The sequence below is a fragment of the Microbacterium esteraromaticum genome (assembly GCF_017303215.1).
Lineage (GTDB): Bacteria > Actinomycetota > Actinomycetes > Actinomycetales > Microbacteriaceae > Microbacterium > Microbacterium esteraromaticum_C.
On sequence record NZ_JAEMWU010000001.1, the window covers coordinates 1,662,343 to 2,121,834 of the forward strand.

General features: G+C 67.9%; 435 protein-coding genes, 13 tRNA genes, 2 other RNA genes and 1 pseudogene (2 of these 451 cut by a window edge). 245 read left to right on the plus strand and 206 right to left on the minus strand.

Translation table 11 applies throughout. The annotated features are described in order from the left end of the window. The 4 genes from JF543_RS07540 to JF543_RS07555 all read left to right on the plus strand — a co-directional run. Positions 1-756, plus strand: partial view of a DUF5684 domain-containing protein gene (locus JF543_RS07540; RefSeq protein WP_179411160.1) — the 3' portion only. Its footprint begins 48 nt before the window's first position; only the last 756 of its 804 coding nucleotides appear in the window; its start codon lies beyond the left edge, outside the window; the stop codon is at positions 754-756. A gap of 71 nt (positions 757-827) precedes the next feature. Further along, a complete protein-coding gene (locus JF543_RS07545) occupies positions 828-1,811 on the plus strand; it encodes an aldo/keto reductase (RefSeq protein WP_206823559.1) in 984 nt (327 codons plus the stop codon). Between the two features lie 70 nt (positions 1,812-1,881). Continuing rightward, positions 1,882-2,691: a PP2C family protein-serine/threonine phosphatase gene (locus tag JF543_RS07550; protein WP_347401120.1), complete on the plus strand. Its 810-nt coding sequence runs from the start codon at positions 1,882-1,884 to the stop codon at positions 2,689-2,691. Positions 2,692-2,749: 58 nt separating this feature from the next. Beyond that, positions 2,750-5,467, plus strand: a complete 2,718-nt coding sequence (locus JF543_RS07555) for an FtsK/SpoIIIE domain-containing protein (RefSeq protein ID WP_206823561.1) — start codon at positions 2,750-2,752, stop codon at positions 5,465-5,467. A 9-nt stretch (positions 5,468-5,476) separates the two neighbouring features. Here the strand turns inward: JF543_RS07555 and JF543_RS07560 are convergent, their stop codons facing one another. Next, positions 5,477-6,472: an asparaginase gene (locus JF543_RS07560; RefSeq protein ID WP_206823562.1), complete on the minus strand. Its 996-nt coding sequence runs from the start codon at positions 6,470-6,472 to the stop codon at positions 5,477-5,479. Positions 6,473-6,529: 57 nt separating this feature from the next. On the opposite strand from JF543_RS07560, the gene JF543_RS07565 reads away from it, so the two are divergent. Next, the gene (locus JF543_RS07565) at positions 6,530-7,000 is read left to right on the plus strand and encodes an OsmC family protein (RefSeq protein WP_179411155.1); all 471 of its coding nucleotides are present in this window, start codon (positions 6,530-6,532) and stop codon (positions 6,998-7,000) included. 6 nt (positions 7,001-7,006) lie between these two features. On the opposite strand, the gene JF543_RS07570 is transcribed toward JF543_RS07565, so the two are convergent. Further along, the gene (locus JF543_RS07570) at positions 7,007-7,801 is read right to left on the minus strand and encodes a lysophospholipid acyltransferase family protein (RefSeq protein ID WP_179411154.1); all 795 of its coding nucleotides are present in this window, start codon (positions 7,799-7,801) and stop codon (positions 7,007-7,009) included. Between the two features lie 138 nt (positions 7,802-7,939). Here JF543_RS07570 and JF543_RS07575 point away from each other — a divergent pair, with 138 nt between their 5' ends. Then, on the plus strand, positions 7,940-8,887 hold the full coding sequence (locus JF543_RS07575) for an FKBP-type peptidyl-prolyl cis-trans isomerase (protein WP_179411153.1): 948 nt from the start codon (positions 7,940-7,942) through the stop codon (positions 8,885-8,887). A gap of 52 nt (positions 8,888-8,939) precedes the next feature. Continuing rightward, positions 8,940-10,025 (plus strand): 1-deoxy-D-xylulose-5-phosphate reductoisomerase, encoded by a 1,086-nt coding sequence (gene dxr, locus JF543_RS07580; protein WP_206820686.1) that lies wholly within the window; start codon positions 8,940-8,942, stop codon positions 10,023-10,025. Positions 10,026-10,149: 124 nt separating this feature from the next. On the opposite strand, the gene JF543_RS07585 is transcribed toward dxr, so the two are convergent. Then, the gene (locus JF543_RS07585) at positions 10,150-11,763 is read right to left on the minus strand and encodes a Mur ligase family protein (protein ID WP_206823563.1); all 1,614 of its coding nucleotides are present in this window, start codon (positions 11,761-11,763) and stop codon (positions 10,150-10,152) included. A 62-nt stretch (positions 11,764-11,825) separates the two neighbouring features. On the opposite strand from JF543_RS07585, the gene JF543_RS07590 reads away from it, so the two are divergent. The 3 genes from JF543_RS07590 (at position 11,826) to JF543_RS07600 (ending at position 14,842) form a co-directional block, all read left to right on the plus strand. Continuing rightward, complete coding sequence (locus tag JF543_RS07590) at positions 11,826-13,139, plus strand: site-2 protease family protein (RefSeq protein ID WP_206823565.1); 1,314 nt, start codon at positions 11,826-11,828, stop codon at positions 13,137-13,139. Between the two features lie 138 nt (positions 13,140-13,277). Beyond that, the gene (locus JF543_RS07595) at positions 13,278-13,646 is read left to right on the plus strand and encodes a YciI family protein (RefSeq protein WP_179411149.1); all 369 of its coding nucleotides are present in this window, start codon (positions 13,278-13,280) and stop codon (positions 13,644-13,646) included. Next, positions 13,643-14,842, plus strand: coding sequence for a DUF6596 domain-containing protein (locus JF543_RS07600; RefSeq protein ID WP_206823567.1), 1,200 nt, complete (start codon positions 13,643-13,645; stop codon positions 14,840-14,842). Before JF543_RS07595 ends, JF543_RS07600 begins: the two co-directional genes overlap by 4 nt. A 1-nt stretch (position 14,843) precedes the next feature. Here the strand turns inward: JF543_RS07600 and JF543_RS07605 are convergent, their stop codons facing one another. Then, positions 14,844-16,724: a chorismate-binding protein gene (locus JF543_RS07605; protein WP_206823569.1), complete on the minus strand. Its 1,881-nt coding sequence runs from the start codon at positions 16,722-16,724 to the stop codon at positions 14,844-14,846. A gap of 169 nt (positions 16,725-16,893) precedes the next feature. Then, on the minus strand, positions 16,894-17,532 hold the full coding sequence (locus tag JF543_RS07610; RefSeq protein ID WP_179411146.1) for a pyroglutamyl-peptidase I: 639 nt from the start codon (positions 17,530-17,532) through the stop codon (positions 16,894-16,896). A gap of 56 nt (positions 17,533-17,588) precedes the next feature. Here JF543_RS07610 and ispG point away from each other — a divergent pair, with 56 nt between their 5' ends. The 3 genes from ispG to JF543_RS07625 all read left to right on the plus strand — a co-directional run bounded on the left by ispG (position 17,589) and on the right by JF543_RS07625 (position 20,608). Further along, on the plus strand, positions 17,589-18,740 hold the full coding sequence (gene ispG / locus JF543_RS07615) for a flavodoxin-dependent (E)-4-hydroxy-3-methylbut-2-enyl-diphosphate synthase (RefSeq protein WP_179411145.1): 1,152 nt from the start codon (positions 17,589-17,591) through the stop codon (positions 18,738-18,740). A gap of 24 nt (positions 18,741-18,764) precedes the next feature. Next, entirely contained in the window at positions 18,765-19,625 is an 861-nt protein-coding gene (locus tag JF543_RS07620) for a hypothetical protein (protein ID WP_206823571.1), read from the plus strand. Between the two features lie 263 nt (positions 19,626-19,888). After that, on the plus strand, positions 19,889-20,608 hold the full coding sequence (locus JF543_RS07625; RefSeq protein WP_206823575.1) for an alpha/beta fold hydrolase: 720 nt from the start codon (positions 19,889-19,891) through the stop codon (positions 20,606-20,608). A 129-nt stretch (positions 20,609-20,737) separates the two neighbouring features. Here the strand turns inward: JF543_RS07625 and JF543_RS07630 are convergent, their stop codons facing one another. From JF543_RS07630 to JF543_RS07645, 4 genes are all read right to left on the minus strand, one after another. Beyond that, entirely contained in the window at positions 20,738-21,097 is a 360-nt protein-coding gene (locus JF543_RS07630) for a GntR family transcriptional regulator (RefSeq protein ID WP_179411142.1), read from the minus strand. Then, positions 21,094-21,996, minus strand: a complete 903-nt coding sequence (locus JF543_RS07635) for a hypothetical protein (protein ID WP_206823577.1) — start codon at positions 21,994-21,996, stop codon at positions 21,094-21,096. The genes JF543_RS07630 and JF543_RS07635 overlap by 4 nt, the downstream gene beginning before the upstream one ends. A 184-nt stretch (positions 21,997-22,180) precedes the next feature. Further along, positions 22,181-23,044 carry an aminoglycoside phosphotransferase family protein gene (locus JF543_RS07640; protein WP_206823580.1) on the minus strand — a complete coding sequence of 288 codons (864 nt, stop codon included), beginning with the start codon at positions 23,042-23,044 and terminating at the stop codon, positions 22,181-22,183. After that, positions 23,041-24,459, minus strand: a complete 1,419-nt coding sequence (locus JF543_RS07645) for an RNB domain-containing ribonuclease (RefSeq protein WP_206823582.1) — start codon at positions 24,457-24,459, stop codon at positions 23,041-23,043. The genes JF543_RS07640 and JF543_RS07645 overlap by 4 nt, the downstream gene beginning before the upstream one ends. 103 nt (positions 24,460-24,562) lie before the next feature. Here JF543_RS07645 and JF543_RS07650 point away from each other — a divergent pair, with 103 nt between their 5' ends. Further along, positions 24,563-26,317, plus strand: a complete 1,755-nt coding sequence (locus JF543_RS07650) for a proline--tRNA ligase (RefSeq protein WP_206823583.1) — start codon at positions 24,563-24,565, stop codon at positions 26,315-26,317. A gap of 69 nt (positions 26,318-26,386) precedes the next feature. Here JF543_RS07650 and JF543_RS07655 read toward each other — a convergent pair whose 3' ends face one another. Beyond that, complete coding sequence (locus JF543_RS07655; protein WP_206823584.1) at positions 26,387-27,364, minus strand: ion transporter; 978 nt, start codon at positions 27,362-27,364, stop codon at positions 26,387-26,389. 65 nt (positions 27,365-27,429) lie between these two features. On the opposite strand from JF543_RS07655, the gene JF543_RS07660 reads away from it, so the two are divergent. Then, the gene (locus JF543_RS07660; protein WP_206823586.1) at positions 27,430-28,464 is read left to right on the plus strand and encodes a TIGR00730 family Rossman fold protein; all 1,035 of its coding nucleotides are present in this window, start codon (positions 27,430-27,432) and stop codon (positions 28,462-28,464) included. Between the two features lie 19 nt (positions 28,465-28,483). Here JF543_RS07660 and JF543_RS07665 read toward each other — a convergent pair whose 3' ends face one another. Next, on the minus strand, positions 28,484-29,833 hold the full coding sequence (locus tag JF543_RS07665) for a flavin monoamine oxidase family protein (protein ID WP_206823589.1): 1,350 nt from the start codon (positions 29,831-29,833) through the stop codon (positions 28,484-28,486). Between the two features lie 124 nt (positions 29,834-29,957). On the opposite strand from JF543_RS07665, the gene nusA reads away from it, so the two are divergent. The 4 genes from nusA to rbfA all read left to right on the plus strand — a co-directional run bounded on the left by nusA (position 29,958) and on the right by rbfA (position 34,710). After that, positions 29,958-30,947, plus strand: a complete 990-nt coding sequence (nusA, locus tag JF543_RS07670; protein ID WP_179411135.1) for a transcription termination factor NusA — start codon at positions 29,958-29,960, stop codon at positions 30,945-30,947. A gap of 50 nt (positions 30,948-30,997) precedes the next feature. Then, on the plus strand, positions 30,998-31,270 hold the full coding sequence (locus tag JF543_RS07675; RefSeq protein ID WP_206823592.1) for a YlxR family protein: 273 nt from the start codon (positions 30,998-31,000) through the stop codon (positions 31,268-31,270). Between the two features lie 94 nt (positions 31,271-31,364). Then, positions 31,365-34,145 (plus strand): translation initiation factor IF-2, encoded by a 2,781-nt coding sequence (infB, locus tag JF543_RS07680; protein WP_347401121.1) that lies wholly within the window; start codon positions 31,365-31,367, stop codon positions 34,143-34,145. 136 nt (positions 34,146-34,281) lie between these two features. Next, positions 34,282-34,710: a 30S ribosome-binding factor RbfA gene (gene rbfA / locus JF543_RS07685; RefSeq protein WP_179411133.1), complete on the plus strand. Its 429-nt coding sequence runs from the start codon at positions 34,282-34,284 to the stop codon at positions 34,708-34,710. A gap of 6 nt (positions 34,711-34,716) precedes the next feature. Here the strand turns inward: rbfA and JF543_RS07690 are convergent, their stop codons facing one another. Beyond that, complete coding sequence (locus tag JF543_RS07690; RefSeq protein WP_206823595.1) at positions 34,717-35,613, minus strand: A/G-specific adenine glycosylase; 897 nt, start codon at positions 35,611-35,613, stop codon at positions 34,717-34,719. Between the two features lie 73 nt (positions 35,614-35,686). Between JF543_RS07690 and truB the strand changes: the two genes are divergently transcribed. The 6 genes from truB to JF543_RS07720 all read left to right on the plus strand — a co-directional run bounded on the left by truB (position 35,687) and on the right by JF543_RS07720 (position 41,948). Further along, the gene (gene truB, locus JF543_RS07695; RefSeq protein WP_206823598.1) at positions 35,687-36,580 is read left to right on the plus strand and encodes a tRNA pseudouridine(55) synthase TruB; all 894 of its coding nucleotides are present in this window, start codon (positions 35,687-35,689) and stop codon (positions 36,578-36,580) included. Beyond that, entirely contained in the window at positions 36,577-36,945 is a 369-nt protein-coding gene (locus JF543_RS07700) for a hypothetical protein (protein ID WP_206823600.1), read from the plus strand. The genes truB and JF543_RS07700 overlap by 4 nt, the downstream gene beginning before the upstream one ends. Before the next feature lie 40 nt (positions 36,946-36,985). Then, complete coding sequence (locus tag JF543_RS07705; RefSeq protein ID WP_179411890.1) at positions 36,986-37,393, plus strand: hypothetical protein; 408 nt, start codon at positions 36,986-36,988, stop codon at positions 37,391-37,393. Beyond that, positions 37,390-38,334, plus strand: a complete 945-nt coding sequence (locus JF543_RS07710) for a bifunctional riboflavin kinase/FAD synthetase (RefSeq protein WP_179411129.1) — start codon at positions 37,390-37,392, stop codon at positions 38,332-38,334. The genes JF543_RS07705 and JF543_RS07710 overlap by 4 nt, the downstream gene beginning before the upstream one ends. 215 nt (positions 38,335-38,549) lie before the next feature. After that, a complete protein-coding gene (locus JF543_RS07715) occupies positions 38,550-40,694 on the plus strand; it encodes a DEAD/DEAH box helicase (RefSeq protein ID WP_179411128.1) in 2,145 nt (714 codons plus the stop codon). Positions 40,695-40,919: 225 nt separating this feature from the next. Beyond that, a complete protein-coding gene (locus JF543_RS07720) occupies positions 40,920-41,948 on the plus strand; it encodes a 6-phosphofructokinase (protein ID WP_179411127.1) in 1,029 nt (342 codons plus the stop codon). A 40-nt stretch (positions 41,949-41,988) separates the two neighbouring features. On the opposite strand, the gene JF543_RS07725 is transcribed toward JF543_RS07720, so the two are convergent. Next, complete coding sequence (locus tag JF543_RS07725) at positions 41,989-44,124, minus strand: S9 family peptidase (protein ID WP_347401122.1); 2,136 nt, start codon at positions 44,122-44,124, stop codon at positions 41,989-41,991. 146 nt (positions 44,125-44,270) lie between these two features. Here JF543_RS07725 and JF543_RS07730 point away from each other — a divergent pair, with 146 nt between their 5' ends. From JF543_RS07730 to JF543_RS07745, 4 genes are read left to right on the plus strand one after another with little or no spacing between them, the layout of a single operon-like run. Then, entirely contained in the window at positions 44,271-45,734 is a 1,464-nt protein-coding gene (locus JF543_RS07730) for an inorganic phosphate transporter (RefSeq protein WP_179411126.1), read from the plus strand. Beyond that, a complete protein-coding gene (locus tag JF543_RS07735) occupies positions 45,731-46,066 on the plus strand; it encodes a peptidase (RefSeq protein WP_179411125.1) in 336 nt (111 codons plus the stop codon). The genes JF543_RS07730 and JF543_RS07735 overlap by 4 nt, the downstream gene beginning before the upstream one ends. Before the next feature lie 55 nt (positions 46,067-46,121). Then, positions 46,122-47,039: a phosphodiesterase gene (locus JF543_RS07740; RefSeq protein WP_206823602.1), complete on the plus strand. Its 918-nt coding sequence runs from the start codon at positions 46,122-46,124 to the stop codon at positions 47,037-47,039. 51 nt (positions 47,040-47,090) lie between these two features. After that, positions 47,091-48,551 carry an aspartate ammonia-lyase gene (locus JF543_RS07745; protein ID WP_179411123.1) on the plus strand — a complete coding sequence of 487 codons (1,461 nt, stop codon included), beginning with the start codon at positions 47,091-47,093 and terminating at the stop codon, positions 48,549-48,551. A gap of 58 nt (positions 48,552-48,609) precedes the next feature. Here JF543_RS07745 and JF543_RS07750 read toward each other — a convergent pair whose 3' ends face one another. Then, positions 48,610-49,479: a fumarylacetoacetate hydrolase family protein gene (locus JF543_RS07750; protein ID WP_206823603.1), complete on the minus strand. Its 870-nt coding sequence runs from the start codon at positions 49,477-49,479 to the stop codon at positions 48,610-48,612. 59 nt (positions 49,480-49,538) lie between these two features. On the opposite strand from JF543_RS07750, the gene JF543_RS07755 reads away from it, so the two are divergent. Continuing rightward, the gene (locus JF543_RS07755) at positions 49,539-50,726 is read left to right on the plus strand and encodes a PrsW family intramembrane metalloprotease (RefSeq protein WP_242519415.1); all 1,188 of its coding nucleotides are present in this window, start codon (positions 49,539-49,541) and stop codon (positions 50,724-50,726) included. Between the two features lie 143 nt (positions 50,727-50,869). Here the strand turns inward: JF543_RS07755 and JF543_RS07760 are convergent, their stop codons facing one another. Next, positions 50,870-51,577: a cache domain-containing protein gene (locus JF543_RS07760; RefSeq protein WP_179411121.1), complete on the minus strand. Its 708-nt coding sequence runs from the start codon at positions 51,575-51,577 to the stop codon at positions 50,870-50,872. A 32-nt stretch (positions 51,578-51,609) separates the two neighbouring features. Next, positions 51,610-52,422, minus strand: coding sequence for a FadR/GntR family transcriptional regulator (locus tag JF543_RS07765; RefSeq protein ID WP_206820665.1), 813 nt, complete (start codon positions 52,420-52,422; stop codon positions 51,610-51,612). Positions 52,423-52,533: 111 nt separating this feature from the next. On the opposite strand from JF543_RS07765, the gene JF543_RS07770 reads away from it, so the two are divergent. The 9 genes from JF543_RS07770 to JF543_RS07810 all read left to right on the plus strand — a co-directional run bounded on the left by JF543_RS07770 (position 52,534) and on the right by JF543_RS07810 (position 59,347). Beyond that, positions 52,534-53,601: an ABC transporter ATP-binding protein gene (locus tag JF543_RS07770; protein WP_206823604.1), complete on the plus strand. Its 1,068-nt coding sequence runs from the start codon at positions 52,534-52,536 to the stop codon at positions 53,599-53,601. Between the two features lie 65 nt (positions 53,602-53,666). Beyond that, positions 53,667-54,839, plus strand: a complete 1,173-nt coding sequence (locus JF543_RS07775; protein ID WP_206820663.1) for an extracellular solute-binding protein — start codon at positions 53,667-53,669, stop codon at positions 54,837-54,839. Positions 54,840-54,903: 64 nt separating this feature from the next. Then, positions 54,904-55,731 (plus strand): ABC transporter permease, encoded by an 828-nt coding sequence (locus JF543_RS07780; protein ID WP_206550046.1) that lies wholly within the window; start codon positions 54,904-54,906, stop codon positions 55,729-55,731. 6 nt (positions 55,732-55,737) lie between these two features. Further along, positions 55,738-56,550 (plus strand): ABC transporter permease, encoded by an 813-nt coding sequence (locus JF543_RS07785; RefSeq protein WP_179411116.1) that lies wholly within the window; start codon positions 55,738-55,740, stop codon positions 56,548-56,550. 49 nt (positions 56,551-56,599) lie between these two features. Next, the gene (locus JF543_RS07790) at positions 56,600-56,968 is read left to right on the plus strand and encodes an FKBP-type peptidyl-prolyl cis-trans isomerase (RefSeq protein ID WP_179411115.1); all 369 of its coding nucleotides are present in this window, start codon (positions 56,600-56,602) and stop codon (positions 56,966-56,968) included. Between the two features lie 134 nt (positions 56,969-57,102). Next, positions 57,103-57,651: a YceI family protein gene (locus tag JF543_RS07795; RefSeq protein WP_206550044.1), complete on the plus strand. Its 549-nt coding sequence runs from the start codon at positions 57,103-57,105 to the stop codon at positions 57,649-57,651. Between the two features lie 105 nt (positions 57,652-57,756). Further along, positions 57,757-58,026 carry a 30S ribosomal protein S15 gene (gene rpsO / locus JF543_RS07800; protein ID WP_040163368.1) on the plus strand — a complete coding sequence of 90 codons (270 nt, stop codon included), beginning with the start codon at positions 57,757-57,759 and terminating at the stop codon, positions 58,024-58,026. Positions 58,027-58,170: 144 nt separating this feature from the next. Continuing rightward, the gene (locus tag JF543_RS07805) at positions 58,171-59,025 is read left to right on the plus strand and encodes a hypothetical protein (protein WP_206823605.1); all 855 of its coding nucleotides are present in this window, start codon (positions 58,171-58,173) and stop codon (positions 59,023-59,025) included. Next, a complete protein-coding gene (locus tag JF543_RS07810; protein ID WP_224817656.1) occupies positions 59,018-59,347 on the plus strand; it encodes a transcriptional regulator in 330 nt (109 codons plus the stop codon). The genes JF543_RS07805 and JF543_RS07810 overlap by 8 nt, the downstream gene beginning before the upstream one ends. Positions 59,348-59,353: 6 nt before the next feature. Here the strand turns inward: JF543_RS07810 and JF543_RS07815 are convergent, their stop codons facing one another. Continuing rightward, a complete protein-coding gene (locus JF543_RS07815; RefSeq protein WP_206823607.1) occupies positions 59,354-60,352 on the minus strand; it encodes an isopenicillin N synthase family dioxygenase in 999 nt (332 codons plus the stop codon). Between the two features lie 56 nt (positions 60,353-60,408). After that, positions 60,409-61,539 carry an acyltransferase family protein gene (locus tag JF543_RS07820; protein ID WP_206823609.1) on the minus strand — a complete coding sequence of 377 codons (1,131 nt, stop codon included), beginning with the start codon at positions 61,537-61,539 and terminating at the stop codon, positions 60,409-60,411. 109 nt (positions 61,540-61,648) lie between these two features. Here JF543_RS07820 and JF543_RS07825 point away from each other — a divergent pair, with 109 nt between their 5' ends. Next, the gene (locus tag JF543_RS07825; protein WP_206820658.1) at positions 61,649-62,872 is read left to right on the plus strand and encodes an LLM class flavin-dependent oxidoreductase; all 1,224 of its coding nucleotides are present in this window, start codon (positions 61,649-61,651) and stop codon (positions 62,870-62,872) included. 1 nt (position 62,873) lies between these two features. Next, complete coding sequence (locus JF543_RS07830) at positions 62,874-63,518, plus strand: FMN reductase (protein WP_179411109.1); 645 nt, start codon at positions 62,874-62,876, stop codon at positions 63,516-63,518. 57 nt (positions 63,519-63,575) lie between these two features. Here the strand turns inward: JF543_RS07830 and JF543_RS07835 are convergent, their stop codons facing one another. Then, positions 63,576-63,737 (minus strand): hypothetical protein, encoded by a 162-nt coding sequence (locus JF543_RS07835; RefSeq protein ID WP_179411108.1) that lies wholly within the window; start codon positions 63,735-63,737, stop codon positions 63,576-63,578. 23 nt (positions 63,738-63,760) lie between these two features. Beyond that, the gene (locus JF543_RS07840; RefSeq protein ID WP_179411107.1) at positions 63,761-63,937 is read right to left on the minus strand and encodes a DUF5302 domain-containing protein; all 177 of its coding nucleotides are present in this window, start codon (positions 63,935-63,937) and stop codon (positions 63,761-63,763) included. 193 nt (positions 63,938-64,130) lie between these two features. Here JF543_RS07840 and JF543_RS07845 point away from each other — a divergent pair, with 193 nt between their 5' ends. Continuing rightward, positions 64,131-66,056, plus strand: a complete 1,926-nt coding sequence (locus JF543_RS07845) for a GDSL-type esterase/lipase family protein (protein ID WP_347401123.1) — start codon at positions 64,131-64,133, stop codon at positions 66,054-66,056. 3 nt (positions 66,057-66,059) lie between these two features. Here JF543_RS07845 and JF543_RS07850 read toward each other — a convergent pair whose 3' ends face one another. Continuing rightward, complete coding sequence (locus tag JF543_RS07850; RefSeq protein ID WP_206823612.1) at positions 66,060-67,370, minus strand: UDP-glucose dehydrogenase family protein; 1,311 nt, start codon at positions 67,368-67,370, stop codon at positions 66,060-66,062. Positions 67,371-67,742: 372 nt separating this feature from the next. Between JF543_RS07850 and JF543_RS07855 the strand changes: the two genes are divergently transcribed. The 5 genes from JF543_RS07855 to JF543_RS07875 all read left to right on the plus strand — a co-directional run bounded on the left by JF543_RS07855 (position 67,743) and on the right by JF543_RS07875 (position 73,146). Beyond that, entirely contained in the window at positions 67,743-70,016 is a 2,274-nt protein-coding gene (locus tag JF543_RS07855; protein WP_206823613.1) for a polyribonucleotide nucleotidyltransferase, read from the plus strand. 225 nt (positions 70,017-70,241) lie between these two features. Further along, positions 70,242-71,267, plus strand: a complete 1,026-nt coding sequence (locus tag JF543_RS07860; protein ID WP_179411104.1) for an aldo/keto reductase — start codon at positions 70,242-70,244, stop codon at positions 71,265-71,267. Positions 71,268-71,313: 46 nt separating this feature from the next. Next, on the plus strand, positions 71,314-71,916 hold the full coding sequence (locus JF543_RS07865) for a histidine phosphatase family protein (protein WP_179411103.1): 603 nt from the start codon (positions 71,314-71,316) through the stop codon (positions 71,914-71,916). A 43-nt stretch (positions 71,917-71,959) separates the two neighbouring features. Then, positions 71,960-72,706: a 4-hydroxy-tetrahydrodipicolinate reductase gene (gene dapB / locus JF543_RS07870; protein WP_179411102.1), complete on the plus strand. Its 747-nt coding sequence runs from the start codon at positions 71,960-71,962 to the stop codon at positions 72,704-72,706. Next, on the plus strand, positions 72,703-73,146 hold the full coding sequence (locus tag JF543_RS07875; RefSeq protein WP_179411101.1) for a hypothetical protein: 444 nt from the start codon (positions 72,703-72,705) through the stop codon (positions 73,144-73,146). The genes dapB and JF543_RS07875 overlap by 4 nt, the downstream gene beginning before the upstream one ends. Positions 73,147-73,166: 20 nt before the next feature. Here the strand turns inward: JF543_RS07875 and JF543_RS07880 are convergent, their stop codons facing one another. From JF543_RS07880 to JF543_RS07890, 3 genes are all read right to left on the minus strand, one after another. Then, on the minus strand, positions 73,167-73,592 hold the full coding sequence (locus tag JF543_RS07880; RefSeq protein WP_179411100.1) for an OsmC family protein: 426 nt from the start codon (positions 73,590-73,592) through the stop codon (positions 73,167-73,169). Between the two features lie 85 nt (positions 73,593-73,677). Further along, the gene (locus JF543_RS07885; RefSeq protein ID WP_206823614.1) at positions 73,678-74,130 is read right to left on the minus strand and encodes a DUF4395 domain-containing protein; all 453 of its coding nucleotides are present in this window, start codon (positions 74,128-74,130) and stop codon (positions 73,678-73,680) included. Beyond that, positions 74,130-74,555, minus strand: a complete 426-nt coding sequence (locus JF543_RS07890; RefSeq protein ID WP_179411099.1) for a thioredoxin domain-containing protein — start codon at positions 74,553-74,555, stop codon at positions 74,130-74,132. The genes JF543_RS07885 and JF543_RS07890 overlap by 1 nt, the downstream gene beginning before the upstream one ends. Before the next feature lie 92 nt (positions 74,556-74,647). Here JF543_RS07890 and JF543_RS07895 point away from each other — a divergent pair, with 92 nt between their 5' ends. The 16 genes from JF543_RS07895 (at position 74,648) to dapF (ending at position 90,105) form a co-directional block, all read left to right on the plus strand. Further along, positions 74,648-75,454 carry a thymidylate synthase gene (locus JF543_RS07895; RefSeq protein ID WP_179411098.1) on the plus strand — a complete coding sequence of 269 codons (807 nt, stop codon included), beginning with the start codon at positions 74,648-74,650 and terminating at the stop codon, positions 75,452-75,454. Continuing rightward, entirely contained in the window at positions 75,451-75,945 is a 495-nt protein-coding gene (locus JF543_RS07900) for a dihydrofolate reductase (protein WP_206823615.1), read from the plus strand. The genes JF543_RS07895 and JF543_RS07900 overlap by 4 nt, the downstream gene beginning before the upstream one ends. Next, complete coding sequence (locus JF543_RS07905) at positions 75,945-76,706, plus strand: SDR family NAD(P)-dependent oxidoreductase (RefSeq protein ID WP_206823618.1); 762 nt, start codon at positions 75,945-75,947, stop codon at positions 76,704-76,706. Before JF543_RS07900 ends, JF543_RS07905 begins: the two co-directional genes overlap by 1 nt. 51 nt (positions 76,707-76,757) lie before the next feature. Further along, positions 76,758-77,735, plus strand: coding sequence for a 4-hydroxy-tetrahydrodipicolinate synthase (gene dapA, locus JF543_RS07910; RefSeq protein WP_179411095.1), 978 nt, complete (start codon positions 76,758-76,760; stop codon positions 77,733-77,735). Between the two features lie 60 nt (positions 77,736-77,795). Further along, positions 77,796-79,472 carry a ribonuclease J gene (locus JF543_RS07915; RefSeq protein ID WP_179411094.1) on the plus strand — a complete coding sequence of 559 codons (1,677 nt, stop codon included), beginning with the start codon at positions 77,796-77,798 and terminating at the stop codon, positions 79,470-79,472. A 72-nt stretch (positions 79,473-79,544) separates the two neighbouring features. Then, entirely contained in the window at positions 79,545-82,271 is a 2,727-nt protein-coding gene (locus JF543_RS07920) for an FtsK/SpoIIIE family DNA translocase (RefSeq protein ID WP_206823628.1), read from the plus strand. Next, the gene (gene pgsA / locus JF543_RS07925; protein ID WP_206823631.1) at positions 82,271-82,843 is read left to right on the plus strand and encodes a CDP-diacylglycerol--glycerol-3-phosphate 3-phosphatidyltransferase; all 573 of its coding nucleotides are present in this window, start codon (positions 82,271-82,273) and stop codon (positions 82,841-82,843) included. The genes JF543_RS07920 and pgsA overlap by 1 nt, the downstream gene beginning before the upstream one ends. Continuing rightward, on the plus strand, positions 82,840-83,322 hold the full coding sequence (locus JF543_RS07930; protein ID WP_206823640.1) for a CinA family protein: 483 nt from the start codon (positions 82,840-82,842) through the stop codon (positions 83,320-83,322). The genes pgsA and JF543_RS07930 overlap by 4 nt, the downstream gene beginning before the upstream one ends. A 174-nt stretch (positions 83,323-83,496) precedes the next feature. Beyond that, positions 83,497-83,805, plus strand: coding sequence for a helix-turn-helix domain-containing protein (locus JF543_RS07935; protein ID WP_179411090.1), 309 nt, complete (start codon positions 83,497-83,499; stop codon positions 83,803-83,805). Positions 83,806-83,820: 15 nt separating this feature from the next. After that, positions 83,821-84,042 carry a DUF3046 domain-containing protein gene (locus JF543_RS07940; RefSeq protein ID WP_179411089.1) on the plus strand — a complete coding sequence of 74 codons (222 nt, stop codon included), beginning with the start codon at positions 83,821-83,823 and terminating at the stop codon, positions 84,040-84,042. Between the two features lie 244 nt (positions 84,043-84,286). After that, complete coding sequence (gene recA, locus JF543_RS07945; RefSeq protein ID WP_179411088.1) at positions 84,287-85,330, plus strand: recombinase RecA; 1,044 nt, start codon at positions 84,287-84,289, stop codon at positions 85,328-85,330. 5 nt (positions 85,331-85,335) lie between these two features. Next, complete coding sequence (locus JF543_RS07950) at positions 85,336-86,124, plus strand: regulatory protein RecX (protein WP_206823643.1); 789 nt, start codon at positions 85,336-85,338, stop codon at positions 86,122-86,124. 66 nt (positions 86,125-86,190) lie between these two features. Continuing rightward, complete coding sequence (miaB, locus tag JF543_RS07955; protein WP_179411086.1) at positions 86,191-87,741, plus strand: tRNA (N6-isopentenyl adenosine(37)-C2)-methylthiotransferase MiaB; 1,551 nt, start codon at positions 86,191-86,193, stop codon at positions 87,739-87,741. A gap of 5 nt (positions 87,742-87,746) precedes the next feature. Then, the gene (miaA, locus tag JF543_RS07960) at positions 87,747-88,655 is read left to right on the plus strand and encodes a tRNA (adenosine(37)-N6)-dimethylallyltransferase MiaA (protein WP_347401148.1); all 909 of its coding nucleotides are present in this window, start codon (positions 87,747-87,749) and stop codon (positions 88,653-88,655) included. A 37-nt stretch (positions 88,656-88,692) separates the two neighbouring features. Then, positions 88,693-89,223 carry a dihydrofolate reductase family protein gene (locus tag JF543_RS07965; RefSeq protein WP_206823647.1) on the plus strand — a complete coding sequence of 177 codons (531 nt, stop codon included), beginning with the start codon at positions 88,693-88,695 and terminating at the stop codon, positions 89,221-89,223. Positions 89,224-89,232: 9 nt separating this feature from the next. Continuing rightward, complete coding sequence (dapF, locus tag JF543_RS07970) at positions 89,233-90,105, plus strand: diaminopimelate epimerase (protein WP_206823653.1); 873 nt, start codon at positions 89,233-89,235, stop codon at positions 90,103-90,105. Positions 90,106-90,134: 29 nt separating this feature from the next. On the opposite strand, the gene JF543_RS07975 is transcribed toward dapF, so the two are convergent. Then, on the minus strand, positions 90,135-90,779 hold the full coding sequence (locus JF543_RS07975) for a class I SAM-dependent methyltransferase (protein WP_179411082.1): 645 nt from the start codon (positions 90,777-90,779) through the stop codon (positions 90,135-90,137). A gap of 71 nt (positions 90,780-90,850) precedes the next feature. On the opposite strand from JF543_RS07975, the gene hflX reads away from it, so the two are divergent. Beyond that, complete coding sequence (gene hflX / locus JF543_RS07980) at positions 90,851-92,359, plus strand: GTPase HflX (RefSeq protein WP_179411081.1); 1,509 nt, start codon at positions 90,851-90,853, stop codon at positions 92,357-92,359. A 16-nt stretch (positions 92,360-92,375) separates the two neighbouring features. On the opposite strand, the gene JF543_RS07985 is transcribed toward hflX, so the two are convergent. Beyond that, positions 92,376-93,035, minus strand: a complete 660-nt coding sequence (locus JF543_RS07985; protein ID WP_206823655.1) for an SIMPL domain-containing protein — start codon at positions 93,033-93,035, stop codon at positions 92,376-92,378. A gap of 156 nt (positions 93,036-93,191) precedes the next feature. Between JF543_RS07985 and ssrA the strand changes: the two genes are divergently transcribed. Beyond that, positions 93,192-93,561: a transfer-messenger RNA gene (gene ssrA, locus JF543_RS07990) on the plus strand. Between the two features lie 65 nt (positions 93,562-93,626). On the opposite strand, the gene JF543_RS07995 is transcribed toward ssrA, so the two are convergent. Together JF543_RS07995 and JF543_RS08000 are read right to left on the minus strand one after the other, a co-directional pair. Beyond that, a complete protein-coding gene (locus JF543_RS07995; RefSeq protein WP_347401124.1) occupies positions 93,627-93,917 on the minus strand; it encodes a tyrosine-type recombinase/integrase in 291 nt (96 codons plus the stop codon). Between the two features lie 348 nt (positions 93,918-94,265). Next, entirely contained in the window at positions 94,266-94,769 is a 504-nt protein-coding gene (locus JF543_RS08000) for a hypothetical protein (protein ID WP_179411079.1), read from the minus strand. 168 nt (positions 94,770-94,937) lie between these two features. Here JF543_RS08000 and JF543_RS08005 point away from each other — a divergent pair, with 168 nt between their 5' ends. Both JF543_RS08005 and JF543_RS08010 read left to right on the plus strand, forming a co-directional pair. Continuing rightward, complete coding sequence (locus tag JF543_RS08005; protein WP_206823658.1) at positions 94,938-95,156, plus strand: DUF3263 domain-containing protein; 219 nt, start codon at positions 94,938-94,940, stop codon at positions 95,154-95,156. Next, positions 95,153-95,314, plus strand: coding sequence for a hypothetical protein (locus tag JF543_RS08010; protein WP_179411077.1), 162 nt, complete (start codon positions 95,153-95,155; stop codon positions 95,312-95,314). The genes JF543_RS08005 and JF543_RS08010 overlap by 4 nt, the downstream gene beginning before the upstream one ends. Positions 95,315-95,580: 266 nt before the next feature. Here the strand turns inward: JF543_RS08010 and JF543_RS08015 are convergent, their stop codons facing one another. After that, positions 95,581-96,186 carry a TetR/AcrR family transcriptional regulator gene (locus JF543_RS08015; RefSeq protein WP_179411076.1) on the minus strand — a complete coding sequence of 202 codons (606 nt, stop codon included), beginning with the start codon at positions 96,184-96,186 and terminating at the stop codon, positions 95,581-95,583. Between the two features lie 117 nt (positions 96,187-96,303). Between JF543_RS08015 and JF543_RS08020 the strand changes: the two genes are divergently transcribed. Beyond that, entirely contained in the window at positions 96,304-96,501 is a 198-nt protein-coding gene (locus JF543_RS08020) for a hypothetical protein (RefSeq protein WP_179411075.1), read from the plus strand. Positions 96,502-96,543: 42 nt separating this feature from the next. Here the strand turns inward: JF543_RS08020 and JF543_RS08025 are convergent, their stop codons facing one another. Both JF543_RS08025 and JF543_RS08030 read right to left on the minus strand, forming a co-directional pair. Beyond that, the gene (locus JF543_RS08025) at positions 96,544-97,125 is read right to left on the minus strand and encodes a hypothetical protein (RefSeq protein ID WP_206823660.1); all 582 of its coding nucleotides are present in this window, start codon (positions 97,123-97,125) and stop codon (positions 96,544-96,546) included. A gap of 33 nt (positions 97,126-97,158) precedes the next feature. Beyond that, positions 97,159-97,968 (minus strand): inositol monophosphatase family protein, encoded by an 810-nt coding sequence (locus JF543_RS08030; protein ID WP_206823661.1) that lies wholly within the window; start codon positions 97,966-97,968, stop codon positions 97,159-97,161. Between the two features lie 122 nt (positions 97,969-98,090). Between JF543_RS08030 and JF543_RS08035 the strand changes: the two genes are divergently transcribed. Then, a tRNA-Lys gene (locus JF543_RS08035) sits at positions 98,091-98,166 on the plus strand. A 118-nt stretch (positions 98,167-98,284) separates the two neighbouring features. Then, positions 98,285-98,767, plus strand: coding sequence for a hypothetical protein (locus JF543_RS08040; RefSeq protein ID WP_179411072.1), 483 nt, complete (start codon positions 98,285-98,287; stop codon positions 98,765-98,767). Between the two features lie 2 nt (positions 98,768-98,769). On the opposite strand, the gene JF543_RS08045 is transcribed toward JF543_RS08040, so the two are convergent. Continuing rightward, entirely contained in the window at positions 98,770-99,252 is a 483-nt protein-coding gene (locus tag JF543_RS08045; RefSeq protein ID WP_347401125.1) for a YbaK/EbsC family protein, read from the minus strand. Positions 99,253-99,432: 180 nt separating this feature from the next. Here JF543_RS08045 and JF543_RS08050 point away from each other — a divergent pair, with 180 nt between their 5' ends. From JF543_RS08050 to JF543_RS08090, 9 genes are read left to right on the plus strand one after another with little or no spacing between them, the layout of a single operon-like run. Next, complete coding sequence (locus JF543_RS08050) at positions 99,433-100,620, plus strand: substrate-binding domain-containing protein (RefSeq protein WP_179411071.1); 1,188 nt, start codon at positions 99,433-99,435, stop codon at positions 100,618-100,620. 31 nt (positions 100,621-100,651) lie between these two features. After that, complete coding sequence (locus JF543_RS08055) at positions 100,652-101,428, plus strand: ABC transporter ATP-binding protein (RefSeq protein WP_274368829.1); 777 nt, start codon at positions 100,652-100,654, stop codon at positions 101,426-101,428. Continuing rightward, positions 101,425-102,135: an ABC transporter ATP-binding protein gene (locus JF543_RS08060; protein WP_206823663.1), complete on the plus strand. Its 711-nt coding sequence runs from the start codon at positions 101,425-101,427 to the stop codon at positions 102,133-102,135. The genes JF543_RS08055 and JF543_RS08060 overlap by 4 nt, the downstream gene beginning before the upstream one ends. Next, entirely contained in the window at positions 102,132-103,007 is an 876-nt protein-coding gene (locus JF543_RS08065; RefSeq protein ID WP_206550014.1) for a branched-chain amino acid ABC transporter permease, read from the plus strand. The genes JF543_RS08060 and JF543_RS08065 overlap by 4 nt, the downstream gene beginning before the upstream one ends. 1 nt (position 103,008) lies before the next feature. Then, positions 103,009-104,115, plus strand: a complete 1,107-nt coding sequence (locus tag JF543_RS08070) for a branched-chain amino acid ABC transporter permease (protein WP_179411068.1) — start codon at positions 103,009-103,011, stop codon at positions 104,113-104,115. After that, entirely contained in the window at positions 104,112-105,650 is a 1,539-nt protein-coding gene (locus tag JF543_RS08075) for a class I adenylate-forming enzyme family protein (protein WP_206823669.1), read from the plus strand. Before JF543_RS08070 ends, JF543_RS08075 begins: the two co-directional genes overlap by 4 nt. Continuing rightward, on the plus strand, positions 105,637-106,368 hold the full coding sequence (locus JF543_RS08080) for a TetR/AcrR family transcriptional regulator (protein ID WP_206823671.1): 732 nt from the start codon (positions 105,637-105,639) through the stop codon (positions 106,366-106,368). Before JF543_RS08075 ends, JF543_RS08080 begins: the two co-directional genes overlap by 14 nt. Then, positions 106,361-107,113: a 3-hydroxybutyrate dehydrogenase gene (locus tag JF543_RS08085; protein WP_179411065.1), complete on the plus strand. Its 753-nt coding sequence runs from the start codon at positions 106,361-106,363 to the stop codon at positions 107,111-107,113. The genes JF543_RS08080 and JF543_RS08085 overlap by 8 nt, the downstream gene beginning before the upstream one ends. Beyond that, a complete protein-coding gene (locus JF543_RS08090; RefSeq protein WP_206823673.1) occupies positions 107,110-108,000 on the plus strand; it encodes an alpha/beta hydrolase in 891 nt (296 codons plus the stop codon). The genes JF543_RS08085 and JF543_RS08090 overlap by 4 nt, the downstream gene beginning before the upstream one ends. A gap of 21 nt (positions 108,001-108,021) precedes the next feature. Here the strand turns inward: JF543_RS08090 and JF543_RS08095 are convergent, their stop codons facing one another. After that, the gene (locus JF543_RS08095; protein ID WP_179411063.1) at positions 108,022-108,816 is read right to left on the minus strand and encodes an IclR family transcriptional regulator; all 795 of its coding nucleotides are present in this window, start codon (positions 108,814-108,816) and stop codon (positions 108,022-108,024) included. Between the two features lie 102 nt (positions 108,817-108,918). Here JF543_RS08095 and JF543_RS08100 point away from each other — a divergent pair, with 102 nt between their 5' ends. The 3 genes from JF543_RS08100 to JF543_RS08110 are packed head-to-tail and all read left to right on the plus strand — an operon-like array spanning position 108,919 to position 111,523. Next, entirely contained in the window at positions 108,919-109,692 is a 774-nt protein-coding gene (locus JF543_RS08100; RefSeq protein ID WP_179411062.1) for a CoA transferase subunit A, read from the plus strand. Positions 109,693-109,694: 2 nt separating this feature from the next. Further along, positions 109,695-110,348 carry a CoA transferase subunit B gene (locus JF543_RS08105; protein ID WP_206823675.1) on the plus strand — a complete coding sequence of 218 codons (654 nt, stop codon included), beginning with the start codon at positions 109,695-109,697 and terminating at the stop codon, positions 110,346-110,348. Then, entirely contained in the window at positions 110,345-111,523 is a 1,179-nt protein-coding gene (locus JF543_RS08110) for an acetyl-CoA C-acetyltransferase (protein WP_206550009.1), read from the plus strand. Before JF543_RS08105 ends, JF543_RS08110 begins: the two co-directional genes overlap by 4 nt. A gap of 170 nt (positions 111,524-111,693) precedes the next feature. Here the strand turns inward: JF543_RS08110 and JF543_RS08115 are convergent, their stop codons facing one another. Next, positions 111,694-111,972, minus strand: a complete 279-nt coding sequence (locus JF543_RS08115; protein WP_179411059.1) for a hypothetical protein — start codon at positions 111,970-111,972, stop codon at positions 111,694-111,696. Positions 111,973-112,091: 119 nt separating this feature from the next. Here JF543_RS08115 and JF543_RS08120 point away from each other — a divergent pair, with 119 nt between their 5' ends. From JF543_RS08120 to JF543_RS08130, 3 genes are all read left to right on the plus strand, one after another. After that, positions 112,092-113,108 (plus strand): iron ABC transporter substrate-binding protein, encoded by a 1,017-nt coding sequence (locus tag JF543_RS08120; RefSeq protein WP_206823678.1) that lies wholly within the window; start codon positions 112,092-112,094, stop codon positions 113,106-113,108. Between the two features lie 62 nt (positions 113,109-113,170). After that, complete coding sequence (locus JF543_RS08125; protein WP_206823680.1) at positions 113,171-114,655, plus strand: ABC transporter permease; 1,485 nt, start codon at positions 113,171-113,173, stop codon at positions 114,653-114,655. Then, on the plus strand, positions 114,652-115,716 hold the full coding sequence (locus JF543_RS08130; RefSeq protein ID WP_206823682.1) for an ABC transporter ATP-binding protein: 1,065 nt from the start codon (positions 114,652-114,654) through the stop codon (positions 115,714-115,716). The genes JF543_RS08125 and JF543_RS08130 overlap by 4 nt, the downstream gene beginning before the upstream one ends. Here the strand turns inward: JF543_RS08130 and JF543_RS08135 are convergent. Further along, the gene (locus tag JF543_RS08135; RefSeq protein WP_206823689.1) at positions 115,670-118,294 is read right to left on the minus strand and encodes an AMP-binding protein; all 2,625 of its coding nucleotides are present in this window, start codon (positions 118,292-118,294) and stop codon (positions 115,670-115,672) included. The genes JF543_RS08130 and JF543_RS08135 overlap by 47 nt on opposite strands. Before the next feature lie 231 nt (positions 118,295-118,525). Between JF543_RS08135 and JF543_RS08140 the strand changes: the two genes are divergently transcribed. The 8 genes from JF543_RS08140 (at position 118,526) to JF543_RS08175 (ending at position 128,543) form a co-directional block, all read left to right on the plus strand. Further along, complete coding sequence (locus JF543_RS08140) at positions 118,526-119,710, plus strand: MFS transporter (protein ID WP_242519417.1); 1,185 nt, start codon at positions 118,526-118,528, stop codon at positions 119,708-119,710. 47 nt (positions 119,711-119,757) lie between these two features. Further along, complete coding sequence (locus JF543_RS08145; RefSeq protein WP_179411054.1) at positions 119,758-121,179, plus strand: trehalose-6-phosphate synthase; 1,422 nt, start codon at positions 119,758-119,760, stop codon at positions 121,177-121,179. Further along, the gene (gene otsB / locus JF543_RS08150) at positions 121,176-121,973 is read left to right on the plus strand and encodes a trehalose-phosphatase (RefSeq protein WP_206823695.1); all 798 of its coding nucleotides are present in this window, start codon (positions 121,176-121,178) and stop codon (positions 121,971-121,973) included. The genes JF543_RS08145 and otsB overlap by 4 nt, the downstream gene beginning before the upstream one ends. Before the next feature lie 9 nt (positions 121,974-121,982). Next, positions 121,983-123,716 carry a dihydroxy-acid dehydratase gene (ilvD, locus tag JF543_RS08155; RefSeq protein ID WP_179411052.1) on the plus strand — a complete coding sequence of 578 codons (1,734 nt, stop codon included), beginning with the start codon at positions 121,983-121,985 and terminating at the stop codon, positions 123,714-123,716. A gap of 59 nt (positions 123,717-123,775) precedes the next feature. Further along, complete coding sequence (locus JF543_RS08160) at positions 123,776-125,578, plus strand: acetolactate synthase large subunit (protein ID WP_179411051.1); 1,803 nt, start codon at positions 123,776-123,778, stop codon at positions 125,576-125,578. A 3-nt stretch (positions 125,579-125,581) separates the two neighbouring features. After that, positions 125,582-126,091 (plus strand): acetolactate synthase small subunit, encoded by a 510-nt coding sequence (gene ilvN, locus JF543_RS08165; protein WP_179411050.1) that lies wholly within the window; start codon positions 125,582-125,584, stop codon positions 126,089-126,091. 26 nt (positions 126,092-126,117) lie between these two features. Then, positions 126,118-127,188, plus strand: a complete 1,071-nt coding sequence (gene ilvC, locus JF543_RS08170; protein WP_347401126.1) for a ketol-acid reductoisomerase — start codon at positions 126,118-126,120, stop codon at positions 127,186-127,188. 89 nt (positions 127,189-127,277) lie between these two features. Beyond that, positions 127,278-128,543, plus strand: a complete 1,266-nt coding sequence (locus tag JF543_RS08175; RefSeq protein WP_179411048.1) for an alpha-L-fucosidase — start codon at positions 127,278-127,280, stop codon at positions 128,541-128,543. Positions 128,544-128,550: 7 nt separating this feature from the next. Here the strand turns inward: JF543_RS08175 and JF543_RS08180 are convergent, their stop codons facing one another. Further along, positions 128,551-129,705 carry an ROK family transcriptional regulator gene (locus JF543_RS08180; RefSeq protein WP_206823697.1) on the minus strand — a complete coding sequence of 385 codons (1,155 nt, stop codon included), beginning with the start codon at positions 129,703-129,705 and terminating at the stop codon, positions 128,551-128,553. Between the two features lie 183 nt (positions 129,706-129,888). Between JF543_RS08180 and JF543_RS08185 the strand changes: the two genes are divergently transcribed. Genes JF543_RS08185 through JF543_RS08215 form a run of 7 tightly spaced genes read left to right on the plus strand, consistent with a single transcriptional unit; the run spans position 129,889 to position 137,653 of the window. Further along, complete coding sequence (locus JF543_RS08185; RefSeq protein WP_224817717.1) at positions 129,889-131,142, plus strand: ABC transporter substrate-binding protein; 1,254 nt, start codon at positions 129,889-129,891, stop codon at positions 131,140-131,142. A 25-nt stretch (positions 131,143-131,167) separates the two neighbouring features. Beyond that, positions 131,168-132,079 (plus strand): carbohydrate ABC transporter permease, encoded by a 912-nt coding sequence (locus JF543_RS08190; protein WP_179411046.1) that lies wholly within the window; start codon positions 131,168-131,170, stop codon positions 132,077-132,079. Further along, on the plus strand, positions 132,069-132,998 hold the full coding sequence (locus JF543_RS08195; protein ID WP_224817718.1) for a carbohydrate ABC transporter permease: 930 nt from the start codon (positions 132,069-132,071) through the stop codon (positions 132,996-132,998). Before JF543_RS08190 ends, JF543_RS08195 begins: the two co-directional genes overlap by 11 nt. A 31-nt stretch (positions 132,999-133,029) precedes the next feature. Continuing rightward, on the plus strand, positions 133,030-133,947 hold the full coding sequence (locus JF543_RS08200) for an ROK family protein (protein WP_179411045.1): 918 nt from the start codon (positions 133,030-133,032) through the stop codon (positions 133,945-133,947). A 30-nt stretch (positions 133,948-133,977) separates the two neighbouring features. Continuing rightward, positions 133,978-135,552 carry a M81 family metallopeptidase gene (locus JF543_RS08205; RefSeq protein WP_179411044.1) on the plus strand — a complete coding sequence of 525 codons (1,575 nt, stop codon included), beginning with the start codon at positions 133,978-133,980 and terminating at the stop codon, positions 135,550-135,552. 2 nt (positions 135,553-135,554) lie between these two features. Next, positions 135,555-136,898 carry an alpha-L-fucosidase gene (locus JF543_RS08210; protein ID WP_179411043.1) on the plus strand — a complete coding sequence of 448 codons (1,344 nt, stop codon included), beginning with the start codon at positions 135,555-135,557 and terminating at the stop codon, positions 136,896-136,898. Then, on the plus strand, positions 136,895-137,653 hold the full coding sequence (locus JF543_RS08215) for a copper homeostasis protein CutC (RefSeq protein WP_179411042.1): 759 nt from the start codon (positions 136,895-136,897) through the stop codon (positions 137,651-137,653). Before JF543_RS08210 ends, JF543_RS08215 begins: the two co-directional genes overlap by 4 nt. Positions 137,654-137,657: 4 nt before the next feature. Here the strand turns inward: JF543_RS08215 and JF543_RS08220 are convergent, their stop codons facing one another. Then, on the minus strand, positions 137,658-138,581 hold the full coding sequence (locus tag JF543_RS08220; RefSeq protein ID WP_179411041.1) for a hypothetical protein: 924 nt from the start codon (positions 138,579-138,581) through the stop codon (positions 137,658-137,660). Between the two features lie 68 nt (positions 138,582-138,649). Between JF543_RS08220 and JF543_RS08225 the strand changes: the two genes are divergently transcribed. From JF543_RS08225 to serA, 3 genes are all read left to right on the plus strand, one after another. Beyond that, positions 138,650-139,132 carry a hypothetical protein gene (locus tag JF543_RS08225; protein WP_206823700.1) on the plus strand — a complete coding sequence of 161 codons (483 nt, stop codon included), beginning with the start codon at positions 138,650-138,652 and terminating at the stop codon, positions 139,130-139,132. Then, entirely contained in the window at positions 139,129-139,476 is a 348-nt protein-coding gene (locus JF543_RS08230) for a hypothetical protein (RefSeq protein ID WP_179411039.1), read from the plus strand. The genes JF543_RS08225 and JF543_RS08230 overlap by 4 nt, the downstream gene beginning before the upstream one ends. 175 nt (positions 139,477-139,651) lie before the next feature. Continuing rightward, a complete protein-coding gene (gene serA, locus JF543_RS08235; RefSeq protein ID WP_179411879.1) occupies positions 139,652-141,256 on the plus strand; it encodes a phosphoglycerate dehydrogenase in 1,605 nt (534 codons plus the stop codon). 6 nt (positions 141,257-141,262) lie between these two features. On the opposite strand, the gene JF543_RS08240 is transcribed toward serA, so the two are convergent. Continuing rightward, entirely contained in the window at positions 141,263-141,856 is a 594-nt protein-coding gene (locus JF543_RS08240) for a TetR/AcrR family transcriptional regulator (RefSeq protein WP_179411038.1), read from the minus strand. A gap of 80 nt (positions 141,857-141,936) precedes the next feature. On the opposite strand from JF543_RS08240, the gene JF543_RS08245 reads away from it, so the two are divergent. From JF543_RS08245 to JF543_RS08295, 11 genes are all read left to right on the plus strand, one after another. Beyond that, positions 141,937-143,478, plus strand: coding sequence for an MFS transporter (locus JF543_RS08245; protein ID WP_179411037.1), 1,542 nt, complete (start codon positions 141,937-141,939; stop codon positions 143,476-143,478). A gap of 116 nt (positions 143,479-143,594) precedes the next feature. Continuing rightward, on the plus strand, positions 143,595-144,644 hold the full coding sequence (locus JF543_RS08250) for a 3-isopropylmalate dehydrogenase (RefSeq protein ID WP_179411036.1): 1,050 nt from the start codon (positions 143,595-143,597) through the stop codon (positions 144,642-144,644). A 63-nt stretch (positions 144,645-144,707) separates the two neighbouring features. Beyond that, a complete protein-coding gene (locus JF543_RS08255) occupies positions 144,708-145,805 on the plus strand; it encodes a branched-chain amino acid aminotransferase (protein WP_179411035.1) in 1,098 nt (365 codons plus the stop codon). A 754-nt stretch (positions 145,806-146,559) separates the two neighbouring features. After that, positions 146,560-147,021 carry a hypothetical protein gene (locus JF543_RS08260; protein ID WP_179411034.1) on the plus strand — a complete coding sequence of 154 codons (462 nt, stop codon included), beginning with the start codon at positions 146,560-146,562 and terminating at the stop codon, positions 147,019-147,021. A 232-nt stretch (positions 147,022-147,253) separates the two neighbouring features. Next, positions 147,254-148,030, plus strand: coding sequence for a fumarylacetoacetate hydrolase family protein (locus tag JF543_RS08265; RefSeq protein ID WP_179411033.1), 777 nt, complete (start codon positions 147,254-147,256; stop codon positions 148,028-148,030). Positions 148,031-148,035: 5 nt separating this feature from the next. After that, positions 148,036-149,283, plus strand: coding sequence for an MFS transporter (locus JF543_RS08270; protein ID WP_206824271.1), 1,248 nt, complete (start codon positions 148,036-148,038; stop codon positions 149,281-149,283). Between the two features lie 124 nt (positions 149,284-149,407). Continuing rightward, positions 149,408-150,178: a class I SAM-dependent methyltransferase gene (locus JF543_RS08275; protein ID WP_347401127.1), complete on the plus strand. Its 771-nt coding sequence runs from the start codon at positions 149,408-149,410 to the stop codon at positions 150,176-150,178. Positions 150,179-150,210: 32 nt separating this feature from the next. Further along, positions 150,211-151,719 (plus strand): glutamate--tRNA ligase, encoded by a 1,509-nt coding sequence (gene gltX / locus JF543_RS08280; protein ID WP_206823702.1) that lies wholly within the window; start codon positions 150,211-150,213, stop codon positions 151,717-151,719. Continuing rightward, positions 151,716-153,029 carry a threonine/serine exporter family protein gene (locus tag JF543_RS08285; protein ID WP_206823705.1) on the plus strand — a complete coding sequence of 438 codons (1,314 nt, stop codon included), beginning with the start codon at positions 151,716-151,718 and terminating at the stop codon, positions 153,027-153,029. The genes gltX and JF543_RS08285 overlap by 4 nt, the downstream gene beginning before the upstream one ends. A gap of 112 nt (positions 153,030-153,141) precedes the next feature. Next, positions 153,142-153,216: transfer RNA gene (locus tag JF543_RS08290), tRNA-Gln, on the plus strand. 126 nt (positions 153,217-153,342) lie between these two features. After that, on the plus strand, positions 153,343-153,828 hold the full coding sequence (locus JF543_RS08295) for a hypothetical protein (RefSeq protein ID WP_206823706.1): 486 nt from the start codon (positions 153,343-153,345) through the stop codon (positions 153,826-153,828). Positions 153,829-153,888: 60 nt separating this feature from the next. On the opposite strand, the gene JF543_RS08300 is transcribed toward JF543_RS08295, so the two are convergent. Genes JF543_RS08300 through JF543_RS08310 form a run of 3 tightly spaced genes read right to left on the minus strand, consistent with a single transcriptional unit; the run spans position 153,889 to position 156,858 of the window. Further along, a complete protein-coding gene (locus tag JF543_RS08300) occupies positions 153,889-154,932 on the minus strand; it encodes an ABC transporter substrate-binding protein (RefSeq protein ID WP_206823707.1) in 1,044 nt (347 codons plus the stop codon). Between the two features lie 34 nt (positions 154,933-154,966). Then, positions 154,967-155,776, minus strand: a complete 810-nt coding sequence (locus tag JF543_RS08305; RefSeq protein WP_206820624.1) for an ABC transporter ATP-binding protein — start codon at positions 155,774-155,776, stop codon at positions 154,967-154,969. Further along, complete coding sequence (locus JF543_RS08310) at positions 155,773-156,858, minus strand: FecCD family ABC transporter permease (RefSeq protein WP_206823708.1); 1,086 nt, start codon at positions 156,856-156,858, stop codon at positions 155,773-155,775. Before JF543_RS08310 ends, JF543_RS08305 begins: the two co-directional genes overlap by 4 nt. Before the next feature lie 126 nt (positions 156,859-156,984). Here JF543_RS08310 and JF543_RS08315 point away from each other — a divergent pair, with 126 nt between their 5' ends. The 5 genes from JF543_RS08315 (at position 156,985) to JF543_RS08335 (ending at position 163,053) form a co-directional block, all read left to right on the plus strand. Continuing rightward, the gene (locus JF543_RS08315; protein ID WP_242519418.1) at positions 156,985-158,667 is read left to right on the plus strand and encodes an ABC transporter ATP-binding protein/permease; all 1,683 of its coding nucleotides are present in this window, start codon (positions 156,985-156,987) and stop codon (positions 158,665-158,667) included. Next, positions 158,664-160,337, plus strand: a complete 1,674-nt coding sequence (locus JF543_RS08320) for an ATP-binding cassette domain-containing protein (RefSeq protein WP_206823709.1) — start codon at positions 158,664-158,666, stop codon at positions 160,335-160,337. The genes JF543_RS08315 and JF543_RS08320 overlap by 4 nt, the downstream gene beginning before the upstream one ends. 43 nt (positions 160,338-160,380) lie before the next feature. Then, positions 160,381-161,121, plus strand: coding sequence for a thioredoxin domain-containing protein (locus JF543_RS08325; RefSeq protein ID WP_179411025.1), 741 nt, complete (start codon positions 160,381-160,383; stop codon positions 161,119-161,121). Next, positions 161,118-161,990 (plus strand): cytochrome c biogenesis CcdA family protein, encoded by an 873-nt coding sequence (locus JF543_RS08330; protein WP_274368865.1) that lies wholly within the window; start codon positions 161,118-161,120, stop codon positions 161,988-161,990. Before JF543_RS08325 ends, JF543_RS08330 begins: the two co-directional genes overlap by 4 nt. A gap of 67 nt (positions 161,991-162,057) precedes the next feature. Next, complete coding sequence (locus JF543_RS08335; RefSeq protein ID WP_179411024.1) at positions 162,058-163,053, plus strand: pirin family protein; 996 nt, start codon at positions 162,058-162,060, stop codon at positions 163,051-163,053. A 12-nt stretch (positions 163,054-163,065) separates the two neighbouring features. On the opposite strand, the gene JF543_RS08340 is transcribed toward JF543_RS08335, so the two are convergent. Both JF543_RS08340 and JF543_RS08345 read right to left on the minus strand, forming a co-directional pair. After that, positions 163,066-163,545 carry a carboxymuconolactone decarboxylase family protein gene (locus JF543_RS08340; protein WP_179411023.1) on the minus strand — a complete coding sequence of 160 codons (480 nt, stop codon included), beginning with the start codon at positions 163,543-163,545 and terminating at the stop codon, positions 163,066-163,068. 39 nt (positions 163,546-163,584) lie between these two features. Next, positions 163,585-164,076, minus strand: a complete 492-nt coding sequence (locus JF543_RS08345; RefSeq protein ID WP_206820618.1) for an Lrp/AsnC family transcriptional regulator — start codon at positions 164,074-164,076, stop codon at positions 163,585-163,587. A 113-nt stretch (positions 164,077-164,189) separates the two neighbouring features. Between JF543_RS08345 and JF543_RS08350 the strand changes: the two genes are divergently transcribed. Further along, entirely contained in the window at positions 164,190-165,380 is a 1,191-nt protein-coding gene (locus tag JF543_RS08350; RefSeq protein WP_206820617.1) for a trans-sulfuration enzyme family protein, read from the plus strand. Positions 165,381-165,421: 41 nt separating this feature from the next. After that, the gene (gene pepN / locus JF543_RS08355; protein ID WP_206823713.1) at positions 165,422-167,899 is read left to right on the plus strand and encodes an aminopeptidase N; all 2,478 of its coding nucleotides are present in this window, start codon (positions 165,422-165,424) and stop codon (positions 167,897-167,899) included. A gap of 5 nt (positions 167,900-167,904) precedes the next feature. Here pepN and JF543_RS08360 read toward each other — a convergent pair whose 3' ends face one another. Beyond that, positions 167,905-168,540: an MBL fold metallo-hydrolase gene (locus JF543_RS08360; protein ID WP_206823715.1), complete on the minus strand. Its 636-nt coding sequence runs from the start codon at positions 168,538-168,540 to the stop codon at positions 167,905-167,907. Positions 168,541-168,694: 154 nt separating this feature from the next. Here JF543_RS08360 and JF543_RS08365 point away from each other — a divergent pair. Next, positions 168,695-168,767, plus strand: a tRNA-Glu gene (locus JF543_RS08365). 51 nt (positions 168,768-168,818) lie between these two features. On the opposite strand, the gene JF543_RS08370 is transcribed toward JF543_RS08365, so the two are convergent. The 3 genes from JF543_RS08370 to JF543_RS08380 all read right to left on the minus strand — a co-directional run bounded on the left by JF543_RS08370 (position 168,819) and on the right by JF543_RS08380 (position 171,352). Then, positions 168,819-169,625, minus strand: a complete 807-nt coding sequence (locus JF543_RS08370; RefSeq protein ID WP_206823717.1) for an SDR family oxidoreductase — start codon at positions 169,623-169,625, stop codon at positions 168,819-168,821. A gap of 78 nt (positions 169,626-169,703) precedes the next feature. After that, on the minus strand, positions 169,704-170,801 hold the full coding sequence (locus tag JF543_RS08375; RefSeq protein ID WP_206823719.1) for a DUF4349 domain-containing protein: 1,098 nt from the start codon (positions 170,799-170,801) through the stop codon (positions 169,704-169,706). Beyond that, the gene (locus tag JF543_RS08380) at positions 170,798-171,352 is read right to left on the minus strand and encodes an RNA polymerase sigma factor (protein ID WP_179411016.1); all 555 of its coding nucleotides are present in this window, start codon (positions 171,350-171,352) and stop codon (positions 170,798-170,800) included. The genes JF543_RS08375 and JF543_RS08380 overlap by 4 nt, the downstream gene beginning before the upstream one ends. Positions 171,353-171,577: 225 nt before the next feature. Between JF543_RS08380 and JF543_RS08385 the strand changes: the two genes are divergently transcribed. The 7 genes from JF543_RS08385 (at position 171,578) to JF543_RS08415 (ending at position 179,105) form a co-directional block, all read left to right on the plus strand. Continuing rightward, a complete protein-coding gene (locus JF543_RS08385) occupies positions 171,578-172,567 on the plus strand; it encodes a TerC family protein (protein ID WP_179411015.1) in 990 nt (329 codons plus the stop codon). A gap of 177 nt (positions 172,568-172,744) precedes the next feature. After that, positions 172,745-174,172 (plus strand): 3-isopropylmalate dehydratase large subunit, encoded by a 1,428-nt coding sequence (gene leuC / locus JF543_RS08390; RefSeq protein WP_206823721.1) that lies wholly within the window; start codon positions 172,745-172,747, stop codon positions 174,170-174,172. Next, positions 174,172-174,768, plus strand: a complete 597-nt coding sequence (leuD, locus tag JF543_RS08395) for a 3-isopropylmalate dehydratase small subunit (RefSeq protein WP_179411013.1) — start codon at positions 174,172-174,174, stop codon at positions 174,766-174,768. Before leuC ends, leuD begins: the two co-directional genes overlap by 1 nt. Before the next feature lie 104 nt (positions 174,769-174,872). Then, a complete protein-coding gene (gene murA, locus JF543_RS08400) occupies positions 174,873-176,237 on the plus strand; it encodes a UDP-N-acetylglucosamine 1-carboxyvinyltransferase (protein WP_179411012.1) in 1,365 nt (454 codons plus the stop codon). Between the two features lie 4 nt (positions 176,238-176,241). Next, the gene (locus JF543_RS08405) at positions 176,242-176,991 is read left to right on the plus strand and encodes a lysophospholipid acyltransferase family protein (protein WP_206823722.1); all 750 of its coding nucleotides are present in this window, start codon (positions 176,242-176,244) and stop codon (positions 176,989-176,991) included. Continuing rightward, positions 176,981-178,111, plus strand: a complete 1,131-nt coding sequence (locus JF543_RS08410; RefSeq protein ID WP_218847956.1) for an NAD(P)H-dependent glycerol-3-phosphate dehydrogenase — start codon at positions 176,981-176,983, stop codon at positions 178,109-178,111. The genes JF543_RS08405 and JF543_RS08410 overlap by 11 nt, the downstream gene beginning before the upstream one ends. After that, on the plus strand, positions 178,017-179,105 hold the full coding sequence (locus JF543_RS08415) for a D-alanine--D-alanine ligase family protein (protein WP_206823723.1): 1,089 nt from the start codon (positions 178,017-178,019) through the stop codon (positions 179,103-179,105). The genes JF543_RS08410 and JF543_RS08415 overlap by 95 nt, the downstream gene beginning before the upstream one ends. A 19-nt stretch (positions 179,106-179,124) precedes the next feature. Here JF543_RS08415 and JF543_RS08420 read toward each other — a convergent pair whose 3' ends face one another. Beyond that, the gene (locus JF543_RS08420; RefSeq protein ID WP_206823724.1) at positions 179,125-179,598 is read right to left on the minus strand and encodes a DUF3515 family protein; all 474 of its coding nucleotides are present in this window, start codon (positions 179,596-179,598) and stop codon (positions 179,125-179,127) included. A 23-nt stretch (positions 179,599-179,621) separates the two neighbouring features. Here JF543_RS08420 and thiL point away from each other — a divergent pair, with 23 nt between their 5' ends. Further along, a complete protein-coding gene (gene thiL, locus JF543_RS08425; RefSeq protein ID WP_179411008.1) occupies positions 179,622-180,626 on the plus strand; it encodes a thiamine-phosphate kinase in 1,005 nt (334 codons plus the stop codon). Position 180,627: 1 nt separating this feature from the next. Here the strand turns inward: thiL and JF543_RS08430 are convergent, their stop codons facing one another. Then, positions 180,628-181,128 (minus strand): HPP family protein, encoded by a 501-nt coding sequence (locus JF543_RS08430; protein ID WP_179411007.1) that lies wholly within the window; start codon positions 181,126-181,128, stop codon positions 180,628-180,630. A 94-nt stretch (positions 181,129-181,222) separates the two neighbouring features. On the opposite strand from JF543_RS08430, the gene JF543_RS08435 reads away from it, so the two are divergent. Beyond that, entirely contained in the window at positions 181,223-181,771 is a 549-nt protein-coding gene (locus JF543_RS08435) for a TetR/AcrR family transcriptional regulator (protein ID WP_206823728.1), read from the plus strand. A gap of 22 nt (positions 181,772-181,793) precedes the next feature. On the opposite strand, the gene rsmD is transcribed toward JF543_RS08435, so the two are convergent. Next, positions 181,794-182,360 (minus strand): 16S rRNA (guanine(966)-N(2))-methyltransferase RsmD, encoded by a 567-nt coding sequence (gene rsmD, locus JF543_RS08440; protein ID WP_179411005.1) that lies wholly within the window; start codon positions 182,358-182,360, stop codon positions 181,794-181,796. 75 nt (positions 182,361-182,435) lie between these two features. Here rsmD and JF543_RS08445 point away from each other — a divergent pair, with 75 nt between their 5' ends. The 6 genes from JF543_RS08445 (at position 182,436) to mutM (ending at position 187,651) form a co-directional block, all read left to right on the plus strand. Then, the gene (locus tag JF543_RS08445) at positions 182,436-184,607 is read left to right on the plus strand and encodes an ATP-dependent DNA helicase RecG (RefSeq protein ID WP_206823730.1); all 2,172 of its coding nucleotides are present in this window, start codon (positions 182,436-182,438) and stop codon (positions 184,605-184,607) included. Between the two features lie 114 nt (positions 184,608-184,721). Further along, positions 184,722-185,219 (plus strand): pantetheine-phosphate adenylyltransferase, encoded by a 498-nt coding sequence (gene coaD / locus JF543_RS08450; protein ID WP_179411003.1) that lies wholly within the window; start codon positions 184,722-184,724, stop codon positions 185,217-185,219. Between the two features lie 58 nt (positions 185,220-185,277). After that, on the plus strand, positions 185,278-185,826 hold the full coding sequence (locus tag JF543_RS08455; protein ID WP_179411873.1) for a YceD family protein: 549 nt from the start codon (positions 185,278-185,280) through the stop codon (positions 185,824-185,826). Between the two features lie 2 nt (positions 185,827-185,828). Next, positions 185,829-186,038, plus strand: coding sequence for a 50S ribosomal protein L32 (gene rpmF, locus JF543_RS08460; protein ID WP_179411002.1), 210 nt, complete (start codon positions 185,829-185,831; stop codon positions 186,036-186,038). Between the two features lie 11 nt (positions 186,039-186,049). Beyond that, complete coding sequence (gene rnc, locus JF543_RS08465; RefSeq protein ID WP_179411001.1) at positions 186,050-186,742, plus strand: ribonuclease III; 693 nt, start codon at positions 186,050-186,052, stop codon at positions 186,740-186,742. Between the two features lie 6 nt (positions 186,743-186,748). Further along, positions 186,749-187,651 (plus strand): bifunctional DNA-formamidopyrimidine glycosylase/DNA-(apurinic or apyrimidinic site) lyase, encoded by a 903-nt coding sequence (gene mutM, locus JF543_RS08470; protein ID WP_206823732.1) that lies wholly within the window; start codon positions 186,749-186,751, stop codon positions 187,649-187,651. Between the two features lies 1 nt (position 187,652). Here the strand turns inward: mutM and JF543_RS08475 are convergent, their stop codons facing one another. The 4 genes from JF543_RS08475 to JF543_RS08490 are packed head-to-tail and all read right to left on the minus strand — an operon-like array spanning position 187,653 to position 190,700. After that, a complete protein-coding gene (locus tag JF543_RS08475; protein WP_347401311.1) occupies positions 187,653-188,225 on the minus strand; it encodes a GNAT family N-acetyltransferase in 573 nt (190 codons plus the stop codon). Beyond that, positions 188,222-189,310: a GNAT family N-acetyltransferase gene (locus JF543_RS08480; protein ID WP_206820603.1), complete on the minus strand. Its 1,089-nt coding sequence runs from the start codon at positions 189,308-189,310 to the stop codon at positions 188,222-188,224. The genes JF543_RS08475 and JF543_RS08480 overlap by 4 nt, the downstream gene beginning before the upstream one ends. Beyond that, on the minus strand, positions 189,307-190,398 hold the full coding sequence (locus JF543_RS08485; RefSeq protein WP_206823734.1) for a GNAT family N-acetyltransferase: 1,092 nt from the start codon (positions 190,396-190,398) through the stop codon (positions 189,307-189,309). Before JF543_RS08485 ends, JF543_RS08480 begins: the two co-directional genes overlap by 4 nt. 11 nt (positions 190,399-190,409) lie before the next feature. Continuing rightward, positions 190,410-190,700, minus strand: a complete 291-nt coding sequence (locus tag JF543_RS08490; protein ID WP_206549957.1) for a hypothetical protein — start codon at positions 190,698-190,700, stop codon at positions 190,410-190,412. A 482-nt stretch (positions 190,701-191,182) separates the two neighbouring features. Here JF543_RS08490 and smc point away from each other — a divergent pair, with 482 nt between their 5' ends. From smc to JF543_RS08505, 3 genes are all read left to right on the plus strand, one after another. After that, the gene (gene smc / locus JF543_RS08495) at positions 191,183-194,701 is read left to right on the plus strand and encodes a chromosome segregation protein SMC (RefSeq protein WP_206823740.1); all 3,519 of its coding nucleotides are present in this window, start codon (positions 191,183-191,185) and stop codon (positions 194,699-194,701) included. Between the two features lie 242 nt (positions 194,702-194,943). After that, positions 194,944-195,819, plus strand: a complete 876-nt coding sequence (gene ftsY, locus JF543_RS08500; RefSeq protein ID WP_206820600.1) for a signal recognition particle-docking protein FtsY — start codon at positions 194,944-194,946, stop codon at positions 195,817-195,819. Positions 195,820-195,857: 38 nt separating this feature from the next. After that, entirely contained in the window at positions 195,858-196,358 is a 501-nt protein-coding gene (locus JF543_RS08505) for a DUF2004 domain-containing protein (RefSeq protein WP_206823741.1), read from the plus strand. Here JF543_RS08505 and lipA read toward each other — a convergent pair. Continuing rightward, entirely contained in the window at positions 196,355-197,347 is a 993-nt protein-coding gene (gene lipA, locus JF543_RS08510) for a lipoyl synthase (protein ID WP_206823748.1), read from the minus strand. The genes JF543_RS08505 and lipA overlap by 4 nt on opposite strands. Further along, positions 197,344-197,997, minus strand: a complete 654-nt coding sequence (lipB, locus tag JF543_RS08515; protein WP_206820599.1) for a lipoyl(octanoyl) transferase LipB — start codon at positions 197,995-197,997, stop codon at positions 197,344-197,346. The genes lipA and lipB overlap by 4 nt, the downstream gene beginning before the upstream one ends. 128 nt (positions 197,998-198,125) lie before the next feature. On the opposite strand from lipB, the gene JF543_RS08520 reads away from it, so the two are divergent. Together JF543_RS08520 and ffh are read left to right on the plus strand one after the other, a co-directional pair. After that, positions 198,126-198,710, plus strand: a complete 585-nt coding sequence (locus tag JF543_RS08520; protein ID WP_179410991.1) for a TetR/AcrR family transcriptional regulator — start codon at positions 198,126-198,128, stop codon at positions 198,708-198,710. Between the two features lie 51 nt (positions 198,711-198,761). Beyond that, a complete protein-coding gene (gene ffh, locus JF543_RS08525) occupies positions 198,762-200,312 on the plus strand; it encodes a signal recognition particle protein (RefSeq protein WP_206820598.1) in 1,551 nt (516 codons plus the stop codon). Between the two features lie 7 nt (positions 200,313-200,319). Here ffh and JF543_RS08530 read toward each other — a convergent pair whose 3' ends face one another. After that, positions 200,320-201,222 carry an EamA family transporter gene (locus JF543_RS08530; protein WP_242519419.1) on the minus strand — a complete coding sequence of 301 codons (903 nt, stop codon included), beginning with the start codon at positions 201,220-201,222 and terminating at the stop codon, positions 200,320-200,322. A 78-nt stretch (positions 201,223-201,300) separates the two neighbouring features. Between JF543_RS08530 and JF543_RS08535 the strand changes: the two genes are divergently transcribed. Beyond that, positions 201,301-202,182, plus strand: coding sequence for a LysR family transcriptional regulator (locus JF543_RS08535; RefSeq protein WP_206823751.1), 882 nt, complete (start codon positions 201,301-201,303; stop codon positions 202,180-202,182). 266 nt (positions 202,183-202,448) lie between these two features. Here the strand turns inward: JF543_RS08535 and JF543_RS08540 are convergent, their stop codons facing one another. Continuing rightward, on the minus strand, positions 202,449-204,149 hold the full coding sequence (locus JF543_RS08540; RefSeq protein WP_206824280.1) for a glycerol-3-phosphate dehydrogenase/oxidase: 1,701 nt from the start codon (positions 204,147-204,149) through the stop codon (positions 202,449-202,451). A gap of 107 nt (positions 204,150-204,256) precedes the next feature. Here JF543_RS08540 and JF543_RS08545 point away from each other — a divergent pair, with 107 nt between their 5' ends. Then, entirely contained in the window at positions 204,257-205,231 is a 975-nt protein-coding gene (locus tag JF543_RS08545; RefSeq protein ID WP_179410987.1) for a sugar-binding transcriptional regulator, read from the plus strand. Positions 205,232-205,278: 47 nt separating this feature from the next. Here JF543_RS08545 and JF543_RS08550 read toward each other — a convergent pair whose 3' ends face one another. Continuing rightward, positions 205,279-206,427, minus strand: coding sequence for a glutamate--cysteine ligase (locus tag JF543_RS08550; RefSeq protein WP_206823753.1), 1,149 nt, complete (start codon positions 206,425-206,427; stop codon positions 205,279-205,281). 204 nt (positions 206,428-206,631) lie between these two features. On the opposite strand from JF543_RS08550, the gene rpsP reads away from it, so the two are divergent. From rpsP to JF543_RS08575, 5 genes are read left to right on the plus strand one after another with little or no spacing between them, the layout of a single operon-like run. After that, complete coding sequence (rpsP, locus tag JF543_RS08555) at positions 206,632-207,060, plus strand: 30S ribosomal protein S16 (protein WP_179410985.1); 429 nt, start codon at positions 206,632-206,634, stop codon at positions 207,058-207,060. A gap of 6 nt (positions 207,061-207,066) precedes the next feature. Continuing rightward, positions 207,067-207,297, plus strand: a complete 231-nt coding sequence (locus JF543_RS08560) for an RNA-binding protein (RefSeq protein ID WP_071644715.1) — start codon at positions 207,067-207,069, stop codon at positions 207,295-207,297. 1 nt (position 207,298) lies between these two features. Beyond that, positions 207,299-207,895, plus strand: a complete 597-nt coding sequence (gene rimM, locus JF543_RS08565) for a ribosome maturation factor RimM (protein WP_206823755.1) — start codon at positions 207,299-207,301, stop codon at positions 207,893-207,895. 20 nt (positions 207,896-207,915) lie between these two features. Beyond that, positions 207,916-208,605, plus strand: coding sequence for a tRNA (guanosine(37)-N1)-methyltransferase TrmD (gene trmD, locus JF543_RS08570; protein WP_206549946.1), 690 nt, complete (start codon positions 207,916-207,918; stop codon positions 208,603-208,605). Positions 208,606-208,633: 28 nt separating this feature from the next. Then, a complete protein-coding gene (locus JF543_RS08575) occupies positions 208,634-209,374 on the plus strand; it encodes a class I SAM-dependent methyltransferase (protein ID WP_206823757.1) in 741 nt (246 codons plus the stop codon). 97 nt (positions 209,375-209,471) lie between these two features. Here the strand turns inward: JF543_RS08575 and map are convergent, their stop codons facing one another. After that, on the minus strand, positions 209,472-210,254 hold the full coding sequence (gene map / locus JF543_RS08580) for a type I methionyl aminopeptidase (RefSeq protein WP_179410981.1): 783 nt from the start codon (positions 210,252-210,254) through the stop codon (positions 209,472-209,474). A 105-nt stretch (positions 210,255-210,359) separates the two neighbouring features. Between map and JF543_RS08585 the strand changes: the two genes are divergently transcribed. The 9 genes from JF543_RS08585 (at position 210,360) to JF543_RS08625 (ending at position 217,336) form a co-directional block, all read left to right on the plus strand. Then, complete coding sequence (locus JF543_RS08585; RefSeq protein ID WP_179410980.1) at positions 210,360-210,845, plus strand: MFS transporter permease; 486 nt, start codon at positions 210,360-210,362, stop codon at positions 210,843-210,845. A gap of 174 nt (positions 210,846-211,019) precedes the next feature. Next, positions 211,020-211,367 carry a 50S ribosomal protein L19 gene (rplS, locus tag JF543_RS08590; protein WP_179411870.1) on the plus strand — a complete coding sequence of 116 codons (348 nt, stop codon included), beginning with the start codon at positions 211,020-211,022 and terminating at the stop codon, positions 211,365-211,367. A gap of 118 nt (positions 211,368-211,485) precedes the next feature. Continuing rightward, positions 211,486-212,211: a signal peptidase I gene (gene lepB / locus JF543_RS08595; protein WP_242519421.1), complete on the plus strand. Its 726-nt coding sequence runs from the start codon at positions 211,486-211,488 to the stop codon at positions 212,209-212,211. Then, positions 212,211-212,870, plus strand: a complete 660-nt coding sequence (locus JF543_RS08600) for a ribonuclease HII (RefSeq protein WP_206823760.1) — start codon at positions 212,211-212,213, stop codon at positions 212,868-212,870. Before lepB ends, JF543_RS08600 begins: the two co-directional genes overlap by 1 nt. Positions 212,871-212,898: 28 nt before the next feature. After that, complete coding sequence (locus JF543_RS08605) at positions 212,899-213,225, plus strand: DUF2469 family protein (protein WP_179410977.1); 327 nt, start codon at positions 212,899-212,901, stop codon at positions 213,223-213,225. Between the two features lie 97 nt (positions 213,226-213,322). Further along, a complete protein-coding gene (locus JF543_RS08610) occupies positions 213,323-213,685 on the plus strand; it encodes a YraN family protein (RefSeq protein ID WP_179410976.1) in 363 nt (120 codons plus the stop codon). Next, on the plus strand, positions 213,682-215,214 hold the full coding sequence (locus tag JF543_RS08615) for a YifB family Mg chelatase-like AAA ATPase (protein WP_206823761.1): 1,533 nt from the start codon (positions 213,682-213,684) through the stop codon (positions 215,212-215,214). Before JF543_RS08610 ends, JF543_RS08615 begins: the two co-directional genes overlap by 4 nt. Beyond that, entirely contained in the window at positions 215,211-216,386 is a 1,176-nt protein-coding gene (gene dprA / locus JF543_RS08620) for a DNA-processing protein DprA (protein WP_206823765.1), read from the plus strand. The genes JF543_RS08615 and dprA overlap by 4 nt, the downstream gene beginning before the upstream one ends. Before the next feature lie 47 nt (positions 216,387-216,433). Beyond that, complete coding sequence (locus JF543_RS08625) at positions 216,434-217,336, plus strand: tyrosine recombinase XerC (RefSeq protein WP_179410973.1); 903 nt, start codon at positions 216,434-216,436, stop codon at positions 217,334-217,336. Between the two features lie 36 nt (positions 217,337-217,372). On the opposite strand, the gene JF543_RS08630 is transcribed toward JF543_RS08625, so the two are convergent. The 3 genes from JF543_RS08630 to JF543_RS14625 form a co-directional block, all read right to left on the minus strand. Beyond that, entirely contained in the window at positions 217,373-217,960 is a 588-nt protein-coding gene (locus JF543_RS08630; RefSeq protein WP_242519422.1) for a murein hydrolase activator EnvC family protein, read from the minus strand. A 193-nt stretch (positions 217,961-218,153) separates the two neighbouring features. Then, positions 218,154-218,810 (minus strand): response regulator transcription factor, encoded by a 657-nt coding sequence (locus JF543_RS08635; protein ID WP_179410972.1) that lies wholly within the window; start codon positions 218,808-218,810, stop codon positions 218,154-218,156. Between the two features lie 2 nt (positions 218,811-218,812). Next, entirely contained in the window at positions 218,813-220,348 is a 1,536-nt protein-coding gene (locus JF543_RS14625) for an ATP-binding protein (RefSeq protein ID WP_179410971.1), read from the minus strand. A gap of 89 nt (positions 220,349-220,437) precedes the next feature. Here JF543_RS14625 and JF543_RS08645 point away from each other — a divergent pair, with 89 nt between their 5' ends. The 10 genes from JF543_RS08645 (at position 220,438) to JF543_RS14400 (ending at position 228,317) form a co-directional block, all read left to right on the plus strand. Then, positions 220,438-221,616, plus strand: coding sequence for a phosphotransferase (locus JF543_RS08645; protein ID WP_206823772.1), 1,179 nt, complete (start codon positions 220,438-220,440; stop codon positions 221,614-221,616). Between the two features lie 107 nt (positions 221,617-221,723). Beyond that, complete coding sequence (locus JF543_RS08650) at positions 221,724-222,104, plus strand: hypothetical protein (RefSeq protein WP_206823773.1); 381 nt, start codon at positions 221,724-221,726, stop codon at positions 222,102-222,104. Between the two features lie 261 nt (positions 222,105-222,365). After that, on the plus strand, positions 222,366-223,205 hold the full coding sequence (rpsB, locus tag JF543_RS08655) for a 30S ribosomal protein S2 (protein ID WP_179410968.1): 840 nt from the start codon (positions 222,366-222,368) through the stop codon (positions 223,203-223,205). 41 nt (positions 223,206-223,246) lie between these two features. Continuing rightward, the gene (gene tsf / locus JF543_RS08660) at positions 223,247-224,074 is read left to right on the plus strand and encodes a translation elongation factor Ts (protein ID WP_179410967.1); all 828 of its coding nucleotides are present in this window, start codon (positions 223,247-223,249) and stop codon (positions 224,072-224,074) included. Between the two features lie 93 nt (positions 224,075-224,167). Further along, entirely contained in the window at positions 224,168-224,884 is a 717-nt protein-coding gene (pyrH, locus tag JF543_RS08665; RefSeq protein WP_179410966.1) for a UMP kinase, read from the plus strand. A gap of 72 nt (positions 224,885-224,956) precedes the next feature. Next, positions 224,957-225,511: a ribosome recycling factor gene (gene frr, locus JF543_RS08670; protein ID WP_179410965.1), complete on the plus strand. Its 555-nt coding sequence runs from the start codon at positions 224,957-224,959 to the stop codon at positions 225,509-225,511. Positions 225,512-225,568: 57 nt separating this feature from the next. Continuing rightward, positions 225,569-226,732 (plus strand): phosphatidate cytidylyltransferase, encoded by a 1,164-nt coding sequence (locus JF543_RS08675; protein WP_242519423.1) that lies wholly within the window; start codon positions 225,569-225,571, stop codon positions 226,730-226,732. Beyond that, positions 226,729-227,313: a DivIVA domain-containing protein gene (locus JF543_RS08680; RefSeq protein ID WP_242519424.1), complete on the plus strand. Its 585-nt coding sequence runs from the start codon at positions 226,729-226,731 to the stop codon at positions 227,311-227,313. The genes JF543_RS08675 and JF543_RS08680 overlap by 4 nt, the downstream gene beginning before the upstream one ends. A 173-nt stretch (positions 227,314-227,486) precedes the next feature. Next, on the plus strand, positions 227,487-228,020 hold the full coding sequence (locus tag JF543_RS08685; protein WP_242522212.1) for a transglycosylase SLT domain-containing protein: 534 nt from the start codon (positions 227,487-227,489) through the stop codon (positions 228,018-228,020). A 9-nt stretch (positions 228,021-228,029) separates the two neighbouring features. Continuing rightward, positions 228,030-228,317 carry a hypothetical protein gene (locus JF543_RS14400; protein WP_224817786.1) on the plus strand — a complete coding sequence of 96 codons (288 nt, stop codon included), beginning with the start codon at positions 228,030-228,032 and terminating at the stop codon, positions 228,315-228,317. 15 nt (positions 228,318-228,332) lie between these two features. Here the strand turns inward: JF543_RS14400 and JF543_RS08690 are convergent, their stop codons facing one another. Beyond that, entirely contained in the window at positions 228,333-229,412 is a 1,080-nt protein-coding gene (locus JF543_RS08690) for an AI-2E family transporter (RefSeq protein WP_179410964.1), read from the minus strand. Positions 229,413-229,587: 175 nt separating this feature from the next. On the opposite strand from JF543_RS08690, the gene JF543_RS08695 reads away from it, so the two are divergent. Beyond that, positions 229,588-231,441, plus strand: coding sequence for a glycosyl transferase (locus JF543_RS08695; protein WP_179410963.1), 1,854 nt, complete (start codon positions 229,588-229,590; stop codon positions 231,439-231,441). Next, on the plus strand, positions 231,438-232,376 hold the full coding sequence (locus JF543_RS08700; RefSeq protein ID WP_179410962.1) for a tetratricopeptide repeat protein: 939 nt from the start codon (positions 231,438-231,440) through the stop codon (positions 232,374-232,376). The genes JF543_RS08695 and JF543_RS08700 overlap by 4 nt, the downstream gene beginning before the upstream one ends. Positions 232,377-232,386: 10 nt before the next feature. Here JF543_RS08700 and glgB read toward each other — a convergent pair whose 3' ends face one another. The 3 genes from glgB to glgX form a co-directional block, all read right to left on the minus strand. Continuing rightward, positions 232,387-234,594 carry a 1,4-alpha-glucan branching protein GlgB gene (glgB, locus tag JF543_RS08705; protein WP_179410961.1) on the minus strand — a complete coding sequence of 736 codons (2,208 nt, stop codon included), beginning with the start codon at positions 234,592-234,594 and terminating at the stop codon, positions 232,387-232,389. After that, entirely contained in the window at positions 234,591-236,660 is a 2,070-nt protein-coding gene (locus tag JF543_RS08710; RefSeq protein ID WP_179410960.1) for a maltotransferase domain-containing protein, read from the minus strand. Before JF543_RS08710 ends, glgB begins: the two co-directional genes overlap by 4 nt. A gap of 75 nt (positions 236,661-236,735) precedes the next feature. Continuing rightward, positions 236,736-238,805 carry a glycogen debranching protein GlgX gene (glgX, locus tag JF543_RS08715; RefSeq protein WP_206823775.1) on the minus strand — a complete coding sequence of 690 codons (2,070 nt, stop codon included), beginning with the start codon at positions 238,803-238,805 and terminating at the stop codon, positions 236,736-236,738. Between the two features lie 96 nt (positions 238,806-238,901). Here glgX and JF543_RS08720 point away from each other — a divergent pair, with 96 nt between their 5' ends. From JF543_RS08720 to JF543_RS08740, 5 genes are all read left to right on the plus strand, one after another. Continuing rightward, a complete protein-coding gene (locus JF543_RS08720; protein WP_206823776.1) occupies positions 238,902-240,080 on the plus strand; it encodes an aminotransferase class V-fold PLP-dependent enzyme in 1,179 nt (392 codons plus the stop codon). Positions 240,081-240,090: 10 nt separating this feature from the next. Beyond that, positions 240,091-241,188, plus strand: coding sequence for a tRNA 2-thiouridine(34) synthase MnmA (gene mnmA, locus JF543_RS08725; protein ID WP_179410957.1), 1,098 nt, complete (start codon positions 240,091-240,093; stop codon positions 241,186-241,188). 68 nt (positions 241,189-241,256) lie between these two features. Then, positions 241,257-243,626 (plus strand): NAD-dependent DNA ligase LigA, encoded by a 2,370-nt coding sequence (ligA, locus tag JF543_RS08730; RefSeq protein ID WP_206823777.1) that lies wholly within the window; start codon positions 241,257-241,259, stop codon positions 243,624-243,626. Positions 243,627-243,680: 54 nt separating this feature from the next. After that, the gene (locus tag JF543_RS08735; RefSeq protein ID WP_242519425.1) at positions 243,681-244,127 is read left to right on the plus strand and encodes a GNAT family N-acetyltransferase; all 447 of its coding nucleotides are present in this window, start codon (positions 243,681-243,683) and stop codon (positions 244,125-244,127) included. A gap of 87 nt (positions 244,128-244,214) precedes the next feature. Then, positions 244,215-245,762, plus strand: a complete 1,548-nt coding sequence (locus JF543_RS08740; RefSeq protein WP_206823778.1) for an HNH endonuclease signature motif containing protein — start codon at positions 244,215-244,217, stop codon at positions 245,760-245,762. Positions 245,763-245,975: 213 nt separating this feature from the next. On the opposite strand, the gene JF543_RS08745 is transcribed toward JF543_RS08740, so the two are convergent. Together JF543_RS08745 and JF543_RS08750 are read right to left on the minus strand one after the other, a co-directional pair. After that, positions 245,976-247,853, minus strand: a complete 1,878-nt coding sequence (locus JF543_RS08745; RefSeq protein ID WP_206821665.1) for a DEAD/DEAH box helicase — start codon at positions 247,851-247,853, stop codon at positions 245,976-245,978. Between the two features lie 100 nt (positions 247,854-247,953). Further along, positions 247,954-249,660, minus strand: a complete 1,707-nt coding sequence (locus tag JF543_RS08750; protein ID WP_179410954.1) for a long-chain-fatty-acid--CoA ligase — start codon at positions 249,658-249,660, stop codon at positions 247,954-247,956. Positions 249,661-249,707: 47 nt separating this feature from the next. Between JF543_RS08750 and gatC the strand changes: the two genes are divergently transcribed. Genes gatC through JF543_RS08780 form a run of 6 tightly spaced genes read left to right on the plus strand, consistent with a single transcriptional unit; the run spans position 249,708 to position 255,209 of the window. After that, complete coding sequence (gene gatC / locus JF543_RS08755) at positions 249,708-250,007, plus strand: Asp-tRNA(Asn)/Glu-tRNA(Gln) amidotransferase subunit GatC (RefSeq protein WP_179410953.1); 300 nt, start codon at positions 249,708-249,710, stop codon at positions 250,005-250,007. After that, entirely contained in the window at positions 250,004-251,518 is a 1,515-nt protein-coding gene (gatA, locus tag JF543_RS08760; protein ID WP_179410952.1) for an Asp-tRNA(Asn)/Glu-tRNA(Gln) amidotransferase subunit GatA, read from the plus strand. Before gatC ends, gatA begins: the two co-directional genes overlap by 4 nt. After that, positions 251,518-253,035, plus strand: a complete 1,518-nt coding sequence (gatB, locus tag JF543_RS08765) for an Asp-tRNA(Asn)/Glu-tRNA(Gln) amidotransferase subunit GatB (RefSeq protein WP_179410951.1) — start codon at positions 251,518-251,520, stop codon at positions 253,033-253,035. Before gatA ends, gatB begins: the two co-directional genes overlap by 1 nt. Before the next feature lie 34 nt (positions 253,036-253,069). Beyond that, entirely contained in the window at positions 253,070-254,314 is a 1,245-nt protein-coding gene (gene dinB / locus JF543_RS08770; RefSeq protein ID WP_206820560.1) for a DNA polymerase IV, read from the plus strand. Positions 254,315-254,323: 9 nt separating this feature from the next. After that, entirely contained in the window at positions 254,324-254,644 is a 321-nt protein-coding gene (locus tag JF543_RS08775) for a hypothetical protein (protein WP_179410949.1), read from the plus strand. Then, positions 254,628-255,209 carry a hypothetical protein gene (locus tag JF543_RS08780; protein WP_206820559.1) on the plus strand — a complete coding sequence of 194 codons (582 nt, stop codon included), beginning with the start codon at positions 254,628-254,630 and terminating at the stop codon, positions 255,207-255,209. Before JF543_RS08775 ends, JF543_RS08780 begins: the two co-directional genes overlap by 17 nt. Positions 255,210-255,215: 6 nt before the next feature. Here JF543_RS08780 and JF543_RS08785 read toward each other — a convergent pair whose 3' ends face one another. The 4 genes and pseudogenes from JF543_RS08785 to JF543_RS14410 all read right to left on the minus strand — a co-directional run. After that, a complete protein-coding gene (locus JF543_RS08785; protein WP_206820558.1) occupies positions 255,216-255,710 on the minus strand; it encodes a DUF2017 family protein in 495 nt (164 codons plus the stop codon). After that, positions 255,707-255,997, minus strand: coding sequence for an ATP-dependent Clp protease adapter ClpS (gene clpS / locus JF543_RS08790; protein ID WP_206820557.1), 291 nt, complete (start codon positions 255,995-255,997; stop codon positions 255,707-255,709). The genes JF543_RS08785 and clpS overlap by 4 nt, the downstream gene beginning before the upstream one ends. Further along, on the minus strand, positions 255,994-256,338 hold the full coding sequence (locus tag JF543_RS14405; RefSeq protein WP_242519665.1) for a metallopeptidase family protein: 345 nt from the start codon (positions 256,336-256,338) through the stop codon (positions 255,994-255,996). Before JF543_RS14405 ends, clpS begins: the two co-directional genes overlap by 4 nt. Before the next feature lie 120 nt (positions 256,339-256,458). Next, positions 256,459-256,851 (minus strand): annotated as a pseudogene (locus JF543_RS14410) (GNAT family N-acetyltransferase); the annotation flags it as partial. A gap of 137 nt (positions 256,852-256,988) precedes the next feature. Here JF543_RS14410 and JF543_RS08800 point away from each other — a divergent pair. Then, positions 256,989-257,852: a CPBP family glutamic-type intramembrane protease gene (locus JF543_RS08800; protein ID WP_242519426.1), complete on the plus strand. Its 864-nt coding sequence runs from the start codon at positions 256,989-256,991 to the stop codon at positions 257,850-257,852. Positions 257,853-257,909: 57 nt separating this feature from the next. Here the strand turns inward: JF543_RS08800 and JF543_RS08805 are convergent. Both JF543_RS08805 and orn read right to left on the minus strand, forming a co-directional pair. Continuing rightward, positions 257,910-257,985, minus strand: a tRNA-His gene (locus JF543_RS08805). Between the two features lie 36 nt (positions 257,986-258,021). Further along, complete coding sequence (gene orn / locus JF543_RS08810) at positions 258,022-258,648, minus strand: oligoribonuclease (protein ID WP_179410944.1); 627 nt, start codon at positions 258,646-258,648, stop codon at positions 258,022-258,024. Positions 258,649-258,695: 47 nt separating this feature from the next. Here orn and JF543_RS08815 point away from each other — a divergent pair. Then, positions 258,696-258,771: transfer RNA gene (locus tag JF543_RS08815), tRNA-Arg, on the plus strand. A 20-nt stretch (positions 258,772-258,791) separates the two neighbouring features. Here the strand turns inward: JF543_RS08815 and JF543_RS08820 are convergent. Genes JF543_RS08820 through idi form a run of 8 tightly spaced genes read right to left on the minus strand, consistent with a single transcriptional unit; the run spans position 258,792 to position 267,646 of the window. Further along, complete coding sequence (locus JF543_RS08820; RefSeq protein WP_206823779.1) at positions 258,792-259,691, minus strand: TIGR01777 family oxidoreductase; 900 nt, start codon at positions 259,689-259,691, stop codon at positions 258,792-258,794. Further along, positions 259,688-261,904, minus strand: coding sequence for an MMPL family transporter (locus JF543_RS08825; RefSeq protein WP_206820554.1), 2,217 nt, complete (start codon positions 261,902-261,904; stop codon positions 259,688-259,690). Before JF543_RS08825 ends, JF543_RS08820 begins: the two co-directional genes overlap by 4 nt. Beyond that, positions 261,901-263,091 (minus strand): prenyltransferase, encoded by a 1,191-nt coding sequence (locus tag JF543_RS08830; protein ID WP_179410885.1) that lies wholly within the window; start codon positions 263,089-263,091, stop codon positions 261,901-261,903. Before JF543_RS08830 ends, JF543_RS08825 begins: the two co-directional genes overlap by 4 nt. Next, positions 263,088-263,435: a lycopene cyclase domain-containing protein gene (locus tag JF543_RS08835; protein ID WP_179411862.1), complete on the minus strand. Its 348-nt coding sequence runs from the start codon at positions 263,433-263,435 to the stop codon at positions 263,088-263,090. Before JF543_RS08835 ends, JF543_RS08830 begins: the two co-directional genes overlap by 4 nt. Further along, positions 263,435-265,069 carry a phytoene desaturase family protein gene (gene crtI, locus JF543_RS08840; protein WP_206820553.1) on the minus strand — a complete coding sequence of 545 codons (1,635 nt, stop codon included), beginning with the start codon at positions 265,067-265,069 and terminating at the stop codon, positions 263,435-263,437. The genes JF543_RS08835 and crtI overlap by 1 nt, the downstream gene beginning before the upstream one ends. Next, entirely contained in the window at positions 265,066-265,920 is an 855-nt protein-coding gene (locus JF543_RS08845; RefSeq protein ID WP_242519427.1) for a phytoene/squalene synthase family protein, read from the minus strand. The genes crtI and JF543_RS08845 overlap by 4 nt, the downstream gene beginning before the upstream one ends. 53 nt (positions 265,921-265,973) lie before the next feature. Next, positions 265,974-267,071 carry a polyprenyl synthetase family protein gene (locus JF543_RS08850; RefSeq protein ID WP_179410882.1) on the minus strand — a complete coding sequence of 366 codons (1,098 nt, stop codon included), beginning with the start codon at positions 267,069-267,071 and terminating at the stop codon, positions 265,974-265,976. Further along, on the minus strand, positions 267,068-267,646 hold the full coding sequence (gene idi, locus JF543_RS08855; protein WP_179410881.1) for an isopentenyl-diphosphate Delta-isomerase: 579 nt from the start codon (positions 267,644-267,646) through the stop codon (positions 267,068-267,070). Before idi ends, JF543_RS08850 begins: the two co-directional genes overlap by 4 nt. A 90-nt stretch (positions 267,647-267,736) precedes the next feature. Between idi and JF543_RS08860 the strand changes: the two genes are divergently transcribed. Next, positions 267,737-268,342 (plus strand): MarR family winged helix-turn-helix transcriptional regulator, encoded by a 606-nt coding sequence (locus tag JF543_RS08860; protein WP_206820551.1) that lies wholly within the window; start codon positions 267,737-267,739, stop codon positions 268,340-268,342. A 25-nt stretch (positions 268,343-268,367) separates the two neighbouring features. Here JF543_RS08860 and JF543_RS08865 read toward each other — a convergent pair whose 3' ends face one another. After that, complete coding sequence (locus JF543_RS08865) at positions 268,368-268,643, minus strand: hypothetical protein (RefSeq protein WP_179410879.1); 276 nt, start codon at positions 268,641-268,643, stop codon at positions 268,368-268,370. Positions 268,644-268,710: 67 nt separating this feature from the next. On the opposite strand from JF543_RS08865, the gene JF543_RS08870 reads away from it, so the two are divergent. Then, positions 268,711-269,619 carry an alpha/beta fold hydrolase gene (locus JF543_RS08870; RefSeq protein WP_179410878.1) on the plus strand — a complete coding sequence of 303 codons (909 nt, stop codon included), beginning with the start codon at positions 268,711-268,713 and terminating at the stop codon, positions 269,617-269,619. On the opposite strand, the gene JF543_RS08875 is transcribed toward JF543_RS08870, so the two are convergent. Further along, complete coding sequence (locus JF543_RS08875) at positions 269,591-270,064, minus strand: Lrp/AsnC family transcriptional regulator (protein ID WP_179410877.1); 474 nt, start codon at positions 270,062-270,064, stop codon at positions 269,591-269,593. The genes JF543_RS08870 and JF543_RS08875 overlap by 29 nt on opposite strands. Positions 270,065-270,232: 168 nt before the next feature. Here JF543_RS08875 and pdhA point away from each other — a divergent pair, with 168 nt between their 5' ends. From pdhA to JF543_RS08890, 3 genes are read left to right on the plus strand one after another with little or no spacing between them, the layout of a single operon-like run. Beyond that, on the plus strand, positions 270,233-271,339 hold the full coding sequence (pdhA, locus tag JF543_RS08880) for a pyruvate dehydrogenase (acetyl-transferring) E1 component subunit alpha (RefSeq protein ID WP_206549909.1): 1,107 nt from the start codon (positions 270,233-270,235) through the stop codon (positions 271,337-271,339). A 2-nt stretch (positions 271,340-271,341) separates the two neighbouring features. Next, positions 271,342-272,370 carry an alpha-ketoacid dehydrogenase subunit beta gene (locus JF543_RS08885; protein WP_179411861.1) on the plus strand — a complete coding sequence of 343 codons (1,029 nt, stop codon included), beginning with the start codon at positions 271,342-271,344 and terminating at the stop codon, positions 272,368-272,370. Next, entirely contained in the window at positions 272,367-273,746 is a 1,380-nt protein-coding gene (locus JF543_RS08890; RefSeq protein ID WP_179410875.1) for a dihydrolipoamide acetyltransferase family protein, read from the plus strand. Before JF543_RS08885 ends, JF543_RS08890 begins: the two co-directional genes overlap by 4 nt. Positions 273,747-273,750: 4 nt before the next feature. Here the strand turns inward: JF543_RS08890 and JF543_RS08895 are convergent, their stop codons facing one another. Beyond that, complete coding sequence (locus JF543_RS08895; RefSeq protein ID WP_277987082.1) at positions 273,751-274,347, minus strand: TetR/AcrR family transcriptional regulator; 597 nt, start codon at positions 274,345-274,347, stop codon at positions 273,751-273,753. 111 nt (positions 274,348-274,458) lie between these two features. On the opposite strand from JF543_RS08895, the gene JF543_RS08900 reads away from it, so the two are divergent. The 5 genes from JF543_RS08900 to JF543_RS08920 are packed head-to-tail and all read left to right on the plus strand — an operon-like array spanning position 274,459 to position 280,408. After that, entirely contained in the window at positions 274,459-276,012 is a 1,554-nt protein-coding gene (locus tag JF543_RS08900) for a carboxyl transferase domain-containing protein (RefSeq protein ID WP_179410874.1), read from the plus strand. Positions 276,013-276,017: 5 nt separating this feature from the next. After that, positions 276,018-277,940 (plus strand): acetyl/propionyl/methylcrotonyl-CoA carboxylase subunit alpha, encoded by a 1,923-nt coding sequence (locus JF543_RS08905; protein WP_206823781.1) that lies wholly within the window; start codon positions 276,018-276,020, stop codon positions 277,938-277,940. Further along, positions 277,937-279,103, plus strand: a complete 1,167-nt coding sequence (locus JF543_RS08910) for an acyl-CoA dehydrogenase family protein (protein ID WP_410340059.1) — start codon at positions 277,937-277,939, stop codon at positions 279,101-279,103. Before JF543_RS08905 ends, JF543_RS08910 begins: the two co-directional genes overlap by 4 nt. A gap of 9 nt (positions 279,104-279,112) precedes the next feature. Further along, positions 279,113-279,589 carry a MaoC family dehydratase gene (locus JF543_RS08915; protein WP_206823783.1) on the plus strand — a complete coding sequence of 159 codons (477 nt, stop codon included), beginning with the start codon at positions 279,113-279,115 and terminating at the stop codon, positions 279,587-279,589. Further along, the gene (locus JF543_RS08920) at positions 279,590-280,408 is read left to right on the plus strand and encodes an HpcH/HpaI aldolase/citrate lyase family protein (RefSeq protein WP_206823784.1); all 819 of its coding nucleotides are present in this window, start codon (positions 279,590-279,592) and stop codon (positions 280,406-280,408) included. 36 nt (positions 280,409-280,444) lie between these two features. Here JF543_RS08920 and JF543_RS08925 read toward each other — a convergent pair whose 3' ends face one another. Further along, positions 280,445-281,029, minus strand: coding sequence for a histidine phosphatase family protein (locus JF543_RS08925; protein ID WP_206823786.1), 585 nt, complete (start codon positions 281,027-281,029; stop codon positions 280,445-280,447). A gap of 23 nt (positions 281,030-281,052) precedes the next feature. Then, entirely contained in the window at positions 281,053-281,901 is an 849-nt protein-coding gene (locus tag JF543_RS08930; RefSeq protein ID WP_206823788.1) for a Sir2 family NAD-dependent protein deacetylase, read from the minus strand. A gap of 63 nt (positions 281,902-281,964) precedes the next feature. Between JF543_RS08930 and JF543_RS08935 the strand changes: the two genes are divergently transcribed. After that, a complete protein-coding gene (locus JF543_RS08935; protein ID WP_206823789.1) occupies positions 281,965-282,765 on the plus strand; it encodes a TrmH family RNA methyltransferase in 801 nt (266 codons plus the stop codon). An 18-nt stretch (positions 282,766-282,783) separates the two neighbouring features. On the opposite strand, the gene JF543_RS08940 is transcribed toward JF543_RS08935, so the two are convergent. After that, positions 282,784-283,626 (minus strand): SGNH/GDSL hydrolase family protein, encoded by an 843-nt coding sequence (locus JF543_RS08940; RefSeq protein WP_179410867.1) that lies wholly within the window; start codon positions 283,624-283,626, stop codon positions 282,784-282,786. 94 nt (positions 283,627-283,720) lie between these two features. Between JF543_RS08940 and JF543_RS08945 the strand changes: the two genes are divergently transcribed. The 3 genes from JF543_RS08945 (at position 283,721) to JF543_RS08955 (ending at position 287,509) form a co-directional block, all read left to right on the plus strand. Next, entirely contained in the window at positions 283,721-285,463 is a 1,743-nt protein-coding gene (locus tag JF543_RS08945; protein WP_179410866.1) for a DEAD/DEAH box helicase, read from the plus strand. A gap of 122 nt (positions 285,464-285,585) precedes the next feature. After that, positions 285,586-286,683 carry a VIT1/CCC1 transporter family protein gene (locus JF543_RS08950; RefSeq protein ID WP_206820545.1) on the plus strand — a complete coding sequence of 366 codons (1,098 nt, stop codon included), beginning with the start codon at positions 285,586-285,588 and terminating at the stop codon, positions 286,681-286,683. A 178-nt stretch (positions 286,684-286,861) separates the two neighbouring features. Then, positions 286,862-287,509, plus strand: a complete 648-nt coding sequence (locus tag JF543_RS08955; protein ID WP_206823790.1) for a Pr6Pr family membrane protein — start codon at positions 286,862-286,864, stop codon at positions 287,507-287,509. Positions 287,510-287,716: 207 nt separating this feature from the next. On the opposite strand, the gene JF543_RS08960 is transcribed toward JF543_RS08955, so the two are convergent. After that, positions 287,717-287,801: transfer RNA gene (locus JF543_RS08960), tRNA-Leu, on the minus strand. Between the two features lie 113 nt (positions 287,802-287,914). Between JF543_RS08960 and JF543_RS08965 the strand changes: the two genes are divergently transcribed. Both JF543_RS08965 and JF543_RS08970 read left to right on the plus strand, forming a co-directional pair. Then, positions 287,915-289,210 carry a M20/M25/M40 family metallo-hydrolase gene (locus JF543_RS08965; protein ID WP_206823791.1) on the plus strand — a complete coding sequence of 432 codons (1,296 nt, stop codon included), beginning with the start codon at positions 287,915-287,917 and terminating at the stop codon, positions 289,208-289,210. 41 nt (positions 289,211-289,251) lie between these two features. Further along, complete coding sequence (locus tag JF543_RS08970) at positions 289,252-290,082, plus strand: undecaprenyl-diphosphate phosphatase (protein ID WP_179410862.1); 831 nt, start codon at positions 289,252-289,254, stop codon at positions 290,080-290,082. A gap of 3 nt (positions 290,083-290,085) precedes the next feature. Here JF543_RS08970 and JF543_RS08975 read toward each other — a convergent pair whose 3' ends face one another. After that, on the minus strand, positions 290,086-290,928 hold the full coding sequence (locus JF543_RS08975; RefSeq protein ID WP_179410861.1) for a PAC2 family protein: 843 nt from the start codon (positions 290,926-290,928) through the stop codon (positions 290,086-290,088). 86 nt (positions 290,929-291,014) lie between these two features. Between JF543_RS08975 and JF543_RS08980 the strand changes: the two genes are divergently transcribed. Genes JF543_RS08980 through lnt form a run of 9 tightly spaced genes read left to right on the plus strand, consistent with a single transcriptional unit; the run spans position 291,015 to position 300,712 of the window. Then, positions 291,015-291,692: an HAD family hydrolase gene (locus tag JF543_RS08980; protein ID WP_347401128.1), complete on the plus strand. Its 678-nt coding sequence runs from the start codon at positions 291,015-291,017 to the stop codon at positions 291,690-291,692. Then, on the plus strand, positions 291,689-292,699 hold the full coding sequence (locus tag JF543_RS08985) for a tRNA (adenine-N1)-methyltransferase (protein ID WP_179410860.1): 1,011 nt from the start codon (positions 291,689-291,691) through the stop codon (positions 292,697-292,699). The genes JF543_RS08980 and JF543_RS08985 overlap by 4 nt, the downstream gene beginning before the upstream one ends. Before the next feature lie 10 nt (positions 292,700-292,709). Continuing rightward, complete coding sequence (locus JF543_RS08990; protein ID WP_206823792.1) at positions 292,710-293,618, plus strand: hypothetical protein; 909 nt, start codon at positions 292,710-292,712, stop codon at positions 293,616-293,618. Next, entirely contained in the window at positions 293,615-294,601 is a 987-nt protein-coding gene (locus tag JF543_RS08995; RefSeq protein ID WP_206823797.1) for a helix-turn-helix transcriptional regulator, read from the plus strand. The genes JF543_RS08990 and JF543_RS08995 overlap by 4 nt, the downstream gene beginning before the upstream one ends. Positions 294,602-294,603: 2 nt before the next feature. Next, positions 294,604-295,581, plus strand: a complete 978-nt coding sequence (locus tag JF543_RS09000; RefSeq protein ID WP_206823802.1) for a helix-turn-helix transcriptional regulator — start codon at positions 294,604-294,606, stop codon at positions 295,579-295,581. 42 nt (positions 295,582-295,623) lie between these two features. Beyond that, positions 295,624-295,890 carry a twin-arginine translocase TatA/TatE family subunit gene (locus JF543_RS09005; protein WP_206549889.1) on the plus strand — a complete coding sequence of 89 codons (267 nt, stop codon included), beginning with the start codon at positions 295,624-295,626 and terminating at the stop codon, positions 295,888-295,890. 57 nt (positions 295,891-295,947) lie between these two features. Beyond that, positions 295,948-296,712, plus strand: coding sequence for a twin-arginine translocase subunit TatC (gene tatC, locus JF543_RS09010; RefSeq protein WP_206551199.1), 765 nt, complete (start codon positions 295,948-295,950; stop codon positions 296,710-296,712). Continuing rightward, positions 296,709-299,183, plus strand: a complete 2,475-nt coding sequence (locus JF543_RS09015; RefSeq protein WP_206549888.1) for a DEAD/DEAH box helicase — start codon at positions 296,709-296,711, stop codon at positions 299,181-299,183. Before tatC ends, JF543_RS09015 begins: the two co-directional genes overlap by 4 nt. A gap of 5 nt (positions 299,184-299,188) precedes the next feature. After that, positions 299,189-300,712, plus strand: a complete 1,524-nt coding sequence (gene lnt / locus JF543_RS09020) for an apolipoprotein N-acyltransferase (protein ID WP_206824289.1) — start codon at positions 299,189-299,191, stop codon at positions 300,710-300,712. A 15-nt stretch (positions 300,713-300,727) separates the two neighbouring features. Here the strand turns inward: lnt and JF543_RS09025 are convergent, their stop codons facing one another. The 4 genes from JF543_RS09025 to JF543_RS09040 form a co-directional block, all read right to left on the minus strand. Beyond that, positions 300,728-301,111 carry an RNA polymerase-binding protein RbpA gene (locus JF543_RS09025; RefSeq protein ID WP_179410854.1) on the minus strand — a complete coding sequence of 128 codons (384 nt, stop codon included), beginning with the start codon at positions 301,109-301,111 and terminating at the stop codon, positions 300,728-300,730. Between the two features lie 120 nt (positions 301,112-301,231). After that, entirely contained in the window at positions 301,232-302,008 is a 777-nt protein-coding gene (locus JF543_RS09030; protein ID WP_206823804.1) for a glycerophosphodiester phosphodiesterase family protein, read from the minus strand. After that, on the minus strand, positions 302,005-302,922 hold the full coding sequence (locus JF543_RS09035; protein ID WP_179410852.1) for an SPFH domain-containing protein: 918 nt from the start codon (positions 302,920-302,922) through the stop codon (positions 302,005-302,007). The genes JF543_RS09030 and JF543_RS09035 overlap by 4 nt, the downstream gene beginning before the upstream one ends. Further along, positions 302,922-303,404 carry an NfeD family protein gene (locus JF543_RS09040; protein WP_179410851.1) on the minus strand — a complete coding sequence of 161 codons (483 nt, stop codon included), beginning with the start codon at positions 303,402-303,404 and terminating at the stop codon, positions 302,922-302,924. Before JF543_RS09040 ends, JF543_RS09035 begins: the two co-directional genes overlap by 1 nt. 111 nt (positions 303,405-303,515) lie before the next feature. Here JF543_RS09040 and JF543_RS09045 point away from each other — a divergent pair, with 111 nt between their 5' ends. Beyond that, on the plus strand, positions 303,516-304,280 hold the full coding sequence (locus tag JF543_RS09045; RefSeq protein ID WP_206823806.1) for an SDR family oxidoreductase: 765 nt from the start codon (positions 303,516-303,518) through the stop codon (positions 304,278-304,280). A gap of 90 nt (positions 304,281-304,370) precedes the next feature. On the opposite strand, the gene JF543_RS09050 is transcribed toward JF543_RS09045, so the two are convergent. Next, positions 304,371-304,943: an HdeD family acid-resistance protein gene (locus JF543_RS09050; protein WP_206549886.1), complete on the minus strand. Its 573-nt coding sequence runs from the start codon at positions 304,941-304,943 to the stop codon at positions 304,371-304,373. A 162-nt stretch (positions 304,944-305,105) separates the two neighbouring features. On the opposite strand from JF543_RS09050, the gene JF543_RS09055 reads away from it, so the two are divergent. Both JF543_RS09055 and JF543_RS09060 read left to right on the plus strand, forming a co-directional pair. Next, positions 305,106-307,460 carry an ATP-binding cassette domain-containing protein gene (locus JF543_RS09055; RefSeq protein ID WP_206823807.1) on the plus strand — a complete coding sequence of 785 codons (2,355 nt, stop codon included), beginning with the start codon at positions 305,106-305,108 and terminating at the stop codon, positions 307,458-307,460. Between the two features lie 10 nt (positions 307,461-307,470). Next, positions 307,471-308,271: a class I SAM-dependent methyltransferase gene (locus JF543_RS09060; protein ID WP_206823808.1), complete on the plus strand. Its 801-nt coding sequence runs from the start codon at positions 307,471-307,473 to the stop codon at positions 308,269-308,271. Between the two features lie 8 nt (positions 308,272-308,279). Here the strand turns inward: JF543_RS09060 and JF543_RS09065 are convergent, their stop codons facing one another. After that, a complete protein-coding gene (locus JF543_RS09065; RefSeq protein ID WP_206823809.1) occupies positions 308,280-308,789 on the minus strand; it encodes a hypothetical protein in 510 nt (169 codons plus the stop codon). A 59-nt stretch (positions 308,790-308,848) separates the two neighbouring features. Between JF543_RS09065 and JF543_RS09070 the strand changes: the two genes are divergently transcribed. Together JF543_RS09070 and JF543_RS09075 are read left to right on the plus strand one after the other, a co-directional pair. Next, entirely contained in the window at positions 308,849-309,298 is a 450-nt protein-coding gene (locus tag JF543_RS09070; protein ID WP_277987083.1) for an NUDIX domain-containing protein, read from the plus strand. 149 nt (positions 309,299-309,447) lie between these two features. Further along, on the plus strand, positions 309,448-310,170 hold the full coding sequence (locus tag JF543_RS09075) for a DUF2071 domain-containing protein (protein WP_206823811.1): 723 nt from the start codon (positions 309,448-309,450) through the stop codon (positions 310,168-310,170). Here the strand turns inward: JF543_RS09075 and JF543_RS09080 are convergent. Beyond that, positions 310,155-312,503 carry an arylsulfatase gene (locus JF543_RS09080; RefSeq protein WP_206823812.1) on the minus strand — a complete coding sequence of 783 codons (2,349 nt, stop codon included), beginning with the start codon at positions 312,501-312,503 and terminating at the stop codon, positions 310,155-310,157. The genes JF543_RS09075 and JF543_RS09080 overlap by 16 nt on opposite strands. A 106-nt stretch (positions 312,504-312,609) precedes the next feature. Here JF543_RS09080 and catA point away from each other — a divergent pair, with 106 nt between their 5' ends. Continuing rightward, positions 312,610-313,266 carry a type A chloramphenicol O-acetyltransferase gene (gene catA, locus JF543_RS09085; protein WP_206820532.1) on the plus strand — a complete coding sequence of 219 codons (657 nt, stop codon included), beginning with the start codon at positions 312,610-312,612 and terminating at the stop codon, positions 313,264-313,266. 6 nt (positions 313,267-313,272) lie between these two features. Here catA and JF543_RS09090 read toward each other — a convergent pair whose 3' ends face one another. The 3 genes from JF543_RS09090 to JF543_RS09100 are packed head-to-tail and all read right to left on the minus strand — an operon-like array spanning position 313,273 to position 316,558. Further along, positions 313,273-314,937 carry an ABC transporter permease gene (locus JF543_RS09090; protein ID WP_206823815.1) on the minus strand — a complete coding sequence of 555 codons (1,665 nt, stop codon included), beginning with the start codon at positions 314,935-314,937 and terminating at the stop codon, positions 313,273-313,275. After that, entirely contained in the window at positions 314,934-315,857 is a 924-nt protein-coding gene (locus tag JF543_RS09095; protein ID WP_179410840.1) for an ABC transporter ATP-binding protein, read from the minus strand. The genes JF543_RS09090 and JF543_RS09095 overlap by 4 nt, the downstream gene beginning before the upstream one ends. 32 nt (positions 315,858-315,889) lie before the next feature. Further along, positions 315,890-316,558: a TetR/AcrR family transcriptional regulator gene (locus JF543_RS09100; RefSeq protein ID WP_179410839.1), complete on the minus strand. Its 669-nt coding sequence runs from the start codon at positions 316,556-316,558 to the stop codon at positions 315,890-315,892. A gap of 138 nt (positions 316,559-316,696) precedes the next feature. Here JF543_RS09100 and JF543_RS09105 point away from each other — a divergent pair, with 138 nt between their 5' ends. Beyond that, positions 316,697-317,038: a YciI family protein gene (locus JF543_RS09105; protein ID WP_206820529.1), complete on the plus strand. Its 342-nt coding sequence runs from the start codon at positions 316,697-316,699 to the stop codon at positions 317,036-317,038. 40 nt (positions 317,039-317,078) lie between these two features. Then, positions 317,079-318,407, plus strand: coding sequence for an MFS transporter (locus tag JF543_RS09110; RefSeq protein WP_206820528.1), 1,329 nt, complete (start codon positions 317,079-317,081; stop codon positions 318,405-318,407). 12 nt (positions 318,408-318,419) lie between these two features. Here the strand turns inward: JF543_RS09110 and JF543_RS09115 are convergent, their stop codons facing one another. The 5 genes from JF543_RS09115 to polA form a co-directional block, all read right to left on the minus strand. Beyond that, positions 318,420-319,166: a formylglycine-generating enzyme family protein gene (locus JF543_RS09115; RefSeq protein ID WP_206820527.1), complete on the minus strand. Its 747-nt coding sequence runs from the start codon at positions 319,164-319,166 to the stop codon at positions 318,420-318,422. Between the two features lie 3 nt (positions 319,167-319,169). Beyond that, positions 319,170-319,832: a YczE/YyaS/YitT family protein gene (locus JF543_RS09120; protein WP_206820526.1), complete on the minus strand. Its 663-nt coding sequence runs from the start codon at positions 319,830-319,832 to the stop codon at positions 319,170-319,172. Then, on the minus strand, positions 319,829-320,584 hold the full coding sequence (locus tag JF543_RS09125) for an SGNH/GDSL hydrolase family protein (protein ID WP_206820525.1): 756 nt from the start codon (positions 320,582-320,584) through the stop codon (positions 319,829-319,831). Before JF543_RS09125 ends, JF543_RS09120 begins: the two co-directional genes overlap by 4 nt. Before the next feature lie 47 nt (positions 320,585-320,631). After that, entirely contained in the window at positions 320,632-322,305 is a 1,674-nt protein-coding gene (locus tag JF543_RS09130) for a DUF885 domain-containing protein (protein WP_206823816.1), read from the minus strand. Between the two features lie 87 nt (positions 322,306-322,392). Continuing rightward, complete coding sequence (polA, locus tag JF543_RS09135) at positions 322,393-325,026, minus strand: DNA polymerase I (RefSeq protein ID WP_206823818.1); 2,634 nt, start codon at positions 325,024-325,026, stop codon at positions 322,393-322,395. A 63-nt stretch (positions 325,027-325,089) separates the two neighbouring features. On the opposite strand from polA, the gene JF543_RS09140 reads away from it, so the two are divergent. Then, positions 325,090-325,491 (plus strand): hotdog fold thioesterase, encoded by a 402-nt coding sequence (locus JF543_RS09140; RefSeq protein WP_179411854.1) that lies wholly within the window; start codon positions 325,090-325,092, stop codon positions 325,489-325,491. 36 nt (positions 325,492-325,527) lie between these two features. On the opposite strand, the gene JF543_RS09145 is transcribed toward JF543_RS09140, so the two are convergent. From JF543_RS09145 to JF543_RS09365, 45 genes are all read right to left on the minus strand, one after another. Further along, positions 325,528-326,154: a GNAT family N-acetyltransferase gene (locus tag JF543_RS09145; RefSeq protein ID WP_347401129.1), complete on the minus strand. Its 627-nt coding sequence runs from the start codon at positions 326,152-326,154 to the stop codon at positions 325,528-325,530. Continuing rightward, positions 326,064-326,684 carry an ANTAR domain-containing response regulator gene (locus JF543_RS09150; RefSeq protein ID WP_179410824.1) on the minus strand — a complete coding sequence of 207 codons (621 nt, stop codon included), beginning with the start codon at positions 326,682-326,684 and terminating at the stop codon, positions 326,064-326,066. Before JF543_RS09150 ends, JF543_RS09145 begins: the two co-directional genes overlap by 91 nt. 39 nt (positions 326,685-326,723) lie before the next feature. Then, positions 326,724-326,804: transfer RNA gene (locus JF543_RS09155), tRNA-Leu, on the minus strand. A 62-nt stretch (positions 326,805-326,866) separates the two neighbouring features. Next, positions 326,867-328,315 (minus strand): pyruvate kinase, encoded by a 1,449-nt coding sequence (gene pyk / locus JF543_RS09160; protein ID WP_179410823.1) that lies wholly within the window; start codon positions 328,313-328,315, stop codon positions 326,867-326,869. Between the two features lie 57 nt (positions 328,316-328,372). After that, positions 328,373-329,839 carry a glutamate synthase small subunit gene (locus JF543_RS09165; RefSeq protein WP_206823820.1) on the minus strand — a complete coding sequence of 489 codons (1,467 nt, stop codon included), beginning with the start codon at positions 329,837-329,839 and terminating at the stop codon, positions 328,373-328,375. Further along, positions 329,832-334,394, minus strand: a complete 4,563-nt coding sequence (gltB, locus tag JF543_RS09170) for a glutamate synthase large subunit (RefSeq protein ID WP_206823824.1) — start codon at positions 334,392-334,394, stop codon at positions 329,832-329,834. The genes JF543_RS09165 and gltB overlap by 8 nt, the downstream gene beginning before the upstream one ends. A 129-nt stretch (positions 334,395-334,523) precedes the next feature. After that, positions 334,524-335,495, minus strand: coding sequence for a prolipoprotein diacylglyceryl transferase (gene lgt / locus JF543_RS09175; RefSeq protein WP_206549867.1), 972 nt, complete (start codon positions 335,493-335,495; stop codon positions 334,524-334,526). Between the two features lie 10 nt (positions 335,496-335,505). Next, positions 335,506-336,300, minus strand: a complete 795-nt coding sequence (gene trpA, locus JF543_RS09180; protein ID WP_206824294.1) for a tryptophan synthase subunit alpha — start codon at positions 336,298-336,300, stop codon at positions 335,506-335,508. Further along, the gene (trpB, locus tag JF543_RS09185; RefSeq protein ID WP_179410819.1) at positions 336,294-337,505 is read right to left on the minus strand and encodes a tryptophan synthase subunit beta; all 1,212 of its coding nucleotides are present in this window, start codon (positions 337,503-337,505) and stop codon (positions 336,294-336,296) included. Before trpB ends, trpA begins: the two co-directional genes overlap by 7 nt. Then, positions 337,502-338,305 (minus strand): indole-3-glycerol phosphate synthase TrpC, encoded by an 804-nt coding sequence (trpC, locus tag JF543_RS09190; protein ID WP_179411852.1) that lies wholly within the window; start codon positions 338,303-338,305, stop codon positions 337,502-337,504. The genes trpB and trpC overlap by 4 nt, the downstream gene beginning before the upstream one ends. 2 nt (positions 338,306-338,307) lie before the next feature. Beyond that, positions 338,308-338,538, minus strand: coding sequence for an HGxxPAAW family protein (locus JF543_RS09195; RefSeq protein ID WP_179410818.1), 231 nt, complete (start codon positions 338,536-338,538; stop codon positions 338,308-338,310). A 36-nt stretch (positions 338,539-338,574) separates the two neighbouring features. After that, positions 338,575-339,150 (minus strand): Trp biosynthesis-associated membrane protein, encoded by a 576-nt coding sequence (locus tag JF543_RS09200; RefSeq protein ID WP_224817833.1) that lies wholly within the window; start codon positions 339,148-339,150, stop codon positions 338,575-338,577. 14 nt (positions 339,151-339,164) lie between these two features. Then, positions 339,165-339,521 (minus strand): phosphoribosyl-AMP cyclohydrolase, encoded by a 357-nt coding sequence (gene hisI, locus JF543_RS09205; RefSeq protein ID WP_206823828.1) that lies wholly within the window; start codon positions 339,519-339,521, stop codon positions 339,165-339,167. After that, positions 339,518-340,312 (minus strand): imidazole glycerol phosphate synthase subunit HisF, encoded by a 795-nt coding sequence (gene hisF / locus JF543_RS09210; RefSeq protein ID WP_206549864.1) that lies wholly within the window; start codon positions 340,310-340,312, stop codon positions 339,518-339,520. Before hisF ends, hisI begins: the two co-directional genes overlap by 4 nt. After that, complete coding sequence (hisG, locus tag JF543_RS09215) at positions 340,312-341,154, minus strand: ATP phosphoribosyltransferase (RefSeq protein WP_206549863.1); 843 nt, start codon at positions 341,152-341,154, stop codon at positions 340,312-340,314. The genes hisF and hisG overlap by 1 nt, the downstream gene beginning before the upstream one ends. Positions 341,155-341,193: 39 nt before the next feature. Beyond that, positions 341,194-341,457, minus strand: coding sequence for a phosphoribosyl-ATP diphosphatase (locus JF543_RS09220; RefSeq protein WP_179410813.1), 264 nt, complete (start codon positions 341,455-341,457; stop codon positions 341,194-341,196). Next, entirely contained in the window at positions 341,454-342,134 is a 681-nt protein-coding gene (gene rpe, locus JF543_RS09225) for a ribulose-phosphate 3-epimerase (RefSeq protein ID WP_206823830.1), read from the minus strand. The genes JF543_RS09220 and rpe overlap by 4 nt, the downstream gene beginning before the upstream one ends. Position 342,135: 1 nt before the next feature. Continuing rightward, positions 342,136-343,554, minus strand: a complete 1,419-nt coding sequence (locus tag JF543_RS09230) for an RsmB/NOP family class I SAM-dependent RNA methyltransferase (RefSeq protein ID WP_206823831.1) — start codon at positions 343,552-343,554, stop codon at positions 342,136-342,138. Further along, complete coding sequence (gene fmt, locus JF543_RS09235) at positions 343,551-344,474, minus strand: methionyl-tRNA formyltransferase (protein WP_206820514.1); 924 nt, start codon at positions 344,472-344,474, stop codon at positions 343,551-343,553. Before fmt ends, JF543_RS09230 begins: the two co-directional genes overlap by 4 nt. Positions 344,475-344,499: 25 nt before the next feature. Further along, the gene (locus JF543_RS09240) at positions 344,500-346,443 is read right to left on the minus strand and encodes a primosomal protein N' (protein WP_347401149.1); all 1,944 of its coding nucleotides are present in this window, start codon (positions 346,441-346,443) and stop codon (positions 344,500-344,502) included. A 73-nt stretch (positions 346,444-346,516) separates the two neighbouring features. Further along, the gene (gene metK / locus JF543_RS09245) at positions 346,517-347,713 is read right to left on the minus strand and encodes a methionine adenosyltransferase (RefSeq protein ID WP_179410808.1); all 1,197 of its coding nucleotides are present in this window, start codon (positions 347,711-347,713) and stop codon (positions 346,517-346,519) included. Positions 347,714-347,818: 105 nt separating this feature from the next. Then, positions 347,819-348,073, minus strand: coding sequence for a DNA-directed RNA polymerase subunit omega (gene rpoZ / locus JF543_RS09250; protein WP_179410807.1), 255 nt, complete (start codon positions 348,071-348,073; stop codon positions 347,819-347,821). Between the two features lie 91 nt (positions 348,074-348,164). Continuing rightward, positions 348,165-349,073, minus strand: a complete 909-nt coding sequence (gene gmk, locus JF543_RS09255) for a guanylate kinase (RefSeq protein ID WP_274366930.1) — start codon at positions 349,071-349,073, stop codon at positions 348,165-348,167. Next, positions 349,066-349,929: an orotidine-5'-phosphate decarboxylase gene (pyrF, locus tag JF543_RS09260; protein ID WP_179410806.1), complete on the minus strand. Its 864-nt coding sequence runs from the start codon at positions 349,927-349,929 to the stop codon at positions 349,066-349,068. Before pyrF ends, gmk begins: the two co-directional genes overlap by 8 nt. After that, on the minus strand, positions 349,926-353,213 hold the full coding sequence (carB, locus tag JF543_RS09265) for a carbamoyl-phosphate synthase large subunit (RefSeq protein ID WP_206823839.1): 3,288 nt from the start codon (positions 353,211-353,213) through the stop codon (positions 349,926-349,928). Before carB ends, pyrF begins: the two co-directional genes overlap by 4 nt. Next, positions 353,213-354,361 carry a glutamine-hydrolyzing carbamoyl-phosphate synthase small subunit gene (carA, locus tag JF543_RS09270; RefSeq protein ID WP_179410804.1) on the minus strand — a complete coding sequence of 383 codons (1,149 nt, stop codon included), beginning with the start codon at positions 354,359-354,361 and terminating at the stop codon, positions 353,213-353,215. The genes carB and carA overlap by 1 nt, the downstream gene beginning before the upstream one ends. Then, the gene (locus tag JF543_RS09275; protein WP_179410803.1) at positions 354,358-354,864 is read right to left on the minus strand and encodes a hypothetical protein; all 507 of its coding nucleotides are present in this window, start codon (positions 354,862-354,864) and stop codon (positions 354,358-354,360) included. Before JF543_RS09275 ends, carA begins: the two co-directional genes overlap by 4 nt. Beyond that, positions 354,861-356,189 carry a dihydroorotase gene (locus JF543_RS09280; RefSeq protein ID WP_206823841.1) on the minus strand — a complete coding sequence of 443 codons (1,329 nt, stop codon included), beginning with the start codon at positions 356,187-356,189 and terminating at the stop codon, positions 354,861-354,863. Before JF543_RS09280 ends, JF543_RS09275 begins: the two co-directional genes overlap by 4 nt. Further along, the gene (locus JF543_RS09285) at positions 356,186-357,151 is read right to left on the minus strand and encodes an aspartate carbamoyltransferase catalytic subunit (protein ID WP_179410801.1); all 966 of its coding nucleotides are present in this window, start codon (positions 357,149-357,151) and stop codon (positions 356,186-356,188) included. Before JF543_RS09285 ends, JF543_RS09280 begins: the two co-directional genes overlap by 4 nt. Beyond that, entirely contained in the window at positions 357,148-357,678 is a 531-nt protein-coding gene (gene pyrR, locus JF543_RS09290) for a bifunctional pyr operon transcriptional regulator/uracil phosphoribosyltransferase PyrR (protein ID WP_179410800.1), read from the minus strand. The genes JF543_RS09285 and pyrR overlap by 4 nt, the downstream gene beginning before the upstream one ends. A gap of 247 nt (positions 357,679-357,925) precedes the next feature. Then, positions 357,926-359,503 carry a Rieske 2Fe-2S domain-containing protein gene (locus JF543_RS09295; RefSeq protein ID WP_179410799.1) on the minus strand — a complete coding sequence of 526 codons (1,578 nt, stop codon included), beginning with the start codon at positions 359,501-359,503 and terminating at the stop codon, positions 357,926-357,928. A gap of 92 nt (positions 359,504-359,595) precedes the next feature. Further along, positions 359,596-362,907 carry a DEAD/DEAH box helicase gene (locus tag JF543_RS09300; RefSeq protein ID WP_206823843.1) on the minus strand — a complete coding sequence of 1,104 codons (3,312 nt, stop codon included), beginning with the start codon at positions 362,905-362,907 and terminating at the stop codon, positions 359,596-359,598. A 44-nt stretch (positions 362,908-362,951) separates the two neighbouring features. Continuing rightward, positions 362,952-363,362 (minus strand): transcription antitermination factor NusB, encoded by a 411-nt coding sequence (nusB, locus tag JF543_RS09305; RefSeq protein WP_179410797.1) that lies wholly within the window; start codon positions 363,360-363,362, stop codon positions 362,952-362,954. Between the two features lies 1 nt (position 363,363). Next, a complete protein-coding gene (gene efp, locus JF543_RS09310; RefSeq protein WP_179410796.1) occupies positions 363,364-363,927 on the minus strand; it encodes an elongation factor P in 564 nt (187 codons plus the stop codon). 114 nt (positions 363,928-364,041) lie between these two features. Beyond that, positions 364,042-364,485 carry a type II 3-dehydroquinate dehydratase gene (locus JF543_RS09315; RefSeq protein WP_179410795.1) on the minus strand — a complete coding sequence of 148 codons (444 nt, stop codon included), beginning with the start codon at positions 364,483-364,485 and terminating at the stop codon, positions 364,042-364,044. Next, positions 364,482-365,570, minus strand: a complete 1,089-nt coding sequence (gene aroB, locus JF543_RS09320; protein WP_179410794.1) for a 3-dehydroquinate synthase — start codon at positions 365,568-365,570, stop codon at positions 364,482-364,484. The genes JF543_RS09315 and aroB overlap by 4 nt, the downstream gene beginning before the upstream one ends. Beyond that, a complete protein-coding gene (locus JF543_RS09325) occupies positions 365,567-366,091 on the minus strand; it encodes a shikimate kinase (protein WP_347401130.1) in 525 nt (174 codons plus the stop codon). The genes aroB and JF543_RS09325 overlap by 4 nt, the downstream gene beginning before the upstream one ends. Further along, positions 366,075-367,304 (minus strand): chorismate synthase, encoded by a 1,230-nt coding sequence (gene aroC, locus JF543_RS09330; RefSeq protein WP_179410793.1) that lies wholly within the window; start codon positions 367,302-367,304, stop codon positions 366,075-366,077. The genes JF543_RS09325 and aroC overlap by 17 nt, the downstream gene beginning before the upstream one ends. A gap of 4 nt (positions 367,305-367,308) precedes the next feature. Further along, on the minus strand, positions 367,309-368,160 hold the full coding sequence (locus tag JF543_RS09335) for a shikimate dehydrogenase family protein (protein WP_179410792.1): 852 nt from the start codon (positions 368,158-368,160) through the stop codon (positions 367,309-367,311). Beyond that, the gene (mltG, locus tag JF543_RS09340) at positions 368,160-369,785 is read right to left on the minus strand and encodes an endolytic transglycosylase MltG (RefSeq protein ID WP_179410791.1); all 1,626 of its coding nucleotides are present in this window, start codon (positions 369,783-369,785) and stop codon (positions 368,160-368,162) included. The genes JF543_RS09335 and mltG overlap by 1 nt, the downstream gene beginning before the upstream one ends. Further along, positions 369,778-370,260 carry a Holliday junction resolvase RuvX gene (gene ruvX / locus JF543_RS09345; protein ID WP_179410790.1) on the minus strand — a complete coding sequence of 161 codons (483 nt, stop codon included), beginning with the start codon at positions 370,258-370,260 and terminating at the stop codon, positions 369,778-369,780. Before ruvX ends, mltG begins: the two co-directional genes overlap by 8 nt. Next, a complete protein-coding gene (gene alaS / locus JF543_RS09350) occupies positions 370,257-372,917 on the minus strand; it encodes an alanine--tRNA ligase (protein ID WP_179410789.1) in 2,661 nt (886 codons plus the stop codon). Before alaS ends, ruvX begins: the two co-directional genes overlap by 4 nt. Positions 372,918-372,988: 71 nt before the next feature. Beyond that, positions 372,989-373,177, minus strand: coding sequence for a hypothetical protein (locus JF543_RS09355; RefSeq protein WP_179410788.1), 189 nt, complete (start codon positions 373,175-373,177; stop codon positions 372,989-372,991). Positions 373,178-373,259: 82 nt separating this feature from the next. Continuing rightward, positions 373,260-373,889: a 30S ribosomal protein S4 gene (gene rpsD, locus JF543_RS09360; protein ID WP_179410787.1), complete on the minus strand. Its 630-nt coding sequence runs from the start codon at positions 373,887-373,889 to the stop codon at positions 373,260-373,262. A gap of 175 nt (positions 373,890-374,064) precedes the next feature. Further along, positions 374,065-375,396, minus strand: a complete 1,332-nt coding sequence (locus JF543_RS09365) for a replication-associated recombination protein A (RefSeq protein WP_179410786.1) — start codon at positions 375,394-375,396, stop codon at positions 374,065-374,067. 107 nt (positions 375,397-375,503) lie between these two features. Between JF543_RS09365 and JF543_RS09370 the strand changes: the two genes are divergently transcribed. The 3 genes from JF543_RS09370 to JF543_RS09380 all read left to right on the plus strand — a co-directional run bounded on the left by JF543_RS09370 (position 375,504) and on the right by JF543_RS09380 (position 377,873). Then, the gene (locus JF543_RS09370) at positions 375,504-375,803 is read left to right on the plus strand and encodes a hypothetical protein (RefSeq protein WP_179410785.1); all 300 of its coding nucleotides are present in this window, start codon (positions 375,504-375,506) and stop codon (positions 375,801-375,803) included. A gap of 150 nt (positions 375,804-375,953) precedes the next feature. Beyond that, on the plus strand, positions 375,954-377,240 hold the full coding sequence (locus JF543_RS09375) for a DUF349 domain-containing protein (protein WP_179411849.1): 1,287 nt from the start codon (positions 375,954-375,956) through the stop codon (positions 377,238-377,240). 69 nt (positions 377,241-377,309) lie between these two features. Next, complete coding sequence (locus JF543_RS09380) at positions 377,310-377,873, plus strand: SAM-dependent methyltransferase (RefSeq protein WP_179410784.1); 564 nt, start codon at positions 377,310-377,312, stop codon at positions 377,871-377,873. On the opposite strand, the gene JF543_RS09385 is transcribed toward JF543_RS09380, so the two are convergent. The 9 genes from JF543_RS09385 to JF543_RS09425 form a co-directional block, all read right to left on the minus strand. Beyond that, positions 377,852-380,104, minus strand: a complete 2,253-nt coding sequence (locus JF543_RS09385) for a RelA/SpoT family protein (RefSeq protein WP_206549842.1) — start codon at positions 380,102-380,104, stop codon at positions 377,852-377,854. The genes JF543_RS09380 and JF543_RS09385 overlap by 22 nt on opposite strands. Before the next feature lie 65 nt (positions 380,105-380,169). After that, on the minus strand, positions 380,170-381,162 hold the full coding sequence (gene secF, locus JF543_RS09390) for a protein translocase subunit SecF (RefSeq protein WP_206823845.1): 993 nt from the start codon (positions 381,160-381,162) through the stop codon (positions 380,170-380,172). Continuing rightward, complete coding sequence (gene secD, locus JF543_RS09395) at positions 381,162-382,889, minus strand: protein translocase subunit SecD (protein ID WP_179410781.1); 1,728 nt, start codon at positions 382,887-382,889, stop codon at positions 381,162-381,164. Before secD ends, secF begins: the two co-directional genes overlap by 1 nt. Before the next feature lie 35 nt (positions 382,890-382,924). Continuing rightward, entirely contained in the window at positions 382,925-383,353 is a 429-nt protein-coding gene (locus JF543_RS09400) for a preprotein translocase subunit YajC (RefSeq protein WP_206823847.1), read from the minus strand. Between the two features lie 75 nt (positions 383,354-383,428). Then, positions 383,429-384,460, minus strand: a complete 1,032-nt coding sequence (ruvB, locus tag JF543_RS09405; RefSeq protein WP_206823851.1) for a Holliday junction branch migration DNA helicase RuvB — start codon at positions 384,458-384,460, stop codon at positions 383,429-383,431. Then, complete coding sequence (gene ruvA, locus JF543_RS09410; RefSeq protein WP_206823852.1) at positions 384,453-385,061, minus strand: Holliday junction branch migration protein RuvA; 609 nt, start codon at positions 385,059-385,061, stop codon at positions 384,453-384,455. The genes ruvB and ruvA overlap by 8 nt, the downstream gene beginning before the upstream one ends. A gap of 10 nt (positions 385,062-385,071) precedes the next feature. After that, complete coding sequence (gene ruvC, locus JF543_RS09415) at positions 385,072-385,650, minus strand: crossover junction endodeoxyribonuclease RuvC (protein ID WP_179410777.1); 579 nt, start codon at positions 385,648-385,650, stop codon at positions 385,072-385,074. A 50-nt stretch (positions 385,651-385,700) separates the two neighbouring features. Next, positions 385,701-386,468, minus strand: coding sequence for a YebC/PmpR family DNA-binding transcriptional regulator (locus JF543_RS09420; protein ID WP_179410776.1), 768 nt, complete (start codon positions 386,466-386,468; stop codon positions 385,701-385,703). A 110-nt stretch (positions 386,469-386,578) separates the two neighbouring features. Next, positions 386,579-387,457 (minus strand): DUF402 domain-containing protein, encoded by an 879-nt coding sequence (locus JF543_RS09425; RefSeq protein ID WP_206823853.1) that lies wholly within the window; start codon positions 387,455-387,457, stop codon positions 386,579-386,581. 40 nt (positions 387,458-387,497) lie between these two features. On the opposite strand from JF543_RS09425, the gene JF543_RS09430 reads away from it, so the two are divergent. Beyond that, the gene (locus JF543_RS09430) at positions 387,498-388,412 is read left to right on the plus strand and encodes an aminoglycoside phosphotransferase family protein (RefSeq protein ID WP_206823855.1); all 915 of its coding nucleotides are present in this window, start codon (positions 387,498-387,500) and stop codon (positions 388,410-388,412) included. Positions 388,413-388,415: 3 nt separating this feature from the next. Here JF543_RS09430 and pdxT read toward each other — a convergent pair whose 3' ends face one another. Both pdxT and pdxS read right to left on the minus strand, forming a co-directional pair. Next, a complete protein-coding gene (gene pdxT, locus JF543_RS09435) occupies positions 388,416-389,027 on the minus strand; it encodes a pyridoxal 5'-phosphate synthase glutaminase subunit PdxT (protein WP_206823857.1) in 612 nt (203 codons plus the stop codon). Further along, the gene (gene pdxS, locus JF543_RS09440) at positions 389,017-389,916 is read right to left on the minus strand and encodes a pyridoxal 5'-phosphate synthase lyase subunit PdxS (protein ID WP_179410772.1); all 900 of its coding nucleotides are present in this window, start codon (positions 389,914-389,916) and stop codon (positions 389,017-389,019) included. The genes pdxT and pdxS overlap by 11 nt, the downstream gene beginning before the upstream one ends. A gap of 66 nt (positions 389,917-389,982) precedes the next feature. Between pdxS and JF543_RS09445 the strand changes: the two genes are divergently transcribed. Further along, positions 389,983-391,287 (plus strand): aminotransferase class I/II-fold pyridoxal phosphate-dependent enzyme, encoded by a 1,305-nt coding sequence (locus JF543_RS09445; protein WP_206823859.1) that lies wholly within the window; start codon positions 389,983-389,985, stop codon positions 391,285-391,287. A gap of 55 nt (positions 391,288-391,342) precedes the next feature. Next, the gene (gene pdxY, locus JF543_RS09450) at positions 391,343-392,194 is read left to right on the plus strand and encodes a pyridoxal kinase PdxY (protein ID WP_206823860.1); all 852 of its coding nucleotides are present in this window, start codon (positions 391,343-391,345) and stop codon (positions 392,192-392,194) included. An 8-nt stretch (positions 392,195-392,202) separates the two neighbouring features. On the opposite strand, the gene JF543_RS09455 is transcribed toward pdxY, so the two are convergent. From JF543_RS09455 to JF543_RS09520, 14 genes are all read right to left on the minus strand, one after another. Then, positions 392,203-392,772, minus strand: coding sequence for a hypothetical protein (locus JF543_RS09455; RefSeq protein WP_206823862.1), 570 nt, complete (start codon positions 392,770-392,772; stop codon positions 392,203-392,205). A 54-nt stretch (positions 392,773-392,826) separates the two neighbouring features. Next, positions 392,827-393,387: an HIT family protein gene (locus tag JF543_RS09460; protein WP_179410768.1), complete on the minus strand. Its 561-nt coding sequence runs from the start codon at positions 393,385-393,387 to the stop codon at positions 392,827-392,829. Next, positions 393,384-395,321: a threonine--tRNA ligase gene (thrS, locus tag JF543_RS09465; RefSeq protein ID WP_218848405.1), complete on the minus strand. Its 1,938-nt coding sequence runs from the start codon at positions 395,319-395,321 to the stop codon at positions 393,384-393,386. Before thrS ends, JF543_RS09460 begins: the two co-directional genes overlap by 4 nt. A gap of 258 nt (positions 395,322-395,579) precedes the next feature. Then, complete coding sequence (locus JF543_RS09470; RefSeq protein WP_179410766.1) at positions 395,580-395,954, minus strand: rhodanese-like domain-containing protein; 375 nt, start codon at positions 395,952-395,954, stop codon at positions 395,580-395,582. Between the two features lie 40 nt (positions 395,955-395,994). Then, positions 395,995-396,546, minus strand: a complete 552-nt coding sequence (locus JF543_RS09475) for a DUF4395 domain-containing protein (protein ID WP_274366955.1) — start codon at positions 396,544-396,546, stop codon at positions 395,995-395,997. A gap of 29 nt (positions 396,547-396,575) precedes the next feature. Beyond that, positions 396,576-397,364 (minus strand): TSUP family transporter, encoded by a 789-nt coding sequence (locus JF543_RS09480; protein ID WP_206823864.1) that lies wholly within the window; start codon positions 397,362-397,364, stop codon positions 396,576-396,578. Between the two features lie 24 nt (positions 397,365-397,388). Further along, entirely contained in the window at positions 397,389-398,807 is a 1,419-nt protein-coding gene (locus JF543_RS09485; protein WP_206820494.1) for an MBL fold metallo-hydrolase, read from the minus strand. Positions 398,808-398,857: 50 nt separating this feature from the next. Then, the gene (locus JF543_RS09490) at positions 398,858-399,043 is read right to left on the minus strand and encodes a hypothetical protein (RefSeq protein ID WP_179410763.1); all 186 of its coding nucleotides are present in this window, start codon (positions 399,041-399,043) and stop codon (positions 398,858-398,860) included. A 107-nt stretch (positions 399,044-399,150) separates the two neighbouring features. Continuing rightward, on the minus strand, positions 399,151-399,651 hold the full coding sequence (locus JF543_RS09495) for a hypothetical protein (protein ID WP_206823865.1): 501 nt from the start codon (positions 399,649-399,651) through the stop codon (positions 399,151-399,153). Between the two features lie 218 nt (positions 399,652-399,869). Beyond that, positions 399,870-399,941: transfer RNA gene (locus tag JF543_RS09500), tRNA-Val, on the minus strand. Positions 399,942-399,996: 55 nt separating this feature from the next. Then, positions 399,997-400,069 (minus strand) — tRNA-Gly (locus JF543_RS09505). A gap of 174 nt (positions 400,070-400,243) precedes the next feature. Then, positions 400,244-400,315 (minus strand) — tRNA-Val (locus JF543_RS09510). A 25-nt stretch (positions 400,316-400,340) separates the two neighbouring features. Continuing rightward, a tRNA-Cys gene (locus JF543_RS09515) sits at positions 400,341-400,411 on the minus strand. A 57-nt stretch (positions 400,412-400,468) separates the two neighbouring features. Then, positions 400,469-400,541 (minus strand) — tRNA-Gly (locus JF543_RS09520). Positions 400,542-400,738: 197 nt separating this feature from the next. Between JF543_RS09520 and JF543_RS09525 the strand changes: the two genes are divergently transcribed. From JF543_RS09525 to JF543_RS09535, 3 genes are all read left to right on the plus strand, one after another. Further along, a tRNA-Val gene (locus tag JF543_RS09525) sits at positions 400,739-400,814 on the plus strand. 329 nt (positions 400,815-401,143) lie between these two features. Continuing rightward, the gene (locus tag JF543_RS09530) at positions 401,144-401,452 is read left to right on the plus strand and encodes a hypothetical protein (RefSeq protein ID WP_206823867.1); all 309 of its coding nucleotides are present in this window, start codon (positions 401,144-401,146) and stop codon (positions 401,450-401,452) included. Then, positions 401,449-402,030, plus strand: coding sequence for a YceI family protein (locus JF543_RS09535; RefSeq protein ID WP_179410760.1), 582 nt, complete (start codon positions 401,449-401,451; stop codon positions 402,028-402,030). Before JF543_RS09530 ends, JF543_RS09535 begins: the two co-directional genes overlap by 4 nt. Before the next feature lie 3 nt (positions 402,031-402,033). Here the strand turns inward: JF543_RS09535 and JF543_RS09540 are convergent, their stop codons facing one another. The 3 genes from JF543_RS09540 to zapE all read right to left on the minus strand — a co-directional run bounded on the left by JF543_RS09540 (position 402,034) and on the right by zapE (position 405,052). Next, the gene (locus JF543_RS09540) at positions 402,034-402,450 is read right to left on the minus strand and encodes a type II toxin-antitoxin system PemK/MazF family toxin (protein ID WP_242519685.1); all 417 of its coding nucleotides are present in this window, start codon (positions 402,448-402,450) and stop codon (positions 402,034-402,036) included. Positions 402,451-402,656: 206 nt separating this feature from the next. Then, positions 402,657-403,892, minus strand: coding sequence for an ammonium transporter (locus JF543_RS09545; protein WP_206823868.1), 1,236 nt, complete (start codon positions 403,890-403,892; stop codon positions 402,657-402,659). A gap of 113 nt (positions 403,893-404,005) precedes the next feature. Then, positions 404,006-405,052, minus strand: a complete 1,047-nt coding sequence (gene zapE / locus JF543_RS09550; protein ID WP_206823877.1) for a cell division protein ZapE — start codon at positions 405,050-405,052, stop codon at positions 404,006-404,008. A gap of 129 nt (positions 405,053-405,181) precedes the next feature. On the opposite strand from zapE, the gene JF543_RS09555 reads away from it, so the two are divergent. Both JF543_RS09555 and JF543_RS09560 read left to right on the plus strand, forming a co-directional pair. Next, the gene (locus JF543_RS09555; RefSeq protein WP_206823879.1) at positions 405,182-406,078 is read left to right on the plus strand and encodes a rhodanese-like domain-containing protein; all 897 of its coding nucleotides are present in this window, start codon (positions 405,182-405,184) and stop codon (positions 406,076-406,078) included. A gap of 19 nt (positions 406,079-406,097) precedes the next feature. Then, complete coding sequence (locus JF543_RS09560) at positions 406,098-406,529, plus strand: SufE family protein (protein ID WP_206549823.1); 432 nt, start codon at positions 406,098-406,100, stop codon at positions 406,527-406,529. A gap of 4 nt (positions 406,530-406,533) precedes the next feature. Here the strand turns inward: JF543_RS09560 and JF543_RS09565 are convergent, their stop codons facing one another. Then, on the minus strand, positions 406,534-407,697 hold the full coding sequence (locus JF543_RS09565) for an alpha/beta hydrolase family protein (protein ID WP_206823880.1): 1,164 nt from the start codon (positions 407,695-407,697) through the stop codon (positions 406,534-406,536). 25 nt (positions 407,698-407,722) lie between these two features. Here JF543_RS09565 and JF543_RS09570 point away from each other — a divergent pair, with 25 nt between their 5' ends. From JF543_RS09570 to JF543_RS09585, 4 genes are all read left to right on the plus strand, one after another. After that, complete coding sequence (locus tag JF543_RS09570; protein WP_179410754.1) at positions 407,723-408,304, plus strand: DUF3000 family protein; 582 nt, start codon at positions 407,723-407,725, stop codon at positions 408,302-408,304. Then, complete coding sequence (locus tag JF543_RS09575) at positions 408,297-409,490, plus strand: HRDC domain-containing protein (protein WP_179410753.1); 1,194 nt, start codon at positions 408,297-408,299, stop codon at positions 409,488-409,490. Before JF543_RS09570 ends, JF543_RS09575 begins: the two co-directional genes overlap by 8 nt. Before the next feature lie 73 nt (positions 409,491-409,563). Further along, positions 409,564-410,769 (plus strand): thiolase family protein, encoded by a 1,206-nt coding sequence (locus JF543_RS09580; RefSeq protein ID WP_179410752.1) that lies wholly within the window; start codon positions 409,564-409,566, stop codon positions 410,767-410,769. 29 nt (positions 410,770-410,798) lie between these two features. Then, positions 410,799-412,904 (plus strand): 3-hydroxyacyl-CoA dehydrogenase NAD-binding domain-containing protein, encoded by a 2,106-nt coding sequence (locus JF543_RS09585; RefSeq protein ID WP_206824296.1) that lies wholly within the window; start codon positions 410,799-410,801, stop codon positions 412,902-412,904. A gap of 75 nt (positions 412,905-412,979) precedes the next feature. On the opposite strand, the gene JF543_RS09590 is transcribed toward JF543_RS09585, so the two are convergent. The 3 genes from JF543_RS09590 to JF543_RS09600 are packed head-to-tail and all read right to left on the minus strand — an operon-like array spanning position 412,980 to position 417,149. Next, positions 412,980-414,599: a GMC oxidoreductase gene (locus tag JF543_RS09590; RefSeq protein ID WP_206823883.1), complete on the minus strand. Its 1,620-nt coding sequence runs from the start codon at positions 414,597-414,599 to the stop codon at positions 412,980-412,982. Then, positions 414,592-415,512: a diacylglycerol/lipid kinase family protein gene (locus JF543_RS09595; RefSeq protein ID WP_347401132.1), complete on the minus strand. Its 921-nt coding sequence runs from the start codon at positions 415,510-415,512 to the stop codon at positions 414,592-414,594. The genes JF543_RS09590 and JF543_RS09595 overlap by 8 nt, the downstream gene beginning before the upstream one ends. Next, positions 415,509-417,149: an FAD-binding oxidoreductase gene (locus tag JF543_RS09600; RefSeq protein WP_242519428.1), complete on the minus strand. Its 1,641-nt coding sequence runs from the start codon at positions 417,147-417,149 to the stop codon at positions 415,509-415,511. The genes JF543_RS09595 and JF543_RS09600 overlap by 4 nt, the downstream gene beginning before the upstream one ends. 20 nt (positions 417,150-417,169) lie before the next feature. On the opposite strand from JF543_RS09600, the gene JF543_RS09605 reads away from it, so the two are divergent. After that, entirely contained in the window at positions 417,170-417,778 is a 609-nt protein-coding gene (locus tag JF543_RS09605) for a TetR/AcrR family transcriptional regulator (RefSeq protein ID WP_206823885.1), read from the plus strand. Further along, on the plus strand, positions 417,775-419,241 hold the full coding sequence (locus JF543_RS09610; protein ID WP_206823886.1) for a glycerol-3-phosphate dehydrogenase/oxidase: 1,467 nt from the start codon (positions 417,775-417,777) through the stop codon (positions 419,239-419,241). Before JF543_RS09605 ends, JF543_RS09610 begins: the two co-directional genes overlap by 4 nt. A 13-nt stretch (positions 419,242-419,254) precedes the next feature. Here JF543_RS09610 and dxs read toward each other — a convergent pair whose 3' ends face one another. From dxs to dut, 5 genes are all read right to left on the minus strand, one after another. Beyond that, positions 419,255-421,198 (minus strand): 1-deoxy-D-xylulose-5-phosphate synthase, encoded by a 1,944-nt coding sequence (gene dxs / locus JF543_RS09615; protein ID WP_206823887.1) that lies wholly within the window; start codon positions 421,196-421,198, stop codon positions 419,255-419,257. Between the two features lie 122 nt (positions 421,199-421,320). Next, the gene (gene acnA / locus JF543_RS09620; protein WP_206820481.1) at positions 421,321-424,155 is read right to left on the minus strand and encodes an aconitate hydratase AcnA; all 2,835 of its coding nucleotides are present in this window, start codon (positions 424,153-424,155) and stop codon (positions 421,321-421,323) included. 177 nt (positions 424,156-424,332) lie between these two features. After that, positions 424,333-425,094, minus strand: coding sequence for a DUF3159 domain-containing protein (locus JF543_RS09625; protein ID WP_374222177.1), 762 nt, complete (start codon positions 425,092-425,094; stop codon positions 424,333-424,335). Then, positions 425,091-425,678, minus strand: a complete 588-nt coding sequence (locus JF543_RS09630; RefSeq protein ID WP_179410746.1) for a DUF3710 domain-containing protein — start codon at positions 425,676-425,678, stop codon at positions 425,091-425,093. Before JF543_RS09630 ends, JF543_RS09625 begins: the two co-directional genes overlap by 4 nt. Continuing rightward, positions 425,675-426,124 (minus strand): dUTP diphosphatase, encoded by a 450-nt coding sequence (gene dut, locus JF543_RS09635; RefSeq protein WP_179410745.1) that lies wholly within the window; start codon positions 426,122-426,124, stop codon positions 425,675-425,677. The genes JF543_RS09630 and dut overlap by 4 nt, the downstream gene beginning before the upstream one ends. Positions 426,125-426,127: 3 nt before the next feature. Between dut and JF543_RS09640 the strand changes: the two genes are divergently transcribed. After that, positions 426,128-426,607 carry a DUF3093 family protein gene (locus tag JF543_RS09640; RefSeq protein WP_242519429.1) on the plus strand — a complete coding sequence of 160 codons (480 nt, stop codon included), beginning with the start codon at positions 426,128-426,130 and terminating at the stop codon, positions 426,605-426,607. A 100-nt stretch (positions 426,608-426,707) separates the two neighbouring features. Here the strand turns inward: JF543_RS09640 and JF543_RS09645 are convergent, their stop codons facing one another. Further along, a complete protein-coding gene (locus JF543_RS09645; RefSeq protein WP_179410744.1) occupies positions 426,708-427,001 on the minus strand; it encodes a DUF4193 domain-containing protein in 294 nt (97 codons plus the stop codon). Between the two features lie 208 nt (positions 427,002-427,209). Here JF543_RS09645 and sepH point away from each other — a divergent pair, with 208 nt between their 5' ends. Continuing rightward, on the plus strand, positions 427,210-428,271 hold the full coding sequence (gene sepH / locus JF543_RS09650) for a septation protein SepH (RefSeq protein ID WP_206823888.1): 1,062 nt from the start codon (positions 427,210-427,212) through the stop codon (positions 428,269-428,271). 25 nt (positions 428,272-428,296) lie between these two features. Here sepH and JF543_RS09655 read toward each other — a convergent pair whose 3' ends face one another. Beyond that, entirely contained in the window at positions 428,297-429,424 is a 1,128-nt protein-coding gene (locus JF543_RS09655; protein WP_242519430.1) for an alkaline phosphatase family protein, read from the minus strand. An 82-nt stretch (positions 429,425-429,506) separates the two neighbouring features. On the opposite strand from JF543_RS09655, the gene JF543_RS09660 reads away from it, so the two are divergent. After that, positions 429,507-431,945, plus strand: coding sequence for a DNA gyrase/topoisomerase IV subunit A (locus JF543_RS09660; RefSeq protein WP_206823889.1), 2,439 nt, complete (start codon positions 429,507-429,509; stop codon positions 431,943-431,945). A gap of 54 nt (positions 431,946-431,999) precedes the next feature. Here the strand turns inward: JF543_RS09660 and JF543_RS09665 are convergent, their stop codons facing one another. Then, positions 432,000-434,132, minus strand: coding sequence for a DNA gyrase subunit B (locus JF543_RS09665; protein ID WP_206820476.1), 2,133 nt, complete (start codon positions 434,130-434,132; stop codon positions 432,000-432,002). Positions 434,133-434,307: 175 nt separating this feature from the next. Between JF543_RS09665 and JF543_RS09670 the strand changes: the two genes are divergently transcribed. Then, on the plus strand, positions 434,308-434,517 hold the full coding sequence (locus JF543_RS09670; RefSeq protein WP_179410740.1) for a DUF7455 domain-containing protein: 210 nt from the start codon (positions 434,308-434,310) through the stop codon (positions 434,515-434,517). A gap of 56 nt (positions 434,518-434,573) precedes the next feature. Here JF543_RS09670 and JF543_RS09675 read toward each other — a convergent pair whose 3' ends face one another. The 6 genes from JF543_RS09675 to JF543_RS09700 form a co-directional block, all read right to left on the minus strand. Beyond that, positions 434,574-435,608 (minus strand): alanine racemase, encoded by a 1,035-nt coding sequence (locus JF543_RS09675; protein ID WP_206823891.1) that lies wholly within the window; start codon positions 435,606-435,608, stop codon positions 434,574-434,576. Then, complete coding sequence (locus JF543_RS09680; protein ID WP_242519432.1) at positions 435,605-436,291, minus strand: alanine racemase C-terminal domain-containing protein; 687 nt, start codon at positions 436,289-436,291, stop codon at positions 435,605-435,607. The genes JF543_RS09675 and JF543_RS09680 overlap by 4 nt, the downstream gene beginning before the upstream one ends. Before the next feature lie 19 nt (positions 436,292-436,310). Further along, positions 436,311-437,063, minus strand: a complete 753-nt coding sequence (locus JF543_RS09685) for a type 1 glutamine amidotransferase (RefSeq protein ID WP_206823892.1) — start codon at positions 437,061-437,063, stop codon at positions 436,311-436,313. Then, entirely contained in the window at positions 437,060-438,379 is a 1,320-nt protein-coding gene (locus JF543_RS09690; RefSeq protein WP_179410737.1) for a MurT ligase domain-containing protein, read from the minus strand. Before JF543_RS09690 ends, JF543_RS09685 begins: the two co-directional genes overlap by 4 nt. After that, positions 438,376-439,638 carry an RNA polymerase sigma factor gene (locus JF543_RS09695; protein ID WP_179410736.1) on the minus strand — a complete coding sequence of 421 codons (1,263 nt, stop codon included), beginning with the start codon at positions 439,636-439,638 and terminating at the stop codon, positions 438,376-438,378. The genes JF543_RS09690 and JF543_RS09695 overlap by 4 nt, the downstream gene beginning before the upstream one ends. A 157-nt stretch (positions 439,639-439,795) precedes the next feature. Beyond that, complete coding sequence (locus JF543_RS09700; RefSeq protein WP_179410735.1) at positions 439,796-440,716, minus strand: proteasome assembly chaperone family protein; 921 nt, start codon at positions 440,714-440,716, stop codon at positions 439,796-439,798. A gap of 109 nt (positions 440,717-440,825) precedes the next feature. Between JF543_RS09700 and JF543_RS09705 the strand changes: the two genes are divergently transcribed. From JF543_RS09705 to sucB, 3 genes are all read left to right on the plus strand, one after another. After that, positions 440,826-442,301 carry a leucyl aminopeptidase gene (locus JF543_RS09705; protein WP_206823893.1) on the plus strand — a complete coding sequence of 492 codons (1,476 nt, stop codon included), beginning with the start codon at positions 440,826-440,828 and terminating at the stop codon, positions 442,299-442,301. Further along, entirely contained in the window at positions 442,301-443,674 is a 1,374-nt protein-coding gene (gene lpdA, locus JF543_RS09710) for a dihydrolipoyl dehydrogenase (protein ID WP_206823894.1), read from the plus strand. Before JF543_RS09705 ends, lpdA begins: the two co-directional genes overlap by 1 nt. Positions 443,675-443,743: 69 nt before the next feature. Beyond that, the gene (gene sucB / locus JF543_RS09715; RefSeq protein ID WP_206823895.1) at positions 443,744-445,447 is read left to right on the plus strand and encodes a 2-oxoglutarate dehydrogenase, E2 component, dihydrolipoamide succinyltransferase; all 1,704 of its coding nucleotides are present in this window, start codon (positions 443,744-443,746) and stop codon (positions 445,445-445,447) included. An 8-nt stretch (positions 445,448-445,455) separates the two neighbouring features. Here the strand turns inward: sucB and JF543_RS09720 are convergent, their stop codons facing one another. Further along, positions 445,456-446,886, minus strand: coding sequence for a hypothetical protein (locus JF543_RS09720; RefSeq protein ID WP_206823897.1), 1,431 nt, complete (start codon positions 446,884-446,886; stop codon positions 445,456-445,458). A 125-nt stretch (positions 446,887-447,011) separates the two neighbouring features. Between JF543_RS09720 and JF543_RS09725 the strand changes: the two genes are divergently transcribed. Next, positions 447,012-447,728 (plus strand): DUF4191 family protein, encoded by a 717-nt coding sequence (locus JF543_RS09725; protein WP_179410730.1) that lies wholly within the window; start codon positions 447,012-447,014, stop codon positions 447,726-447,728. Positions 447,729-447,788: 60 nt separating this feature from the next. On the opposite strand, the gene JF543_RS09730 is transcribed toward JF543_RS09725, so the two are convergent. After that, entirely contained in the window at positions 447,789-448,976 is a 1,188-nt protein-coding gene (locus JF543_RS09730) for a RimK family alpha-L-glutamate ligase (RefSeq protein WP_179410729.1), read from the minus strand. A 26-nt stretch (positions 448,977-449,002) separates the two neighbouring features. Between JF543_RS09730 and JF543_RS09735 the strand changes: the two genes are divergently transcribed. Further along, positions 449,003-449,482, plus strand: a complete 480-nt coding sequence (locus tag JF543_RS09735) for an ATP-dependent zinc protease family protein (protein ID WP_224817890.1) — start codon at positions 449,003-449,005, stop codon at positions 449,480-449,482. A 4-nt stretch (positions 449,483-449,486) separates the two neighbouring features. Here JF543_RS09735 and JF543_RS09740 read toward each other — a convergent pair whose 3' ends face one another. Then, on the minus strand, positions 449,487-449,903 hold the full coding sequence (locus JF543_RS09740; RefSeq protein ID WP_179410727.1) for an RDD family protein: 417 nt from the start codon (positions 449,901-449,903) through the stop codon (positions 449,487-449,489). 117 nt (positions 449,904-450,020) lie between these two features. Here JF543_RS09740 and glnA point away from each other — a divergent pair, with 117 nt between their 5' ends. After that, the gene (glnA, locus tag JF543_RS09745) at positions 450,021-451,445 is read left to right on the plus strand and encodes a type I glutamate--ammonia ligase (RefSeq protein ID WP_179410726.1); all 1,425 of its coding nucleotides are present in this window, start codon (positions 450,021-450,023) and stop codon (positions 451,443-451,445) included. 108 nt (positions 451,446-451,553) lie between these two features. On the opposite strand, the gene JF543_RS09750 is transcribed toward glnA, so the two are convergent. From JF543_RS09750 to JF543_RS09765, 4 genes are read right to left on the minus strand one after another with little or no spacing between them, the layout of a single operon-like run. Next, positions 451,554-452,489 carry a diacylglycerol/lipid kinase family protein gene (locus tag JF543_RS09750; RefSeq protein ID WP_206823898.1) on the minus strand — a complete coding sequence of 312 codons (936 nt, stop codon included), beginning with the start codon at positions 452,487-452,489 and terminating at the stop codon, positions 451,554-451,556. 23 nt (positions 452,490-452,512) lie between these two features. After that, entirely contained in the window at positions 452,513-455,491 is a 2,979-nt protein-coding gene (locus JF543_RS09755) for a bifunctional [glutamine synthetase] adenylyltransferase/[glutamine synthetase]-adenylyl-L-tyrosine phosphorylase (protein WP_206823899.1), read from the minus strand. Positions 455,492-455,499: 8 nt separating this feature from the next. After that, on the minus strand, positions 455,500-456,843 hold the full coding sequence (locus JF543_RS09760) for a glutamine synthetase family protein (protein ID WP_179410723.1): 1,344 nt from the start codon (positions 456,841-456,843) through the stop codon (positions 455,500-455,502). Continuing rightward, complete coding sequence (locus tag JF543_RS09765) at positions 456,840-457,055, minus strand: SPOR domain-containing protein (protein ID WP_179410722.1); 216 nt, start codon at positions 457,053-457,055, stop codon at positions 456,840-456,842. The genes JF543_RS09760 and JF543_RS09765 overlap by 4 nt, the downstream gene beginning before the upstream one ends. Before the next feature lie 68 nt (positions 457,056-457,123). On the opposite strand from JF543_RS09765, the gene ppgK reads away from it, so the two are divergent. After that, on the plus strand, positions 457,124-457,867 hold the full coding sequence (gene ppgK, locus JF543_RS09770; protein WP_206823903.1) for a polyphosphate--glucose phosphotransferase: 744 nt from the start codon (positions 457,124-457,126) through the stop codon (positions 457,865-457,867). A 59-nt stretch (positions 457,868-457,926) separates the two neighbouring features. Here ppgK and rnpB read toward each other — a convergent pair. Together rnpB and JF543_RS09780 are read right to left on the minus strand one after the other, a co-directional pair. Continuing rightward, positions 457,927-458,296: RNase P RNA component class A (gene rnpB / locus JF543_RS09775), an RNA gene on the minus strand. Positions 458,297-458,323: 27 nt separating this feature from the next. After that, positions 458,324-459,492: the 3' portion of a bifunctional 3'-5' exonuclease/DNA polymerase gene (locus tag JF543_RS09780; RefSeq protein WP_206824307.1), read on the minus strand. Its footprint extends 565 nt past the window's final position; the window shows 1,169 of its 1,734 coding nt (coding positions 566-1,734); the start codon falls outside the window, past its right edge — the gene reads right to left on this strand; the stop codon is at positions 458,324-458,326.

The following is a 459,492-nucleotide window of genomic DNA, read 5'->3' on the forward strand; positions in this document are numbered from 1 at the left end:
TTGGTCAGCCTGCTGCTGCTGATCCTGGGCCCGATCATGTACGTGGTCGTCTCGCTCTTCCTGATGAAGGTCTTCGAAAAGGCCGGCGTCGAGGGCAAGTGGCGCGCCTGGGTGCCCGTCTACAACACGATGATCCTGTTCAAGCTCGGTGACCTGAGCCCGTGGCTGGTGCTCTACGCCATTGGCGCGAGCTTGTTCCTGAGCTGGATCCCCGTGATTGGTCAGCTCGTGGGCCTCGCGGCGTTCGCGCTGTCAGCGCTGGCCGCCTGGCGCGTGGGACTGAAGCTGCAGAAGGAAGCCGTCTGGGTTCTCCTCTACGTGTTCCTCAGCCCCGTCTGGCTCGGCATTCTCGCCTTCGACAAGTCGCGATGGAACGCCATGATCGCACCCGCCCCGTGGGCCGGCAACGCGTTCTTCGCCGACAAGACCACCTGGGAGGGCGTGCCCGCTCAGCCTGGGCAGAACATCGCTCCGCCGGCTCCCGGCTACGGTGCTGCGCCCCAGGGGTACGCGCCCCCGCAGGGCTACCAGCCGCCCGCTCAGCCCGGCTACTCGGCTCCGCCGCAGCCCGGTCAGGCAGCTCCTGCGCAGCCCGGGTACGGCGCTCCGGTGCCGCCCGCGCCCGGTGCACCCGTGCCGCCGCCCGCCGCGCCGCCGGCACCTCCGACGGCACCGCCCGCACCCCCGGCCGCGCCGCCTGCTCCTCCCGCAGCCGCTCCCGAAGAGCCCCGCGACCCGAATCAGCCCCCGGCCTGATCAGCAAGACGCCCCCGATTCGTTCGGGGGCGTTTTGTCTTTGCGGGCACGCGATTCGATACGGTGGAGCCATGGCAACTTCGCAGCGCCACGTCGGCGCATCCGGTCTGGTCGTGTCGGCAGCAGGACTCGGATGCAACAACTTCGGTCGTGCCGGCACGGTGACTGAGACGCTGGATGGCACCCGGGCCGTGATCGATGCCGCTCTGGCCAATGGTGTGTTCTTCTTCGACACCGCCGACATGTACGGCGCCGAGGCCGGCCGCAGCGAAGACCTGATGGGGCAGGTGCTCGAAGGGCGCCGCGACCGGGCCGTGCTCGCGACCAAGTTCGGGCATGAGCGCGACATGGGCTACGGCTTCCCCGGTGGACGAGGTTCGCGACGCTATGTGCGGCATGCCGTCGAGCAGTCACTGCGACGGCTGCGCACCGACTGGATCGATCTGTACCAGCTGCATCTGCCGGATCCGCAGACGCCGATCGCCGAGACGATCGATGCCCTTGACGAGCTTGTCGCGGAGGGCAAGATCCGGTACTACGGGCACTCCAACTTCGACGGCTGGCAGATCGCCGAGGCCGATTTCACCGCCGCGACCCGCTCGACCGGTCGGTTCATCTCGGCGCAGAACCATTACTCACTGCTCGCGAGAGCCGCCGAACGTGAGGTGCTTCCGGCTGCCGAGCGCTTCGGGCTGGGCTTCTTTCCGTACTTTCCGCTGAAGAACGGGCTTCTCACGGGCAAATTCACCCGCGAGGGCGGGCCTGCGGGGACCCGCATCATGGAGACCCGCCGGCACATTTGGGCTGATGCGCCCTGGGATGCGCTGGAGGCGTATCAGCGGTTCTGCGACGAGCGCGGCATCACGATGCTCCAGGCGACGTTTGGATGGCTGCTGGCGCGCCCTGCCGTCGCGAGCGTCATCGCGGGCGCGACGACTCCGGCGCAGGTCGAGGCCAATGCCGCGGCTGCGGACGCATGGACGCCGGATGCAGCCGATCTCGCGGCGATCGACGCACTCTTCCCGTTGCCGGAGGATCCTGCGGCGCGGATGTGACCGGCAGCACCGATACGATGGATGAATGCCCCGCGGCCAGGTGCCGCCCGCCGGCCTGACGGAGACACTCGTGCCTGAGACGACAACGCAGACGTATCGCGTCAGCGACGACCTGCAGCTCTCGTGGGCGGGAACCACCGACCGTGGCCGCCGGCGGGACAACAATCAAGATGCGTTCCTGGTCAAGTACCCTCTCTTCGTGGTGGCGGATGGCATGGGTGGCCATGCCGGGGGAGAGATCGCGAGCCAGAGCACGGTCGCGCGACTGGGCGAGATGGTTGACGCCGGAGATGTATCGCCGGAGGCCATCGAGCAGTCGCTGCACAGCGCGGTCGACGACATCCGCTCCCATCCGGAGACCACCGATGAGGGCACGGGAACGACCCTGACCGGCGCCTACCTCACGCACGATGAGGACGACCGGTGGCAGTGGGTCGTGTTGAACATCGGCGATTCCCGTGTGTATCTGGAGCGCGAGAACCGTTTGCTGCAGGTCACGACGGATCACTCGGTGGTGCAGGAGCTGATCGCGTCGGGCAAGATCAGCCCGGAAGAAGCGGATGGGCATCCCTACAGCAACGTCATCACCCGCGCGGTCGGGGCGAGCGAGCTTGTTCCGCCGGACTACGTGACGGTTCCCCTTCAGGACCAGGACCGTCTGGTGATCTGCTCGGACGGGCTCACCAAGGAGCTCACCGATTACGGCATCCTGCACTTCTTGCGCGAGAACACCGACCCGGCTGCCGCTGTTGATGCGATGGTCGATGCCGCGCTCGAGAACGGCGGTCGCGATAACGTCACCATGATCATCGTGCGTGTTGAGATGACCTCGGCGGATGCTGCCGACTCGTCGTCCACAGAGGACGACATCCAGCCGTAGCGCCATCGGCTTGTGGACAGGCCGTTTCTCGGGCATCCGATGCGCTCGAATGGGGAGCATGGATGCCACCACCATCGTTCTGCCCTCGGATCCCGTCCCGCCGCGCAAGCCGTCGCTGCCGTTGCTGGCGGCCATCGTCCCCGTGATCGCCGGCGTCGTGCTGTGGCTCGTGACGGGGTCGTTGTTCGCGCTGTGCTTCGCCGCGCTGGGGCCGCTGATGCTGGTGGCGTCGTTCTTCGATGGGTTGCGGTCGCGGGGCCGGGAGCGCAAGCGGGCGCAGCTCGAGGCGGATGCCGCCTGGGAGCGCGCCGAGGCGGAACTGGAGCGTCTGCACCTCGAGGAGCACACCTCGGTGTGGCGCAGCGACCCGGATGTCGCGAGTGCTGTGGACGAACCGCCCTTGCGTGGGCACACGGATCTTGACTGCGACACGGCGGTCGTGATCGGTCGGGGACAGGCCCGCAGTCGCGTGCGCGCCACGGGCGGCGACGATGATCGCTCGCGGTCGTTTCGGGAACGCGCGGCGCGGCTCGACGACGCCCCCATCTGCGTACCGCTCGGCGGTGGGATCTGCGTGCGGGCGGCGGAGCCCGTGGCAGCCGCGGTGGTGCGCGCGCTGGTGATGCAGTTGTGCCTGCGATTCGGGCCGGCTCAGCTCGGCCTCACCGGAGACGGTGTCAGCCGTTGGGGGCTCGCGGAGCTCCCGCATGCCGGGCGTCGCCGAGCGCGGTTCCGGCTGCGTCTGGGGGAGGACGGCGACCGGGCGGACGCGATGATCTGCGTTCGCGCTCCGGGGGAGGAGCCACCGGACGGCGTGACCACCGTGATCGACTGCGGGGTGCCGGCGCGAGCACGTGCCCGCACGCCGCAGGGCAGCATCGAGTTGGTGACGGAAGCGCTGTCGGCGCAGCAGGCGCTCGTGTTGGGGACTGGCATCGCCGCCCGTGCGGATACCGAGGCACAGGTACCCGACCGTGTCGCGCTCGATGAGCTCGACACGGCACACCAGCGCGGGCTCGCCGCGATCTTCGGCCGTGGTGAGCGCGGTGACCTCGTGATCGATCTGATCGATGACGGCCCGCACGCGATCGTCACCGGTATGACGGGAACGGGCAAGAGCGAGCTGTTGATCAGCTGGGTGGCGGCGATCGCGGCCGCGCATCCGCCCGAGCAGGTCGCGTTCGTCCTGATCGACTTCAAGGGCGGTACGGCATTCGATCCACTGCGTGTGCTCCCGCATGTCGTCGCGGTCGTCACCGATCTTGATGCGGACGGGGCCCGGCGCGGTGTCGGCAGTCTCTCTGCGGAGCTGCGCCGGCGCGAGGCGGCCCTCGCCGACAGCGGCGCGCGGGATGTCAGCGATTGTCCGGATCTCGCACGGCTCGTGATCGTCGTCGACGAGTTCGCGGCGCTGCTTCAGGAGCATCCCGACCTCGGCGCGGTGTTCACCGATGTCGCGGCGCGCGGCCGCGCGCTGGGCATGCATCTCGTGCTGGGTACGCAGCGCGCCAGCGGCGTGATCCGTGATGCGCTGGCTGCGAACTGTCCGCTTCGGATGAGCCTGCGGGTGGCCGAGTCCGCCGACAGCAGATTCGTGATCGGGTCCGACGATGCCGCCCAGCTGCCCGGTGGCACCGCGTCACGGGGGCTCGCGTTCGTGCGGCGCCCCAGCGACGGCGAGGCGCACGCTGCGCGCATCGCGCTGACCGCGCCCGATGACCTGCGTGAGACGACTGAGCACTGGGCCGGGCACGTCGCGCCCGTGAGTCCGTGGCTGCCGCCGCTTCCATCGACGCTCGCGCTGCCTGCGTCGCCGCCGGCGGATGCCATCGTGCTGGGCCTGGCCGATGAACCCGAACGGCAGCGTCAGCCGTGGGTGACTCTCCGGCCGGGCGATGGGCTGGCGGTGATCGGAGGACCCGGTGCGGGCAAGAGCAGCGCGGTCGCCATGCTGAGCGCGCAGTCGAGCCGAGCCACGGTGATCCCGTCCGATCCCGAGCAGGCATGGGACCACGTCGAGCGGCTCGCCGACGGGACGGCAGGGGCGGCGGGACTTGTGCTGTGTGACGACCTCGACGTGCTCGTGTCGTCGTATCCGCCGGACTATGCGCAGCTGTTCCTCAGCAGGTGGGAGCGTATTGTCCGGTCGCCGCACGGCGCGGTGATCACACTGTCGCGGGTGTCGGGCCCGGTGGGTCGGCTCGTCGACGCGCTGCCGAAGCGCGCGTTACTGCGCATGACGAGCAAGGTCGAGCACATCGCGTCCGGGGGAGAACCGGATGCCTTCGACCGCGCCCGACCGGCGGGACGCGCGTGGTTGCAGGGACGAGAGGTACACCTGTGCGTCCCTCCGCAGAGCGGGGAAGGGCGCAACGAGCACGGCGGGCACACGGGAGAGCCGCCGACCTGGCGATCCTCGGGAAACCTCGCCGGGGTCGTCACCGGGGCAGTCGATGCGACCAGACGGATGCTCACCGCAGCGCACCCCGACCACCGCGTGCTCGGTCTGGCCGACGCCGACGCACTCGGGCATCCGATGCCCGGCGACCCGGCGTCGCCGACGATCCTCATCGGCGATCCGGAGGAATGGCGGGCGAAGTGGGCGCTACTGCAGAACGTGCGCACCGGCGGCGAACTCGTTGTGGCGGCCGAGCACGCCGCCGAACTGCGACAGCTGGCGGGAGCACGTGAGCTGCCGCCGTTCGCGCGGATGCACGCCGATCGCGCCTGGACGGTCAGCGCCGGACAACGACCGCGGCGTGTCCTGCTCGGGTAGGAGTCCGGGTCAGAGGCCGGGAGCCACCCGGAGCATGCCGACCGGCTGGCCGCCACCGAGCACGGAAAGCGGAAGAGCGGATGCCAGTGTCTGCACATCCGACTCGGTGAGTGCGCCGGCGCGGGAAAGCAGGTGAGCCGCGACGAGGGTCGCCGCGCGTCCGTTGCCATCGAGCATCTTCAACGCCACGGTCGTGCCGTTCGGGGCGACCATGACCATGATTCCCTCCGCGCCGCCCTTGGCGAACACACCGAGCGTCTCGATGGCGATCGTGTCGGGCTCGCCCGGACCGGCGATGGTCCACGGGCTCTCGCGCACGGCGCGCACCAGTGTGCCGGCCACCCGGTGCAGGGCGAACGGTGAGCGTTCCGAGGCTGAACCGATGCGATGGATGGCGCGAGCCAGCCCCGTGAGCGTGATCGCGTGCACCGGTGCGCCGCAGCCGTCCACCGAGGTGTGTGCGACCTTCTCGCCGGCGAGTCGTTCGACGACCTCGCGGATGTGCACCTGCAGCGGATGCTCGGCGTCCAGGTACCCCTGGGTCGGCCAGCCGGTCGCGACGCACGCACGCAGCATCAGGGCGTGCTTACCCGAGCAGTTCATCCGGATGCGAGACGCCTCGCCGTGGTCGCGCACCATGTCGCGGCGCGTGGCGGCATCCGACGGCCAGGCGGGCGGGCATCCGAGGTCATCCTCGGTGAGTCCGCCGGCAGCGAGCATCTCACGCACCACCTCGACGTGGCGGTCGGTGCCGCTGTGGCTCGCCGTACCCAGCGCGAGCTCATCACCGCTCAGCGCGGCGCCCGCCGTGACGGCGGCGATCGCCTGCAGGGGCTTCAGGCTCGAACGGGGGAGGATGAGGGCATCCGCGGCGCCGTGGACGGCGACGACGTCGCCATCGGGGGAGAGCACGACCGCGGCGCCCGCATGGCGGGATTCCACGAAGCCGCTGCGCTCCACGACGGCGAGTTCGACAGCATCACGAACAGTCAGAGTCTCCAGCACCACACCAGCCTAACGCGGGCTCGCGCTGCGACTCTCGGTCGGTGGCAGACTGACTGCATGCCCCTCGGAGATCACCGCTACGCACTGACCGCCACCTGGACCGGCAACCGCGGCACAGGTACGTCCGGCTACCGCGACTACGCGCGCGACGTCACGATCAGCATCGACGGAAAGCCCGAACTGCTGGCATCCGCCGATCGGCCGTTTCGCGGCGACCGCAGCCGCTGGAACCCCGAGGACCTTCTCCTGGCGGCACTGTCGGAATGCCACCTGCTCTCATACCTGCACGCCTGTGTGTCCGCCGGAGTCGTCGTGACCGAGTACCGCGATGAGGCGACCGGACTCATGCGCGAGGACGGCCGGGGCGGCGGCGCGTTCGTCGAAGTGACGCTGCGCCCGCACGTGCGCGTGGCCGACCCATCGATGATCGAAGCCGCGCAGCAGGCCCACCATCAGGCCAATGAATGGTGTTTCATCGCGAACTCGGTCAACTTCCCCGTGCTCCACGAAGCCGTCGTGACAGCGTGAGTGCGCTCAGCGCCGCTCGTGGGGGAGCGCCTGCTTGATCTTCTCGATCGGGGTGGCCGCGGGCGGCTCGTTGTACACGCCCGCCAGTTCCTGACCACTCAGCGCGTGGATCGCCGCCATGATCTCGTCGGTCGCATGGCGCCGGGCTTTGCCACTGGTGGCTGGGCCGTGCTTGGACAGGTCCAGCGGTTCACCGAACTTGACCGTGACGCGCTCCTTCACGGACGGCATCGTGGCGCCGACGGGCATCACCCGGTCGGTGCCGATCAAGCCCACGGGTACGACAGGAGCGCCGGTCTGCAGAGCAAGGAAAGCGACGCCGGTGCGGCCCTTGTACAGGCGCCCGTCGGTCGAGCGGGTGCCCTCGGGGTACAGGGCGACGGCCAGCCCCTCGTCCAGCAGCTGGCGCTGCTGATCCAGTGCGTCCAGCGCCGCCTGTCCGGCTCCGCGGCGTACCGGGATCGCACCGACCGAAGTGAAGAACTCCCGGGACAGGGCTCCCTTGAACCCGGTGCCCTCGAAGTAGCTGGACTTCGCGAGGAAGTGCACCGGGCGAGGGGCCGCGACGGGAATGGCCATCGAATCGATGAACGAGAGGTGGTTGCTCGCGAGGATCACCGCGCCGTCACGGGGCACGTTCTCACGTCCCTCGATGCGGGGGCGGTAGATCAGTCGCGCCAGTGGCGCGGCGATGGAACGCCCGACGGCGTACTTGAATCCCGCGTGCCTCGGGGAGCTGTTCTCCGCCTCTTCTGAGGACTCCGATTCTTCGGGGGACGATGCCGTCTGCTCAGAACTCACTCGAATGATCCTACCCAGCGCGTATGCCGAACCGGGAATGACGCCTGCCGTGCGCGCTCGATAGCGGCGCGTTCAGCGGCGACAAAGCCGGGTGGGCCAGGATGGAGGTCTCCCGTCCACGAACTTCGAGGTTCTATCGTGCGCCTGCGCCCCCTTGCCGTTGTATCCACCATCGCCGTGTCGGCGCTGATGCTCGCTGGTTGCGCCGGCGACCCCGAGGCATCGCCCTCGGAGGACGCGAGTGCGAATCCGGACCTGTGCGCGCAGGTCGCCGCACCCGGCGCCGTTTCGGACAGCGTCACGATCGAGGGCGAGTTCGGCACGCCGTCAGAGGCGACCTTCGAACTCGCCCAGGAACTGACAGAGCTGCAGCGCACCGTCGTCAGCGAGGGCGACGGCGACGCGATCTCAGAGGGCGACCTCGTCAGCTACGCGCTCAGCGTGTTCGACGCGACGTCGGGCGAGCGGGTTGTCGACATCGGATACGCCGAGGGTGAGGCGCTGCCGCAGGACGTGCTGGCCAACCCCACCCTGACGCAGGTGATCGGTTGCGCCAACGTGGGCTCGCGCCTGTCCGTGGCCTTCCCCGCAGAGAACGGTGCACCGGGTCAGGTGTACATCCTCGACATCCTGCAGACCGTTCCCACCTCGGCGTGGGGCGAGACCAAGGCCGCCGTCGAGGGGATGCCCGAGGTGACGCTCGCCGCAGACGGTGAGCCCGACATCGCCATTCCGGACGGCGACGCTCCCACTGAGCTGCAGGTCGCCGTGCTCAAGGAGGGGGATGGCGCCGCCGTCGCCGACGGCGACACGACCCTGCTGCACTACTACGGTGTGGACTGGGAGAGCGGCGAGAGCTTCGACTCCTCCTGGTCGCGCGGCGCGCCGATCTCGATCCCCGGCAACACCTACGTCCCCGGTTTCGTCGAGGCGCTGGCCGGGCAGAAGGTCGGTTCCCAGGTGCTCGTCGTCATTCCGCCGGCACTCGGCTACGGCGAAGACCCCGAGGCGCACGACCTCGGCGGCAAGACCCTCGTCTTCGTCATCGACATCCTCGCGACACAGCACGCTCCGGCCGCGCAGTGACCGGCCGCCGGATGTGAGCGAACGACGCATGCCCTCGGCATAGGCTGAGGGCATGCGTCGCGTCATCGTCCTCGGCTCCACTGGCTCTATCGGCACTCAGGCGCTGGATGTGATCCGCGCCAATCCTCGACGGTTCGATCTGGTCGGGATCGCGGCGGGCAGCAATGCCGAACTCGTCGCCGAGCAGGCTGCGGAGTTCCACGTCGAGCACACCGCGCTCGGTGCGACCGAAGCCGAACAACTCGTGCGCGACGTCGAGGCCGACGTCGTCCTCAACGCCATCACCGGTTCGATCGGATTGGGCGCCACCCTGGCCACCCTTAAGGCAGGGCGCACTCTGGCGCTCGCCAACAAGGAATCTCTGATCGTCGGCGGTGAGCTCGTGCGCTCCGCCGCCGCGAAGGACCAGATCGTCCCGGTCGACTCCGAGCACTCGGCGATCGCGCAGGCATTGCGCGCAGGAGCGGCCGGTGAAGTCCGCAGGCTCATCGTGACAGCATCCGGTGGTCCGTTCCGCGGGCGCGGTCGTGACGAGCTGGCTGACGTGACGCCCGCACAGGCGCTGGCGCACCCGACGTGGGACATGGGGCGCATGGTCACGACGAACTCTGCGACGCTCGTGAACAAGGGCCTTGAGGTGATTGAGGCGCACCTGCTGTTCGACGTGACCTATGACGACATCGAGGTGGTCGTTCATCCGCAGTCGATCGTGCACTCGATGGTCGAGTTCGTCGACGGGTCGACGATCGCGCAGGCTTCTCCGCCGGACATGCGGCTGCCGATCTCACTCGGTCTGGATTGGCCGAACCGGGTCGGCGGCGTCGGGCGCCCGCTGGATTGGCGACAGGCCAGCAGTTGGGAGTTCTCGCCGCTCGATGATGAGGTGTTCCCGGCTGTGGCCCTGGCGAAGGCCGTCGGACGTGCCGGGGCGACGTTCCCCGCGGTGTACAACGCGGCGAATGAGCAGGCCGTGCACGCGTTCCACGACGGGCGCCTGCCGTTCCTGGGCATCGTCGACACGGTCGCTCGCGTGGTCGACGCGCATGACGCTCCCGGTGAGCTGACTCCCGAGACGCTCGCCGAGGCCGAGCGCTGGGCGCGCGAGAAGGCGGACGCCCTGATCGCAGCATCCGCCTGACGCTCCCACGCCCGCCTCGCCTCTCGCGACGCTCCCGTCTATTCGTCACAAACCGGGGCTTCCGGTCCGGAATAGCACCGTTTTGTGACAAATAGACGGATGCGGGATGCGGGATGCGCGGGGGTCAGTCGGTGTAGGGGTTGAGCCAGTGGCGCTCGGCGGGCACCGGCCAGCCGGCCGCCTGCAGAGCGCGGCGCGCGAGCTCGCGCGCCGAGTACGGGGTGCGCTGACCGCGGATATCGCGGTAGTCCTGGTGTCCGGGACCCGCCCACAGAATGGCGTCGCCGTCGCCGACCATGCCGACTGCCGCGACGATCGCGTCCTCGGGCGGCGAGAACTCGTGGATCTCGACATCCGGTCGGGCACGGCGCGCACCCTCCAGCAGCGTCTGCCGGATCGAGGTGGGATCCTCAAAACGCGGGTGGTGGTCGGTGACGACCACGATGTCGCTGCCCCGGGCTGCGGCACCGCCCATATCGAGCCGCTTGGTCGCGTCGCGGTCTCCGTCGGCGCCGAACAGCATGAGCACCTTGCCGGGCGTCACGCGGCGCACCGCGGCGAGGGTCTTCTCGAACGCATCGGGCGTGTGCCCGAAATCGACATACACGGCAGGGCCCGAGTCGCCCGAGACGAACTGCGTGCGACCCGGCAGATGCGCCATGATCTGTCCGTCGCGGGCGAGCGCCGACACGATGCGATCCCAGTCGTAGCCACCTTCGAGCAGCATCACGATCGCCAGCCCGGCGTTGGCCGCCATGTGCGGGCCGATCACCGGCACGAGCGTCGTCAGCGTGCGACCCTCGGGCCCGGTGAGGGTGAACACCGTGCCGTTCTGGCGCTCGTCGTCGATCGTGACGACCCAGTCGGCGCGCTCGGCGGCATCCGCATCGGGAGCGATCGCCGGCGTACCCACGGTGACGACCGGGATCGACGCGTGCTCGACCACACGGGCGCCGAACGGCGAGTCCAGGCTGATCACGCCACGACGCGCGCGCTCGGGCGTGAACAGCGGCAGCTTCGCCTCGAAGTACTCGGTCATGTCGGCGTAGTCATCGAGATGATCGTGCGAGAGGTTCGTGAATCCGGCGACGTCGAAGACGATGCCGTCGACGCGGTGACGCGACAGCGCCTGAGCGCTGACCTCGACCGCGACCGCCTCGACATCGCGCTCGCGCATCAGCGCGAGCAGCGCGTGCATCTCGGATGCCTCGGGCGTGGTCAGCCGCGAGACGATCACCTGACCGGCGATGTGGCGTTCGGCGGTGGAGGACAACCCCGACACGACGCCGATCTGCTCGAGGATGCCCTGCAGCAGGTGCGACACGCTGGTCTTGCCGTTGGTTCCCGTGGTGCCCAGCAGCACCGGAAGGCGGTCGGCGGCACCGGTGCCGTAAACCCAGGCGCTGAGGTCACCGAGCACGGCGCGCGGGTCGTCGACGACGATGATCGGCAGGCCGGCGGATACGGCGATATCGGCACCGGCGGCATCGGTGATGATCGCGACCGCACCCTGCTCGGCGGCGGTCGGGGCGAACTCGGCGCCGTGCCGGTTCACGCCCTGAATGGCGACGAAGGCCTCGCCGGCGCGCAGATCGGCCGTGGCGAGGGTGATGCCGCTGAGATGGACGCCTTCGAGGTCACCGCGGACGTCACGGGCGAAGCGATCTGCCAGCTCGGTCAGCGCACGACGGGGTGGGTCGGCCGGACGGAGCACAGGGGGAAGCGATGAGGTGGTCATATCGCCTCCATGATCTCACGCCGGTACAGCCGATTCCTCAGCGGTGCCAGTAGCGTGGTCGGGTGGAGATCCTGCTGTATCTGGGCGGCATCCTGTTCATGCTCGTCGGTCTCGGCGTGTCGATCGGGTTGCATGAGGTGGGCCATCTGGTGCCCGCGAAGCTGTTCGGCGTGCGCGTAGGCCAGTACATGATCGGCTTCGGGCCGCGTGTGTGGTCCAAGCGCTTCGGCGAGACCGAGTACGGGTTCAAGGCGTTGCCGCTCGGCGGTTTCATCTCGATGTCGGGCATGTACCCGCCCTCGTCGAAGACCGGACCCGCCAAGGGCGTGTTCGCCTCGCTCGTTCAGGATGCCCGATCCGCCAACGACGAGACCATCGCCGATGGCGACGAGAAACGCGTGTTCTACCGCCTCCCGGTCTGGAAGCGGATCATCGTGATGCTCGGCGGGCCCGTGATGAACCTGCTGCTGGCGATCTTCATCTTCACCCTGATGGCTTCGGATATCGGCGTGCAGCAGGCCAGTACGACGGTCAGCTCCGTCAGCGAGTGCATGCTGCCGGCGGGATCGACCCAGCAGGAGTGCACGCCGGCCGATCCCGCCTCGCCGGCGGCCGCGGCCGGTTTCGAGCCCGGCGACGTACTGGTGAGTCTGGATGGGCAGTCTGTCCAGACGTTCGCCGATGCCTCGGCGATCATTCAGGCGTCCCCGAATGAGGCGATCGACGTCGTCGTCCAGAGGGACGACACCGAGGTGCTGCTGAGCCTCACGCCCGAGCCCGCCGAACGCGCGCAGCTCGACGCGAACGGGCAGGTGGTGACGGATGCCGATGGTGAGCCGGTCACCCACACCGTCGGATACGCGGGCATCACCGCGCAGCTCGAGTATGTGCAGCAGCCGATCGGTACGGGTACCGACCTGGCGATGCAGCAGGCGGGAGCCGTGACCTCGCTGATCGTGCACCTTCCCGAAAAGCTCTGGGATGTCGGCACCGCGCTGTTCACCGACCAGGAGCGCGACCCGAACGGGCCGCTGAGCGTGGTCGGCGTCGGCCGGATCGCGGGGGAGGTCGCGGCGGCGGATGCCTCGGTGCTGAACCGCCTGGTCGTGTTGATGAACCTGCTGGCGGCCCTGAACATCGCCCTGTTCGTATTCAACCTCGTGCCGTTGCTGCCGCTGGATGGCGGGCACATCGTCGTGGCGCTGTGGGATGGCATCCGACGCTTCTGGGCGAAGCTCACGCGCCGGCCGGAGCCGCGACCGGTGGACGCGACACGGCTGGTGCCGTTGACGATCGTCGTCGCGGTGTTGCTGATCGGCATGGGGGCGCTGCTGCTGATGGCGGACATCTTCAAACCGATGCGGCTGTTCGGCTGAGCCGAGGCTCGCGCCGGGGCGAACGAATCGCCGATCGATTTTTCGCATGGATGTCGAAGAACGTCTTGTCTGATCGCTGTCATCATGCGACGGTTCACACGAACTCGCCGCATCGATCCATCTGAGAGGAAGACCGCAATGAAGTACGTCCTGATGTTCACGTCCAACCCCGAACTCGACGCCGCCGTGCCGGAGGAGCGCTCGCAGGCCGATATGGAGCGCATGTACGAGTGGTTCACGACCAACGACGCGCACATCGTCGACGGCGGCGCCGCTCTGCACGGTGCGGACACGGCGACGACGGTTCGCGCCGATCGAGGAGCGCCGGTCGTGATCGACGGCCCGTTCTCGGAGGCGAAAGAGGTCATCGGCGGGTTCTCGATCATCGACGTGCCCGATCTTGACGCCGCCATCGCGCTGGCGCGCACCTGGCCGTCGCTGGACCTCCCCGGCAACGCCGTGGAGATCCGCGCGATGTACGACGACGAGGAGCTGTTCGGCCAGTGACCGCATCCGATGCGGTGCTCGGCGCCGTGGTGCGTGAGGAGACCGGGCGGATCGTCGCCGCGCTCACCCGGGCGTTCGGCCGTTTCGACATCGCAGAGGAGGCGGTGGCCGCAGCGATCGAAGAGGCGCTGCGCGACTGGCGGCGCGGGGGAGTACCCCCGCGTCCCGGTGCCTGGTTGATGACGGCGGCACGGCACAACGCTCTCGACGCGGTGCGTCGCGATGCGCGGCTCCGGGACAGGCTGGCGCTCCTTGAGCGCGAGCCCGTCCCGGCCGTCGCCGGTCCCGACGAGCGACTTGCACTGATCTTCGGATGCTGTCACCCGGCGCTGTCGCCCGAGGCGCAGCTGGCGCTCATGCTGCGGGCCGTGGTCGGGATGACCACGGCCCAGATCGCCCGGGCCATGAGGGAGCCGACGGCGACGGTGGGGCAGCGCATCTCGCGCGCGAAACGCAAGATCGCCACGTCCGGCATCCCGCTGCGGGTGCCGGTCGGTGCCGACCGCGCCGCTCGACTCGACCTGGTGCTCACAGCGATCTCGGTGATGTACGACGCGGCGCACTTGCGGGACGGCGCGGACGCTGCCACCGACCGCGACGTCGCGGAGGACGCGCTCTGGCTCGCCGCCGTCGTCGCGTATGAGTCCGCAGCGGCCGAGGCATACGGGTTGCACGCGCTGCTGCTGTTCCATCGTGCCCGTGATGCCGCGCGGACCGCCGGGGGTGAACTGGTGCCTTTGCCGGCGCAGGAGCGCCGGCTGTGGGACGACCCGCTCATTCGACGGGCGCGCGACGTGCTGGAGCAGGCGGCGAGGCTGCGGGATCCCGGTCGATGGCAACTGCACGCCGCGATCGCGGCCTGCCACGCGGATGCCACCGAAGCGGCGGCGACGGACTGGCCGCAGATCCTGGTGCTGTACGACATGCTGCTGACGTTCGACCGATCGCCGATCGTGCGGCTGAACCGTGTGGTCGCGCTCGCCGAGGTGGCCGGCGCGCAGGCCGCACTGCGTGAAACCGAGGCGTTGGCCGATGAACTTCGGGAGGACCGCCTCTGGCACGCCGTGCGCGCCGTGCTGCTGCGACGCACCGGAGACGTCGCCGCAGCGGACGCGTCCGATCGCGCGGCCCTCGCCCTCGCCGACAACGAGGCCGAGCGGCGATTGCTGCGCAGCCGGTTGGCTGGGCCTGCGTGACTCAGGCCAGCGTGTGGGCGACCAGGCGCTCGAGCGTCGCGATGCCGTCGCGAGACAGGATCGACTCCAGGTGCCCCTGGATCGATGCGAAGCGCTCGCCGCGGAGCGCATGCACATCGCCGGTGTCGGTCTCGGCAGAGATCTCTGCATCGCCGACGCGCGTCGTTCCCGGAGCCACGCGTGCGGTGAAGGTGTTGTAGAAGCCGATCGACGCGTCGTGCTCGAACACCGGCACCGTCTTCTGCACGCCCTGGTGCGGGGCATCCAGCGGAGCCAGGCCGATACCGAGGCTGTCGGCGAGGATCTGATGGCTCAGGCAGACGGCCAGCAGGGGCGCTCCGGCCGCGCGGCGTCGCGCGACGACCTGACGCATCCGGGCGATGCGCGGCGATGCGGTGTCGCGCGGGTCACCGGGTCCAGGGCCGGCGACGACGAGATCCGCAGCATCCACGGCGTCATCGGTCACGGCATCCCACGCGGCGATCTCGACGTCGAGGCCGAGGTGGCGCAACTGGTGCGCCAGCATCGTGGTGAACCGGTCCTCGGCATCCACGACGAGTGCGCGCCGCCCGTCGAAGTGGTGCGACACGTGGGAGTCCTGCGGCTGGATCCAGAAATCGGCGAGGCGCGTGTTGCGCGAAGCCAGCAGCGCCGCGATCTCGGGATCGTCGGCGAGCGAGGCGCCACCGGGGGCGTCATCGTCGCGCGTCTCGGCGGCGACGTCTCGGTCGATCGCCCCGATCGCGCCGAGCACGCCGGCGGCCTTGCCGTGGGTCTCGCCGACCTCGCCGAGAGGGTCGGAGTGCCGCACGAGCGTGGCGCCCACGGGCACGCGCACGTGACCCTGGTCGATGTACAGGGTGCGGATCAGGATCGGGGCGTCCAGGTCGTGCCCGCCGTCGGCATTGGGTGAGAACAGGGCGGCGACGCCGGAGTAGTATCCGCGGGGCGTCCGCTCGTGGCGTCCGATCACGGCGCAGGCGTTCTGCATGGGTGAGCCGGTGACGGTCGGGGCGAACATCGTCTCGCGCAGGATGTCGCGCGGGTCGAGGCGGCTGCGGCCGCGCAGCATGTACTCGGTGTGGGTGAGGCGCGACATCTCTTTCAGATGTGGGCCGGTGATGCGTCCGCCGTCCGAACACACCTGGCTCATCATCTTGAGCTCCTCGTCGACCACCATGAACAGTTCTTCGGTCTCCTTCGTGGAGGACAGGAACTCGATCAGTGAGGCCCGGGTCGCGCCACCGGCCGGGTGACGGAACGTCCCCGAGATCGGGTTCATGGTGACGATGCCGTCCTGCGCGACGACATGGGCCTCGGGACTGGCGCCGACCGCGATGTGCCCCGGCGTGACGACGGTGAAGGTCCAGTACGCCCCGCGTTCGTGCTGCAGCAGGGCGCGGAACCAGGTGAGCGCGGCGGTGCGGTCGTCGACATCGAAGCCTGCGCGATAGTCACGGCGGATGACGAAGTTGGCCCCCTCGCCGCGGCCGATCTCTTCGGCGATCACGCGTTCCACGATCTGCCCGTACTCGTCGTCGGAGATGTCGAACCCGCCATCGCGCAGTGCGATGGCATCCGTCGGCAGTGATGCCATCAGCTCGGCGACGTCCAGACGCTCGTGCGCGTCGACGAGCAGGCAGCGCAGCGGCGTGCCGTCGTCCTGCGCATCGAAACCGCGCTCGCGCACTTGGCGGTACGGCACCATGGCGAACACCTCGCGCGGACCCTCCGGCCCGTCGAGCGGGATGTCGGCGAGGGCATCGACGTCGATGACGTCACCGGTGAGCAGCTCGGCGCCGCCGTCACGGGCGATCAGCACGAACGAAGCGTGCGGATCAGCGGCGAGGTCCCGGATGCGGTCGGGCGCGGCAGAGGTCATCGATGTCTCCTGATTTCGAGCATCCGGCACGGAAAGACGAAGACCGCCCCGGAAGGCGGTCTGGTTCTGGGTTCGCGAACACACCGCCTAACAGGCGGGCCACCAGGTGCGGTTCACGGACATGCGCCGAAATTACCACATCTGCGCTCGGCGGCTCGGCGCGATGACGTCACCAGACGGTGCCGCCGACGGCGCGCTGCTCCGTTTCGAAGACCTGATCGAGGACGATGCGGATGCCACGGGCGATGTCGCTCTCAGACAGATGTGGCGCCCCCTCGGGTGCCGTCGGCGTCGACCAGGGCACGTGCACGAAGCCGACCGGGACGGTTCCGGCCGCGGCGCGTTCTGCGGCGGCGAGAGCCGTGTACAGCACGTGGTTGCAGACGAACGAGCCCGCGGTCAGTGAGGCGTGGGCCGGGATGCCCGCGTCGCTCAGCGCCTGCACGATGCGCTTGACAGGAAGGGTTGCGAAGCGCGCGGCCGGTCCGCCGGGCTCGCAGGCCTCATCGGTGGGCTGGTGCCCGTCGTTGTCGGCGATTCGGGCATCCATCAGATTCACCCCGATGCGCTCCACGGCGATGCGGGCGCTGCCGCCGGCGAGCCCGGTCGCGACGACGGCGTCGGGGCGGTGCGCGTCGATGAGCCGGCCGAGTTCGGCTGCAGAGCCGGCGAAAGAGACGGGAAGCGTCGCGGTGACGAGCTCGTGCGGTCCGTCGTACGTGGCGGCAACGCGGTTCACGGCTTCTGCCGAGGGATTGCGCGAGTCACCCCCGAAGGGCTCGAAGCCGGTGAGCAGGATCGTGGACACCCGCACATCCTACGGACTTCCAGCCGGGGCCGATCCGACCGGGGTAGCCTGGAGTCGTGCCCGCAGTGAATCTTGGGATGCCGCGCGTCCCCGAAGTCCTCGCCCCTCGTCGCAAGTCCCGTCAGATCCGGGTCGGCAAGGTGCTCGTCGGCGGCGATGCACCGGTCAGCGTGCAATCGATGACCACGACGAAGACCACCGACATCAACGGCACTCTGCAGCAGATCGCCGAGTTGACGGCATCCGGCTGCGAGATCGTGCGCGTCGCCGTCCCCAGCCAGGACGACGCCGATGTGCTGCACATCATCGCGAAGAAGAGTCAGATCCCCGTGATCGCCGACATCCACTTCCAGCCGAAGTACGTCTTCCAGGCCATTGACGCCGGCTGCGGCGCGGTGCGCGTCAACCCGGGCAACATCCGCAAGTTCGACGATCAGGTCGGAGCGATCGCCGCTGCGGCGAAGGCCGCGGGTGTCTCACTGCGCATCGGCGTGAACGCGGGCTCGCTCGACCCCCGTCTGCTGCAGAAGTACGGCAAGGCGACCGCCGAGGCACTCGTCGAGAGCGCTGTCTGGGAGGCCTCGCTGTTCGAGGAGCACGACTTCCACGACTTCAAGATCTCGGTCAAGCACAACGACCCGATCGTCATGGTCAAGGCCTACCGTCAGCTCGCTGAGCGTGGTGACTGGCCGCTGCACTTGGGTGTCACCGAGGCAGGCCCCGCCTTCCAGGGCACGATCAAGAGCGCCACGGCATTCGGCATCCTGCTCAGCGAGGGCATCGGCGACACCATCCGCGTGTCGCTGTCGGCTCCGCCGGCCGAAGAGGTCAAGGTCGGTCACCAGATCCTGCAGTCGCTGAACCTGCGCGAGCGCACGCTCGAGATCGTGTCGTGCCCGTCGTGCGGCCGCGCTCAGGTCGACGTGTACTCGCTCGCCGACAGTGTGACCGAGGGACTCAAGGACATGACCGTGCCGCTGCGCGTCGCCGTCATGGGCTGTGTCGTCAACGGCCCGGGCGAGGCCCGCGAGGCCGACCTCGGTGTCGCCTCCGGCAACGGCAAGGGACAGATCTTCGTCAAGGGCGAGGTCATCAAGACGGTCCCCGAGGAAGACATCGTGCAGACGCTAATCGAGGAGGCGAACCGCATCGCCGCCGAGATGGGCGTCGACGCGCCGATCGGTACCGCTCAGGTGATCACCGGCTGAGCCCGGTTCGCGTAGCGTGGGCGTATGCAGCCCACGCGCGTATCGTTCTCTGACGGTTCCACGACGGGCGAGGGCGAGGTGCTCCTGATCGATCGGGAGGCCTCGATCGTCGTCGTCGATGCCACTCCGTTCCACCCGGTCGATCACACCTGGCCCGACCAGCCCGGCGACAGCGGGACCATCCGCGCCGGCGACGTCACGCTCGCCGTCGGCGAAGCGGTCATGGCTGCCGTCAGCGATGACGGAGCGTTGGCCGTGGGTTCGGACATCCCCGTCAAGCGCGGTGGCGAGGGCTGGACGTGGCTGGTGGGGCACCGCATCGACGGCGAGATCCCCGCGGAGGTCGGCGTCGGCGCTGCCGCCGTGCTGGAGGCGGATGCTGACCGCCGGGCCGCTCTGAGCCGTGGCCACTCGGCGTGCCACCTCGCCTCGCTCGCACTGGACGCCGCACTGGCAGACCTGTGGCGCAAGGAGATCGGCACCGACCCGCTGGGCAATCCCGACTTCGAGGGGCGGGCGAACCAGTCCAGTCGCATCGTCGAGGACGGCAGCGTCGACGAGTACCGGCTGGGCAAGAGCCTGCGCAAGGCGGGGTTCGACTCGGAGGGCTTCGCGGCGACACTGGCCGAACGCGAGGCGCGCATCAATGAGCAGCTGGCGACGTGGGTGGCATCCGATGCCGAGAGCCGGATCGACACCGAAGGTGAGACGATCATCGATCGTCGGGCATGGCGATGCGCGCTGCCCGAGGGCGAGGTCGGCTTCCCCTGCGGTGGTACGCACGTTCACGCGCTGTCGGAGCTCGGCGCGGTCAGCGTGACCCTCGACCTGTCGGACCCGCAGCTGCTGGTGATGACCACGCGCGTCACACCGCCGCGCGACTGATCGCGCACCTTCGGAGGTGCACAGCGTCGGAGATCTGCACAATCTCGGAGACCCGGACAGAACTCGTCCGATCCTGCGCAGATCTCCGAGGAACTGCAGTGCGCCCCAGTAGCGGTGGACAAGACGTTCACAAATCCGGAAAAACTCGCAGTACGCGGGCGGTTAGGTCCCTTTTCCCGCCGCTTCCCGCCAGATCTCCGGAGTTACGTGCGCTGACGCGCCGGCATCAGGAGCGTCCTGACCGGGTCTGCTTGACTGTCGGAATGCTCTTGAACACCATCGAGGCCGGTGCCGGCGATCGGGTCGTCCTGCTCCTGCACGGCATGATGGGGTCGGCCGAGAGCTGGTGGCGGGTCATGTCGCCGTTGGCCGCGAACGGGAACCGGGTCATCGCGGTCGATCTGCCGGGCCACGGGCTGTCGCCCCGTGATGAGCGCTGCACGGTGGCATCCGTCGCCGACGTCGTCGTCGAGACGCTTGTCTCGTGTGCGCCGGGCGCGTCGGTTCGGGGGATTGGCCACTCGTACGGCGGTACCGTTCTCGCCGCCGTCGCCGAGCGGATGCCGGTGACAGTCGCCGCGTATGTTGACACGGCCTGTGCCTTCACCGGTGGTGCTGATCAGCGCGCGCTGGCCGCCGAGTACGAGGTCGATCGTCGCAGACGGACGGACCCGGCCTGGTTGCGTCGTACCCGCCCGTTCTACAGCGCGACGGATGCGGTCGTCGAGTCGCGCGCGGCCGAACGTTTCGATCCGATGACGGCGGCGTCGATCTCTGCAGGCGGCGACGTCGCGCATGAGCTCGAACCAGGATCGATACTCGTACGCGCGAGGCCGAGCGGCTTCGTCTCCGACAAGGACGCGGCGCAGGCCGCGTCGCGCGGCGTCCTCGTGCGCGACATCGCTGACGCGGCACACTCCGTCTGGTACAGCCACTTCGACGAGTTCTGCGCGGCGTTGCCCGAGTTCCTCGGCGGGAACTGAGCGCATCCGCCGCAAACCGGTTGCGCACCTTCGGAGATCTGCTCAGTCTCGGAGACCCGGACAGAACCCGTCCGATCCTGCGCAGATCTCCGAGGAACTGCAGCGGGCGACGGGATGCAGACGGCCCGATCAGCGATCCGACATCCACATCGCGCGTAGTGCGCGCTGGGTGTCCTCGTATGTGAGCCCGTCGTGTTTCGCCGCGACGATCAAGGAACGCGCAGCCCGGGCGACGCTCCGGGAGACAGCCGATGCCTGCGGGCTGACGCGAGTGCCCGCCCCCGTACGCGAGACGACGAACTCGTCTTCTTCGAGTCGCCTGTACGCCTTTGCGATGGTCCCGGGGGCCACGCCGAGATCGGCTGCCAAACGGCGCACAGAGGGCAACCGATCGTCGGCGGCAAGTCCGCCGGTGGTGATCAGCCCCCTCAGCTGGTCGTATACCTGTTCGGCCGGAGTGCCGCCTGAGGGCGAGATGGTGATTCTCATGGCCTGAGCGTCCGATGGTGGGTGCTGGCACGCCGTTCGGCCGTGGGCGTGCCGGTGAGCGCTATGACCACCCACATCGCGAGTTCCGCGACGCGCACGATCTCACCGGACCACCACAGCAACGCACCGATCGCCGCGAATGATGCACCGACACGGACCGTGCCGAGATCATCGGACGAGAACACTCCTCCCAGCTCTGACGTCGCAGCGAGTGATGACAAGACGACGCCGAGATGTACGAGCAGCGCGCCGCACGCTGCGCGCCCGATGTTGGATGCCTGCAGACGTCGGAACGCGGTGTCCCGATCGACGTCACCGTCCCAGGCTCGACGAGGGATCCACCACCACGCGAAGATCGTGAGTGCGACCAGTGCCGCGAGCAGTAATGGCGAGGGTAACGAGTAGTACCAGCCGTAGATTGTCGTGCCGACCGATCCCGCGGTGCCCACGGTGACCTCGTACATCGTTCGATAGCCCTCGTGGTCAGAGACCGAAGCGGCGCCTGCTGCCCACGTGAGAGCGACGATCGCCAGCACCAAACCCGCGAGGGTGATGATCCAAGCCAGCGAGGTGAACGTGCGCATCGTGCGCGGCGCGAGGCTGGCGGTCGCGGCTGGGCGAGGCGTACTGGGCCGGATCAGCAGAAGGACAATTGCTCCGATGCCGAGGGTGATAGGCAGCGCCGCGCGCATTCCGAGATCGAATCCGAACGGACCCCACGGCATGAGGTGCGCTACGCGCAGGGAACCGATCACGAGAATGGGCACACCCCCGGCGATCGCACAGAAGACGCCGACCACGCCCAGCTGGCGGGGAATGAGCCGCCGGGCGCTCAGATGGAGCGCGAGGCCGACCATCGCGGCCAAGACGAGCGGCCCCCAGAGCAACACCCACATCATGACCATCGCGTCGTCTCTCCTGTCGGGCTGTCGTGGCCCACAATGTACCGATCAGTTGATACAAAGGCAAGACGTTCACAAATCCGGAAAAACTCGCAGTACGCGGGCGGTTAGGCCCCTTCTCCCGCCGCTTCCCGCCAGATCTCCGGAGTTACGTGCGCTGATGCGCCGGTTCCGGTTGAGTTCAGAACGCCCGTAGGGCCTCTGCCAGCATCCGATGCCCCTGCGCCTCGAATCGCTCCTCGCCTACGTGATGTGCCCAGCACGCGGTGCCAACGGCTTCGCGCAGCGCACTGATGCGTGAGCGATCCGGCTCTCGCGGATCTGGCCCGTACGCTTCGAAGAACGCGGACTCCAGATCAGGGCGCCCGCGCCACTGCTGCGCGGCAAGACGCAGGAGGTCCGTCGATGGCGGACGGAACGCGAAGCGTCCGAAGTCGATCACCCGAACGACACCGTCGTGGATCAGCCAGTTGCGTGGCTGCCAATCGCCGTGGGTCGGCACGACCTCGACCGGCGGCGCCGGATCATCGGCGAGGATGCCGCGCGCCCGCGTGGCGATGGCCGGAGTCACCCGGTGCTCTCCGTCGAGCCACTGGATCGCCCGGGCGTTCGCGCGTGCCTCGTGCTCTGCATCCATGCGGCGGTCTTGACTATGCAGACGCAGCAACAGCGCCCCGGCCTGCGTATATGTGCCGGTTTCCCACTCCGCATTGGTCGCCTCCACGAGTGCACCGGGCAGGAGTTCGAACAGCATCACGCGTTCGTCGGAGTCGGCATCGATCAGGCGTGCGCTGTGCTGTGTGGACACGAGGTCGTGCGTCCATCGTGTGTGCGCGGCGATCTCCCGGGCGATGTGATGATTCGTCACATCGCCCGCTTTCACGACCGCATCAATCGTCTCGCCGCCCAGCGAGCCGCGAACATGCAGCACAATCGACGCGACCAGGTGCCACGACATGTCTCGCACGATCACGGCGTCCGGCATCCGCTGTTGTACCCAAGCGGCCTGCGGGGCCGACAACCGGTCGCGCAGCAGCGTGTTCACGCGGCGAACTCGACGGTGCCGGCGGCGATGTCGGTACCGGTGAGCCGCAGGCGCACCGTCTCGCCGGGCCGCGTGCCGGGCGGAACGGGTGCGGTCGCGGTCACGGCCGGGTCGGCGATCTGAACGGCGGCGCGGTTCTCGCCGCGCAGTTCGATCACGGTCGCCTCCACGGGCTGCCCGATCAACGGATGCAACAGAGCCGCTTCGACGCGGTTCACCGTGTCGGCGTTCAGCCGCGAAGCGCGTTGCCCGGACTGCTGCATGAGGCCAGGGAGCTCCGACAGCGAGTCCCGGGCCCAGCTCGGTGCGGGAGCCCCGTTCGAGACGGCCAAACAGATCGCGAGCGCCCACCGATCGACCAATCGGCGCAGGGGAGCGGTCGCGTGCGCGTAGGGCGCAGCGATCGCGGCCTGCTCGATATCGGTCGGCACCTGCCCGTCGAAGACGACGTAGCCCGCACCACGGAACAACGACGCCGCGGCCTCCAGCACAGGGAGGGTCAGCGGATCCGAGCGGTCGAGCTCCCGCAGGTAGTCGCCGTAGCGTCCCTGTCGCCACGGACGCGCCAGGGCTTCGGTCTGCAAGCGGAATCGCTCGAACGCCTGCTCATCGGGCGCGGGCATGGTGCGCAGCACACCCACTTTCGCATCGAGCATCCGCTCGGCCGCCGCCATGCCCGTCATGAGTGACAGCTGCGCGTTCCACTCCTCGACGGGCAGCGGCTCGCGCCGTTCGATGTCGTAGCGCCCATCCGGGCGTTGCACGACTTCGTCGTCGGGCAGGTTCAGGCTCGCCCCGCCGCGGTCCTGTTCTTGAGCGAGTCGCGCGGCGCCGATCTGAGGGAGCAGCGCGAGCGGGCCGGGGTCGCCGGCATCCAGCATCCGTTGCGCCGATGTGTAGTCCAACTGCTCCCGCGAACGGATCAGCGCGCGTTCCACCCGATGCGATGACACGATTCCCGCGTCGTCCAGCGCGAACGTCCACACCAGAGCGGGGCGTTCCTGCCCGGCGAGCAGTGAGGCGCGGTCCTCGGACAGCACCCGCGGATGCAAGGGGATGGCGCCGTCGGCGAGATACAGGGTCTGTCCGCGGCGGCGTGCCTCGGCATCCATCGCGCCACCCGGCTCGACGAACGCCGGCACGTCGGCGATCGCGTACCGCACCTGGTATCCGCTGCCACGCGCTTCCAGGTGGAAGGCCTGATCGAGGTCGCGGGATCCCACCGGGTCGAGGGTGACGAAGGGCACGTCGCGCAGGTCGAGGTCGGGTGCCGGCGCGCTCGCCGTCTCGGCTTCGGCCAGCACTTCCGGTGAGAACTCCGTCGGCGCGTCGATGTCGGTGCGGAGTTCGGCCAGGGCGGCGGCCAACTCGCTCTGCGCGGCGGATGGGGCGACGTGGGATCGGCGCTGCGGCATGCCACCCACCCTACGCATCCGCGTACATGTCGCCGTCAGTGCGGTGGTGTTGCGCGCGAAACGCGGGCGCTCACCGCGGCGGGCGCTCAACTAGGATCGACCCGTGGTCACTCGTCTTTCGAACTTCTTCCTCCGTACGCTCCGTGAAGACCCCGCCGGCGCCGAGGTCATCAGTCACAAGCTGCTGATCCGCGCCGGGTACATCCGGCCGCAGGCTGCCGGCATCTTCGCCTGGCTGCCACTGGGCCTCCGGGTGAAGGAGCGGATCGAGCGCATCGTGCGCGAGGAGATGTCGGCCGCGGGTGCCCAGGAGGTGCACTTCCCGGCGCTCATGCCGCGCGAGCCCTACGAGCAGAGCGGCCGGTGGGGCGAGTACGGCGATCTGCTGTTCCGTCTGCAGGACCGCAAGGGCGGCGACTACTTGCTCGCGCCCACGCACGAAGAGGCGTTCACGCTGCTGGTCAAGGACCTCTACTCGTCCTACAAGGACCTGCCCCTGACGATCTACCAGATCCAGGACAAGTACCGCGACGAGGCGCGCCCCCGCGCCGGCCTGCTGCGCGGCCGCGAGTTCACGATGAAGGACGCCTACTCGTTCGACGCGTCGGACGAGGGGCTCGACACGAGCTACGCGGCCCAGCGCGACGCCTACGAGCGGATCTTCCAGCGCCTCGGACTCGAGTACGTCATCGTGCAGGCGGATGCCGGCGCCATGGGCGGTTCGCGGAGCGAGGAGTTCCTGCACCCGACGCCCGTCGGTGAAGACACCTTCGTGCGCAGCGAGGGCGGCTACGCCGCCAACGTCGAGGCCTACACGACCACGGCCCCCGCGGCCGTCTCGTGGGATGACGCGCCCGCGGCCACGGTGTTCGACTCGCCGAACACGCCCACGATCGACACGCTCGTGGCGCACTCGAACGCCGTCCTGGACGGCGAGTACACCGCCGCTGACACGTTGAAGAACGTCGTTCTCGCGCTGACCCATCTCGACGGCACCCGCGAGGTGGTCGTCGTCGGCATGCCCGGTGACCGCGACGTCGACATGAAGCGCGCCGAGGTGGCCTTCGCGCCGGCCGAGGTCGAGCCGGCCACGGATGCCGACTTCGAGCGCCACCCGCTGCTGGTGCGCGGGTACATCGGTCCCTGGTCGCCGACCGGCGCGGTGCTCGGTGAGGAGTCGGCCACCGGCATCCGCTACGTCGTCGACCCGCGCGTCGCCGACGGAACCCGGTGGATCACCGGCGCCAACATCGATCAGAAGCACGCGCACTCGGTGGTCGCCGGGCGCGACTTCGTCGCCGACGGCACCGCCGAGGTCGCGAACGTGCGCGACGGCGACCCGGCCCCCGACGGCTCGGGCCCCGTCACCATCGCACGCGGCATGGAGATCGGACACGTGTTCCAGCTCGGGCGCAAGTACGCCGAGGCGCTGGGTCTCAAGGTGCTCGATCAGAACGGCAAGCTCGTCACCGTCACGATGGGCTCGTACGGCATCGGCGTCACGCGCATCCTCGCGATCATCGCCGAGCTCAACAACGACGACCGCGGTCTGATCTGGCCGGCGTCGGTGGCGCCGTTCGACGTGCAGGTCGTGGCCGCGGGGCGCGACCAGGTCGCCTTCGACGTGGCCGAGGACATCGCGAACCAGTTGGAGGGAGCCCGCCTCGATGTGCTGTACGACGACCGCGTGAAGGTGTCGCCGGGCGTGAAGTTCGGTGACGCCGAACTCGTCGGCGTGCCGAAGATCGTCATCGTCGGGCGAGGCGCCGCCGACGGCCAGGTTGAGCTCTGGGACCGCGCGAGTGGCGACCGCGAGGCGATGTCCGCGGCGGATGCCATCGCGCGCCTGACCCGCTGAATCAAGCCCACCTGCGAACCCTCGCAACGCATTGAGCCGCCCCGGTCCCCGGGGCGGCTCAACGCGATCTCAGCGTCGTTCCTCGAGCAGTTGGCGCAGCTCGGCGCTCAGGCGCTCGGACTGCGCGAGCAGGCGTTCCAGACGCTCCCGATCGTCCTCGCTGTCCGAAGAACTGCCCCCGTCGTCTGCAGCCGCGCCGCCGGATGCTGCATGCGCGGCACCCTTCCTCACCGCGCCCGACGCCGCACCCGCGGCGACGCCGGCAGCGGCGCTCTTGCCGATATCGGAGGAGTCCTTCGCGCTGGCTGTGCCCGCGGCATCCGCCGACGTATCAGGTGCCGTCTCATCCGGTGCTTCGGAGTTCTTCTTCGACGGGCCGAGGAAGAGATTGGCGAGGTAGCCGGTGAACGTTCCGAAGATGCCGACGCCCACGATGATGATGACCACGCCGATCAGGCGGCCGGCGTTGGTCACCGGGTACTGATCGCCGTATCCGACCGTCGAGATGGTCACGAGCGTGTACCAGATGGCGTCGGAAGCCGTGTCGATGTTGGCGCCCTCCGCGCCGTCTTCGACGGCGAGGATTGCCAGGCTGCCCAACTGCAGCACCAGGATGCCCATCATCAGCAAGCTCATCAGCGTGCTGTTCGCGCGGTCGTGGATGAGGGTGCGCACGATCTCGCGCCAGCCGAGTGCACGCAACAGCTGGTAGACGCGATGCAAGCGGAACACCCGCAGGATGTTGAACTGCGGCAGGGGAACGCTCGCGAGCAGATCAGCCCATCCGAACCGTCGGAAGAAGTAGCGACCCCGGGCCTCTGACGTGGTGAATCGATAGATGAAGTCGATCAGGAAGATGATGTTGAACAGACCGTTCATCAGCGCGAGGACCAGCTGAAGGGCTTCGTAGCCGGTGAACACGAGCACGAGTACCAGGTTCACGATCGACATCACCGACAGGATGCCGATGAAGATCTCGTACGCGGTGCCCTTCAGCTCGCTGCTGTGCGTGCGCGGCGGGCGTTGCGTGCGCGGCTTCGGAACCATCGTGCCTCCTCGGGTGTGCGCGCGGCGCGCGCATCCCATGGTCGCAGACATGACAGGCTGTCAGCATGACCGACGCATCGCTCGACCCCGACCTTCGCGACCGGATCTCCGCCCTCCTCGACGACGCGGGAATCGTCGCCGAGCGCGGCCTCATCACGCGGATGCTGCAGACTTCGCTTCTGCTGGGCATCGAGGACATGGATCGGCTGGACCTGAAGATCGCGTCGGCGGCGCTGCGCGAGATGCACCAGGCCTTCCGGCTGTTCCGTCCGTTCGAGACGGTGCCCAAGGTCACGGTGTTCGGATCGGCCCGCACTCAGCACGACGATCCGTTGTACCTGCACGCTCGGGACGTCGCCGCGGCGCTGTCGGCCGAGGGATGGATGGTCGTCACCGGCGCCGGGCCCGGCATCATGCAGGCCGCAGCCGAAGGCGCAGGGTCGAAGATGTCGCTCGGTGTATCGATCCGTCTGCCGTTCGAGGAACGCGCGAACGCGATCGTTTCGGAGGACGCGCAGGTCGTCGCGATGAAGTACTTCTTCACGCGCAAGCTGATGCTCGTCAAGGAGTCACGGGGGTTCATCTGCCTGCCCGGGGGGTTCGGCACGATGGACGAGATGTTCGAACTGCTCACCCTGCAGCAGACGGGCAAGGCCGAGCCCACGCCGATTGTTCTGCTCGACTCGCCGGGCGGGTCGTTCTGGCAGGGGCTGAAGACCTACGTCGATGACCATCTCGTGCCGGCCGGCGTGATCTCACCCGGCGACATGGACCGGGTGCTGATCACCGACTCGGTCAGCGACGCCGTCGCGAACATCACCGGGTTCTGGCACAACTACGACTCGCTGCGGTGGGTCGGCGACCGGCTTGTGCTGCGGCTCGTGCACCCGCCGACCGATGCCGAGGTCGCCGACCTCAACGACCGTTTCGGGGACCTCTGCGAGCACGGTCGGATAGAACGCATCGAGGCGCTGGACGTGGAGCGCGCCGATGATGACGTCATCGAGCTCCCGCGTCTGGCCCTGCACCTCGAGCAGCGTCGGGTGGGCTCGCTGTTCCGGCTGATCCGCGCGATCAACGATCTGCCGTCGGCGGGCTGAGCCGCCGGCATCCGCTTCGTCAGCGGGCGCGCTCGCGTGCGATGACAGCGGCTGCTGCCGCCGTGAGGTCGACGGGGCGTCCGAGCACGCGCTCCGCGGCGCGGTGCCCGGAATAGTAGGCGGCACCCACGGTGGCGGGCTCCGCGCCCCACGTGGCCTCGCCGGCGAAGTGCAGGATGCCATCGACGGGGCCCGCGAGGGCGTCGTGGTCGTCGTGACTGGAGCCCAACGCGAGGTGCGAGTACGAACCGCGTGCGTGGGGATCGAGCCCCCACCGCGTCACCCAGTGGGCGATCGGCTGCCGCACGGCATCACCGTAGAGGGCGCGCAGTGCGAGCAGAACATCGGCGACGACCTCGTCGTCGGTCAACGTCTGCATGTGCCGTCCCAGGGGGCCGGCCGCGAAGGTCAGCAGTGTGGGGAGCCCACTGATCGCCGAGACGTCGTACCACGAGTGCCAGCGTTCACCGGCTTCGCCGAGGGCACGGATCAGATAGCTGTCATCGGGCCAGAACCGCTCGGGGAACTGCAGGAAGATCTTGTTGAACACCCCCATGCCCAGTCGTTCGATTGGGCCGGAGACGTCGGTCGGCAACGGGGGAGTGAACGCGATGTCCCCGGCTTTGAGTACGCCGAGCGGCACCGTGACAACAGCGGATGCCCCGGTGAAGACGCCGTGCGCGGTCGTGACCGTCACACCGTCGGCGTCACGATCCACCCGCGAGACCTCGTGCGCGAACCGGACGTCGAGTCCGGCGGCGAGGCGTGCGGGGATCTCGTCGTAGCCGCGAGGGAAGATCACCTCATCGCCGTCGATGGCATCCTCGTCGAGCCCGTGCGCGTCAAGGTCCCCGATCCACGCACCGCACTGCTCCTCAACGCGATGACGGAAGAACTCGCGGACCTCGTCGATGCGCTCCGCGTCGAGACCGGATGCGTCGAGGGCGCGTTCGGTGACATCCAGGTAGGTATCGCCGGGGGAGGAGCGCGCGATCTCGGCGTGCAGTGCGTGATCGACGGACGCAACGTCGTCGATCCAGCGGGCGCTTGCCGCGGCCGATATCGGCCGTCCCTCGCCGTCGAAGTGCATCATCGGGCGTCCGCCGGCCTGAAAACTCCCGACCGTGTACTCCAGCGTGGGGATGCGCAACGTCTGCACCAGTTCCCACAACGGTGAGTCGTCGATGCCGTGGATCCATGACGCACCGAGGTCGACCGGGAAGCCCGGCGACCGTTCGGTGAGCATCCGCCCACCCACGCGGTCGCGCGCCTCGAGCACGACGACACGCTGTCCGGCGTCGGTCAGCAGCCGTGCGCAGGTGACCCCGGCCATGCCGGCGCCAATGATGACGGTATCCACTTGCTGCATGTGGTCAGTATGCGGGCAACCGCGACATTGCGTCCAGCATCCGCATCCGCCTGGGTTTCCGCTATTCTATTCTGATGCCCGCGGAGCGTTCTCACGCGGGGAGAGCTGAATAGGGAGGCCGCTGATGAAGATCGAACTCGCACTGCTGCGCGGAATCGAGAAGGAGAAGGCGATCCCCTTCGATGAACTCGTTTCGATCATCGAACAGGCGATCCTGACCGCCTACGGCAAGCACGTCTCTGAGGATGGCGCCGTACCCGAGGGCGTCCGCGTCGAGCTCGACCGCGTCAGCGGTGGTGTGTCGGTGCTGCAGCCGGTGCGCGACGAAGAGGGCGCGATCATCGGTGAGGAAGAGACCACCCCCGAAGACTTCGGCCGCATCGCCGCGTACGCCGCCAAGCAGGTTATCGGCCAGCGCCTGCGTGACATCGCCGACGACGCGGTGCTGGGCGAGTTCCGCGGCAAGGAGGGCGACATCGTCGCCGGTGTCATCCAGCAGGGCCCCAACCCGCGCATGATCCACGTCGACCTCGGCGCTGTCGAGGCCATCCTGCCGCCCGAGGAGCAGGTGCCCGGCGAGGAGTACACGCACGGCAAGCGCATGCGTGTGTACGTCACGAGTGTGGCGAAGGGCATGAAAGGCCCCCAGATCACCGTCTCGCGCACGCACCCGGGGCTCGTGCGCAAGCTGTTCGCACTCGAAGTTCCCGAGATCGCCGGCGGCCTCGTCGAGATCGTCTCGCTGGCCCGTGAGGCCGGCCATCGCACGAAGATCGCGGTCAAGGCGAACGACCCGTCGGTCAACGCCAAGGGCTCGTGCATCGGTGAGATGGGTCGACGCGTGCGCGCGGTGACCGAGGAACTGGCCGGTGAGAAAATCGACATCGTCGACCACCACCCCGACCTTGCCACGTTCGTGGCCCACGCGCTCTCGCCCGCCAAGGTCACCTCGGCGTTCGTGCTGGATGCCAGCACCAAGGCCGTGCGTGCACTGGTTCCCGATTACCAGCTGTCGCTGGCGATCGGCAAGGAGGGGCAGAACGCCCGCCTCGCTGCCAAGCTGACCGGGGCGAAGATCGACATTCAGCCCGACAGCGTGATGGGTGATTCCTGAGCACGCGACACCCGGCGCGCTGATTCGGCTGTTCAGGGGCGAGGTGTAAGATGGAACCCGTACGAACGTGTGTCGGTTGTCGCGCTCGTGCCTCTCGATCCGCCCTCATCAGGGTGGCAGCGCAGAACGGTGAACTCGTCTTCGACGAGCGAGCGGTTCTGCCGGGGCGAGGGGCGTGGTTGCATCCGACAGTCGAATGCCTGCAAGCCGCTCTGCGGCGGCGGGCCTTCGCACGTGCACTTCGCGTACCGGCCACCTACGGATTCCCGCAGGCGTCGGACGTGAGGAACGTCGAACGACACAGTCCGAGAAACAAAGGCTGAACGGCTATGGAAACAAAGTGAACGGCTCGAAATGAGACCCGTCCGCGACTAGTGGTCTGCCCTGCCTGGGTGGACCGACCCAGACAGGAGAATTGTGGCTGCCAAACCACGTGTGCATGAGATCGCTGCCGAACTCGGTGTCGACAGCAAGTTCGCGCTCGCCAAGCTCAAGGAGCTCGGCGAGTTCGTGAAGAGTCCGTCCTCGACGGTCGAGCCCCCGGTGGCGCGCAAGCTGCGCGCTGCGATCGAGGCCGACCCCACCGCAAAGGGCGGCGACAAGGCCGAGGCCAAGCCGGCCGCGAAGGCCGCACCCAAGCCCGGCCCCGCAGCGCCGAAGGCACCGACACCCGGTCCCAAGCCGGGGCCCGCCAAGACCCCCGAGGCACCCGCGCCCGCGGCGAAGCCCGAGACCACTGCGCCCGCGGCGAGCACGCCGAAGCCCGGTGCAGAGGCTCCCAAGCCCGGTGGCAATGCCCCCAAGCCCGGTGGCAACGCTCCGAAGCCCGGTGGCAATGCCCCCAAGCCCGGAGGCAACGCCCCCAAGCCCGGCGCGCCGCGCCCCGGCAACAGCCCGTTCTCGAACCAGCAGGGCATGGGACAGCGCCCCGCCGGCCCCCGCCCGGGCAACAACCCCTTCGCTTCGCAGCAGGGCATGGGCCAGCGTCCCACGCCCGGCAACATCCCACGCCCGCAGGCGCCGCGTCCCGGTTCGCCGCGCGTCGGCGCACCCCGTCCGGGTCGTCCCGGTGGTGGCGCTCGCGGTGGCCAGGGCGGTCGTCCCGGCGCACCGTTCCAGCAGCGCACGGGTGGTCCCGGTCGTCCCGGCGGTGCCGGTGCCCCCGGTGCCGGTCCCGGTGCACGTCCCGGTGGCGGCTTCGCAGGTCGTCCCGGTGGCGGCGGTGGCCGTGGTCGCGGACCCGGCGGTGGTACCGCGGGTGCGTTCGGTAAGGGCGGCGGCAAGAGCAAGCAGCGCAAGTCGCGGCGGGCGAAGCGTCAAGAGTTCGAGATGCGGTCGGCGCCGATCGTCGGCGGCGTCAACGTCCAGAAGGGCAACGGCGAGACGATCCGTCTGCGCCGTGGCGCCTCGATCGCAGACTTCGCCGACAAGCTCGAAGCGCTGAACGGTTACACGGTTCAGCCCGGAACGCTCGTCACCATCCTTTTCAACCTCGGCGAGATGGCCACGGCCACCGAGTCGCTGGACGAGGCCACCTTCGAGGTCCTCGGTGCCGAGCTCGGCTACAAGATTCAGATGGTCTCGCCCGAGGATGAGGACAAGGAGCTCCTCGAGGGCTTCGGTCTCAACCTCGAGCAGGAGCTCGCTGAAGAAGACGACGAAGACCTCGAGATCCGCCCGCCGGTGGTCACCGTCATGGGTCACGTCGACCACGGTAAGACCCGACTGCTCGACGCGATCCGTCAGACGAACGTCATCGAGGGCGAAGCCGGCGGTATCACCCAGCACATCGGTGCGTACCAGATCTGGACCGAGCACGACGGCGTCGAGCGCGCGGTGACCTTCATCGACACCCCCGGTCACGAGGCGTTCACCGCCATGCGTGCCCGTGGTGCGCAGGTCACCGACATCGCGATCCTCGTCGTCGCGGCCGACGACGGCATCATGCCGCAGACGGTCGAGGCGCTGAACCACGCACAGGCGGCCGACGTGCCGATCGTGGTCGCGGTCAACAAGGTCGACAAGCCCGAGGCCAACCCGGCCAAGGTGCGTCAGCAGCTCACCGAGTACGGTCTCGTCGCCGAGGAGTATGGCGGAGACGTCATGTTCGTCGACGTCTCGGCTCGCGGCGGCACCGGAATCCAGGAGCTCATCGACGCCGTGCTGCTCACCGCGGACGCCGGTCTCGACCTCACGGCCAACCCGAACAAGGCTGCCCGTGGTGTCGCGATCGAAGCCAAGCTCGACAAGGGCCGCGGTTCGGTCGCTACGGTGCTCATCCAGTCCGGAACGCTGCGCGTCGGTGACGCGATCGTCGCCGGCACCGCCTACGGCCGTGTGCGTGCGATGCTCGACGAGAACGGCGAGTCTGTCTCGGCTGCTGCGCCGTCGCGCCCCGTGCAGGTGCAGGGTCTGAACTCGGTGCCCCGCGCCGGTGACGTCTTCATCGTCACTGAAGAGGACCGCATGGCCCGTCAGATCGCCGAGAAGCGTGAGGCCGTGGAGCGCAACGCTCAGCTCGCCAAGGCACGCAAGCGCATCTCGCTCGAGGACTTCACCCGTGCGCTCGAAGAGGGCAAGGTCGAGACGCTCAACCTCATCATCAAGGGTGACGTCTCGGGTGCCGTCGAGGCACTGGAGGAGTCGCTGCTCAAGATCGAGGTCGACGACTCGGTGCAGCTGCGCATCATCCACCGCGGTGTGGGTGCGATCACCGAGTCGGATGTGAACCTGGCGACGATTGACAACGCGATCATCGTGGGCTTCAACGTCCGTCCCGACACCAAGGCCCGCGAGGCTGCGTCCCGCGAGGGCGTCGACGTGCGGTTCTACTCGGTCATCTACTCGGCGATCGACGAGATCGAGAACTCCCTCAAGGGCATGCTCAAGCCCGAGTTCGAAGAGGTCCAGTCGGGCGTCGCCGAGATCCGCGAGGTGTTCCGTTCCTCGAAGTTCGGCAACATCGCCGGTGTCATCGTCCGTTCCGGCACGATCACGCGCAACGCCAAGGCGCGCGTCATCCGCGACGGTGTCGTCATCGCCGATGGCCTGGCCATCGAGTCGCTGCGTCGCTTCAAGGATGACGTCACCGAGGTCCGTACCGACTTCGAAGCCGGTATCGGCCTGGGCAAGTACAACGACATCCAGGTGGGCGACGAGATCGAGACCACCGAGATGGTTGAGAAGCCGCGCGGCTGAGTCCTGGTTGCTGCTTCGGCGGCTGCCTGTTCTTCACTCGCAGAGCGGGGTGCTTACCCCAATGCTCGCGAAGAACAGGCAGCCGCCTTCGCGGCTATAGACTCCCCGCGAAGGATGGGTAGGAAGAGGTAGGAAAATGGCTGGAGAACGACAGGCACGGTTGGCGGATCGCATCCGTGTCATCCTCGCCGAGCGTCTTGAAAAGGGGCTGCGTGACCCGCGCCTCGGGTTCGTCACGATCACCGACGTGCGCGTCTCCGGTGACCTGCAGCACGCATCGGTGTTCTACACCGTGCTCGGCACCGACGAGGAGCGTGCGTCCAGCGGCGCGGCGCTGACCTCGGCCACGGGCCTGCTGCGCAAGGAGGTCGGCCGCCAGCTGAACATCCGCCTCGTGCCGACGTTGGAGTTCATCCCGGACGCATTGCCCGAGAACGCCGGTCACATCGCCGACCTGCTGCGCGAAGCCCGCGAGCGCGACGCCGAGGTGGCGAAGCTCGCGTCGTCCGCAACCCACGCGGGCGAGACCGACCCGTATCGCCGGGACGAGGACGACGAGTCCTGACGCGTCTCACGCCGGGAGGCGCAACTCGCCGTCGGATGCCTCGATGAGTCCATCTGCGACGAGCGAGTCGATCGCCCGGTCACGCTGACCGCCATCGGGCCAATGCTCGGCGGCGACACCCGCGGGTACACGGTGCTCGGGCGCCTCGCGCAACATGCGCAGCAGTGCGCCGCGCGCCTGGCGATCCGAGCCTTCGTAGCGCGCCTGTCGGCGCCGACGATCGCCCGTTTGCGGCTGACCCGCTTTGAGCCAGGCGCAGTCGGATGCCAGTGGGCAGACCTCGCACTTCGGGGAGCGTGCCGTGCAGACGACTGCGCCGAGCTCCATCATGGCGGCGTTGAACACCGAGGATGCGGCGCGCGCTTCGGGCAGCAGCGTGCTCATCCGCGTCAGGTCGCGCGCGGACGGAGGTTCCGGAGCAGACAGCCCCTCGACGAGACGAGCGATCACCCGGCGGGTGTTGGTGTCGACGACGGGGTGGCGGTCGCCGTAGTGAAAGACGGCCACGGCGCGCGCGGTGTAGTCACCGATCCCGGACAGCTCCAGCAGCTTCGACACCTCTCGGGGCACGACCCCGTCGTGATGCTCCACGACCTGCACGGCTGCGCGGTGCAGCCACAGCGCCCTGCGCGGGTAGCCGAGGTTCGCCCACTGGTGCACGACCTGCGCCGGGGTGGCCGTCGCCATCGCCGCCGGCGTGGGCCAGCGCTCCAACCAGGCCTCCAGATGCGGGATCACGCGCGCGACAGGCGTCTGCTGCAGCATGAACTCGCTCACCAGCGTTCCCCACGCGCCGTACTGCTCGGAGAAGTCCGCGCGGCGCCAGGGCAGGTCCCGTGCGGTACGCCCGTACCAGTCGGAGAGAGCATCGCTCCAGGCAGGCGGCGAGGTCGGTGCGGGCATCCTCTCAGCCTATTGCGGTCACGGGGTCGTTGCTGCGGCGGGAAGCGTCAGCGACGCGGCCTAAACTGGAGGGATGCTCACCCCCGGCATCCTGCTCGTCGACAAGCCCGGTGGCCTCACCAGCCACGACGTCGTCGCCCGCACGCGACGCGCATTCGGCACGAGAAAGGTGGGGCACGCCGGAACGCTGGATCCGATGGCGACCGGGCTGCTCGTGATCGGTATCGAGGGCGCGACGCGTCTGCTGACCTACATCGTCGGGGCTGACAAGACATACTCGGCGACCATCCGTCTGGGCGCGGCAACCACCACCGACGACGCCGAGGGCGAGATGCTCGAACGTGCAGCTCACGACGCCGTCGCGGCTATCACCGCGGAACGCATCGCGGCGGGCATCGCGGATCTGACGGGCCCGATCGCACAGGTGCCGAGCGCCGTCTCGGCGATCAAGGTCGACGGCAAGCGCGCCTATGACCGTGTACGCGCGGGCGAGGAGGTCGAACTGGCAGCACGTCAGGTGACTGTGTCGCGCTTCGACGTGCTTGCGCGCCGTGACACCGACGGCTTCATCGATCTCGACGTCATCGTCGATTGCTCGTCGGGCACGTACATCCGCGCGCTCGCGCGGGACCTCGGTGCGGCTCTCGGCATCGGCGGGCACCTCACAGCACTTCGGCGCACGCGCGTCGGCGAGTTCGACGTGGCGGATGCCGTGGGCATCGACGCGTTGGAAGGAGCCTCAACCCTGACCGCAGCCGCAGCGGCGGCCCGCGTGATGCCCGTGCTGCACGTCACTGAACAGGAGGCGCGGGACCTCAGACACGGGAAGCGCCTGCACGGGCAGTCGTCCCGGCTGACGGCATCCGAAGTCGCCGCAATCGACCCGCACGGTGCGTTGATCGGCGTCGTCGAGACGCGCGGTGCCGATATCAAGAGTGCGATGAACATGCCGGAGGTGCAGGGATGATCCTGTGGTTCACCGTGGTCCAGATCGTCGTGGCGCTCGCGGCGGGGCTGTTCTGCCTGATCGCCGGGTTCGCCGGTCGTCGTCCGAGTGACTACACGGTCGGCAGCCTGCTGCTGGTCGAGTTGCTGCTGATCGCGCAAGTGGTGATCGCGATCATCGCCCCGTTCGCGGGCAACCCGCCCACCGGCGATCTGCTGGAGTTCTGGGTCTACCTGATCGCCGCGGTGCTGCTGCCGATCGGCGGGATCGCCTGGGCGCTGCTGGAGCGCGGGCGCTGGAGCACCGTCGTGCTCGGTGTCGTCGCCGTCTCGCTGGCGATCATGCTCTGGCGCATGCAGACGATCTGGACGCTGCCGGCCGCCTAGAATGGAGCACGCAATGTCCCACACCGCCACACGCAACCGCATGACGGGCGTCGGCCGAGTGCTCGTCATCGTGTACGCCGTGATGGCGCTGGCGGCCACCGGGCGCAGCTTCGTCCAGATCGTCCGCCGCTTCGACGAGGCCCCGCTCGCCTATACCCTTTCCGCCGTTGCCGCGGCGGTCTACATCCTTGCCACCCTCGCTCTCGTGCTCGCGGATCGACCCGGGTGGTACCAGGTGGCGTGGGTGGCCATCGTCTTCGAGCTCACCGGCGTGCTTGTGGTGGGAGCGTTGAGTCTGCTCGTGCCGTCGCTGTTCGGACACGACAGCGTGTGGTCGTACTTCGGCATGGGATACGTGTTCGTCCCGCTCGTGCTGCCGGTCTTCGGTATCTGGTGGTTGCGACGCAGCCGTCAGCACCCCGTCGCGGTCGGTGAGGAGCATTCGTGATCGTCTTCCGTGACCCCGCCGAGGTGCCGGCCGATTTCGGTCGCACCGTCGTCGCCATCGGCAAGTTCGATGGCGTGCACGTCGGACACCAGGCGATCATCCGCAAGGTGCAAGAGGATGCCCGCGCCATCGGCGCACGTGCCGTCGCGGTGACCTTCGACCGCAACCCCCTCGAGGTGCTGCGCCCGCAGCTCTGCCCCGACAATGTGGTGTCGCTGGATCGCAAGCTCGAACTGCTCGGAGAGAGCGGGCTGGATGCAACGCTCGTGCTGACCTTCGACAGCGCACTGGCGTCGGTCCCTGCCGAGGAGTTCGTCCGCACGATCCTCGTCGATGCGCTGCGCGTCGCCACGGTGCTCGTCGGCGAGGACTTCCGATTCGGCAACGGCGGTGCGGGAACACCCGAGCTGCTGAAGCACATGGGGCCGGAGCACGACTTCTCGGTGGATGTCATCGGCGATGTGTTCCCGCAGGGGGAGGGGCGACGGGTCTCGTCGACGTGGATCCGCGAACTGCTCGCGGCCGGCGACGTCGCGCAGGCTGCGATTGTGCTCGGACGCCCGGTCGCCGTCTCGGGTGAAGTCGTGCACGGTCTCAAGCGCGGGCGTGAGCTCGGCTTCCCGACGGCGAACCTGTCCGAGACGGTGGATGCGCTGATCCCCGCAGATGGGATCTACGCCGGCTGGATGACAGACCATACGACCGGGGTGCGGTATCCCGCCGCGATCTCGGTGGGCACCAATCCGACCTTCGACGACGTATCGCGCCGGCAGGTCGAGGCGCACGTGCTCGACCAGGACGGTCTCGACTTGTACGGTCATCGCGTCACGGTGGAGTTCACCGCTCATCTGCGCGGCATGGTCGCCTTCGAGGGCATGGCCGCGCTGATCGATCAGATCGCAGCGGACGTCGCGGACGCACGAGCGCGCCTCGGCCTCTGATCACGCTCTGAGCCGTGGTTCCATGGGCGGCGCGGTGTCGTTTCTGTCGATATCCGGCGCACATGTCGTAAACTTGGTACCGGTGCTGATCGACGGCCGCGCAACGCGCAGATCGAGCACCTGCATCCGCACGGTCCTGGCTGGCGCCACACGCGGATGACCGCAACGGAACCGAAGGCCCCTTCGGCGCTTCGGCACACACGCTCAGGAGGAGCATGCCGACCACGGCAACCGCCGCACCGCGGCGCAAGAAGACCTCTCGTCGCGACGACGAGGCACCACTGATCCCGATCCTGGCGCGCAAGGTGCGCGAGATCGAGGCGAAGGCCCAGCGTTCGAAGCTCGGCCCCACCAACCGTGTCAAGTTCCAGGTCATAGCCTTTCTGGTGCGCGAGGAGCGCGCCCGGGTCAAGGCTGATGCGGAACTGACCGACGCGGCCCGTGTCGAACTGCTCAAGCGCCTCGACGGCGTGGCCACGATCCTGGCGAAGACCGCGGCTCGCGACACCTCGCTGATCCAGCTGCTGGAGGCCGACCAGGCGACGTCCCCGGTGGCAAAGCGCATGCGTCGCGATTGGTTGCTGGAGTCGGGCGCCGAGCTGGCGCCCGAGGAGCTCGTCATCACCGACGTGGCGCCGACGCGCGCGCCCATCGTGCCCGCGGCGATCGCCGAGAAGCAGGTGACGCCGCCCTCGGTCGAGTCGCGCCAGCTCGCCAACCCGTTCCTCGCGCCCGATCTGACGCCGCGCCCCGCCGCGGTGCCGCGTCGGCGGCTGGACGGCTGGGAGCTCATGGGCCCGCTGTACAAGGCGTTCGAGTCGGGGGCCGGCGGGGGAGCGGCGACCATGGATCTGCCGCCCACGCCCGAGTACGATCACATCTCGCCGAAGGGGCGCGAGGTGATGGTGCACCAATCTCGCTTTGTCGAGGCCGTGCGCGCGGGACACCGCAGCTTCTTGCTTGCCGACGAACCCGGACTGGGCAAGACCGCGCAATCGGTGCTCGCCGCGTCGGTGGCGGGCGCGTATCCGTTGCTGGTCGTCGTGCCGAACGTGGTGAAGATGAACTGGGCCCGTGAAGTCGAGCGGTGGACGCCGCAGCGGCGTGCGACCGTGATCGCGGGTGACGGTGCCGACATCGATGCCTTCGCCGATGTGTTCATCGTCAACTACGAGATCCTCGACCGCCACCTCTCCTGGCTGGGCTCCATCGGGCTGAAGGGCATGGTGGTCGACGAGGCGCACTTCATCAAGAACCTCTCGTCACAGCGTTCCCAGAACGTGCTGGCCCTGGCCTCGCGCATCCGTGAGCGTGAGCGCAACCCGCTGATGCTGGCACTGACCGGTACCCCGCTGATCAACGACGTCGAAGACTTCGACGCGATCTGGCGCTTCCTCGGCTGGACGAACGGTGAGAAGCCGGGACCCGAGCTGATGGAGAAGCTGGATGCCACGGGCCTGACGCCCGCCGACAAGACCTTCTACGCCGAGGCACGCGAGGCCGTGATCTCGATGGGTATCGTCCGCCGCAAGAAGAAGGACGTCGCAGCGGACCTGCCCGACAAGCTCGTCGCCGATCTGCCCGTGCAGCTGGACGACGAGTTCGGCCGCAGCATCCGCCAGGCCGAACGTGAGCTGGGCGAGCGGATGGCCGCGAAGTACCGGCGCATCATTGAGGCGCGCGGAGACCGGCCCGGCGCCGTCGCGCACGGCGAGATCGATGACGACATCGTGCGCCTGGTCGCCCACAACGAGCTCGAAGAGTCGAAGGCCGCCGGCACCGGCGGCGACAACGTCTTCACGATGGTGCGGCGGATCGGCCAGGCCAAGGCGCAGCTGGCGGCCGACTACGCCGCACAACTGCAGCGCTCGGTGCAGAAGGTCGTCTTCTTCGCCAAGCACGTCGATGTCATGGACCAGGCAGAGGCGCACTTCGCCGCGTCGGGCATCAAGGCGGTTTCGATCCGCGGTGACCAGAGCACTCCGGCGCGGCAGCAGGCGATCGATGCATTCAACACCGACCCTGAGGTCGGCATCGCCGTGTGTTCGCTGACTGCGGCGGGTGTCGGTGTGAACCTCCAGGTGGCATCGAACGTCGTGCTGGCTGAACTGAGCTGGACGGCTGCCGAGCAGACCCAGGCGATCGACCGCGTGCACCGCATCGGTCAGGACGAACCGGTGACGGCATGGCGCATCATCGCCGCCCACACTCTCGACACGAAGATCGCTGAGCTGATCGACCAGAAGCAGGGGCTGGCTGCCAGGGCTCTCGACGGCGAGGCGGCATCCGCCGAGCCGAGCGAGTCGGTGCAGATGGCCGCGCTGATGCATTTGCTGCGCGAGGCGCTCGGCGCCGCCTGATCGTCACAGCACTCCGAGGGGGCGTTAAGAACAATTGTTCTTGACGCCCTCTTTGCGTCTCATGCGGAGGATTCGCTCAAGAAGTGGAGATCGATGCATGTTGTCGTGCAAGATCATCGGTTTTCATCGCCTCTGGAATGGCATCCACCCGTTCTGCCCACTAGTGTCGAGAGCGGGCAGCGTCGCCTCATCTCTTTTCCATTCCTGAAGCGCGAAGGCGGCAGCATGAAGATCGGTATTCTCACCAGTGGCGGCGACTGCCCCGGCCTGAACGCCGTCATCCGTGGAATCGTCCTCAAAGGCACGACCGCGTACGACCTCGAGTTCGTGGGCATCCGCGACGGCTGGCGCGGCGTCGTCGACGGCGACATGTTCCCGCTCACCCGTCATGAGGTCAAAGGCCTGTCCAAGGTCGGCGGCACGATTCTCGGCACCAGCCGCACCAACCCCTACGAAGGACCGCGCGGCGGTGCGGAGAACATCGCCCGCACCCTTGCCGATCACGGGATCGACGGCATCGTCGCGATCGGCGGTGAGGGCACGCTCGCCGCGGCCGACCGCCTCGCCAAGGACGGCATCAACGTACTCGGCGTCCCGAAGACCATCGACAACGATCTACGCGCCACCGATTACTCGTTCGGCTTCGACACGGCCGTGAACATCGCCACCGACGCGATGGATCGGCTGCGCACCACGGGTGACTCGCACCAGCGCTGCATGGTGGCCGAGGTGATGGGCCGCCACGTGGGCTGGATCGCGCTGCACGCCGGCATGGCGGCGGGTGCGCATGTCATCTGCATCCCCGAGGTGCCGATGTCGATGGACGAGATCTGCGCCCTGGTCACCAGCGCCTCCGATCGCGGCCGCGCTCCGCTCGTCGTCGTCTCGGAGGGGTTCACCCTGACGGGCATGGAAGAGGCCTACAGCGACAAGGGTCTTGACGCGTTCAACCGGCCGCGTCTCGGCGGCATCAGCGAGATTCTGGCTCCCGAGATCGAGCGACGCACGGGCATCGAGACGCGGTCGACCGTGCTCGGGCACATCCAGCGCGGAGGTTCGCCGTCCGGCTTCGACCGGGTGCTCGCCACGCGACTGGGCCTGCACACCGCAGACGCCCTGGTCGACGGCGACTGGGGGCAGATGGTTGCGCTGCGCGGCACCGACATCGTCCGGGTGCCGTTCGCAGAGGCTCTCGGTGAGCTCAACACCGTTCCGGTGGCCCGCTACGAAGAGGCGGCGGCGCTGTTCGGCTGAGCGCCTGGCGTTCCAGCATCCGCCGCCCCGTCGTCGGGTCTCAGTCCTCCTGGTCGGTGCCGGCCTGGTCGGTATCGGCCAGGCCGAGCACGTCCAGCATCCACGCCAGTTCGAACGCACGATCCTTCCACGCGTTGTAGCGGCCGCTGACGCCGCCGTGGCCGGCGGACATCTCACAGCGCATCAGCACGTCCGAGGCGCCCGCCTCGCGCAGCCGAGCCACCCACTTAGCGGGCTCGACGTACAGCACGCGGGTGTCGTTCAACGAGGTCACCGCAAGGATGCGCGGGTAGTCGACACCGTCGCGGACGTTCTCGTAGGGCGTGTACGACTTCATGTACGCGTACACATCGGCGTTGTGCAGCGGGTCGCCCCACTCGTCCCACTCCACGACGGTGAGCGGCAGCGACGGGTCGAGGATCGACGTCAGCGCGTCGACGAACGGCACGCCCGCCACGATGCCGGCGAACAGCTCGGGCGCCAGGTTGGCGACGGCGCCCATCAGCAGGCCGCCGGCGCTGCCGCCCTCGGCGACCATGCGCTCGGGCGTCGTCACGTCCGTGTCGATCAGGTGCCGGGCGCACGCGACGAAATCGGTGAAGGTGTTGCGCTTGTGCAGCTCCTTGCCGTCCTCGTACCAGTGCCGTCCCATCTCGCCGCCGCCGCGCACGTGCGCCACGGCGAAGACCACACCGCGGTCCAGCATCGACAGGCGCATGGATGAGAATCCGGGGTCGATGGAGTGCTCGTACGATCCGTAGCCGTACAGGTGCACGGGGCGGATGCCGTCGCCGGGTTCGCCGAACGAGCGCTTCCACACCAGCGAGATCGGCACCTGCACACCATCGGGCGCGGTGGCCCACACCCGACGCTGTCCGTACTGCTCGGCGTCGTACCCGCCGAGCACAGGCTGTTGCTTGCGGATGTGCTGCTCACCGGTCGCGACGTCGAGTTCGAGCACCGTCGACGGCGTCACGAACGAGGTGTAGCCCATTCGCAGGAACGGCTGGTGCCATTCGGGATTGCCGCCGAAATAGGCCGCGTACAGCGGCTCTTCGAAGGTGATCTGCTGCAGTTCCCCGGTGCGCAGGTCCATCAGCGCGGTGCGGGGCAGACCCTCGCTGCGGTACTCGACGGTCGCGAAATCGCGGAAGCAGTCGACATCCAGCAGGCGTCGCCCCGGGGTGTGCGGAAGCAGCACCTGACGTGCACCGTCGGGAGCATCGACGGCCACCGAGACAAGCTCGAAATCGAGGGCGCCGTCATTGTGCAGGATCAGCAGCCGGTCCTCGCCGTCGACGACGGCGTGGTCGGCGGCGTACTCGACGCCGTCGCGTCGTGGCCAGATCACGCGCGGCTCGGCGGTGAGGTCGGCGAGGTCGACCAGCAGTTCCTCCGAGGAGATCTTCGAGCCGACGTCGATCAGCAGGTACTTCTTGCTGCGCGTGATCCCGGCGCCCAGCCAGAACCTCTCGTCGGGCTCGTGGAACAGCCGCACATCCGCATCAGCGTCCGTGCCGATCCGGCGCAGCCACAGCGCGTCCGGACGCCACGCCTCGTCGCGAGTGGTGTACAGGACGCCGGTGCCGTCGGGCGTGAAGAACGCCTGCGCGGTGTTCTCGATCGGCGTGATGAGCGCCTCACCGGTGGCGAGGTCACGCACATGCACGGTGTAGAGCTCGGAGCCCTCGACGTCGACTGACCACAGCAGCCTGCGGCCATCGTCAGAGGCGTCGAAGGCGCCCAACGAGAAGAAGTCGTGCCCTTCGGCCTCGGCGTTGCCGTCGAGCAGCACCTCTTCGCCGGGGACCGGTACGCCGGGTTCGAGGACGGGGGGAGTCCAGTCGTCGCCGGTCGCCGCGGTACGGCACTGGATGCCGTATTGCGCGCCCTCTTCGGTGCGGCCGTAGAACCACCAGTCGCCACGCCGTGTCGGCACCGACAGATCGGTCTCGAGTACGCGGGCGCGAACCTCGTCGAACAGGCGCTCACGCAGTGGCGCGAGGTGCGCGGTACGGGCGTCGGTGTGCGCGTTCTCGGCGTCGAGGTGGTTGCGCACCTCGGCGTCGTCCTTTGCGCGGAGCCATTCGTAGTCGTCGACGAAGACGTCGCCGTGATGAGTGCGGGTGATGGGGCGTCGGGCCGCGACCGGCGGCTGGATGCTGGATTCGCTCACCGCTCCACGCTACCGGAGACGAGTTGACCGGCTCCGGTCGGGGTGGGAGGATTCTCACGGGTTAACACACGCTGAACCCACGGTGAACTCTTCGTTCGTCACGCCGACTCCTCGGCACGTCCCTCAAGCCCCAACGAAAGAGACCGGTGGAAACCGCAGCCCTCATCGTCGTGCTGGTCATCGCGCTGGCACTGTTCTTCGACTTCACGAACGGATTCCACGACACCGCGAACGCCATGGCGACACCGATCGCCACCGGAGCGCTCAAGCCGAAGACAGCGGTGCTCCTGGCGGCGCTGCTCAACCTCGTCGGCGCGTTCTTGTCGACGGAGGTCGCCAAGACCGTCTCGGGTGGCATCGTGCGCGAGGACCAGATCGACTTGTCGATCATGCCGCAATTGATCTTCGCCGGTCTGATCGGCGCGATCACGTGGAACATGCTCACCTGGCTGCTGGGGTTGCCCTCCAGCTCGTCGCACGCCCTGTTCGGCGGTCTCATCGGCTCGACGCTCGTGGGTGTCGGCCTGAGCGGAATCAACTTCGGCGTCGTGATGTCGAAGGTCATCCTTCCCGCGCTGATCGCCCCGCTGACCGCCGGCATCATCGCGTTCCTCGCGACCAAGATCGCGTACTCGATCACGCGCCGCTACGACGGCAAGCCCGACGGGCGCGATGGATTCCGGTGGGGGCAGATCTTCACCTCGTCGCTGGTCGCCCTCGCCCACGGCACCAACGACGCGCAGAAGACGATGGGTGTCATCACCCTCGCTCTGATCACGGTGGGCTGGCAGACGGGCGACCCGACGTCCGACGACTATCACAACCCCGAGTTCTGGGTGATCGCGGCATGCGCGTTCACGATCGCGCTCGGTACCTACCTGGGCGGATGGCGCATCATCCGCACGCTCGGCAAGGGGCTGACCGAGGTCAAGCCCGCGCAGGGCTTCGCGGCCGAGAGTTCCACGTCCGCGACGATCCTCGCCTCGAGCGCGCTCGGTTTCGCGCTCTCGACCACGCAGGTCGCCTCCGGTTCGGTGATCGGTTCTGGTCTGGGGCGTCGCGGCGCGATCGTGCGCTGGCGCACCGTCGGTCGCATCGGCATCGGGTGGCTGCTCACGCTCCCTGCGGCCGGCGCCGTCGGCGGCCTTGCCGCCTGGCTGGTCGTGCTCTGGGGCAACGTCGGCGTGCTGATCGACGCGATTCTCGCCCTCGTGATCATCGTGGGTCTCTATCTGTACTCGCGCCGCGACGAGGTCAACGCCTCGAATGCCATGAGCGACGTCGCCGACTCCGGTCACGCCGTGGACGTTCCCGAGGTGCCCGGCCCCACACGCCGTGCCAGCCGCATGGAGCTGGTCCGTGCTCTCGACCGTGCCGAGCGCAAGGCCGATGAGGCCGAGAAGGCCGCGCGCCGAGCCAAGAAGCTCAAGAAGAACGGCGGCTCGCCCGCTGAGCTCAAGGCGGCGCGGAAGGCGGCCGATCGCGCAGCGTCCAAACACGCCGAAGCGCAGCAGGCGGCTCAGGAGTGGGAGGTGCTCAGCGCCAGCCGGCGTGCTCGGGCCGAACTCGCCGAGTGGGATTCTTCTGCCGATGAGGAGGTGCAGCGATGAGCGTCGACATCGATTGGGGTGCGTTCCTGAGTGTGTTCCTGGCCGCACTGGCCGGGGCCGGTATCGTCGTCACCTTCTACGCGCTGGGGCTGCGTCTGCTCGTGCGCGGCGGGCGCGCGCCCGTTGTCGGGCCGGTGGAGTTCACGGATGCCATCACGATCGTCTCTGACAAGGAGATCCGCCGCGCCGAGAAAGCGGCTGCGAAGGCAGCCAAGCGCAGCCCTCTGACAGAGGGACAGCGGATGCTGGCGCGCGTGGGCGCGTACACGTGCTTCGCGGTCTGCGGGGCCGCAGTGATCGGCGGCGTGCTGGTGATCGTCATCGCGCACTGACACGACGCGCCGCGGCACAGGCGTTCGGGACCGCACGCGGACCTACGCTGGACGCATGCCCGCTTCCTACGCGTTCGGTCGGCACGCTCCGGCATCCCACGTGCTGGTGCACGTCAGCGATCCGCATCTGCTCGCCGGGGGTGAACGGCTGGGGGAGCGTTACGACGTCGATGCGGGTCTGGCGCGAACGCTGGCGGCCATCCGCGATACGCAGGCGCGACCGTCTGCGATCGTCATGACCGGCGACCTCGCCGACCTCGGCGAACCTGACGCGTACCTTCGGTTGCGGTCCGCCGTTGAGCCGCTCGCGGCTGAGCTCGACTGCCCCGTCATCTGGGTGGCCGGCAATCACGACGAGCGCCCGGCGATGCGTGAGCACCTGCTCGATCTCGCACCCACCCAGCTGCCCGTCACGGGCACCTGGGATCTGGACGGCCTGCGCGTTATCGCGCTCGATACGAGCGTTCCCGGATGGCATCACGGGGATCTCGATCCAGAGCAGCTGGACTGGCTGCGCGACCAGCTGCGGAAGCCCGCTCCACACGGCACCCTGTTGGCGATGCATCACCCGCCCTTGCCGAGTCATGTACCGCTGTTCGACATCCTCGAGCTGCGGCATCAGGACGAGCTCGCCGATGTCATCCGCGGAACGGATGTGCGCGGCATCCTCGCCGGCCACCTGCACTACTCGGCGCACGGCGTGTTCGCCGGCGTCCCGGTCAGCGTGGCATCTGCCACCTGCTACACGATGAACGTCGCGCGACCGGCGGTTGCGGTCGACGGGATGGACGCCGCGCAGGCATTCCAGCTGGTGCACGTGCATCCCGACACCATCACGCACACTGTCGTCCCGGTCACGGATGCTCCCACGGGCGCGTTCTTCGGCCCGGAGTGGGCAGAGCGGATGGCCCGGCTCTCACCGCAGGAGCGTCTGGAGGCGTTCTCAAGAAAGCCCGATCCCCATTCGGCGTAGACTGGTGGCATCCCCCGATTTCCCTTTCGCCACCACCCACAAGGAAGTGACATGGCCGCTGACGCGCCCGCTCCGACCCGCACCGAGACCGATTCGCTGGGAAGCCTCGAGATCCCGGCAGACGCGTACTGGGGGGTGCACACGGCTCGCGCTGAAGAGAACTTCCCGATCACCAAGCGTCCGATCTCGGTCTATCCGGACATGATCCGGGGCCTGGCGATGGTCAAGCAGGCCAGCGCCCGCGCCAACAAGCAGATCGGCACCCTCGACGCCGAGCGCGCGGACCTCATCGATGCTGCCGCTCAGCGCGTGATCGACGGTGAGTTCCACGACCAGTTCATCGTCGGCGTCATCCAGGGCGGCGCCGGAACGTCGACCAACATGAACGCGAACGAGGTCATCACCAACATCGCGCTCGAGATGGCCGGCCGGCAGAAGGGCGACTACGCGTACCTGTCGCCGATCGACCACACCAACCGCAGCCAGTCGACCAACGACGTCTACCCGACGGCGATCAAGATCGGCCTGTCTCTGAACCTGCGTTCGCTGTTGGACGAGCTCGACCTGCTGCGCCGCTCGTTCCTCGGCAAGGCGGCGGAGTTCCACGACGTGCTCAAGGTCGGTCGCACGCAGCTGCAGGACGCCGTTCCGATGACGCTCGGCCAGGAGTTCAACGGCTTCGCTTCGACCCTCGGCTACGACCACAAGCGCCTGACCGAGAACGCCTCGCTGCTGTTCGAGATCAACATGGGCGCCACGGCCATCGGCACGGGCATCACCACGCACCCCGCGTACGCGTCGGCGGTGCTGTACCACCTGCGCGAGATCTCCGGACTCGACCTGAAGACCGCCGACGACCTGGTCGAGTCGACCAGTGACACCGGCTCGTTCATGTCTTTCTCGTCGAGCCTCAAGCGCAACGCCATCAAGCTGTCGAAGATCTGCAACGACCTGCGCCTGCTCTCGTCGGGTCCGCAGGCGGGCCTGGGTGAGATCAACCTGCCGGCCAAGCAGGCGGGTTCCAGCATCATGCCGGGCAAGGTCAACCCGGTGATCCCGGAGGTCGTCAACCAGGTGGCGTTCGCCGTCGCCGGTGCCGACACCACGGTGACGATGGCCGTCGAGGGCGGGCAGTTGCAGCTCAACGCCTTCGAGCCCGTGATCGCGCACTCGATCTTCCAGTCGATCACCTGGATGCAGCAGGCGATGTGGACGCTGCGCGTCAACTGCGTCGACGGCATCACCGCCAACCGCGACCGGCTCGGCGCGATGGTCGGTGCGTCGGTCGGTGTCGTGACCGCGCTGACGCCCTTCATCGGCTACGCCGCGTCGGCTGCGCTCGCCAAGACGGCATTGCTGACGAACCGCAACGTCGCCGACCTCGTGGTCGAGGCGGGCCTGATGACGCGCGAAGAGGTCATGAAGCAGATCTCGCCCGCACGCCTGTCGGGTCTTGAGACCGTGACGGCGGCGATCCCCGTGATCGCGGCCGAGGATCTGCCCGAGAACTGATCGCAGAGACGACGAAGGCGGTACCCCAGCCGGGGTACCGCCTTCGTCGTCTTCGCGATCAGTCCAGAATGCGGCAGTGTGTTGTCAGTTCGCCGATTCCGGCGATGCCGACGGTCACCGTGGAACGGTCGCGCAGGAAGATCTGCGGGTCGCGCGAGTAGCCGGCTCCGCCGGGGCTGCCCGTTGAGATCAGCGTGCCGGGCTGCAGAGTGACTGACGTCGACAGGTGGGCGATCAGTGTCGCGACAGAGCGCACCATCTGCCCGGTGCTGGCATCCTGCACCGTGTGGCCGTCGACGACCGCCCAGATGTGCAGGTCCTGCGGATCGGCGATCTCGTCGGCGGTCACGACGACGGGCCCGGTGGGTGTGAACCCGTCGAACGACTTGCACCGCGACCACTGCGCCTCGGCGAACTGGATGTCGCGTGCCGTGATGTCGTTGACGACGGTGTAGCCCCATACGGAGTCCAGGGCGTCTTCGGCGGAGACGTCCTTGGTGGGACGGCCGATGATGACCCCGAGCTCGGCCTCGTAGTCGATCGACTCGCTGAGCGCGCGCGGCCATGACGTGGTGCAGCCGTGCCCGGTGAGCGAATTGGGCCACAGGGTGAACACGGTCGGTGCCGTGTCGGTCTTGAGGCCGAGTTCGCTGGAGTGGGCGGCGTAGTTCAGGCCGACCGCGAGGATCGCGGGCGGCGCGAGGACGGCGGAGCCGAACTGGAGGGCATCGAGCGGATGCCGCGGTGCCGTGCTCGCAGAGAATGCCGCGCGTACACGATCGAGCAGCTCATCACCGCCCTCGATGAGTTGCTGGAGCGTGTCCGGGGCGGGGGAGAGGAGATCGCTGACGAGGACAGCATGGTCACCGTCGATGACGGCGAGGTGCGGGGTCTCGGAAGCGCGTGTGCTCAGATGGGCGAAACGCATGTCTCTACGCTACCGGCAGCGATGACGGTCACGACCGAGGCTCCCTCTAGGCTTTTGGCATGACCTTTGGAGCCGACCGCCGCGCGGAGTTCGCATCGGCGCTCGATCGACCCGCCGCCCACGCCTCCTCCGCCCCGGCTGCGCCTTCACCGGCGCCGGCGATGCCCGAGCTGCCGATGCCGGTGCGCAAGGGGCGGACGGTCTCGATCTGGGTGTACGGCGTGCTTGTGTTCGCGCTGATCGCACTGATCGCCTATTTCACGGTGTTCATCGGCGCTGGCGCATCGGCCGTCGGACTGGTGCTCGCGCTGATCCCCCTGGGGATCGTGCTGTTCGGCGTGCGACTGATCGACCGCTGGGAGCCCGAACCGAAGAGCCTGGTCGTGTTCGCGCTCGGTTGGGGAGCCGTCGTATCGGTGGGCATCACCCTTCTCGTCGACCTGCTGCTGGCCAAGGCGGTCGGTACGCGCTCCGAGTTCTTCGGCGCCGTGATCCAGGCGCCCGTGGTCGAGGAGATAGCGAAGGGCCTCGGTGTCTTTCTGATCTTCGTGATCGGACGTCGGGCGTTCGATGGCCCGGTCGACGGGGTCGTCTACGGGGCGCTGATCGGCGCGGGCTTCGCGTTCACCGAGAACATCCAGTACTTCGGTATCAGCCTGCTCACCGGTGGCGCGAGCGACTTGACGCTGACGTTCATCCTGCGCGGGTTGGTCTCGCCATTCGCGCATGCCATGTTCACAGCGCTCACCGGCTTCGCGATCGGTCTGGCAGCACGCCGGGGAGCCACGGCGGGGCAGGCCCTGAGGTCAGGCGTCCTCGGTCTGATCGGCGCGATCGCTTTGCACGCCTATTGGAACGGCTCGTCGCTGTTGGGAGACTTTCTGTTCCTGTATCTGACGACGCAGATCCCTTTGTTCGTGGGATTCATCCTGGCGATCATCGGCCTGCGCAGGGAAGAAGCGCGCTTGACCCGGCATCGCCTCGGCGACTATGCGGCTGCGGGGTGGTTCACGCCGCAGGAGATCGTCATGCTCGCGACACCCGCGGGGCGCAAGGCGGGGCTGCAGTGGGCTGCCGGCCTGCGCGGCGATCGGCGCCCGCTGATGCGCTCGTTCATCAAGGATGCGACTGAGCTCGCCGCCGTGCGTCAACGCTCTCTCACCGGGCGCGATCCGCACGCGGCCGCCGACGAGTACGCCCTGCTCATGCGTTCCCGCAACACGCGTGCGCAATTGCTGGCGTACTGAGCGCGTGCGGCACTGGTGACAACAGAACTCAGCGCCCGGTGCTGCGGCAATGCCTGCGAGTCTCCCGAGCGCTGAGTTGGCCTAATGCAAGGGTGCACCGACGGGCCGGGTAAGTCAAGAGTCGGCCGTCGTGCATCTACTGCTCAGCGGTTCTCGACGATGACATCGAGAGCGATACCGGCGCACGAGATGCGCGTGAGTTCGGCCAGGCGTGTTCCGCGCACCGAGTCGCCGGTCGCGACGCGCGGATCGGTCGACACCACGACGCGGCCGACGCCGTTGACGAGGGTGACCTGCTGGTTGAGAGCCGTGAAGCGGGGAGTGAGCTCTCGTTCGACGGCCGCGACGAGCAGATCGAGTCCTGCGACGCCCAGGAAGCGTCCGTCGGCGAGGGCGGGGACCGCGATCGTGATGGTGTACTCGTCGCTGCACAGGTAGTCGACGTAGGGGCCGGCGACGTGCGGCTGGAACGTCTGCATCGGCACCCGATACCATTCCAACTCGCTGTAGTCGATGTGCTCCTTGTTGACGGACTGCGAGGCGAGCACCAGCTTGCGGTGGTCGTCGCCCTGCCACCAGGCGAGGTGGCTGTGCGCGTCCGACAGCAGGTCGATCGCGGCGATGAATCCGGCGCCGTACACCGGAACGCCCGGAAGGCTCAGCGTCTGCGCCGCGTACGGTTCGACGACGGCATCCAGCGTTGCACGCACGAGCGGTTCGGATCGCAGCGTGGACGAGAGTCTGTGCGCGCACGGCTCGACCCAGTTCTGCAGACAGCGGATGGGCGCGTCGAAGTAAGCCTCGACGATTCGGGCGGCCTCGGCGGGGGCCGTGGTCAGGGTAGTTGTCATCGCGTCCTCCAGTGCACGTCGATGTTGCCGTGTCAGGCAGAGGTCTCGGGTGAGCTCTGCAGATGGATGAGTGTGTCGATCACGTCCGTCGTCATCGCTTCGGTGCGGCGGCCCGCCTCATCGGGGTCGCCCGCCTCGACGGCCCGGATGATGCCGGTGAGTGTCTGCGCCTGCTGGTGCATGCTCGGGGTGTCCGGTGCGGCCAGACGCAGATAGGGCGAGAACTCGGCTTGCAGACGCATCTGCTCGCGGGTGAGTCGTGCGGACTGGCTGAGCGAGACGAGTTCGACCTGAACGTCGTCGAGCAGCCGACGTTGCTGATCCGCATCGAGATCGTCGAGGCGGTCCAGGCGCCGCAGTACGCGCAAGGTCTCGCTGCTGTCGGCACGTCGCGCGGCCAGGCGCACGGCGGACGCGGTGATGGCGGCGTAGTGCGCGCCGAGATCGCGCAGAGTCAGGCGCGATGTCGCCGCCAGTGTGCGGCGCGCGAACACCAGCGGGTCGGCATCGTCGACGACGAAGCTCCCGCCGTTGCGGCCGCGTTTGGTGACGATGAGGCCACGTCCGCGGACGGCAAGCAGAGCTTCGCGCACGGTGACCGGTGCGACGCCGAAACTGCGGGCGAGTTCGGATTCAGAGGGCAGCCGCTCCCCGGCGCGCAGGTGTCCGCGGTGGATCGCATCGACGAGGCGGCGTTCGACGAGTTCGGCGCGCCCTTCGTCACCGATCGATTGGAAGAGTGCGCCGTGCAGCCTGTGCGGGCGGGTGCCACGGTGGTCGGCGGGCTCGGCGGCGGACGCCCCGACGACGGGAATGGCCCCGGTGGGTGACGTCAGCGACTCCATGGCCTGATTCTCTCATCTGGGTCCCGATGAGGGGAAGACTTGAAATATGTCCTACGGTTTTATATGTTTACCGAATCCTTCCCGAGTTCGACGAAGATCCAGGAGCACGACATGAGCATTGCCGCACCCACGGCGCAGAGCGCGAACGGCGAGATCGCCGACCGTGGCAGCGTGACGCTGACGGGCTTGACCAAGTCGTTCGGCGAGTTCACCGCTGTGCGCGACCTCGACCTCCGTGTCGAACCGGGGGAGTTCGTCTCGATGCTCGGCCCGTCCGGGTCGGGAAAGACCACGGTTCTGCGGATCATCGCCGGTTTTGAAGAGGCGACATCCGGAACCGTGCGCCTGTCCGGCAAGGACGTCACCCGCACGCCACCGCACTCCCGCGACGTCAATACGGTGTTCCAGGACTACGCCCTGTTCCCGCACATGAGCATCGCCGACAACGTCGGCTACGGACTGCGCGTCCAGGGTGCGGGCAAGGCCGAGCGGGCGCAGCAGGTGGGGGATTCGCTGCGCCGTGTGCGGCTGGACCATGTCGCCGACCGGCTCCCGCACCAGCTCTCGGGCGGTCAGCGTCAGCGGATCGCCCTCGCGCGAGCGCTGATCATGCGTCCGCAGGTGCTGCTGCTCGACGAGCCGCTCGGCGCACTCGACAAGCAGCTGCGCGAGCAGATGCAGATCGAGCTCAAGCAGATCCAGCGTGAGGTCGGCATCACGTTCATCTTCGTCACCCACGATCAGGAAGAGGCGCTGACTCTCAGCGACCGCGTCGCCGTCTTCAACAATGGCCGCATCGAGCAGGTCGGCAGCGCGCGGGAGGTCTACGAAAGCCCGCAGACCGAGTTCGTCGCACGCTTCCTCGGCTTGTCGAACCTCATCGCCGCAGACCTCGCCCATGAGCTCACCGGTGATCGGCACACGATGAGCATCCGCCCCGAGCGGGTGCGCCTGCAATCGGACACCGATACGCTCGCCGACGGTGAGATCGGCCTCGTCGGGACGATCTCCGAGGTCGTCTACACAGGCCCGGCGACGCGCTTTCTGATCACCACCGACGCCGGTGTCGATCTGCTCGCCGAGCAGCCCAACGCCCGCGACCTCGCCGGCGCGGGACTCCGCCGTGGTGATCGCGTGCGTGCCGCATGGAGTCCGGCCGACGCCGCACGCCTGCCCTGAAACTGTTCCACCCGTCCCATCGCAGCACCTATCGCCGTACCCACTGATCACGAAGGAGAGATCACATGCGCAAGAAGATCCTGGCTGTCACGGCCGTTTCCGCAGCCGCCGCACTGGCCCTGACCGGATGCTCCGGGGCATCCGACTCCGGCGGCGGACTCGCCATCGACGTGCCCGATGTCCCCATGCTCGCCGAGCTCGGCGACACCGAGAGCGAGGTGAACATCGTTGCGTGGTCGGGCTTCGTCGAGCCGGCGTGGACGGATGCCTTCACCGAGCAGACCGGATGCACCGTGAACCGCCGCGTCGCCGGCACCAGCGACGAGATGGTGCAGCTCATGCGCACAGGTGACTACGACCTCGTCTCGGCATCTGGTGACGCCAGCCTGCGCCTCATCGCCGGTGGTGATGTGCAGCCGCTCAACCTCGACCTGATCCCGAACTTCGGCGACGACATCGTCGAGGGCATGAAGGGGCAGATCTACGACACCATCAACGGTCAGTCCTACGGCATCCCGATCGGGCGCGGCGCGAACATCCTGCAGTACAACAGCGAGGTCGTCACCGAGGAGCCCACCAGCTGGGACGTGGCGTGGGAGGCGGACACCCCGTACGCCGGCAAGGTCATCGCCTACGATGCTCCGATCTACATCGCCGACGCGGCCGTCTACCTGATGGCGCACGAGCCCGACCTGGGCATCACCAACCCGTACGCGCTCGACGAGGACCAGCTGGCTGCGGCGATCGACCTGCTCAAGCAGCAGAACGGCATCGTCTCGGAGTACTGGTCGGACCCCGCCGCGCAGATCACGTCGTTCGCAGGGGGCACGACCGTGCTCGGCACGTCGTGGGAGGTGCTGCGCAAGCTTTCCGAGGATGAGCGCTTCAAGAGCGTGCTGCCCGAAGAGGGCTCGACCGGGTGGTCGGATGCCTGGATGCTCGCGACCGAGTCGAACAACCCCAACTGCGCGTACGCGTGGATGGACTACGCGTCCTCACCCGAGGTCAATGGCGCCATCGCCATGAACTTCGGCATGGCTCCGGCCAACGCCGCCTTCTGCGACACCAGCGATGAGGCGAAGGCGCACTGCGACTACTACAACGCCACGGACGAGGAGTACTTCGAGAAGGTCTGGTTCTGGACCACGCCGATCGAGCAGTGCATCGACGGACGCACCGACGTGACCTGCACCAACTTCCAGCAGTGGACCGACGCCTGGGTGACGGTCAAGGGCTGACCCCGCATGCCGGGGGTGGGGCCATCTCCCGCCTCCGGCATCCCCTCACGAAGACAGGATCGACATGAACCGTCGTGCACGGATCGCAGGCCTGCTGGCCCTGCCGATGACCTGGCTCATCGGCATCTACATCTTCTCGCTGGTCATGTTGCTGGTGACTGCGTTCTGGGTCACTGACCCGTTCACCTCCAAGGTGAAGCCGGGTTTCACCCTGCGCAACTTCGAGCAGCTGATCACCAACCCCGCATATCTGACCACCTCGGTGCGCACCCTCGCGATCGCTCTCGGGGTGACTGCGCTGGCCATCGCGATCTCGATCCCGCTGGGCATCTTCATGGCGAAGGTCGCCTCGCCCTGGCTGCGTGCCGTGCTCGCCGTCTCGATCACCCTGCCGTTGTGGGCGGGATACCTCGTGAAGGTGATCGCCATGCGCATCACTTTCACACAGGAGGGCTTCTTCAACTGGCTGGTCGGCCCGCTCGGGATCGAGGGGCCGGGTTTCTCGACCTTCACCGTGGTGTTGACGCTGACGTATCTCTGGCTGCCCTACATGGCGGTGCCGGTGTACACCGCCATCCGTCAGCTGCCGCCGAACCTCTTCGACGCTGCGGCCGACCTCGGAGCGGGCGCATGGCGCACGATCCGCACGGTGGTGCTGCCGCTGATCAAGCCGGCCGTGATCGCCGGGTCGGTCTTCACCTTCTCGCTCAGCCTGGGCGACTACCTGGTCGCGAAGTTCGTCGGCGGCGACACGCAGATGATCGGCAGCGTCATCGCCTCCAACATCAACCTCAACCCGCCGCTGGCGGCCGCCTTCTCGCTCGTGCCGATCGCGTTCGTCGTGATCTACCTCGTCAGCGTGCAGCGCACCGGCGCACTCGAAAGGATGTGAGCTCGGATGCTGAGATTGTCCCGCTCATCCAAGATCGTGCTGGGGGTCGTGGTCGCGATCATCCTCGCGTTCCTGTACATCCCGCTGATGCTCGTCGTGCTGAACTCCTTCAACTCCGCGCGCATCGCCAGCTGGCCGGTGTCAGGCTTCTCGCTGGAGTGGTGGGTGAAGGCGTTCACCAGTCAACCGGTGCGCGACGCCCTGCTGAACTCGGTGCTGGTGGCGACGGGAGCCACGGTCATCGCGATCATTCTGGGAACGCTGGTGTCGTTCGCGCTCCAGCGCTACCGGTTCTTCGGGCAGCGCGCGGTGAACCTGCTCGTCGTGCTCCCGATCGCGTTGCCCGGCATCGTCACCGGTGTCGCCCTGAACAACACCTACAACCGGCTGCTGGAGCCGATCGGTATTCACGTCGGGTTCTGGGGGATGATCATCGCGCATGGCACCTTCTGCATCGTGATGGTCTTCAACAACGTGCTGGCGCGGTTGCGTCGGATGAACCCGAGTCTCGAGGAGGCCTCGAAGGATCTCGGTGCGACGCCATGGCAGACGTTCCGCATGGTGACCTTCCCGCAGTTCCGCAGTGCGCTCGTGGCCGGTGCGATCCTCGCGTTCGCGTTGAGCTTCGACGAGGTGTACGTGACGATCTTCACGGCACCGCCAGGGGTCGACACGCTGCCGCTGTGGATCATGAATCAGATGGCGCGTCCGAACGAGGCGAACGTCGTCAACGTCGTCGCCACCGTGGTGATCGTGCTGTCGTTCATCCCGGTGTGGGTTTCGCAACGGCTCTCCCGCGATGTCAGCGAGCGGGACTGATCGGCGTGGCCACGTTGACCGCGGTCCGCGCCTCGGGTTGGATGTAATCATGACTGATCGCACAAAGCCCGAGTTCGACGCACCCACCGGACCCGCACCCGCTGAGCTCGTCATCCGCGACCTGATCGCGGGCGACGGTGCCGAGGCCAAGCCCGGTGACACCGTCACCGTCCACTACGCGGGCGTCGAGTTCGACTCCGGCGAGGAGTTCGACTCCTCGTGGGGCCGCGGCGAGACCATTCAGTTCCCGCTGCGCGGTCTGATCCAGGGCTGGCAGGAGGGCATCCCCGGCATGAAGGTCGGCGGACGTCGCGAGCTGGTCATCCCGCCGCACCTCGCATACGGTCCCGCCGGTGCCGGGCACTTCCTGTCGGGCAAGACCCTCATCTTCATCATCGATCTGGTGGCGGTCGGCTGACCCGAACCCGGTGATCGGAACCCCCTTCGCGTATCGCGGAGGGGGTTTTTCCGGATCAGGGAATAGATTCACCTGAATGCAAGTTCCCTTCCGTGGAGCACCTGCTCCCACCGAAGACTCTGAGGAGAAGCCCCATGACGATCGACATCCCCGGCTACCGTCCCGGCACCTGGACCCTTGACCCCGCGCACAGTGAGGTCACCTTCAGCGTGCGGCACATGATGATCTCGAAGGTGCGCGGCTCGTTCGGCATCAAGAGCGCCACGTTCGTCGCGCCGGAGAACCCGCTGGAGGCCACCGTCGAGGCGAACGTGGATGTCGCATCCATCGACACCAGCGACGAGAACCGGGATGCGCACCTGCGCTCGGCCGACTTCTTCGACGCCGACAATCACCCGACGATGGAGTTCCGGTCGACGGCGACGCGCGTCGAGAACGGTGACTTCCTCGTCGACGGCGACCTGACGATCCGCGGGATCACCAAGCCGGTCACGTTCGAGTTCGACTTCGGCGGGTTCGCCCAGGACCCGTACGGCAACTACAAGGCGGGCGCCTCGGCCAAGACCGTGATCAACCGCGAGGACTTCGGGCTCACCTGGAATGCCGCGCTCGAGACCGGGGGAGTGCTCGTCGGCAAGGAGATCACGATTGGACTCGACCTGCAGGGTGCACTGCAGGCCTGAATGGCTGGTAAGCTTGAGCAGTTGCCGTTAGATCGGCCGCGGATGAAGAGAGCAGGCGCAATCGGCGACCTGCACCGCGCAGCAACCAGAAAGGGGATCGAATCTATGGCACTCGAAGCAGACGTCAAGAAGGCGATCATCGAAGAGTACGCGACGCACCCCGGTGACACCGGATCCCCCGAGGTGCAGGTCGCTATGCTGTCGCAGCGCATCAAGGACCTCACCGAGCACCTGAAGGAGCACAAGCACGACCACCACTCGCGTCGTGGTCTGTTCCTGCTCGTCGGTCAGCGCCGCCGCCTGCTGGGTTACCTGCAGGACGTCGACATCAACCGGTACCGTTCGCTCATCGAGCGACTCGGACTGCGTCGATAAGGCATCGACCAGCGTTCAATCGCGCAGAACATTCTTGAGAAGGCCTCCCCACGGTGTGGGGAGGCCTTCGTTGTTTCTCTTCAGATCTCCGGGATGACTTTCCAGCAGGAAAGTCGTATGGTTTCCGAGAGGAAAGTGAGAATGATGGAACAGCGATCCGAGCCGGGGCAACCCGCGTATCAGCCGCCGTCCGCGCAGCTCGCGAGGCAGTACCTGCGCGAGAGGGACGACGTCGCGCAGCGTCGCGCCGCACACATCGACCGTCGGGCGACCGCGCGGACGCTGTTGCTCGACGGCGTCGTGTTTGCACTGGGAACCACGGTGCTTCTCTTCCTGTTCCCCTTGAGCCTCTCGGCAGCCATGCCGCTGATGCTGACTCTGCTGAGCTGGAGTGTGCTGGCCGGATCGCTGCGCGACCGCTACGGATACCTGCCTCAGGGGAGGGAAGCACGCGTCCGCACTGCCGTCATGCTCACCTTGCTGGTGGCCGTCTTCGGGGTTATCGCGGCGGTGCTCGCAGGAGTTGAGATCACAGCGTGGGTGCGGGTACTGCCGGGTGCGGTAGGGCTGATCCTGTTCACGGTTCTCGCTGTGCAGGAGTGGCGGCGAGATGTTCCGGCACGAAAGGTCACGCGTCAGCGCGCCCCATTCGATCGCCCGACCAGGGTGGTCACCGCGGCGATCGGCCTGGCGTTTGGTGGGTCGGTCGTGCTGGTCGGTGCTGAGTGGGAGGCGCTGGCGTATCTCGTCTACGCGGTCGTCATGTGCGGCTTCGTCATCTGGAGCGTTAAGGTGATGTCGGGAACCGCGCCCGCGGTGGGGGCAGCGTGGGGGCCGCGGGCCTGGTCGCTCTACACTGCCAGCGCTATAACTCTCGTCGTCTTGATGATGCTGGAGTACCTCGGGCATCCGGTGGGTCTGGTCGTGCGCGTCGTGCTGGGCGCGCTCGTTGCTGTCGGGTTCGTCCTGATCGCACTCCGAGGAGGCGGGCGTGACTGAGTCCCCGCGCGACCACCCGCGGCTGCGGCTCGACGACAGTTTCGCCAGCCCGATCCGGTTCTCACTGATGGCGGCGCTATCGGACGACCTGGAACTCGACTTCGGCACCCTCGCGAGCATTCTGCAGGCCGGTGACTCGGCGCTGAGTAAGGGGATCGCCGCGCTGGAGAGCGTCGGTTACGTCCGAGTGCGCAAGGCGTTCAATGATGGCATCCGTCGTCGCACGTGGGTGAGCAGCACGACAGTCGGGCGCGACGCCTTCCGCGCCCACCTCGCCGCGCTGCAGGCGATCGTCGACTTCGGTACCGGTCAGAGCGACTGATAGCGCTTAGGCACCCACCAGATCGGCGTGATGGATCGCCGCGACATCGGGGTGGGCGCGCAGGCGTGACTTGAGCGCGTTCTCGCCGTAGAGACTGTGGATCGGATTAGAAGGATCCTCGGTCACGCCCCGGGCGTGCTGCGCGAGTTCGGCCGGCAGGTCGATGAGCGGCAGTGTGCGATCCAATGCGGGATTGAAGAAGAACGGGATCGAGATGCGGTCGTGTGGTGCCCTCGGCGACAGCACGCGATGGTTCGTCGCGCGCAGATACCCGCCGGTCGCGTACTCGAGCAGCTCGCCGATGTTGACGACGAATGCCCCCGGCACGGGCGGCGCATCCACCCAGTCACCATCCTGCTCGACCTGCAATCCGCCCGCGCCGGGTTCGACCCAGAGCAGGGTCAGCACGCCGGAATCCTTGTGCGCTCCGACACCCTGCTGAGGCTCTGGCTCGTCGGTGCCCGGGTAGCGGATGATCTTGATCAGCGTCGACGGTTCGCCGAAGTGATCGTCGAAGTATCCGGCATCCGCTCCCAACGACTGCGCCCACGCACGCAACAGCCGCCGGGAGACATCCGACAGTGCGGCGTGCCACTCGCTGACGACCTCGCGCAGCTCCGGCTGCGCCGACGGCCACAGATTCGGGCCGATCAGCCGCTGATAGCCGGGGCCGCCGGTGACCGCCTTGCGCTCGGGGCCGATATCGATCTGCTCGCGCCAGTCCACGCGCCCTCCGGTGCGTTCACCGCCAACGCGCGTGTACCCGCGGAAGTGCGGACTTTTGACGTTCTCGATGGCGAGCTTCTCGGTCTCGGGCAGTGCGAAGAACGCGCGAGCGGTGCGATGCAGACGCTGCTCGAGTCCGGCGGAAACGCCGGTTCCGGTGAGGTAGAAGAAGCCGACGTCCCGGGTGGCGGCGCGCAGATCATCGCGAAAGCGCGCTGCCGCATCAGGACCGCGATCGAGCTGCGAGAGATCCAGAACAGGAAGGGTGGAAGCGACCATGCGTCGACGGTAGGTGCTGCAGCCCTCGCCGTACAGGAATGTTGCGCTGTCTTACCTCACCCGCTGCGCCGGGAACCCGTCGGATCGTTGCGGTGGCCTGACCCGATCACATCAGGATCGGCGAACATCCACCGCGGTCGCGGCTCGATGAGCGGGCGGAACAGTCTGCGCACCGGCTTCGAGGCCAGCACGAACGTCGTCGCCACCGACAGCAGAGTCACGGCCGGCAGCCAGAACCAGGTGGGGTCGAGACCGCGCAGCACGCCCGACTCGCGGAACGGATACAGCACGAACGAGTGCAGCAGATAGACGTACATCGTGTACTGGCCCAGCGTCGTCCACCACTGGCCGCGGCGCGGGATCAGCACGAAGAACGCTGCGCTGAGCACGATCGCCAACGTCATGACCACGAGCCGCACGCCGCCGGCCCACCAGGTCAGTCCGCCGGTGAGCTCCGTGTAGGAGTCGTCGTAGAAGAACCACTGCCGCAGATCGACCGCATGCCAGACGTCGACCCAGTTCCACACCACGAACGACCAGGCGGCGAGCACGGCGACCGCTCCCGCGCGCAGCCACCACGGCCGGTAGTCGATCAGCTGGAACCGTTGCACGATGTCGTGTTCGCTGAGCCACCAGCCGAGGGTGAAGAAGAACAGCAGCCCGAGGGTGCGCGAGAGCGAGAACGTGCTGTCGACGTTGCTCATGTAGCCGACGCCGATCGAGATGGCGAGCGCCCACACCAGCGGCCAGCGCAATAGGGCGAGGTAGGGGAGCACCAGCCGGAAGATTCCCAGTGCGAGCAAGAACCACAGGGTCCATGACGGCTGCGTGAGGTTGGGGTCGGCCTGACCCTCGACGAGCCATTTGGTCAGCATCCACAGCATCTCGAAGATGACGTAGGGAACGAGGATGTCGGTGATCACGCGTGCCATCTGCCGTCGATTCGGGCTGATGGACTTCGAGAAGTACCCCGAGATGATCGCGAACGCCGGCATATGGAACGCGTAGATCACCAGGTACAGCGACTCGGCGATCTCGGAGTCGTAGGTCAACCGCTGGATGCCATGCCCCAGGACGACCAGGATCACGCACGCGAACCTGGCGTTGTCCCAGAACGGGACGCGGCGGCGCGGGCGGGGGATGGCTCCCGTCGTCGTGGCGGGAGGGTGTTGCTCGGCACTGCTCATTCGGAGAGGGTATCGGTCGGACATGGGGAATAGGTTTGCGCGTGCGGCGTTGCATCAATTACATTCACTTGAATAGAACGGATGCTGTCGGCATCCGGAGCGGAGAGAAATGAACGAGCAGGGCCAGATCCAGTTCGGTGTCATGTCGGTCAGCGACATCACGCAGGACCCGACCACGGGCGTCACGCCCAGCGAGCGCGAGCGCATTCAGGCGACGGTCACCATGGCCAAGCACGCCGAGGAGGTCGGGCTCGACGTCTTCGCCATCGGCGAGCACCACAACCCGCCGTTCTGGTCGTCGAGCCCGACGACGACACTGGCCTACATCGCCGCGCAGACCGAACGCCTGGTGCTGTCGACGTCGACCACGCTGATCACGACCAACGACCCGGTCAAGATCGCCGAGGACTACGCGATGCTGCAGCACCTCTCCGGCGGTCGCACCGATCTCATGCTCGGCCGAGGAAACACCGGGCCGGTCTACCCGTGGTTCGGTCAGGACATCCGTCAGGGACTGCCGCTGGCGATCGAGAACTATGCACTCCTGCGCCAGCTGTGGGAGCACGACGTCGTCGACTGGGAGGGCAAGTTCCGCACGCCCCTGCAGGGCTTCACCTCGACACCGCGCCCGCTCGATGGTGTCGCACCGTTCGTCTGGCACGGTTCGATTCGCACACCGGAGATCGCCGAGCAGGCGGCGTACTACGGCGACGGCTTCTTCGCGAACAACATCTTCTGGCCCAAGGAGCACTACCAGCGCCTGATCGAGCTGTACCGTCAGCGCTACGCCCACTACGGCCACGGCACACCCGAGCAGGCGATCGTCGGCATCGGAGGGCAGGTGTTCATGGCTGCGAACTCGCAGGATGCGGTCAAGACGTTCCGCCCGTACTTCGACAACGCCCCGGTGTACGGTCACGGTCCGTCGATGGAGGACTTCTCTGAGATGACTCCGCTGACGGTCGGTTCGCCGCAGCAGGTCATCGACCGCTACGCGGGCATGCGCGAGCACTACGGTGACTTCCAGCGTCAGCTGTTCCTGATCGATCACGCGGGTCTGCCGCTGAAGACGGTGCTCGAGCAGCTCGACATCCTCGGCTCCGAGGTCGTCCCGGTTCTGCGCAAGGAACTCGCGCAGAACCGACCGGCGAGCGTACCGGATGCCCCGACTCATGCGGCACGGGTCAAGGCAGTGTTCGGCGACGGCCCCGGGCGCGAGGCCCGCCCCGGAGTCAACCGGGGCGACAACCTCACCGCGGGCGGTCCCTACCAGGACACCCCGCTGCGCACGGGCTCCGCCTTCGGCAGCGCCGCGACCCGGACGGGGGCCTGACATGCGCGAACGTCGTATCGCCGTGGTCTCGGCGGGCCTGTCGAACCCCTCCTCGACGCGGATGCTGGCAGATCGGCTCGCGGCGAGTACCCTCGGCGCGCTCGCCGACCGTGGCATCGACGCGAAGGTCGACGTGATCGAACTGCGCGATCTCGCGCACGACATCACCAACAATCTTTTGACCGGCTTCGCCCCGGCACCGCTGGAGGAAGCGATCAACCGCGTCGTGTCGGCGGATGCCCTGATCGCCGTGACTCCGATCTTCTCGACGAGCTACAGCGGACTGTTCAAATCGTTCATCGACGTGATCGATCCGGACGCACTGACCGGCAAGCCCGTGCTGATCGGCGCCAATGCGGGAACCGCCCGGCACTCCTTGGCGATCGACTATGCGATCCGCCCGCTGTTCACGTATCTGCACGCCGAGCCGGTCAGCACGGGGGTCTTCGCGGCCTCCAGCGACTGGGGAGCATCGGCCGACGAGGTGGCTCCGCTCGGCGCCAGAGTCGAGCGCGGAGCGAAAGAACTGGCCGACGCCATTGCACAGCGGGAAGCCACAGTGCACACCGATCCGTTCGACCCGGCGAGCTACCTCGGGGAGGGACGCTCGTTCGGCCACCTGCTGGGTGGCCTGTCGGGCGAGTGAACGCAAACGGGCCGGGTGGCCCTCAGGTCACCCGGCCCGTTGCATGCGTCGTGGCGGTCAGCCCTCCAGACCCGTTTCGAACGATTCCACTCCGAAGCCGTTCTGCACGTCCAGCGCCGCGCCGGCCTCTCGCTGGGCGTCCTGGTACGCCTGTTCCTCACGCAGGATCTCCTGCTCGTCCTGCGTGTCGTCGGGCTCGGCCGGCTTGCGATCGATCATGATGTGCTCCCGTTGCGATCGGTTCAGCCGCTCTTGCGGCGGAACTCACGCTTCATCTGCGGGGCGTGGGTCGCGTGCACGGCGGAGTCGCCGTCCAGGTGAGCCTCACCATCGCGATGGTGCGCGTTCTTCTTGTCGAGTGCTTCCTTGAACTTGCGCTTCATCTCCTCAGCGGAGTCGGCGCCTTCTTCGGTGCTCATGCCCGTCAGCCTAAGCCACTGCGACCGCTCATGGTCAGGTCTCTTGACTGCCGCGTCCAGACCGTTGCGGAACGACCACGTGCCCCTGCGGTGACCGCCGATCCAACATCCGGTCAACATCCGGTGCATCCGCTCGTTTCCGGCGTGCGCGACACGCTGCGCGCGCCATCCTGATCTCGTGAGAGTCGCGATCGTGACGGAGTCCTTCCTGCCGCACATGAACGGAGTCACCGGATCTGTGCTGCAGATCCTGACGCACCTCGAGCGAAACGGCCACGAGGCGCAGGTGCTGGCACCGGCAGCAGCAGGCATGCCGGCTGCCGCGCACGGTGCGCCCGTGCACGCGCTTCCGAGCCTGCCCCTGCCGGGGTATCGTGACGTGCGCGTGGCCACGGCCTCGGGCCACCGGGTCGAGAACGCGTTGCGGCGCTTCCGACCCGACGTCATCCACCTCGCATCCCCATTCGCGCTCGGCTGGCATGGCGCGCTCGCCGCAGACCGCCTCGGAATCGGGGCCGTGGCGGCATATCAGACCGACATCTCGGCCTACACGCAGCGGTACGGCGTTCCCCTGACCACCGGCGCGGCCGTCGCGCGGATCGCGCGACTGCACCGTCGCGCGACGCTGAACCTCGCACCCTCTGAGGAGTCCGCGCGCCAGCTGCAGTCCTGGGGCGTGGACCGCGTGCGACGCTGGGGCCGGGGAGTGGATGCCGAGAGGTTCCACCCTGCACGGCGTAGCCCCGCCCTGCGCGCCGAATGGGGTGCGGACGTCGCGATCGGCTACGTCGGGCGTCTCGCCCCGGAGAAACAGGTCGAGGACCTCGCCGTGCTGCAGGATATCCCCGGCACCCGATTGATCATCATCGGAGACGGCCCCAGTCGAGGGCGCCTGCAGGCACTGATGCCGAACGCGTTGTTCCTCGGGCATCTGAGCGGCGAAGCGCTCGCGGCGGCGATGGCCTCCCTCGACGTCTTCGTGCACCCCGGCGAGAGCGAGACCTTCGGACAGACGCTGCAGGAGGCGCACGCCAGCGGCGTCCCCGTCGTCGCAACCGGCCGCGGCGGTCCACTCGATCTGGTGCGTCCTGGGATCGACGGATGGCTGTACACACCCGGCGACGTGAACGACCTGCGTTCCCGCGTCGGCGCGCTCGTCGCGGATGCAGGACGGCGCCGTGCCTACGGGGCGGCCGGCCACGACGCGGTCCAGTCACGAAGCTGGGCGAGTGTGTGCGATACGTTGATCGGCTACTTCGACGAGGCACGGTCACTCCGCCGGATCGATGCTGCCTCTCGGGTGCGCCGCTCGATCCGCCCGGAGCCATCGGCGCCGCCTGCCCGGCACCGCCCCCGGCGCTACGTCGCCCTGGGTGACTCGCTCACCGAGGGGCTGTGCGACCCCGCCCCGGACGGCACGCTCCGCGGGTGGGCCGATCGGCTCGCCCTGCTGCTGGCGGGTTCAGGAGAACTGCGTTACGCGAACCTCGCGGTCCGTTCCCGACGTGTCAGAGACGTCTGCGGACCTCAGCTCGATCGCGCTGTCGAACTCCGACCCGACCTGGTGTCGATCCTCATCGGCGCGAACGACCTCGTCGGCGCCCGCCCCGACACCGTCGCGCTCGCCGCGGAGGTCGAGAGGGCAGTGCGGCGTCTGCGTGAGACCGGTGCCGACGTGCTCCTGGTCACCCCGTTCCTGCCGCGCCGGTGGGCCGCCTCGATCTTCGCGCATCGATTCGCTCAGTTCTCCAGCGAACTCGCCCGGGTGGCGGAGCGTACCGGTGCCGTGCTGTTGGACTCCGACCTGCACCCGTCGCTGCCTGAGCGGCCGAACTGGGGAGACGACCTGGTGCATCTGAGCAGTCGCGGCCATCGGTTCCTGGCCTATCGAGCCGGCGAACTGCTCGGGGTTCCCTTTGCGGATGAGCTGGGAGCGCTCGACGCCGTCCTGCATGCCGATGAGGTACTCAGTCGCGGACTCTGGTGGCGTCGGCACGCACTGCCGTGGCTGTGGCGTCGCATGCGCGGTCGCACCGCCGGCGACGGCCTTGTCGCTAAGCACTCGGGGTACGTGCGGGTGGGACGGTCAGCCGTCTCGCACGATGTCCACAGCCGCTGACGTTCAGCGGCGCCCCATGCCGTAGTACGTCCACCCGGCGTCCCGCCACGCGGCCGCATCGAGGCAGTTGCGGCCGTCGACGATGATCCGACCCGTCACCAATTCTGCGGCGTGCTGGGGTGACATCTCGCGCCGGTACTCGTCCCATTCGGTCACCACGACGACGGCGTCAGCATCGCGAAGCGCCTCGTCGCGTTCCACCCGGTAGTTCAGCTGCGGGTGCGCGGTAGCGGCGTTGTCGAGCGCGGCGGGGTCGGTGACGACGACATCCGCTCCCAGCCCCCGCAGCCGCACAGCGACGTCGAGAGCGGGGGAGTCGCGGATGTCGTCGCTGAAGGGCTTGAACGCGGCGCCGAGCACGGCGATGCGCCGACCCACCACCTGGCCGTCGAGCGCGTCGACCACCAGCTGCACGGCGCGGTCGCGGCGCCGCAGGTTGATCGCGTCGACCTCGCGCAGGAATCCGACGGCCGAGCCGCGCCCCAGCTCCTCGGCCCGAGCGGCGAAGGCGCGGATGTCCTTGGGCAGGCAACCGCCGCCGAATCCGATGCCCGACCCCAGATAGCGGCGCCCGATGCGGGTGTCGTGTCCGAGAGCATCCGCGAGCAGGGTCACATCCGCACCTGAGGCCTCGGCGATCTCGGCCATCGCGTTGATGAACGAGATCTTCGTCGCGAGGAAGGCATTCGCGGCGCCCTTCACGAGTTCTGCCGTGGCGAGATCGGTGACGAGAAAGGGCGTACCTGCCTCCGTCGAGGCCCGGTACACGTCGCGGAGCAGGTCGACGGCGCGTCGCCCCGCAGGGTCGTCGGCCGCGCCGACCACGATGCGATCCGGCGTGATCGTGTCGTGCACCGCCCACCCCTCGCGCAGGAACTCAGGATTCCACACGACCGTCGCGCCGGTGCCCGAGACGCGTTCTGCGACACGGGCGGCCGTCCCGACCGGCACGGTGGACTTGCCCGCCAGAACACTGCCGGGACGCAGATGCGGCAGCAGTGCGTCTACCGCGGCGTCGACGTAGCGCAGATCCGCGGCATCCGCGTTCGGCGCCTGCGGGGTCCCGACGGCGAGGAAGTGCACGGCGGCATCAGCGGAATCCGTCATCGACGTGCTGAAGCGCAGGCGTCCCGCCTCCAGGCCGGCCCGCAGCAGCTCCGTCAGCTGCGGTTCGTAGAACGGTGCGACTCCTGCGCTGAGCGTTTCGACGCGCTCGCGGTCGACGTCGATGCCGATGACGTCGTGTCCGAGCGACGCCATCGCCGCCGCGTGCACAGCACCCAAGTACCCACAACCGATTACCGACATGCGCATCAGGCCACCACAGCGGACAGCCTTCTCCGATCCGCGTCCGTCAGGTGAACGCGTCATGGCCGATGCATGTCAGGACGGTGGGGCAGGGGCGGTTTGTGCGAGCGACGCGGGCGGGGAAGGCCTGCGCTGATAGGATCATTGCGGTCGCCTTCTGTCGACCGCACAATCGAACATCGATTCACGGAGCGATCGGCGCAGAAGCTGGTCCCCTGTGGTGGGTTCCTCGGCACGCCGAGTGATCGTCCACTGGTGGCCAGCGCACAGGCGAGATTCGCGGGATGCCCGCGCGCCTGTATCCGCCCGCATCCGCTTCTTCGCGAGAACTCGCGCGCCACACGGGCGTGCGAGCCTAAACAAAGAAGGAGAGACCTCTTGGAAGGTCCTGAAATCACTGCTGCTGAAGCCGTTCTCGACAACGGCCGCTTCGGCACCCGCACCGTCCGCTTCGAGACCGGCCGCCTCGCACAGCAGGCCCAGGGGTCGGTCGCGGCCTACCTCGACGACGAGACCATGCTCCTGTCGGCCACCAGCGCGGGCAAGCACCCGCGCGAGGGCTTCGACTTCTTCCCTCTGACGGTCGACGTCGAGGAGCGCTCGTACGCCGCCGGAAAGATCCCGGGCTCGTTCTTCCGCCGCGAGGGTCGCCCCTCGACCGAGGCGATCCTTGTCTGCCGTCTGATTGACCGTCCGCTGCGCCCGTCGTTCGTCGACGGTCTGCGCAACGAGGTCCAGATCGTCATCACCGTGCTCTCGATCGCGCCCGGTGAGTACTACGACGCGCTGGCCATCAACGCGGCCTCCGCATCCACCCAGATCTCGGGCCTGCCGTTCTCGGGTCCGATCGCCGGTGTGCGCCTCGCGTTCATCCCCGGCGAGGGTGAGCACGCCGACCAGTGGGTCGCGTTCCCCAACGCCGAGCAGGTCAACCAGGCCGTCTTCGACCTCGTTGTCGCGGGCCGCGTCGTCACCAAGGCCGACGGCACCGAGGACGTCGCGATCATGATGGTCGAGGCCGAGGCCACCGAGAACAGCTGGAACCTGATCAAGGCCGGCGCCACCAAGCCCAGCGAGGACATCGTCGCGCAGGGCCTCGAGGCTGCCAAGCCGTTCCTGACCCAGCTTGTGAAGGCTCAGCAGGAGATGGCCGCGACCGCGTCGAAGGAGCCCGGCGTCTACCCGGTCTTCCCCGCGTACAGCGACGAGGTCTACGACTTCGTCTCGTCGCGCGCCTTCGCCGAGCTCAGCGACGTCTACCAGATCGCCGACAAGCTCGAGCGTCAGAACGCTGACGACGTGGTCAAGGACCGCGTCAAGGCCGAGCTGATCGCCGCAGTCGAGGCGGGCGAGCTGCCCGCCGGTGCCCCGCTGGAGTTCTCGGCGGCGTACAAGTCCGTCACCAAGAAGATCGTCCGCGGACGCATCCTCTCCGAGAACATCCGCATGGATGGTCGCGGTCTCGCCGACATCCGCCCGCTCGACGCCGAGGTGCAGGTCATCCCGCGCGTGCACGGATCGGCGATCTTCCAGCGTGGCGAGACTCAGATCATGGGTGTCACCACGCTGAACATGCTCAAGATGGAGCAGCAGATCGACTCGCTGTCGCCCACCACGAGCAAGCGCTACATGCACCACTACAACTTCCCGCCCTACTCGACCGGTGAGACCGGCCGTGTCGGGTCGCCGAAGCGTCGCGAGATCGGGCACGGCTTCCTCGCCGAGCGCGCACTCGTGCCGGTGCTGCCCAGCCGCGAGGAGTTCCCCTACGCGATCCGTCAGGTCTCCGAGGCACTCGGTTCCAACGGTTCGACGTCGATGGGCTCGGTGTGCGCCTCGACCCTGTCGCTGCTGAACGCCGGTGTGCCGCTGCGCGCGGCCGTCGCCGGTATCGCGATGGGTCTGGTCACCGACGAGGTCGACGGTGAGACCCGCTACGCGGCGCTCACCGACATCCTCGGTGCCGAGGACGCGCTGGGCGACATGGACTTCAAGGTCGCCGGTACCAGCGAGTTCATCACCGCGATCCAGCTCGACACCAAGCTCGACGGCATCCCCTCGTCGGTTCTCGCCGGCGCGCTGACGCAGGCGCGCGACGCGCGTCTGACGATCCTCGGCGTGCTCAACGCCGCCATCGACGTCCCCGACGAGATGGCGCCGACGGCTCCGCGCGTGATCAGCGTGCAGATCCCCGTCGACAAGATCGGTGAGCTGATCGGCCCGAAGGGCAAGACGATCAACGCGATCCAGGACGAGACCGGCGCGCAGATCTCCATCGAGGAGGACGGCACCGTCTACATCGGCGCGACCGACGGCCCGTCGGCCGAGGCTGCCCGCGCCCAGGTCAACGCGATCGCCAACCCCACCAACCCGGAGGTCGGCGAGCAGTTCCTCGGCACCGTCGTGAAGATCGCCTCGTTCGGCGCCTTCATCTCGCTGCTGCCCGGCAAGGACGGCCTGCTGCACGTCACCGAGGTGCGCAAGCTCGCCGGTGGCAAGCGCGTCGAGAACGTCGACGACGTGCTCTCGGTCGGCCAGAAGCTGCTGGTGCGTATCACCAAGATCGACGACCGCGGCAAGCTGTCGCTGGAGCCGGTGCTGGAAGAGGCCGCCGCCGACGGCGAAGCCGCAGCGGAGACCGCCGAGGCGTGATCCCACGGATGCCGGGTCACCGGCATCCGACTTCTGACAGCGACCCGGTGCCCGTGAGCGATCACGGGCACCGGGTCGCTGTCGTATCCGATGTGATCGGATCGTTACGCAAAGATCGGACGCCGGACCGTCGCAGAGCGCGTCCGCTGTCGTCTACTCCCTTACGCTCGAGGTACGCACCGGGGGGTGTGGTGGACCGGATCGAAGATCCGCGGGGGTGAGACCATGAGGCTGTTCGGTGTAGGCACCGCTGAACCCCAGGAGCGCGCAGAGACCGCGTCCTCGGAGCATCCGTCGGCACCGATTCCCATCGTCGGCCCGGGAGTTGGAGAGGGCATCCGCGTCCCGCTCGGCGAGTCCGAGCTCACGGTGTTCCCGCTCATGCTCGGCGCCGCCGAGTTCGGGTGGAACGTCGACCTGTCGACCAGTCACGGAATCCTCGACCGCTACGTCGAGTTCGGCGGCAACGCCATCCACACCGCGGACGGCTTCTCGGCGGGACGCAGCGAGCACATCGTCGGTCAGTGGCTCCGGGCGCGCGGACAGCGGGAACGGGTCGTGCTGGCAGCCCGCGTCGGATCGCACCCGGACAACCCCGGTCTCGGATCGGTGAACCTCGTCCGTGCCGTGGAGGCATCGCTGACGCGCCTGGGCACCGATCGCATCGACGTGCTGTACCTCGATGCGAGTCTCGACGCCACGACGCATCTTGAAGACACTCTCGCCACGGTCGAGTGGTTGCGTGAGGCCGGCAAGATCAACGCGGTCGGCAGTTTCGACTTCACGCCGGAGCGGCTTGTCGAGGCACGCATCCTGGCGTCCGCGGGGTATCCGCGCATCGAGGTGCTCGATGAGCCCTACAATCTCGTGCGGCGCACCGGCTTCGAAGGCGACCTTCGTTTGGTCGCGGCCGCGCAGGGACTCGCCGTGACGCCCTCACACGCGCTTGAGCACGGCTTCCTCTCCGGCCAGCACCGCAGCCGGTCGCGGGTGTCGGGCGTGCGTGGCGAACAGATGCGGGCGCACCTCAATCGCCGGGGCATCCGCGTGCTGCGCGTGCTCGACCGCATCGCCGATGAGACCTCGGTGCCGGTTGCGGCGGTGTCCATCGCCTGGCTGCTCGCGCAACGCACCATCGTCGCACCCATCGTGAACACCTTCTCGCCTCAGCAGATCGAAGAGCTCATGCAGGGGGCAGGAATCACCTTGGTGCGGTCGCAGCTTGCCGAACTCGCCCACGCGAGCGACTGACTATGCTGGAAGCTCCCTCCAGAGCGGGGGATGGAGTGAGCAGGCAGTGACGCATTACATATATCTGGTAAGACACGGTGAGCATCAGGACGCCGAACACGGCGTAGACGACGGACCCCTCTCTCCGAGAGGACAACGACAGGCCGAGCTCATCGCGGACCGCCTCTCCGGACTCCCGCTCGACGCGATCTGGCATTCGCCGCTCCTGCGGGCCGCCGAGACCGCCCGCAGCGTCGCCGAACGTCTTCCGTCGGTCGACCCCCAACCGTCGGCATTGCTGTTCGACTGCGTGCCGAGCGGGATGGAAGAGGAGACACCGGCCGCGTACGAGTCGTTCTTCGGGTCGGTCAGCGACGCTGAGATCGAGGCGGGCTCCGCGCAGATGGCGGATGCCGTCGGCGAGTTCCTGCGACGCCGCAACGGTGAGGTACACGAGGTGCTCATCACACACAACTTCGTGATCGCCTGGTTCGTACGCGAGGTGCTCGGTGCTCCCGACTGGCGGTGGATGACACTCAACCAGGCGCATGCCGGGCTGACCGTCATCGCACAGAAGCAGGGGCGCCCCTGGACTCTGCTGAGCCACAACGACCTCGGTCACCTGCCGATGGAGCTGCGCACCGGCCTGCCCGACGCGCCGCTGGTCTGACACGCGGGGCGTCACCCCTCTGCGGCGAATCTAGACTGGGTGCATGACCACTCAGGTTGCCCTCGTCGGCGGTACAGGCAGGCTCGGACGCATCATCAACGAGGTGATCGACGGACTCGACGGCTTCGAGGTGCGCAACGTGCTCGGCTCGACCAGCGAGATGAGCGAACTCGACGGTGCTGATCTCGTGGTCGACGCGTCCACACCCGCCGTCAGCGTCGATGTCGTGCGTGGCGCCATCGATCGCGGCATCAACGTGCTGGTGGGCACCTCCGGCTGGTCGCAGGAGCGCATCGCGCTGGTGCGACCGCTGGTGGCGGCCTCCGGAACGGGAATCCTCTTCATTCCCAACTTCTCGCTCGGCTCGGCGCTCGGCTCGGCACTCGCGGCGGCAGCCGCCCCGTTCTTCGCCTCGGCCGAGATCATCGAAGCGCACCATGACCGCAAGATCGACTCACCCAGCGGCACGGCCGTGCGCACCGCTGAGCTGATGGCGGATGCCCGCGAGGCGCAGGGGCCGTTCCAGGCGCCTCATGTCGATCAGCGTGCGCGGGGACAACAGGTCGCCGGCGTCCCGGTGCACTCGCTGCGACGTCCCGGTGTGATCGCACGTCAGGAGACGATCCTGTCGGGCGCGGGGGAGTCGTTGTCGATCGTGCACGACACGGTGGACTCTGCGGCGGCGTACGCCCCTGGCATCCGACTGGCGGTGCCGTTCGCGCGCGACGTGCGCGGGATCGTCGTCGGTCTCGAGAACGTCATCGACATCGGCGTCGGGCCGCGTTCATGACCTCGCGCGTCGGCGTCAGCGTCATGGGTGGCGCGCTGCTGCTGTACATCTTGGCGACCGTGTGGCTCGCGGTGATGTTCTTCGCCGTCGGTACGCCGGTCGCCATTGGAATGGGCATCGCCCTGATCGTGCTCGCACCGATCGGGGCGTGGGCGCTGATCCGCGAACTGCTCTTCGGCTTCGCTGCCGATCGACTCGGGCGCACGCTTGACGCCGAGGGCGGCATGCCCGAGGCACCCGACGAGCTCATGCCGAGCGGACGGCTACGGCGCGAGGACGTCGAACCCCTGGTCGCGCAGTACTCCGAGGCGGTCGACGCCGCACCGCAGGATTGGCGCCGGCATTACCGCCTGGGCGTCGTCTTCGACGCTGCGGGGCAACGCAAAGACGCCAGGGCGAGCATCCGTGAGGCCATCCGGCTCTCACGGGCCCGCGCCTGACGTCTCAGACGGGCCGGATCTCAGGCCAGGCTGGCCTCGAGAGTGATCTCGATGCCGGCGAGTGCCTGCGACACCGGGCATCCGGCCTTGGCGTCATCGGCGATCTCCTGGAACCGCTCCGGCGTGATGCCCGGCACGGTCGCGTTGACGTTGAGGTGGCTGCCGGTGATGCCGGTGCCCGGCTTGAAGGTCACCGAGGCCGATGTGTTCACCCGCTCGGGCGGGGTGCCGTTCTGCGCCAGCATGTTCGAGAAGGCCATGCTGAAGCACGAGGCGTGTGCCGCGGCGATCAGCTCTTCGGGCGTCGTGGTGGTGTCCGAGCCCTCGGACCGTGCCTTCCAGTCGATCGGGAACGTGCCGAGATTGGACGACGAGAACGCGACTGTGCCCGACCCCTCGATGAGGGAACCGGTCCAGGTGGTGGTGGCTTCGCTGGTGATGGGCATGGTTCCTCCGCAGGTCGCATCTCGCGATCGCCGGGTGTCGGCGTCGTCCCGCCAGCCTACTCAGCCGAGAGGAACGTCGATACGGTTACGCCGCGCTGCGGCCGAACAGCCCCGCGCGCCGCAGAAGAAGGTACATCTGGCATCCGAGGCAGTAGCCGAACGCGGCGTTCAGGAACGCCGCGAAGAAGGCGGCGGCCGCGGCGATCGGCAGGGCCCACGGCACGCCCAGCGCGTGCAGCGCGAGACCGATGCCCACCACGACGAGTCCGACACCCTGCGCGAAGCGCGGCGGGCGGGGATCTTCCAGTTCCGTCGGCGGCGCGAGTCGAGGCCGCACGAGAACGCGGAACAGCACGCTCCACGGGTGGGTCCGCGGCGAGACCACGCCCCACACGAAGAGCACCGCGATGGCGATGAGAAGCGCGAATGCGGCATCCGCGCCGGTGAGTCCGAGCAGCACCGCGAGCAGCAGCAGCAGCGAAGTGATGGATGCCGCGAACCGCGGACCACGGGGATCTATGCCGACCTGGGTGTTCATCATGCCTCCTGCAGCATGGACAGATCGCCCAGCGCGTTCTCGATGTCGGAGCGGTGCGGGACGCCGTTGAACCGGGCCCGCACGGTGCCATCGCCATCCACGACCAGCAGGGTCGGGGTCTGCAGCACCCGGTACTTCGTTGCCAGGTCGGTGCGGTGGGTCAGGTCGATGTCGACGTGCTCGACCCCGTCGAGTCCGTCGGCCACGCCGCCGAGCATCCGGCGCACCTGCGGGCAGCGCGCGCACATCTCGGTGCTGAACTGCACGAGTGTGGCGCGGGCGCCGAGAACGCCGGCATCCGCGGCATCCACCCGCTCGCCGTGGGCGTCGCGACGGCGACCGTCGCGGGCGCGCCACACCAGGCCGGCGGCGACGGCGGTCGCGACGAGGGCGACGATCACGATCAGGGCGGAGGAGAGGGGCACGCGACGAGGGTACGTCCCGAAGGTGGGAATCGGGCCGGATGTGACGCCGGATGACGGCGACGGATGCCGGAGCGAAAGGTATCGTTGCAGTCATGAGTGCTGTCCCCACGCCGTACGAAGATCTGCTCCGCGACGTGCTCGAGAACGGCACGCACAAGGACGACCGCACCGGTACCGGCACGACGAGCGTCTTCGGACGTCAGATTCGTTTCGACCTGTCGCAGGGCTTTCCGCTGATCACTACCAAGCGCGTGCACTTCAAGTCCATCGCGTACGAACTGCTGTGGTTCCTGCGGGGTGACTCGAACGTGCGGTGGCTGCAGCAGAACGGCGTGACGATCTGGGACGAGTGGGCGGATGCCGACGGAGATCTCGGCCCGGTCTACGGCGTGCAATGGCGGTCGTGGCCGACGCCGGACGGCGGCAGCATCGACCAGCTCTCGCAGGTGATCGAGCAGATCAAGGCGTCGCCCGATTCGAGGCGCCTGATCGTATCGGCCTGGAACCCGGCCGATATCCCCGATATGGCGCTCGCCCCCTGCCACGCACTGTTCCAGTTCTACGTGGCCGACGGCAAGCTCTCGTGCCAGTTGTACCAGCGCAGCGCCGACCTTTTCCTCGGGGTGCCGTTCAACATCGCCTCCTATGCGCTGCTGACGCTGATGGTCGCGCAGCAGACCGGCCTGCAGCCCGGTGACTTCGTCTGGACCGGCGGCGACTGTCACATCTACGACAACCACGTCGACCAGGTGCGCGAGCAGCTCAGCCGCGATGCCTACCCGTATCCGACGTTGCGGATCACCCGCACGCCGGCGTCGATCCTCGAATACGTCTATGAGGACTTCTCGGTTGACGACTACCAGCACCACTCGGCGATCCGGGCGGCGGTGGCCGTATGAGCGCCGCTACCGTCGTTCCCTGGGTGGGGCTGATCTGGGCCGAGGCGAACGGGGGAGTCATCGGTGCCGCGGGTGGTATGCCCTGGCACGTGCCCGAGGATCTTGCGCACTTCAAGCGCACGACCCTCGGCGACCCGGTCGTCATGGGACGCAAGACGTGGGACTCACTTCCCGAGCGCTTCCGGCCGCTGCCCGGCCGCGAGAACGTCGTCATCACCCGCCAGCAGGGATGGAGCGCAGAAGGCGCCCGCCGGGCGGCCACCGTGCACGACGCGTTGCGCGGCCTCGAACGCGCATGGGTCATCGGTGGGTCCGAGATCTTTCGCCAGCTGATCGGGCAGGCCGATCGGCTGGAGGTCACGGAACTCGACCTCGACGTCGACGGCGATGCGTTCGCGCCCGCGCGCACCGGCTGGCGTCTGATCGACGAGGGGGAGTGGCAGACGTCGAGCACCGGCATCCGCTATCGCTTCCTGGGGTACGAGCGCTGATGCCCACCGCACTCATCACCGGCGCCAGCGCGGGACTCGGCGCGGAGTTCGCCCGTCAACTGGCCGCCAGGCGCGCCGACCTCGTGCTCGTCGCCCGCAGCACCGAGGCGCTCGAGAGCCTGGCGGAGCAGCTGCGCGATGACCACGGCGTCGCCGTCGAGGTGATCACCGCCGACCTGGCGAGTGAGGACGACATCACTCGCGTCGCCGACCGCATCGCGGATGCCGTGCAGCCGATCGATCTGTTGATCAACAACGCGGGGTTCGGGCTGCCGCTGCAGTTCGCCGACAACGACATCGACGACGAGGTGCGTCACCTGCGCGTGCACGTGGAAGCCTCGATGCGGCTGATGCACGCGGCCATCCGCGCGATGCGCGGCCGCGGCGGACGCATCATCAACGTCTCCTCGGTCGCCGGCTTCATCTCGCGGTCCACCTACTCGGCCTGCAAGTCATGGCTGATCGGCTTCAGCCGGTGGGCGAATGCCGAGTATGCGCGTGACGGCGTCACGGTGACCGCAGTGTGCCCCGGCTTCACACACACGACATTCCACGAGCGGATGGGGCTGGCCCCGGGGCACGAGGGGATCCCGTCGATCCTGTGGCTCAACGCCTCCGACGTCGTCCGCGAGGCGCTGCGCGACGCGGCACGGGGCACGGCGGTGTCGATCCCGTCCTGGCGGTACAAGGCGATCGTCGCTCTCACCAAGGTGCTGCCGCCGTCGCTCACATCGGGCGTGGCGCGCCGAGGCCGGGTGTGACGGGCATCCGACGGGTGCCGAGCACGACCTGCGAAACGCTACGCTGAGAGGATGACGCACACCGACAATCCCTTCGGACAGGTTCTTGTCGCGCTGGTCACACCGATGACCGCCGACGGCGAGGTCGACTGGCCCGCCGTCGAGAAGCACATGGACCGTGTGATCTCCGACGGGGCCGACGGCATCGTCGTCACCGGCACCACCGGTGAGACCTCGACTCTCACCGACCCCGAGAAGATCCGTCTCGTCGAGGTCGGCAAGGACGTCTCCGCGGGCCGCGCCAAGATCATCACCGGCGGTGGGTCGAACGAGACCGCGCACGCCATCGAGCTGTACCGCGCCAGCGAGAAGGCCGGCGCCGACGGCATCATGATCGTCACCCCGTACTACAACAAGCCGACACAGGCGGGCATCCTGACGCACTTCCGTCTCGTCGCCGACGCCACCGACCTGCCGGTGATCCTCTACGACATCCCGGGCCGCACCGGCGTGCCGATCAAGTACGAGACCATCCTTCGACTGGCTAAGCACCCCAACATCCTCGCCGTCAAGGACGCCAAGGGCGACTTCTCCGAGGTGAGCCGTGTGCTCAACCAGACCGACCTGATGTACTTCTCCGGCGACGACGCGAACGTCCTCCCGCACCTGGCGATCGGTGCGACCGGGCTGATCGGCGTCACGGCGAACATCACCTCGGCCCCCTACCGCACCATCGTCGACGCGGTCAACCGTGGCGACCTCGCCACGGCGACGGCCGAGCACCGCCGCCTGGAGCCCCTCGTGCGCGCCACCATGACGCACGTGCCCGGAACCGTCTCGGCCAAGTACATCCTGCACGGGCTCGGCCGCATCGGCAGCCCGCGCGTGCGTCTGCCTCTGGTGGGCCCGGAGGAGTGGGAAGCCGCCATCATCGAGGACGAGCTCGCGCTGGTGAAGGACGTACCGGGCGCCGACTTCTCGAACTTCCGCCCCGACCGCAACGCTGCGGCCGGCGGCGCGCTGCCCAAGGTGCCAGGCACCACACGATGAGCGCTGCCATGCGCTGACACGTCAAGACCGGACACGAGGTGTCCGACGGAGGAGACATCCATGTCCATTCCCCTCGCCGATCCCGAACCGCTCGCACAGGGCACGCTCCGCGTCACCCCGCTGGGCGGCCTGGGCGAAGTCGGCCGCAACATGACCACGTTCGAGTTCGACGGCAAGATCCTGATCGTCGACTGTGGTGTGCTCTTCCCCGAGGAGCACCAGCCGGGTGTCGACCTGATCCTGCCCGACTTCGAGCCCATCAAGGACCGCCTCGATGACATCGTCGGCGTCGTGCTGACGCACGGCCACGAAGACCACATCGGTGCGGTGCCGTACCTGCTGCGCCTGAAGCCCGACATCCCCCTGATCGGATCGGGACTGACCCTCGCACTGGTCGAGGCCAAGCTCAAGGAGCATCGCATCAAGCCCTTCACCCTCACGGTGAAGGAGGGGCAGCACGAGAAGGTGGGCCCGTTCGACCTCGAGTTCATCGCGGTCAACCACTCGATCCCGGATGCCCTCGCCGTCGCGATCCGCACACCGGCCGGTCTGGTGCTGGCCACCGGTGACTTCAAGATGGACCAGCTGCCGCTGGACGGCCGCATCACCGACCTGCGCGCTTTCGCGCGGCTCGGCGAAGAGGGAGTCGACCTGTTCCTGGTCGATTCGACCAACGCCGACGTGCCCGGCTTCACGCCCACCGAACGCTCGATCGGGCCCGTGCTCGACCAGGTGATCGGCAAGGCGCCGCGCCGGGTCATCGTGGCCAGCTTCTCGAGCCACGTGCACCGTGTGCAGCAGGTCATCGACGCCGCCCACGCGCACGGCCGGCGGGTGGCGTTCCTCGGCCGCAGCATGGTGCGCAACATGACCATCGCCGAGCAGCTCGGGTATCTGCAGGTGCCCAAGGGGCTCCTGATCGACTACAAGAAGGCGCGCGACCTGCCCGAGGACCAGATCGTCTACATGTCGACCGGTTCGCAGGGTGAGCCGATGGCCGTGCTCAGTCGGATGGCGAACCTCGACCACGCGATCGAGCCCGGCGAGGGCGACACCGTCATCCTCGCGTCGAGTCTCATCCCCGGCAACGAGAACGCGGTCTACCGGGTCATCGACGGCCTGACCAAGCTTGGCGCGAACGTCGTTCACAAGGCCAACGCCAAGGTGCACGTCTCAGGTCACGCGGCGGCCGGCGAGCTGATCTACTGCTACAACATCCTGCGTCCGAAGAACGTCCTCCCGGTGCACGGCGAGTATCGCCACCTCATCGCCAACGCCAAGCTGGCGCAAGACACCGGCATCCCCGAGGAGCGCACGATCATCGCCGGGAACGGGACGATCATCGACCTGCGCGATGGTGAGGCACGCGTCGCGGGCCAGCTCGACATCGGCTTCGTCTACGTCGACGGATCGACCGTCGGCGGCATCACGGATGCCGACCTCAAGGACCGCCGCATCCTCGGTGAGGAGGGCTTCGTCTCGGTCATCGTCGTGGTCGACTCCTCGACCGGTCGGATCATCTCGGGGCCCGAGATCCACGCCCGCGGTGTCGCGGAGGACGACGCGGTGTTCGACGACATCACGCCGAAGATCGTGGCGGCGCTGAAGGAGGCCGCCGGCAACGGCGTGCGCGACAACCACGCGCTGTCGCAGATCATCCGACGTACGATCGGTCGCTGGGTGAACCAGAAGCTGCGTCGTCGTCCGATGATCGTTCCGCTGGTGATCGAGGCTTGACGACCCCGCGGAAACCGCGCAAGGCCGCGTCATTGCGGCCCGATGTCGGCGCTCGGCCGTAGCCTGGATCCCATGGCCAGGAGCACTACCAAGTCCGAGCGCGCGTCTGGGGGCGCCTCGTCGTCGCGCCCGAAACGGCAGACGACACCTCGGTCGACCGCGAAGGCCGCACCGACGCCGAAGAAGTACGTCGACGAGGTCGACAGACCGCCGCTCGCTGTGCGCATGTGGCTTGGCCTCGCGCACGGCGTCGGCGGTCTCTTCCGCGCGTTCGGACCTGAGAACCTTGAGAAGGATCAGCGTCGCGACGGTTTCCCGTTCCTGCTCGTGCTGCTGGCGTGCATGGGCGCCGTGGTGGAGTGGTTCTTCATCGGCAACGAGGTCGCCGCGCAGATCTCCGCCTACAGCTTTGGCTTGATGGTGGGGCGCACGGCGTTCTTCATGCCGGTGCTGCTGGTGGTCCTGGCGGGCTGGCTGTTCCGGCATCCTCCGTCAGTGCACGACAACGGACGTATTGGCATCGGCTTCGGCACACTCGTCCTGTCGATCGCGGGCATCTGCCATGTCGCGTCCGGCGCCGCAGACGGCAGCCGTCCGCAACCGCGTGACGGAATGCCGGCGCTGAGCGAGGCCGGTGGGCTGTTCGGCTGGCTGCTGGGCGAGCCATTGGCGTTCCTGACGCCCGTGGTCGCGTACATCGTGCTTGCACTGCTCATGGTGCTCAGCATCCTGATTCTCACGAAGACTCCACCGAATCGCATCGGCGAGCGGTTGGGTGACCTGTACGCCTGGATGTTCGGCGCCGAGCGCCCCATGCGCGCACCGGCGGTCGATGAGGCGCCGCAGGACGCGGAGCCCAACGACGATTCGCTCCCGTGGTGGCGGCGCAACAAGACCGGCCGCGAGGAAGACCCCGACGACGGTGTCGACTCGCAGGCGATCACCGCGCTGTTCGATGAACCGAGCGACAGTAACGCGGCCTACGAGCAGGCCGTCATTGTCGACGAGACGCCGCAGCCGGATCCGCACGACGCGGCCACCGAGGTGCTCACCGATCTCAGCGCGCTCACCGGGCAGCTGGGTGAGCAGGGTGCCACTGCACTGCTCGACGATGACGGCGACACCGGTGAGCTGCCCGGCATGGATGGTTTCGGCACGGCCGGCCCCGGCGCGTCCGCGCCGCAGCCGCCGGCGGCCCCGTACGTGCTCCCGTCCCCGTCCGCGCTGAAGGTCGGCCCGCCGCCCGTGGTGCGTTCGGATGCCACAGACCGCACGATCGAGCAGATCACGAGCGTGCTGACGCAGTTCAAGGTGGATGCCAAGGTCACGGGCTTCTCGCGCGGACCGACGGTCACGCAGTACGAGATCGAGGTCGGACACGGCGTCAAGGTCGAGAAGATCACGCAGCTCAGCAACAACTTCGCCTATGCGGTGGCGTCCAACGACGTGCGCATCCTGTCGCCCATTCCGGGGAAGAGCGCGATCGGTATCGAGATCCCCAACGTCGACAAAGAGACCGTCGCCCTGGGTGACGTGCTTCGGTCGTCGGCCGCGCAGAAGAGCACGCATCCGCTCACGATCGGCGTCGGCAAGGATGTCGGCGGCAACATCGTCGTCGCCAACCTCGCGAAGATGCCGCACCTGCTCGTGGCAGGTTCCACGGGCTCCGGTAAGTCGAGCTTCGTCAACTCGATGATCACGAGCCTGCTGATGCGAGCTCGTCCGGCCGACGTGCGCATGGTGCTGATTGACCCGAAGCGCGTCGAGTTGACCAGCTACGCGGGTGTTCCGCATCTGATCACACCCATCATCACCAACCCCAAGAAGGCGGCTGAGGCGCTGCAGTGGGTCGTGAAAGAGATGGACATGCGCTACGACGACCTGGCGTCGTTCGGGTTCCGCCACATCGACGACTTCAACAAGGCCGTCCGTGCCGGTGAGGTCGAGGTCCCCGTCGGCAGCGAGCGCGTGCTCAAGCCCTACCCGTACCTGCTGGTCGTCGTCGATGAGCTCGCCGACCTGATGATGGTCGCGCCGCGAGACGTCGAGGACTCGATCGTCCGTATCACGCAGCTCGCACGTGCATCGGGCATCCACCTGGTTCTTGCCACCCAGCGACCCAGCGTCGACGTGGTCACCGGACTGATCAAGGCGAACGTGCCATCGCGACTGGCCTTCGCGGTCACCAGCGTGACCGATAGCCGCGTGATCCTCGACGCCCCGGGCGCTGACAAGCTGATCGGTCAGGGTGACGCCCTGTTCTCGCCGATGGGTTCGTCCAAGCCGTTCCGTCTGCAGGGCGCGTGGGTCGATGAGAGCGAGATCTCATCGGTCGTCAAGCATGTGACGCAGCAGGCGCGGCCCGAGTACCGACCCGACGTGCAGGAGTCCGCGGAGGCGAAGAAGAAAGAGGTCGACGAGGACATCGGCGACGATCTCGAGCTGTTGTTGGCCGCCGCCGAGCTCATCGTGTCATCGCAGTTCGGATCGACGTCGATGCTGCAACGCAAGCTGCGGGTCGGATTCGCGAAGGCGGGACGGTTGATGGACCTGCTCGAATCGCGCGAGATCGTCGGCCCCTCGGAGGGCTCGAAGGCGCGCGACGTTCTGGTCACCTCCGAGCAGCTGCCCGCGGTGATCGCCAAGTTGCGCGGCGACGACGTGCCGTCCGCACCCGCGGCTGCCGAGACTGCTGCCGCTCCGATAGATCCGATCGAGCAGCAGTTCGAAGGGCTCCCCGTAGTGGAGAGCGAAGACGACGGCGACGAAGACGCCTGGGGATTGACAGGACGCGACTGATGAGCATTCCACGACAGCTTCCCAACGCGATCACGATCGCGCGGATCCCTCTGGCGATCGTCTTCTTCGTGATGCTGCTGGTCGCCGGTCCCCTCGGCGAAGACGACATCGTGATGCGCTGGATCGCAGGCGCGTTGTTCGTGGTCGCGATCTCGACCGACTGGGTCGATGGCTTTCTCGCCCGCAAGTACGACATCGTGAGCGACTTCGGCAAGTTGTGGGACCCGATCGCCGACAAGTTGCTCACCGGCGCGGGATTTCTGGGCCTCGCCATCCTCGGCGAGGTGGGCTGGTGGCTCGTGATCATCATCCTGGTCCGGGAATGGGCGATCACCGTTCACCGATTCGTGATCGTGCACGAGCATGTCGTCGCCGCGGCATGGATGGGCAAGCTCAAGACCGCGGTGCAGGGCGTGGCGCTGAGTTGGGCGCTGCTGCCGTTGCACACGGTGATCGGCATGGAGCCGTGGGTCGTCGTGACACAGGTGCTGATGGTGGTGGCCCTGGTGCTCACCGTGGCCAGCGGGATCGACTACGTGGTGGCGCAGGTGCGGGGAAGCCGCCGGAGATGACGGTCGCCGCCGAGCTGCTGACTCTCTTGGCGGAGCGCGGATGGCGACTAGGCGTCGCTGAGTCGCTGACCGGCGGCGCCGTCTCGGCGGAGCTCGTGACGGTGCCCGGAGCATCTGGGGTGCTCAACGGAGCGGTCGTGGCGTACGCCACGCCGGTCAAGCAGACGCTTCTCGGGGTGGATGCGAAACTGCTGGAGCAGCACGGGCCGGTGCACCCCGAGGTGGCGGAGCAGATGGCCGACGGGGTGCGTCGCGCCGTCGCCGTCGACGGACGAGCCACTGAGGTGGGGGTAAGCACCACCGGCATCGCGGGCCCCGACTCGCCCGACGATCAGCCCGTCGGGACCGTGCATGTGGGCGTCGTCACGCCTGTCGTTCGTCTGGTGCGCTCGTTCGTGTTCGCGGGGGATCGGTCGCAGATCCGTGCTCAGGCTCGGGATGCCGCCCTGGCCGCCGCGCTGGAGGCGGTGCGGGAATAGCACGGCTCGTTGTGGGGTTCCATGTGATGTGCGCAACACACGACGCGACTATCCGTTGCACAGCCGAAGGTTCACAACCGAGGCACAGGCAGAAACAGTAGATTCAGCAGTACCCGGTGGCGTTAGACTGGCGATCCACTCGGATTCAGAGAATGTGTGGGAGGGGAGGTTCCGATGATTCTTGTCAGACAAGAGATCGGCGAAGTGCTGCGGGACTTCCGCCTGCAGAAGGGGCGCACTCTGCGTCAGGTCGCAGGCAAGGCCTCCGTGGCGCTCGGTTACCTGAGCGAGGTGGAGCGGGGCCAGAAAGAGGCATCCAGCGAGATCCTCGCGTCGGTGGCAGAAGCACTCGATGTGCCCATCTCGACGATCATGCGCGAAGTCGGCGACCGGATCTCGGTCCTCGAGGGACTCAGCCCCTTCCCCGACGTCGTTCCCGACGACCTGGTGGCATCGGTCGAGCCCGAGCTGTCGCTGCACTGAGCGACGAGGCGAAGCGTGCGACGCAGTGAGTTCCTGCGCGCGGTCGACGAGGAGTTCGGCGCGCGCGCGAACGCGTTGACCCACGATCTGTTCCTCGGCGATGTCGGAATGACGGCGCATGATGCGTTGGAAGCCGGCATTCCGCCTCGGCAGATCTGGCTCGCGCTGTGCGCTGAGGCGGATGTCCCGCCGGAGCGCCGCTACGGCGTGGGCAGGGTCGAACCACGCCGTCACTGAACAGATGTCCGCGCCTTTTCCGGCGTGTCGTCGAATCTCTGTTCGATGAGGGCGTATCGTTCTGCACAAGTGGTTCCGATGCGCTTTCTTTTCACAGTGCGCGGGATAGCCGACGCGATGTCGGTGGCCCCGCCTACGGTGTGAGAGGTGGTTACGAACTACTCGCCTTGTCGGAGAGCCGCCCCAGAGGGGGAGGCCGCGACAGCCTACAGGCGGCAGCAATCGAGATTCTAAGGAGCACGTCATGCCATCCACCGACGACCGCGAGAAGGCCCTGGATTCCGCTCTCGCGCACATCGAGCGCCAGTTCGGCAAGGGATCGATCATGCGACTGGGCAGCGAAGAGCGCGCACCCGTCGAGATCATCCCGACCGGATCCATCGCGCTGGACAGCGCCCTCGGAATCGGAGGACTGCCCCGCGGGCGCATCATCGAGATCTACGGTCCGGAATCGTCCGGTAAGACCACGTTGACCCTGCACGCGATCGCCAACGCGCAGCGCGCCGGTGGTATCGCCGCCTTCATCGACGCTGAGCACGCGCTCGACCCCGAGTACGCACGCAAGCTCGGCGTCGACATCGATCAGCTGCTGGTCTCGCAGCCCGACACGGGTGAGCAAGCGCTCGAGATCGCCGACATGCTGATCCGTTCCGGAGCCATCGACCTGGTCGTGATCGACTCCGTCGCCGCGCTGGTGCCCGAGGCTGAGATCAAGGGCGACATGGGTGATTCGCACGTCGGTCTGCAGGCTCGACTGATGTCGCAGGCGCTGCGAAAGCTCACTGGTGGGCTGAACCAGACGAAGACCACCGCGATCTTCATCAACCAGCTGCGCGAGAAGATCGGTGTGTTCTTCGGCTCTCCCGAGACCACCGCGGGTGGAAAGGCGCTGAAATTCTACGCGTCGGTACGCCTCGACATCCGCCGCATCGAGACACTGAAGGATGGCACCGAGGCGGTCGGAAACCGCACCAGGGTGAAGGTCGTCAAGAACAAGATGGCGCCGCCGTTCAAGCAGGCCGAGTTCGACATCCTCTACGGCGTCGGCATCTCGCGCGAAGGCAGCCTGATCGATTTCGGCGTTGAGCACGGCATCGTGAAGAAGTCCGGATCGTGGTACACCTACGACGGGGATCAGCTCGGACAGGGCAAGGAGAACGCCCGGAACTTCTTGCGCAACAACGACGACATCGCCCTGGCGATCGAAGAGCAGATCAAGCAGAAGCTCGGTATCGGAGTCAAGGCTGAAGCGCCCGCCGATGAGCTCGCCGAGCGTCGCCCGGCCTGATCATCATGAACGGCACTGGTCAGGACGACGGCCGCGAACACCTCGCCCCGGTCATCCCGATCTTCGGTGGGTCTGTCGATGTCGGCAGGCCCACCGCCGGGGCCGAGCGTGGCCGCCCCGCGCGAGAGCCTGCAGCCCCTCAGCTGGACGAGACGTCTCCGGCGGCGCGCGCCGCCGCTGCACTCGACCACGCGGAACGCACCGTCGCGCTGCGTGCTCTGAACGCGGCGCACGCGCGGGACGCGCGGGACGACGCTCGGGAAAGCATGGACGAGGAGTCCGTGAAGCTGCGCGAGAGAGCCGAAGAGGCGCTTGTACGCAAGCTGCGCTCCAAGGCGCTCTCGGTCGCCGAGTCCCGGGCGGTTCTGCGCGAGCACGATCTCGAGCGGGAGACCATCGACGAGATCATCGACGAGTTCAGCGATCGCGGATACATCGACGATCGAACACTCGCCGAGCTACTGGTCACCTCGGGTGCAGAGCGTAAAGGGCAGGGACGGGTCGCGCTCGCGCGGGTGCTGTCGCAGCGGGGGATTCCCCGCGACATCGCCGAGGAGGCTCTGTCGGAGTTGCCGGATGACGATGCCGAACGGGCTCTGGAGTTCGCACGCAGCAAGGCACCGGGCATGACGCGGCTCGAGCCCGACACCGCCCTGCGCCGACTGCTGGGCCAACTCGCGCGTCGTGGGTACGGGGGATCGGTGGCGATGAACGCTGCTCGTGCTGCGCTCCGTGAAGCGGGCAGGGGTGCGAGCGGTGCCCGCTCGGGTGTGCGCTTCGTGGACTCGGAGTGAGCGCGCGCCGGCAGACGGCGGGCCCCGATCCCAATAGGCGCGAGGCCTCGTAGAATAGCTGTCACCATGACTACTCCGCGCAGTGAACCGACCATCATCGCGCCCTCGGCGGCGGCGGTCGGCGCCGACGGCCGCCGGCGCTCGTACGAGGTGCGTACTTTCGGTTGCCAGATGAACGTGCACGACTCCGAACGACTCTCGGGTTCCCTGGAGAGTGCGGGGTATGTTCGCTCGGATGCCGGTGAGGACGCCGACGTCGTCATCATCAACACCTGCGCGGTGCGCGACAACGCAGCGGGCAAGCTCTACGGCACGCTTGGTCACTTGAAGTCCCGCAAGGACAAGCATGAGGGCATGCAGATCGCCGTCGGCGGCTGCCTCGCTCAGATGGACCAGCAGGCCGTCCTCGACAAGGCGCCGTGGGTCGACGTGGTCTTCGGCACGCACAACATGGGATCGCTACCCGGTCTGCTCGAGCGCGCGCGTCACAACGGCGAGGCCGAACTCGAGATCCTCGAGTCGCTCGAGATCTTCCCCTCGACGCTGCCTACCAAGCGCGACTCGGCGCACAGCGGCTGGGTGTCGATCTCGGTCGGCTGCAACAACACCTGCACGTTCTGCATCGTCCCGAGCCTCCGTGGCAAGGAGAAGGACCGCCGACCGGGTGACATCCTGAACGAGATCCGTCTGCTCGTCGAGGACGGCGCGATCGAGGTCACGCTGCTGGGGCAGAACGTGAACTCGTACGGTGTGGAGTTCGGCGACCGACAGGCGTTCAGCAAGCTGCTGCGCGCCGCGGGCGAGATCGAAGGACTGGAGCGCATCCGCTTCACCAGCCCGCACCCGGCCGCATTCACCGACGATGTGATCGACGCAATGGCCGAGACGCCCAACGTGATGCCGCAATTGCACATGCCGTTGCAGTCGGGAAGTGACAGCATCCTGCGGTCCATGCGACGCTCGTACCGTAGCTCGAAGTACCTCGGCATTCTCGATCGGGTGCGCGAGCGGATTCCGCATGCAGCCATCACGACCGACATCATCGTGGGCTTCCCGGGTGAGACCGACGAGGACTTCGAAGACACCATGCGCGTCGTCGAGCAGTCCCGCTTCTCGAGCGCGTTCACGTTCCAGTACTCCATCCGTGAGGGCACGCCGGCCGCGACGATGGAGAACCAGGTTCCCAAGGCCGTCGTGCAGGAGCGCTACGAGCGGCTGATCGCGCTGCAGGAGCGCATCTCGCTCGAAGAGAACGAGAAGCAGGTCGGTCGCGAGATCGAGGTACTGGTCTCGGTGGGCGAGGGCAAGAAGGACGCCGAGACCCACCGCCTCACCGGACGTGCGGAAGACAACCGCCTGGTGCACTTCGAGGTGACACCCGGTTCGGAGTTGCCACGCCCCGGAGACATGGTGACCGTGACGATCACCCACGGTGCTCCCTTCCATCTGCTCGCGGACGATCCGACCGGTGCGCCGTTGCGCATCCGTCGCACGCGCGGCGGCGACGCATGGGACCGCGCCCAGGCCGAGACCTGCGGTGTGCCGGCACCGGCCGGACAATCAGGCGCGCCCCGCGCCGTCTCGCTGGGGCTGCCGACGCTCCGCGTCGACGGGTGACGGGCATCCGATCCCCGCGGGTGTGGGCCGTTGTCGGCGCGACCGGGACCGGCAAGAGCGAGTTCGCGCTTGAGCTCGCCGAGGCCCTGCGGCAGCAGGGCAACCCTGCCGAGATCGTGAACGTCGACGCGATGCAGCTGTATCGCGGCATGGACATCGGCACGGCGAAGCTGTCGCCGGCCGAGCGGCGGGGGATCCCGCATCACCTGTTCGACGTCCGCGACGTCACCGAGGAGGCGGCCGTCGCCTGGTATCAGCCGTTGGCGCGCGCGGCGGTCGCTGATATCCACTCCCGCTGTGGCGACGCGATTCTCGTCGGCGGGTCTGGACTGTACGTCTCCAGCGTGATCTTCGACTTCCGGTTCCCGCCCCGCGACCCCGCCGTGCGCGCGCGCCTGGAGTCCGAACTCGCCGAACGCGGGCCCGGCGTGCTCCTGGAGCGTCTGACTCAGCGGGATCCGGCCGCCGCCGCGCGGATCGATCCGAAGAATCCGAGGCGCATCGTGCGCGCCCTGGAAGTGCTTGAACAGGGCGGGCAGACTCACGGTGCGGCGCTTCCCGAACGCCCCGAGCTGTGGCATCCGCACACCCGCATCATCGGATTGCATGCGCCGCGCGAGGTGCTCGTGGAGCGCCTTGACCGTCGCGTGGAGCGGATGTGGCGGGACGGCATGCTGCAGGAGGTCGAAGCGCTGCGTGAGAGAGGCCTCGAGCGCGGCGCCACGGCTGCACGGGCCATCGGGTACGCCCAGGCGCTCGCGCAGGTGCGCGGAGATAAGAGCGAGGCGGATGCCATCGCCGAGACTCAGGCGCTCACGCGACGTTACGCGCGGCGCCAGGTGTCATGGTTCAAGCGCTATCCGGACATCGAGTGGCTCGAATCGGGCACCTCCGGCGGGGCTGTTCTGCGCTGAGCGCCGCCATGTCGGCGGTCGGCGTGATGATGGCTACATGACCACGCACTTCTACACCGCCTCCAGCCTCGACGGTTTCATCGCCACCGAAGACCACTCGCTCGACTGGCTCTTCGCGCAGGAGATCGACGAGGACGGGCCGATGGCGTACGGAGAGTTCATCGCCTCGATCGGTGCGTTGGCGATGGGCGCGCACACGTTCGAGTGGGTGATGGATAACGATGAGGGACGGTGGGGGTATGAGCAGCCGGCCTGGGTGTTCACCACGCGTGAGCTTGATGTGCCGGAGGGTGCCGACGTGCGTCTCACCCGAGCGGACGTCCGCGACGTGCATGCACAGATGGTCGAGGCGGCAGGTGGCCGGGACGTGTGGATCGTCGGTGGGGGAGATCTGGCGGGTCAGTTCGCCGACGCGGGCCTGCTCGACGAAGTATGGATTCAGTACGCGCCGGTGACGCTCGGCGCCGGAGCACCCGTGCTGCCGCGGGCGCTCGACCTCGAACTGATCGACGTCGCCCGTAACCGTTCGTTCGTGTGCGCGCGTCATCGTGTGCGGCGCGCTGAATAGACTGGGGCCATGGTCGCATTCACCAAGGGACACGGCACCGGCAACGACTTCGTGATCATCGAGGACGTCAACGGCGAGAACGACCTCACGGCGACCCAGGTGCAGGCGCTGTGCGACCGCAATTTCGGGATTGGCGCAGATGGTGTGCTCCGAGTGGTGCGTTCCGCCGCGATCGATGAGGGCGCTGCTTCGCTGGCTGAGGAGCCCGACGCCGAGTGGTTCATGGACTACCGCAACGCCGATGGTTCCCCGGCGCAGATGTGCGGCAACGGCATCCGCGTCTTCGTGCACTACCTCTTGCGGGCCGGCCTTGCGACTCTCGAACCGGGGTCGACGGTGCCCATCGGCACTCGCGCCGGTGTCCGCGATGTGATGCGTAGCGAGACCGGCTACCAGGTCGACTTGGGGCGCTGGCATCTCGCCGGCGGTGAACCGCTCGCACGCGCGGCCGGTCTGTCGATCGCGCGTCCGGGGCTCGGCCTCGACCTGGGTAACCCCCACGTGGTCGTGGCGTTGGCATCCGACGAGGAACTGGATAGCCTCGACCTGAACCCGTCGCCGCTGCTGGAGCCGGCTCCGGTCGGCGGGGCGAACGTCGAGTTCGTCGTGCCCGGAGAACCGCTCGTGCGCGACGGCATCGGACATGTGCGGATGCGCGTGCACGAACGGGGCGTGGGCGAGACGCTCAGCTGCGGCACGGGCGCTGCAGCCACGGCTCTGGCGGTGCGGCACTGGGCAGGCACGCGTGCGCCCGACCAGTGGCGGGTCGAAGTGCCCGGTGGTGTGCTCGGCGTTCGCATGTTCGCCGCCGAGGAAGGCGAGCACGTGGGGCTGTCCGGTCCGGCACAGCTGGTCTACCGAGGTGAGATCGACCTGGCCTGAGTGCCCAGGATGTGCGCGGCGCGGTTGCGCTACGCGGGCACGTCGATCGGCTCGGTGGGCGGGGTGCCGTGTCGGCGCACCTTCAACACACGGAAGCCCTTGCCCGTCGCGGCCCGCTGCACGCTGTAGCCCGCACCGAACGTGGTTGCCATCCAACGCTGCAGAGAGTCCGACCCCAGGTTGCGCTGCACGACCATCCAGGCGTCGCTGCGCTCGTCGAGGCGGGGGATCCACCGTTCGAGCATGCCGTGCAGCGCCTCTTTGCCGATGCGGATCGGTGGGTTCGACCGGATCGTACGGAAACGCACGTCGTCGGGAACATCTTCGGGCAGCACCGCGTTGACATTTGTGAGCCCGAGCTTGGCCGCATTGCGGCGGGTGAGGTCAAGAGCGCGCTCGTTGACGTCGACTGCCCAGATCGTGGCATGCGGCGCGGAGAGCGCCATGGTGAGGCTGATCGGCCCCCATCCGCAGCCGAGGTCCAGGAAGTCGCCGCCGGGCGGAAGGGGCGGCATGTTGGCGAAAAGCACCGAGGTGCCGACGTCCAAACGGTCGGGGCTGAACACACCGCCGGCAGTGGTGAGTTCGAGATCGCGACCGGCGAGGTTCACCCGGATCGTCCGCAGGTTCTCGGGGCTCGCCGGGGCCGCAGTGAAGTAGTGGTCGGACGCCATTCAGTGAGCGTACCGGATAGGGCGGGCTAAGGTTAAGGCGCCGTTTCAGAGAGGGCAGAGTTCAGTACCGAATGACGAATACCAACGACGAGAACACCGCACACGACGCACTGGATCGCGTGCTGTCGCACGCAGAGCCGCGTGTGCAGCCGAGAGTGTTCGGCTCCGCGCAGGCGCTGCAGGACACCGCGACCGCCTCGCACACCGACGCGGACGGTGCGCAGTGGGATCTGGATGACCGGCACGCACTACGGCGCGTCGCGGGGCTGTCCACCGAGCTCGAGGATGTCACCGAGGTCGAGTACCGCGCGCTGCGGCTGGAGAACGTCGTGCTGATCGGCGTGTATCCGCAGGGTGCGCAAGATGACGCCGAGAACTCGCTGCGCGAGCTGGCCGCTCTGGCCGAGACCGCCGGTGCGGTGGTGCTCGACGGGCTTCTGCAACGACGGCCGCACCCCGATCCGGCCACCTACCTCGGCCGCGGCAAGGCGCAGGAACTCAAAGACATCGTCGCTGCTGTCGGTGCCGACACCGTGATCGCCGACACCGAGTTGGCCTCCAGCCAGAGGCGTGCTCTGGAAGACGTGGTGAAGGTCAAGGTGATCGACCGCACGACGGTGATCCTCGACATCTTCAGCCAGCATGCGAAGAGCCGCGAGGGCAAGGCCCAGGTCGAACTCGCCCAGCTTGAGTACCTGCTTCCGCGCCTGCGCGGTTGGGGTGAGTCCATGAGCCGCCAGGCTGGTGGCCAGGTCGGTGCCGGCGGTGCGGGTATGGGCTCGCGCGGTCCCGGTGAGACCAAGATCGAGCTGGACCGCCGCCGCATCCGCACCCGCATGGCGCAGTTGCGCAAGCAGATCCGCGATTTCGCCCCGGCGCGTGATGCGAAGCGGGCAGAGCGCAAGCGCAACACCATTCCGTCTGTGGCGATCGCCGGCTACACCAACGCCGGCAAATCGAGCCTGCTCAACGCTCTCACCAGCGCCGGCGTGCTCGTCGAGAACGCGTTGTTCGCGACGTTGGATGCCACAGTGCGCCGTTCCGAGACCGCCGACGGGCGTGTCTATACGCTCACCGACACGGTCGGGTTCGTGCGCAACCTGCCGCATCAGCTGGTCGAGGCGTTCCGTTCCACACTGGAGGAGGTCGGGCAGGCCGACCTGTTGGTGCACGTCGTCGATGGCTCGCACCCCGACCCGTCCGCGCAGTTGCAGACGGTGCGGGATGTGATCGGCGACGTCGGTGGTCGTGAGATCCCCGAGATCGTGGTCTTCAACAAGGCCGATCTGATCGGTGAGGACGAGCGGCTCGTGCTGCGCGGGCTGGCGCCCGACGCGCACTTCGTCTCCTCCCGCTCCGGTGAGGGCATCGATGAGCTGCGCGCGACGATCGAGCGGATGCTGCCGATGCCGGCCGTCGAGGTTCAGGCCCTCGTGCCGTACGACCGCGGCGACCTGGTCGCAGCCGTGCACGAGACCGGTGTCTTGATCTCGGCCGAGCACCGCGAGACGGGTACCGAGGTGCATGCGCACGTATCCGAGCGGCTGGCTGCGGAACTGGCTCCGTTCGCGATGTCCTGAGCAGCTCCGGTGCGGCTCAGGACGCGGTGAAGCGCCCCTCCACCTCGGCGGATACGGTGATCTCCTCACCCTGGAACTCCATGCCGGGGGCGGCCTCCATGGCCATGGCGCCGCCACGCAGGGCCGTGGCCTTGGGCATCGGCGGGGTACCGGCCGAGATCAGGCCGCGGTCGGCGATCTCTACCGGTGTCACCTCGTGCAAACCAAGGGCCTCGGCGTAGGCGCGGGCGCGCGAGACGGCGACGGCGACGGCCTGGGTGGCGACCTCGCGCTCGACCTCGCGTTCGGTCTCGGGGGTGAGATGCCAGTCGACGTCGCCCACCGCCACGCCGTCGGTGACCGATAGCTCGGTGACCCAGACCGACAGCTCCGGGAAGTCCGAGAAGGTGGCGGTGAAGTCGATGCTCGCGCGGTACACCGGAGCGAGCCGCTTACCTTCGCTGTTCCAGGGGCGTTCGGCATAGACGTTCAGCCGCTGGCTGGTCCAGGCCGTGATGCTGCCGGACTGCTCGCGCGTCGTGATGCCGTCGCGCACAGGGGTGGCCTGGGCCAGAGCGTGCTCGACGACCGTTGCGCGATCGGGGCCGTCGCAGGAGACGGTGAGGTGCAGCGTCGCGCGCTCGGGCGCGACGCGCAGTTCGTGTTCGCCGCGGACGGTGATGGTGACTTCAGTCATGCCAGTGACTGTACGACACGCGGGTGTGCAAAGAGAGAACGCAAGTGCAGGAATGGCGGCTGGGCCGGATTCGTTGTACTCTTTGATGCTCGGGTGCTTCGGTACCCGGTTGGTAACTCCACAGTGTGACAGCGGCTCCTTCGCGAGAAGGTTCACGGGGCTGATCGGTTTCGACGGCGCCTGTACATCGACGAGAAGCGGGCCGAGGATGCAGGGTTATCTCGTGAACGCTCCCTGCAAAACCATAGTTGCCGAATCCAAGCGCAACGACTTCGCCCTCGCTGCATAAGCGAGCCCGATAGTCCGTCAGACCGTATGTGATCCCGATACGGACCCTGGCGTCATCTAGGGATCTTGCTGCGTGATGGCGTCTGGACGTCACGTGGGACTCTTCCCAGGCTGGGCTCGTCGACTTAGGTGTCTGTGACAAAGGTCGGAGCCGAGCAGAACGCTCTTACAGACTGCGCCCGGAGAAGACGTGGATTTTCAGCGTCGGACGGGGGTTCGATTCCCCCCAGCTCCACCAACCGCTGTCACAAAGCTAGAGGCCCGCCTCCCCTTGGAAACACTGGGGAGGCGGGCTTTCTGTGTCTATGGATAACTCGTCGCACCGCGAGCTCTGCCCACACTTTGGCCCAGATCCGCCGCTGTCGCACGCTCATCCAGGCGCAGGGCGTCGTCGTCGCGGTCGTCGTCGAACAGGTCGGCATAGGTGTCGAGAGTCATCGTGACGGACTTGTGACCCAGCATTCGCCGCACTGCTTTGACGTTCGCGCCGGAGCTGATCGCGAGCGACGCCGCAGTGTGCCGCAGATCATGCGGGGTCAGACGCTCGAGGCGGGCCTCGGCTGTTGCCCTGGCGAACCAGCGGCCGGCGCCCACGCTCGGCTAGGCTCGGCGCAGGTAGTTCCCATCGGCGTCACCGAACATGAGATCACCCTTCGATCTCCCGTCGCATTGCCGTTCCAGCGCTTCCTTCAAGAACGCGGGGAACGGCACTAGCAGAACGAGGGTTGCGCGCGTGTGGCCGTGCGCGGCGGTCGCGAGACGCACGACCTCCCGAGGAACTACAGCTAGGTGACAGTTCCTAGGCACGCCGCCAGTGCGACGGTCGTGTTCATGATGGTCTCGACCTCGATGGGCGCCAGGCGGCCCAGGCGGGCTTGACGGCGCGGGCGGGAGGACAAGGGAGGGACTATACGCCCCGCCGGGGACGTCAGCAGTCGCGGGTCAGTGCGAGATGATCGCTTTGGCGAGAATGATCACGATGCCAAACGAGGCCGTGGATACACCGCCAAGGATGCGAACCCACCAGCGCGCTCCTCGTCGGGAGTAGGTGATGTAGCCGACGATCGCGAGAACAGCGACGCTCACCCACAGGGCGACCCATTTCGCGACGCTGTCTGGAAGCACCCCGAACACGCCCAGCAGCAACGCGAGTGCGGGCGCGACGACTGCAGCAAGCAGCCCGCGCGACTCCTTGACTGCTTCAGTGAAGGACTGCCAGATTGATTTCGTGGTGCCGTCAGGCGTTGTCTCTCCATGCGTGGCCACGGCACGTGCGTAGACGTGCGCAGCCCAGAAAACCGTGACTGTGATCCCGATGAACAGGAGTGTTCTCCAGGTCGGCGCTCCTGATCCGGCTGACGCGGCGATGAGGCCGGAGACGATAATGGAGCCGTACACGCCTTCTTCGCTGATCACGGAGCGGGTAAGCGGGGGGGTCTTGGTCACCGTCCAAGGATAGGACAGGGCAGGGTGAGTATCCGGCGCCGTCACCGCCTGTGGTCGGGGCGGGGACGCCTCGGGAGTCGGGGCCGGCGACCTTCGAGTGCGGTGTCAGCGCAGCGCACAAGTTGGCTTCAAGCGGCATACGATGAGCGCGCGCCGCACGGAGCACGAATGAACGCCGCCGAGCTGCTGGCGTTCGAGCGCACGCGGCCGCGTCACGACGGCACCAAAGAGGAAGCGATTTGCGCGGAGTTCGGGATCACGCCGGCCCGCTACTACATCTTCTTGACGAGAGCGGCCGGGTCGCTCGAAGGTCTCGCTGCAGACCCGATCACGGCTCGACGAGTTCGAGCGGCGGGAGAGCGACGGCGTGAGAGGACCGCGGCATGAACGAACCCAAGGACGGCCGACCGCTCGTCACCCAGCACGCGACGACGTGGGATGACGCGATCGAGGTAGTGCCCAGCGGTGAGCTTGGTGGTCTCGGACAGTGCGATCCGTTGCGGCTTGGGCGGGCGCGTGGCCTCGGACTCGATGGCCCTGGATGAGGATCCGTCGTCGGATGACTTCGACACCTGGGGAGCGTGAGCTCTGCCCACATTTTGCCCCCAGGTCGACGGATTCGACCCGGTCTGATCGGGTACCAACGGATATGAGTGGGCGCGGAATCACGAGGATCACGCTCCACCGGGCGACACCGGCATAGTTCGATTCCCCCCAGCTCCACCAACCGCTGTCACTGTGGAAGCCCCGCGTCACCGAGATCCTTCGGCGGCGCGGGGCTTTTTCGTCTGCGCAGTCATTCGCAGGGGTCTCACGTCCGCGGGCGGATCCCGTCCAGCGTGACGGCGATCACTTCACGGGCGAGCAGGTCTGGATCCACCGCGCCGTCGGGTCGGTACCACTCGACGACCGAGTTGATCATCCCGAAGATGAGCCTGGTGGCGACGCCGGCGTCCAGATCCTTGCGCACGAGCCCCTCGGCCTGCGCCTCGCGGACGAGTTCGGTCACGGTGTGATCGAAGCGTCGTCGGCGAGCCAGGGCGTTCATCTCGATCTCACTGTTGCCGCGCAGACGCAACAGCAGCGTGACCTGCGGTTGACGGGCGGTCAGCACGCGAACGGCGCCGCCGACGATCGCGGTCAGGCGATCCTCGGCCGTGGGCTGGTCCAACGCGGTCGCCAACGCCTCTTCGAGCCCACCGAGTGCTTCATCGAGGGCGATCTGCAGGATCTGCGCCTTCGAATCGACGTGGTGGTAGAGCGCCGACTTGGTGACCCCGAGCCGGCCGGTCAGATCGGCGACCGAGGTCGCGTCGTACCCTTGCTCGTTGAACAGTTCCACACCGGCGCGGATCACGTCGGCACGATCATGGCCCGGGCGCCCGCGACGGGCGGGGCGCGCACCGGTCACACCCATGGCATCCTCTTCGGCATATCGTCAAAGATACTGCGGTCGGGTGCGGAGGAGCGGCATCCGGCAGGTGGTGCGCAGACTAAGCTGGAGAGGTTATCCGACGATCTGGAGGGCTTCGACGTGGTCGACTTCATCGTGTTCCTGGTTCTGTTCCTCGGAGGGTTCGTCCTCTTCGGGATCTCGCACGAACTCCCGACCGGTCAGGCATACGCCTTCACGGCGGGCATCCTTCTGGTGAGCCTTGCCATGGCGTACGTCATGCGTCAGCGCGGGTCGGCGACCAAGCGCGCCGACAACTGGAACCAGAACCAGCAGTGAGCCTCGTGGCGCCGCCGTCGGGCGGCGCCACTTCGGCCTGCCTCAGCCCTCCCAATCGATGAGCAGCAGGCTCTGCTTGGTGTCGGCGAACTTCACCCAGCCGTCGCCGAACTCGTAGGTCATTCCGAACCCGTCGGAGTCGGTTGCCAGCGCGTAGGCCGGATCCTCCGTGAAGTACTGCCGCCCGCCTGCGGATGAACGCAGCCAGCCGTCGCGTTGCAGACCCGCCATAGCGGTCTCCGCAGACGGTGCGCTGATCGGCCCCCAGGCGTACATCTGACCATGGTCTGATGCCGTGCTGAAGTCGGCCCACATGCACAGCAGTCCCTCCTCGACGAGGGTCTCGCCGATGCGGAACTCCTCCTGCTTGGACGTCCAGCCCTGCTCGGTCAGAGCCTCGGCCGTGCCCGACGAGATGATCGTTTCGCACGTCGGGTCGGCGACCGGCTCGGGCGTCGACTTTTCAGGGGGTGCAGACGTGGCGGTGGCAGCAGGGGCGGGCTCGGTCGTCTGGGTGGCGGCAGGGGACGTGGGTGCGCTCTGCGGCGACGCGTCGGCGGCGCACGAGGCGAGGGACAGTGATGCCAGCAGGGCGCCGGCGGCGAGGGGAAGACGGATACGCATAGGACTCTTGGGGAGGAGGGGTGCGCGCGTCGCTCAGGGGCGGCGGGCGGCGCGGAACAGGGACAGGAACGGGGCGTGCAGAGCGCCGTTTGTGGCGAGCGTCGACAGGGCCGACAGGGTCTCGGTGCCGTCGAATGCCGTCATCCGGCCGCCGGCTTCTCGTACGATCGGCACGGCCGCGGCGATGTCGTACTCTTTGACGTCGAACTCGGCGACCATGTCGATGCGGCCTTCAGCGAGCAGCATGTAGCTGTAGACGTCGCCGTAGGCGCGATCGCGCCACACGGCATCGGCTACGGCCATCAGCTCGGGCAGCCTCCCGGCATCCGCCCACTGGCCGATGCTCTGAAAGCTGACGCTCGCGTCTTCGAGCGCGTCGACCGTGGATACCTGAAGACGTCGATCGCCCTGCGGGGTCGCGGTCCAGGCGCCGTGCGAGGTGGCGGCCCACCAGCGGCGACCGAGTGCCGGCATGCTGACCACCGAGACCTGGGGGATGCCGTCGATGGCCAGCGCGATCATGGTGCCCCACAGCGGGACGCCGCGCAGGAAATTCGCCGTGCCGTCGATCGGATCGATGATCCACTGACGATGCGTGTCGCCCTCGGCGCCGAACTCCTCGCCGAAGATTCCATCGCGGGGGCGCTCCTCGGCCAGCAGCGTGCGGATCGCGCGCTCCGTTGCGAGGTCGGCATCGGTGACGTGCGAGCGGTCGGCCTTGAGCGACACCTGCAGGTCGGCGGCGTCGAAACGGGGGAGGGACTGCGCGTCTGCCGCGTCGGCCAGGCGCAGGGCGAGGGCGAGGTCGTCGGCGTGGTCCGTGGCTGTGGGGGAGACGGTCACCTGTCCAGGATAGACGGGGTGGCCGGCCGCGACGGGCGCTGCAACGCGCCCGGGATGACCTGGATTTGGTGCGACCCCCAGCCGCTGGTAATGTAATTCCTCGTTCGGGTTCACCGAAAAATGCGCCTCTAGCTCAATCGGCAGAGCAATTGACTCTTAATCAATGGGTTCAGGGTTCAAGTCCCTGGGGGCGCACCAGATGAAGCCCCGGAATCCCTCTCGGATTCCGGGGCTTTCTCATGTTCACGATTCGGTCACGGTCGGTGCCCTTCCATCCCGCGGCTCGTGGTGGGAGCATGTCGACAGGGAGGTTCTCATGATCGACCTGGACGATGTCGACACCGACGAGGACGGCGCATTGACGGCCACTGCGGTGTTGCCCGGCGAGCGCCGCGTGACTGTCGAGTACGAGTTCGATGAAGAGCTGGAGCGACCCGACGATGGCGACGTCGATGAGGTCGACGACGACGAGGGCGTCGAGCCCGAGGATCTTCCCGACCTGGATGCGATGCAGGACACGGTTCAGCACGCTCTGGCGCGCTTGACCGAGGAGATCCTCGATGGCCGCGAGATCGACGTCGCAGAAGAGCTCGCGGATGCGGCGCAGGAGGATGACGAGGATCTGGACTACGACGAGCTGCTTCAGGCGATCAGGGAAGACCTGGTGCTCGACGGCGTGATCGTGTTCGGAGACGGAGGGCTCACACTGCTCTACGTCGCAGCGAGCGAGTTTCCCGACCTCGTGATCTACTGCCTGCTCGACGAGGATCTCGAGATCGACGATCTGATGGTCGAATAGCGCTACGCGACGCGGATGACACGGCCCGCGGTCAGGTGCTGCAGCTGAGCGAAACTCAGCGGCATGACCGTGTCGGGGGTGCCGCCCGCGGTCCACACCTCAGCGAAGTCGCGCAGATCCTCATCGATGTAGGTGCGCAACCGCGTCGGATGCCCGATCGGTGCGACGCCGCCGATCGCCTGCCCGGTTGCGGAGCGCACGACCGCGGCGGGTGCCATGGCGACCTCGGCCGCGCCGATGCTCGCCGCCAGTACGCCGAAGTCGACGCGATGGGCGCCGCTCGTCATCACCAGGAGGGGGTCCCCGTCGGCGACGAGGACGAGGCTGTTCGCGATGGCTCCTACCGGGCATCCGATGGCCGCTGCGTCGAGCGCGGCCGTGCGGGCGGAGTCGGGAAGGATGACGATGCGTCCCTCGATTCCTGCGTCGGCGAGCTGGTCGTGCACGATGCGGCTGCGGGCCGGAAGGGAGTCTGCGGCGGTCACGGGGGTCGGGCTCCTTCGCTCGGATGCTGCGGGTCGCAGCCATCACGAGGATAACCGGCGTGGTTCCGGCGCCGCGTGCCTCTCCGTCGCCCACTTGACGTCGTGGGGTGGCGGGCTTAGCATTCCAATACCTGAATCGGGTTTCATGTTCCCGACCTTCCATCGATGAAAGGCATCCAGATGCGGGTTACGAAGAAGTTGCTCCTGGGGTCGGTTCTCGCAACCGCCGCCCTTGTCATGTCGGCCTGTGCGCCGCAGTCGGATGTCAGTGGGGCTGACTCCGGCGACAGCGCGCCCGCGGAGGTGCGCGTTGGCATGATCACCAGCGAGACCGGGCCGCTGGGCGGCTACGGCAAGCAGTACCTCGACGCGTTCGCCGTTGGGCTCGACTACGCAACCGACGGCACCGGTGAAGTCGACGGCATCAAGATCGTCATCGAGAACCGCGACGACGCCGGCGACGCCGACACCGCGGTGACCGCCGCCAAAGAGCTGATCGGCGACGGCGTGAACATCCTGATGGGCAGCGCCTCGTCCGGTGTCGCACTCGCGATGGCCGAGCAGGCAGAGCAGAACAAGGTGCTCTTCATCTCGGGTCCCGCGGCGGCCGACGCCGTCACGGGCATCAACGACTACACGTTCCGTTCCGGACGCCAGTCGGCGCAGGACGTCGCCACGGCCGGAATGTTCCTCGATGACATCGAGGGCAAGAAGATCGTCGTGTTCGGTCAGAACAACGCGTTCGGCCAGGGCAACGTCGCGGCCGTCGAGGCGATCCTCGGCGGCAAGGGTGCAACGGTCGAGCCGCTGCTCGTGGCCGAAGACGTCACCGAGTTCACCCCGTTCGCCCAGCAGGTGCTGACCGCCGAGCCCGACCTGGTCTTCGTCGCCTGGGCCGGTGCCACCTCGGGTGCGATGTGGCAGGCCATGAGCCAGCAGGCCGTTCTCGACGAGATTCCCGTCGTCACCGGCCTCGGCGACCGTGCCACGTTCGGCGCCTACGGCGTCGCCTCCGAGCAGATCAACTTCCTGAACCACTACTTCGGCGCCGCGCCCGACAACGCGGTGAACACGGCGATGCTCGAGGGACTCGAGGCCGCTGGTGCCGAGGCTGATCTGTTCAGCCCCGACGGCTTCAACGCTGCGATCATGCTCGTCCAGGCGGTCAAGGAGGGCAAGGGTGACGTCGACGCGATGATCGCGGCACTGGAGGGCTTCGAGTTCGAGGGCCCCAAGGGCACGAACACCGTGCGCGCCGATGACCACGCGCTCCTGCAGGACATGTACCAGGCCAAGCTCATCGCCGACGGTGACACGTTCACCCCTGAGCTGGTCGCGACGGTTCCGGCCGCCGACGTCGCACCGTGACCCCGGGCATCATGACCAGGAGGTCGAAGAAGTGAACATCCCAGCCCCGCCCACCGCAGGCGCATCGCTCCGCGTCGAAGGACTCGGCCTCGACATCGGAGGAGCGACGATCCTCAAGGACGTCGACCTCGCTGTCGAGCCCGGCTCGCTGGTCGGAGTGATCGGGCCGAACGGCGCCGGCAAGACCACGCTGTTCAACGCCATCTCGGGTGTGATCAGGCCCACCGCCGGCCGCATCCTGATGGACGGCACCGACATCACCCGCACCAGCGTGCCCCAGCGCGCCAGGGCGGGGCTGGGACGCACCTTCCAGACATCCAGCCTGTTCCCGCAGCTCACCGTCCACGAGAACGTGCGCATCGCGGTGCAGGCGGCCGAAGGTGGCAGCTACTCGCTGCTGCACTTCCCGAAGCGATCGGACGCGATCAGCATCCGCGCCGAGGAACTGCTGCGCTCCGTCGGCCTCGGACATCGTCTGGATGCCAGAGCCGGCGACATCAGCCACGGTGACAAGCGCAAGCTCGAGATCGCCGTTCTGCTGGCCACCCGTTCGCGGCTCGTCCTTCTCGACGAGCCGATGGCAGGCGTCGCCTCGGGCGACGTCGCCGGGCTCGTCGAGAACATCCGCGGACTGCAGGCCGAGACCGGATGCACCGTGCTGATGGTCGAACACCACATCGAAGTCCTGATGGGCTTCGTCGACCTCGTCGCGGTGATGTACTTCGGCAGCATCATCGCTGTCGACACCCCGCAGCAGATCATGGAGAACCCCACCGTGCAGAGCGCCTATCTCGGGACCGGCGCATGAGCGCCCCGATCCTGCAGGTGAAGAACCTGCGCGCATCCATCGCCGGACAGCAGGTCGTCGAGAGTGTCACCTTCGATGTGCCCGCCGTCGGCATCACAGCCGTGCTCGGTCGCAACGGTGCAGGAAAGACCTCGACCCTGCGCGGCATCCTCGGACTCATCTCACGCAAGGGCGAGGTGATCCTCGACGGCGAGCGCATCGATGCGCTCAGCACGCACCGCATCGTCCAGCGCGGCGTCGGGTACGTGCCCGAGGACCGTGAGGTCTTCGCCGGCCTCACCGTCGCCGAGAACCTTGCCCTCGCCGAACGGCAGCGCAATCCGCGACGCGAGTTCGTGGATCAGCTGTTCCCCGACCTGGTCGCCCGCCGCGCCCAGCGCGCCGGAACCCTCTCGGGCGGCCAGCAGCAGATGGTCTCGGTCGCTCGCGCCATGCTCAACGACAACCGCCTGCTTCTCGTGGACGAACCGACCAAGGGCCTCGCGCCCAAGATCGTCACTGAGGTGGCGGATGCTCTCGCCGAGGCCGCTACGACAGTGCCGATGCTGCTCGTGGAACAGAACCTCGATGTCGTGCGGCGCCTGGCCGACCAGGCGATCGTGATCGCCGACGGACGAGTCGTGCACACCGGACGCGCCGTCGACATCCTCGACGATGCCGACCTGACCAGACGCCTGCTCGGCGTCAGTGCGGAGGAGCACGTATGAGCACCCTGGTACTCACCCTCGTCATCGGGCTCGGACTCGGCGCACTGTACTTCCTCGTCGCCAGCGGCCTGAGCCTGATCTACGGCCTCATGCATGTGCTGAACTTCGCCCACGGCGCGTTCCTCACTCTCAGCGCCTTCGTCGGCTGGGCGGTCGCGCAGGCCGTCGGCGTCGACAGCTGGGGCGGCTTCGTGCTGTCGGTTCTGGTCGGCGGCGCGGTCGGCGCGGCGTTCGCGGCGGCCACCGAGCTCTTGCTGATCAGGCCGCTCTACGAGCGCCATATCGAACAGGTGCTGGTCACCGTCGGTCTGTCCTTCGCAGCGATCGCCCTGTTCGAGGGAATCTGGGGCACTGACCCGGTCAACGTGCGCGGCCCGGCGTGGCTGAGCGAGACCACCCCGGTGCTCGGCGCCAGCATCCCGAACAAGTACTGGGTGCTCATCATCGCCGCGGCACTCGTGCTCGCCGGGCTCGTGCTGTTCCTCAAGAAGACGCGCTACGGCATGATCATCCGCGCCGGTGTCGAGAACCGGTCCATGGTCACCGCGCTCGGCATCGACGTGCGACGCTCGTTCACGCTCGTCTTCGCCATCGGCGGTGCGGCCGCCGGCATCGGTGGTGTGCTCGCCATGCACGCCCTGACCTACGTCTCGGCCCATCTGGGGTCGACGCTGCTGATCTTCGCATTCATCGTCACTGTGGTCGGTGGACTCGGGTCGCTGACCGGCGCGGCGATCGCCTCGGTGCTGGTCGCGGTGATGCAGCAGGTCGCCAACACATACCTCGGCGGAACCGGTGACTTCATCGTCGTGATCCTGCTGGCTGTCGTCCTGCTGGTGCGTCCGGCCGGTCTCATGGGAAGGAAGGCCTGACATGAACGCCACGAACCGCAACCGCTGGCTCCCGGTCGGCGTCGGTGTCGTCCTCGTCACCGTCCTGGCGCTGCTGCCGATGCTCAACCTGTCATTGCCGGGCATCCTGCCCGGTGCGACGTACACGCCGGGTTCGCTCGCGCTGATGTCGCTGTGCATGGTGTTCGCCGCGCTCGCGCTGTCGTACAACCTGCTGCTCGGCACGGCCGGCATGCTCTCGTTCGGGCACGCACTGTACTTCGGTGCCGGGGCGTACGGTCTGGGTATCGTGCTGGAGGCTGCGCGACTTCCGCTCGTACCGGGAATCTTCGTCGCGCTGCTGGGGGGACTGGTGATCGCCGTCGTCACCGGCGCCGTGGCCATGCGCGTCAACGGCATCCCGTTCGCGATGGTGACACTCGCCTTCGCCCAGGCGGGCTCGGTGCTTGTACGACGCAACCAGGCGATCACGGGCGGTGAAGAGGGGCTCAGCCTGCACACCGAGGGTGTGCCCGACTGGCTCGTCGGCGTCGTGAACACGCGCAACCTGTACTGGATCTCGCTCGCCGTGGTCGTCATCGTCTATCTGATCGTGCTGTGGGTCGATCGTTCGCGCCTGGGGCATCTCGCCGCGGCCGCCCGCGAGAACGACCTGCGCGTGCGCGTTCTCGGGCTGCAGCCCACCCGGGCCAAGCTCATCGTCTTCGTGATCGCCGCGCTGTGCGCATCGCTTGCGGGCATCGCCTACCTGCTGCTGCAGTCGGGCACACAGCCCACTGCGGTCAGCGCAGATCTGACGATCACGGTCCTGGTGATGGTGGTGCTCGGTGGCGTCGGGTTCCGTTGGGGTGCGATCCTCGGAGGTGTGCTTTACACGATCCTTGACCAGCGCCTGACGGTGCTCGCCCGCGCCGAGGGCATCCAGCAGCTTCCCGATGTGCTGCGCGTGCCGCTGTCGGAGCCGCTGTTCATCCTCGGTGTCCTGTTCATTCTCGTCGTGATGTTCCTTCCCGGCGGCATCGCCGGAACCGTGGACTCCTGGGTCCGTCGTCGTCGCGGACGCGGTGCGCCCGAGAGCGGGCTCGCCGCGATGGACGAGGCGGAGCAGGTGCCGGAGATGGCGCGATGACAGACGCCGCCGGCGCGCACACCATCGGACGGTGGTTGCACGACCGGGCCGTGTCGGATCCGGCGCGCGTCGCCGTCGACGACCGCGGTGTGCGTACCGATTACCGCGCGCTCGCGGCGCGTGTCACGCGACTGGCGGAGCGTCTGAGCGACGCCGGGTACGGTGCGGGGCAGCGGGTCGCGACGATCTCGGGCAACTCGACCGACCAGGTCGTGGTGTTCTTCGCCTGCGCGCAGCTGGGCATCGCGTTGGTGCCGCTGTCGTGGCGGCTGACTCCGACCGAGCTGGCCGACCTGATCTTCCGCACCGGGCCGGACCTGCTGCTGATCGAGGATGAGCACGCGGCCCTCGCGTCGGCGGCGCTGGAGAACATTGCGGATGCCCCCGTGCACGCCGCTCTCGGCGTCGCCGGCGTCGAGGCCGAGGCACCGGCCGCGCGGGAGAGCGCGCCCCGCCGCGCGGCGCGCGACACCGATCCGCTGCTGGTGATCTACACCTCGGGCAGTGAGGCGGCGCCGAAGGGCGTCGTGCTCACGCACGAGAACTGCTTCTGGAACAACCTCGCTCTCGATCGCGCCATGCCGCTCGACGGCGACGACGTGGTGCTGGCGATGCTGCCGCAGTACCACGTCGCCGCGTGGAACGTGCAGCCACTGCAAGCCTGGTGGCGAGGTGCAACGGTCGTCCTCGAGCGCGGATTCGACCCCGGTCGCGTGCTGCAGCTCATCGCCGACCGTGGCGTCACCGCAATGATGGGTGTGCCCACCCAGTACCGCATGCTGCAGCAGCATCCGCTGTGGGAGAGTGCCGACCTCACCGCCCTGAACCGCGTTGTGGTCGGCGGGGCCACCATCCCAGAGGAGCTGGTGCGCACATGGGCGACGCGCGGTCTCGCCTTCACCCAAGGGTACGGGCTGACCGAAGCAGGACCCAACGTGCTGCACCTGGCCGCAGACCTCGTCGCCGCGCACCCGGGGGCGGTCGGACGCCCCTACCCGGGTGTCGACGTGCGCATCACCGACCCCGAGACCGGACTCGAACTGCAGGGAGCGGCCACCGGCGAGCTCTGGGTGCGTGGTGCGAGCGTCTTCGCCGGCTACCTCGATGATCACGAAGCGACCCAGCGTGCGATGCACGGCGAATGGCTGCGCACCGGCGATCTCGTGCGCCGCGACGCCGACGGCATCCACCGCGTCGTCGATCGGCTCAAGGACATCTACGTCTCCGGAGGTGAGAACGTCGCCCCCGCCGAGGTGGAGCGCGCCTTCGCTGCGCATCCGCTGGTCGCGGAGTGCGCTGTCGTCGGCGTACCCGACCCGGTGTGGGGAGAGCGCGGGGTGGCTTTCATCGTTCCGGTGGGACCGGTGTCGCGCGAAGAGCTGCGCGCATTCGCCGCCGAACGGCTGGCGACGTTCAAACTGCCGTCGCGGATCGAGTTTCTCGACGAGCTGCCCAGATCCACGATCGAGAAGGTCGCCCGCGCACGACTCCGCCGGATGGCGCTGAGGGAGGAGCACCAGGATGCTGCCCACTGAGAACCCACCAGCGGAGGAACCGCCCGTTTCGTCCGCGACCGGACGTCCCCTCACCAAACGCGGACAGCAGACCCGGCGTCGCCTGCTCGAAGCGGCCGAGCAGGTCTTCGCAGACCTCGGATATCACGAGGCCTCGATCGTCAAGATCACCGAGCACGCCGGCGTTGCACTGGGCACCTTCTACCTGTACTTCGACGGCAAGCAGGCGATCTTCGATGAGCTCGTGCTCGACCTCAACAGCCGGGTGCGCCACTCGATGTCCGAGTCGATGGCATCCGCAACGAACCGTATCGAGGCCGAACGCCTCGGGTTCGAGGGATTCTTCCGGTTCACTGCCGCGCATCCGGCGCTGTACCGTGTCGTCCGCGAGGCCGAGTTCGTCTCGCCGACCATGCTGCGCCTGCACTACGAGCGCATCGTCGACGGCTACCGCGCCGGACTTGCGGCCGCGCAGCGCGACGGCGAGATCGCAGGCGAGCTCGACACCGACGTCGTCGCCTGGGCGCTGATGGGTGCCGGTGAGCTGATCGGTATGCGCTACCTGCTCTGGGAGCGGGATGCCGCAGGAAAGCCGCCCGCGCAGATCGACCCCGCAGTGCTCGACGGCATGTCGGACTTCATCACCCGCGCGCTGCGCCCCGACCACGCGGAGAACCCCGCGCCGGGTGCGCGGCCGCACGTCACAGAGAGCCTCAGAGAGGAAGAGAACGATGTCTGAACAGGATCTCGCCGGTCGGCGTGCAGTGATCACCGGGGGAGCGAGCGGTATCGGGCATGCCTGCGCCGCCGAGTTCGTGCGCCGTGGGGCACACGTGGTGATCGCCGACATCGACGCCGCTGCGGCCGCTGCCGCAGCAGAGCAGATCGGGGGAGAGGCCTGGGCCGTCGACCTGTCCGACACTGCGGCACTGGACGACCTCGCCCTCGACGCCGACATCCTGGTCAACAACGCCGGGATCCAGCGCGTCAGCCCGATCGTGGATTTCGATCCCGATGCCTTTCGTCTGATCCAGCGGATCATGCTCGAGGCACCGTTCCTGCTCATCCGCGCGGTGCTCCCCGGAATGTACGAGCGCGGCTGGGGGCGGATCATCAACATCTCCAGCGTGCACGGTCTGCGTGCCAGCCCGTTCAAGTCCGCTTATGTGGCTGCCAAGCACGGACTGGAAGGCCTGTCGAAGGTCACCGCACTGGAGGGCGGCCCGCACGGCGTCACCAGCAACTGCATCAACCCCGGCTACGTGCGCACGCCCCTGGTCGAGAAGCAGATCGCCGACCAGGCGAAGGTGCACGGCATCCCCGAGAGCGAGGTCGTTGAGACGATCATGCTCACCGAGAGCGCGATCAAGCGACTCGTCGAAGCCGGCGAGGTCGCCTCGCTGGCTGGCTGGCTGGTGTCGGACGCCGCCGGCATGGTCACGGGCGCCTCGTACACGATGGACGGCGGCTGGAGCGCACGATGACCCACCACGACTACCGCACCACGGATGTGCCTGTCGCCGGAGGCGACCTTCGGGTGGCCGTCTGGGAGCCACCGGGCGAGGTGCAGCACACGGTGCTTGCCATCCACGGGGTCACGTCGTCGCACCTGGCTTGGCCGTTCGTCGTGCAGCAACTGCCGGGTGTGCGCGTGATCGCCCCCGACCTGCGCGGTCGCGGCGCCAGCAACACGCTGCCCGGTCCCGCGGGCATGGCGGCACACGCCGATGATCTGGCAGCGGTGCTCGACGCGTTCGATGTCGACGTCGTCAGCGTCGTCGGGCACTCGATGGGCGCCTTCGTGGCCGTCGTGCTCGCGCACCGGTATCCGCAGCGCGTGAGCCGCCTTGTGCTCGTCGATGGTGGCCTGCCGTTGAACGTGCCCGCCGGCGTCGACCCCGAACAACTCGTCCCGCTGATCCTCGGCCCGGTCGCCGAACGGCTCTCGCGCCGTTGGCCGGACGTCGAGGCGTACACCGAGGAATTCTGGCGCCGGCATCCGGCCTTCGCGGACGACTGGAGTGCCGAGCTCGATGCCTACATCGCGTACGACCTCGTGCCGGATGGCGATGTGCTTCGCGCGGCGACGAGCTCGGACATCATGGCCGACGACGTCATCGACATGAACACCGGTTCTGCGCTGCCCGATGCGCTGGCGGCGCTGTCGGTGCCGACGCTCTTCATCACCGTGCCCCGGGGGCTGCAGAACGAGACGCCGGGGCTGTACGCGCCGGCGCACCTCGCGGATCTGCTGCAGAGATACCCCGCGGTGGATCATGTGCACCTTGACGACCTCAACCACTACACGGTCGTGATGAGTCCGCGCGGTGCCATCGCGCTCGCCCACCTGGTGCGGCCGGTCCTCGTCTGACCGCGGCGTCTCGCCGGCGGGTCAGCGACGCGCGCCGGCGAGACGCGACGACAGCTGGTGGGCGTGCGCGAGCAGCGTGCGTCCGAGTTGCGGCAGACGGTCGGGGCCGAAACGGAACTCGACGCCGGTCAGGCTCAGCGCCCACTCCGGGCGTCCATGTCGATCGAAGACCGCGGCGCCGATGCCGAACGACCCCTCGACCACCAGCCCCGGGTTGACGGCATAGCCGCGCGCCTTCGTCTCGTGCAGGCGGCGCCGCATCGGTGCCGTGCCGTGCGCGTGCCCCCAGCGCTCCTCGATCTCGGGGTGCCGCTCCAGGTAGGCATCCACATCGTGGTCAGGTAGGAATGCCAGGATCGCGAGACCGGCGCTGGCGACGCCGAGGGGGAACCGCACGCCCTCGCTGAGGACGAACGAGCGGATGGGGAACGATCCCTCTTCGCGTACGAGGCACACGGTCTCATCCGCGCGGCGCGTCGACAGGAACGCGCTCTCCTCGGTCTTCACCGCGAGTGAGCGCACGATGTCGCGCGACAGCTCAGTCACGTCATAACGCGCCGCGGCGACGGTTCCCATCAGATAGAGCTCAGGACCGGGCATCCATCGCGCCGACGTCTCGTCCTGGTCGACGAGTCCCTCCACCCGCAGCGCGGTCAGCAGCCGGTGTGCGGTCGAGCGGCTCAACTCGGCACGCTGCGCCAGGGACTGCAACGAGGCGCCGTCGGGAGACGCCGTCACCAGTCGCAGCAGCGAAGAGGCGCGGGCGATGGCCTGCGCGCCGGGCACACTGCGACGGCGATCGTCCTGCTGTTCCATAATGTGGACGCTAGCGGTTCGTGCGACCACATCGCAAGCATCGGGTTGCCGCGCGCACGGCACGGGCGGATGCTGGAGATGACCCGTCACGAAGGAGTGGTCTTGATCGACAAACAGTTCGCATCCGCGGCCGAGGCCGTCGCCGACATCCCGGACGGAGCGTCGCTGGCCGTCGGCGGCTTCGGACTCTCCGGCAATCCCATGAAGCTGATCGAGGCCCTGCACGCACAGGGCACCGCCGATCTGAGCGTCGTCAGCAACAACTGCGGCGTCGACGACTGGGGCCTGGGCATCCTGCTCGCCTCGCAGCGCATCCGCAAGATGACCTCGTCGTACGTCGGCGAGAACAAGGAGTTCGAGCGTCAGTTCCTCGAGGGCGATCTCGAACTCGAGCTCACCCCGCAGGGCACCCTCGCCGAGAAGCTCCGTGCCGGTGGCTCGGGCATCGCCGCGTTCTTCACGCAGACGGGTGTGGGCACGCAGGTCGCCGAAGGCGGTCTGCCGCGTCGCTACAACGCCGATGGCACCATCGCCGTCGCCTCGCCGGTCAAGGAGGTGCGCACCTTCGACTTCCTCGGCAAGCCGAGCGAGTTCGTGCTCGAGGAGGCGATCACCACCGACTTCGCGCTCGTGCACGCCATGAAGGGCGACCGCCACGGCAACCTGATCTTCAACAAGGCGGCCCGCAACTTCAACCCGCTCGCCGCCATGGCCGGCCGCGTGTGCGTCGCCCAGGTCGAGGAACTCGTCGAACCCGGCGAGCTCGACCCCGACTGCATCCACCTGCCCGGCGTCTTCGTGCACCGCGTGGTCGAGGTCGGCACCGACATCGAGAAGCGCATCGAACGACGCACCGTACGCCAGGAAGGGGCCTGAACATGGCGCTCACCCGTGACCAGATGGCGGCACGTGCCGCTCAGGAGCTCACCGACGGCTCGTACGTCAACCTTGGTATCGGCCTTCCGACGCTGGTGCCCAACCATGTGCCGTCCGACGTCACGGTCGTGCTGCAGTCCGAGAACGGCATCCTAGGCGTCGGCCCGTACCCGACCGAGCAGAACGTCGACCCCGACCTGATCAATGCCGGTAAGGAGACCATCACCCTGCTGCCGGGCGCGGCGTTCTTCGACTCCGCAACCAGCTTCGGCATGATCCGCGGCGGCAAGATCGACGCGGCGATCCTGGGTGCGATGCAGGTGTCGGTCGGCGGCGACCTGGCCAACTGGATGATCCCCGGAAAAATGGTCAAGGGCCCCGGCGGCGCGATGGACCTGGTGCACGGCGCAGGTCGACTCATCGTGCTGATGGAGCACGTCGCCAAGAACGGCAGCGCCAAGATCGTCAACGAGTGCTCTCTGCCGCTCACCGGCAGGGGAGTGGTCGACCGCATCATCACCGATCTCGCCGTGATCGACGTCACCGAGCAGGGACTCGTGCTCGTCGAGACGGCACCCGGCGTGAGCGTGCAGGACGTCATCGACGCCACCGAACCGCCGCTCACCATCTCGGAATCACTGAAGGAGAACTCATGAGCGACATCGTCATCGTCGCCGCAGCACGCACTCCGCAGGGACGTCTGAAGGGGCAACTGGCCTCGTTCACCGCACCCCAGCTCGGCGCGTTCGCCATCCGCGGCGCCATGGAGCAGTCCGCCATCTCGCCCACCGACATCGACGCGGTGATCATGGGCCAGGTGCTCGCGGCGGGCTCCGGCCAGAACGCGGCCCGCCAGGCCGCCATCGGCGCGGGCATCGGCTGGGACGTTCCGGCCAGCTCGGTCAACAAGGTGTGCCTGTCGGGTCTGACGGCCATCATCGATGCCGCCCGCATGATCCGCACGGGTGATGCGACGACCGTCGTCGCCGGCGGCATGGAGTCGATGACCCGCGCACCCCACCTGCTGATGGGGTCGCGCGACGGCTGGACCTACGGCAGCGTCGAGGTGCTCGACCACATGGCTCACGACGGCCTCACCGACGCGTACGACCGCGAGAGCATGGGTGCGTCGACCGAGCGCCACAACCCGCGCTACGAGATGACGCGCGAGCTGCAGGACACGGTTGCCGCGCTGTCGCACCAGCGCGCCGCCGCCGGCCAGCGCGACGGGGCGTTCTTCGCCGAGATCGTCGAGGTCACCGTTCCGCAGCGCAAGGGCGACCCGGTGGTGCTCACGCAGGACGAGGGCGTGCGCCCCGACACCACGGTCGAGTCGCTCGCCGGCCTGCGCCCCGCGTTCGCCGAGGGTGGCACTATCACCGCGGGCAACGCCTCGCAGATCTCCGACGGTGCGGCCGCGGTCATCGTCACGACGCGCGAGAATGCGGATGCCCGTGGCTGGCCGGTACTGGCCGTGATCGGTGCGAACGGCCAGACCGCCGGCCCCGACAACTCGCTGCAGGCTCAGCCCGCGCGTGCCATCGAACGCGCCCTCGAGAAGCAGGGTCTCACGACCGACGACCTCGACCTGGTCGAGATCAACGAGGCCTTCGGGGCCGTCGTGGCCCGCTCGCAGCAGGAGCTCGGCCTCTCCAGCGACATCGTCAATGCGCACGGCGGCGGCATCGCCATCGGGCATCCGATCGGTGCGAGCGGCGCTCGCCTCGTGGTGCACCTCGCGCACCAGCTCGCCGCGCGCGGATCCGGTACCGCGGTGGCCGCGCTGTGCGGCGGCGGCGGTCAGGGAGAGGCTCTGGTCCTGACCCGTTGACGTCCTGGCCGGTTGAGGTCCTGGCCTGCTGAGTCAGATCGCGTCGCCGACACCCCTACGTATCGCCGAGACCCCCAGGTGCGGACATCCGCACCTGGGGGTCTCGGCGATAGATGGGGGTCTCGGCGAAGGTGGTCGCCGAGGGGTGCCCCGCTGACACGAGGAGCGTGTCAGCGCTGGGTGGCCTTGGCGGCTTTTTCGATGGCCTTGAGCTGCTTATCGGCGCGCTTGTTCTGCTTGGGCGCCAGTGGCGAATCCGCCGCGACGGTGATTCCGTTGGCGTCGCGGCGCATGTCGACGACCGCGCCGATCGCCAATGCGAGGGTGATGCCCCAGCTGATCCAGGCGAGAACCGCACGCCACGTGATCGGGGCATCGCGGGTGCCGCGCAACAGAGAGAGGCCGGCGGTGATCGCGCCGATGAGTCCGGATCCGAAGAGGTAGCGCATGCGTCTACGGTAGTCGAGCACTCGCGCAGACGGCGAAGGGGGCGTCAAACGGATCGCGTCACGCGGGCGGCGGCTCGTCGCGTAAAATAGGTGAGCCTAACCTGCCCGAAGGGAACCATATGCCTGTCATCCGCACGCGCCGGATCGCACCCGTCGTCGGAATCGCCGTCGCCGCGCTGCTCGTCGGATGCACTCCCGGCGGCGGTGACGACGCGTTGATCATCTACAACGCTCAGCACGAGCAGCTCACTGAGGAGTGGACGGCCGCGTTCACCGCAGAGACGGGTATCGAGGTCAAACTGCGTCACGGTGGCGACAGCGAACTCGCGAACCAGATCGTGCAGGAGGGCGACGCCTCGCCCGCCGATGTGTTCCTCACCGAGAACTCGCCCGCGATGGCACTCGTCGAGGATGCCGGACTCTTCGCCCCCATCGACGAGGCGACGCTGCAGCGGGTGCCCGAGCAGTTCCGGCCCAGCACCGGCTCCTGGACCGGCATCGCCGCACGCGACACGGTACTCGTCTACAACCCCGAGCTGATCTCTGAGGACGAGCTGCCCGCGTCGATCCTCGAGCTGCAGGATGAGAAGTGGCAGGGCCAGTGGGGAGCCGCGCCCGGTGGCGCCGACTTCCAGGCCATCGTCTCGGCCATCCTCGCGTCGGAGGGCGACGACGCGACCGCCGACTGGCTCGCCGGTATGCAGCGCAACGCCGAGATCTACCGCAACAACATCGTGACGATGAAGGCTGTCAACGCCGGCGAGGTGCCGATGGGCATCATCTACCACTACTACTGGTACCGCGACCAGGCGAGCACCAAGGAGAACAGCGGCAATACGGCGCTGCATCTGTTCGAGCCGGGCGATCCGGGAGCCTTCGTCAGCATCTCGGGCGGCGGCGTCCTGGCATCCAGCGATCGCTCCGACGAGGCGCAGCAGTTCCTCACTTGGCTGGTCGGAGAGCAGGGGCAGACGATCCTTGGCGAGGGCTACAGCTACGAGTACCCGGTGGCCACCGGCATCCCCGCCCGCGCACCCCTTCCCGCGCTCGATTCGCTCGGTGCGCCCGAGATCGACCCGTCCACGCTGAACGGCCCGACCGTGATCGACCTCATGACCGAGGCGGGACTGCTCTGACACGCACAGCCGAGCGCCAGGCGGGTACAGAGCGTCCGCGCGGCGCACGGTCGTACCCCTGGATGCTGGCAATCGGCGTCGCCGCGGCCGCTGCGATCGCACTGATCCCCGTCGGCTATGTGGTCGTGTCGTCGATCCAGACGGGCCTCCCTCGACTGGTCGAGCTGCTCGTGCGCCCGAGAGTCGCCGAGCTGACCGTCAACACGGTGCTGCTCGTGGTGCTGGGAGTGGCCGCGACGCTCGTCGTGGGCATCGGCGGGGCATGGCTGGTCGAGCGAACGTCGTTGCCGCTGCGCCGGTTCTTCGCGATAACGTTGGCGGCGCCCTTGGCGATCCCCGCGTTCGTGACCAGCTACGGCTGGGCGAGCGTCGCCCCCTGGCTGGGCGGGCTCGGTGGTGCGGTGCTGATCGCCGCCTGCGCGTACTCACCGCTGGTGTACCTGCCGGCGGTCGCGGCCCTGCGCGGCCTTGACCCTGCGCTCGAAGAGAGCGCTCGCTCGCTCGGGCTCGGTCCATGGCGGGTGTTCGCGCGTGTGGTGCTGCCACAGCTGAGGATGGCCGCCATCGGCGGTGGCCTCGTGGTCGGACTGCACCTCCTCGCGGAGTACGGCGCGTTCGCGTTCCTCGAGTTCGGCACGTTCACCACCGCGATCATGGACGCCTACCGTGCGAACTTCGGCGGTGCTCTCGCGGCCGCCCTCGGAGTGGTGCTTGCCGCTCTGTGCCTTCTGCTCGTGATCGGTGAGAACCGCCTGCGGGGCACGTCGCGGCTGTCGCGCAGCGCCGCATCCCGCCCCGGCGGACGCGCGGACCTCGGTCGCTGGACCGTGCCGGCGGTGCTCGCCCTGCTCGTCTTCCTCAGTGCAGCGGTGCTCGTCCCGCTGTCTTCGGTGCTGCGATGGTCGCTGAGCAGCGGACTCGACGACTGGACGTCGGTCGTGTCCGCGGCCGGCCAGACGGTGCTGCTATCGGTGGGTGGAGCGCTGGTGTGCCTGCTCGTGGCGCTGCCTGTCGCTTGGCTGGCGGTACGTCACCGTGGACGGATCAGCGGCACGCTGGAGGGCGCCTTCTATGTCGCCGGGAGCTTTCCTGCAATCATCGTGGCGCTGGCACTGGTGGGGGTCACACTCACGGTCGCCCCGATGCTGTACCAAACGGCCGTCACCGTAATCGTGGCGTACGCGATCCTGTTCCTGCCGCGGCTACTCGTGCCGTTGCGCGCCGGGCTCGCCCAGATCTCACCCGCCTGGGAAGAGTCAGCCCGTTCGTTGGGCGTCCCGCCCTGGCGGGCCCGCCTGCGCGTCACCGTGCCGTTGCTCGTGCCCGCCGCCGCCAGCGGAGCGGCGCTGGTGGCGCTCGGCGCCTCGAACGAGCTGACGGCCACGCTGCTCCTCGCGCCGATCGGCACCGAGACCGTTGCGACCGGGTTCTGGTCGGCAGCCTCAGCCCTCGACTACGTGTCGGCCGCTCCCTACGCGCTGACGCTGATCGCACTGTCGGTACCGGCCGTGCATCTGATGTTCTCTGAAGCGACGGGGCGTGCATGACTCTTCGACTCGAACGTGTGGGCAAGTCCTTCGGTGCGACCGAGGTACTCCGAGACGTCGACTTCGCCGTGCCGGACGGTGCGCGGATGGCACTCGTGGGAGCATCCGGCAGCGGCAAGAGCACGCTGTTGCGGCTGATCGCCGGATTCGAGCGGCCCGACAGAGGCAGCATCGTGCTCGGTGACACGCTGCTCGCCGACCCCCGCACCTCGGTGCCCGCCCACCGCCGAGGCATCGGATACGTGCCGCAGGACGGTGCGCTCTTTCCGCACCTCACGGTGGCCGCCAACATCGCCTTCGGCCTGTCGCGTGGACCGGGGCGGGCGCAGCGGGTGCGCGAGATGATGGAGCTCACCTCGCTGGCGCCGGAACTCGCCGATCGCCGTCCGCACGAGCTGTCGGGCGGTCAACAGCAGCGGGTGGCACTGGCCCGAGCGCTCGCGCCCGCGCCCGGCGTGCTGCTGCTGGACGAGCCGTTCAGCGCCCTCGATGCGGGCCTGCGCGCGCAGACGCGTGAGGCGACGATCGACATCCTCGAGCACGCCCGGGTGACTACGGTGCTGGTCACCCACGATCAGGACGAAGCGCTGTCGTTCGGGAACCTTATCGGTGTGGTCACGGCGGGCAGACTCGCTCAGCACGGTGAGCCCGGGGCCGTGTTCGATGCGCCGGCCGATCGGGCCACGGCGGACTTCCTCGGAGACGCGCTGTACCTGCGCGCGCGCAGGGAGAATTCCGGCACGATCACGTGCGCGCTCGGAACGGTGTCCGTGCGGCATGATCTGTCGGCAGGTGCCCCCGAGATCCTCGCCATGGTGCGCCCCAGCCAGCTGGAGATGGTCTCTGACGCGACCGGCGCCGAGGGGACCATCGCGGGCTCGGCGACGATCACGGCACGGCGCGCCGTCGGCGCCCGCACGGAGCTGCGTGTCGACATCATGGGGGAGGACCGCACCCGCGTCTGGTTGCAGGTGCCTACGCACCGCGCTGCCGAGACCAACGACGGCGACGTCATCACCCTGCGCGTCGGCGGTGGCGCTGTGCTCTATCCCGCGCGCTGACGGCGCGCTGCGCGCGGCGGTACAGGGCCCAGACGACGACACCGACCGCGAGGGAGAGGACCGTCCCGACCGCGGGCGCGGTCAGCTCGAACGGCGGGTACACCACCCAGTGGGTGAGGTAGATGAACAGCGAGGCCGAGGCGAGTGTGGTGAGCACGGGACGCACCGCGGTCGGCACCGGTACGGCCGGCACCCAGATCAGCGCGAGCACACCGAGGGCCACGATGGCCTCGCGCAGTGGATCGCCGAAGAACCCGGGGATGAGGGCGACCGCGATCACCGTCGCCAGAGCGCGCCGGCGTGTGCTGTCGGCACGCGCGATGACGGCCCCGAGCGCGATGCACCAGAGCACGGTGGCGATGGCATATCGTTCCACGTGCTGAGCGGGGTCCAGGCCGAGCAGTGCGAAGCGCACGGCGACGGTCACGAAGAGAGCACCCAGCGCGAAGGCCCAGGGGGTTCGACGTTCGAGCCGATCGACGGCCGGTATCGCGAAGGCCGCTGAGAGCAGCAGCATGGTCCACACCACCGCCTCGAGGAACCAGAACTGCCACTGTTCGTTCCACAGGCCGTCCGCGGGCACGGCGTTGTTCACGAGCAGGGCGGTCGTCGGGTCGTACTTGCCACTGAGCAGTCCGACGGCGCCGATCCACAGCACGGCCGGGACAGCGATCTGCGCCACCGCGGTGAGCAGTCGGCGCGGGCGGTCCCGTGCCGACGGTGACAGTGCGAACCGGGCGAGGTTGTACCCGGCGACCACGAGCAGCAGATGAGCGCCGCCCTTGAGCGAGAAGCCGTCGCCGAGGAACAGGTCCGCGTGCGTGCCCACGACCAGGACGATCGCGATCGCGCGCAGAAGCACGGGCGTCTCGAGCGCGGCGATGGCGCGGCGGGGCGTCGCCTCTTGCGCAGTGGGGCCGCCCTGGGCGGAGTCTGCCACGCGGGCAGCATCCGTGCCGGGTGCGCGGCCCGTCGCGCCGAGGGCGGCGAGCTCGGTGCCTGATCGCGACGGCCAGTCGCGGGGGAGCGGACCGAGCAGATCCTCCAGGCGCACGGCGGCCTCGACGTAGCTCAAAGAGTCGCCGCTGAGCCCGGCGAAGCTGTCGTCGATCGTGGCATCCGCTCTGCCCGTGCACACGGCGAGGACGTCGCGCACGCGAGCGGGAGTGATCTCCTCAGCCGAGCGCGCCTCCGACGACGGCGCGGCGGCGCGCTCGGCGCGGTGGTGCGCGACGAGCGCAGCATTGTCAGGCTTGCCCGATGAGGTCACCGGGAACGCGTCCACGACGTGCACGGTCACCGCCGTCGCGGGCAGACCGACACGCTGTGACACCTCGTCGCGCGCTCGGGTCGCGTCGCGACCGTGTCGGACGAAGACGAGCAGTTCCTCGCCGTCGGCCGCAGCGCGCGACGGAATCCCGACGTCGTCGAGGTGACTCTGTACGGCGTCGAGATCCACGCGCAGCCCGAAGACCTTCACGAAGCGGTTCATCCGGCCGACGATCTCGACATAGCCATCCGGTCGCCATCGCGCGAGATCGCCGGTGCGCAGCTCGTGCACCGACCGACCCAGCGCGAGGTCGGCAGGTTGTTCGGCGTAGCCGAGCATGACGTTCGGGCCGGAGTACACCAGTTCACCCGACTCGCCGTCGTGGGCGTCGATACGGAATGATCCGCCGGGGATCGGTCGGCCGATCGAGCCCGCTGCCCGTTCGGCGTCCTCGGACGGCACGTACGACATCCGGGCCGTTGCCTCGGTCTGCCCGTACATGCTGAAGAACTCGAAGCCCTGCGCGCGTCCAGCCCGGGCGAGCGCGCGCACGCGCTCGGCGGGCAGACGCCCGCCGGCCTGCGTCAGATAGCGGATGCTGCGGGGCAGCCTTTCGGTACCGCCGACGGCGTCGATCAGATCGAATGTGTAGGGCACGCCGGCGAGACCGGTGATGCTCGTCTGCGCTGCGCGTGGCCAGAATCGCTCGTCGGTGACGGAGAGGTCCGAGAGCACCAGGCTGCCTCCGGCGAGCAGGTGACTGTTGATGACCGACAGTCCGTAGCAGTAGTGCATCGGGAGGGTGGTGATCGCGCGGTCGTCGTGCTCGAGTCGCAGGTACTCGGCGATCGCGGCGGCGTTGGACAGCAGAGCGTCGGCTGAGATGCGGACGAGCTTCGGCGAGCCCGTGGAACCGGATGTGCTGGTGACGAGCGCGAGATCTTCGTGCAGGGTGTGCGCGGTGCCCGGCCTGCGCTCGATGATCGTCCCGTCGCCGGTGAGGATGTCCGGGTCGAAACGCTCGATGAGCGTCTGCCGCGTGCGCACGGCCGATTCATCGTCGCCACCGGGGGCCAGCAGCACCGGGTGGCCGCCGGCGAGAGCACCCAGGTACGCGGTGAGCGCGGACACTGTGTTCGCGCCCTTGACGAGCACGAGTCGTCGTGTCGTGCCGAGCGCTTCGCGTGCGGCGCCGACCAGGTTGGCGAGTTCTGCGTAGGTGAGATCGCCGTCGTCCGTGCACACGGCGGTGGCCGTCGGGTGGCCGCGGAGCAGGTCGACGACGGTGGTGGGGGAGGCGGTGCTCACGGGTGTCGCTTCTTCTTGCATCGGGTGGGGCTAGGTGAGCCTAACCTATCCTGGCCTTCAGGTTAATATCGGTCGGCTCGACTACACTTCTGTACGGCGCCTCCGCGCCTTCACCTGTGTATCTACCGGCCGTCGGCATCCCGGCGGAAATCGGCGGCACCCGACCCGCGTCCTCGACGCGCGAGAGCCATGACACAGACATCTCCTACGACGTCACCGAGCCTGTTCACGATGGCAGGCTGGCCGTACTTCCTCATCGCCTTCGTGGCCCGACTGCCTTTCGCGATGATGGTGGTCGGCGTGCTCACGATGGTGGTCACCGCCCGCGGATCGCTGTCGCTCGGTGGCCTGTCGTCGGCGGCGGTCGGCGCGGGTACCGCGCTGATCGGTCCGTTTCTGGGCGCTGCGGCTGACCGGTATGGTCAGCGACCGGTGCTGGTGGCAGCGGCCGTCGTCAACTCCGCCATGCTCGCGGTGTTCGCGCTGGTGGTCTACAGCCCCGCCACCGACGTCGCGGTGCTCGCCGCCGGCTTCGCGATCGGCGCGAGCGCCCCGCAGGTGTCGCCGATGTCGCGTTCGCGCCTGGTCACCATCATCGACGAGCGGATGCCCGAGGCGCGCCGCGCCCGTACCACCTCGGCGACGATGTCGTACGAGTCAGCGGCGGATGAGACGGTCTTCGTCTTCGGGCCGTTCCTCGTCGGCATCCTGGCTTCGTTCATCGCACCGTGGGCGCCGATCGTGCTCGCCGCAGTGCTGACGCTCGTGTTCGTGGGAGCGTTCGCCCTGCACCCGACCGGCCGGCATGTGTCGGCGACGCGGACGCCGGGGGGAGCGGCGCCATCCGCCGTGTCGGAACTGTTCCACCCGGCACTGCTGACGGTCGTGGTCGGGATCTTCGGCGTCGGGCTGTTCTTCGGATCGACGCTGACCGCTTTGACCGCGTTCATGGCCGACCGCGGTGCGCCCGAGCAGGCCGGCTTGCTCTATGGCGTGATGGGCATCGGCTCGGCCATCCTCGCCCTGGGGGTCGCGTGGCTACCGGCACGGTTCACCCTGGCCGCGAGATGGCTCGTCTTCGGTGGCATCCTGCTCGCCGGGTCGGCGCTGGTCGTCACCGCGTCGAGCGTGGGCATGATGACGCTCGCGCTCGCGTTGCTGGGGATCGGCGTCGGGCCGACCCTGGTCACGCAGTACAGTCTCGGCGCCTCGCGCAGCCCTCTCGGACGCTCTGCGACCGTCATGACCATGCTCGGCTCGGGGGTCGTGGTCGGGCAGGCCCTGGCGTCGGCCGTGACGGGCGAGCTCGCTGAGTCCGTCGGCACGCAGGCGGCGCTGATGATGCCGTTGGTGGCGTCGTCGATCGTCCTGGCCGCGGGTATCGCGAATCGCTTCATGACACCGATCCGACGCTGATCGGCGGCACTGGGTAGCCTGGAGGCTCCGAGCAGAGGAGTCGCCCAGTGACCACCGCAGAGTTCGTCGTCGTAGCCAACCGTCTGCCCGTGGATCGGATTCTGACCCCCGACGGCGACGAGATCTGGCGCACCTCCCCGGGCGGTCTGGTCGCGGCGCTCGAGCCGATGATGCGCAGTGTCGACGGTGCCTGGGTCGGCTGGGCCGGTCAGCCCGACCTCGACATCGCACCGTTCACCGCCGACGGCATCCGGCTGCTGCCGGTGCGGCTGAGCGCTGACGAGGTCGAGCAGTACTACGAGGGTTTCTCGAACGACACCATCTGGCCCCTGTACCACGATGTGATCGCCCCGCCCCAGTATCACCGGGAGTGGTGGGAGGCGTACGTGTCGGTGAACCTGCGCTTCGCCGAGGCCGCCGCGACGGCGGTATCGAAGGGCGGTACCGTCTGGGTGCACGACTATCAGCTGCAGCTCGTTCCCGAGATGGTGCGCAACCTGCGCCCCGACGTCACGATCGGCTACTTCCACCACATTCCGTTCCCGGCCCACGGGTTGTACGCACAGCTGCCGTGGCGCGACCAAGTGCTGCGCGGCCTGCTGGGTGCCGACGTGATCGGTTTCCAGCGCGCGCAGGATGCCACCAACTTTCTCGCGGCGGCCAAGCGCAGACTGGGCTACGAGACCAAGGCCACGACGATCGCACTGCCCGATGGGCGTCGCCCGTTGGTCAAGGCCTTCCCGATCTCGATCGACACCACCCCGTACCGCGAGCTCGCCGCACGGCCCGACATCCAGGCGCGCGCGCAGGAGATCCGCGAGGGGCTGGGGAACCCGAAGCGCATTCTGCTCGGTGTTGACCGGCTCGACTACACCAAGGGCATCCGCCATCGCATCAAGGCATACGGCGAACTGCTCGATCAGGGCCATATCTCGGTCGAGGACGCGGCGTTCATCCAGGTCGCCAGTCCCAGCCGTGAACGTGTCGACGCCTACATGCACCTGCGCGACGAGGTCGAGCTCGCCATCGGCCGCATCAACGGAGACCACGACACTCTCGGCCACACCGCCATCCGCTACCTGCACCAGGGGTATCCGCGCGAGGAGATGGTCGCGATGTACCTGGCGGCCGACGTCATGCTCGTCACGGCGTTGCGCGACGGCATGAACCTGGTGGCCAAGGAGTACATCGCCACACGCGGCGACAATCGGGGCGTTCTCGTGCTCAGTGAGTTCACCGGGGCTGCCGACGAGCTGCGCCAGGCGGTGCGCGTCAATCCGCATGACATCGAGGGGCTGAAGGACGCGATCATGACCGCGATCGAGATGCCGCGCTCTGAACAGTCCAAGCGCATGCGCTCGCTGCGCAGGCGCGTGCTCGAGCACGACGTCAGCGCCTGGTCGCAGTCGTTCCTGTCGGCCCTGGGCGAGGCCTCGCGCGAGCGCGACGGAGCGGCGGCGAGCCGATGACGCGCACCTGGGACCCTGCTTCGACCGACCCGGACGTCGTCGCGATCGCGCGCACCCCGCGGCTGCTGGTCGCTCTTGACTTCGACGGCACGGCATCCGAGCTTGTGCACGAACCGATGTCGGCGCGCGCCGTTCCCGAGGTATCGGATGCCATCGCGCGCCTGACGGCACTGCCGCACACCACGGTGGCGTTCGTCTCGGGCCGAAGCCTCGCGCACCTGCGCGAGATCGCCGAACACCTCGACGACTCGCCAATCGTGCTCGCCGGATCCCACGGCGCGCAGTACTGGTACCCCGGCGAGGGCGAGCAGGACATCGTGCCGACCGCCGACGAGACCGCGTTGCGCGACGCGCTGCTCGACGAGCTCGCGCCGCTGATGGCTCAATACGCAGGAGTCGCGCTGGAGACCAAGACCTTCGGCATCGGCATCCACGGACGCCCCGCCGAGCCCACCGTCGAGCGCGCGGCGTTCTCACAGGCGGATGAGGTGCTCGCACGCCGCGCGCCGCACTGGCGACGCCGCACCGGCGATCGGATCCTCGAGTTCTCGTCGCGCGACGAGGGGAAGGACGCCGCCATCGGCGTGCTGCGCGCGCACACCGGTGCGACGGGCGTGCTGTTCGCCGGTGACGACGTCACCGACGAGGATGCGCTGCAGGTGCTGCAGTCGGGTGATCTGGGCGTTCGGGTCGGTACGGGACCGACCGCAGCGACCCTTCGGGTGGAGTCTCCGCAGCAGATCGCGGAGCTTCTGCGCGTCATCGCGACCGAGCGGGGCGCCAGTCGGGAATAGACTGCCGTCATGGCCACCCCCGAAGCTCACACCGGCGCGCCCGGCGCCACCTCTGACATCGACATCAAGCCCCGCAGCCGCGTCGTGACCGACGGCATCGAGGCGACCACCTCGCGAGGCATGCTCCGTGCCGTCGGCATGGGCGACGCCGACTGGGACAAGCCCCAGATCGGCATCGCCTCCAGCTGGAACGAGATCACCCCCTGCAACCTGAGCCTTGACCGGCTCGCACAGGGCGCCAAAGAAGGCGTGCACTCCGGTGGCGGTTACCCGCTGCAGTTCGGCACCATCTCGGTGTCGGACGGCATCTCGATGGGGCACGAGGGCATGCACTTCTCGCTCGTCTCGCGCGAAGTCATCGCCGACTCCGTCGAGACGGTGATGATGGCCGAGCGCCTCGACGGCAGCGTGCTGCTCGCCGGCTGCGACAAGTCCATCCCCGGCATGCTCATGGCCAGCGCCCGCCTCGGCCTGTCGAGCGTCTTCCTGTACGCCGGGTCGATCGCACCCGGCTGGGTCAAGCTCTCGGACGGCACCGAGAAAGAGATCACGATCATCGACTCGTTCGAGGGCGTCGGCGCCTGTCGAGCGGGTCGCATGACCGAAGAGGACCTCAAGCGCATCGAATGCGCCTTCGCGCCCGGCGAAGGCGCCTGCGGCGGCATGTACACGGCCAACACGATGGCATCCGTTGCCGAGGCACTCGGACTGAGCCTGCCGGGCTCGGCGGCGCCGCCCTCGGCCGACCGCCGCCGCGACTACTTCGCGCACCGCTCGGGTGAGGCCGTCGTCGAACTGCTGCGCCAGGGCATCACCACCAAGGACATCCTCACCAAGGAGTCGTTCGAGAACGCCGTCGCCCTGGCGATGGCACTGGGCGGATCGACCAACGTCGTGCTGCACCTTCTGGCGATCGCCCGCGAGGCGGGCGTCGACCTGACCCTGCACGACTTCAACCGCATCGGTGACAAGACGCCGCACATCGCCGACATGAAGCCCTTCGGCAAGTACGTCATGAACGACGTCGACCGTCACGGTGGCATCCCCGTCGTGATGAAGGCCATGCTCGACGAGGGCCTCATCCACGGTGACGCACTGACCGTCACCGGCAAGACGGTCGCCGAGAACCTGCGCGACCTGAACCCCGACCCCGTCGACGGTGACGTCATCCACACGTTCGACAACCCGATCCACGCCTCGGGTGGCATCACGATCCTGCACGGCTCGATGGCTCCCGAGGGTGCCGTGGTGAAGTCGGCCGGCTTCGACGCCGACGTGTTCGAGGGGCCCGCCCGCGTGTTCGAGCGCGAGCGCGCGGCCATGGACGCGCTGGCCGCGGGCGAGATCAGCGCCGGTGACGTGGTGGTCATCCGCTACGAGGGACCCAAGGGTGGGCCGGGTATGCGCGAGATGCTCGCCATCACCGGAGCCATCAAGGGCGCGGGCCTCGGAAAAGATGTACTACTCTTGACGGACGGACGATTCTCAGGCGGCACAACCGGCCTGTGCATCGGCCACATAGCACCCGAAGCGGTGGACGCTGGTCCCATCGCCTTCGTGCGCGATGGTGATCTGATACGGGTCGATATCGCGGCTCGCTCCCTCGAGCTACTCGTCGAGGAGGACGAGTTGAGCTCCCGCCGCTCTGGCTGGGAGCCCCTACCCCCGCGCTATACCCGTGGCGTCCTCGCCAAGTACTCCCGTCTCGTGCGCTCCGCAGCGGAGGGCGCGACGACCGGTTGACCCTGCGACGAGTTCAGGGACGCAACCGCTCTTCGGGCATATCGATCACAAGGAATGACATGACTGCTGATTCCGCTCCGGCCGTGCCCCGGCCACCCGCACGCGCTGCCTCGGCGCCCGAGATCTCCGGTGCTGAGGCGGTTGTCCGCTCGCTCGAGAAGCTCGGCGTGACCGACGTGTTCGGCATCCCCGGCGGCGCCATCATGCCGGTCTACGACCCGCTGATGGACGCCTCGGGCCTGCGGCACGTGCTTGTGCGCCACGAGCAGGGTGCCGGACACGCGGCCGAGGGATATGCCGCGGCCACCGGCAAGGTGGGCGTGTGCATCGCGACATCGGGCCCAGGCGCGACGAACCTCGTCACGGCGATCGCCGACGCCTACATGGACTCGGTGCCGCTGGTCGCGATCACCGGCCAGGTGTTCTCGACGCTGATGGGAACCGACGCCTTCCAGGAAGCCGACATCGTGGGTATCACGATGCCCGTCACGAAGCACTCGTTCCTGGTGCGGCGTGCCGAGGACATCCCGGGTGCGATCGCGGCGGCGTTCGAGATCGCCTCGACGGGCCGTCCTGGTCCGGTGCTGGTCGATATCACGAAGGACGCTCAGCAGACGGTCGCCCCCTTCATCTGGCCGCCCAAGATCGATCTGCCCGGCTACCGCCCGGTCACCAAGGCGCACGGCAAGCAGATCCAGGCCGCGGCCCGGCTGCTCGCCGACGCGAAGAAGCCGGTGCTGTACGTCGGCGGCGGTGTGATCCGCGGTGGCGCCGCAGCCGAGCTGCGTGTGCTCGCCGAGTCCACGGGGGCTCCCGTGGTCACCACGCTGATGGCGCGGGGTGCTTTCCCCGACTCGCACCCGCAGCACCTGGGCATGCCCGGCATGCATGGCACGGTTCCTGCCGTGCTGGCGTTGCAGGAGTCCGATCTGATCGTGTCGCTCGGTGCCCGCTTCGACGACCGCGTCACCGGCAAGGCGTCGCTGTTCGCGCCGAATGCCCAGGTCGTGCACGTCGACATCGACCCGGCCGAGATCTCGAAGATCCGCACGGCGGATGTGCCCATCGTCGGCGACGTGCGTGACGTGCTGGTCGACCTCGACACCGCTTTCCGCGGTGCGATCTCGGGCAGCCGTCCCGACACCGAGGAGTGGTGGTCGTATCTCGATGGGCTGAAGGCTGAGTTCCCCCTCGGCTACGCGTCGACGGATGATGGTCTGCTGGCGCCTCAGCACGTGATCCAGCGCATCGGCGAGCTGACCGGGCCTGACGCGATCTACGCGGCGGGCGTCGGCCAGCACCAGATGTGGGCGGCGCAGTTCATCAAGTACGAGCGCCCGAACTCGTGGCTCAACTCGGGCGGCGCGGGCACGATGGGCTACTCGGTGCCGGCCGCCATGGGGGCAAAGGTCGCCGAGCCGGATCGTGTCGTGTGGGCGATCGACGGCGACGGGTGTTTCCAGATGACCAACCAGGAGTTGGCGACCTGCGTCATCAACAACATCCCGATCAAGGTCGCGATCATCAACAACTCGTCCCTGGGCATGGTGCGGCAGTGGCAGACGCTGTTCTACGACGGTCGGCACTCGAACACCGACCTGAACACCGGCCACGGCACGGTGCGCATCCCCGACTTCGTCAAGCTCGCCGAGGCGTACGGCTGCCTCGCGTTGCGCGTTGAGAAGGAGGAGGACGTGGATGCCGCCATCCAGACCGCACTGGAGACCAACGACCGCCCCGTCGTCATCGACTTCGTGGTGAGCGCCGACGCCATGGTCTGGCCGATGGTGCCGCAGGGCGTCAGCAACAGCTACGTGCAGTACGCCCGTGATCACGCCCCCGCCTTCGATGAGGAGATCTGAGCCATGTCGACACACGTGCTGAGCCTCCTGGTCGAGGACACGCCTGGTCTGCTGACCCGGGTGGCGGGCCTGTTCGCCCGTCGCGGGTTCAACATCGAGTCCCTCGCGGTGGGCGTGACCGAGGTGCCCGGCATCTCGCGCATCACCGTCGTCGTGGATGTCGACGCACTGCCGCTGGAGCAGGTCACGAAGCAGTTGAACAAGCTCGTGAACGTGATCAAGATCGTCGAGCTGGAGCAGTCGTCGTCGGTGCAGCGCGAGCACATGCTCGTGAAGGTGCGCACCGACAACAACACCCGCTCCAACGTGCTCGAGGTCGTCAACCTCTTCCGCGCCTCGGTCGTCGACTACGCACCCGACGCCGTGGTGATCGAGGTCACCGGCGACAAGGGCAAGGTGCAGGCACTGCTGCGGGCGCTCGAGCCGTTCGGCATCAAGGAACTGGCGCAGTCCGGCCTTCTGGCCATCGGCCGCGGAAGCAAGAGCATCACCGAGCGCGTCCTGCGCGGCTAGACAACCGACTCAGGGCCCGGCGTCCCGTGCCGGGCCCACATCCGAACCACTATCAAGGAGAAACACAAGTGAGCACCGAGATCTTCTACGACGACGACGCCGACCTCTCGATCATCCAGGGCAAGAAGGTCGCCATCGTCGGCTACGGCTCGCAGGGCCACGCGCACGCGATGAACCTGCGCGACTCGGGCGTCGAGGTCGCGATCGCCCTCAAGGAGGGCTCGAAGTCGATCGCCAAGGCCGAAGAGGCCGGCTTCGCCGTCAAGACGGTCGCCGACGCTGCCGAGTGGGCGGACGTCATCATGATCCTCGCGCCGGACCAGCACCAGCGCACGATCTACACCGACTCGATCAAGGACAAGCTGACCGAGGGCAAGACGCTTGCCTTCGCGCACGGCTTCAACATCCGCTTCGGCTACATCGACGCGCCCGAGGGCGTCGACGTGATCCTGATCGCCCCGAAGGCGCCCGGCCACACCGTGCGCCGTGAGTTCGTCGCAGGTCGTGGCATCCCGGACATCATCGCCGTCGAGCGCGACGCGTCGGGTTCGGCCTGGCAGACCGCGCTGTCGTACGCGAAGGCGATCGGCGGCACCCGCGCCGGTGTGATCAAGACGACCTTCACCGAAGAGACCGAGACCGACCTGTTCGGCGAGCAGGCCGTTCTCTGCGGTGGCATGAGCCACCTCGTGCAGGCCGGTTTCGAGACGCTCGTCGAGGCGGGCTACCAGCCGCAGATCGCGTACTTCGAGGTGCTGCACGAGCTCAAGCTCATCGTCGACCTGATGTGGGAGGGCGGCATCGCCAAGCAGCGCTGGTCGATCTCCGACACCGCTGAGTTCGGTGACTACGTCTCGGGCCCGCGCGTCGTGGACGAGCGCGTCAAGGAGAGCATGAAGGCCGTGCTGTCCGACATCCAGTCGGGTGCGTTCGCGAAGCGCTTCATCGACGACCAGGACAACGGTGCCGAGGAGTTCCTGGCCCTTCGTGAGAAGGAGCAGGGTCACCCCATTGAGGTCACCGGCAAGGAGCTGCGTTCGCTGTTCGCCTGGAAGTCGCAGGATGAGGACTACGTCGAGGGCAGCGCCGCACGCTGATCCTTCAACCACAGAAATGGGCACCCCGCGGGGTGCCCATTTCTGTCTCTCCTGGCATAGACATCGGATGTCTGTGCCAGACTGGAGGCATGCGACAGCAATGGTTCGATGACGCCCGGTTCGGCTTGTTCGTGCACTTCGGCATCTACAGCGTGGCAGCGCGCCACGAGTGGGTCCAGAACTACGAGCGGATCACCGACGCCGACTACCGGCCGTACTTCGATCATTTCGATCCCGACCGATTCGATGCTGCGCAGATCGCCCGCACCGCCAAAGAGGCCGGCATGGGCTATGTGGTGCTCACCACGAAGCACCACGACGGCTTCTGCCTGTGGGACTCGAAGCTCACGGACTTCACATCGGTCGACGCGTGTGGACGTGATCTGGTGCGCGAGTACGTCGGCGCGCTACGCGCCGAGGGCCTCAAGGTGGGGCTGTATCACTCGTTGATCGACTGGCATCACCCCGACTTCACGGTGGACTGGGTGCACCCCCGCCGCGATGACCCGAACGCCGGCGAGCTCAACACGGGCCGCGACATGGCGCGATATCGCGCGTACCTGCACGGGCAGGTGCGGGAGCTGCTGACCGAGTACGGGCAGATCGACTACCTGTTCTTCGACTTCACCTACCCGGAGCACAAGGACGGCTGGGCGGGCAAGGGCCCTGAGGACTGGGCGGCGTCCGAGCTGCTGGCGATGTGCCGAGAGCTGCAGCCGGACATGCTGGTGAATGACCGGTTGGGCATCCCGGCCGACTTCGTCACTCCCGAGCAGTACCAGCCGACGGCTCCGCTGACCGTGGGTGGTGTGCCGCAGGTCTGGGAGGCCTGCCAGACGCTCAACGGATCGTGGGGCTACCACCGCGACAACATGGACCAGAAGTCGCCGACGCTGCTGGTTCAGATGCTCGCCGATTCGGTGTCGATGGACGGCAACATGCTGCTGAACATCGGTCCGGACGGGCGCGGTGCGATCGCGCCGCGCGACGCGCGCACGCTCGACGAGATCGGGCAGTGGATGCTGCTGCATCGTGACGCCATCGTCGGTGCCGGGCACGCCGACTTCACGCCCCCTCGTGAGGGTGTGTACACCCGGCGTGGCGACCGGTTGTACCTGCATCTGTTCAGCTGGCCGCTCGGCTTCGTGCACCTGCCCGACCTCGGTGACAAGGTTTCGTTCGCGCGTCTGCTCAACGATGGTTCGTGGTTGAAGACAACCGTCTCCGATCCGGAGCAGCAGGCGTCGCACATGACGCCCGCGGGTGAGGCGGCGGGCACTCTCACCGTGCACCTTCCGGTACGGCGCCCCGACGTACTGATGCCCGTGATCGAGCTCACCCTGAAAGGGCTCTGAGCGCCGCTCAGGCGGCGGTGGCCGAGAACTCCAGGCTATCGAGCGCGAGGCGTGCGGCGCCGTGCAGGATCGCGTCGGCGCCCGTGACGGCGGCCTCGATGCGCAGGGTCTGCGTCGCCAGGGGGTGGCACGCCTCGTACACGCGGCTGCGCACCGCGGCGATGAAGGGCTCTGAGGCGCTCATGCTGCCGGTGAGGAAGACCGCATGCGGGTTGAAGAAGTTCACCACGCCGGACAGTGCCTGGCCGAGATGCGTGCCCGCCGTGCGCACGAGCGTGGTCGCGACCGGGTCGGCATCGCGTGCGAGCAGGAGTACGTCGTTCGTGGTGGCGACATCGGACCGCCCGCGCTCGCGCATTTGGCGAACGAGGCTGGCGCCGCTCGCGACCGTCTCCAGGCACCCCGTGTTGCCGCAGGAACAGGGGATGTCGCCGCTGCCGTCGATGCGCGTATGGGTGATGTCTCCGGCTGCGGACGTCGCGCCGCGGTGCACGTCGCCGGCCACGATGATCCCACTGCCAACGGCGGTTCCGGCCTTCACGGTGATGCTGTGCCCCGTGGTGCCCAGCTGTGCGCGATGTTCGCCGAGCGCCGCGAGGTTGGCGTCGTTGTCGACGACGACCGGCACGTCTAGGCTCGCCCGCAGGTGTTCGCCGACTCGGAACGCGGGCCAGCCGGGCATGCGCGAGGGCTGATCGACGGAGCCGGTGGTGATGTCCACCGGGCCGGGCAGACCGACACCGACGGCGTGCAGTCGATGTTCGCCCGTCAGCTCACGCAGGGCGGGCACGAGCGTGTCAAGGGTGGCGACGGGGCCGTCGGAGAGATCGATGTCGAAGGTGTGCACCTGCTGCAGCGCGCCGCTGAGGTCGTGTCGGCCGATGCGGGCGTGGCCACCGCCGAGATCGACCGAGAGCACGACGCCGCTGTCGGGGGCGAGCCGCAGAACGCGCGGGCGGCGTCCACCGCGCGAGGCGCCGTCGCCGGCCTCGACGAGAAGGCCGGCATCGAGCAGGCGCTGCACGCGCAGCCCTACCGTCGAGGGGGCGATCCCGAGCCGCGCAGCGAGCTCGCTGCGGGAATCGGCCTCGCCGCGGGCGACGAGGTCGAGGATCAGCCGGACGGCGGCATCCTCCGACGTGTGGCCAGGAGTGGGGCTCATGTGCTCGCTTTCTGGAGTCGGTGCTGGTCAGGCTACCGGCAACGCGGATGCCGCGTGCGGGGGCTAAAGATCGGATGTTCGGGTTGCGGCATGTCGCGAACTATGACAGCGTATCTTCGTACAGAGAAACACTAAGTTGTTTCGATACCCGAATCAAATGACCTTTCCGCGAGGAGACATTCAATGAAGAAGATGCGTGTGGGTGCAGTGGTCGCCGTTGCTGGCGTCGCGGTTGCACTGACGGGTTGCACCAGTGCAGGTGGTGGTGCAGCGGACGGCGACACGATCGTCGTCGACATGTGGGCCGGCAGCGAGGACGACACGGCTGCGCTGGAGGCGCAGATGGATGTCGTGCGCGAGCAGAACCCGGACATCAAGGTCGAGCTGCGCACGGCGCCGTGGGGTGACTTCTTCACCAAGCTCACCACCAACATGGCCTCCGGCAACATGGCCTGCGTCACCGGCATGAACTCCGGCATGCTCGCCAGCTACACCTCGGGCTTCACCAAGCTGACCGACGATGACCTCGCCACTGCCGGCCTGGCCGCGTCTGACTTCGCAGAGGGCAGCCTCGAGATCCTCTCGAACAAGGGCGACATGTACGGTGTGCCCTTCGATGTCGCAACGATGCTGACGTACTACAACGAGGACCAGCTCACCGCCGCGGGTGCCGACCTGCCGAGCATCGGCTGGACCTTCGACGACTTCGAAGCGATCGCGGCCAAGGCCACCACCGATGGCAAGTACGGCTTCGGCATCGGCATGGGCGACTTCCAGTGGCAGGCGCTCCCGATCGCCAAGGGCGGCGTGCAGCCGGTCGCACAGGATGGCACGCTGCAGCTCACCGACCCGGCCTTCGCGGACGCCGCTGAGTGGTACGCCGGTCTGGTGACCGAGCAGAAGGTCGCCGCGCCCGTGGCATCCGCCTCGGATGGTGGCTGGGGCGAGAACCAGTTCACCAGCGAGAACGCCGCGATGGCCGTCGACGGCACCTGGAACGCCGTCGGATACCTCACCAACGACGCGGGGTTCGCCGCTGGTATGGCACCGCTGCCGACGGGTGAGAACGGCAACCTCAGCCTGATCCTCGGCTCGGGCTACGGCATCGCCGAGAGCTGCGAGAACAAGGAAGACGCGTTGAAGGTGCTCGGTTCCCTGCTCAGCAAGGACGCACAGGACTACATCGCTTCCTCGGGCCGCAGCTACCCGGCACGCGCCGAGAGCCAGCCGCTCTACTTCGAGTCGCTCGACGAGGCATACCGTGAGCAGGTCGAGGCCACCTTCGTCGCCGCCTTCGAGAACGTCCAGGGTCAGTACGTGTCTGACAACTGGGCCAAGGTCGGCACGTTCGTCCAGCCGTCGCTGGTGAGCATCTACAACGGCCAGGAGTCCATGTCGGCAGTGCTCGAGTCCGCTCAGCAGCAGTTCGGCAACTGACCACACCCAACAGAAACAGCGAGAGATGACGATCACGAACGCGCCCAAGCGGCGCTCGGGGTCGCTCGCCAAGGTCGAGGCGCGCCAGGCGCTGGGCTTCGCAAGCCCAGCCCTGGTGGGCCTCGCCCTTTTCACGATCGTGCCGGTCGTCTTGTCCATCGTGATGAGCTTCTTCGACTGGCCGACGTTCGGCGAGCGCACCTTCAACGGCGGGGCGAACTACGCCCGCCTCTTCGAGGACCCCAACTTCCTCCCCGCACTGCGCAACACGATTGTGTTCACGTTGCTGTACGTGCCGTTGAGCGTTGTGTTCTCGCTGGCGCTGGCCATCGGCCTCGGACCCCGCATTCGCGGACGCGGCGCGCTGCGTGTGCTCTTCTTCATCCCCGTCGTCACCCCGATGGTGGCCAACGTGCTGGTGTGGAAGATGCTGCTGCAACCGCAGGGGCTGTTCAACGGCCTGGCGCAGACCTGGTTCGGCGTCGAGCTGCCGAACTTCCTGGCAGACAAGAACTGGGCGATGATCATGGTCGTCGTCATGAGCGTCTGGCAGGGGATCGGCTACAACATGCTGATCTTCTCGGCTGCCCTGGAGCAGCTGCCCGAAAGCGTGATGGAGGCCGCGCGTATCGACGGCGCCCGCGGGTTCCGGATGACGTGGAGCATCATGGTTCCGATGATCTCGCCGGCGATCTTCTTCGCCACGATCATGACGATGATCACCTCGTTGCAGGTGTTCGTCCAACCCCAGATGCTCACCGGTGGTGGCCCTGGCAACGCCACACAACCGCTGGTGATGTGGATCTACAACCAGGGCTTCAAGTTCCAGGACCTCGGTCTGGCCGCTGCCGGCGCGTGGATCCTGTTCGCGCTGATCATCACCGTCACCGCGATCCAGTTCAAGGCACAGAAGAGGTGGGTGCACTATGAGCATTGACGTCGCAGAGTCCGATACCCGGACGCTGGTGACCCGCGACGGCGAAGAGCACGTCGAGGTCGAGCGTCGCTCGGGGCGTGCGCCGATGACACCCTGGGAGCGCGTGCGCCTGGTGCTCGCACACATCACCATCTACGTGGCTGCGCTGCTGTTCATGTTGCCTCTGGTCTACGCGTTCTTCTCGGCGCTCAAACCCAATGGCGAGATGTTCGCGATGCCGCCGTCGCTGTTCGGTTCTGAGATCCGCTGGTCGAACTTCGCCGAGGTGTTCGAGTACGGTCCGTTCTGGACCTACATCGGCAACTCGCTGTTCACCTCGGTCGCCGGAACCCTCGTCGTCCTGGTGGTGTCGACGACCGCCGGCTACGCCTTCGGGCGCTTGCGGTGGAAGGGCCGCGACGCGGTCTTCGTCCTGTTCCTGGCGACGCTGATGGTGCCGGCCGAGGTGCTGGTCATCCCCATGTTCCAGGTCATGCAGTGGTTCGGTTGGGTCGACACGTACCAAGCACTGATCTTCCCGTTCGCGTTCGGCGCGTTCGGTACGTTCCTGATGCGGCAGTTCTTCCGCGGCATCCCGTATGAGCTCGAAGAAGCCGCTCGCGTCGATGGCGCCGGCCCCGTGCGCACATTCCTGCAGATCATCCTGCCGCTGTCGAAGTCGGCGGTCGCTGTGCTGGCGGTGTTCACCTTCCTCTCGTTCTGGAACTCGTACCTGTGGCCGCTGATCGTCACGGTCGACTACAACAACCTCGGCACGCTGCCTGTGGGTCTGGCGAGCTTCTCGGGCCTGACCGGAACCCGATGGGATCTGCAGATGGCCGCGTCGATCATCTCGATGATCCCGACGACCATCCTCGTGATCGCGCTGCAGAAGCACCTGGTCAAGGGCATCGCCATGGCCGGCCTCGGAGGACGCTGACACTGATATGACAGACCATCACGGCACAACCATGCCTTCTTTCGAGGGGCCGCTGCTCGTCGGCATCGATATCGGCGGCACCAAGATCGCCGTCCTCGTCTGCGATGAGAGCAGACGCGTGCTCGCCCGCGGCGAGGCACCGGCTCCCGTCGCCGACGGGGGATCGGCCGTGGCCGACGCTGCCGCGCGTCTGGTGCACCAGCTCACGTCCGGCCGCACCGTACGTGCGGCCGGGGTGGGCGCCGCGGGAGTGATCGACCATGAGTCCGGCTCCATTCGTGCGGCATCCGCCACCTTCACCGACTGGGTCGGCTTCCCGCTCGCCAGCGAGCTCGCGGATCGTCTCGGTTGTGTGGTCACGGTCGAGAACGACGTCAACGCCTTCCTGCTCGGTGAGGCATCGCCGCACGAGCAGGACGTGCTCGGTGTGATGCTCGGCACCGGAGTCGGCGGCGCTGTGCTGATGGACGGCGAACTGCGTCGAGGGCCGCATGGCGCGGCCGGAGAGATCGGTCACACGCCTGGTTACGGAGACCTCCTCTGCACGTGCGGTCAGACCGGGCACCTCGAGACCCTGGCATCGGGCACGTCCATCGCGTTGCGCTACACGGCGCGCACCGGGCGAACTGTTGCGGGTTCGCGTGAGGTCGCCGCGCTGGCCGATGCGGGGGATGCCGATGCGCTGGCGGTATTCCGTGATGCGGGGCGCGCGCTCGGTACGGCGTGTGCCAGTGCCGCGGCGTTGCTCGATATCTCCGACGCGATCGTCGGCGGTGGTGTGGCACGCGCGTGGCACCTGCTGCAGCCGGGTATCGACGATGCCCTGCGCACCGATGCCCCTGTCACGGGCATCCCGTTGCGCATCCGCCCCGCCACCCACGGTGCCGATGCCGTCGCGCTCGGCGCGATCGCCTCGGCGCGAGCCCTGGCCCTCGTTCCCGTCGCCTGATCCGTCCTCCACCCGTACAGAAAGAGCACCATGACCGACCGTCTCGACGCCAGTCAGATCTGGATGGGCGCGCTGCCCGATGCGCACGAGCGCGGACTCACCGCGCCCCGCATCGGCATCGCCGGCATCTCCATCGAGTCCAGCACCTTCTCGCCGCACGTCTCGGGTGACGAGGCGTTCACGATCCGCACGGATGAGGACCTCCTCGGGTACTACCCGTTCCTCGACGAGGGACGCGAGCTCAGGGCGGCGGCGCGGTGGACCCCGATCTACCACGGGCGATCCCTTCCCGGGGGAGCGGTGGCCCCGCAGACGTACCAGCGGATGAAGGATGCGATCGTTGAGGGCATCCGCGACAGCATCCGTCGTGACGGACCCTTCGATGGCTTCTTCTTCGACATCCACGGCGCGATGAGTGTGATCGGCATGAAGGACGCCGAAGGCGACCTCGCCGTCGCCGTCCGCGAGGCGCTCGGTCCCGAGACGCTGATCTCATCGTCGATGGATCTGCACGGCAACGTGTCGGAGGTCCTGCGTGACGAGGTCGACATGCTCACCTGCTACCGCATGGCGCCGCACGAGGACTGGATGAACACGAAGGAGCGAGCGGTGTGGAACCTGCTCGCGCGTCTGCGCGGCGAGCATGGTGCTGACCCGCTGCGGCGTCGCCCGTATCGGGCCTGGGTGCCGGTTCCGGTGCTGCTGCCCGGTGAGAAGACCAGCACGCGCATGGAGCCCGCCGCCGGCATCTACGCCGAGCTGCCCGGGATCGAGGCCATGGATGGCGTGATCGACGCGTCGGTCTGGATCGGATACGCGTGGGCCGACGAACCGCGTTGCCAGGCGTATGTGATGGTGATGGGCGACGACCAGCAGCTCATTGCCCGTGAGGCCGAGCGCGTCGCTCGCATGTTCTGGGACGCGCGCGAGGACTTCGTGTTCGTCGCACCGACGGCGACGCTCGACGGTGCGCTGCAGAAGGCGCTCGCACCGGGCGCCGCCCGTCCGTACCTGATCTCGGACTCGGGCGACAACCCGACGGCCGGCGGCGCAGGAGATGTCACCTGGACGCTCACCGAACTGCTGGGGCGTCCAGAACTCACCGACGGATCGGTCACGACGCTCGTCGCCTCGATCTTCGACGCGGACGCGGTCAAGGCCGCCGAGGCGGCCGGCGTCGGCGCCGAGATCGTGCTCGAGGCCGGTGCCGGGGTCGACTCGGGCCCGGCCGGCCCGGTGCGCATCTGCGGTGAGGTCTTCTCGATCACCGAGGGCGACGCGGATGCCGGCACCCAGGCGGTCATCAGCGTCGGCGGTCTGCACGCGATCATCACCTCTCGCCGCAAGCCGTTCCATCACCTCGACGACTTCCGCATGCTGGGGCTCGACCCCGAGAACGCCGACATCGTCGTGGTCAAGATCGGCTATCTGGAGCCGGAGCTCTATGACCTCGCCGCGGACTGGACGCTGGCGCTCACACCGGGCGGGGTCGACCAGGATCTGCTGCGCCTTGGACACAGCGACCTCGCACCCGGCGTCTACCCGTTTGACACCACCGGAAACCCCGCACTCACGGCGCACGTGAGCCGACGTCAGGAGAGCTGAGCATGTTGAACTTCGAGACCCGTACCGGCCCCGACTTCGGCGCCGCTGCCCCGTCGTACCCGACCCAGGGCGTTCCCGAGTGGTACCGCGACGCGAAGCTCGGGTTCTTCGTGCACTGGGGCCTGTACTCGGTCCCTGCATGGGCGGTGCAGCACGGTGAGGGCGTGAACATCCCCGCTGAGGATGCGTACGCGTGGCACCAGTACGCCGAATGGTACGGAAACACCGTGCGGATCGCCGGCAGCCCGACCTGGGAACGTCACCAGCAGGTCTACGGCCCCGGAACGTCGTACGAAGACCTCGCGGACCTCTGGGATGCCTCGGCGTTCGACGCTGATGCGTTCGTCGGCGAGCTGGTCGGTGCCGGCGCGAAGTACGTGATCCCCACCACCAAGCATCACGAGGGCTTCTGCCTCTGGAACACCGCGACCACAGGGTTCAACTCGGTGGCCCGCGGTCCGAAGCGTGACCTCATCTCCGAGTTCCACGACGCGACGCGTCGTGCCGGCGCGCGGTTCGGGGTCTACTACTCGGGGGCGCTCGACTGGCACGTCAGCGACTTTCCCGCGATCGAGTCCGACACCGATCTGTTCCGCTTCCGTCGTCACGACGAGCACTTCTCCCGCTACTCGGCCGCCCAGCTGGAGGAACTGGTCGAGAAGTTCTCGCCCGACGTGCTCTGGAACGACATCGAGTGGCCCGATGGGGGAAAGGGCTCCGACGACTACGCCGTCGCCGCACTGCTGAGCCGATACTTCGATGCCGTGCCCGAGGGGGTCGTGAACGACCGTTGGGGAGTGCCGTACCACGGCTTCCTGACCCGCGAGTACCGCCACATCCCCGACATCCTCGAGCACCCGTGGGAGTCCACGCGCGGTCTGGGGTACTCGTTCGGTTTCAACCAGGCCGAAGACGATCGGCACTCGCTCTCCGGCGCCGAGCTGATCCGCATGCTCGTCGATGTCGTCTCCAAGAACGGCAACCTGCTCATCAACGTCGGACCTGCTGCCGACGGCTCGATCCCGGCGCTGCAGCTGGAGGCGATGCGCGCCATGGGTGCGTGGCTGACAGGGAACGGCAGCGCGATCTACGGCACGCGGCCGTGGGTGCGCTTCGGTGAGCCGCTGCGCCCGGTGCGTTACACGACGTCGTCGGAGGGAGTGCACGTGCACTCCCTCGAGCCGGCATCCGGTGAGCTGATCGTGCCCGCAGAGCTGGCCGAACGCGAGGCTCGCTGGGCGGACGGTTCGATTGCCGAGAGCGTGCAGGCAAGCGACGGCACGTCGACGCTGGTCATCCCCGACGCGCTGCGTGGTGACGCCGTCGCGGTGGCGACTCTGCGATGACGGCTGAGCCTGGCGGATCGGCCGTTCAGCTCGAGATCGCGGTGCAGGACGCCGCGGGCGCCCGTGCGGCGTTCGCGGCCGGCGCCGATCGGGTCGAGCTGTGTCAGGCGCTCGCGGAGACGGGCGGTCTCACGCCGTCGGCCGGCACGGTGGATGCCGTGCTGGCGGCGGCCGGTCAGCCAGAACGACTGGCCGTCCTGGTGCGGCCCCGGTCGGGTGGGTTCGTCTACGACGCGGAAGAGATCGCACTTGTTGCCTCCGACGTCCGCGATGCCGTGCGTCGCGGCGCCGGCGCGGTCGTCGTCGGCGCTCTCGACCGTCGGGGTCAGATCGACGTCGAAGCGATGTCGCGGTGGGCGGATGCCGCAGGCGACGCGGATGTCGTGTTCCACCGCGCCATCGACACGCTCGCTGATCCGGTGTCGGTCGTCGAGCAGCTGATCGATCTCGGCGTGCGCCGAGTGCTGACCAGCGGCGGCGCCGCGCGCAGCATCGACGGACTCGACACGATCACCGCGCTCGTGCGTCAGTCGGCGGGGCGGATGCAGATCATGCCGGGTGGGGGCGTCCGTGCCGACGACATCGCCGCTTTCGTGGCGGCGGGAGCCGATGCTGTGCACCTGTCGGCGCGAGGGCGCTCGACCGATGCGTCGCCGAGCGGTCCGGGCGGCGGAACGGCGGGGTACGACGTGACCGACCCCGCCATCGCCTCGGCGGCGCGTGCCGCTCTCGACCGTGCGGTGAGTGCGGCGTAGCCGATCACTCGCCCGCGGGGGCATCCTCGATCATCACCGGTGCGTCGCCGTCTGCCCAGACCGGCGCGGGCAGCGTCACGACGTCGCCGGCCTGAATGGAGCGGAGTGCGTCGGTGATCTCGTCGGCGTTCTCAGGAACGGGCAGGCCGCACTTCTGCAGCTCCGACACGAACTTCAGCGTCAGGCGCTCCTTGCCCGCCTCGATGGCCTCGCCGGTGGTGCCGTAGCGGATCTCGCTGCCGGTCTGGATATCCGAGACCGTGTCGCACACGTGGTACACCGAGCCGCCGTCCACCCACGTGACCTCGTCCTCGCCGAGCAGCATGATGACCGTCGACTGGTCGGCGGTGTACTGCTCCACCGACGGTGGGTTGAAGTCGGCACCGACGAACACGGCGACACCCGCGAGCACGACACCGAGGATGCCGGCGGTGGCCTTCTGGCCCTTATCCATGTCCTTGTTCAGGAAGATCAGGATCACCAGCGGCAAGAAGGCGATGATCGCGATGATCGCGCCGAGCTGGTTCTGCACGAAGAAGCGCACGGTGTCGGAGCGCCGCGCGGGATCGAGGCGGTTGGCCTTCTTCCATAGCACCGAACCGGTGATGGCGAGAGCCGCGATCACGACCAGCATCACCAGCAGGGTGATGAACGCCCACTGCGGGAACTCGACCGTCGCACCCTGCTGCTCGAGCAGGCCGGTGTCGGCATCGCGCAGCAGAGTGCCGTCAGCGCCGGTGACCACGCGCTGCGGCAGAAGCCAGAAGATCGCCACGGCCTCGCCGGCGATGGCCACGATCCACAGCGCCATCGCGATCCACCGGAATGTGGTCGCCTTCTTCTTCCCCGCGGGGGAGGGCGTCCACTCGCGGTGCTCGGAGCGCGCCGGCGCCTCGGTGTTCGTCGTCTCGTCAGCGCTGTCGGTCACGCGTGCCTCCCAGGGGTGTCGCCCCGAGTTTAGTGGGGAGAGGTGTCGCGGATCGGTACGCTGGAGCCATGAGTTCCGATCCCGAGGACGACGCCCTCAGCTGGGCCGGAGACGACGCGCTCGAAGCGCGACGCCCGGAGCAGCGCACGCCGAAGGCGACGCCGGCAGGCCGACCGAAGTCCGCAGAAGCGTCGGCGGTGGCATCCGACCCGGCGACGTCTGCGGACGCGATGGAGGATGACGGCGACGAGAGCATCGGAACCGTCGCTCTGCTCATGCTCGGCATCCTCGGCGGTGTCTACCTGCTGTACTCGGTGGGCTGGTTCGTCGGCGGGGCCGGGATGCTGTCGAAAGCCATGTTCATGCTGCCCGCGCCGTTCTACTTCGGCAGTCTGGGGATCGCCCTGCTCGCACCGGCGCTGTGGTTCGCCGCCGTGCTCGTCCTGACGCGCGACTCCAAGACCTGGGTGCGTTTCACGGGCCTGATCGTGGGAGCGCTGCTGCTGGTGCCGTGGCCGTTCGTCGTCGCCGGGGGAGGTGCTGCGCTGTGAGCGAGAGCACGACACCTCAGCAGACCGCGCCGGGCAAGCTCAGGTCGGCGATGCACGGCGCCCTCGTCGGGCTGTTCGGCATGGCCTACGCGTTTCTGGTGTGGACCGCGATCTTCTATCTGACACAGATGGCGCAGGCCGGGCTCAGTGGCTATGGATGGGCGGTGCTGCTGCTGCCCGCGCTGGTGCCGATGGTCGTCTTCGTCATCGCTTTGTCGCTCAGTCGACGGCGCTCACTCGGCGCATTCACCCTCGTGATGCTCGCCGGTCTCGGCCTGAGCGCAGTGTTCTGGCTCGACACACTCAGCTACGCGCTGCGCAACGGCGCGTCGTTGCTGAGCTGACCGCTGACCCGACCTGTGGCGCGGCCAGAGCCGGGGCGGACGTCGTGTCACACGGTCGGGACGCGCTCCGTTGCTCGGGTAAAGTGTGTCCCGATTGCGCCCCGAAGGCGTGCGGCGCATCGTCTGACCCCTCCCTGCCGCGCTGCCCCGAAGGATCCCCGTGCCGAATCAGACAATCACCAAGCCCGTCGTCCTGCTCGCCGAAGTCCTCTCGCCTGCGACGGTCGCGGCGCTCGGGCCCGATTTCGATGTACGTGAGGTCGACGGCACCGATCGAGAGGCGCTGTTCGCGGCGCTCGCCGATGCCGACGCGGTTCTGGTCCGCTCTGCGACCCGCATCGATGCCGAGGCGCTGGCGCACGCTCCGAAGCTGAAGGTCGTCGCCCGTGCCGGTGTCGGCCTGGACAACGTCGACATCAAGGCGGCCACGACGGCCGGTGTGATGGTGGTGAACGCGCCGACGTCGAACATCGTCTCGGCCGCCGAGCTCACGGTCGGACACGTGCTGAGCCTCGCCCGCCGCATCCCCGCCGCCCATGCCTCGCTGTCGGCCGGCGCCTGGAAGCGCAGCTCGTTCACGGGCGCGGAACTGTTCGAGAAGACCGTCGGCATCGTCGGGCTCGGCCGGATCGGCGCTCTCGTCGCGGCCCGGCTGAACGCGTTCGACATGCGTGTCATCGCCTACGACCCCTACGTGACCAGCGCCCGTGCGCAGCAGCTCGGGGTGCAGCTGGTCACGCTCGACGAACTGGTCGCCGAGGCGGACTTCCTGACCATTCACATGCCGAAGACCCCCGAGACGACGGGAATGATCGGCGCCGAGCAGTTCGCCGCGATGAAGTCGACGGCGTTCGTGATCAACGTCGCCCGCGGCGGTCTGATCGACGAGGCTGATCTGCACGAGGCCCTCGTCGCCGGCGAGATCGCCGGCGCCGGACTCGACGTCTTCACCTCGGAGCCGCCCGCCGAGGGCAGCACCGCGCAGGCGCTTCTCGGTCTGCCCAATGTCGTGGTGACCCCCCACCTGGGTGCGAGCACCGAAGAGGCGCAGGAGAAGGCGGGCGTCTCGGTCGCCCGATCGGTGCGGCTCGCGCTCGGCGGAGACCTTGTGCCGGACGCGGTCAACGTCGCCGGGGGAGTCATCGACCCGTACGTGCGCCCCGGCATCCCGCTCGTCGAGAAGCTCGGCCAGATCTTCTCGGCCCTCGCGCAGGCGCCGCTGACCAGCCTCGACATCGAGGTGCACGGCGAACTCAACAACTATGACGTCAGCGTGCTGCGTCTGGCCGCGCTGAAGGGAGTGTTCACCAACATCGTCGGCGACACCGTCTCGTACGTGAATGCGCCGCTGTTGGCAGAGCAGCGTGGCGTCGCGGTTCGGATGCTGCAGGATGACATCAGCGAGGAGTACCGCAACGTCGTCACCCTGCGCGGCGCGCTCTCCGACGGCACGCAGCTCTCGGTCTCGGGAACGCTCACCGGGCCGAAGCAGATCGAGAAGCTCGTCGCGATCAACGGCCACGGCATCGAACTGCCGATCGAGAAGCACCACGTCGTGATGATGTACACCGACCGGCCCGGCATCGTGGCCGTGTACGGACAGAAGTTCGGCGAGGCGGGCATCAACATCGCGGGTATGCAGATCGCGCGCGAGGCCGCCGGTGCACAGGCGCTGAGCGTGCTGACGCTCGATTCGCCCGTCTCGGACGAGCTGCTCGAAGACGTCAGCGCCGCGATCGAGGCCGACCTGTTCCGCCAGATCGAGATCGTCGAGGCCTAAACCCTCTTACGGCGTATGCGACGCGGGCTCCGGGGCTTCCGGGGCCCGCGTCGTCGTTGTGACACGCTCGACGAGATCGGCAAGAGCCCGCCCGGTGGGGACGAAGTCGCTGAAGTGCTCAGGTGCGTTGCTGTGGTTCATCAGTGAGTTGTTGAAATAGAGCCCATCGCTGAGCAGCATGACCAGCTCGAGCGCGGTGTCGTCGCGCACGTGCGGGCGGATGGCCTCGGTCCACAGTCGTCGGGACTCGCGCAGGGCGTCGGATGCTGGTGCTGAGCCGCCCTGAGCCAGGCGCGTCACAGCGATCAATGCCCGGTCGAGGGCGTCATCCTCCATCACCGACGTGCGCACGTAGTACGCGATCGGGTGCTCGGGTGACTGACGCATGCGGTCGAGATCGTCATCGGTCAGGCTCAGCAGCCGCTCGATCAGCGCGGCGGCGAGGTCATCCTTCGACGCGAAGTGGTAGAGGAGTCCGCCCTTCGAGACGCCGGCAGCCCGGGCGACGGCATCGAGCGTCGCGGCGCGTTCACCGTCGGTGATCAGGATCTGCACGTACGCGTCGAGGACGCGCTCTCGGGCCAAAGGGGGGCGGGGCATTTCTCTCTCCTCAGCGTGCGTCGATGGGGCGATACGTGTTACTGTACCATCCGGACGGTTCAGTAATCGAAAGGCACCCCATGTCCACAACCGCGACGATCCGACTCACTTCCGAGGACGGCCCGCGCGTCGGCGTCCGCGGCTGGGCCGCGCTCGCCGTGCTGATGCTGCCGGTGCTGCTGGTCTCGATCGACAACACAGTGCTGAGCTTCGCGCTGCCCGAGATCTCCCTTGCGCTCGCCCCGACGGGTGCAGAGCAGCTGTGGATCATCGATTCATACGCGCTGGTGCTGGCCGGCCTCCTGGTCACCATGGGAGTGCTGGGCGATCGCTTCGGTCGCCGTCGGATGCTGTTCATCGGCGCCACAGGGTTCGCCACAGTCTCGGTGCTGGCCGCGTTCGCGCCGACGGCGGGGTTGCTCATCGCCGCCCGTGTCGGGCTCGGATTCTTCGGCGCCATGCTGATGCCCTCGACGCTCTCGCTGCTGCGGTCGGTGTTCCCCAACCGTGATCAGCGTCGACTGGCGATCGCCATCTGGGCCTCGGCCTTCTCTGCCGGTTCGGCACTCGGTCCGGTGGTCGGTGGATTCCTGCTCGAGCACTTCGCCTGGGGCTCCGTGTTCCTGCTTGCCGTGCCGATGCTCATCCCGCTCCTGATCGGAGGCTTCTGGCTGCTGCCCGAGAGCCGTGACCCGAGCCCGGGCCGGATCGACCCGCTCGGCATCCTCATGTCGATGGGCGCGATGGTGCCCGTTGTCTACGCGATCAAGTCGTTCGCCGTCGACGGTCCCAATGCACTCGCCGGCGTGCTGGCGCTGTTGGGTGTCTTCGTGGGCTTCCTGTTCGTGCGGCGCCAGCTGCGCGCCGAGGTGCCGATGCTCGACATGGCGCTCTTCCGGCGCGGTGGGTTCAGTGGTGCGATCCTGGTGAACCTGCTCAGCGTCGTCGCGCTGGTGGGCTTCCTCTACTTCGTGCCTCAGCAACTGCAGCTCGTGCTCGGGCTGTCGCCGATGGTCGCCGGGCTCGCGTTGGTGCCCGGTATGGCGATGATGATCGTCGCGGGGCTCAGCGTGGTGCCGATCTCGCGCCGGGTGTCACCGCACATCGTCGTTCCCGTCGGGCTCTCGCTCTCGGTGCTAGGGTACGTGATCGTCGCCATGACGGCACAGCTGAACAGCGTCGCATGGCTGATGGCGGCGTTCGTGGTGCTCGGGATGGGCATCGGCGCCGCCGAGACCGTGTCGAATGAGCTGATCCTCTCGCACGCCCCGCCGGCGAAGGCGGGAGCGGCCAGCGCCGTCTCCGAGACCGCCTATGAGCTCGGTGCCGTGCTCGGCACCGCCGTGCTCGGTGGCATCATCACGGCCTTCTACCGTGGTGCGCTGGTGATTCCCGAGAACGTGCCCGCCGAGACGGCGGACCAGGCGCGTGAGACCCTTGCCGGGGCATACGCGGCGGCGGAGGGCCTGCCGCCGGCCGTCGGCGATTCCCTCTGGCAGGCGGCGATCCATGCGTTCGACAGCGGCATCGTGACGACCTCGCTGATCGGCGCCCTGCTGGTGGCATCCGCAATGGTGATCAGCGCGATCACCCTGCGACCGAGCCGCGACGTCAAGCGCTGATCACGCGACATGCCAACCGGGCGACATGAGGACAGGGGAGTGTCGTCGCCGGCGCTACGCTGGGAAGCAGTGTCGGCGGCGACCCGCGTCGCCGACCCGCACTGTCAAGGAGACACATGTCGCGCGTCGTGAAGTTGGCTGTCATCCCCGGCGACGGGATCGGCCGTGAGGTCATCGCACAGGCCGAGCGAGTGCTCGACACTGTCACCGCCGACAGTGAGGTGACGTTCGAGAAGACGCCGTTCTCGCTCGGCGCGGACCGCTACCTCGCCACCGGTGACACCCTCTCGGACGAAGACTTCGACGCCATCCGCGCGCACGACGCGATCCTCGTCGGCGCGGTCGGCGGTGTCCCCGGAGACCCGCGTCTGAAGAACGCCAACATCGAGCGCGGTCTGCTGCTCAAGCTGCGGTTCGGACTCGACCACTACGTCAACCTGCGTCCGGCCAAGCTGTTCGCGGGCGCATCCGGCCCGCTCGCCAACCCCGGGGAGATCGACTTCGTCGTCGTGCGCGAGGGCACCGAAGGGCCCTATGTCGGCAATGGCGGCAGCATCCGCACCGGCACCCCGCACGAGGTCGCCAATGAGACCAGCGTCAACACGGCCTTCGGCGTCGAGCGCGTCGTGCGCTACGCGTTCGAGCTGGCCGAGCGCCGGCGCCAGAAGCTCACGCTCGTGCACAAGACCAACGTGCTCGTGCACGCCGGCGCGATCTGGCGGCGCGTCGTCGACGCCGTCGCCGCAGAGCACCCCGATGTGGCCGTAGACTACCTGCACGTCGATGCGGCCACGATCTTCCTCGTGACGGACCCCTCTCGCTTCGACGTGATCGTCACCGACAACCTCTTCGGCGACATCATCACGGATCTGGCAGGCGCCGTCACCGGCGGCATCGGCCTCGCAGCCTCGGGAAACATCAACCCCGACGGCGCCTTCCCGTCGATGTTCGAGCCCGTGCACGGTTCGGCGCCCGACATCGCCGGTCAGCAGAAGGCGGATCCGACGGCAGCGATCCTCTCGGTCGCCATGCTGCTCGACCACCTCGGACTCAGCGACGAGGCGGCGCGCGTGCAGCGTGCGGTCGAGGCCGACATCGCGAGCCGTGACCGCGCCCGCAGCACCACCGAGACCGGCGACGCCATCATCGCGCTGCTGCAGGCGTAATCTGACACTATGCGCACCGCCGCAGCATCCGACGATCCCGCGGCTTCCCGACAGAGGACGAACATGACCGACAGCTCCACTCCCGCCGACACCGCAGCGCTCACGTTCACGGTGACCAAGAACCTGGCCGCGAAGAGCCCTGCTCAGCGCGACGAGGTGCTGGCCAACCCGGGGTTCGGCACCGACTTCACCGACCACATGGTTGACATCTGCTGGTCTGAGAAGGGCGGCTGGCACCGTCCGCGGGTGCAGCCCTACGGGCCGATCCCGCTCGACCCGGCCGCGGCCGTGCTGCACTACGGTCAGGAGATCTTCGAGGGCATCAAGGCGTATCGCCACGCCGACGGGTCGGTGCACACGTTCCGCCCCGACCGCAATGCGGCCCGGCTGCAGCGCAGTGCTCGCCGGCTCGCGCTGCCCGAACTGCCCACCGAGTACTTCGTGCAGTCGCTGCGTGAGCTGATCGCCGTCGACGGTGCCTGGGTGCCGTCCGGTGCCGACCAGAGCCTGTACCTGCGGCCGTTCATGTTCGCCAAAGAGGCCTTCCTCGGTGTGCGCCCGGCCAAGAAGGTCGCGTACTACGTGATCGCCTCTCCCGCCGGCGCCTACTTCAGCGGTGGCGTCAAGCCGGTGCGCATTTGGCTGTCGACGAACTACGCCCGTGCGGGCAAGGGTGGCACCGGCGCGGCCAAGACCGGCGGCAACTACGCGTCGAGCCTGCTGCCTCAGGCCGAGGCCAGCGCCAAGGGCTGCGACCAGGTGGTCTTCCTCGATCAGGACGGCAACGTCGAGGAGCTCGGCGGTATGAACGTCGTGTTCGTGTACAAGGACGGACGCGTGGTCACGCCGCAGTCCGACAGCATCCTCGAGGGAATCACGCGCGACTCACTGTTGCAGCTTGCCGAGGATCGCGGTCTGACCGTCGAGCGCCGAGCGGTCTCGCTCGATGAGTGGCGGCAGGGCGTCGCCTCGGGCGACATCGTCGAGGTGTTCGCGTGCGGCACGGCCGCGGTGGTCACTCCGATCGGCGCGCTCGTCTCGGACGAGTTCGAGGACGAGCAGCCTCTCGGTGAGCTGGCGATGTCGCTGCGCGAGGAGCTCACCGACATCCAGTACGGCCGCCGCGAAGACAAGCACGGCTGGTTGACCCGCCTGGATTGAGCGCGCGCTGCGCGCCTGACGCGCGCTCGCCTGTCTCGCATTGCGCGCCTGATTCGCCGACACCCCTACTTGCCGCCCACACCCCCAGGTGTGGACGCCCGCAGGTGGGGGTGTCGGCGCGAAGTGGGGGTGTCGGCGCGGGGCGACTCGTTCTGCACAATCCACCGATTCGCGCGGATCGCGTGAGCGGCTGTGGAGAGCGCGTGATTCGGGGAGACCGGCGTACATCCTGTGGGGATGCGTCGCCGTATCGACATTCCGCAAGCACGAGCGCTGGTGCTGTCTCGACATCAGGTGCTGGCCTCCGGCTATAGCGAGCGTCAGATGCGCTCGGATCTCGACTCCGGTCGGCTGCTTCGTCTGCACCGTGGCAGCTACGTACTGCGCAAATCTGGGACGAACTGTGGTGGGAAGGACGTCATCTGCTCCGCGTGCTCGCGGTGCACGCCGCGAGCCCGGGGCCCGGCCCGGTGTTCACCCATACCTCGGCCGCGGCGCTGTGGGGTCTGCCGCTGTACCGTGTCGGGGCCGCACCGGTGCAGGTGCTGGTTGACGGGCAACGCCACAGTCGCGTGATCGCGGACGTCATCCGCCGCGACATGAAGGTGGATCCCGCCGACATCGTCGAGATCGACGGCATCCGCGTCACATCGCCGACCCGCACCGCGATGGACATCGCGCGCACGTATCCGTTCCCGGCGGCGGTCGCCTGCGCCGACGCCGCGTTGCGCCGTGCGGCGGTCGACGATACATCGTGGATGCTGAAGCCGACGCCGCATGGCGTGAGGACGCCGCTCGGCTCGCGACGCCTGGGCTGCGCGGCGTACGGCAGGCTCGTCGCGCGCTGGAGTTCGCCGACGGGCGCGCGGATCTGCCGGGCGAGAGCGTCAGCCGGGCGCACCTGCACACGCTCGGGTTCCGTGGCTTTGACCTGCAGGTACCCGTCACCGGCTCGGAAGGTCAGCAGTACTGGCTCGACTTCGCCTTTCCGCGTGCACGGTGCTTCGGCGAGTTCGACGGGGCGGCGAAGTACACCGAGCCTGCGCTCAGAGCTGCTCCGTCGGCACAGCAGGCGGTGCTTGACGAGAAGAGCCGCGAAGATGACGTGCGCGGCGTCACCGGGTGGCGGTTCGCCCGGTGGGGTCACGATCACATTCGCACCGCGGATGTTCTGGGGGCGCGTCTCGCGGCCTTCGGTGTCCGTCCGCCCGGGTGAGGCCGGCCCCGCCGCGTTCGTCTCACCCCGCCCCGCCCCGGCTCGCCCCGCCGCGCCGGCTTCGCCGACACCCCCATCTGGCGTCGACACCCCCACCTGCGGGCGCCCATAACTGGGGGTGTCGACGCGAAGTGGGGGTGTCGGCGGTGGACAGCGGGAGCGATGGACAGCGGGGACGGGCCAGGAAGGGGCGGGGCGAGCCGCGTGCGAGGGTGGCGGATAGGCTGACGGAGTGAAGATCGCGCGCTTCAGCCACAACGACGGCATCCGCTACGGCATCCTCGACGATTCAGACCTGGTCGTGCTCGACGGCGACCCGATGTTCGCCGGTTACGAACCGACGGGCGAGCGCATCCCGCTCGCCGACGTCGCGCTGCTGGCGCCGGTGATCCCGCGATCGAAGATCGTCTGCGTCGGGCGCAACTACCACGACCACGCCGCCGAGTTCGGCAACGTCGCCCCCGAGGAGCCGTTGCTGTTTCTCAAGCCGAACACGGCGGTGATCGGTCCGGGCGACGCGATCGTACGTCCGTCGCTCTCGGAGCGGGTGGAGTTCGAGGGTGAGCTGGTTGCTGTGATCGGACGCATCGCGAAGAACGTCGACGCGGCGGATGCCCTCGATTACGTGTTCGGTTACACCGTGGGCAACGACGTGACGGCGCGCGACCTGCAGCGCAAGGACGGCCAGTGGACCCGGGGCAAGGGGTTCGACACGTTCTGCCCGCTCGGGCCCGTGATCGAGACCGAGCTCGATGTGGCGTCGTCACGGCTCGAGACGCGGGTGAATGGTGAGGTGCGCCAGCAGGCGCCGCTGACCGACATGATCCACTCGGTCGCCGACATCATCGCCTACGCGTCGGCGGCATTCACGCTGCTGCCCGGTGACGCCATCATGACCGGCACACCGGCCGGTGTCGGCGAGCTGGTGGCGGGAGATGTCGTCGAGGTGGACATCAGCGGCCTGGGTGTCATGCGCAACACGGTGCGCGACGCGGCGCCCCGATCGTGAGCGCGATCACCGCCGAGGCGCTGCCGGGACTGCAGCGCCGTACAGTTCTCATCCTCTCGCTTGGCCAGGTGCTTGGCGGCATCGCCTTCGGAGCGACAGTATCGCTCGGTGCTCTGCTGGCTGCCGACCTGTCGGGGGATGATGCGCTGTCGGGCCTGGCGACGGCATCCGTGACGCTGGGGGCGGCTGCGTTCGCGATCCCGCTGGCTCGCTTCGCCGCGCGTCGGGGTCGACGACTGTCGCTGACGGCCGGCAATCTGTTCGCCCTGATCGGCATCGGGGTGGTGATCCTCGCGGCGGCGCTTCGGGTGTTCCCGCTGCTGCTTGTGGGAATCATCATGATCGGCATGGGTAACGCCGGCAACCTGCAGTCCCGCTTCGCGGCGACCGACCTGGCGGCGCCCGAGCACCGCGGACGCGATCTGTCGATCGTGGTCTGGTCGACGACGATCGGCGGCGTGACCGGGCCGCTGCTGCTGACCCCCGGTGAGGCGCTCGGGCAGATGGTGGGAATGCCTCCGCTCACCGGCGCATATCTGTTCTCGCTCGTGGCGCAGGCCACGGCGCTCGTGCTGTACCTGGTCGCGTTGCGACCCGACCCGCTGCTGACGGCCCTGAACCTGGCGTCGATGCCCTCGAAGGCCGCCGCGCTCGGCTCTGACATTGATCGGCCGATCACGGCGCGCTACGCGATCTTCGCCGTGTCGGGGTCGCACGCGGTCATGGCGTCGGTGATGGCGATGACGCCGATCCACCTCTCGCACATGGCGCACCGTGCCGGTGGTGATGCCACGACGAGTACCGATGTCACGTTGCTCGTCGGCGTGACGATCGCGTTGCACGTGGCCGGCATGTACGGCCTGTCGCCGGTGTTCGGCATCCTCGCCGATCGGTGGGGCCGTGTGCGGGTGGTGCTGCTCGGCCAGGGGATGTTCGTGGTCTCGTTGCTGTTCGCGATCTTCGCGGGCGAGAACGCCGCCGGTGTGATCGTTGCCCTGATCCTGCTCGGGCTCGGGTGGAGCGCGGCGACGGTGGCCGGTGCGGCCTTGCTGACCGAGTCTTCGACCGTGCAGATGCGTCCGCGTCGTCAGGGGCTCAGCGACTCGCTGATGAGCCTTACCGCCGCGGCTGGCGCCGCGGGGGCGGGTCTCGTGCTGACGCAGTTCGGGTATGGCGGGCTCGGCGTGGTGGCGCTGGTGATCGTGATCGCGATCATCGTGCTCTCGCCGCTCGGGCGGATCCGCGAGGCGTGATGGCACGCACCGCGGGGCGTGGCACAGCTTCGGAGATCTGCATATCTTCGGACCGCCACGCCTGTGGCATCCGATGTTGTGCCGAACTCCGTCGCTACGCAGGCCTCCATGGGGACGCGCACCGGTGAGCTGGGCCGGAACCGGCGACGCGTACGCCGCCTCGTACGCGCAGCTCTGCGCGGGCACGGGGGAAGTGCTGCGTGCGCACGTCGGTGTGCCCGGCGGGCGGTCGCTGCTCGACGTCGGCGCCGGTGACGGCACGCTCGCGGCGGCCTGGTCGGATGCCGGATGGCGGGTCACCGCGGCGGAGCCTGAGGCGAGCATGCGCCGGGCGGCCACGCTGCAGCATCCGACCCTGACGATCACGGCGGACGCCCTGCCCGCGCTGTCGTTCGACGACGGCGCGTTCGACGTCGTCGTCGCGAACTTCGTGCTGAACCATGTGTCTGATCCGTCTGCTGCGGCGTCTGAGCTGCGCCGTGTGGCTGCGGGAACCGTGGCCGCGTCGATCTGGTCGGCGTCGCCGGCGTCGCTGTGGGGCGAGGTGACCACGCGGGCCGGGGTGATGCCACTGGCGGGTGCGCGGCTGCCTGCCGACAAGGACTTCGAGCGCACGGCATCCGGTTTCGAGCGCATGCTGCGCGGCGCGGGCTGGGAGCCCGTCGTTGCCGAGCACACCTGGACGTGGCGTCCCACGCCCGAGATGCTGTGGCGATCGGTCGTCGGGGGAGTTGCCGGGGCCGGCGCGCTCTACGCGACGCTGTCGGATGCCGACCGTCGGCGCTATCGCCAGGCGTTCGACGCGGTCATCGACGAACGCCGCGACGGTGAGGTGATCCCGCACGTGCAGACCGCGGCCGTTGCGGTGGATCATCGGGGCGGGCAGGCCCGGTGAGAGGCATCGGGCACGGATAGAATCGAGGGGATATGGCTACTGTGCATCCCCTCACCACCACCGCGACCGGTTCCGACGTCCGCGTACGCTTCTGTCCTTCGCCGACCGGCCTGCCGCATGTCGGCATGGTGCGCACGGCGCTGTACAACTGGGCATACGCGCGCCACAACGGCGGCAAGCTGATCTTCCGCATCGAAGACACCGACGCGGCCCGTGACAGCGAGGAGAGCTTCCGCCAGCTGGTCGACGCGCTCACCTGGATGAAGATCGACTGGGATGAGGGGGTCGAGGTCGGCGGGCCGCACGCCCCGTATCGGCAGTCGCAGCGCCACGACATCTACCGTGAGGTCATCGACAAGCTGCTGGCGACGGGCGCGCTGTACGAGAGCTACTCGACGGCCGAAGAGATCGACGCGCGTAACGAGGCGGCGGGCCGCGCCAAGCAGCTCGGCTACGACAACTTCGACCGCGATCTCACGGACGAGCAGCGCGCGGCGTTCCGCGCCGAGGGCCGTCAGCCGGCCCTGCGCCTGCGCGTGCCCGATGAGGACCTGACCTACGACGACCTGATCCGCGGCGAGGTGACCTTCCCGGCCGGCTCGTTCCCCGACTTCGTCGTCGTGCGCCCCAACGGTGTGCCGCTATACACGTTCGTGAACCCGGTCGACGACGCCCTGATGGGCATCACGCACGTGCTGCGCGGTGAAGACCTGATGCCGTCGACGGCCCGTCAGCTGGCGCTGTACGACGCGCTGATCCAGGCCGGCGTCACCACTTTCGTGCCGCGCTTCGCGCACATGCCGCTGGTGCTCGGTGAGACCGGCAACAAGAAGCTCTCCAAGCGTGACCCGCAGGCAGATCTGTTCCTGCACCGTGAGCGTGGGTTCATCCACGAGGGCCTGCTGAACTACCTGGCGCTGCTGGGCTGGTCGATCGCACCCGACCGCGACGTGTTCTCGCTGAGCGAGTTCATCGAGGCGTTCGACATCGTCGACGTCAACCCGAACCCGGCACGCTTCGACCAGAAGAAGGCTGAGTCGATCAACGGCGACCACATCCGCATGCTCGAGGGCAAGGACTTCGCCGAGCGGATGCTGCCGTACCTGGCCGACGCCGGTGTGTTCGGTGGTGCCGAGCCGACGCACGAGCAGATCGTGCTGGCCTTCCGCGCGGCGCCGCTGGTTCAGGAGCGCATGCAGCTGCTGGGTGACGCGCCGGGCATGCTCGGCTTCCTGTTCACCGACGAGGTGACGTATGAGCCCGACGCCATGAAGGGGCTTCCGGCGAACGCCGCCGAGGTGCTGACCGCGTGCGTCGCGGCTCTCGAGCCGGTCGAGGAGTTCACTCCGAATGCTGTGCAGCAGGCGCTCTCGGAGGCGCTGATCGACGGGCTCGGGCTAAAGCCGCGCGTGGCGTACGGTCCGCCGCGGGTCGCGCTGAGCGGTCGCCGGGTGTCGCCGCCGTTGTTCGAGTCGATGGAGCTGCTGGGCAAGGACGAGACGCTGCGTCGACTGCGCGCTCTCGCCGATCACCTGGCGTGACGCACGAGACGGCGCAGCTCATGATTCCCACGGCCGAGGCGGATGTCATCCTCGGTGAGCTGGGGGTTCTGCTTCTGGAGTGCGGTACGTCCGTCACGGATGTGCGCGGCACCTTGGAACAGGTGAGCCGTATTGCAGCGCCCGGGGTGTCGGTGGAGTTCGCCATCTTGCCGGAGATGGTGATGGTGAGCCGGCCGGGTTCTTCTGCGGCGACCACGACCGTGATCGGCAAGGGTGAGGCCCTGACGTTCCGTCAGTCGGCGCGGGCGAGCCGCCTGGTGCGCGACCTCGAGTCGGGTGCCGTCGCGTTGGAGGATGCCCCGCAGCGTATCGCTGCCATCCGCGCGACGCCCCGGCATCTGCCTGGCGTACAGAGCGTGCTGGGCTGTGGGCTGCTGTCGTTGGGGCTGGCGGTGCTGTTCCGCTGCCCGTGGTGGGCGGCGGTGCTGGCGATGCTCGTGGGCGCCATCGTCGGCGGCCTGATGCTGGTGATGATGCGGGTGCGTGCGGCCGCGGCCGTGGCCCCGTTCGTGTCGGCGTTCGTGTCGACGGTGCTCGTGGGGTGGGCGGCGGGGCTGCTGGATCTCGGGCCGGTACCGCTGTTCGCGGTGTGCGCGCCGATCGCGATCCTCGTGCCGGGCGCACTGATCACGAACGCCCTGCTGGAGCTGACCTCGACCGACATCGTGACCGGGGCGTCGCGCCTGATGTACGGGCTCATCATGCTCGCCTTCATGGCGGCCGGTGTCTATTCGGGTGCCGCGCTGACGGGGCTGAGTGTCGATTCGGCGTCGGCTGCGCTGGTCGGCGACGCCGTGCAGCTTTCGGGTGATGGTGGGGGATGGACGGCATTGCCGCCGCTGTGGATGTCGTGGTTCGCCGTCGTGGTGCTGGCGATCGGCATCGGCCTGGCCTTCGGGTCGGGCGTGCGACTGACGGTGGTGTGCATCGTGGTGATGACCGGCACGTATGCGGTGCTCGCCGCGTTCAGCGCGCAGGTGGGCAACGTGGTGGCGATGGGTATCGCTGCGGCGATCTTGTTCGTCGCGGCGCGTGTGCTGGAGCGTGTGACGCTGGCGATTCCGGCCACCGTGTCGTTCCAGCCGGCGTTCCTGCTGCTGGTGCCCGGAACGATCGGGTTGGTCTCGCTGGCGAGCTTCGACGCGCAGGCGCTGGCGTCGGCGCCGATGATGTTCTTGAGCCTGTGCATCGGCACGAAGGTCGGCGCACTGCTGGCCGACCTGGCACGGATCACGCGTTCGACGGTGTTCCGATACTGGGTGCGCCCCGCCCGCATGGGGGAGCTGTGATGGCCTGTGGTTGCCGCACACGCGCGACGCGCCCGGGCTGTGCGCACCGATTCGCCATCCGGGCATAGCTCGGGTAAGCTTGTATCTCGGTGCGGGGCCCAGGTTCCGCCCTTGGGGTATGGTGTAATTGGCAACACGGCTGATTCTGGTTCAGTTGTTCTTGGTTCGAGTCCAGGTACCCCAGCCAACAGATAGGCCCGGAATTCCGCAGCAAGGCGGAAGATCCGGGCCTCTGTCGTTTCTCCCGAGGTATCGATCATCGCGAGGCATGTTCAGCTCTGTCGCCCCGGCGCCCGCAGATAGAGTCTCCAGCATGGAAAGCGATGGTTCGACTCCCGCTGAAGGCCTTGGCGCCGCATCGGCATCGCAAGAAGCCAACGCCCGTCACCTGCCGCGGCCGAAGCGCTACTGGGTGATGCTGGGGCTCTTCCTGTCTGTCTTCGCGCTACTTCCGTACATGACCGGCCTACCCGTTGTGGTGCAGTTTGTCGCACCCGTGCTTCTGGTGCTGCTCATCGCGCTCGTCGCGGCCCGGAAGCAGCCGACCGCGGTTCGACAGATCAAACCATCCGGGCGCATGGTGCTGCAGATTGCCGGGTTCGCGGCCCTCGTCGGAGTCGTGGCGGGAGCCAGCCGTGGCGCCTATGCAGCGCAGGGCTGGTGGTGGGCACCGCTGGCCGCCGCCGTAATCCTGTTCGGGGTCGTCGTCACGCTAGGCCCGCTGATGGATCGTTCCTGGGCTCGCCGCGTGCGCACGGCGCCGTTCGACCGAAACAGAGCGACAGCGATCCGCATCTAGCCGGCCTACCACCGTGCGGGCGGCCCCACGCCACTGGCACCCGGCCGCCCGCACGATGTGTCAGAACGCGTCGGGGTAGAGCTGGTGGGCGATCGTCTCGACGGCGTCGATGTTGCCGATCGTGCCCGGGTAGAAGTCGCTCTGCGGCACCGCGATCAGCAGGTCGTTCTGCACGGCAGTGACGTCGGGGAACGTCGCACGCAGGTACTCGACGACACGCTCATGCTGTGCGTCGCTGGTAACGCCGAACACGATGGCGTCGGGGTTGCGGCTGACGATCTCTTCAGGGGTGATCTCGGCCGAGAAGAAGTCGGCGAACTCGGGGGCATCCGGGTTGAAGACGTTGTCTCCGCCGGCGGTGCGGATGATGTCGTACTCGATGCCGGCTCCGATCGCACCGAGCATGTTCCCCTCCGACCAGATCTCGGCGACCGTCAACGGCTCCTGATCGCGGACCGCTTCAGTGACAGCATCCAGGCGCGCCTGTGCGTCGGCGGCGAGGTCGGCGGCGAGATCTTCGGCGCGCAGAATCTTGCCCAGGTTCTCGATGTCGGTGAGCAGATCGGTGACCTCGGCGCTCGACCGGCGCTCGGCGCAGCCGCCGGTCGCCACGTATGCCTGCGCGCCATTGTCGGCGAGCTGTTCGATGCTCGCGAAGCCCTGCTCGGCGGTGAACTCGTACTCGGTGGGTGAGACCACCAGATCGGGGGCGACCGACAGCAGATCCTCACGCGCGGGCGGGGCATCGGTGCTGAGTACCGGAACATCGGCGGCCAGCGAAGCGACATCCGCAGGCAGCTCGGACGTCGCCACCTGCGCTTGCCCGGCCAGCTGATCCTGCGCACCGAGGCGCAGCAGCAGATCGGTCTGCGACGGCATCAGGCCGACGACCGCTTCGGGTGCGTGTGCGAACGTGAGCTCACGCCCGCAGTTGTCGATCGTGACCGCCTGCCCGTGCGATTCCGGTGCGTCGTCACCCGCAGGAGCGACGGCCGATCCGCAGGCGGTCAGCACGATCGGTGTCATCGCGAGCAGACCCAGCAGTGCCGTGCGGCGTCCGCCGCGGGAGCGAGCGCGCGGCGGGTGCGCGGGGGGAGTGTTCATCGGGTGGTTTCCTTTCTCAGGGATGCGCTGTGCATCAGGGATGCACTGTGCGTGTGGATGCACGGTGTTCCGGCGTGCGGGCGAGTGCGTCGAACAGCAGATGGCGTTGCGCTGTTGCCGGGTGGGTGATGGCTGTCGACTCGACCGCGAAGACGGTGCGGATCAGGTCGGGGGTGAGGATGCTGTCGGGGGATCCGAACGCGACGAGTTCTCCGGCCGCCAGTACGCCGACCGCGTCGCAGTGGGTCGCGGCGAGATTGAGATCGTGTAGCGCGACGAGAACGGTGCGTCCGCTGGCACGCACCAAGTCGAGCAGTTCCAGCTGGTGCGCGATGTCGAGGTGATTGGTCGGCTCGTCGAGCACCAGCACCGGGGTGTCCTGCGTCAGCGCACGCGCGAACAGCACGCGTTGACGCTCGCCGCCCGACAACGCCGAGAACGCGCGGGATGCCAGATGCTGCGCGCCCACCCGCTCCAGTGCGTCGAGCGCGATCGCGACGTCTGCGGCGGAGTCGCGACCGAAGCCACTGCCGTGCGGGATCCGCCCGAGCAGCACGAGCTCGAGCACGGGGATCTCGAACTCCTCGCTGTGCTCCTGCATCATCACCGCGACGCGCTGTGCGACCTGCCGGCGCGTCAGGTCGTGCGCCGAGACGCCGTCGAACCGCACGTCTCCCGCTGCCGGCGCATCGATGCCGGCGATCGCGCGCAGCAGGCTCGACTTGCCGCTGCCGTTCGGGCCCAATAGCCCCAGGACGGATCCGGATGCCACGTCGAACGAGACGCCGTGCACCACGGTGCGCGCTCCGCGCCGGGCCTGGAGCTTCTCGACCTGCACCCTCATCGGTTCATCCCCATCCGGTCGGCGCGTTCGCGACGCAGCAGCCATAAGAAGAACGGGGCTCCGACGAGCGCCGTCAGCACGCCCAGGGGGATCTCGGAGGGCGCGGCCAGCGTGCGCGCCAGCAGATCGCACGTGGCCAGGAAGACGGCCCCGCCGAGCAGGGCCACCGGTAGCATCCTGCGGTGGTCGGATCCGACGATGATCCGCGCCACGTGCGGCACCACCAGGCCGACGAAGCCGATGCCGCCCGAGACGGCGACGACCGCACCCGTCAACAGCGCCGTGGCGATGAGTGTCGTCGTACGCAGCCGGTTGACGTCGATGCCCAGTGCGCGCGCCGCATCATCGCCGGCCAGCAGCGCGTTGAGCTGTCGTGCGTGGGTCATTGCGAAGGCGGCGACGGTGAGCAGCGCCAGGGCCGGCAGCAGCAGTTGCGGCATGGTCGCGGCCGAGACCGAGCCGAGCAGGAAGAACATGATGCTGTAGACGTTCTGCGCGTCGGTTGAGATCGTCAGATAGCTGGTGATCGCGCTGAACAGGGCGCCCAGGGCGACGCCGGCCAGGATCAGCCGCTGCGGGGCGATCCGCCCGGCCTTGCGTGCCAGCAGGTAGACGGCGGCGGTGGCGATCATCGCTCCGGCGAAGGCGGATGCGCTGATGCCGAGGGCGCTGATGCCCAGCCCGAGCACGATGAACGAGACCGCACCGACACCCGCTCCGGCCGAGACGCCGAGGATGTATGGCTCGGCGAGCGGATTGTGCACCACGGCCTGGATGAGGGCCCCCGCCAGGGCCAGAGAGGCTCCCGTCAGCGCAGCCAGTGCAGCGCGCGGCAGACGGAACTGCCACACCGCGTTGTCCTGCATCGTGGTGAGCGATCCGTCGCTCATCCAGGGCATGCCGGGTAGCAGATGGCCGGTGACGATCTTCAGTGCGTCCAGCGCAGAAACGCTGATCGCGCCGATGCTCACCGAGATCAGAAGCACACCCAGCAGAGCGACCGAGAGCACGGGAACGAGTACGGTCGCGGCCTTGGTGCCGGGGAGGCTCGGCTGACGGGTCTCGGTACGCGAAGGGGGCATGGTCTCGGATCCTATTGCGAATGAGAACCATTCTCAACTACGCTCCGACACGGTGCACGAACAAAGACGGCACCATCGACGACCGAACAAGCGACCCGAATAGACCACCGAACAGGAGCACGCCGCATGATGATCGTTCGCGAGCTGTGGCGCGAGGCGGCCCGATCGCCCGCACTTCTGGCGGGTGCCGTACTGTGCCTGCTGCTCGCCTCGGCGACCTACCTTGCGCAGGCGTTCGCCATCGCGGGGGCGCTCGCCGCCGTCGTCTCCGGCGATGGCTCGCGAGTACTCGCAGCCCTCGCCGCGATCGTCGGCGTGGCAGTGGTGCGGATGCTGCTCATGCTGCTGCAGGACACGCTCGCCTCCCACCTCGGCGGGCACGTGCGGGTTGTGCTGCGGCGGCGCACGCTGCGGACCGCGCTCACGGCGACACGACTGCACGATCCGACCGGCCGGGATGGAGCGATGCGCGCCGCACTGACGGACGGCGTGGACGGGACCGACGCGTATGTGTCGAAGTACATCCCGGCCCTGGCGCTCGTGTTCCTGGCATGTCCGATGGTCATTGCGATCCTCGTCGTGGTCAACCCCTGGGCCGGGCTCAGTGCTGGTCTCGCCGTGGCACTGGCGCTGATCGGGCCGCTCGCGTGGAAGCGCATGATGGCGCGCAGGGGGCTGGATCACTGGGACTCGTACGAGGCGCTGGGTGCTGACTACCTCGATGCCCTCCGCGGCATGGCGATGCTGCGCGCTCTCGGTGATGTGCCCGGAACCCGAGCCCGCCTGCAGGAGCGATCCGAGGCGCTTCGCAGGGCGACCGAGCGGGTGATGCGCGGCTCGCTCGCTGAGACCGGCGTGATCGATGTCGCCATCCAGGGTGGCACTGTTGCGGCCATCATGATCGCTGTCGTTCAGGCGGCATCGGGTCAGCCACCCGCCTTCGAGACCTATCTCGTCCTGCTTCTCGCGTCTGAGGCGTTCCGTCCGATCCGTGACCTGTCCCGCCAGTGGCATGCCGGGTTCCTCGGCCTGACGGCGGTACCCGCGCTACGGTCCCTCGGCGCCTTCCACGCAGACCCCCCGACCGCACCGGCCGCCGAGCCGCTGGCATCCGATCGCCCGCGCCCGGCGGGGCTTCGCGGGCCCGCCGATCGGCTCGACGTGCGCGGAGTCCGCTACCGCTACCCGACCGGTGATGCCGATGTGCTCGACGGCGTCGACCTGGTCGCCCGTACCGGGACACTGACCGCGATCGTCGGTGCATCCGGCGCCGGCAAGTCGACGCTGCTCGACGTGCTGCTGGGGCTGATCCGTCCCCATGAGGGCAGCAGCACACTCGACGGGCGTCCGCTACGGCCCGACGACGTGGCCGTGCTTTCGCAGCGTCCGGTGCTCTTCGCCGGAACGGTGCGAGAGAACCTGTGCGTCACCGGCGCGCGCACCGACGCAGAGCTGGTGGATGCCTGCCGCGCCGCGGGGGTGCTCGATGAAGTGCGGGAGCTTCCCGGCGGGTTCGACGCCGTGGTGTCCGAGGCGGGGATGAGCTTGTCTGGTGGGCAGAGGCAACGGCTGGCGCTCGCGCGCGCCCTGTTGGCGCGGCGCCCGGTGCTGCTCGTCGACGAACCCACGAGCGCGTTGGATGCCGCCCGCGCGGCGGACGTGATGACGACGCTGCGTCATGTGGCCGAGGACCGCATCGTGGTGATGGTCACGCATCGGGTCGAAGACCTGCGGTCGACCGACATCGTGGTGCGACTCGCACACGGGCGAACCACGCCCGTCGACTACGCCCAGGAGGTGCCGGTGTGAGCGCAGACGGATCGCCACGCAGCTTCAGCGCACTGCTGCCCGCACTGGCCCCCGAGCGCGGCCGTATCTTCTCGGTCTATCTCAGTGCGACGACCAGCGCGCTGACCCTCAGCGCGCTCGGCGCGCTCGCCGCCTGGGGAGTCGGCCATGCCGTTGTCGAGCGTACTCTGCCCGGCACGGCATGGTGGGTGTGGCTGGTGGTGCTCGTCGCCGCACGGGCCGTGCTCACCTGGCACGAGATGGATCGATCCCATGCCGTCGCCTACCGTGTTCTCGCGCGACTGCGCCTGGTGCTGTTCGACTCCTATAGCCGCAGCGTGCCCGCCCGGCGGCGCGAGCACTCCGGTCGAGCTGCCGCGGTCGCGATGGACGACATCGAGAAGCTCGAGTTCTTCTACGCCCACACCATCGCGCAGGTCGCCGCCGCACTGACCGCCTTCCTCGCGGCGCTGGTCGCCGTCCTGCTCGTACTGCCGCCCGCCGGTGCGGCGCTCGCGGTCGGGGCCGTGCTCGTCGTGGCCACCGTGCCGGTGCTCGCGCGCGCTGCACGCCGCCGCGGCGCCGAGGAACAGCAGCAGCGCGCAGAGCTATCAACCCAGATCGTCGACGCGCTCGGGGCGCTGCGCGAGGTTCTGTCTTACGGGCTCGCCGAAGCGGTGACGACTCAGGCGCTGCGCACAACGCACCGGGCGACACGCGCCGGACGCCGACGCGGCACGATCGGGCAGCTCGTGTCGGGCATCCGCGACCTCATCGTGACCACGACCGTGCTCGCCGTCATCCTGGTGAGCGCGACAGCAGCGGGCGTACTCGGCGGTGACGCGCGCATCTCGCCCGCAACCCTGCCGATGCTCGTGGCCTTGGCCCTCGCCGGCGTCGCCGCGGTCGCAGATGCCGCAACCACCCTCACCCAGCTGCACCCGCTCACCGCGAGCGCCGCGCGCGTCGACCGGGCCCTGCATCGCCCGCCCGTCGTCATCGCCACGGGGCAGGCGCGCCCCGTCCCTAACGGTCCGCTCGGCCTGCGCTTGCGCGACATCACGTTCAGCTACGACGACCGGGTCGAGGCGATCAGCGCCTGGTCCGCCGAGATCGGTCCCGGCGAGCACGTCGGGCTGGCCGGGCGCTCGGGATCGGGCAAGAGCACACTCATCGCGCTCGCCGCCCGCCTATGGCAGCCGACGTCGGGAACGATCGATCTGTTCACGGCCTATGGTCAGACCGTGCCCCTGCGCGACGTCGACGAACACGCACTGCGCAACACCATCGCCTTCGTCGACCAGGAGGCGACGCTGTTCCACGGAACCGTCCGCGAGAACCTGCTGCGCGGCGCCGCTCCGGTCTCGGACGACACCCTGCGCCGCACGCTCGAACGTGTGGATGCCATCGGCTGGGCCCCGCTCGATCTGTCGATCGGCCAGGGAGGCCTCGCACTGTCGGGCGGCCAGCGCGCACGCCTCGCGCTGGCCAGGGCACTGGTACGGCAGCCGCGCATCCTGCTCATCGATGAGGTCACCGCGAGCCTCGACGCCGAAACGGAGCGCGTGATCTCGAATGCGCTCGCCGCCTACCGCGGAACGGTGCTCATCGCCTCGCATCGAAGCGGGACGCTCTCTGCCGTATCTCGCGTGATCACCGTCGACGGCGGGGTGCTGACAGGCACGCCATAGTGATCCGCCGATAGGGTTGATCCGAACCCTGGAGGATGCTGTCGTGACCACCGCCCGCGCACCGCGGAACCGCCGTCGGATTCTGATCATCGCCCTCGCGGGCGTCGCGCTGATCGCCGTGCTGCTGATCGCCTCACTGACCCGGCCGGGTCAGGAAGAGCCCGACGCCACCGCAACGGCGCCGACGGGCCAGCAGACCCCATCAGCCGAAGAGAGTGAAGCACCCCGGGTGCCCGACCTCTCGCGTCGCATCGATGGCGACGTGGCGGCACTCGGCGCCGTGGACGCACCGGTCGTGATGATCGAGTACGCCGACTACCGGTGCCCCTACTGCGGCGTGTTCGCGCTCGACACCATGCCTCAGCTCGTCGCCGACTACATCGACACCGGCAAGCTGCGCATCGAGTGGCGTGACGTCCCGCTGTTCGGCGAAGACTCGTTCAACGCCGCCGTCGCCGCCCGTGCCGCCGGCCAGCAGGGCCTGTTCTGGGAGTACCACCACGCCGTCTACGCGTTCCAGGGCGACTCGCGCAAAGACCTGCCCCGCGAACAGCTGCTCACACTCGCCGAGGAGGTCGGTGTGCCCGACGTGGCGGCATTCGAGACGGCGCTCGACGACCCGGCGCTGCAGCAGGCCGTCGCGGCCGATGCGCAAGAGGCCCAGGCCATCGGTGTGCAGAGCACACCGGCGTTCCTGATCGGCCAGACGCCCGTGATGGGCGCCCAGCCCATCGACGTGTTCCGCCAGGTCATCGACGGCGAACTCGCACGCGTCGGGGAGTGATCGCCGTGGACATCGGCTACATCGGCGCGTTTCTCGGTGGCATCCTCTCTTTGCTCAGTCCGTGCTCGGTCATGCTGCTGCCCGCGTTCTTCGCCTACGCCTTCACCTCGCCCACGAAGTTGATCTCGCGCACCGGCGTGTTCTTTCTCGGGCTGCTGGTCACGCTGATCCCGCTCGGGGTGTTCTCGGGCCTGTTCGGTTCACTGCTGGGTGAGAACCGCGGCGCGTTGATCACGACGGTGGCGGTGCTGGTGATCGTCGTCGGTCTCGTGCAGCTGCTGGGGGTGCCCGTACCCGGGATCTCTCGTTCGCGGCGTGGGGGAGAGGACAGCACCTCGGCGGTCTCGGTGTTCCTGCTCGGTGCCGTGTATGCGGTCGCGGGCGTGTGCACCGGGCCGATCCTCGGATCCGTCCTGCTGATCGCCTCTCTCGGTGGCTCGCCCGTCTACGGCGCCGTGCTGCTTGCCGTGTACGCGCTCGGAATGGTGCTGCCGTTGCTGATCCTGGCGCTGCTGTGGCGCCGGTTCGGGGCGAAGGCGATGACCTGGATGCGCCCGCGCGAGCTGCGCATCGGCAGGTGGCGCAACTCGTGGACCATGATCATCACCGGAGCGCTGTCGATCGCGCTGGGCGCCTTGCTGCTGTTCACCGACGGCACGGCCAACCTCGGCGGACTGGTCGGCATCGACACCCAATTCGCGCTGGAGTCGTCCGTATCGACGATGGCGGCGAGCATCCCCGACTGGTGGTTCGCGATCGGCGCGCTGGTCGTGCTCGCCTCGGTCACCGCCGTGGTCCTGTTACGTGGGCGCGGCGATCGGACGGATGCCGCCGAGAGCGTCGCGCACGTCGACCCGCCCTCACCATGAGCCGGTCGCGGCCCGCGCCACGAGAGGTACGCTGACCGCAGGCGTCAGCAGATCGAGGAGGCCGCCGGTGACCAATCCCGAGCAGAACCCGCAACCGGCCGTACTCACGGCGGGGGAGCCATGCACCGAGGTCGAGGTGCTGACGCCCCGCGAGGTGCCGCTCGGCGGGCCCCGTGCGATGACGGTGTTCCGCACGCTCCCGCAGCGGCAACGTTCCCTCGTGGGGGCCTGGTGCTTTCTCGACCACTACGGGCCCGATGACGTGGCCCGCACGGGCGGCATGGTGGTTCCCCGGCATCCGCACACCGGCCTGGCGACCGTTTCGTGGCTGTTCACCGGTCGTATCGACCATCTCGACTCCAGCGGTGTGTCCGCCGCGGTGCTGCCGGGGGAGCTGAACCTGATGATCGCGGGGCAGGGCATCACCCACCAAGAGATCAGCGCGCCCGACACGGCTGTGCTGCACGGTGTGCAGCTCTGGTACGCATTGCCCGACGCCACCCGGTTCAGCCCGCACCAGTTCACGCACTATGCGCCGCCGCCCGTCGAACTGCCCGGAGCGACGGTGCGCGTGTTCATCGGCAGCCTGGCCGGTTCCACCTCGCCGGTCGATACCCGCACCCCCGACCTGCTTGGCGCCGAACTGGTGCTCGCACCACGCGCCGAGGTGACGCTGAGCGCGCGCCGTGACTTCGAACACGCGGTGCTCGCCGAGACGGGTGATCTCACCCTGAACGGCACCGCCGTCGCTCATCGCTCGCTCGGCTATGCACCGGTCGGCGCAGACACGCTGCGCATCACAGCGGGCCGGGACGGCGCGCGGGCGATCCTGCTGGGCGGAGTACCGCTGGGGGAACAGATCGTGATGTGGTGGAACTTCGTGGGCCGCAGCCACGACGAGATCGCCGAGTACCGTCGGCGGTATCAGGCCGAACTGGGTTTCGACCCCGTCGACCCGAAGGATGCCGGTAAGCCCTCGCTGTTCGGACCATTCGCCGACGGACAGCGACCTCCGCTGCCGGCACCGGCGCTCCCCACCGTACGGTTGCGACCCCGCTCGTGAGGCACGACCCGGCTACGACCGGGTGATCGGCTCTCCACCGGCATCGCGCGGACGCACCGGGTGGTCGCTGAGGATCGATACGCGGTTGAACATGTTGATCGTCAGCGCCACCCACTCGGCGGCGACGAACGCCTCGTCGCCCAGCGTGTGCTGTGCGCCCGAGAGGTCGGCCTTGAGCTCTTCGCTCAACGGCAGGCGGGTGGCGGCCTCGGCGACCGCCAGCGCGGCGCGCTCACGCTCGGAGTACAGCGCCGACTCGCGCCACGCGGGCAGCAGATCGAGGCGCTGCTGCACGATGCCGGCGCCGCGTGCTTCGCGCGAGTGCAGATCGAGGCAGAACGCGCAGGCGTTGAGCTGCGAGACCCGCACCTTGATCAGCTCGGCCTCCTGCAGGGTCAGTCCCAGCCGTTCCGCCTCCTCGGCGATGGCCGCCGAATACGCGGATGCTGCCTTCCAGGCCGCGGGGGACGCCTTGTCGAGGTACGGGCGCATGCTCTCTCCTTGAATCATGAGGGGGTCAACAGCATCCGATCACATTCCGGGGCGCGGCACGACTCCGGCGCCTTCGCGCAACTCGAACACCAGTTGTGTCTCGGTCGCGCGCACGACGTCGTGCACGGTGATCCGCTCGAGCACGATGTCGCGCAGCGCGGCGGCATCCGACACCGCCACGTGCACGATGAAGTCGTCCGCACCCGCGATGTGAAACACCTGCAGCACGCCCGTCGTCGCTGTGAGTGCGTCGAACAGCGCCTCGACACCGATCTTGTTGTGGTTGCCGAGCCGAACACGGATCATCGCCTGCACCGGCGCGCCCACGGCGGCCGGATCGATGTGCGGCCGCGGCGGCGAGACCACGCCCCGCGCGCGCAGCGTGCGCAGCCGGAACGCGCATGTGGATGCCGGAATGCCGACGATCGCGGCGAGTTCCTTCACTGAGGCTTCGGGATGTTCGACGAGGGCGCCGAGGATGCGCAGGTCGAGCGCGTCGACACCGCTGTCCGGCCGCTGTGCTGTGGCCAAGTTCGACTCCCCATCCGGATGGTTGGTTGCTCAACGAGCAAGATCAGCGCCAGCTTACGCCTCCCTCGACAACCCATCTGGAAAGGACTGTCGAAACGGCGCACCATAGGGTCATGTCCGACCAGCCGCTGCATCCCGACACCATCGCCGTCCACGCCGGACGCTCCGACTTCGGCGCCCTGGGCGTGCACGCCGCGCCCATCGACCTGTCGTCGACCAACCCGCTGCCCGACATCCTGCACGGCGGCGACTCGTACGAGTCGATGGCCAACGGCGGGCATCCGCTGCCTGACGGCGGCAACGTCTACGCGCGACTGTGGAACCCGACCGTCGCGCGGTTCGAAGAGGCGCTGGCCGAACTGGAGCACGCCGAGGCGTCTGTCGCGTTCGCTTCGGGGATGGCCGCAACCACGGCGGCCGTGCTGGCGCACACCACGGGTGCGGGTAAGAGCCACATCGTGGCGGTGCGCCCGCTCTACGGTGGCACCGACCACCTGCTGGCCACCGGACTGCTCGGTGCTGAAGTGACCTTCTGCGATGAGAACGCCGTCGCCGCCAGCATCCGCCCCGAGACGGGCCTGGTCGTGCTCGAGACACCCGCCAACCCCACGCTGGAACTCGCCGATATCGCCGCCGTCGTCGCCCAGGCGGGCGATGTCCCGGTGATGGTCGATAACACCTTCGCCACACCGCTGCTGCAGAACCCGCTCGATCTGGGGGCGGCGATGTCGCTGCACAGCGCCACGAAGTACATCGGCGGTCACGGCGACGTGATCGCGGGCGTCATCGCGTGCTCTGAAGAGACGGCCGCGGCGCTCCGCCGGGTCCGTGCCATCACCGGAGCGCTGCTGCATCCGCTGGGGGCCTACCTGCTGCACCGCGGACTGCCCACCCTGCCCGTGCGCATGCAGACCCAGCAGGCCGCGGCCCGTGCGATCGCACTGCGCCTCAAAGACAACCCGGCCGTTCTCGAGGTGCGCTACCCCGAGTTCGACGACACACGCGGCCTGATCGGCCGTCAGATGCGCGGAGGCGGCGCCATGGTCGCCATCCGGCTCGCCGGTGGATACGCGGCGGCCGAGGCGGTCACCGGTGCTGTGCGCCTGTTCACGCACGCCGTCTCGCTGGGTGGCGTCGACTCGCTCATCCAGCATCCGGCGGCGCTCACGCACCGACCCGTCGCGCCCGAGGCGCGGCCCGGTGCCGACATCGTGCGCCTGTCGATCGGGCTCGAGAACGTCGACGATCTGATCGCCGATCTCGAACAGGCGCTCGTCAAGGCGCCCGCGGTCGCCGCCGTCTGAGCGCGACCGTGGCGCGTTCCATGACGTGACACGATGGATGCATGAGCTCCGCCAACCTCACCAGGGAAGAGACCGCCCACCGCGCAGCGTCGATCACGCTGCGGGAGGTGCGCGTCGAACTCGACCTCACCGGCGCGCCCGAACAGGCGCGAACCGGATTCCCGACCGTGACGACCCTGACTTTCGACGCCCGAGAGAACTCGACCTGGCTCGACTTCATCGGTGAAGCGGTCACCTCGGTCACGGTCAACGGCGAGCAGCGCGAGGTGCGGTACGACGGTGCGCGCATCGAGCTCGACGGACTGTCCGACAGCAACACAGTGCGCGTCGAAGCGATCGCGACGTACAGTCGCTCCGGCGAGGGTATGCACCGCTTTCAGGACCCCGTCGACGGCCAGACCTACCTGTACACGCAGTACGAGCCGGCCGACTCGCGCCGGGTGATGGCCTGCTTCGAACAGCCCGACATGAAGGCCGCCTTCACGTTCGAGGTGTCGGCTCCCGCGGGGTGGCAGGTACTGTCGAACCAGTCTCCGGTGACCGTGACCGAGGGCATCGGGGTGCAGAGCGTCGAGTTCGCACCGACGCTCCCCATCTCCAGCTACATCACCTCGGTCGCCGCCGGTCCGTACGCGCGGATCGACGCGGAGTGGACCCGTGGCGAGCAGCGCATCGCACTCGGCGTGCTGTGCCGCGCATCGCTGCTCGAACATCTCGAGTCCGACGACGTGATCGAGGTCACCCAGCAGGGTCTTGATTTCTTCACGGATGCGTTCGCCTACCCCTATCCGTGGGGCAAGTACGACCAGATCTTCGTACCCGAGTACAACCTCGGAGCCATGGAGAACCCCGGGCTGGTGACGTTCACTGAGGCCTACATCCACCGCGGCGCACCCACCGACGCGCAGCGCGGTGGTCGCGCGAACACGATCCTGCATGAGATGGCGCACATGTGGTTCGGCGACCTCGTCACCATGCGGTGGTGGGACGACCTGTGGCTCAAAGAGTCGTTCGCCGACTACATGGGGGCACACGCATCGGCCGCCGCGACGCGGTACGACGATGCCTGGGTGCGCTTCGCCGCCAACCGCAAGGCCTGGGCCTACCAGCAGGATCAGCTGCCCACGACGCATCCGATCGTCGCTGACATCGCCGACCTCGAGGCCGCGAAGCTCAACTTCGATGGCATCACGTACGCCAAGGGCGCCTCGGTGCTCAAGCAGCTCGTGGCATTCGTCGGCGAAGAGCACTTCTTCGAGGGGGCGCGCCGTTACTTCGCCGCGCACGCCTTCGGCAACACAACACTCGAGGACCTGCTCGTGCAGCTGGAGGAGGTCTCGGGTCGCGACGTGCGCAGCTGGTCGCGTGCGTGGTTGCAGACCAGCGGAATGTCGACCCTCTGGTTGGAGACCGCGCCCGACGGCTCGCGGGTGCTCGTGCAGAGCGACCCGCGCCCGCATCGTCTTCGCGTCGGACTCTATGACCTCGTCGAGGGGCGGCTCACGCGCCGCGAGATCGTCGAACTCGACATCGTCGACGAGTCCACGCCCGTGAGCTTCCCGAACGCTGACCTGGTGCTGCTCAACGACGACGACCTCACGTACGCGAAGGCGCGGCTCGACGAGCGTTCGTTGGATGCTGTCGAACAGGCGCTCTCGACGCTCGAACCGTTGCCGCGCGCGCTCGTGTGGTCGTCGCTGTGGAACGCCGCACGCGACGGCGAGCTTTCCGTTGAACGGTATCTGCGGATCGTCGCTGCGCACGCGCCGGCGGAGCACAACGGTGGCCTTCTCGCCGGCGTACTCGCCAACACCGCCTATGCCATCGGTCACTACGTGCCGGACGCGCGGCGCCCTCAGCAGCGTCGGGAATGGCTCGACACGACGTGGGAGGCTCTCACCGCGGCAGATCCGGGAAGCGACGCACAGCAGTCCTGGGCGCGGGCTTTCGCCTCGGCGTCTGCGTACGATGACGCCCGCGCCGCGCAGGCCAGGGCCATCCTCGAAGGTGACGCACCCGAGGGGCTGCCGGTCGATCCGGACCTGCGCTGGGCGCTGCTGACAGCGCTGAGCACGACGGGCAACGCGGCGGGGGAGGACATCGAAGCCGAACTCGAGCGAGACGACACCGCGAGCGGACGAACGGCATCGATCCGCGCGCTGTGGTCGAAGCCTGTCATCGAGTCGCGCACCGCCGCATGGCACTCCGCGTGGGAGGACCACGAGCTCAGCAACGATCACTTGAGCGCCACGATCGACGGGGTGCAGGCGGGTGGCCGACGCGACCTTGTCAGCGCGCTCGATGCCGGCTACTTCGAGCGCATCCTGCCGGCCTGGCAGGAGCGCAGCATCGAGATCGCGCGGCGTCTCGTGATCGGTCTGTTCCCGGCGTCTGACTCGCTCGACGACGTCGACGCGTGGCTCGAGGCTCACCCGGCGGCGCCCGCATCACTGCGGCGGCTCGTGATCGAGCAGCGCGACGGCCTCGCGCGCGATCTGCGCGTGCGCGCCGCGCAGTAGCGTCGTCAGGCGTCGACGGACATCCCGGGATCGAGGTCGTAGAACTCCCCGTTGTGCTGCTCGGTGGCCCAACGCAGTCGCTCGCGGTGCATGTTGCGCCCGATCGTCGACAGCGTCATGTCATGGGTGCCGAAGCAGCGCCGGGGAGCGACAGCGAGCACGAAGTCCATTGCCTCGCCGATCTTGAGCCAGGGCGCTCCGAGGGGTGCGGCGAGCATATCGACGGCGACGTCGTCGGGGAGAGCGTACGAGTCGCCGGGATAGTAGAACGTGTCGTTGACGAGCACCCCAAGGTTCTCGATCGTGGGGAGCGACGAGTGGATCACCGCGTGCTCCCCTCCGAAGAAGCGCAACGAGAACGCGCCGACCGCGTACGTCTGGCCGGGGGCAACAGTCGTCACGAGGTGGTCGGCGGCCGCGGCGACGGCTGCCGTGCTGAAGATCGGCGTGCCGGGAGCCGCCTGCAGGATCCGATCCAGGTGCACCGCAGTCCAATGATCTGGGTGCTCATGAGTGATGATGACGCCGACGACATCCGACAGGCCGTCCAGGGGAGCGGTGAATGCTCCCGGGTCGATCAGCAGGGTCTGGCCGTCGTGCTCCAGGCGCAGCGCGGCGTGCTCGTGTCTGGTGATGCGCATGCCCGCAGTCAACTCCGAGTCGCTTCGACAGGCAAGGTTCATCAGTGCGACACGCCCGCGATGCACGGTATTAGGGCCCCGATTTGGATCGCCTGGAATCGTCGTGTCATACTTGAACAGTTGCAGGAACGGCCCGGAAAAAACGGGCCGGGACGGCCCCATCGTATAGCGGCCTAGTACGCCGCCCTCTCACGGCGGTAACGCGGGTTCGAATCCCGCTGGGGTCACAACACGAAGAAAGCCCCCCGATTCATCGGGGGGCTTTCTTCGTATCCGGATCAGCCGCGGCGCCAGGCGTCGTCGAGAAGGTGCGAGCCGCCCTGCGGGCCCATCTGCAGCATCCCGCCGTCCACGACCCACTCGGCACCCGTGACGTACGACGCTTCGGGTGAGGCCAGGAACGCGACGACCGCAGCGACCTCCTCGGCCTTGCCCGGTCGCCCCAGGGGAACGCCGGGGCGGTGCGTGCGGTCGGCATCGGCCGACGTCATGCCGGTCGCGGGTGTGGCGATCTCGCCGGGCGCGACCGCATTCGCCGTGATGCCGTGGGCACCGAGCTCTTGCGCGAGGTTCTTGATCAACCCCGACAGGCCGTGCTTGGCGGCGATGTACGCCGACAGGCCGACACGCGGCTGCTGCGCATGCACACTCGTCACAGCGATCAGCCGCCCGCCACGACCGGCCGTGACCATGCCACGTGCGGCTGCCTGCAAGCCCGCGAAGGCACCATCGAGGTTCAACGCGATCGTGTGCCGCCATTCCGCGAGAGGAACATCGAGCACCGGTCTGCGCGCGCTCGCGCCGGCGTTGTTGACGAACACATCGAGTCCGCCGAGTTCATCGGTCAGTCGGTCGATCACTCCCGCGACCCGGTCGAGATCGGTCGCGTCGAAGCGTGACACGGCCGCGCGGCGGCCGCGCTCTCGCACCGCCGCCGCGGTCCGCTGCGCCCCGGTCTCGTCGCTGTGCCACGTGATGCCGACATCCATGCCCGCGTCGGCGAGGGCGATGGCCGTCGCCGCGCCGATGCCCGAGTCGGATGCTGTCACGATCGCCCGCCGTGGCGAGAAGAGCTGCGCTGCCATGGGGGAACGCTACCGAAGCGCGCGCCCGGGGGATAGGGCCGCGCGCCCCGCCGCGTGAAAACGCGGCGGGGCATCGCATCACGCGGACTCGGTTGCGGAGTCCGCCTTCTCGCCGGTCGCCGCGCGTGTCCGCCGACGCCGCAGCGCCCACCAGATCAGCAGGCCCGCCACGCCGACGATCGCCAGCCACGGCAGGATGAAGCCGAACGCCACCACGATCGCGTTGAGCGAGACGATCAGGCCGTTCCAGCCGGCGATCAGACCGTCCACGAATCCAGCCGGGTCAGCGGTCGTCCGGGGCGTCTCGGTCAGTGAGATCGACACCGTGGCCATCGTCACCTGCTCATCGAGACCCTTCAGCTGCTGCTCATAGCTCTCCAGCTGCGCCTGGCGCTCGCTGAGCGCGGACTCCGCAGCGATCAGATCGCCCACCGAACCGGACTGCGCCATCAGCTCGGTGAGACGCTCGACCGAGGCGCGAGCGGCATCCGCCCTGGCCTGCAGGTCGACGACCACCGAAGTCACGTCCTGCCGCGACACCGACGAGCGCAGCACCTCGCCCTCATCACCCAGAGCCTCCATGACGGCGGTGAGGTCCTCGGCGGGAACGCGGATGCTGATCCAGCCGTTCCCTCCGAAGCTCGGCATTCCCGGCTCGGTCATGGCAGCATCCGGCGACATCCCGACATCCGTCGCCTCGACGTACCCGCCGTACTCAGCCGCCAGCGCACCGATCGATTCCACCGACGCGCCGACATCGGTCACCTGCAGGCCGATATCGGCCATCGAGATGATCTCGCGGCCGTCCGTCGCCATGTCAGCCGACCCCGCCGCGGAGTCCATGGACTCCATGGCGGCATCCGACGCCACCATCTCATCGGTCGCTGCAACCGGTCCTTCCTGCCAGCCCGCATCATCAGACATGGATTCGTTGACCGCCAATGGCGAGACGGCGCTGAGCAACGGGGGAGCGATCAGGATGCCACCGACGAACGCCGCGGCGATGGAGACGCCGGTCACCCAGCGGCGACGGCGTCGACGCGCGCGATTCATGTCCGTCCGCGGTGCGGGCGCCTCGCGCGGCTCATCGGCGACCTGAGCGAACACCTCGTGCTCGATGCGCGCGATACCGGCGTCGCTCAGGGGCGGAAGCGTCGGGTTGTCGTTGTCGTTCATGCGTCTCTCACTTCCCCCGCAGCACCGCGCAGGCGCGTGCGGACTCGGGAGAGACGGTTGCGCACGACGGCATGGCTGACACCGAGCTGCTCGGCGGCCGCCTGATAGCTGTAGCCCTCGACGGCGCACAGCGCGAAGATCTTGCGATCCACGTCATCGAGCAGGTTCACCTCCGTGGCGATGCGCTCTGCGAGCGTCGCGGTGATGACCTGATCCTCGACGCTCACGGTGTCGGCGACCGTCTCATCGACGGCATCCGCGGTGTTCCGCCGATCCCGGCGCAGCACGCGCAGGCGATTGGCGGCCTGGAACCGGCAGATGGTCGCCAACCAGGGCAGCAGCGAGTCGTTGACCAGCTCCAGCCCGGGCAACCGGCGCCACGCCACCACGAACGTCTCCTGGGTGACGTCCTCAGCATCCGCCGGCGATCCGAGGATGCCGTGCGCGATCCAGTACACCGGCTTGACATGGGTGCGGAAGATCGCGCGGAAGGCGTCCTGGTCGCCGGATGCGGCTCGTGCCGCCAAGTCGCGGTCGTCGGTGCCCGGCATATCCCATCCGATCGTCGTCGTGCAGAACTGTCTCTCACTGACTGAGTGTCGTCGGCGCACTCATCGTCTCAGACTCGGGTACGATCGTTCGAGCGAAAGGGAGTATCCCGTCTTCGCGCGGATCGTCATCACGAGCACCATCAAAGCTGCTCCGGCCGCGCGACGCACGTCGTGCGGGGAGAGACTTTCGGCTCACGCCATACCCTTTCGAAAGGCACTTCGACCTTGACCATTCCTGTCTGGTTCGAGATCACCGCTCTGGTGGTCCTGACGGTGATCCTCATCGCCGACCTGCTGCTGATTCTCAAGCGCCCCCACATCCCCTCGACCAAGGAATCGAGCCTGTGGGTGGCGTTCTACGTCTCGCTCGCGCTGATCTTCGCGGGCGTGCTCTACTTCATCGGTGATTCGAAGACCTCACTGGACTTCCTCACCGGCTGGGCGATGGAATACAGCCTCTCCATCGACAACCTCTTCGTGTTCGTGCTGATCATGACGCAGTTCTCGGTGCCGCGTCGCTATCAGCAGGAGGCGCTGATGGTGGGCATCATCATCGCGCTCGTGCTCCGCGCGATCTTCATCATCATCGTCGGCGCCGCCGTCGAGCACCTCAGCCCGATCTTCTACATCTTCGGTGCGTTCCTCGTGTTCACGGCGGTGCGGCAGGCGCTGCCCGAGAAGCACGACAACGATCAGCAGACCGAGGGCTTCATCGTGCGCATGGTGCGCCGCGTGATCCCGATCAGCGACGAGTACGACGGACCCAAGCTGCGCACTGTCGTCAACGGCAAGAAGATGTGGACGCCGATGCTGATCGTCTTCGTCTCACTCGGCATCACCGACCTGATGTTCGCCGTCGACTCGATCCCCGCCATCTTCGGTGTCACCACCGACCCGTTCATCGTGTTCACGGCGAACCTGTTTGCGCTGATGGGTCTGCGCCAGCTGTACTTCCTGCTCGGCGACCTGCTCGAGAAGCTCAAGTACCTGCACTACGGCGTCGCCTTCATCCTCGGCTTCATCGGTATCAAGCTGATCCTGCACGCCATGCACGAGAACGAGTTGCCGTTCATCAACGGCGGCGAGTCGATCGCCTGGGCACCTGAGATCAGCAACTGGGTCTCGCTCGGTGTGATCATCTCGTCGATGGCCGTCGCCACGATCGCGAGCCTGATCGCATCGAACCGTGAGAAGCGCGCAGCGTTGAAGCGCTGATCGTTCCCACTCGGGCCCGCTGACATACGCGCAGAACCACCCGTCGCCGCCGTGTAAACTGACCGGCATGCGGCGGGTGGTTCTTCTTCTTAGCAGCCGCGACGGGATCTGATCCAGGCCTTCCTCGTCGCGGCGTTCAACGCGGGCCGACCCATCGAGCCAGAAGGAACACACCGCATGACCAGCACTACGCAGCCCAGGACTCTCGCGCAGAAAGTCTGGGACGATCACCTCGTCGTACAGGGCGAGAACGGCGAGCCCGATCTGATCTACATCGACCTGCACCTGCTGCATGAGGTCACCAGCCCGCAGGCGTTCGACGGCCTGCGCACCGAGGGTCGTCCCCTGCGTCGGCGGGATCTGACCATCGCCACCGAGGATCACAACACGCCGACGCTGAACATCGACAAGCCGATCGCCGACCTCACCAGTCGCACGCAGATCGAGACGCTGCGCCGTAATGCGGACGAGTTCGGTGTGCGCCTGCATTCGCTGGGCGACGCCGAGCAGGGCATCGTGCACGTGGTCGGTCCGCAGCTGGGGCTGACGATGCCCGGTGTCACCGTGGTGTGCGGTGACTCGCACACGTCGACGCACGGGGCGTTCGGCGCCATGGCCTTCGGAATCGGCACCAGCGAGGTCGAGCACGTCATGGCCACGCAGACGCTGCCGCTGAAGCCGTTCAAGACCATGGCGATCACCGTCGAGGGCGAGCTGCGCCCCGGCGTCACGGCAAAAGACATCATCCTCGCCGTCATCGCCAAGATTGGCACGGGCGGCGGTCAGGGCTACGTGCTCGAATTCCGCGGCAGCGCGATCCGCGCCCTCTCCATGGAGGGGCGCATGACGATCTGCAACATGTCGATCGAGGCCGGCGCCCGTGCCGGCATGGTCGCCCCCGACGAGACGACCTTCGCATACGTCAAGGACAAGCCGCACGCGCCGCAGGGCCAGGACTGGGAGGACGCGGTTGCGTACTGGCGCACTCTGCCGACCGACGAGGGTGCCGTCTTCGACGCCGAGGTGTTCATCGACGCGAACGAGCTGGAGCCGTTCGTGACGTGGGGAACGAATCCCGGTCAGGGCAGTTCGCTGTCGGCTGCGGTTCCCGACCCGGCCGCGATCTCGGATGCCAACGAGCGCGCCGCCGCCGAGCGGGCGCTCGAGTACATGGACCTCACCCCGGGCACTCCGTTGAAGGAGGTCAAGGTCGACGCGGTCTTCATGGGGTCGTGCACGAACAGCCGGATCGAGGACCTGCGCGCATTCGCCTCGGTCATCAAGGGCAAGAAGAAGGCTGACGGTGTGCGCGTCATGGTCGTGCCGGGCTCGGCCCGCGTGCGCCTGGAGGCCGAGGCTGAGGGCATCGACCGGATCGTCGAGGAGTTCGGCGCCGAATGGCGCTTCGCCGGGTGCTCGATGTGCCTGGGGATGAACCCCGACCAGCTGGAGCCGGGCGAGCGCTGCGCGTCGACATCCAACCGCAACTTCGAGGGGCGCCAGGGCAAGGGTGGGCGCACCCACCTCGTGTCGCCGCTGGTCGCCGCCGCGACCGCCGTCCGAGGCACATTGTCGAGTCCCGCAGACCTGGAGGGGAGCAACTGATGGAGAAGTTCACCACGCACACCGGAGTGGCAGCGCCCCTGAAGCGCTCCAACGTCGACACCGACCAGATCATCCCGGCGGTGTTCCTCAAGCGGGTCACCAAGACCGGTTTCGACGACGCTCTGTTCCACGCCTGGCGCCAGGACCCCGAGTTCGTGCTCAACCAGCAGCCCTTCCAACAGGCATCGGTGCTCGTCGCCGGTCCGGACTTCGGCACCGGATCCAGCCGCGAGCACGCCGTGTGGGCGCTGCGCGATTACGGTTTCAAGGTCGTGCTCAGCCCGCGGTTCGCTGACATCTTCCGCGGCAACGCCGGAAAGCAGGGGCTGCTCGCCGCCACTGTCGATGACGCGGATATCGAGCGCATCTGGGCGCTGATCGATGAGGAGCCCGGTCGTGAGATCACGGTCGACCTCGAAGCGCGCACCGCCACGATCGGGGGCTTCCAGGCCTCCATCGGCATCGACGATTACACTAGATGGCGGCTCCTCGAAGGGCTCGATGACATCGGGCTCACGCTGCGCAACGAAGACAAGATCGCTCAGTTCGAGGCCCGCCGCGCGTCGTGGCGGCCACGCACGCTCCCCGTCCGATAGACGAGGAGCGGGGTGGGCCGGGGGTCACAAGCCCCCGCGGCATCCGCCGTGATCAAACCGGACGCGGCGACCGCTGCGTCTGCTCAGACGAAGAAGAGGCCCGAATGACGACATCCGCGCACGAAGCAGCAGTTGAGCCGACCACGGTTCCCACCGCATCCGTGCTCGCGATCCGAGGAGGCAGGCCGCTGCGCGGCCGGGTCGACGTGAAGGGCGCGAAGAACCTCGCCACCAAGGCGATGGTGGCGACACTGCTCGGTGAGACCGCCAGCACGCTGCGTGATGTGCCGGATCTCAGCGATGTCGCCGTGGTGCGGTCTCTGCTCGAGGTGCACGGAGTGACCGTCACCGAGGGCGACGAGCCCGGTGCGATCGTGCTCGACCCGAGTGCGGTCGAGTCCGCTCACTACGAAGAGATCGACGCGCATGCCGGGGCCTCCCGCATCCCGATCCTCTTCTGCGGCCCGCTGCTGCACCGTCTCGGTCAGGCGTTCATCCCCGACCTCGGAGGTTGCCGCATCGGTGATCGTCCGATCGACTTCCACCTCGATGCGCTGCGCAAGTTCGGCGCCGTCGTCGAGAAGGAGCCCAACGGTATCCGTCTGTCGGCTCCCAACGGGCTCAAGGGCGCGAACATCCACCTGCCGTACCCGAGTGTCGGCGCCACCGAGCAGGTGCTGCTGACCGCTGTGCGTGCCAAGGGCGTGACCGAGCTGCGCAATGCGGCCATCGAGCCCGAGATCATGGACCTGATCGCCGTGCTGCAGAAGATGGGCGCGATCATCTCCTACGAGCCCAACCGAGTGATCCTGATCGAAGGCGTCGAGCACCTGCGCGGCTACGACCACCGCTGCATCTTCGACCGCAACGAGGCCGCCTCGTGGGCAGCCGCAGCGCTGGCCACCGACGGCGAGATCTTCGTCGGCGGCGCGAAGCAGCAAGAGATGCTGACCTTCCTGAATGTGTTCCGCAAGGCCGGCGGCTGGTTCGATGTGCAGGAGGACGGCATCCTGTTCCGTCGCGACGGGCAGATCAAGCCGGTCATCGTCGAGACCGATGTGCACCCCGGCTTCATGACCGACTGGCAGCAGCCGCTGATCGTCGCGCTGACGCAGGCGCACGGCCGTTCCACCGTGCACGAGACCGTGTACGAGAACCGCTTCGGCTTCACACAGGCACTCGTGAAGATGGGCGCCGACATCGTCGTGCACCCGCACGGACTGCAGGATGGTCCCCGTCGCGTTCCGCGCCGTGAGCTGGAGCAGGCGGCGGTCATCACCGGCCCCACGCCGTTGCACGCGGCCGACATCGTGGTGCCCGACCTGCGCGGCGGGTACAGCCACGTCATCGCCGCGCTGACCGCTGAGGGCGAGTCGCAGGTCTCCGGCGTCGACATCCTCAGCCGCGGCTACGAGAAGTTCCTCGACAAGCTCGAGGCGCTGGGCGCGGACTTCGACGTCGTCCGGTGATCTGATGGCAGTATCCGAACGCAGTCGTCCCAGCATCTTCTGGCCGCTCGCGGCGATCGTGGTGCCGGTGCTCGGTCTGATCGCCAAGGTCACCGTGCGTGGCGACGAGAAGCTACCCCGGCAGGGAGCCTTCGTGCTCGCGCCCAACCACTACTCGGAGTTCGACCCGCTGATCATCGCGCTCGCGGTGTTCCGCACAGGTCGCTTGCCGCGCTTCATGGCCAAAGAGAGTCTGTTCCGGGTGCCCGTGGTCGGGTGGGTGCTGCGCAAGAGCGGCATGATCCCCGTGGCGCGCACGTCGTCGGCATCCGCGGCGAAGCAGACGATGGCGCAGTCACGCGAGCTCGTCGAACACGGCCGCGGTGTGATCGTGTACCCCGAAGGCACGCTGACGCGTGACCCCGACCTGTGGCCGATGCGCGGCAAGTCGGGCGCGGTGCGCCTGGCGCTGACCGGTGACATCCCGCTGATCCCGGTCGCGCACTGGGGAACGCAGAAGATCATGGGCCGCTACCAGAAGGGCCTGAGCCTGTGGCCGCCGCGCAAGCCCGTGCACGTGCTGTACGGCGACCCGGTCGACCTCTCGGATCTGCGGGGCCGCGCCGGTGAGCCGGGCGTGCTTGCCGAAGCGACCGACCGGTTGATGGCCGCCATCACGGCGCTGCTCGAAGAGCTGCGCGGCGAGCAGGCACCCGCGCAGCGCTGGAACCCCGCGCAGCACGGCCAGAACGAGACGGGGCGCCTTGAACCGTAAGAGACCGGGCGCGGCCACGCGCGCCACCATCATCGGTGCCGGAAGCTGGGGCACGACATTCGGCAAGATTCTCGCCGACGGCGGGGCCCAGGTCACGATGTGGGCGCGTCGTCCCGAGCTGGCACACGAGATCTCCGAGGCCAAGCGCAACTCGAAGTACCTGCCGGGCATCAACCTACCGCGCACGATGCTTGCCACGCACGATCTGTCCCGGGCACTCGAGGGCGCCGATCAGGTGTACCTCTCGGTGCCGAGCCAGTCGTTGCGCGAGAACCTCAAGGCGCTGCGTCCGCTGCTGGCCGAGGGCGACGCGCCGATCGTCAGTCTGATGAAGGGCGTCGAGCGCTCGTCGGGGCTGCGTATGAGCCAGGTGATCGAGCAAGAGCTGCGCTGCGATCCTGAACGCATCGCCGTGGCATCCGGACCCAACCTCGCGCTCGAGATCGCGCGCGAGCACCCGACCGCGGCCGTCATCGCCTCGCGTAGTCAGGAGACGGCGGATGCTGTCGCGCGCACGGCGCGCAACCGGTACTTCCGCTCCTTCGTGAACACCGATGTCATCGGCACCGAGTTCGGCGGGGTGCTGAAGAACCTCATCGCCGTGGCGATCGGCATCGTCGACGGTGTTGGATACGGCGAGAACACCAAGGCATCGATCATCACCCGCGGGCTCGTCGAGATGACCGACTTCGCGGTGGCCAACGGTGCGCGGCCCGAGACGCTGCAGGGGCTCGCGGGGCTCGGCGATCTGATCGCCACGTGCCAGTCGCCCCTCAGCCGTAACAACACCGCGGGCCGGTTGCTCGGCCAGGGGTACAGCTTTCAGGACGTCATCAAGCAAATGGAGCAGACCGCCGAAGGGCTCGCCTCGGTGGCTCCGGTGCTGCAGTTGGCCCGTGAGTCCGAGGTGCACATGCCCATCGTCGAGCAGGTGAAGATGGTGCTCGACGGACGCATGGACCCCCGCGATATTGCCCCGCATCTGACGACGGACGACGACACTCCGCAGGAGGAGAGAACCAATCATGGACAAGCAGACGGTGGTGGTGCTCTTCGGCGGACGCTCCAGCGAGCATTCGATCAGTTCCGCAACGGCGGGCGGAGTGCTGGGCGCGATTGACCGCGAGCGCTACGAGGTGATCCCGGTCGGGATCACCCGCGACGGCGCCTTCGTGCTCGAAGAGGACCGACCCGAGAAGTTCCCTCTCGACGCCGACCACCTGCCCGAGGTCGTCGACAACGGCACGCGGGTGCGGTGGCCCGAACCGGGTGGAGATCGGATGCTGCGCGTCGCCGCTCCGGACGGCTCGACGGTCGACCTCGGGCGGATCGACGTGGTGCTGCCGCTGCTGCACGGTCTGCATGGCGAGGACGGCGCGATCCAGGGCTTCTTCGACGTTCTGGACGTGCCCTACGCCGGCGGTGGCATCCTTGATTCTGCCGTGTGCCTCGACAAGCACTTCACCAAGCTCGCGCTGTCGGCGGCGGGGATCGCAGTGGCACCGGGCATCACCGTGCGCCAGAGCGATTGGGAGAGCGATCCCGAGAGCATTCGTCGTGCTGTGTCCGAGCTGGGCGATGTCGTGTTCGTCAAGCCGTCCGACGCCGGTTCGAGCGTGGGAGTCTCACGCGTCGATGGCGGTGAGGGGCTCGACGAGGCTCTGCGGATCGCGTTCGCCGAGAGCCCGAAGGTGCTCATCGAGACGCAGGTTTCGGGCCGCGAGATCGAAGTGGGTGTGCTCGCCGGTCGAGACGGCGCGCGGGCCCGGGCTTCTCTGCCTGGTGAGGTCGTGCTGACCACGCGCAGTTTCTACGATTTCGAGGGCAAGTACCTCGGCGGCGACGGTGTCGACATCGTCTGCCCGGCCGAGGTTGATGAGTCGCTGATCGCTGAGCTCCAGGAGGCCGCCGTCCGCGCGTTCGAAGCGGTCGACGGTCGGGGGTTGGCCCGGGTGGACTTCTTCGTGACGCCCGAAGGACGGTTGGTCGTCAACGAGTTGAACACGATGCCCGGGTTCACGCCGATCTCGATGTTCCCGAAGTGCTGGATCGCCTCGGGGCTGAGTTATCGCGACCTCATCACCGAGCTGATCGAGGCCGGTCTGCACCGTTGATCGATGCCGGCGGGCTGCCCTATTCGGGCAGCTCGTTCGGCTCGGTGCATGCGCTGGTCGCGGGGATCATTCGCACTCCTGAGACGATGCCGGCGTTCGACAGTGCGTCGTTCGCGCTGACGACCTCGGTGTCGACGAACACCTGGACGGCGGGGTTGCGACCGTAGGTCGTCATGCGCATCATCGGTGCCTGCGACTCGTCGACGAGCCAGTCGATGCCCTCGAGCGTGATGCACTGCAGTTCGCTCGTCGGTCCGGGCACCGTCACGCCGCACGAGACGAAGACGCTTGCCGGGTCGCCGTAGGCGCCGGTCGCCTGCGCGTCGGTCCAGCGGCGGTCCTCGCCGGAGACGGCATCGGGCAGGCGAACGGTCACCTCGGCGCACAGGGGGTTGTTCGCGTCCTTCGCCGGTTCCAGCGCGACCGTGCTCGAGCAGGCGGTCAGGGTGAGGAGCGAGAAGGCTCCAGCGACGAGGGCGAGACGACGGAGCATGATTCCAGGCTACCGTTGTCAGCATGGCATCCGCTTCGGACGACGACCCGCGCATCGGCGATATCTCCGAGGGGACGGTGCTGCGGGCGATCCTCGCTCGCACGGCGCCGGCAGCGCATTCGGTGTTGGGCCCGGGTGATGACGCCGCCGTACTCGCGGCGCCGTCGGGTTCGGTGGTCGCCACGGCCGACACGCTCGTGTCGGGCCCTGATTTTCGTGCCGCCTGGTCGAGCGGATACGACTTGGGCTGGAAGGCCGCGGCCGTGAACCTTGCCGACGTCGCGGCGATGGGGGCGGTACCGACGGGGCTGTTGGTGTCGCTGGCCGTACCGCGCGAGACGCGTCTGTCGTTCGTCGAGCAGATGGCCGATGGCTTCCGCGAGGCGTGCGCACAGCTCGCCCCCGGATGCTCGGTGATCGGCGGTGACTTGACGGTCTCGGAGCTGCTGATGATCGCTGTGACGGCGCTCGGCGATCTCGGTGGTCGTACGGCCGTCACGCGCGCCGGGGCACGTCCCGGCGACGTCGTCGCCCTCGCCGGCGACCTCGGGGCCGCGGCCGCGGGGTTGGCGCTGCTGTTCGGGCGCTTCCGCGACGGCGAGACGCCGGTCGCGGTGGACCGGAGCATGCTGGATGCTGCCGAGCAGCGGGCATTGGACGTGCAGCTGCGCCCGTTTCCGCCGATCGCCCTGGGGGCGGTGGCGGCGGATGCCGGTGCGACTGCGATGATGGATGTCTCCGACGGACTCGCGCTCGATGCGTCGCGCATGGCGGATGCCTCGGGCGTGACGATCGCGCTGTCGACGACGGCGCTCGATGCACTGACCGGTGGGATCGATATCTCTCGCGCGATCGGCGGGGGAGAGGATCACGGCCTGCTGGCGACCTTCCCGCCCGGCACCATGCCGAATGGTTTCCGCCCGATCGGTGTCGTCACCGACCGCGCGGCGGACGGCGTGCTGCTGGACGGTGAGCCGATCGAGCACCGGGGATGGGACCCCTATCGGGATTGGGACGGCTCGCTGTAGCTCACCACCAGTACGCCGGGTATGCCGTGCGCGTGAGTGCGCTGCGCAGCACACCGAACAGCACGAGCACGACCGCCGAGAGTCCGGCGCAGATGACGAACTCGACCCGCCCCTCGGCGGTCATCGCCCCGATCACCGCGGTTGCCGCGGCCGGTGAGTGCGATGTGCGGGTGAGCATCATGGCGGCGAGAGCGACGCCACCGGCTATGGCGCCCGCCCAGAGCGAGTGACTGGCGAAGCCGACGAGTACGCCCGCGACTGCCGAGATCACCTGGCCGCCGATGACGTGGCGGGGCTGCGAGAGCGGCAGCGTCGGGGCCCCGGCGATGAGCGCCATACTGGCAGCCATGGGCGGGATCAGCAGCAACTGGCCGGAGGCGGCACCGAGGCCGACGAGCGCGGCGAGGGCGGCGGCCGCCGTCAGGGTTGCCATCAGCACGGTCGGCAGCCCGGGGCGTGCGGGTGCCTGGCTGGCGGGGATCAGTCCGGTGTGCGACGACATGTGCTTTCCTCCACTGTGTGAGAACGATCGTTCTCTTCTCGTCTGGTAGTGTAGAGAACGATCGTTCTCGCACCAAATCGGACAGGTGGCGGCCATGAAACAGGACTCTGACGCGGATCGACTGCTCGACGCGGCCGAAGAGCTGTTCTACGAGCGCGGATACCAGGCCGTCGGCATGGACGCCCTGCGCTCGGCGTCAGGCCTGCCGCTGAAACGCATCTATGCGCTGTTCGGCGGCAAGGAAGCTATCGCGGTTGCGATGCTCGACCGCCGTGACGAGCGCTGGCATGCGGCGCTGGCGGCCCACGTCGACGAGCACGCCGATCCGCACGCACGCGTGTTGGCGATCTTCGATTGGCTGGCCGAGTGGCTTGCCGACGAGGGGCACCGCGGATGCGCCTGGATCAACGCGTTCGGCGAACTCGGTGGGACATCACCGGATGTGGTCGCCGCCGTCCGCCGCCACAAGGCTCGGCTGCGGGAGCTCATCGACCGCGCGGTGAGCGAGACGGGCGCGCCCCGGTCTGCCGCGGACGCCGTCTTCCTGCTCGCCGAAGGGTGCATGGTGACCGCGGGGATCGACGGCGACCCAGTCGCCGCCGTGCAGGCCAGGGTTGCCGCGGCGCGGATGCTGGAGCACTGACGTCTCGGGCATCCGCCTTTGCTCACATCGCGGGCGTCGCCCACCACAGCGTCGTGTCGCCGTAGGTCTTGCTGCGCAGCAGGTCCAAGCCCGCGGCATCCAGGTCAGGGGGAGTGGCGCGCTTGCCGCGCTCGATGACGACCACGGCGTCATCGCTCAGCACGGGTGTGAGCGCGACCAGATCCGCGGTCATCGCCGCATCGTCGAGGTCGTAGGGCGGGTCGATGAAGACGAGGTCGAACGGTCCCTGCGTGCGCGTCAGGAAGGCGTGCACGGCGCTCTGGTGGACTTTCGCAGTCGTCGAAGTGCCGAGCGCTTTCGCCACGACCGCCGCGTTGCGTCCTGCGACTGTCGCCGCGGGGCGGGACAGCTCGACCAGTTCGACCGACTCCGCGCCGCGGCTCCAGGCCTCCAGGCCGAGTGCGCCGCTGCCGGCATACAGATCGAGCACGCGCGCCCCGTCGAGGGCATCCATCGACTCCAGCGCCCCGAACAGCGATTCGCGCACGCGATCACTGGTGGGGCGGGTGCCGGTGCCGGGAACGCTGAGCCGTGCGCCGCGGGCTCCGCCGGCGATGATCCTGGTCATCCGTTCACGATACGACACGCATGCGGCCGCCCCGCGACGCGTCGCCGCGTCGGTGGGCATCCCTAGACTCGGAGCATGTCCTTCGAGCTCGACACGCCGCTGACCGAGGCTCTCGGCACATCGACCGCACGTTCTCTGCAACGCGCGTTCGGTATGAGCACGGTCGGGCAGCTGCTCGGTCACTACCCGCGTCGCTATGCCGACCGCGGTGAACTGACGCCGATCATCCAGTTGCCCATCGGTGAAACCGTCACGATCGTCGCTGAAGTGCTCTCGTCGGGCGCGCGCCCGATGCGCAACCGGCGCGGCGCGATGACCGAGGTCACGATCGGTGACGGCATCGGCCGCATGTCGCTGACCTTCTTCGCGAAGAATGTCGGGCAGGCGGAATGGCGCGCGAAAGAGCTGGCAGTGGGCCGGCGCGGCATCTTCTCGGGCAAAGTGAGTGTGTTCAACAACACCCTGCAGTTCGCGCACCCCGACTACGAGCTGTTCGATGACACCGAGGCGGCGTACCGGAAGGCCGACGCGCACAAGGACGTGCCGATCACCATCTACCCGGCTACATCGGCGGTGCAGAGCTGGCAGTTCGCCAAGATGGTGGCGTCGGTGCTCGACAAGCTCGGCGAGGTGCCCGATCCGCTGCCGGACCACCTGCGCGAGCGTGAGGGGCTGCTCACGGCACGCCAGGCACTGGAGCAGATCCACCGTCCTAGGCGCCGTGGCGATGTCGACCCCGCGGTGCGCACGCTGCGCATGCACGAGGCGCTGGTGCTGCAGACCGCACTGCTGCAGCAACGCGAACAGGTGCGGTCGCTGACGGCCACACCGCGTCGTGCAACTGAGGGTGGGTTGCTTGAGCGTTTCGACGCGGCGCTGCCGTTCACGCTGACCCCCGATCAGCAGCGCGTGGGGGACGAGATCGCCACCGATCTGGTCGCAGACCGCCCCATGAACAGGCTGATCCAGGGTGAAGTCGGATCGGGCAAGACGCTCGTGGCGCTGCGCGCCATGCTGCAGGTCGCCGAGTCGGGCGGGCAGGCAGCGCTGATCGCCCCGACCGAGGTGCTCGCAGCGCAGCACCTGCGGTCGATCACCCGCATGCTGGGTCCCGACCTGTCGGCCGAGGTCATTCCGACGCTGCTCACGGGCCAGATGACGGTGCCCGAGCGGCGCCGGGCTGCGCTGCGCGTGGCATCCGGTCAGTCCTTGATCGTGATCGGCACGCACGCTCTGCTTTCCGAGAAGACGACGTTCGCCGATCTCGCCCTCGTCGTCGTCGACGAGCAGCACCGTTTCGGCGTGGAACAGCGTGAGAGCCTGCGGGCCAAAGGCACCGCGCCGCACGCGATCGTGCTCACCGCGACACCGATTCCGCGCACGGTCGCCATGACGGTGTTCGGCGACCTCGACACGTCGGTGATCCGTTCGATGCCGGCCGGTCGGGCCGGCATCCAGACTTTCGTCGCGCCGCTCGCCGAGAAGCCCGAGTGGTTCGGGAGGGTGTGGGAACGTGCCGGCGAGGAGATCGCCCAGGGGCGCCAGGTCTTCGCCGTGTGTGCCGCCATCGACACGGCCAAGGAGTCCGTCGAATCCGATGAGGCGCCGCCGCCGGACGTCGAGGGCAAGGGGCCGAAATGGGGTGTGGTGCAGCTCGCCGAGGCGCTGGCGACGCACCCGACTCTGTCGAAGGTGCGCAGCGCGGTACTGCACGGCAAGATGCCGTCCGAGCAGAAGGATGCCGTGATGCAGGCCTTCGCGCGAGGAGAGCTCGACCTGCTGATCGCGACGACGGTTATCGAGGTCGGGGTCGATGTGCCCAACGCCTCGATGATGGTCATCATGGACGCCGATCGCTTCGGCGTGTCGCAGCTGCACCAGGTGCGCGGTCGGGTCGGACGTGGTGAGCATGCGGGGCTGTGCCTGCTGGTCACCGAGGCAGAAGCAGGAACCCCGGCACGGGAGCGCGTCGAAGCCGTCGCCGCGACCCTCGATGGTTTCGAACTCGCCGAGGTCGACCTCGACCTGCGTGGCGAGGGCGACGTGCTCGGAGCCTCGCAGGCCGGGGTCAAGTCATCGCTGCGGTTGCTCCGGGTGGTGAAGGATGCCGGACTGATCGCCCATGCCCGTGATCTCGCCGAGAGCATCCTCATCGCGGATCCGTCGCTCGATGAGCACCCGGGGTTGCGCGGCGCGATTAACCGGCGCGTGAGCGACGCCGACCGCGCGGCGTTGGGAAAGAACTGACCGGTAGGCTGTTCGCATGCGTTGGGTCGCGCGGACGGGCTCGTCGAAGTGCGCCGTACTGAGCGACCAGAGGGAGTCGAAGTGCGCCGTACTGAGCGACCAGAGGGAGTCGAAGTGAACAGTCGAATCGCCGTCGTTCCGGGGTCTTTCGACCCACCCACGCTCGGTCACCTCGATGTGATCGCGCGTGCCGCGCGCCTGTATGACGAACTGCATGTGCTCGTCGTGCACAACCCGGGCAAAGAGGCGATGCTGCCGATCGCCCAGCGGATGACGCTGCTGGAGCAGTCGATCGCCGAGGCCGGGCTCGAAGGGCACATCATCGTGGGCTCATGGAGCATGGGCCTGCTCGTCGACTATGCGCGCGATGTTAATGCCGGAGTGCTGGTCAAGGGCATCCGCTCACAGGTCGATGTGGCGTACGAATCGCCGATGGCGATCGTGAACCGTCACCTCGCCGACATCGAGACGGTGTTCCTGCTGCCCGACCCAGCACACGCCCTCGTGTCGAGCTCGCTGGTGCGGCAGGTGGCCGCGCTGGGCGGCGACGTGTCTCCCTTCGTCCCGCCTGTCGTCGCGTCCTTCCTCGACACCGGCGCGCGCGGCCTCTGATACCCGGTCGGCCCCGACGCATCGTCAGGGCAGGTAGCATGGCGGGGTGAAATCCCGAGTGAACGGACCGTTTTTCCTGCCCGTCCGCGACATCATCCGCAAGCCGGGAGAGATGCGCGAGCATCGATTCGAGGTGACGCTCACCGACAAATGGGGTGAGGGCATCGTCACGGTCGAAGCCGGCGAGTCGCTCGGCCTCGATGTGCGGCTCGAGGCGGTTCACGAGGGCATCCTGGTGTCCGGAACCGCAGATACCGACTACGTCGGAGTGTGCGGTCGCTGCCTCACCGACATCTCTGCGCCTGTCGAAGTCGAGTTCCAGGAGCTTTTCGCGTATCCTGGTGAGGAAGAAACTGACTTCGAAGTTCAAGACGACCACGTGGATCTTGAAACTCTTGTCAGGGATGCGATCGTATTGTCGCTTCCATTTCAGCCGGTGTGTCAGCCGGACTGCCTGGGGCTCGACCCTGTGACGGGCGAGAAGCTGACCGAGAGCGCCGGTGCAGAGAGTGACACCCCCATCGATCCTCGGTGGAGTGCGCTCCGACAGATCACAGACCAGGACGGCACGGCAGAGCGCCGCGCCGCCGAGAAAGAAGAGAGCTAGTCATGGCCGGTAACCCCCCGAAGCGCAAGGTCTCCCGTTCGAACACCCGCTCGCGCCGCGCGCAGTGGAAGGCGACCCCCACCGCTCTGGTGAAGACCGTCGAGAACGGCAAGGTCGTCTACAGCCGTCCCCACCAGGCGAAGGTCGTCACCGACTCGCAGGGCACCGAGCTGTTCCTGGAGTACAAGGGCCGCAAGGTCGCCGACGTCTGATCAGCTGACTCATGTCCGAGATTCTCACGGGAGAAATTCCGCTCACTGAGAAGCTCGGCGTTGAGATCGACTCTGCGTTGCTGGAACGGGCGCTCACGCACCGTTCGTACGCATACGAGCACGGCGGCATCCCCAACAACGAGCGGCTGGAGTTTCTTGGAGACTCCGTCCTCGGTCTTGCGGTGACCGTGATGCTCTTCACAACGCTTCCCGACCTCGACGAGGGTGATCTGGCAAAACGGCGCGCAAGCGTCGTCTCCACGGTCGCCCTCGCCGAGGTCGCTCGCGGTATCGGTCTGGGAGAGCACCTCCGCCTCGGCAGGGGTGAGGAACAGACCGGTGGGCGAGACAAGGACTCGATCCTCGCCGACACCATGGAAGCGGTGTTCGGTGCTGTCTTCCTATCGGCGGGTCCCGATGCGGCCACCGATCTGGTGCTGCGGCTGACGAAGCCCTTGCTTGCCGACCCGGAACGGTACGGCGCGGCGATGGATCCTAAGACCAGCCTGCAGGAGCTTGCGGCTCGGCTGGGCAGGACGCCGCCGAGCTACTCCATCGAGTCAGCCGGTCCGGATCACGATCGTGTGTTCACGGCGACGGTGCGCGTTGGCGAACTCGCCTGCACCGGTGTCGGCAGCAGCAAGAAGACCGCCGAGATGGCGGCTGCACTGACCGCATGGCGTCAGCTCAGCGACCGGGACTGACCCGGCGTGCCGGAGCTGCCTGAGGTCGAGGTCGTTCGTGCTGGCCTGGCGCCGGCGATCGTCGATGCGACGATCGCGGCCGTCGAGGTGCTCGACGAGCGCGCGCTCACGCGCCATGGTGCGGGCGCGGCTGACTTCGTCGCGCGTCTGGAAGGGCAGCGCGTACGCGCAGTCGTCCGTCGCGGCAAGTTCCTCTGGATGCCGTTGGCAGGGGGAACGGATGCGCTGATCGCGCATCTCGGCATGAGCGGGCAGATGCTGTTGCGTGAGTCGGATGCCGACCGCGAGCGCCATGAGCGCGTTCGCGTGCATATCGAGCATCCCCGTCACGGCAGGCTTGCGGTGGCATTTGCTGACCAGCGCACCTTCGGTTCCCTTGCGGTGGATGCCCTGTTGGCGACTACGGACGGCGCGGCCGGCGGCTGGGGGAGCGATCTCGCGTTGGTTCCGTCTCAGGCGGCGCACATCGCCAGAGACCCACTGGATCAGGCCTTCGATGATCGTCTGTTCGTGGACGCTGTGCGTCGCCGGTCGAGTGCGGTCAAGCGCATCATGCTCGACCAGACCCTGGTCAGCGGTATCGGCAACATCTACGCCGATGAGGCGCTTTGGGCTGCGCGGATTCACCCCGAGACGCACGGGCGAGCGCTGTCGCCGCAGTCCGTACGTCGCCTGCTGGGCGAAGTGCGCCTCGTGCTGCAGAAGGCGTTGGCCGAGGGCGGAACGAGCTTCGACGCCCAGTACGTCAACGTCAACGGACAGGCGGGTTACTTCGCGCACTCGTTGAACGCGTACGGGCGCGGGGGAGAAGCGTGTCCGCGTTGCGGCGGAGCGATCAGGCGCGACGCGTTCATGAACCGGTCGTCGCACTACTGCCCTCGGTGCCAGCGCAGACGCGAGGCACGCTGACTCATCTCCGCCGATCAGTGCGCGCCGTGAGGGTGCGCTCGTCGCGGTCGACGGCGAACGCCAGGTGCGGCATCTCGACTCCGCGGTAGTGCTTGATGAAACGTCCTCGCACCGTCATTCCGAGACGGATCGCAACGTTCATCGACGCGATGTTCGTGTCACGGATCTGCGCGTACACCCGCTCGGCACCGAGCATGTCGAACGCATGGTCACGGCACGCAGCGGCGGCCTCGACCGCATAGCCCCGATGCCAGAACGCCCGCTGGAACAGATAGCCGACCTCGATCACGTCCTGATCCAGAATGTGCTGCATCGTCAGCCCGCACTGGCCGATCATCTCTTCGGTCTCGCGCAGCTCGACGGCCCACAGGCCGAAGCCGTCCTCCCGATAGCGGTCGTGCATGCGCGCGAGCCATGCCTGCACCATCGGCTCGTCGAAGGCACCCTCGTAGGCGTGCATCGTCTCAGCATCCTGAAGGATGGCGCGCAGCGCCGGGAGGTCGTCAGCGGTCAGCTCGCGCAGGGCAAGACGGGGCGTGCTCAGGATCATCGCCCCATCTTGCCCTGCACTCACGACAGCTTCTTCTGCCACGCCCCGGCGTAGGCGATCGGTCGGAAGCCCATCGCCTCATTGATCCCGAGCATGGGCCGGTTCTCCTCGGCGTTGAACGTCACGATGCGCGGAGAGTGCGGCGCCAGTTCGCGCCAGCGCAGGATGTTCGCGCACTTGACGATCTGGCCCAGCCGGTGCCCGCGGTGCTCCTTGAGCACCAGCGTGTTGTACTGGTGCGTCACACCCGCGGGATCGTCGCCGATCACGAGCTCGTTGAACGCGGCAAGGGTGCCGGTCGGAACATGTTCGACCCCGACGACTGAGACCGTCTGACCGCCGTCGAGCAGCTGCTGATCCCGTCGGGCAACGCGCTCCGCGTCCCAGATCTCCTCGTCGATGGCCAGACCACCGCTCGGCACATCGGTCGACATCCGTGACAGCACCCACGCATACCCGTCTTGCAGATGACTCGGCGTCGGCAGTGACCAGGCAACGACCCGGTAGTCCTGGCCGGCAATGGCCGTCGCCTCAGCGAGCATCCGCTGCAGTGGCGCCGGGTCCGCCTGCAGATCGAACGCGCTGCTGCGCTCAACCTGCTCGAGCACGTATCCGTTGCCACCGAGCAGACGAGCGAGTGGCGACGTCGAGATGCGTCCCCACCCCGTGGCCGGGGCGAGCGGTGACGCGCCGGGATCGGGACGGTGCAGGGAGTACGTCTGCATGACGTGGCGCCCGAGGGCCCGCACTGCATCCTCGGCGGCGTCGACGAGCATCTGCTCGATTCCACGCCCCCACTGGTTGGGCAGCACGAGCACCTCGATCTCGGCGCTGGTCGGCTCGGCGACCGCATGGCCGATCGTCACCGCGCCGACGATCTCGGCATTCTCGCGCGCGAGCAGCGTGCGATTGACCGTATCGGTGCTCTCCCGCCAGTGCGGCAGCAGTTCTTCCGCAGTGGTGTCGTAGTCGTCCAAGCCGGTTTCGGCCCGATAGACGGCGTTGCTCAACGCCACCACCGCGTGGAAGTCCGCGGCATCGTCAGCGTCGAGCCGATCAGGGACGTGCATCGGTGAGATCGTCACGCCCGGTGAGGCGATCGTGCTCATGTGAGATCCTTCCGCCAGGCGCCCTCGTAGGCGACCGGGGTGAAGCCGATGGCTTCGTTGATGGAGAGCATGGGCCGGTTCTCCTCGGCGTTGTACGTCACGACGTACGGTGATTCGGGGTAGCGGGCGCGCCACGACAGCAATCCGGCGGTCTTCACCAGCATTCCGAGGCGGCGCCCGCGATGCTCAGCGAGCACGAGGGTGTCCTCTTGATCGGTCTTCGCGGCGTCGGCGCCGATGATCGCGAGCTCGTTGAAAGCGCACAGCTCGCCCGTGGCGATATGCTGCGCGGCCGTCACCAGCACGTGGGCTCCGCGCGCGGCGTACCGCGCGTCGTGTCGGTGCACGCGCTCGGCATCCCAGCGTTCGACCGGCATGTCCAGCGCCGCGTCGGGCACGTCCGTCGACATCCGCGACTTCAGCCAGGCGTAGCCATCGAGATGCGCCGACGGGGTCGGCAGCATCCACTGCACGACGCGGTAGTCGAGGGCGTGCGTCTGCGCCTCGTGCTGCAGCGAGCGCAGGTGGTCCTCGCTGTCAGACGTCCAACGCAGTTCGCTCGCGCGCTCGACCTGCTCGAGGCGGAAGTCGTGACGCTGCAGAAAGCGCGCCGCGTGGTCATTCGGCACGGCGCCGAAACCCGTCGGTGAGGCCACCTCGCCGCGCGCATCCGCACCGCGGTGCTGATTCCAGCACAGCAGCCGCCGTACACCCGCGGTGCGGGCCTGCTCTTCGACGAACCGCAGTACCGCGGTGCCGATGCCGCGCCCCCAGTGCTCCTTGAGCAGGGCGATCGTGCCGATGGCCATGCCGCCGTCGCCATCGTGCGAGATGTTCAGCGGCACGCATCCGACGATGCGGCCGTCGAGCTCGACGTACCACTGCGTGCGTGTGACGTCGGCGTCGCCGCGCAGCACCGCGAGCATCGCCTCGGGCGTCTGCGCTTCGTCGTCGCGGCCGGTCTCCTCGGCCACACAGGCGTTGCGCACGGCGGTGTACTCGCGGATGAGAGGGCTGGGTGCCGCGTCGGCCCGAGCCGGAAGCTCGAGCCGACGCAGCACGGCACCGGCAGGGAGAAGGATGCTCATCGCCAGCCTCCTCAGTACATTCCGCGTTGCAGGCCGTAGGTGAGCAACGCGACTGCCTGCCGCTCGTTGAGTGCCTGGAGCTGCGCGTACTGCAGGTCGGGTGCTCCGGCGGCAGGGGAGCGGTTTCCGCGCAGGCTCCGCTCGAGCAACCAGAGCGCGAAGCGTAGCCCGAGCCGGTCGGTGAGGGTCAACCGGCGCAGCTCTTCATTGCCGGGCAGGGTGAGAACCTCGCGACCGTGGGATATCGGTGGGTGGGTGGACAGGGAACGCTGACCTTGGTCGGTCAACACAGTGATGCTCACGATGCGTGTGCTTTCTGGTGATGAGGATGATGGCCCGGTGGCGACGCAGAGTCGCGTCAGCGAGCCGAGGAACCTCGCGAGATGGCGAGGGAGACGACCCCGTGGCGGGGCGGTGCATCGTGCGCGCCCGACGGGCACAGGGATGCGGATCATCGATCAGGCCACGAGGGCCCGAGAGATCGGGAGAGGCGGTGCGGTTCTAGCCGAGCACGTAGACGGAGGCCGCGGAGACGGCGACAAGCGCTGACACGTGCGACGCGGTATCGAACCGGGCGTCAAGCTTCGTGATCATCATGGGCGGCCTCCTCTCATAAGTCCGGTGTGTCACGTTAGTGACGCTGAGGCGAGACGTCAAGACAATTTCGGTTCTCTCGGCGTGTCGCACCGAAATCCATCACGCCTGACACCGCGCGGGCTCCACGCCGTCGTCGACCGTTCCGGTAGCGTATGGGCGTGATTCACCCGACCGCGAAGGCGCCCGCATGCACCTGAAGAGCCTGACGCTCAAGGGCTTCAAGTCGTTCGCGCAGCCGACGAGCTTCGTCTTCGAGCCTGGTGTGACGTGCATCGTGGGTCCCAACGGCTCGGGCAAGTCGAACGTCGTCGATGCACTCGCGTGGGTGATGGGCGAGCAAGGGGCCAAGACCCTGCGCGGCGGCAAGATGGAAGACGTCATCTTCGCCGGCACCTCGACGCGCGGGCCGCTCGGGCGTGCCGAGGTGCAGCTCACCATCGACAACAGCGATGGAGCTCTGCCCATCGACTATGCCGAAGTCACCATCAGCCGCACACTGTTCCGGAACGGCTCCAGCGAGTACGCCATCAACGGCTCGACCTGCCGACTGCTCGATGTGCAGGAACTGCTGAGCGACTCGGGGCTCGGACGCGAGATGCACGTCATCGTCGGGCAGGGCCGGCTGGACACCGTGTTGCAGGCCTCACCCGAGGATCGTCGCGGCTTCATCGAAGAGGCCGCGGGCATCCTCAAACACCGCCGGCGCAAAGAGAAGACCCTGCGCAAGCTCGACGCGATGGAGACCAACCTCACGCGCCTCAGCGATCTCGCCGGCGAGATCAGGCGTCAGCTCAAGCCACTCGGACGGCAGGCCGAGATCGCCCGCGAGGCGCAGACGATCGCGGCGGTGGTGCGTGATGCCAAGGCGCGGATCTTCGCCGACGACGTGGTCACGCTGCGCACCGCGCTGGCCGACCATACGCGCACCGAGCAGGAGCGTCACACCGAGCGGCTCGTGCTCGCGGAGCAGGCGGATGCAGTGCGTGCGGGCATCCAGCGCCTCGAGAAGGAACAGACGTCGGCCGCCGTCGATGAGGCACGGCGCGTGTCGTTCGGCCTTGAGCAGACGCAGGAGCGCATGCGCAGCCTGTTCACCCTCGCCAATCAGCGTCTGGCGCTGCTGGGGGCCGAAGAGGACGACGTCGTGACCGCGATCACCGTCACACAAGACACGATCGACGAGGCCAAGGACGAGATCACGCGGATCTCTGAAGGGCTCGGTGACGCGCAGGACGCCGCCGCAGCGGCGAGCCGTGACGTCATCGCCGCGCGCGCCGAACTGGACACGCTCGACGTCGATATCGCCGAGCAGAGCGCACTGGTCTCGGCCTACGACATGCGGATGAACACACTCCGCGGCAACGCCGATTCCGCAGCATCCGCCTTGGCCGCGGTGCGCGGCGGTGTCTTGCGGCAGGAACAGGCACTCGAATCGGCGCATAGCCGTCGTCGAGAAGCCGCCGCCGCACTGGAATCGATCGACGATGCCGAGGCGCCGGACGGCACCGCGGCAGAGTTCGCCGCCGCGTACGACGAGGCACAAAAGGCGCTGACCGCTGCCGAAGCCGATCGTGATGCGCTGCGCGAGAGACTGCACGACTCAGAACGCGAAGCCGACGCCCTGATGGCGAAGGCCGCTGCCCTCGGCAGTGCGCTGGCGCTCTCCGGCGGTGCTGCCGAGATCGTCGCGGCGGGCGCAGAAGGCGTGCGCGGACTCGTCGGCGACGCCGTACAGGTGCGTGCGGGCTACGAGGCAGCGATCGCCGCCGTGCTGGGATCGCTGGCAGAGGGCGTTCTGGTGGATCGTGCCGATCAGGCCTACGCGCTCGTCGCGGCCGGCGCGCGCGGCACGGTCGACTTCGTGATCGCCGAGGGTGGCGTCGCCCGTGAGGTGGTCTCTCAGATCACCGGCACCACGCGCGCCGTCGATGTCGTCGAAGCGCCCGCAGGCGTGCTCGCGCTGCTCGCCCCTGTGCTGATCGCCGATGACCTGGACGCGGGGCGCGCCGCGCGAAGCGCGCTTGATTCAGCGGGCGACACGCTGACGACGATTGTGACCGGCAGCGGTGAGGTGATCACGGCACACACCCTGCGCGCCGGTTCGGGTGAGACCTCGCGGCTCGAGCTGGCGGCCGAACGCGACGCGGCCACCGAGCGACTTGCCGAGGTGCAGATCACGGTCGAGGAACTGCGCGGTTCGCGCGTCGATGCGACCGACCGCGTCGAGGCGGCCAGGCGCACGGCGAAGGACGCCTTGCGAGCTCTGCGCGAACACGACGCCGCGCTGGCCTCTCACGCCGAGCAGCTCAACCGCGTCACCGTGCAGCACGAGGCCGCAGTCGCCGAGTGCGAACGTCTTGAGGCCGCACTCGCGCAGGCGCAGTCCGCGGTGTCGGATGCTGAGCAGAAGGCCGACACGGCGAAGGCAGAAGTCGCAACAGCAGAGGCCGAACCCCGCCCAGTGCTCGACGCCTCGGCGCGCGACGGGCTACTCGAAGCGCTCGAGACCGCACGCGAGGGCGAGGTGCGCGCTCGACTGGAGATCGAGACGCTGCGCGAGCGCGTGCGTGCCGCACAAGCCCGGGTGGCGTCGCTGGAACGCCAACGTGAGCAGGAGCGTGACGCCGCCGCTGAGGCCGCACGACGGGCTGTGATCCGGCGTGCTCAGCGCGAGGCTGCATCGGCGGTGGCGGACGAACTGCCGCGGGTGCTCGACTCGATCGACCGCTCGGTCAGCGAGGCCCGCGTCGCGTTGGCATCCGCTGAGGCCGAGCGCTCCGCGCAGAACGAGGAGCTCACGGTGCTGCGCTCCCAGGAAGGATCGCTGCGCGAACGCCTCGCGGGCCTGACCGAGAGCGTCCACGGTCTCGAGCTGCAGATCCACGAGAAGAAGCTGCACCTGCACGGGCTGCTCGAACGCGTCGCATCCGAACTCGCGCTCGACGAAGATATTCTGATTGCGGAATACGGTCCGGATCAGCCGGTTCCGCGCGATCCGGGCGCTGGGGACAGCGACGATGATGCGGCTGTTCCGTTCGACCGCCGCATCCAAGAGCGGCGGCTGAAGGAGGCCGAGCGCAAGCTCGCCCAACTCGGTCGTGTCAACCCGCTGGCGCTGGAGGAGTTCGCGGCGCTTGAGCAACGGCACGCGTTCCTCACCGAGCAACTGGCCGACCTCACCAAGACCCGGCAGGACCTGCTGACCATCATCGCCGAGCTCGACGAACGCATGGAGACCATCTTCGCCAGCGCTTTCGAAGACACCAAGCAGGCCTTCAGCGAGGTGTTCCCGCTGCTGTTCCCCGGAGGAACCGGCAGCATCTCGCTGACCAATCCGGACGACATGCTCACCACGGGCATTGACGTCGCTGTGCGGCCCGTGGGCAAGAAGATCGAGCGATTGTCGCTGCTGTCGGGCGGCGAGCGGTCACTGGCCGCGGTGGCGTTGCTCGTCGCGATCTTCAAGGCGCGTCCGAGCCCGTTCTACATCCTCGACGAGGTCGAGGCGGCGCTCGACGACGCGAACCTCGGCCGCCTGCTGACCGTGTTCGAGCAGCTGCGTGAGAGTTCGCAGCTCCTGGTGATCACGCATCAGAAGCGCACGATGGAGATCGCCGATGCGCTCTACGGCGTCTCCATGCGGCAGGACGGCGTGTCGGCCGTGGTCGGACAGCGCGTGGGCGACCGCGCCGCATCCGGTGCCTGAGTTCGCCGGCGCGTGCCTGCGGGGTTTCGCATGTCGGAAATCCCAGAGCCTTCGCTCGCCTGAAGGCGTGTCTGCAGCATCCGCCCTGCGACGCGCCGTGCGCGTCTGAGATTTCCGACGCGTGGATGCGCGGGCCAGGCCAGTGCCCGCTCGCGGGAGCACGGCCAGACGTCGGCGGCGCCACGCCCGGGGCAGCCACGTGCAGGAGTCAGAGGGGCATGCCGTCATCGTAGGCTGGAGGCATGGCGGAGAAGTCCTGGTCCCTCGGTCGCGCGCTGCGCGGCATGTTCGTCAAGCCCACGATCGATGAGACGACATGGGAGGACCTGGAGACCGCGCTGATCACGGCCGACTTCGGTCCGGACATCACCGAACAGCTGCTCGATGAGCTGCGCGAGCACGTCGAGCGCTTCCGCACGACCGACCCGCGCGACCTGCAGCGGATGCTGCGTGAAACCCTCGAAGAGCGCTTCGCGAAGTTCGACACGACGCTCAAGCTCACCGAGCGGCCGGCCGTCGTGCTCGTCGTCGGTGTCAATGGCGTCGGCAAGACGACCACGATCGGCAAGTTCACCAAGTTCCTGCGCGGATACGAGCGCAGCGTGGTCGTCGGCGCCGCCGATACCTTCCGCGCCGCGGCCGTCGAACAGCTCGCCACCTGGGCGCAGCGCGGGGGAGCGGCGATCGTGCGCCCGCAGCACGAGGGGCAGGATCCCGCCTCAGTCGCCTTCCAGACCGTCGAGTACGCGAAGAACCAGGGCGTCGAGATCGCCATCATCGACACGGCCGGCCGTCTGCACACCAAGAGCGGACTGATGGACGAACTGTCCAAGGTGCGCCGCGTGGTCGAGAAGCAGGCGCCGATCAGCGAGGTGCTGCTCGTGCTCGACGCCACCACGGGACAGAACGGCGTCATGCAGGCCGAGTCCTTCCTGCAGCACGCCGGCGTCACGGGGCTGGTGATCACCAAGCTCGATGGTTCCGCGAAGGGCGGCTTCGTGCTGGCCGTGCAGGAGCGCACCGGCATCCCGGTCAAGCTGCTCGGCCAGGGGGAGGGCATCGACGACCTCACCGGTTTCACCCCGCACGTGTTCGTCCAGTCCCTGGTCGGCGCGTAGGACTACCGCGGCGACACAGAGGCTGGTTTCATAGCGATATGGCGATCGAACACGACTACTTCGGAGTTCTCTCTTCCGGACCCGACGGGGCCATCTTCTGGACCGAGCGGGTCGAGTTCGGCGACCAGTCGGTGACGGTCGACCTCACCGCCCCCGACCAGGACGACGTCTCTGCGGCGGCATTGGACGCGGCGGCCGCACTGATCGGCAGCATCGAAGGGCTCGACGAGGTCGTGCGCCGCGCGATGCTCACCGAGGTAGATGACCGCACCAGTGAAGTCACCGAGTACGTCCTGCAGCAGCAGGAGGCGTATGGCGACGAACTGGAAGACGTCCTGGTCGACATCAGCGGTGATGCGGCGGTCGACATCATCCGCTCGCTGCGCCTGTCGAGCATGACGATCCTCGCCGACGAGCACGGCGGTAGCGAGCCGTTCGCCGTCCTCGAGTACGCGCTGGATGCGGATGCCACCGACGACGTGCTGCTGGTCAACCTCGGCTCCGACGGCGCCGTGATGTCGGTGATGAGCGCGGACTAGACCGCCTGAGCGAACCCGAGCTCGACGCCCTCGGCGATGTGGGCCAGGTGCGGCGGGATCTCGCGCCCCTTCGACATCATCGACTGCGCCCACAGGCGGCCCGCGCGGTAGGACGAGCGCACCAGCGGACCGGCGAGCACACCGAGGAAGCCGATGCGCTCGGCCTCTTGCTTGAAACCGACGAACTCATCGGGCTTCACCCACCGCGCGACCGGCAGGTGACGGGGCGAGGGGCGAAGGTACTGCGTGATCGTGATGATGTCGCATCCCGCACCGCGCAGGTCCTGCAGAGCCTGGATGACCTCCTCGGGCTCCTCGCCCATGCCGAGGATCAGGTTCGACTTCGTGATGAGCCCTGCGTCATGACCCTGCGTGATCACGCCCAATGAGCGCTCGTACGTGAACGCCGGGCGGATGCGGCGGAAGATCCGCGGCACGGTCTCGACGTTGTGAGCGAACACTTCGGGGCGCGCCTCGAAGATCTGCCCCAGGAAGTCCGGGTTGCCGCCGTGATCGTTGGCGAGCAGTTCGACGCCCGTATTGGGGTTCTGTGCGTGGATCTGTCGCACGGTCTCGGCGTTCAGCCAGGCGCCCGTGTCGGGCAGGTCGTCGCGCGCAACACTGGTCACGGTCGCGTAGCGCAGGCCCATCCGGGTCACGCTCTCGGCCACCCGGCGCGGCTCGTCGGTGTCGTAGTCGGCGGGCTTGCCGGTGTCGATCTGGCAGAAGTCGCACCGACGCGTGCACTGCGATCCGCCGATGAGGAAGGTCGCCTCGCGGTCCTCCCAGCATTCGAAGATGTTCGGGCAGCCCGCCTCCTGGCAGACCGTGTGCAGGTCCTCGCTCTTCACGAGCGAGTGCAGAGCCTGGTACTCCGGCCCCATCTTCGCCTTGGTGCGAATCCACTCCGGCTTGCGCTCGATGGGGGTCTCGGCGTTTCGGATCTCCAGGCGGAGCAGTTTGCGTCCCTCGGGGCTTGCGGCGCTCATGCGGCCGCCTCCTTGTCTGCATCAGCGGTGTACTCGGTGGTGAAGGCGTTCGCGACGGCGTCGACGATGTCGTGGGGCGAGACGCTCTGACCGACGACCTCGCTGATCGTCGTCACGCCGGCATCGGTGATGCCGCACGGCACGATGCCGCGGAAGCCGGCCAGCGTGTTGTCGCAGTTGATCGCGAAGCCGTGCATGGTCACGCCCTGCTGCACACGCACGCCGATCGCGGCGATCTTGTCCTCGCCGAGCGGGCGGCGCACCCAGACGCCGCTGCGCCCGTCGACCTGGTAGCCGTCGACGCCGAGCGGACGCAGGATGTCGATCAACACGCGCTCCAGCCGCCGCACATGCGCCACGACGTCCATCGGCGCGGGCAGGTGCACGATCGGGTATCCGACGAGCTGGCCCGGGCCGTGCCAGGTGATCTTGCCGCCGCGGTCGACGTCGACCACGGGGGTGCCGTCCTGCGGGCGCTCGTGCGGCTCAGTGCGCTTGCCGGCGGTGTAGACCGCGTCGTGTTCGAGCAGAAGGAGCGTATCGGGGCGGATGCCATCGACGACGTCGCGGTGGATGCTGCGCTGCAACTCCCACCCGTCGACATAGGGCACGTAGTCGGGGGCGAGTCCGGGTATCTGGATATCGAGCATCTCGCGGTCCTCCATGTAGACGGCGCCATCGCGCGTGTTGTTGGATTGCGTCCAAGAATATGGCGTGCCCCAGCATACGCTCATTCGCGGTTGCCGCGACGCGAACAGCACGGGCTACGCTGGGCGCTATGCAGAACGCGTCGCGCGCCGGGCGTCCACGGGCATCCTCACGCGAGACGCTGGCCGAGGCGGCGTGCGAGCTGTTCCTCGAACAGGGCTATGACGAGACGTCCGTCGCAGACATCACTCGACGTGCCGGCGTGAGCCGGTCGAGTTTCTTCAACTACTTCTCATCCAAGAGCGACGTGCTGTGGTCGGGGCTCGATGCGCGCATTGAGGCGGCATCGGTGGCGCTGGCGTCGTTGGGCAGGAATGCCGACGGCCCGGCCGTGCGGGCCGCGCTCGAACCCGTCGTGCGTGGGTTCGCGCCCGACCCTCTCGTGCTTGCGCTGCGCAACGCGGCCGCGATGGGGGTCGAGGAAGAGCTTCTGCGCGACACCGGGATCCGGCACGCGCGCATCGCCTCGGCCGTCGCCGGCGCGGCGCGCAGTGCGGGAGTCGACGAGATCCGTGCAGACATCCTCGGTGCGGCGCTGGCCGCGGCCGTGCTGTCCGCGTTGCGGGTGTGGGCTGAGCAGGGTGCGGGGCAGGCGTCTTTGGAGGCTGCGTTCGACCAGGCGCTACGCAGCATCCACGACCTTCCCTGGGGGTGAGTGTGGCGACGCGCGGGCGGGCCCCGGCGCTCGCGTAGAATCAGAGGCACCATGGCTACCTTTGGCACGCTCTCCGATCGGCTCACCGAGACCTTCCGCAATCTGCGCACGAAGGGAAAGCTGACGCCCGCCGATGTCGACGGCACCGTCCGCGAGATCCGTCGCGCCCTGCTCGACGCCGACGTCGCGCTCGTCGTCGTCAAGGACTTCACCGCGAAGGTGCGCGAGCGCGCACTGGGCGACGAGGTCAATCGCGCTCTCAACCCCGCGCAGCAGGTCGTGCAGATCGTCAACGAGGAGCTCGTCGCCATTCTCGGCGGTGAGCAGCGCCGGCTGGAGTTCGCCAAGACGCCGCCGACGGTGATCATGCTCGCGGGTCTGCAGGGCTCGGGTAAGACCACGTTCGCCGGAAAGCTCGCCAAGCAGCTCGAAGGCGAGGGGCACACGCCCTTGCTCGTGGCCGCCGACCTGCAGCGTCCGAACGCCGTGAACCAGCTGCAGGTGGTCGCCGAGCGCGCTGGGGCGACGATCTACGCGCCCGAGCCGGGCAACGGTGTCGGCGACCCGGTCAAGGTCTCCAAGGATGGCGTCGAGTACGCACGCCGTCACCAGCACGACGTGGTCATCATCGACACCGCCGGGCGTCTCGGCGTCGACGCCGAACTGATGAAGCAGGCATCCGACATCCGCAAGGCGACCAGCCCCGACGAGGTGCTGTTCGTCATCGACGCGATGATCGGTCAGGATGCCGTCAACACGGCCAAGGCCTTCCAGGAGGGCGTCGACTTCACCGGTGTCGTGCTGTCGAAGCTCGACGGTGACGCCCGCGGTGGTGCCGCGCTGTCGGTGGCGTCCGTCACCGGCCGTCCGATCATCTTCGCCTCGACGGGTGAGAACCTTGAAGACCTCGAGCCCTTCCACCCGGACCGCATGGCGAGCCGCATCCTCGACCTCGGTGACATCCTCACCCTCATCGAGCAGGCCCAGCAGGCCTTCGATGAAGAAGAGGCGATGAAGGTCGCCGAGAAGCTTGCCAACGAGGCCTTCACGCTTGAGGACTTCCTCGAGCAGCTTCAGCAGATGAAGAAGATGGGCTCGATGAAGAAGATGCTCGGCATGCTGCCGGGCATGGGCCAGATGAAGCAGCAGCTCGATGACTTCGACGAGCGCGAGATCGACCGCACCGAGGCGATCATCCGGTCGATGACTCCGGGCGAGCGCCGCAATCCGAAGGTCCTCAACGGCTCGCGTCGTCTGCGTATCGCCCGCGGTTCCGGTATGACGGTGACCGACGTCAACCAGCTTGTGCAGCGCTTCGACCAGGCCGCCAAGATGATGAAGACCGTAGCGCGTGGCGGCACGCCGCAGATCCCCGGTATGGGCCCGATGGGCAAGCCCGGCGCATCTGCCAAGCGTGGCAAGAAGGGTGCCAAGAGCAAGGGCGGTTCGCGTTCGGGTAACCCTGCCAAGCGGGCTGCCGAGAATGCCGGCATGGCCACCACGAACACCACTCCCACCGGCTCCGGGTTCGGTCTGGGTGGTCAGCAAGCGCCGAGCGAGGCAGACCTCGCCGAGATCCAGAAGCTGTTCGGCAAGGGCTGAGCGCCCCTCAGGGTGTCGCCATGGGCTGGGGCGCGCGGGGTGTGACGGCACGCGGCTGTCGTAGCACGGCGAGCTGACCGGCCACGAGCGCGCTCAGTACGACCAGCAGGCCGGTGAGCTGCACAGGTGTGAACGCCTCGTGTGCGAGAGCGACGCCGAGAATCGTCGCGACGACGGGGGAGAGCAGGGCGAGTAGCCCCGGAGCTGCCACCGGCAGTCGCTCGATCCCGCGGAACCACAGGGCGTATGCGATCAACCCGCCGGCGGTGGTCAACCACAGGTACCCGAGCACATTGTCGGGATGGATCTCAGCGGGGATTCCTTCGAAGACGAGCGTGAGTGGCAACAGAAAGAGCCCTCCCGCGGTGAGCTGCCACCCCGCGTAGGCCACCGCACCGGTGCGCGGTGGGCGTCCCCAGTGCTTGGTGAGGATGATTCCGACGGCGGTGCACGTCACGCCGCCTACGGCGGCGGCGATCCCCAGCGGATCCAGTGCGGCCGAGGGTCCCAGCACGATGGCGGCGACACCCGCCGCACCGGCGACCGCGGCGATCGCAGCTACGGGGCGAACGCGCTCACACAGAACGACAGATCCGAGTGCCAGCAGGATCAGAGGCTGCGCCCCCGCAACGGCTGCTGCTGCCCCACCGGGCAGGCGCTCCGCCGCGATGAAGAGCAGCGGAAAGAAACCGCCGATGTTGAGCGTTCCGAGCAGGGCCGCCTTCATCCACCACGTGCCCTGGGGAATGCTCCGACCGACGACGACGGCAATGACGCCGGCGGGCAGCGCGCGTATGAGCGCCGCGAAGAGCGGATGCCCGGGAGGGAGGAGCTCGGTGGTGACCAGGTAGGTCGTTCCCCAGGTGATCGGGGCGAGCGCTGTCAGCAGAAGCGTGCGAAGCAGGGGCAACTTTCGATGGTGGCTTCCTCCGAGCAATGAATCCAACGCATACTTGTCATGGGATCCATGAACTGTGATCATGGCTGAATGGATCTGCAACAGCTGCGCTACGTGGTTGAGGTGCTCGACACAGCGAGTTTCACCCGTGCGGCTGAGCGCTGCTTCGTCACGCAGTCAGCGCTCAGCCATCAGATCGCGGCGCTGGAGCGGGAGATCGGCCAGCGGCTGTTCATCCGGTCCAGCCGGAGCGTGCGCCCGACCGAAGCGGGGGAGGCCTTCGCTCTTCAGGCACGGATCGCGGTAGAAGCCGGCGAGAACGCGATCGAAGAGGCGGCTGCGGCCGCCGGACGCATCGTCGGTACGCTCACCCTGGGCGTGATCCCCACAGTCACCGCCGTTGATCTACCGGCGCTGCTGAGTGGGTTCCGCGACAAGTACCCGGACGTTCGGGTTGAGCTGCGCGTCGGGAGCAGCGACAAACTGATGCGTCAGGCGAGCACCGGCGAGATCGATGTCGCACTGCTGGGCCTGCGCGACGACGTCCGCCCGAAGGGAGTGGCGTTTCGCGCGCTGCGCCGCGATCGCCTGGTGGTCGTCCTGCCCACAGAGCATCCGCTGGCAGCCCGAAGCGAGATCTCGCTCACCGATCTCACGGACGAGACGTTCGCGGACTTCCCGCAGGGCAGTTCCGGGCGGGCGCAGAGCGACGGGGCCTTCGCCGACGCTGGCATTCCCCGTGACGTCGCGTTCGAAGTCGACACGGTCGACATGCTTCTTGGTCTCGTCGCGGCGGGACTCGCGGTCACGCTGCTCGCGCCAGGGGCGGTACGAGGCGTGCACGCGGCTGTCGTCGTGACCCCCATCGTCGACGGACCTCACCGTACCGAGTACCTCGCCTGGCACGCGACGGGTGCGCGTAGCGCGGCGCGCGCGTTCGTCGCGCAGATCGAATCGGATGCTGCCCGTTGACGAGCACGCTCGCCAGCGTCCAAGGCGGGCTCCCGCCGAGCCCGATGGCCTCCTGTACGTTGTGCCAGATCTCGCGCGCGTCGTCGTCAACCCAGCGCGCCTGCGGCGGGATCTGCTCGTGCTCCTTCTGACCGGTCGCGACCACCGTGCCGTCGTGACCACCGTGCCGTCGCGATCGAAGGTGATCGCGCGACGGAATGTACTCCCCTGATCGATCGACAGGATGAAATCGCCGATGAAATCCCTACAGACCGCGGATGAAGACGTCAGCGGGCGATCGGAACGTCGATGTCGACTCCGTGCGCCTCGCTGAGCAGGTGCGCCGTGGCCTCGATCTCGGCGTCGCGGCGATCGGGCGTCCAGTTCAGCATCGGCGCCAACGCGTCGGCGATCTCTTCGAGCGCCTCCGCTGTCACGGCTCCGACGAAAGCGATGCTGGTGCGGCGCAGAACCACATCGGCCAGGCGCACGACCATCTCGTTGTCGACCATCCACTCCAGCTCGCGCGTGGACAGCTCGCCACCGGCGAGGTCATGGTCCTCATGCTGCTCGATGTGGGCCCAGACCTCGGCCGCGCGGGTGCCGTAGCGCGCCAGCAGTGCGTCGCCGCGGGCGCCGGCGCCCGCAAGATGCGTCTGCTTCCAGGACGCGCGTGCACGCGGCGTGCGGGGGAAGCCCCGACCGCCACCGATCGGGGCATCCGCGGTGCTCACCGCGCGGGTGCGGCCGAGAAGGTCGAGCACACGGTCAGCCAGCGACTCGCCGAGCGCGCGGAAGGTGGTCCACTTGCCGCCGACGAGGCTCAGCATCGGCACAGGGCCGCTGTTGTCGAGTTCGACGCGGTAGTCGCGCGAGACGAAGCCGGGCGCCGTGTCCTCGTGCCGGGGGAGCGGTCGGATGCCCGAGAAGCGGTACACGATCTGCTCGCGCGATACGGCGATCGTCGGGAAGACGTGGGCGATGAGCTCGAAGAAGTAGTCGACCTCGTCCTCTGTGCAGCGTGCGGGCTCGCGCGGGTCGGCGTCGATGTCGGTGGTGCCGACGAGCACACGTCCCTTGAGCGGGTAGATCAGCACGATGCGGCCGTCAGAGTGCTCGAAGAAGATCTCGCGCCCCTGGGTTGCCTCGAGAAGCTCATCGTTGTCGAGCACGATGTGCGAGCCCTTGGTGCCGCCCATGTAGCGCGTCACCTGACCGAGGGCTTCGTTGGTGAGGTCGGTCCAGGGCCCCGACGTGTTGACGACGACGTCGGCGCGGATGCGGAACTCTTCAGCGGTCTCGCGGTCGCGGAGCACGACGGTGTCGCCGTCCCGCCCGATGGCCTCGACGTAGTTGAGTGCGTGCGAGTGGTCGTTTGCCGACCGGCCGTCCTGCAACACGTCGAGCGCGAGGCGCTCGGGGTCATGCATCGAAGCGTCGAAGTAGGTGGCGGTGTACTTCACCTCGGGGTCCAGGGCGGGGAGTTCCTCGAGCGAACGCCGCCGGCCGAGGAAGCGGTGGCGAGGGACTGATCCGCCGTCGCGCGAGAACAGGTCGTACAGCGTGAGACCCGCCTTGATGAGCACGGCGCCGCGCTCGGTCGGCTTGCCCGAGCGGTGCGTCAGGAAGCGCAGCGGGGCCGAGAGGATGCCCGAGAACGTCGAGTAGATCGGGATCGTCGTCTGCAGCGGCTTGACGTAGTGCGGAGCGATGCGCAGCAGGCCGTTGCGCTCTTGCACGGATTCGCGCACGAGGCGGAACTCGCCGTTCTCGAGATAGCGGATGCCGCCATGGATCATGTGACTCGACGCCGCTGACGCGCCGCTCGCGAAGTCGCCGCGATCGACGATCACGGCGTCGATGCCCTGGTGGGCGAGATCGCGGAACAGCGAGATGCCGTTGATGCCGGCGCCGATGATGAGCACCGTGGTGCGTTCGGTCTCGCGCACGGCCGCGATCTCGTCGGCACGGCGTGCGGCACGGGTCATGACTGCCATAGTGTCTCCTCGCTGTCGCTTCCAGCATCCGTCGATTGACAGGATCTCGCAAACGTTCTGCACGTTTGTGCAAAGCTGGTGAGGGAAAGGTGAGGACGATGGTCACAGAGAGCGGCGCGATGGACGCGCGGACGAACGCGGCGCTCACCGCCGCCAAGCTGTACTACCTGCAGGACATGACGATGGATGCCATCGCCGCCGAACTCGCGACGTCGCGTTCGACGGTGTCGCGGTTGCTGTCGCACGCCCGCGAGAGCGGTCTCGTCGACATCCGGGTCAACTCCCCGTTCGCGCACGCCGGCGAGCTCGAAGAGCAGCTCCGGTCGCGACTGAAGGTCAACGCGCACATCGTGCCCATGTCGGGTGTGGTGAACGAGGTTGAGCGTCTGGAGCGGGTGGCGCTGACGGCCGGACGGCAGGTGTCGCAGTTCATCGATTCCAACATGGTGGTCGGCGTCGCATGGGGCTCCACCTTGGGAATGGTCAGCCGCTCGCTGGTGCCCAAGCAGACGCACAGTACGACGATCGTTCAGCTCAACGGCGCAGGGAACACGCAGACCAGCGGCCTGGAGTACTCCAGTGACATCCTGCAGCGTTTCGGGCAGGCATTCGGTGCGCAGGTCGAGCAGTTCCCCGTGCCCGCGTTCTTCGATGATCCGCGCACGCGCGAGGCCATGTGGCAGGAGCGGAGCACCCGGCGCGTGCTGTCGTTCCAGGCGAAGATGGACGTTGCTGTTTTCGGCCTGGGATCCCCGCAGGCCGAGGTGCCGAGTCGCGTCTACGTCGGCGGCTATCTCGGGCGTGACGACTTCCGCAGCCTGCGTGAGGACGGGGCGATCGGCGACGTGGCGACGGTGTTCTTCCGCGCGGATGGCACGTGGCGCGACATCCGGCTGAATGCTCGCAGCACCGGCCCCGGCCTCGATCGGCTCCGACGGGTGCCACGGCGGGTGTGCGTCGTCTCGGGTGCGGCGCGCCTGACGTCGCTGCAGGCGGCCATCGCGGCCGGGATCGTCACCGACGTGGTTCTCGACGAGGGCTTGGCGCGGATGCTCGCGGATGCCGTGCGCTGAACGGTGCTGCGCTGAACCGTGTTGGCCTGAACGGCGTCGGGCTGAGTTCAGTCGGGGAGAGGTGCCGCGGGCCCGTTGCGGAACTCGTCGATGAGGTGGTGCACCACCGCGCGCAGGTCGCCGTCGGCATGGTGAGCGGCGGCCAGCTGGCGCTCGTAGCTTGCCCCCTCGCTCAGGATCGAGTGCACGCCGGCGAGCTCATCGGCGCAGCGCAGATCGCGCGCGATCGGCATCAGATCATCCACGACGGCATCAAGGTGCTCTCGGACGGGAACTTGAGATCCGGCGCGATCCACGATCACATCGGCGTCCAGGCCGTAGCGGGCCGCACGCCACTTGTTCTCGCGGTGGAACCAGGCCGGCAGCATCGGCAACGCGCGCCCCTCATCGAGCTCTCGCGAGAAGAACTCCACCAGCGACTGCGTGAGCGCCGCGACCGATGCGAGTTCGCCCAGCGTCGACATGCCGTCGCAGGCCCGCACCTCGATCGTTCCCCACCGTGGCGCCGGACGGATGTCCCAGCGGATCTCGGAGGCATCCGACATCACGCCCGTGCGCGTCATGTCGTCGACGTACCTCTCGAACTCTGTCCACGATTCGAGCGCCCAGGGTAGACCCGCGGTCGGCAGTTGCTGAAACACCAGCGCGCGATTCGAGGCGTAGCCGGTGCGTTCGCCGGCCCAGTAGGGGCTGGACGCCGCGAGCGCCTGCAGATGCGGAAGGTACGACGTCAGAGCGCCGACGATGGGCAGCACCTTGGCGCGGTCCTCGACGCCGATATGCACATGGATGCCCCAGATCATCATGTTGCGGCCCCACCACTGCGTGCGTTCGATCAGCTTTCGATAGCGCGTCTTGTCGGTCACGCGCTGGTGGAACCACTGCGCGAACGGGTGACTGCCGGCGGAGAGCAGCTCGATGCCCGCCGGATCCGTGGCACGGCGCACTGCGTCGATCGCCGCACCGATGTCGGCGACGGCATCCGCAACGGTCGTGCCGATCCCGCTCGTCACCTCGATCGTGTTCGTCAGTAGCTCACCCGTGACGGTGTGGCGTTCGGGGGCGCTCTGCGCTTCGAGCGCGGTCAGCAGCTCGGGGGCGCGCCCGACGAGGTCGCCGGTGGCGGGGTCGGCCAGCATGACCTCCCATTCGAGGCCCACCGTGCTGCGGGCCGAGGAGGCGAACTCGATCGTCACGCGCACAGTCTGACACGTGGGGCACCGCGCGACGCGCATCGCCGTGTCGTTTCGCGGTCGCCCCCGGGATCTGGCAGAATAGAGGGTCGGACGGCCGCTCGACCCTCTATCCAGCATCCGTCCCCCCGCAGAGCTTCCGCCGGGTGTGCACCCCACGCTCCAGGCGACCGGTTCAACTTCCTTTCCACACCATTCAGGAGAATCGTGGCTGTCAAGATCCGTCTCAAGCGTTTCGGCAAGATCCGTGCGCCGTACTACCGCATCGTCGTCGCCGACTCGCGCACCAAGCGCGATGGTCGCGTCATCGAGGAGATCGGCAAGTACCACCCCACCGAGCAGCCCTCGTTCATCGAGGTCGACTCGGAGCGTGCGCAGTACTGGCTGTCGGTTGGCGCTCAGCCGACCGAGCAGGTCACCGCGCTGCTCAAGCTGACCGGCGACTGGGGCAAGTTCAAGGGCGACAAGGACGCCAAGTCGACCGTCCAGGTCGCCGAGGCCAAGGCCGCCTTCGAGGTCGACGCCGACAAGAAGTCGGTCGTCAAGCCCAAGGCCGAGAAGAAGGAGACTCCCGCTGAGGAGGCTCCCGCCGCTGACGCGGAGGCCGCTGAGGCTCCCGCCGCAGACGCAGAGTAATCCGCTGTGCTCGCCGCCGCGCTCGAACACGTCGTCAAGGGGATCGTCGATCACCCGGACGATGTCCGCATCACCGCATCCGCATCGCCCCGAGGCGATCTGCTCGAGGTGCATGTGCACCCGGATGACCGTGGTCGCGTGATCGGGCGCGGCGGCCGCACCGCCAAGGCGCTGCGCACGCTGATCTCCGCCCTCGCCGACGGACGTCGCGTCCGTGTCGACGTCGCGGACGACTGACGTGTCAGCGGACCGCAATCAGCTCCGCGTCGGCCGTCTGCTCAAGGCACACGGTCTCAAAGGCGCGTTGAAGCTCGAGCTCTACACCGACAACCCCGAGCGCCGCTTCGTGCCGGGGGCCGAGTTCACACTGCAGGTGCCCGAGGCATCCGCGTGGCACGGCAAGACCGTAACCATCCGCGAGTACCGCGTGATGAACGGCAACTCCGTCGTTTTCCTCGATGGCGTCGATGACCGCACCGCAGCGGAGTCGCTCGTGCGGGCCATCCTGTGGATGGACGAAGACGACGAGGTCGAGGACGACGCCTGGTACGCGCACCAGCTCGCCGGTCTCGACGTGGTCCGAGACGGTGCCGTGGTCGGCCGCGTCGTGCGCGTGGAGCACCTGCCCGCCCAGGACCTGCTGATCGTCTCCACCGAGAGTGGCGAGGTGATGGTCCCGTTCGTCGAGGCCATCGTCCCGACCGTCGACGTGGCCGCCGGTCGCGTCGTTGTCACGCCGCCGCCCGGTCTCTTCGAGGAGCTCCCTGCGCCCGGCGCGGGATCGGATGCTACCGCGCCCGCTACCTCGGATGCCGCCGCCTCCGGCGGCGAGTGACACCTCGTTAGCATCGACGCATGCGCATCGACGTCGTCTCCATCTTCCCGTCGTACTTCGACGGCCTGACGCTGTCCCTGCTGGGCAAGGCGCGCGATTCGGGCATCCTCGACCTGCACGTGCACGACCTGCGGGATTGGACCCACGATCGTCATCGCACGGTCGACGACACGCCCTACGGCGGCGGTGCCGGCATGGTGATGAAGCCCGAGCCCTGGGGGCTCGCGCTCGATGACCTCACCGCTGGGCTCGACACCCGACCGACCATCATCTTCCCGTCTCCCGCGGGCGAGCTGTTCCGCCAGTCGACGGCCCGCGAGCTGGCACATCGCGAGCACCTGATCTTCGGCTGCGGCCGCTACGAGGGTATCGACGAGCGCGTCTTCGAGTACGCGTCAACACTGGGTGACGTGCGGCTGATGAGCCTCGGAGACTATGTGCTCAACGGGGGAGAAGTGGCCGTCATGGCCATGACCGAAGCCATCGGCCGCCTGATTCCGGGCGTCGTCGGCAACCCCGAGAGTCTCGTCGAGGAATCGCACGAGGACGGTCTGCTCGAGTACCCGTCGTACACCAAGCCCTCGACATGGCGCGAGCGCGAGGTGCCCCCCGTGCTGCTGAGCGGCAACCACGGCGCGATCGCCGCATGGCGCCGCGAGCAGCAGATCGAACGCACCCGACAGCGACGCCCCGACCTGCTCGCCGAGTAGCAACGCGCCCCACTGGTACGGTCGTGGCATGGTCGACCAGACGCTTGCCCGCTCGTTTCTCACTGCCGGTGCCGACTACGATCGCTACCGTCCCGGGTTTCCCGCAGAGGCAGCGGATGCCATCGTTCCCGCCTCAGCGCGCGTGGCTCTGGACCTGGGCGCGGGCACGGGGAAGTTCACCGAGCTGCTCGTCGGCCGCGTCGACCGCGTGATCGCCGTCGAGCCATCCGAGCAGATGCTCGCCATCCTGCGGGCGAAACTGCCCGGCGTGGAGACGATGATCGGCGCAGCCGAGTCGATTCCGGCATCCGATCACTCTGTCGACGTCGTGACGGTCGCGCAGGCGTTCCACTGGTTCGATCGCGAACCGGCGTGTGCCGAGATCGCCCGTGTACTGGTTCCCGGTGGGCTGCTCGGCCTGCTCTGGAACCGATCCGACCCTCGTTGCGTCTGGGACCGCGCGTGCCATCGTGTCGCTCACCCGGCCGTAGGGGACACAGACGAGACGACGAGTTCTGCGGCGGAGCAGCTCCCGGGCTTCGACGTCGTCGAACGCGTGACTGTTCCCTGGGCGGAGAGCATCTCTCGTGCCGATTACATCGCGCGCTGGCACACCGTGAGCAGCTTCATGACAGCATCCGATGCCGAGCGCGCACGCATGACCGCTGATGTCGAACGCATCCTCGACGCCGACCCCGCGACTGCGGGGCGCGAGATCTTGGACCTGCCGCAGATCACGGACGTGTACGTTTACCGAGCACGCGTCTGAGAACAGGGAGGCGCACCAGAACAGGATGATTCCCCGAGAATCATCCTGTTCTGAGCAACGAGCCTGTTCTCGGTGACGAGGTCGCCTGCCTGAATCATCAGTCGACGCCGAGGAAGCTGCGGTCGGTGAGCACGATCGGGCCCTCGTCGGTGACCGCGACCGTGTGCTCGGAGTGCGACCCGCGCGACCCGTCGGCGCTGCGCAGCGTCCAGCCGTCCGCGTCGGTGATGAGCTCGTCGGTCGTTGCCAGCAGCCACGGCTCCAGGGCGAAGACCAGACCCGCGCGCAACGGGAACCCGCGGCCGGCGCGGCCGTCGTTGGGGATGTGCGGGTCACCGTGCATGATGCGACCGACGCCGTGTCCACCGAAATCGGTGTTGATCGAGTAGCCCCCGCCATGCGAGACCTCGGCGATGGATGCTGAGATGTCGCCGATCCGGTTGCCCACGACCGCGGCGGCAATCGCCGCGTCCAGGGCACGCTCGGTGGTGTCGATCAGGCGCAGGTCCTCATCGCGGGGAGTGCCGACGATGAACGAGATCGCCGAGTCCGCCACCCAGCCGTCGACCGAGACGGCGAAGTCGAGCGAGACGAGGTCGCCGTCGCGCAGCACGTAGTCATGGGGGAGGCCATGCAGCACCGCGTCGTTGACCGAGGTGCAGATCACCTTGCCGAACGGGCCGCGGCCGAACGACGGGGCGTAGTCGATGTAGCACGACTCCGCACCCGCACGGCGGATCAGGTCGTGCGCGCGCTTGTCGATGGCGAGCAGGTTGGTCCCCACCTTCGTCTCGTCGCGAAGCGTGGCCAGCGTCTCGGCCACGAAGCGGCCAGCGGCGCGCATCTCGTCGATCTCGGCCGGGGTGCGCAGTTCGATCATCGGGGGTGTCCTCTCGTCAGCATCCCATTCTCCCCGATGCCGGCTGTTCGGATGCCCACAGCGAACGCGCGGCCATCAGCGCCGTCGGGGACGTAACATCGAAGCATGGTTCTACGACGGGCGTTCTTCCACTGGCTGCTGCCATCGGCGTTCCTGCTGCCGCTGTGGATGGTCGTCGGATGGGCGATCTTCGGGCAGTCCGGCTGGGCGTTGCTGTGGGTGCTGCTGATCGCCGTGCCGTCGCTGTTCATCGGGCAGCTCGTGCTGACCCTTCTCACCCGATCGCGTCCGTCGGTGCGCGCCGAACGCGCGGTGTCCTGGTGGGACGTCCTGGGCTTCGCGGTGTGGCACGGCCTGACGATCGCCGTCGCCTGCTTCATCGACGGGGCCTTCCCCTGGCTGCTCACCGGCGCGATCGTTGCCGCGCTCGGTCTGTTCTGGCTGCAACTGTGGCAGTTGTGGAACGAGGCCCGCGGCTCCGGCGCGCGAATCCGCGAGACCATCACGTGGTCGAGCATGTCGCGATCGGATCCGGCATCTTCGTACGAATCCGAGGTGTTCATCGTCGAGGAGCGCCGGCCGCAGGATTGAGCGCGCCGCGCGGTTGGAAGCAAACCGGACTTCGTGGCAGAATAGATGCTTGTGCCGTGAACCGGCTCTGCCTCAGGGGAGCCCGCGGATGCCTCGTGCTCCGCTTGGCACACACCCACTCTTGACCCTTTGAAAAATGCCCCCGACCTGTGGCGGGTGCAGAGAGAGACGATCATGCAGATCCTCGACGCCGTTGACGCGGCATCGCTCCGTTCGGACATTCCTGTCTTCCACCCCGGTGACACCGTCAAGGTGCACGTGAACATCACCGAGGGCAACCGCTCGCGTGTCCAGGTGTTCCAGGGCGTCGTCATCGGCCGCCAGGGCGACGGTGTGCGCGAGACCTTCACGGTCCGCAAGATCAGCTTCCAGGTCGGCGTCGAGCGTACCTTCCCGGTGCACTCGCCGGTGATCGACCACATCGAGGTCGTCACCCGCGGTGACGTGCGTCGCGCGAAGCTGTACTACCTGCGTAACCTGCGTGGCAAGAAGGCGAAGATTCGCGAGAAGCGCGAGAACTGACACGCCGAACACGCAGAGAACCCCGGGACACAGCGTCCCGGGGTTCTCTCGTTGCGGTCGCGATATGCGAACCTGGTAGCGGCCGCCCCGGGGGTGAGCCCGACGAAGAAGGATGCACATGACAGACGCCGCAGAGGCAGCACCGCGCCCATCACGAGGCAGGGGCTTTCTGATCTTCCTGCGTGACGTGATCGTCATCATCCTCATCGCAGCGCTGGTCTCTTTCGTCGTGAAGACGTTCGTTGTGCGCTCGTTCTACATCCCCTCCGGCTCGATGGAGCGCACGCTGCTGATCGATGACCGCATCCTCGTTGACGAGCTGACTCCGCGCTGGGCCGGCTATGAACGCGGTGACGTCGTCGTGTTCCAGGACCCGGGTGGGTGGCTGCCTCCGGCGCCACAGCGCCCGGCGCGTCCGGGCCTCGTCGAAGCGACCGATTGGGTGCTCACGTTCGTGGGCATCTCGACCTCGGACGCGCAGGATCACCTCGTCAAGCGTCTGATCGGGATGCCCGGTGACCACATCGTCTGCTGCAACGCGCTCGGACAGCTGACCATCAACGGTTCGCCAGTGAACGAGCTCTCGTACCTCAACCTTCCCGCGGGGGACACCGCGGCGTCCAACACCGAGTTCGATGTCACGGTGCCGGAAGGCGCCGTCTGGGTGATGGGCGACAACCGCGATCGCTCGCAGGACTCCCGGGCGCACCAGGAGCTCCCGGGGGGCGGGTTCGTACCGCTGGAGAACGTTGTCGGACGCGCGTTCCTGACGACGTGGCCGCTGAACCGCTTCGGCATGATCGACACGCACGACGACGTGTTCCAAGCCGTTCCGGAGCCGTGATGGCCGTCGTCGAACCGACACTGCGGCTGGAGCGACAGCTGCTGAAGGACTTCGACCTGATCATCGCGCTCGATGAGGTGGGTCGCGGCGCGCTGGCAGGTCCCGTCGCCGTCGGCGCGGCGTTGATGGATGCCCGTGGCTCGCGGCGCCGAGTGCCCGAGGGCCTGCGCGATTCGAAGATGATCACCGAGAAGCGGCGCCCTGAGATGGCGGAGCGTGCGCAGGCATGGGTGTCCGCATCGGGTGTCGGATGGTCAACGGCAGATGAGGTGGATGAGGTCGGCATCATGCGCGCGCTCGGTCTGGCGGCCTCCCGCGCCGTGCAGTCCGTGGTCGATCACGGGGCATCGCTGGATCGGACGCTCATCATCCTCGATGGCAACCACGACTACCTCAGCGCCGTGCACCCGGCATCCGTCACGGTCAGGACCGTGATCAAGGGTGACCGCGACTGCGCTTCGGTGTCGGCCGCCTCGGTGATCGCGAAGGTCGCAAGGGACGGCCTGATGGCGTCCCTGCACCCCGAGCACCCGGCCTATCACTGGGATCGCAACAAGGGGTATGCGAGTCGTGAGCATCGCGAGGCGATCCGCGCGCAGGGACTTTCGCCGTTCCACCGTGCTTCGTGGGCGATCGCCGAGGCGCCGACCCTGTTCTGAGCGCGCTCTCGCCTAGACTGGAGCCATCATGGATGACGACGCCTTCGACGACTACGACCGCGAGCTCGAGCTTGCGCTGTTCCGCGAATACCGCGATGTCGTTCAGCAGTTCCAGTACGTGGTCGAGACCGAGCGCCGGTTCTACCTCGCCAACGAGGTGAACGTCGTCCGCCGCGACACCGAGCACGACTTCTACTTCGAGATCTCGATGTCGGATGTCTGGGTGTGGGATATCTACCGCGCAGATCGCTTCGTCAAGGCGGTGCGCGTGCTCACGTTCAAGGACGTGAACGTTGAGGAGCTGCAGCGGCGCGAGTTCGAGATCCCGGACGAGCTCTCGCTCGACGGGCAGTGACGCACCGTTTGTCCCCAGATCTCCGATCTCGGTGACCTCTCCACAACGCACGGGATAGTGGCGTTCGAGGGTCCCTGCCGCGCGTCAGGCTGTCGTCATGGCAGCGAAAGACGACTTCGGGCGAGCAGGCGAGGAACGCGCCGCGCAGCATCTGCGAGCCAGCGGGTACGCGGTGCTCGATCGCAACTGGCGATGCGCCCAGGGCGAGATCGACATCGTCGCGGTGCACGATGGGATGCTCTGCATCGTCGAGGTGAAGGCTCGGCGCAGTGAGGCCTTCGGGCACCCGTTCGAAGCCATCGATGAGCGCAAGCGACGGCGGCTGTGGCAGCTGGCGTTCGCCTGGGCCGCCGAGCATCCTGATGCCGCGCGCCGCCGTCCGGTGCGTCTGGAGGCCATCGGTCTGATCGGAGCGGATGCCCGAACGGCGCGCCTTGAGCACCTCGTGGACATGCTGTGAGCACGGCACGCACCTGGGCGGTCGCCCTCACCGGCGTCGATGGGCACCTGGTCGAGGTCGAGGCTGACCTGAGCAACCAGACCCCGGGATTCCAGATCATCGGATTGCCCGACAAGGCTCTGGGGGAGTCCGCGCAGCGGGTGCGCAACGCCTGCGTGAACGTCGGGCTGCCGTTTCCGCGTCGTCGCGTGACCGTCAATCTGTCACCGGCGAACTTGCCCAAACACGGGTCAGGTTTCGATGTGAGCATCGCCGTCGCGACGCTGGCGACGGAGGGAACCGTATCGGCGGATGCCATCCGCGCGACCGTGCACATCGGTGAGCTCGGTCTCGACGGGCGGCTGCGTCCGGTTCCCGGCGTGCTGCCCTCGGTCTACGCGGCGGCCCGGGCCGGCTTCGAACGCGTCATCGTGCCGCACGCCAATGCCGACGAGGCGCGCCTGGTGCCGGGTATCGAGGTGCGGGCAGCGACGTCGTTGGCTGAGGTCGCTGCGCTCCACGGAGCCGAGATCGAGCCGCTCGAGGTCGATCCGGTCGTGTTGCCTGGGGAAGACGACCGCGAGGAGGACGCTCATCTGGAACTCGCCGATGTCGTCGGGCAGGATGACGCCGTCGACGCGATGATCACGGCGGCCGCCGGGGGACACCACATGATGCTGAGCGGCCCACCGGGTGCGGGCAAGACCATGCTGGCGCGGCGGCTGCCTGGCATCCTTCCGCCCCTGACCGAGGCGGAGGCACTCGAAGTGGCCGCGATTCGCTCACTGACCGGGCGTGCCGTGACGCGCCTCGAGTCGGTGGCACCGTTCGAAGCACCGCACCACAGCGCGTCGGCCGCCGCGCTGGTCGGTGGCGGGTCGCGCGTGGCGCGGCCCGGCGCCATCGTGCGCGCGCACCGGGGCGTGTTGTTCCTCGACGAGACTCCGGAGTTCCAGCGTGTTGCGCTGGACGCGTTGCGGCAGCCGCTCGAATCGGGCCGTATCGAGCTGATCCGCTCCGGATTCAGCGCGTCGTTCCCCGCGAGGTTTCAGCTGATCCTGGCCATGAACCCCTGCCCGTGCGGTCAGTACGGAGTCCGTGGGTCGGACTGTACATGCCCGCCGATGGCGATCCGCCGCTATGCGGGCCGGTTGTCCGGACCGCTACGCGACAGGATCGACATCGATCTGCAGGTGGCGCGCGTCGCCGCTTCGCGAGCGACGTCGGGGGAGCGATCCCGGATGAGCTCCGCGGTCGCGCGCGAGCGCGTGCTCACGGCGCGCGCCGCCGCACAGGATCGCTGGCAGGACACACCGTGGAGAGTGAACGGTGATGTGCCCGGCGAACGGCTGAGGCAGGGGGACCTGCGACTACCCGCATCCGTGCGCGCGCCGTTGGATCGCGCACTCGAACGCGGCACGGTCACTCTGCGCGCCTACGACCGCGTCTTGCGCATCGCGTGGACGCTCGCCGATCTCGACGGACTCGGGATGCCCGGCGCTGACGAACTGGGACGAGCCCTGTTCCTGAAGAAAGGACTGCTGCCATGACGCAGACCCTTGTCCACCTCATCGATGACATCGATGTGCGTCGTGCCGCCGAACGGTTGCGGCCCGATGCCGACACCGCCGAGACAGCAGCCCGTGCCGCGTGGTCGGTGCTCGTGGAACCGGGTGACGGCGTGGCCGGTGCGCTCATCTCAGCCTTCGGCGCTCCCCAGGCGTTGCGGATCGCCCTGGGTGAGCCGCAGCTTCTGCCGCCGGACGTGATCTCACCGCGCGAGCTCTCTGAAGCGCTGGCCCGCTGGAGACCGCGTGCGCGACCAGAAGCAGTGCGTGAGGCACTCACATCATGTCAGCACGTCGGCGGTGGCCTGTTGCTGCCGGACGACGCGCATTGGCCGGCCGGACTGGACGACCTCGGAGCGCACGCACCTGTCGCGCTGTGGGCACGTGGCGACCTCACCGCGCTTGAGTGCACCACGAGCGCGGCCATCGTCGGGGCCCGCGCCGCGACCTCATACGGGGAGTCGGTGGCCGGCGAGATCGCCGGTGACCTCGCCGGCGCGGGAACGCTCGTGATCTCGGGAGGCGCATACGGCATCGACGGCGCGGCCCACCGTGCCGCCCTGGGCGCGGGCGGCCGGACGGTTGCGTTTCTTGCCGGCGGTGTCGACCGTGCGTACCCCGTCGGGCACCAGCAGCTCTTCGATCGCATCCGGGCCGCAGGAGCCGTCCTGAGCGAGGTGCCGTGCGGGGCCGCGCCGACCAAGTGGCGGTTCCTTTCTCGCAACCGCACAATCGCCGCTGCCGGCATGGCGACCGTGGTCATCGAGGCGGGGTGGCGCAGCGGTTCCCTCAACACGGCCGGGCACGCTGCCAGCATCGGGCGACCGCTCGGCGCGGTGCCCGGGCCGGTGACCTCTGCCGCCTCGGCCGGTTGCCATCGCCTGCTGCGCGAGTACGACGCGGTGTGTGTGACCAGCGCGGAAGACGTCAGAGAGCTCTGGGGTGAGGCATCGACACCCCGGACATCGTCCGATTCCGAGCATCCCGACCGGATCCGCCTGCGTGATGCGCTCAGTACGCGAACGCCTCGTGACGCGCAGGAGATCGCCCGCAACAGCGGCCTGTCCGTGGACCGGGTGCGCGGACTCCTCGGGCTTCTCGCGCTCGACGGCGAGGTGTCGCAGCGCAACGGAGGGTGGCTACGCAGTACATGACGGCGCGGCAGCCCGCGGCGAGTTCGGGTCCGCGGCATCCTGGACTGATGCGGTACTCAGCGGCTGTGCAGGCGTTCTGCGACCACCTCGAACAGGTGCGTCGCCTCTCGTCGGCGACGGTGCGTGCGTACCGCTCCGACCTCGCCGATCTCGGTCGCGTGCTGGCCGCTGACGATCTCACCACGATCGATCTCGAGATCCTGCGCGAATGGTTATGGCAGGCCACCCAGCGCGGTGACGCCCGCTCGACGCTCGCGCGGCGCGCCGCGGCCGTGCGTTCGTTCTTCGGCTGGGCACAGGAGAACGACCTGATCGGCGCCGACCCCAGTCTTCGCCTCGTCACCCCCAAGCGCGCCAAGACGCTGCCGGTCATCGCCTCGAGCGAGGGGATCCGCGATCTGCTCGATACCCAGCGCACGATCGCTGCGGATGGCGACCCGATCGCACTGCGCGACCACGCCATGCTGGAGCTGCTGTACGGCTCGGGAATGCGCGTCTCCGAACTGTGCGGCATCGACGTCGACGACGTCGATCTGCAGCGCCGCACGGTACGGGTGCTCGGCAAGGGAGCCAAGGAGCGCGTCGTTCCATTCGGGGGGCCCGCGGCGGATGCCATCGGCGCGTATCTCTCCCGAGCGCGCCCCGCCCTCCACGCCCGCGCCGAGCGCCCCGGACCCGCTGCGTTCCTCGGGGCGCGCGGCGCACGGATCGGCCCTCGCAGCGTGTACGCCCTCGTCGCACGGGTACTCGCTCCGATCGTCGGTGCCGAGCACGTGGGCCCCCACGCGCTACGACACTCCGCCGCGACGCATCTGCTCGACGGCGGCGCTGATCTGCGCGCGGTCCAGGAGATCTTGGGGCACGCCAGTCTCGGCACCACCCAGATCTACACCCACGTCTCGGCCGAACGCCTCACCGCGAGCTATCGCCTCGCTCATCCGCGCGCGTGAATCTGCGGCGTGACGCGCACCGTGAGTATCGAGCACTCACGGCACAGCTGAGCAGCACGGCAGCAGAACCGCCCGCGGCACCTGCCCGAACAGCGGCAACGGATTGACGTACTCCCCGTCGACGCGCACCCCGATGTGCATCGCGCCGCGCACGGTGTGACCCCCCTCGGCGACCGCACCGATCACGGCGCCCGCGGTGACGACGTCGCCGGGCGCCAGCGATGACGACACCGGTTCCCAGGTGCTGACGCATCCGGACCCGTGGTCGATGGTCACCAGCGGACGATCCACCACGGTGCCGCGGAATGCCACCACGCCACCCGCCGGAGCATGCACATCCGCACCCGGGACGACGGCGATGTCCATACCGCGGTGGCCCGGCCCGTAGTCATGCGCCGGTGCTCGGAACGGCTCGACGACGCGCCGCGCACCGCCTACCGGCCACCGCCACGGAAAGCCCGGCGGCGCCTCGACATCGGTATCGGCGGCTGCGGCAGCATCCGCCCCACGGGCCGCGTCGGCAGCAATCGCCGGGCCGACCACGGCGGCGTCGGCGCGCACCGTTCCCACGCCGCCGAAACCCAGCATGACGCCGATGAGCGTGACCCGCAGCAGCAGGAGCATCCGGCCGTCCGCGCGTCTCCGCTGCCGCACAGGCGTGCGGATGGGGGAACGGCGGGTTGAGAGGGGAACGCGAGACGGTGGGCGCATCCGTCCACCCTGCCCGCACTGCACCGCGGTGCGAGCGCTACTTCCGGCGGCGGTGGACAACTGTCCCGGCCAGCCGTTCTGGGGACGACAGGCTCGCCGCCGAATCTCACACCAAGCGGTAGCCGACCCCGCGCACGGTCTCGATCAGATCCGACCCGAGCTTCTGACGCAGATAACCGATGTACACGTCGGCGACGTTCGACCCCGGATCGAAGTCGTAACCCCACACGCGACTGAGCAGCTGCTCACGGCTGAGCACCTGTCCAGCGTGTCGCACCAGCTCTTCGGCCAGGGCGAACTCGCGGGCCGACAGCTCGACATCGTGCTCACCGATACGGGCGCGTCTGCTGCGCACATCCAGGTGGAGCTCGCCGTGGCTGAGATCCAGCGATGCACCCGGCGCGTCCCGCCGCATGCGCAGGCGAATGCGAGCGAGTAACTCGTCGAAACGGAACGGCTTGCCGAGGTAGTCATCGGCGCCACCCTCCAGACCCGCGATCGTGTCGTGCAACTCGACGCGGGCGGTGAGCATGATCACGGGCAGGGTCGAGCCCGAACCGCGCAGCTGCTCCAGAACGTGAAAGCCGTCGAAACCGGGCAGGTTCACATCGAGCACGAGAAGGTCGAACTCGTCGGTGAGCGCCAACGCGAGCGCGTCGGGGCCGGTCGCGGCAACCCGGGTGGCGAACCCCGCCGCGCGCAATCCCTTGTCGATGAACCCCGAGATGCGGGGTTCATCGTCGGCGATGAGGATGGATGCCATCGTCACTCCTTCTCGGCCGGCACGACGCCAGCGGGTGATGCTTCGCGATCGATCTGCGCCTCGTCGACCGGCCCGCGTGGCAAGCGGATCGTGAACAGGGCCCCGCCGCCCGCGGCGTCGTCAACGCGGACCGTGCCGCCGTGTGCGTGAGCGATCAGGCGCACGATGTTGAGGCCAAGCCCGCTGCCGTTGACGCCGTCTGAGGTGGCCGCGCGACGGAACCGCTCGAAGATCTCGTCTTTGTCTTCGTCGGGAACACCGGGGCCGAAGTCGCGCACCCACAGTTCGACATGCCGTCCGGTCAGTCTGCTGCCGAGCACGATGCGGCCACCACCGTAGGCGACGGCGTTCTGCGCGAGCTGCAGCATCGCCTGGGTGATGCGGGCGGCATCGATCATCGCCGTTCCGCGCGCACGCGCTCCGACGCTGATCTCGGCTCCGGTGATGCCCTGCGCCTTGCGAGCGATCTGATCGAGCAGATCGGCGAGATCCACCGAGGTCGGAGTCACGGGCGATGATCCGTGCAGCGAAGCGGCGTCGGACAGATCCTGCACAAGGCGCCCCATCCGCTCGAGCTCATCCAGTGTCAGAGCCTGAGTCGCACGCACGTCCTCGACGTCGGTCGGGTCCATGACCTCGATATGCCCGTGCACGATCGTGATCGGCGTCTTCAGTTCGTGGCCCACATCACTGAGCAGACGGCGCTGCGAATCGAGCGCCGCGTCGAGCCGATCCAGCATCGCGTTCATGGTTCGGGCGAGGTCGGCGACATCGTCGTTGCCGACAACGGGGATTCGCTCGTCCAGCGAACGCGCCGATACGCGTGTCGCGATCTCGCGCATCTGCCGCAGCGGTCGCAGCAACCGCGTGGCGACGATGCCGCCGACGGCGGCGACGAGGACGAGAGCGATGAGCGAAGCGATCACGAACACCCGTGCGGTGTCTTCGAACTCTGCCAGCTCGGCGTGGATGTCATAGACCATGACGAACACCGCGGGATCATCGCCTGTGCTGCTCTCGACGACGATGGGTGCTGCGAGGTAGCGCCAGGCGAGGTCGTCGTCGACGTACGTCCCGATGACCGGTTCACCGGCGGCGGTCTGCTCTTGGATGTACTCCGCAAACACATCCGCGCCACTCAGATCGACGTCCAGCCGGACGCCGGGGACCATGTTGATCTCGTTCGCGACCATTCCCATGACGCCGGTGTTGTCATCGGCGCTCATGCGCTCAACGACCGAGCGCAGCGCCGCGGTCGGGGTGCTCCACGGCTGACGCTCGGGAGAGTCGGATGCCACGGGCTCGCCCTCCGCGACGATGAACCTGGCGGTGTTGAGATTCGCACGCAGCCGGTCGTCCATCTGGTCGAGATCCGACTGTCGTTCGACGAAGTACACCGCGCCTCCGACGGCGAGCAGACCAAGCGCCATGGTCACGGTGATCGCGGCGACGATGCGGGTGCGCACGGAGACCACACGCGGGCGCAGCGCGCCCGCAAGACGGCTCCGGCGATTCGAGGAGTCTGCGGAGCCGGTCACCACCCCAGTATCCCGCAATCGTCACAACCCACTGACGCCCTAAGAGAGGTCTCATCGAGTCGGCGGGCGCCTCATGATGCAATGAGTGGATGCACGCTCACGCCCGATTGCACCCGTTGCACAGCGACCCCGACTTCATGCTGTTGCACGAGGCGCTCGGTGACGTTGCCGCCGAGCCCCGGGGTGACGACATGGCGCTACGCCTGATCAGCAGAGAACCCCTCGGTGAAGGTTCGGTCTCGGGTTTCGCCCCGATGACGAATTCACCGGAGCAGACCTGGTACGTGGACACGTCGCGCCTTCCTGTACGGACCGAAACAGGGCTGGCGACGGGGGATGACCTGACGCGCCCCGACGCGCGGATCTGGACGCACCCGGCGGATCCCCACCTGCCCGCCCTCGCCGCGACGGCGTTCGGACACGCGGCCAAGGCGTTGCTGTCGCGACTGGGACTCGTCGCCACGGGTGAGCTGACCATGGTCGGGTACCGTCCCGGACGCCGAGCGGTGCTGCGCGCCGCAACCGATGGTGGCGATGTCTGGCTGAAGGTCGTGCGTCCGCGGCGTCTGGACAGCATCGTGGGTGCGCACCTCGCCTGTGCGGAAGCCGGTCTGCCCGTTCCGACCCTGCGTGGCTGGGCGCCGGACGGGTTGCTTGTGCTGGACTCGGCGGTGGGTACGCCGGCGGCGGAGACCCGGTGGAGCCCCCGATCGCTGCTCGACTCGGTCGACGCGCTCCGTGCACAGATCTCGGGAGTCGTCTGGGACCGACCGGCCCCGTCGATCGCTGACCGCCTCGGCTGGTACGCGGGTCACGCAGGGGACGCCGTCGAGGTGCAGCGTCTGGTAGCGGGCATCCGAACACTGCTGGCGAACGCGACGGTGCGAGAAGACACCGTCGTGCACGGTGATATGCACTTCGGGCAGCTCTTTCTTGCAGGTGACGGCGCCGGCATCAGCGGCATGATCGACGTCGATACGCTGGGGCGCGGTGACGCGGCCGAGGACTCCGCAGCTTTCATCGCCCATGCGGTCGCGAGCGCGCGCCTCACCGGTGTAGAGCATCGTGCCCGCATCCGGGGGCTCGCCGACGCGGCGCTGGAGCGCTGGGACGACCCGCGTGTGCGCGGATTCACGGGCATCCATCTGCTCGGTCAAGCCAACAGTGCGCGGGTTCACGGCGATACGACAGGAGCGCAGACGCTGTACGCCACGGCGCAACGCATCGTCGACGGCGGCTCGGCGGGGGACCAGACCGAGGAAACATAAGAACGCCCTCATGATCTCTTTCGATACTGCTTAGGAGGGGTCGAGACGATAGATACACAGGCGGAACGACGCACGAGTCGGTCCCATGACAAGCGAAGGACTGCACGATGACGAAGAAGAAGTGGATCGCATACGGCGTCGGCGGACTGGTCGGCCTGAGCGTGATGGCCACCGCAGCGGCAGCCGCGGCTGACACGATGCGCCTGGAGACCACCGAGGGGACTGTGGTTCCCGGTGGTGAGGTGACCGAGCGCGGCGGTGTCATCGACGGTGCCACCGTGCACCTTCAGCAGACGAACTCGTCGGTCACCGTCGTCAGCGCGCCGAGCGCGGTGACCGTGGCATCCGTAGCATCCGCCGCCTCCCCCTACTCTGCACCCAGCGCCGACTCGGCGCCCAGCGTCGCATCCGCCCCGTCGGCTGTCTCTCCGCCGAGCGTCGCCTCGGCAGCGTCGGCGGCATCGGTGGCGTCCGCAGCATCGGACTGACTTCGGTTGCAGAGCGAGCGAGCCCCGGGAACTCTCCCGGGGCTCGCTCGTGTCATCTGGGAGTGAGGGCGATCCTGTACACTGGGAAGGCACCTCGAAGTCGGGGTGACTACGCGTGCCCATAGCGAGTCTCTTCGCGGCATCCACTCCCAGCGGTCCTGCTCTACGGCAGGCGGGTGTGCGCCGGGCACCAGGATCGTCGGTCGCAAGGCCGACGAAAACAACCTCAACGGCGCCACGCGCCAGAACCAGGAGACGACCATGGCTGTGGTCACCATCCGCCAGCTGCTCGACAGCGGCGTTCACTTCGGACACCAGACGCGTCGGTGGAACCCGAAGGTCAAGCGCTTCATCCTCACCGAGCGCAGCGGCATCCACATCATCGACCTGCAGCAGTCGCTGGCGTACATCGACAACGCATACGACTTCGTCAAGGAGACGGTCGCGCGCGGCGGCACGATCCTGTTCGTCGGCACCAAGAAGCAGGCGCAGGAGATCCTCGCCGAGCAGGCCGAGCGCGTCGGTCAGCCCTTCGTCAACCAGCGCTGGCTGGGTGGCCTCCTCACCAACTTCTCGACGATCGCCAAGCGCCTCGCTCGTATGAAGGAGCTCGAGGAGCTCGACTACGAGAACCCGGCAGCATCCGGCTTCACCAAGAAGGAGCTGCTGCTCAAGAAGCGCGAGCTCGACAAGCTGCACAAGTCGCTCGGTGGTATCCGCAACCTGTCGAAGACCCCTTCGGCGCTCTGGGTCGTCGACGCCAAGCGCGAGCACCTCGCCATCGACGAGGCGAAGAAGCTGGGTATCCCGGTCATCGGCATCCTCGACACCAACGCCGACCCGGACGACTTCCAGTACCCGATCCCCGGCAACGACGACGCGATCCGCTCGGTCTCGCTGCTGACGCGCATCATCGCCGACGCTGCCGCTGAGGGCCTGCAGCAGAAGCACAACCCCGAGGCCGGCGACGCCGAGCCGCTCGCCGAGTGGGAGCGCGAGCTTCTCGAGACCGGCGCCGAGGCTGCTTCGACCGAAGAGACCCCCGCCGAGGCTCCGGCCGCGGACGAGGCTCCGGCCGAGACTGCCGCCGACGCCAAGTAAGCCACCCCGTACGCACAGACACGAAGCAAGGAGCCACCACAATGGCCAACTTCACCATCGCCGACATCAAGGCACTGCGCGAGCAGCTCGGCACCGGAATGGTCGACACCAAGAAGGCGCTCGAAGAGGCTGACGGAGACGTCGCGAAGGCCACTGAGATCCTGCGCCTGAAGGGCGCCAAGGGCAACGCGAAGCGCGCCGACCGCTCGACGAGCGAGGGCCTGATCGCCGCTCGCGAGACCGAGAACGGCGTGACGCTGATCGAGCTCGCCTGCGAGACCGACTTCGTCGCTAAGAACGAGCGCTTCATCGCTCTGGCCGACAAGGTTGCCGACGCGCTTGCTGCCGTCGGTGCCGACTCGCTGGAGGCTGCTCTCGCCGCCTCGGCGGGCGACCAGACCGTCGAGCAGCTGATCTCGGACGAGGCCGCCATCATCGGCGAGAAGGTCGAACTGCGTCGCGTCCGCACCCTGAAGGGTGACGCGTACTCGGTCTACCTGCACCGCACCAGCAAGGACCTGCCGCCGCAGATCGGTGTTGTCGTCGCCTACTCGGGTGACGACGCGGACACCGCGCGCAGCATTGCCCAGCACATCTCGTTCGCGAACCCCTCGTACCTCACGCGTGAGGACGTGCCGGCGGCCGACGTCGAGAAGGAGCGGGAGATCGTCACCGAGATCTCGCGCAACGAGGGCAAGCCCGAGGCGGCTCTGCCGAAGATCGTCGAGGGCCGCGTGACCGCTTACTTCAAGCAGGTCGCGCTCCTCGAGCAGGACTACGCGAAGGACAACAAGCTGTCCGTGGCGCAGGTCGCGAAGGACGCCGGCATCGCCGTCACCGACTTCGCGCGCTTCAAGGTCGGCGCGTAACTTCCTTCAAGGGGGTTCGGATCCACACGATCCGAACCCCCTTATTCATGCCCATGAGGCGCTATCTTGAGACGGGATGAGAGGACACACCCCATGACTGAACGCACCGGACGCCGTCGCGTCCTTCTGAAGCTCTCCGGCGAGGCATTCGGCGGCGGACAGCTCGGCGTCAACCCCGACGTCGTAGGCCAGATCGCTCGCGACATCGCGGCGGCTGTCGATCGGGTCGAGGTCGCCATCGTCGTCGGCGGGGGCAACTTCTTCCGCGGTGCGGAGCTGAGCCAGCGTGGAATGGACCGTGGGCGCGCCGACTACATGGGCATGCTCGGGACCGTCATGAACGCACTCGCCCTGCAGGACTTCTTGGAGCAGGCAGGTGCGGCGACGCGCGTGCAGTCGGCGATCTCGATGACGCAGGTCGCTGAGTCGTACATTCCGCTGCGCGCGGAGCGCCACATGGAGAAGGGGCGCGTCGTCATCTTCGGCGCTGGCGCCGGCCTCCCGTACTTCTCGACCGACACCGTCGCGGCGCAGCGAGCGCTCGAGATCCGCGCTGATGAGGTGCTCGTCGCGAAGAACGGCGTCGACGCGATCTACACCGCGGACCCGCACAAGGACGCCAGTGCGGAGCGCATCGACCGCGTGACGTACCGCGATGCGCTGCAGCGCGGTCTCAAGGTGGTCGACTCGACCGCCTTCAGCCTGTGCATGGACAACAACATGGACATGCGCGTGTTCGGGATGGAGCCCGCGGGCAACGTCACCCGGGCACTGCTGGGCGAGCAGATCGGCACGCTCGTCACCTCCTGACGGTTCGTCGCTCGCGAATCGGCGCGCACGCGCCGGATAGAATTGCTGAAACCCCCGACCTAAGGAGCCCCCGTGATCGCGGATGTCCTCACTGATACCACTGCACGAATGACGCGCGCGGTCGACGCCGCCAAAGAGGACTTCGCCACGGTGCGCACCGGTCGTGCCAACCCGCAGCTGTTCCAGAAGCTGATGGTGGACTACTACGGCTCGCCGACGCCGATCGCGCAGCTCGCCTCGATGGCCAACCCCGAAGCGCGAACGCTCATCGTCACGCCGTACGACAAGAGCGCTCTCAAGGCGATCGAGCAGGCTATCCGCGACATGCCGAACCTGGGTGCGAACCCGACCAACGACGGCAACATCGTTCGCGTGACGATGCCTGAGCTGACGGAAGAGCGCCGCAAGGAGTACGTCAAGCTCGTTCGCTCCAAGGGCGAGGATGCCAAGGTGCAGCTGCGCGGCATCCGCCGGAAGGCGAAGGACCAGCTCGATGCGCTCAAGGCCGAGGTGGGCGAGGACGAGATCGCGCGGGGTGAGAAAGAGCTGGATGCTCTCACCCGTCAGCACGTCGATGCCGTCGACGAGGCGCTCAAGCGCAAAGAGGCAGAGCTCCTCGAGGTCTGATCCATGCCTGGTGATAGCGACTCCGAGGAACGTCCGCTCACGCGGCGTGAAGCACGCATGAGCGAGCAGTCCTCGTCCCCGGAGGCCCCGGAGGCCGCTGCTTCGTCGGCGGAAGACACCGACACGCCGGTGCGCGGCACGAAACCGGTCGCACCGGCGGCGGTGCCGCTCACCGACGCTGCCTTTCCGGCGTTCGACGCGAGCAGCGTGCCGCCCCGGCCGCCGATGCCTGATTCGACGACGCCGCGGTCCGGTGCCGACGAAGAGCACCACCACGATCACAACGTGATCCGTGACCAGTGGCGCGCGGCGCGGGATGAGATCGAGTCGCAGGTATCGCAGGCACGAGAGCAGTTCGACCAGGCGAACGAACGTATCAAGCAGCGCACGGGCCGCGATCTGATCGTGGCGATCCTCATCGGTGTTGCGATCGGTGCGGTGCTGCTTGCCTCGCTGCTGTTCAACAAGGTGCTGTTCGTTCCGTTCGCGGTTGCGGCAGGCCTGCTGGCCACCTACGAGATCTCGCGCGCGCTGCGCGCGGGTGGGCGACGGATCGACGTCGTCCCGCAACTGCTCGGTGGCGCAGCGATACTGCTCGTCGGATACTTCACGACGCTGTGGGTCAGTTGGGTCGTGCTGTTCGCTGCTATCGCGTTCGTCGCGGTCTGGCGAATGGTCGCACAGATGGTCGCGCAGGATGGCCGTACCTATGGCGACGTTCTCGCCGACGTGCTGGTGAGCGCGTTCGTGCAGGTGTACGTTCCGTTCCTCACGTCCATGGCCCTGATCCTGCTCAGTCGCGACAACGGCGAATGGTGGGTGCTGTCCTTCGTGGCGATCGCCGTGGCGGCAGACACCTGCGCGTACGCGTCAGGGCTGGCGTTCGGCAAGCATCCGATGGCGCCGCGCATCAGCCCGAAGAAGACCTGGGAGGGGTTCGCAGGGGCTGTGGCCGGTGCTCTGCTCGTGGGTGTGCTGATGTCGATCTTCGCACTCCACCTGCCCTGGTGGGCAGGGCTCATCCTCGGCGGGTCGATCCTGCTGTCGGCAACGCTGGGAGATCTGGGCGAATCGATGCTCAAACGCGATCTCGGCATCAAGGACATGAGCTCCTGGTTGCCCGGTCACGGCGGAGTGCTCGACCGGTTGGACAGCCTGTTGCCTTCGACGGTCCCGGCTCTGGCGCTGTCGTTCCTGCTCGCACCGTGGATCGGAGCATGATGAGAGACGATGACGCTGTTTCGACGCCTACTGAGGAGGCGCCTGCGGCGTTCCCCCTGACGTCCGGCCGCACTCGGGGGTATCACCGCGCCGCGGTCGACACCTTTCTCGAGTCGGCGCGTGCCGCGTTCGAGAGCGGACGCGCGGACTTCGGTGCTGCGGACGTGCGGTCGGCATCGTTCCCATTGGTGAAGCACGGCTATGTCGTCTCCGACGTCGATGCCGCTCTTGCCCGTGTGGAAGATGCGTTCGCTGCGCGATCGCGTGAGCGCACGGTGCACCAGAGCGGGGTCGATGCATGGGTCGCCGGTGCGCGCGAGGAAGCGCAGATCGTGCTCGACCGTCTCAGCCGCCCGGCGGGCCAGCGGTTCGCCCGTACCGGCTTCCTCACTTTCGGGTACCGCATCGACGAGGTCGATCATGCGGCCGACCGGATCGCTGCTTTTCTGCGCGACGGCGACGCGCTGACCGTTGCGCAGGTGCGTGGCGCCGCGTTCCGCATGCAGCGCGGCGGTTATCGCGAGGAACAGGTGGATGCTGTGCTTGATGCCACCATCGAGGTGATGCTCGCTGTCCGTTGACGCGTTCATCGATGATTCAGACAAGTGCGCATAGACTGGTGCCCATCGTGACTCCCGATAACCAATTGATCTCGAAGCGACCTGTATCGCAGCGGCCGAAGGCGTCCCGCCCTCAGCGGCGCCGTGGGAAGACGCTACTGGCAGGCCTCGCGGTCGTTGGGCTGTCCGCGGCGATGATCGCCCCGACAGGCATGGCGATGGCAGAGCCTCAGACGCAGGAGGCGCCGCTGACGGCGTTCTCGGTGGCCGCCGGTGAGACGCAGAGCATTGCGGTCAGCGCGGACGGCGCGAAGATCGAGGCGATGGTGCGCAGCGGCTTCGACGTGTATGTGAAGCCCAAGCCGAAGCCGAAGCCCGCCCCGGTTGCCGCATCCACCAGCGGAGGCGGAGGCGGAGGCGGTAGCGCCGCGCCGCCGCGCTACTCGGGCGGCGGTTCGAAGCAGGATTGGATGACGGCAGCGGGCATCGCGCAGTCCGACTGGGGATACGTCGACTACATCGTCTCGCGCGAGAGCGGATGGAATCCTAACGCGACCAACCCGTCTTCGGGGGCATGCGGTCTGGTGCAGGCGCTGCCGTGCAGCAAGGTGCCGGGGAACGGATACAACCCGGTCGATAACCTCCGCTGGGGCAACGGCTATGCGACCGGGCGCTACGGCAGCTGGGCTGCGGCGTACGATTTCTGGACCCGCAACCACTGGTGGTAATCCACCGGCATGGCACGTTCACGCAAGAGAAGACCCGAGCGTTCTGACGCCGAGGACTCTTTCCAGCGCCTGTTGGCGGGTTGGAAGCGAACCGAGACCCGGCGAGGCCGCGAATGGGTCGTACAGCCCGTTTCCGCGGTACAGGCTGTCAAGGACTACACGTGTCCGGGATGCCACCGCGCGATCGTCCCGCAGACGGCGCATGTCGTGGTCTGGCGCGCGGACGGCGTTCTGGGTGAGACGGCTGACCTGGCGGCTCGACGGCATTGGCACACGCAGTGCTGGCGCATCGCTTGAGACGAGGTGCTACAGCTAGCGGCTGTCCATCCGTGGGATGACGACCTGTCGGTAGATGATCAGAATGCTGGCCGCGACCGGGATGGCGATCAGTGCGCCCAGCAGACCGAGTAGTGCGCCGCCGGACAGCGCGGCGATCACCACGACGGCACCGGGCACCGATACGGCACGGCTCATGATGCGCGGTGCGATGAAGTACGCCTCGACCTGCATGTAGATCAGATAGTAGATGGCGGCCGCCAGTGCGGTGGCGGGGGAGCCCACCCCGGGCAGCAGGCACGCGAGCACGATGATTGTCGACCCGGTGAGCGTTCCCACGAGCGGGATCAGCGAGAAGAAAAACGCGATGACGGCGAGCACGGCGGTGAAGGGTGCGTCGATGATCGACAGATAGATCGCGCTGAGGATGCCATTGATGACCCCGAGCGACACCTGGCCCATGACGTAGTGCCCGACGGAGTCAGTGATCTGATCGGCGATATCGATGAAGCGCTCACGCTTCGACGCCGGCACCAGCTGATACACCGAGCTCTTGAGCGACGGTGTCGACGCCGTCAGATAGATTGTCAGCACGAGCACGATGAAGGCGCCGAACAGTCCGGCCAGAACCGCTCCGCCGACGACGAGCACGCCCGCGCCGATGGTCTCCGTCCAGTCGGCGACAGTGCTCTGCCAGTCCTCGCGCTCCATCCAGTCGGTGACGTACGCGAAGACGTCGTCAACAGCGAGATTCGGGAACGTATCGGTCATCCACTGTTTCAATGAGTCGATCGTGCGTTCACCGTTCTGTACGAGAGGCGTCATCTGCTCGACCAGCTGCGAGATCTGTTCGATCAGCACCGGCAGCACGATGAGAACCACGGCGGCGAAAATGCTCAGCACGGCGAGTATCGTCACGACGACGGCCGCCCAACGAGGCAGACCGCGCCGTTCGAGCATGCTGACGACCGGATCCAGGCCCAGGCTCAGGAACAGTGCGGTTCCGATGTAGAGGATCACCGTCGACAGCGTCTGCATGCTCGTCAGGATCAGAATGCCCAGCCCCACCCCGAGGGTCGCCACGAGCGCGGTGCGGAACGTGTTGTGGATCTTCATTGCTCTCCTGATCGCCGTGCAGAGAAGCCTAATCGCTCGCGTTCCGTACGACGCGCGACGGGCCGACTCAGACGCGTGCCCGCGCCTCGTGGGCAACGCACAGGTGGTTTCGCTAAAATCGGAAGCCGAACGGAGACCATCGGCGAATGCCCGGGGTCACGTAAGGAGCTGATTCGTGCGTTTCGTATGGGCCGTCGTGGCCTTCGTGCTGGCCACGGTTCTCATCGGAGCCGGGATCGCCCAGGACACCATCTTCAAGGGGCCTTCTGCCGAGCAGATGGAGCTCAGTGTGAGCGAACCCGCTCCATTTGTGCTCGTCGATGCCGAAGTGCTCGCGTCACGCGAAGGACTGCAGACGATGATCGTCACCGGCGAGGGTGACATCTTCGTGGCGTACGGACGCACCGCCGACATGGAGGCGTGGCTCTCGGATGCTGAGTACACTCACGTCACGCTCACGGCGGAGGGTGAACCGGAGTCCACTGTCGTGGATGCGGCGCAGGAGCCTGCCGTCGGTGGGGAGACCGCTGGGCGTAGTCCGGTCGGCTCTGATCTCTGGCTGGATTCGTTCAGTGAGCAGGAGAAGCTGGTCACCGAACTGCAGCTCACCGAGGGACACAGTGTGCTCATCGCCCGTGACGGTGTGGAACCGGCACCCGAGAACATCCTGATCTCCTGGCCGCTCGACAACAGCACTCCGATGGTCGGCCCGCTCATGACGGCCGGCGGCGTGTTGCTCGTCGTCGGTCTGGTGCTGTATATCCTCGCCATCCGGCACCAGCGGCGAGGTCGTGGCCCCCGCCGCAAGGGCGTCGGCCCTCTGCCCGAGACGCAGCCGATCAGCGTGGCTGATTCTGCAGCAGCGGCAGCGATCGATGGCGGCGTCCAGGCGCCGACAGACCCGTCACAGGGCAGCGACCGGGCCTCCGGTGGGGAACGCGCACAGCAGAGCCGTTCCGCCACCAAGCGGCGCCTTGCCATCGGTCTGCCCGCGCTGGCGATGACCGCTGTCCTTGCTACCGGGTGCACGGCGGACTCGTGGCCCGAGTTGGGCGCTGGCACGCCCACACCCACCCCCACACCGACGATCGTCACGCCCGAGGACCAGAAGCCGCCCGTGGTCAGCGAGAAGCAGGGCCAGCGGATCGTGTCTGAGATCGCAGCGACCGTCGCACAGGCGGATGCTGATCTCGATATCGATCTGGCTGAGACGCGCCTGAGCGGGCCGGCTTTGGAGAGCCGTCGCACCGAGTACGTGCTGCGCGACAAGATCGCTGAGCGTGAGGGAACATTGACGGCGCCGCGCGACAAGGTGCGGATCCTGTTGCCCGAGGCTACGGACAGTTGGCCCCGCACGGTTCTGGTGCTGACAGCTTCGGAAGAGGACGACACGGTGCCTCCCGTGTTGCTGACCATGACGCAGGCCGACCCGTGGGCACCCTACAAGGTTGCCGAGATGGCCGACATGCCGGCCTCTTCGGAGTTCCCTGACGTCGCGCCGGCGTGGCTGGGTGCTACGCGTGTGCCCACCGAGTCGCCGTTCCTGTCGTTGCCGCCGGCAGAGCTGGCAGACGCTTTCGCCGACTACGTCGATGCCGGCGACAAGAGCGAGTACGCTGGCATGTTCGATGAGATGTCGCAGGCTCTCGCCCAGACCATCCGGGACAGTCGAGCCGCTGTGGTGCAGGGGCTGAAGGACAAGGATGCCGCAGAGACCTCCAAGGCCGCCTTCGATATGACCGGCTCGACCGACGAGCCGCTTTCGATGGCGACGCTGGACAGCGGCGCGGTGGTCGCCGTGAGTGTTCTCGACACCGAGCGGATCACGCCGACCAACAAGGACGCCGTGATCAGGATCGGCGACAATGAAGAGGCGAAGGTCTTGACCGGCGCTAAGGAATCGGCGAAGGGTTTCGAGACGACCTACGCGATCCAGCTGTTCTTCGCCGTTCCGGCACAGGGCTCGAATGAGCAGATCCGTCTGCTCGCGTACGACCAGGACCTCCTCAGCGTGAAGGTGATCAAGTGACCGAAATCTCTGCCGCGGCTCTCCGCGGAGCTGTCGACCTCTCTTCTCTGCGCGGACGTGACACGCAGCCGACGTCCGACGCCACCGCCGCTGCATCGGCGGCCGCCCCGGGCGTCGTCGTCGATGTCACGGACGCCGCGTTCGGCGAGATCCTCGAGCTCTCGCGTACCGTTCCCGTGGTCGTCGATCTGTGGGCTGAATGGTGTGGCCCGTGCAAGCAGCTCAGCCCGATCATCGAGAAGGTGACCCGCGAGCAGAATGGTCGCGTCGTGCTCGCCAAGGTGGATGTCGATGCCAACCCGCAGATCGCGCAGGCGTTCCGTGCGCAGTCCATTCCGATGGTTGTGGCTCTGATCGGCGGGCAGCCGGTGCCGATGTTCACCGGCGCCGTCCCCGAGGAGCAGGTGCGCGAGGTCTTCGCTCGGCTGCTCGAAGTGGCCGCGCAGAATGGCGTGACCGGGAGCGTCCCGGCGGACGGCGCCGAAGCCGACGAACAAGCCGTCGAGCCGGAAGAGGCGCCGTTGCCGCCGCTGCACGCGGAGGCGTTCGAGGCCATTGAGGCCGGCGACTACCCGCGGGCGATCACCGCTTACGAGAAGGCACTGGCAGAGAATCCGCGTGACGAAGAGGCCAAGGCCGGCCTCGGGCAGGTGCGTCTCCTCGACCGCGTCCAGGGACTGGACCTGCAGCAGGTGCGTGCGGCTGCTGCTGCCGCTCCGGCCGACGTCGACGCCCAGTTCGCGGTGGCCGATATGGACATCGCCGGGGGACACGTCGACGATGCGTTCGGTCGACTGCTCGACCTTTTCGTCGCATCCGATGGTGACGACCGACCGCGCGTGCGCGCACGCCTCGTCGAGCTGTTCGACCTGGTCGGACCCGCCGACCCGCGCGTGGCGTCCGCACGCACGCGCCTGGCATCGCTGCTCTTCTGAGCTCGACTCATCACCACTGACTGGGCGTCGGCAGGTGCGGCTCGGGCTGATACCGGAACCACAGCGTCGACAGTGCAGGAAGAGTGACCGTCGCGATAGCGGGCGCGTCATCGGCATCCTTGTGCGCTGAAATCATCCCGAGGTTGCCGGTGTCGCTGCCACCGTACTCGGCGGCATCCGTGTTCATCACTTCCTGCCAGGCGCCAGGAACGGGCAGCGCGAGGCGGTAGCCGGTGCGGACCACGCCGGCGAAGTTGGTGACCACCGCGAGGCGTCCGCCGTGCGCATCCCGACGCTCGAACGCGATAACGCTGGGATCCCATGTCGGCGCACCCAGGCGCGAGAACGAGGTGCCGTCATTGTCGCGCTCCCACAGCGGCGACTGCGCACGGTACACCTCATTGAGCGCCCCGACGAAGTGCTGAAGCTGCCGGTGGGAGGGCTGATCCAGTAGCCACCAGTCGAGCTCGCGGTCGACGGACCATTCGGCGATCTGTCCGAACTCCTGTCCCATGAACAGCAGCTTCTTGCCGGGGTGCCCCCACATGTGCCCGAGGTAGGCTCGCACGTTCGCGAGCTTGTGCGCATGGTCGCCCGGCATCCGTGAGACGAGGCTTCCCTTGCCGTGCACGACCTCGTCGTGGCTGATCGGCAGCATGTAGTTCTCACCGAAGGCGTAGACGAACGAGAAGGTGATCTCGCCTTCGTGGTGCGAGCGGTGCACCGGATCGCGCTGCATGTACTGCAGCGAGTCGTTCATCCAGCCCATGTTCCACTTGAAGCCGAAGCCCAGTCCGGCGTGGTCGGTGCGGGCGGTGACCCCGGGGAATGCCGTCGACTCCTCGGCGATCATCACCACGCCCTTGTGCAGTCGGTAGGCGGTGGCGTTGACCTCTTGCAGAAAGCGGATCGCCTCAAGGTTCTCGCGCCCGCCGTGCACGTTCGGTTCCCATTCGCCGTCGTTGCGGGAGTAATCCAGATACAGCATCGAGGCGACCGCGTCGACACGCAGACCATCGACGTGGAACTCGCTGAGCCAGTACAGCGCGTTCGCAACGAGGAAGTTGCGCACCTCGTTGCGTCCGTAGTCGAAGATCAGCGTGCCCCAGTCCTGGTGCTCGCCGCGTCGTGGGTCCGCATGCTCGTACAGCGCGCGTCCGTCGAACTGCGCGAGGGCGAAGGCGTCCTTGGGAAAGTGCCCTGGCACCCAGTCCATGATCACGCCGATGCCGGCCTGGTGCAGTTGGTCGATCAGGTAGCGCAGGTCATCGGGGGAGCCGTAGCGGCTGGTCGCGGCGTAGTACCCGCTCACCTGGTAGCCCCAGGAACCGCCGAATGGATGCTCAGCCAGCGGCATGAACTCCACGTGGGTGAAGCCGGTTGCCTGCACGTGCTCGATCAGGGGAGCGGCGGCGTCGCGGTAGCCGAGACCACCGCGCCACGAGCCGAGGTGTACCTCGTACACCGACATCGGCTGGGCGACCGCGTGCCGTGCCGCACGCCGGGTGAGCCAGGCGTGGTCGCCCCACTGGTAGGCACTGAGCGCGACGACGGATGCTGTCGCGGGTGGCAGCTCTGCCTGCTGAGCCATCGGATCGGCTTTGAGCACCCAGTCGCCGTCCGGCGTGAGGATCTCGTACTTGTACCGGCTGCCGACTCCGACGCCGGGGATGAACAGCTCCCAGATGCCGCTCGCCCCCATCGACCGCATGGCGTGGCCTTCACCGTTCCACTCGTTCCAGTCGCCGCACACGCGCACGGCCTGCGCGTTGGGCGCCCAGACGGCGAAGTCGACGCCGGTGTCACCGTCGAACACCCGCGGATGGGCACCGAGCACCTCCCAGAGCCGTTCGTGGCGGCCTTCGGCGATCAGGTGCAGGTCGAGGTCGCCGATCGCCGGCAGGTGGCGATAGGGATCGCCGGCGAGGGCCTCGTCATGCCCGGCGTAGGTGGTGGCGATGCGGTACGGCACAGGCGGGCCGGGGTGGGTTCCCTCCCAGATGCCGTGCGCCGTGTGGCTGAGATCCATGCGATCTCCGTCGGCGAACACCACGGTGACCGATTCGGCGAGCGGCCGTCGGGTGCGGATCACCGTGCTGGTTCGCCCGACGGCGTCGGTCATCGGATGAGCGCCCAGCAGTCGATGCGGATCGTGGTGCGTGCCGCCGGCGGCCTTTCGCCACTCGTCGGAAACGGAGACGCTGTCGGTGTGACTCATGATCGCTCCTTCACCTTCAGGATGTGCACCGGCTCGGCGAAGGCGTCGAGCCGCACATAGTTGTGGTCGTTCCAGGTCCAGACCGCTCCGGTCAACAGGTCTTCGACCTCATAGTCGTCACCGGGCTCGATTCCCCAGATGCGGGTGTCGAGGTGCACGGTCGTCTCGCGCACCGAGTGTGGGTCGACGTTGGCGACGATGATCAGGGTGTCCGCGGTGCCGGTGCCGGTGAAAGCGGCATCCAGGTGCTTGGAGTACACGAGCACGGCATCGTCGTCGCTCCAGTGCATCGACAGGTTGCGCAGCTGCCCGAGCGCCGGGTGCGCGTGACGGATCGCGTTGAGCCTGCGCAGCAGCGGCGCGAGTGACTCGCCGCGTTGTTCGGCGCCGTCCCAGTCGCGGAACTTGTATTCGTACTTCTCGTTGTCGATGTTCTCTTCAGAGCCGGGGCGCGCCACGTTCTCGATGAGCTCGTACCCGGCATACACGCCCCAGACGGGTCCTGCCGTTGCGGCGATGCATGCGCGGATGCGGTAGGCGGCGCGACCACCGAACTGCAGGTACTCGGTCAGGATGTCGTGCGTGTTCACGAACAGGTTCGGGCGCATGTAGTCGCTGGTCTCGTGCGACACCGAGGTGAGGAACTCCTCGAGCTCGGTCTTGGTGTTGCGCCAGGTGAAGTACGAGTAGCTCTGTTGGAACCCGATCGCGGCGAGCGCGCGCATGACCGCGGGGCGGGTGAACGCCTCGGCGAGGAAGATGACGTCGGGGTCGCGTCGGCCCACCTCGGCGATCAACCACTCCCAGAACTGCAGTGGCTTGGTGTGCGGGTTGTCGACGCGGAAGATCTTCACTCCGAGATCGACCCAGTGCATGACGACGCGCAGCATCTCGGCGTAGATCCCGGCGGGATCGTTGTCGAAGTTGAGCGGGTAGATGTCCTGGTACTTCTTCGGCGGGTTCTCGGCGTACGCGATCGTGCCGTCGGGAAGGGTCGTGAACCACTCGGGGTGCTCGGTGACCCAGGGGTGGTCGGGGGAGGCCTGCAGGGCGAGATCGAGGGCGACCTCGAGGCTGGCGGTGCGCGCCGCGCGCACGAATGCCCGGAAGTCCTTCTCGGTGCCAAGGTCGGGGTGGATCGCGTCGTGTCCGCCGTCGGCTGAGCCGATGGCGTACGGCGATCCGGGGTCGCCCGGCTCTGTGGTGAGCGTGTTGTTGCGACCCTTGCGGTTGGTCGTGCCGATCGGGTGGATCGGCACGAGGTAGATGACGTCGAATCCCATGTCGGCGACGGCGGGTAGCCGCTTGGCGGCCGTGCGCAGGGTGCCGCTGCGTACCGATCCGTCCTTGCGGCGCACAGCGCCTTCAGAGCGGGGGAAGAACTCGTACCACGCGCTGACGCCCGCGAGCTCGCGGTCGACGCGAAGCGTCAGCCACTCGGTGTGCGATCCGAGCGACGCGTGCGGTCGGGCGGCGAACGCGGATGCCAGTCGCTGATCGATCGCCGTGGCGTGCAGGGCGTCGGCATCCGCTGTGGAGAGGGCGCGAGCGGCCTTCTTCAGCATCCGGCGTTCGGCGTCGGGACGGTCGGTCTCGGATGCCGCAGCGGTGAGCAGCGCGTTGCCCAGCTGGCTCATCACGGTGACGTCGATGCCCGCCTCGGCCTTGACGGCGGCGTCGTGCGCCCAGGTCGCGAAGTCGTCGGCGAAGGACTCGAAGCGATACTGCCAGTCGCCCTGTCGGTCCAGGGCGATCCGGGTTCGCCAGCGGTCGGTGCCATCGGCCAACGCCGTCAGCCGGTGCAGAGTCTCGTTGCCGGCAGGGTCGGTCAACCGCAGGTGCACGCCAATGCGGTCGTGCCCCTCGCGGAAGGCAACCACATCGAACGGCACCACCTCACCCACGAAGGCCTTGGCCGGGTGACCGTGGGGCACGCGCGGTGCGGGGTCGAACAGGGGCAGTCGGCCGACCGTGCCGCCGATCACCGGAGTGTCGACCGCAGGGCGTGCGGGGATGAGTGCGGGGCTTCTCAGCCCCGCGGATTCTTGAGCCGTCGGTGCCGCCACACTGAGAATGTACCGCGCTCCGGGGCGGGATTGCACCGCGCCGTCACGCGGGCCGCGTTCCGGGGCCAGACAGGGTCACTCCACGCGGAACAACTGCATCGACGTGCCGGTGATCGGCAGCACGTCACCGGGTGCATACCGGCGCTCCACGTCGGTCGGTGACTCGTCTGCGCTCGACCACAGCGAGACGAACGAGGTGGCGTTCTCGATGTTGTCGGGCAGGCGCACGTCGATCGGCGCTTCATTGCCGTGCACGATCAACAGGATCCGGTTGCTCTCACCGTCGTGAGGAACGCTGGCGGCGACGTACTGCAGTGTGCGGTGCCGTGGATCGTTCCACTGCTCCGCGGCCATCGTCTGGCCGTTCTGGTCGTACCAGTCCATCTCGGAAGCCTCGGGCACATGCTCGCCGAGTCGGGCGTACCGTGCGGGACGCAGCGCCGGATTCTCGGCGCGCAGCCGGGTCAGGAGCGAGATATGCGCGTGCAGATCCTGTTGCCAGGGTTCGTGCTCCCAGCTCAGCCACGTGAGTGCGGAATCGTGACAGTAGGCGTTGTTGTTGCCGCGCTGGGTGCGGCCGAACTCATCGCCGGCCGTGATCATCGGAATGCCCGCCGACAACAGCAGGGTGCCCATGAGATTGCGCATGGCCTTGCGGCGTGCGGCGAGCACGTTCGGACGGTCGGTCTCGCCCTCGACGCCGTGGTTGAAGGAACGATTCACGTCGGCGCCGTCACGGTTGTGCTCGCCGTTGGCGTCGTTGTGCTTCACGTCGTACGAGACGAGGTCGTGCAGGGTGAACCCGTCGTGTGCCGTGACGAAGTTGATGCTCGCCAGCGGGCCGCGCTCTTCGCTGTACGTGTTCGCCGAACCAGCGAGGCGGTTGGCGAAGCCACCGACGCCGACCGGTGCCGAGGCCCGGCGGGCGTAGTCGATGTCGCTGAGCCAGAAGTTGCGCGCGCGATCTCGGTAGCGGTCGTTCCATTCGCTCCAGCCGGGCGGGAAGTTGCCGGTCTGCCAGCCGCCCATTCCGACGTCCCAGGGCTCGGCGATGAGCTTGACGTCCTGTAGCGCGGGGTCGTCGCGGATGGCGAGCAACAAAGGGTGCTGCGGGTCGTACTCGTGCGAGGCGTTGCGCCCGAGCGCTGCGGCGAGATCGAAGCGAAAGCCGTCGATCTGCACCTCGTTGGCCCAGTAGCGCAGTGAGTCGAGCACCAGCCGGGCTGCGGCGTCGGTGGCAGTGTTGACCGTGTTGCCGACGCCCGTGGTGTCGATGTACGCGCCGTCTGCCTGCTGGCGGTAGTAGCCGGCGTTGTCGATGCCGCGCAGGCTGGAGCGTGGCCCCCCGATGCCTTCTTCGCTGGTGTGGTTGTAGACGACGTCCAGGATCACCTCGAGGCCGGCCTCGTGCAGCCGTTTGACCATGCCCTTGAACTCGGCGAGTACGGCTTCGGGGCCCGCGTTGCGGCTGGCCTCGGTGGCGTAGGCGGTGTGCGGTGTGAAGAAGTTCAGGGTGTTGTAGCCCCAATAGTTGGTCAGGCCGCGTTCGAGCAGTCGTGGTTCGGGCACGAACGCCTGCACGGGGAGCAGCTCGACGGCGGTGACGCCCAGGTCGCGCAGATAGTCGATCATCACGGGGTGCGCGAGTCCTGCGTAGGTGCCGTGCAACGCGGCGGGCACTTCGGGATGGCGCTTCGTGAGGCCCTTCAGATGCCCCTCGTAGATGACGGTCTCTTCGAGCGGCGTGCGCGGTTTGCCGACGCCCTCCCAATCGAACCCGTCGGCGATGACTACGGAGCGCCATTCCTGGTATCCGGAGCCCTCGGCGAGGCCGCGCGCATAGGGATCGAGCAGCAGGGTTTCGGGGTTGAAGACGTTGCCGGGCCCGTGCGGGCCGTCCACCCGGAGCGCGTAGCGGGCGCCCGGCTGCAGCAGTTCGGTGGTCGCCTCCCACACGCCGCCGGCGCGGCGGACGAGGGGCAGGGTCGCCGTCTCCCAGTCCAGGTCGTACTCGTCGAAGAGAACGAGCTCGATGGATGACGCGTTCTGCGACCACACCCGGAGAGTGCCAACGCCGTCGTGCAGGCGCACGCCGAGGTCATCGAGGGTGGGACCGCTGAAGGAGGGCGTGCGGGTCGCGGGCATGGGGAACAGCCTAGAGGCGCCGGGTGCACGGCGGTGAATCCCCTTGGGGGCTCCGGTGAACCGCTCCCGACGTGGACGCGGTGGAAGAATGAGAGGGTGCGGTACTACCTGGATCATGCGGCCACCACTCCGCTGCGCCAAGAGGCGCGCGACGCTTGGCTGAGCGCGACCCAGGTCGTCGGCAATGCGGCGTCCACGCACGCCGCCGGTCAGGACGCCAGGCGGTTGCTGGAGGAGTCGCGCGAGCGCGCGGCGGCCGTGCTCGACTGCGAACCGATCGAGGTCGTGTTCACCTCGGGTGGCACCGAGTCGATCAACACGGCGCTGCACGGTCTGTGGCGTTCGCGTGCGGCAGGATCGGATGCCATCGTGCTGCCTGATGGTGAGCATCACGCCACCATGGACACGGTTGCTGCGCTGGCGGCGGGGGATGCCGCCGATTCGGCGGTGGTGCGCAGCACCCCGATTGATGAGCTCGGACGCATTCGCCTCGACGCATTCGCGCAGGCGCTGCCTGGCGCCGCGCTGGCGACGGCGCTGGTCGCGAACAACGAGGTCGGCACGGTCAATGATGCCTCTGCTCTGGCCGCCGCCGCGGGAGCTGCGCACGTGCCGCTGCATCTGGATGCCGTGGCCGCCTGCGGCCACCTGCCGCTGTCGTTTCGCGGGCTGCGCGGGAATGCTCCGCCCGGGGCTGGCCTGGTGGCCATGAGCGTCGCAGGCCACAAGATCGGCGCACCGGTCGGCACGGGCGCGCTCATGGTCGCGCGCAGCGCGCACATCGCGCCGCTGCTGCACGGCGGCGGTCAACAGCGCGGGCTGCGTGCCGGGACGCAGGACGTCGCCGGAGCCGCCGCGTTCGCGGAGGCGCTCGAGGCGGCGGAGCGCGAGCGCGTTGACGAGCACGCACGGCTGAGCGCTCTGCGCGACCGACTGGTCACGGGCATCCGCTCCGTCGTGCCGTCGTCGGTGCTACTCGGCGATGCGGACGACCGACTCCCCGGCAACGCGCATCTGCTCTTTCCCGGCGCGGTGGGCGAGAGCCTGCTGTTCCTTCTCGATATGGCCGGCATCTCGGCATCCACGGGGTCGGCGTGCCAGGCCGGCGTGGCCGAGCCGTCGCACGTCGTGATGGCGATGGGGCGCGGCGAGTCCGACGCGCGCAGCGTGCTGCGCTTCACGCTGGGGCGATCCTCGACGGATGCCGATGTCGATGCGGTTCTCGCCGTGATCGCCGATTCCGTTCACCGCGCCTCTCCAGCCGGCCGCTCGTAGACTGGAGACCATGCGAGTTCTGGCGGCGATGAGCGGTGGAGTCGACTCCGCGGTGGCGGCGGCGCGCGCCGTCGACGCCGGACATGACGTCGTGGGTGTGCATCTGGCACTGTCACGCGCCGGGGGCACGTTGCGCACCGGCAGTCGCGGATGCTGCACGATCGAGGATGCGATGGATGCCCGCCGTACCGCAGATCTTCTGGGCATCCCGTTCTACGTGTGGGACTTCTCAGAGCGCTTCCGCGAGGACGTCATCGAGGACTTCATCTCGGAGTATCAGGCCGGACGCACGCCCAACCCGTGCCTGCGGTGCAACGAGAAGATCAAGTTCGCCGCACTGCTCGAACGGGCGATCGAGCTGGGCTTCGATGCTGTCTGCACCGGGCACTACGCCACCCTGATCGAGGGGGAGGACGGCCTGCAGCTGCATCGGGCCTCCGACGCGGCGAAGGACCAGTCGTATGTGCTGGGTGTGCTCAACGCCGAGCAGATTGCGCACACGTACTTCCCGTTGGGCGACACGCCGTCGAAGGCGCTCGTGCGCGCGGAGGCCGCCGAGCGCGGCATCAGCGTGGCGCAGAAGCCCGACAGCCACGACATCTGCTTCATCCCCGACGGCGACACCCGCGGCTGGCTCGCCGAGAAGGTCGGCACGGCCACCGGCGACGTCGTCGACCGCACCGGTGCCGTGGTCGGCACGCACGAGGGCGCGCACGCGTTCACGGTGGGACAGCGGCGCGGACTGCGTCTGGGCGTGCCCGCCGACGACGGCAAGCCGCGTTTCGTGCTCGAAGTGCGACCGGTGTCGAACACCGTCGTCGTGGGGCCGAAGGAGGCGCTTGCGATCGCCGAGATCTCGGGCGAGCGCTTCTCGTGGGCGGGAGCCGCGCCGATGGCATCCGAGTTCGCGTGTGAAGTGCAGATCCGCGCGCACGCCGACCCCGTGCCGGCCCGCGCGTTCGTGTCGGATGCCGGTGTGCGCGTCGTGCCCGATTCGCCGCTCGACGGCGTCGCCCCGGGGCAGAGCGCCGTGATCTACGTGGGCACGCGGGTACTCGGCCAGTTCACGATCGACACGACGGTCTCGGCGGTTCCCGTCGAGGCCTGAGCCTTGAGAGCTGAGCCCTGGACCGGCTTCGGGCGAGGGATGTCGTACCCGGCTCGTAGACTCGAGTTGTGTCAGAGAACATCACGCTGTCAGACGCCCGCGTCGAGGTCGAGGAGCTGACTGCCCGCATTCTCGAGGCGAAAGAGGCGTACTACGGCCGCGACACCTCGATGGTGGACGACGCGACGTACGACGGATGGATGCGCAGGCTCGAAGAGCTCGAGCGTCTGCATCCCGAGCTTCGGGGGCAGGACTCGCCGACGCAGATGGTCGGTGCTGCGGAGGCCACCGGTCTCGACACCATCGAGCACGCCGAACGGATGCTGAGCCTCGACAACGTGTTCTCCCTCGACGAGTTGCGCGAATGGCAGCAGAAGACGCAGGGTGCGGCCGGCCGGGACGTCGCCTGGCTCACCGAGCTCAAGATCGATGGCCTGGCGATCAACCTGCGGTACGAGAACGGCGTGTTGACGTCTGCGGCGACTCGTGGCGATGGACGCGTCGGCGAGATCGTGACCGAGAACGCGCTCAGGCTCGCCTCGATTCCCGAGCGGCTGAGCGGGGCGGGACATCCCGAGATCGTCGAGGTGCGCGGCGAGGTGTTCATCCCTGTTGCGGCATTCGAAAGGCTGAACGCGGCGCAGGCGGACTTCCGTGAACGTGCATACGCTGAGACCCTGTACCGCTGGGAGGCGCGCAGCGGTGCCAAGCGTCCGTTCGACGAAGAAAAGGCGCGCACGGCTGCGGCGCGCCGGTTCCCCTCGTTCGCGAACCCGCGCAACGCCGCCAGCGGGGGACTCCGGCAGCAGATCGACAAGAAGAGCGGCCTCGAGCTCGAAGCCGGCCTGCTGCGCATCGATTCGCTGGCGCTGTACGTGCACGGCATCGGGGCATGGCAGGACCCGCCCGTGCAGGCGCAGAGCGAGGTGTACGAGCTCCTTGCCGGCTGGGGTCTGCCGACCAGTCCGCACACGAAGGTCTGCCACAGCATCGACGAGGTCGCCGACTTCGTGGCGTACTTCGGTGAGCACCGCCACGACATCGAACATGAGCTCGACGGCATCGTCGTCAAGGTCGATGAGCTTGCGCTGCACGACGAGCTGGGCATGACCAGCCGGGCGCCCCGCTGGGCGATCGCCTACAAGTACCCGCCCGAAGAGGTGCAGACCCGGCTGCTCGACATCGTCGTCTCGGTGGGGCGCACCGGGCGCGCGACGCCCTTCGCGGTCATGGCACCGGCGCATGTCGCGGGATCGGTCGTGCGTCAGGCGACCCTGCACAACAAAGACGTCGTCAAGGCCAAGGGTGTGCTCATTGGCGACACCGTGGTGCTGCGCAAGGCCGGAGATGTGATCCCCGAGGTCCTCGGCCCGGTTGTCGACAAGCGCGATGGCAGCGAGCGTGAGTTCGTGATGCCCGTCGAGTGCCCCGAGTGCGGTACGCCGCTGCGGCCGATGAAAGAGGGCGATATCGATCTGCGCTGTCCGAACGCGCGCTCGTGCCCGGCCCAGGTGCGGGGGCGCGTAGAGCACATTGGCTCGCGCGGCGCTCTCGACGTCGAGGCGCTCGGCGAGGTGACCGCGGCCGCGCTGACGCAGCCGAGCTTTCCGGCCACGCCGCCGCTGGTGACCGAGGCAGGATTGTTCTCACTGACGCTGGAGCAGATCGTGCCGATTGAGGTGATCGTGCGCGACGCCGAGACGGGCCAGCCCAAGATCGACGATGAGACCGGTGAACCGGTGCGACGGTGGCCGTTCCAGAAGCAGGGACCCGCGCAGTACCCGCCGGGCACAGAGCACATGGACGCCGCGGAACGGCGTCGCGCGGGCATCCGCAAGGACTATCGCGAGACGTTGCCCTCGGGCGCGGCGGTCAAACTGCTCGCCGAGCTCGAGAAGGCGAAGGGCAAGGAGCTGTGGCGGCTACTCGTGTCGCTGAACATCCGCCATGTCGGCCCTGTGGCCGCACGCGCACTCGCGCAGTGGTTCGGATCGTTGGATGTCATCCGCGCGGCAACGCGAGACGAGCTCGCCGCGGTCGAGGGTGTGGGCGAGATCATCGCCGACTCGCTCCGGGACTGGTTCGAGGTCGATTGGCACCGCGACATCATCGAGCAGTGGACCGCTGCGGGTGTGCAGTGGGCGACGCCCGGGCATCCGGGTCCCGGCGCGGCCGCCGTCGAAGGGGGCGTTCTGGACGGCCTCACGGTGGTGGCCACGGGCTCGCTCGATGGCTTCACGCGGGAAGGTGCGCAGGAGGCCATTCTCGCGGCGGGCGGCAAAGCAGCCTCCAGCGTCTCGAAGAAGACCGATTTCGTGGCTGCCGGCCCCGGTGCCGGTTCCAAGCTCGCGAAGGCCGAGGCGCTGGGCATTCGTGTACTCGACGCGGCCCAGTTCCGCGTGCTGGTGACCGAAGGGCCGGACGCGCTGGATGGCTGATCGGCTGATCGTCGTCTGACGAGACCCACCACTTGCTACCTCTAGGCTCGGGGCATGACTGAGAACGCTGCTGACGTGACCCTGGTGGATCTCACGACGGGCGATGCCCGTTGGGCGCAGGCGCTGCCTGTGCTGCAGGAGTTGCGTCCGCATCTCACTGCGGAGCTGCTCGCACAGGTGCTCCGCGAGGGGGAACCGCAGGGACTGCGTTTCACCGCCGTGTTCACCGAAGATCGGTGCGTCGCTGTGGCTGGATGGCGGGTCATCGCCAACACCAGCGCGATCCGCAAGCTCTACATTGACGACCTCTCGACCGCGGCATCGGAGCGCTCGCGTGGGTACGGGGCGCTGCTTCTGCGCGAACTGCGCAATCGCGCCGCCGCTGCCGGATGCCGGGTCCTTGACCTCGACTCCGGGGTGCAGCGCTTCGAGGCGCACCGGTTCTACTTGCGCGAGCGGATGGACATCGTCTCGCATCACTTCGCTCAACGGCTCGGCTGAGACCTCTCGTCGGGGCACGCCGTCTGTTACCCGCTTGCCGTTCTGTATGGATGTTCGAATGTCGGTGGTCGCTGGTGTACTAGAGGCATGACGGCGCTGATGGACGTGACGGTGGAGCAGGTGACCACGCTCGATGAGCTGGTCGAGCTCGCGCAGTCCATCGAGCAGTCGATCAGCAGTATGCAGGCGGCACGTGACGGAGTGCTCGCACTGGCCAACCGTTGGGCGTTGGACGCGGCGGGTGAAGTCGACGAGGCCGACCTCTCGCTACGTACGGTGGCAGCTGAGCTCGGCGCGGCGCTGCGGGTCAGCGACCGAACGGTGCAACGGCGCATGCTCGCTGCAGAACAAGTTGTCGTACGCTTTCCGCGCGTGTGGGCGGCTCAGGGCGCCGGCGCGATCAGCGCCGGGCACACCAGGGTGATCGTCGAGGCGGGGGAGCACATCGACGATGCGGAGTCACGTGACCGATACGCCGCGCGCGTGTTGGAGGTCGCGAGCGGTGAGTCGCCGAATCGCACCCGGCCCATCGCCGAGCGGTTGGCTCAGCAGCACCAGCCGAAGACGCTCGACGAACGGCATGAGGATGCCCGTGAACGCCGCGGCGCGTGGGTCAGCGACCACCCGGACGCCATGGCGGAACTGCACGTGTTCGGACCGTCCGTTCTTGTGCACGGCGCATTCGACAGGCTCACTTCGATGGCGAAGGCGAGTAGCCGCGCGGTCCTGAGCGGCCCGCATCGGCAGGCTGAGCCCTTGTCTGATCCGCTGCCCGGCACCGCGTTCGGCCCGGCGGCGACACACGACGCCCAAGTCGCGATCGATGAGGATGTCCGCACGCTCGCGCAGCGACGCTTCGACCTGGCCATGAACCTGCTGCTGACCGGCGCACCGGCAGGGCACGACACGGACGACGGGCTGCTCGCCGCAATCCGGCCGCGGGTCAGCGTGACGATCCCGTTCCTCACGCTGATGGGCCGCGACGCCACTGACCTTCACCATCTGCGCGGCAAGGTTCGTTGCGACGCCGTTGGCGGCGGATGCGCTGACGCCGGTGGTGGCGCTAGTGACAACGACGCCCGTACTGGTGACGCCGCGGTCATCGGCGTGCGCGGAGGCGTCAACGCAGAACTGGACGGGCACGGCCCGATCGACGCGCATACCGCGCGCGTACTCGCCGGCGCGGCGTCGGGATGGAACCGACTGCTCACCCACCCGATCACGGGGATGCTGCTCGCCGTCGACCGGTACCGGCCCAGCGAGCAGCTTCGCCGTCATCTGCGAGCCAGAGACCAACGATGCCGGTTCCCCACGTGCGGTATGCCGGCCATCGACAGCGATCTCGACCACACACAGGACGCCGCCTTCGGCGGCGCCACCGAGGAGAGCAACCTCGGGGCACTGTGTCGCCGACATCATGTGCTGAAACACCATTCCCCATGGATGGTGGAGCAACGGGGGAGCGGACTCCTCGAATGGCGCAGCCCCACGGGGCGGGTCTATGTCGACCGGCCACCCCCGCAGAACACTGTCACCTTCACCGAGACCGCGCTGACCGAAGCCGGCACGCAGCGCAACGACAGCGGCGGCGACGGCGCGAATCCATCACCGGCACGATCCGCCGCCCCGTTCTGACCTGACCTGCCGGGGCCAGTCAATCGTGGCCCCGCGCCGCGCCGCGGGGCCGCGCCGCCGGGCCGCTCGGTCAGGGCACTACGAGGATGCCGTCCGCCAGGTCATCCTGACGTGACGGCGCGCAGACGCCCGCATCCGAGCGCCAGCCCCACGCCTCAGCATCCGAGCGCCAGCGCGCAAGCTTCAGCACCCACGCGCTGGCCCTGCGACAGATCAGTCCTTCTTGTGGCGCGGCTTGCGGGTGCCGCCCTCGTCGCGGAAGTCGCGCCCGCGCCCGCCACGGTCGTCCCGCTGGTAGCCGCGGTCGTCGCGCTGGTAGCCCCCACGATCACGCGATCCCTGGTAGCCGCCGCGACGGTCGTCGTCGCGCGGCGCACGCCGGTTCGGCACACCGCGGTCGGGCTTGATCTCGATCAGCTTCCCCGAGATGCGGGTGTCGCGCAGCTTCTCAAGCACCGCGCGGTCCATCGTCACGGGCAGCTCGACGATCGAGAAGTCGGGCTTGATCGCAATGGCACCGAAGTCATCGCGTCCCAGGCCGCCCTCGTTCGCGAGTGCTCCGACGATCTGCCGCGGCTCGACCCGGTGGCGGCGCCCGACCTCGATGCGGTACGCCGTGTAGTCGCCGCGTCCGCGCCGCTCACGAGGACCACGATCCGAGCGCTCCTGCCGCTCGCGCGGGGGACGGTTGTCACGTTCGACCGCCTTCGACAGTGCGTCGTCGGCGGGGTCCAGCAGCAGCGGTGTCTCGCCCTGCGCCACGACGGCCAGAGCGGCAGCGACGTCGGCCTCGGGAACATCGTGGTTGCGCACGTAGTGGGCGATGATGTCACGGAAGCCCTCGATACGTCCGGTTTCGCCGAGCGCGGCGGTGATCGCGTCGTCGAAGCGCGCCAGGCGCGTGGTGTTGACGTCCTCGGTGGTGGGCAGCTGCATCTGAGCGGGCTGCTGACGGGTCGCCTTCTCGATGTGCTTGAGCAGATAGCGCTCACGTGGGGTGATGAAGCTGATCGCATCGCCGGTGCGGCCGGCGCGACCCGTGCGGCCGATGCGGTGCACGTACGACTCGGTGTCGGTGGGGATGTCGAAGTTCACCACGTGGCTGATGCGCTCGACGTCCAGGCCGCGGGCGGCGACGTCGGTGGCGACGAGGATGTCGAGCTTGCCGTCCTTGAGCTGGTTCACCGAACGCTCACGCTGCACCTGCGGAACGTCGCCGTTGATGGCCGCCGCCGAGTACCCGCGGGCACGCAGCTTCTCGGCGAGCGTCTCGGTCTCGTTCTTGGTGCGGACGAACACGATCATGCCGTCGAAGTTCTCGACCTCGAGGATGCGCGTGAGGGCATCCACCTTCTGCGCGTACGAGACCACCAGGTAGCGCTGAGTGATGTTCTGGTTCGTGCTGGTCTTCGCCTTGATGGCGACCTCTTCGGGCACATTCAGGTACTGCTGCGCGAGCCGGCGGATCGCCGCGGGCATCGTCGCCGAGAACAGCGCCACCTGCTTGTCGCTCGGGGTCTGCGCGAGGATCTGCTCGACGTCCTCGGCGAAGCCCATCTTGAGCATCTCGTCGGCCTCATCGAGCACCAGGTACTTCAGCTCCGACAGGTCGAGCGTGCCCTTGGCCTGGTGGTCCATGATGCGGCCGGGCGTGCCGACGACGATGTGGACGCCGCGACGCAGAGCCGAGAGCTGCACGCCGTAACCCTGCCCGCCGTAAACCGGCAGCACCCGTACGTCCTTCATGCGCGAGGCGTAGGCCTCGAACGCCTCGCAGACCTGCAGCGCCAGCTCGCGCGTGGGTGCGAGCACGAGCGCCTGCGGCGTCTTCTGCGTCAGATCGAGGTTCTCGAGCACAGGCAGCGCGAACGCGGCCGTCTTGCCGGTACCGGTCTGCGCCGTGCCGAGCACGTCGCGTCCCTGCAGCAGCAGGGGGATGGTCGCGGCCTGGATCGGCGACGGCGTCTCATAACCCAGGTCGCGGATGGCGCGGAGCACCGGGCCACTGATGCCAAGGTCATCGAAGCCGGGCGTCGACGACTGCTCGGCGACGGCCTCTCCGGAGTCGGTGGAGGAGTCGGGGGCAGGCACAGCGGCGGCATTCTCGTCAGCAGTCACCTACCAACGATAGTGCCTCCGGATGTGAGAGTGCTGGCGGTCGCAGCAGGGCGCGATGCTCAGCGGCGTGTCGTCACCGCTGTCCGCCGCCGGTCAGCTCCAGAAGACGCTCCTTCACCTGGCGGCGCAGCACCTTGCCGATCAGTGAACGAGGCAGCTCATCGACGACGAACAGCCGTCGCGGCACCTTGTAGGGCGTGAGAATTCCGCGCGCGAACTCACGGATCGACTCGATGTCGGGGTCGACGCCGGCATCCACCACGATCGCGGCGACCACCTCCTCGCCAGAGTGTTCGCTCGGCAGACCGACGACCGCGGCATCCACGACATCGGGGTGCTGACGCAGCGCGCCCTCCACCTCGGTGGGGGCGACGTTGAACCCGCCCGTGATGATGAGCTCCTTGATGCGATCGACGATCCGCACGAAGCCCTTCTCATCGATCGTCACGATGTCACCGGTGCGGAACCAGCCATCGACGAAGACCGCCTCGGTGGCCTCCGGCTTGCCGTAGTAGCCGGAGAACACCTGGGGGCCGCGCACGATCAGTTCTCCGGGTGACCCGGCAGGCACGTCCTGCGTGGGGTTCTCGGGATCGACCACGCGGCACTCGGTGCCGGGCAGGGGCAGCCCGATCGTGCCGGCGACACGGTGCTCGGCCACCGGGTTCGCCATCAGCACGGGCGAGCACTCACTCAGGCCATAGCCCTCGACCAGGTATCCACCGCTGGCCTCCTCGAAGGGCACGACCAGCTCGTGGGGAAGCGCCATGGCCCCAGAGATCGCCACTTCGGTGCCCGCGAGCGAGACGCCCTTCTCTTTCGCGGCCGCCAGCAGACGCTCGGCGATCGGAGGCACGAGCGGCAGGAACGTCGCCGGGTGCTTCTTCGTGACCTCCAGCACCATGTCGGGATCGAACTTGGGGAACAGCACCAGCCGCGCACCCATCGACATCGCGAACGTCAGGCACAGCGTCAGTCCGTATGCGTGGAACATCGGCAGCACCGCGTAGACGACGCAGCCGTCGCCGCGCGTGATCGAGGGCACCCAGGCCTGGGCCTGCGCGGCATTGGCGAGCAGGTTGCGGTGCGTCAGCGATGCACCCTTGGGGGTGCCGGTCGTCCCCGAGGTGTATTGGATGATCGCGAGGTCATCGGTCTGCGGACGCGGGTGCGACGAGGGCAGCGGAGCGGATGCCACCAGCTGATCCCAGCTGATCGCACCGCGCACCTTGGCCGTCAGCGCCTGGCGCGACTCGCGGGCCTTCGCGATCGGCAGCTTCAGGGCGAGTCGCGTCATGAAGGGCATAGCCGTAGTGACATCGACCGAGATCAGGTTCGTCACCTTCAGATCGTCGGGGAACTGCTGCACGGTCTCGACGACCTTGCTCCAGACGATCGCGTGCGTGGCTCCGTGGTCCTCGAACTGCTTGCGCAGCTCGCGAGCGGTGTACAGCGGGTTGTGCTCAACGACCACGGCGCCGAGGCGCAGCACCGCGTAGAAGGCGATGATGTGCTGCGGGCAGTTGGGCAGCACGATGGCGACGGGGTCGCCGGGGCCGACGCCGAGATCGCGCAGACCGGCTGCGGCGCGCTCGATCGCGTCCTGCATGTCGCGGTAGGTGGTCTCGCGCCCGAAGAACTGCAGGGCCGGGGCATCCGGGTAGTCGCGCACCGACGCTTCCACGATGTCGATGAGAGACCCGGTCACCGGGGGAAGATCTTCGGGAACGCTGTCTGCGTAGCTGGCGGTCCAGGGGCGCGGGGGATCGAACGTCGTCACGGGTTCAGCTTACGTGTGCAGGGCCGGGGCTCTCGTAGACTGGCGTGGTGTCAGAAATCACCCCCGATCTCGTGCGCCATCTCGGCGTGCTCGCGCGCATCAAGCTCACCGACGACGAGGTGACCCAGCTGACCGGTCAGCTGGACGCCATCGTCGACAACATCGCCAAGGTGTCGGAGGTGGCGACGCCCGATGTGGCGGCCACCAGCCATCCGATCCCGCTGAGCAACGTCTTCCGCCCCGATGAGGTCGGCCTGACGCTCACGCCCGAGCAGACCCTGCAGAACGCACCGGATGCCGCCGACGGCCGCTTCCGCGTCACGGCCATCCTGGGAGAAGAGCAGTGAGCGACATCATCCGCATGACCGCCGCGGAACTCGGCGACAAGCTGAGCGCCGGCGAGATCTCCAGCGTCGAGGCCACCCAGGCGCACCTCGACCGCATCGCCGCCGTCGACGGCGATGTGCACGCGTTCCTGCACGTCAACGAGCACGCCCTTGCGGCCGCCGCCGAGGTCGATGCCCGGCGCGCCGCGGGTGAGCAGCTCGGCCCGATCGCCGGTGTGCCGCTGGCCATCAAGGACGTCCTGGTCACCACCGATCAGCCCTCCACGAGCGGATCGAAGATCCTCGAGGGCTACATGTCGCCGTTCGACGCGACCGTCGTCGCACGCTCACGTGCTGCGGGACTGGTGCCGCTCGGCAAGACCAACATGGACGAGTTCGCAATGGGCTCGTCGACCGAGCACTCCGCGTACGGCCCCACCCGCAACCCCTGGGATCTGGACCGCATCCCCGGCGGATCCGGCGGCGGCTCGGCAGCTGCAGTCGCGGCCTTCGAGGCTCCGCTCGCGCTCGGTTCCGACACCGGTGGGTCGATCCGTCAGCCCGCGCATGTCACCGGCACCGTGGGCATCAAGCCCACCTATGGCGGGGTCAGCCGCTACGGCGCGATCGCCCTGGCATCCAGCCTCGACCAGGTGGGCCCCGTCACGCGCACCGTGCTCGACGCGGGCCTGCTGCACGATGTCATCGGTGGCCACGACGCCAATGACTCCACCTCGCTCGACGAGCAGTGGCCGTCGTTCGCCGAGGCCGCACGTGAGGGCGCGACCGGTCAGGTGTTGAAGGGCCTGAAGGTCGGTGTCGTCAAGGAACTGCCCGACTCGGGATTCCAGCCCGGCGTCGCCGCCTCGTTCCGCGAGTCGCTCGCCCTCATGGAGGCGCAGGGCGCGGAGATCGTTGAGATCTCGGCCCCGCACTTCGAGTACGGCGTCGCCGCGTACTATCTGATCCTCCCGGCCGAGGCCTCCAGCAACCTCGCCAAGTTCGACTCGGTCCGCTTCGGGCTCCGCGTCACGCCAGAGGGCAACTCCACGGTCGAGGACGTCATGTCCGCCACTCGTGAGGCCGGTTTCGGCCCCGAGGTCAAGCGACGCGTCATCCTCGGCACGTACGCGCTGTCGGCCGGCTACTACGACGCCTACTACGGCAGCGCCCAGAAGGTGCGTACGCTCATCCAGCGCGACTTCGATGAGGCGTTCGCGCAGGTCGACGTGATCGCGACGCCCTCGGCACCGACCACAGCGTTCAAGATCGGTGAGAAGATCGACGACCCGCTGCAGATGTACCTCAACGACCTGACGACGATTCCCGCCAACCTCGCCGGCGTGCCGGGCATCTCGATCCCGTCGGGGCTCGCATCCGAGGACGGGCTGCCCGTCGGCATCCAGTTCCTCGCCCCCGCGCGTCAGGACGCGCGTCTGTACCGCGTCGGCGCCGCTCTCGAAGCCGCGCTGCTGGACTCCTGGGGAGCACCCCTCCTGGAGAAGGCCCCCACCCTGGGAGGAACCCGCTGATGGCCACCGCAAAGCTCATGGACTACGACAAGGCCCTCGAGCTGTTCGAGCCGGTGCTCGGATTCGAGGTGCACGTCGAGCTGAACACGCGCACGAAGATGTTCTCGGGCGCACCCAATCCCGCGCACGAAGAGTTCCACGCCGCCGAGCCGAACACGCTGATCGCGCCGGTCGACCTCGGGCTTCCGGGTTCGCTCCCGGTGGTCAACGCCACCGCGGTGCGCTCGTCGATCAGCCTGGGCCTGGCGCTCGGATGCTCGATCGCCGAATCGAGCCGCTTCGCGCGCAAGAACTACTTCTACCCTGACCTGGGTAAGAACTATCAGATCTCGCAGTACGACGAGCCGATCGCCTTCGAGGGCTCGGTCGAGGTCGAGCTGGAGGACGGCACGCTGGTGACCATCCCGATCGAGCGCGCGCATATGGAGGAGGACGCCGGAAAGCTCACCCACATGGGTGGTGCCACCGGTCGCATCCAGGGTGCGGAGTACTCGCTGGTCGACTACAACCGTGCGGGTGTGCCGCTCGTCGAGATCGTCACCAAGCCGATCTTCGGTGCCGAGCACCGTGCGCCTGAGATCGCCAAGGCGTACATCGCGGCCATCCGCGACATCGTGCGCGGACTCGGTATCTCTGAGGCGCGCATGGAGCGCGGCAACCTCCGCTGCGACGCCAACGTGTCGCTGCGTCCCCGCGGGCAGGAGAAGCTCGGAACGCGCACCGAGACGAAGAACGTCAACTCGATGCGCTCGGTCGAGCGTGCCGTGCGCTACGAGATCCAGCGCCAGGCGCAGATCCTCGCCGACGGCGGCGTCATCATCCAGGAGACGCGCCACTGGCACGAGGACACCGGCACGACCTCGCCGGGGCGTCCGAAGTCGGATGCTGACGACTACCGCTACTTCCCGGAGCCCGACCTGCTGCCGGTCGAACCGGCGCGAGAGCTGGTCGAGGAGCTGCGTGCTGCTCTTCCCGAGCAGCCGATCGCCCGCCGTCGCCGGCTGAAGGCCGACTGGGGCTTCACCGACCTGGAGTTCCAGGACGTGCGCAACGGCGGTCTGATCGATGTCGTCGCCGCGACAATCGACGCCGGATCGACGCCGGCTGCGGCCCGCAAGTGGTGGACCGGCGAGATCACGCGCGTCGCGAACGCGCAGGAGCGCGACGTCGCCGATCTCGTCAGCCCGCAGAACGTCGCCGCGCTGCAGCAGCTCGTCGACGCGGGAACGCTGACCGACAAGCTGGCCCGCCAGGTGCTCGAGGGCGTCATCGCCGGCGAGGGGACGCCGCAGGAGGTCGTGGATGCCCGCGGACTGGCCGTCGTCTCGGATGACGGTGCGCTGATCGCAGCGATCGATGACGCCTTCGCCGCGCAGCCCGATGTGCTCGCCAAGATCAAGGACGGCAAGGTGCAGGCGGCCGGTGCCGTGATCGGCGCCGTGATGAAGGCGATGAAGGGACAGGCCGACGCCGCACGCGTGCGAGAGCTGATCCTGGAACGGGCCGCGCAAGACTGACCGTGATGTCCCATGCCTCCACGAGAATGGAGGCATGGGACGCGGTGACGGATCGGGACGACTGGTCTCGCCCGAAGGGGCGGATGACAGCGGCACCGGCATCCTGCATGTCGACATGGATGCGTTCTACGCCGCTGTCGAAGTGTTGCATGATCCTTCGCTGCGGGGGCTGCCCCTGATCATCGGTGGACGCGAAGGGCGCTCAGTCGTGTCCAGCGCATCGTACGAGGCGCGCCGATACGGTGTGCGCAGCGCGATGCCGGTGGGGCAGGCGCTCCGTCTGTGCCCGACGGCGCGGGTCGTCCCACCCGATTTCGAACGCTATCGTGCGGTGTCCGCACAGGTGATGGCGATCTTCGAGAGCATCACCCCGCTGGTCGAACCGCTGTCGATCGACGAGGCGTTCCTCGATGTGCGAGGCGCACGCCGGCTGTGGGGGAGTCCCGGCCGTATCGCCGTGCTCATCCGCCGCCGTGTGCAGGACGAGGTGGGCATCACGTGCAGCGTCGGAGTGGCCGCGACCAAGCACGTCGCGAAAATGGCCTCGACCATCTCCAAACCCGATGGCATGCTGATCGTTCCTGCCGCCCGCACACAGGAGTTCCTCGACCCGCGCCCGGTGGGTGCGATGTGGGGGGTCGGCCCGAAGGCGGCGGATGCCCTCGCCCGCCGCGGCATCCGCCTCATCAGCGATGTGCGCACGTCGCCTCCCGAGGCGTTGGACCGCGCGCTCGGTCCGGCGCTGGGAGCGCGGATCCGTGCGCTCGCGACGGGGCAGGACGCCCGCACCGTCGAGACCGAACGGATCGAGAAGAGCATCGGGCATGAGGAGACCTTCGACCGCGATGTCGAGGACCACGAGTTGCTGCGCTCCGAGCTGCGGCGCCTTGCCGATCGGGTCGGCGCCCGACTACGCGCCTCGGGCTGGCATGCCGGCGGTGTGGCGATCAAGATCCGCTTCGCCGATTTCACCACGGTCAACCGGTCGGTGTCGCTTGCCGAGGCGACCGATGTCGGACAGCGGCTGGGCGAGACCGCACTGTCGCTGTTCGAGCAGATCGACCGGCGCGATCCCGTGCGTCTGGTCGGCGTCCGCGCAGAGCGCCTTCGCCCGGCGGCTGCGGGAGCGCTCGCGCTGTGGGACGACGACGAGGACCAGCGCCGGCTGGAGGGCACGCTCGACGATGCACGGGCACGATTCGGTGTCGGCATGATCACCCGGGCGCGGCACATGAGTCGAGGGGAGAGCCGGTCGCCGGGGCATCCGCCGGTGGACTAGCGTGGGGTCATGCCGAACATTGCACTGGAACTGGGAAAGCAGGCCGCCTCTCTCGGGGTCAAGAGCGCTTACGGTGAAACGGTCGACGTCGATGGAGTCGGCGTCACCCCGGTGGCGCTCGCGATCACATGCTTCGCCGGCGGCGAAGTCGAACAGCAGGGTGACGGCGGCGCAGGCGGCGGAGTGGCTGTGCCGCTCGGCGTCTACGTGCGCCGTGAGGAGGGTCTGCGCTTCGAGCCGAACCTGATCACGTTGCTCGCTGTCGCCGTGCCCTTCGTCTGGGTGTCCGGACGCGCCATCACGCGCATCATCCGTGCCCTCAAGAAGTAGCGACCCTCTGGACGCGGTGCTCACCGGCGCCACCGAGCAGATCCGTTCGGCTGTCGCCGGGCTCGGTGTGCCCAACCCGGTGGTCGTCATCGACGGGCGTAGCGGAGCAGGAAAGACCAGCCTCGCCGCGCGACTGGTGCGTGCCTGGCCGTTGCCGCAGCCCGTGCAACTGCTCGCGCTGGACTCGGTCTACCCTGGGTGGGACGGGCTGGCGCGGGGCGCCGAGATCGCGCGCCAAGGGGCCCTGCTGCCACACAGCCGTCAGCGGATCGGTCGCTGGCATCGCTGGGACTGGCAGCATGACGAGCCCGCTGAAGCGCACGCGGTCGACCCCGATCTCGGGCTGATCGTCGAGGGGTGCGGTGCACTGACACGGGCATCCGCTCCTCTTACGCACATGACGGTGTGGGTTGACGGCCCCGCCTCAGCGCGGCGCAGCCGCGCGCTGGAACGGGACGGCGACGTATTCCGCGACCACTGGGACATGTGGGCAGCGCAGGAGGATGCGCACATCGCTCGCGAACACCCGGCGCAGTTGGCGACGATGGTCTTCACGACACCCTGAGGCGTCTCACCCCGCGTCGTGCTCGTCCGCGAGCATCACCAGCTGGTCGAGCCGGTATCCGAGCCAGTCGTAGACGTGGAAGCGTTCGTCGTCGGGCCCGTGGGTGTCGGCGGTGTCGATGCCGAGTCGCGCGGCGACGACCAATCGCACCGCTGCCAGGGTTCGCAGCCAGGCGTCTACGTGCTCCGGTGGGATCCGTACCGTCCGTTGCCGCATGGCTGCGCGCGTCGACGGAGCTGAGCCGTCCTCGAGGGGCGCCCCGAGATCGGAACGCACATCGAGGGCATCCGCCGTCCGCCGATCGAACAGGCCATCGCGTGTGGCGGCGCGGAACTCGGCTGCCGCTGCGGGGTCATCGGCATAGGCAGCCGGTGCGATGCGGCTCAGACCGGGGTCGTCTGTCACTTTGCCGTCGGCGATGACGTCGAGGAACTCGTCGATGAGCCGCTGCAGGTTCTGCACCTCGATCGTCGCGAGCGAGAGCGATAGATCCGTGGTCACTGAGGCGCCCGCCTCACCGTCGCCCACAAGCCGAAGTCGTGCATTGCATGCGCATGGGCCTCCATCGTCTCGCGCGGACCGGTCGCCACCACGGCGTGACCCTCGTGGTGCACGGCGAGCATCAACCTGTTGGCATGCTCGGCCGGATACCCGAAGTACGTGCGGAAGATGCGTGCCACGTAGCTCATCAGGTTCACGGGGTCATCCCACACGACGAGCTGCCACGGCACCAGAGGGGCCGCCGTCAGCTGCTCATCGAGAACCGGCGTCGAGGACGGTGTGCTCATGCCCACCCCAGTTCGTGCAGTTGCTCGTCATCGATGCCGTAGAAGTGCGCGATCTCGTGCACCAACGTCGTGTGTACCTCCGCGCGCAGCGCGGCCTCATCCGCACACGCGGCGAGATGCGTCTCGCGGAAGACGATGATGCGGTCGGGCAGCTCACCCATCCCGTACTGACCGCGATCGGTCAGCGCGAACCCCTCGTACAGGCCGAATAGCTCCTCGCCGGTCTCCGCGCGGTCCTCGACGACGAACACGACGTTGTCCAGGCCGTCCACCATGTCGTCGGGCAGCTTGTCGAGTTCGTCGATCACGAGAGCCTCGAAGGCATCGGCATCCATCTCCATCCCGGCGCCGAGGTCGAGGCTCATGTGCACGCGCGGACCCACATCGGCGAGCCCAGCGCGCTGCTCGGCGTCGAGGAGAGCCGTGGTGAAGCTGTCCGAGGGCGTCGGGATCTCAGCGAAACCGAGGGACGCGTAGAACGGTGCGTTCCAGGGGATCTCGGCGAAGGTGCGCAACGTGATCAGTTTCGCCCCGCGCGCACGTGCCTCGTCGAGCGCGGCGTGTACAAGGGCCGTGCCGTGGCCGAGCCGGGCGTGCTCCGGCAGCACCGAAAGCTGCTCCAGGTGCGCCACATCATCGTGCGTGATGACGTGGACGAAACCCACGGCCGGACCGGCCTCGTCGTCTGCTGCCACGAGAAGGAACCCCGGATGCTGACAGCGATCCTGACCGGACGGGGGAGAGCCCCATTCGGTACGGTCCGCGATCGCGTCGAACACGGTGTCGGCGGCGGCCTCGATCCTCGCGATCGACGGCAGATCGGAGTCTGTTGCGATACGGACGTGCGAGGCCATGCATCGATCGTATCGACTCGTTCTGATCGCGGCCCTCGCCGAGAGCACCGACGCGGTCCACAGAGGCTGTCGCGGGCGCTTCCCCCGTTGCTAGCATCACTCACACAACGCAGAGAAGGTTCTCAGAAGGAGAACACATGGCCGGTTCAGCAATGGTGCAGACATCGAAGTGGCGCAGTTTCTGGAACAACGGCGGGTGGTGGAAGGCCCTGCTGCTGGTGATCTTCTACTGGGTGCTCTACCAGGGCGTCGCGTGGCTCATTCACACTCTCTTCGGCGGAATGATGACGCCGGGCGGCACGTTCGCCTCTCCGCAGAACGTGCTGATCGGTCAGACGCTGTCGATCCTCGTCACCGGGCTGTTGATGCTCGCACTCGCCTGGTCGTTCGGCTGGTTGAAAGAGCTGTTCGGGCCGCAGCCGATCCGCGGCAGCTGGTGGATGTGGCTGGCGGTCGTCGTCGTGCTGGGCTTCAACGCGGTGCGGTACGCGGCCGTCGACTATCAAGCGGTCGGGGTCGGGGTGACGCTGATGACACTGTTCCTCGGACTGTGCATCGGATTCACCGAGGAGCTCGTGTGCCGTGGTTTCGCGGTACAACTGCTGCGCCGCGGCGGATACAGCGAGTGGGTCGTCGCCGCGCTATCGTCGCTGCTGTTCGGCATCCTGCACGCCGGGAACTTCATCGGCACGACGGATCTGCTTCCCGTCATCGTGCTGGTGGTGTACACGTTCACGTTCGGCGTGCTGATGTACCTCTCGATGCGCGTCAGCGGCACGCTGATCCTGGCGATCCTGCTGCACGCCTCGACCGATCCGAGCCAGTTCCTGATCACCGGAGCCATCGGCGAGCAGGGACAGGTGGGAGAGGCGAGCGCGCTGATGCCGATCGCGAACCTCGCGAACCCCGTTGTGATCATCGTCGGACTTGTGCTGCTGATCTTCATCCGCGGGCGTGTCGGGCGCGCGCACTACGGTCTCGGCGATCGCGTCGAGAAGTAACGGGCAACGGAAAAGGTCAGGCCCGGACTCCTTGGAGGAGTTCGGGCCTGACCTGATTGGGGTGAGTAACGGGGCTTGAACCCGCGACCCCCGCGACCACAACGCGGTGCTCTACCAGCTGAGCTATACCCACCATGTGCCCGCCTCAGCGGGCAACCCTTAGAGTCTATTACATGTTTTGAGTGAACGATGACACGGTGCGACTCGAGATGTCTTTGGCCTCGTCGGAAGAGGGTCCGGGCTCGGCTACGAAGACCGCTTCACGGTAGTAGTGCAGCTCGCGGATGGACTCCAGAATGTCGGCCAACGCACGGTGTCCGCCGTTCTTCTCGGGGGCCTGGAAGAACACCCGCGGGTACCAGCGGCGCGAGAGCTCCTTGATGCTGGAGACGTCGACGTTGCGGTAATGCAGGTGCCCGTCGACACCGGGCATGTACTTGGCCAGGAACATCCGGTCGGTGCCGATCGTGTTGCCCGCCAGCGGCGCCTTGCGCTCCATCGGAACGAAGCGCTTGATGTATGCGAGGGTCTGCGCCTCGGCCTCGGCGAGCGACACGCCGTGGGGGATCTCGTCGATCAACCCCGACGTGCGGTGCATCTCGGTCACGAAATCGCCCATGTTGGCCAGCGCGGCATCGCTCGGCTTGATGACGACCTGGAACCCGGGGTCGATCACCCGCAACTCGAAGTCCGTGATGACGACGGCGATCTCGACCAGTTCATCGACGGCGAGGTCGAGTCCCGTCATCTCGCAGTCGATCCACACCAGCCGGTCGTTCTCAGACGCAGAAACCATCCCTTGATCCTAGCGGCGGGCCCGGACACGGTACCGTAGACGTACACGCCTCCTTAGCTCAGTGGATAGAGCAGCAGCCTTCTAATCTGTTGGTCGCAGGTTCGAATCCTGCAGGGGGCACCAACGATCACCGCCCCACCGCATCACCGTGCCGCGACGGCGGCTGCCACTGCGGCGTCTGCGGTGTCATGCACGAAGCGGAAGCCGCTGTCGAGAAGCGCCGTCGGCCGCACATCCGCATCGGCGAGCAGCAGCGAGTCGGCCGCCGGTGCGCTGAGCACGCTCCGGAGCGCCCACGCCGGCACAGGCAACCAGAATGGCCGGTGAAGTTCGCGTGCGAGCGCGCGGCCGACGTCATTCGCCGTCGCGGACGCCGGCCCTGTGAGATTGACCGGGCCGTCGAGGTTCTGATCGATGATGTGCAGGAGTGCGCGCACCTCATCGTCGAGCGAGATCCAGGGCCAGACCTGGTCACCGCCTCCCAAGGGGCCACCGACGCCGAGGGAGGTGAGCGCGATCAACGGACGGAGCACACCCCTGCGGTGGATCACCGGTGCAGTGCGCGCGAGCGCCACCCGTGTGACGTCCGCCGCCTGCCGAGCGGCGCCCTCCCACTCGATGCACACGCGTGCCAGGAACGTGTCACCGGCGGGGGAGGACTCCGTCAGCATCCGACCGGGCACAGAGCCGTAGTACCCGACCGCGGATGCTGACACAAGCGTCGGCGCACCCCTGCCGAGGTCGCGCAGGGCCGCCACCAGAGTCGTCGTCGGAGCGAGCCTCGACGAAAGCAGCTTCCGTCGGTAAGGGGCTGTCCAGGGCATCTGTCCCACACTGGCGCCGTTCAACGCCACCACCGCGGACGCGCCCTCCAAGGCGCGCGGATCCAGCACGCCGTCCTCCGGTTGCCACTGGACCTCTCCCGGGTGAGCCGGGGGACGGCGTACCAGTCGGGTCACGCGATCCCCTCGCGCGACGAGGGCGTCCGTGAGCGCGGTTCCGATCAGCCCGGAACCGCCCGCGATGACGACGTGCGCGCTCATGGTGCCTCCGGCTCGTGGTTCTCAGGCTGCGGGTGCTTCGAGAGCTTGGACGGCCACCAGATCACCCGGCCGAGATCGTACGACAGGGCCGGTACGAGCAAGGTGCGCACGACGAACGTGTCCAACAGCACGCCGAAGGCGACGATGAACGCCAGCTGCACCAGGAACAGGATCGGGATGACCGCGAGCGCCGTGAAGGTTGCAGCGAGCACGAGGCCGGCCGAGGTGATCACCCCGCCGGTGATCGCGAGCCCGCGCAGCACTCCCTTGCGCGTGCCGTGCTGGAGCGACTCCTCGCGCACGCGGGTCATCAAGAAGATGTTGTAGTCGATACCGAGAGCCACCAAGAAGATGAACCCGAACAGCGGCACGGCCGGGTCAGCGCCGGGGAACTGGAACAGACCGTTGAATACCAGAGCAGAAACGCCCATCGCGGTGCCGAACGAGATCACCGTCGTGATGATCAGCAGCACGGGCGCGAGCACCGAACGCAGCAGCACCATCAGAATCAGCGTGATGACGGCAAGGACGAGCGGGATGATGAGATTGCGGTCATGGATCGAGGCGGTGTTGGTGTCGACGGCTGTCGCGGTGACACCGCCCACCAGGGCGCTCGGTGCCGCGTCGACGAACTCCGCCCGAAGGTCGGTGACGGTCTGCCCCGCGGCTGCCGAGTCTGCGGCATCCGTCAGCGTCGCACGAAGAAGAACCTGACCGTCGACCGTGGTGGGACTCGGTTCGGGGGTTCCGGGTGGGCCCACCGGGGTGATGCCCTCCGCTGTCACCGGCGCGGATCCGCTCGGGCTGTCCTCGGTGGTGACCGCGACGCCATCGATCCCGTCATCGGCGAGCAACACGGTGACCGCGTCGTCCATCTCGCTCTCGTCCACGATGATCAACGCAGGGCTTCCAGAACCACCCGGGAAGTGCTCGCCCAGTGCCTGCTGACCATCTCGCGCTTCGGACTGCCCGAGCACCAGTTCGGATTGGGCAACGCCATCCGCCTTCAGCTGGGTCACGCCCAGCGCTCCGATCAGCAGAACGAGCGTGGTGGCTACCCAGATGATGCGCGGTCGCCGCTGCACGAGGTGCGCGAGCTTGGTCCACAGGCCGCGATCGGGCATCCCGTCTTCCGCGGCGACAACATCCGGCTCGAACCGCGGACGTCGCGGCCAGAAGGCCGCGCGACCGAACGCGAAGAGCATCGCCGGTAGGAGTGTCAACGCCGAGAGCATCGCGAAGATGATCCCGATCGATGCCACCGGGCCGAGTGCGCTGTTCGACTTCAGATCGCTGAGCAGCAGGCACAGCAGGCCGGCGATGACCGTTCCGCCCGACGCGAGGATCGGCTCGAACGAACCCTTGATCGCTGACATGGTCGCGACCCACTTGTCGTTCTCGACCCGGAGCGCCTCGCGGTATCGGGCCACGAGCAGCAACGAGTAGTCGGTCGCGGCGCCGATCACGAGGATGAAGAGGATGCCCTGCGTCTGGCCGCTGAGCAGCAGGATGTCCCACTTCGCCAGCCACCACACCGTGAGGAGCGCGGCGCACAGCGCGAACAGACTGGTCGATAGGACCGCAATCGGCAGCAGGAACGATCGATACACCAGCAGCAGGATGACGAGCACCGCCAGCAGAGCCACGCCGAGCAGAAGCCCATCGATCCCCGCGAACGCCGAGACCAGGTCAGCGGTGAACCCCGCCGGCCCCGTCACGAACGTCTCGATGCCTTCGGGTGCTGTGGTGGCGAGCTCTGCGCTCAGCTCTGCGACGGTGTCGCCCACCTCGGCGCTGCTGAGGATGGGCACGAATGCCTGTGCGGCCAGGCCGTCCTCAGAGGGGATGAGCGGTGACACGTCCGCACCGATCCCCTCGATCGTCGCGACCTTCGTCATGACCTCCGCCAGCGACGAGAGTTGCTCGTCGCTCAGCTGCTCGTCGGAGACGAAGACGACGAGAGCCGGTATTGCCTCGGAGTCGTCGAAATCTCCCAGCATCTCCTGCACACGGGTCGCGTCGGCTGACTCGGGCAGGTAGCTCGTCTGGTCGTTCGATGAGACCTCGTCGACCTTTCCGAAGTAGGGGCCGCCGATGCCCGCGACGGTCAGCCACGTCAGGATGAGTGCGGCGGGCAGAAGGATCCGCAACCATTTCGGAACGGCGGGCCGATCGGCGGCCGCGCGTCGTTCGCTACGGGTGGTGTGAGTCATGCGCTGTTCCATTCCAGGATCAGGAGGAGGGTGACGAGAAAACCAGAGAAGTAGTTGAGTGCGATGAACCGACGCCAGGCCCGGTTGGACTCTGCGGAGCGTTCGTCGGTGAGCGCCCAGAACGGCGCGCAGTTGAGCAGGTAGGGCACGGCGATGATGGCGGCGAGCGGACCGGGCCAGGGCACGGCGAGCATGAGCAGGCCGGCAGCCGTCCACAGCGCGAGTGCCACACGCACGGTCGCCTTCGCGCCGATCACGGTGGCGATCGAGTGGATGCCCGCAGCACGATCCGGCACGATGTCCTGCACCGCCCCGAAGGCGTGCGCTGCCATACCCCAGAGGAAGAAGGCCGACAGCAGCAGCAGGATGCCCCCCGTGAGATCTGCGCCGGCCAGAAGCAGACCGACCACCGCGGGGCTGACGAAGTGCGTGCTCGAGGTGAGCGAATCCAGGAAGGGGCGTTCCTTGAACCGAAGTCCCGGCGCGGAGTACGCGACGACGGCGAAGGCGCTCACGGCGAGCGCGCCCCATACCGCGGGGCCACCCGCGAGCGCGAGCAGCACGAGGAAGGGGATGTTTGTGAGGGCGGCGATCCACAGCGTCGGCGTATGGAGCCTCCTGGGCAGCAAAGCCCCTTCCACACCGCCCTTGCGCGGGTTGGCGACGTCCGACGCGTAGTCGAAGACGTCATTGATGCCGTACATCGCGAAGTTGTAGGGCACCAGGAAGTACAGGAAACCGATCAGGAGGACAGCGTCGATCTCGCGTGTGGTCAGCACGTACGCCGCCGCGAAAGGGAACGCCGTGTTGATCCAGCTGATCGGACGAGAGGCAACGACCAGTTGCCTGAAGTCCTCCCGGCGCGCCGAGCCGCCCTTCTGCAGCGCTACCCAGGCGGCCGGCAACAGTAGCGCCCCTGCCAGCGGGTACGCGAAGTCCTCGACGGGTGCGACACCGATCGACACGCCCAGCAGGTGCGAGGGTGCGTAGTGGAACAGGCCGGCCGAGATCATGAGGTTGTCGAACAGCGCCGTCAGAGCCAGCATGAGCACGGTTGTGAGCAGCAGGGCGATGAGCACGCGTGAGCGGGGAACGCGCGGCGTGCGGCGGAACGCGACGGCGAGAAGGACGATCGCCGCGCAGGCGGCGATCGCAAGTCCGAGAGTGGCGATCAATGGATACGTCACGACCGGTCCGCCGTCCGCGTGCGCGTCTGCTGTATCCAGCCGAGGATCCGCAGGGTGCCGGTGAAGACGACCATCGTGCACAGCACGAGGAAGATCAGGAAGAACGGTTCCTCAAGCGGCAGTTCGGGGGCGAGTACTATCCCGGTGGCGATCGGGCTCTCGCCGCGAAGGAAGACGCCCGCGGCGATGCCGGCGACATCCCACAGCAGGAACAGCGCGGTCCCGATGACGGTGATCAGCAGAGCGATTGCGGGGTCGTGCCAGAAGAACAGCCGAAAACGGTAGTCGATCAGAAGCATGCATCCGATCACGAGCAGCAGTGCTGCGAGGTACAGCATCCCCATCATCGTTCCGCTCCCGCCACGCGTGCATCCGCCGAGCGGGCGGCGCTGCTCACGCGCGTCGGAAGTGGCCCGGCGCTGTGGTCGCCGCGGATGCGCTTGAGCACGAGCTCCGCGCTGATGAGGCACATGGGCACGCCCACACCGGGTGCCGTCGTGGACCCCGAGTAGTAGAGGCCCTCGACCTTGCGCGAAGCGTTCTGCGCGCGGAACATGGCACTCTGTCGCAGAATGTGCGCGGGGCCGAGCATGCCGGCGTGCCAGGAATGGTAATCGGCCGCGAAGTCCGCAGGGCCGATGGATTCGCGCACGACGATCCGTTCGCGCAGGTCCGGAACATCGGCCCACGACGCGATCTGATCGATCGCGGCATCGACCGCGTTCTCGACCGCTGTGGACGGCGAACCGTGAAGGCTGCCGCGCCCGATGCTCTCATCGGCCGGCACCGGAATCAGGACGAAGAGGTTCTCATGCCCGGCAGGAGCCACTCCGGGATCGGTGGCGCTCGGACGGCACACGTAGATCGACGCCGGATCGGGAACACGCGCGTCCACACCGAAGATGGCGTCGAAGTTCGCCGTCCAGTCAGTCGTGAACAGCAGCGAGTGGTGGGGGAGTGCGGGCAGCTCGCCTCGCACGCCGAGCAGGGCGATCACAGCGCCCGGCCCGCTGGTGCGTTTGTCCCACCACCGTTGGGGGAAGGTCCGTTGCCGCGGTGGCAACAGCTGTGTCTCGGTGTGATGCAGATCCGCACCGGAGACGACGATGTCGGCTTTCTCGAGATGCTCGGCTCCGTGAGCATCTCGCCACGTCACGCCGGTGACCGTGTGTCGGCGCCGGCCGCGGCCGCGCCGGGGGGCGGTCTCTATGCGCTCGACGCTGGCATCCGTCACGATCTGCGCCCCGGCAGAGCGGGCGAGCGTTTCCAGAGTCTCAACCAGGTGCCAGAACCCACCCATCGGGTACTGCACGCCCTCATCGAGATCGAGCGCGCTCATCAGGTGGTACATGGCCGGTGCAGCGGATGGATCGGTTCCGAGGAAGACCGCCGGGTATCCGAGCACTTGCCTCAGCACCGGATCGTCGAAACGTTTCCCGACGTACGACTCCAGGGAAGAGGCGAGCAACCGTGTCAGCGTTGGGAGCCCGCGGATCACCTCGCCGGCGAGCAGACTCCGCAGCCGTGTGAACGGGTTGTAGAGGAAGTAGCGTTCTGCGAGGTCGGTCGTACGGGTCGCGGATGCCAGATGCGCACGCAGCGCTGCAGAGCTTCCCGGTTCTGTGGCCTCAAACGTCTGCAGTACTCGGTCGGCGCCGAGCGGAACCGTGAGCGGTTCCCGCTGCCGGCCGTGCTGATCCGGCTCGCTGAAGACCCGGTACGCGGGGTCGAGGAAGCGCAAGTCAAGCTGCTCCTGAGCGGACGTGCCCAGCATGCCGAAGAAGTGCTCGAACACACGCGGCATCAGATACCAGGACGGTCCGGTGTCGAACCGGAACCCGTCACGCTCGAGGGTCCCGGCGCGGCCGCCGACGCGGGAGTTCTTCTCGAGCACGACGACGTCGTGGCCCTCCTGGGCAAGCAGTGCCGCCGTCGCAAGCCCTGCGACACCGGCGCCGATGATCACCGTGCGGGTCATCGATCTCGCTCCTTCACTGTCATGAATATGGCACGCGCCACCAGGACTGTCTTGATCGCATCAGGAACACGGATGCGCTTCTCGTAGAGCTGTTCGGCCGGGGTGCGCGCGATGCGGTCGGTGAGGTTGCCGAACAGCGCGTGGGCGCTGCGCACTGCGGCACGCGCGTCGCGCGGCAACAGTGGAATCACCGCTTTGGCATCAGCGAGCTGCCCGCGGATTCTCGCAACCCAGGCGAGTACCTCCGCATCGGAGAGCCTGCGATCGTTGCCGAGGTAGCTGCGTCCGAGGCGTTCTGTATCGTCGGCGAGGTCACGCAAGAAGTTGACGTTCTGGAACGCCGCACCGAGCTGACGGGCGCCGTGCTCCAGACGCGTCCGCGTGCTCTCGGTCACCTCTTGCCCACGCAGGAACACGCGCAGGCACATCAATCCGACGACCTCGGCCGACCCATGCACGTACGCGGCATGTGCGCGCGGATCGAACACGGTGTTCTCGGTCCCGGCATTGAGCAGATCGGTGCGCATCGAGTCGAAGAACGGTCGGGTCAGCGTCTCGTCGATCCCCGCGGCGCGGGCGGTTGCGGCGAACGCATGGATGACCAGGTCGCTGCTGTAGCCGGTCTGCATCGCGCGATGGGTCTCGACGACGTAGGCATCAAGCACCGCACGTTGATCCGCCCCGGACAGCCCCGCTTCGCTCGCTACGCCGTCGACAATCTCGTCGGCGACGCGCACCAGCGCGTAGATGTTGCGCACGTGTGTGCGGTGACGGCGTCCCAGGAGCCGCGTCGCGAGGCCGAACGATGTTGAGTAGGCGCGGATGACGCTCTGCGATACGGTCTCTGCCATTCTCGTGAAGCGTGTGAGCGAGGGAGTGCTCGATGCGGTCCGCGCCGACATGCTCATGAGCGGCGCCCTTCGATGCGCTCTGCGAGGGCGAGCAGGACTTCTCGGACCGCCGACGGTACTGCTCCGGTACCCGTGGCCGCGAGCACGTCGTAGAAGCCCGCGAGCTGCTGCTGCACCAGACCGCTCACGAACTCCTCTGCGCCGCACTCGCGCAGGCGATCTCGCAGGCGCTCGGCGCTGGTGAGCGTCAGATCCGGGTCGCCGAAGTCCTCGGCGATGTAAGGCCACAGCCCACTCAGGCGGGCGAAGCAGATGATCGCCGTCTGCTTGCCCTCGCGAAGATCCGAGTACGGGTCCTTTCCATGTTCGTGCGCGTCACCGAACGTCGAGAGCAGATCGTCCTGCAGCTGATAGGCGAGGCCCAGATGCGACCCCGCCGCGCTGAGCGCGTGTTCGAGCTCCGGCGCGGCACCGGCCAGGATCGCCGCCGCACGCAACGGCAACTCGAAGCTGTAGCTAGCCGTCTTCCGGCGGGTCATGGCGAGCACAGTATCGAGATCCGGCGCCACGAGGCCGTCGCTCAGGCCCACATCGGTGAACTCGCCCGCCGTCGTCTCGAAGACGGTGTGGTCGAGAAGATCCAGCAGACGGATGCGCTCCACAGCGGGGGCATCGATGCGCGCGAACACCTGATGGGCGCCCGAGAGCAGCAGACTTCCCGCGAGAATACCCCCGGCCTGCGCCCAATGGGATACGGCGCCGGCACGCGCCTCATCCGCTGTCGTGCGCGCGAGCTCGCCGATCAGGTTGGGGCGTCCGCGTCGGTACAGGTCTCCGTCGATCACATCGTCGTGCAGGAGGAACGCGTAGTGCAGCGCCTCGACGGCTGCAGCGACACGCACAGCGCTGCGGGTATCGGCCCACCCGCCCCGGGTGTTCTGACTCAAGGCGATGTACGTGTCGAGCAGCAGACGCGGTCGAACCAGCTTTCCGCCTTGCATGTGCTCCCCGGCGAGCGACCAGAGGCGGGAGAAGTCGGCGCCGTAGGCCTGGGCGGTTCCCGAAGAGCGCGAGAAGAGCGCACGGATCTCCGCCTCGACGGCGTCGTGCGGGTCGGACGTCTGGCGCGGCTCGCGAACGGTGCTGGTCATCTCGCCTGTCCTTCCGTCTCCATCATGCGCGCCAGTGCGGGCGCCTGCAGGATCATCCAGGGGCTGAACGCGAAAGGCGTCAGCTCTGCGGACCTCAGCAGCGCCTCCGGTGCAACCCAGGCCCATTGCATCACCTCGTCGGGGTTCGGCGACAGGGGGCCGATCACGGTTGCTCGATGCACGGGGCAGACCTCGTTCTCGACGATGCCCCCGGCGTCGACAGCGCGATAGCGGAAGTCCGGATCCACAACACGCACGTCGCGGATCTGCGCCCCCAGCTCCTGCAGCGCCCTCCGTTCGACGGCCGACGTGAGATCCTCGCCGGGCTCGGGGTGGCCGCAGAAGCTGTTGGTCCACACTCCGGGCCAGCTGCGCTTGCCCAACGCGCGCCGGGTGATGAGCACGTTGCCGTCTGCGTCGAAGAGGTAGCAGGAGAACGCCAGGTGCAAGGGCGTCGCGCGGTTGTGCACGCCTTCCTTGTCGGCGGTGCCGATGGCCTGCCCAGACTCGTTCAGCAGCACCACTCGACCCTCGGGGTGAGCGCTGCCTTCCGGGGAAGTTCTGTGGACCGCCATGTCTCGCCTCGCGCTTTCTCCGACCGTGATATCGCTAGCCTAGCGAATAACTCGCCAAGCTGAAAACACCTACTCCGCTATCATATGAACATGTCGAAGCAGGAGAAGGGCAACGCGACTGTTCTGCCGAGCCTTTACGACGTCGAGAAGAACGACCCGGATTCCGCTCTCATCGACAGGACTGGGGTGTCTCCTGAGCACATGCAGGAGATCGCCGCCGTGATGGCCGCGCTGGGGCGGCTGCGCGAAGCCGAGCAGCGCCTGTCCGAGGCGTCTCAGCGCTATATGAAACTGGGGCGGTCGGATATGCGCGCGCTGCACATGCTGATCGTCGCGCAGCACGCGCAGACCGTTGTCACGCCCAGCGCCATCGCAGCGCACCTGAACATCTCGACCGCGTCCACGACGAAACTGCTCGACCGGCTCGAAGCGGCAGGCCACATCACGCGTTCACCGCATCCCAACGATCGCCGAGCGTTGGCCATCTCGATTACTGAGGAGACCAAAGAGGCGGCTAAGCAGACGGTGGGGCGCCTGCAGGCCAAGCGTTTTCACGCGGCAGCGCGATTGACATCCGAGGAACGCGCCACCGTGGTCAGGTTCCTCGAAGACATGACCGAGCAGATCACCCTGCGCAACGAGGCCTGGGCGCAGGGTGAGCACACGGGGGCCGCAGGTCATCGCGCGGAGGGCTAACGCCGCCCCGCCCGAGCGCCCGACTTCACTGCCGTAGCGAGGCCACTGCGTCGTCGGCGCTCCAGAACTCACCGACGAGCCGGAATGCGCGAGAGGCAAGGTGTAGTCGCTCAGCACGGTAGCGAATGCCGAGCGGGTCAACGATGACGCGCAGGTGACCGCGAACGTTTCCCCGCGCATCGATGACGCGCCACAGCGCATCTCCCGCGCGATCAAGGTGCTCCGTACGCGCCCGCAGGCGTGGCGTCGGCCACTGGAGCCGGGGCAGGGTCCCGGATAGGGTGTCGGTGCTGTTGGACATGGTGACTCCTTCCGCTGATTCGAACATACGGACGGGCACCGACATCGCATCGCGTAGACTCATGCGCATGCCTGTCTCATCCCCGTACGCCGCCCGGCTCAGCGAGATTCCGGTCGCGCGTCATGAGGTTGATGTGCTGGGATCGCCCACGGCCTACTGGGTGTACGGTCCGGCCATTGACGTGCCCGACGTACCGACGGTGGTGGCCGTTCACGGGTTCCGCGGCGAGCATCATGGGCTGGAGCCGATCGTCGCGTACCTGCCGGGCATCCGCGTCATCTCGCCGGACCTCCCCGGCTTCGGCGAGACGGTGCCGGTCGCCGAGCGAGAGCACGACCTGGGGTTGTACGCCGGCTGGTTGTGCGAGTTCGCTCGCACCGTGGCCCCGGGTTCTGTCGTCCTCGGACATTCGTTCGGTTCGATCGTTGCGTCTGCGGCGGTCGCCAGCGGACTCGAGACGCCACAGCTGATCCTTGTGAACCCGATCGGTGCACCCGCACTGGAGGGGCCGAAGGGTGTGCTCACCCGGCTCGCGATCTTCTACTACACGATGGGTGCGCGACTACCCGAGAAGCCCGGTACCGCGCTGCTGCGGCATCCTTGGATCGTGCGCGTCGCCAGCATCGCTATGGCGACCACCCCTGATCGTCATCTACGCCGGTTCATCCACGATCAGCACGACACCTACTTCTCGAGCTTCGCGGACCGTGACGTGCTGCACGACGCGTTCGTGACCAGCGTCTCGCACGATGTGCGTGCCTTCGCCGGTGTGATCGACGTGCCCACCCTGCTGATCGCCGCCACGCGAGACCAGATCACACCCATCGAATCCGAACGGGCCCTGGCAGGAATGTTCCCGCAGGCACAGCTTGCCGAGATTAGTGGCGTCGGGCACCTCATCCACTACGAGGCGCCGGCCGAAGCGGCGGGCGCGATCCGCCGGTTCCTCAGGCTTCCCGTCGCGCCAGGCCGATAAGACCTGCCACCCGGAAGGGGATCACCTCTCCCATCGCGAGCGAGGTCTCGGTACGCTCCACGCCATCGATCGCCAGGATGCGGGCGTCCGTGTCGAACAGGTGTCGCGCATCGCGACAGGCGACCCTGGCGAGCAGATCGATCGGACCACTCAGGCCATGGGCCTGCACGATCTCGGGCACTCGGGCGAGCTCGGAGATGATGCGCGGCAACTCGGTCTGGCGCACGCCGATGCTGATGAAGGCCTGCAGAGGAAAGCCCAGCACCTCCGTCGAGAATGAGCGCTCGTAGGACTCCAGCACGCCGGTCTGCTCGAGGCGGGCCATCCGCGCTTGAATCGTGTTGCGCGAGAGTCGCAGGCGCTCCGCCAAGGCGACGACCGTCATGCGAGGGTCTTCGGAGAGGGCCGTGAGCAGTTCGAGATCGACACGATCGAGAGCGGGCATAGTGCCACACGTTAGCAGGTGGAGAACACCTCTGAATGCGCAACATGCTCAACACACCCAGGCATGCTTGAGCGTCGTGTCATGCCGACGTACGCTTCAAGAAGCCCCGACTGAGCTGTCGGGAACGCCGTGAACGCCCCACAAGGGCCCCACGTCAGGAGGACACCGATGTCACCGCACACCACACCGATCGTCGATACAGAGAACGACTTGACCGAGCGCATCATCGCGCCCAACGGTTCCCGCCTGTCGAATCCGCAACTCGACCGCTACGTTCAGGACGTCGACTTCCAGACGCTGCGAGACTTGCACCGCGACATGGTCGTCGTGCGCCGCATCGACTCCGAGGGCGTCGCTCTTCAGCGTCAAGGACAGCTCGGTCTCTGGGCGCCGTGCAACGGGCAGGAAGCCGCACAGGTCGGCACCGCCCGCGCCCTCGAGAAGCGCGACTACGTCTTCCCCAGCTACCGCGAGACCGGCGTCATGTATGCACGCGGCGCGGCACCGGGCGACTACGCCCGCATGTGGCGAGGCGAAGAGGGATCCGCGTACGACCCGGATGCCCTCCGCATCGCGCCGCTGCAGATCATCATCGGTGCGCAGACTCTGCATGCCGTCGGCTACGGAATGGGCATCATGCACGACGGTGCCGACGAGGTCGCCGTGAGCTATTTCGGTGACGGCGCGACCAGTCAGGGCGACGTGAACGAAGCGATGGTGTTCGCCTCGTCGTACCGTGCGCCGGTCGTCTTCGTCTGCCAGAACAACCACTGGGCCATCTCCGAGCCGGTCGGCCTGCAGTCGCAGTACCCGCTCGCCGGGCGCGCCCCCGGCTTCGGCATTCCCAGCATGCGCGTCGATGGCAACGACGTGCTTGCCTGTCTCGCCGCGATGCGCTGGGCCCTCGAGCACGCGCGTTCTGGCAAGGGTCCGGCCTACCTCGAAGCCGTCACCTATCGGATGGGGCCGCACACCACGGCGGATGACCCCAAGCGTTACCGGGACGATGCCGAGCTGGCGCTGTGGCGCGAGCGCGACCCGATCGCCCGCCTGGAGGCGCACCTGCGAGCCGCCGGTGAGCTACCCCAGGAGCACCTCGATGCCGTGCAGGCCGAAGCCGACGCGGTGGCGCGCGACATGCGCGCCGCGACGATCGGAATGGTGACCCGTCCTGCCCTGGCCGTGTTCGATGGTGTGTACGCCGAGCCTCACTCGGGTATCGAGCGCCAGCGCGCCGAGTACGCCGCCTACCTGGCCGCATACGAGGAGGCGTGAGCATGGTGCAGATGACGATGGGCAAGGCCCTCAACGCTGGTCTTCGCCAGGCGATGCGCGATGACGACAAGGTTGTGCTGATGGGCGAGGACATCGGCACTCTCGGAGGTGTGTTCCGCATCACGGACGGCCTGCTCGACGAGTTCGGCAAGCAGCGCGTGATCGACACTCCGCTCGCCGAGTCCGGCATCGTCGGAACCGCCGTCGGTCTCGCATTCCGCGGCTATCGACCGGTCGTCGAGATCCAGTTCGACGGGTTCATCTACCCGGCATTCGATCAGATCGTGTCTCAGGTGGCCAAGCTGCACTACCGCACGCAGGGGCGGGTGAAGATGCCGATCACGATCCGGGTGCCCTGGGCGGGCGGCATCGGTGCGGCCGAGCACCACTCGGAGTCCAACGAGGCGTATTTCGTGCACACCGCAGGTCTGCGCGTGATCGCCGTCTCAGATCCGCAGGACGCCTACCGCTGCCTACAGCAGGCCATCGCCAGCGACGACCCGGTGATCTTCTTCGAGCCGAAGCGGCTCTACCACCACAAGGGCGAGGTCGATCTGGATGCGTCGCTGGCGGATGCGCCGCCGATGGGACTGGCGCGCATCGTGAGGCCGGGAACGGATGCGACGGTCATCACGTACGGCGCCATGGTGAGCACGGCGCTCGACGCCGCCGAAGCAGCGCAAGACGAGGGGATCTCGCTCGAGGTCATCGATCTGCGTTCACTGTCACCCATCGACTACGACACCGTCGCGGCAGCTGTTCGTCGCACCGGCCGTGTCGTCGTCGCGCACGAGGCATCACGCGAGGCGGGAGTCGCAGCTGAGGTGATCGCCAGCATCACCGAGCGCTGCTTCGAATACCTCGAGGCGGCCCCGCTGCGGGTGACCGGGCACGACATCCCGTATCCGCCGGCGAAGCTCGAGAAGTTCCACCTGCCCGATCTCGACCGCATCCTCGATGCCGTCGATCGTGTGATGGACCGACCGAACAGCCTCAGCGAAGCCACCGACGCGAAGGGGGCAGAGCGTTGATCACCGAATTCCGACTTCCCGACCTGGGTGAGGGCCTGACCGAAGCCGAAGTGGTGCAGTGGCTGGTGCAGCCGGGCGACACCGTCGCGCTGAACCAGACCCTCGCCGAGGTCGAGACCGCCAAGGCCGTCGTGGAGCTGCCGTCGCCTTACGAGGGCACGGTCGCTTCGTTGCACGCGGATGCCGGCGAGACCGTCGCCGTCGGCGCCCCGCTGATCGCATTCGACGTCGCCGGGGCCGAAGGCGAGTCCGCGCCGAAGGCCGCAGAGACTGAGGAGACCGCTGAGAAGGCCCAGCCGAACCTCGTCGGCTATGGTGCGGCCCCGTCCTCGGGCGCGCGCCCGGCACGCCGTGCGCGCAGAAGTGCGGCATCCGCGGCATCCGAGTCGGTGGCGGACGCGGCCGTCATCGAGGCCGCACCGCACGATGCCGTTCCGCCGAGCGCGGCGGAGCCTGCGACGGGGGAGCGGCCCCGTTCGACGCCGCCCGTGCGCGCATATGCCAAGCGTCGCGGCGTCGATCTGGTACTGGTCGCTGCGGAGGTCGGCGATCGGGTCATCACGCGTTCCGACATTGATGCCTACGCCGATCGCGTCGGCGCGCCCGAGGCGGAGCCGAAGGCTGTCGCGACAGAGACCAGTGTGCCCGCGGGTGTCGGCGCACCCGCTCGCGGAGAACGCGCACAGACCCGCGTGCCCATCAAGGGTGTGCGCAAGCACACGGCGCAGGCGATGGTGCAGAGCGCCTTCACAGCGCCGCACGTGACGACGTTCCACAGCGTCGACGTCACCGCGACGATGGAACTGATCGATCAGCTGCGCGCCGACCGTTCGCTGGCCGAACACCGGATCGGCCCACTGGTGCTCGTCGCGAAGGCAGTCTGTCTCGCGCTCGGGCGCAACCCGTCGCTGAACGCCACGTGGGACGAGGCCGCGGGTGAGATCGTGCACAACCACTACGTCGACCTCGGCATTGCCGCGGCAACGGACCGAGGACTGATCGTGCCGATCATCCGCGACGCCGAACAGAAGTCGTTGACCGGTATGGCAGACGCCCTCACCCAGCTCACCCAGACGGCGCGCGCGGGCAAGACCAGCCCGGCCGAACTCGCGGGCGGCACGTTCTCGATCACCAACATCGGTGTCTTCGGGATCGACGCGGGTACGCCGATCCTGCCTCCGGGCCAATCCGGCATCCTGGCGGTCGGCGCTGTGCGCAAGCAGCCCTGGGAACACAACGGCGAGATCGCGCTGCGGCAGATCATGACGCTCAGCGTGTCGTTCGATCACCGCCTGGTCGACGGCGCAGAGGGGGCACGGTTCCTGAAGGACGTCTCGGATCTGCTCGAACAGCCGGGACGCGCGATGCTCTTCTGAGCACTCAGCCGGCGGCGGTGAGCAGCGCGCTCAGCGCCATAGCGGTGAGCAACTCGGCGGTGGAGCGTCGAGTTCTCAGCGCCGCGCTCGTGCTGTGCGGCGTCGAGTTGAGCAGACCGAAGCACGCCTGCACGCGCAGGCGTGCTTCGTCGCGCGAGGCGGGCACGATGTCGCCGAGCACATCGATCCACAGTTCGATGTACGCCCGCTGCAGGCGTCGCACCGATGCGCGCGCGTCGGCAGTGAGGTGGGCGATGTCGCGGTCCTGCACACGGATGACATCGGCGTTGCCGAGCGCGAAGTCCACGTGGAACTCGACCAGCGCACGCATCCGTTCCGGCGCGGAGTCATGCGCGGCGGAGACCGCTTCGCCGCCGGATACCAGACGTTCACTGACGCCGATCAGCAGCGCCGCCAACAACGCCTGCTTTCCGGCGAAGTGCCGGTACACGGCGGGGCCGGATATGCCGACCGCCGCTCCGATGTCCTCCAGGCTGGCGCCGGAGTAGCCGCGTTCGGCGAACAGGCGAGCGGAGGCGACCAGGATCGCGTCGGTGCGCTCGGCCTTCGCTCGATCGCGGGGCGTGGAGGGCATTGTCATTTCGGTTAATCCTCGCTAACCTGATTTATCGGGTTAGTGAACACTAACCAATCTCGTACGAGTTGTCAGCACTTCGCTGCCACATCCGCCGTGAGTCGAGGAGGACACGCGATGGTCGTCACCCAATCGACGCTCGCCGAAGAACTGCGGCAGCGCCTTGCCGAGACCGCGCTGGGCGGCCCCGAGCGCTCTCGCGAGCGTCACGTCGCAAGGGGCAAGATGCTGCCGCGCGAGCGCATCGCGCGCCTGCTCGACCCGGGTAGCCCGTTCATCGAAGTCGCCCCGCTCGCCGCGCATGGTCTGTATGACGACCAAGCGCCCGCCGCCGGCGTCGTCGCCGGGATCGGCCTGGTGCATGGGCGGCACGTCATGGTCGTCTGCAATGACCCGACCGTGAAGGGCGGCACCTACTACCCACTCACCGTGAAGAAGCACCTCCGCGCCCAGGAGATCGCACTGGAGAACCGGCTGCCCTGCCTGTACCTGGTTGACTCGGGCGGCGCTTTTCTGCCCAAGCAAGATGAGGTCTTTCCCGACCGCGACCACTTCGGTCGAATCTTCTTCAACCAGGCCCGCATGTCGGCCGAGGGCATCCCACAGCTCGCCGCGGTGCTAGGATCCTGCACCGCCGGCGGCGCGTATGTTCCGGCTATGAGCGACGAGACCGTGATCGTGCGCGGGCAGGGCACGATCTTTCTCGGCGGTCCTCCTCTTGTCAAGGCCGCCATCGGCGAGGTCGTCACGGCCGAGGAACTCGGCGGCGGCGAGCTGCACGCGCGCCGTTCCGGCGTGGTCGACCACCTGGCAGAGGACGACGAGCACGCTCTCGAGATCCTGCGCGACATCGTCGCGACCCTGCCCGCGCCGCACGAGCCGGCCTGGAAGGTCGCCACGGCCAAGCCGCCGCAGGTCTCCGGCAGCATGTACGACGTCGTTCCGGTCGACGTGAACGCCGCCTACGACGTGCACGAGGTGATCGACCGACTGATCGACGTCGACACCTTCCACGAGTTCAAGCGCGAGTACGGCACGACTTTGGTCACCGGATTCGCCGCGCTGCACGGGCATCCGATCGGCATCGTCGCGAACAACGGTGTGCTGTTCGGCGAGTCCGCGGTCAAGGGCGCGCACTTCATCGAGCTGTGCGACCAGCGCGGTATCCCACTGCTGTTCCTGCAGAACATCACCGGCTTCATGGTCGGCACCGACGCTGAGGCCGGCGGCATCGCCAAGGACGGCGCCAAGATGGTCACGGCTGTCGCGACCACCCGCGTGCCGAAGCTGACCGTGATAATCGGCGGCTCGTTCGGCGCCGGGAACTACTCGATGTGCGGACGGGCGTACTCGCCGCGCTTCCTGTGGAGCTGGCCCGCCAGCCGCATCTCGGTGATGGGCGGTGCACAGGCGGCATCCGTCCTCGCGACGGTGAAGGAGGATCAGCTCACCGCCACCGGTTCGTCTTGGAGCGCCGAGGAACGCACCGCGTTCGAGGAGCCCATCCGCGCGCAGTACGAAGCGCAGGGTGAGCCCTACTACGCCACCGCCCGGCTGTGGGACGACGGCATCGTCGACCCCGACCAGACCCGCGACCTGCTCGGACTCGCGCTCGACGTCGTCTCGCGCACCCCGCTGCCCGAACCCCGCTTCGGCCTCTTCCGGATGTGATGCACATGTACGACTGGACACCAGAACTGCTGCACCGCGTCGAGAGCGTCCTCGTCGCCAACCGCGGTGAGATCGCCCGACGGATCATCCGAACGCTGCGCGACCTCGGCATCCGCAGCATCGCCGTTTACAGCGACGCCGATGCCACGGCGCCGCACGTGCGCGAAGCGGATGAGGCGGTGCACATCGGCGCGGCTCCCGCGGCGGAGTCATATCTCGATGTGGCGGCGATCATGGCGGCTGCGCGCACCACCGGGGCGCGCGCGATCCACCCCGGCTACGGCTTCCTGTCCGAGAGCGTCGCCCTTGCCGAGGCCTGCGCCGACGCCGACGTGATCTTCATCGGCCCCGAGGCGCGCGCCCTGCAGATCATGGGTGACAAGGCCCGTGCCCGCGCGCACGTCACGCAGCACGGTGTGCCCGTGGTGCCCGGATTCGACGCGACGGGTCTCGAGGACGAGCAGATTCGCGCCCGTGCCGATGAGGTCGGCTACCCGCTGCTGGTCAAGCCCAGCGCGGGCGGCGGCGGAAAGGGGATGGAGGTCGTCGCGTCATCCGCTGAACTGGCATCCGCCCTCATTTCGGCGCGGCGCATCGCGGCGGCCGCGTTCGGCGACGATGCGCTGGTGCTCGAGCGCCTGGTGCGGCGCCCGCGGCACATCGAAGTTCAGGTGTTCGGTGACGCCCACGGCAATGTCATCGCGCTCGGCGAGCGCGAGTGCACGCTGCAGCGTCGGCACCAGAAGGTGATCGAGGAAGCGCCCGCGGCCCACCTGCCGGAGCCCGTCCGGCAGCGGCTGTGGGATGCGGCCGTCGCCGCCGCGCAGAGCGTGGCGTATGTCGGCGCCGGAACGGTGGAGTTCCTCGTCGAGGCGGATGCCGTCGATCAGATCTTCTTCATCGAGATGAACACGCGGCTCCAGGTCGAGCACCCCGTGACCGAAGAGGTGACCGGCCTCGATCTCGTGGCCCTGCAGCTGTGGGTGGCCGCTGGGGGAGCCCTGTCGCCGGCACCCGAGCTGCGCGGGCATGCCGTCGAGGCGCGGGTGTACGCAGAGTCCCCTGAGCGCGGATTTCTGCCGTCGACGGGTCGGGTGCTGCGTTTCGACGTACCGGCGGGGGTCCGTGTCGACGCCGCCGTCGAGACCGGTTCCGAGGTGACCGGGTTCTACGATCCGATGATCGCGAAGGTGATCGCCTCGGGTCCTGATCGTGCGACGGCGCTGCGCCGCTTGGACGCCGCCCTCTCCCGGACGGTGGTGCTGGGCGTCGAGACAAACATCGCCTTCCTGCGCGCCCTCTGCGCCCACGACCGGGTCGCATCGGGCGATCTGGACACCGGGCTGATCGACACCATGCTTCCGGTGTCGCCCGGTGAGCCGACAGAGCGGATGCTGGCCTCGGTCGCGTCGATCGCGCCGACGTCGAGCGCAGAGACCGGCGCGGTCGGGCCACTCTGGCACGAACTCTCGGGGTGGCGGCTGGGGTCACCCCGGCCGACGGGCCCCGCAGCGTTCCTGACGGATGACGACGAGATCGTCGTCGCGCCCGCGGCCGGCGCGCCGGGCGCCGCCGTCGCCCGCGACGACGACGGCGCGCTCTGGGTGTCGGATCACGGGGTCACGATGCGCCTGCGTCCGCTCTCGCGACGCGAGCGGATGCGTCGCCGGCTGGCGGATCGGATGCCCGATGCCGGGCCGAGCGAGCCCGAGGGGCGTGCGCCCATGCCCGGCAGCATCGTCGCTGTTCATGTCGCGGACGGTGACCGCGTGCGCACGGGCGATCCGCTCGTGTCGATCGAGGCGATGAAGATGGAGCACCCGGTGCTCGCGCCGCACGACGGCATCGTGCATCTGATGGTCGCGTTGGGCGACCAGGTGCGGCGCGACCAACCGGTCGTCCGTGTCAGTGAGGAGGAGACAGCATGACCGATGAGATGCGCTACGCCGATCTCGACGAGGACCAGCGCGAGCTGGCCGCGATGGTGGCCGACTTCGCCGAGCAGGTGGTCGCACCGCAGGCGTACGAGGCCGACCGCACGCACACGCTGAATCTCGACGTGGTGCGGCAGATGGGCGAGATGGGCCTGTTCGGTCTGCCGTTCAGCGAGGAGTACGGCGGGCAGGGAGGTGACTACCTCGCGTTGGGCATCGCGATCGAGGGACTCGCCCGTGTCGATCAGTCGATCGCCATCACGCTCGAGGCGGGCGTGAGCCTGGGTGCCATGCCGATCTACCGCTTCGGTACCGAACAGCAGAAGCGCGAGTACCTGCCGTCGCTGCTCGAAGGTCAGGCCCTCGCCGGATTCGGTCTGACCGAACCCGAGGCCGGCAGCGACGCCGGCGCCACCCGCACCACGGCGCGTCTTGACGGCAATGAGTGGGTGATCGACGGCACGAAGCAGTTCATCACCAACTCCGGCACCGCGATCACGCGGTTCGTCACGGTGACCGCGGTCACCGGCGAGCGCGAGGGGCGCAAGGAGATCTCGACGATCATCGTTCCCAATGGCACCCCGGGGTTCACCGTCGAACCGGCCTACGACAAGGTCGGTTGGAACGCATCCGACACCCACCCCCTCACCCTGCAGGGTGTGCGCGTGCCGGAGGAGAATCTGCTCGGCGAGCGCGGAGCGGGTTTCCGCAACTTCCTCAGCATTCTCGACGAGGGGCGCATCGCGATCGCCGCGCTGGCGACGGGAGCAGCCGAGGGCTGCCTCGAGGCCGCGGTCGACTACGCGCGGCAGCGCACGGTGTTCGGCGCGGCGCTCAGTACCCGGCAGAACGCGCAGTTCACTCTGGCGCGTATGCGGGCTCGGGTGCACACCGCCCGTCTCGCCTGGCACCATGCGGCGCGACTGCGTGATGCCGGCAAGCCATTCGCCGAGGCGGCGGCCATCGCCAAGCTGGTCGCGGGCGACGCGGCGATGGACAATGCCCGCGACGCCACGCAGATCTTCGGCGGCAACGGGTTCATGAACGAATACCCCGTGGCACGTCACTACCGCGACTCGAAGATCCTCGAAATCGGCGAGGGCACCACCGAGGTGCAGCTTCTCGTCATCGCGCGGGCGCTGGGCCTGGCCGGGTAGCGTGACGTCATGACCGATATCGTCCAGCGCGGCCTGTACTTCGAGGAGTTCGAGGTGGGTGCGCGCTATCTGCACCGGCCGGGTCGCACAGCCACCGAGGCCGACAACGTGCTGTTCACGACGCTCACGATGAACAGCCAGGCGCTGCATCTCGATGCGGCGTTCGCGCAGGCGCAACAGCCGTTCGGGCAGCGACTGATGAACTCGATGTGGACGCTGTCGACGATGGTCGGCGCGTCGGTCGGACAGCTCACCCAGGGCACGCTGGTCGCACAGCTCGGCTTGGGCGACATCGCGTTCCCGCATCCGCTGTTCCACGGCGACACGCTGTACACCGAGAGTGTGATCGTCGACAAACGGCTCTCGTCGTCGCGCCCCGGGCAGGGGATCTGCACCGTGGCGCACACCGGACGCAACCAAGACGGCACGGTGGTCGCGACGGCGAGTCGCACGGTGTTGGTGCACTGCCGATCCGAGGGGGAGTAGATGTCACTCGATATGGGCCCTGCCCTGCTGTTCTGCCCGGCCGATCGCCCGGAGCGTTTCGCGGGTGCGTTGCAGAAGGCGGATGCCGTCATCCTCGACCTCGAAGATGCGGTGCTCCCCGCTGCCAAGGCGCAGGCGCGTGAGAACATCGCCGCCGCCGACCTTGACCCGGAGCGCGTGATCGTGCGGGTCAATGCTCCCGACACGGCGGACTTCGCGAAGGATCTCGACGTGCTCGCGCGTACGTCGTTCCGTCGCGTCATGGTCGCCAAGAGCGAGGACCCCGGGATGCTGGATGCCTTCCGCGCGGACCAGCAGATGATCGCACTGTGTGAGACGGCATTGGGCGTGCACCGCGCGGGCGAGATCGCGGCGCACGAACGCACGGTCGCGCTGATGTGGGGGGCCGAGGACCTCGTCGCCTCGTTGGGTGGCCTGTCCAGCCGGTTCGCCAACGGGCGCTACCGTGACGTGGCCCGCCAGGCGCGGGCGCAGGTGCTGCTGGCGGCCGGCGCGTACGGACGCACCGCGATCGACGCGGTTCATCTCGACATCGACGACGTGCAGGGACTCGCCGAAGAAGCGGCGGATGCCGTCGCCTCGGGCTTCAGCGCGACGGCCTGCATTCATCCGAAGCAGGTGGCTGTGATCCGTGAGGCCTACCGGCCGGACGCTGCCACGGTCGACTGGGCCCGTGCCGTGCTGGTCGCCGCAGAGGGGGAGCGTGGTGTGTTCCGGTTCGAGGGCCGCATGATCGATGAGCCGGTCTTGCGGCACGCGCGTGCCGTGGTCGAACGGGGCATGCGTATCGACGGATGACGTCGACTGCGGCCTGGTGTCAGGTGCGGCGCAGCATCATGCCGCGACTGATTCCAGCAGACGAAGGCTGCCGCGCTCGGCGACGAAGCGATGCACCGAGCCGTTGCGCAGCACGTCGCCCTCGCGGGGCAGCGTTCCGCCCGATGCGTGCAGCAGCAGCGCCCGCAGCACGCCGCCGTGGCTGACGACGACGATGGATTCGGCGCGCGGCGCCGAGCGGCGTCGGGCAGCGCGGGCGATCCGTTCGAGCGAGTTGAGTGCCCGATCGCGCACCTGGTTGAGTGTTTCGGCACCGGGTACGGTCGCCGTCCAGTCGCCCCAGCGCTGCAGGTACTCGTCGACGAGCAGCCCCTCGCCCTCGCCGAACTCGCGTTCGCGCATCCCGCGGGTGAGCACGGGCTCAGGCAGAGCGAGTTCGTCGGCGATGATCTGCGCGGTCTCGCGTGCCCGCATCAACGGGCTGGCGTAGACGGCGTCGTAACCGGATCCCGCGAGCACCGCCGCTGCGCGGCGGGCATCCGCGCGTCCGGTGTCGTTGAGGGGGATGTCGGTCGACCCCTGGATGCGTCGATCGAGATTCCAGTTGGTCTGGCCATGGCGCACGACAGTCAGCAGGGTCACGGCATGAGCCTACGCGAGCCGGCTCAGAGAGCGCCGAGCGCGCGGGCGATGCCGGTCAGCACAGGCGTGGTACCGCCGCTGACCACGGCATCGGCCCACCGGTCGGCTCGGGTCGGTTCGTGGTTGACGATGACCAGGGGCATTCCCCGCCGGCGCGCGCGCTCGATCACGCGGATGCCCGAGTTCACCGTCAGAGAGGTGCCCGCCACCAGGAGGGCATCCGAGCCGTGCACGAGTGCCTCAGAGAGTCGGAAGCGCCCGGTGGGGACGAACTCTCCGAAGTAGACCACCTCGGGTTTCAGCATCCCGCCGCAGACCGTGCACGGCGGAATCACGAAGCCGTCCGCGCTCTCGGGCGTCACGTCCCCGTCGGGGTTGAGCACGACGTTCTCCGGCACCGCGATCCACGGGTTGAGCTCGTCGATCTGCGCGCTGATGGCCCGCCGGTCGAAGACCTGTCCGCAGTCCAGGCACCGCACGCGATGCATCGTGCCGTGCAGTTCGACGACCCGCCGGCTGCCCGCACGCAGGTGCAGACCGTCGACGTTCTGTGTGATCACACCGGTGACGTCCCCGTTGTGCTCCAGAGCAGCGAGTGCGCGGTGCCCGCCGTTGGGATCGGGCGAGGCGAACCGGCGGTAGCCGAGGTGACCGCCCATCCAGTAGCGCCGGCGGGCCGCTTCATCAGACAGATACGTCTGGATGGTCATGGGCGACACGCGCGGCGGTGCCCCGGCGCCCCGATAAGCGGGAATGCCCGAGTCGGTCGAGATGCCCGCGCCGGTGAGCACGGCGGTTCGGCGGCCGCGTAGCAGGGCGGCGGCACGATCGATGGCGTCGGGATCCAGGGCTTGCGGTTCGATCGACGTCACGGGGGCAGTCTAGGACCCGCGACGAGGTGATGGGGCGGATGGGGAAGGTGGAAGAGTGGAGGGATGCGCTTGCTGCCCGTGACCGATGCACACGACCACGTGCTCGATGACTACCGTTCCCTCACCGATGCGGCTTTGCGGCGCGTGCAGGAGCCGGCGGGCGGGCTGTACATCGCCGAGTCCGCGAAGGTCATCGAACGCGCCCTGGCGGCGGGGCACGTACCGAGATCCGTGCTCACGCAGCAGCGCTGGTTGGATGACGTCGCAGCGCTTCTGGACGGACGCGATGTGCCGGTGTACGTGGTGTCGGATGCCGTGGCGCACGAGCTGACCGGCTTCGCCGTGCACCGGGGTGTCATGGCAGCGATGCGGCGTCCGGAACCTCCGGCGCTGACCACGGTGCTCGAGAACGCACGGCGGGTGCTCGTGCTCGAAGACATCGCCGACCCGACCAACATCGGTGCGGCGTTCCGCGCCGCGGCAGGACTGGGAGCGGATGCCGTGCTGGTCACGCCGCGGTGTGGCGACCCGCTCTACCGACGGAGCGTGCGGGTGAGCATGGGCACGGTGTTTCAGGTGCCCTGGACACGTATCGGGGAGTGGGCCGATGCCGCACACCAGCTGCACGCGCACGGCTTCGAGATCGCCGCTCTCGCGTTGCGCGATGATGCGGTGCCGCTGGATGACTACGCCGCCGCGCGTCCCGATCGGATCGCCCTGGTCATGGGCACCGAGGGCGAAGGACTCTCGGCGGACGCGCTCGCGGTGGCCGACCGTGTCGTCACGATCCCGATGGCCGGCGGCGTCGACTCGCTCAACGTCGCCTCGGCCGCAGCGGTCGCCGTATGGGCGATCACCCGCTGATCGCGGTCGCGGTCGCGGTCAATTCTGGCCCGTTTCCGAATCGTCGAGGTGGACATACGGCACGGCCTCCGGGCGCTTCGCCGTGACGTTGTCACCCGAGGACTGGTGGCGCAGACGCCGCAGCACCCAGGGCACGAGGTGTTCGCGGGCCCACCCGATGTCTTCGGCCCGCGCTTCGCGCCAGGTGCGCATCGGCAGCGGTTCGGGTTGCATAGCCTGCAGGTCATTGGGCACGTTGAGTGCCCGCAGCACCATGCGTGCCACCTCGTGGTGACCGAGCGCGTTCAAGTGCAGGCGGTCATCGTCGAAGAAGCGCATGTCCTGGATCGTCTTCAGCGCCCACTGGTCGGCGACGATGCAGTCGTGGCGTTCGGCGACGGCGCGCACGTTCTCGTTGTAGATCGCGACCTTGCCGCGGAACGGGCGGAACACCGGGGTGAAGCCCGTGTCGATGCCCGTGAAGAGCACGACGGCAGCACCGGTGGTCGACAGCCGGGTCACTGCGTCATCGAGCTGGGAGGCGATCTCGTCTGGATCGGTGCCCGGCCGGATCACGTCGTTGCCACCGGCGCAGATCGAGATGAGGTCGGGGCGCAGGGCGACAGCCGCGTCGATCTGGGTCTCTGCGATCTGGGCGATGAGCTTTCCGCGCACGGCCAGGTTCGCATAGGCGAAGTCATCCACGTCCTGGGAGAGCACCTCGGCGACGCGGTCGGCCCAGCCGCGATGCGTGCCGACGGCGACGGGATCCGGGTCTCCGATGCCCTCGGTGAACGAGTCGCCGACAGCGACGAAACGGCGCCACGGGTGGGGGCCTTCGTTGGCGACGTACGGGGTGCGCGATGAGTCGCGATCGGTCATCGTCTTCTCCTTGACAGCGGCGCCGCAGGGGTCTCCTGTGCGCGGTTAGAGAGCCTACCGCGCGTTGTCAGTGAGCTGGCCTATCGTAGTGAGGATGCTCTCTCCGTCCTTCCCTCAGCGCGCCCCGTGGGGAACCGCAGACAAGCTCAGGGCATGGCAGCGCGAGGCCCTCGACCGCTACTTCGCCGCCGATCAGCGCGACTTCCTCGTCGCCGCGACGCCCGGCGCCGGTAAGACGACGTTCGCGCTCACGCTGGCCGTTGAACTGCTGCGGATGGGCGAAGTCAACCGCGTGATCGTCGTCGCGCCCACCGAGCATCTCAAGACGCAGTGGGCGGATGCCGCGGCGCGCGTCAGCATCCGCCTCGATCCGCAGTTCAAGAACAGCCACTGGGCACCGTCGCGTCAGTATCACGGCGTGGTCGTCACCTACGCGCAGGTCGCTGCACGCTCGTCGGTGCACCGCCACCTCACCGAGGACGCGAAGACCCTCGTGGTCCTCGATGAGGTGCATCACGGCGGCGACGCGCTCAGCTGGGGCGACGCGATCCGCGACGCGTACGGCCCGGCCAAGCGCCGCCTGCTGCTGTCGGGAACGCCGTTCCGCAGCGACACGGCCCCGATCCCGTTCGTCGAGTACCACCCCGATGAGTCCGGTGCGCGTATCTCGACCACCGACTACGCGTACGGGTACGGCCGCGCGCTCGAAGATGGCGTCGTGCGTCCGGTGCTGTTCCACATGTACGCCGGCAAGATGCGCTGGCGCACCAGCGCCGGTGACGAGCTCGAAGCGCATCTGGGCCAGGACAACACCAAGGACGTCACCTCGCAGGCGTGGCGCACGGCGCTCGACCCCGAGGGTGAGTGGATGCCGGCGGTGCTGTCGGCCGCCGACCGCCGCCTGAGCGAGATCCGCCATCATGTGCCGGATGCCGGTGGGCTGGTGCTCGCGACCGACCAGACGGTCGCCCGTGCCTACGCGAAGATCCTGCACCGCATCACGGGCGAGCAGGCCACCGTCGTGCTCTCGGACGACGCCTCGGCGTCGGAGCGCATCGAGCAGTTCAGCGGCAACACCCGTCGCTGGATGGTGGCGGTGCGCATGGTGTCCGAGGGTGTGGACGTGCCGCGTCTGGCGGTGGGCGTGTACGCGACGTCGTCATCGACGCCGCTGTTCTTCGCTCAGGCGATCGGTCGATTCGTGCGCGCGCGGCGTCGCGGCGAGGCCGCCAGTGTGTTCCTGCCCAACGTTCCGGTGCTGATGACGCTCGCCAATGAGCTCGAAAAGCAGCGCGATCATGCGCTGGACCGTCAGACGAAGGACGACGACGGTCTTGAGGACTCGTTGCTGGAGAGCGCGAACCGTGAGGACGATGCCTCGGATGCCCTCACGCAAGAGTTCAGCTACCAGGCGATCTCGTCGCTGGCGCACTTCGACCGTGTGGTCTTCGACGGCAAGGAGTTCGGTCAGCTCGCCGAGCCGGGAACCCCCGAGGAGGAGGAGTTCATCGGCATCCCGGGCCTTCTCGAACCCGAGCACGTGCATGAGCTGCTGATGCAGCGCCAGGCGCGCCAGGGCCGCCTGCGCCAGGAACGAGAGGCGGCGGCGCCGCCGGAGGCGACGACGACCCTGCCGGCTCCGCTGCACCGCACGCTGCGCGAGCAGCGTCAGTTGCTCAACAGCTTGGTCGGTCTGTACGCGCGTCAGAGCGGAGAGGCACACGGACAGGTGCATGCCGAGCTGCGTCGGGTCTGCGGCGGGCCGGCGGTCGCGCAGGCCACGGTGACCCAGTTGCAGTCGCGCATCGACGTGCTGCGCAAGCGCGTGCGCTCCTGACCGCCCGGCCGTCACCGCGTCGCGCTTCGGCGCTCCGAAAACCTGTCAATCCTTGTCCTGGTGCGGCTCCAGCGCCCTCTGCTCGGTAGCGTGGAGCGTTCGCTCACGACACCGGAGGATGCATGACCACCCCCGTCCAACCCACCGCCGCTGACCGCAAGCGGTGGGCTCGGTACCTTGTCGAAGAACGTGCGGAAGGCGCGGTTTACACCCGCTTGGCGGCACGGCGCACGGGGGAGGAGCGTGAGATTCTGCTCGCCCTCGCCGAGGCGGAGCGCCGTCACGAGCAGCACTGGCTCGACCTGCTCGGCGGCGAGGAGCCGACGCGCCTTCCGCGCGCCGGAGTGCGCTCTCGCATGCTGGGCTGGATGGCGGGCCGGTTCGGGTCGATCTTCGTGCTCGCACTCGCGCAGAGCGCTGAGGCGCGATCGCCCTATGACGCCGAGCAGTACGCCACTCCGGCCATGCGCGCCGATGAGAAGGTGCACCACGAAGTGGTGCGGGGTCTGGCGGCACGGGGGAGGAGGCGTCTGTCGGGCTCATTCCGCGCCGCCGTGTTCGGTGCAAACGACGGACTGGTGTCGAACCTCGCCCTCGTACTGGGAATCGGCGCGACGGGCGTCAGCTCGTCGTTCGTCCTGTTCAGCGGAATCGCAGGGCTCCTCGCCGGAGCGCTGTCGATGGGCGCAGGGGAGTTCGTCTCGGTGCGCTCGCAGCGCGAACTGCTGGCGGCGACCGAGGCGAACGACGATGCAGATGCCAATGCGGGCGACCTGGACATCGATGCCAACGAGCTCGCGTTGGTCTACCGCGCACGTGGGGTCGACGAGGTCGAAGCCCTCGCACGCGCCCAGAAGGTCGTCGCCGCGGCACGTGTCGGTGTGCGGCGCACCTTCCCGACGCCCGTCGGCGCTGCCGCCCGGTACGACGCCGATGACGTGGTCGGCAGCGATTGGATGGCCGCGATCTCCAGCTTCCTGCTGTTCTCCTCGGGGGCGATCATCCCGGTGCTGCCGTGGATCTTCGGCCTCAGCGGCATGACGGCGATCCTTGTCGCGCTGGCGCTGGTCGGGATCGCCCTGCTGTCGACCGGCGCGATGGTCGGCATCCTCTCGGGCGGGCCACCCCTGTCACGCGCGCTACGACAGCTCGTGATCGGATTCGGAGCTGCGGCCATCACGTACGCGCTGGGACTGGCCTTCGGCGTCGGCGCGGTGTGAGCGCGGTGCGCCTGCACATACAAGAATGACCCCACCGTCGGCCACCTGGTCTTCGATGGGCCCAGGCCGCGGGCGACGAGGTCGGTGAAAGAACGGCTTTCATGGGCACGTCCTCTCGACCAAGGAAGCCGGCGGCGAAGTCCGAGGATGACAGCCCGCGCCCGCATATCGTAAAGGCATGTCTACGCTCCAGACACATGTGAAGTTCTGGCAGATTGCGCGAGTGGTTGTCGGCGCCGCAGTCCTTGTCGTGCTTGCGTACACATACTCGCTTGGGGCAGGCACCGCCGAGCGAAACCCTTTCAACTACTTCGGGTACTTCACCAACCTCACGGCGCTGCTGACGGCGTCGTTGCTTGTAGTTGCTGGCACGTTTGGTGCCACGCGCTGGGCGCGACACGACGGCATTGTGGTGGCGAGAGCAGTATCGACCACTTGCATGGTCATCGTTGGCGTGATCTACAACACGCTCGTTCCGGGAACCGGTTCTGCTCCCGCCTGGGTCAGCGTCACCTTGCATCTGGTACTTCCGGCCTTCATCGTTCTCGACTGGATCGCGGGCCCGGGGCGACGCACTCTTCCCTGGTCGCGAGTGTGGTGGGTGCTTCCGTATCCAATCGCGTGGGCAGCTGTCGTCCTCCTCCGCGGGGCGACCGATGGGTGGGTTCCATACGGCTTTCTCCTTCCTAGCCGAGGGTGGGTTTCGCTCGTCGTCCACGTAGCGGGACTTCTCGCGGCTCTCACTGCGGTGGGTGTGCTCGTCTGGTGGACGAGCCGTCTTCCGCAGGTCATCAGCGAAGAACAGCCCGGTCTCACACCTTCGTAAACAGAGTGACGGCGACAGGCAAGTCCCCGGCAGTGGCGTAGCGCCGTGTCGTCCGCGGTGATGGTTAGGCGCTGAGTTCGAGGATGGTGTCGGTCACCCCCTCGGCTGCGGTGCCCGGGACGAGCCGGAACCCCCATGAGCCCACGTTGCTCGTGCAGACAAAAACGACCCCGAACCGGTTTCCCGGTTCGGGGTCATTTCCTGCTGTGCGCGAGGGGGGACTTGAACCCCCACGCCCTTATCGGGCACTAGCACCTCAAGCTAGCGCGTCTACCTATTCCGCCACCCGCGCAGGTGTTGGTTTTTGTCGTTGCCGACCGAAGAATGACATTAGCACGATCCAGAGGTCGGTACGAACCCGCATGACGCCCGGGCGTGGCTGAGCGTCTTCGATACTCTGGTGCCATGCCCGACTCATCCGTTCCCGAGGTCGCCCAGATCGCGCGCGACCTGATCCGCATCGACACGTCCAACTACGGCGGCGGCAAGGCCAACGGAGAGAGGGAGGCCGCCGAGTACGTCGGCGCATTCCTGAAGAGCCTGGGCCTGGAGCCGGAGTACTACGAACCGATCCCGCGGCGCACCAATGTCATGGCCCGCGTTCCCGGTCGCAACCCGGGTCGGCCAGCGCTTGTCGTTCACGGCCACCTCGACGTCGTCCCGGCCGTCGCCGAGGACTGGACCGTCGATCCGTTCGCCGGCGAGATCCGTGACGGGATGCTGTGGGGCCGCGGCGCGGTCGACATGAAGAATATGGATGCCATGATCCTGGCGGCCGTCGCCGATCTGCTGCGTGCGGGGGAGCAGCCCGACCGCGACCTGATCCTGGTCTTCTTCGCCGACGAGGAGAACGGTGGCGTCGAGGGGTCGGCGCTGGTCGTTCAGGACAAGCCCGAGTGGTTCGCTGGCGCCACCGAGGCGATCAGCGAGGTAGGCGGATACTCGATCACGGTTGATGACCACCGCGCGTACCTGCTGCAGGTGGGCGAGAAAGCCCTCATGTGGCTCAGACTCGTCGCGAAGGGCCGCGCCGGGCACGGCAGTCGGTTCCACGAGGACAACGCCGTCACGCGCCTCTCAGAGGCCGTTGCAGCGATCGGGCGCACCCGGTGGCCCATCCGGCTCACTCCGACGACTCAGGCCCTTCTCGAAGGGCTCAGCGAACTCACCGGTCGCCCTGTTGACGACCCCGACGCCCTCGCCGCCGCCGCGGGTCCGGCCGAGGCATTCCTGCGGTCGACCTTCCGCACGACCGCGAACCCGACAGCGCTCAGCGCCGGCTATAAGCACAACGTCATCCCCGAGAGCGCCGAGGCACTGATCGACGTCCGGGTGATCCCCGGCACTGAGGACGACGTGCTCGCCGAACTTCAGCGCATCGTCGGTGAAGACATCGAGATCCAGACGGTCGTGCGCGATATCGGCATGGAGACGCCCTTCGCGGGCGAGTTCGTCGAGCACATGGTGGCCGCACTGGGCCGACATGACCCAGGTGTGCCCGTCATCCCGTACCTGCTCGGCGCCGGCACCGACAACAAAGCGCTGGCGGCTATCGGTATCACCGGCTACGGCTTCGCCCCACTGCAGCTGCCCGCCGATCTCGACTTCACCGGGATGTTCCACGGTGTCGATGAGCGCGTGCCCGTAGACTCGCTTGTCTTCGGCCAGCGCGTGCTGGCCGATCTGCTGCGCGTCTGCTGATCAGCATCCGCCGCTTCTCCCGCACCATCTGAAAGCACCGCATGAACCTGCTCGAAGCGCTCATTCTCGGCATCGTGCAGGGACTCACCGAGTTCCTGCCCATCTCGTCCAGCGCGCACCTGCGCATTGTGGGTACGTTCCTGCCCTCGGGTGAGGACCCCGGCGCAGCCTTCACCGCGATCACCCAGATCGGTACCGAAGCCGCCGTCGTGGTGTTCTTCTGGCGCGACATCGTGCGGATCATCGGCCAGTGGTTCCGATCGCTCGCCGGGCGCGTGCCGCGCAATGACCCCGACGCCCGGATGGGCTGGCTGATCATCATCGGAAGCCTGCCGATCGTCGCGCTCGGCTTGCTTTTCCAAGACAAGATCGAGACCGTCCTGCGATCGCTGTGGCTGGTCGCGATCATGCTGATCGCGTTCGGCATCCTGCTGGGCATCGCCGACTACGTCGGTGCGAAGAAGCGCAAGCTCAACCAGCTGACCTACCCGGACGGTGTCGCCTATGGATTCGCCCAGGCGCTCGCACTGGTGCCCGGCGTCTCACGCTCGGGCGGGACGATCACCATGGGTCTGTTCCTCGGCTACGAGCGCGCAGCCGCCGCGCGCTACGCGTTCCTGCTGGCGATCCCCGCCGTGTTCGGCAGCGGCTTCTACCAACTGTTCAAGCACTGGGGTGACCCGAACCAGCACTTCACGCTGGGCGAGACGTTCGCCGCGACCGGCATCGCCTTCGTCGTCGCCCTCGGCGTGATCGCGTTCTTCATGAACTGGATCTCCAAGCGCAGCTTCCTGCCGTTCGTGATCTACCGGGTACTGCTCGGCATCGCCATCATCGTGATGCTGTCGACGGGCGTGATCCCCGCGATGTGACAATCAGCGCTTGTCGGGGCCATCGCCCCGACGGCGCAGGTAGCGCTCGAACGCCTGGGCGATCGCATCCCCCGAGGCATCGGGGGAGTCCCAGGTGTCGCGCGTTCGCTCGAGCTGACGGATGTACTCGGCCATATCGTCGTCCTCGGCGGCAGCCGCGTCGATCGAGGCCTCCCAGGCGGCCGCCTCGGTGCGCAGATGCTCGCGCACGGGGCCGACGCCGGTGAGCTCCTCCAGGCGGTCGAGCAACGCGAGCGTCGCCTTCGGAGACGGCGCTGCGGATGCCACATAGTGCGGCACGCTCGCCCACAGGCTCGCCGTGGGGATCTCGGCGCGGGTGGCGAAATGATCGAGAACGCTGAGGATGCCCACCGGCCCCTCATAGGTGGACTTCTCCAGCCCATGCGCCTCGCGCACCCGTTCTTCCTGGCTGGTGGCGAACACCGAGATCGGTCGGGTGTGCGGCACATCCGACAGCATCGCCCCCAGGGTGACGAAACCGGTGATGTCGTCACGCAGGGCGACGTCGATGAACTCGTTCGCAAAGGCCTGCCAAGCACGGGCCGGTTCCGAACCGGTCAGCAGCCACAGCTCCGGACCCTCGGTCACGCTCGTCGGCCTCCACAGCGAGGCCTCGGGCCACACGAGCTCGCGCTGCCCGGTCGCGTCCATCCGCGTCGCGGGTCGGGTGTACTGGTAGTCGAAGTACAGTTCAGCGTCCACGGAGTGCACGCGCTGGTAGTCCGTGGACTCGCGCAGCGCCGAAATGGCACCGCTGGCTGCCTCGCCGGCGTCATTCCAGCCGTCGAACGCGGCGATGATGATACGAGAGCCGAGGGCGTCCACCGAGCTCCTCTCCGTCGGCTTTGGGTATCCCTCCAGGTTAGTGGGGGCCCGCGCGGAGCGGGCTCTGACACGGCTAGCATGGTTCGGTGAGTGATAAGCCCAGCGCAGTCCTGTGGGACATGGACGGAACCCTCGTCGACACCGAGCCCTACTGGATCGCCGTCGAGACCGAACTCGTCGAGTCGTACGGCGGCACGTGGACCCCTGAAGATGGGCTGCAGTTGGTCGGCAACGCCCTGATCGACAGCGCGAAGATCCTGCGCGCGGCCGGCGTCGACATGGAGCCGGAAGCGATTGTCCAGCTGCTCACCGACCGCGTCTCGGAGCGCCTGTGTGTTGAGGGTGTCCCGTTCCGCCCCGGCGCGCGCGAGCTGCTCGCCGACCTGCGCGCTGCGGGCATCCCGACCGCCCTGGTGACGATGTCACTGCGCCGCATGGCACTCGACGTGGTGAGCCTGATCGATTTCCCGGCCTTCGACGTCGTCGTCGCCGGTGACGACGTGGAGCGCCCCAAGCCGCACCCGGATCCCTACCTCACCGCCGCGACTCAGCTGGGCGTCGACATCGCCGACGCCGTCGTCATCGAGGACTCACCGACCGGGCTGGCCGCGGGACTGGCATCCGGCGCGACGACGCTCGGGGTTCCGCACATCGTCGCTCTCGACGACCTCGGCGCGCACGAGCTCTGGCCGACACTGGACGGACGCACCGCCGCCGACATCTCGGATCTGCGCACGCGCGTTGGAGCGGGGGTGGCACGATGACCGCCGCACGCCCCAGCGGCCCCTTCCGCGAGGGGGATCGCGTTCAGCTCACCGGCCCGAAGGGGCGGATGCACACGATCACCCTGCGCGCCGATGGCGAGCTGCACACGCATCACGGTGTGCTGTTCCACCGCGACCTGATCGGGCAGCCCGACGGTTCCGTCGTCACCAACAGTTCCGGCCACGACTACCTGGCGCTGCGGCCGCTGCTGCGCGACTTCGCCCTGTCGATGCCGCGCGGTGCCGCGATCGTGTACCCGAAGGACTCGGCGCAGATCGTCATGCAGGCTGACATCTTCCCCGGTGCCGTCGTCGTCGAGGCGGGCGTGGGGTCCGGAGCGCTTTCGCTCGCGCTTCTGCGCGCGATCGGGCACGACGGTGCGCTGACCTCGTTCGAGCGCCGCGAGGACTTCGCCGAGGTAGCGAAGGCGAACGTCGAGACCTTCTTCGGTGAGACGCCCGACACGTGGGACGTCGTCGTCGGCGACCTCGCAGAGGAGCTCCCCACCCGCTTCGAACCCGGCACCGTCGATCGTGTCGTACTCGACATGCTCGCGCCCTGGGACTGCATGGATGCCGTGGCGGATGCCCTCACGCCGGGCGGCGTCGTGATCTGCTACATCGCGACCGCCACGCAGCTCTCGCGAGTGGCCGAGTACATCCGCGGTACCGGGCTGTTCACGGAACCCGATGCGTCCGAGACGATGGTGCGCGGCTGGCATGTCGAGGGTCTCGCGGTCCGCCCGGACCACCGGATGGTCGCGCACACCGGCTTCCTGCTCACGGCCCGCCGCCTCGCACCGGGTGCGGTCCCGCCCGAAGTGCGTCGCCGTGCCTCGAAGTCCAGCTACGGGGATGAGGACGTCGAGCTGTGGACGCCGGGGGCTGTCGGCGACCGGGAGATCACCGACAAGAACCTGCGCAAGCGCGTACGCGAGGCGCAGAAGGCAGCCGCCGGCGCCAGGATCGCCGCCTCGTCGCGCGAGGTACCGCCCGCTTCGGAATAGACTGGGGCGCGTGCGTAAAACGACCGCTGCTCTCTCGGCCCTGGCCCTGTCCGCCCTTGCTCTGACCGGCTGCTCTGCGGTGCCGGGCAACGATGCCGCGGACTGCGACCGTGTCTCGTCGACCGGCCTGGCGGCGTCCGTCGAGGTCGTTGGCACCTTCGGTACGCCGCAGGTCGCGATCGACATGCCGGTTCGCGCGTCAGAAGTGAAGTACACCGACCTCATCGTCGGTGACGGCCCCGCAATCGCCGCGTCGAACCAGAACGCCATCATGACTCGGCTGCTGGTCAACGGCGACACCGGCGAACCGATCCACTCCGCGCTGAGCGTCTGGAGCCCGGACTCTGCCGCGGCAGAGTTCCCCGGCGTCGAACAGGCGCTGGAGTGCGCAACCGAGGGAAGCCGCGTCGCCGTCGCGATTCCGGCCGCCGATCTGCCCGAAGGCCTGGCACCGCAGATCGGCCTCGGCGCCGACGCCAGCCTCGTCGCCGTCTACGACATCCAGTACACGCTGCTCCCGAAGGCCGAGGGTGATGACGTGTTCAACACCACCCGCGGGATCCCCTCGGTGGTGCGTGCACCCGACGGTCGCCCCGGCATCATCGTGCCCGGCAGCGCCGCGCCCGACACGGTCGTCGTCGAGACCCTGATCGACGGGCGGGGCGAAGCCGTCGCGGACGGCACACCGATGTTCCACTACACGGCCGTGGACTGGGCGAACCGCTCGGTCGTCGGCAGCTCGTGGGACGGCCCCGTGATGTTGAACGCGCAGTCCCTGCCCGAAGAGGTCGCCCAGGCGATCTCCGAGGCGACCATCGGCTCACAGGTGATGGTGATCGTGCCGGACGAGACCGGCGACGCGGTGACCTACGTCGTCGACATCCTGGGTGTGATCCCCGAGGAGCTGGCACAGGGATGACCGTCACGATCCCCGCGGAGGAGCGTCTGACGAATCTCGTCGTGGCGCTGATGGCCACGGGGATCGGCCTGACCAAGCAACAGATCCTCGACAGCGTCTCCGGCTACCGTCAGCGCGCAGAAGCCGGCGCCAAGCCCGACGCGCTCGAGAAGATGTTCGAGCGCGACAAGGACGAGCTGCGCACCCTGGGTATCCCGATCGAGACCATCGGCGACCCGACCGATCCGCATGATCTGCGCGAAGCCCGCTACCGCATTCCGCAGGCCGATTACGATCTGCCTGCCGACATCGAGTTCACGGATGCGGAACTCGCCGTGCTTCGCCTCGCGGGCAGCGTCTGGAGTGCAGAGTCCGTCTCGGTCGACGCGCAAGCGGGTGTGCGAAAGATCCGCGCGCTGGGTATCGACGGCGACGAACCGATCATCGGCTTCGCCCCGCGCATCGCGGCGCGCGATGCTGCGTTCCCCAAGCTGCAGGAGGGCATCGAGCGCAGTCGAGTCGTCGTCTTCGAGTACCTCAAGCCCGGCGACGCCGCGGCCAGCACGCGGCGAATCCGACCGTTGGCACTGGTCGAGTACGAGGCGCGCTGGCATGTGTTCGGCATCGATCTGGATGCCGCCGCCGATCGGACGTTCCTGCTGAGCAGAATCGTCAGTGATGTGAAGGTGACCGGCCAGACGTTCGACGCGTCCCTGCGCATCGGGGCGGGGGAGCGCGCGCTGTCGGGACTCGCAGCGGTCGCCGCGGCACAGAGCGCCCTGCTCGAGGTGACCCCGGGCACCGAGGCGGCACTGCGACTCGGGCGCCGTTCCACGGTCGCTGCACAGGGCATCCGCGTGCCCTACGTCGACCGACACGTCTTCGCCGACGAGCTCGCCGCCTACGGGCCAGAGGTGCGCGTCGTCGAACCTGCCGACCTGCGCGACGCCGTGATCGACCGCCTCCGGGCGATCAGTCGCGTGCACTCCGACGGAGGTGACTGACGATGACAACCCGTGCACCGTTGCTCGCGGCGGATCGCGTGCGACTGTACCTGACGCTCGTGCCATACCTCCTCGAACGCGGCCAGGTCACCCTCGACGAGGCCGCCGCCGACTTCGGCGTGACGCCCGCGCAGATGCGACAGATGGTCGAGAAGCTGACGGTGATCGGCCTGCCCGGTGATTCCGGATTCTGGCAACCGCCGCAGGAGATGTTCGACATCGACTGGGACCTGCTCGACGAGCACGGCGTGATCGAGATCACCAACGACGTCGCGCTGCGGCGTGTTCCGCGCTTCACCGCGCGTGAGGCCGCGGCCCTGCTCGCCGGCCTCCAGATGGTCGCGGCCGTTCCCGCGGTCGCAGACTCGGGCCTGGTCTCGGGACTGATGGCCAAGCTGTCCCGAGGATCCGCGGACGCGCCGCCTGACCTGGTGGTCGCCCCGGTCGAGGTCAGCGCCGTGCAGCACGTCGTCTCGCGTGCGCTCCACGAAGGCGTCGCCGTGTCGTTCCGCTATCACGCACCGGATGCCGAACCGACGGTGCGGACCGTCGACCCGATGCAGATCCTGCTGACGAACGGGCAGTGGTATCTGCAGGGCTGGTGCCATCTGCGCCAGGCGATGCGCACGTTCCACCTCGATCGTGTGAGTGATCCCGAACTCACCGTCATCGCCATCACGCACACCGACGCCGCCGCACCGCCCGATTTCGGCGCGGGAACGCAGGCGGGGCCCGTCACCGTGCGTCTGCCGGAGCGGCTCGTCCCCCTGCTCGGCGCCTTTTCGCACGATGAAGTCGCACGCTCCGCAGGCCTGGTGACGCTGCGGTTCCACATGGCCGATCCGCGGGGCATCAAGCGGATCGCGGCACGATTCGGTGGCGCCGTCGAGGTGCTCGACCCACCCCCGGCACGCGCAGCGACGCAGGAATGGGCATCCGACGGACTCGCGTTGTACGTCGTCCCCAGCACCGATTCGTGACGATAGACTGAACCAACCTTGACCCATCCAGAGGAGACATCCATGGGCAATCTCTTCGCAGGACCACACCTGTGGATCATTCTGATCATCATCCTTCTTCTCTTCGGCGCGGCGAAGCTGCCGGCGCTGGCGAAGAGCCTCGGCCAGTCCGCTCGTGTCTTCAAGGGCGAAATGAAGGCGATGAAGGAGGACGACGCAGACGCGACGACCCCCGACGCCGCCGACGCGACGGCAACGGGCACTTCGGCTCCGGCAAAGCCATCCGCGGAGCGTCCTGCTGATCAGGACACACCGCCTCGCGCTTCCTAGGCCGTGACTGAACTGAACGTCGAAGCGCAGCCCGAGGACGGGAAGCGCGATCGACGCATGTCGCTCGGCGAGCATCTGCGCGAGGCTCGCAAGCGACTGATCATCGCGGTGATCGGCCTCGCGGCCGGTATGGTGATCGCATTCATCGTCACCGACCCGATCATCAACTTCCTGACCGAGCCGATCCGCATCATCGATGAAGAGCGCGGTGGCGACTTCGCGGAGTTGATGTTCACGGGCATCGCTTCTGGATTCAACCTGCGAATCCGCATGGCTCTGTCGATCGGTCTGTTGTTGTCGGCACCGGTCTGGCTATGGCAGATCTGGGCGTTCGTCATGCCGGGGCTCACCAAGAAAGAGATCCGGTACACGCTCGCGTTCGTCGGCGCGGCGATACCGCTGTTCTTCACCGGTGGGTACGTCGCCGTGCTGGTGGCACCGCACGTGATCGAAGTGATGTCGAGCTTCGTGCCCGAGATCGGCGTGAACTTCTTCGATTCCGACTACTACTACGACTTCATCCTGAAGTTCGTTCTGGTGATCGGTGTCTCGTTCGTGCTGCCGGTGTTCATGGTGGCGTTGAACCTCGCCGGTGTGATGTCCGGTGCGGCGATGCTGAAGGGGTGGCGGATCGCGATCCTTGTCGCCTCGCTGTTCGCAGCGATCGCGACGCCCGCTGCCGACATCGGTTCGATGCTGCTGCTGGCCGGCATTCTCGTGGTGCTCTACTTCGCCGCGGCCCTGTTGTCGCTGCTGTTCGACCGCCGCAAGAAGAAGCGCGAGATCGCCGCAGGTCTTGACCCGGACGCCCCGGCAGCATGACATCACACGCTGAGCGCTACGCGGCAGCCCGATCGGCCGCGGAGCACCCGCAGACACAGGCGTTCTCGGCCCAGCAGCGCTTCGACCTGGACCCGTTCCAGGTCGAAGCCTGTCAGGCCCTCGAGCGCGGGCGCAGTGTGCTGGTCGCAGCCCCCACCGGTGCGGGCAAGACGATCGTCGGCGAGTTCGCGATCCACATGGCGATGCAGACCGCGAACGACAAGGCGTTCTACACCACGCCGATGAAGGCGCTGTCGAATCAGAAGTTCCGTGAGCTGGTCGATGCGTACGGCGCGGACCAGGTCGGTCTGCTCACCGGCGACACCAACATCAACGGCAACGCGCGCATCGTGGTGATGACTACCGAAGTGCTGCGCAACATGCTGTACGCCGACTCCGACGCCCTGCGCGGGCTGCGCTATGTCGTCATGGACGAGGTTCACTACCTCGCCGACCGGTTCCGCGGTCCTGTGTGGGAAGAGGTGATCCTGCACCTTCCGCAGGATGTGCGACTGATCTCTCTCAGCGCCACGGTGTCGAACGCCGAGGAGTTCGGTGACTGGCTTGACACGGTCCGCGGTGACACCGATGTGATCGTCTCCGAGATCCGCCCGGTACCGCTGGAGCAGCACGTGCTGGTGCGCGATGACCTGCTGCCGTTGTTCGACGACCGCGCCGGTGTCGCCACGGCACAGGTCAATCAGGAGTTGTCACGCCTGCGCTCTTCTTCCGGTCCGCGACATGAGAGCAATCGTCGGGCGCAGGAGTACCGCAGCAACCGCCACGCCGGCCGTCACGCTCAGCGCCCGCCGCGCGGCGGAAAGCGCCCGAACAGGGGTGCCGACGAGCGCCGCATCGAGCGCATGGATCGTCCAGACGTGGTTCGTCTGCTCGAACGGGCGAACCTCTTGCCGGCGATCTTCTTCATCTTCAGCCGCGTCGGGTGCGATGCTGCCGTGCAGCAGGTCAGACGCGCCGGTGTGCGACTGACCACAGCGGAGGAACGCGCTGAGATCAAGGCGATCGTCGACGACCGCACACGCTCCTTGCAGGACGAGGACCTCGATGTGCTCGGATTCTGGGAGTGGCGCGACAATCTGGAGCGGGGTGTCGCCGCCCACCATGCCGGCCTCCTGCCCGCTTTCAAGGAAGTCGTCGAAGAACTGTTCCAGCGAAAGCTCGTGAAGGCCGTCTTCGCCACCGAGACGCTCGCGCTGGGAATCAACATGCCCGCGCGCACCGTCGTCCTCGAGAAGATGGAGAAGTTCAACGGCGAGGCGCGGGTCGCGATTACCTCAGGGGAGTACACCCAGCTCACGGGGCGCGCCGGCCGCCGCGGCATCGATGTGGAGGGCCACGCGGTCGTGCAGTGGACCGCGGGCATGGACCCGCAGGCGGTCGCCGCGCTGGCTTCGCGGCGCACCTATCCGCTGAACTCCAGCTTCCGCCCCACCTACAACATGGCCGTCAATCTGATCGACCGGTTCGGTCGGGAGCGGGCGCGCGAGATCCTCGAATCGTCGTTCGCGCAGTTCCAGGCGGACCGCGCCGTGGTGGGCCTGGCACGCAAGGTCAAGGACGCCGAGGAATCCCTGCAGGGCTACCGCACCGCGATGAAGTGCGAACACGGGGACTTTCCCGACTACGCGGCGATCCGCCGCGAGCTGAGCGACCTCGAGAAGAAGAACCGCAAGGACGCGGCGGCGCCCCGAGCCGTCCGCGAGAAGCGGATGAAGAAGATCCAGGGTCTGCGGACGCGCATGCAGCGCCACTCCTGCCACGGATGCCCCGATCGGGAAGCCCATGCGAGGTGGGCAGAGCGCTACTACTCCCTCAAGCGCGAGACCGACCGCACACGCCGACAGATCGAGACCCGCACCGGCACCGTCGCCCGCACTTTCGACCGCGTCATCGACGTGCTGCAGGTGGTCGGCTATCTCGACGGCGAGGGCGGTGACCTCGCTCTCACCGAGGCCGGGCGCACGATGCGTCGCATCTACGGAGAGCGCGATCTGCTTGTCGCAGAGGCGCTGCGGAACAACCTGTGGCGCAACCTCGATGCACCCTCGCTTGCGGCCATGGCGAGCTGCCTGGTGTACGAACCCCGCCGTGACGAACAGAACCTCGGCGAGCGTGGTCTGCCCCGCGGGGCGTTCCGCATCGCCTACGACCAGACGATGCGGTTGTGGGTCGAGCTCGATGAGCTGGAGCACGACTACGGCCTGCCACGCACCGAGCCGCTGGCTCCTGGGCTCGCTGCGGCGATGCACAATTGGACGCGAGGCGGTTCCCTCGATCGGGTGCTGGTCGATGCCGATATGGCTGCGGGTGACTTCGTGCGCTGGTCGAAGCAGACGATCGATCTGCTCGATCAGCTCTCGATCGTCGCCGAGGATGACCAGCTCGCCCGTACTGCGCGGCGTGCACTCGATGGTGTGCGTCGCGGCATCGTCGCGTACTCGGCGGTGTGACCCGGATGCCGGCATCCGCCACCGCGGCTCCTGTGCGCCCGCTCGTGCCCCTGTGGCTCGCCGTACCGATGGCCGCGGCCGCAGGTGCGCTGATGAACTTCGCCTTCCCCGCAGTGGCGGCATGGCCCTTGGCTCTCGTCGCACTTGCCCTGCTGCTGCCCGCCCTGATCGGCCGGCGCTTCGGCGGCGCGCTGCTGGTGGCCGCGGTCTACGGACTTGTGCTGTTCGCCCTGCTCGTGTCGTGGACGGCCCGCTATCTGGGCCCGATTCCGTGGGTGGCACTGTTCGTGCTCGAGGCCGCACTGACGGCCATTGCACTGGTGCCCATCACGCTGGCGTACCGGTGGCTTCCACGCGCCTGGCCGCGTAGCAGAACCGTGGTGCTGCCACTCACCGTCGCAGCGCTCTGGACGGTGCACGAGCTCTTTCTCGGCAACTGGCCGTACGGTGGCTTTCCCTGGGCACGGCTGGGCATGACGCAGTCGGAAGGGCCATTCGCCCCGGTCGCCTCGTGGGTGGGGGTGAGCGGCCTGACCTTCCTGATGGTCGCGGCGGTAGCCCTGCTGATCGAGGTCGTACGAATGCGCACGTGGCGACAGCCGTTGCGCCTGATCGCCCCGGCGCTGACGGTGCTCGTTCTCGTGTTCACGCCACTGTTCCCGACGACGCCGTCCGGAGCGATGAGCATCGCCGCGGTGCAGGGCAACGGTGCGACCGGGTACTTCGACGATCGCGAACCCTACGGTGTGATCACCGCGCAGACCGAGGCGATGGATGCGTTGCGCGGTGAGGATATCGACCTCGTCGTCTGGCCAGAGGGCGGGGTCGACTACGACCCGTTCCAGGATCCCGCGACAGCACGGCGGCTCACCCGGCTGGTGAACGTCTTCGACGCGCCATTGCTCGCCAACACCGCGACGCAACGCGGCGAGGAGTACTTCAACACGTCGTTCCTGTGGACCGACGAGGGCACCGCGACGCAGAGTCACGACAAGCGCCACCCGGTGCCGTTCGGCGAGTACGTGCCGGACCGTGACTTCTACTACGCCATCGCTCCCGACCTCATCGGCCTGATCGGCAGGGAGTACACGCCGGGCGTCAACCCGCCGTTCGTCGACGTCGACGGCGTGCGCGTGGGGCTGGCCATCTGCTTCGACGTGATCTACGACGAGGTCATCCGCGAGAGTGTGACCGCCGGTGCCGAAGTGCTCGTGTTCCAGACCAACAACGCCGACTTCCGTGGCACCGACGAGAACCTGCAGCAGCTCGCCTTCGCGCGCATGCGCGCGATCGAGACGGGGCGCAGCGTCGTCAACGTCTCTACGGTGGGCACGAGTCAGATCATTCGTCCGGACGGCTCGACCGTCTCGTCGCTGGACGCAGATGAGGCCGGAGCGTTGCTCGAGGATGTCGAGCTACGCTCCGGCCTCACGGCGGGTGTCGTGCTGGGCCCCTGGATTCAGCTGGTGCTGCTGGTCTCAGGCTGCGTCACGCTGATCATCGCCGGCGTGCGCGCCCGGCGCGAGTGATTCAGCGTCGGTGCATCATGCGCCGATGCGCTCGTGCGACGGGTCGTCACCGTCGCCACGACGTGCCCGCACGTAGGCGAGCCGGTCTGCGAGGAGCTCTTCGAGCTCGTCGCGGGTGCGACGCTCGAGAAGCATGTCCCAGTGCGTGCGGGCCGCCTTCTCATCGGCCTCTTCGAGCTTGACCGATGCGCCGTCGACCTGCAGCACAGCTTCCGCGCCGCACGCGCGGCACTCCCAGGTCTGCGGAGACTCCGCATCCGCGGCGAACATCAGCGTGGTCTCCTGACCGCACGACTCGCACTTGTACGTCGTGGCGCGACGTTCCATGAAAACGACGCCCTCTTCGCTCTGAAGGCTCTGCGCACCCAATCGGATGCCGCGAAGGCTGCGATCTGCCATTGTGTGGTCCTCTCGTCGCTGTTAGGTATAGCGCGCGCGCCTGTGCGCTTCATCCATGGTCGCGAGTTCTGCGCAGAAGACTCAGGATATTCTCAGGTTAAGGACGACGTTTTGGGTGTATCAGGGCCGACCGAGCGTATCCAGCGCGAGATCCGCACGATCGGTCACGATTCCATCGACGCCCGCATCGACGAGGCGTTGCATCTCGGCGGGATCGTTGACGGTCCACACATGCACTTCGACCCCCAGCGCGTGCGCCGCCCGCACGAGTGAGGGCGTCAGGATGCGCACGCCGGCATGACGTTCGGGGATCTGCACGGCGTCGACGCCGCGCAGTGCGCGAGCGGGGGAGAGGCGGGCCCCGGAGAGTGCACGCAACGCCGCGATGACGCGCTTGCCGCCGGAGGTCGCCGGTGGCATCTCGGCGCCCGCGCGTCGAACGGAATCCAGCGCCGCCGCGCGGTTGCGGTCTGAGAAGCTCGTCAACAGAACGCGGTGCGCGTGCGGAGCGATCTGCGCACCGATCGGGGCGGCGACGGCGGCAACCTTCACATCGATGTTGAAGCGTGAGCGCGGAAAGGCCTCGAGAGCTTCGGTGACCGTCAGCAGTCCACCGTGGTCGGCGAAGAGCTCGACAAGCTCGGCGGTGCGCACCGAAGCAATCGGCCGAGGGTCCCCGGCGATGCGCTGCAGCGTGCTGTCGTGGAACAGTACGACGTCGCCGTCAGCGGTGACTTGGCAGTCGGTCTCGATGTAGCGCGCTCCGGCAGCATCCGCCGCGGCGAATGCTGCTGCTGTGTTCTCCCAGATCGCGGGATCCTGCCCGGGGGCGGACGCCAGACCGCGGTGCGCGAGAACCCTGGGACCGTCGATTCCCCGGAAGTACGGGTGGGTCACGCGTCGCGCTGTGAGTCGGAGCCCGGGCGGGGCGTGAACGCGCTACCGATGCCCTTGAGTGCCTCGGTGAGCTCGCTGGGGATGATCCAGAGTTTGCTGGATTCGCTCTCGCTGATCTTCGGGAGCATCTGCAGGTACTGGTAAGCGAGCAGCTTGTCGTCGGGACGGCCCTGGTGAATCGCTGTGAAGACGTTCTGGATCGCTTCGGCCTCACCCTGCGCTCGGAGCACAGCCGCCTGCTTGTCACCCTCGGCCTTGAGGATTGCGGCCTGACGCTGACCCTCGGCTTCGAGGATCTGCGACTGCTTCGACCCCTCGGCCGTCAGGATCGCAGCGCGACGGTCACGCTCGGCACGCATCTGCTTCTCCATCGAGTCCTGGATCGAGACGGGCGGGTCGATCGCCTTCAGCTCGACCCGCGAGACGCGGATGCCCCACTTGCCGGTCGCCTCGTCGAGCACTACCCGCAGCTGCCCATTGATCTCGTCACGGCTGGTGAGCGCCTCTTCGAGGTTGAGTCCGCCGACGACGTTGCGCAACGTCGTGGTCGTGAGCTGCTCGACGGCGCCGAGGTAGTTCGCGATCTCGTAGGTAGCGGCGCGGGCGTCGGTCACCTGAAAGTAGACCACCGTGTCTATCGAGACGACGAGGTTGTCTTCGGTGATCACCGGCTGCGGGGGAAATGACACCACCTGTTCGCGCATGTCGATCAACGGGCGCAGCCGGTCGATGAACGGAACCAGAAGGTTGAGGCCCGGCGTAAGTGTCTTGTGATAGCGACCGAGTCGCTCGACGACGCCGGCTGTCGCCTGGGGGATGATCCGGATCGCCCGCGCCAGGGTGACGAGCACGAAGATGATGACGGCGATCGCCAGCACCCAGGCGATCGCGGCAGGGATGATCGAGCTGTCCATCAGAAGTCCTCTTCCGTGACGGGGTGGACGATCGCGGTCGCGCCGTCGATCTCGGTGACAGCGATACGGCTGCCTTGACTGATCGGAGTACCGTCGAAGCTCCGCGCGGTCCAGGTGTCACCGTTGCCGAGCTTGACTTGTCCCGACCCTTGGGTGATGTCGGTGAGTGCGACGCCACGCTGGTCGAGCAACGCGTCGAGGTTCGTCGGTGTCGGATCTTCATCCCGGCTGAGGCGATGCAGCAACGGTGGCCGCAAGAAGAACACGAAGGCCGCGGCCGCGGCGCCGGCAATGATGACCTGCGCCCAGATCGGTACCCCGACCAAGTCGGTGACCAGGCCGACGGCGCCGCCGAACGACAGCATCAGGAAGGTGAGATCGAGCGTGAGCATTTCGATCACCAAGAAGAGGGCGATCAGCACGATCCAGCCGATCCACGCCCACTCGTCGATGACCGTGATGAATGTCGTGAAGCCGTCCATGGGCCCTCCTGCGCTCAACTTACCACGCGTGGGGAACGCTCGGCCCGACCCGCGACGCTGTAGGCTGGGACGTCGCTGAACGTGCGAAATCCGCGCCCCCGAGGAGTAGTTATGTCCCAGGTTCTTCCCGCCGGATCCCTCGACGGCAAGGTGGCGTTGGTCACCGGTTCGTCGCGAGGTATCGGCGCCGACACGATCCGCTACTTCGCCGAGGCCGGCGCAGATGTCGTGATCAACTTCCGCAACAAGGCGCCGCGCGCTGAGAAGCTCGCGAACGAGCTGCGTGCGCTGGGACGCCGGGCTCTGGTCGTGGGCGCCGATCTGACCGACCCCGCGTCGGTCTCGGCGATGTTCGACCAGGTGCGCGATGAGTTCGGGCGTCTTGACATCCTGGTGCTCAACGCATCGGGCGGCATGGAATCCGGCATGGCCGAGGACTACGCACTCAAGCTCAACCGCGACGCGCAGGTGGGTGTGCTGAAGGCAGCCGAGCCGCTGCTGGGTGACGGCGCCCGCGTGGTGTTCGTCACCAGCCACCAGGCGCACTTCATCCGGACGACCCCGACCATGCCCGAGTACGAGCCGGTCGCCAAGTCGAAGCGCGCCGGTGAAGACGCTCTTCGTGAGCTGATCCCGGGGCTGACTGAGAAGGGCATCGGTTTCACGGTGGTCTCCGGCGACATGATCGAGGGAACCATCACGGCCACGCTGCTCGAGCGCGCGAACCCGGGTGCCATCGCCGGGCGCCGCGAGTCTGCCGGCAAGCTCTACAACGTGTCCGAGTTTGCTGCGGAGGTCGCGCAGGCGGCCATCGACGCGGTTCCGGCAGACAACACTCGACTCGTCGGTGACACTTCGGACTTCATCGCCGAGTGACCCTTGTGCGATGGTCGGTCTCGACCGTCGCACGAACGAGAGAAGGCGACCCGATTGCTCGGGTCGCCTTCTCTCGTTGTGAGGGGACGGTCAGACGGCCAGTGCCTCGACGTCCTTCTTCATCGTGATCGCACGGATGATCTGGATGAGTCCCAGCGCCACGAGCGAGGCGCCGAGCACGATCCACAGCAGGGCGGCTGCGTACAGCGGCGACAGGATGACGACGATACCGGCGATGATGCTGAGCAGCGAGTACAGCAGCGTCCAGACCTTAGTGGTCTTCTGCCCCATGATGCTCAAGGCGACGACGCCGTCGACGATCCAGCTGATGCCGATGAAGATGGCGACGACGATCGCCAGGGTGACCTTCGCCGCGCCCAGGTTGGCGAAGGCGATGATTCCTGCCGCGAGATACAGCAGACCCAGCAGGATGTGCCCGACACGGGCCCAGCCGCCACCCTTGCCCGAGAAGATGCCGAGCCCGATGTAGACGAGGCCCCCGACGATGAGGTAGGACGCGAAGATACCGGTGACGATCACCGCGGTCTTGCTCGGCCAGGCGAGCAGAACGATGCCGGCGATCAGTGCGATCGCACCGGACACGGCGAGGAACGTGCGAACGGACTTCATGAAGCTCTTCGCTTCAGTGAGTGCATCGGTCATGGGGAACCTTTCCTTGAGTCTCCTATGAAGGTGATGTTCCTCAGCGTAGCGGGGTGCCGGCGCCGGCACACGACTTTCTCGCCCATGGAGGGTGGCGTGTGTCGGACGTGGATGCAAGGATCAGACGGTCCGGCGTAGAAAACCCGGCGGAAGGAGCCACCCGTGGCAGACAGGCATCCGGCGGACGGCCACGACGTCATCCGCGTCGAGGGGGCACGCGAGAACAACCTCAAGAGCGTCAGCGTCAGCATCCCGAAACGGCGTCTCACGGTCTTCACCGGCGTCTCGGGGTCGGGCAAGAGCTCTCTCGTCTTCGACACGATCGCGGCGGAGTCCCGGCGCATGATCGACGAAACCTACAGCGCCTTCGTGCAGGGGTTCATGCCATCGGTGCCGCGACCGGATGTCGACGTGCTCGAGGGCCTCACGACGGCGATCCTCGTCGATCAGGAACGCCTCGGCGCCAACCCGCGGTCAACGGTGGGAACCGTCACGGACGCGAATGCAATGCTGCGCATCCTGTTCTCGCGGTTCGGCGCACCGTACATCGGTGGCCCGACGGCCTTCTCGTTCAATATCCCGACCCAGCGCGCGAGCGGTGTGATGACGGGGCCGGGCGGCGAGAAGAAGATCGTGAAGGATGCCGTCTATCTTGGCGGTATGTGCCCACGCTGCGAGGGCAGGGGATCGGTGTCGGATCTGGACCTGACACAGGTCGTCGACGAATCGAAGTCGCTGTCGGACGGCGCCATCCTGGTGCCCGGCTACACCGCCGACGGGTGGATGGTGAAGCAGTTCGCCGGCTCGGGCTTCTACCCGGCCGACAAGCCGATCGCCTCGTTCACCGAGAAGCAGCGCCACCTGTTCCTGTACGGCGAGGTGACCAAGGTCAAGATCAACGACATCAACATCACCTACGAGGGATTGATCCCCAAGATCAGCAAGTCGATGCTGTCCAAAGACATCGACGCCCTGCAGCCGCACATCCGCGCATTCGTCGAACGCGCCGCGACGTTCGCCACATGCCCCGAATGCGACGGGACCCGTCTGACGGAGGGGGCGCGGTCGTCGAAGATCGATGGCGTCAGCATCGCCGATGCCTGTCGGATGCAGGTGACCGACCTGGCCACGTGGGTCCGCGGGCTGGAACTCCCCGGTGCCGGTCCGCTGCTGGACGCGCTGCGGGCGAATCTCGATTCCTTCGTGACACTGGGACTCGGGTATCTGAGCCTGGAGCGCCCGTCGGGCACGCTGAGTGGGGGAGAGGCCCAGCGCATCAAGCTGCTTCGGCACCTGGGATCATCCCTCACCGACGTCACCTACGTCTTCGATGAGCCGACGATCGGGTTGCATCCGCACGACATTCAGCAGATGAATGCCCTGCTGCTGCAGCTGCGCGACAAGGGGAACACCGTTCTGGTCGTCGAGCACAAGCCAGAGACCATCGCGATCGGCGACCATGTCGTCGATCTCGGCCCCGGAGCCGGTAGCGCGGGAGGCGAGATCGACTTCGAGGGTTCGGTCGAGGACCTCGCCGCCAGTGACACGGTCACCGGCCGACATCTGAAGGATCGCGCGCGTCTCAAGGAGGGCGTCCGCACACGTACCGGGGTCATCGAGGTACGCGGTGCCAACGCGAACAATCTGAAGAACGTCGATGTGGACGTCCCGACCGGGGTGCTCACGGTGATCACCGGTGTCGCTGGCTCGGGTAAGAGTTCACTCGTGCACGGCTCCATTTCGCCGCGTCCGGACGTCGTCTCGATCGATCAGACGGCGATCAAGGGCTCGCGCCGCAGCAACCCCGCCACGTACACCGGAATGCTCGATCCGATCCGCAAGGCATTCGCGAAGGCGAACGGCGTCAAGCCCGCGTTGTTCAGTGCGAACAGCGAAGGCGCATGCCCCACGTGCAAGGGCGCCGGCGTGATCGTGACAGAGCTCGGGTTCATGGACACCATCGAGACGCCCTGTGAGGATTGTGGCGGCAAGCGTTTCCAAGCAGCGGTGCTCGACTACCGGCTGGGTGGACTCGATATCACGCAGGTGCTCGATCTGCCCGTGGCCGAGGCGCACGCGTTCTTCTCGGCACCCGATACCAGGATCCCCGCGGCCGTGAAGATCCTCAGCCGTATGGAGGACGTCGGGCTCGGCTACCTCACGCTCGGCCAGCCGCTCTCCACTCTCTCGGGCGGAGAGCGTCAGCGTCTGAAGCTCGCCATCCAGATGGGCGAGGCGGCAGAGACATACGTGCTCGACGAGCCGACCACCGGCTTGCACCTCGCCGACGTCGACAATCTGCTCGCGCTGCTCGACCGGCTCGTTGATTCCGGAAAGACAGTCATCGTGATCGAGCACCACCAGGCGGTGATGGCGCACGCCGACTGGATCATCGACATCGGCCCGGGGGCAGGACACGACGGCGGTCGCGTGGTGTTCGAGGGCACCCCGGCCGACCTCGTGGCGGCGCGTTCGACGCTGACAGGGCAGCACCTCGCCGACTACGTCGGGGCGTGACTCGGTGCCGATGCAAGAGGACATTGATGCCCGCATCCAGTCCTACTACACGAGTGTGTTCGATGAGCATGCGCGTCTGACGACGCGTTCGGCGCAGGGTCCGCTGGAGTACGTGCGGACGCAAGAGATCATTCGGGAGCATGTCTCGGCGGGCACGATGATCGACATCGGTGGCGGCGCGGGAATCCACGCACGCGCGCTGACGGATGCCGGCTACGTCGTCGAAGTTCTCGATCCGGTTTCGCGTCACGTCGAGCAAGCCCGCGCGCTTGGCCTCAACGCGCGGGTGGGAGACGCCAGAGAACTGCCGTTCGCCGCTGGGTCCTTCGATGCGGCCCTGCTGCTCGGCCCTCTGTATCACCTGGCCGCCTATGCTGATCGAATCCTTGCGTTGCGCGAAGCAGCGCGCGTTGTCGGTCCTGGCGGATTCGTCTTCGCCGCTGGCCTGTCGCGATACATCGCGTTTGGTCAGGCCACATTGGGCCGCGACGTTCCTGAGCCGTATCCGGGGGAGTGGGTCTCCCTCGCGGCCCAGGGAAAACCCGCTGATGGTATGCGATTCCCCGCCGGGCACTTCCATACCGCCGAGGAGCTGGCATCCGAAGCGACTGCCGCCGGACTCGACGTCATCGAGGTCGTCGGCGTCGAGGGTCCTGCAGGTATCCTGCTCGAATCGATGGTGGATGCGGGGGAGGAGCTCTCTCAGGCAGCGCTGGCGATCGCGCGTGCCGCAGCGGACCGCCCGGGCGTTCGCGATATGAGCGCGCACCTCATCGCTGTCGCTCGGGTCCCTGGTGGATCAGGTGACTGAGGGGCCGCTCAGCACTGCTCTTTGGACTGCTCGGTCATGATCCAGTGCTCCACGCCGGGTTCGAGCACGACAGTGCCGCAACTGCCGCCGGCGTACGTCACGAAGAGTTCCGCGCGCTGCGCTTCTTCAGAGACGGTCTCGATGTCGACCTCCGCGACGTTGCCCGTGGCCGCGTAGGCCTGAGCGGTGACATTCGTCATCTCCGCGCAGTCGGAGACCGGGAATCCACTGGCCTTCATCTCGGCCAGCATCCGCTCGACCAAGGCGTCACTGAGATAGGCGCACGCGACATCAGCATTCGGCTCGCGGCTCGCCGCGAGCCAGTCGAGAAAACTCTGCTGCGGGGTGGCGGAGGATGTTGTCGGTGACGGCGCGGGCGACGTCGCCGTCGGCTTCGTGGTTGCACTGTCGTCTGCGGCAGGCGGAGTCGCCGACGCTGAGCAGCCGGTGAGTGCCAACAGCAGGACTGCCGCTCCGGCTGTGAGTGAACCGGTGAGGCGACGGCGCGTTGTAGTCATCCGATCAGTATCACCAGTTCTCATGAGCGCGTCCACTCACGTGCGCGATGATGGACCCTATGTCTGTCGATCGCTCCATCGTTCGTGTCAAGGCCATGATCGTCGTTCCCAGTGCCGACGGATCGCATCACCTGGTCAGCGCCAACGGCCGGACGCGTGAGAACCCGCTGGGCTTCCACCGTCTCATCGGAGGGAGCGTTGAACTCGGCGAGACCTTCGAGCAGGCGATCATCCGAGAGATCGATGAAGAGCTTGGCGCCAGCATCATCGACCTCACGCAGCTCGGCGTCGTCGAGAGCATCTTCACTTGCGAGGGCGCGCTCGGCCACGAGGTCGTCGCCGTGTTCGCCGGGAGGCTCGATCCGGAACCGCCGAAGGGCGGCGGCACGCTCACAGAATCCGATGGCACTGTCGTTCCCGTTCTGTGGCGCTCGCTCAGCGATGATGACGTGGAGATCCCGTTGTACCCGGCGGCTGCTCGCGACCTAGTGTCCGCGGCGATGTCCTAGACGGCAACGACTCCGGTGAGCACCCACGCGCTAAAGCCGATAATGCACATTATGTCAGATCAGGTAGTTGCACCTCTCCCCACGCCTGACACGACACGAGGATCACGCCCCCGGCACACATAACACGCGCACCGTCATACGATGTGGCCGTGACCATCACGACTCCGCGCATGGCAGCGACAATCGAGCGACGGCTTCTCGTCAACTACCGGGTTCAGCCAGACGCGATCGCTCCGATACTTCCCGACGGGCTTCGCCCACAACTGGTTGACGGCAGCGCCGTAGCCGGCGTCTGCCTTATCCGCCTTGCACACTTCCGACCGGCGTGGTTCGCACCGCGGGCCGGCCATCGCAGCGAGAGCGCCGCGCACCGGATCGCCGTCGAATGGGATGGTCCGCGCGGCGTGCGCACCGGCGTCTTCATCCCCCGCCGCCACTCTGCATCGCGGCTGGCCCGTGCCGCCGGCGGTCGTGTCTTCCCCGGCGTGCACGAAGCGGCTCGCGTGACCTCGATCGAGTCGCACGACAGCGTGCATGTCACGGTCAGCTCGACCGACCTTCGCGTGGACGTCGCCGTCGATGTCGCCGAATCTGCGGATTTCCGCAGCTCGCTGTTCGCCGATGTCGACCAGGCATCCGAGTTCTTCCGAAAGGATGCCGTCGGCTTGTCTCCGACACGGAGCCCAGGGCTCGAGGGGCTGCGCCTCGACACCGATGCGTGGCGGGTGCAACCCGGTCACATCAGGCATGCCGCCTCGAGCTTCTTCGATGGGCTCCCGACAGGTGCGGCCGAACTCGACCACGTGCTCATCATGCGCGCCGTCCCGGTCGTCTGGAGCGCTGAGCGCCACGCCGATCACTGGCGGCGATAGCGCGTCCTGAGCACGAGGTTCGGGTCCGAAACGGCGTCATCCCCCGTATCTATGACGACCTGGGCGATCGATCCGGAGAACACCCCACGCTCGACTCCGTAGTCGGCTACCACCGGGTCGAGGCTGTCGAGTCCCACGTCGAGTCCTTCATCGAACGAGAACAGTCCCGGCACGGTGCGTTCGATTCGCCCGGAGGCCACGCGGTCGTCGTCGTAGAACAACGACGCGGTGCCGCCCTTGCCGACTCCGCCGCCGTCGTAGGCGAACTCAAGGCGGATGTCGTGCTCCCCCGCCGTCAGCACTCGATCCGAACGTACGGAATGCGTCTCCAAGCCGACGAAGTTGTGCGCGTAGGTGAGACGGCCCTCGGCGAAGTACAGGCTCCAGCCGCCGAATCCTCCGCCCTGCGCGATCAGAGCGCCACGCGCCGTCACACCCTCGTCTAACTGAACGCGTGCCGTCACCGAGAACGACCTGTTCTTGACGTTCAGCACGGTGTTCTCGTTCAGACGCGACATGCCCGGCCGCAGCACCTGTCGCGTGCGGCCGCCCATCAGATCGGGCCGCCCCGCGATCGTCGGATCGAAGCGCTCCCGTTCGCGGTCGTCGATGGGCAGCACGTTGTACTTAGCCCCCTCGATGAGGAACCGGTCCTGCATCTCTCGCAGCTTCTCAGGCATCTCGCTGGCGAGATCATGCGCCTGTGTCCAGTCATCGGGACCGTACAGCTCCCAGGCATCGTCCGTGAGCGCGGGGATCTGGTCGTCTGGATCCGGCCACGGCAGCAGGTGCTGCGTCATCGCCGTCCACCCCTGGTGATAGATGCCACGGTTTCCCGCGATCTCGAAGTACTGCGTGATGTGGCGCTCAGCGGCGCCTGCATCCTCAAGCGCGTACTTGAAGCTCGTGCCCTCGACCGGACGTTGCTGTACGCCGTTGACACTCACGGGTTCGGGAATTCCCGCGTACTCGAGCACGGTCGGAACGACATCGATGAGATGGGTGAACTGGTGGCGGCACTCCCCCGCAGGCACCTTGCCCGGATAGCGCACGATGGTACCGGTCCGGGTTCCTCCCCAATGCGAAGCGACGATCTTGCTCCACTGGTAGGGCGTGTTCAGCGCCTGCGCCCATCCAGACGGAACGTGGTTGAATGACGCCGGCGTCCCGACCTCGTCGAGATGAGGCTCGATGTCCGCCGTGGTCATCAGCACATTGTTCTGATAGGCCATCTCATTGAACGTCCCGTACGCGCCAGCCTCCGCAGAAGCCCCGTTGTCGCCGAGAATGTAGAAGATCAGCGTGTCGTCCAGAACGCCCTGCTCTTCCAGAGAGTCCATCAGGCGAGCGACCTGATCATCCATGTGCCGGGCCATGGCGGCATACGCTTCGAAAAGTCGGGCACCCACCCGCTGGTCGGCAGGCGTGAGCTCATCCCACGAGGGGATCTTCGCGTTCGGTGAAGTGAGCTCGGCATCGGCGGGAATGACCCCGAGCTGCTTCTGGCGAGCGAAGATCCGAGCCCGCTCTTCGTCGTAGCCGTGGTCGAAGGCGCCGCGCACCGCCTCCAGGTAGCTCTGTGGGGCGTGATGCGGCGCGTGCGTCGCACCGAAGGCGAGGTAGGTGAACCACGGCTTGTCGGGCGTGAGGGATGTCAGGTTCCCGATCCAGTCGATGGCTTGATCGACCAGATCCTCCGAGAGGTGGTAACCCTCCTCGTAAGTGCGCGGCGGCTCGATCGGCTTCGTTCCGTCGACGAGAGCGGGAGTGTACTGGTGCGTGTCTCCGCCGATGAAGCCGTAGAAGCGCTCGAACCCCTCCCCCGTCGGCCAACGATCGAACGGACCGGACGGGCTCGTCTCCCAGGGCGGTGTCTGATGATGCTTGCCGAACATGCCGGTGGAGTAGCCGTTCAGTTTGAGAACCTGTGCCAGGGTCGCGCAGTCATCCGGACGCACGCCGGTGTAGCCGGGGAACGAGGTCGCGACCTCAGCGAGAGCGCCCATCTCTGCGGAGTGGTGGTTGCGCCCCGTCATCAGCGCTTGACGCGATGGCGAGCACAGCGCCGTCGTGTGGAAACGGGTCAGTTTGACGCCGTCGGCGGCGATACGTTCGGCCGCGGGCATCTGACACGGGCCACCAAACGCGCTGCTGCCGCCGAACCCCATGTCGTCGACGAGGATGATCAGCACGTTCGGAGCGCCTGCCGGCGGCCGCAGCGGTGCTGCAGGATGCGGCGGTACGGCATCCCGGGCATCCACGGGGGTGTCTGCCCCAACGCGCGGCCGCCGGATCGGGAGGTGGTGTCGTCCGAACGCTGTCTCCGATGCCATGATTGACACCCTTCTCTTCATCTGCAGACCGCAACAGTCGCACAGTACCGCCTCGCCGGCTCGACACGCCAGGAGTATGTAGGCATCCCCCTGTCACAATGGAAGCATGACCAACCCGGTACCCGTCGATCTCTCCACGTACCCGCGCCGAGAGCATTTCGCCCACTACCGCGATGTGGTGCCATGCACCTACTCGATGACGGCCGAAATCGAAGTCACGCGATTCGTGACAGCGATCAAGGCCACTTCGCGTCGGAGCTATATCTCCCAGATCTGGGCGCTCGCCTCAATCGTGAATACTCATGACGAGTTCCGGATGACCGTCACCGACTCCGGTGCCCTCGCCGTCTGGCCGTCCCTCGACCCGTCGTTCACGATCTTCCACCCCGCCCAGGAGACATTCTCCAGTGTCTGGGTGCCGTTCGACGAGGACTTCGGGGCGTTCCACGAAGCAGCAGCGCGCACCATCGAGGACTATGCCGACGCGACCGCGCTTTTCCCCCAAGGGCCGCCACCAGGGAACATGTTCAACGTCTCGAGCCTGCCGTGGACGAGCTTCACGGGCTTCACCCTTCACATCGACGAAGGTTCGAAACACCTCGCCCCGATCTTCACGCTCGGCCGCTACGTCGAACGCGACGGGCGCACCCTGCTGCCAATCACAGCACAGGTGCACCACGCGGTCGCGGACGGGTTCCACACGTCACGGCTTCTCAACGAGTTGCAGGAGATGTTCGCCGAGCCCTCGTGGCTCGGCGACTGACACCCGTCAGGCCGTCGTCAGGTCGCGACGTCGGAACCCGGCGACGCCGATGCCGATCAGCGCGACCGCCGCGGCCGTGAGCACCGCCACGGCGGACCACGATAGATCCTGAGCGGGGTACTGACCGACGTGTCGGAACACCGAGGTCGACAACAGCGCCTCGTCGAGCTGCAGCATGTCGCCGAACAGGCTCAGTGCCGTCCCCCACCCGAACACGGCCCACGTGAGGCCGACGAGCCGCGGGGCGAACCCGTAGAGCGCGACGGCGAGTCCCAGCAGAGCCCACACGGAAGTGACCTGCGCGATCTGTCCAACGAGCACGTCACCGAGCAGCCCCCACTCATCCGTTGCGAGTGCGGCACCGATGCCGTTGCCCACCCCTGCCAGCGCGAGCAGCCAGACCGAGCCGAGCGCGGCGACGATGGTCCACGACAGCAGCCATCCGGCGCGTGACACCGAGGCGGCGAGTACCGGCTCCGTACGGACCGACTGTTCCTCGCCGACCAAGGCCTGCACCGAGAGGATGGCGAACACAGCCACCATGAACGCGAAGTAGACGCTCATGAAGCCCAGATAGCCCTCGATGATCCCCTCGGTCCCTCCGAAGATGATCATGATCTCGTCGGGCAGCCCGGCCGCATTCTCGACCATGGGCTCGGCGAACGTGCCGAAAGTGATGCCGCCGAGCAGGATCGCCACCGACCACCACACCAGCGCAGAGCGCTGTAGGCGGAAGGCCAGGGACAGGGGTCCGCGCAGCCAGCCCGGAGCGCGACCCGCGCCGAGCCGGTCCTGAAGGATGCCCGCGGCGAGATCGCGGCGAGACTGTAGTGCCACGGCGGTCGTCGTGCACAGTACCGCGAACCCGAGCGACAGCAGCAGGGGCCACCACCGGTCAAGAGTCAGCGGTGCCGTCTGCTGCGACCAGCCGAGAGGTGACAGCCACGAGAGCCAGCCGAGGTCGCCGCCCTGTGCGCGGGACATGTCCCCGAGTCCGCGGATGACGAACGCTGCTCCGAGCACCGCTCCGGCCATGCCTGAGGCGGCCCGTGAGAACGCCGACAACTGCACGGTGACAGCTGTCACGCCCGCGAAGACGAGCCCGACGGCGCCGACACTGCAGGCGAACAACAGCGATGGCCCGAATGCTTCCGGCTCCAATGGGGAGAAGTGGAAGGCGAGTGTCATCAGCACGGTCATGACGACGTTCATCAGCGCTACGAGGATCAGCGCGGCCGCGAGCTGCGCGTGTCGACCGACGACGTTGGCACGTACGAGCTCGGCTCGTCCTGCTTGTTCCTCGGCTCTGGTGTGCCGTGAGACGGTGAGGATGCTCATCAGCGCTGCGCCGAGCATCAGATAGACGCCGTAGATCCCCACCACGATCCTGCCGACTGTGATCTCGTCGAAACCATAGCCGGGGCCACCGATGAGCGCGATGACCGGGTTCCGCGCCAGCGCGGCGAAGCCCTGCACTGCCGTCTCATCGAGAATGAGGCCGATCGCGTTCGCGAAGTACGCCATCATCAGCGTCAAACCGAGCACCCACGATGTGAAGCGCACACGGTCGCGGCGCAGCATGAAGAGCAGGAGCCTGCCCGTCCCGGTCAGCGAGCCGCCGGATCCGGATGCCACGTGCACCCGCGTCGGTGCGTCCAGCACAGCGGTCATGATGCGCTCCTGCTGAGCTCGTCACCGTAGTGGCGCAGCAGCAACTGCTCCAGCGTCGGCGGTGCGGCGGTCAACGTCTGCACACCGAGCGCGGAGAGCTCGCGCATGATCTCGGGGAGGTGTTGGGTGTCGGCATCGAAGCGAAGCTGGCTACCGTCCCGCAGGTAGTTGTGGATGCCCTCCCGCGCCTCCAAACCGGCCGGTGCGGTCGTCGTCTGCGCCGTCACCGACGTCCGCCCGAGGTGCCGCAACTCCCCGAGTGTTCCCGACTCCACGATCTTGCCGTTGCGCACGATCGAGATCCGGTCCGCGAGCACCTCGACCTGCGCGAGGATGTGGCTGGAGAGCAGTACCGTGCGTCCGGCTTCCTTGGCCTCTCGAATGCACTCCTGGAAGACCGCCTCCATGAGCGGGTCAAGACCGGCGGTCGGCTCGTCGAGAAGCAGCAGTTCGACGTTCGAGGCCAGCGCCGAGATCAGCGCGACCTTCTGCCGATTCCCCTTGGAGTAGGTGCGTCCCTTCTTTCGCGGGTCGAGATCGAAGCGCTCGATCAGCTCGTCGCGCTTCTTCTCGTCGATCCGGCCGCGCAGGCGCGCGAACAGGTCGATGGCCTCACCGCCGGTGAGATTCGGCCAGAGCTCCACGTCGCCGGGAACATAGGCCAGACGTCGGTGCAGGGTGACGGCGTCGGTCCAGGGATCACCGCCGAGTACGCGTACGGTTCCGGAGTCGTGCCGGAGGATGCCGAGGAGCACGCGGATGGTGGTCGACTTGCCCGCGCCGTTGGGGCCGAGGAAGCCGTGCACCTCCCCCGGTGCCACGTCGAGAGTCAGCCCATCGAGAGCGCGCACGGCGCCGAAGGACTTGGTGAGGTTCGAGATGCTGATGGCGGATGCCGCCGAATCGGTCTGCTGGTTCATGATCGTTCTCCATCGAGGTCTGGGGGGGCAGTTCACGGGACCGGTTCTGCAGGAGGATCGTGCTGGCTGCCCGGCGTCGCGCGCGGACCGGGAGTCGCGTGCGACTCGGGCACGGACTCGATGAAGCCGTGGAGATAGAGGTCGTAGAGCGATGGCGCGATCCGCCCCATCGAGTCCTGCAGATCGGCCGTACCGAGCGCCCGACGCAGTTTGGGTTCGAGCATCAGTGGCGCCAGCGCCAGTGCGGCGATCGTCGCGGACTGGGCGCGACGGTCTTCCCCCTGTCGCATGGTGTACCCCGCGAATCCGTCCTCGATGAACCTCTCGACCATGTCGACATAGTGATCGAAGAAGCGCTGCCCGTGCTCGGAGGGGTCGAGGATCGACTTCAGCAGGTACTCGGCATGGGTACGCATCTCTGGGTCGCCGAACAACTCCGCAACGACGAAGGGAGAGCGGTGCGCGTTCTCGCGCTTGCGTGCGGTGAGCACCGCGAAAACGTGATCATCGCAGACAGCACGCAGTGCGTCCTTCGATCCGAAGTGATGGATCACGAGTCCGGGAGAGACACCGGCAGCCGCAGCGATCCCGCGCACCGTCGTCTTCGCGAAACCGTGCGCCGCAAACTCCCCCACGGCGGCGTCGCGGATGCGCGCTGCCGTCTCTGGCGCTGTGTGCGGCGCTCGTCTGGTTGAACTCATGTTTAATATTGAACGCCTGTTTCATATCCGTGTCAAGAGATATCGGCGCACGGGCTACGACGCCTTTCGCGCGGTCGGTGCACGCGCGAGACTGGAGGCCCGGTCGGTTCCGTAGCCACCGCCGGAGAGGAGAACCGGATGACCAAGTACCTGATCTCATTCCCCAGCGGCGCGATGGATGTCTCCGACGAGGAGCTTCCCAGCGTGGCGGCCGCGGCGCATGCCGTCGTGCGCGAGGCGAAGGCAGCCGGCGTCTGGGTCTTCGGCGGTGGCATCGACGAGTCGGTCGAGCCGCTCCTGGTCGACGCGGATGGCAATGCCACACCGGGCACGTACCCGCAGACCGCGCGAATCGAGGGCGGATACTCCGTGCTCGAACTGCCCTCGGCGGAAGCCGCCGTCGAATGGGCGGCGAAGATCGCCCGCGCCTGCCGCTGCGCGCAGGAGGTGCGCGCGTTCCAGTACGACCCCGAGAGCTGATCGCGACATCCACACGAACCCGTCGCAGTAGCCTGGACCTGTGACCACCGCTCCCCCGCTCAGTTCGACACCGGGCTGGCGGGCATGGCTCGTGTGGGGTGTCGCTGTTGCCGCGTACATCCTCGCGATCACCAACCGCAGCTCACTCAGCGCCGTCGGAGTCGATGCGGCCGAGCGGTTCCAGGCGGATGCCGCCACGCTGTCTCTCTTCGCGGTCGTACAGCTGGCCGTGTACGGCGGCATGCAGTTGCCCGTCGGGGTGCTGCTGGACCGATACGGCTCACGCCCGATCATGGTCATCGGCATGTTGCTGATGGCGCTGGGACAGTTCGTCATGGCGATCTCGCCCAGCATCGGCATCGCCCTGGTCGCCCGCGTGCTGCTGGGCGCCGGCGACGCCGCGATCTTCCCCGCCGTGCTGCGACTGGTCGCGACCTGGTTCCCCGCGCAGCGCGGACCTGTGATGGTCCAGATGACGGGGCTCGTCGGGCAGACCGGGCAGCTGGCGGCACTGCTTCCGCTCGCCGCGCTGCTGCACGCCACGACGTGGACGATCACCTTCGGCAGCGTCGCCGGCCTGGGCCTGCTGTTCGCGATCCTGGTGTGGGCGATCGTGCGCAATCACCCACCCGAGCAGCCGGCGGACGTCAGTGTGAACACCGAGACGGGCGCGGTGCGCGTGGTCACGTCGGCAATCGACACCGGTGTCGGCATCCGCGCCGCGTGGGCGCACCCCGGCACGCGCTTGGCATTCTGGTCGCACTTCACGACGCCGTTCGCCTCGACCGCATTCCTGCTGCTGTGGGGCATGCCCTATCTCACCGCCGGTGAGGGGCTCAGCGCGGCAGCCGCCGCTGCCCTTTTGTCGCTCAACGTCGTGGTCGCCATGGCGCTGAGCCCCATCCTCGGCATCCTTTCGCGACGCATTCCCACGCGTCGCTCACTCGCGCTCGTACTCCCGAGCATCGGCATCCAAGTGGTCGCCTGGGTCACCGTCGCGTTCTGGCCGGGGCCCGCACCGATGTGGCTCCTCACCGTGCTCGTGATCTGCCTGGCCGCCGGTGGACCGGCATCCATGATCGCGTTCGACCACGCTCGCACGCACAACCCGGCCCACCGCTTGAGCACCGCGACCGGCGTCACCAACTCGGGCGGATTCCTCGCCGCGCTCACCGCGATCTTCCTGATCGGACTCACCCTCGACCTGCAAGGCGCGGGTACGCCCGACACCTACACGCTGGAGGCGTTCCGCTGGGCGTTCCTGACCCAACTACCGCTGTGGGCGATCGGCGTCGCGTTCATCATCCACGAGCGCAAGAGCACCCGCATCCGCATGGGACTCGATCCCGAGCGCAAACGGCACCGCTGACGCCCCGCGCGATCAGCGTCCGCGCGGGGTCCATCCCACCGGTCGCACTCCCCCGCGCCCGCCGCGTTCGAGGTCGGCGCGCGCCGACCACCCCTGCGCGGCCTCAACGCCGTCGAACCCGCCTCGCGCCAGACGCATGCCGACATCGTCGTGATGCATGCGCGGGGCACCACCACGACGGACGGATGCCCGGACGCTCCATGCATCGTCGGCGAAGCCGCCCCCTCGGAACACCCGATAGTCGTCGTAGCGTTCGGGGTCGAGCAGGTCCCAGCACCACTCCCACACATTGCCCAGCGTGTCGAACAGCCCGTTCAGGTTGGGCAGTCTCAGACCGACATCCTGCGGAGTAGAGACCCCATCGCGCACAGTCCAGGCGACGTCGGCCAGCGGTCCATAGTGCGGACCCGCCGAACCGGCACGACACGCGTACTCCCACTCGGCTTCGGTGGGCAGGCGGTAGCCGTCACTGTCAACGTGCCAGGTGACTTCCTCGCCATCGAATGTGTACGCGGGGTCGAGCCCCTCCCATTCGGATGCCGCATTGCAGAACCGCACCGCGCGCAGCCAGCTCAGATCCCGCGCGGGGCGTCTCGGGTGCACAGCCGGCACCCCCAGCACCTCGGCGAACTGTTCTTCTGTGACTGCGAAGACACCGATCTCGAAGGGTTCCAGATCGACGGCTCGATGCTCGTCACGCCGAGCATCGTGCAGTGTCACCCGACCGGCGGGGAGCTGCCGCATGTGCCAGAGGTCCATGGCTCAGCCGCTCACCGGAACGGGGCCGGTACGCGCCTCAGTGTCGCGCCGGGGTGGTTCGCCCCCGTCGAGACGCACCGCGAACACCCGCAGGAAGAACTGGCAGAGCGGCCCCACCAGCAGCGCGAACGCCACCGTGCCGACACCGACGTTGCCGCCGAGCACCCAGCCGATCAGAACGACGGTCACCTCCAGCGCGGTCCGCACGACCCAGATCGGCAGTCCCCATCGGGCGTGCAACCCCGTCATCAGACCGTCGCGGGGCCCGGGCCCGAAGTGCGCCCCGATGTAGAGTCCCGTCGCGGCTGACAGGACGAGCAGACCAATCGCGAAGAAAAGCACCCGCAGCCACAGCGCTTCTGGGGCGGGGATGAGCAGAAAGCCGACATCGGCTGCCGGCCCCACACCGAGAGCGTTGACGATCGTTCCGAACCCGGGCTTCTGCCCGATCGGGATCCACAGCAGCAGTACCACCGCGCTGACCAGGATCGTCACCATTCCGAACGACAGCGGCACGTGCAGGCTGATGCCCTGAGACAGCACGTCCCACGGCGCCGCGCCCACCGCGCCCTCGACCATGAATGCGATTCCGATGCCGTACAGGAACACCCCGATGAAGAGTTGGGTCAACCGCCGCGGCATGCGGCGCCCGGTGAAACGACTCACTGCGGCACCCGTTCGACCCAGTCGCCGTACTTCGCAGCGCGCCCGTCACCCGATGACGTGCGCGTCACTCGGCGCTTGATCCACGGGCCGACATACTCGCGGTAGTACGCCCAGCCCGACGGGCCGAGCGGCAACTCGGTGGTCGGCGACCACCACGACTCGTGCGGATCGAGGCCCAGCGCGTCCAGCACCCGCGCGGCGACACGGTGGTGACCGTTCGCGTTCATGTGCAACCGGTCCTGCGACCAGTACCGCGGACGCGACAGTTCCTCATCGGGCCAGTTCCAGGCATGGATGATGTCCGTGCGCCCCTCGATGCGGCGCATGACCGCTTCAGCGAGCACGTCGCCGCGCTTCTGGAACACGTCCCCCATCGGCAGTTGTGCACTGGGATTCGCCCCCGACAGCAGGATCAGCTGCACACCTTGCTCGTCGCAGCGTCGCAGCACGCGTGAGAATGCGTCGGCGATGTGCTCGATATCGGCGTTGGGTCGCATGATGTCGTTTCCCCCGCCGTTGAACGACAGGTGTGTGGGGCGCAACGCCAGGGCTCGCTCGAGCTGGTCCTCGACGATCGGCCAGACCAACCGCCCACGGATCGCCAGGTTCGCATACTGCACCGGCTTGCCCGTGGCATCCGCCCAGCCCTGAGCGACGAGGTCGGCCCACCCGCGCACGGTACCGTCGGGAAGCTCATCGCCGACGCCCTCGGTGAACGAGTCGCCGATCGCCACGAAACGCACTGCCGCCATGGTGACAGCCTATTGCCGTGCGGACGGGTCGGGGCCCGCCGACGTACTCAGCCGGCGAACACCGCGCGCAGCGTGTCGAGGCCGACGCCGCCGATGTCGAGCGCACGCTTGTGGAACCCCTTGAAATCGAAGGCGTCACCCTGCTGAGCACGCGCCGTGGCGAGCACGTCTTCCCAGATGCGCTGACCGACCTTGTACGACGGCGCCTGTCCCGGCCAGCCGAGGTAGCGGTTGACCTCGAACTGCCGGAACTCGTCGGGCATGTTCACATTGCGGCGCATCTCATCGAGCGCGTAGTCGTGGTCCCACACGCCATCGCCGTCGAGGCGCGGCTTCTTCAAGTGCACGCCGATGTCGAGCACCACGCGAAGCGCGCGCATGCGCTGCCCGTCGAGCATTCCCAGGCGATCAGCCGGATCGTCGAGGTAGCCGAGCTGTTCCATCAGGCGCTCGGCGTACAGAGCCCATCCTTCGGCGTGGCCCGACGTGCCGGCGAGCACACGGCGCCACGTGTTGAGCTCGGCCCGGTTGTACGTCGCCTGCGCGATCTGCAGGTGATGGCCGGGAACGCCCTCGTGGTAGACGGTGGTCAGCTCGCGCCAGGTGTCGAACTCGGAGACGCCCTCGGGAACCGACCACCACATCCGACCGGGCCGCGAGAAGTCATCGGTCGGGCCGGTGTAGTAGATCCCGCCCTCCTGGGTCGGGGCGATCATGCACTCGAGCTCGCGAATCTGCTCGGGGATGTCGAAGTGCGAGGCGCCGAGCTCAGCGATGGCACGGTCGCTGGTCTCCTGCATCCACCGCTGCAGCGCCTGCGTGCCGTGCAGCTTGCGCGCCGGGTCCGCCTCAAGATGAGCGACGGCCTCCTCCACGGTCGCGCCCGGCAGGATCTCGTGCGCGATGGCCTCCTGCTCGGCGATCATTCGCCGCAGTTCCTCTCGGCCCCACTCGTACGTCTCGTCCAGGTCGATCGTCGCCCCCAGGAAACGCCGGGAGTTCAGGGCGTACAACTCGCGCCCGACAGCATCCTCATCACCGGCGACGGGAGCGAGCTCGTCGGTGAGGAACGCGCTCAATGCGTCGTAGGCGACACGCGCGGCCCCCGCGTGGTCGCCGAGATCACGGGCGAGGGATGCCGGAAGCTGACCCTCCTTCGGCGCTGCGCCGGCGACGAAGCCGGCGAAGAACCCGTCGTCGGCCGTGTAGCGCGCGATCTGGGTGGCGACCTCGCGCACCTGTCGGCGCGCGGGAACAACACCGTGGCGGATGCCCTCCCGCAGCGTTTCGGTGTACCCCTGCAGCGCGGCGGGCACCGCTGCAAGGCGTTCGGACACCACCGACCAGTCCTCCACGCTGTCAGTGGGCATCAGGTCGAACGCCTGACGGAAGTCCTGCGCGGCCGAAGCGATCACGTTGAGATCGCGCAGGTGCCACTGGGCATCATGCAGTTCGGACTGCAGCCGCAACTCCGCCGACAGGTCGGTCTTGGTGACCTCATCGATGCTGTCGACCGGGTCGAGCGCGTCAAGCTTCGCGAGCGTCTCGCGTGCCGCAGTCACGGCGCGCTCGTGACCTTCGGGGCTGACATCGTCCAGGCGGGCGTTCGCCTCATTCCGACCGATGTAGGTGGCCAGCACTGGCGAGAGCTCGACGAGCGTGTCGACCCAGTCCTCGGCGACCTGGTCGATAGCGGACGGGGTGCGGAGCTCGGAAGTCATGAGCTCGAGCCTATCCCCGCCCGCCGGTTCCCGGCATCCGATGAAACCGCTGCGGGCTGCGCCACGTGGCGCAGCCCGCAGCGGGCGTCAGTGCGCGGCCTCGTTCCAGTCGCGGCCGGCACCCACCTGTACATCCAACGGCACCGACAGCTCGGCAGCATCCGCCATCTGCGTGCGCACGATCTGCTCGACCCGGTCCCACTCGCCAGGTGCAACCTCGACCACGAGTTCGTCGTGGATCTGCAGCAGTACGCGCGAGGCGAGTTCGCTCTCGCGCAGGTCGGCGTGGATACGGTTCAGCGCGATCTTCATGATGTCCGCCGCGCTGCCCTGGATCGGCGCGTTCAACGCGGCGCGCTCCGCATTCTCGCGCAGCACGCGGTTCGGGCTGCTCAGGTCGGGGAACGGACGCCGACGGCCGAAGATGGTCTCGGTGTAGCCGTCTTCCTTCGCCTGAAGCACCGAGGCGCGCAGGTAGTCGCGCACTGCGCCGAATCGGGCGAAGTACTCCTTCATCAGCTGCTTGGCCTCGGACTGCTCGATGCGCAGCTGCTTGGACAGGCCGAACGCACTGAGCCCGTAGACCAAGCCGTACGACATGGCCTTGACCTTGGTGCGCATCGCCGGCGTCACCTCCTCAGGCTTGACGCCGAACACGCGCGCGCCGACGAAGCGATGCAGGTCCTCGCCCGAGTTGAACGCCTCGATCAGCCCGGCATCACCCGAAAGGTGAGCCATGATGCGCATCTCGATCTGCGAGTAGTCCGCGGTCAACAGCGTCTCGTAGTCGGCGCCGACCTCGAACGCGCTGCGGATGCGGCGCGATTCCTCGGTGCGCACCGGGATGTTCTGCAGGTTCGGGTCGGTGCTCGACAGTCGACCGGTCTGGCTGCCGGTCTGCACATAAGTCGTGTGGATCCGGTGGTCGTCGCGGATCGCCGAGTCGAGCGATTCGATGATCTGACGCAGCTTGGTCGCCTCGCGGTGCTGCAGCAGCAGAGCGAGGAACGGATGCGGGTTGGTCTCTTGCAGATCCGCGAGCACCGCAGCATCCGTGGAGTACCCGGTCTTGGTCTTGCGGGTCTTCGGCAACTGCAGGTCCTCGAAGAGGACTTCCTGCAGTTGCTTCGGCGATCCCATGTTGAACTCCCGACCCACCAGCGCGAACGCCTCAGCGGCGATCGTGTCGGTGCGCTCGCGCAGCTCGCCCGAGAACGTCGAGAGCACCTCGTGCGAGACCGCGACGCCGGCAGCTTCCATGTCGGCGAGCACGAGCACGGCCGGCAGTTCGATGTCGGTGAGCACCGTCGCCACGCCATCGGGCATCTGCTCACGCACGGCGGCCGCCGTGCGCAGAGTGAACCACGCCTGCTGTGCCGGCGTCGCACCGTCGGTCTCGGGAACGAGCTGCGAGGGATCGGCCTCGGGCAGCTTCTCGCCCAGGTACCGGTCGACGAGGTGACCGAGCGACTTGTCGGGGAAACTCGGCCGCATCAACCACCCGGCCAGAAGGGTGTCGTAGCCGAGGCCGCCGAGGCGGATGCCGGCGCGCAACAGCGCTTTGATCTGCGGCTTCGACTCATTGAGCACCTTCACCGCGTCGGACTCCAGCCACGGTTTCAACGCGGTCGCGATCTCATCGCTCCATCCGCATTCGCGCAGCTCGGTCGCACTCGCAATACCGACGCGGTCGATGGTCTCGGCCGTGGTCAGCAGCGTGAGCCCGAGCTCGCCCTCCTGAGCGCTGAGCCACGTCACGATCTGCTCTGCCGTCGACTCGACGGGGTCGGGAACCTGCACGGCGGGCTCGTCGTGCACCGGCTCATCCGCGGCGCCCACGGCGTCGAACACCCGGGGCAGCAGCGTACGGAACTCCAGTCGCGCGAAGATGTCGCGGACGGCCTGTGCATCGATCGGCGCGACCGCCAGCTCTGCGGGACTGAGGGGAAGTTCGACGTCGGTGAGCAGACGGTTCAATCGACGGTTGCGCCGCACATCGTCCATGTGCTCGCGCAGGTTCCCGCCGACGACACCCTTGATTTCCTCGGCGCGCGCGAGCAGTTCGTCGAGACTGCCGAACTGGGTCAGCCACTTCACGGCGGTCTTCTCGCCGACCTTGGGCACTCCCGGAAGGTTGTCGCTCGTCTCGCCGACGAGCGCCGCGATGTCGGGGTACTGCTCGGGACGCACGCCGTAGCGCTCCTGGACGGCGGACGGATCGTAGCGCTTGAGCTGCGAGACGCCCTGCACGGACGGATACAGCAGCGTCACCTCATCGTTGACGAGCTGAATCGTGTCGCGATCGCCCGAGACGAGCAGCACGTCGTACCCCTGAGCCGAGCCCTGCACAGAGAGCGTGGCGAGGATGTCGTCAGCCTCGAACCCCTCTTTCGTGAGCACGGGGATCGACATCGCCGCCAGGCACTCCTGCAGCAACGGGATCTGCCCCTTGAACTCGGACGGGGTCTCGGAACGCGTCGCCTTGTACTCGGGGTACTCATCGGTGCGGAAGGAGTGCCGCGAGGTGTCGAACGCGATCGCCATGTGCGTCGGCTTCTCAGCCTTGATCAGATTCACCAGCATCGACAGGAAGCCGTAGATGGCGTTGGTGTGCTGATTGTCGCGGGTGGTGAAGTTGTCGACCGGAAGGGCGAAGAAGGCCCGGTAGGCGAGCGAGTGGCCGTCGACGACCAGGAGGGTAGGCTTTGCGGAGTCCGTCACACAGCAAGCCTAACGAGCGCGACGGACACTCGCTGAGGAGGACAGGTGACACAGCACACCGAGATGTCGGGACTGGAATGGGCGACCCAACGAGGAATGGGTGCGCTCGCCGAGAAGATGGGCATGGAGTTCACCGAGTTCTCCATCGAGCGCAGTGTTGCGACGATGCCGGTCGAGGGCAACACGCAGCCGGTAGGACTGCTGCACGGCGGCGCCTACGTCGTTCTCGGCGAATCCCTGGGATCGATGGCAGCGAACCTGCACGCGGGTCCCGGGCGCCTCGCTGTCGGCGTCGACATCAACGCCACGCACACGCGTTCGGCGACCTCGGGCGTGGTCACCGGCGTGTGCACGCCGATCCACCTCGGTCGTAGCATGACCGTGCACGAGATCGTCGTCACGGACGATCAGGGGCGCCGGTGCTCGACGATCCGGATCACCAACATGATCAAGGCGATGGGGTGAGCGGGCACTAGCGCTCGCGCTCACCTCCCCGGCTGGTCAATCGACGAGAATACGCTGGAACAGGTCGTGGTCCTGCCACTCCCCTGCGATTCTCAAGTACTTCGGCGCCCGGCCGATGAGCGTGAATCCGTTGGACCGGAGCACCCGTTGCGAAGCGGTGTTGCGCACCAGGGTGGCGGCTTGAAGACGGTGCAGACCGAGCACCGACGAAGCATGTTCTCGGACTTCTGCCACGGCACGGGTCATGAGGCCCTTGCCGACGAGCGAGACGTCCATCCAGTACCCGAGGTCCGCGCTGTCGAAGGCACCGCGCACGATGTTGTTGATGTTGACCCGTCCGACGATGGCATCGTCGTCGTCGCGGGTCAGCACGAACGGGGCGCAGCGCCCGGCATCCCGGTCGTCGCAGGCAGTAGCGATCAACCGGTCCTGCTCGTCACCCGAGAAGAACACTTCTTCGCGCAGGGGATCCCACGGAGCCAGGTGCCGCCGGTTGCGACGATAAGCGGAAACGACAGCGGCCCCGTCGCTCCTCTGGAGCGCACGGAGCCGAATGCCGTCGTGGAGTTCGATCAGGACTTCTTGGGAGCGAGCTGCTCGATGATCGCCTTGGCGACGTCCTGCATCGTGAGGCGACGATCCATCGACGCCTTCTGGATCCAACGGAACGCCTCAGGCTCGGACAGGCCCATCTTCTCGTTCAGCAGGCCCTTCGCACGATCGACGAGCTTGCGCGTCTCGAAGCGCTCGACCATGTCGGAAACCTCGGCCTCGAGCGTGATGATCTGCTCGTGACGCGCCAGGGCGATCTCGATCGCCGGCAGCAGGTCGTTCGGGGTGAACGGCTTGACCACGTACGCCAGAGCGCCGGCCTCGCTGGCACGCTCGACGAGTTCCTTCTGGCTGAAGGCCGTCAGCAGCACCACGGGGGCGATGTTCGCCTTGTGCAGCTTCTCGGCCGCGCTGATGCCATCCAGCTGGGGCATCTTGACATCCATGACCACCAAGTCGGGACGCAGCTCGGTGGCAAGCTGCACGGCAGTCTCGCCGTCCCCGGCCTCACCGACGACATCGAAGCCGTTGTCGCGCAGGATCTCGACGATGTCGAGGCGGATCAGCGACTCGTCCTCGGCGACGACAACGCGTCGCGGAGCGGATGCCGTGGGCTGCTCGGGCTGTTCTTGCTCAGTCACAGAAGAAATCCTATCGGAGTGATTATCAGTGTTCACCTGTGCCGGCGGTGGGACTCGAACCCACACGTCTTTCGACAAAGCATTTTGAGTGCTCCGCGTCTGCCATTCCGCCACGCCGGCCCCGATCGACTTTAGCGCATGGAACGGGGCGGAGCCCGCAGGCCCCGCCCCGTTCCTGACGCTCAGACTCCGGTCTTGTAGACCGGTGCGGCTCCGCCGACGGCATCCCCGACCTTGTGGACGCGGATGTCGTTGGTCGAACCGACGATTCCGGGAGGGGAACCGGAGATCACCACGACCCGGTCGCCCTCCTGCGCCAGGCCCGTGCGCAGCAGGTACTCGTCCACCTGCAGGTACATCGAGTCGGTGTGCTGCACGGCGTCGACCAGAGTCGACGTCAGACCCCACGTGAGGGCCATACGACGGCGGATGCCGGGCTCCGGGGTGAACGCGAGCATCGGGATGCGCGAACGCAGACGCGAGAGCCTGCGTGCCGAGTCGCCCGACTGCGTGAACACGCACAGGAACTTCGCCTCGACGAACTCGGCGACCTCGAGCGCGGCGAGGGTGATCGCACCGCCCTGTGTGCGCGGCTTGGTCGTCAAGGGCTGAATGCGCTCCAGACCGTGCTCCTCGGTCGACTCGATGATGCGCGCCATCGTCTCGACGACGACCACCGGGTACTCGCCCACGCTCGTCTCGCCCGAGAGCATGACCGCGTCGGCTCCGTCGAGAACGGCGTTCGCCACGTCGGAGGTCTCCGCGCGTGTCGGAACGGGGCTCTCGATCATCGACTCGAGCATCTGTGTCGCCACGATCACCGGCTTGGCGTTGCGGCGCGCCAGCTCCACCGCGCGCTTCTGCACGATCGGCACGGCCTCCAGCGGAAGCTCCACGCCCAGGTCGCCGCGGGCGACCATGATGCCGTCGAAGGCATCGACGATCTCTTCGAGCGCTGCCACGGCCTGCGGCTTCTCGATCTTGGCGATGACGGGGATGCGCACACCCTCTTCAGCCATGATCTCGTGGACGCGATCGACGTCGGCCGCATTGCGCACGAACGACAGGGCGATGACATCCGCACCGGTGCGAAGGCCCCAGCGCAGATCGTCCTCGTCCTTCTCGCTCAACGCGGGCACGTTCACGGCGACACCAGGCAGGTTGATGCCCTTGTTGTTCGAGACCGCGCCGGCGACGATGACCTTGGTGGTCACGACGGTGCCATCGGTCTCGACGACCTCGACGCGCACCTTGCCGTCATCGATCAGCAGGAAGTCGCCGGGCTTGACGTCCTGCGGCAGGCCCTTGAACGTCGTCCCGCAGATCTCGCGGTTGCCGATGATGTCCTCAGTGGTGATCTTGAAGATGTCCCCTGCAGCGAGCTCGTAGGGGCCGTCCTCAAACTTGCCGAGGCGGATCTTCGGGCCCTGCAGGTCAACGAGCACGGCGACCGCACGGCCTGCATCGTCGGCAGCGCGACGGACATTGGCGTAGTTCGCGTCGTGCACGGTGTAGTCGCCGTGGCTGAGGTTCAGCCGGGCGACGTCCACACCGGCGTCGATCAGTGCACGGACGGTCTCATACGTCGACGTGGCGGGTCCCAGGGTGGCGACGATCTTCGCGCGTCTCAAATCTTCTCCAGAGTTGGAAGGGAAAGTACACAGGATGGCGACGTTGCCGCACTCAGCCTACGCGGGTGGGACGCTCAGTGCGACGTCCGTTGCAGCGACAGGGGCCGGCAGTGAGGTCGTGCCCATCAGGTGGCGATCCATTGCGGATGCCGCCGCGCGGCCCTCCGCGATAGCCCAGACGATCAGCGACTGGCCGCGCCCCGCGTCACCGGCGACGAACACGCCCGGCAGGGATGTCGAGTAGTCGGCATCCCGACGCAGCGCGCCACGCTCGGACACGGGCAGCGTGCTGTCGCCCTGGAACGACGCGGTCTCGGGCCCGGTGAAGCCCATCGCGATCAGGACGAGGTCAGCGGGGATCTCGCGCTCGGTCCCGCTCTTGGGTACTCGCCGTCCGTCGACGAACTCGGTCTCGGCGACACGCACCGCCCTGACCTCCCCCGCGCCGTTCGACAGGAACTCGACGGTAGAGGCGAGATAGGTGCGTTCACCACCCTCTTCGTGAGCGGACTGCACTTCGAACAGAGTGGGCATGGTGGGCCAGGGCTGGCTCTCAGGCCGCTCCGTGCCGGGCTGGCGACCGATAGCGAGGTTGGTGACGCTGAGCGCACCGTGCCGATGCGCGGTGCCGATGCAGTCGGCACCGGTGTCGCCGCCGCCGATGACCACCACGTGTTTGCCGGTGGCCGTGATCTGATCCGAGACGTCGTCCCCCGCGTTCGCTCGGTTGGACTCGACCAGGTACTCCATCGCGAAGTGCACGCCGGCGAGGTCACGGCCCGGGATGAATAGGTCACGCGGCACTGTCGCCCCCGTGGCCACCAGAACGGCGTCGTAGCGTGCCCGCAGGTCGTCCCAGGTGATGTCGGTGCCGATCTCGACGCCCGCGCGGAACCGCGTGCCCTCCTCCTGCATCTGACGCAGGCGCGTCTCGAGGTGGCGCTTCTCCATCTTGAAGTCGGGGATGCCGTAGCGCAGCAGGCCGCCGATGCGGTCGTCGCGCTCGAACACGACGACGGTGTGCCCGGCACGCGTGAGCTGCTGCGCCGCGGCCAGACCCGCGGGGCCTGAGCCGACAACAGCCACCGTCTTGCCCGTCAGCCGCTGCGGCGGCTGGGGCTGGACCCAGCCGTTGCCGAAGGCCTCGTCGATGATCGAGACCTCGATCTGCTTGATGGTCACCGCCGGTTGGTTGATGCCGAGCACGCACGAGCTCTCGCACGGCGCTGGGCACAACCGGCCCGTGAACTCCGGGAAGTTGTTTGTGGCGTGCAGGCGTTCGATCGCCGCACGCCCCTCCCCGCGCCAGGTCAGATCGTTCCACTCCGGGATCAGGTTGCCCAGCGGGCATCCGGAGTGGCAGAACGGCACGCCGCAGTCCATACAGCGACCGGCTTGCCGCTTGAGCACGTTCCGGTCGCCCGGCTCGTAGACCTCTTTCCAGTCCATGATCCGCACCGCGACCGGGCGGCGAGCCGGGAGCTCCCGCTCGGTCGTCTTCAGAAAGCCCTTGGGGTCAGCCACCGGTCACCTCCAGGATCCGGTTCCAGATCGCGTCGCCGTCGGGGTCGATCCCCGCGGCCTCTGCTTCCTGGCGCATGGTCTGTACTGCCGCGTAGTCCCGCGGCAGCACCTTGGTGAAATCTGCCTGGCTGCGCTCGAACTCGGCCAGGATCTCGGATGCCAGTGGCGAACCCGTGCTCTGCACGTGTTCGTCGAGCATCCCTCGGAGCACCTCGACATCGGCGCGGTCCAGCGGCTCCAGCCGCAGTTCGCCCGATGCGAGTGCCTCAGCGTTGACGTTGGCGGTGCGCAGTCCGCGCACATACGCGACACCACCCGACATGCCCGCACCGAGATTGCGGCCGGTCTCGCCGAGGATCACCGCCGTGCCGCCGGTCATGTACTCCAGGGCGTGGTCGCCCACGCCCTCGACGACAGCAGTCGCTCCGGAATTGCGGACCAGGAACCGTTCGCCGACGACGCCCGAGATGAACATCGTCCCGCTGGTCGCGCCGTAGCCGATGACGTTTCCGGCGATGACGTTGTGGTGCGGTGCGAACGATGCGCCGCGCGCGGGTCGGACGGTGATGTCTCCGCCCGAGAGGCCCTTGCCGACGTAGTCGTTGGCGTCGCCCTCCAACCGCAGCACAATGCCCTGTGGCAGGAAAGCTCCCAACGATTGTCCTGCCGTGCCGTGCAGCGTGATGTCGATCGTGCCGCGGGCCAGCCCGTGCGCGCCGCGCCGAGCCGTCAGGTGGTGCCCCAGCATGGTGCCGACCGCGCGCTCGGTGTTGCGGATGGGCAGTTCGACCACCACTGGTTCACCGCTATCCAATGCGTCCGCCGCGTGTGCGATCAGCGCCACGTCGAAGTGCTTCTCCAGTTCGTGGTCCTGTGTGCGACCGCTCCTGCGCGGCTCCCCGGCGGGGAACGCCGGGCCGTGCAGGATCGGCGACAGGTCGAGGCCGTCGCTCTTCCAATGGCGCAGCGCGCGATCGGTACGCAAGAGGTCCGCGCGCCCGATCACCTCATCCAGCGAACGGAAGCCGAGTTCGGCGAGCAGCTCGCGCACCTCTTCGGCGATGAACTCCATGAAGTTCACGACGAACTCCGGCTTGCCCGTAAACCGCTCCCGCAGCACCGGGTTCTGCGTCGCGACCCCCACCGGGCAGGTGTCCAAGTGGCACACGCGCATCATGATGCATCCGCTGACCACCAGCGGCGCGGTCGCGAAACCGAACTCCTCGGCCCCCAGCAGTGCACCGATGATGACGTCGCGCCCGGTCTTGAGCTGCCCGTCCACCTGGACGATGACCCGATCGCGCATGCCGTTGAGCATCAGCGTCTGCTGCGTCTCTGCCAGGCCGAGCTCCCACGGTGTTCCGGCGTGCTTGAGCGAGTTCAGCGGGCTGGCGCCCGTGCCCCCGTCATGACCCGAGACCAGCACGACATCGCTCAGCGCCTTCGCCACACCGGCCGCTACCGCACCGATGCCCGACTGGCTGACGAGCTTGGTGTGGATGCGTGCCTTCGGGTTCGCGCGCTTGAGGTCGAAGATCAACTGCTTGAGGTCTTCGATCGAGTAGATGTCGTGATGCGGCGGCGGCGAGATGAGCCCCACCCCTGGCGTCGCATGACGAGTGCGCGCCACCCACGGATACACCTTCTGCGGCGGCAGCTGGCCGCCCTCCCCCGGCTTGGCGCCCTGGGCGAGTTTGATCTGCAGATCGTCCGCCTCGGTGAGGTACTGGCTGGTGACCCCGAACCTGCCCGACGCGACCTGTTTGATGGCGCTTCGACGCTCGGGGTCGACGAGTCGCTCGGGATCCTCGCCGCCCTCACCCGTGTTCGATTTCGCGCCCAGTCGATTCATGGCGATCGCAAGCGTCTCGTGCGCCTCCTGCGAGATCGAGCCGTAGCTCATCGCTCCGGTCGAGAAGCGCTTGACGATCGATGACACCGGCTCGACCTCGTCCAGCGGCACGGGCGGGCGCTCACCGGTACGCAGTTCGAACAGCCCCCGCAGGGTCTTGAGCTCCGCTGCCTGGTCGTCGACGAGGCGGGTGTAGTCCCGGAAGATGTCGTACCGGCGGGTGCGGGTGGAGTGCTGCAACCGGAAGACGGTCTCGGGGTTGAACAGGTGCGGCGTTCCGTCGCGCCGCCACTGGTACTCGCCGCCCGTCCACAGCCGCTCATGCGCCCGCGGCGCAGGATCCTGCGGATACGCGAAGTCGTGTCGGGCCTGGTTCTCGGCGTAGACGTCTTCGATGCCGATGCCACCGAGCTTGGTCTCGGTACCGGTGAAGTAGGCGTCGATGAACTCCTGGCTCAGACCCACCGCCTCGAACACCTGCGCGCCGGCATACGACGAGACGGTCGAGATGCCCATCTTCGACATGATCTTCAGCACGCCCTTGCCGAGCGCGTAGATCAGGTTGCGCACCGCCTTCTCGGGCGTGATGCCGGTGATGAACCCGGTGCGCACCAGGTGCTCGACGCTCTCCATCGCCAGGTACGGATTCACGGCCGAGGCCCCGTATCCGATGAGCGTGGCGACGTGATGCACCTCACGTACATCGCCCGCCTCGACGACCAGCCCGACCTTCATGCGGTTCTGACGACGGATGAGGTGGTGGTGCACCGCAGAGACCATCAGCAACGACGGAATCGGAACGAGGTCCTTGTCGGAGTCGCGATCCGAGAGGATGAGCAGTTCCGCTCCCCGCTCGATGGCGGCGTCCGCCTCGGCGCACATCTCGTCGAGGCGCTCCTGCATCGTGTGGGCACCTGCGTCGAAGTGGTACAGGCCCCTGATCGTGGCACTGGAGTGCCCGGGCAGGGCTTTCTCGATGTGCCGGATCTTCGCCAGTTCGTCGTTGTCGATCACCGGGAAGTCGAGCGTCACAGTGCGCGCGTGATCCGGACCCCAGCTCAACAGGTTGCGCTCCGGGCCGAGCCCGAGACGAAGGCTGGTGACCACCTCTTCACGGATGGCGTCCAGCGGCGGGTTCGTGACCTGCGCGAACTGCTGCACGAAGTAATCGAACAGCAGCCGCGGGCGGTCGCTCAAAGCGGCGATCGGTGCGTCGCTCCCCATGGCACCGAGTGGCTCCGCGCCGTTCTGCCCCATCGGGGTGAGCAGGATGCGCACCTCTTCCTCGGTGTAACCGAAGGTGCGCTGGCGACGAGTGATCGAGGCCGCGGGATGCACGATGTGCTCCCGCTCGGGAAGATCGGCGAGGCGCACGGCGCCCTTGTCGAGCCACTCCTGCCAAGGGTGCATCGTGGCCAGGTCGTGCTTGATCTCGTCGTCCTCGACGATCCGTCCTTCGGCGGTATCGACGAGGAACATGCGGCCCGGGCTGAGACGGCCACGGCGCTTGATGCGCTCGGGAGCGAACTCGAGCACACCGGTCTCGCTGCCGATCACCACCAGGCCGTCGGTGGTCTCGGTCCAGCGCCCCGGCCGCAGACCGTTGCGGTCGAGGGTGGCGCCCACCTGGACCCCGTCGGTGAAGATCAGCGCTGCCGGACCGTCCCACGGCTCCATCTGGTTCGCGTGGTACTCGTAGAACGCCCGCAGGTCGGCGTCCATGGAGGTCTGCTTCTCCCATGCCTCGGGGACCATCATCATGATCGCGTGGGGCAGGCTGCGCCCGGTGAGAGTGAGCAGCTCGAGCACCTCGTCGAACGAGGCCGAGTCGCTGGCACCCTCCGTGCAGATCGGCAGGAGCGGCCCGATCTCACCGATCAGGTCCGACTCGAGCTGCGACTGTCGGGCCCGCATCCAGTTGCGGTTGCCACCGACGGTGTTGATCTCTCCGTTATGGGCGAGCATCCTCAGCGGCTGCGCCAGCGGCCACGACGGGAAGGTGTTGGTCGAGTAGCGGGAGTGCACGATCGCCAGCTCCGATGCGAAGCGCTCGTCCTGCAGATCGGGGTAGAACGGCTCCAGCTGAAGGGTGGTGACCATGCCCTTGTAGCCGAGCGTGCGGCTGGAGAGCGACACGAAGTAGGCGCCGAGCTCATGCCCGGCGCGCTTGCGCAACCGGTAGGCGATGCGGTCCAGTGCGAGCGACGACTCGGTCGTGCCCTCCAGCGCCACGAACAGCTGCTCGAACGCAGGGCGTGCCTCGTCGGCGAGCTTTCCGAGGTGCTCATTGGCGGTCGGGACCACTCGCCAGCCGAGAACCGAGAGTCCTTCTTCGGCGGCGATGCGTTCGATGCCGGCCTTCTGCTCGCGGCGGGCGCTCGACTCCCGAGGGAGGAACGCGAGGCCGGCGGCGTAGGTGCCCGCGGCGGGGAGCTCGAAGGGAGCGACTTCCCGGAGGAACGCGTCGGGCATCTGGGTGAGGATGCCCGCTCCATCGCCGGTGCCGGCATCCGAGCCGATCGCACCGCGGTGTTCCAGGTTGCGCAGCGCTTCGAGCGCCAACGCGATGATGTCGTGGCCGGGTTCCCCGCGGAGTGTCGCGACCATGGCCAGGCCGCAGGCATCCTTCTCGTGGGCGGGGTTGTAGAGCCCTTGCTTCGGGGGGTAGGCGCCGGAGGCACCGTATGGAGGCTGGAAGTACACCAGTCACCGTCCTCAGTTCTCAGTGAACCCGGGGACGTCATCGGCCCGCTCGTTCAGTGCGATTTCTCGCGTGAAGAGGCGCTCAGAGAGCGTCCTCGCTGACGGGAGCGGTGCTTGTGGCGATCGCTCCTAGTCGACTTCGGTCTTCGCCGGAGGCTCGCTCACGTCGACGAAGTCGGAGGGATTGTCCTGCGAGTCTACATCCGCCTCGGCGGGCACTCGTCCCGGCACGTACGGCGACGGCTCGACACCGGGGTGACGGCGCGTCTGGACGATCATGATGACCAGACCCACGAGCACGCCGAAGATCGCGGCCCAGACGTTGCTGCGCAGGCCGAACAGCACCTCACTCGGGTCGATGCGGATCGACTCCCAGACGATGCGTCCTGCGCTGTACCAGATCAGGTAGAGCGCGAACAGCTTGCCCCACTGCAGCTTCAGCTTCGAGCCTGCCCACAGCAGCACGATGACGCCCAGACCGTTCCACAGGACCTCGTACAGGAACGTGGGGTGGAACAGCGTTCCCTCGGCAAGACCGGGAGGGAAGGCAGGGTTGGTCGACTCGATCTCGAGTCCCCACGGCAGATCAGTCGGCAGTCCGAACAGTTCGTGGTTGAACCAGTTGCCGAAACGCCCCATCGCCTGCGCGAGCAGAAGCCCGGGTGCGAGGGCATCGGCGAACGTCCAGAACCGGATGCCCGTCCACCGGCATCCGAGCCAGGCGCCGACAGCGCCGCCCATCAGCGCGCCGAAGATGGCGATGCCACCCTCCCAGATGGCCCAGACAGACCCCTGCTCGAACGGGTTCCAGGTGTTCTTGCCGGGCCCGAAGTAGAAATCGGGGTGGGTGAGCACATGGAAGATGCGCGCACCGATGATGCCCAGCACGATCGCCGGGATCGCGATGTCGATCACAATCCACTTCTCCGCACCGCGCTTGGTCAAGCGGTGGTTGGCGATCAGCGCGGCCACGATGATGCCCGCGATGATGCACAGCGCGTAGAAGTGAATCGTCAGCGGACCGATCTGCAGGTAGCTGACCGACGGGCTCGGGATACTCGCGGGCACGGTGATGAGGGTGCTGAGAGGCGCGAAGGGCATGAGAACGATCCTAGTATCGCGTCGTCGGCGTACCGCCGGCGAGAGCTCGGGTGGTTTCGGCGAGGGCGTCCAGACCGCCATCGCGCAGGGCCTTGACGAGGGCAGTGCCGACGATCGCACCATCGGCGTACTCGACGACGCCGGCGATCTGGTCGGCGTTCGAGATGCCGATGCCGACACAGGCGCGCACGTCGCCGCGGGCGCGCATACGCTCGACGAGAGTGCGGGCTGCACGGTCGAGCTCGGCGCGCTCACCGGTGATGCCCATGGTTGAGACCGTGTACACGAAGCCGGTGGACGAAGACAGCACAAGATCGAGACGTTCGTCGCTCGAGGTCGGCGCGGCGAGGAAGATCCGATCCAAACCGGTGCGCTTGCTGGCGGCGATCCACTCGCCGCCAGCTTCGGGCGTGATGTCGGGTGTGATCAGGCCCGCACCACCGGCGGCGAGCAGATCGTCAGCGTAACGATCGACGCCGTACTGCATGACGGGGTTCCAGTACGTCATCACGACCACGGGCACGTCGGTCTCGGCGCTGATCCGCTGCACGGCGGTGAACAGGTCGCGCATGCGGAAGCCGTTCGCCAGAGCATGCTGTGTCGCTTGCTGAATGACCTCGCCGTCCATCACCGGGTCCGAGTAGGGCGGACCGATCTCGATGATGTCGACGCCGTTGCGCGCCAGCGTCACAGCCGCCTGGATGCTCGTCTCCAGGTCGGGATATCCGATCGGCAGATAACCGATGAACGCGCCGCGCCCGGCGGCATGCGCCTTGTCGATGGCTGCTGCGACGCGGCTCACGATGCGTCGTCCTCTCGGTCGTAGAGATCGAAGTAGCGTGCGGCGGTGTCCATGTCCTTGTCGCCGCGACCCGACAGGCACACGGCGATCACGCCGTCCGTGCCGAGCTCGCGGCCCAGTCGCAGGGCTGCGGCCAGCGCATGCGCCGACTCGATCGCGGGGATGATGCCCTCGGTGCGGCTGAGCAGACGCAACGCCTGCATCGCCTCGTCGTCGGTCGCCGGGATGTACTCGGCGCGCCCGATGTCGCTGAGCCATGCGTGCTCGGGCCCGACACCCGGGTAGTCGAGTCCGGCCGAGATCGAGTGCGACTCGATGGTCTGGCCGTCCTCGTCCTGCAGTACGTAGGTCTTGGCGCCGTGCAGCACGCCGGGACGTCCCCGTTCGATCGAGGCCGCGTGACGATCGGTGTCGACGCCGTCGCCCGCCGCCTCGACGCCGTACAGACGGACGTCGGCATCGTCGAGGAACGCATCGAACATGCCGATCGCATTGGAGCCTCCGCCGACGCACGCGACGACGGCGTCCGGAAGTCGGCCGGCCTCGTCGAGCAGCTGCTCGCGTGCTTCTTCGCCGATGACCTTCTGGAAGTCGCGCACCATCGCCGGGAACGGGTGCGGACCCGCCGCGGTGCCGAAGATGTAGTTGGTCGTCTCGACGCTGGCGACCCAGTCGCGGTACGCGTCGTTGATGGCGTCCTTCAGGGTGCGCGACCCGGTCGTGACCGGAATGACCTCGGCACCGAGAAGGCGCATCCGGGCCACGTTCAGAGCCTGGCGTTCGGTGTCGACCTCACCCATGTAGATCGTGCAGTCCAGGCCGAACAGCGCCGCGGCGGTGGCCGTGGCGACGCCGTGCTGGCCCGCGCCGGTCTCGGCGATCACCCGGGTCTTGCCCAGCCGCTTGGTCAGCAGAGCCTGGCCCAGCACGTTGTTGATCTTGTGCGACCCGGTGTGGTTGAGGTCTTCGCGCTTGAGGAAGACGCGCGCGCCACCGGCGTGCTCGGCAAACCGGGGCACCTCGGTGATCGGCGACGGACGCCCCGCGTACGAATGCAGCAGGGCTGCCAGCTCCGCGCGGAACTGCGGGTCGGCGAGGGCATCCTCGTACGCCGCGGTGAGTTCGTCGATGGCCGCGATGAGCGATTCGGGCATGAACCGCCCACCGAACTCACCGAAGAACGGTCCGTGCTGGTCGCGCAGGCTCACCGTGCGCCTCCTCGTGCGGTGGGGGCCGCTCCCGCGGCCAGGAAACTCTGCAGCGTCGCGACGGCATCGCCGGTCACAAGTGCTTCACCGATCAGCACCACGTCGGCGCCGGCCTCGCGGTACCGGGTGACATCCTCGGGAGCGAGCACCGCAGATTCCGCGATCTTGACCGCGGAGTCGGGGATGCGGTCGGCGAGGCGTCCGAACAGATCGCGGTCCAGCTCGAGTGTGTGCAGGTTGCGCGCGTTGACGCCGATCAGATCGGCGCCCAGATCGATGGCGACCTCGAGCTCCTCAGCCGAGTGGGTTTCGACCAGCGGCGTCATGCCGAGCTGAAGGATCAGCTCGTGCAGTTCGAAGAGGGTCTTGCGTTCCAGACCGGCGACGATCAACAGTGCGAGATCTGCGCCCGCGGCGCGTGCCTCGAACACCTGATACGGCGTCGCGATGAAGTCCTTGCGCAGCACCGGCAGGGACACGCGGGCGGTAACGGCTTCGAGGTCGGCGAGGCTGCCGCCGAAGCGACGTTCCTCGGTCAGAACGCTGATCGCCGAGGCGCCGCCCTGCTCGTAGAGCGAAGCCTGCAGCGCGGGATCGGCGATCTCGGCCAGCGCACCGCGCGAGGGGCTCGCACGCTTGACCTCGGCGATGATCTTGACGTGGTCTGCGGGCGCCAGGGCGGCGCGGGCATCCCGTGCGGCCGACCGCTGTGCGGCATCGCGCTCCACGACAGAGAGCGGTCGCGACAGCGCGCGCCGCTCGGCGTCCTGCACCGCGCCGGCCGTGAGGTCGGCGAGCACCATCAGTGTGCCTTCGGTGTGTACTTCGGGCCCTTCACGCCCCAGCCTGCCTTGGCCATCACCCAGCCGACGATCAGTCCAGCGACGATGATGCCACCACTCACCATGACGGCGACGGGCATGTCGAGGCAGAAGAAGACGGCTCCGGCGGTGAAGCCGAGCAGCATGATCACGACGGCCGTCCACGCAGCAGGCGAGTGTCCGTGTCCGGGGTCGGCGATCGGGTTGGTCATGTTCTCCTCCGGGAGGCTAGGGGAATTCGATTCAGTCTATCGGGCTGCGTCGGTCGGGTCGGTTCCCTGGGACAGCTCGTCCCAGGAATCGATCGCGTCCAGCGGTCCGTCATCGTGGTGCTTCGCTTCGGAAGCGGCGCGGTACCGGCGACCGCCCGACGCCCAGCCGCGCGCCGTGAACAGCACGAAGACGGATGCCAGCAACAGAAGCACCCACGCCGCCAGCGCGATCGCGGGCCAGCCGGTGGGTTCGATCTTCGCGACGATCGTGTAGAGCGCGGAGTCCCCGCTCAATCCGGTCGCCTCGGCGACAGCATCCGCTGCCACGCTCAGCGGTGGACCGACGAGCAGCGTCGCCGTGCCCGCGAGCAACACGCCCGAGGCTGCGATGGTGAGCACTCCGAGCACGTACCGCAGTACGGGGCCGGCGATGGCGAGCACGGCTCCGAGCGCCAGCACCGCCAGCGAGAGCGGCGCGAGCAGCGTCAACGCATCGGCGCCGGCGATCAGCAGCGGCTCGACAGCATCCGAGCGTTCGACGACCAACCAGGTCTGCGTCGAAGAGACGATTCCGATCGCACCGGCGAGCAGGATGGTCAGCACGGAGAGCATTCTTGCGCGACGCTTCATCGCTCCTCCCCTGCCAGATCGAACGCGCGACCATCGAAGCACGTACGGCTGCCGGTGTGGCAGGCGGGGCCATGCTGATCGACGGTGAGCAGAAGCGTGTCGCCGTCGCAGTCCGTCGCGACGGCATGCACGCGCTGAGTGTTGCCCGACGTGTCGCCCTTGCGCCAGAACTCCTGACGGGAGCGCGACCAATACACGGCCCGTCCTTCCGCGAGGGTGCGGCGCAAGGCCTCAGCGTTCATCCACGCGAGCATCAGCACCTCCCGCGTGTCGTACTGCTGCACGATCACCGGGGCCAACCCCGCATCGTTCCACGTGATTTCGGCGATGCGCGCTTCATTCGCGTCGGTCATCGCACGCCACCCCGATCGCCCGGGGCAACCTCACGGATCGTCACTCCGGATGCTTTCAGCGCTGCCTTGACATCACCGACCGTCAGCTGGCCGGTGTGGAACACGCTGGCCGCGAGGACAGCATCCGCCCCGGCGTCGATCGCGGGTGCGAAGTGCGAGACGTCGCCGGCTCCGCCGGAGGCGATCACGGGAACCGACGAGACCTCGCGCATCAGACGCACGAGTTCCAGGTCGAACCCGTCCTTCGTCCCGTCGGCGTCGATCGAGTTGACCAGAAGCTCACCGGCGCCACGCTCGATGGCCTCGCGCGCCCAGGCGAGGGCATCCAATGATGTCTCGGTGCGGCCACCATGCGTCGTGACGGCAAAACCGGACGGCGTCGCAGCGGAGCGCTTCACATCGAGCGAGAGCACCAGTACCTGGGCACCGAAGCGATCGGCGATCTCGCCGATGAGCGCGGGACGGGCGATGGCGGCCGAGTTCACACCGACTTTGTCGGCACCGACGCCGAGCAGGCGCGCGACGTCCTCGACCTCGCGCACTCCCCCGCCGACGGTCAGCGGCACGAACACGTGCTCGGCGGTGCGCTGCACGATGTCGTATGTCGTCGCGCGGGCATCCACGGTGGCCGTCACGTCAAGGAAGGTGATCTCGTCCGCGCCCTGCAGCGCATAGTGCGCCGCGAGCTCGACCGGGTCTCCCATGTCGCGCAGGTTCTGGAAGTTGACACCCTTGACGACGCGACCGGCTGCCACGTCCAGGCACGGGATGACGCGTGCCGCGAGTGCCATCAGAGCCTCGCCGCGTGGATGGCGGTGACCAGGATCGCGCGTGCACCGAGGGCGTAGAGGTCGTCCATCACCTGATTCATGCCCTTGCGGGGAATCATGACGCGCACGGCCACCCACTCGGGATCACGCAACGGGGAGATCGTCGGCGATTCGCGTCCGCCGGCGATCGCGACCGCCTGGTCGACGAGGTGGGCGGGCAGGTCGTAATCGAGCAGCACGAACTGGCGCGCCACCATCACGCCGCGCAGGCGTCGCAGCAGCCGGTCGGTGCCGGGCGCATCGCCGGGGCGGCTGATCAGCACGGCCTCGGACTCGATGATCACGGGGCCGAAGATCTCCAGGCCCGCCTGACGCAGGGTGGTTCCGGTCTCGACGACATCGGCGATGACATCCGCCACACCGAGTCGGACCGCCGATTCCACCGCGCCGTCGAGCGGCACGAGTTCGGCCTGAACGCCATGCCGACGCAGGAAATCGTCGACCAGGCCCGGGTAGGCCGAGGCGACACGGACGCCTTCGAGATCCTCGATCGTGCGGAATCGGCCGGGAGGCGCCGCGAAACGGAACGTCGAGCGGGCGAAGCCGAGTTGCTCGATCTCGCGCGCGTCGTCCTGACGCACGTCGAGCAGCAGGTCGCGGCCCGTGATGCCCACGTCCAGAGCACCGGATGCCACATACGTGGCGATATCGCGGGGACGCAGGTAGAAGAACTCGACGTCGCTGTCGGCGTCGATCACGTGCAGGGTCTTGGGGTCGCGGCGTCCGACGTAGCCCGCCTCGGCGAGCATGTCGGCAGCGGTCTCGGAGAGCGAGCCCTTGTTCGGAACGGCAATGCGCAGCATGGGTGTCTTTCGGATCGATCGGTCTCTGAGCGGGGCGGCTCACAGATGTCGGTAGACGTCCTTAAGGGTCAGTCCCTTGGCCAGCATCATCACCTGCAGGTGGTACAGCAGCTGCGAGATCTCCTCGGCCGCATTCTCGTTCGATTCGTACTCAGCGGCCATCCACACCTCAGCGGCCTCTTCGACGATCTTCTTGCCGATGGCATGCACGCCGCGATCCAACTGTGCGACGGTGCCCGATCCCTCGGGCCGGGTGAGCGCGGTGGCGCTGAGCTCGGCGAACAGTTCGTCGAAAGTCTTCACAGTCCCAGGCTAGCCTCTCGCGCACGCTCTCGGAGACCTGTGACGGCCGCCGCGACGTCGTCGGCACCGTACACGGCCGAGCCTGCGACGAACGTGTCGGCACCCGCCTCGGCGGCCTGCGCGATGGTTGCATCCGAGATCCCACCGTCGACCTGTAGCCAGACGTCGGATCCGCGCCGCTGCGCCTCGGCCCGCAACGCACGCAGCTTCGGCATGGTCTCGGGCATGAACCCCTGGCCGCCGAAGCCGGGCTCGACGGTCATCACCAGAATCTGATCGAACTCGTCGAGTATGTCGTACAGGGCGTCGCCGGCCGTACCCGGTTTGATCGCCACGCCCGCGCGGGCGCCGATCGATCGCAGTCTCCGTGCCAGCGCGATCGGGTCGGATGCGGCCTCGAGGTGGAAGGTCACGCTGGCCGCACCCAGTTCGGCGTATCCGGGCGCCCACCGGTCGGGGTCGGTGATCATGAGGTGCACGTCCAGCGGGATCGGGCTGGTCTGCTGGATGCGCTCGACCATCTGCGGCCCGAACGTGAGGTTCGGCACGAAGTGGTTGTCCATGACATCGACGTGCGCGTAGTCGGCGGTGGCGATCCGCGCCAGTTCGGTCTGCATGTTCACGAAGTCGGCGGCGAGGATGCTGGGGTTGATACGCGGGGCGCGGGGCAGGCTCATGTCACTCGTCTCCTTCAGCGCCCGAGTCGGCGCCGTTCGTGGTCGGGACGCGCTGCAGCAGCGCGACGAACATGGCGTCGGTCCCGTGGCGATGCGGCCAGAGCTGGGCGCTGAGCGCCCCCGGCTCGTCCGTGCCACGAGCGCCGAGGTCGATCGGCGACTGCGACATGCCGGTGATCACCGCACGGGCGTCGAGCTCGACGAGGTCGTCGCGCTGATGCAGCACCTCCGAGACGACTCCGGTGGTCTCGGCGAGGTGCGGTGAGCAGGTCGCGTACGCCACGATTCCTCCCGGCGCCAGGGCGTCGGCAGCGGCATCCAGCAGCTGCGTCTGCAGCGCGACGAGCTCGGGGACGTCGGACGGCGACTTGCGCCAACGGGCCTCGGGGCGACGGCGCAGCGCGCCGAGCCCGGTACAGGGGGCGTCAACGAGGATCCGGTCGAATGCAGCGGGGTGCTGCGCGGCGAACGCCCGTCCGTCCTGACTGTGCACGCGGATCGGGATCGGCAATGGGCGTACGGCGTTGCGCACCAATCCTGCACGTGTCGGCACCACCTCATTGGCTTCGAGTGCCGCCCCGTGCTGGTGTGCGAGCGCGCCCAGCAGCGCGGTCTTTCCGCCCGGCCCGGCGCACAGATCGAGCCAGCGCTCCCCTTCGCGGACGGGGGCGGCCTCGGCCAGCGCCAGCGCGACAAGCTGCGAGCCCTCGTCCTGCACACGGATCAGCCCGTCGGCGTGCGCGATCGCCTCTCGCGGGTCGCCTCCGGGCGAGCCATACGCGGTCGCCGCGTAGGGACGGCGCGGCTCCCCGGGTTCGGCAAGCCCCGGGAGCGCGACGAGGGTCACCTCGGGCGAGAGGTTGTCGGATTCGAGCAGCGCGTCGAGCTCGTCATCGCGGCCCTCGGCCGCCAGCGCGCGACGCAGAGCCCGGATCACCCACACCGGGTGCGCGGTGCGCAGTGCGAGCCGCTCGTCGTCGGATCGTGCTCCCGCCTCGATGCGTTCCTGCCAGGTGTCGGCGTCGTCTCGTCCGATCCTGCGCAGCACGGCGTTGGCGAAACCGGACGCCCCGCGCCCGACTTCCGCTGCGACGAGGTTCACCGACTCGTTGACGGCGGCGTGCGGGGCTACTCTGGTCGCCAGCAGCTGGTGCGCGCCGAGGCGCAGCGCGTCGAGCACCGCGGGATCGATCTCGCTGACCGGGCGACCGGCGGCATCCGCGATGATCGCGTCGTAGGTGCCGCGACGGCGAAGCGTGCCGTACGCGAGCTCGGTCGCCAGCGCGGCGTCCTGGGTGTTCAGGCGTGCTTCGGCGATGAGCTTCGGCAGCAGCAGGTTGGCGTACGCGTCGTCTTCGGTGACAGCGCGGATCACGTCGTAGGCGACCCAGCGGGCCGGCTGGATGCGCGTGCGGCTCATGATCCCACCCGCAGTCCATCGTGATCGCGCAGGCCGCGCCACCAGTCCGCGGCGTTCATCGCCCCGCGCCCGGCGGGCTGCACTCGGGTCACCTCGAGCGGTGTGCTCGCGGTACCGATCAGCACCGCGGTCTTGGTTCCGCCCAGCTCCCCCGGCGCCAGGCGCGGGGCGTCGGATGCTGCCGGCGCGGCGGCCAGGATCTTGAGCCGACCCCCGTCAAAGGTCGTGTGCGCCCCCGGTTCGGGCGTCACGCCCCGGTAGCGGGCGTAGATGATGTCGACCGGCTGGTGCCAGTCGAGCAGGCCGTCCTCAAGACCGAGCTTCGGGGCGAGGGTCTCGTCTCCGGCCTGCGGTGTCGCCACGGCGGTGCCGGCCGCGATGTCAGCGACGACCGTGCGGGTGAGGTCGGCGCCGTCGATGGCGAGCACGTCCAGTGCGACGTCGGCGGTCGCGTCGGCGGGAATGTCGACCGCGCGCATCGCGAACACGTCGCCGGCGTCGAGCGCCGGCACGAGGCGGAACACGCTCACGCCGATCTCGGTGTCGCCGGCGATCAGCGCTCGCTGTACCGGTGCGGCGCCGCGCCACCGCGGCAGCAGTGAGAAGTGCAGGTTGATCCATCCCTGGGTCGGCGTCGACAGCAGCGGCTCGCGCACGATGCCGCCATAGGCGACGATCACGCCGAGTTCGGCGTCGAGCGCGGAGATCTGCGCAGTGACCTCGGCATCGAGTCGTGCCGCCTTGATCACCGGCAACCCGAGCTCGTCGGCGGCCTCGGCGACTGGCGACGGCGTCAGCACGCGCTTGCGGCCGAGGGGGGCATCGGGGCGGGTGACGACCCCGACGATGTCGTGCTGCGCGGCGAGAGTGCGAAGCGTGGGCACCGCGACGGCGGGTGTGCCGGCGAAGACGAGGCGCATGAAGGTTCTCCGGAGGGTGTTTCGATCAGATGTCTGGTTCGAGGATATCCAGGTGCACCGTCAGCGGGACCCGTACACGCCCCCGTCCTCGACGGCTCTGCGCTGCCTGCGCGATCACGGTGGCGCGCAGTCGGGTCGCGACGGCCTGGCCCGCCGCGTAGCTGAAGCGCACCAGCGCGCGCACCTTGCCCTCATCGCCGATGGGCACCGGGCCCAGCACCGCTTCACCACGGATATCGAGTTCGGCGAGGGCGTCGAGGGCTGCGCGCACCGCGGCCGGCAACCCGTCGATCTGAGCCACGCGTGCCGTCGGCGGCATATGCAGCGGTGCCCGGGCCTCGAGTTCGCCACGTGCGTATGCGGCTGGTGTCCAGGTGGCCAAGGCTCGGGCGACGGGGCCGTCCACACCCACCAGGTGCACCGGAGCGCCGGGAGCGGCAAGCGCGGCCGCGTTGCACCACCAGCGCAGGCAGGACTCCCCGATGCGCAGCTCTGGCGCCTGCAGCATCCGCGCCCCGTCGAGCAGGATCACGGCGCGGTATCCGCCGTCGGCGATCGGCTCGGCGCCTCGTGTCGAGACGACCAGGGCCGGCTTGGCATCCACGTGCTGCACAGGGTGCGCGCCGTCCGAGACGATCACGCGTACGCCGGGGAAGGCGCGCCCGAGCTCATCGGCGGTGCGCTCGGTGCCCGACGAGGCGAGCCGCACCTGATCGGAGTCGCAGTGACCGCAACGCCACGAGTGCGCGGAACGGCCGCACCACCCGCACACCGGCACAGCGCCACGCCTTCGTGCCCCCAGCGGGCCGCCGCAGTGCGTGCAACGCGCCGGCGCGCGGCAGGTGCCGCACACCAGACTCGGCGAGAAGCCGGGGCGCGCCACCTGCACCAGTACAGGTCCCTCGCCCGTCGCGGCGCGCGCCGCGCCGAAGGCGCTCGACGGCACACGCCGGCCGCCCTGCTCCAGCTCCTGCGGGGTGCTCAACCGCACCTGCGGAAGCACCCTTCGCACGGCCGTCACCTCGTGCATCCAGCCGCCGGCGACAAGACGCTGCGCATCGGTGGAGCGCGTGTGCCCGACCAGCAGCAGCGCGCTTCCCTCCTGCTCTTGCCGCACCAGCGCGGCATCGCGGGCATGGACGTACGGTGCCAACGGCTCACCGAGCAACGGGTCGCCGTCGTCCCAGATCGCCACGAGTCCCGCCTGCACGGGCGCGTACACCGCGGAGCGATTGCCGATGACGACGCACGGCGCCTCGTCGAGGGTGCGCAGGAACGAACGGTAGCGCTCGGGATTGCTCTGGCGGGCGTCGTACCGCGCGACTGCATCGTCGGGCACCATCGTGGCCAGCGCCGCGAGCAGCACCTCCTGGTCGCGGTAATCCGGGACGATCAGGATGCTGGAGCGGCCCGCGGCCAGTTCGATCGTGGCCGAGGCGGCGATCATCTCGGCCCACCCGGGCGTCGTACCGTTCTGCACGGGGATCGCCTCGACGGCGGCACGGCGGCGCTCGGCGAGCACCTCTGCCAAGCCGTCGTAGCGGGCCACGACGGCCTCCGCACCTGATACCGCCTCGGCGGGTACCGCGGGTGGGGCGGCGACGGGTGGCCAGGACTTCTCCACCCGCACCTGGCGCTTGGGAATCGCCAACCGCAGCACGTCGGATGCGCTGCCCGCGGCGCGGTCCGCAACGCGTCTGGCGAGCCGGTAGAGCGGATCGGGCATCACGACCGTCGATGAGACGATGCTCTCGATCTCGGAGAGGGTGCGCGAGGGGTCGGGCTCCTCGTCGATCTCGACGATCAGGCCGTCCACGACCCGACCAGCCGTGCGCAGCGGTGCCTTGATCCGCACCCCCGGCTCGACCTCACCGAGACCCTCGGGGATCGCGTAGTCGAACAGCCGGTCCAGCTGCGGGAGCGGCGAATCGATCAGCACCCGCGCGATGCGCCGCCGCCCGGTGGGCACTGTCGCCACCGGGTCGACGTCGCCCGCGTCGGGTTCCGCGGAGGCGGCTTCGGCCGTCACGGCCCCGCCGCTCTCAGACGCCGGCGGCGCGGCGCAGCTCGTCCGCCCGGTCGGTGCGCTCCCAGGTGAAGTCCGGCAGCTCACGTCCGAAGTGACCATAGGCCGCGGTCTGCGCGTAGATCGGACGCAGCAGGTCGAGTTCTTCGATGATCGCCTGCGGACGCAGGTCGAAGACCTCACGGATCGCGCGGGTGATCGTCTCGTCGTCGACGCTGCCGGTGCCGAACGTCTCGACGTACAGACCGACGGGTCGCGCGACGCCGATCGCGTAGGCGACCTGCACCTCGGCCCGCGCTGCGAGCCCGGCCGCGACGACGTTCTTGGCAACCCACCGCATGGCGTAGGCGCCCGATCGATCGACCTTCGACGGGTCCTTGCCGCTGAACGCGCCACCGCCGTGGCGGGCGGCGCCGCCGTAGGTGTCGATGATGATCTTGCGGCCGGTGAGACCGGCGTCGCCCTTCGGGCCGCCGATCACGAAGGGTCCGGCCGGGTTGATGTAGTACTTCAGGTCGGATGCCAGGTCGAGCCCGGTCTGCTCGAGGACCGGGTCGATGACCCGTTCGCGTACCAGGCCGCGCAGCTCTTCCTGCGAGATATCGGGGTGGTGCTGCGTCGACAGCACGACCGCGTCGATCGTCTTGGGCACGAGGCCGTCGTAGCCCAGTGTCACCTGGGTCTTGCCGTCGGGACGCAGGAAGGCCAGTTCGCCCGACCGGCGCACCTCGGTCAGCCGCTCCGCGATCCGGTGTGCGGTCCACGCCGCCATCGGCATGAGCTGCGGCGTCTCGTCGGTCGCGTAGCCGAACATGATGCCCTGGTCGCCCGCGCCGAGCAGATCGCGCGGGTCGGTCGAGCTGCCGTCACGGTGTTCGCTGGCCTGGTCGACGCCCTGCGCGATGTCGGTGGACTGCTCCCCCACCGAGATGCTCACGCCGCACGACGACCCGTCGAAACCGGTGTCGCTGGAGGTGTAGCCGATGCGGTTGACCACGTCGCGCACGATCGTGGGGATATCGACATACCCCTCGGTGCGGATCTCACCGGCCACATGGACCAGCCCCGTGGTGACCAGCGTCTCGACCGCGACACGCGACCCGCGGTCGACGGCCAGCAGTCCGTCGAGGATGCTGTCCGAGATCTGATCGCAGATCTTGTCGGGGTGCCCCTCGGTGACGGACTCGGACGTGAACAGACGCAACGCGCTCATCGGTGCTCCAGATCGGTTTCGTGCGGGGCCGTTCTCGGCCCGAAGCCAGTGTGCATGAAGCCGCCGACATCCGCATGCGGATGTCGGCGGCTTACGGTGTGCACGTCACTCGGCGTGACGGATGCGAAGCTTGTCTTCGTTGATCTCGTGCAGCGCGATGGTCAGCGGCTTGTCCTCGACCGACGAGTCGACCAGCGGGCCGACGTTGTCGAACAGGTTGCCCTCGTGCAGGTCGGAGTAGTAGTCGTTGATCTGGCGCGCCCGCTTGGATGCGTAGATCACGAGCTCGTACTTCGACTCAACGCGCTCGAGCAGGTTGTCGATGGGCGGGTCGATGATGCCCTGGTTGGTTCCGGCCATGGTGGACCTCCTGGTCAGGCGACGATGCATCAGATGACGACGTGTCGCGAAAATCGGTGGGAGCGCGCGCTCCGTACGGGACAGAACCCGGTCAGCGCGCAGAGCCTGAAGACAATTCTACGACGTCGCGGGCCGCCGTGGCGACGTCGGCGTTCACGACGAGGTAGTCGAACTCGTTCTGCGCTGCCAGTTCGGTCCGCGCCGTGCGCAGTCGACGGGCTCGTTCCTCGGAGTCCTCGGTGCCCCGACCGACCAGACGGTTGACGAGTTCGTCCCACGTCGGCGGCAGCAAGAACACCAGCGATGCCGAGGGCTCGGACTCCCGCACCTGGCGGGCGCCCTGCAGATCGATCTCCAGCAGCACGGTCTTGCCCTGCGCCAGCGCCTCGTCGACGGGACCGCGCGGCGTTCCGTAGCGATGCTTGTTGTGCACCGTCGCATACTCAAGCAACTGCCCCTCTTCGATGAGGCGATCGAACTCGGCCTCGTCCAAGAAGTAGTAGTGCACGCCATCGACCTCACCCGGCCGGGGGCTGCGGGTGGTCGCCGAAACCGACAGGTGCAGATCGGGGTTCGTCTCGCGGATGTGCGCGGCAACCGTGCCCTTGCCGACGGCGGTCGGGCCTGCCAGCACCAGCAGACGGCTGCGCCCCTCACGCGGACGATGCGGCGGAAACCGTTCGTCGAGCCACGCGGTCAGAGCGGCGCGCTGGCGCACGCCGAGCCCGCCCAGGCGCTTGACCGGCGAGATGCCGAGATCCTCGAGCACGCGGTCGCGCTTGCCCGCGCCGATCGCCGGCAGCGCCATCAGGAAATCGGTGACCCGCATGGTCGCGGCATCCGAATCGGCGTCCTCGAATGCCTGACGCAGAACGGCCTGCGGTGCGGTGACCCGCATCGCCAGGTCGCGCTTCAGGGATGCCCGGGCGCGGCGACGCTCGAGCGCGCGCCGCGATGCTGCGGCGCGATCAACGTCGGGAACGGTGCGGTTCTCAGCCACGAAGTACCTCCAGGTAGTGCGCACTGCGCGAGCGGATCGCCTCGGCGATACCGTCGGGACCCGCGCCGAGGATGCTCCGGCTCTCGCTGGCGAGCACGTTGCGTGCCAGCGGGCCGAATCGTCCGGTCAGATCCTCCGGCGTGGCGCCCTGCGCCCCGAAACCGGGAGCGAGGATGGGGGTGCGCACGAGCAGATCGTCGTCGAGGCCGAACTCCGAGCGGTCGACTGTCGCGCCGATCACCAGGCCCACCGGGCCCAATCCGGCGGCGAAAGCATCCGAGTCGTTCACCCACGTGACATCCCGTGCCACGCGTCGCGCGACCGTCTCGCCGTCGCCGGCGGCCACGTCGACCGGAGTGGCCGTCTGCAGCGCCGCCGCCTCGGGGTTGCTGGTCGCGGCGAGCACGAAGACGCCCTTATCGGCGCGGACGGCGCCCGTCAGCGTCTCACGCAGCGATTCCGGTCCCAGGTAGGGGCTCACAGTGAGGGCATCCGCTTCCAAGGGCGACCCCGACTCGAACCACGCCGACGCATAGCCGGCCATGGTCGAGCCGATGTCGCCGCGCTTGGCATCGGCGATCACGATCAGGCCGGCCGCACGCGCGGCCGACATCACGTCTTCGAGCGCTGCGAAGCCGCGGGATCCGTAGCGTTCGAAGAACGCCACCTGGGGCTTCACGACGCCCACCCGGCCCGCCGCCGCTTCGACGACGGCGAGCCCGAAGGCGCGGATGCCGTCAGCATCCGCACCCAGACCCCACTGCTCAAGCAACGCGGCGTGCGGATCGATCCCCACGCACAGCGGGCCGTGCTCGTCGAGCGCGGCACGCAGACGTGCGGGGAACGACTCGGTCACACCGACCCCTTGCGGTCGAGCGCGTACTCCTGAAGGCTGCGCACGTCGAAACCGTCACTGGTGGCGTCCATACCGCTGACCGCCGCGCCGAGCACTGCCATGGTGGTGAACAGCGCCTTGTCGGCGGCGACCGCCGCGGCCCGGATCTCGTAGCCGTCGGCACGCGCCGCTCCCCCGCTGGGAGTGTTCACGACGATGTCGATGCGGCCCTCGTTGATCAGGTCGACGATGTTCTCGGCTCCGCTGTCCTGCGTCTCGCTGAACTTCGACACGACGGTGACGTCGATGCCGTTGCGGCTGAGGATCTCGGCGGTGCCCTCGGTGGCCACCAGGGTGAAGCCCAGCTGCTGCAGACGGTGCGCCGGCAGGATCACCGCGCGCTTGTCGGCGTCGGCGACCGAGATGAACACGGTGCCCGAGACGGGCATTCCGCCATAGGCCGCAGCCTGGCTCTTGGCGAACGCCGTCGGGAAGTCGCGGTCGATGCCCATGACCTCGCCCGTCGAGCGCATCTCCGGACCCAGAACCGAGTCGACGACCTTGCCATCGTGGGTGCTGAAGCGCTTGAACGGCAGCACGGCCTCCTTGACGGCGACCGGAGCGCCCAGCGGCACGCGCGAGCCGTCCTGTGCCGGCAGCATGCCCTCGTCGATGAGCTCGGCGACGGTCGAGCCAGCCATGATGCGGCTCGCGGCCTTGGCCAGCGGAATGCCCAGCGCCTTCGAGACGAACGGCACGGTGCGGCTGGCGCGCGGGTTCGCCTCGATCACGTACAGCACTCCCGCGCTGATCGCGAACTGCACGTTCAGCAGACCGCGCACGCCCACGCCCTTCGCGATCGCGAGCGTCGCCGCGCGCACGCGGTCGACGTCGGTACGGCCGAGCGAGACCGGCGGCAGCGTGCAGCTGGAGTCACCCGAGTGGATGCCGGCCTCTTCGAGGTGCTCCATGACACCGCCGATGTACAGGTCGGTGCCGTCGTACAGGGCGTCCACGTCGAGCTCGATCGCATCGTCGAGGAAGCGGTCCACCAGCAGCGGCTTGCCCTCCTCGATCACGACCTCATCCGCGGTGCGCACGAAGTAGTCACGCAGCGAGGGGGTGTCGTAGACGATCTCCATGCCGCGGCCGCCGAGCACGAAGCTCGGGCGCACCAGCACCGGGTAGCCGATCTCCTCGGCGATGCGCACCGCGCCCTCGACGTCGATCGCCGTGCCGTTGCGGGGGGCGACGAGCCCGGCGTCGTCGAGCAGGCGGGCGAAGAGCTCGCGCTCCTCGGCCAGGTCGATCGCCTCGGGGCTCGTACCGAGCACGGTGTACCCGGCCGCCTCGATGCCCTTCGCCAGACCCAGTGGCGTCTGACCGCCCAGCTGGCAGACGACACCGAGAATCGTGCCGCTACGCGCCTCGGCGTCGAGCACCTCGAGCACGTCCTCGAGCGTCAGCGGCTCGAAGTACAGCCGGTCCGAGGTGTCGTAGTCGGTCGAGACCGTCTCAGGGTTGCAGTTGACCATGACGGTCTCGTATCCGGCATCCGACAGCGCGAACGACGCGTGCACGCACGAGTAGTCGAACTCGACGCCCTGGCCGATGCGGTTCGGACCGGAGCCGATGATGACGACCTTGGTGCGGTCGGATGCCGCGACCTCGGTCTCGAAGTCGTAGCTGGAGTAGTGGTACGGCGTCAGCGCGGGGAACTCCCCCGCGCAGGTGTCGACCGTCTTGTACACCGGACGCACGTCGAGCGCACGACGGATGCCCCGTACCTCGGCCTCGTCCACGCCGCGCAGCTGCGCGATCTGCGCGTCGGAGAAGCCGTGCTCCTTGGCGTGACGAATCGTCGTGGCGTCGAGCTCGGCGGCGGATGCCACGGTCTCGGCCACCTCGTTGATCAGCACCATCTGGTCGATGAACCACGGGTCGATCGAGGTCGCCTCGAACGCCTGCTCGATCGTCGCGCCCTTGCGCAGCGCCTGCTGCAGCACGACGATGCGACCGTCGGTGGGCGTCTTGGCGATCTCGAGCAGCTCGTCGACCGAGCGCTCCTCCGGGCCCCAGTGGAAGCTCGATCCACGCTTCTCCAGCGACCGCAGCGCCTTCTGCAGCGCGGTGGTGTAGTTGCGGCCGATGGCCATCGCCTCACCGACCGACTTCATGGTCGTCGTCAGAGTGGCATCCGCGGCGGGGAACTTCTCGAAGGCGAAACGCGGCACCTTCACGACGACGTAGTCGAGCGTCGGCTCGAAGCTCGCCGGTGTAACACCGGTGATGTCGTTCGGGATCTCGTCCAGGCGGTAGCCGAGGGCGAGCTTTGCGGCGAGCTTCGCGATCGGGAATCCGGTCGCCTTCGACGCCAGGGCCGAGGAACGCGAGACGCGCGGGTTCATCTCGATGACGATGATGCGGCCGTTGGTCGGGTCGACCGCGAACTGGATGTTGCAGCCACCGGTGTCGACGCCGACGGCGCGGATGATGTCGATCGAGATGTCGCGCAGCTTCTGGAACTCACGGTCGGTGAGCGTCAGCGCGGGTGCCACGGTGATCGAGTCGCCGGTGTGCACGCCGACGGGGTCGACGTTCTCGATCGAGCAGACGACCACCGTGTTGTCGGCGGTGTCGCGCATGAGCTCGAGCTCGTACTCCTTCCACCCGAGGATCGATTCCTCCAGGAGCACCTCGTTGGTCGGCGAGTCGTGCAGGCCAGCGCCACCGATGCGGCGCAGGTCCGCCTCGTCGTAGGCGAAGCCGGAGCCGAGACCACCCATGGTGAAGCTCGGGCGCACGACCAGCGGGTAGCCGAGCTCTTCAGCACCTGCCAGCAGCTCGTCCATCGTGTGGCAGATCACCGACTTGGCGACGTCGGCGCCCGCCTCGAGCACGAGCTCCTTGAACACCTGACGGTCTTCACCTCGACGGATGGCATCGACCTTGGCGCCGATGAGCTCGACGTCGTACTTTGCCAGGATGCCGCGCTCGTGCAGCGCCATGGCGGCGTTCAGCGCGGTCTGTCCACCGAGGGTCGGCAGGATGGCATCCGGCTTCTCCTTGGCGATGATCGTCTCGATCACCTCGGGAGTGATCGGCTCGATGTAGGTGGCGTCGGCGAAGTCGGGGTCGGTCATGATCGTGGCCGGGTTGGAGTTGACCAGGATCACGCGCACGCCCTCTTCGCGCAGCACACGGCACGCCTGGGTGCCGGAGTAGTCGAACTCGCAGGCCTGACCGATGACGATCGGGCCGGAGCCGATCACGAGAACGGAGTTGATGTCGTCGCGCTTGGGCATTACTTGCTGGCCTCCAGGGTCGCGATGACGAGATCGCGGAAGCGGGTGAAGAGATAGTGGGCGTCGTGCGGGCCGGCCGCCGCCTCGGGGTGGTACTGCACCGAGAAGGCCGGGATGTCCAGGGCGCGCAGCCCCTCGACGACCTGATCGTTGAGCCCGACGTGGCTGACCTCGACCGATCCGAAGCCGTTCGGGCTGTCGAAGACACCCTCGACGGGCGCGTCCACGGCGAAGCCATGGTTGTGGGCGGTGATCTCAACGCGGCCGGTGGCCTTGTCGAGCACGGGCTGGTTCAGTCCGCGGTGGCCGAACTGCAGCTTGTACGTGCCGAGCCCCAGGGCGCGGCCGAACAGCTGGTTGCCGAAGCAGATGCCGAAGTAGGGCAGACCGGCCTGCAGCACCTCGCGCAGCACCGCGACCTGTGCGTCGGATGCCGAGGGGTCGCCGGGCCCGTTGGAGTAGAACACCCCGACCGGGTCGATCGAACGGATCGCGTCGAACGACGACGACTGCGGCAGCACGTGCACGTCGAAACCGAGCGCGGCGAGGTTTTCGAGCGTTGCCCGCTTGACACCGAGGTCGATGACGGCGAGGTTGCCGATCCGCTCGGCCGTGGCGGGCAGCACGTACGTCTCGGCGACCGAGACCTCTGCCGACAGGTTCTGACCGGCCATCTCGGGGGCAGTCGTCACGCGGGTCAACTGCTCCGCGGGATCAAGGGCAGCATCCGCTCCCGAGAAGACGCCGCCGCGCATCGCACCGGCATCGCGGATGCGGCGCGTGAGCGCACGCGTGTCGATGCCGCTGATACCGACGATTCCGTCGCGGATCAGTGCATCATCGAGGGATTCCTCGGCACGCCAGTTCGACACCCGGCGGGCGGGGTCGCGCACGATGTAGCCGGCAACCCAGATCTTCGCCGACTCGTTGTCTTCGGCGTTCATACCGGTGTTGCCGATGTGCGGCGCAGTCTGCAGCACGATCTGACCGGCGTAGGACGGGTCGGTGAGCGTCTCCTGGTAGCCGGACATGCCGGTCGCGAAGACGACCTCGCCAAGGGTGGTGCCGCGCGCGCCGTAGGCGCGGCCGACGAAGCGGGTGCCGTCCTCGAGGACGAGTACGGCGGAATCTGCGGTGAGGGCGGTCAAGAGTTCACTCCGTTCTCCGGAGCGCCGCACAACTGCTGGAGCTCCGGGAGGATCTGCTGGGGCTCGGCTGCCGAGAGCCGAAGGTAGGTGTCGACGAGGATCCCATCGGCGACCCGCCAGTCAAGGCGGATCAGGCCGGACGGCTCCACGACGCGGTCGATGGTGACGGTGGCGACGTCGGCACCGGCGAGCCGGTCGGCCGCGAGAAACACGGTGGGTGCGCCATCAAGGCTCAACGCGACGCCACGGTCGGTCAGCGCGAGCTCTCCGCGAGCGCGGTATGCGAGCGGTCGCACCGCGGCGCGCTCCAGAGGCTGACCGTGCTTCGTCGTCGCCACGTGCAGCACCTCGTACCGTGCCGAGACCTCGGCGTGCTCGGGAACCCCGAGCGGTGCGGTGAGACCCGAATCGCGACGCAGACGCGCGCGCCACGCGAAGAACATCGTGAGGAGGATGGCCGCCGCGATGGCGGCCATGATCAGGCCGGCAAGTTCGCGCGTCATTTCGACTCGCTCCGCTCGCTCCCGACAGGCCGCAGATCCTCGACGAGTTCCCCACCGTCGAGTGTCACGACACCGCCGTGGATGGTCCACTGGACGCGACCGGGAAGCTCCCGTCCGAGGTACGGCGAGTTGTGGCTGCGACCGTGCAGGTCGGACTCGGTGAAGACACCGGGCACGTTCGGGTCGTACAGCGTCACGTGGGCGGGCTTGCCGACTTCGAGCGCCCCGAAGCCGTCGAGCTGCCCGATGCGCGCGGGCGCGGCGCTGAGCACACGCGCCACGTCGGCCCAGTCGAGCTGGCCGGTCGCCACCATCGACTGGTGCACGACGCGCAGTGCGCTCTCCAGGCCCACCATGCCGTTCGCGGCGGCCTGCCACTCGCAGGCCTTGTTCTCGGCGGGGTGCGGGGCGTGGTCGGTGGCGACGATGTCGATCGTGCCGTCGGCGAGACCCTCGCGCACGGCCATGACGTCCTCCTGCGCGCGCAGCGGAGGGTTCACCTTGTACCGGGCGTCGTAGTCGCGCACGAGTTCATCTGTGAGCAGCAGGTGGTGGGGGGTCACCTCGGCGGTGACCTGGATGCCGCGCTTCTTGGCCCAGCGGATGATGTCGACACTGCCCGCCGTGGACAGGTGGCACACGTGCAGGCGCGAGCCGACGTGCTCGGCGAGCAGCACGTCGCGGGCAATGATCGACTCCTCGGCGACCGCCGGCCAACCGGCGAGGCCCAGCTCTGCCGAGACGATGCCCTCATTCATCTGGGCGCCCTCGGTCAGACGCGGGTCCTGTGCGTGCTGGGCGATGACGCCACCGAACGACTTGACGTACTCCAGGGCGCGGCGCATGATCAGCGGGTCCCACACGCAGAAGCCATCATCGCTGAACACGCGCACGCGTGCCCGCGACGACGCCATGGCGCCCAGCTCGGCGAGGCGCTCGCCCTTCTGCCCGACGGTGACAGCGCCGATCGGCTGCACGGTGGCGTAGCCGGCTGCCTCGCCGAGGGCGAGCTCCTGCTCGACCACGCCGGCGGTGTCGGCGACCGGCTGCGTGTTCGGCATCGCGAACACGGCGGTGAACCCGCCGGCGGCGGCCGCACGGGTACCGGTCAGCACCGTCTCGGATGCCTCGAAGCCGGGCTCACGCAGATGCGTGTGCAGGTCGACCAGGCCGGGCAGTGCCACCAGCCCGGCGGCGTCGATGACGCGCGCTCCGGACCGGCTCAGCCCCGTTCCGATCTCGGCGATGATGCCGTTCTCGATCACGATGTCGGTGCTCTCGCGTCCGAGCAGCTCGACTCCTTCGATGACGAGGGTCTGGCTCATTTCACTTCCCCTCGTTCGTCGTTTCGTTCGCCTGCGAGCAGCAGGTAGAGCACAGCCATGCGCACCGCGACGCCGTTCGTGACCTGCTCGAGCACGGTCGAGCGCGGCGAATCGGCGGCCTCGGAAGAGATCTCCAGGCCCCGGTTCATGGGTCCGGGGTGCAGAACAATGCTACCTTCCGGCAGCGCCGCCGCACGCACGGCGTCCAGACCCCAGAGCCTGGAATACTCCCGCTCAGTGGGGAAATACGCGGCGTGCATCCGCTCGCCCTGAATGCGCAGCATCATCACCGCGTCGGGTCCCTCTGCCAGCGCGGCGTCGAGGTCGTACAGCACCCGCACCGGCCACTGCGAGACGTTCTGCGGCACGAGCGTGGGGGGCGTCACGAGCGTGACGTCGGCTCCGAGCAGCGACAGCAGCCAGACGTTCGAGCGAGCCACGCGGGAATGCAGTACGTCGCCCACGATCACGACGCGCAGCCCGGCGAGGTCACGACCGCGGCTATCGGCACCGTGGTGGCGTTTGCGGATGGTGAATGCGTCGAGCAGCGCCTGGGTCGGATGCTCGTGCGTGCCATCACCGGCGTTGACCACGCCGGCCGAGATCCAGCCGCTGGTCGCGAGCGTGCGGGGCGCGCCAGAGGCGGAGTGACGGATGACGACAGCATCCGCCCCCATCGCCTCCAGTGTCTGGGCGGTGTCCTTCAGGCTCTCGCCCTTCGAGACGCTGGAGCCCTTCGCTGCGAAGTTGATGACGTCGGCGGAGAGACGCTTGGCAGCGGCCTCGAACGAGATGCGCGTGCGGGTGGAGTCCTCGAAGAAGAGGTTGACCACGGTCTTGCCGAGCAGCGTCGGCAGCTTCTTGACCTGGCGCGACTGGGTGTCAGACATGTCCTCGGCCACGTCGAGGATGCGCAGGGCGGTCTCTCGGTCGAGTGTGCGGGTATCGAGCAGGTGCCTCATGATTCGATCGTCACCTCGTCGCTGCCGTCGAGCTCGCGCAGACGCACGTTCACGCGCTCGGTGCGGGCGGAGGGAATGTTCTTGCCCACGAAGTCGGGGCGGATCGGCAGTTCGCGGTGTCCGCGGTCGACAAGGATCGCGAGGCGCACGGCCGCGGGGCGGCCGATGGACTGCAGCGCGTCGAGTGCCGCGCGGATGCTGCGACCTGAGAAGAGCACGTCGTCGACGAGGACGACGGTCTTGCCGTCGATGCCACCCTCGGGAATGTCCGTGCGCTTGGGTGCGCGGGTCGGATGCTGCGACAGGTCGTCTCGGAAGAGCGTGATGTCGATCGCTCCGACGGGAATGTCGACGCCAGCGATGCCGGAGATGACCGGCCCGAGCCGCTCGGCGAGGGTCACGCCGCGGGTCGGGATGCCGAGAAGGACAAGGCCTTCGGCGCCGCGATTGGATTCGAGGATCTCGTGGGCGATGCGCGTCAGAGCGCGCGATATATCGGCTTCATGCAGCACAGTGCGTGCAGACAACGGCCACGTCCCTTCTCCGCCTCTCCGGACGGGGTTAAAGGTTGGTGATGACACCAGTCTAGCGAACCCCGCTCGCGCTCGCGGCCGCGCGAGGTGCCCCGCGCGCCGTTTCGCGCGCACGAGAACAGGACGGATGCTGAGAACAGGACGATCCTGCGGAATTCGTCCTGTTCTCGTGAGATCGCCTGTTCTCGGTGACACCAGACGGCGGAGTGGACGCCCGGTTCGGCCCCGGGCTGCCAAATGCTCAGGCGCCGGGACGCAATGCCTCGTCGGTGACGGGGTCGATCTTCTCGGCGCGGATCGCGTGACCTGCCGTCGACAGGCACTTGCCGGTCTTCAGATCCCACTTCCAATCGTGCATGCTGCACGTGAGCACGCCGTCCTCGTCGATCTTGCCGGTGCGGGTCAGATCGGCACGCAGGTGCGGGCAACGGCGCTGCACGACCCAGTCGCCGATCTCGGCATCCTCAGTCTGATCGGTCTGCTCCTGGTACCAGTTCTCGACGTACTCGATGCGATCGACCGACAGGCACTTCAGGAACGTCGTGAGGAACTCGTTGAACTTGCCGCTGCGCCCCACCGAGAACTGCATCGACAGGAAGATCGAGTTCGACCAGTCGATCTCATGATCGCGGATGTTCGTCGAGACCAGATCGGCGGGAATCGTGTACCAGTAGATGCACTCCTCCCCCGCGTACTCACGCACCTTGGCCTTCGGGAAGTCGACCACCATGTCGAGGTCGCCGATCTTGAACCGCACGTTGCCGCCAACGCCGAGCCGGATCGTGCGGGACTTCTTCAGCAGCGGCTCCCACCACGCCTTGAGCGCCGCGAGCATCTCCTCGGGCGGCAGCACCTCGGCGCGCGTGGCCTCTTCGTCGATGACCTCCTGCTGCCGCGTCGCCTTCTGCTCGGCCAGGTACTCCCACTTCTCGTCGAAGATGTGGTCGATCTCATCCTGGCTGTACAGGCTCTGCGTCACCGTCATCTCGCCGTGATTCATGTCGACGACGGTGCCGGGGATGAACAGCTGGCCGTCGTACTGCGGCGCCTGCTCCTTCAAGTGAGCCAGGAACTCCTTCTGATCGGTGAAGATCGAGTCGTCGTCCTGGCCGGTGCCGTTGTAGCGGAAGAGCTCCTCGCGCAGGAACATCGGCGGGCCCGCCATCGGGAACACGTGCGGCGCGTCGACCTTCTCGATGTAGTACATCGCGCGCTTGTTCTGCGCCTCGCGCTTCAGGCGCGCGAAGTTCTGCTTGGCGTCCTGCGGCAGGTCGTAGACCATCGGCCACCAGATGGCGCCGGAGACCTGCGTGAAGTACGCCTCGGGCTTGCCGAACGACAGCAGCGCCTCCAGATCGAGCGGATGCGAATCGTTCTGGTTGAGGATCGATGCCGTGCCGTCATCCACGCTCAGCGACGAGTCACCGATCGGGCCGTCGCTGGGGGCGCGCAGCGGCGTGATCATCATCTTCAGGTCGCCGCGCTCGATCACCTGGCCGGCCGGCGCGTAGGTGATGTTGTTGTACCCGAGTGCACGGATGTCGACCTCGAGGTCGTCGGTGACGTACTCGGGCAGCAGCACCTCGATGTCCTTCGAGATGTACCGCTCGAGCAGTCGCGGGTCGAAGTGATCGCGGTGGCGGTGCGAGATGTACAGGAAGTCCGCCTCGCGCCCGTAGCGCTCCCAGTCGAGCCCGCGGTTATCAGGGAACGGGAACCACGAGCCGAAGAACGACGGACCCAGCACGGGGTCGCAGATGATGTTCCCGCCGACCGTCTCGATGAACATCCCCGCGTGGCCGAGTCCCGTGATCCGCATGTCTCTCCTCTGTTGTGGACAGCCTCGAGTGTACCGAGCCGAGGCTGGGACTCCGGGGACGCGAGCCGTGGGAAACGCCTGCGGCGCTCACCTCAGGGCTCAAGTAGTCCGCGGATGTCGTCGGCCGTCAGCGCCTGCGAGAACAGCGCCTCGTCGTCCATGACCGCGGTGAACAGCCGCGCCTTGCGCTGCTGCAGGGCCAGTACCTTCTCTTCGATCGTCCCGGCCGCGATCAACCGGTACACGAACACGCGCCGGGTCTGTCCGATGCGGTGCGTGCGGTCGATCGCCTGTGCTTCGGCGGCGGGGTTCCACCACGGGTCCAGCAGGAAGACATAGTCGGCCTCGGTGAGAGTGAGCCCGAAGCCACCGGCTTTCAGGCTGATCAGGAATACGGGCGCGTCACCATCTCGAAAACCGTCGACCGCGGCTTCGCGGTCTCGGGTCGAACCGTCGAGATAGGCGTACGGGACGCCGGCGGCGCGCAGGCGCTCGGCGGCCAGTTCGAGGAAAGAGGTGAACTGGCTGAACACAAGGGCGCGGTGGCCCTCGGCGCGAAGTTCGGTGACGTGCTCGAGGAGCACGTCGAGCTTCGCGGATGCCACGGACGGCGCATCCGGCTCGATCAGGGTCGGAGACAGTGCGAGCATGCGCAGCATCGTCAGCGAGCGGAACACGATGAACCGGTTGCGGTCGAGGTCCTGCAGCAGGCCGAGCACCTTCTGACGCTCACGCTGCAGCACGGTGTCGTAGACGGCTCGGTGCGCGGGAGCCAGCTCGACGAGCACCTCTTGCACCTGTTTCTCGGGCAGGTCTGCGGCGACCAGATCCTTGGTGCGGCGCAGCATGAGGGGACGGATGCGATGGCGCAGGCGCTCCAGGCGTTTCTGCCGATACTGCGAGCCTTCCTCGTTCTCGGGCACCTTGCCCTGCTCGATCGGCTGCACGTACTCCTCGCGGAAGCGACGCTTCGAAGGGAAGAGCCCAGGCGCGGTGAGTGAGAACAACGCCCAGAGATCGATCAGGGTGTTCTCCAGCGGCGTGCCGGTGACGGCGATGGTGACATCGGCGTCGAGGGTTGCGAGTGCCCGGTGCACCTTGGTGGCAGGGTTCTTGGCGAACTGCGCCTCGTCGACGATCACGCCCGCCCAGCGCGTTCGTGCGTACTCGTCGGCGTCCAGACGCAGCAGGGCGTACGAGGTGACGACGATATCGGCGTGCTCGGCGATGTCGGCGATGCCCTGGCCGCGCCGCGATGCCGTGCCCTCGACCACCCGCACGCGCAGCCCGGGCGCGAACCGCGCCGCCTCACTGCGCCATGTTCCCAGCACCGAGGTCGGAGCCACGACGAGGAAGGGCCGGTTCTCGCCCTGTTCCGTCGCGTGGAGCACGAGCGAGAGCAACTGCAGCGTCTTTCCGAGCCCCATGTCGTCGGCGAGGATCCCACCGAGCCGGTGCCGCCACAGGAAGGCCAGCCAATCGAGACCCTGCTGCTGGTACGGCCGCAGCTGAGCGGTCAGGCCGTGCGGAGGTGGGGTCGTCGGCACGCTGTCCACGCCGCGCAGCCCCGCGGCGGTCTCGCGCCAGCTGACGGCGGGTTCGGCCTCATCCGCGAGGTCTTCGAAGTCCTCCCAGAGCGCGGTCTGATAGCGGCTGATCCGGGGGCCGGTCTCCCATTCGGTGAGCTCTGCGGCCTCATCGATCAGATCGCGCAGTCGCTGCAGCGCCGGGTGGGCGAGCGAGAAGTAGGACCCGTCGACGAGCAGCAGCTTGGTGCGACGCATGCTGAGTGCGGTGAACAGCGGCGCGAAGGGGATCGCCGTGCCGTCGATCGTCACGATGATGCCCATGTCGAACCAGTCGGGGTCGGTGGATTCGACGGTCGTGATGGCGATCTCGGGGGTGCCTGCCAGCTCGCGGTACGCCGTTCGACGGCCGGTCACGACGACCTTCACCGCGCTGTCCTCGAACAGTGGCAGCACCTGTGCCGCCCATTCCGCAGCCGCAACCTGCTCGAACTTCCCGGCGGCATCGAACTCGTCCGGCGTACCGCGGGTCCAGATGGCCTTGATCTCGCGGGTCAGGTCGGCTTCAGTATCCGCGTCCCGAAAACCGCCCCGTACCGTGGCGAACGGCACGGTGCCGTGCCCGGCGTACTCCCACTCGAAGCGGTACTCGATCCGGTGCCCACTGCGGAAGCGCACGCGCAGCACGGGTTCGGGGACGGCCGGTGCCGGCAGGCTCACACGATCGGACGCCCGCACCGGGGCCTGTCGCGCCAGCGAAGGGTAAACCTCTGCGAGGAACGCCGCACGGTCGCGACCCGGAACCGGGATCTCTCCGCCGGTCGTGAGCGCCGCGAGCACCGCAGGTTGCAGAGTCACCTGGGCGAGTGTCACCTCGACCGCCGCCCCGGTCACTTCCCAGCGATAGAGGCCGATCGCACCGATCGGGCGGAGTGACGCGGCCGGCACCTGCTCCCCCTCGAAGGTCACGTCGGCGGCGACCGTCAGTCCGTCGTCTTCCCGCGCATCGATCCGCAGCCCCGCAGACGCGGACTGCGCACGCCGGACGGTGGTGTGCTTCTGCGTGGCGACGATGGGGATGCCGAGACGGTCCAGTGCGTCGAGGTGCTGCCACAAAAGCGGCGCCTGCACCCGGTCGAGGGCGATCCAATCACCGGCGGTGCCCGAGAGCAGCGAGTCGCGGGCGAGGCTGAGAAAGTCCGCGAACCAACGCGCCTGCTCCGGCACGAAGCCGCTGGCTGCCCGACGCACGGACTCCCACGACGCGTCACCCTGGATCCAGTTGCCGGTGGAACGGCTGCGCATCAGCGGACGCACGACCAGCATGACCTCGCCCGGTTCGCGACTGAGCCCGCGCGGGGTCGCCGTCTGCAGTGCGGCCGCGCCCCAGCGGTCATGCGTGTGCCCGGCTCGCGTGCGCAACTCGATGCCCAGCGCGAGCGGCTCGGTCTGCGTCGAAGCCGACGGGTTCAGCAGCGCACGCCAGGCCGGCGGTGACGCCTGCGCGAACGCACCGAACTGCTCCCAGGAGGCTCGGGGTGGCGGGCTCACCGCAGGCGCCGTCGCAGGGGCGGGACCGGTGCCGTGCGTCTGCTGCTCCGTTCCTGCACCGACGAGGATCGCCGCCACCACGTGCTTGCAGGCGACCCGCATCGGGCAGGAACATCCCGTGGTCATGACGCGCCGGGCGTCGAAGCGCACCTGGCAGCGGTACGGTGACCGTTCGCTGCCGCGCACGTGGGCGGTGAGCGTCTGCGTGGCGGCATCCCAGCTGGTCTTGGAGACCTGCCCGCGCCGGGCGTAGTCGAGCCCACGCCGATAGCCGCCATCACCGGCAAGGGCGCGCAACGCGCGTTCCTCAAGCCGGGGTGACGTCATGACAGCATCCTGGCGCGGCCCACCGACATCGCCGGGCCGCGGGGTCAGATCGAGCGCGCGATTCGGGCGAGGACGCCGTGCACGAACGCGCCGGAGTCCTCGGTCGAGAGCTCCTTGGCGAGTTCGACGGCCTCATCGATCGCGACGGCGGTGGGGACCTCGTCGTTGTAGACGATCTCCCAGGTGCCGATGCGTAGCAGGGCGCGGTCGACGGCGGGCATCCGCTCGAGCTTCCAATCGCGACTGTGCGTCGTGATGTGCTCGTCGATCTCTTCGCGGTTGTCGATGATGCCGTCGACGATATCGCGGGCGTACAACCACGAGGCCTCGCGTGCGGGCTCGTTCGCCGCGCGCTTGGCGGCGGCGGCGAGCACGACCGAGACCTCCTCGCCACGAACGTCGGAGGAGAACAGGATATCGAGGGCGCGCTTGCGCGCCTTGGTACGGGCGCTCAACTCAGTCGTTGACGCGGCCGAGGTAGTCGCCCGAGCGGGTGTCGACCTTGACCTTGGTGCCGGTCTCGAGGAACAGCGGGACCTGGATCTCGTAGCCGGTCTCGAGAGTCGCGGGCTTGGTGCCGGCCGACGAGCGGTCGCCCTGCAGACCGGGCTCGGTGTAGGTGACCTCGAGCACGACCGAGGCGGGCAGCTCGATGTAAAGCGGGTTGCCATCGTGCAGGGCGATCTGCACCTGCTGGTTCTCGAGCATGTAGTTCTTGGCGTCGCCGACGATCGCGGCCGAGACGGTGAGCTGGTCGTAGTCCTCGACGTCCATGAACACGAAGCCGTCGCCGTCGGTGTACAGGTAGGTGAAGTCACGACGGTCGACGTTCTCGATGTCGATCTTCGTGCCGGCGTTGTAGGTCTTGTCGACCGACTTGCCCGTCACGACGTTCTTCAGCTTGGTGCGGACGAAGGCGCCGCCCTTGCCGGGCTTGACGTGCTGGAACTCCACGACGCTCCAGAGCTGTCCGTCGATCTTGATGACGACGCCGTTCTTGATGTCTGCAGTGGATGCCATGCGTGCGGGTCCGTTCGTGTAGAAGTCAGGTGGCCGGCGCGGTTGCGCGCAGAAAGTGGCCGAGCATCGATTCTAACGGATGCCCGCGACCGACGTTTCAGAGGCGACGGCGCACTACGGCAGTGCGGCGACGAGCTCACGCACCGCTTCGGCGTACCCGTCCACCCCTCGGCCGACGACCCGCACGGTGGCGACGTCATCGAGGTACGAGAAGTGGCGGAAGGACTCCCGGGCGTACACGTCCGAGATGTGCACTTCGGCGAAGGGCAGGTCGATGCCGGTGAGAGCATCGCGCAGGGCGACAGACGTGTGCGTGAGCCCTCCCGGGTTGATCACGACGCCCACGCAATCCTCGCGGGCGGCGTGGATCGCATCGATCAGCACGCCCTCGTGGTTGCTCTGCACGGCGCGCACCTCGTACCCGAGTCTCTCGGCGGCGCGGGCCGTCAGGTGTTCGACATCGGCGAGCGTCGCCGTGCCGTACACGTCGGGCTCGCGCGTGCCGAGCAGGTTGAGGTTCGGTCCGTTCACCAACAGCAGCCGACGCGCGGTGCTCATCCGGCGACCTCTTGATACGCCGCGAACATCAGTGACTCATCGGGCGCCTGCACGACGGTCGGCTTCGCGATGTCGTCGAGCAGGATGAACCGCAGCATCCCGCCGCGGGCCTTCTTGTCGCGTTGCATGGTCGCCAGCAGCTGCTGCCAGGCACCGGCACGGTACGTGGTGGGCAGCCCCAACGACTCGAGCACGGCACGGTGCCGATCAGCACCGGCATCCGACAGGCGCCCTGCCAGTCGCGAGAGCTCGGCGGCGTACATCATGCCGATCGAGATCGCGGCGCCGTGCCGCCACTGGTAGCGCTCGGAGTGCTCGATGGCGTGGCCGAGGGTGTGGCCGTAGTTGAGGATCTCGCGCAGGCCCGCTTCGCGGAAGTCGTCGGAGACCACCTTCGCCTTCATGTCGATCGCCAGTTCGATCGTGCGACGGAACTCATCGGTCGTCGTGTCGATCGCGCGTGCCGGGTCAGCCTCGATGATGTCGAGGATCTCGGGAGCCCAGATGAAGCCCGCCTTGACGACCTCGGCGTAACCGGCGGTCGCCTCGTTGGCGCTCAGGCTGTTCAGTTCGTCCAGGTCGCCGATCACAGCACTGGGAGCCCAGAACGCGCCGACGAGGTTCTTGCCCTCGGCGGTGTTCACACCGGTCTTCCCGCCGACCGAGGCATCGACGAGGCCGAGCACCGTCGTGGGGACGTGCACGACCTGCACGCCGCGCAACCACGTCGCAGCGACGAAGCCCGCCACGTCCGTGACGGCGCCGCCCCCGAAGCCGATCACGGCGTCTGTACGCGTGAAGTCGGCCTGACCCATGACCTGCCAGCAGAACGCCGCCACCTCGATGCGCTTGCCCTGTTCGGCGTCGGGGATCTCGGCCAGCAGCACCTCGCGCGCGCCGTCGGTGGTGTCGGCGAGCACACGGTCGCGCAGCTCGGCGGCGCGCACCGCGAGCGTCGGCGGGTGCACGATCAGCACCTTGCGCACGGTGGGCGCAAGTGCGGCGGGAACGGCGTCGAGGATGCCGCGTCCCACGGTGATGTCGTACGGGCTCTGGCCGGTGACGCTGATGGTGGTCGTGGTCATGGCTGCTCTGTCCTCCAGGCTGCGATCTCTTCTGCGATCATCCGCATCGGACGCCGCGATGTGTCGATAGTCAGGTCGGCGACCTCGTCGTACCAGCCGCGGCGCTGTTCGAAGATGGTCCGCCAGCGGGTGAGCGGGTCGTCTTCGCCGGACAGGAGCGGGCGGCTCGATCCGCCCAGTCGCTGCGCGACGGCGTCCTCTGTGACGGTGAGGAAGACGACCGGGTGCCGCGCGAGAAGTGCCCGGGTGTCGGAATCGGTCACCGCTCCCCCGCCGAGTGAGATCACCCCGCCCTCGGCGACCGCCTGGGCGACGGCCGAGCGTTCCAGGGCGCGGAAGTGCGCCTCGCCCTGCTCAGCGAAGATCTGCGGAATCGGCCCGTGCTCCGCGGCGACGCGTTTGTCGGTGTCGATGAACGGCACGTCGAGCAGCCGGGCCACCTTGCGGCCCACGCTGGTCTTGCCCGCGGCCATCGGACCGACCAGGACGAGCGTCAGCGGATGCTCAGGCGTGCTCATCATGCGCGAGCAGCGCCGCCTCCGAGGCGGGCGCCGTGCGCAGCGCCTCGGGGATCGCCGCGAGGTACGACTCGATGTTGCGACGCGTCTCGCCGACGCTGTCGCCGCCGAACTTCTCCAGCAACGAGTTCACCAGCTCGATGGCGACCATCGCCTCGGCGACGACACCGGCGGCGGGAACAGCGCACACATCGGAGCGCTGGTGATGCGCCGTGGCGCTCTCACCCGAGGTCACGTCGATGGTGCGCAGCGCGCGCGGTACCGTCGCGATCGGCTTCATGCCCGCGCGGATGCGCAGCACTGTACCGGTCGTCATTCCGCCCTCGGTTCCACCGGCGCGGTCGGATGCCCGGGTGATGCCATCCTCGGCAGTGAACAGTTCGTCGTGAGCGGCCGAGCCCCGACGGCGGGTCGTCTCGAAGCCGTCGCCGACCTCGACGCCCTTGATCGCCTGGATGCTCATCAGCGCCTGTGCAAGGCGGCCGTCCAGTCGACGGTCCCAGTGCACGTGCGATCCGACCCCAGGGGGAAGACCGTAGGCGAGCACCTCAACGATGCCGCCGAGGGTGTCGCCGTCCTTCTTCGCGGCATCGACCTCGGCCACCATGAGCGCCGAGGTGGCCGCATCGAAGCAGCGCAGCGGGTCGGCGTCCAGCGCATCGACGTCGTCGGGGGTGGGCAATGCCGCCCCGTCGGGCACCTGTACGGGGCCGATCGAGAGCGTGTGGCTGACCAGGCGGATGCCCAGCTCGGAGAGGAACGCCCGTGCGAGAGCCCCGAGCGCGACGCGTGCCGCGGTCTCTCGGGCACTCGCGCGCTCGAGGATGGGGCGTGCCTCGTCGAAGTCGTACTTCTGCATGCCGACGAGGTCGGCGTGCCCGGGGCGCGGGCGGGTCAGCGCCGCTCCCCTGCCCCGCGAACGGTCGGTGAGCTCGGTCGGTGCCGGGTTCATCACCTCGGTCCACTTCGGCCACTCGGTGTTGCCGATGCGCAGGGCGATGGGGCTGCCGAGCGTGCGACCGTGCACGACGCCGCTGGAGATCGTGAGTTCATCCTGCTCGAACTTCATGCGCGAACCGCGCCCATAGCCGAGCTTTCGGCGCTGCAGGTCGGCCTGGATCGCGTCGGCCGTGATGGTCACACCGGAGGGCAGACCCTCCATGATGGCGATGAGTTCGGGGCCGTGGGATTCGCCGGCCGTGAGCACGCGGAGCATTGCTCTAGTCTTCCATGGCGCGAGACCGCATGGCCGCCACTATGACGTCCTCATCCGGCAGAAGGTGCTCCTGCGACCCGTAACGGAAGATCCGGATCTGCCGCACCGCCTGGTAAAGCAGCATCTCGAAGCCCGAGATGACGTTCGCGCCGGGCCACTGGGCTGCCAGAGCCGACGGCCACGGCGCGTATGCGGCCTCGAACAGGGCGCCGCCAACGGCCGCGAGCGGAGTGACGACGTCCGTATCGAGCACGGTTCCGCTGGGCAGGGTGGCCACGGTCGCATCCACGTCGGATGCCGCATGCTCGAAGCCCTGGACGCTGAGCGCGATGCCCAGCGCGCTCGCGATCTCACGAAGCCGTCCGGCCGCTTCGGGGCGACGGGCGCGCACATCGACGCGTGTCGCACCGAGATCGTGGAGGGCGACGAGCGCGGATGCCGCCGTCGACCCTGCGCCGAGGATTCGTGCGCGATCGATACGTGTCACACCGGCGTGCGCGAAGGCATCGACGATGCCGCCGACGTCGGTGTTGAAGCCGCGCAGCGTCGAGCCGAGCAGCAGTGTGTTGACAGCGCCGGTCAGCGCCGCATGGCGGTCGTGCTCATCAGCACGCGCGTGTGCGACCTCCTTGAGGGGCATGGTCAGCGAGAGCCCGCGCCAGGAGTCGTCGAGTCCGCTCAGCGCATCGCCAAAGGACCGCTCATCCACTCGGCGACGGCCGTAGTGCCAGTCCAGCCCCAGCAAGCCGTATGCCGTCGAATGCAACGCCGGCGAACGGCTGTGGCCAATCGGGTCCCCCCACACGGCGAGTTCGGTGCGCGCAGGGGCGTCCGCCTCCGGCTCGGAAGGGTTCATCAGTAGCATCCGCCGTCGGGGTTCTCTTCGCACCACTTGCGGTACTGGGCCTCGGCCGCCTGCTGCTCGGCGTAGGTCGCCGAGAAGACGGTCTCACCCGTGTCGAGATTCACGGTGACGAAGTAGAACCACGGGCCATCGGCCGGATTGGCCGCCGCCTCGATCGCCGCGTGGCTGGGGTTCGCGATCGGCGATGCGGGCAGTCCCGGGTGCACGTAAGTGTTCCACGGGTTGTCGTCACCGACCACCGACTCCCATGGCCACGATGCGACCGGGCCGTCGTGGTTCAGTCCATAGCCGTACTGCGCCGTCGAGTCCATCTGCAGCAGTCCGTGGGTCTCGTCGTTGGCGGGGTCGAGACGGTTGGCGATCACGCGCGACACCTTGTCGAAGTCTGCGGTGTGACCTTCGCGCTGGATGATCGACGCGGTCGTCAGCACCTTCTGGGCGTCGTCAGCTGAGACTCCGACCTCGTCAAGGGACTGCTGCGTTCGGGCGACCATCGCCTCGATGACGCCCTTCGCGGTGACGTCGGGATCGAACGTGTAGACCGCCGGGAACAACCAACCCTCGAGCGTGTCGGCCGCCACGCCGTACGCACCGGGGTCGGCCACGGCCGCCTGCAGGTCCTCCAGCGGGATGCCGACGCCGTCGACGATCTGCGGCAGCGTCGACCGCACTGTGCCGCCCTCGGCGACTCGCACGGTGTTCTCCATGCGGTTCTCGGGGTTCTGCAGCGCCTCGAGCGCTGCAGCCGCGGTCATCTTCTGCTGCAGCGCGTAGACGCCGGGGTAGAAGGTCACGGCCTTGCCCTCGTCGATGAGGTAGTCGTAGAAGACGCTACTGGTCTTGGTGACGCCGGCCTCATAGAGGGCGATCGAAACCGGCTCGCCGGTGTCACCCTGCTTGATCGTCACCAGCGCCTCGCCGGTGGCGATACCCGCCTCGTAGTCCTTCGGCTCACCCCAGCCCATCATGTCGCTGATCCGGTCGCCGTACTGACCCCAGATGGCGAAGCCACCGGCGACGGCGCCGCCGAGGATCACGAGCATGATGATCAGACCGATCAGACACCCGCGCCCGCGACGCTTCTTCGGCACGTCACGGTGCTGTTCTGGCGCGAACAGCTCGTGCAGGTGGGGGGCGTCGGCTTCTTCGTCCGATTCTGTCGATGTCGGTGCGTCAGTGGTGGGGTCTGCGGGCACGGGATCCGCAGCATCGACACGCGGGGCATCGCTCTCCCAGAGCGGCAGGGGGTGCGTCGCCGCGGCGGTGTCGTCGCCCCGCTCCAATGCGACGTGGGATGACCGACGGCGCGGCACCTCAGCTGTTTGCGGAGCCGACTCGGATGCCGGCGACGGGGCGGGCTCGGGAGCGGTGCGCGACCCCGAAGCGGATACCCCTCGCCGGGTCGCCTCCTGGGCCGCAGCGTCCCGAGTAGCGGCGCCTCGGGCAGCGGCTTCACGCGCTGCCGCCTCGCGAGCGGCAGCCTCGCGGATCGCACGACGCGAACCTGGAGCGGGCGCATCGCGCTCCGAGTTCCCCGGCAAAGGCGACGATGCCGTCGGAAGATTGCCGAACAGATCGTTCGGAGCGCCATTGTTCCGTGCGTCCGGGTCAGACATCGTGCGATGACTCCTCGGGGGTCTCGACCAACACACCGGCGGGGCGACCGGTGCTCTTCTCGGTGTCGACCGCGTGCTGCAGCAGTACGACCGCGGCGACCTGATCGACAATGCTACGAGAGTTCTTCTGCGAACGACCGGAGGACCGCAGCGCGGTGTGCGCGCTGACCGTGCTCAATCGCTCGTCGACCATCCGTACCGGTCGACCGGTGCTGGTGAGCAACAGGGCAGCGAACTCACGGGCATCCGTCGTCGACGGCGTCTCCTCGCCCCGCATGTTGACGGGCAGGCCCACGACGATCTCGAGCGGCTCCCACTCGTCAGCAAGCTGAGCGATCCTCGCCACCGACGTCTCCGAGCGGGGCACGGTCTCAACAGGCACCGCGAGCATTCCGTCCGGGTCGCACCGCGACACGCCAACGCGGGCTCTGCCCACGTCGATACCGAGGCGCACCCCGCGACGGAAACCGCTCACGCGTCCGCCAGGGTCGCCACCACCGCGTCCAGCGCGGCTTCCAGTGCCGACGCGTCGGTGCCACCGCCCTGCGCAACGTCGTCCTTGCCGCCGCCGCCACCGCCCAGCGTTCCGGCTGCGATGCGCACGAGAGCGCCGGCCTTGGCACCTGCGGCGCGCGCCGCCTCATTCGTCGCGATGACCACGATCGGGCGACCACCGGCGACTCCGCCGAAAGCCACGACAGCAGCATCCGACCCCAGGCGCTCGCGCACGCTCAACGCGAGCGTGCGCACGTCGTCGGCCGAGCCGACCTCACCCAGCGACGCGGATGCGACCCGGTACGCACCCACGTTCCGCGCGGCCTCGGCCAGAGCCGGCACACGCCCCTCGCGTTCCTTCGCCTCGAACTGCGCGATGCGCTTCTCAGCAGCCTTGAGGTTCGCCTGCAGCTCCTCGATGCGCGCCGCGAGCTGGTCGCGGGGCGACTTCAGCGCCGCGGTCAGCTGCGACACGACGGTGCGCTCGGCGGCCAGCTCACGGAATGCGTCCTGGCCGACCAGTGCTTCGATTCGGCGGTTGGACGCACCGATCGAGGATTCACCGACGAGGCTCACCAGACCGATCTCGGAGCTGCTCGACACGTGCGTTCCAGCGCAGAGCTCGCGCGACCACGGGCCGCCGATGTCGACCATGCGCACGACGTCACCGTACTTCTCACCGAACAGTGCCATTGCGCCGGCTTCCTTGGCCTCATCCAGCGAGACGACACGGGTCGTGACCTCGAGTGCGTCGTCGACGGCGCGGCTCACGATCTCCTCGATCTCACTGCGCGTGTCGGTCGACAGCGGTTGCGACCACGCGAAGTCGAAACGCATGTAACCGGCACGGTTGAGCGACCCCGCCTGCGTGGCGGTCTTGCCGAGCGTGTCGCGCAGCGCCGCGTGCACCAGGTGGGTGGCCGAGTGCGCCTGACGCGCGGCACGACGGTTCGCACCATCGACCACGGTGGTGGCACGGTCGTCGATCGCGACAGACCCGGATGCCACATGCACGGTGTGGCTGATCAGGCCGGGCACCGGCCGCTGCACATCGAGCACGTCGAGCTCGAAACCGGTGCCGACGATCGTTCCCTTGTCAGCGACCTGGCCGCCGGACTCGGCGTAGAGCGTCGTCTCGGCGAGGATCACCTCGGCGACGTCGCCCTCGGACGCGCTGGTGACGGTCTGGCCGTCGACGATGATGCCGAGCACGCGCGAGTCCGCTTGCAGATCGGTATAGCCGAGGAAGCCGGTCTCGCCGAGCGCACGGAAGTCACGATAGATCGACAGGTCGGCCAGCTGGCTCTTGCGACCACGGGCGTCGGCCTTGGCGCGCTCGCGCTGCTGCTGCATCAGCGAGTCGAAGGCGCCGCGGTCGACCTGCAGGCCAGCCTCTTCAGCGACCTCGAGAGTGAGATCGATCGGGAAGCCGTAGGTGTCGTGCAGCAGGAACGCCTCGGACCCGCTCAGGGTGGAGCCGCCGGCCTTCTTGGTGTCGGTCAGTGCGAGATCGAGGATCGTCGAGCCCTGCGCCAGGGTACGGCGGAACGTCTCTTCCTCGGCGTACGCGGCGGACGACAGCGTCGCCCACTCGGTCTCCAGTACCGGGTAGGCCGACTTCATGGCGTCCCGCGACGCCGAGAACAGCTCGGGGAAGCTCGGAGCGTCGACACCCAGCAGACGCATCGCGCGCACGGTGCGGCGCATCAGCCTGCGCAGGATGTACCCACGGCCCTCGTTGGACGGGCGTACGCCGTCGGAGAGCAGCATCAGCGACGAACGCACGTGATCCGCGATCACGCGGAAGCGCACGTCATCCTCGTGGGCCGCACCGTAGCGGCGACCCGACAGTTCGACCGCGCGGTCGAGCACCGGACGCACCTGATCGGTCTCATACATGTTCTCGACGCCCTGCTTGAGGAAGGCGACGCGCTCAAGCCCCATGCCGGTGTCGATGTTCTTCTTGGGCAGCTCTCCGACGATGTCGAACTCGGTGCCGCTGCGCAGGTTCTGGATGAAGTCCTGCATGAACACGAGGTTCCAGATCTCCAGGAACCGAGAGTCATCGGCGGCGGGGCCGCCATCCTTGCCGTATGCGGGCCCGCGGTCGAAGAAGATCTCGGAGTCCGGACCGCCGGGGCCGGGCTGGCCGGTGTGCCAGTAGTTGTCGGCGCGCCCCAGGCGCTGGATACGTTCGGGCTTCAGTCCGATGACGTCGCGCCAGATGGACTCTGCCTCGTCGTCGGTCTCATAGACGGTGACCCAGAGATCCTTCTCATCGAACCCGAGCCCGCCATCGGACTCGGACGAGGTCAGCAGCTCCCATGCGTAGCGGATCGCGCCCTCTTTGAAGTAGTCGCCGAACGACCAGTTGCCCAGCATCTGGAAGAAGGTGCCGTGGCGGGCGGTCTTGCCCACCTCTTCGATGTCGTTGGTGCGGATGCACTTCTGCAGGTCGGCGATCCGCGGGTGCGGCGATGGCACAACCCCGGTGAGGTAGGGGATGAACGGCACCATACCGGCGACCGTGAACAGCAGCGTCGGGTCATCGCTGACCAATGACGCGGACGGGACGATGACGTGGTCGTTCTTCTCGAAGTAGTCGAGGTAGCGCTGCGCGATCTCCGCAGATTTCATGGCGTTGGTTGCTGTCCTTGCGTGCAGTGCCGCGGAGCGGCGAGGGGCGATGCGGGTATCAGTCGTCGGTGTCAGTCGTCGGCAGGGTCCGACAGACGGGCGTCCTGCTGGCGGTAGGCGTCACCGAGAATGGCGGTGAACTGCGACAGACGCGCGTCGATCTCGCCGAAGATCTCCTGACCGCGCGGGTCCTTGTTCATGAAGTGGGCGGCGACGAACCCGCCGATCACACCGATCAGGAACCACAGCAGATTCTTCATTACGCCATCCTACGACGAGAGGCGCCGGGGAATCCCCGACGCCTCTCGGATGCGTCATCAACAGGCGGAAGCCTGCCTCAGATCAGCGAGCCGCGTAGTACTCGACGACCAGCTGCACTTCACAGGTCACGGGGACCTCAGCGCGCTTCGGACGACGAACGAGCTTCGCCTGCAGCTTGTCGAGCTCGACCTCGAGGTAGCCGGGAACGGGCGGCAGGACGTCGGCGTGACCGCCGGCGGCTGCGACCTGGAAGGGCTCGAGGCCCTCGCTCTTGGCCTTGACGTGGATGAGCTGACCCGGCTTCACGCGGAACGACGGGCGGTCGACGAGCTGACCGTCGACGAGGATGTGACGGTGCACGACCAGCTGGCGCGCCTGCGCCGTGGTGCGGGCGAAGCCGGCACGCAGCACGAGGGCGTCCAGACGCATCTCGAGCAGCTCGACGAGGTTCTCACCGGTCAGGCCGTCCTTGCGGCGGGCCTCGTTGAAGGCGATGCGCAGCTGCTTCTCGCGGATGCCGTACTGCTCGCGCAGACGCTGCTTCTCACGCAGACGGACGGCGTAGTCGCTGTCAGCCTTGCGCTTGGTGCGGCCGTGCTCGCCGGGAGCGTAGGGACGCTTCTCGAGGTAGCGGGCGGCCTTCGGGGTGAGCGGGATTCCCAGCGCGCGGCTGAGACGGACCTTGCGGCGGTCCTGGGACTTCGTAACCACGAAGCATTCCTTCCGTTACGTGGACGCGTCTTTCACGTCTCACGGGCGTATCTCCTGCGCTCTGCCGGCAGGCGCACGCCGGGGCGCCTGATCGGTGGGTATGAGCGGAGGGATGCCCGAAAACTCGGTTTCGAGCCGATCCATGCTATCAGATCGGCCATCGGTGACCGCCGGATCAGCGATCGCCGAGAATACGACGGATGCGCTCCAGACGTGCTGCGACGTCGCGCTCTGCGCCAAGCGGCTTCGGCTGGTAGTAGCGGCGTCCGTCCAGGTCGTCCGGCAAGTACTGCTGCGGAACGATTCCCGCCTCGTTGTCATGCGGGTAGCGATACCCCTTGCCATGGCCGAGTCGCTTCGCCCCGGCGTAGTGCGCGTCACGCAAATGAATCGGCACGCGGCCGAATCCGCCAGCGCGCACGTCGGCGATCGCCTGGTTGATGGCAAGGTAGGCGGCATTCGATTTGGCCGTCGTCGCGAGATAGATGGTGGCCTCGGCCAATGGGATGCGCCCCTCGGGCATCCCGATGAATGCCACGGCGTCCGCAGCAGCGGTGGCGATGACCAGCGCCTGCGGGTCGGCGAGCCCGATGTCCTCCGCCGCCGAGATCACCAGGCGACGAGCGATGAACCGGGGGTCCTCCCCCGCTTCGATCATCCGGGCGAGGTAGTGCACGGCGGCATCCGCATCCGATCCGCGGATCGACTTGATGAACGCGCTGATGACGTCATAGTGCTCGTCGCCCTGCCGGTCGTAGCGCAGCAGCGCGCGGTCGACCGCCTGCGAGACGTCCTCATCCGTGACGTCGGCGGAGGCATCCGCATCGGCTCTCGACAGTGCGACGGCCGCAGCGGCCTCCAGGCCGGTGAGCGCACGACGCCCATCACCCGAGGCGAGACGGATCAGCGCCGCGCGGGCCTCATCGGTGAGCCGCACGCGTCCAGCGAGCCCTCGGGCGTCTGTGACGGCACGGTCGACCAGAACGCCGATGTCGTCATCGGTCAGCGGCTGCAGCGTGAGCAGGAGCGAACGCGACAGCAACGGAGAGATCACCGAGAACGACGGGTTCTCGGTCGTGGCCGCGATCAGGATCACCCAGCCGTTCTCGACGCCAGGCAGCAGGGCATCCTGTTGAGCCTTTGTGAAACGGTGGATCTCGTCCAGGAAGAGGATCGTGGTCTGCCCATAAAGGTCGCGCTGAGTGATCGCCTCTTGCATCACCTCGCGAACGTCCTTCACGCCCGCGGTGATCGCCGACAACTCGACGAACCGTCGCCCTGATGACCGGGCGATGGCCTGAGCGAGAGTGGTCTTGCCCGTGCCGGGCGGCCCCCAGAGGATGATCGATACCGCGCCCGGCGCGCTGGCCTCGGGGTCGGCCAGTGCCACGATCGGCGAGCCGGGCCGGAGCAGATGCTGCTGACCGGCTACCTCGTCGAGAGACGTCGGGCGCATACGCACCGCGAGCGGTGTCTGGCCCGACATCAGGGAGGCTGCGGAGGTCATACGTCCAGGCTACTGGCGCGACCGACACGCGGGCGCGCCGACGGTAGGCTCGCAGGGTCGGACGGGTCGCGCACGATCCTCCGAGTGATGAGCAGAGGAGAACGACGATGGCGGCACGCGGTTCCCGCGGAGCGCAGCAGCGCGCTCGCACCGAGGCCGAACGGGCGCGACTCTACGCGGCCCGCACGGCATGGCACGAGAAACTGCTGCGCCGTAAGCATCGCGACAACCTCATCGCCGTCAGCGCAGGCACCCTGATCGTCGCGGGCGCCATCGTGAGCCAGACCCTTCTGGGCATGTCGGCGACGCCCGCACCCGCCGATCCCAGCACGACACCGTCGCCCGCTGCGACCACTCCGGCATCCCCCACGCCGACCCCCACGCCCGAGCAGAGCACGGACGAGTGAACCGGGGCGGCGAGTGAACTAGGCTGGCTCTCGTCCTTTCCCACTCCCGCGGGATACCTGCGCAAGGAGAACACCGTGTCTGACGACAACGCCGCCAAGCCCACCCCTCCCGTTCCGGGTCCCCCGGTTCCTGCTCCGCCGCGTCGGCCCATGCCGACCGCCGCTGCCGCCCCGGCTGCCGCGCCCGCACCGGCGGCGCCCGTGAATGCGGATGCCGCGCAGTGGGGCCGTGTCACCGATGACGGCACCGTCGAGGTTCGCGAAGGCGACTCGTGGCGTGCCGTCGGCCAGTACCCCGACGGCACGGCCGATGAGGCGCTCGCCTACTACGTACGCAAGTACGACGACCTCGCCGTCAAGCTCGGCACCCTCGAGACACGCGCCCAGGGCGGCGGTGCTTCGGCATCCGATCTGACCAAGCAGGCCACGCATCTGCAGGGCGAGGCCGCTGACGCGGCTGCCGTCGGTGACCTCGTCGGTCTCCGCGCCCGCATCGAGACGCTGATCGAGTCGCTGGCCGAGGCCACGGCGAAGGAGGCGGCAGCCGCCAAAGAGGCGCTCGACGCAGCCATCGCCGAGCGCACGACGATCGTCGAGAAGGCCGAGCAGATTGCCGCCCGTGACCTGAGCAAGGTGCAGTGGAAGCAGGTCACTGCCGAGATGACCGAGCTGTTCGACGCCTGGCAGGCGCACCAGCAGAACGGTCCGCGCCTTCCCAAGGGAGTCGCACAGCAGCTCTGGAAGCGGTTCCGCACCGCCCGTTCGACGGTCGACAAGGCCCGGCGCGTCTTCTTCGCCGAGCTCGACGACGTGCACCGCGCAGCACGCGACGCGAAGTCCCGACTGATCGAACGCGCCGAAGCGCTCGCGCCCCGTGGCGTCGACGGCATCCCCTCCTACCGCAACCTCCTCGACGAGTGGAAGACGGTGGGACGCGCCGGACGCAAGGCCGACGACGCCCTGTGGGCGAAGTTCAAGGCCGCCGGCGACGCACTCTACGCGGCGCGCGCCGAGCAGGCAGCGGCTGAAGAGGCGGATTCCGCGCCGAAGATCGAGGCCCGCGAGGCTCTGCTCGTCGAGGCGAAGGGTGTCGCCGACGAGCCGAACCTGAAGCGCGCACGCGCCCTGCTCACCCGCATCCAGCGCGAGTGGGACGAGGTGGGTCGCATCTTCCCGCGCGACAAGGAGCGCGCGCTCGACGACCGGATGCGTTCGATCGAGCAGGCTCTCAAGTCGCGCGAGGACGTTGACTGGAAGAAGAACAACCCCGAGACCAAGGCGCGTGCGAACGACATGAGCTCGCAGCTGGTCGAGGCCATCGAGAAGCTTGAGTCCGAGCTCGCCGCCGCAGAGAAGTCCGGCGACAAGAAGGCGATCAAGCAGGCAGAAGAGGCGCTCTCGGCACGTCGCGCCTGGCTGAGCGCGCTCGGCGGCTGAGCACCGCGGTTATCCACAGTATGAGCCGTGTCGCCCCATCGCGGGGTGACACGGCTCATACTCTTTGACGTGCACTCAGCGCTCTTCTACCGTCCCGGCCAGCCTCTCTCGCTGCCGGAGCTGTCCGCGGCACGACTGGACGGCCACGTCATCGAGGTCGGCGAAGGATTCATGCCGGTCGACACAGTCGAGAGCGCCGCTGATCGTGCCGTGAGCATCGCCGACCTGCTCCCGCCGAGAACCGCGGCGAGCGGACATTCGGCTGCGTGGGTTCACGGCGCGAGCGACCAACCGCCCCGCGTGCACCATGCGACGCGCATCAACCGGTCGCGGCCGCGCACATACTCATCGACACGCATCGTCTACCACGAGCACCGACTCGACGCCAACGATGTGCAGCTCATCGGCGGCGTTGCCGTCACGACACCACTGTGCACCGCGACGACCCTGCTGTTCGAACTGGCGTGCACGGGCGGCGACGACCGTTGGCTACGGGGCCTGCTGAGTGCGCTCCCCCGGCTCGACGGCGAGCTGCGTGCGCACGTCGAACCGATCAGCCGTCGTCCCGGTATCCGCGCGGCGAAGCAGCTCCTCGCGCGGATGCTGGCGGATCAGGAGGTTGTGACGCGGTAGACGTCGTACACCGCGTCGATCCGCCGGACGGCATTGAGCACGCGGTCCAGGTGTACGGAGTCACCCATCTCGAACACGAAGCGGCTCAGCGCGAGGCGTTCGTCGGTGGTGGTGACCGTCGCCGACAGGATGTTCACGTGGTGCTCGCTGAGCACGCGTGTGACGTCCGACAACAACGCCGAACGATCGAGGGCCTCGACCTGGATCTGCACCCGGAACACGCTCTTGGTGGTGGGGGCCCACTCGACCTCGACGAACCGGTCGGGGTCGTCTCCGAGGGACTTCACGTTGACACAGTCCTGCCGGTGCACCGAGACGCCGCTGCCACGGGTGACGAAGCCCACGATCGGATCGCCGGGCACCGGGGTGCAGCAGCGGGCGAGCTTGACGAGGATGTCGGAGTCGCCGCGCACCAGGATGCCCGAGTCGCCGCCCTTGCCCTCACGGACGGGGGCCTGGCCGGGCAACTCGATGGCACCTGTGCTGGTGTCCTCCTCGACCGTGACCAGCGCGGTGACCTTCTCGATCACGGACTGCGTCGAGACGTGCCCCTCGCCGACGGCCGCGTACAACGCCGACACGTCTTCGTAGCGCAGTTGGTGCGCGACCTGCGTGAAGGACTCCTGGCTCATCAGACGTTGCAGGGGCAGGTTCTGCTTGCGCATCGCCCGGGCGATGGACTCCTTGCCCTGCTCGATCGCCTCTTCGCGTCGTTCCTTGGTGAACCAGCCGCGGATCTTGTTGCGCGCGCGGGTGCTCTTGACGAAACCGAGCCAATCTTGGCTGGGCCCTGCATCCGGGTTCTTCGAGGTGAAAACCTCGACGACGTCTCCGCTCTTGAGCTCGGTCTCCAGCGGCATCAACCTGCCGTTAACCTTGGCTCCCATCGTGCGGTGCCCGATCTCAGTGTGCACCGCATAGGCGAAATCGACCGGTGTGGCACCAGCCGGCAAGCCGATGACGCGCCCCTTGGGGGTGAAGACGTAGACCTCTTTCGCGCCGATCTCGAAGCGCAGCGAGTCGAGGAACTCGGTCGGGTCGGCGGTTTCCGCCTGCCAGTCCGAGATGTGGGCGAGCCAGGCCATGTCCGTATCGGGCACGCGCGAGTCGACCTTGCCGCCGTTGACACGTTCCTTGTACATCCAGTGCGCGGCAACGCCGAACTCCGCCTGCTGATGCATCTCATGCGTGCGGATCTGGATCTCAACGGTTCGGCCGGACGGCCCGATCACTGTGGTGTGCAGCGACTGGTACAGGTTGAACTTCGGCGTCGCGATGTAGTCCTTGAAACGTCCGGGCAGCGGCGTCCAGCGCGCGTGGATCGCGCCGAGCACGGCGTAGCAGTCGCGGACGGAACCGACGAGTACGCGGATGCCGATGAGATCGTAGATGTCGTCGAACTCGCGCCCGCGGATGACCATCTTCTGATACACGGAGTACAGCTGCTTCGGCCGGCCGACGACCTTGCCGCGGATGCGGAGCTCGCGCAGGTCTTCATCGATCGACTCGATGACGCTCTGCAGGTACTTCTCGCGCTGTGGTGTGCGCTGCGCGATCAGGCTGTTGATCTCGGCGTAGATCTTCGGGTGCAGAACGGCGAACGAGAGGTCTTCCAGCTCGGACTTGATCGTCTGGATTCCGAGCCGATGCGCCAGCGGCGCGTAGATCTCGAGGGTCTCTTTCGCCTTGCGCGCAGACTTCTCGGGCGGCACGAAGCCCCAGGTACGGGCGTTGTGCAGGCGGTCGGCGAGCTTGATCAGCAGCACCCGGATGTCTTTCGACATCGCCACGATCATCTTGCGGACCGTCTCGGCCTGCGCGCTCTCGCCGTACTTGACCTTGTCGAGCTTGGTGACCCCGTCGACGAGCATCGCGACTTCGTCGCCGAACTCTTCGGTCAGCTCGGCCAGTGCGTAGCCGGTGTCTTCGACCGTGTCGTGCAGCAGCGCGGCCGCGATGGCCCGCGGTCCCAGCCCCAGCTCGGCCAGGATCTGTGCGACCGCGAGCGGATGCGTGATGTAGGGCTCACCACTCTGACGCAACTGCCCGGCGTGCTTGTCGCGTGCCACCCGGTACGCACGCTCGATGATCGGCAGATCACCCCGAGGGTGATTTGCCCGAACCGTGCGGATCAGGTTGTCGAGGTCATTGACACGGGGGGCACGAGAGAAGATGCGCGGCACAAGGCGACGCAGGCTCGATCCCTGCGACGGCGCCGGTGAATCGACCATCTGCTGCTCCTGTCCCGATCAGAACATCCTACGCGCGTTCGCCCCTACCGCTGAGCGAGGGAGGCTCAAGCCCCAGAGGCCACCGAGCGCTCGCGTGCCTCGTGCACCTTCGCATCGTGCGCGGCGATCGCCGGCTCCTTCTCGCGCAGAAGCGAGTAGAGCGGCGCGGCCACGAACAACGTCGAGTAGGTCGCGACGATGATGCCCACGAAGATCGAGAGCGAGATGTCGGTAAGTGTCTCGGCGCCGAGCCAGAACGAGCCGATGAACAGGATCGCCCCTACGGGCAGCGCCGCAACGATCGACGTGTTGATCGAGCGCACCAGCGTCTGGTTCACCGCGAGGTTCACGGATTCACCCAACGTACGCGTCGTCTGGTTCGCGTCCTCGGTGGTGTTCTCACGGATCTTGTCGAACACCACCGTCGTGTCGTACAGCGAGTACGCGAGGATCGTGAGGAAGCCGATCACCGCTGCCGGCGAGATCTCGAACCCGGCCAGCGCGTAGACACCGATCGTGATCACGAGCACGTCCAGCAGGCCGATGATGGCGGCGGCAGACATCTTCCAAGTGCGGAAGTAGATCGCGAGGATCAGGAACGTCAGTGCCAGGAAGATCGCCAGGCCCCACAGCGACTGCCGCGTGACATTCTCACCCCAGGCCGGTCCGATGAACGAGTTGGTGATCTCGTCGACGTTCACGCCGTAGACCTGCGCGAGCTGCTCGGTGACCTGCTGGGTCTCAGCCGAGCTCATCTGCGAGGTCTGCACGCGGATGTCCTGGCCGTTCACGACCACGACCTTGGTGGTGGCCTCGGGAACGACCTCACGCACAGCGTCCGTCGCCAGCGACTGATCGGTCGACTGCGGCGCCGAGACCATGAACTGCGAACCGCCGGTGAACTCGATCGAGAACTGGATCGGACGGATCAGCGGCACCAGCGCGGACCCGATGATCAGCGCGATGGCGATGATGAACCAGATACGACGCTTGGCGACGAACGGGAAGGAGGTCTTGCCCGAGTAGAGGTTGTTTCCCAACTCATTCATGGAGAACATCAGTCGTCGGAGTCCTTTCGGGCGCTTGACGAGCCCTGAGCTGCGAGGGCCTCGGCGCGCTTGCGCTCAGCGATGGTCTGGCGCTTCTCGGCCTCACCGCGCGCCCCCTGATTCCGAGCGGCGCGACCGGTGCTGGCGACGCGCGCCTCCCGGTACTGAGCACGTCCACGATAGACAGCTCCCAGCGACTCGGGGTCGAGTCCGGACAACCGATGCCCACCACCGAAGAACCGGGTGCGTGCGAGCAGCTGCATGACGGGGTGCGTGAAGATCACGAAGATGAACACGTCGATGAGCGTCGTCAGACCAAGGGTGAACGCGAAGCCCTTCACCGTCGAATCGGCCAGCACATACAGCACCACGGCGGCGAGCACGTTGATCGACTTCGAGATGTAGATGGTGCGCTTCGCGCGCCCCCAGCCGTCTTCGACCGCACCGGTGATCGACTTTCCGTCGCGCAGCTCGTCTCGTATTCGCTCGAAGTACACGATGAACGAGTCGGCGGTGAATCCGATCGACACGATCAGACCCGCGACGCCGGCCAGCGACAGGCGGAAGCCCATGCGCCACGCGAGGATGCTGATGATGACGTAGGTGAGCACACCCATGACGCCGATCGAGGCGATGATCACCCAGCCGAGTGCGCGATAGCTGATGAGTGAGTACACCGCGACCAGTCCCAGGCCGATGAGACCGGCGATCAGCCCGATCTGCAACTGCTGCGAGCCAAGCGTCGCCGAGATGGTGTCGGAGCTCTCGACGGTGAAGCTCAGCGGCAGCGCGCCGTAGCGCAGCTGGTCGGCGAGCGTCTTCGCGCTCTCCTGGGTGAAGTCGCCCGAGATGCTCGGGTTGCCGTCGAGGATCGCCGCCTGCATCTGCGGCGCCGAGATCACCACGCCGTCGAGCACGAACGCGAACTGGTCGCGCGGGCTCAGGCCGGCGATGCGGTTGGCGTTCAGGCGCTGGCTGATCTCGCCGAACACCTCGGTGCCCTCGCGGTTGAGGTCGAGGTTGACGGTCCACTTCGCCGAACGCTGGTCGCGACCAGACGTCGCGTCGTCGATGACCGTGCCGTCGAGTTCCTTCGGGCCGAGCAGGTACTTGACCGACCCGGTCGGGTCGCAGGCGACCAGCGGCTCTCCAGCCGGCGGCGTGGTGTGATCGCGCGGAGCGGCGCAGTCGAACGACTGCAGCTCTGCGATCTGCTTCTCGGTCATCCATGCAGGGTCACTGCCGTCGGTGGGCTCCGGCGTGGGCACGGCGTTCATCGAGTCGTCGGGCGTGGGGAACGGCGTGGGGTTGCCATCCTCGCCGATGAACTCGGTCGCCGCGTCGGTTGCGGCCAGTACGGCACGGAACTCCAGCTGGGCGCTCGCCTGGATGCGGTCGCGGGTCTCCTGATCGGCGACACCGGGAATCTGCACCACGATGTTGCGGCCGCCCTCGGTGGTGATGTCGGCCTCGGCGGTGCCGGAGGCGTCAACACGCTGACGGATGATCGCGGCCGCCTGGTCGAGCTGCTCCTGCGTCGGGTCGGCACCGTCCTCTGTCTGCGCACTCAGGACGATCTGAGTGCCGCCCTGCAGGTCAAGGGCGAGCTCGGGAGCCCACGAGCTCTCCTTGAACCCGTACACGCCGATCGCATTGATACCGAACAATGCCGCTGTGACCAGGAGCAGGCCGAGCAGGACCCGCCACGCATGACGGGTCGGAGATGAGGATGCCACGTAGTTCCGCTTTCCGCGTGAGACGCCCGCAGGCGTCAGTTCTCGTCGTTGCGCTCGAGGCGAGCCTTGGTCTCCTCGGGCGTCTCGACCTGGATCGCCTCGATACCATCGGTCGCGTCCTTCGCGGGGACGGTGTCGACATGCTGCTCGACGGCCTCTTCCTCAGCGACGTCGTCGGAGTCGACGGTCTCTTCGGTCGGGTCGACCACGCGCAGGATCGCCTGGCTGTGCACCTCGATGACCACGCCGGGAGCGAGTTCGATCTGTGCGGGCTTGTCGAGGTCGACCGCGTCGTACGAGACGACGGTTCCGTACAGACCCCCCTGCAGCAGCACCTTCGCGCCGGGGATCGTCTTGGCGGCCTTCTCCTCCTGCTGTTCCTTCATCTGCTTCTGGCGCTTGCGCGTGTTCATGAACATGAACACGAGCATCACGGCGAGAAGTCCGAAGAGGATGATTTCCATGAGAGTTGAAGCCTTTCGAAGTGCACGCCGAACGCGGCGGTGCGTAGGGGGATATGGCCGGGAAGTCTTCAGCGATTATAGGTCATCGAACAATGCCACTCCCTCGGGGTGCGAGATCCCGAGGTGCGCGTACGCGTCGGGCATCGCGATCCTCCCGCGCGGCGTGCGCCCGAGAAAGCCGATGCGCACGAGGTATGGTTCGACCACGCTCTCGACGGTCTCGCTCTCCTCACCCACGGCGACGGCGAGCGTGCTGAGGCCGACCGGTCCCCCGCGGAAACGCCGCACGAGCGCATCGAGCACCGCGCGGTCGAGCCGGTCGAGGCCGATCGCGTCGACGTCGTACAGCTCCAGCGCTGAGCGCACATCCGAGAGCGACGCATCGTGCCCGCCGCCGTGGACGAGTGCGTAGTCGCGCACGCGGCGCAGCAGGCGGTTCGCGATGCGGGGCGTGCCGCGCGAGCGACGCGCGATCTCGGAAAGCGCGTCATCGGGCAGACGCACACCGAGAACACCGGCAGACCGGTCGATGACCTGTTCGAGGTCGTCAGCGCTGTAGAACTCGAGGTGGCCGGTGAAGCCGAACCGGTCACGCAGTGGGTTGGGTAGCAGACCCGAGCGCGTCGTGGCTCCGACGAGGGTGAAGGGCGCGAGCTCCAGCGGGATGCTCGTGGCGCCGGCCCCCTTGCCGACCATGATGTCGATGCGGAAGTCCTCCATCGCCAGGTAGAGCATCTCTTCGGCCGATCGCGCCATCCGGTGGATCTCGTCGATGAAGAGCACCTCGCCGGGCGTGAGGCTCGACAGGAGCGCAGCGAGGTCGCCGGCGTGCTGGATCGCTGGGCCGCTCGACAACCGCAACGGGCGTCCGCTCTCGTGGGCGACGATCATCGCCAGCGTCGTCTTGCCGAGGCCGGGTGGGCCGGCGAGCAGGATGTGGTCCGCTGTGCGCTCCTGCAGGCGTGCGGCTTCCAGAAGCAGCTGCAGCTGACCGCGCACCTTGGCCTGACCGACGAATTCGTCCAGGCTCGACGGGCGCAGAGCGCCCTCGATCGCCAGCTCGGTGGCGTCGAGGGCTTCGGCCGCATCGCGCGCGTGCTCAGCCACGGTTCGCCCCCGGCCCCATCGCCGCCAGCGTACGGCGCAGCAACGCGGGCACCGATTCGTTCTCGGCGTCGGTGGCGATCTCGGCCGTCTGCGCCACGGCTTCGGCCGCGACCTTCTCGGACCAACCGAGGCCGACCAGCGCGGCCACGACCTGGTCGGTGACGACCGTCTCGGGGGCACCCACCGGTGCAGTGGCGACACGGGGCTGCACCTTGCCGGCCAGCTGCACCACGATCAGCTTCGCCGTCTTCGGACCGATCCCCGATACCCGACGGAACGGGGCATCGTCCTCGGCCGTGACAGCCTCGGCGATCTGATCGACCGTCAGCCGCGAGAGCACACCGAGCGCCGACTTCGGGCCGACGCCGGTGACGCTCAGCAGCTGACCGAAGATCTCCAGCTCGTCCAGATCGCCGAAGCCGTACAAGGTCAGCGCGTCCTCACGAACGATCAGACTGGTGTGCAGGCGAAGCTGTTCCCCCACGACCGCGGTGTGCGCGATGTCATTGGGCACGAAGACGGCGAAGCCGACACCGCCTGTCTCGATGACGACCTGGCCGGAGACCGCGTGCAGAACCGTGCCGCGCAGGGAGGAGATCATGCCTGTCAGCCTAGCGGTTGGGTCGTACATACATTCGAGCGACGCGCTCAGCATCCGCCCACGCACGTTGAGCCGGTGTCTGGGCGGCTCCCCCGGCGACCGACGCACCGTCCCGTCGCCATGCATGGCACAGCGCGATTGCCAGGGCATCCGCGGCGTCTGCGGGCTGGGGTGGGGCATCCAAGCGCAGGATGCGGGCGATCATGGACTGCACCTGCCGCTTGTCGGCGGACCCGTATCCGGTGACGGCCGCTTTGACCTCGCTGGGCGTGTGGGTCGCCGCCGGAAGACCCGCTTCGGCGGCGATGAGCAGCGCGACACCGGAGGCTTGCGCTGTACCCATCACCGTCTGACGGTTCTGCTGCGCGAAGACGCGTTCAACGGCGACGGCCTCGGGACGGTGCTCGTCGATCGCGGTGCGGATGCCCGCGGCGATGCCGGCGAGGCGCTCAGCGATGTCGGCGTCGGGCGGGGTGCGCACAACACCCACGTGCACAAGGGTGGCCCTGCGGGCGCGATCGACATCCACGATGCCGACGCCGCAACGGGTCAGCCCAGGGTCGATGCCCAATACGCGAAGGGTGCTCACTCCCCCAGGCTACGGTCCGCCGTGCGTGCGTTGATCAGGCGCGCCCGGAGTCAGTCCTCGTCGCCGTCGTTCTCGAGCTCGGCCTGCACCTCGGCGGGCAGGTCGAAGTTGCTGAACACGTTCTGCACGTCGTCGCTGTCTTCGAGCGCATCGATCAGGCGGAAGATCTTGCGCGCGGTGTCTGCGTCGATCTCGACCTTGAGGTTCGGCACGAACTCGACGTCCGCCGACTCGTAGTCGATGCCCGCTTCTTGCAGCGCCGTGCGCACCGCGACGAGATCGGTCGCCTCGGTCACGACTTCGAACCCCTGGGCGTGCGGCTCGATCTCCTCGGCTCCCGCTTCGAGCGCCGCCATCATGACGTCGTCCTCGGTGGTGCCCTCGGAGCCGACTACGATGACGCCCTTGCGCGAGAAGTTGTAGGCGACCGAGCCCGGGTCTGCCAGCGTGCCGCCGTTACGGCTGAGGGCTGTGCGCACCTCGGCAGCGGCGCGGTTCTTGTTGTCGGTGAGGCACTCGATCATCAGTGCCACACCGTTGGGACCATAGCCCTCGTACATGATCGACGCGTACTCGACGGCCTCGCCGCCGATGCCCGCACCGCGCTTCACCGCGCGGTCGATGTTGTCCTTGGGAACCGACATCTTCTTCGCCTTGAAGACGGCGTCGTAGAGCGTCGGATTGCCCGCCAGGTCGGCGCCGCCCAGCTTCGCCGCGACCTCGATGTTCTTGATCAGCTTCGCCCACGACTTCGCACGGCGTGCGTCGATGACCGCCTTCTTGTGCTTCGTCGTGGCCCACTTGGAATGCCCGGACATATGTCTCCGCTCGTCTTATCCGCCCGGAGTCGCCTCCAGGGCGTCGTCCAGTCTAAACGCATGACGCTCTGTCCTCACGAGATGACGCCGCTCGTCCCACGCCTCGACGCTCACCCGAACAGCGGCGAGGCGCCGCTGCGCGCACGCGCAGCAGCGACGGTCGGCAAATCGGGCAGCCCCACCGGAGCATCCATCTCGGCCGGGGGTTGCCATCGCTCCCACCCCTCGTTGAGGGGCCACCCACCGTCGAGGATGAACTCCTTCGCCGCGCAATCCGCAAGCGTTCGCACGGCGTCGGCCTGCTCCTCGGTGAAGCGTCCTTGATCAACGGAAGCATCGAGCTCGTCGCTGTCCTTCAGCCAGATGTCCTCACTGCCGACATGTGCCGCGTCGACCCAGAGGTCGAGCACGAGATCGCGCGAGTAGACAGCGGCACCCACCCCGCCAACACGACGGTGTGGCAGCTCCAAGTTCACGTACGCTCCCGCGGGTTCACCGTCATCTGAGCGGAAGAACCACACGGACCAGGGGCGGCCAGCCGGAGCCACCCGCACGACGCCAGGACCGGTCCACGCGGACTCGCGGATGACCCAGGGAACGCTGAAGCGCTTCTCAAGGGGAATGTCGCGTGTGTGCGCGGCAGCAACGGGGACGGGCTGAAGGCGCGCGGAGCCGGACGGCACCCACACCACCAGGCCCCGATGGTCGTCACGGACGACACGCACGGCCTCGATGATCCGTCCATAGCGCCAGAGGATCTCTTGCCCCGCTTCGAACCGCGGAGCCGCCTCGTCCGCGGACGGTACAGCATGATCGAACAACTCATCCGCGTGCGCACCGTCGTGCCCCGGGGAGTCCAATCGTGCCAGGGCATCGCGCCACGGCATCCGCATACGCGCAATGCTCGACCAAGAAGCGCCCCGACGTGCGACCAAGGTGGCCGTACCGCCGCTGGCGCTGACGCTGGGTGTACCGAGAGCAAGACGCATTGGACCAAGGTAGCTCCCGAGGCATCGATACGCTTGCCGGATGCAAGCAGGTGCGCAGCGGGCCAGGCCCGCGTGGTCGTCGTTGCCCGCCGGGCTTCGAGCGAGCGTTGTGGATTCCATCGGCGGCACGTATGTCGATGACGTTGCCGCGCAGGGCGGATTCAGCGCGGGATACGCCGGCGTCGTCAGCACCACAAAGGGAAGGGCGTTCGTGAAGGGGCCCGCCTCCCACGCAGTCTCGATCATGCTCTACCGCCGGGAGGGCGCGCTGCTCCCCAGCATCCCGCGGTCGCTGGCGCCGCGTGCTCTTGCCGTCATCGACGGCGATGACGGCTTCGCCCTCGTCACCGACGTCGTCGACGGCGCTCACCCCGGCGCGGCATGGTCGGCCGCGGACCTGCGGTCGGTCGCGCGCACGCTGAGCCGTCTCGCCGAGACCCCCGCCCCGGGTGGCGTCCCGGATGCTCGGGATGACATAGCGGACTTCACACGGTGGCATCGGATTGCCGACGACGCCGCTTTGCGAGACGCACTGCCGCACGACCTGGCCGCGCAGATACCGCGCCTGGTGGATATGGAGCGAGGGTTCGCCGACGCCGTCACTGGGCGGACGCTGATCCACGGCGATCTCCGTGCGGACAACATCCTCATCGGTGACGGCGACGCACGATTCGTGGACTGGCCGTGGGCGGTGCGCGGTGTGCCGTGGTTCGACCTGCCGTCCCTGTTGCCGAGCATCGAGGCCGGCGGCGGCCCGCCCTGCGAACAGGCATGGCCGATCTTTCAAGAGTTCGGCGCGCCCGACCCGCACGAGCACCTGCCGATCATCGCGGGCATCAGCTCGTACTTCTGGTACTGGCAGGGGCAACCCGAGCCGGCGCAGGTCCCCGGCCTGCGCGCCTTCCAGCGCGCGCAAGCGTTCGCGGCGCTGCGGTGGCTCAGCGCGCTGCTGTGACTGTCAGGCGGCGCGGGCTGCCGTCCGCTCCGCCACCCTGGCGAGGAAGCGCTCGTGGAACCGCGTCTCCCCCGAGATCTCGGGGTGGAAGCTGATCCCGAGCAGGTTCCCCTGTTCGACGGCGACGATGCTGCCGTCGTCCAGGACGGCCAGCACGACGGCATCCGATCCGACGTCCTCGACCACGGGACCGCGGATGAATGCGGCCCGCACAGCGGGCTCGCCCAGGGCCGGCACGTGGATCGCCCCCTCGAAGGAGTCGACCTGACGTCCGAACGCGTTTCGGCGCACGAGAACGTCGAGTCCTCCGAAGGTCTGCTGCCCTTCGATGCCGTCCGCGAGCCGGTCCGCGAGCATGATCAGTCCCGCGCAGGTACCCAGCACCGGAAGTCCTGCCGAGATCGCGTCGCGGATCGGATGCTGCATGCCGAAGGTGCGCGCCAGCTTGTCGATGACGCTCGACTCCCCACCGGGGATGACGAGCCCGTCGACACGGGCGAGTTCCTCGGGACGACGGACAAGCGTCACCTCAGCCCCGAGGCTCGCGAGCAGGGCGGCGTGCTCGCGCACGTCACCCTGCAGCGCGAGCACGCCGACGTGCGGGCTACCAGCCACGCTCGGCGAGACGGTGCGGCGCGGGCAGGTCGCTGACGTTGATGCCGACCATCGCTTCCCCCAGCCCGCGCGAGACCTCGGCGACGACCTTGGGGTCGTCGAAGAAGGTCGTCGCCTTCACGATCGCCTTCGCGCGCGCCGCCGGGTCGCCGGACTTGAAGATGCCCGACCCGACGAACACACCGTCCGCACCGAGCTGCATCATCATCGCGGCATCGGCGGGAGTGGCAACGCCACCGGCGACGAACAGCACGACGGGCAGCTGACCGGTCTCGGCGATCTCGGCGACGAGCTCGTAGGGCGCCTGCAGTTCCTTCGCGGCAACGTACAGCTCATCCTTCGACAGTGCGCCGAGAGCTGCGATCTCACCACGGATCTTGCGGATGTGCTTCATCGCCTCGGACACGTCGCCGGTGCCGGCCTCACCCTTCGAGCGGATCATCGCCGCTCCTTCGGTGATGCGGCGCAGCGCCTCACCCAGGTGAGTCGCACCACACACGAACGGCACGGTGAAGGGCCACTTGTCGATGTGGTTGACGTAGTCGGCGGGCGAGAGCACCTCGGACTCGTCGATGTAGTCGACGCCGAGCTCCTGCAGCACCTGCGCCTCGACGAAGTGCCCGATGCGCGCCTTGGCCATCACGGGGATCGAGACGGCGTCGATGATGCTGTCGATCATGTCGGGGTCACTCATCCGCGAGACGCCGCCCTGCGCGCGGATGTCCGCCGGCACGCGCTCGAGCGCCATGACGGCGACGGCACCGGCATCCTCGGCGATCCTCGCCTGCTCTGCGGTGACGACGTCCATGATGACGCCGCCCTTGAGCATCTCGGCGAGACCGCGCTTGACCCGCTGCGATCCGGTGGTGGGGTTCTGGTCGGATGCCATGGTCACTCCTCTTGTGACAAAAATCGGTTTGGCCTATGTCAAAACATAGCACCATAGAATCGAACCGTGGACGACCAGATCACCGGAAGCACCGCCGCAGAGATCGCCGACAGTGTGCGCGGCCTGCGCGAACGCGGCACGCTGCGCCCCGGCGACGCCCTCCCCCCGGTGCGCGAACTGGCCGTCCGCCTCGGAATCAATCGCAACACCGCCGTCGCCGCCTACCGTCAGCTCGCCGGGGCCGGACTCGTCATCTCCCGCGGCCGAGCCGGCACGCTGATCGCCGGTGCCGAGAGCGTCGCGCAAGAGGGCCTCGCCGATACCGTGCTGCACGACATCGCCTCGGGCAACCCCGACCCATCGCTCATCCCCGACCCGACCCCCGCGCTCAGCCGCATCGTGGGGCGTCCCGTGCTGTACGGCGAACCGGTCATCGACGCGGCGCTCGAAGCGTGGACCCGTGAGTGGATGCACGCCGATCTGCACCGCGACGATCTCACCATCTGCGTCACCAGCGGAGCCGTCGACGCCGTGGAGCGGCTGCTCGCCCAGGCGCTGATGCGCGATGATGCCGTCGCGCTCGAAGACCCCTGCTTCCTGGCGAGCATCCATACGGTGCGCCTGGGCGGCTACCGCGCCGTGCCCGTGCCGGTCGATGACGAGGGCATGACCGTCGAGGGGTTGCGTGCGGCGCTCGACGCCGGCGTCCGCGCCATCATCAGCACGCCGCGTGCGCAGAACCCGACCGGTGTCACCCTCACATCCGAGCGTGCCGCCGCGCTGCGCGAGGTTCTGGCCGATCACCCGTACGTGCTCATCATCGAGGACGATCACTTCTCACTGCTCTCCCCGCACGCGTACGCGACCCTCATCGGCCCTCAGCACCGCCGCTACGCGCTCGTTCGCTCGGTGTCGAAGTTCCTCGGTCCCGATATGTGCCTCGCGCTCGCCGCGACTGATCCCACGACGGCAGAACGACTCGCATTGCGTCTGAGCCCCGGCACGACCTGGGTCAGCCATCTGCTGCAGCGTCTGGCGCACGCTCAGCTGACCGATGCGTCGGCGAGGACGCAGATCTCGACGGCATCCGCGCACTACGCAGAGCGCAACGCCGCCTTCGCCGCCGCGCTCGAGACGCACGGCATCTCGACGAGTTCCGTCGACGGGCTGAGCCTGTGGGTGCGATTGGCCGCCCCCGCGCGCACGACCGCCGAGCGCCTGATGCGGCGCGGGTGGTTGGCGCGCACGGGCGACGAGTTCTGCATCGACGAATCCTCGCCCGCGTCGCACCACCTGCGATTGACGGTGCACGATCTGTCGGATGCCGACGCCGCGCGTCTGATCGATGATCTGGTCGCCGCGCAGCGCTGAGCACCCGTCGCACGGCAGTGACGGGCGCGGGTCCGCCGGATGAGAGGATGAGGGGATGAAGATCCTCTCGATCCAGTCGGCCGTCGCTCACGGACACGTCGGCAACTCCGCCGCCGTCTTCCCGTTGCAGCGCATCGGTGTCGATGTGCTGCCGGTCTACACGGTGAACTTCTCGAACCACACCGGGTACGGGGCGTGGCGCGGACCGATGATCGACCCGACCGACGTGCGCGAGGTCATCACCGGCATCAGTGAGCGCGGCGTGATGCCCGAGATCGACGCCGTGCTCAGCGGCTACCAGGGTGGCGAGGGCATTGCCGACGTCATCATCGACGCCGTGGCACAGGTGAAAGCGGCGAATCCGAACGCCGTGTACGCGTGCGACCCCGTGATGGGCAACGCCAAGTCGGGTTGCTTCGTCGCTCCCGCGATCCCCGACCTGCTGCGTGATCGCGTCGTGCCCGTGGCCGACATCATCACCCCGAACCAGTTCGAGCTCGGCTTCCTGACGGGAACCGAGCCCGACACCCTGGATTCCACCCTGGCCTCGGTTGACGCCGCGATGGCCATGGGACCGTCGACCGTGCTGGTCACCTCGGTCGAGCGCCCTGACCGCGACGAGGGAACGATCGAGATGCTTGCCGTGGACGGCAAGGGCGCCTGGCTCGTCGCCACACCGCACCTGCCGATGAAGGCCAATGGCTCGGGAGACGTGACGGCGGCGCTGTTCACCGCACACTACGTCTCGACCGGCGATGCGAAGCTCGCGCTCGAGCGCACGGTGTCGAGCGTGTTCGACTTGCTGCAGGCGACCCTCGACTCCGGGGATCGCGAACTGCGCCTGATCGAATCGCAGGAACGCTACGCCAACCCGCGGATGCAGTTCACCGCACGGCAGGTGCGCTGAGCACCCGACTACTCGGGAAACGCCTCTTGCAGCGCGGCGTCCCACGCGGCTTTGTCATCGGGGCACATGTACCCGGCGGCGAACACCGCGGTCTTCGCAATGCCCTGAAGACGCGCGCCGAGCTCGCTTTGCGTCGCGTCTGCGGGGACCAGTTGCTGCACCAATGGCGAACCGCTGAGCATGGCCATCATGAACTCGGCATCGATGCGGTGCTGGTTCAGGATGCCGCTCTCGCAGGTATCCGACCCCAGCGCGAGCAGGATCCATTCCTCCCGCTCGGTCCAGGTGCCGCCCTGCGCTTCCGCGCGCTCACGCGCCTGCGCCACGAGTTGCTTCTGCGCTTCGGTGACAGCGACCAAAGGTGACCCATCGAGCGGCAACTGCTGCTCTTCGAGGAAGGCATCGCGCTCAGCGAGAGCATCGGCCATGGCTTTGTCGTCGTCGGGTGCGGGTGCCGAGCTGTCCGTGGGGGTTGTGCGCGGCGACTCCGTCGGCGCGCAGGCAGTCAGGGCGAGCGCGAGCGTGGCCACGACGGCGAGCGGCGCAGCCACGCTCAGGCGATGAGATGCGGTGGTCATATTCCCTCCCGAGAATCTGTCACCCCAGTCTTTCAGCGCAGCGCCACCGACGACTCAGTTATCCACAGGCCAGGCGTGGGCCACGGCGTCGCGCACCTCGCCGAGCAGCTGTGGCAGCGCCTTGGTCTTGGCGATGATCGGGAAGAAGTTCGCGTCGGTCGACCACCGCGGCACGATGTGCTGATGCAGGTGCTCGGCGACGCCGGCACCTGCCACGGCTCCCTGATTCATTCCGAGGTTGAAGCCATCGCACCGCGAGACGTCCCGCAGCACGCGCATCCCGATCTGCGTGAGAGCGCCGATCTCGGCGACCTCCTCGGGCGTGGCCTGATCGTAGGTGCCGATGTGACGGTAGGGGCACACCAGAAGGTGGCCGGAGTTGTACGGGAACAGGTTCAGCAGCACGTACGCGGTCTTGCCACGCGCGACGATCAGTCGTTCGGCGTCATCGTGCTTGGGTGCCTCGCAGAACGGGCACTCCTCACGCAGCGGCTCCGGCCCCGCCTGGATGTACGCCATCCGGTGCGGAGTCCATAGCCGCTGGAACTCATCCGGAACACCGGCGAGGTGCCGGGCGTCCTCGGGCGTCGGCTGCTGATCCTGTTCCGTACTCACGCGAGGTCCTCGGCCGTCATCACCCGCGCGTGGTTCGCGACTGCGTTCCGGATCCGCTCGATCGCGACCTCGACCGGCACGCCGTTCTCCTGGGTGCCGTCACGGAAGCGGAACGAGACGGTTCCGGCGTCGCGGTCCTGCGCACCTGCGATGAGAATCAGCGGCACCTTGGCGGTGGTGTGGTTGCGGATCTTCTTCTGCATCCGGTCGTCGGAATGGTCGACGTCGGCGCGGATGCCCGCGGCGCGCAACTGCCCGATGACTTCGTCGAGGTAGGGACCGAAGTCATCGGCCACCGGCACGCCGACCACCTGCGCGGGAGCCAACCACAGCGGGAAGTCGCCGGCGTAGTGCTCCAGCAGGATCGCGAAGAAGCGCTCCACCGAGCCGAGCAGGGCGCGGTGGATCATCACCGGGCGGTGCTTGGCTCCGTCGGGGCCGGTGTACTCCAGTTCGAAGCGCTCGGGCTGGTTGAAGTCGAGCTGGATCGTCGACATCTGCCAGGTGCGTCCGATGGCGTCGCGCGCCTGCACCGAGATCTTCGGACCGTAGAACGCCGCTCCACCCGGGTCGTCCACCAGCTCGAGACCGGACTCGACGGCGACCTCGCGCAGCGTGTCGATCGCGGTGGTCCACTGCTCGGGCTCACCGAGGAACTTGGGGTTGCCCACCTCGTTGGTCGACAGCTCCAGGTAGAAATCGTTCAGCCCGTAATCGCGCAACAGCTCGAGCACGAGGTTGAGGTTGGTCGCGAGTTCCTCGCGCACCTGGTCCTGGGTGACGTAGATGTGCGCGTCGTCCTGCGTCAGGCCGCGCACACGCGTCAGACCCGAGAGCGTGCCGCTCTTCTCATACCGGTACACCGTGCCGAACTCGGCCAGGCGCAACGGCAATTCGCGGTAGCTGCGACCGCGCGCGCGGAAGATCAGGTTGTGGAACGGGCAGTTCATCGGCTTGAGGTAGTAATCCTGCCCCTGGCGCGTGACGTTGCCCTCGTCGTCGACGACCTCATCGAGGTGCATCGGGGGGAACATGCCGTCGGCGTAGGTCTGCAGGTGCCCCGACGTCTGGAACAGGTCCTTCTTGGTGATGTGCGGGGAGTTGACGACGTCGTACCCGTTGCGCAGCAGGTGGCGGCGCAGGTTCTCCTCGATCTCGTAGCGGATGATGCCACCCTTGGGGTGGAACACCGCCAGTCCCGAGCCGATCTCGTCCGGGAACGAGAACAGGTCCATCTCGACGCCGAGCCTGCGGTGGTCGCGACGCTCGGCCTCGGCCAGACGCTCCTGGTACGCGCGCAGTTCTTCCTTGGTGGGCCAGGCCGTACCGTAGATCCGCTGCAGCTGGGGGTTCTTCTCGCTACCGCGCCAGTAAGCGGCCGCGACGCGGGTGAGGTCCCATCCGTTGCCGATCATGCGCGTGCCTGGCACGTGCGGGCCGCGGCAGAGATCCTTCCAAGCGACCTCGCCGTCCTTCGTGACGTTGTCGTAGATGGTCAGCTCGCCGCCGCCGATCTCCGCGGAAGCGCCTTCGGCAGCATCCGCGCCCGAGCCAGGCCCTCCGGCGAGATCGATCAGCTCGAGTTTGAAGGGCTCGTGTGCGAGTTCGGCGCGCGCTTCACTCTCGGTGACGACCCGGCGCGTGAAGCGCTGACCTTCGCGGATGATGCGCTGCATCTCTTTCGAGATCGCCTTCAGATCCTCGGGGGTGAAGGGCTCATCGACGCCGAAGTCGTAGTAGAAGCCGTCCGTGATCGGCGGGCCGATACCGAGGTTCGACTGCGGACGGATGCGCTGCACCGCCTGCGCGAGCACGTGCGCGGTCGAGTGGCGCAGGATGCTGAGGCCGACCGGGCTGTCGATCGTGACCGGCTCGACCACGTCGGTGTCGGTGACGGTGGCGGCGAGATCTTTCAGTTCGCCGTTGACGGTCATCGCGACGACGGATCGATCGGTGAACAGGGCGAAGCCGTCGCGCTGTTCGGAGGTGGACTGGGCGTTGTCTGACACGGGGTATCTCCAGATAGACGATGGAAGGAGTCGACTCAGCTGCGGGCGCTGTGCGCCCTGCCCGCTCAGGCCCTCGTAGTTCGCACGACGACACCGGTGACAGAGGTCACGATGGTCAGCGCGGCGGATTCCATGCCCACGAGTCTACGCGTTCGGCGACGCGCGCCGGAGTACCCCGCTCCCTCACTTCACGATCGGCAGGCCCGTGGCATCGGCGGCCTGCTGCAGCGAGCCGAGATTGGTGAGCGTGGTGAATCCGGCCTGCTCCATCAGCGCGATGGCCTGACCGGCTCGGTTGCCCGAGCGGCAGTAGACGAGGTACTCCGCGTCGGGGTCCAGGTTCGGGATCGCGGCGGCGAGCTCACCGCTGTTGAAGTCGAGCAGGGTCGACCCTTCGAGGTGCCCGCCCGCGTACTCGTCGGGAGTGCGCACGTCGAGCACGACGGTGTCGGTGCTGATCTCGATCGGTTCGGCGGTGGTGCTCGGCGAACCGGCACAGGCGGTCAGCGTCAGGGCGAGGGCGATGGCGGATGCCGAGACGGCGAGAAGACGGCGCATGAGGTGTCCTTTTCGTAGGGGTCGTGGTGAGGCGGGGTGATCAAGAAGTGGGGGTGGGTTGTTCGACGACGCAGCTGTCGCCTGGACAGTACTGCGGTGGCGTACGGCCGAATCGCGCCTGCAGGGCGCAGCCGACGCAGATGCCGAAGGCGGTCTCCAGGAACAGGAGCGTCAGGCAGATGCTGCACAACGCCAGTGTGAGCCACAACGGCGCGGCGAACACCCCCATGCTGGCGCACGAAATGGCCGCAAGACCGAAGCCGAGCCACCATGCGAATGCCTTCTGCGGTGCGCCAACCCACTCCGGACGCTGCCCTCGGACAGCGAGACGACCGAGCGCGAGCGACGGTGACCACCGGTCTCCGGCTGTCACACGCAGCAGCATGTCGATCAGAAAGAGCATGCCGAACGGTTGCATGATCTCGACGCGACCGGTGAAGTACGCCGCCGCGAAGGAGACACCACCGAGCAGGAAGAGGATGCCGGCGCCGGCGCGCACGGCACGCTCGTCGATGACGGCGGTTGCGTAGCCGGGGACGAAGCGGCCGATCCTCGGCGCGTCGGCGCGAATGCCGGAGGGGTCGGATGTCACAGGGCTGTCCTGTCTGGTGGTGAGGGCGGTCAGGTGGTCAGGGTCGTCAGGAGTGGGGGCAGTTCTTGGGTCAGTACGAACGCGCCCATCGCCAGCACGAAGATGCCGAACCCGCGGCGGAGTGCCCGCTCGGGGAGGCGTCCGGCGAGGGCGACGCCGACGAACGATCCGGCGATCGCCGCTGCGGTGAATCCGAGCACGATGGGCCACTGCACGGGAACCGAGAGCAGGTATCCACCGAGCCCCGCGAACGACTTCATGGCGATCACGAGCAGCGAGGTACCGACGGCGACGGCCATGGGCAGGCCGCCGAGCAGATTCAACGCGGGCACGACGAGGAATCCCCCGCCGGCGCCGACCAGACCCGTCGCGACGCCGACGAGAAGTCCGTCGATGAGGATGCGGATCGTCGCACGGCCGTGTGTGGGTGCCGATGCCGCGTCGCCCGCGGACTTGCGTCCGCGGATCATGGCGATGGCGGTGACGATCATCATGATCGCGAAGAGCACCATGAGCACCACACCAGGGATGAACCCGCCGATGAGCCCGCCGACGAAGGCGCCGGCCATACCGGCCACGCCGAAGAGTGCGCCGGTCTTCCAGCGCACTCGCCCGGCGCGCGCATGACTGATCATGCTCACCGCGCTGGTCGCACCGACGATGAACAGCGACGAGGCGATCGCCTCTCGCGGTTCCATCCCCAGTACGTAGGTGAGAATCGGAACGGTGAGGATCGACCCTCCGCCGCCGAGAAGCCCGAGCGAGACGCCCACCAGCGCGGCAAGCGCGAGAGCGATGATGATCAGATGGGGTTCCACTCGGGCTCCAGAACGGGCTTCGGATCAGGCGGCGACGGGCAGGGCGCCCGACATCTGGACCCAGGCGTTGTAGCTGCCGTCGAGCTCGGCGATGTCGTAGCCCTTGCGGCGCAGTGCACTGGCGGCGACGCTGTTGCGCACGCCACTCTGGCAGTAGGTGACGATCGTGCCGGCGTCCGCAGCCGGCAGTTGGTCCAGGTTCCACAGCACACGGCCGCCCGAGAGCTGTGCGGCGCCCGGCAGGTGTCCGGCAGCGAACTCGGTTTTGTTGCGCACGTCGAGCAGCAGGACATGCTCGAATCCGTCGAGGTCCTCGGGTTGGACGAGCTTGGGTACGACCAGGTCGAGTCCGTCCAGAGAGGTGATGAAGCCCCGCACAGCGTCAATGCCGACGCGGATCAGGTGATCGCGCATCTGCTCGGCCTCGTCGCGACTCGCGGCGAGCAGCACCAGCGGACGCTGCTCTGTCTCGGGGTCGTACACCCACGCGCCGTAGCTGGCGGCCTTCTGAACGCCCGGGATGTTGAGGGCGCCCTCGACCGTTCCCTCGTGCACCTGGCCGTTGTGGCGGGTATCGACGAAGATGACACTGTCATCGGCGAGTTCGATGCCCAGCCGCTCGCTGGTGTACTCGATGAGCTCGGGCTCGTCGCCGATCACTGCGGGGCCGATCTTGTTCTGCTGCTTCATCCGAGCGAAGTACGCGTGAGCGTCGGGCTGGCCGTTGAGCAACTCATCGATGAAGCCCTGCTCATCATCGTTCTTCAGATAGCGGGACCACCACGAGAAGTTGCGCTCGTAGCCGACCGTGGTCGATGCGATCGCGCCCAGCGCCTTGCCGCAGGCCGATCCGGAACCGTGGGCGGGAAGCACCTGCACGTAATCGGGCAGGGTGAGGAACCGGTCGCGCAGGCTGGCGAACAGATCCTTGGCCCCGGCAAAACGGGTGTCGACGAAGCCGGCGGCCTCATCGAGCAGGTCGGGGCGTCCGAGATCACCGACGAACACGAAGTCTCCGGTGAGCATGAACCCGGGATCGCTCGACTGCGCGCCATCGGTGACGAGGAACGACAGGTGCTCGGGGGTGTGTCCGGGGGTGTGAACCGCCTCGACGGTGATGTTGCCGAGTGCGATGCGGTGACCGTGCTTCATCCGCACGGCGCCGACGAAGGCATCCGAGTACGTCCAGTCGGGACCACCCTCGTCGGAGACGTACATCGTCGCGCCGGTGGCGGCGGCGAGCTCGCGGGTGCCTGAGAGGTAGTCCGCGTGGATGTGGGTCTCGGTGACGGCGACGATCTTCATACCGTTCTTCGCGGCAAGATCCAGGTAGACGTCGAGGTCGCGGCGGGGGTCGACGACGATCGCCTCGCCCTTCGCCTGGCAGCCGATGACGTAGCTCGCCTGCGCGAGGTCCTCATCGTAGATGCGTTCCAGAAGCATGGTCAGTCCCTTCGTGTGCGGAGCAGTCGGTCAGTGGGTGGTGCGTGTTCTCAGCGCCCGAACAGGCGTGCGAAGAATCCGCCGCGCTCGGACTTGGCGGCGTCGATCTGCGCTTGCGTGTGCGTTCCGCCGCACCACTGTCCGGCGGGAACGCTGCGCTTCACAGATGCGACGTGCTGGCCGCAGCCCGCCCAGGTCGTCTTTCCGCAGGTGCGGCAGGTCGTCGGTCGGCACATGACTCATCCTCAATCTCATTTGGATACCCCTAGGGGTATGCGTGATGAGATCGACTATACCCTAGGGGGTATAACGAATGCCAAATCGAAGAGCGGATCGCCGGCCGTCAGCCGCCGTGGGCGGCGACCTGAATGATGACGACGAGAGAGCCGACGAGCGCTTCGACGCCGAGTGCGATGATCCGCTGCCACCAGCGCATCGGCACGCGTCGCACAGCGAGGTACGCGACGATGACCAGGCCGAGCACGACGCACAGTTGCCCTGCCAGTAGCGCGCACTCCGTTGACCACCACCCCGCGATCGCCCCGGTGAGCAGCAGCACAGGGGCGATGCCGGCGGTTGCGGCCCCAAAACTCGCGGCCAGCGCGTGGCGCAACTCGGCAGCAGTGGGAAGCCCGCCCTGCACAACCAGATGCGAGAGCATGTCGGCCACAAAAACGGCGGTCACCGTTCCCAGCACAGTGATCACGAGCGTTCCGGTGGCAGCTTCAGGCGCCACCTCGTGGGCAGAGAGGGCAACCAGCACCGCTAGCGCGGCGAAGGAGATGTAGATGCGCTCCTTGAGCCGTTCGGCGTTCACTGCCCGTTTCGAGCGACCGTGGGCCATGGTGCACTCCTCCCCGCGGGACGCATCACCCCCGCGTTGGAGCGATGCAGCGGGAGTCGACTCCGGTCAACGCCCGCGTCCCGACATCACGACCAAGGTACGGGACAGCGCGAGTGCGTGGCGCGTCGGTCGTCACGGCGGATGCTGTCCATCGCCCCGATGCGGGTGTGTGACACGGAAAGCAGAGAACCCCCTGATGTCTCAGAGGGTTCTTTCTGTGCGCGATACTGGGATCGAACCAGTGACCTCTTCCGTGTCAGGGAAGCGCGCTACCGCTGCGCCAATCGCGCCCAAAGGGCTGTTCAGTTCAGACCAGCAGGATCCTTGCGGGACTTCCTACTTTCGAGCGGATGACGAGACTCGAACTCGCGACCCTCACCTTGGCAAGGTGATGCGCTACCAACTGCGCTACATCCGCATTTTGTTCCCGGTGTCCCGGGCACATCAACTACTTTACCCCACGTTCACCACCCCGACCGACCACACACGGCGCACCTGGCAGGGAAGCCGAGTGCGGCAGATGCCCGATCACACTGGGCATCCACTGCATCGGAAACAAGAAAACCCCCGGCTGGACCGGGGGTTTCGTCTGTGCGCGATACTGGGATCGAACCAGTGACCTCTTCCGTGTCAGGGAAGCGCGCTACCGCTGCGCCAATCGCGCCCAATGGGCTATTCAGTTGTCGGAGAGGTGGCGACGGGATTCGAACCCGTGTAAACGGCTTTGCAGGCCGGTGCCTAGCCTCTCGGCCACGCCACCGCGAGGTGGATTCGAACTCCACATGCCGAAACCCCCTTACGGGGGCTCCTGCACTCGAGCGGATGACGAGACTCGAACTCGCGACCCTCACCTTGGCAAGGTGATGCGCTACCAACTGCGCTACATCCGCATTTCGTTCCCGGCGTCCCGGGCACTTGAAATACATTAGCCCAGGTTCACCGCATCACCAAACCACTCCGCGCATCCGGGCGTGTCCGACGACGCGCACGCCGAGCGCCACGCCCGGGCTGCGCCACGGTGCCGGCACTCCCCCGCCGATCGGGTATGCTCTCTATCTGTGCCCTTGAGCACATCACAACAACACATGGGCGATTGGCGCAGTTGGTAGCGCGCTTCCTTCACACGGAAGAGGTCGTGGGTTCGAGTCCCGCATCGCCCACCATCGAAGGCCCGGGAAGCTCCCGGGCCTTTCTTCGTTCCAAGCGGGCGGTCCATGCCGAGTGAAGCGACGCACTCGCCGGCGCTAGGCTGAGCCGCGACGAACTGGGGGCTCGGATGCGCGCGTTTCGACTTGTGCTTGGTGGGGTGCTGGCGGCCTCGCTTGTTGCGGTGGGCATCCGCGGCGCGATACTGACCCACGAGGCGTGGCTCCCTTGCGCTGCAGGAAGTTCCGTCGAGGCCTGCACGGCGGCGATGGATGGCCCGGAGCATCTCGCAGCATTGGCGCCTCTCTGGGGTCTCGCTCTTGTTCTCACCATCACGGCCGCCTTCGTGCTTCGAACTCGCCCTGCACGAGTTCTCGGCATCAGCGCTGCTGTGCTCGTGCTGCTCATGAACAGCATCACCGAGTACGCACTCGCGCTGGGCTTCGTCGGCGGGCACCACGATGTACCTCCGGGAACGGGCTACGGGCAGGCGTCCGCCTGGATCCTGGCGGGCGTCTTCGTCGGAACGGGGACACTGGCTGATGGGCGCACGCCGCACGCTCCCGTGGCACCGTTCGACCGGACCCAACCGATGCCGGTACGCTCGATCCGGCATATCGCTACCCGAGCGAGAAGAAACAGGAGCGTCACGTGATCGAACACGCGAAGGTGAACGGCGATTGGGAGATCGACCCGGCTCACACCCGCATCGGATTCTCGGCCAAGCACGCGATGGTCACGACCGTTCGCGGGGCGTTCAACGACATCACCGGTCACCTGCATGTCGACACCGAGCAGCCCGAGAAGTCCTGGGCGAAGGTCAGCATGGAGGTCTCCAGCATCGACACCCGCAGCCCTCAGCGCGACGAGCACCTGCGCAGCGCCGACTTCTTCGACGCCGAGAAGTGGCCGCAGATCACGTTCGTGAGCACGCAGATCGAAGAGGTCGACGATCGCGCGTTCGGCGTCACGGGAGAGCTCACCATCCGCGACGTCACGCGTCAGGTGATGATCCCGCTGGCCCTGACGGGCATCGAGACGGGGGCGTACGGCGAGCTGCGGGCCGGCTTCGAGGGAAGTCGGCGCCTGAATCGCAGAGACTTCGGCCTGGAGTGGAACACTCCGCTCGACTCGGGTGGCGTGCTGGTCTCAGAGAAGATCACGCTCGAGTTCGAGATCTCCGCGGTGAAGACGCAGCCCGAGCAGTCCGACGAGGGTGGTCAGGGCGACTGAGCCCTACTCACGCGCCCAGCCGTAGCGTGCGATCAGCGCACGCGCCACACGCGCGTAGCGCTGAGCGTCAAGCACCGCCGCCTCGCGGCGCATGCCGTCGTGGTGCACGCTGTACAGCTGCTCGATGTCCACCCAGGACTCACGCCCGCGCACATCCCACGCTCCCGAGCCGATCGGCAGGTAGTCACGATCGCGGTCATGCGGCTTGCTGGTCATCCGCACGGCGTACACGCGATCGGCCGTGTGCCGCCCGATCACGAGAACGGGGCGGTCCTTGCCGCGGCCGTCGTTCTCCTCGTACGGCACCCAGGTCCAAATGATCTCACCCGAGTCCGGCGCGTCATTGCGGGACGGTGAGTAGCCGACCGCGACGTCATCGACCCGTTCCGGATCGACCTGCACGGTCTCGGCACCGGGCATCCGCCCCGGCTCGACGTCCTCAGCCTGATCGCGTGCGACCGACCCACCCGAACGCGACCGCCCCTCCGGACGAAGCACCGCGTCGCCGGCGTGCCGGCGACGCGGTGGTCGCTGTGATTCGTCCTTCACCAGCATCCGATTGACGATGCCGGCGAGGGCGGACAGGAACTTGTTCGTCGAGCTCACCTGCCCACCCTATCCAGCAGCTACTCGACCAGCGCGTAGCCCGCCTCGCCATGCACGACCTGGTCGACGCCCGCGACCTCATCCTCGCTGGTCACCCGGAACCCGATCGTCTTCTCGATCGCCAAGCCGATCACGAAGGCCACCACGAACGAGTACACCAGCACTCCCCCGGCCGCGATCACCTGCACCGCGAGCAACCGCCAGTCCCCACCGGTGAACAGCCCCTGGTCGGTCGCGAAGAAGCCGAGGTACACCGTGCCCAGGAGACCTCCCACCAGGTGCAGACCCACGACGTCGAGCGAGTCATCGAAGCCCCAGCGGTACTTCAGGTCCACCGCAAGAGCGCAGGCGACTCCCGCGAGTGCGCCCAGCAGCAGCGCCCAACCGGGCGTGAGGTTCGCGCAGGCCGGCGTGATCGCGACAAGACCGGCCACGAGGCCCGACACCGCGCCGACCGACGTCGGCTTGCCGTCCTTGATGCGCTCGATCAGGATCCAGCCGAGGATGCCCGCGGCCGCCGCCCCCAGGGTGTTGATCCCGATCAGGCCCACCTTGCCCATGTCGTCGGCCAGCCACTCCGCACCGGCGTTGAACCCGAACCAGCCGAACCACAGCAACGCCGCCCCCAGCAGCGTCAGCGGCACGTTGTGCGGACGCTGGATGCCCTTGGCGAAGCCGATCCGCTTGCCCAGCACGAGCGCCAGCGCGAGAGCGGCGGCTCCCGCGTTGATGTGCACCGCGGTGCCACCGGCGTAGTCGATCACGGCGATGCCGCTCTCCTCACCGAACAGCGCCGTTCCGAGGTTCATGATCCAGCCACCGCCCCACACCCATGCGGCGATCGGGAAGTACCCGAGGGTGCCGAACACGCCGACGAAGATCAACCACGGACCGAACCTCGCCCGATCCGCGATCGCTCCCGAGATCAGCGCGACCGTGATGATCGCGAACGTAGCGCCGTAAGCCACGCTCAGCAGCGCCACGTTCGCACCGTCCCCCGCGGCGGTGTCCACCAGGCCGAAGTCGGCGAAGGGATTGCCCGCGAACTGCATCGGGTCTGACACCGCGCTCATCGAGAACCCGTACAGCACCCAGAGCACCGCGATCAGACCGATCGCGCCGAAGCTCATCATCATCATGCTGATGACGCTCTTGGCCTTGACCAGTCCGCCATAGAAGAATGCCACTCCCGGTGTCATCAGCAGCACCAGTGCAGTGGCTGTGATCGCCCAGGAGATGTTGCCCGCAGCATCCATCCCAACCTCCTTCAATCATGTGAACGAGGCTCAGTCTGCGGCGGCCGTGTTTCGACGACCGACGCGCTGTGTTGCGGCCGTGTTACAGGCCGTGGCCGAATGTGAACGTCGCGTTACGCGGCGTCGGGCAATGAGTGTGTGAGTGCGTTGAGTCGGGAGATCGCGCGCAGGTACTTCTTGCGGTAACCGCCCGAGAGCATCTCATCGGCGAACACGGCGTCGAGCGAGACGCCGGTCGCGGCGATCGGCAGCTGCGCGTCGTAGACGCGGTCGACGAATGCGACGAACCGCAACGCCTCGGACTGATCGCTCAGCACGCGCACGTCGCGCAGACCGACCACGTCGACGTTGTCGATGAGACGGATGTAGCGCGAAGGATGCACCTGGGCGAGGTGACGGATGGCATCCGAGAAGTCATCGTCGGATGCCGTCCCCGCGGTCGCGCTCCGCGCGATCGTCGCGGCGTAGCCGGCATCGTCGAGCACGACGGCAGTGCCATCGATAGCGCGCTGCCGGTAGTCGACGCCATCGATGCGCAGAGTCTGGAACGCCTCGGACATCGCGTGGATCTCGCGCAGGAAGTCCTGCGCCGCGAAGCGTCCCTCGCCGAGCGCGTTCGGCGGCGTGTTCGAGGTGGCGGCGAGGCGGGTTCCGGATGCCACCAACTCGCCCAGCAGTCGGGTCATGACCATGGTGTCGCCCGGGTCGTCGAGCTCGAACTCGTCGATGCAGAGCAGGTCGGCCCCGCGCAGCAGATCGACGGTGTTCTTGTAGCCGAGAGCTCCGACCAGCGCGGTGTATTCGATGAACGACCCGAAATACTTCCGCCGTGCCGGCATCGCGTGATACACCGACGCCAACAGGTGGGTCTTGCCGACGCCGAACCCGCCGTCCAGGTAGACGCCCGGCTTCATGGGCTCGACCTTCGGTGCGCGCCGGAACAGCCCGGCCTTCTTCAGGGGCTCTCCCCCACCGGCGAAGCGCATCAGCGTGCGCTTCGCCTCATCCTGGGACGGGTAGGCCTCGTCCGCACGGTAGCTCTCGAAGGTCGCACCGTCGAACTGCGGGGGCGGAACAAGACTGGCCAGCATCTCGTCTCCGGTCACGACGGGTGTGCGTTCGGTGAGATGCACGACACCCGTGCCGATCTGCTGGGTCATCACGTTCCTGAAGTCATAGTCTTGCGATCCGAGTGCGGGCACGCTGGAAGGGATCTAGGGTCAAAGGGGACGGCTCGATTTTACGCCGTCCATCAACACCCCAGGCATCCTGCACCCAGAGGAGCAATAGTGACCGTCGCACACGACACCTCATCCGCCAAGTTCGCCGAGTACGCCGAGCCCGGTCGTCTCGTCACCACCGAGTGGCTCGCACAGAACCTTGGCACCCCCGGCCTCGTCGTCGTCGAGTCCGACGAGGACGTGCTGCTGTACGAGACCGGCCACATCCCAGGTGCGGTGAAGGTCGACTGGCACACCGAGCTGAACGACCCGGTGGTGCGCGACTACGTCGACGGCGAGGGCTTCGCCGCTCTGCTCAGCCGCAAGGGCATCTCGCGCGACGACACCGTGGTGATCTACGGCGACAAGAACAACTGGTGGGCCGCATATGCCCTGTGGGTGTTCTCACTGTTCGGGCACGAGGACGTGCGCCTGCTCGACGGCGGCCGCGACAAGTGGATCGCCGAGGGCCGTGAGCTCACCACCGAGAAGACCGTGCGTCCCGCCACCGAGTACCCGGTCGTCGAGCGCGACGACTCGGTGCTGCGCGCCTACAAGGACGACGTGCTGGCCATCATCGGCCACGGACCGCTGATCGACGTGCGCTCTCCCGAGGAGTACTCCGGTGAGCGCACCCACATGCCCGCATACCCCGAGGAGGGCGCGCTGCGCGGCGGTCACATTCCGACGGCGCAGAGTGTGCCGTGGGCGCGCGCGGTAGCTGAGGACGGCGGATTCAAGTCGCGCGCCGAACTGGAGCAGATCTACCTCGACGGCGCCGGTCTCACGCCCGGCGACGACGTGATCGCGTACTGCCGTATCGGAGAGCGCTCCAGCCACAGCTGGTTCGTGCTGCAGCACCTGCTGGGCTTCGAGAACGTACGCAACTACGACGGCTCATGGACCGAATGGGGCAGTGCCGTGCGGGTGCCGATCGTGACCGGCACGGAGCCCGGCGCGCTCTGAGCGTGGGAGAATCACAGGGATGACTGACACGCCCGTCCCTGCCGCGCTCGCCGAGTTCCGCGACGAGTTCCTCGAGTTGCCCGAGAGCGACCGCCTCGAGCTGTTGCTGGAGTTCGCGAACGAGCTGCCGGCCGTCCCGGAGCGTCTCGCCGACCATCCCGAGCTGTACGAGCGCGTCGCTGAGTGCCAGTCTCCTGTATTCATCATCGTCGAGGTCTCCGACGGCATCGTCGCCATGCATGCGACGGCGCCGCCGGAGGCACCGACGACCCGCGGGTTCGCCAGCATCCTCGCGCAGGGCATCACCGGGCTGACCGCTGACGAGGTGTTGGCGATCCCCAGCGACTACCCCCAGACGATCGGGCTGACCAAACTGGTCTCGCCGCTGCGGATCGGCGGGATGACCGGGATGCTGATGCGCGCCAAGAACCAGGTCGCACAGAAGCGCTGAGTGCTCAGTTCGGCGCGCCGTCCTCGGCCAGCCCCTGCGCTGTGATCCAGTCGGTGATCGTCGCCGTCCACCCGCTCTGGTCGTAGTTCCACAGCTTGGTGTGCCGCGCGACCGAGATCTCGGGCATGGTGACCAGATCCGGGCGTGCCTTCGCGAGCGCGTGCGAGGCGTCGGCAGGCACGAAACCGTCGTCCTCGCTGTGCAGGATCAACACAGGAGCATCGAGCTCGGATGCCCGTGCCACCATGTCGAGACGGTCGAACGCGATCGGCGCCTCGGCGCCGCTCAGTCGTGCCATCACGGAGTTCTGGAGCGCTCCCATCGCCAGTGCGGGCAAGGGCTCCCGCAGGCCCGCCTCGCGCGCCTGGAACCGCAGCACGGTGCGCCAGTCCACGACCGGCGAATCCAGCACCAGTGCCGCGATCGCCTCCCGATGCGCGGATGACACCGCCGTCTGCAGCGCGATCGCGCCGCCCATCGACCAGCCCATCAGCACGATGCGCTCGGCGCCGTGGCGCATCGCGTACCCGATCGCCGCGTCGACGTCGCGCCACTCCGCGGCCCCGAGCGCGTAAGAACCCCGCCGCGAACGCGGCGCCTCGCCATCGTTGCGGTATGAGACCACGAGCACGGGCAGCCCGAGCGCGTGGAAGACAGGCACCGCACGCAGGCACTCCGAACGCGTCGTGCCCCGGCCGTGCACCTGGATCACCCAGGTAGAGGAGGACTGCGGGAACAGCCACGCCGGGCAGGGTCCGGCCGGCGAGCCGATCAGCACGTTCTTCCACGGCAGGTGCAGCTCATCCGGTGCGACGTAGTACCAGCCGCTGAACGCGGCGTCCTGATCGAGGTGCGCATCGGGGGCGATCTGTGTGAGCAGCTTGCGCCGCACACTGGTGGCATCAGCGCTCAGCACCGCGCCGAGCTTGACGTAGTCGTGCGATCCCGCGGTGAACAGCCCATAGCGGCCGGGGAGCTCTGTATCGACCGTGCGGTCGAGCTCGATCGTCTGCGCCGCGGTGTCCACGGAACGGATGCGCACATCCTTCTGACGGACGGCGGGCGTCACCACACGGCGGGCGGTACTGAACACCGCGACAGCGGCCGCCGCGGCCGTAGCGGCGACGACAGGGAGGGCGAACGCTGCGGCGTGCCTGAGACTCTTCATCGCCTCCTGACTCTAGCCTGTCCACGTGACCGCAGACCCGGAGGCCGCCGCCCTGTTCGACGCAGCGGTGGCAGAGTTGCGCACGGCGTCGTCACGGACCGACATCGTCGTGCGCGAGATCCCCGCCCCGCGCGACCTCGCTCCGTTCGCTTTCGCTCTGGCCGCGGATGTGCGACCCGATGACCACGGCGATTCCCTGTACGGCACCGGGCGGTTCGTGCTGCTGCACGATCCAGACGAACCGCCGTCGTGGGGCGGCGCCTGGCGGATTGTCGCATACGCCCAGGCTCCGCTCGAGCCCGAGATCGGCACAGATCCGTTGCTGGCGGACGTGGCCTGGTCGTGGCTTGTCGACGCACTTGACGACCACGGAGCCGACTACCACTCCGCATCGGGCACCTCGACGAAGATGCTCTCGAAGGGATTCGGAGCGCTCGCCGAAGAAGGCGACGGCGCGCAGATCGAGTTGCGCGCGTCGTGGACAGCCGACGCACCCCTGCGGCCACATGTGGAAGCATGGGAGGAGCTGGTGGGAATGCTCGCAGGGCTCCCACCCGGATCAGAGGATGTCGCCGTGTTCGGCGCAAGAAAGGGCGGACGTGGCTGACTACTCCGTGATCAGCGACCGCGCGGAGTTCGAGAAGGCCAGTCGCGCGCTGGCCGAGGGCGATGGGCCGGTCGCCGTCGATGTCGAGCGAGCATCGGGATTCCGGTACTCGCAGCGCGCATACCTGATCCAGGTATTCCGTCGCGACGCCGGGGTCTTCCTCTTCGACCCTCCCGCCATCGGTGACTTCAGCGCACTCCAGCGCGCCATCGGCGCCGAGGAGTGGGTGTTCCATGCGGCCAGCCAAGACCTGCCATCCCTACGCGAACTCGACCTCGAACCACCCCGCATCTTCGACACCGAGTTGGCATCGCGACTGCTCGGCAGCGACGGATTCGGCCTCGCCGCCGTCGTCGAGCACACGCTGGGCATCTCGCTGGCCAAGGCGCACTCGGCAGCCGACTGGTCCACCCGGCCGTTGCCGGCGCCGTGGCTCGAGTACGCTGCGCTCGACGTCGTGCATCTGATCGACGTGCGAGACGCTCTCGTCGACGAACTCGCAGCTTCGCAGAAGACCGAGTACGCGGCGCAGGAGTTCGACGCCACCCTGCATCGGCCACCCAAGCCGCCGCGCGAAGAGCCATGGCGACGCCTCAGCGGTCTGCACAAGGTGCGCGGTGCCCGCCAACTCGCCGTCGCACGCGAGCTGTGGACGGCACGGGAGGACTACGCCCGAGAGATCGACGCCGCACCGGGCCGTCTCGTGCCCGACCGCGCACTCCTGGCCGCTGTGCTCGCCTCCCCCACCTCGAAGCAGGCGCTCGCCGGCCTGAAGGAGTTCAACGGTCGCGCCAGCCGCACGCAACTGGATCGCTGGTGGGATGCCATCGCGCGCGGCCGCGCCACCGAGCAGCTGCCCCGCGAGCGGGTGCCCAGTGACTCCCTCCCGCCGCCTCGGGCGTGGGTGGACCGCAACCCCGAGGCCGATCTGCGACTGAAGGCCGCCCGACCGGTGGTCGAGGCGATCGCCGAAGAGCTGCACATGCCCACCGAGAACCTACTGACGCCCGAGCACCTGCGCCGGGTCGCCTGGCACCCGCCGGCGCTGACCGCGGATGCCATCGGCACCGCGCTCAGCGAACTCGGCGCGCGGCCCTGGCAGGTTGCGCATACCGCACAGAAGATCGCGGATGCCTTTGTAGAAGGCCCGCAATCCACGACGGATGCCGACACGGCGGATTCGTAGAGTCCGCCCAACCGATTCCCCCGCCACGACACGCACTCCTAGGCTGGTCGCATCCCCAACCTTTGGAGGCAGAGTGGCCGAGATCTCGGACGTCTACTTCGTCGATGGAGTGCGCACACCCTTCGGGCGCGCCGGCGAAAAGGGCATGTACTGGAACACCCGCGCAGATGACCTCGCCGTGAAGGCGACCATCGGCCTGATGGAGCGCAACGCCGGGGTACCGGCCGAGCGCATCGACGATGTGGCAATCGCCGCGACGTCGCAGACCGGGGATCAGGGCCTCACCCTGGGCCGGTCGGTCGCGATCCTCGCCGGCCTTCCGCAGACCGTTCCCGGCCTCGCCGTCGAACGCATGTGCGCGGGCGCCATGACGAGCGTGACGACCATGGCCGCATCGATCGGCATCGGCATGTACGACTTCGCGCTCGCCGGTGGTGTCGAGCACATGGGACACCACCCGATCGGCGGCAACGCCGACCCGAACCCGCGTTTCGTCGCCGAGAAGATGGTCGACCCGGGCGCACTGAACATGGGTGTCACGGCCGAGCGCCTGTTCGACCGCTTCCCGCACCTCACCAAGGAGCGCTCCGATCGTTTCGGCATGCTCAGCCAGCACAAGGTGCAGGCTGCGTACGACGCCGGCAAGATCCAGCCCGATCTCGTCTCTGTGGCGATCAAGGGCGCCGACGGAGCCTGGGGTCTGGCGACCGAGGACGAGGGGCGTCGCCCGGGCACGACCATGGACGACCTGGCCGCGCTGAAGACCCCGTTCCGGCCGCACGGTCGTGTCACCGCCGGCACGTCGTCCCCGCTGACCGACGGCGCGACCATGTCGCTTCTCGCCGGTGGCGGTGCGGTGAAGGAGCTCGGCCTGGCGCCGAAGATGCGGATGGTCTCGTTCGCCTTCGCCGGTGTGCAGCCCGAGATTATGGGCATCGGTCCGATCCCCTCGACCGAGAAGGCGCTCAAGAAGGCCGGTCTCACGATCGATGACATCGGTCTGTTCGAGCTGAACGAAGCCTTCGCCGTGCAGGTGATCTCGCTGCTCGATCACTTCGGCATCGCCGATGACGACCCGCGGGTCAACCAGTGGGGCGGCGCGATCGCGCTGGGTCACCCGCTGGCAGCATCCGGAGTGCGTCTGATGATCCAGCTCGCGGCGCAGTTCGCCGAGCGCCCCGACGTGCGCTACGGCCTCACCGCGATGTGTGTCGGTCTCGGCCAGGGCGGTTCGGTCATCTGGGAGAACCCGCACTACGACGGAAAGAAGAAGAAGTGAGCTACGAGGACATCGACTTCTCGCCGATCATGGCCCTCACCGAGGGTGAGGTGATCACGCACTCCCCCGTGCGCGACATCCGCCTTCCCTCGGGCAAGGTGCTCGCGCTGATCACGCTCGACAACGGGCGCGACCACACCCGTCCGAACACGCTGGGTCCGGCGACGCTCACCGAGCTCGGTGAGACGCTCGACGCCCTCAAGGCGCGCGCCGCGTCTGGTGAGATCCAGGCCGTCGGCATCACCGGTAAGCAGTACATCCTCGCCGCCGGCGCCGACCTGTCCGACATCAGCCGGGTCGGCTCGAAGGACAACGCTCGCCTGATCGCACAGCTGGGCCACAAGGTGATCGGGTCGCTGTCCGATCTCGGTGTGCCGTCCTTCGCATTCGTCAACGGACTGGCGCTGGGCGGCGGCATGGAGATCGCGCTGAACTCCACCTACCGCACCGTCGATGCTTCGGCGGCCGCCTTGGCTCTGCCCGAGGTCTTCCTCGGCATCATCCCCGGCTGGGGCGGCGCCTACCTGGTGCCGAACCTGATCGGCATCGAAAACGCCCTCGAGGTCGTCATCTCGAACCCGCTCAAGCAGAACCGCATGCTCAAGCCGCAGCAGGCGTTCGAGCTGGGGCTCATGGACGCCATCTTCCCGGCGGCGAACTTCCTCGAGAACTCGCTGGCCTGGGCCGACGCTGTGCTGGGCGGCAAGAAGGTCGAGCGCAAGAACGCCCCCGGCAAGATCGAGCGCACCGTGAAGTGGCCCGTCGCCATCAAGATGGCGCGCACCATGCTCGAGTCGAAGATCGGCACCGTGCCGCGCTCGCCCTATGTCGCGCTCGACCTGCTCGACAAGGCCCGCAGCGGCACGAAGGCAGAGGGTTTCGCCCGTGAGGACGAGGCTCTGGCCGAGCTCGTGACCGGCGACCAGTTCGCCGCGTCGATGTACGCGTTCGATCTGGTGCAGAAGCGCGCGAAGCGTCCGGTCGGCGCACCCGACAAGACGCTGGCGAAGAAGGTCACCAAGGTCGGCATCATCGGTGCGGGCCTCATGGCCAGCCAGTTCGCCCTGCTGTTCGTGCGCCGCCTGCAGGTGCCGGTGCTGATCACCGATCTGGATCAGGCCCGCGTCGACAAGGGCGTGGCATACATCCACGATGAAATCGGCAAGCTCGAGGCCAAGGGCCGCGTCGACGCCGACACCGCGAACCAGCTGCGTTCGCTGGTGACGGGAACCACCGACAAGAGCCTGTATGCGGACTGCGACTTCGTCATCGAGGCCGTGTTCGAAGAGGTCGGCGTCAAGCAGCAGGTGTTCGGTGAGATCGAGAAGATCGTCGCCGAGGACGCCATCCTCGCCACCAACACGTCGTCGCTGTCGGTCGAAGAGATCGGTGCGAAGCTCGCCAATCCCGAGCGCCTGGTCGGCTTCCACTTCTTCAACCCGGTCGCGGTGATGCCGCTGATCGAGGTCGTGAAGACGCCGCACACCAGCGAAGCGGCGCTGTCGACCGCGTTCGTGGTCGCGAAGGGCCTCGGCAAGAACGCCGTTCTCACCGCAGACGCCCCTGGGTTCGTGGTGAACCGCCTGCTGGCAAAGGTCATGGGCGAGGCAGCACGTGCCGTGTACGAGGGCACGCCGATCGCCGAGGTCGAGAAGGCCTTCGGTCCGCTCGGCCTGCCGATGGGCCCGTTCCAGCTGATCGATCTGGTCGGCTGGAAGGTCGCCGCGCACGTGCAGGACACCATGGTGCGCGCGTTCCCCGAGCGTTTCTACGCCAACGAGAACTTCCATGCTCTGGCCGAGCTGGACGCGATCGTCGAGAAGGACAAGGGCGGACGCGTCACCGGCTGGACCAACGCCGCCGAGAAGGTGCTCAAGGGCGCCGTCGGCTCGTCGCCGGCGGATGCTGGCACCATCCTGATGCGTGTGCAGGACGGCCTGGCGCAGGAGATCCGCATCATGCTGGACGAGGGCGTCGTGCCCGAGGTCGAGGACATCGACCTGTGCCTGATCCTGGGCGCGGGTTGGCCGTTCATCGACGGCGGCGCTTCGCCGTACCTTGACCGCGAGGGTGCGTCCGAGCGCGTGTTCGGCGGAACGTTCCACACGCCGCCGATCCGCGGCATCGAGGCCTGACCGCCTGAACCGCACGAAGCCCCGTCGACTTTTGCAGTCGGCGGGGCTTCGTCGTTCCGGCGAGGATTCCCGGACTCAGCGCTGCGCAGGCCTGGTGTCGCGGTCACCGCGCTCGGGCCAGTGCGCGAGGGCTCGTTCGGCGAGGGCCGTGATCGTCAGCGACGGGTTGACACCCGGGTTGGCGGGCACGGCGGACCCGTCGACGATGTGCAGCCCCGGGTATCCCCAGACCCGGTGGTAGGCGTCGATGACGCCCTGCTCCGGGCTGTCGGAGATCACAGCGCCGCCGAGGAAGTGCGCGGTCAGCGGGATGCCGAAGACTTCGGGCCACGACCCCCGTGCCTCGGAGCGCACGCCGGTCTCGGCCTGCATCCGCCGGGCGATCGCCTCGACGGCGGCATGCGCCTGCGGCAGGTGTGTGGGGTTCGGCTCGCCGTGTCCCTGTGCGCTGGTCAGCACCCGACGGCCGAAGCGTCGCCTGAGCGACAGGGTGAGTGAGTTGTCGGCGGTCTGCATGACCAGCGCGATGATCCCCCGCTCGCTCCAGCGGTGCAGCGAGGCCAGCCGCAGTTGCCGGATCGGATGCCGCAGTACGCGGCCCACGACGGCGCCGAAGCGTCGTAGCAGGCCCCGGTCCCCCGGCACCAGAACGGTCGCCAGCGCGCCCATCAGGTTCGATCCCGGCCCGTAGCGCACGTTCTCGACGTGGGTGCGCTCATCGACGTGGAACGAGGTGGTTATCGCGACCCCGTCGGCGAGGCCGGCACTCTCGGGCACGCGTGCCGCGACGGCACCGTCGAGCGCTTCCGAGTTGGTACGGGTGAGGCGCCCGAGAGCCCCGGAGAGGGCGGGCAGTGCATCGGATGCCCGCATCCGGTGCAGGAGTTGCTGCGTGCCCCACGTGCCCGCGGCGAACACCACCTGCTCGGCGTGCAGGGTTCGCCTGTCACGCCGGAACCAGGCACCGCTGCGCTGGGTGGTGACGACAAAGCCGCCCGACGGGTGCTCGCGCACGTCCGTCACGGTGCGCATCGGCTCGATGATCGCGCCCTGGCGCTCTGCGAGGGCCAGGTAGTTCTTCATCAGGGTGTTCTTGGCCCCGACGCGACACCCCACCATGCAGTTGCCGCACAGCGTGCACCCGGTGCGGGCGGGTCCGGCACCGTCGAAATAGGGATCGGGCACGGTGACGCCCGGCATGCCGAGGAAGACGCCGACGGGTGCCTTGCGGAAGCTGTCCTCGACGCCGAGGTCCGCGGCGGCGCCGCGCATGATGCGTTCGACGGGACCGGTGTGCGGGTAGTGCTCGACCACACCCAGCATCCGCTTCGCGGTCGCGTAGTGCGGCGACAGCTCGTCCTGCCAGCGCACGTCGGCAGGCCACTGCGGGTCGGCGAAGAACGCCGCCCCGGGCTCGTAGAGCGTGTTGGCGTAGTTGAGCGACCCGCCGCCGACGCCCGCGCCGGCGAGGATCATCACGTGCGGCAGCCGATGGATGCGCTGCACACCGTGGCATCCGATTCCCGGTGCCCACAGGTATCGGCGCACGTCCCACGAGGTCTTCGCGAAGTCGTCGTCCTCGAACCGGCGGCCGGCCTCTAGGACCCGCACCCGGTAGCCCTTCTCACTCAGTCGCAGCGCCGCGACCGATCCGCCAAAGCCCGAGCCGATCACGGCGACGTCCACATCAGGCATCCGACTCCCCCTCACTCAACGGCACGAGCATACGCAGCGCCGCGGGCCGCACGGTGATGCGGCACTCCCCCGCGCCGACGCGCTCGCCGTCGGCGTAGACCACCAGACCCGGCGCCGACACGCTCACCTGCTGGGCGCGCCGGTGGATCACCTCCGGGCGGGTGAGGTGACGGCCCTGCAGCAGCAGCGGGAACAGTCTGAGTAGACGCAGTCGCGTCAGCGGAACCACATGCACGACGTCCAGAGCGCCATCGTCCGGAGCGGCACCGGCGCACACCGGCATCCCCCCGCCGTAGCTAGCGGTGTTGCCGACCGCGATCAGAGTGCCGGGCGCAGCCGTCTGAGGTCCGCCATCGACCTCGACGCGGAAGTCCATCGGCTGCAGCCTGATCAGTTCGATCAGCAGTGCCAGGTAGTAGCGCAGAGCGCCTCGCGGCCAGCGCAGCCGGTTGGTGCGGTCGCTGACCTTGGCATCGAAGCCGAGGGCGGCGACAGAGAGGAACGGTGTCGTCCTGCCCTCGCTGTGCACCTCGCCGACGTCGATCAGGCGCGTGCGACCGCGCACCGCCACGCTCACGGCGGCCGTCGCGTCACCGCGTGGCAGCCCCAGCGCGCGGGCGAGATCGTTGCCGGTCCCCGCGGGCACCAGAGCGATCGGCACCTCGGCGGCGGCGAGCACATCGATGATGCCCGAGAGCGTGCCATCCCCGCCGACGACCACGAGGGCATCCGGCTTCTCTGCGACGGCCTCCTCAGCCAGGCGCCGGGTCTCGGCCGGTGAACCACCGGAGTAGACCTGCACCTGCGCACCGTCGGCGCGCAGCGCCGCGATCGCCTCGTCGGCTGCCCGACGGCCCCGCCCCTTGCCGGATTGCGGGTTGGCGACGACCGCGATCCGGCGCACCGGGATCACGTCGCCGACCCGAGCGGTGCGATCACGGCACCGGGGTTGAGAATGCCGTGCGGGTCGAGTTCGCGTTTGATGGCGGACAGGATGCGGATGCCGGTCTCGCCGATCTCCTCGGCCAGCCAGGGGGCGTGATCGCGGCCAACGGCATGGTGGTGGCTGATGGTCCCGCCGGCCGAGATGATCGCGTCGTTGACCTTCGCCTTGATGCCGTCCCAGACCGCGAGCTGGTCGCCGCGCACCCCGGCCAGCACGGTGAAGTACAGCGACGCGCCCGTCGGGTAGATGTGCGAGATGTGGCACATGACGTAGCTCTTGGCACCGGCATCCGAGAATCCCTGCCGCAGGGCGTCCTCGACAGCCTGACGCAGGCCGGCCAGGTTCGACCAGGTCGTCGCGGTCTCGAGCGTCTCGCAGAACACGCCGGCATCGAGCAGCGAGTCACGCAGGTACGGGCCGTCGAAGCGCGTCTGCAGCCAGTCCTCGGCCGCGCCCTCTCCGGAGGAGGTTCCGCCGGCGGCGCGCATCAGCTTGCTCGCCCTCGCACGCCGGACAGCGATGTCGTCGCCCTCGTACACGGTCACGGCGCTCGCGCCCTTAGCCAAGGCGCGGCCGATCTTGCCGACCTGGGCGAGGCTGACGGCGGTCTCGGCCTCATCCGACAGCCGGATCACCGTCGGGCCGCCCCCGCCCTGGGCGACGCGCCGCAGCGCGTCGGCCCCGGACGCGAAATCGGGGAACGTCCACGACTCGAACACGCGGTCACGCGGGATCGGATGCACACGCACGCGCACCTCGGTGATGACCCCGAAGATCCCCTCGGAGCCGAGGAAGACCCGGATGAGGTCGGGGCCGGCCGCCGAGCCCGGCGAACGCCCCAGCTCGATGTCGCCGGTCGGGGTCGCGACGCGAAGCCCGGTGACCATGGTGTCGAAGCGGCCGTTGCCTGCGGAGTTCTGGCCCGACGACCGGGCCGCCGCGAATCCGCCGATCGTCGCGTACCGGAAGCTCTGCGGGAAGTGCCCGAGTTCGTACCCCACGGCGGCCAGCAGTTCTTCGGCGACGGGTCCGGTGGTTCCGGATGCGAGCACCGCTTCGCCGCTGAACTCGTCGAACCGCAGCAGCCCGCTCAGTCGGTGCAGGTCGAGGCTGATGACGGAGCGCTGCGCTCCGCGCTCGGGGTCGAGGGCGCCGACGACGCTCGTACCGCCGCCGTACGGAATGACGGCGATGCCGCGCTCGACGGCGACAGCCAGCACAGCGCTGACCTCGGCATGATCCGCGGGTTGCACGACAGCATCCGGGGCATTCTGATCGTGCGCGCGGCGGCGCAGCAGGTCCGGCGTCGAGCGTCCGCCCGCGTGCCGGATGCGCGCCTCGGCGCTCGTGTCGACGTGCTCGGCGCCCACGACATCGCGTAGCGCTGCAAGGTCATCGTGCTCTAGCGCGGATGCGGGTAGCCGAACCTCGGCCAGGGTCGCGGCGGGCTCGGGCCGGTGAATGCGCCCCAACAGAAGAGGGATCAGGCTGCGCACCGCGAAAGAGAGGTCTTTCGCCTTGGCGGGATCGCCCCAGCCGTTCCAGCGCATCAGAGGTGCGGCGCTCGGAGCGGGTCCGGTCTCCCTGGGCTTCACATCGTCCATGCGTTACAGTGTGACAGATCATGGAAGAACGTCAACCAACGGGCGGATCCGCCGCGCTTTCGTCACCGGAATGGGATGCGACGCAGACGCGCATCCTCGATGCCGCGGATGCCCTCCTGCAGCGCCGCGGTGTGCACGGCCTGACCGTCGCCGAACTCAGCCGGCGCGCCGGTCTCAGCAGGCCGACGATCTACCGCAACTGGGACGACGCCGACGACGTGGTGCGCTCGGCACTGCTGCGACGCGTGATCGGCATCCTCGACGATCTTCCCCATCCCGTGCGCTCGCGCGCCGAACTCGTCGACAGCGTCCTGACGTTCATCAGTCGGTTCCGCGCCGACGCGGTGTACGCGCGACTGCTCGCCGACGAACCCGAATCGTTCACGCGCTACACGCTGCAGCGCGTCGGCCAGAGTCAGCGCAGGATCCTGCGGTGGCTGGCCGCAGCCATCGGCAGCGCACAGCACGGCGACGACGTACGCGGCGACTCCCCCGATGACATGGCTGTGATGCTGCTGCTGATCGCCCAGTCCGCCGTGCTCTCGCACGGCACCGTCGCCGAGCTCATCGACGAGGCGGCCTGGCAGCACGAGCTGCGCGCGGCGCTGGACGGATACCTGCGCCCATGACATCAGCCGCCAGCCGCACCGCCGATCTGAACGCCGCGCGACGCCGCCGCGAATTGACCGAGGTCGCCGAGACAACCGTCGACGTCGTCGTCGTGGGCGGCGGGATCACCGGCACCGGCGTCGCCCTCGACGCGGCCTCGCGCGGTCTGAGCGTCGCCCTGATCGAAGCGCACGATCTCGCTTTCGGCACCAGTCGCTTCAGCTCCAAGCTCGTGCACGGCGGCTTGCGCTATCTCGCCACCGGCGACCTGGCCACGGCCAAGGAGAGCGCCCTGGAGCGCCATCTGCTGATGACCCGCATCGCGCCGCACCTGATCCGTCCCCTCGGCCAGTTGCTGCCCTTCAGCACCGACATCACCGCCAGGCAGCGGGCGGCAGGCGCGTTCGGCATGGGCATCGGTGATCTGTTGCGCATGCGCGCCCGCACACCCCGCTCGGTGCTGCCCCGTCCGCGTCTGGTGTCGGCTCACAGCGCACGCCGCCTCGTCCCCGCACTCGAGGATCACGGTCTGCGCGGCGGCATGCTCTCGTTCGACGGGCAACTCGTCGACGATGCCCGATTGGTCACGACCGTCGCGCGGACAGCGGCCGCCCATGGCGCCCGGGTGCTCACGCGCGTGCGCGCGTTGCAGCTGCGGCGCGACGGCATCACCGCCGAAGACGCCCTCACCGCCGAACGGTTCGAGATTCGTGCGCGCAGCGTGATCAACGCCACAGGCGTCTGGGCGGGGACGCTCGACGACACACTGACCGTGCGCCCGAGCCGCGGCACCCACATCGTGCTCGATGCGGCCGACCTCGGCGGCCCGACTGCCGCACTCACTATTCCGCACGAAGGCTCGATCAGCCGCTACGTGTTCGCCCTCCCCCAGCAGCACGGCCGCGTGATCGTCGGGCTGACCGATGAGGACGCCCCCGGGCCAATCCCTCTGGTGGCGGAACCGGCCGAGCATGAGATCGACTTTCTGCTCCGCACACTCAACCGCGTGCTGGCCACCCCGATCGGACGCGACAGTGTGCGCGGCGCATTCTCGGGACTGCGCCCGTTGATCGACAGCGGCTCGGGCGCCACCGCCGATGTCTCACGGCGTCATCTTGTGACAGACACCCCCTCGGGTGCCATCGCTGTACTCGGCGGAAAGCTGACGACCTACCGCCGCATGGCACAGGATGCCGTCGACCACGCCGTGCGCACGCGCCTGGGCGGGGATATCCGCCCCTCATGCACCTCAACGCTGCGCCTGGTGGACGGCCCGCCCGCGGCATCCGATCGTCCGTTCGGCGACGCCCTCGACGTAAGCGTCGAGGACGTCGTGTTCGCGGTGCGCGCGGAGGGCGCGCTCAGCGCGGACGACGTACTCGATCGGCGCACCCGGATCGGTCTGGTCGACGACGACCGTCGCCGCTGCCTGCCCGAGGTCGAGCGGATCGTCTCGGAGACACTCGCCGAACTCGACGCCTGACGGCGCGGTTCGCTCAGCGGCGATCGCTCAGCGGAACGTCGATCGCGTCAGTGTGCTCGGCGGCCTTCGCCACGGGAAGACGCGTGCCACCGATCTGCGCGATGACGTCCGCCGTGATCTTCTCGACCGTCAGACCGGCATCGGCGAGGATCTCGTCACGCGTCGCGTGGTCGATGAACTCATCGGGGAGCCCCAGCTCATCCACGGCCGTGTCGACGCCGGACTCGCGCAGCACCTGCCGCACGCGTGTGCCAATACCCCCAGCGCGGATGCCGTCTTCGAGCGTGATCACCAGACGGTGCCGCGCCGAGAGGTCGATCACCGACTGCTGCACCGGGATCACCCACCGCGGGTCGATGACCGTGACGCCGATTCCGTGCGTCTCGAGACTCTGCGCGGCTTTCAGCCCCAGCTCGGCGAACGCACCGGTGGCGACGATGAGCACGTCCTCGGTGTTGCCGCGGAAGAGCACATCGGTGCCGTCCGCGCGGCGCTCCACCGCGACGATCTCATGCGGCGTGTCACCCTTGGGATAGCGGATGACCGTGGGCGCGTCGTCGACGGCGACAGCCTCGTCGAGCGCTTCGCGCAGACGCTCACCGTCGCGCGGTGCGGCGATGCGGATGCCGGGGACCATCTGCAGCATGGCGAGATCCCAGACGCCGTGGTGGCTGGGGCCGTCCGGCCCCGTCACTCCGGCCCGGTCGAGCACGAACGTGACGCCCGCGCGGTGCAGGGCGACATCCATCAGCACCTGGTCGAACGCCCGGTTCATGAATGTGGCATAGATGGCGACCACGGGGTGCAGACCACCGAAGGCCAGCCCGGCGGCCGAGGCGACCGCGTGCTGTTCGGCGATACCGACGTCGTACACCCGGCCGGGGAAGCGCTCGGCAAAGCGCGCCAGTCCCGTCGGTCGCAGCATCGCCGCGGTCATCGCGATCACCTTGTCGTCGCGTGCGCCCGCGTCGACCAGCGCATCGGCGAACACCGACGTCCAGGACGTCCCCGATGACGACGACAGCGATCCGCCCGTCTTCGGGTCAATCCGCCCGACCGCGTGGAACTGGTCGGCGTCGTCATCACGGGCCGGCTGGTAGCCGCGCCCCTTCTCGGTGATGGCGTGCACGATCACCGGTGCGCCGAAGTCCTTGGCCAACTGCAGCGTCTCCAGCAGCGCCGGGATGTCGTGCCCATTCACGGGGCCGAGGTACTTGATGTCGAGGTTCGAGTAGAGCGCGGCATTGTTGGTGAACCGCGAGAGGAAACCATGGGTGCCGCCGCGCACACCGCGGAACATCGCACGCCCGAAGGGCCCGAACGCCCGGAACAACCGGTCGGAGCGCTTGTGCAGATCACGGTACGTGCTGGCGGTGCGCACGCGGTTCAGGTACCGCGACATGCCGCCGATGGTGGGCGCATAGGAGCGCCCGTTGTCATTGACGACGATCACGAGGTTGCGATCGTTGTCGTCGCTGATGTTGTTCAGCGCCTCCCACGTCATGCCACCGGTGAGAGCTCCGTCGCCGACGACAGCCACGACGTGCCGATCAGCGAGGCCCGTCGCGGTGAGGGCGCGCGAAATACCGTCGGCCCAGCTGAGCGAGCTGGAGGCGTGCGAGGACTCGACGACGTCGTGGGCGCTCTCGGAGCGCTGCGGGTAGCCGGCCAGGCCGCCGCGCGAGCGCAGCTGCGAGAAGTCCTGCCGCCCGGTGAGCAGCTTGTGCACGTACGACTGGTGCCCGGTGTCGAAGATGAACGGGTCATCGGGCGACGAGAACACGCGGTGCAGCGCGATCGTCAGTTCGACGACGCCGAGGTTCGGCCCCAGATGACCGCCCGTTCGGGCGACGTTCTCGACCAGGAATGCACGGATCTCGTCAGCGAGCTCGGCAAGTTCTTCGGTGGAGAGACCGTCGAGGTCCCGAGGACCGGTGATGCCCGGCAGGATCGGCATGTAGGCGCCTCCGCGACTCGATTTCACGCGACACCAGTGGGCGTGCGCATCGCTCCAGTCTATCGCGGGACGACGAAGGGCTCGGATGCCGAAGCATCCGAGCCCTCGTCGTGGACGCTGGATCAGACCAGCGAACGCAGCACGTACTGCAGGATTCCGCCGTTGCGGTAGTAGTCGGCCTCACCGGGGGTGTCGATGCGAACGACCGCATCGAACTCGACCGGCTGCTTGCCCTCGGGCGAGAACTCGCTCGGAACGGCCGTGACCTTGACGGTCTTCGGAGTCCTGCCCTCGTTGAGCTCGGTCAGACCGCTGATCGAGATGATCTCGGTGCCGTCCAGGCCCAGCGACTCCCACGACTCACCGGCGGGGAACTGCAGCGGGACGACGCCCATGCCGATCAGGTTCGAGCGGTGGATGCGCTCGAAGCTCTCGGTGATGACGGCCTTGACGCCCAGCAGCGTGGTGCCCTTGGCGGCCCAGTCACGCGACGAGCCCGAGCCGTACTCCTTGCCGCCGAACACGACGAGCGGGGTGCCCTGCGCCTGGTAGTTCATGCTGGCGTCGTAGATGTACGCCTGCGGGCCACCGGCCTGGGTGAAGTCGCGCGTGAAGCCACCTTCGATCTGCTGGCCGTCGTTGACCGCCTTGACCATGGCGTTCTTCAGGCGGATGTTCGCGAACGTACCGCGGATCATCACCTCGTGGTTTCCGCGACGCGAACCGAAGGAGTTGAAGTCCTTGCGGTCGACGCCGTGCTCGGTGAGGTACTGCGCAGCCGGCGTTCCCGGCTTGATCGCACCGGCGGGCGAGATGTGGTCGGTCGTGACCGAGTCGCCCAGCGTCGCCATCACGCGTGCGCCATCGATGTCGGTGACCGGGGTCAGCTCCATCGTCATGCCATCGAAGTACGGCGCCTTGCGCACGTAGGTCGAGTCGGCGTCCCACTCGAAGACCGGCCCGGTCGGGGTGGGCAGGCTCGTCCAGCGCTCGTCGCCGTCGAAGACGGTGGCGTACTGCTTGATGAACTGGTCGCGCGAGATCGACGAGTCGATGATCTCCTGCACCTCTTCGGGCGCGGGCCAGATGTCCTTGAGGAAGACGTCGTTGCCGTCGGCGTCCTGGCCGAGGGCGTCGTTGTCGAAGTCGAAGTGCATAGAGCCGGCCAGCGCGTAGGCCACAACGAGCGGCGGCGAGGCCAGGTAGTTCATCTTCACGTCGGGGCTGATTCGACCCTCGAAGTTGCGGTTACCCGAGAGCACGGCGGTGACGGCGAGGTCGTGGTCGTTGATCGCGGCCGAGACCTCATCGATCAGCGGACCGGAGTTTCCGATGCAGATCGTGCAGCCGTAGCCCACCGTGTAGAAGCCGAGGCCCTCGAGGTCCTTGTTCAGGCCCGACTTCTCGTAGTAGTCGGTGACGACCTTCGAGCCGGGGCCGAGCGTGGTCTTGACCCAGGGCTTCTGCTTGAGGCCCTTCTGCAGCGCCTTGCGGGCGATCAGACCCGCGGCGATCATCACCGAGGGGTTCGACGTGTTGGTGCACGAGGTGATCGCGGCCAGGGTGACGGCACCGTTGTCGAGGATGTACTGCTCACCGGCAGGCGTCGTGACCGGCACGGGCTTCGACGCGTGCGCGGGTGCACCGCTGTTGATGTGCACCGGACGCGTGGTGGGCTCCTCTTCGCCGGGGACCTGACCCGGGTCGGATGCCGGGAACGAGTGCTTCGACTCGAGGTCGACGATGTCCTCGCTGGTCGACGGCGTGGCGTAGTTCAGGATGTCCTTCTCGAACTGCTCCTTCGCCTCGGACAGCAGAATGCGGTCCTGCGGGCGCTTGGGGCCGGCGATCGAGGGCACCACGGTGCTGAGGTCGAGCTCCATGTACTCGCTGTAGACCGGCTCGTTCGCCGCGTCGTGCCAGAGGCCCTGCTCCTTGGCGTAGGTCTCGACGAGCGCGACGGCCTCGTCGGTACGACCGGTCAGGCGCAGGTAGTCGAGCGTGACGTCGTCGATCGGGAAGATGGCCGCCGTCGAGCCGAACTCGGGCGACATGTTTCCGATCGTGGCACGGTTGGCCAGCGGAACGGAGGCCACACCGGCGCCGTAGAACTCGACGAACTTGCCGACCACGCCGTGCTGGCGCAGCATGTCGGTGATCGTGAGGACGACATCGGTGGCGGTGACGCCCGCGGGGATCTCGCCCGTGAGCTTGAAGCCGACCACGCGCGGGATGAGCATCGACACGGGCTGGCCGAGCATGGCCGCCTCTGCCTCGATGCCGCCGACGCCCCAACCGAGCACGCCGAGGCCGTTGACCATGGTGGTGTGCGAGTCGGTGCCGACGCAGGTGTCGGGGTAGGCCTGCAGAACGCCACCGTTGGTGCGGTCGTAGATGACCTTGGCGAGGTGCTCGATGTTGACCTGGTGGACGATGCCGGTGCCCGGGGGCACGACCTTGAAGTCCTGGAAGGCCGTCTGGCCCCAGCGCAGGAACTGGTAGCGCTCACCGTTGCGCTCGTACTCGATCTCAACGTTGCGCTCGAGGGCGTTCTCGCTGCCGAAGAGGTCGGCGATGACCGAGTGGTCGATGACCATCTCGGCGGGCGAGAGCGGGTTGATCTTGTTGGCGTCGCCACCCAGGGCGGTGACGGCCTCACGCATGGTGGCGAGGTCGACGATGCAGGGCACACCGGTGAAGTCCTGCATGACCACGCGGGCCGGCGAGAACTGGATCTCGGTGTTCGGCTCAGCGGCGGCGTCCCACGACCCGAGCGCCTCGATCTGCGCCTTGGTGACGTTCGCGCCGTCCTCGGTGCGCAGCAGGTTCTCGAGCAGAACCTTCAGGCTGAACGGAAGTCTCTCGTGACCGGCGACCGTGTCGACGCGGAAGATCTCGTAGTCGGTGCTGCCGACCGTCAGGGTGCTCTTGGCACCGAAGCTGTTCACCGTGGACACGAATACGTCTCCTTCTGAATCTGATGGAAGCGACAGGCGGTTCCATCTTGCTCGCCAAGGACGCGCCGCGGCTAGCAAGGTGTGCCTTACCAGTGTGCGCCGCAGGAGCCCTCGCCGAAAGCCCGAAATTTATCTTGATGTCAAGATAAATCTATCAGACCATGAGCCCGATAGCCGCTAGCCGCGATCGACGTAGAGCCGGCGTGTCACCAGCCACGTCGTCGCAAGCAGCGCGGCGAACAGCGGCAGTCCCATGATGAGCTTCACGGTGCCGAGTGTCGCCACGTCTCCTTCGAAATAGAACGGCAACTGAAATCCGAGACGCAACAGGAAAAGCCCCGCCCACGCCGCGGAGAGCCACGCGAAGGTGCGGCGCTTGCGGGCGTCCTGTCGCCAGGCCACACCCTCGCCGACGAGGAAACCGACGATGATTCCGATGATCGGCCAGCGCACGAGCGCAGACACCAGGAACGCCAGACCGTACACGATGTTGGTGATGAACCCGATGACGAACTGGTCTTCGGCCCGACCGGTGAACAGCGGGAGCCCGGCGGCGATCACTGCGGCGATCAGCCCCGAGAAGGCGGCCACCGGCGGTGACTTCATCGCGAGGCGCACGATAGCGAAGACCGCCGCGATACCCACCGAGAGTCCGAGTGCCAGCAGCAGCTGCTGAGTCGTGGTGTAGGTCACGACGAAGATCAGCAGAGGCAGCACCGATTCCATGACGCCGCGCCAGCCGCCGATGACCTGCCAGACCATGTGGCCGGTGGTCTGCTCGGTATCCGGGTCGATGCCCGCGCGGCGCGCGGCCGAGCCCAGCGCCGTGCCGATCATCTCGGCCGCGGACGGCTCGGGGGGCGTCAAGCCGGCGGCCGCCTCTTCGGCGTCTCGGCTCGATGCCGGCGGATCGCTCGAATCGCGCCCCGGATCGGTCACGCGGCGCCCGGCGTCGACGGCATCTTCAGCGGGATGAGATCACGCGGCGGCATCGGCGAGCCACCGCGCACCACGACGATGGATCGGAAGAGGTCCTCGGCCTGCTCGGCGGCCGCGGGGTCGGATGCCGCGTCCCCACCGATCACGCCGCGCAGGAACCACCGCGGTCCGTCGACGCCCACAAAGCGCGCCAGACGCATACCGGTCCCCTCGGCCGCCGTCGCCGGAACCTCGGCGAGCAGTTCTTTGCCCAGCGGCCCCTCGCGCTCCTCGACGCGCCCACCCTGGTTGCGGATCTGGTCGCGCAGCTGCACGCGGGTCTCATCCCACAGTCCGCGGGTGCGCGGTGCGGCGAAGGGCTGCACCTGCAACGTGGATCCGGCGTAGTCCAGCCCGACGGCCACGATGCGCTTGCTCTGCTCCTCGACCTCGAGACGCAGGTTCAGTCCCTCACGCGGAAGCACCTTGATGCCGCCGAGGTCGATGTACGGGCGTACGGGGTTCGCCTCGGAGTCGTCAAAAGGACCCGCCTCGGCACGATCGGCCGGCGCGGACTTCAGCGTGGGTTCGATCTCTTCAGTCATTCGCTCTTTCCCTGGGTATAGCCGGTGGATCCGAAACCTCCGTCGCCGCGGACGCTGTCCGGCAGGGCTTCGACGGGTTCGAACCGTGCCTGGACGACAGGCATGATGATCAGCTGTGCGATCCGATCACCGACGGCCACATCGTACGCCTGCTTGCTGTCGGTATTCAGCAGGGTCACCTTAATCTCGCCGCGGTATCCGGCATCAACGGTGCCCGGAGTGTTGACCACCGTGATGCCGTGCTTCACCGCAAGTCCGCTGCGCGGCACGACGAAGGCCGCGTAGCCTTCGGGCAGGGCGATGCGGACGCCAGTGGGCACCAGCGCCCGCTCCCCCGGTTCGAGCCGCACGGCCTCGGTCGAGACGAGATCGGCGCCAGCATCCCCCGGATGGGCGTAAGCCGGGACGTTCGCGGCGATAATGGGAACAGCAACGGAATGAGTCACCCCATGAGGCTAATGCAGAACACCGAACGTGCCACGAGCGAGACCTACCGCGAACGGCTGACGCCGAGCCTGTGGATGCTGGTGACGATCGCCCTGGCCGGCCCCATGGTGTCACTGGTGTTCGTGCCGGTCGGCGCAGAGTTCGCACTCCTGCTGGGTGCCGCGGTCTCGCTGGTCCTGGTCTCACTGAGCATCATGCTGTCGCCGAAGCTGCGGGTGGTCGGCACTGTTCTGCACGCCGGGCGGGCACACATCGACGCCCGTTGGTTGGGCGAGCCCGAGGAGTTCGTCGGCGATGACGCGCGCGATCGTCGCACCCGTGACATCGCTCGCGACGGCTGGCACCTGTTGCGTGGCGGCATCGATGGCGTCATCGTGGTGCCGGTGACCGACCCGGCCGACCCGATGCGCAGCTGGACTCTCTCGACGCGCACTCCCGACCGCCTCGCGGCGGCGATCCGCGACGCGCGCGCCGCAGCCTGAGCCCGGCGGTCTCGGCAGCTGTCGGGCCGCAGACCCCGGGAAACAGAACGCGCCCCTGGGCCAGTCAGGCCGGGGCGCGGTCGGTCGAAGGAAAAGTGCCTCAGGCGGCGCATTCCTTGCAGATGGGACCTTCCGGGCCCTCGTGGTCGAGCTGCGAGCGGTGCTTCACGAGGAAGCAGCTCATGCAGGTGAACTCGTCCTGCTGGGCCGGGAGCACGACGACGTCGAGCTCCACATCTGAAAGGTCCGCACCGGGGAGCTCGAACCCCGTGGGGTTGTCCGAGTCCTCGACATCGCCAGCGCCGGGCTGGGTGTTCGGCACACGCTCCTTGAGTGCTTCGATCGACTCGGAGTCGTCTTCGCTCTTTCGGGGTGCGTCGTAGTCGGTTGCCATGCGGTGGGTCTCCACTTCCGTGGTACAAGAGGGGTGGGTTGGGAGGTGCCGTTTCGGGTGTACGGCGGCCATAGTTTGCACGAATGCGGAGCGTTTCGCAAATGCTCGTGCACTCTCCCGGGCAAACTCGCGGCGCGCCCGCGCTATTCCCGGGTGCGCACAGGCACGCATGACACGATGAACCCCTACCCACCAGAGGGGCATTGGCATGGAAAACGTCACCATCGTCGGAACAGAAGCAGGGGTCCTCGTCCTTGCTACTGAGTCCGGACAGCGCTTCGCGCTGCCCATCGACGACGTGCTGCATCGTGAAGTACGTCGCGCCACCCGCCAGGCCGAGCCCACGGCCGCGCGTCTCGCGGCGAGTCCGCGCGATATCCAGGCGCATATCCGCGCCGGCCTGTCCGCCGCAGAGGTCGCGGCGCTGCTCGGCGTCAGCGAATCGGATGTGGCCCGCTTCGAGGGCCCCGTGCTCGCCGAGCGCGAGCACATCGTCGGCCAGGCACTCGCCGTGCCCGTGCTCATCGGCAGCGATGTCGAGCCCGACGCCCAGCCGACGTTCGGCACCGCCGTGCGCGACAAGCTCGCCGACCTCGCTGCGACCGACGAGCGCTGGGTGAGCTGGAAGGACGAGTCCGGCTGGACCGTCAAACTCGAGTTCACCGCGAACGAGGTCGCGCACGACGCCCGCTGGGCGTTCGACCCGCGCCGCAGCACATTGTCGCCCTCGAACGCCGAAGCCGTGCAGCTGTCTCGACAGGGATCACTTCCGGACGGTCTGATCCCGCGCCTGCGCGCGGTCGATGACGAGCGCGTCTCGCCGTACAAGGACGACAGCCGATTCGACTCCGGCGCATTCGGTCCACGCCTGCTGCCGAAGCCCGACGAGCACACCGACGACGCTTCGGTCGAGGCGGAGCACTCCAGGGCCGCTGCCCAGGCGGCCGCTGCCCGACGTGCCCCCGAGGATCATCAGCCCAGCGCCGAGACCGCAGATCTGCTCGAGGCGCTTCGGCGCCGCCGTGGCCAGCGCGAGTCCGCGCCGCTGCTCGACGACCATGACGGCGATGAAGCCGCGCCGATTGCGCTGTTCGACAGCGCCGACAACGAGCCGGAACCGGCTGATGAGACTCCCACCGAGCAGCCCTCGACGTCGGGAAAGCCGGCGCCCCGTGGTGACAGCGGTGATGCCGGTGGCGGTCGACGCAAGCGTCGAAACGCGATGCCGAGCTGGGATGAGATCGTCTTCGGCGCACGCACCGACGACTAGAACGCCGCGCCCGCCAGGGTGCGAATCAGCTCGCGAACGCGCCGAGCCGAATCGACGGCACACGCCACTCCTCCGGCGTGAGTGCACCGTGCTGTCCGATCATGCCTCGACCGCGCTGGTCCTCGGCATCGGCGTCGTACAGCGCGTAGTTCGCGCGTGCGATCGCCAGCAGGTCGCCGATGCGTGCACGCGCAGCATCCGTCACGCGGGGTCCGAACAACCCCGCATCGATCGCCTCCGCCCTGCTGACGACGTCGGCAAGGCCCTCCAGGTCGCGTCGCCAGCGTGCGAGAATGGCGGCCTGGTCGGCATCCGGTTCGGTGTACACGTGCAGCATGCGCGGCTCACCCCCGATGTGACGGATGCCATCGCGCCAGCCCCCCGCGGCATCGAGCAGCAGGTGCCGATGTGCGGGCACATCGACCATGCCGTGGTCGGCGGTCACCAGCACGCCAACACCGTCCGGCACGCGCTGTGAGAGAGCGGCGTCGACGTCTTCGAGCGCGGCCACCCACTCGGCAGAGTCGATGCCGTACTTGTGCCCGGCCTTGTCGACATCGGGCAGATAGCAGTAGACGAACGCGCCGTCGTGCGTGTCAGCCAGCTCGAACGCCTGCGCGACACGATCGGCCGCCGCACCAGCGGGCACGAAACGTCCGCCACGCAACGTGGCGCGCGAGAACCCGCTGTGCATGTGACCGGCGAGCCCCACGGCGAATGCCGCATGCCCGGCCGCAGAAGCGCGCTCGAACACCGTCGGCGCACTCTGCCAGGTCAGCGGATCGATACCCGCCGCCTCCCACTCGGTCAGTTGGTTGACGAGCACGTCACTGTCGGGATGCCGCACGCGGTAACCAACCACGCCGTGCTCGCCGGGAGCCACCCCGGTGAGCAGACTGGTCAGCGCCGCTGCGGTGGTGGTGGGAAAGACCGCGCCGCCGACGCTCTTCTTCGTCATTGCCGCGCTGAGCGTGCGCGCGTGCCCGGCGTGGGCCCGCAGCGAGATCGCCCCGAGGCCATCGACGACGACGAGCACAGCCGAGCGCACCGGCCGCAGCGCGTCACCCTCTCCGCGCAATGCGGCGAGGAGGCCCGGCGCCACCCCGGTGATGCTTCGCGGTGTTTCCAGGGCGGACGGTAGCATGAGAGACATCCGGGCCAGTCTTTCACAGGCCTCCCGACGCGCGCCGCCGCAATGGCCGCGAGCCCCGCCCCGAGCGACCAGCAGGAACCCCATGCCGAAGACCCCGCCGTCCGAGCCCGTCCAGGAGCGCATCCAGGACATCGATCTGTCACAGGAGATGCAGGGCTCGTTCCTCGAATACGCCTACTCGGTCATCTACTCCCGCGCGCTTCCCGACGCACGAGATGGCCTGAAGCCCGTGCAGCGGCGCATCCTGTACCAGATGGCCGAGATGGGGCTGCGCCCCGAGCGCGGGCATGTCAAGAGCGCCCGCGTCGTCGGCGAGGTGATGGGAAAGCTGCACCCGCACGGCGACTCGGCGATCTACGACGCACTGGTCCGCCTCGCGCAGTCCTTCGCGCTGCGCGTGCCGCTCGTCGACGGGCACGGCAACTTCGGTTCGCTGGATGACGGTCCGGCGGCATCCCGATACACCGAAGCCCGTCTGGCAGCATCCGCTCTCGCGATGACCGAGAGCCTCGACGAGGACGTCGTCGACTTCGTGCCCAACTACGACGGGCAATTCCAGCAGCCGGCCGTGCTCTCGGCCGCCTTCCCGAACCTGCTCGTGAACGGTGCCAGCGGCATCGCCGTCGGCATGGCCACGAACATGGCGCCGCACAACCTCATCGAGGTCGTCGCAGCGGCCACCCATCTGCTCGAGAACCCGGACGCCACCACGGCCGACCTCATGGAGTTCGTGCCGGGACCGGACTTCCCGTCGGGCGGCATCCTGATGGGGCTCGACGGCGTCAAAGACGCGTACGAGAACGGACGCGGTGCGTTCAAGCTGCGGGCGAAGACGTCGATCGAATCCCTCGGACCGCGCCGCACCGGCATCGTCGTCACCGAGCTGCCCTACCAGGTGGGTCCGGAGCGGGTGATCGAGAAGCTCAAGGATGCCGTCAACGCGAAGAAGCTCCAGGGCATCAGCGACGTGCAGGACCTCACCGACCGCAAGCACGGCCTGCGCCTGGTGATCACCATCAAGACGGGCTTCGATCCGGCCGCGGTCCTGGAGCAGCTCTTCCGCTTCACACCGCTCGAGGACTCGTTCTCGATCAACAACGTCGCCCTGGTCGAGGGGCAGCCGCGCACGCTCGGACTCAAGGAGCTGCTGCGCGTCTACCTGCAGCACCGCATCGAGGTCGTCACCCGGCGCAGCCGCTATCGTCTCGCCCGGCGCAACGAGCGCCTGCATCTGGTGCGTGGCCTGCTGCTGGCGATCCTCGACATCGACGAGGTCATCCAGGTGATCCGCTCGTCCGAGGACTCCGAGACAGCGCGCGCCCGCCTGCAGCAGGTGTTCGAGCTCGACGAGGTGCAGGCCGAGTACATCCTCGAGCTGCGCCTGCGTCGCCTGACCAAGTTCTCGCGGCTCGAACTCGAGGCGGAGCGCGACAAGCTGCTTGCCGAGATCGCCGAGCTGGAGACCCTGCTCGCCGACCCGGCGCTGGTCCGCGCACAGGTCGCGCACGAGCTGGATGCCGTCGCCGAGACTTTCGGCACCCCTCGCCGCACTCTGCTGCTGAACGCCGCCCCGCCGAAGGCGCGCTCGAGCAAGTCCGCCATCGAGCTACAGTTCGCCGACGCGCCCACCACCGTGCTGCTGTCCGCCACGGGACGCGCGGTGCGCGTCGACCTCGAGCCGGGCGCCGTGATCACGACACCCGCGCGCCGCAGCAAGCACGACGCGATCATCGCCCGGGTCGAGACGACGACACGCAGCGAGATCGGCGCGGTGATGAGCACCGGGCGCGTCGTACGGTTCACTCCGGTGGACATCCCCGCTGTGCCGGCCACGTCGGTGGGGCTCGGCGCAGGCGTGCGCATCTCGGACTACCTCGGGCTCACCGACCGCACCGAGCGCGTGCTCGCGCTCATCCGCTTCGATGATGACACCCCCGTGGCGCTCGGCACTAAGGACGGCGTGGTCAAGCGCTTCGTCCCGTCTGCGCTGCCGGTGCGCCCCGAGCTGGAGGTCATCGGCCTCAAGCCGAACGACACGGTCGTCGGCGCTGCCCCGGCATCCGACGACGCCGAGGTCGTGTTCGTCACATCCGATGCGCAGTTGCTGCACTTCTCAGCCGCGAACGTGCGCCCGCAGGGCGCCGCGGCCGGCGGAATGGCCGGTGTCAAGCTCGGTGCCGGCGCCGAAGTGCTCTCGTTCGGCGTCGTCTCCTCGCCCGACGAAGCGGTCGTCGTCACCGTGTCGGGCGCCGAGGGCACCCTCGCCGGTGCGGATGCCGGGCGTGCGAAGGTCTCGGCGTTCGCGGAGTTCCCCGCCAAGGGTCGCGCGACCGGTGGTGTGCGCGCACACGCCTTCTTGAAGGGTGAAGATCGTCTGCGGCTGGCCTGGGTGGGCGTCGAGCCCCGTGCGATCGGGGCGGACGGCGCCGTGCGCCAGCTGCCCGCGTCGGGTGCGAAGCGCGACGGATCCGGACAGCCGTTGGATGCTGTCGTCAGCGCCGTGGGAACCGCGATCGGCTGACCCGCCACCTCGCGTCGCGCGGGATGTGGCGCCGGTACACACCGGCGCCACCGGTCACGCGTCGATGGCTTCCCGGCTGAGACGGTCGCTGGAGCTCATGATGAACTCGCGTCGCGGAGCCACTTCACTGCCCATGAGCAGTTCGAAGGTACGCACCGCGGCGTCCGCGGACTCGGCGTCCTCGATGGTGACGCGGCGCAACAGGCGCCCTTCGCGGTCCATCGTGGTGTTGGCCAGCTGGTCAGCGTCCATCTCACCCAGACCCTTGTAGCGCTGGATCGGGTCCTGCCAGCGCTTGCCCGCCTTGCGGAGCTTGGTCAGCAGCGTTTGCAGCTCGGCCTCGGAGTACGTGTAGATCGTCTCGTTCGGCTTCGAGCCGGGGTTCATCACGATCACTCGGTGCAGCGGCGGCACGGCCGAGTAGACGCGGCCGGCCTCGACCAGCGGACGCATGTAGCGGAAGAAGAGCGTCAGCAGGAGCGTACGGATGTGCGCGCCGTCGACATCGGCGTCGCTCATCAGGATGATCTTGCCGTAGCGGGCCCCGGAGATGTCGAACGAGCGTCCCGAACCTGCACCGATCGTGGTGATGATCGCCGCGCACTCGGCGTTGCTCAGCATGTCGCTGACCGAGGCCTTCTGGACGTTGAGGATCTTGCCCCGGATCGGTAGCAGCGCCTGGAACTCGCTGTTTCGGGCGTGACGCGCGGTGCCGAGCGCCGAATCACCCTCGACGATGAACAGCTCGCTGTGGGCGACATCGTTGGAGCGGCAGTCGACCAGCTTGGCTGGTAGCGACGACGACTCCAGCGCCGTCTTGCGCCGCTGGGTCTCTTTGTGCGCGCGCGCCGAGACGCGTGCCTTCATCTCGGAGACGATCTTGTCGAGCAGCATCGACGCCTGGTTCTTGTCGTCGCGCTTGGTCGATGTGAAGCGCTGCGCGAGCTCTGTGCGCACCACCTTCGCGACGATCGCGCGCACCGCCGGGGTTCCGAGCACCTCTTTCGTCTGGCCCTCGAACTGCGGTTCGGGCACAGTGACCGTCAGCACGGCCGTGAGGCCCGCCAGCACGTCGTCCTTCTCGAGCTTGTCGTTGCCCGCCTTGAGTCGTCGTGCGTTCTGCTCGACCTGGGCGCGCAGCGTCTTCAGCAGCTCCTGCTCGAAGCCCTGCTGATGCGTGCCGCCCTTGGGCGTGGCGATGATGTTCACGAATGAGCGGACGGTGGTCTCGTAGCCGGTGCCCCAGCGCAGCGCGATGTCGACCTGGCACTCGCGATCGACCTCGGTCGCCTTCATGTGCCCATCGGCCTGAAGCACGGGCACCGTCTCGGTGAAAGTGCCGCTGCCCTGAATGCGCCACGTGTCGGTGACGGGGGCGTCGGATGCCAGGTAGTCGACGAACTCCGAGATGCCGCCCTCGTAGAGGTACGACGTCTCGACCGGCCCTGCGTCGACCTCAGCGCCGTCAGCAGCCTGCCCGCTCGGACGCGCCGTGGGGCGTTCGTCGCGCACGACGATCTCCAGCCCCGGCACGAGGAACGCCGTCTGACGCGCTCGAGTCTCGAGGTCACCCAGCTGGAAGGTGGCGTCCTTGGTGAAGATCTGCCGATCGGCCCAGTAGCGCACCCGCGTGCCGGTGACGCCGCGCGGCGCCTTGCCGATGACGCGCAGTTCGCTGCGCTCCTCGAACGGCGTGAACGGGGCATCGGGGCGCGGCTCGCCGTCGTCGGCGAACACCCCGGGCTCGCCGCGGTGGAACGACATCGCGTAGGTCTTGCCACCCCGGTCGACCTCGACGTCGAGCCGCTCCGAGAGCGCGTTGACCACCGAGGCGCCGACACCGTGCAGACCTCCTGAGGCGGCATATGAACCACCGCCGAACTTTCCACCGGCGTGCAGCTTCGTGTAGACCACCTCGACGCCGGTCAGTCCCGTGCGCGGCTCGATGTCGGTCGGCACGCCACGTCCGCGGTCGCGCACCTCGACGCTGCCGTCATCGTGCAGCACCACGTCGATGCGCGCACCGTTGCCGGCGACGGCCTCGTCGACGGAGTTGTCGATGATCTCCCACAGGCAGTGCATCAAGCCGGGCGAACCGTTCGACCCGATGTACATTCCGGGACGCTTGCGGACGGCCTCGAGCCCCTCGAGTACCTGAAGATGGTGGGCGGAATACTCGGCGGTCACAATGTTCAATTGTATTTCGCGCGGCGACACCCGCGGACCGCGACACTCCCCCGGACTCCGCACGCGCGATCACGGCGTACGCGCTGAGCGAAACACGCCGGTCGGCGGGCATTCCCCCAGGCGACTCGTGGTTGTATTGAGCACGATTACCCGCCATACCCGAGGAGGCAACGAGATGAACGCTACGACTGAGCGAGAGACCGTCGAGTACCGCCTCACCGCGTCGGACCGTTGCGACTCGTGCGGTGCACAGGCGTACATCGCGGCGGAGGTCAACGGATCCGAGCTGCTGTTCTGCGCGCACCACGGACGCAAGTACGAGGAGAAGCTGCGCGCGGTCGCCACGACCTGGCATGACGAGACCGCTCGACTGATCGAGGCCTGAACCGTTCGGCGCCCCTCGCGGGCGCCGAACATCACGCGGCGCCCCGGCGGAACGGATCAGTCCGTGATGATCCGACGCACGGCCGGCGTCAGCCGGGTGATGATCTCTTCGCCCACCGTGTCGATGTGCTCCGCGAGGGCCGTAGCATCCTGTTCTCCGTCGTCGCCGGGTCCGAAGACCACCACGCGCTGACCGACCTCGGCACCACCCCATGGCTCGAGGTGCATGCTTCCGCCATCGATGCGCAGGGTTCGCCGCGGCCCACCCGGGGTCCCCGCGAATGTGCCCCGCAACGTCGACGGCAGTCCGTGGAAGGCACCGGCACCCACGATGACGGCATCCGGCGTCACCGCGTCGACCGACGCCACCAACCGCGCGATGGGTGAGATCCCGTCGAGAACGGGTCCGTCGGCGGAGCGGACGCCGTAGCAGAACGCGCCGATGCGGCTCAGCGATCCGCGCAGCTCGGGGCGCCACCACGACGCGGCCGACGCCGTCAGATGCAGCACCTCGGGTCGACCGCCCGCCTCGGTGAGGTGGCGCACCGCGTCGTCGAACACGCGCTGCGCTGCGTCGTCCTCGGCGTCGCTCGCCTCTGCCAGGTGGCTCCACACGCCCACGACGCGCAGGGCGCCGTCGTGTTCCGCCTCGCGGGCGGTGGCGACGGCCTGCGGCCATTCATCCGGCCGGAAACCATTGCGGTGCAGACCCGTGTCGATCTTGAGGTGCACGTCGGCGCGGATGCCGGTGCGCCGCGCCGCCGCGATGACGTCGCGCAGGTACGCGGCCGACCCGATTCCCAGCTGGATGCCCGCCACGATGGCGGCTTCGATCTCAGCGGGCACGGATGTCGCCCAGGCGTAGACGTGGCGATCGGTGAGCGCCCTGATCCGCAGCGCGGTGTCGATGTCGTATCCGCCGAACCATGTCACGCCCGCCGACGCCGCCTCGGGTACCGACCAGTCCAGGCCGTGTCCGTAGGCGTCGTCCTTCATGACGAGCATCAGCTCGGTGGGCTGCAGTCGCGCGCGCACCGCCGCGATGTTGCGCCGGAACCGGTCGCGTGAGATCTCGAGGACGGGATTGCTCATGCGCTCCACTCCCTGGGTGCGTGTCGGCCGATCACGACGGCGATCTCCAACGCTGTGAGCCCCGTCACCGCAGCCCAGTGCGACAGGGCATCCCGCATCCGGCCGTCTCCGCCGAAGAAGGTGACGGGCGTGCCGTCGGGCACATCCCCGCCTTCGAGGTCGACGACGCACACGTCCATGGCGATCCGCCCGACGACCGGGTGCACATCCGCTCCGATCTGCACCGAGACACGATTGCCGAGCGCCCGTAGCACACCCTGCGCATAGCCGCCCGTGACGAGCGCCACGCGGGTGTCACGGTCCGCCCGATGCGTGTAGCCGTATGACACAGCCTCTCCCGCGTGCAGCGGTTTGGTCGAGAGCACGTGCCCTTCCAGCCGCATCACCGGCGACGACGTCGCAACCGTTGAGCCCTCAGGGATGCCGAACAGCTCGTGCGGGCCGATGTCCGCTGAGCCCTCTGCGCTCGCCGAGATGCCGTACCCCGCCAGCATGGCGATGTCGTCGTCGTCCACCAGCACACTCGCGGCACCGGCACTCATCACGATGCGGGCGGCCTCGACGACGCCGTGCCCGTATGCGTCATGGCGCAAGTCGATGACGGCGTCGCGCACGGATTCGCCGGCGTTGCGCATCAGGGCGCGGCGATCGAGAATCACGCGCGGAGCACTGCTACTGGCCATGTCGTCCTCCGGTGGCGCGTCAGAGCTGGATGGTCTTGAAGCCCTTGTCGTGGATGAAGCGGTCGATGGCGGCACGCGCCTCGTGCGCGTACTCGTCGAGCGGACCCGACTGCGGCTCCGTCAGTGCCAACCCCCGACGCTCCGCCGCGGCGGTCACGAGCACATCGGCCAGACCGGGGTTGAGCGGCAACACCGGCCCCTGCACGTTTCCGGCGAACGCGTTGCGGTGACGGACGATCTCGCCGCGCCCCTCGCCGGACGCGAAGCTGCCACGACCCGCGGTGACGGTTCCGTACGCGAGCGAGGGGTCGCTCAGGGTCCACTCCGAGGCGTGATCCTCGAATCCGACCACGCGCACTCCCGGGGTCTGCACGGTGATGTACCCGACGCGACGGTCGCGGGTACGTGCGACACGGTAGGGCAGGATGCCCAGCCCGTCGAGCGTGCCACCGTCGGTGAGGTCGATCCCCGAGCCGAGCAACTCGGCCGAACCGCCGACAGCGAAGAGCACTCCCTCCGCTGCCACGTAGTCGCGCAGCGCATCGACGCGCGACACGAAGTCGGCGTGCACGCCGCGCAGTGCGGAGAGCGGACCATTGCCGATCACGATGACATCGACGTCGGCCGGCAGGCTCTCGCCCGGGCCGACGAGCACCGTGACCGGGTTCAGCCCGCGGGCTGCGGCGCTGCGCTCGATGGCGCGCACGTTGCCCCGGTCGCCCGTGATACCGAGCTCTGCGGGATAGAGCTGTGCGATCGTGAACTGCGTCATCGGCGCGCCACCTCCTGATCGCCGTGGCCGAGAAGGCGACGACCGATCATCATGAGTTCGTAGTTGACGAACCACATCTGCTTGCCGGCCTCGGTCTCGGGGAAGGAGCGCATGATCTCGACCGCCTTCTCCATGTCGGGCTCAACCGTGCCGATCTCGACGCCGGCGTAGGCCAGCGCGAGAGCCAACTGGTACGCCTTGTCACCAGTGACGACATCCACGCGAGGCAGAGCGGCGAAGTCGACGTCATAGAGCCACGAGACGTCGGGGGTTCCCTCGTCGATCGCGATCAGGGCGCGCTCGGGGGTGCCCTCAAGCGCGTCGAGGTTCATCTGAATGCTCGGGCCGTTCTTGAACATCACGAACTCGACCTGCTCGCCGTTCGGGTCGCGCCGCAGCGGGATGACCTCTCCGCGCCCGTAGGCCGGGGCCATGGTGGCAAAGCCGGCCGCCGCGCGGTCACCGTCGAAGCGATCGCCCAGAACCCCGGATGCCACGGCGAGAGCCGCGGCAGCATCCGCCGCATAGTGCAGGCCCCGTGCCGGAAGCGTGACGCGGGCATCCGCATCGCCCACACGCACGACGATGTCGCGGCCCGACACCTCGCGCACCTCCGAGAACGCATCGCGTTCGAGGGTGCCCGACGTGCCGCTGCGCGTGTCGACGGCGTTGGCGAGGCCGTGCGCCGATGCGGCGACGATCTCGGGCGCAACGCCGAAGAACGTGACCGGCGCGCGCATGGCGTCGACGTCGATCTTCGACAGATACGGGTCGTCACGGTTGACGATCACGTGCGCCGAAGCACGCGTGGAGGCATCGAGCATCATGTCGGCGACGCGCTCGGTCTCGTAGAAGCGGTACAGCTGATCGACCTGCACATTCAGCGACAGGATCACCGACGGCGAGAGGCGGTCGGCCAGGTCGGCCGCGAAGCCCTCATCGATCTCGAGCACCGCGACATCGGCCTTGATCCGGCCGGTGAGCGTGGCATCCGCGAGCAGCGCACTCGTCACACCCTGCGGCAGGTTCGCCCCGGTGGGGTTGGTGAACACGGTCAGACCGTGCGCACGCAACACCTCGCTGATCATGTGCGTGGTGGTCGTCTTGCCATTGGAACCGAGTACGAAGACGACGCCGTACGCGAACTGATCCGCCAGCGTGGGCAGAAGCGTCGGCGCCAGCCGGTTCGTGAGGTAACCGGGGAACGCGGAGCCGCCCCCGCGCAACCGAGTCGCGAAGCGCGCGAGCTTGCCGGCGAGCACGGGAAAGACGTACCGCAGACCCGCTGAGCGCGCCTGGGGAGCCGCCGAGCTCATTCGAGGTAGTCCCGCAGCGACTGCGAGCGGCTCGGGTGCCGCAGCTTGGCCATCGTCTTCGACTCGATCTGGCGGATGCGCTCACGCGTCACGCCGAAGGTGTCGCCGATCTGGTCGAGCGTCTTGGGCTGACCGTCACCGAGCCCGAAGCGCATGCGGATGACACCGGCCTCGCGCTCCGACAGCGAGTCGAGCAGCTGCTCGAGCTGGCGCTGCAGCATGGTGAAGCCCACGGCGTCGGCCGGGACGACGGCCTCGGTGTCTTCGATCAGGTCACCGAACTCGCTGTCGCCGTCCTCACCGAGCGGGGTGTGCAGCGAGATCGGCTCCCGACCGTACTTCTGCACCTCCACGACCTTCTCGGGGGTCATGTCGAGCTCGCGGGAGAGCTCTTCGGGCGTGGGCTCACGGCCCAGATCCTGCAGCATCTGACGCTGCACGCGGGCCAGCTTGTTGATGACCTCGACCATGTGCACGGGGATGCGGATCGTGCGGGCCTGGTCGGCCATCGCGCGCGTGATCGCCTGGCGGATCCACCACGTGGCGTAGGTCGAGAACTTAAAGCCCTTGGTGTAGTCGAACTTCTCGACGGCGCGGATGAGACCCAGGTTTCCCTCCTGGATCAGGTCGAGGAACTGCATGCCTCGACCGGTGTACCGCTTGGCGAGGGAGACGACCAGACGCAGGTTGGCGCCGAGCAGGTGACTCTTGGCGCGCTGACCGTCGCGGGCGACCCACTGCAGGTCAAGGCCCAGCTGACTGGTCTTCTCCTTCGCCGACATCGTCGACAGCTTCTCTTCGGCGAACAGACCGGCCTCGATCCGCATCGCCAGCTCGACCTCTTCGGCCGCGTTCAGCAGCGCGACCTTTCCGATCTGCTTCAGGTAGTCCTTGACCGGGTCGGCGGTCGCACCTGTGATCTGCGTCGAGTAGACGGGTGCGTCGTCCTCATCCTTGGACGAGATCACGATCGCGCCGGTGGGCAGCGGCTCGGTGAAGGCGGGCTTCTTGTCGCCCTCCTCCTCTTCGGGCTCGTCGACCTCGGCGGCCTCGTCGTCGACCTCGGGCTCGTCGGCCTTCTTGGCGCGCTTTGCGGGCGCCTTCTTCGCCGGGGCCTTCTTTGCGGGAGCGCGCTTCGTTGCGGGCTTGGGCGCCTCGGCGGATTCGCTGGCGGCCCCGTCGACCTCGGGGGTCTCCGCCTCAGCGGCGACGGTCTTCTTCGTGGTCGTCCGGGTCTTCTTGCTCGTGGCAGCAGTCACGTTTCGCCTTTCACGGAGCGGTGCACACGCTCCGAGCCATTTCGGACACTAGTAAGACCCTTGTCAAGCCGATTCATAAGAACGGCCATTGACAACGGGTCGGCTATCCATTATCACACACACCAACGGCTGGCGCGCGCCGGTGACGACATCCGACTCATCGTTTGTCGTCATCGCCGGGTCGACGATCGGCGAGATAACGCTCCAACTCGGCCGCCAGCTCGTCGGCGCTGGGCAGGTCGCGCTCGTTGAACGATTCCTCAGCCTCATCCTCACGCCCCGCCATGTACGCGTCATAGCGCCCCTCGAGAGTGTGCACCATCTGCGTCAACTCCTCGCTGCCCTCGACCTGCTCCCCCACTCGCGCGAGGAACTCTTCGCGCTGCTGCTGCACGTCGTCCATGCGCAGCACCAGTCCGGCACCGATCATCACCTTGTCGGCCGCGGCCAGCACGGTGTCGGGGTACTCGGTATCGGCCAGGTAATGCGGCACGAGCAACACGAAGCCGGCAACCAGGTGCTCGTGCTCGATCAGACGGTACTCCAACAGGTGCCCGGCCGTTCCCGGCACCTGTGTACGCGGACGCCAGACAGAATGCGCGGCGATCAGGTCGTGACGGTTGCCGCTCACGGTCGCTCCCAGCGGTCGCGTGTGCGGCACGGGCATCGCGATCGAGTGCACCCAGCTCACCGTGGACACCTGGAAGGCGTCGACGAAGTCGATGACCGCCTCGGTGAAGGCGTTCCACGCGAAATCGGGCTCGTACCCCGAGAGCAGCAGGAACGGCTGTCCGAGCGCATCGTGCGCGAGCGAGAGTTCGAGCTTCGCCGGACGGTACTCGGTCAGGTGGTCCTGATCGAACACGATCACGGGGCGTCGGGCGCGGTAGTCGAGCAGCACATCGTTGTCGAAGCGGATCACGGGACGAGGGTCGGCCGTCGCATCCAGGTGCTCGATCAGCCCGGACACAGCGCTACCGGCATCGGTGAATCCGGTGAGCAGGATGACCAGCGGAAGGCCCGTCGGCACATCGGGTGCACCGGCGATCGACTCGTACAGATCAGCGGAAGAGGGCATGCCTCAATGCTACGAGGCGGGACGCCGAGGGTGTCGGCGATGCGGATGCTGACAGCGAACACGCATCACGCCTCGACCACCGGGCCACGGGCATCCCTAGGATGGAGGCATGACGCTTCCCGTGATCTCGCACACGTCCGATCCGTTCCCCGGAAGCGCTGCAGACGCCGCAGTGCTCGTCATCTCCGATCCGGCAGCCACCACCGATACGCTGACCGGCTACGAGGGACTCGTGGAGACGCTTTCCGCCATTGGTTACAAGGGCACCGCATCCGCCTACACGCGCGTGCATCTGCCCGCCGTCACGACGCTTCCGCTCGCGGTCGTCAGCGCCGGAAAGGCCCCTGACGCCGCATCCGTGCGCGACGCCGTCGCGACCGCGGTGCGCAACCTGACCGGTTTCGCGACGGTCTCGATCGGGCTCGCCTCCGACATCGAGCCATTCGCGGATGCTGCCGCCGAGGGCGCCCTGCTGGGCGGCTACCGCTTCGACGACTACCGCTCCGAGAAGAAGCCGGCCCGCGCCGAGACCCTCGTGCTGCACGCCGCGCAGCTCTCGGATGGCGCTCTGGACCGGGCCCGCGCCGCGGCGGAGTCGGTCGCGCTCGTCAAGGATCTGGTCAACACGCCCGCCGAGTGGCAGAGCCCCGCGCAGCTGGCGCAGTCCGCGATCGACGCGGTCGCCGACCTGCCGGTCGACGTGCAGGTGCTCGATGAGGAGCAGCTCGCCGAGGGCGGCTACGGCGGAATCCTCGGAGTCGGCCGCGGCTCGGACCGCCCGCCGCGCCTGGTGCGCCTGGACTACTCCCCCGCAGGCGCCGAGCGCCACATCGCGCTGGTCGGCAAGGGAATCACGTTCGACACCGGTGGTCTCTCGCTCAAGCCGGCAGCAGCCATGGTCGGCATGAAGTTCGACATGGCCGGCGCCGCGAGCGTCCTCGCGGCCATCCGTGCGATCGCGGCGCTGAAGCTGCCGGTGCGAGTGACCGCGTGGATGTGCATCGCCGACAACATGCCCTCGGGCCGCGCGACGCGCCCCGGCGACGTGCTGCGGATGCTGGACGGCCAGACCGTCGAGGTGATGAACACCGACGCCGAAGGCCGCCTGGTGCTTGCTGACGGTCTTGTCGCCGCAAGCCGTGAGAACCCCGATGTCATCATCGACGTCGCCACCCTCACGGGGGCGATCATCGTCGCCCTGGGCATGCGCCACACCGGCGTGATGGGCGCCGACGACACGGTCGCCGAATACCTCGCCGCATCGGATGCCGTCGGTGAGCCGGCCTGGGCGCTGCCCCTGCCGGAGTTCATGGAGGAGTCGCTCGACTCGCAGATCGCCGACATGGTCAACGCGAACATGAATGACCGCTCTGGTGGCTCGATGTTCGCAGGCCTGTTCCTGCAGCGCTTCATCGGACGCGTTTCCGACGCCGAGGACGCCCCGCGCATCCCGTGGGTGCACCTCGACATCGCCGGCTCGGGCGAGCACAAGGGCTCGGCCTACGGCTTCACTGAGAAGGGGCCGACCGGTGCCGCGGTACGCGCACTGATCGCCTTCGCCGAGGCATCCGCCAAGGAGTCCTGATGACTGTCCACGAGTACGACCTCGTCATCCTCGGCGGCGGCAGCGGCGGATACGCCGCGGCCCTGCGCGCAAGCGAGTTGGGGAAGAAGGTGGCGCTGATCGAGAAGGACAAGGTCGGCGGCACCTGCCTGCACCGCGGTTGCATCCCCACCAAGGCTCTACTGCACTCGGCCGAGGTCGCCGATCATGTGCGCTCCGCCGCGAAGGTCGGTGTGACGGCCACGTTCGAGTCGATCGATGCGGCCGGTGTGCGCGCCTACCGCGAGGGCATCGTGGCCAAGAAGTTCAAAGGTCTCGAAGGACTCATCAAGGCACGCGGCATCACCGTCGTCCCGGGTGAGGGACGCCTCGATGCCGACCGTTCGGTGCTGGTCGGCGACGACCGCTACGTCGGCACCGACGTCGTGCTCGCCACCGGCTCGTACAGCCGCACACTGCCGGGCCTCGAGATCGGCGGGCGCATCATCGCCAGCGAGCAGGCGCTGACTCTCGACGAGGTGCCCGCCAGCGTGGTGATCCTCGGCGGCGGCGTCATCGGTGTCGAGTTCGCGAGCGTCTGGCGCTCGTTCGGCGCCGAAGTGACCATCATCGAGGCCCTGCCGCACCTGGTGCCCAACGAGGACATCGCCCTGAGCAAGGGGCTGGAGCGCGCCTTCCGCCGCCGCGGCATCAAGTACTCGCTGGGCACGCGATTCGAGCGCGCTGAGCAGACCGACGATCAGGTGACAGTGACGCTGGAGGACGGCAAGACGTTCACGGCCGACTACCTGCTGGTCGCCGTCGGGCGCGGCCCGGCCACGGCCGGGCTCGGCTTCGAAGAGGCTGGCATCTCGCTCGACCGCGGGTTCGTGACGGTAGACGACCAGCTGCGCACTGGCGTGCCGGGTGTCTGGGCCGTTGGAGACATCGTCCCCGACCTTCAGCTCGCGCATCGGGGTTTCCTGCAGGGCATCGCCGTCGCTGAGCGCATCGCCGGCATGCAGGTGCCCGCGCTGCCCGAGTCGCAGATCCCCCGCGTGACCTACTGCAGCCCCGAGGTGGCGTCGGTGGGGATCACCGAGGAGGCCGCGATCGCGCAGTACGGTGCGGATGATGTCGTCGCGTACGACTACAACCTCGCCGGCAACGGCAAGAGCGAGATCATCGGCACCGGCGGCACCGTCAAGGTCGTCCGACAGAAGGACGGCCCCGTCCTGGGCGTGCACCTGCTCGGCGACCGCGTCGGCGAGCTGATCACCGAGGGCCAGTTGGCCGTCGCGTGGGAGGCGCACCCCGAAGACATCGCACCTCTCATCCATGCGCACCCGACTCAGAGCGAAGCGCTCGGTGAGGCATTCCTGGCTCTGGCCGGGAAGCCGCTGCACGCGCTCTGAACCACACATCCCGACGTTGAGGTCACTAAGCTTGACCGCGTCACAGATTTTTCCGAAGGAGACTCCGTCATGAGCACACCCGTGGTCCTTCCCGCACTCGGGGAGAGCGTCACCGAGGGTACGGTCACTCGATGGCTGAAGCAGGTGGGCGACACCGTGCAGGCGGATGAGGGCCTGCTCGAGATCTCGACCGACAAGGTCGACACCGAGATTCCCTCTCCGGTCAGCGGCGTGATCGAGCAGATCCTGGTCGCCGAGGACGACACCGTCGAGGTGGGTGCGGTCCTCGCACACATCGGTGACGGTAGCGGCGCCGGTCAGGCCGACGCGGCCCCCGAGGCTGCAGCGCCCGCCGAGGAGGCCCCGGCCGCAGAAGCACCGGCCCCTGAGGCACCGGCTCCGGCTGCTGAGGCTCCGGCTGCACCGGCACCGGCCGCGGCTTCGTCCGACGCCGTGGATGTCGTGCTTCCCGAACTGGGCGAGAGCGTCACCGAGGGCACCGTCACCCGCTGGCTGAAGCAGGTCGGCGACGACGTCGCCGTCGATGAGGCGCTGCTGGAGATCTCGACCGACAAGGTCGACACCGAGATCCCGTCGCCCGTCGCCGGCACGCTGCAGGAGATCCTCGCGGCCGAAGACGAGACCATCGAGGTCGGCGCCGTACTGGCCCGCATCGGTTCGGGTGCCGCGCCCGCAGCACCGGCCGAAGCTCCGGCTCCGGCCGCGGCTCCGGCACCTGCCCCGGCTGCCGCTCCGGCACCTGCAGCACCTGCCCCGGCCCCCGCGGCAGCTCCGGCCCCCGCGGCAGCTCCGGCGCCCGCAACGCCTGCTCCGGCGGCCCCCGCGGCTCCGGCCGCGGACTCGGGTTCGGACTCGCTGTACGTGACCCCGCTCGTGCGCCGCCTGGCGACGCAGCAGGGTATTGACCTGGCCACCGTCACGGGCACTGGCGTCGGCGGACGCATCCGCAAGGAAGACGTCCTCAAGGCCGCCGAGGCCAAGTCGCAGGCTCCGGCAGCATCCGCTGCACCGGCACCCGCACCGCTCGAGGTCTCGCCGCTGCGCGGCACGACCCAGCCGATGTCGCGCCTGCGCAAGGTCGTCGCCGAGCGTGCTGTCGCCTCGATGCAGCAGACCGCCCAGCTGACCACGTTCGTCGAGGTGGATGTCACCGCGCTGGCAGCGTTCCGCACGGCGAAGAAGGACGAGTTCCTGCAGAAGACCGGCGACAAGCTGTCGTTCCTGCCGTTCTTCACGCTCGCGGCGGCCGAGGCTCTGCAGGCCTTCCCGATCATCAACGCGACGGTGGACGGCGACAAGATCGTGTACCCCGAGACCGAGAACGTCTCGATCGCCGTCGACACCGAGCGTGGCCTGCTGACGCCGGTCGTCCGCGACGCCGGCACGAAGAACATCGCCGAGCTGGCCTCTGAGATCGCCGATCTCGCCGCCCGCACCCGCGACAACAAGCTCAAGCCCGACGAGCTTGCCGGTGGCACCTTCACCGTGACGAACACCGGCTCCCGCGGTGCGCTGTTCGACACCCCGCTGGTGTTCCTGCCGCAGTCGGCGATCCTGGGCACCGGTGTCGTGTTCAAGCGCCCCGGCGTCGTGACCGTCGACGGTGTCGACGCCATCGCGGTGCGCTCGTACGTGTACCTGGCGATCTCGTACGATCACCGCATCATCGATGGTGCCGACGCGGCCCGCTTCCTCGGCGCGATGAAGTCGCGTCTCGAGGCTGCGGACTTCAGCGCGAACCTGGGGGTCTGAGCCACCGCTCACCCCGCTTCCGATGGCTGGTCAGCGACGTCGTACACGTCGCGGACCAGCCATCGGTCGTTCTGACGAACGATGACGAGCATCTGCTCGCCGTGCTCCCCGCTCTCAGCCAGTCGCACGACGCCGATGTCGCCGTAGTCCTCGACGGGAACGATCGCGCGGTCCGGGTCGACCGGGCTCAGCCGTTGCAGTACCAGTTCGGCGGCGCCGCCGACGATCGCACGTTCGCACACCGAATCGTTGTCGGCTGCGCACCCGGCGACGTCGCTGATCAGGCGGGCCGCGACCTGCTCAAGACTCTCGTCCCCGCCGGGCGCCGTGTCAGATTCTCCTCCACCCGCCTTGACGGGTTCGTCCCCGACAGCGCCCTCATCGGCGCTCTGCTGCTCGTCCTGAGCGGGAGCCTCATCGTCAACGCTCCCCTCCGCGGTGCCTTCCGGTTCCGGTGTCTGCTCGCCGCGCGCCCCGAAGTCCTTGTCCGACCCGCCATCCGCAGGCGTCTGCGCGACACTCGGGCCCCCTTCCATGGCTGCGGTGTCATCGCCGCCCGTCGGCCACAAGAGGCCACCGAGCAGCACCACAGCTCCGGCCGCGGCGCCGATCAGTAGCATCCGACGCCGCCCGCCACTCTGCTGCCGGGGCGATGGCGGGCGCAATCGTGTGCGCGTGGCGCGCAGCTGCTCGAGCAGTTGCTCCCATCGCTGTTGCACGAACGTGCCGGCCGTGCGCTGTGCGAGCACGTGACCGGCGTCCTCAGGAAGATGCGCACGGTGCACGGGGATCTCACTCGCGCGCTCGGGCGGATGCACCTCGAGCTGCAGCGGACGCGGGGCCGCCAGCTCGACAAGCTCACCCTCCCAGCGATCAAGGTTGCGCGCGACGATACGGGGGTCCTCGATCCCGGAGAGGATCTCGGTCAGGGTCCGCTCTACGGCGCGGTCGGTGCACGCGTCGCGCACGCGTGCGATGATCTCGCCGCTCGCTGCGGCGCAGTGCGCACCTTCGCCGGGGCTGAACACGGGGCGGGCGTCCTGCGTGAGCCACCAACGTCCGACGAGCGGCTCGCCAAGACGCTCGGCTTCGACGACGCCGCGCAACAGACTCCCGACCAGCGTGACGGTCTCACCCGGCGTCAAACCGCGCTCGGCGACCGTTCGGCGGGCGAGCAACGCGTCGACCGTCTCGATACACCAGGGCAGCAGCGCATCGTGTCCATCTCGACGGCGGACGACGTCGACGACGCCGGCGAGGTGCTGTGCGCCCGCAGAAAGCCAGACGGCATCGGGAACCAGATCAGCAGCCACCTGGACCCGCAGCGCATCACCGTCGGCGACCAGAGCGCCGGCGACGGCGGCGTCCGGGGTGTCGAGCCGCCGCACCCAGCGGTGCGTGCCCGGAACCAGTGCGGCCGTGTCATCCGTGCTGTGCATGCGCTCCATCAGAGCGCAATCCGCCTCCCTCCGGATGCTGCTTACCGCAGGCTGTGCACAACTCGGTTCGATCGATGACCTGTGCAGGGACACTGTCCGCACGAACACTCGGTAGGCTGGTAGGCATGGCAAAGCGTGCTCCCGCGACCGAGAAGCGTCCGGGTTTCTTCTCCCAGATCCGCTCACTGTTCCGATTCACCCGGGAAGTGTACGGCTGGTTGCCGTGGGCGCAGATCGCCATCCTCATCGCCGGTGTGCTCGTCGGTCTCATCCTCGGCTTCCTCATCGGCGGCGGAACAGTCCTCTCGCTCGTGCTGTGGGGCATCACCGGCCTGATGCTCGGCATCCTGGGCGCCATGATCCTGATGACCAAGCTGTCAACCACGGCCATGTACGAGAAGATCGATGGCATGCCCGGTGCCACCGGCCACGTCATCAGCACGAGCCTCGGGCGGCGCTGGCAGGCATCCGACACTCCCGTCGGGATCAACCCGAAGACGCAGGAAGCCGTCTACCGCGTGATCGGCCGCGGCGGCATCGTCATCATCGGTGAGGGCACTCGTGGTCGCCTCACCCGTCTGATCAACGATGAGCGACAGAAGTCGCAGCGCGTCGCCCACGGTGTGCCGATCACCGTTCTGTACGTTGGCCACGGCGATGCCGAGGACGAGGTGGCGATCGCCGACCTCGCCAAGCGGATCAAGAAGATCCCCAAGTCGATCGATAAGGCCACGATGGCCACGGTGATCCGTCGTATCGAGTCCGTGTCGCAGTCGCTGACCTCGCTGCCGATCCCGAAGGGCATCGACCCCACCCGCGTGCGCGCCCAGCGTCCGCGCTGAGCATTCAGCAACCCACTTCACGACGACGGCCCCGCGCGATGTGCGCGGGGCCGTCGTGGTTCACTCGCCGAGCGGTTCCTTCGGAAGACGCCGCACCCGGGGGCGCCGCCGCTTCTTGGCTGGGATCATCGAGCGCATCTCTTCCAGCTTGCCGAAGCACAGCAGACGGTCCTCCGCTTCGAGCACCTGGTGCTCACGTGGGTTCGGGATCACGCTGACGCCGCGGTGCAGCGTCAGCACCGTGATGTCACGGTCCCACAGACGCAGCTCACCCAGCTCCTTGCCGACCTGCTCGGCACCGGAGTGGATCAGCAGTTCTGCGACGCCGTAGCCGGTCGACACGCTCAGGCGCTGGCGGACATCGATATCGGGGAAGGCGACCTGATTCGCGATGTAGTCGATGATCGCGCCGGCGACGTCGAGGTTGGTCGCCGCCTCGATGCCCTGCAGGCCAGGTGAGGAATTGACCTCCATGACCAGGGGGCCGTCGTCGCTTTCGAGCATGTCAACACCGGCTACGCGCAGACCCATGATCTGCGCAGAGCGCACAGCCGTCTGCTCATACGCGGGATCGAGCGTGACGGGCTCGACACGACCGCCACGATGGACGTTCGAGCGGAACTCGTCGCCGTCCGCAACCCGACGCATGGCCGCCACGACCCGGTCGCCGACGACCAGGGCGCGGATATCGCGCCCTCGGCTCTCGGCGATGAACTTCTGGATCAGCACGTTCTGCTTGGTGGAGTGCAGCGTCTCGATGATCGCCTCAGCCACCTTGACCTGAGGCGCCAGGATCACGCCGATGCCCTGCGTGCCCTCGAGCAGCTTGATCACGACTGGCGCGCCGCCAACGCGCTCGATCGCGGGTCGCACGTCGGCCCGGTTGCGCACGAACGCCGTCGGCGGCATGGCGATGTTGTGCCGGGAGAGGATCTGGTTCGCCCGCAGCTTGTCGCGCGCGCTGGAGATGCCGTTGGCGGTGTTCGGGGTGTACACGTCCATCTGCTCGAACTGGCGCACGACGGCGGTGCCGAAGTAGGTGATCGAGTTGCCGATACGCGGCAGGATCGCATCGTACTCACTGAGCTGCTTGCCACGGAAGAACAGATCGGGCGCGCCGCCGGTGAGATCGATCGCGAAGCGCAGGGTGTTCAGCACCTTGACGTTGTGACCGCGCTGCTGAGCGGCCGCCCGCAGGCGCTGTGTCGAGTACGAGTGCGGTGCGCGCGAGAGTACGGCGATCTTCACAGATGAATTCCTGCCAGGATGTAGGGGTGAAACGGTCTTCTCATTCAAACACGACGACCGGCTGGCGCGAGTGGGTTGCGCTGCCGGATCTCGGTGTCGAGTGGATCAAGGCGAAGATCGACACCGGTGCGCGCACCTCGTCTCTCCACGCGTTCGACGTGCACGAGTTCACGCGCGACGACGCCGCCTGGGTGCGCTTCAGCGTGCATCCCTGGCAGCAGAGCGATGCGGATGCCGTCGTGCACGAGTGCCCGGTGCACGATCGCCGCGCGGTACGCAGTTCGTCGGGTCACACCGAGAACCGCATCGTCGTCGTACTCCGGGTGCGGCTGGTCGGCATCGACGTCGACGCGGAGGTCACGCTGACCAACCGCGATGAGATGGGCTTCCGGATGCTGATCGGGCGCGAGGCGCTGCGCCGTGGCTTCGTCGTCGACCCGGCACGGTCGTTCGCCGGCGGACGCGCTCCGCGTGAGACGCGCCGGCGCAACCGGGGGCGCTCCTAGGCGGTCACGCCCGGATGAGCACCGTGCCGGCGAGCTTGTCGTGCAGGCCGCGCTGATCCGCGTCCCAGATCACCGCCGGGATCACGAGCACCAGCAGCACGGTGCGAACAATCGGGCGCCACAGCCCCACCCACGCACCGTCAAGACGCACGATGCGCATGCCGAGGATGCGGTGCCCGGGGCTTCCGCCCGCCGTGGGGATGAACAGCACCTGCAGCGCCGCGAAGACCATCATCGGAGCGAACTGGGTGAGCCCCGCTTCCGCCGGAAGCGCGAACTGGTCGTATCCGAAGAAGCCGACGGCGATGATCGTCGCGGCGAAGTAATCGATGGCCAGAGCACCGATGCGACGCCCCGGTCGGGCGATGCTGCCCGACCCCGTAGATGGCAGGCCGAGTCGTTCACCGGGGTACTCATTCACCCCTCCAGCCTACCGAGCGCTCGTAACATGCTCGAAACACGACAGACACGACCGGGAAACGCCGCCCGCATAATCTGCGTAAGGTTGCAAGGGACCAAACCCGATGAGGAGTCGCCAATGTTCACAGAACCCGCAGAGGTCATCCGCTATATCGAGGAGAACGACGTCAAGTTCCTCGACATCCGATTCACCGACCTTCCGGGAGTGCAGCAGCACTTCAACATCCCCGCCTCAACCGTCGACGAGGACTTCTTCCGTGACGGCCAGCTGTTCGATGGATCGTCGATCCGCGGATTCGCGAGCATCCACGAGTCGGACATGCAGCTGATCCCCGATGTCACCACCGCCTACCTCGACCCCTTCCGGGCCGAGAAGACGCTGATCATGGTGTTCGACATCTACAACCCGCGCACCGGTGACATCTACGCGAAGGACCCGCGTCAGGTCGCGAAGAAGGCCGAGCAGTACCTGGCATCCACCGGCATCGCCGACACCGCGTTCTTCGCCCCCGAAGCCGAGTTCTACATCTTCGACGAGGTGCGCTACGAGGTCAGCGCCGGTCGCAGCTTCTACTCGGTCGACTCGGACGAGGCCGCCTGGAACTCGGGCCGCAAGGAAGAGGGCGGCAACCTCGGCAACAAGACGCCGTTCAAGGGCGGGTACTTCCCCGTCTCCCCCGTCGACAAGCAGGCCGACATCCGCGACGACATGTGCCTGCGTCTCGGCGCGGCAGGTCTGATCCTGGAGCGCTCGCACCACGAGGTCGGCACGGCCGGCCAGGCCGAGATCAACTATCGCTTCGACACGATGGTGCGTGCCGCGGACGACGTGCTGAAGTTCAAGTACATCGTCAAGAACACGGCCGAGGAGTGGGGCAAGACGGTCACGTTCATGCCGAAGCCGCTGTTCGGCGACAACGGCTCGGGTATGCACACCCACCAGTCGCTGTGGCTCGACGGAAAGCCGCTGTTCTTCGACGAGGCCGGCTACGGGCAGCTCAGTGACATCGCACGCTGGTACATCGGCGGGCTGCTCAAGCACGCCGATGCTGTGCTTGCCTTCACCAACCCGACGCTGAACAGCTACCACCGTCTCGTGAAGCACTTCGAGGCGCCGGTGAACCTCGCGTACTCGGCGGGCAACCGCTCGGCAGCCGTGCGCATCCCGCTCACCGGGTCGAACCCGAAGGCCAAGCGCATCGAGTTCCGTGTTCCCGACGCGTCGAGCAACCCGTACCTGGCGTTCGCCGCGCAGATGATGGCGGGCCTGGACGGCATCAAGAACCGCATCGAGCCGATGGAGCCGATCGACAAGGACCTGTACGAGTTGCCGCCTGAGGAGGCTGCCAACATCCCGCAGGTGCCCAACTCGCTGCTCGACTCGCTCGAGGCCCTGCGCAACGATCACGACTTCCTGCTTGAGGGTGGCGTGTTCACCAAGGACCTCATCGAGACCTGGATCGACTACAAGTACAACAACGAGATCCTGCCGATGGCGCAGCGTCCGCACCCGTACGAGTTCGAGCTCTACTACGGAGTCTGACCTCACCCGCTGAGAAACCACTTCCCGTCCGAGAAACCACGCACCACGGTGTTTCTCAATCGGGAAGTGGTTTCTCGCGTTCAGAGGGCGCAGAAGGACTGCAGAGGGTCAGCAGCGCACGCGGAGGGCAGCGGACTGCACCCGCACGTGCAGACGCGACACCTCGCCGGCTTCCTCCCCGTCGATCTCGAACGCAACCGGGGCCGGCAACGTGACCTCGATGCTCTCGCCGGTGAGGTGCTGGGCGGAGTCGGTGCTGACGGTATCTTCGCCACCGCCCAGCAGACGTCGGATGCCGTTATCCCAGACGACGGTACGCAGGGTCTGCGCCCACTGGGCGACGTTATCGGCGCTCACCAGCAGGAGGTCCAGTCGGCCGTCATCGGGCTCCGCGTCCGGCAGCAGCGTGACGCCGCCCTGGATCGCGCCGCAGTTGCCGATGAGCAGCGTGTGCCCGATGAGCGTCTGCTCATCGCCACCGTCGATCGCGATGGTGAAGTCGACGGTCTGCGCGGCCGCGACCGCGCGCCCCATCGCCTCGACGTAGGCGAGCCAACCGGCCTTGTCTTTCAGTTCATCGTCGGTCTCTGAGAGCATGTGGGCGTCGAGCCCGAAGCCCACCATCACCAGGAAACCCGTGGCGGTCTCCTCTTCGTCGGTCGTGCTCCACCCCATGTCGATGCGACGCTCGCGTCCGGCGGCGACAACGTCGAGCGCCTTCGGCACGCTGCCCAGCGGCACCCCAAGATTGCGGGCGAGCAGGTTGCCGGTGCCCTGCGGCACGATCCCGAGAGCCGGTGCGTCGTCGCCCGCCTGGGCAAGTACTTCGGCGATCGTGCGCACCGTGCCGTCGCCACCGACGGCGATCACGACGTCGCACCCCGCATCGACGGCCTCGGATGCCATCGCACGACCGGGATCATCGGCGGTCGTCTCCCACCAGAGGATCTCGGTATCCGCTGGCGACGCGGCATCCACAGCAGCGCGAAGCTCGTCCTCATCGATCTTCGTCGGATTCCAGACGATGCCCCATCGCTGTGCCATCTGCTGCCCCCCTCGTGCGGTGTTCAGCCGTAGAACTGCTTCTCGAAGACCCGCCGCGCCCGGCGCGTGGCGCGCAGGTAGTCCTCGTCCAGCAGGGTCGCGGCGCGATCAGGATATCCCAGCAACCGCCCGACGCCGTCGAGCTCGCGGATCTCGGTCGGCAGCACGTCCCTGGTCTGTCCGGTGAGCAGGGTCATCGCCGAGCGGAGCCTACTGGCCAGCACCCACGCCTCACGCAGTCGCTCTGCATCCGATACCGGCAGCAGATCCGCCAGCACGGCGGCGTCCAGCGCCTGCATGGTCGACGTGGTGCGCAGATCCGGCACGCGGTGGCCGTGCTGCAACTGCAGCACCTGCACCATCCATTCGACGTCGCTGAGGGTCCCCGGGCCCAGCTTGAGATGCCGACGCGGGTCGGCCCCCTGCGGTAGCCGCTCCCCCTCCACCCGAGCCTTGATCCGTTTGATCTCACGGACGCCCTGTTCCGAGATGGCCTCGGGATAGCGGATGCTGTCGGCCAGCTCGGTGAACTTCGCGATCAGCTTGAGGCTGCCCGCGATGCCGCGGGCGCGCAGCAGTGCCTGCGCCTCCCACGACAGCGACCACCGCCGGTAGTACTGGGTGTACGCCTCGATGCTGCGGACGATCGGACCGTTGCGTCCCTCGGGTCGCAGGTCGGCGTCGAGATCGAGCGGGAGCCGGTGGTCGGTGAGGTGCTCGCGCAGCCCGGCGACGATCTTCGCGGCGTGCTGCTGCGCGCGTTGCGGGTCTATGCCGTTCGCGTCGTAGATGAACAGCACGTCAGCATCCGAGCCGAACCCCAGTTCCGCTCCCCCGAAACGGCCCATCGCGATGATCGAGAAGTCCATCGCGTCGTCTTCAGCGGGGACGACCTCGCGTCGTACGGCACGCAGCGCCGCCTGAATCGTCGCCTCGGTGATCTCGGTGAGTGCCCTGGCCATCTCGTCGACGCCGACTTGTTCCAGGACGGCGCCCATGGCGGTGCGCAGCAGCTCACGTCGGCGCAGCGCACGCACGGCGCGCAGGGCGTCCTTGGTCGTGGCGTGCCGGGTCTGGATCGCCCTGGCCTCATCGTCAAGAGCAGTGCCTCCCCGTGGGCGCATGGCGGCGGGTGCATCCAGCCAGGCCACCGATTCGGGGATCCACTCCATGAGCTCGCCCACGTAGCGCGAGCTGGACAGCACACGGGTGAGTCGCTGCGCGGCCCCCGACGAATCACGCAGCATGCGCAGGAACCAGTGGGTGTCGCCCAGTCTCTCGCTGATCCTGCGGAACGCGATCAGACCGTAGTCCGGATCGGTTCCCTCGGCGAACCAGCGCAGCATCACCGGCATCAGATGCTTCTGAATCGTGGCCTTGCGGCTGAGTCCGGAGGTCAACGCAGCGATGTGGCGCAACGCCCCGGCGGGGTCGCGGAATCCGATGGCCGCCAGGCGCTTTCCGGCCTGCTGCTCGGACAGCATCCGCTCTTCAGCCGGCAACGAGGCGACCGCCGCCAGCAAGGGGCGGTAGAACAACCGGGTGTGCTGGTCGCGCACCTCGCGGCGCAGGTCTTCCCACGCCCGGCGCAGCCCGGAGGCGCTGTCGGCGAGCCCGGTCGCTCGCGCCAGCCGTCGCATGCCCTCGTCGTCGTCCGGCAGAAGGTGCGTGCGCGTCAGATCTCGTAGCTGCAGGCGGTGCTCCAGCAGACGCAGCACCCGGTACTCATGACCGAACGACGCCGCTTCCGTGCGACCGATGTACCCGCCCTCGACCAGGGCATCCAGCGACTCCAGCGTGCCCCTGGTGCGCAGCGTCTCATCGGTCAACCCGTGTACGAGCTGCAGCAGCTGCACCGTGAACTCGATGTCGCGCAGACCGCCCGGGCCGAGCTTGAGCTGATACGGCAGCTGGTCGTGCGGGATGTTGTCGGTGACACGTTCGCGCATGCCCTGCACGCTCTCGACGAAGTCCTCGCGCTCGGCGCTCGACCACACCTTCGGCTGCACGGCAGCGATGTACTCGGCCCCCAGCTCGGTGTCGCCCGCGATCGCCCGTGCCTTCAGCAGCGCCTGGAACTCCCAGCTCTTGGCCCATCGGTCGTAGTACGCCAGGTGCGAGGCCAGCGAGCGCACCAGCGCCCCCTGCTTGCCCTCTGGACGCAGTGCTGCATCGACCTCCCACAGCGGCGGTTCGATGCCGTACGCCGAGAGCACGCGCATCGCTTCCTGCGCCAGCCGCGTGGCGATGTCGATCGCACGCCCTTCTGAGATGACCGAGTCGTCAGCGGTCCCGGCGACGAAGATCACATCCACGTCGCTGCAGTAGTTCAGTTCCAGCGCACCGGTCTTGCCCATGCCGATGACCGCCAGGCGTGTGGCAGCGATCTCCCCACGGTCGCCGGAACGACCGGCGTCGAGCACGAGGGTGCGTGCGACGGCGAGGGCGGCCTCGAGCGCCGCGCCGGCAGCATCCGCGAGGGCGGCCGAAACGTCCGCGATCACCGACAGCGGATCTTCGGATGCTGCATCGACCGCTGCGATCTCGGCGACGCAGCGTCGATATTCGACCCGCAGTGCCGTCGTTGGATCGACCGCCGCGGCGAAACCATCGCCGGCGTCGACAGCCGCCAGCATCCGCTCGCGCATCTCATCCGCGGTGGGCAACGCGCTGCGCCGCAGGGCTTTACCTTCGAGGTGCTCCGGATGGCGGGCGAAGAACTCTGCCAGAGCCCGTGAAACACCGAACAATCGCCAGGCCGCGGTCCGCGCCTCCGAGTCGGACAGCACTGCACGCACCCGATCCGGGTCACGGCGGGCGATCCCCACCAGACCGTGCACGGCGGCATCCGGATCGGCCGCGGACATTCCGTCGGCCAGCTCGGTGCGTTCCAGCCCCGTCAGCTCGGACAGCTCGGTGAGTTCCGCCGACGCCGCCGCGAGCTCGACAAAGCCCAGTCTCGCCAGGGCGGACAGCGAGACCGACGCATCAGGACGCGTCATGACCGCACTCAGAGCAGCCCGAGGTTGCTCTTGAGCTCGAACGGCGTGACCTGACCGCGGTACGCCTCCCACTCCTTGCGCTTGTTCAGCAGCACGTAATTGAACACCTGCTCACCGAGCGTCTCGGCGACGAGCTCGGAGTCCTGCATGTACTCCAGTGCATGGTCGAGACTCGCGGGCAACGGCTCGTAGCCGAGGGCACGCCGTTCGGCATCGCTCAGCGACCAGACGTTGTCCTCCGCCTCGGGCGGCAGCTCATACTCGTTCTCGATGCCCTTCAACCCCGCTGCAAGCATCAGCGCGAACGCGAGGTACGGGTTTGCCGCCGAGTCCAGGCCGCGATACTCCACGCGCGTGGACTGCGACTTGTTGGGCTTGTACATCGGCACCCGCACGAGTGCCGAACGGTTGGCGTGCCCCCACGTGACGAAGCTGGGCGCCTCAGCACCGCCCCAGAGACGTTTGTACGAGTTGACGAACTGATTCGTGACCGCGGCGATCTCGTTCGCGTGCCGCAGCAGGCCGGCAACGAACCGGCGGCCGACCAGCGAGAGCTGGTACTCGGCGCCGGGCTCGTAGAACGCGTTCGCATCGCCCTCGAACAGCGACAGGTGGGTGTGCATGCCGCTGCCGGGCTGATCGTTCAGCGGCTTGGGCATGAACGTCGCGTAGACGCCCTGCTCGATCGCCACCTCCTTGACCACCGTGCGGAAGGTCATGATGTTGTCGGCGGTCGTCAGGGCGTCCGCATAGCGCAGATCGATCTCGTTCTGACCCGGTCCACCCTCGTGGTGGCTGTACTCGACCGAGATGCCCAGGTCTTCCAGCATCCGCACCGCGCTACGACGGAAGTCGTGCGCCGTCCCCCCCGGGACGTTGTCGAAGTAGCCGGCGTTGTCTGCTGGGATGGGGCCGTCCGGCCCCAGCTGCGACGACTTCAGCAGATAGAACTCGATCTCAGGGTGGGTGTAGAAGGTGAAGCCCGCGTCGGCCGCCTTCGCGAGCGCCCGGCGCAGCACATTGCGCGGGTCCGACACCGCTGGTCGCCCATCGGGAGTGGTCAGATCGCAGAACATCCGCGCGGTGGGGTCGATGTCCCCGCGCCAGGGCAGCGTCTGGAACGTGGTCGGGTCTGGCTGGGCGAGCAGGTCGGACTCGAAGGTACGGGTAAGACCCTCGATCGCGGAGCCGTCGAAACCGATCCCCTCGGCGAACGCGCCCTCGACCTCGGCCGGTGCGATCGCCACCGACTTCAGCGTGCCGATCACGTCGGTGAACCACAACCGTACGAACTTGACGCCGCGTTCCTCGATGGTGCGCAGAACGAAGTCGCGCTGCTTGTCGACGCTCACGCCCCGCCCACCGGTCCTGTCGCGTCCCAGCCGCTCTCGGCGGCGTCGTCCTCGGCCCAGGCGTTCGAACGCTCACGCAGGAGTTCCGGTGCGTGCGCGGCTTCGTCGGCGGTGTCGAAGGGGCCCACTCGGTCGACCGATGCCGACTGCATGCCGAACTCGACCTCGCCGGTTCTGAGGTTGTACCAGTACTTCTCGTCACCGTCGGACATCTCAGCTCCTTGTTCGGGATCTTGTCACGATCCTAATCGCAGACCCGCGCATCGCTAGGCTATTCCTCATGGCACAGGCAATCGGCGTAGACATCGGCGGCACCGGCATCAAGGCGGGAATCGTCAACCTGCACACCGGCACGCTCGATTCCGACCGCGTCCGTGTACCCACGCCCGAGGGCGCGCGCCCGCAGGACGTTCTCGAGACCGTCCGCGGTGTGCTGGACACACTCGGTGTCGCCCAGTCGACCCTGCCGCTCGGCGTCGCGTTCCCCGCCATCGTGAAGTACGGCAAGACACTGTCCGCGGCGAACATCGCCAAGGAATGGGTGGACTTCGAGGCCGAACGCTTCTTCGAGCAGGGACTGGGGCGCGACATCACCTTCGTCAACGACGCCGACGCAGCCGGCGTTGCAGAGGCGCGCCACGGCGCGGCACGGGATGCCCGTGGCCTGACGATCATGACCACCCTCGGCACCGGCATCGGCTCGGCTTTCCTCTACGACGGCGTGCTCATCCCGAACACCGAGCTCGGACACCTCAACCGCGAGGGCGAATCGATCGAACGCTGGACGGCCTACTCCGCGATGGAGCGCGAGAACCTGTCGTGGGAGGCCTGGTCCGCTCGCCTGCAGGAGTTCTACCGCCACGTCGAGTTCCTGTTCAGCCCCGATCTTTTCGTCGTCGGCGGCGGCGTCTCGAAGCACCCCGAGAGGTTCCTGCCGTTGCTCGACCTGCGCACACCCATCGTCGCGGCCGTGCACCGCAACGCCTCGGGCATCATCGGCGCCGCGTCGCTCGCCGCGCACTGAGCGCCCTCGCATCAACGGGAAAGGGACCGATCATCCGATCGGTCCCTTTCCCGTTGATGCGAGTGGGCCGGCCTGTACGCCGGGTTCTGTTCAGGAGTTCTTCGCTCCCTTGACGGCCATCTCTCTCGACGACACGTTGCCGTGCCGTTCCAGCAACCTACCCGAGGACTCGGCGGGCCGCGTCAACGTCCTCTGTCTGGTCTTGCTCCGGGCGAGGTTTACCTGGCGGGATGTGTCACCACGTCCCCCGGTGGTCTCTTACACCACCCTTTCACCCTTACCCGTCGGCCGTGAGGCACGACGGGCGGTCTTCTCTCTGTGGCACTGTCTCGCGGATCGCTCCGGGTGGGTGTTACCCACCGCCCTGCCCTGTGGAGCCCGGACGTTCCTCGGTGCGCTCTCGCGCCACGCGACCGTCCGGCCGACCCACTCACCCTCTGATTCTACGTGCCTGCGCTATGCGTGCTTCGCCGCATCGGCGCCGATGTGTACGTCCAACGGGATGTCGATGTCGAATCCGGGGAACAACCGCCGCGTCGCTGCGTCGGCCGCGGCGCGCAATACCCCTGCGACGGCATCGGCCTGGTCACGCGGGGCGTGCACGATCACCTCATCGTGCAGGAAGAACGCCAGATGCGCGTGCGAGCCGAACACCGGGCCGGACTCGGGTGCGGGAGCGGATGCCGTCGGCAGGGCGGTGAGGCGATGTCGTATCTCTGCCAACCAGAGCAGCGCCCACTCGGCCGCGGTGCCCTGTACGACGAAGTTGCGGGTGAAGCGGCCGCGCTCGCGCGCTCGGCTGCGCGCCCGGGACTCATCCCCTCCGGCCGCATCTGGGGCGCTCGCGCGCGATTGCTCGCTGCGCCATCCCTCGTCGGGGCGGGGCGAACTGCGCCCCAGCAGCGTGCTGACCACGCCGCCCTGCTCGCCGCTGCGAGCCGCCGCGTCGACAAGGCCCATCGCCCGCGGATACACCTTTCGCAACCGGGGCACCAGCCGGCCGCTCTCCCCCGTCGTGGCACCGTACATCGCACCCAGCACGGCGTACTTGGCCTCCTCACGCGTGGCCACGGCGCCGGACCGCACCACACCCTCGTACAGGTCTCGGCCGCGGGCCGCCTCTGCCATGGCCGTATCGCGTGACATCGCCGCCAGAACGCGGGGCTCCAGCTGCGCCACGTCCGCCGCCACGAGTGTCCATCCGGGGTCGGCCGACACCGCCTGGCGCAGCAGGCGCGGGATCTGCAGCGCTCCCCCGCCCACCGAAGCCCACCGCCCCGTGACGACGCCACCGGTGAGATACACGGGTCGGAAGCGCCCATCACGCACCCACTCGTCCAACCACGCCCACCCGTTCGCAGTGAACAGCCGCGACAGCCGCTTGTACTCCAGCAACGGTTCCACCACGGGGTGCTCGATCTGTGACAGCTCCCACTTCGACGTCGATTCGACGAACACGCCGGCGCGATGCAGGGCGCGCAGCAGCCGAGGCGGACTGTCGGGGTTGAGTGTCGGGTCATCCAGAAGATCGCCGATCGCCGTTGCGAGGCGCGCCATGTGCGCGGGCCTCGCCCCGCGCATCGGCCGCGGCCCCAACTGCTGGTGCAGGATGCCCTCGTGCACGT

Coding starts and splice junctions, on each gene's coding strand:
- JF543_RS08085 (WP_179411065.1), top strand. CDS start 106,361: ATGTCTGAACAGGATCTCGCCGGTCGGCGTGCAGTGATCACCGGGGGA.
- JF543_RS08310 (WP_206823708.1), bottom strand. CDS start 156,858: ATGCCCCCTTCGCGTACCGAGACCCGTCAGCCGAGCCTCCCCGGCACC.
- JF543_RS08735 (WP_242519425.1), top strand. CDS start 243,681: ATGACTGAGAACGCTGCTGACGTGACCCTGGTGGATCTCACGACGGGC.
- JF543_RS09685 (WP_206823892.1), bottom strand. CDS start 437,063: ATGACGCAGTTCACGATCGCACAGCTCTATCCCGCAGAGCTCGGTATC.
- JF543_RS08420 (WP_206823724.1), bottom strand. CDS start 179,598: ATGCTCCGTCGTCTCGCCCTCGTCGCTGGAGCCTTCTCGCTCCTCACC.
- JF543_RS08250 (WP_179411036.1), top strand. CDS start 143,595: ATGTCGCGCGTCGTGAAGTTGGCTGTCATCCCCGGCGACGGGATCGGC.
- JF543_RS07655 (WP_206823584.1), bottom strand. CDS start 27,364: ATGGTTCCGAAGCCGCGCACGCAACGCCCGCCGCGCACGCACAGCAGC.
- JF543_RS08175 (WP_179411048.1), top strand. CDS start 127,278: ATGCGACAGCAATGGTTCGATGACGCCCGGTTCGGCTTGTTCGTGCAC.
- JF543_RS09455 (WP_206823862.1), bottom strand. CDS start 392,772: ATGACCACCGCATCTCATCGCCTGAGCGTGGCTGCGCCGCTCGCCGTC.
- JF543_RS09640 (WP_242519429.1), top strand. CDS start 426,128: ATGAGGCTAATGCAGAACACCGAACGTGCCACGAGCGAGACCTACCGC.
- efp (WP_179410796.1), bottom strand. CDS start 363,927: ATGGCATCCACTGCAGACATCAAGAACGGCGTCGTCATCAAGATCGAC.
- JF543_RS08360 (WP_206823715.1), bottom strand. CDS start 168,540: ATGCGCATCACCAGACACGAGCACGCCGCGCTGCGCCTGGAGCACGAC.
- JF543_RS08370 (WP_206823717.1), bottom strand. CDS start 169,625: ATGGCAGCGCAGCTCTTCTCGCCACGGCGGGCGATCGTGACAGCATCC.
- JF543_RS08920 (WP_206823784.1), top strand. CDS start 279,590: ATGTCACTCGATATGGGCCCTGCCCTGCTGTTCTGCCCGGCCGATCGC.
- JF543_RS08775 (WP_179410949.1), top strand. CDS start 254,324: ATGCCGAACATTGCACTGGAACTGGGAAAGCAGGCCGCCTCTCTCGGG.
- JF543_RS07835 (WP_179411108.1), bottom strand. CDS start 63,737: ATGATCGATCGCAAGCCGGCCGAGCCCGACGACACGCAGGACGAGCAG.
- JF543_RS09070 (WP_277987083.1), top strand. CDS start 308,849: ATGTCTGTCGATCGCTCCATCGTTCGTGTCAAGGCCATGATCGTCGTT.
- JF543_RS08685 (WP_242522212.1), top strand. CDS start 227,487: ATGATCGCCCCGACAGGCATGGCGATGGCAGAGCCTCAGACGCAGGAG.
- JF543_RS08875 (WP_179410877.1), bottom strand. CDS start 270,064: ATGCCCGCTCTCGATCGTGTCGATCTCGAACTGCTCACGGCCCTCTCC.
- JF543_RS09280 (WP_206823841.1), bottom strand. CDS start 356,189: ATGAGCCAGACCCTCGTCATCGAAGGAGTCGAGCTGCTCGGACGCGAG.
- idi (WP_179410881.1), bottom strand. CDS start 267,646: ATGGCGGTCCACAGAACTTCCCCGGAAGGCAGCGCTCACCCCGAGGGT.
- JF543_RS08415 (WP_206823723.1), top strand. CDS start 178,017: ATGGACAAGCAGACGGTGGTGGTGCTCTTCGGCGGACGCTCCAGCGAG.
- JF543_RS07930 (WP_206823640.1), top strand. CDS start 82,840: ATGACGGTCGCCGCCGAGCTGCTGACTCTCTTGGCGGAGCGCGGATGG.
- ftsY (WP_206820600.1), top strand. CDS start 194,944: ATGGCGGAGAAGTCCTGGTCCCTCGGTCGCGCGCTGCGCGGCATGTTC.
- JF543_RS09005 (WP_206549889.1), top strand. CDS start 295,624: ATGGGCAATCTCTTCGCAGGACCACACCTGTGGATCATTCTGATCATC.
- glgB (WP_179410961.1), bottom strand. CDS start 234,594: ATGAGTCACACCGACAGCGTCTCCGTTTCCGACGAGTGGCGAAAGGCC.
- JF543_RS09355 (WP_179410788.1), bottom strand. CDS start 373,177: ATGAAGAATCTGCTGTGGTTCCTGATCGGTGTGATCGGCGGGTTCGTC.
- pdhA (WP_206549909.1), top strand. CDS start 270,233: ATGTCACCGCACACCACACCGATCGTCGATACAGAGAACGACTTGACC.
- JF543_RS08575 (WP_206823757.1), top strand. CDS start 208,634: ATGGTCGACCAGACGCTTGCCCGCTCGTTTCTCACTGCCGGTGCCGAC.
- JF543_RS07895 (WP_179411098.1), top strand. CDS start 74,648: ATGAGTGCTGTCCCCACGCCGTACGAAGATCTGCTCCGCGACGTGCTC.
- recA (WP_179411088.1), top strand. CDS start 84,287: ATGCCATCCACCGACGACCGCGAGAAGGCCCTGGATTCCGCTCTCGCG.
- JF543_RS07645 (WP_206823582.1), bottom strand. CDS start 24,459: ATGCCGCAGCGCCGATCCCACGTCGCCCCATCCGCCGCGCAGAGCGAG.
- JF543_RS08540 (WP_206824280.1), bottom strand. CDS start 204,149: ATGACCCGTGCCGCACGCCGTGCCGACGAGATCGCGGCCGTGCGCGAG.
- JF543_RS07885 (WP_206823614.1), bottom strand. CDS start 74,130: ATGAACACCCAGGTCGGCATAGATCCCCGTGGTCCGCGGTTCGCGGCA.
- JF543_RS09105 (WP_206820529.1), top strand. CDS start 316,697: ATGACCAAGTACCTGATCTCATTCCCCAGCGGCGCGATGGATGTCTCC.
- JF543_RS08380 (WP_179411016.1), bottom strand. CDS start 171,352: ATGCCGGGCACCGACGACCGCGACTTGGCGGCACGAGCCGCATCCGGC.
- thrS (WP_218848405.1), bottom strand. CDS start 395,321: ATGACCGTCAACGGCGAACTGAAAGATCTCGCCGCCACCGTCACCGAC.
- secF (WP_206823845.1), bottom strand. CDS start 381,162: ATGTTCTCCATGAATGAGTTGGGAAACAACCTCTACTCGGGCAAGACC.
- JF543_RS09045 (WP_206823806.1), top strand. CDS start 303,516: ATGTCCCAGGTTCTTCCCGCCGGATCCCTCGACGGCAAGGTGGCGTTG.
- rplS (WP_179411870.1), top strand. CDS start 211,020: ATGCAGATCCTCGACGCCGTTGACGCGGCATCGCTCCGTTCGGACATT.
- JF543_RS08825 (WP_206820554.1), bottom strand. CDS start 261,904: ATGACTCACACCACCCGTAGCGAACGACGCGCGGCCGCCGATCGGCCC.
- pyrH (WP_179410966.1), top strand. CDS start 224,168: ATGACTGAACGCACCGGACGCCGTCGCGTCCTTCTGAAGCTCTCCGGC.
- JF543_RS07705 (WP_179411890.1), top strand. CDS start 36,986: ATGACGGGCGTCGGCCGAGTGCTCGTCATCGTGTACGCCGTGATGGCG.
- JF543_RS09675 (WP_206823891.1), bottom strand. CDS start 435,608: ATGAGCAATCCCGTCCTCGAGATCTCACGCGACCGGTTCCGGCGCAAC.
- JF543_RS07565 (WP_179411155.1), top strand. CDS start 6,530: ATGCCCCTCGGAGATCACCGCTACGCACTGACCGCCACCTGGACCGGC.
- sucB (WP_206823895.1), top strand. CDS start 443,744: ATGAGCACACCCGTGGTCCTTCCCGCACTCGGGGAGAGCGTCACCGAG.
- JF543_RS08005 (WP_206823658.1), top strand. CDS start 94,938: ATGAACGCCGCCGAGCTGCTGGCGTTCGAGCGCACGCGGCCGCGTCAC.
- JF543_RS08680 (WP_242519424.1), top strand. CDS start 226,729: ATGATGAGAGACGATGACGCTGTTTCGACGCCTACTGAGGAGGCGCCT.
- JF543_RS09660 (WP_206823889.1), top strand. CDS start 429,507: ATGCCGAAGACCCCGCCGTCCGAGCCCGTCCAGGAGCGCATCCAGGAC.
- JF543_RS08240 (WP_179411038.1), bottom strand. CDS start 141,856: ATGCCCCGCCCCCCTTTGGCCCGAGAGCGCGTCCTCGACGCGTACGTG.
- JF543_RS08820 (WP_206823779.1), bottom strand. CDS start 259,691: ATGAGCGCGCACGTCGTCATCGCGGGCGGTTCCGGGCTGATCGGAACC.
- JF543_RS08255 (WP_179411035.1), top strand. CDS start 144,708: ATGACCGACAGCTCCACTCCCGCCGACACCGCAGCGCTCACGTTCACG.
- JF543_RS07665 (WP_206823589.1), bottom strand. CDS start 29,833: ATGCAGCAAGTGGATACCGTCATCATTGGCGCCGGCATGGCCGGGGTC.
- JF543_RS09000 (WP_206823802.1), top strand. CDS start 294,604: ATGACAACCCGTGCACCGTTGCTCGCGGCGGATCGCGTGCGACTGTAC.
- JF543_RS08445 (WP_206823730.1), top strand. CDS start 182,436: ATGTCCTTCGAGCTCGACACGCCGCTGACCGAGGCTCTCGGCACATCG.
- JF543_RS09100 (WP_179410839.1), bottom strand. CDS start 316,558: ATGAGTTCAACCAGACGAGCGCCGCACACAGCGCCAGAGACGGCAGCG.
- alaS (WP_179410789.1), bottom strand. CDS start 372,917: ATGAAATCTGCGGAGATCGCGCAGCGCTACCTCGACTACTTCGAGAAG.
- rpmF (WP_179411002.1), top strand. CDS start 185,829: ATGGCCGGTAACCCCCCGAAGCGCAAGGTCTCCCGTTCGAACACCCGC.
- JF543_RS08080 (WP_206823671.1), top strand. CDS start 105,637: ATGCTGCCCACTGAGAACCCACCAGCGGAGGAACCGCCCGTTTCGTCC.
- JF543_RS08190 (WP_179411046.1), top strand. CDS start 131,168: ATGACGATCACGAACGCGCCCAAGCGGCGCTCGGGGTCGCTCGCCAAG.
- JF543_RS08935 (WP_206823789.1), top strand. CDS start 281,965: ATGCGCTTGCTGCCCGTGACCGATGCACACGACCACGTGCTCGATGAC.
- JF543_RS08625 (WP_179410973.1), top strand. CDS start 216,434: ATGCGGTACTCAGCGGCTGTGCAGGCGTTCTGCGACCACCTCGAACAG.
- JF543_RS08215 (WP_179411042.1), top strand. CDS start 136,895: ATGACGGCTGAGCCTGGCGGATCGGCCGTTCAGCTCGAGATCGCGGTG.
- gatB (WP_179410951.1), top strand. CDS start 251,518: ATGGCCACCGCAAAGCTCATGGACTACGACAAGGCCCTCGAGCTGTTC.
- JF543_RS07820 (WP_206823609.1), bottom strand. CDS start 61,539: ATGAGCAGTGCCGAGCAACACCCTCCCGCCACGACGACGGGAGCCATC.
- JF543_RS07950 (WP_206823643.1), top strand. CDS start 85,336: ATGAACGGCACTGGTCAGGACGACGGCCGCGAACACCTCGCCCCGGTC.
- leuD (WP_179411013.1), top strand. CDS start 174,172: ATGGAGAAGTTCACCACGCACACCGGAGTGGCAGCGCCCCTGAAGCGC.
- crtI (WP_206820553.1), bottom strand. CDS start 265,069: ATGACCCGCACGGTGATCATCGGCGCCGGTGTCGCAGGGCTTGCGACG.
- JF543_RS07595 (WP_179411149.1), top strand. CDS start 13,278: ATGAAGTACGTCCTGATGTTCACGTCCAACCCCGAACTCGACGCCGCC.
- JF543_RS09295 (WP_179410799.1), bottom strand. CDS start 359,503: ATGCGGATCACGGGACTCGGCCACGCGGGGATGTTCATCGAGACGGTC.
- JF543_RS09680 (WP_242519432.1), bottom strand. CDS start 436,291: ATGGCCAGTAGCAGTGCTCCGCGCGTGATTCTCGATCGCCGCGCCCTG.
- JF543_RS09375 (WP_179411849.1), top strand. CDS start 375,954: ATGCCGACCGCCGCTGCCGCCCCGGCTGCCGCGCCCGCACCGGCGGCG.
- JF543_RS07605 (WP_206823569.1), bottom strand. CDS start 16,724: ATGACCTCTGCCGCGCCCGACCGCATCCGGGACCTCGCCGCTGATCCG.
- JF543_RS08800 (WP_242519426.1), top strand. CDS start 256,989: ATGGCCGGTTCAGCAATGGTGCAGACATCGAAGTGGCGCAGTTTCTGG.
- JF543_RS08115 (WP_179411059.1), bottom strand. CDS start 111,972: ATGCGCTACCTCTTCGGATCCGGACTCATCGGCGCGATCACCGCCGGC.
- JF543_RS08870 (WP_179410878.1), top strand. CDS start 268,711: ATGCCTGTCTCATCCCCGTACGCCGCCCGGCTCAGCGAGATTCCGGTC.
- dxs (WP_206823887.1), bottom strand. CDS start 421,198: ATGCCGATCCTGCCGGGCATCACCGGTCCTCGGGACCTCGACGGTCTC.
- JF543_RS08340 (WP_179411023.1), bottom strand. CDS start 163,545: ATGCGCCCGTACCTCGACAAGGCGTCCCCCGCGGCCTGGAAGGCAGCA.
- pdxS (WP_179410772.1), bottom strand. CDS start 389,916: ATGGCATCCGACCAGAACCCCACCACCGGATCGCAGCGGGTCAAGCGC.
- JF543_RS07745 (WP_179411123.1), top strand. CDS start 47,091: ATGGCCGCTGACGCGCCCGCTCCGACCCGCACCGAGACCGATTCGCTG.
- map (WP_179410981.1), bottom strand. CDS start 210,254: ATGATCGAACTGCGCACCCCGGCCGAGATCGACGAGATGCGCGCCGCT.
- JF543_RS08630 (WP_242519422.1), bottom strand. CDS start 217,960: ATGCTCCTGCTGCTGCGGGTCACGCTCATCGGCGTCATGCTGGGTTTC.
- JF543_RS08865 (WP_179410879.1), bottom strand. CDS start 268,643: ATGTCCAACAGCACCGACACCCTATCCGGGACCCTGCCCCGGCTCCAG.
- JF543_RS08545 (WP_179410987.1), top strand. CDS start 204,257: ATGGTCACAGAGAGCGGCGCGATGGACGCGCGGACGAACGCGGCGCTC.
- ilvN (WP_179411050.1), top strand. CDS start 125,582: ATGTCGACACACGTGCTGAGCCTCCTGGTCGAGGACACGCCTGGTCTG.
- JF543_RS08105 (WP_206823675.1), top strand. CDS start 109,695: ATGGCGCTCACCCGTGACCAGATGGCGGCACGTGCCGCTCAGGAGCTC.
- JF543_RS08050 (WP_179411071.1), top strand. CDS start 99,433: ATGCGGGTTACGAAGAAGTTGCTCCTGGGGTCGGTTCTCGCAACCGCC.
- JF543_RS08200 (WP_179411045.1), top strand. CDS start 133,030: ATGCCTTCTTTCGAGGGGCCGCTGCTCGTCGGCATCGATATCGGCGGC.
- JF543_RS08125 (WP_206823680.1), top strand. CDS start 113,171: ATGCTGGCAATCGGCGTCGCCGCGGCCGCTGCGATCGCACTGATCCCC.
- JF543_RS09750 (WP_206823898.1), bottom strand. CDS start 452,489: ATGGCACAGCGATGGGGCATCGTCTGGAATCCGACGAAGATCGATGAG.
- JF543_RS07900 (WP_206823615.1), top strand. CDS start 75,451: ATGAGCGCCGCTACCGTCGTTCCCTGGGTGGGGCTGATCTGGGCCGAG.
- JF543_RS08635 (WP_179410972.1), bottom strand. CDS start 218,810: ATGGCATCCATCCTCATCGCCGACGATGAACCCCGCATCTCGGGGTTC.
- thiL (WP_179411008.1), top strand. CDS start 179,622: ATGGCATCCGCTTCGGACGACGACCCGCGCATCGGCGATATCTCCGAG.
- dinB (WP_206820560.1), top strand. CDS start 253,070: ATGGGACGCGGTGACGGATCGGGACGACTGGTCTCGCCCGAAGGGGCG.
- JF543_RS07660 (WP_206823586.1), top strand. CDS start 27,430: ATGACCGACGCATCGCTCGACCCCGACCTTCGCGACCGGATCTCCGCC.
- JF543_RS09600 (WP_242519428.1), bottom strand. CDS start 417,149: ATGGACGATGTGAAGCCCAGGGAGACCGGACCCGCTCCGAGCGCCGCA.
- JF543_RS09060 (WP_206823808.1), top strand. CDS start 307,471: ATGCAAGAGGACATTGATGCCCGCATCCAGTCCTACTACACGAGTGTG.
- JF543_RS07785 (WP_179411116.1), top strand. CDS start 55,738: ATGCTGAGATTGTCCCGCTCATCCAAGATCGTGCTGGGGGTCGTGGTC.
- lnt (WP_206824289.1), top strand. CDS start 299,189: ATGCCGGCATCCGCCACCGCGGCTCCTGTGCGCCCGCTCGTGCCCCTG.
- JF543_RS09025 (WP_179410854.1), bottom strand. CDS start 301,111: ATGGCAGATCGCAGCCTTCGCGGCATCCGATTGGGTGCGCAGAGCCTT.
- rpsB (WP_179410968.1), top strand. CDS start 222,366: ATGGCTGTGGTCACCATCCGCCAGCTGCTCGACAGCGGCGTTCACTTC.
- JF543_RS08315 (WP_242519418.1), top strand. CDS start 156,985: ATGATGATCGTTCGCGAGCTGTGGCGCGAGGCGGCCCGATCGCCCGCA.
- JF543_RS09425 (WP_206823853.1), bottom strand. CDS start 387,457: ATGCGTCTTGCTCTCGGTACACCCAGCGTCAGCGCCAGCGGCGGTACG.
- JF543_RS08435 (WP_206823728.1), top strand. CDS start 181,223: ATGAAACAGGACTCTGACGCGGATCGACTGCTCGACGCGGCCGAAGAG.
- JF543_RS08245 (WP_179411037.1), top strand. CDS start 141,937: ATGTCCACAACCGCGACGATCCGACTCACTTCCGAGGACGGCCCGCGC.
- JF543_RS08090 (WP_206823673.1), top strand. CDS start 107,110: ATGACCCACCACGACTACCGCACCACGGATGTGCCTGTCGCCGGAGGC.
- JF543_RS07675 (WP_206823592.1), top strand. CDS start 30,998: ATGGAACCCGTACGAACGTGTGTCGGTTGTCGCGCTCGTGCCTCTCGA.
- glnA (WP_179410726.1), top strand. CDS start 450,021: ATGTTCACAGAACCCGCAGAGGTCATCCGCTATATCGAGGAGAACGAC.
- JF543_RS08065 (WP_206550014.1), top strand. CDS start 102,132: ATGAGCACCCTGGTACTCACCCTCGTCATCGGGCTCGGACTCGGCGCA.
- JF543_RS08140 (WP_242519417.1), top strand. CDS start 118,526: ATGGCAGGCTGGCCGTACTTCCTCATCGCCTTCGTGGCCCGACTGCCT.
- JF543_RS08850 (WP_179410882.1), bottom strand. CDS start 267,071: ATGACCAGCACCGTTCGCGAGCCGCGCCAGACGTCCGACCCGCACGAC.
- JF543_RS08845 (WP_242519427.1), bottom strand. CDS start 265,920: ATGGCAGAGACCGTATCGCAGAGCGTCATCCGCGCCTACTCAACATCG.
- JF543_RS09365 (WP_179410786.1), bottom strand. CDS start 375,396: ATGACCTCCGCAGCCTCCCTGATGTCGGGCCAGACACCGCTCGCGGTG.
- catA (WP_206820532.1), top strand. CDS start 312,610: ATGACCAACCCGGTACCCGTCGATCTCTCCACGTACCCGCGCCGAGAG.
- lipA (WP_206823748.1), bottom strand. CDS start 197,347: ATGAGCGCCGCAAGCCCCGAGGGACGCAAACTGCTCCGCCTGGAGATC.
- ffh (WP_206820598.1), top strand. CDS start 198,762: ATGGCTACCTTTGGCACGCTCTCCGATCGGCTCACCGAGACCTTCCGC.
- JF543_RS07860 (WP_179411104.1), top strand. CDS start 70,242: ATGAGGCTGTTCGGTGTAGGCACCGCTGAACCCCAGGAGCGCGCAGAG.
- JF543_RS08645 (WP_206823772.1), top strand. CDS start 220,438: ATGCACGCTCACGCCCGATTGCACCCGTTGCACAGCGACCCCGACTTC.
- JF543_RS09705 (WP_206823893.1), top strand. CDS start 440,826: ATGACGCTTCCCGTGATCTCGCACACGTCCGATCCGTTCCCCGGAAGC.
- rbfA (WP_179411133.1), top strand. CDS start 34,282: ATGGCTGGAGAACGACAGGCACGGTTGGCGGATCGCATCCGTGTCATC.
- JF543_RS09325 (WP_347401130.1), bottom strand. CDS start 366,091: ATGATGAGCACGCCTGAGCATCCGCTGACGCTCGTCCTGGTCGGTCCG.
- JF543_RS09540 (WP_242519685.1), bottom strand. CDS start 402,450: ATGCCCGGTGCCGAGACCGTGCAGGTCGATCCGGAACGGGTCGATGAC.
- JF543_RS09605 (WP_206823885.1), top strand. CDS start 417,170: ATGGAAGAACGTCAACCAACGGGCGGATCCGCCGCGCTTTCGTCACCG.
- lipB (WP_206820599.1), bottom strand. CDS start 197,997: ATGCTCGATATCCAGATACCCGGACTCGCCCCCGACTACGTGCCCTAT.
- rnc (WP_179411001.1), top strand. CDS start 186,050: ATGTCCGAGATTCTCACGGGAGAAATTCCGCTCACTGAGAAGCTCGGC.
- sepH (WP_206823888.1), top strand. CDS start 427,210: ATGGAAAACGTCACCATCGTCGGAACAGAAGCAGGGGTCCTCGTCCTT.
- JF543_RS09420 (WP_179410776.1), bottom strand. CDS start 386,468: ATGTCCGGGCATTCCAAGTGGGCCACGACGAAGCACAAGAAGGCGGTC.
- JF543_RS08520 (WP_179410991.1), top strand. CDS start 198,126: ATGCAGAACGCGTCGCGCGCCGGGCGTCCACGGGCATCCTCACGCGAG.
- JF543_RS08915 (WP_206823783.1), top strand. CDS start 279,113: ATGACCGATATCGTCCAGCGCGGCCTGTACTTCGAGGAGTTCGAGGTG.
- JF543_RS09470 (WP_179410766.1), bottom strand. CDS start 395,954: ATGCGCCGTCTTCTCGCCGTCTCGGCATCCGCCATCGCCCTCGCCCTG.
- rpe (WP_206823830.1), bottom strand. CDS start 342,134: ATGAGCCTGCCCCGCGCCCCGCGTATCAACCCCAGCATCCTCGCCGCC.
- JF543_RS07965 (WP_206823647.1), top strand. CDS start 88,693: ATGACCACGCACTTCTACACCGCCTCCAGCCTCGACGGTTTCATCGCC.
- JF543_RS07545 (WP_206823559.1), top strand. CDS start 828: ATGGCAACTTCGCAGCGCCACGTCGGCGCATCCGGTCTGGTCGTGTCG.
- dapB (WP_179411102.1), top strand. CDS start 71,960: ATGACCACTCAGGTTGCCCTCGTCGGCGGTACAGGCAGGCTCGGACGC.
- JF543_RS07765 (WP_206820665.1), bottom strand. CDS start 52,422: ATGGAGTCGCTGACGTCACCCACCGGGGCCATTCCCGTCGTCGGGGCG.
- JF543_RS09755 (WP_206823899.1), bottom strand. CDS start 455,491: ATGACGCGTCCTGATGCGTCGGTCTCGCTGTCCGCCCTGGCGAGACTG.
- JF543_RS08995 (WP_206823797.1), top strand. CDS start 293,615: ATGACCGTCACGATCCCCGCGGAGGAGCGTCTGACGAATCTCGTCGTG.
- aroC (WP_179410793.1), bottom strand. CDS start 367,304: ATGCTCCGCGTGCTCACGGCCGGCGAATCCCACGGCCCCGAACTCATC.
- JF543_RS07715 (WP_179411128.1), top strand. CDS start 38,550: ATGCCGACCACGGCAACCGCCGCACCGCGGCGCAAGAAGACCTCTCGT.
- ruvA (WP_206823852.1), bottom strand. CDS start 385,061: ATGATCTCCTCCCTGCGCGGCACGGTTCTGCACGCGGTCTCCGGCCAG.
- JF543_RS09275 (WP_179410803.1), bottom strand. CDS start 354,864: ATGACGCGCGAACTTGCCGGCCTGATCATGGCCGCCATCGCGGCGGCC.
- JF543_RS07720 (WP_179411127.1), top strand. CDS start 40,920: ATGAAGATCGGTATTCTCACCAGTGGCGGCGACTGCCCCGGCCTGAAC.
- JF543_RS09545 (WP_206823868.1), bottom strand. CDS start 403,892: ATGGATGCTGCGGGCAACATCTCCTGGGCGATCACAGCCACTGCACTG.
- JF543_RS08060 (WP_206823663.1), top strand. CDS start 101,425: ATGAGCGCCCCGATCCTGCAGGTGAAGAACCTGCGCGCATCCATCGCC.
- JF543_RS07775 (WP_206820663.1), top strand. CDS start 53,667: ATGCGCAAGAAGATCCTGGCTGTCACGGCCGTTTCCGCAGCCGCCGCA.
- JF543_RS07920 (WP_206823628.1), top strand. CDS start 79,545: ATGGCCAGGAGCACTACCAAGTCCGAGCGCGCGTCTGGGGGCGCCTCG.
- JF543_RS08185 (WP_224817717.1), top strand. CDS start 129,889: ATGAAGAAGATGCGTGTGGGTGCAGTGGTCGCCGTTGCTGGCGTCGCG.
- dapA (WP_179411095.1), top strand. CDS start 76,758: ATGACGCACACCGACAATCCCTTCGGACAGGTTCTTGTCGCGCTGGTC.
- JF543_RS09400 (WP_206823847.1), bottom strand. CDS start 383,353: ATGGAAATCATCCTCTTCGGACTTCTCGCCGTGATGCTCGTGTTCATG.
- JF543_RS08650 (WP_206823773.1), top strand. CDS start 221,724: ATGACGAAGAAGAAGTGGATCGCATACGGCGTCGGCGGACTGGTCGGC.
- JF543_RS09720 (WP_206823897.1), bottom strand. CDS start 446,886: ATGCACAGCACGGATGACACGGCCGCACTGGTTCCGGGCACGCACCGC.
- JF543_RS09130 (WP_206823816.1), bottom strand. CDS start 322,305: ATGACTTCCGAGCTCCGCACCCCGTCCGCTATCGACCAGGTCGCCGAG.
- JF543_RS07750 (WP_206823603.1), bottom strand. CDS start 49,479: ATGCGTTTCGCCCATCTGAGCACACGCGCTTCCGAGACCCCGCACCTC.
- JF543_RS08945 (WP_179410866.1), top strand. CDS start 283,721: ATGCTCTCTCCGTCCTTCCCTCAGCGCGCCCCGTGGGGAACCGCAGAC.
- JF543_RS08970 (WP_179410862.1), top strand. CDS start 289,252: ATGAACCTGCTCGAAGCGCTCATTCTCGGCATCGTGCAGGGACTCACC.
- JF543_RS07625 (WP_206823575.1), top strand. CDS start 19,889: ATGCTCTTGAACACCATCGAGGCCGGTGCCGGCGATCGGGTCGTCCTG.
- carB (WP_206823839.1), bottom strand. CDS start 353,213: ATGCCCAAGCGCGACGACATCAACTCCGTTCTCGTGATCGGCTCCGGC.
- JF543_RS09370 (WP_179410785.1), top strand. CDS start 375,504: ATGGCGGCACGCGGTTCCCGCGGAGCGCAGCAGCGCGCTCGCACCGAG.
- mnmA (WP_179410957.1), top strand. CDS start 240,091: ATGCGAGTTCTGGCGGCGATGAGCGGTGGAGTCGACTCCGCGGTGGCG.
- JF543_RS09035 (WP_179410852.1), bottom strand. CDS start 302,922: ATGGACAGCTCGATCATCCCTGCCGCGATCGCCTGGGTGCTGGCGATC.
- fmt (WP_206820514.1), bottom strand. CDS start 344,474: ATGCGCCTCGTCTTCGCCGGCACACCCGCCGTCGCGGTGCCCACGCTT.
- JF543_RS09050 (WP_206549886.1), bottom strand. CDS start 304,943: ATGACCGATGCACTCACTGAAGCGAAGAGCTTCATGAAGTCCGTTCGC.
- aroB (WP_179410794.1), bottom strand. CDS start 365,570: ATGACCACGACCACCATCAGCGTCACCGGCCAGAGCCCGTACGACATC.
- clpS (WP_206820557.1), bottom strand. CDS start 255,997: ATGAGCACACCGTCCTCGACGCCGGTTCTCGATGAGCAGCTGACGGCG.
- JF543_RS09040 (WP_179410851.1), bottom strand. CDS start 303,404: ATGGACGGCTTCACGACATTCATCACGGTCATCGACGAGTGGGCGTGG.
- JF543_RS09385 (WP_206549842.1), bottom strand. CDS start 380,104: ATGGTCGATTCACCGGCGCCGTCGCAGGGATCGAGCCTGCGTCGCCTT.
- JF543_RS07635 (WP_206823577.1), bottom strand. CDS start 21,996: ATGATGTGGGTGTTGCTCTGGGGGCCGCTCGTCTTGGCCGCGATGGTC.
- JF543_RS07780 (WP_206550046.1), top strand. CDS start 54,904: ATGAACCGTCGTGCACGGATCGCAGGCCTGCTGGCCCTGCCGATGACC.
- smc (WP_206823740.1), top strand. CDS start 191,183: ATGCACCTGAAGAGCCTGACGCTCAAGGGCTTCAAGTCGTTCGCGCAG.
- JF543_RS09560 (WP_206549823.1), top strand. CDS start 406,098: ATGACTGACACGCCCGTCCCTGCCGCGCTCGCCGAGTTCCGCGACGAG.
- JF543_RS09315 (WP_179410795.1), bottom strand. CDS start 364,485: ATGAGCACCGCGCGTCGGCTGCTGTTGGTGAACGGACCGAACCTCAAC.
- JF543_RS09670 (WP_179410740.1), top strand. CDS start 434,308: ATGAACGCTACGACTGAGCGAGAGACCGTCGAGTACCGCCTCACCGCG.
- JF543_RS08910 (WP_410340059.1), top strand. CDS start 277,937: ATGACCGATGAGATGCGCTACGCCGATCTCGACGAGGACCAGCGCGAG.
- JF543_RS09090 (WP_206823815.1), bottom strand. CDS start 314,937: ATGACCGCTGTGCTGGACGCACCGACGCGGGTGCACGTGGCATCCGGA.
- JF543_RS07740 (WP_206823602.1), top strand. CDS start 46,122: ATGCCCGCTTCCTACGCGTTCGGTCGGCACGCTCCGGCATCCCACGTG.
- JF543_RS08210 (WP_179411043.1), top strand. CDS start 135,555: ATGTTGAACTTCGAGACCCGTACCGGCCCCGACTTCGGCGCCGCTGCC.
- lpdA (WP_206823894.1), top strand. CDS start 442,301: ATGACTGTCCACGAGTACGACCTCGTCATCCTCGGCGGCGGCAGCGGC.
- JF543_RS08950 (WP_206820545.1), top strand. CDS start 285,586: ATGACCACCCCCGTCCAACCCACCGCCGCTGACCGCAAGCGGTGGGCT.
- JF543_RS09430 (WP_206823855.1), top strand. CDS start 387,498: ATGCAAGCAGGTGCGCAGCGGGCCAGGCCCGCGTGGTCGTCGTTGCCC.
- JF543_RS07795 (WP_206550044.1), top strand. CDS start 57,103: ATGACGATCGACATCCCCGGCTACCGTCCCGGCACCTGGACCCTTGAC.
- JF543_RS08985 (WP_179410860.1), top strand. CDS start 291,689: ATGACCGCCGCACGCCCCAGCGGCCCCTTCCGCGAGGGGGATCGCGTT.
- JF543_RS08295 (WP_206823706.1), top strand. CDS start 153,343: ATGGAAAGCGATGGTTCGACTCCCGCTGAAGGCCTTGGCGCCGCATCG.
- JF543_RS09335 (WP_179410792.1), bottom strand. CDS start 368,160: ATGAACCCTTCCGAGCCGGAGGCGGACGCCCCTGCGCGCACCGAACTC.
- hisI (WP_206823828.1), bottom strand. CDS start 339,521: ATGACCGACGCGAATGAAGCGCGCATCGCCGAAATCACGTGGAACGAT.
- JF543_RS07915 (WP_179411094.1), top strand. CDS start 77,796: ATGTCCATTCCCCTCGCCGATCCCGAACCGCTCGCACAGGGCACGCTC.
- JF543_RS08195 (WP_224817718.1), top strand. CDS start 132,069: ATGAGCATTGACGTCGCAGAGTCCGATACCCGGACGCTGGTGACCCGC.
- JF543_RS08895 (WP_277987082.1), bottom strand. CDS start 274,347: ATGACAATGCCCTCCACGCCCCGCGATCGAGCGAAGGCCGAGCGCACC.
- nusA (WP_179411135.1), top strand. CDS start 29,958: ATGAAGATCGAACTCGCACTGCTGCGCGGAATCGAGAAGGAGAAGGCG.
- JF543_RS07985 (WP_206823655.1), bottom strand. CDS start 93,035: ATGACTGAAGTCACCATCACCGTCCGCGGCGAACACGAACTGCGCGTC.
- JF543_RS08120 (WP_206823678.1), top strand. CDS start 112,092: ATGCCTGTCATCCGCACGCGCCGGATCGCACCCGTCGTCGGAATCGCC.
- JF543_RS07830 (WP_179411109.1), top strand. CDS start 62,874: ATGCGCGAACGTCGTATCGCCGTGGTCTCGGCGGGCCTGTCGAACCCC.
- JF543_RS07850 (WP_206823612.1), bottom strand. CDS start 67,370: ATGCGCATGTCGGTAATCGGTTGTGGGTACTTGGGTGCTGTGCACGCG.
- JF543_RS07975 (WP_179411082.1), bottom strand. CDS start 90,779: ATGGCGTCCGACCACTACTTCACTGCGGCCCCGGCGAGCCCCGAGAAC.
- lgt (WP_206549867.1), bottom strand. CDS start 335,495: ATGCCCTTCGCGCCTCTCAGCACCCTCATCACCGTGCCCGCGAGTATC.
- zapE (WP_206823877.1), bottom strand. CDS start 405,052: ATGACCCAGCAGATCGGCACGGGTGTCGTGCATCTCACCGAACGCACA.
- JF543_RS09115 (WP_206820527.1), bottom strand. CDS start 319,166: ATGGACCTCTGGCACATGCGGCAGCTCCCCGCCGGTCGGGTGACACTG.
- JF543_RS07630 (WP_179411142.1), bottom strand. CDS start 21,097: ATGAGAATCACCATCTCGCCCTCAGGCGGCACTCCGGCCGAACAGGTA.
- JF543_RS08430 (WP_179411007.1), bottom strand. CDS start 181,128: ATGTCGTCGCACACCGGACTGATCCCCGCCAGCCAGGCACCCGCACGC.
- JF543_RS07620 (WP_206823571.1), top strand. CDS start 18,765: ATGCAGCCCACGCGCGTATCGTTCTCTGACGGTTCCACGACGGGCGAG.
- JF543_RS08485 (WP_206823734.1), bottom strand. CDS start 190,398: ATGAGCATCCTTCTCCCTGCCGGTGCCGTGCTGCGTCGGCTCGAGCTT.
- JF543_RS09610 (WP_206823886.1), top strand. CDS start 417,775: ATGACATCAGCCGCCAGCCGCACCGCCGATCTGAACGCCGCGCGACGC.
- JF543_RS09585 (WP_206824296.1), top strand. CDS start 410,799: ATGGCCCTCACCGAGGGTGAGGTGATCACGCACTCCCCCGTGCGCGAC.
- JF543_RS07760 (WP_179411121.1), bottom strand. CDS start 51,577: ATGACAACTACCCTGACCACGGCCCCCGCCGAGGCCGCCCGAATCGTC.
- hflX (WP_179411081.1), top strand. CDS start 90,851: ATGACGAATACCAACGACGAGAACACCGCACACGACGCACTGGATCGC.
- murA (WP_179411012.1), top strand. CDS start 174,873: ATGACGACATCCGCGCACGAAGCAGCAGTTGAGCCGACCACGGTTCCC.
- JF543_RS14405 (WP_242519665.1), bottom strand. CDS start 256,338: ATGGAGATGGATGCCGATGCCTTCGAGGCTCTCGTGATCGACGAACTC.
- JF543_RS08535 (WP_206823751.1), top strand. CDS start 201,301: ATGGATCTGCAACAGCTGCGCTACGTGGTTGAGGTGCTCGACACAGCG.
- rpoZ (WP_179410807.1), bottom strand. CDS start 348,073: ATGGCCGGAACCAACCAGGGCATCATCGACCCGCCCATCGACAACCTG.
- JF543_RS08095 (WP_179411063.1), bottom strand. CDS start 108,816: ATGGAACAGCAGGACGATCGCCGTCGCAGTGTGCCCGGCGCGCAGGCC.
- JF543_RS07880 (WP_179411100.1), bottom strand. CDS start 73,592: ATGCCCATCACCAGCGAAGCCACCACCACCTGGACCGGTTCCCTCATC.
- JF543_RS08675 (WP_242519423.1), top strand. CDS start 225,569: ATGAGCGAGCAGTCCTCGTCCCCGGAGGCCCCGGAGGCCGCTGCTTCG.
- leuC (WP_206823721.1), top strand. CDS start 172,745: ATGACCAGCACTACGCAGCCCAGGACTCTCGCGCAGAAAGTCTGGGAC.
- JF543_RS08585 (WP_179410980.1), top strand. CDS start 210,360: ATGGTTCTACGACGGGCGTTCTTCCACTGGCTGCTGCCATCGGCGTTC.
- JF543_RS08965 (WP_206823791.1), top strand. CDS start 287,915: ATGCCCGACTCATCCGTTCCCGAGGTCGCCCAGATCGCGCGCGACCTG.
- JF543_RS08010 (WP_179411077.1), top strand. CDS start 95,153: ATGAACGAACCCAAGGACGGCCGACCGCTCGTCACCCAGCACGCGACG.
- JF543_RS09200 (WP_224817833.1), bottom strand. CDS start 339,150: ATGCTCTCCGTGCTGACCATCCTGCTCGCCGGTGCGATCGGAATCGTC.
- JF543_RS09485 (WP_206820494.1), bottom strand. CDS start 398,807: ATGCTTCTGGAACGCATCTACGATGAGGACCTCGCGCAGGCGAGCTAC.
- JF543_RS09080 (WP_206823812.1), bottom strand. CDS start 312,503: ATGGCATCGGAGACAGCGTTCGGACGACACCACCTCCCGATCCGGCGG.
- pgsA (WP_206823631.1), top strand. CDS start 82,271: ATGAGCATTCCACGACAGCTTCCCAACGCGATCACGATCGCGCGGATC.
- JF543_RS07770 (WP_206823604.1), top strand. CDS start 52,534: ATGAGCATTGCCGCACCCACGGCGCAGAGCGCGAACGGCGAGATCGCC.
- dxr (WP_206820686.1), top strand. CDS start 8,940: ATGCGTCGCGTCATCGTCCTCGGCTCCACTGGCTCTATCGGCACTCAG.
- JF543_RS08905 (WP_206823781.1), top strand. CDS start 276,018: ATGTACGACTGGACACCAGAACTGCTGCACCGCGTCGAGAGCGTCCTC.
- JF543_RS08305 (WP_206820624.1), bottom strand. CDS start 155,776: ATGAGGGTGCAGGTCGAGAAGCTCCAGGCCCGGCGCGGAGCGCGCACC.
- JF543_RS07905 (WP_206823618.1), top strand. CDS start 75,945: ATGCCCACCGCACTCATCACCGGCGCCAGCGCGGGACTCGGCGCGGAG.
- JF543_RS09125 (WP_206820525.1), bottom strand. CDS start 320,584: ATGGCGGCAGTGCGTTTCGTGGCGATCGGCGACTCGTTCACCGAGGGC.
- JF543_RS09725 (WP_179410730.1), top strand. CDS start 447,012: ATGGCAAAGCGTGCTCCCGCGACCGAGAAGCGTCCGGGTTTCTTCTCC.
- JF543_RS09700 (WP_179410735.1), bottom strand. CDS start 440,716: ATGCCCTCTTCCGCTGATCTGTACGAGTCGATCGCCGGTGCACCCGAT.
- JF543_RS09095 (WP_179410840.1), bottom strand. CDS start 315,857: ATGAACCAGCAGACCGATTCGGCGGCATCCGCCATCAGCATCTCGAAC.
- mltG (WP_179410791.1), bottom strand. CDS start 369,785: ATGTCTGACCCGGACGCACGGAACAATGGCGCTCCGAACGATCTGTTC.
- JF543_RS07735 (WP_179411125.1), top strand. CDS start 45,731: ATGAGCGTCGACATCGATTGGGGTGCGTTCCTGAGTGTGTTCCTGGCC.
- pdxY (WP_206823860.1), top strand. CDS start 391,343: ATGAAGATCCTCTCGATCCAGTCGGCCGTCGCTCACGGACACGTCGGC.
- JF543_RS09285 (WP_179410801.1), bottom strand. CDS start 357,151: ATGAGGCACCTGCTCGATACCCGCACACTCGACCGAGAGACCGCCCTG.
- JF543_RS08690 (WP_179410964.1), bottom strand. CDS start 229,412: ATGAAGATCCACAACACGTTCCGCACCGCGCTCGTGGCGACCCTCGGG.
- JF543_RS07815 (WP_206823607.1), bottom strand. CDS start 60,352: ATGGTCGCTTCCACCCTTCCTGTTCTGGATCTCTCGCAGCTCGATCGC.
- JF543_RS09645 (WP_179410744.1), bottom strand. CDS start 427,001: ATGGCAACCGACTACGACGCACCCCGAAAGAGCGAAGACGACTCCGAG.
- JF543_RS08040 (WP_179411072.1), top strand. CDS start 98,285: ATGATCGACCTGGACGATGTCGACACCGACGAGGACGGCGCATTGACG.
- JF543_RS07790 (WP_179411115.1), top strand. CDS start 56,600: ATGACTGATCGCACAAAGCCCGAGTTCGACGCACCCACCGGACCCGCA.
- hisG (WP_206549863.1), bottom strand. CDS start 341,154: ATGCTGCGCATTGCCGTTCCGAACAAGGGCTCGCTCTCCGAGACCGCT.
- JF543_RS08160 (WP_179411051.1), top strand. CDS start 123,776: ATGACTGCTGATTCCGCTCCGGCCGTGCCCCGGCCACCCGCACGCGCT.
- truB (WP_206823598.1), top strand. CDS start 35,687: ATGCTCACCCCCGGCATCCTGCTCGTCGACAAGCCCGGTGGCCTCACC.
- JF543_RS08610 (WP_179410976.1), top strand. CDS start 213,323: ATGGCAGCGAAAGACGACTTCGGGCGAGCAGGCGAGGAACGCGCCGCG.
- orn (WP_179410944.1), bottom strand. CDS start 258,648: ATGGTTTCTGCGTCTGAGAACGACCGGCTGGTGTGGATCGACTGCGAG.
- JF543_RS08070 (WP_179411068.1), top strand. CDS start 103,009: ATGAACGCCACGAACCGCAACCGCTGGCTCCCGGTCGGCGTCGGTGTC.
- JF543_RS08505 (WP_206823741.1), top strand. CDS start 195,858: ATGGCGATCGAACACGACTACTTCGGAGTTCTCTCTTCCGGACCCGAC.
- JF543_RS08600 (WP_206823760.1), top strand. CDS start 212,211: ATGGCCGTCGTCGAACCGACACTGCGGCTGGAGCGACAGCTGCTGAAG.
- JF543_RS09495 (WP_206823865.1), bottom strand. CDS start 399,651: ATGGCCCACGGTCGCTCGAAACGGGCAGTGAACGCCGAACGGCTCAAG.
- JF543_RS08350 (WP_206820617.1), top strand. CDS start 164,190: ATGTCCGACCAGCCGCTGCATCCCGACACCATCGCCGTCCACGCCGGA.
- glgX (WP_206823775.1), bottom strand. CDS start 238,805: ATGCCCGCGACCCGCACGCCCTCCTTCAGCGGTCCCACCCTCGATGAC.
- JF543_RS08940 (WP_179410867.1), bottom strand. CDS start 283,626: ATGACCGATCGCGACTCATCGCGCACCCCGTACGTCGCCAACGAAGGC.
- JF543_RS08885 (WP_179411861.1), top strand. CDS start 271,342: ATGGTGCAGATGACGATGGGCAAGGCCCTCAACGCTGGTCTTCGCCAG.
- JF543_RS08605 (WP_179410977.1), top strand. CDS start 212,899: ATGGATGACGACGCCTTCGACGACTACGACCGCGAGCTCGAGCTTGCG.
- JF543_RS08860 (WP_206820551.1), top strand. CDS start 267,737: ATGTCGAAGCAGGAGAAGGGCAACGCGACTGTTCTGCCGAGCCTTTAC.
- JF543_RS08110 (WP_206550009.1), top strand. CDS start 110,345: ATGAGCGACATCGTCATCGTCGCCGCAGCACGCACTCCGCAGGGACGT.
- JF543_RS14400 (WP_224817786.1), top strand. CDS start 228,030: ATGGCACGTTCACGCAAGAGAAGACCCGAGCGTTCTGACGCCGAGGAC.
- JF543_RS08075 (WP_206823669.1), top strand. CDS start 104,112: ATGACAGACGCCGCCGGCGCGCACACCATCGGACGGTGGTTGCACGAC.
- JF543_RS07875 (WP_179411101.1), top strand. CDS start 72,703: ATGACCTCGCGCGTCGGCGTCAGCGTCATGGGTGGCGCGCTGCTGCTG.
- tatC (WP_206551199.1), top strand. CDS start 295,948: ATGTCGCTCGGCGAGCATCTGCGCGAGGCTCGCAAGCGACTGATCATC.
- JF543_RS08205 (WP_179411044.1), top strand. CDS start 133,978: ATGACCGACCGTCTCGACGCCAGTCAGATCTGGATGGGCGCGCTGCCC.
- JF543_RS08740 (WP_206823778.1), top strand. CDS start 244,215: ATGACGGCGCTGATGGACGTGACGGTGGAGCAGGTGACCACGCTCGAT.
- JF543_RS07825 (WP_206820658.1), top strand. CDS start 61,649: ATGAACGAGCAGGGCCAGATCCAGTTCGGTGTCATGTCGGTCAGCGAC.
- JF543_RS09015 (WP_206549888.1), top strand. CDS start 296,709: ATGACATCACACGCTGAGCGCTACGCGGCAGCCCGATCGGCCGCGGAG.
- JF543_RS08835 (WP_179411862.1), bottom strand. CDS start 263,435: ATGGGGATGCTGTACCTCGCAGCACTGCTGCTCGTGATCGGATGCATG.
- JF543_RS07755 (WP_242519415.1), top strand. CDS start 49,539: ATGACCTTTGGAGCCGACCGCCGCGCGGAGTTCGCATCGGCGCTCGAT.
- hisF (WP_206549864.1), bottom strand. CDS start 340,312: ATGGCACTCGCGGCACGCGTCATCCCGTGCCTGGACGTGGCAGCCGGT.
- JF543_RS09065 (WP_206823809.1), bottom strand. CDS start 308,789: ATGACTACAACGCGCCGTCGCCTCACCGGTTCACTCACAGCCGGAGCG.
- JF543_RS09655 (WP_242519430.1), bottom strand. CDS start 429,424: ATGTCTCTCATGCTACCGTCCGCCCTGGAAACACCGCGAAGCATCACC.
- JF543_RS07585 (WP_206823563.1), bottom strand. CDS start 11,763: ATGACCACCTCATCGCTTCCCCCTGTGCTCCGTCCGGCCGACCCACCC.
- JF543_RS07700 (WP_206823600.1), top strand. CDS start 36,577: ATGATCCTGTGGTTCACCGTGGTCCAGATCGTCGTGGCGCTCGCGGCG.
- JF543_RS07805 (WP_206823605.1), top strand. CDS start 58,171: ATGGAACAGCGATCCGAGCCGGGGCAACCCGCGTATCAGCCGCCGTCC.
- lepB (WP_242519421.1), top strand. CDS start 211,486: ATGACAGACGCCGCAGAGGCAGCACCGCGCCCATCACGAGGCAGGGGC.
- JF543_RS09490 (WP_179410763.1), bottom strand. CDS start 399,043: ATGTGCCGACCGACGACCTGCCGCACCTGCGGAAAGACGACCTGGGCG.
- dapF (WP_206823653.1), top strand. CDS start 89,233: ATGGTCGCATTCACCAAGGGACACGGCACCGGCAACGACTTCGTGATC.
- dprA (WP_206823765.1), top strand. CDS start 215,211: ATGACGCAGACCCTTGTCCACCTCATCGATGACATCGATGTGCGTCGT.
- JF543_RS09195 (WP_179410818.1), bottom strand. CDS start 338,538: ATGACCAACCCGATCGCCGACCCCGGACACGGACACTCGCCTGCTGCG.
- JF543_RS09140 (WP_179411854.1), top strand. CDS start 325,090: ATGTCGGGACTGGAATGGGCGACCCAACGAGGAATGGGTGCGCTCGCC.
- JF543_RS08025 (WP_206823660.1), bottom strand. CDS start 97,125: ATGCGTATCCGTCTTCCCCTCGCCGCCGGCGCCCTGCTGGCATCACTG.
- JF543_RS08405 (WP_206823722.1), top strand. CDS start 176,242: ATGGCAGTATCCGAACGCAGTCGTCCCAGCATCTTCTGGCCGCTCGCG.
- JF543_RS09300 (WP_206823843.1), bottom strand. CDS start 362,907: ATGACGTCACCCCGGCTTGAGGAACGCGCGTTGCGCGCCCTTGCCGGT.
- trmD (WP_206549946.1), top strand. CDS start 207,916: ATGCGCATCGACGTCGTCTCCATCTTCCCGTCGTACTTCGACGGCCTG.
- JF543_RS09565 (WP_206823880.1), bottom strand. CDS start 407,697: ATGAAGAGTCTCAGGCACGCCGCAGCGTTCGCCCTCCCTGTCGTCGCC.
- JF543_RS08900 (WP_179410874.1), top strand. CDS start 274,459: ATGGTCGTCACCCAATCGACGCTCGCCGAAGAACTGCGGCAGCGCCTT.
- JF543_RS09630 (WP_179410746.1), bottom strand. CDS start 425,678: ATGACTGAAGAGATCGAACCCACGCTGAAGTCCGCGCCGGCCGATCGT.
- ppgK (WP_206823903.1), top strand. CDS start 457,124: ATGGCACAGGCAATCGGCGTAGACATCGGCGGCACCGGCATCAAGGCG.
- pepN (WP_206823713.1), top strand. CDS start 165,422: ATGAGCTCCGCCAACCTCACCAGGGAAGAGACCGCCCACCGCGCAGCG.
- rsmD (WP_179411005.1), bottom strand. CDS start 182,360: ATGACCAGGATCATCGCCGGCGGAGCCCGCGGCGCACGGCTCAGCGTT.
- JF543_RS08375 (WP_206823719.1), bottom strand. CDS start 170,801: ATGAACGACAACGACAACCCGACGCTTCCGCCCCTGAGCGACGCCGGT.
- rpsO (WP_040163368.1), top strand. CDS start 57,757: ATGGCACTCGAAGCAGACGTCAAGAAGGCGATCATCGAAGAGTACGCG.
- JF543_RS08955 (WP_206823790.1), top strand. CDS start 286,862: ATGTCTACGCTCCAGACACATGTGAAGTTCTGGCAGATTGCGCGAGTG.
- JF543_RS07840 (WP_179411107.1), bottom strand. CDS start 63,937: ATGAGCACCGAAGAAGGCGCCGACTCCGCTGAGGAGATGAAGCGCAAG.
- JF543_RS08130 (WP_206823682.1), top strand. CDS start 114,652: ATGACTCTTCGACTCGAACGTGTGGGCAAGTCCTTCGGTGCGACCGAG.
- ilvD (WP_179411052.1), top strand. CDS start 121,983: ATGGCCACCCCCGAAGCTCACACCGGCGCGCCCGGCGCCACCTCTGAC.
- tsf (WP_179410967.1), top strand. CDS start 223,247: ATGGCCAACTTCACCATCGCCGACATCAAGGCACTGCGCGAGCAGCTC.
- JF543_RS08225 (WP_206823700.1), top strand. CDS start 138,650: ATGAGTTCCGATCCCGAGGACGACGCCCTCAGCTGGGCCGGAGACGAC.
- JF543_RS08300 (WP_206823707.1), bottom strand. CDS start 154,932: ATGAACACTCCCCCCGCGCACCCGCCGCGCGCTCGCTCCCGCGGCGGA.
- JF543_RS08180 (WP_206823697.1), bottom strand. CDS start 129,705: ATGAGCCCCACTCCTGGCCACACGTCGGAGGATGCCGCCGTCCGGCTG.
- JF543_RS08015 (WP_179411076.1), bottom strand. CDS start 96,186: ATGGGTGTGACCGGTGCGCGCCCCGCCCGTCGCGGGCGCCCGGGCCAT.
- otsB (WP_206823695.1), top strand. CDS start 121,176: ATGACGCGCACCTGGGACCCTGCTTCGACCGACCCGGACGTCGTCGCG.
- gltX (WP_206823702.1), top strand. CDS start 150,211: ATGGCTACTGTGCATCCCCTCACCACCACCGCGACCGGTTCCGACGTC.
- JF543_RS07690 (WP_206823595.1), bottom strand. CDS start 35,613: ATGCCCGCACCGACCTCGCCGCCTGCCTGGAGCGATGCTCTCTCCGAC.
- metK (WP_179410808.1), bottom strand. CDS start 347,713: ATGAGCGCGTTGCGTCTGTTCACGTCCGAGTCCGTCACCGAGGGGCAC.
- JF543_RS07935 (WP_179411090.1), top strand. CDS start 83,497: ATGATTCTTGTCAGACAAGAGATCGGCGAAGTGCTGCGGGACTTCCGC.
- JF543_RS07555 (WP_206823561.1), top strand. CDS start 2,750: ATGGATGCCACCACCATCGTTCTGCCCTCGGATCCCGTCCCGCCGCGC.
- JF543_RS08480 (WP_206820603.1), bottom strand. CDS start 189,310: ATGAGCACGATCGCCTCACCGGGCGTGACGATCTCACCGATGCACGTC.
- JF543_RS09765 (WP_179410722.1), bottom strand. CDS start 457,055: ATGTCCGACGGTGACGAGAAGTACTGGTACAACCTCAGAACCGGCGAG.
- JF543_RS09690 (WP_179410737.1), bottom strand. CDS start 438,379: ATGAGCTCGGCGGCTCCCCAGGCGCGCTCAGCGGGTCTGCGGTACGTC.
- JF543_RS09590 (WP_206823883.1), bottom strand. CDS start 414,599: ATGCCTGATGTGGACGTCGCCGTGATCGGCTCGGGCTTTGGCGGATCG.
- JF543_RS09230 (WP_206823831.1), bottom strand. CDS start 343,554: ATGAGCCGCACGCGCATCCAGCCGGCCCGCTGGGTCGCCTACGACGTG.
- miaB (WP_179411086.1), top strand. CDS start 86,191: ATGACTACTCCGCGCAGTGAACCGACCATCATCGCGCCCTCGGCGGCG.